The sequence below is a fragment of the Spirillospora sp. CA-142024 genome (assembly GCF_050942325.1).
GTDB lineage: Bacteria > Actinomycetota > Actinomycetes > Streptosporangiales > Streptosporangiaceae > Spirillospora.
This window is the reverse complement of sequence record NZ_CP192077.1, coordinates 3,590,343-4,042,749: the sequence shown is the minus strand read 5'-3', so window position 1 is coordinate 4,042,749 and position 452,407 is coordinate 3,590,343. Positions and strand designations below refer to the sequence as shown.

421 protein-coding genes, 1 tRNA gene, 6 rRNA genes, 2 pseudogenes and 1 riboswitch (1 of these 431 running past the window's edge) are annotated in these 452,407 nt (G+C 71.3%); of the genes and pseudogenes, 190 read left to right on the top strand and 240 right to left on the bottom strand.

The window, feature by feature from the left end:
• The first annotated feature begins 402 nt into the window (after positions 1–402).
• The 6 genes from ACQPZP_RS19550 (at position 403) to ACQPZP_RS19525 (ending at position 6,329) form a co-directional block, all read left to right on the top strand.
• A complete protein-coding gene (locus tag ACQPZP_RS19550) occupies positions 403–1,839 on the top strand; it encodes a GuaB1 family IMP dehydrogenase-related protein (protein ID WP_433479030.1) in 1,437 nt (478 codons plus the stop codon).
• 138 nt (positions 1,840–1,977) lie between these two features.
• Positions 1,978–2,610: a hypothetical protein gene (locus tag ACQPZP_RS19545; RefSeq protein ID WP_433479029.1), complete on the top strand. Its 633-nt coding sequence runs from the start codon at positions 1,978–1,980 to the stop codon at positions 2,608–2,610.
• Positions 2,611–2,650: 40 nt separating this feature from the next.
• On the top strand, positions 2,651–4,132 hold the full coding sequence (locus ACQPZP_RS19540) for an LCP family protein (protein ID WP_433479028.1): 1,482 nt from the start codon (positions 2,651–2,653) through the stop codon (positions 4,130–4,132).
• 64 nt (positions 4,133–4,196) lie between these two features.
• Positions 4,197–4,634 (top strand): hypothetical protein, encoded by a 438-nt coding sequence (locus tag ACQPZP_RS19535; RefSeq protein WP_433479027.1) that lies wholly within the window; start codon positions 4,197–4,199, stop codon positions 4,632–4,634.
• 67 nt (positions 4,635–4,701) lie between these two features.
• Complete coding sequence (locus ACQPZP_RS19530) at positions 4,702–5,766, top strand: enolase C-terminal domain-like protein (protein WP_433479026.1); 1,065 nt, start codon at positions 4,702–4,704, stop codon at positions 5,764–5,766.
• On the top strand, positions 5,763–6,329 hold the full coding sequence (locus tag ACQPZP_RS19525; RefSeq protein ID WP_433479025.1) for an AAA family ATPase: 567 nt from the start codon (positions 5,763–5,765) through the stop codon (positions 6,327–6,329). Before ACQPZP_RS19530 ends, ACQPZP_RS19525 begins: the two co-directional genes overlap by 4 nt.
• Positions 6,330–6,405: 76 nt before the next feature.
• Here ACQPZP_RS19525 and ACQPZP_RS19520 read toward each other — a convergent pair whose 3' ends face one another.
• The 6 genes from ACQPZP_RS19520 to ACQPZP_RS19495 all read right to left on the bottom strand — a co-directional run bounded on the left by ACQPZP_RS19520 (position 6,406) and on the right by ACQPZP_RS19495 (position 14,450).
• Positions 6,406–6,603, bottom strand: coding sequence for a hypothetical protein (locus ACQPZP_RS19520; protein WP_433479024.1), 198 nt, complete (start codon positions 6,601–6,603; stop codon positions 6,406–6,408).
• Between the two features lie 125 nt (positions 6,604–6,728).
• Positions 6,729–7,931 carry an RDD family protein gene (locus tag ACQPZP_RS19515; protein WP_433479023.1) on the bottom strand — a complete coding sequence of 401 codons (1,203 nt, stop codon included), beginning with the start codon at positions 7,929–7,931 and terminating at the stop codon, positions 6,729–6,731.
• Positions 7,932–8,022: 91 nt separating this feature from the next.
• Positions 8,023–9,177, bottom strand: coding sequence for an acyl-CoA dehydrogenase family protein (locus tag ACQPZP_RS19510; RefSeq protein WP_433479022.1), 1,155 nt, complete (start codon positions 9,175–9,177; stop codon positions 8,023–8,025).
• Positions 9,174–11,135: an acetyl/propionyl/methylcrotonyl-CoA carboxylase subunit alpha gene (locus tag ACQPZP_RS19505; protein ID WP_433479021.1), complete on the bottom strand. Its 1,962-nt coding sequence runs from the start codon at positions 11,133–11,135 to the stop codon at positions 9,174–9,176. Before ACQPZP_RS19505 ends, ACQPZP_RS19510 begins: the two co-directional genes overlap by 4 nt.
• Positions 11,136–11,142: 7 nt before the next feature.
• Complete coding sequence (locus ACQPZP_RS19500) at positions 11,143–12,777, bottom strand: acyl-CoA carboxylase subunit beta (RefSeq protein WP_433479020.1); 1,635 nt, start codon at positions 12,775–12,777, stop codon at positions 11,143–11,145.
• Positions 12,732–14,450 carry an acyclic terpene utilization AtuA family protein gene (locus tag ACQPZP_RS19495; protein WP_433479019.1) on the bottom strand — a complete coding sequence of 573 codons (1,719 nt, stop codon included), beginning with the start codon at positions 14,448–14,450 and terminating at the stop codon, positions 12,732–12,734. Before ACQPZP_RS19495 ends, ACQPZP_RS19500 begins: the two co-directional genes overlap by 46 nt.
• 101 nt (positions 14,451–14,551) lie before the next feature.
• Between ACQPZP_RS19495 and ACQPZP_RS19490 the strand changes: the two genes are divergently transcribed.
• Positions 14,552–15,160: a TetR/AcrR family transcriptional regulator gene (locus ACQPZP_RS19490; RefSeq protein WP_433479018.1), complete on the top strand. Its 609-nt coding sequence runs from the start codon at positions 14,552–14,554 to the stop codon at positions 15,158–15,160.
• Between the two features lies 1 nt (position 15,161).
• On the opposite strand, the gene ACQPZP_RS19485 is transcribed toward ACQPZP_RS19490, so the two are convergent.
• Together ACQPZP_RS19485 and ACQPZP_RS19480 are read right to left on the bottom strand one after the other, a co-directional pair.
• Positions 15,162–15,584, bottom strand: a complete 423-nt coding sequence (locus ACQPZP_RS19485; protein WP_433479017.1) for a methyltransferase domain-containing protein — start codon at positions 15,582–15,584, stop codon at positions 15,162–15,164.
• Between the two features lies 1 nt (position 15,585).
• The gene (locus ACQPZP_RS19480; RefSeq protein WP_433479016.1) at positions 15,586–16,152 is read right to left on the bottom strand and encodes a DinB family protein; all 567 of its coding nucleotides are present in this window, start codon (positions 16,150–16,152) and stop codon (positions 15,586–15,588) included.
• Positions 16,153–16,238: 86 nt separating this feature from the next.
• Here ACQPZP_RS19480 and ACQPZP_RS19475 point away from each other — a divergent pair, with 86 nt between their 5' ends.
• From ACQPZP_RS19475 to ACQPZP_RS19455, 5 genes are all read left to right on the top strand, one after another.
• Positions 16,239–16,607 (top strand): YciI family protein, encoded by a 369-nt coding sequence (locus ACQPZP_RS19475; protein WP_433479015.1) that lies wholly within the window; start codon positions 16,239–16,241, stop codon positions 16,605–16,607.
• Positions 16,608–16,616: 9 nt separating this feature from the next.
• Positions 16,617–17,159, top strand: a complete 543-nt coding sequence (locus ACQPZP_RS19470; protein WP_433479014.1) for a DUF1707 domain-containing protein — start codon at positions 16,617–16,619, stop codon at positions 17,157–17,159.
• A gap of 386 nt (positions 17,160–17,545) precedes the next feature.
• On the top strand, positions 17,546–19,096 hold the full coding sequence (locus ACQPZP_RS19465; protein ID WP_433479013.1) for a phytoene desaturase family protein: 1,551 nt from the start codon (positions 17,546–17,548) through the stop codon (positions 19,094–19,096).
• Complete coding sequence (locus tag ACQPZP_RS19460) at positions 19,093–19,872, top strand: fatty acid desaturase family protein (protein WP_433479012.1); 780 nt, start codon at positions 19,093–19,095, stop codon at positions 19,870–19,872. The genes ACQPZP_RS19465 and ACQPZP_RS19460 overlap by 4 nt, the downstream gene beginning before the upstream one ends.
• A gap of 5 nt (positions 19,873–19,877) precedes the next feature.
• Positions 19,878–20,492, top strand: a complete 615-nt coding sequence (locus ACQPZP_RS19455; RefSeq protein WP_433479011.1) for a TetR/AcrR family transcriptional regulator — start codon at positions 19,878–19,880, stop codon at positions 20,490–20,492.
• Positions 20,493–20,534: 42 nt separating this feature from the next.
• Here the strand turns inward: ACQPZP_RS19455 and rrf (ACQPZP_RS19450) are convergent.
• The 13 genes from rrf (ACQPZP_RS19450) to argC form a co-directional block, all read right to left on the bottom strand.
• Positions 20,535–20,651, bottom strand: a 5S ribosomal RNA gene (rrf, locus tag ACQPZP_RS19450).
• 155 nt (positions 20,652–20,806) lie between these two features.
• A 23S ribosomal RNA gene (locus ACQPZP_RS19445) occupies positions 20,807–23,918 on the bottom strand.
• A 417-nt stretch (positions 23,919–24,335) separates the two neighbouring features.
• Positions 24,336–25,856, bottom strand: a 16S ribosomal RNA gene (locus tag ACQPZP_RS19440).
• Together the 16S, 23S and 5S rRNA genes form the textbook arrangement of a ribosomal RNA operon.
• Before the next feature lie 623 nt (positions 25,857–26,479).
• Complete coding sequence (tyrS, locus tag ACQPZP_RS19435) at positions 26,480–27,757, bottom strand: tyrosine--tRNA ligase (RefSeq protein ID WP_433479010.1); 1,278 nt, start codon at positions 27,755–27,757, stop codon at positions 26,480–26,482.
• 83 nt (positions 27,758–27,840) lie between these two features.
• Positions 27,841–28,296 carry a hypothetical protein gene (locus ACQPZP_RS19430; RefSeq protein WP_433479009.1) on the bottom strand — a complete coding sequence of 152 codons (456 nt, stop codon included), beginning with the start codon at positions 28,294–28,296 and terminating at the stop codon, positions 27,841–27,843.
• Positions 28,289–28,924 carry a DNA-3-methyladenine glycosylase gene (locus tag ACQPZP_RS19425; RefSeq protein WP_433479008.1) on the bottom strand — a complete coding sequence of 212 codons (636 nt, stop codon included), beginning with the start codon at positions 28,922–28,924 and terminating at the stop codon, positions 28,289–28,291. Before ACQPZP_RS19425 ends, ACQPZP_RS19430 begins: the two co-directional genes overlap by 8 nt.
• Before the next feature lie 105 nt (positions 28,925–29,029).
• Positions 29,030–30,448 carry an argininosuccinate lyase gene (gene argH, locus ACQPZP_RS19420; protein ID WP_433479007.1) on the bottom strand — a complete coding sequence of 473 codons (1,419 nt, stop codon included), beginning with the start codon at positions 30,446–30,448 and terminating at the stop codon, positions 29,030–29,032.
• 147 nt (positions 30,449–30,595) lie between these two features.
• Positions 30,596–31,135 (bottom strand): arginine repressor, encoded by a 540-nt coding sequence (locus ACQPZP_RS19415; protein WP_433470011.1) that lies wholly within the window; start codon positions 31,133–31,135, stop codon positions 30,596–30,598.
• Between the two features lie 8 nt (positions 31,136–31,143).
• The gene (gene argF / locus ACQPZP_RS19410) at positions 31,144–32,061 is read right to left on the bottom strand and encodes an ornithine carbamoyltransferase (RefSeq protein ID WP_433479006.1); all 918 of its coding nucleotides are present in this window, start codon (positions 32,059–32,061) and stop codon (positions 31,144–31,146) included.
• A gap of 11 nt (positions 32,062–32,072) precedes the next feature.
• Positions 32,073–33,257: an acetylornithine transaminase gene (locus ACQPZP_RS19405; protein WP_433479005.1), complete on the bottom strand. Its 1,185-nt coding sequence runs from the start codon at positions 33,255–33,257 to the stop codon at positions 32,073–32,075.
• On the bottom strand, positions 33,254–34,213 hold the full coding sequence (argB, locus tag ACQPZP_RS19400) for an acetylglutamate kinase (protein WP_433479639.1): 960 nt from the start codon (positions 34,211–34,213) through the stop codon (positions 33,254–33,256). The genes ACQPZP_RS19405 and argB overlap by 4 nt, the downstream gene beginning before the upstream one ends.
• Positions 34,214–34,236: 23 nt before the next feature.
• Complete coding sequence (argJ, locus tag ACQPZP_RS19395; protein ID WP_433469215.1) at positions 34,237–35,394, bottom strand: bifunctional glutamate N-acetyltransferase/amino-acid acetyltransferase ArgJ; 1,158 nt, start codon at positions 35,392–35,394, stop codon at positions 34,237–34,239.
• Positions 35,391–36,419, bottom strand: coding sequence for an N-acetyl-gamma-glutamyl-phosphate reductase (gene argC, locus ACQPZP_RS19390; protein ID WP_433479004.1), 1,029 nt, complete (start codon positions 36,417–36,419; stop codon positions 35,391–35,393). Before argC ends, argJ begins: the two co-directional genes overlap by 4 nt.
• Before the next feature lie 169 nt (positions 36,420–36,588).
• Here argC and ACQPZP_RS19385 point away from each other — a divergent pair, with 169 nt between their 5' ends.
• Genes ACQPZP_RS19385 through ACQPZP_RS19375 form a run of 3 tightly spaced genes read left to right on the top strand, consistent with a single transcriptional unit; the run spans position 36,589 to position 38,899 of the window.
• Positions 36,589–37,086 (top strand): MarR family winged helix-turn-helix transcriptional regulator, encoded by a 498-nt coding sequence (locus ACQPZP_RS19385; protein ID WP_433479003.1) that lies wholly within the window; start codon positions 36,589–36,591, stop codon positions 37,084–37,086.
• Positions 37,083–38,051 carry an ATP-binding cassette domain-containing protein gene (locus tag ACQPZP_RS19380; protein ID WP_433479002.1) on the top strand — a complete coding sequence of 323 codons (969 nt, stop codon included), beginning with the start codon at positions 37,083–37,085 and terminating at the stop codon, positions 38,049–38,051. Before ACQPZP_RS19385 ends, ACQPZP_RS19380 begins: the two co-directional genes overlap by 4 nt.
• Positions 38,048–38,899: an ABC transporter permease gene (locus ACQPZP_RS19375; protein ID WP_433479001.1), complete on the top strand. Its 852-nt coding sequence runs from the start codon at positions 38,048–38,050 to the stop codon at positions 38,897–38,899. Before ACQPZP_RS19380 ends, ACQPZP_RS19375 begins: the two co-directional genes overlap by 4 nt.
• A gap of 442 nt (positions 38,900–39,341) precedes the next feature.
• On the opposite strand, the gene ACQPZP_RS19370 is transcribed toward ACQPZP_RS19375, so the two are convergent.
• The 10 genes from ACQPZP_RS19370 to infC all read right to left on the bottom strand — a co-directional run bounded on the left by ACQPZP_RS19370 (position 39,342) and on the right by infC (position 50,103).
• Positions 39,342–40,076: a hypothetical protein gene (locus ACQPZP_RS19370; RefSeq protein WP_433469211.1), complete on the bottom strand. Its 735-nt coding sequence runs from the start codon at positions 40,074–40,076 to the stop codon at positions 39,342–39,344.
• Between the two features lie 89 nt (positions 40,077–40,165).
• Positions 40,166–41,725 carry an ABC-F family ATP-binding cassette domain-containing protein gene (locus ACQPZP_RS19365; protein WP_433479638.1) on the bottom strand — a complete coding sequence of 520 codons (1,560 nt, stop codon included), beginning with the start codon at positions 41,723–41,725 and terminating at the stop codon, positions 40,166–40,168.
• 365 nt (positions 41,726–42,090) lie between these two features.
• Positions 42,091–44,589 (bottom strand): phenylalanine--tRNA ligase subunit beta, encoded by a 2,499-nt coding sequence (gene pheT, locus ACQPZP_RS19360; protein ID WP_433479000.1) that lies wholly within the window; start codon positions 44,587–44,589, stop codon positions 42,091–42,093.
• Positions 44,589–45,698 carry a phenylalanine--tRNA ligase subunit alpha gene (gene pheS, locus ACQPZP_RS19355; protein ID WP_433478999.1) on the bottom strand — a complete coding sequence of 370 codons (1,110 nt, stop codon included), beginning with the start codon at positions 45,696–45,698 and terminating at the stop codon, positions 44,589–44,591. The genes pheT and pheS overlap by 1 nt, the downstream gene beginning before the upstream one ends.
• Positions 45,699–45,836: 138 nt before the next feature.
• Positions 45,837–46,925, bottom strand: a complete 1,089-nt coding sequence (locus tag ACQPZP_RS19350) for an ATP-binding protein (protein ID WP_433478998.1) — start codon at positions 46,923–46,925, stop codon at positions 45,837–45,839.
• A 188-nt stretch (positions 46,926–47,113) separates the two neighbouring features.
• The gene (locus tag ACQPZP_RS19345) at positions 47,114–47,611 is read right to left on the bottom strand and encodes an STAS domain-containing protein (protein ID WP_433469206.1); all 498 of its coding nucleotides are present in this window, start codon (positions 47,609–47,611) and stop codon (positions 47,114–47,116) included.
• Between the two features lie 287 nt (positions 47,612–47,898).
• Positions 47,899–48,714 (bottom strand): TrmH family RNA methyltransferase, encoded by an 816-nt coding sequence (locus tag ACQPZP_RS19340; RefSeq protein ID WP_433478997.1) that lies wholly within the window; start codon positions 48,712–48,714, stop codon positions 47,899–47,901.
• A gap of 34 nt (positions 48,715–48,748) precedes the next feature.
• The gene (gene rplT, locus ACQPZP_RS19335) at positions 48,749–49,126 is read right to left on the bottom strand and encodes a 50S ribosomal protein L20 (protein WP_021597478.1); all 378 of its coding nucleotides are present in this window, start codon (positions 49,124–49,126) and stop codon (positions 48,749–48,751) included.
• A 70-nt stretch (positions 49,127–49,196) separates the two neighbouring features.
• Positions 49,197–49,391: a 50S ribosomal protein L35 gene (rpmI, locus tag ACQPZP_RS19330; protein ID WP_067468638.1), complete on the bottom strand. Its 195-nt coding sequence runs from the start codon at positions 49,389–49,391 to the stop codon at positions 49,197–49,199.
• Between the two features lie 181 nt (positions 49,392–49,572).
• Positions 49,573–50,103 carry a translation initiation factor IF-3 gene (gene infC / locus ACQPZP_RS19325; RefSeq protein WP_433470008.1) on the bottom strand — a complete coding sequence of 177 codons (531 nt, stop codon included), beginning with the start codon at positions 50,101–50,103 and terminating at the stop codon, positions 49,573–49,575.
• A gap of 621 nt (positions 50,104–50,724) precedes the next feature.
• On the opposite strand from infC, the gene ACQPZP_RS19320 reads away from it, so the two are divergent.
• The gene (locus tag ACQPZP_RS19320; protein WP_433478996.1) at positions 50,725–51,213 is read left to right on the top strand and encodes an NUDIX domain-containing protein; all 489 of its coding nucleotides are present in this window, start codon (positions 50,725–50,727) and stop codon (positions 51,211–51,213) included.
• 8 nt (positions 51,214–51,221) lie between these two features.
• Positions 51,222–52,160: a carbohydrate kinase family protein gene (locus tag ACQPZP_RS19315; RefSeq protein ID WP_433478995.1), complete on the top strand. Its 939-nt coding sequence runs from the start codon at positions 51,222–51,224 to the stop codon at positions 52,158–52,160.
• On the opposite strand, the gene ACQPZP_RS19310 is transcribed toward ACQPZP_RS19315, so the two are convergent.
• A complete protein-coding gene (locus ACQPZP_RS19310) occupies positions 52,136–52,840 on the bottom strand; it encodes an HIT family protein (protein ID WP_433478994.1) in 705 nt (234 codons plus the stop codon). The two genes, ACQPZP_RS19315 and ACQPZP_RS19310, sit on opposite strands and share 25 nt — an antisense overlap.
• Before the next feature lie 152 nt (positions 52,841–52,992).
• Here ACQPZP_RS19310 and ACQPZP_RS19305 point away from each other — a divergent pair, with 152 nt between their 5' ends.
• A complete protein-coding gene (locus tag ACQPZP_RS19305) occupies positions 52,993–54,369 on the top strand; it encodes a prenyltransferase/squalene oxidase repeat-containing protein (RefSeq protein ID WP_433478993.1) in 1,377 nt (458 codons plus the stop codon).
• Between the two features lie 5 nt (positions 54,370–54,374).
• On the opposite strand, the gene ACQPZP_RS19300 is transcribed toward ACQPZP_RS19305, so the two are convergent.
• From ACQPZP_RS19300 to ACQPZP_RS19270, 7 genes are all read right to left on the bottom strand, one after another.
• Positions 54,375–55,142, bottom strand: coding sequence for a shikimate dehydrogenase (locus ACQPZP_RS19300; RefSeq protein WP_433478992.1), 768 nt, complete (start codon positions 55,140–55,142; stop codon positions 54,375–54,377).
• Between the two features lie 107 nt (positions 55,143–55,249).
• Positions 55,250–56,410: an endolytic transglycosylase MltG gene (gene mltG, locus ACQPZP_RS19295; RefSeq protein ID WP_433478991.1), complete on the bottom strand. Its 1,161-nt coding sequence runs from the start codon at positions 56,408–56,410 to the stop codon at positions 55,250–55,252.
• Positions 56,407–56,865: a Holliday junction resolvase RuvX gene (gene ruvX, locus ACQPZP_RS19290; protein ID WP_433478990.1), complete on the bottom strand. Its 459-nt coding sequence runs from the start codon at positions 56,863–56,865 to the stop codon at positions 56,407–56,409. Before ruvX ends, mltG begins: the two co-directional genes overlap by 4 nt.
• Positions 56,866–56,931: 66 nt before the next feature.
• Positions 56,932–59,601, bottom strand: coding sequence for an alanine--tRNA ligase (gene alaS / locus ACQPZP_RS19285; RefSeq protein WP_433478989.1), 2,670 nt, complete (start codon positions 59,599–59,601; stop codon positions 56,932–56,934).
• A 2-nt stretch (positions 59,602–59,603) separates the two neighbouring features.
• Entirely contained in the window at positions 59,604–59,924 is a 321-nt protein-coding gene (locus tag ACQPZP_RS19280; protein ID WP_433478988.1) for a hypothetical protein, read from the bottom strand.
• On the bottom strand, positions 59,921–60,337 hold the full coding sequence (locus tag ACQPZP_RS19275; RefSeq protein WP_433478987.1) for a DUF948 domain-containing protein: 417 nt from the start codon (positions 60,335–60,337) through the stop codon (positions 59,921–59,923). Before ACQPZP_RS19275 ends, ACQPZP_RS19280 begins: the two co-directional genes overlap by 4 nt.
• A gap of 106 nt (positions 60,338–60,443) precedes the next feature.
• Positions 60,444–61,706: a replication-associated recombination protein A gene (locus ACQPZP_RS19270; RefSeq protein WP_433479637.1), complete on the bottom strand. Its 1,263-nt coding sequence runs from the start codon at positions 61,704–61,706 to the stop codon at positions 60,444–60,446.
• A gap of 273 nt (positions 61,707–61,979) precedes the next feature.
• On the opposite strand from ACQPZP_RS19270, the gene ACQPZP_RS19265 reads away from it, so the two are divergent.
• The 4 genes from ACQPZP_RS19265 to ACQPZP_RS19250 all read left to right on the top strand — a co-directional run bounded on the left by ACQPZP_RS19265 (position 61,980) and on the right by ACQPZP_RS19250 (position 64,433).
• Entirely contained in the window at positions 61,980–62,429 is a 450-nt protein-coding gene (locus tag ACQPZP_RS19265; RefSeq protein ID WP_433478986.1) for a hypothetical protein, read from the top strand.
• 104 nt (positions 62,430–62,533) lie between these two features.
• Entirely contained in the window at positions 62,534–63,166 is a 633-nt protein-coding gene (locus tag ACQPZP_RS19260) for a DUF3105 domain-containing protein (RefSeq protein ID WP_433478985.1), read from the top strand.
• The gene (locus tag ACQPZP_RS19255; protein ID WP_433478984.1) at positions 63,163–63,807 is read left to right on the top strand and encodes a DUF305 domain-containing protein; all 645 of its coding nucleotides are present in this window, start codon (positions 63,163–63,165) and stop codon (positions 63,805–63,807) included. Before ACQPZP_RS19260 ends, ACQPZP_RS19255 begins: the two co-directional genes overlap by 4 nt.
• A 65-nt stretch (positions 63,808–63,872) precedes the next feature.
• Positions 63,873–64,433, top strand: coding sequence for a TIGR03086 family metal-binding protein (locus tag ACQPZP_RS19250; RefSeq protein ID WP_433478983.1), 561 nt, complete (start codon positions 63,873–63,875; stop codon positions 64,431–64,433).
• A 25-nt stretch (positions 64,434–64,458) separates the two neighbouring features.
• Here the strand turns inward: ACQPZP_RS19250 and ACQPZP_RS19245 are convergent, their stop codons facing one another.
• Positions 64,459–65,694 (bottom strand): DUF349 domain-containing protein, encoded by a 1,236-nt coding sequence (locus ACQPZP_RS19245; protein WP_433478982.1) that lies wholly within the window; start codon positions 65,692–65,694, stop codon positions 64,459–64,461.
• Positions 65,695–65,766: 72 nt separating this feature from the next.
• Positions 65,767–66,519: a peptidylprolyl isomerase gene (locus ACQPZP_RS19240; protein ID WP_433478981.1), complete on the bottom strand. Its 753-nt coding sequence runs from the start codon at positions 66,517–66,519 to the stop codon at positions 65,767–65,769.
• A 210-nt stretch (positions 66,520–66,729) separates the two neighbouring features.
• On the opposite strand from ACQPZP_RS19240, the gene ACQPZP_RS19235 reads away from it, so the two are divergent.
• Genes ACQPZP_RS19235 through aspS form a run of 3 tightly spaced genes read left to right on the top strand, consistent with a single transcriptional unit; the run spans position 66,730 to position 70,475 of the window.
• The gene (locus tag ACQPZP_RS19235) at positions 66,730–67,425 is read left to right on the top strand and encodes an MBL fold metallo-hydrolase (protein ID WP_433478980.1); all 696 of its coding nucleotides are present in this window, start codon (positions 66,730–66,732) and stop codon (positions 67,423–67,425) included.
• 12 nt (positions 67,426–67,437) lie between these two features.
• Entirely contained in the window at positions 67,438–68,718 is a 1,281-nt protein-coding gene (gene hisS / locus ACQPZP_RS19230) for a histidine--tRNA ligase (protein ID WP_433478979.1), read from the top strand.
• Positions 68,715–70,475: an aspartate--tRNA ligase gene (gene aspS / locus ACQPZP_RS19225; protein ID WP_433478978.1), complete on the top strand. Its 1,761-nt coding sequence runs from the start codon at positions 68,715–68,717 to the stop codon at positions 70,473–70,475. The genes hisS and aspS overlap by 4 nt, the downstream gene beginning before the upstream one ends.
• A gap of 72 nt (positions 70,476–70,547) precedes the next feature.
• Here aspS and ACQPZP_RS19220 read toward each other — a convergent pair whose 3' ends face one another.
• From ACQPZP_RS19220 to pgsA, 18 genes are all read right to left on the bottom strand, one after another.
• On the bottom strand, positions 70,548–72,722 hold the full coding sequence (locus tag ACQPZP_RS19220; protein ID WP_433479636.1) for a RelA/SpoT family protein: 2,175 nt from the start codon (positions 72,720–72,722) through the stop codon (positions 70,548–70,550).
• Between the two features lie 452 nt (positions 72,723–73,174).
• Complete coding sequence (locus ACQPZP_RS19215; protein ID WP_433469183.1) at positions 73,175–73,699, bottom strand: adenine phosphoribosyltransferase; 525 nt, start codon at positions 73,697–73,699, stop codon at positions 73,175–73,177.
• 18 nt (positions 73,700–73,717) lie between these two features.
• Positions 73,718–74,896, bottom strand: coding sequence for a protein translocase subunit SecF (secF, locus tag ACQPZP_RS19210; RefSeq protein ID WP_433478977.1), 1,179 nt, complete (start codon positions 74,894–74,896; stop codon positions 73,718–73,720).
• Positions 74,897–74,898: 2 nt separating this feature from the next.
• Positions 74,899–76,677, bottom strand: coding sequence for a protein translocase subunit SecD (secD, locus tag ACQPZP_RS19205; protein WP_433478976.1), 1,779 nt, complete (start codon positions 76,675–76,677; stop codon positions 74,899–74,901).
• Positions 76,678–76,719: 42 nt separating this feature from the next.
• Entirely contained in the window at positions 76,720–77,253 is a 534-nt protein-coding gene (gene yajC, locus ACQPZP_RS19200) for a preprotein translocase subunit YajC (protein WP_433478975.1), read from the bottom strand.
• A 174-nt stretch (positions 77,254–77,427) separates the two neighbouring features.
• Complete coding sequence (gene ruvB, locus ACQPZP_RS19195) at positions 77,428–78,498, bottom strand: Holliday junction branch migration DNA helicase RuvB (protein ID WP_433478974.1); 1,071 nt, start codon at positions 78,496–78,498, stop codon at positions 77,428–77,430.
• A 53-nt stretch (positions 78,499–78,551) separates the two neighbouring features.
• Positions 78,552–79,157 (bottom strand): Holliday junction branch migration protein RuvA, encoded by a 606-nt coding sequence (gene ruvA / locus ACQPZP_RS19190; RefSeq protein ID WP_433478973.1) that lies wholly within the window; start codon positions 79,155–79,157, stop codon positions 78,552–78,554.
• Positions 79,154–79,729: a crossover junction endodeoxyribonuclease RuvC gene (gene ruvC / locus ACQPZP_RS19185; RefSeq protein WP_433479635.1), complete on the bottom strand. Its 576-nt coding sequence runs from the start codon at positions 79,727–79,729 to the stop codon at positions 79,154–79,156. Before ruvC ends, ruvA begins: the two co-directional genes overlap by 4 nt.
• A 55-nt stretch (positions 79,730–79,784) precedes the next feature.
• A complete protein-coding gene (locus ACQPZP_RS19180; protein WP_433478972.1) occupies positions 79,785–80,936 on the bottom strand; it encodes a GNAT family N-acetyltransferase in 1,152 nt (383 codons plus the stop codon).
• A 97-nt stretch (positions 80,937–81,033) separates the two neighbouring features.
• On the bottom strand, positions 81,034–81,789 hold the full coding sequence (locus ACQPZP_RS19175) for a YebC/PmpR family DNA-binding transcriptional regulator (protein WP_433469176.1): 756 nt from the start codon (positions 81,787–81,789) through the stop codon (positions 81,034–81,036).
• 3 nt (positions 81,790–81,792) lie between these two features.
• On the bottom strand, positions 81,793–82,410 hold the full coding sequence (gene pdxT, locus ACQPZP_RS19170; RefSeq protein ID WP_433478971.1) for a pyridoxal 5'-phosphate synthase glutaminase subunit PdxT: 618 nt from the start codon (positions 82,408–82,410) through the stop codon (positions 81,793–81,795).
• 138 nt (positions 82,411–82,548) lie between these two features.
• Entirely contained in the window at positions 82,549–83,163 is a 615-nt protein-coding gene (locus ACQPZP_RS19165; protein WP_433478970.1) for a DUF6928 family protein, read from the bottom strand.
• Between the two features lie 195 nt (positions 83,164–83,358).
• Entirely contained in the window at positions 83,359–84,282 is a 924-nt protein-coding gene (gene pdxS, locus ACQPZP_RS19160) for a pyridoxal 5'-phosphate synthase lyase subunit PdxS (protein WP_433478969.1), read from the bottom strand.
• A gap of 126 nt (positions 84,283–84,408) precedes the next feature.
• Entirely contained in the window at positions 84,409–85,446 is a 1,038-nt protein-coding gene (locus ACQPZP_RS19155) for a DUF3048 domain-containing protein (protein ID WP_433478968.1), read from the bottom strand.
• Between the two features lie 104 nt (positions 85,447–85,550).
• Complete coding sequence (locus tag ACQPZP_RS19150; RefSeq protein ID WP_433478967.1) at positions 85,551–86,093, bottom strand: hypothetical protein; 543 nt, start codon at positions 86,091–86,093, stop codon at positions 85,551–85,553.
• Positions 86,094–86,103: 10 nt separating this feature from the next.
• The gene (locus ACQPZP_RS19145) at positions 86,104–87,264 is read right to left on the bottom strand and encodes a glycosyltransferase family 4 protein (RefSeq protein ID WP_433478966.1); all 1,161 of its coding nucleotides are present in this window, start codon (positions 87,262–87,264) and stop codon (positions 86,104–86,106) included.
• Positions 87,265–87,274: 10 nt separating this feature from the next.
• On the bottom strand, positions 87,275–88,204 hold the full coding sequence (locus tag ACQPZP_RS19140) for a phosphatidylinositol mannoside acyltransferase (RefSeq protein ID WP_433478965.1): 930 nt from the start codon (positions 88,202–88,204) through the stop codon (positions 87,275–87,277).
• Positions 88,201–88,857, bottom strand: a complete 657-nt coding sequence (gene pgsA / locus ACQPZP_RS19135) for a phosphatidylinositol phosphate synthase (protein WP_433478964.1) — start codon at positions 88,855–88,857, stop codon at positions 88,201–88,203. The genes ACQPZP_RS19140 and pgsA overlap by 4 nt, the downstream gene beginning before the upstream one ends.
• 324 nt (positions 88,858–89,181) lie before the next feature.
• Between pgsA and ACQPZP_RS19130 the strand changes: the two genes are divergently transcribed.
• Entirely contained in the window at positions 89,182–91,344 is a 2,163-nt protein-coding gene (locus ACQPZP_RS19130; RefSeq protein WP_433478963.1) for an elongation factor G-like protein EF-G2, read from the top strand.
• A gap of 214 nt (positions 91,345–91,558) precedes the next feature.
• Entirely contained in the window at positions 91,559–92,422 is an 864-nt protein-coding gene (locus tag ACQPZP_RS19125) for a polysaccharide deacetylase family protein (RefSeq protein WP_433478962.1), read from the top strand.
• A 45-nt stretch (positions 92,423–92,467) separates the two neighbouring features.
• Here the strand turns inward: ACQPZP_RS19125 and ACQPZP_RS19120 are convergent, their stop codons facing one another.
• Entirely contained in the window at positions 92,468–93,019 is a 552-nt protein-coding gene (locus tag ACQPZP_RS19120; RefSeq protein WP_433479634.1) for an HIT family protein, read from the bottom strand.
• 259 nt (positions 93,020–93,278) lie between these two features.
• Between ACQPZP_RS19120 and ACQPZP_RS19115 the strand changes: the two genes are divergently transcribed.
• On the top strand, positions 93,279–93,869 hold the full coding sequence (locus tag ACQPZP_RS19115) for an Asp23/Gls24 family envelope stress response protein (RefSeq protein WP_433478961.1): 591 nt from the start codon (positions 93,279–93,281) through the stop codon (positions 93,867–93,869).
• Here ACQPZP_RS19115 and ACQPZP_RS19110 read toward each other — a convergent pair.
• The 6 genes from ACQPZP_RS19110 to ACQPZP_RS19085 form a co-directional block, all read right to left on the bottom strand.
• Positions 93,848–94,450 carry a hypothetical protein gene (locus ACQPZP_RS19110; RefSeq protein ID WP_433478960.1) on the bottom strand — a complete coding sequence of 201 codons (603 nt, stop codon included), beginning with the start codon at positions 94,448–94,450 and terminating at the stop codon, positions 93,848–93,850. The genes ACQPZP_RS19115 and ACQPZP_RS19110 overlap by 22 nt on opposite strands.
• An 85-nt stretch (positions 94,451–94,535) precedes the next feature.
• Positions 94,536–96,521, bottom strand: coding sequence for a threonine--tRNA ligase (thrS, locus tag ACQPZP_RS19105; protein ID WP_433478959.1), 1,986 nt, complete (start codon positions 96,519–96,521; stop codon positions 94,536–94,538).
• A 292-nt stretch (positions 96,522–96,813) separates the two neighbouring features.
• Positions 96,814–98,172, bottom strand: coding sequence for an MFS transporter (locus tag ACQPZP_RS19100; protein ID WP_433478958.1), 1,359 nt, complete (start codon positions 98,170–98,172; stop codon positions 96,814–96,816).
• A complete protein-coding gene (locus ACQPZP_RS19095) occupies positions 98,058–98,690 on the bottom strand; it encodes a class I SAM-dependent methyltransferase (protein ID WP_433478957.1) in 633 nt (210 codons plus the stop codon). The genes ACQPZP_RS19100 and ACQPZP_RS19095 overlap by 115 nt, the downstream gene beginning before the upstream one ends.
• A gap of 58 nt (positions 98,691–98,748) precedes the next feature.
• Complete coding sequence (locus ACQPZP_RS19090) at positions 98,749–99,234, bottom strand: cysteine dioxygenase (RefSeq protein ID WP_433478956.1); 486 nt, start codon at positions 99,232–99,234, stop codon at positions 98,749–98,751.
• A gap of 48 nt (positions 99,235–99,282) precedes the next feature.
• Positions 99,283–99,366 carry a putative leader peptide gene (locus ACQPZP_RS19085; RefSeq protein ID WP_433470004.1) on the bottom strand — a complete coding sequence of 28 codons (84 nt, stop codon included), beginning with the start codon at positions 99,364–99,366 and terminating at the stop codon, positions 99,283–99,285.
• A gap of 177 nt (positions 99,367–99,543) precedes the next feature.
• Between ACQPZP_RS19085 and ACQPZP_RS19080 the strand changes: the two genes are divergently transcribed.
• On the top strand, positions 99,544–100,794 hold the full coding sequence (locus ACQPZP_RS19080; protein ID WP_433478955.1) for a sensor histidine kinase: 1,251 nt from the start codon (positions 99,544–99,546) through the stop codon (positions 100,792–100,794).
• A 24-nt stretch (positions 100,795–100,818) separates the two neighbouring features.
• Entirely contained in the window at positions 100,819–101,493 is a 675-nt protein-coding gene (locus ACQPZP_RS19075; RefSeq protein ID WP_433478954.1) for a response regulator, read from the top strand.
• A gap of 11 nt (positions 101,494–101,504) precedes the next feature.
• On the opposite strand, the gene ACQPZP_RS19070 is transcribed toward ACQPZP_RS19075, so the two are convergent.
• Positions 101,505–102,461 carry a quinone oxidoreductase family protein gene (locus ACQPZP_RS19070; RefSeq protein WP_433478953.1) on the bottom strand — a complete coding sequence of 319 codons (957 nt, stop codon included), beginning with the start codon at positions 102,459–102,461 and terminating at the stop codon, positions 101,505–101,507.
• A 28-nt stretch (positions 102,462–102,489) separates the two neighbouring features.
• A complete protein-coding gene (locus ACQPZP_RS19065; protein ID WP_433478952.1) occupies positions 102,490–103,236 on the bottom strand; it encodes an SDR family oxidoreductase in 747 nt (248 codons plus the stop codon).
• Positions 103,237–103,283: 47 nt separating this feature from the next.
• Between ACQPZP_RS19065 and ACQPZP_RS19060 the strand changes: the two genes are divergently transcribed.
• Complete coding sequence (locus tag ACQPZP_RS19060; RefSeq protein WP_433478951.1) at positions 103,284–104,507, top strand: acyl-CoA dehydrogenase family protein; 1,224 nt, start codon at positions 103,284–103,286, stop codon at positions 104,505–104,507.
• A complete protein-coding gene (locus ACQPZP_RS19055; RefSeq protein WP_433478950.1) occupies positions 104,504–105,169 on the top strand; it encodes a TetR/AcrR family transcriptional regulator in 666 nt (221 codons plus the stop codon). The genes ACQPZP_RS19060 and ACQPZP_RS19055 overlap by 4 nt, the downstream gene beginning before the upstream one ends.
• Before the next feature lie 6 nt (positions 105,170–105,175).
• Here ACQPZP_RS19055 and ACQPZP_RS19050 read toward each other — a convergent pair whose 3' ends face one another.
• Complete coding sequence (locus ACQPZP_RS19050; protein ID WP_433478949.1) at positions 105,176–106,195, bottom strand: ROK family transcriptional regulator; 1,020 nt, start codon at positions 106,193–106,195, stop codon at positions 105,176–105,178.
• Positions 106,196–106,269: 74 nt separating this feature from the next.
• Here ACQPZP_RS19050 and ACQPZP_RS19045 point away from each other — a divergent pair, with 74 nt between their 5' ends.
• Positions 106,270–107,445 carry an MFS transporter gene (locus ACQPZP_RS19045; RefSeq protein WP_433478948.1) on the top strand — a complete coding sequence of 392 codons (1,176 nt, stop codon included), beginning with the start codon at positions 106,270–106,272 and terminating at the stop codon, positions 107,443–107,445.
• Here ACQPZP_RS19045 and ACQPZP_RS19040 read toward each other — a convergent pair.
• The gene (locus ACQPZP_RS19040; protein WP_433479633.1) at positions 107,442–108,263 is read right to left on the bottom strand and encodes a helix-turn-helix transcriptional regulator; all 822 of its coding nucleotides are present in this window, start codon (positions 108,261–108,263) and stop codon (positions 107,442–107,444) included. The genes ACQPZP_RS19045 and ACQPZP_RS19040 overlap by 4 nt on opposite strands.
• Positions 108,264–108,371: 108 nt before the next feature.
• Between ACQPZP_RS19040 and ACQPZP_RS19035 the strand changes: the two genes are divergently transcribed.
• On the top strand, positions 108,372–109,217 hold the full coding sequence (locus tag ACQPZP_RS19035) for an SDR family NAD(P)-dependent oxidoreductase (RefSeq protein WP_433478947.1): 846 nt from the start codon (positions 108,372–108,374) through the stop codon (positions 109,215–109,217).
• A gap of 58 nt (positions 109,218–109,275) precedes the next feature.
• Here ACQPZP_RS19035 and ACQPZP_RS19030 read toward each other — a convergent pair whose 3' ends face one another.
• From ACQPZP_RS19030 to ACQPZP_RS18995, 8 genes are all read right to left on the bottom strand, one after another.
• On the bottom strand, positions 109,276–109,479 hold the full coding sequence (locus ACQPZP_RS19030; protein WP_067639228.1) for a cold-shock protein: 204 nt from the start codon (positions 109,477–109,479) through the stop codon (positions 109,276–109,278).
• Positions 109,480–109,667: 188 nt separating this feature from the next.
• Positions 109,668–110,918 (bottom strand): kynureninase, encoded by a 1,251-nt coding sequence (gene kynU, locus ACQPZP_RS19025; RefSeq protein WP_433478946.1) that lies wholly within the window; start codon positions 110,916–110,918, stop codon positions 109,668–109,670.
• Entirely contained in the window at positions 110,915–111,976 is a 1,062-nt protein-coding gene (locus ACQPZP_RS19020) for an amidohydrolase family protein (protein ID WP_433478945.1), read from the bottom strand. The genes kynU and ACQPZP_RS19020 overlap by 4 nt, the downstream gene beginning before the upstream one ends.
• Positions 111,977–111,986: 10 nt before the next feature.
• Positions 111,987–112,559, bottom strand: a complete 573-nt coding sequence (locus tag ACQPZP_RS19015; protein ID WP_433478944.1) for a 3-hydroxyanthranilate 3,4-dioxygenase — start codon at positions 112,557–112,559, stop codon at positions 111,987–111,989.
• Positions 112,556–112,990: a RidA family protein gene (locus ACQPZP_RS19010; RefSeq protein ID WP_433478943.1), complete on the bottom strand. Its 435-nt coding sequence runs from the start codon at positions 112,988–112,990 to the stop codon at positions 112,556–112,558. Before ACQPZP_RS19010 ends, ACQPZP_RS19015 begins: the two co-directional genes overlap by 4 nt.
• Positions 112,990–113,733, bottom strand: a complete 744-nt coding sequence (locus ACQPZP_RS19005; RefSeq protein ID WP_433478942.1) for a 2-keto-4-pentenoate hydratase — start codon at positions 113,731–113,733, stop codon at positions 112,990–112,992. The genes ACQPZP_RS19010 and ACQPZP_RS19005 overlap by 1 nt, the downstream gene beginning before the upstream one ends.
• Positions 113,730–114,518, bottom strand: coding sequence for a 2-keto-4-pentenoate hydratase (locus ACQPZP_RS19000; RefSeq protein WP_433478941.1), 789 nt, complete (start codon positions 114,516–114,518; stop codon positions 113,730–113,732). The genes ACQPZP_RS19005 and ACQPZP_RS19000 overlap by 4 nt, the downstream gene beginning before the upstream one ends.
• Before the next feature lie 10 nt (positions 114,519–114,528).
• The gene (locus ACQPZP_RS18995) at positions 114,529–115,965 is read right to left on the bottom strand and encodes a 2-hydroxymuconic semialdehyde dehydrogenase (protein ID WP_433478940.1); all 1,437 of its coding nucleotides are present in this window, start codon (positions 115,963–115,965) and stop codon (positions 114,529–114,531) included.
• A gap of 110 nt (positions 115,966–116,075) precedes the next feature.
• Here ACQPZP_RS18995 and ACQPZP_RS18990 point away from each other — a divergent pair, with 110 nt between their 5' ends.
• A complete protein-coding gene (locus ACQPZP_RS18990) occupies positions 116,076–117,017 on the top strand; it encodes a LysR substrate-binding domain-containing protein (protein WP_433478939.1) in 942 nt (313 codons plus the stop codon).
• Here the strand turns inward: ACQPZP_RS18990 and ACQPZP_RS18985 are convergent.
• The 6 genes from ACQPZP_RS18985 to ACQPZP_RS18960 form a co-directional block, all read right to left on the bottom strand.
• Entirely contained in the window at positions 116,992–117,852 is an 861-nt protein-coding gene (locus ACQPZP_RS18985; protein ID WP_433478938.1) for an alpha/beta hydrolase, read from the bottom strand. The genes ACQPZP_RS18990 and ACQPZP_RS18985 overlap by 26 nt on opposite strands.
• A gap of 180 nt (positions 117,853–118,032) precedes the next feature.
• On the bottom strand, positions 118,033–118,785 hold the full coding sequence (locus ACQPZP_RS18980; protein ID WP_433479632.1) for an amino acid ABC transporter ATP-binding protein: 753 nt from the start codon (positions 118,783–118,785) through the stop codon (positions 118,033–118,035).
• Between the two features lie 26 nt (positions 118,786–118,811).
• Entirely contained in the window at positions 118,812–119,744 is a 933-nt protein-coding gene (locus ACQPZP_RS18975; RefSeq protein ID WP_433479631.1) for an amino acid ABC transporter permease, read from the bottom strand.
• 13 nt (positions 119,745–119,757) lie between these two features.
• Entirely contained in the window at positions 119,758–120,699 is a 942-nt protein-coding gene (locus ACQPZP_RS18970) for an ABC transporter substrate-binding protein (RefSeq protein WP_433478937.1), read from the bottom strand.
• Positions 120,696–121,505, bottom strand: a complete 810-nt coding sequence (locus ACQPZP_RS18965) for a nitrilase-related carbon-nitrogen hydrolase (RefSeq protein ID WP_433478936.1) — start codon at positions 121,503–121,505, stop codon at positions 120,696–120,698. Before ACQPZP_RS18965 ends, ACQPZP_RS18970 begins: the two co-directional genes overlap by 4 nt.
• Positions 121,502–122,440: a hypothetical protein gene (locus ACQPZP_RS18960; protein ID WP_433478935.1), complete on the bottom strand. Its 939-nt coding sequence runs from the start codon at positions 122,438–122,440 to the stop codon at positions 121,502–121,504. The genes ACQPZP_RS18965 and ACQPZP_RS18960 overlap by 4 nt, the downstream gene beginning before the upstream one ends.
• Before the next feature lie 142 nt (positions 122,441–122,582).
• Between ACQPZP_RS18960 and ACQPZP_RS18955 the strand changes: the two genes are divergently transcribed.
• Entirely contained in the window at positions 122,583–123,917 is a 1,335-nt protein-coding gene (locus tag ACQPZP_RS18955; RefSeq protein WP_433478934.1) for an aminotransferase class I/II-fold pyridoxal phosphate-dependent enzyme, read from the top strand.
• On the opposite strand, the gene ACQPZP_RS18950 is transcribed toward ACQPZP_RS18955, so the two are convergent.
• The 3 genes from ACQPZP_RS18950 to ACQPZP_RS18940 are packed head-to-tail and all read right to left on the bottom strand — an operon-like array spanning position 123,914 to position 126,200.
• Entirely contained in the window at positions 123,914–124,357 is a 444-nt protein-coding gene (locus ACQPZP_RS18950) for an NUDIX hydrolase (protein WP_433478933.1), read from the bottom strand. The genes ACQPZP_RS18955 and ACQPZP_RS18950 overlap by 4 nt on opposite strands.
• A complete protein-coding gene (locus tag ACQPZP_RS18945; RefSeq protein WP_433478932.1) occupies positions 124,354–124,992 on the bottom strand; it encodes a response regulator transcription factor in 639 nt (212 codons plus the stop codon). Before ACQPZP_RS18945 ends, ACQPZP_RS18950 begins: the two co-directional genes overlap by 4 nt.
• Positions 124,980–126,200 (bottom strand): sensor histidine kinase, encoded by a 1,221-nt coding sequence (locus tag ACQPZP_RS18940; RefSeq protein WP_433478931.1) that lies wholly within the window; start codon positions 126,198–126,200, stop codon positions 124,980–124,982. The genes ACQPZP_RS18945 and ACQPZP_RS18940 overlap by 13 nt, the downstream gene beginning before the upstream one ends.
• A 173-nt stretch (positions 126,201–126,373) precedes the next feature.
• On the opposite strand from ACQPZP_RS18940, the gene ACQPZP_RS18935 reads away from it, so the two are divergent.
• The 10 genes from ACQPZP_RS18935 (at position 126,374) to ACQPZP_RS18890 (ending at position 136,908) form a co-directional block, all read left to right on the top strand.
• The gene (locus ACQPZP_RS18935; RefSeq protein WP_433478930.1) at positions 126,374–127,120 is read left to right on the top strand and encodes an ABC transporter ATP-binding protein; all 747 of its coding nucleotides are present in this window, start codon (positions 126,374–126,376) and stop codon (positions 127,118–127,120) included.
• Positions 127,117–129,543, top strand: a complete 2,427-nt coding sequence (locus ACQPZP_RS18930; RefSeq protein WP_433478929.1) for an FtsX-like permease family protein — start codon at positions 127,117–127,119, stop codon at positions 129,541–129,543. Before ACQPZP_RS18935 ends, ACQPZP_RS18930 begins: the two co-directional genes overlap by 4 nt.
• A 14-nt stretch (positions 129,544–129,557) precedes the next feature.
• Positions 129,558–129,728 carry a hypothetical protein gene (locus tag ACQPZP_RS18925; RefSeq protein WP_433478928.1) on the top strand — a complete coding sequence of 57 codons (171 nt, stop codon included), beginning with the start codon at positions 129,558–129,560 and terminating at the stop codon, positions 129,726–129,728.
• A gap of 109 nt (positions 129,729–129,837) precedes the next feature.
• Positions 129,838–130,677 carry a DUF4253 domain-containing protein gene (locus ACQPZP_RS18920; RefSeq protein ID WP_433478927.1) on the top strand — a complete coding sequence of 280 codons (840 nt, stop codon included), beginning with the start codon at positions 129,838–129,840 and terminating at the stop codon, positions 130,675–130,677.
• A 192-nt stretch (positions 130,678–130,869) separates the two neighbouring features.
• Positions 130,870–131,703, top strand: coding sequence for an STAS domain-containing protein (locus tag ACQPZP_RS18915; RefSeq protein WP_433478926.1), 834 nt, complete (start codon positions 130,870–130,872; stop codon positions 131,701–131,703).
• Positions 131,703–132,152: an STAS domain-containing protein gene (locus tag ACQPZP_RS18910; RefSeq protein WP_433478925.1), complete on the top strand. Its 450-nt coding sequence runs from the start codon at positions 131,703–131,705 to the stop codon at positions 132,150–132,152. Before ACQPZP_RS18915 ends, ACQPZP_RS18910 begins: the two co-directional genes overlap by 1 nt.
• 2 nt (positions 132,153–132,154) lie before the next feature.
• Positions 132,155–132,559: an ATP-binding protein gene (locus tag ACQPZP_RS18905; RefSeq protein WP_433479630.1), complete on the top strand. Its 405-nt coding sequence runs from the start codon at positions 132,155–132,157 to the stop codon at positions 132,557–132,559.
• Positions 132,547–133,599 carry an ATP-binding protein gene (locus ACQPZP_RS18900; RefSeq protein ID WP_433478924.1) on the top strand — a complete coding sequence of 351 codons (1,053 nt, stop codon included), beginning with the start codon at positions 132,547–132,549 and terminating at the stop codon, positions 133,597–133,599. The genes ACQPZP_RS18905 and ACQPZP_RS18900 overlap by 13 nt, the downstream gene beginning before the upstream one ends.
• A gap of 4 nt (positions 133,600–133,603) precedes the next feature.
• Positions 133,604–135,319 (top strand): ATP-binding protein, encoded by a 1,716-nt coding sequence (locus ACQPZP_RS18895; protein WP_433478923.1) that lies wholly within the window; start codon positions 133,604–133,606, stop codon positions 135,317–135,319.
• Complete coding sequence (locus tag ACQPZP_RS18890; RefSeq protein WP_433478922.1) at positions 135,316–136,908, top strand: SpoIIE family protein phosphatase; 1,593 nt, start codon at positions 135,316–135,318, stop codon at positions 136,906–136,908. The genes ACQPZP_RS18895 and ACQPZP_RS18890 overlap by 4 nt, the downstream gene beginning before the upstream one ends.
• Before the next feature lie 54 nt (positions 136,909–136,962).
• On the opposite strand, the gene ACQPZP_RS18885 is transcribed toward ACQPZP_RS18890, so the two are convergent.
• The 8 genes from ACQPZP_RS18885 to ACQPZP_RS18850 form a co-directional block, all read right to left on the bottom strand.
• Positions 136,963–138,963, bottom strand: coding sequence for a SpoIIE family protein phosphatase (locus ACQPZP_RS18885; RefSeq protein WP_433478921.1), 2,001 nt, complete (start codon positions 138,961–138,963; stop codon positions 136,963–136,965).
• 60 nt (positions 138,964–139,023) lie between these two features.
• Positions 139,024–139,797 (bottom strand): SDR family oxidoreductase, encoded by a 774-nt coding sequence (locus ACQPZP_RS18880; RefSeq protein WP_433478920.1) that lies wholly within the window; start codon positions 139,795–139,797, stop codon positions 139,024–139,026.
• 90 nt (positions 139,798–139,887) lie between these two features.
• On the bottom strand, positions 139,888–140,748 hold the full coding sequence (locus tag ACQPZP_RS18875) for a spermidine synthase (RefSeq protein ID WP_433478919.1): 861 nt from the start codon (positions 140,746–140,748) through the stop codon (positions 139,888–139,890).
• 43 nt (positions 140,749–140,791) lie between these two features.
• The gene (locus ACQPZP_RS18870) at positions 140,792–141,835 is read right to left on the bottom strand and encodes an ABC transporter ATP-binding protein (protein WP_433478918.1); all 1,044 of its coding nucleotides are present in this window, start codon (positions 141,833–141,835) and stop codon (positions 140,792–140,794) included.
• Positions 141,819–142,853 (bottom strand): ABC transporter ATP-binding protein, encoded by a 1,035-nt coding sequence (locus ACQPZP_RS18865; protein ID WP_433478917.1) that lies wholly within the window; start codon positions 142,851–142,853, stop codon positions 141,819–141,821. The genes ACQPZP_RS18870 and ACQPZP_RS18865 overlap by 17 nt, the downstream gene beginning before the upstream one ends.
• 8 nt (positions 142,854–142,861) lie before the next feature.
• Positions 142,862–143,824, bottom strand: coding sequence for an ABC transporter permease (locus tag ACQPZP_RS18860; protein ID WP_433478916.1), 963 nt, complete (start codon positions 143,822–143,824; stop codon positions 142,862–142,864).
• A 7-nt stretch (positions 143,825–143,831) separates the two neighbouring features.
• Positions 143,832–144,758: an ABC transporter permease gene (locus ACQPZP_RS18855; protein WP_433478915.1), complete on the bottom strand. Its 927-nt coding sequence runs from the start codon at positions 144,756–144,758 to the stop codon at positions 143,832–143,834.
• 6 nt (positions 144,759–144,764) lie between these two features.
• The gene (locus ACQPZP_RS18850) at positions 144,765–146,381 is read right to left on the bottom strand and encodes a peptide ABC transporter substrate-binding protein (RefSeq protein WP_433478914.1); all 1,617 of its coding nucleotides are present in this window, start codon (positions 146,379–146,381) and stop codon (positions 144,765–144,767) included.
• Between the two features lie 195 nt (positions 146,382–146,576).
• Here ACQPZP_RS18850 and ACQPZP_RS18845 point away from each other — a divergent pair, with 195 nt between their 5' ends.
• Entirely contained in the window at positions 146,577–147,938 is a 1,362-nt protein-coding gene (locus tag ACQPZP_RS18845; protein WP_433478913.1) for a M20/M25/M40 family metallo-hydrolase, read from the top strand.
• On the opposite strand, the gene ACQPZP_RS18840 is transcribed toward ACQPZP_RS18845, so the two are convergent.
• The 4 genes from ACQPZP_RS18840 to ACQPZP_RS18825 form a co-directional block, all read right to left on the bottom strand.
• Positions 147,935–148,147 carry a DUF5988 family protein gene (locus ACQPZP_RS18840; protein ID WP_433478912.1) on the bottom strand — a complete coding sequence of 71 codons (213 nt, stop codon included), beginning with the start codon at positions 148,145–148,147 and terminating at the stop codon, positions 147,935–147,937. The genes ACQPZP_RS18845 and ACQPZP_RS18840 overlap by 4 nt on opposite strands.
• Before the next feature lie 60 nt (positions 148,148–148,207).
• Entirely contained in the window at positions 148,208–148,984 is a 777-nt protein-coding gene (locus ACQPZP_RS18835) for an ABC transporter permease (protein WP_433478911.1), read from the bottom strand.
• Positions 148,981–149,976, bottom strand: coding sequence for an ATP-binding cassette domain-containing protein (locus ACQPZP_RS18830; protein WP_433478910.1), 996 nt, complete (start codon positions 149,974–149,976; stop codon positions 148,981–148,983). The genes ACQPZP_RS18835 and ACQPZP_RS18830 overlap by 4 nt, the downstream gene beginning before the upstream one ends.
• A 146-nt stretch (positions 149,977–150,122) precedes the next feature.
• Entirely contained in the window at positions 150,123–150,767 is a 645-nt protein-coding gene (locus ACQPZP_RS18825) for a PadR family transcriptional regulator (RefSeq protein WP_433478909.1), read from the bottom strand.
• Positions 150,768–150,870: 103 nt separating this feature from the next.
• On the opposite strand from ACQPZP_RS18825, the gene ACQPZP_RS18820 reads away from it, so the two are divergent.
• The 3 genes from ACQPZP_RS18820 (at position 150,871) to ACQPZP_RS18810 (ending at position 153,747) form a co-directional block, all read left to right on the top strand.
• Positions 150,871–151,737, top strand: a complete 867-nt coding sequence (locus ACQPZP_RS18820) for a hypothetical protein (RefSeq protein WP_433478908.1) — start codon at positions 150,871–150,873, stop codon at positions 151,735–151,737.
• A 246-nt stretch (positions 151,738–151,983) separates the two neighbouring features.
• A complete protein-coding gene (locus ACQPZP_RS18815; protein WP_433478907.1) occupies positions 151,984–153,021 on the top strand; it encodes an MBL fold metallo-hydrolase in 1,038 nt (345 codons plus the stop codon).
• 87 nt (positions 153,022–153,108) lie between these two features.
• Complete coding sequence (locus ACQPZP_RS18810; protein ID WP_433478906.1) at positions 153,109–153,747, top strand: pyridoxamine 5'-phosphate oxidase family protein; 639 nt, start codon at positions 153,109–153,111, stop codon at positions 153,745–153,747.
• Positions 153,748–153,751: 4 nt separating this feature from the next.
• Here ACQPZP_RS18810 and ACQPZP_RS18805 read toward each other — a convergent pair whose 3' ends face one another.
• Together ACQPZP_RS18805 and ACQPZP_RS18800 are read right to left on the bottom strand one after the other, a co-directional pair.
• Positions 153,752–154,513: a peptidoglycan DD-metalloendopeptidase family protein gene (locus ACQPZP_RS18805; RefSeq protein ID WP_433478905.1), complete on the bottom strand. Its 762-nt coding sequence runs from the start codon at positions 154,511–154,513 to the stop codon at positions 153,752–153,754.
• 267 nt (positions 154,514–154,780) lie between these two features.
• A complete protein-coding gene (locus tag ACQPZP_RS18800; RefSeq protein WP_433469105.1) occupies positions 154,781–154,969 on the bottom strand; it encodes a DUF5302 domain-containing protein in 189 nt (62 codons plus the stop codon).
• A gap of 142 nt (positions 154,970–155,111) precedes the next feature.
• Between ACQPZP_RS18800 and ACQPZP_RS18795 the strand changes: the two genes are divergently transcribed.
• Positions 155,112–156,512 carry a cytochrome P450 gene (locus tag ACQPZP_RS18795; protein WP_433478904.1) on the top strand — a complete coding sequence of 467 codons (1,401 nt, stop codon included), beginning with the start codon at positions 155,112–155,114 and terminating at the stop codon, positions 156,510–156,512.
• Positions 156,513–156,534: 22 nt separating this feature from the next.
• On the opposite strand, the gene ACQPZP_RS18790 is transcribed toward ACQPZP_RS18795, so the two are convergent.
• A complete protein-coding gene (locus tag ACQPZP_RS18790; RefSeq protein ID WP_433478903.1) occupies positions 156,535–156,876 on the bottom strand; it encodes a DUF7668 domain-containing protein in 342 nt (113 codons plus the stop codon).
• A 98-nt stretch (positions 156,877–156,974) separates the two neighbouring features.
• On the opposite strand from ACQPZP_RS18790, the gene ACQPZP_RS18785 reads away from it, so the two are divergent.
• Positions 156,975–157,382: a DUF2795 domain-containing protein gene (locus tag ACQPZP_RS18785; protein WP_433478902.1), complete on the top strand. Its 408-nt coding sequence runs from the start codon at positions 156,975–156,977 to the stop codon at positions 157,380–157,382.
• Here ACQPZP_RS18785 and ACQPZP_RS18780 read toward each other — a convergent pair.
• The 7 genes from ACQPZP_RS18780 to ACQPZP_RS18750 form a co-directional block, all read right to left on the bottom strand.
• Positions 157,355–157,552 carry a hypothetical protein gene (locus tag ACQPZP_RS18780; RefSeq protein ID WP_433478901.1) on the bottom strand — a complete coding sequence of 66 codons (198 nt, stop codon included), beginning with the start codon at positions 157,550–157,552 and terminating at the stop codon, positions 157,355–157,357. The genes ACQPZP_RS18785 and ACQPZP_RS18780 overlap by 28 nt on opposite strands.
• Positions 157,519–158,595, bottom strand: coding sequence for an aconitase family protein (locus ACQPZP_RS18775; protein ID WP_433478900.1), 1,077 nt, complete (start codon positions 158,593–158,595; stop codon positions 157,519–157,521). Before ACQPZP_RS18775 ends, ACQPZP_RS18780 begins: the two co-directional genes overlap by 34 nt.
• Positions 158,592–160,172, bottom strand: coding sequence for an FAD-dependent monooxygenase (locus tag ACQPZP_RS18770; protein WP_433478899.1), 1,581 nt, complete (start codon positions 160,170–160,172; stop codon positions 158,592–158,594). The genes ACQPZP_RS18775 and ACQPZP_RS18770 overlap by 4 nt, the downstream gene beginning before the upstream one ends.
• A gap of 107 nt (positions 160,173–160,279) precedes the next feature.
• On the bottom strand, positions 160,280–161,881 hold the full coding sequence (locus ACQPZP_RS18765; protein WP_433478898.1) for a long-chain-fatty-acid--CoA ligase: 1,602 nt from the start codon (positions 161,879–161,881) through the stop codon (positions 160,280–160,282).
• A 76-nt stretch (positions 161,882–161,957) separates the two neighbouring features.
• Entirely contained in the window at positions 161,958–162,821 is an 864-nt protein-coding gene (locus tag ACQPZP_RS18760; RefSeq protein WP_433478897.1) for a hypothetical protein, read from the bottom strand.
• A gap of 67 nt (positions 162,822–162,888) precedes the next feature.
• On the bottom strand, positions 162,889–164,190 hold the full coding sequence (gene murA, locus ACQPZP_RS18755; RefSeq protein WP_433469097.1) for a UDP-N-acetylglucosamine 1-carboxyvinyltransferase: 1,302 nt from the start codon (positions 164,188–164,190) through the stop codon (positions 162,889–162,891).
• A 79-nt stretch (positions 164,191–164,269) separates the two neighbouring features.
• A complete protein-coding gene (locus ACQPZP_RS18750) occupies positions 164,270–164,896 on the bottom strand; it encodes a LysE family translocator (RefSeq protein ID WP_433478896.1) in 627 nt (208 codons plus the stop codon).
• A 77-nt stretch (positions 164,897–164,973) separates the two neighbouring features.
• Between ACQPZP_RS18750 and ACQPZP_RS18745 the strand changes: the two genes are divergently transcribed.
• From ACQPZP_RS18745 to ACQPZP_RS18735, 3 genes are all read left to right on the top strand, one after another.
• Positions 164,974–165,681: a haloacid dehalogenase type II gene (locus tag ACQPZP_RS18745; protein ID WP_433478895.1), complete on the top strand. Its 708-nt coding sequence runs from the start codon at positions 164,974–164,976 to the stop codon at positions 165,679–165,681.
• A gap of 35 nt (positions 165,682–165,716) precedes the next feature.
• Positions 165,717–166,151, top strand: coding sequence for an SMI1/KNR4 family protein (locus tag ACQPZP_RS18740; RefSeq protein WP_433478894.1), 435 nt, complete (start codon positions 165,717–165,719; stop codon positions 166,149–166,151).
• 81 nt (positions 166,152–166,232) lie between these two features.
• Positions 166,233–166,988 carry a hypothetical protein gene (locus ACQPZP_RS18735; RefSeq protein ID WP_433478893.1) on the top strand — a complete coding sequence of 252 codons (756 nt, stop codon included), beginning with the start codon at positions 166,233–166,235 and terminating at the stop codon, positions 166,986–166,988.
• A gap of 13 nt (positions 166,989–167,001) precedes the next feature.
• Here the strand turns inward: ACQPZP_RS18735 and ACQPZP_RS18730 are convergent, their stop codons facing one another.
• Together ACQPZP_RS18730 and ACQPZP_RS18725 are read right to left on the bottom strand one after the other, a co-directional pair.
• Positions 167,002–168,027 (bottom strand): M4 family metallopeptidase, encoded by a 1,026-nt coding sequence (locus ACQPZP_RS18730; RefSeq protein ID WP_433478892.1) that lies wholly within the window; start codon positions 168,025–168,027, stop codon positions 167,002–167,004.
• Between the two features lie 395 nt (positions 168,028–168,422).
• The gene (locus tag ACQPZP_RS18725) at positions 168,423–168,782 is read right to left on the bottom strand and encodes a hypothetical protein (RefSeq protein WP_433479629.1); all 360 of its coding nucleotides are present in this window, start codon (positions 168,780–168,782) and stop codon (positions 168,423–168,425) included.
• On the opposite strand from ACQPZP_RS18725, the gene ACQPZP_RS18720 reads away from it, so the two are divergent.
• Entirely contained in the window at positions 168,678–168,914 is a 237-nt protein-coding gene (locus tag ACQPZP_RS18720) for a hypothetical protein (protein ID WP_433479789.1), read from the top strand. The genes ACQPZP_RS18725 and ACQPZP_RS18720 overlap by 105 nt on opposite strands.
• Here the strand turns inward: ACQPZP_RS18720 and ACQPZP_RS18715 are convergent.
• A complete protein-coding gene (locus ACQPZP_RS18715; RefSeq protein WP_433478891.1) occupies positions 168,911–169,504 on the bottom strand; it encodes a TetR/AcrR family transcriptional regulator in 594 nt (197 codons plus the stop codon). The genes ACQPZP_RS18720 and ACQPZP_RS18715 overlap by 4 nt on opposite strands.
• A gap of 63 nt (positions 169,505–169,567) precedes the next feature.
• Here ACQPZP_RS18715 and ACQPZP_RS18710 point away from each other — a divergent pair, with 63 nt between their 5' ends.
• Positions 169,568–170,800 (top strand): MFS transporter, encoded by a 1,233-nt coding sequence (locus tag ACQPZP_RS18710; protein ID WP_433478890.1) that lies wholly within the window; start codon positions 169,568–169,570, stop codon positions 170,798–170,800.
• A gap of 251 nt (positions 170,801–171,051) precedes the next feature.
• Positions 171,052–171,552, top strand: a complete 501-nt coding sequence (locus tag ACQPZP_RS18705) for a tetratricopeptide repeat protein (RefSeq protein WP_433478889.1) — start codon at positions 171,052–171,054, stop codon at positions 171,550–171,552.
• Between the two features lie 44 nt (positions 171,553–171,596).
• Here ACQPZP_RS18705 and rrf (ACQPZP_RS18700) read toward each other — a convergent pair.
• The 3 genes from rrf (ACQPZP_RS18700) to ACQPZP_RS18690 form a co-directional block, all read right to left on the bottom strand.
• Positions 171,597–171,713 (bottom strand): 5S ribosomal RNA (gene rrf, locus ACQPZP_RS18700).
• Positions 171,714–171,868: 155 nt separating this feature from the next.
• Positions 171,869–174,976 (bottom strand): 23S ribosomal RNA (locus ACQPZP_RS18695).
• Between the two features lie 417 nt (positions 174,977–175,393).
• Positions 175,394–176,914, bottom strand: a 16S ribosomal RNA gene (locus tag ACQPZP_RS18690).
• A 769-nt stretch (positions 176,915–177,683) separates the two neighbouring features.
• Here ACQPZP_RS18690 and ACQPZP_RS18685 point away from each other — a divergent pair.
• Positions 177,684–178,445 (top strand): hypothetical protein, encoded by a 762-nt coding sequence (locus ACQPZP_RS18685; RefSeq protein WP_433478888.1) that lies wholly within the window; start codon positions 177,684–177,686, stop codon positions 178,443–178,445.
• Here ACQPZP_RS18685 and ACQPZP_RS18680 read toward each other — a convergent pair.
• The gene (locus tag ACQPZP_RS18680) at positions 178,383–179,234 is read right to left on the bottom strand and encodes a putative RNA methyltransferase (protein ID WP_433478887.1); all 852 of its coding nucleotides are present in this window, start codon (positions 179,232–179,234) and stop codon (positions 178,383–178,385) included. The two genes, ACQPZP_RS18685 and ACQPZP_RS18680, sit on opposite strands and share 63 nt — an antisense overlap.
• 109 nt (positions 179,235–179,343) lie before the next feature.
• Entirely contained in the window at positions 179,344–179,697 is a 354-nt protein-coding gene (gene trxA, locus ACQPZP_RS18675; protein ID WP_433478886.1) for a thioredoxin, read from the bottom strand.
• 130 nt (positions 179,698–179,827) lie between these two features.
• Here trxA and ACQPZP_RS18670 point away from each other — a divergent pair, with 130 nt between their 5' ends.
• Both ACQPZP_RS18670 and ACQPZP_RS18665 read left to right on the top strand, forming a co-directional pair.
• Complete coding sequence (locus ACQPZP_RS18670) at positions 179,828–180,844, top strand: sigma-70 family RNA polymerase sigma factor (RefSeq protein ID WP_433478885.1); 1,017 nt, start codon at positions 179,828–179,830, stop codon at positions 180,842–180,844.
• A gap of 183 nt (positions 180,845–181,027) precedes the next feature.
• Positions 181,028–182,377, top strand: coding sequence for a class II 3-deoxy-7-phosphoheptulonate synthase (locus ACQPZP_RS18665; RefSeq protein WP_433469084.1), 1,350 nt, complete (start codon positions 181,028–181,030; stop codon positions 182,375–182,377).
• A gap of 154 nt (positions 182,378–182,531) precedes the next feature.
• Here ACQPZP_RS18665 and ACQPZP_RS18660 read toward each other — a convergent pair whose 3' ends face one another.
• The 3 genes from ACQPZP_RS18660 to ACQPZP_RS18650 are packed head-to-tail and all read right to left on the bottom strand — an operon-like array spanning position 182,532 to position 185,559.
• A complete protein-coding gene (locus ACQPZP_RS18660) occupies positions 182,532–182,900 on the bottom strand; it encodes an ATP-binding protein (protein ID WP_033333276.1) in 369 nt (122 codons plus the stop codon).
• Positions 182,901–182,945: 45 nt separating this feature from the next.
• On the bottom strand, positions 182,946–183,284 hold the full coding sequence (locus tag ACQPZP_RS18655) for an STAS domain-containing protein (protein WP_433478884.1): 339 nt from the start codon (positions 183,282–183,284) through the stop codon (positions 182,946–182,948).
• Positions 183,285–183,315: 31 nt separating this feature from the next.
• The gene (locus ACQPZP_RS18650) at positions 183,316–185,559 is read right to left on the bottom strand and encodes a SpoIIE family protein phosphatase (protein WP_433478883.1); all 2,244 of its coding nucleotides are present in this window, start codon (positions 185,557–185,559) and stop codon (positions 183,316–183,318) included.
• A gap of 324 nt (positions 185,560–185,883) precedes the next feature.
• On the opposite strand from ACQPZP_RS18650, the gene ACQPZP_RS18645 reads away from it, so the two are divergent.
• Positions 185,884–190,137 (top strand): HAMP domain-containing protein, encoded by a 4,254-nt coding sequence (locus ACQPZP_RS18645; protein ID WP_433478882.1) that lies wholly within the window; start codon positions 185,884–185,886, stop codon positions 190,135–190,137.
• Positions 190,138–190,215: 78 nt separating this feature from the next.
• Positions 190,216–190,860, top strand: coding sequence for a response regulator (locus tag ACQPZP_RS18640; RefSeq protein ID WP_433478881.1), 645 nt, complete (start codon positions 190,216–190,218; stop codon positions 190,858–190,860).
• Positions 190,861–190,866: 6 nt separating this feature from the next.
• On the opposite strand, the gene gltX is transcribed toward ACQPZP_RS18640, so the two are convergent.
• Both gltX and ACQPZP_RS18630 read right to left on the bottom strand, forming a co-directional pair.
• Positions 190,867–192,264 (bottom strand): glutamate--tRNA ligase, encoded by a 1,398-nt coding sequence (gltX, locus tag ACQPZP_RS18635; protein WP_433478880.1) that lies wholly within the window; start codon positions 192,262–192,264, stop codon positions 190,867–190,869.
• 63 nt (positions 192,265–192,327) lie between these two features.
• Complete coding sequence (locus ACQPZP_RS18630; protein ID WP_433478879.1) at positions 192,328–192,906, bottom strand: TIGR03086 family metal-binding protein; 579 nt, start codon at positions 192,904–192,906, stop codon at positions 192,328–192,330.
• Positions 192,907–193,002: 96 nt separating this feature from the next.
• Between ACQPZP_RS18630 and ACQPZP_RS18625 the strand changes: the two genes are divergently transcribed.
• Together ACQPZP_RS18625 and ACQPZP_RS18620 are read left to right on the top strand one after the other, a co-directional pair.
• Positions 193,003–193,842, top strand: coding sequence for a helix-turn-helix domain-containing protein (locus ACQPZP_RS18625; RefSeq protein WP_433478878.1), 840 nt, complete (start codon positions 193,003–193,005; stop codon positions 193,840–193,842).
• Positions 193,839–194,477, top strand: coding sequence for an NUDIX hydrolase (locus ACQPZP_RS18620; protein ID WP_433478877.1), 639 nt, complete (start codon positions 193,839–193,841; stop codon positions 194,475–194,477). The genes ACQPZP_RS18625 and ACQPZP_RS18620 overlap by 4 nt, the downstream gene beginning before the upstream one ends.
• A gap of 3 nt (positions 194,478–194,480) precedes the next feature.
• On the opposite strand, the gene ACQPZP_RS18615 is transcribed toward ACQPZP_RS18620, so the two are convergent.
• Together ACQPZP_RS18615 and ACQPZP_RS18610 are read right to left on the bottom strand one after the other, a co-directional pair.
• The gene (locus ACQPZP_RS18615; RefSeq protein ID WP_433478876.1) at positions 194,481–195,242 is read right to left on the bottom strand and encodes an SDR family NAD(P)-dependent oxidoreductase; all 762 of its coding nucleotides are present in this window, start codon (positions 195,240–195,242) and stop codon (positions 194,481–194,483) included.
• Between the two features lie 84 nt (positions 195,243–195,326).
• Positions 195,327–196,337 carry a methyltransferase gene (locus ACQPZP_RS18610; RefSeq protein WP_433478875.1) on the bottom strand — a complete coding sequence of 337 codons (1,011 nt, stop codon included), beginning with the start codon at positions 196,335–196,337 and terminating at the stop codon, positions 195,327–195,329.
• 186 nt (positions 196,338–196,523) lie between these two features.
• Between ACQPZP_RS18610 and ACQPZP_RS18605 the strand changes: the two genes are divergently transcribed.
• Complete coding sequence (locus ACQPZP_RS18605; RefSeq protein ID WP_433478874.1) at positions 196,524–197,153, top strand: HNH endonuclease family protein; 630 nt, start codon at positions 196,524–196,526, stop codon at positions 197,151–197,153.
• A gap of 54 nt (positions 197,154–197,207) precedes the next feature.
• Here ACQPZP_RS18605 and ACQPZP_RS18600 read toward each other — a convergent pair whose 3' ends face one another.
• Positions 197,208–197,708, bottom strand: a complete 501-nt coding sequence (locus ACQPZP_RS18600) for an HAD domain-containing protein (protein WP_433478873.1) — start codon at positions 197,706–197,708, stop codon at positions 197,208–197,210.
• Between the two features lie 90 nt (positions 197,709–197,798).
• On the opposite strand from ACQPZP_RS18600, the gene ACQPZP_RS18595 reads away from it, so the two are divergent.
• Both ACQPZP_RS18595 and ACQPZP_RS18590 read left to right on the top strand, forming a co-directional pair.
• Positions 197,799–198,653 (top strand): class II glutamine amidotransferase, encoded by an 855-nt coding sequence (locus ACQPZP_RS18595; protein ID WP_433478872.1) that lies wholly within the window; start codon positions 197,799–197,801, stop codon positions 198,651–198,653.
• A gap of 53 nt (positions 198,654–198,706) precedes the next feature.
• Positions 198,707–199,519 (top strand): PIG-L family deacetylase, encoded by an 813-nt coding sequence (locus tag ACQPZP_RS18590; RefSeq protein ID WP_433478871.1) that lies wholly within the window; start codon positions 198,707–198,709, stop codon positions 199,517–199,519.
• Here ACQPZP_RS18590 and ACQPZP_RS18585 read toward each other — a convergent pair.
• From ACQPZP_RS18585 to ACQPZP_RS18565, 5 genes are all read right to left on the bottom strand, one after another.
• The gene (locus tag ACQPZP_RS18585) at positions 199,512–200,651 is read right to left on the bottom strand and encodes an ARPP-2 domain-containing protein (RefSeq protein WP_433478870.1); all 1,140 of its coding nucleotides are present in this window, start codon (positions 200,649–200,651) and stop codon (positions 199,512–199,514) included. The two genes, ACQPZP_RS18590 and ACQPZP_RS18585, sit on opposite strands and share 8 nt — an antisense overlap.
• Entirely contained in the window at positions 200,648–202,090 is a 1,443-nt protein-coding gene (locus tag ACQPZP_RS18580) for a hypothetical protein (protein WP_433478869.1), read from the bottom strand. The genes ACQPZP_RS18585 and ACQPZP_RS18580 overlap by 4 nt, the downstream gene beginning before the upstream one ends.
• Before the next feature lie 170 nt (positions 202,091–202,260).
• Positions 202,261–202,623 carry a VOC family protein gene (locus ACQPZP_RS18575; protein WP_433478868.1) on the bottom strand — a complete coding sequence of 121 codons (363 nt, stop codon included), beginning with the start codon at positions 202,621–202,623 and terminating at the stop codon, positions 202,261–202,263.
• A gap of 70 nt (positions 202,624–202,693) precedes the next feature.
• A complete protein-coding gene (locus ACQPZP_RS18570; protein ID WP_433478867.1) occupies positions 202,694–203,374 on the bottom strand; it encodes a TetR/AcrR family transcriptional regulator in 681 nt (226 codons plus the stop codon).
• Positions 203,367–204,659, bottom strand: a complete 1,293-nt coding sequence (locus ACQPZP_RS18565; RefSeq protein ID WP_433478866.1) for an acyl-CoA dehydrogenase family protein — start codon at positions 204,657–204,659, stop codon at positions 203,367–203,369. Before ACQPZP_RS18565 ends, ACQPZP_RS18570 begins: the two co-directional genes overlap by 8 nt.
• A gap of 109 nt (positions 204,660–204,768) precedes the next feature.
• Here ACQPZP_RS18565 and ACQPZP_RS18560 point away from each other — a divergent pair, with 109 nt between their 5' ends.
• The 3 genes from ACQPZP_RS18560 (at position 204,769) to ACQPZP_RS18550 (ending at position 207,550) form a co-directional block, all read left to right on the top strand.
• Positions 204,769–205,833, top strand: a complete 1,065-nt coding sequence (locus ACQPZP_RS18560) for a phosphotransferase family protein (protein WP_433478865.1) — start codon at positions 204,769–204,771, stop codon at positions 205,831–205,833.
• An 84-nt stretch (positions 205,834–205,917) separates the two neighbouring features.
• A complete protein-coding gene (locus ACQPZP_RS18555; RefSeq protein WP_433478864.1) occupies positions 205,918–206,424 on the top strand; it encodes a GNAT family N-acetyltransferase in 507 nt (168 codons plus the stop codon).
• Positions 206,425–206,611: 187 nt separating this feature from the next.
• Positions 206,612–207,550, top strand: a complete 939-nt coding sequence (locus tag ACQPZP_RS18550; RefSeq protein WP_433478863.1) for a TIGR03621 family F420-dependent LLM class oxidoreductase — start codon at positions 206,612–206,614, stop codon at positions 207,548–207,550.
• Here the strand turns inward: ACQPZP_RS18550 and ACQPZP_RS18545 are convergent.
• The 3 genes from ACQPZP_RS18545 to ACQPZP_RS18535 are packed head-to-tail and all read right to left on the bottom strand — an operon-like array spanning position 207,547 to position 211,170.
• Positions 207,547–209,040, bottom strand: coding sequence for a sugar ABC transporter ATP-binding protein (locus tag ACQPZP_RS18545; protein ID WP_433478862.1), 1,494 nt, complete (start codon positions 209,038–209,040; stop codon positions 207,547–207,549). The genes ACQPZP_RS18550 and ACQPZP_RS18545 overlap by 4 nt on opposite strands.
• A gap of 22 nt (positions 209,041–209,062) precedes the next feature.
• Positions 209,063–210,136 (bottom strand): sugar ABC transporter substrate-binding protein, encoded by a 1,074-nt coding sequence (locus ACQPZP_RS18540; protein ID WP_433478861.1) that lies wholly within the window; start codon positions 210,134–210,136, stop codon positions 209,063–209,065.
• On the bottom strand, positions 210,133–211,170 hold the full coding sequence (locus ACQPZP_RS18535) for an ABC transporter permease (RefSeq protein WP_433478860.1): 1,038 nt from the start codon (positions 211,168–211,170) through the stop codon (positions 210,133–210,135). Before ACQPZP_RS18535 ends, ACQPZP_RS18540 begins: the two co-directional genes overlap by 4 nt.
• A gap of 102 nt (positions 211,171–211,272) precedes the next feature.
• Between ACQPZP_RS18535 and ACQPZP_RS18530 the strand changes: the two genes are divergently transcribed.
• The 3 genes from ACQPZP_RS18530 (at position 211,273) to ACQPZP_RS18520 (ending at position 214,588) form a co-directional block, all read left to right on the top strand.
• Positions 211,273–212,025, top strand: a complete 753-nt coding sequence (locus tag ACQPZP_RS18530; RefSeq protein ID WP_433478859.1) for an SDR family NAD(P)-dependent oxidoreductase — start codon at positions 211,273–211,275, stop codon at positions 212,023–212,025.
• A 32-nt stretch (positions 212,026–212,057) separates the two neighbouring features.
• The gene (locus ACQPZP_RS18525; RefSeq protein ID WP_433478858.1) at positions 212,058–213,701 is read left to right on the top strand and encodes a thiamine pyrophosphate-binding protein; all 1,644 of its coding nucleotides are present in this window, start codon (positions 212,058–212,060) and stop codon (positions 213,699–213,701) included.
• 62 nt (positions 213,702–213,763) lie between these two features.
• Positions 213,764–214,588, top strand: coding sequence for an IclR family transcriptional regulator (locus tag ACQPZP_RS18520; protein WP_433478857.1), 825 nt, complete (start codon positions 213,764–213,766; stop codon positions 214,586–214,588).
• Between the two features lie 140 nt (positions 214,589–214,728).
• Here ACQPZP_RS18520 and ACQPZP_RS18515 read toward each other — a convergent pair whose 3' ends face one another.
• From ACQPZP_RS18515 to ACQPZP_RS18500, 4 genes are all read right to left on the bottom strand, one after another.
• A complete protein-coding gene (locus ACQPZP_RS18515; RefSeq protein WP_433478856.1) occupies positions 214,729–215,385 on the bottom strand; it encodes a hypothetical protein in 657 nt (218 codons plus the stop codon).
• 810 nt (positions 215,386–216,195) lie between these two features.
• Positions 216,196–216,639, bottom strand: a complete 444-nt coding sequence (locus ACQPZP_RS18510) for a hypothetical protein (protein WP_433478855.1) — start codon at positions 216,637–216,639, stop codon at positions 216,196–216,198.
• A 134-nt stretch (positions 216,640–216,773) separates the two neighbouring features.
• Positions 216,774–217,541 (bottom strand): siderophore-interacting protein, encoded by a 768-nt coding sequence (locus ACQPZP_RS18505; protein ID WP_433479628.1) that lies wholly within the window; start codon positions 217,539–217,541, stop codon positions 216,774–216,776.
• Between the two features lie 34 nt (positions 217,542–217,575).
• A complete protein-coding gene (locus tag ACQPZP_RS18500) occupies positions 217,576–219,111 on the bottom strand; it encodes an MFS transporter (RefSeq protein ID WP_433478854.1) in 1,536 nt (511 codons plus the stop codon).
• A 151-nt stretch (positions 219,112–219,262) separates the two neighbouring features.
• On the opposite strand from ACQPZP_RS18500, the gene ACQPZP_RS18495 reads away from it, so the two are divergent.
• From ACQPZP_RS18495 to ACQPZP_RS18480, 4 genes are all read left to right on the top strand, one after another.
• Positions 219,263–220,183 carry a LysR family transcriptional regulator gene (locus tag ACQPZP_RS18495; RefSeq protein WP_433478853.1) on the top strand — a complete coding sequence of 307 codons (921 nt, stop codon included), beginning with the start codon at positions 219,263–219,265 and terminating at the stop codon, positions 220,181–220,183.
• Positions 220,180–221,274, top strand: coding sequence for a winged helix DNA-binding domain-containing protein (locus ACQPZP_RS18490; protein WP_433478852.1), 1,095 nt, complete (start codon positions 220,180–220,182; stop codon positions 221,272–221,274). The genes ACQPZP_RS18495 and ACQPZP_RS18490 overlap by 4 nt, the downstream gene beginning before the upstream one ends.
• 331 nt (positions 221,275–221,605) lie before the next feature.
• Positions 221,606–221,878, top strand: a complete 273-nt coding sequence (locus ACQPZP_RS18485; RefSeq protein WP_433478851.1) for a hypothetical protein — start codon at positions 221,606–221,608, stop codon at positions 221,876–221,878.
• 158 nt (positions 221,879–222,036) lie between these two features.
• A complete protein-coding gene (locus ACQPZP_RS18480; RefSeq protein WP_433478850.1) occupies positions 222,037–223,329 on the top strand; it encodes a DUF2786 domain-containing protein in 1,293 nt (430 codons plus the stop codon).
• 83 nt (positions 223,330–223,412) lie between these two features.
• Here the strand turns inward: ACQPZP_RS18480 and ACQPZP_RS18475 are convergent, their stop codons facing one another.
• Positions 223,413–223,625, bottom strand: a complete 213-nt coding sequence (locus tag ACQPZP_RS18475; protein WP_021594883.1) for a helix-turn-helix domain-containing protein — start codon at positions 223,623–223,625, stop codon at positions 223,413–223,415.
• 167 nt (positions 223,626–223,792) lie between these two features.
• Positions 223,793–224,749 carry a class II glutamine amidotransferase gene (locus ACQPZP_RS18470; RefSeq protein WP_433478849.1) on the bottom strand — a complete coding sequence of 319 codons (957 nt, stop codon included), beginning with the start codon at positions 224,747–224,749 and terminating at the stop codon, positions 223,793–223,795.
• A 211-nt stretch (positions 224,750–224,960) separates the two neighbouring features.
• Between ACQPZP_RS18470 and ACQPZP_RS18465 the strand changes: the two genes are divergently transcribed.
• Entirely contained in the window at positions 224,961–225,923 is a 963-nt protein-coding gene (locus tag ACQPZP_RS18465) for a hypothetical protein (protein ID WP_433478848.1), read from the top strand.
• Positions 225,924–226,265: 342 nt separating this feature from the next.
• Here the strand turns inward: ACQPZP_RS18465 and ACQPZP_RS18460 are convergent, their stop codons facing one another.
• The gene (locus tag ACQPZP_RS18460) at positions 226,266–226,706 is read right to left on the bottom strand and encodes a pyridoxamine 5'-phosphate oxidase family protein (protein WP_433478847.1); all 441 of its coding nucleotides are present in this window, start codon (positions 226,704–226,706) and stop codon (positions 226,266–226,268) included.
• Positions 226,707–227,972: 1,266 nt separating this feature from the next.
• On the opposite strand from ACQPZP_RS18460, the gene ACQPZP_RS18455 reads away from it, so the two are divergent.
• Positions 227,973–229,142, top strand: a complete 1,170-nt coding sequence (locus tag ACQPZP_RS18455) for a hypothetical protein (protein WP_433478846.1) — start codon at positions 227,973–227,975, stop codon at positions 229,140–229,142.
• Positions 229,143–229,743: 601 nt separating this feature from the next.
• Here ACQPZP_RS18455 and ACQPZP_RS18450 read toward each other — a convergent pair.
• The gene (locus ACQPZP_RS18450; RefSeq protein ID WP_433478845.1) at positions 229,744–230,529 is read right to left on the bottom strand and encodes a hypothetical protein; all 786 of its coding nucleotides are present in this window, start codon (positions 230,527–230,529) and stop codon (positions 229,744–229,746) included.
• A gap of 174 nt (positions 230,530–230,703) precedes the next feature.
• On the opposite strand from ACQPZP_RS18450, the gene ACQPZP_RS18445 reads away from it, so the two are divergent.
• Together ACQPZP_RS18445 and ACQPZP_RS18440 are read left to right on the top strand one after the other, a co-directional pair.
• Positions 230,704–231,642, top strand: coding sequence for an aldo/keto reductase (locus ACQPZP_RS18445; RefSeq protein ID WP_433478844.1), 939 nt, complete (start codon positions 230,704–230,706; stop codon positions 231,640–231,642).
• A gap of 76 nt (positions 231,643–231,718) precedes the next feature.
• Positions 231,719–232,621 carry a serine/threonine-protein kinase gene (locus ACQPZP_RS18440; protein ID WP_433478843.1) on the top strand — a complete coding sequence of 301 codons (903 nt, stop codon included), beginning with the start codon at positions 231,719–231,721 and terminating at the stop codon, positions 232,619–232,621.
• A gap of 9 nt (positions 232,622–232,630) precedes the next feature.
• Here the strand turns inward: ACQPZP_RS18440 and ACQPZP_RS18435 are convergent, their stop codons facing one another.
• The gene (locus ACQPZP_RS18435) at positions 232,631–233,293 is read right to left on the bottom strand and encodes a hypothetical protein (protein ID WP_433478842.1); all 663 of its coding nucleotides are present in this window, start codon (positions 233,291–233,293) and stop codon (positions 232,631–232,633) included.
• Positions 233,294–233,422: 129 nt separating this feature from the next.
• On the opposite strand from ACQPZP_RS18435, the gene ACQPZP_RS18430 reads away from it, so the two are divergent.
• The 4 genes from ACQPZP_RS18430 (at position 233,423) to ACQPZP_RS18415 (ending at position 237,771) form a co-directional block, all read left to right on the top strand.
• On the top strand, positions 233,423–234,706 hold the full coding sequence (locus ACQPZP_RS18430; protein WP_433478841.1) for a citrate synthase: 1,284 nt from the start codon (positions 233,423–233,425) through the stop codon (positions 234,704–234,706).
• 159 nt (positions 234,707–234,865) lie between these two features.
• Entirely contained in the window at positions 234,866–236,089 is a 1,224-nt protein-coding gene (locus ACQPZP_RS18425; protein WP_433478840.1) for a cytochrome P450, read from the top strand.
• A 96-nt stretch (positions 236,090–236,185) separates the two neighbouring features.
• Positions 236,186–237,100 (top strand): hypothetical protein, encoded by a 915-nt coding sequence (locus ACQPZP_RS18420; RefSeq protein ID WP_433478839.1) that lies wholly within the window; start codon positions 236,186–236,188, stop codon positions 237,098–237,100.
• An 11-nt stretch (positions 237,101–237,111) separates the two neighbouring features.
• Positions 237,112–237,771 carry a hypothetical protein gene (locus ACQPZP_RS18415; protein ID WP_433478838.1) on the top strand — a complete coding sequence of 220 codons (660 nt, stop codon included), beginning with the start codon at positions 237,112–237,114 and terminating at the stop codon, positions 237,769–237,771.
• A gap of 713 nt (positions 237,772–238,484) precedes the next feature.
• On the opposite strand, the gene ACQPZP_RS18410 is transcribed toward ACQPZP_RS18415, so the two are convergent.
• Both ACQPZP_RS18410 and ACQPZP_RS18405 read right to left on the bottom strand, forming a co-directional pair.
• Positions 238,485–238,721 (bottom strand): hypothetical protein, encoded by a 237-nt coding sequence (locus tag ACQPZP_RS18410; protein ID WP_433478837.1) that lies wholly within the window; start codon positions 238,719–238,721, stop codon positions 238,485–238,487.
• A gap of 737 nt (positions 238,722–239,458) precedes the next feature.
• Positions 239,459–239,806, bottom strand: a complete 348-nt coding sequence (locus tag ACQPZP_RS18405) for a hypothetical protein (RefSeq protein ID WP_433479788.1) — start codon at positions 239,804–239,806, stop codon at positions 239,459–239,461.
• Here ACQPZP_RS18405 and ACQPZP_RS18400 point away from each other — a divergent pair.
• Positions 239,730–240,479, top strand: a complete 750-nt coding sequence (locus tag ACQPZP_RS18400; RefSeq protein ID WP_433478836.1) for an alpha/beta fold hydrolase — start codon at positions 239,730–239,732, stop codon at positions 240,477–240,479. The genes ACQPZP_RS18405 and ACQPZP_RS18400 overlap by 77 nt on opposite strands.
• 34 nt (positions 240,480–240,513) lie before the next feature.
• On the opposite strand, the gene ACQPZP_RS18395 is transcribed toward ACQPZP_RS18400, so the two are convergent.
• Both ACQPZP_RS18395 and ACQPZP_RS18390 read right to left on the bottom strand, forming a co-directional pair.
• Positions 240,514–241,104 carry a DUF4291 domain-containing protein gene (locus ACQPZP_RS18395; RefSeq protein ID WP_433478835.1) on the bottom strand — a complete coding sequence of 197 codons (591 nt, stop codon included), beginning with the start codon at positions 241,102–241,104 and terminating at the stop codon, positions 240,514–240,516.
• A 34-nt stretch (positions 241,105–241,138) separates the two neighbouring features.
• Positions 241,139–241,855 (bottom strand): TetR/AcrR family transcriptional regulator, encoded by a 717-nt coding sequence (locus tag ACQPZP_RS18390; RefSeq protein ID WP_433478834.1) that lies wholly within the window; start codon positions 241,853–241,855, stop codon positions 241,139–241,141.
• 174 nt (positions 241,856–242,029) lie between these two features.
• On the opposite strand from ACQPZP_RS18390, the gene ACQPZP_RS18385 reads away from it, so the two are divergent.
• Entirely contained in the window at positions 242,030–242,926 is an 897-nt protein-coding gene (locus tag ACQPZP_RS18385; RefSeq protein WP_433478833.1) for a TIGR03620 family F420-dependent LLM class oxidoreductase, read from the top strand.
• Between the two features lie 512 nt (positions 242,927–243,438).
• Here ACQPZP_RS18385 and ACQPZP_RS18380 read toward each other — a convergent pair.
• Positions 243,439–244,095, bottom strand: coding sequence for a response regulator (locus ACQPZP_RS18380; RefSeq protein ID WP_433478832.1), 657 nt, complete (start codon positions 244,093–244,095; stop codon positions 243,439–243,441).
• 9 nt (positions 244,096–244,104) lie between these two features.
• Entirely contained in the window at positions 244,105–245,244 is a 1,140-nt protein-coding gene (locus tag ACQPZP_RS18375; protein ID WP_433478831.1) for a sensor histidine kinase, read from the bottom strand.
• A gap of 157 nt (positions 245,245–245,401) precedes the next feature.
• On the opposite strand from ACQPZP_RS18375, the gene ACQPZP_RS18370 reads away from it, so the two are divergent.
• From ACQPZP_RS18370 to ACQPZP_RS18360, 3 genes are read left to right on the top strand one after another with little or no spacing between them, the layout of a single operon-like run.
• Positions 245,402–246,331, top strand: coding sequence for an ABC transporter ATP-binding protein (locus ACQPZP_RS18370; RefSeq protein ID WP_433478830.1), 930 nt, complete (start codon positions 245,402–245,404; stop codon positions 246,329–246,331).
• Positions 246,328–247,104, top strand: a complete 777-nt coding sequence (locus ACQPZP_RS18365) for an ABC transporter permease subunit (protein WP_433478829.1) — start codon at positions 246,328–246,330, stop codon at positions 247,102–247,104. The genes ACQPZP_RS18370 and ACQPZP_RS18365 overlap by 4 nt, the downstream gene beginning before the upstream one ends.
• Positions 247,104–247,883 carry an ABC transporter permease gene (locus ACQPZP_RS18360; protein WP_433478828.1) on the top strand — a complete coding sequence of 260 codons (780 nt, stop codon included), beginning with the start codon at positions 247,104–247,106 and terminating at the stop codon, positions 247,881–247,883. Before ACQPZP_RS18365 ends, ACQPZP_RS18360 begins: the two co-directional genes overlap by 1 nt.
• 62 nt (positions 247,884–247,945) lie before the next feature.
• On the opposite strand, the gene ACQPZP_RS18355 is transcribed toward ACQPZP_RS18360, so the two are convergent.
• Positions 247,946–248,254: a hypothetical protein gene (locus tag ACQPZP_RS18355; protein WP_433478827.1), complete on the bottom strand. Its 309-nt coding sequence runs from the start codon at positions 248,252–248,254 to the stop codon at positions 247,946–247,948.
• Positions 248,255–248,835: 581 nt separating this feature from the next.
• Here ACQPZP_RS18355 and ACQPZP_RS18350 point away from each other — a divergent pair.
• Complete coding sequence (locus tag ACQPZP_RS18350) at positions 248,836–249,702, top strand: helix-turn-helix domain-containing protein (RefSeq protein ID WP_433469995.1); 867 nt, start codon at positions 248,836–248,838, stop codon at positions 249,700–249,702.
• Positions 249,703–249,711: 9 nt separating this feature from the next.
• On the opposite strand, the gene paaI is transcribed toward ACQPZP_RS18350, so the two are convergent.
• Positions 249,712–250,149, bottom strand: coding sequence for a hydroxyphenylacetyl-CoA thioesterase PaaI (gene paaI, locus ACQPZP_RS18345; RefSeq protein ID WP_433478826.1), 438 nt, complete (start codon positions 250,147–250,149; stop codon positions 249,712–249,714).
• A gap of 111 nt (positions 250,150–250,260) precedes the next feature.
• Between paaI and ACQPZP_RS18340 the strand changes: the two genes are divergently transcribed.
• From ACQPZP_RS18340 to ACQPZP_RS18300, 9 genes are all read left to right on the top strand, one after another.
• Positions 250,261–250,662: a nitroreductase family deazaflavin-dependent oxidoreductase gene (locus ACQPZP_RS18340; protein ID WP_433478825.1), complete on the top strand. Its 402-nt coding sequence runs from the start codon at positions 250,261–250,263 to the stop codon at positions 250,660–250,662.
• Positions 250,663–250,767: 105 nt separating this feature from the next.
• Entirely contained in the window at positions 250,768–251,865 is a 1,098-nt protein-coding gene (locus ACQPZP_RS18335) for a phosphotransferase enzyme family protein (protein WP_433478824.1), read from the top strand.
• Positions 251,866–252,001: 136 nt separating this feature from the next.
• On the top strand, positions 252,002–252,868 hold the full coding sequence (locus ACQPZP_RS18330; protein WP_433478823.1) for an NAD(P)-dependent oxidoreductase: 867 nt from the start codon (positions 252,002–252,004) through the stop codon (positions 252,866–252,868).
• Between the two features lie 53 nt (positions 252,869–252,921).
• Complete coding sequence (locus ACQPZP_RS18325; RefSeq protein ID WP_433478822.1) at positions 252,922–253,311, top strand: VOC family protein; 390 nt, start codon at positions 252,922–252,924, stop codon at positions 253,309–253,311.
• Positions 253,312–253,324: 13 nt separating this feature from the next.
• Entirely contained in the window at positions 253,325–253,927 is a 603-nt protein-coding gene (locus ACQPZP_RS18320; RefSeq protein WP_433478821.1) for a class I SAM-dependent methyltransferase, read from the top strand.
• Positions 253,928–253,994: 67 nt separating this feature from the next.
• A complete protein-coding gene (locus ACQPZP_RS18315; RefSeq protein ID WP_433478820.1) occupies positions 253,995–254,822 on the top strand; it encodes a hypothetical protein in 828 nt (275 codons plus the stop codon).
• Positions 254,819–255,913, top strand: coding sequence for a hypothetical protein (locus ACQPZP_RS18310; protein ID WP_433478819.1), 1,095 nt, complete (start codon positions 254,819–254,821; stop codon positions 255,911–255,913). The genes ACQPZP_RS18315 and ACQPZP_RS18310 overlap by 4 nt, the downstream gene beginning before the upstream one ends.
• A 7-nt stretch (positions 255,914–255,920) precedes the next feature.
• The gene (locus tag ACQPZP_RS18305) at positions 255,921–257,393 is read left to right on the top strand and encodes a hypothetical protein (protein WP_433478818.1); all 1,473 of its coding nucleotides are present in this window, start codon (positions 255,921–255,923) and stop codon (positions 257,391–257,393) included.
• Positions 257,390–258,739 (top strand): AAA domain-containing protein, encoded by a 1,350-nt coding sequence (locus ACQPZP_RS18300; protein ID WP_433478817.1) that lies wholly within the window; start codon positions 257,390–257,392, stop codon positions 258,737–258,739. Before ACQPZP_RS18305 ends, ACQPZP_RS18300 begins: the two co-directional genes overlap by 4 nt.
• Before the next feature lie 6 nt (positions 258,740–258,745).
• Here the strand turns inward: ACQPZP_RS18300 and ACQPZP_RS18295 are convergent, their stop codons facing one another.
• Entirely contained in the window at positions 258,746–259,534 is a 789-nt protein-coding gene (locus tag ACQPZP_RS18295) for an ABC transporter ATP-binding protein (RefSeq protein WP_433478816.1), read from the bottom strand.
• A 187-nt stretch (positions 259,535–259,721) separates the two neighbouring features.
• Between ACQPZP_RS18295 and ACQPZP_RS18290 the strand changes: the two genes are divergently transcribed.
• The 3 genes from ACQPZP_RS18290 (at position 259,722) to ACQPZP_RS18280 (ending at position 261,673) form a co-directional block, all read left to right on the top strand.
• Positions 259,722–260,237 carry a hypothetical protein gene (locus ACQPZP_RS18290; RefSeq protein ID WP_433478815.1) on the top strand — a complete coding sequence of 172 codons (516 nt, stop codon included), beginning with the start codon at positions 259,722–259,724 and terminating at the stop codon, positions 260,235–260,237.
• Positions 260,238–260,660: 423 nt separating this feature from the next.
• Positions 260,661–261,350 carry a hypothetical protein gene (locus ACQPZP_RS18285; RefSeq protein ID WP_433478814.1) on the top strand — a complete coding sequence of 230 codons (690 nt, stop codon included), beginning with the start codon at positions 260,661–260,663 and terminating at the stop codon, positions 261,348–261,350.
• 107 nt (positions 261,351–261,457) lie between these two features.
• A complete protein-coding gene (locus tag ACQPZP_RS18280; protein WP_433469010.1) occupies positions 261,458–261,673 on the top strand; it encodes a hypothetical protein in 216 nt (71 codons plus the stop codon).
• 31 nt (positions 261,674–261,704) lie between these two features.
• Here ACQPZP_RS18280 and ACQPZP_RS18275 read toward each other — a convergent pair whose 3' ends face one another.
• Both ACQPZP_RS18275 and pip read right to left on the bottom strand, forming a co-directional pair.
• Complete coding sequence (locus ACQPZP_RS18275) at positions 261,705–263,339, bottom strand: chromosome segregation ATPase (RefSeq protein WP_433478813.1); 1,635 nt, start codon at positions 263,337–263,339, stop codon at positions 261,705–261,707.
• Between the two features lie 97 nt (positions 263,340–263,436).
• Positions 263,437–264,396: a prolyl aminopeptidase gene (pip, locus tag ACQPZP_RS18270; protein ID WP_433478812.1), complete on the bottom strand. Its 960-nt coding sequence runs from the start codon at positions 264,394–264,396 to the stop codon at positions 263,437–263,439.
• A 55-nt stretch (positions 264,397–264,451) separates the two neighbouring features.
• Here pip and ACQPZP_RS18265 point away from each other — a divergent pair, with 55 nt between their 5' ends.
• Positions 264,452–264,676, top strand: coding sequence for a hypothetical protein (locus tag ACQPZP_RS18265; RefSeq protein WP_433478811.1), 225 nt, complete (start codon positions 264,452–264,454; stop codon positions 264,674–264,676).
• Position 264,677: 1 nt separating this feature from the next.
• On the opposite strand, the gene hrpA is transcribed toward ACQPZP_RS18265, so the two are convergent.
• On the bottom strand, positions 264,678–268,610 hold the full coding sequence (hrpA, locus tag ACQPZP_RS18260) for an ATP-dependent RNA helicase HrpA (RefSeq protein WP_433478810.1): 3,933 nt from the start codon (positions 268,608–268,610) through the stop codon (positions 264,678–264,680).
• A gap of 216 nt (positions 268,611–268,826) precedes the next feature.
• Here hrpA and ACQPZP_RS18255 point away from each other — a divergent pair, with 216 nt between their 5' ends.
• Positions 268,827–270,251 (top strand): protein kinase domain-containing protein, encoded by a 1,425-nt coding sequence (locus ACQPZP_RS18255; protein WP_433478809.1) that lies wholly within the window; start codon positions 268,827–268,829, stop codon positions 270,249–270,251.
• On the opposite strand, the gene ACQPZP_RS18250 is transcribed toward ACQPZP_RS18255, so the two are convergent.
• From ACQPZP_RS18250 to ACQPZP_RS18235, 4 genes are all read right to left on the bottom strand, one after another.
• Positions 270,236–271,735: an NADH-ubiquinone oxidoreductase-F iron-sulfur binding region domain-containing protein gene (locus ACQPZP_RS18250; protein ID WP_433478808.1), complete on the bottom strand. Its 1,500-nt coding sequence runs from the start codon at positions 271,733–271,735 to the stop codon at positions 270,236–270,238. The genes ACQPZP_RS18255 and ACQPZP_RS18250 overlap by 16 nt on opposite strands.
• Positions 271,732–272,424, bottom strand: a complete 693-nt coding sequence (locus tag ACQPZP_RS18245) for a hypothetical protein (RefSeq protein WP_433478807.1) — start codon at positions 272,422–272,424, stop codon at positions 271,732–271,734. The genes ACQPZP_RS18250 and ACQPZP_RS18245 overlap by 4 nt, the downstream gene beginning before the upstream one ends.
• A 202-nt stretch (positions 272,425–272,626) precedes the next feature.
• Positions 272,627–273,535, bottom strand: coding sequence for an SDR family oxidoreductase (locus tag ACQPZP_RS18240; RefSeq protein WP_433478806.1), 909 nt, complete (start codon positions 273,533–273,535; stop codon positions 272,627–272,629).
• Positions 273,532–274,305 (bottom strand): SDR family oxidoreductase, encoded by a 774-nt coding sequence (locus tag ACQPZP_RS18235; RefSeq protein ID WP_433478805.1) that lies wholly within the window; start codon positions 274,303–274,305, stop codon positions 273,532–273,534. Before ACQPZP_RS18235 ends, ACQPZP_RS18240 begins: the two co-directional genes overlap by 4 nt.
• A gap of 55 nt (positions 274,306–274,360) precedes the next feature.
• Here ACQPZP_RS18235 and ACQPZP_RS18230 point away from each other — a divergent pair, with 55 nt between their 5' ends.
• The 4 genes from ACQPZP_RS18230 to ACQPZP_RS18215 are packed head-to-tail and all read left to right on the top strand — an operon-like array spanning position 274,361 to position 277,798.
• Entirely contained in the window at positions 274,361–275,107 is a 747-nt protein-coding gene (locus tag ACQPZP_RS18230) for an enoyl-CoA hydratase family protein (protein ID WP_433478804.1), read from the top strand.
• Positions 275,104–275,964, top strand: coding sequence for a CoA transferase subunit A (locus ACQPZP_RS18225; protein ID WP_433478803.1), 861 nt, complete (start codon positions 275,104–275,106; stop codon positions 275,962–275,964). Before ACQPZP_RS18230 ends, ACQPZP_RS18225 begins: the two co-directional genes overlap by 4 nt.
• Complete coding sequence (locus ACQPZP_RS18220; RefSeq protein ID WP_433478802.1) at positions 275,961–276,722, top strand: CoA-transferase subunit beta; 762 nt, start codon at positions 275,961–275,963, stop codon at positions 276,720–276,722. The genes ACQPZP_RS18225 and ACQPZP_RS18220 overlap by 4 nt, the downstream gene beginning before the upstream one ends.
• Positions 276,722–277,798 (top strand): NAD(P)H-dependent flavin oxidoreductase, encoded by a 1,077-nt coding sequence (locus ACQPZP_RS18215; protein WP_433478801.1) that lies wholly within the window; start codon positions 276,722–276,724, stop codon positions 277,796–277,798. Before ACQPZP_RS18220 ends, ACQPZP_RS18215 begins: the two co-directional genes overlap by 1 nt.
• An 11-nt stretch (positions 277,799–277,809) precedes the next feature.
• Here the strand turns inward: ACQPZP_RS18215 and ACQPZP_RS18210 are convergent, their stop codons facing one another.
• A complete protein-coding gene (locus ACQPZP_RS18210; RefSeq protein WP_433478800.1) occupies positions 277,810–278,427 on the bottom strand; it encodes a TetR/AcrR family transcriptional regulator in 618 nt (205 codons plus the stop codon).
• Between the two features lie 68 nt (positions 278,428–278,495).
• Here ACQPZP_RS18210 and ACQPZP_RS18205 point away from each other — a divergent pair, with 68 nt between their 5' ends.
• Both ACQPZP_RS18205 and ACQPZP_RS18200 read left to right on the top strand, forming a co-directional pair.
• Positions 278,496–279,071 carry a peroxiredoxin-like family protein gene (locus ACQPZP_RS18205; protein WP_433478799.1) on the top strand — a complete coding sequence of 192 codons (576 nt, stop codon included), beginning with the start codon at positions 278,496–278,498 and terminating at the stop codon, positions 279,069–279,071.
• 1 nt (position 279,072) lies between these two features.
• Entirely contained in the window at positions 279,073–279,843 is a 771-nt protein-coding gene (locus ACQPZP_RS18200; protein WP_433478798.1) for a class I SAM-dependent methyltransferase, read from the top strand.
• A gap of 3 nt (positions 279,844–279,846) precedes the next feature.
• Here ACQPZP_RS18200 and ACQPZP_RS18195 read toward each other — a convergent pair whose 3' ends face one another.
• The 3 genes from ACQPZP_RS18195 to ACQPZP_RS18185 all read right to left on the bottom strand — a co-directional run bounded on the left by ACQPZP_RS18195 (position 279,847) and on the right by ACQPZP_RS18185 (position 282,806).
• Positions 279,847–280,824: a quinone oxidoreductase family protein gene (locus ACQPZP_RS18195; protein ID WP_433478797.1), complete on the bottom strand. Its 978-nt coding sequence runs from the start codon at positions 280,822–280,824 to the stop codon at positions 279,847–279,849.
• Positions 280,824–281,834: an aldo/keto reductase gene (locus tag ACQPZP_RS18190; protein WP_433478796.1), complete on the bottom strand. Its 1,011-nt coding sequence runs from the start codon at positions 281,832–281,834 to the stop codon at positions 280,824–280,826. The genes ACQPZP_RS18195 and ACQPZP_RS18190 overlap by 1 nt, the downstream gene beginning before the upstream one ends.
• Before the next feature lie 111 nt (positions 281,835–281,945).
• Positions 281,946–282,806, bottom strand: a complete 861-nt coding sequence (locus ACQPZP_RS18185; RefSeq protein ID WP_433478795.1) for a helix-turn-helix transcriptional regulator — start codon at positions 282,804–282,806, stop codon at positions 281,946–281,948.
• A gap of 103 nt (positions 282,807–282,909) precedes the next feature.
• Here ACQPZP_RS18185 and ACQPZP_RS18180 point away from each other — a divergent pair, with 103 nt between their 5' ends.
• The 4 genes from ACQPZP_RS18180 to ACQPZP_RS18165 all read left to right on the top strand — a co-directional run bounded on the left by ACQPZP_RS18180 (position 282,910) and on the right by ACQPZP_RS18165 (position 286,505).
• Positions 282,910–283,497 (top strand): hypothetical protein, encoded by a 588-nt coding sequence (locus tag ACQPZP_RS18180; RefSeq protein ID WP_433478794.1) that lies wholly within the window; start codon positions 282,910–282,912, stop codon positions 283,495–283,497.
• A gap of 71 nt (positions 283,498–283,568) precedes the next feature.
• Positions 283,569–284,642: an ABC transporter substrate-binding protein gene (locus ACQPZP_RS18175; protein ID WP_433478793.1), complete on the top strand. Its 1,074-nt coding sequence runs from the start codon at positions 283,569–283,571 to the stop codon at positions 284,640–284,642.
• Positions 284,635–285,729, top strand: a complete 1,095-nt coding sequence (locus ACQPZP_RS18170) for a FecCD family ABC transporter permease (RefSeq protein WP_433478792.1) — start codon at positions 284,635–284,637, stop codon at positions 285,727–285,729. Before ACQPZP_RS18175 ends, ACQPZP_RS18170 begins: the two co-directional genes overlap by 8 nt.
• Positions 285,729–286,505, top strand: coding sequence for an ABC transporter ATP-binding protein (locus ACQPZP_RS18165; protein WP_433478791.1), 777 nt, complete (start codon positions 285,729–285,731; stop codon positions 286,503–286,505). The genes ACQPZP_RS18170 and ACQPZP_RS18165 overlap by 1 nt, the downstream gene beginning before the upstream one ends.
• 13 nt (positions 286,506–286,518) lie before the next feature.
• Here the strand turns inward: ACQPZP_RS18165 and ACQPZP_RS18160 are convergent, their stop codons facing one another.
• From ACQPZP_RS18160 to ACQPZP_RS18145, 4 genes are all read right to left on the bottom strand, one after another.
• A complete protein-coding gene (locus ACQPZP_RS18160) occupies positions 286,519–287,775 on the bottom strand; it encodes a CaiB/BaiF CoA transferase family protein (protein WP_433478790.1) in 1,257 nt (418 codons plus the stop codon).
• Positions 287,772–288,953, bottom strand: a complete 1,182-nt coding sequence (locus tag ACQPZP_RS18155; RefSeq protein ID WP_433478789.1) for an acyl-CoA dehydrogenase family protein — start codon at positions 288,951–288,953, stop codon at positions 287,772–287,774. The genes ACQPZP_RS18160 and ACQPZP_RS18155 overlap by 4 nt, the downstream gene beginning before the upstream one ends.
• Positions 288,954–288,967: 14 nt before the next feature.
• Positions 288,968–289,768 carry an enoyl-CoA hydratase/isomerase family protein gene (locus ACQPZP_RS18150; RefSeq protein ID WP_433478788.1) on the bottom strand — a complete coding sequence of 267 codons (801 nt, stop codon included), beginning with the start codon at positions 289,766–289,768 and terminating at the stop codon, positions 288,968–288,970.
• Between the two features lie 67 nt (positions 289,769–289,835).
• The gene (locus ACQPZP_RS18145; protein WP_433478787.1) at positions 289,836–290,522 is read right to left on the bottom strand and encodes a GntR family transcriptional regulator; all 687 of its coding nucleotides are present in this window, start codon (positions 290,520–290,522) and stop codon (positions 289,836–289,838) included.
• A gap of 119 nt (positions 290,523–290,641) precedes the next feature.
• Here ACQPZP_RS18145 and ACQPZP_RS18140 point away from each other — a divergent pair, with 119 nt between their 5' ends.
• On the top strand, positions 290,642–291,793 hold the full coding sequence (locus ACQPZP_RS18140; protein ID WP_433478786.1) for an acyl-CoA dehydrogenase family protein: 1,152 nt from the start codon (positions 290,642–290,644) through the stop codon (positions 291,791–291,793).
• Here ACQPZP_RS18140 and glpK (ACQPZP_RS18135) read toward each other — a convergent pair.
• A complete protein-coding gene (gene glpK / locus ACQPZP_RS18135) occupies positions 291,790–293,316 on the bottom strand; it encodes a glycerol kinase GlpK (protein WP_433478785.1) in 1,527 nt (508 codons plus the stop codon). The two genes, ACQPZP_RS18140 and glpK (ACQPZP_RS18135), sit on opposite strands and share 4 nt — an antisense overlap.
• A 42-nt stretch (positions 293,317–293,358) precedes the next feature.
• The gene (locus ACQPZP_RS18130; RefSeq protein WP_433478784.1) at positions 293,359–294,126 is read right to left on the bottom strand and encodes an IclR family transcriptional regulator; all 768 of its coding nucleotides are present in this window, start codon (positions 294,124–294,126) and stop codon (positions 293,359–293,361) included.
• Between the two features lie 247 nt (positions 294,127–294,373).
• On the opposite strand from ACQPZP_RS18130, the gene ACQPZP_RS18125 reads away from it, so the two are divergent.
• The 3 genes from ACQPZP_RS18125 (at position 294,374) to ACQPZP_RS18115 (ending at position 298,607) form a co-directional block, all read left to right on the top strand.
• On the top strand, positions 294,374–295,201 hold the full coding sequence (locus ACQPZP_RS18125) for an MIP/aquaporin family protein (RefSeq protein ID WP_433478783.1): 828 nt from the start codon (positions 294,374–294,376) through the stop codon (positions 295,199–295,201).
• A gap of 42 nt (positions 295,202–295,243) precedes the next feature.
• On the top strand, positions 295,244–296,761 hold the full coding sequence (gene glpK, locus ACQPZP_RS18120; RefSeq protein ID WP_433478782.1) for a glycerol kinase GlpK: 1,518 nt from the start codon (positions 295,244–295,246) through the stop codon (positions 296,759–296,761).
• A gap of 181 nt (positions 296,762–296,942) precedes the next feature.
• On the top strand, positions 296,943–298,607 hold the full coding sequence (locus tag ACQPZP_RS18115) for a glycerol-3-phosphate dehydrogenase/oxidase (protein ID WP_433478781.1): 1,665 nt from the start codon (positions 296,943–296,945) through the stop codon (positions 298,605–298,607).
• Here ACQPZP_RS18115 and ACQPZP_RS18110 read toward each other — a convergent pair.
• The 10 genes from ACQPZP_RS18110 to ACQPZP_RS18065 all read right to left on the bottom strand — a co-directional run bounded on the left by ACQPZP_RS18110 (position 298,604) and on the right by ACQPZP_RS18065 (position 311,829).
• Complete coding sequence (locus ACQPZP_RS18110) at positions 298,604–299,407, bottom strand: FAS1-like dehydratase domain-containing protein (protein ID WP_433478780.1); 804 nt, start codon at positions 299,405–299,407, stop codon at positions 298,604–298,606. The two genes, ACQPZP_RS18115 and ACQPZP_RS18110, sit on opposite strands and share 4 nt — an antisense overlap.
• A gap of 65 nt (positions 299,408–299,472) precedes the next feature.
• Positions 299,473–300,627: an acetyl-CoA C-acetyltransferase gene (locus tag ACQPZP_RS18105; RefSeq protein ID WP_433478779.1), complete on the bottom strand. Its 1,155-nt coding sequence runs from the start codon at positions 300,625–300,627 to the stop codon at positions 299,473–299,475.
• A gap of 26 nt (positions 300,628–300,653) precedes the next feature.
• A complete protein-coding gene (locus ACQPZP_RS18100; protein ID WP_433478778.1) occupies positions 300,654–301,271 on the bottom strand; it encodes a TetR family transcriptional regulator in 618 nt (205 codons plus the stop codon).
• 11 nt (positions 301,272–301,282) lie between these two features.
• Positions 301,283–302,062 (bottom strand): SDR family oxidoreductase, encoded by a 780-nt coding sequence (locus ACQPZP_RS18095; RefSeq protein ID WP_433478777.1) that lies wholly within the window; start codon positions 302,060–302,062, stop codon positions 301,283–301,285.
• Positions 302,059–303,258 (bottom strand): acyl-CoA dehydrogenase family protein, encoded by a 1,200-nt coding sequence (locus ACQPZP_RS18090; protein WP_433478776.1) that lies wholly within the window; start codon positions 303,256–303,258, stop codon positions 302,059–302,061. Before ACQPZP_RS18090 ends, ACQPZP_RS18095 begins: the two co-directional genes overlap by 4 nt.
• 24 nt (positions 303,259–303,282) lie before the next feature.
• On the bottom strand, positions 303,283–304,545 hold the full coding sequence (locus tag ACQPZP_RS18085) for a glycosyltransferase (protein ID WP_433478775.1): 1,263 nt from the start codon (positions 304,543–304,545) through the stop codon (positions 303,283–303,285).
• Positions 304,529–307,417, bottom strand: coding sequence for a bifunctional glycosyltransferase/CDP-glycerol:glycerophosphate glycerophosphotransferase (locus tag ACQPZP_RS18080; RefSeq protein ID WP_433478774.1), 2,889 nt, complete (start codon positions 307,415–307,417; stop codon positions 304,529–304,531). Before ACQPZP_RS18080 ends, ACQPZP_RS18085 begins: the two co-directional genes overlap by 17 nt.
• Positions 307,418–307,609: 192 nt before the next feature.
• Positions 307,610–308,368, bottom strand: coding sequence for a CHAP domain-containing protein (locus ACQPZP_RS18075; protein ID WP_433478773.1), 759 nt, complete (start codon positions 308,366–308,368; stop codon positions 307,610–307,612).
• 11 nt (positions 308,369–308,379) lie between these two features.
• Positions 308,380–308,535, bottom strand: a riboswitch (cyclic di-AMP (ydaO/yuaA leader).
• A gap of 494 nt (positions 308,536–309,029) precedes the next feature.
• On the bottom strand, positions 309,030–310,913 hold the full coding sequence (locus ACQPZP_RS18070; protein ID WP_433478772.1) for a PP2C family protein-serine/threonine phosphatase: 1,884 nt from the start codon (positions 310,911–310,913) through the stop codon (positions 309,030–309,032).
• Positions 310,914–311,094: 181 nt separating this feature from the next.
• Positions 311,095–311,829 (bottom strand): hypothetical protein, encoded by a 735-nt coding sequence (locus tag ACQPZP_RS18065; protein WP_433478771.1) that lies wholly within the window; start codon positions 311,827–311,829, stop codon positions 311,095–311,097.
• Between the two features lie 259 nt (positions 311,830–312,088).
• Here ACQPZP_RS18065 and ACQPZP_RS18060 point away from each other — a divergent pair.
• Together ACQPZP_RS18060 and ACQPZP_RS18055 are read left to right on the top strand one after the other, a co-directional pair.
• Positions 312,089–312,162 (top strand) — tRNA-Pro (locus ACQPZP_RS18060).
• A gap of 1,001 nt (positions 312,163–313,163) precedes the next feature.
• Entirely contained in the window at positions 313,164–313,460 is a 297-nt protein-coding gene (locus ACQPZP_RS18055) for a GYD domain-containing protein (RefSeq protein WP_433478770.1), read from the top strand.
• Between the two features lie 443 nt (positions 313,461–313,903).
• On the opposite strand, the gene ACQPZP_RS18050 is transcribed toward ACQPZP_RS18055, so the two are convergent.
• Complete coding sequence (locus tag ACQPZP_RS18050) at positions 313,904–316,720, bottom strand: glycosyl hydrolase 2 galactose-binding domain-containing protein (RefSeq protein WP_433478769.1); 2,817 nt, start codon at positions 316,718–316,720, stop codon at positions 313,904–313,906.
• A 133-nt stretch (positions 316,721–316,853) separates the two neighbouring features.
• Between ACQPZP_RS18050 and ACQPZP_RS18045 the strand changes: the two are divergent.
• Positions 316,854–317,764, top strand: a pseudogene (locus ACQPZP_RS18045) (SAM-dependent methyltransferase).
• Between the two features lie 43 nt (positions 317,765–317,807).
• Here the strand turns inward: ACQPZP_RS18045 and ACQPZP_RS18040 are convergent.
• The 4 genes from ACQPZP_RS18040 to ACQPZP_RS18025 form a co-directional block, all read right to left on the bottom strand.
• Positions 317,808–318,308, bottom strand: coding sequence for a hypothetical protein (locus tag ACQPZP_RS18040; protein WP_433478768.1), 501 nt, complete (start codon positions 318,306–318,308; stop codon positions 317,808–317,810).
• A 56-nt stretch (positions 318,309–318,364) separates the two neighbouring features.
• Complete coding sequence (locus ACQPZP_RS18035) at positions 318,365–318,919, bottom strand: hypothetical protein (RefSeq protein WP_433478767.1); 555 nt, start codon at positions 318,917–318,919, stop codon at positions 318,365–318,367.
• A 530-nt stretch (positions 318,920–319,449) separates the two neighbouring features.
• Complete coding sequence (locus tag ACQPZP_RS18030) at positions 319,450–319,845, bottom strand: VOC family protein (RefSeq protein ID WP_433478766.1); 396 nt, start codon at positions 319,843–319,845, stop codon at positions 319,450–319,452.
• A gap of 10 nt (positions 319,846–319,855) precedes the next feature.
• Positions 319,856–320,683 carry an NAD(P)H-binding protein gene (locus tag ACQPZP_RS18025; protein WP_433478765.1) on the bottom strand — a complete coding sequence of 276 codons (828 nt, stop codon included), beginning with the start codon at positions 320,681–320,683 and terminating at the stop codon, positions 319,856–319,858.
• Positions 320,684–320,799: 116 nt separating this feature from the next.
• Here ACQPZP_RS18025 and ACQPZP_RS18020 point away from each other — a divergent pair, with 116 nt between their 5' ends.
• Together ACQPZP_RS18020 and ACQPZP_RS18015 are read left to right on the top strand one after the other, a co-directional pair.
• Complete coding sequence (locus tag ACQPZP_RS18020; RefSeq protein WP_433478764.1) at positions 320,800–321,732, top strand: AraC family transcriptional regulator; 933 nt, start codon at positions 320,800–320,802, stop codon at positions 321,730–321,732.
• Between the two features lie 33 nt (positions 321,733–321,765).
• Positions 321,766–322,161 (top strand): annotated as a pseudogene (locus ACQPZP_RS18015) (recombinase family protein); the annotation flags it as partial.
• Positions 322,162–322,366: 205 nt separating this feature from the next.
• Here ACQPZP_RS18015 and ACQPZP_RS18010 read toward each other — a convergent pair.
• Entirely contained in the window at positions 322,367–323,485 is a 1,119-nt protein-coding gene (locus ACQPZP_RS18010) for a hypothetical protein (RefSeq protein ID WP_433478763.1), read from the bottom strand.
• Positions 323,486–323,710: 225 nt separating this feature from the next.
• Between ACQPZP_RS18010 and ACQPZP_RS18005 the strand changes: the two genes are divergently transcribed.
• Positions 323,711–323,929, top strand: a complete 219-nt coding sequence (locus ACQPZP_RS18005) for a hypothetical protein (protein ID WP_433478762.1) — start codon at positions 323,711–323,713, stop codon at positions 323,927–323,929.
• A gap of 666 nt (positions 323,930–324,595) precedes the next feature.
• Here the strand turns inward: ACQPZP_RS18005 and ACQPZP_RS18000 are convergent.
• The 5 genes from ACQPZP_RS18000 to ACQPZP_RS17980 form a co-directional block, all read right to left on the bottom strand.
• The gene (locus ACQPZP_RS18000) at positions 324,596–325,582 is read right to left on the bottom strand and encodes a hypothetical protein (protein WP_433478761.1); all 987 of its coding nucleotides are present in this window, start codon (positions 325,580–325,582) and stop codon (positions 324,596–324,598) included.
• A 231-nt stretch (positions 325,583–325,813) separates the two neighbouring features.
• Positions 325,814–326,116, bottom strand: coding sequence for a hypothetical protein (locus tag ACQPZP_RS17995; protein ID WP_433478760.1), 303 nt, complete (start codon positions 326,114–326,116; stop codon positions 325,814–325,816).
• A complete protein-coding gene (locus ACQPZP_RS17990; RefSeq protein WP_433478759.1) occupies positions 326,098–326,496 on the bottom strand; it encodes a hypothetical protein in 399 nt (132 codons plus the stop codon). The genes ACQPZP_RS17995 and ACQPZP_RS17990 overlap by 19 nt, the downstream gene beginning before the upstream one ends.
• Complete coding sequence (locus tag ACQPZP_RS17985; RefSeq protein WP_433478758.1) at positions 326,493–330,869, bottom strand: NACHT and WD repeat domain-containing protein; 4,377 nt, start codon at positions 330,867–330,869, stop codon at positions 326,493–326,495. The genes ACQPZP_RS17990 and ACQPZP_RS17985 overlap by 4 nt, the downstream gene beginning before the upstream one ends.
• 123 nt (positions 330,870–330,992) lie before the next feature.
• Entirely contained in the window at positions 330,993–331,922 is a 930-nt protein-coding gene (locus tag ACQPZP_RS17980; protein WP_433478757.1) for a hypothetical protein, read from the bottom strand.
• A gap of 276 nt (positions 331,923–332,198) precedes the next feature.
• Between ACQPZP_RS17980 and ACQPZP_RS17975 the strand changes: the two genes are divergently transcribed.
• From ACQPZP_RS17975 to ACQPZP_RS17965, 3 genes are read left to right on the top strand one after another with little or no spacing between them, the layout of a single operon-like run.
• The gene (locus ACQPZP_RS17975) at positions 332,199–334,442 is read left to right on the top strand and encodes an MMPL family transporter (RefSeq protein WP_433478756.1); all 2,244 of its coding nucleotides are present in this window, start codon (positions 332,199–332,201) and stop codon (positions 334,440–334,442) included.
• Positions 334,443–334,449: 7 nt separating this feature from the next.
• Positions 334,450–335,742 (top strand): sensor histidine kinase, encoded by a 1,293-nt coding sequence (locus tag ACQPZP_RS17970; RefSeq protein ID WP_433478755.1) that lies wholly within the window; start codon positions 334,450–334,452, stop codon positions 335,740–335,742.
• A complete protein-coding gene (locus ACQPZP_RS17965; RefSeq protein WP_433478754.1) occupies positions 335,739–336,428 on the top strand; it encodes a response regulator in 690 nt (229 codons plus the stop codon). The genes ACQPZP_RS17970 and ACQPZP_RS17965 overlap by 4 nt, the downstream gene beginning before the upstream one ends.
• Positions 336,429–336,465: 37 nt before the next feature.
• Here ACQPZP_RS17965 and ACQPZP_RS17960 read toward each other — a convergent pair whose 3' ends face one another.
• Positions 336,466–337,314 carry an SDR family NAD(P)-dependent oxidoreductase gene (locus tag ACQPZP_RS17960; protein ID WP_433478753.1) on the bottom strand — a complete coding sequence of 283 codons (849 nt, stop codon included), beginning with the start codon at positions 337,312–337,314 and terminating at the stop codon, positions 336,466–336,468.
• 49 nt (positions 337,315–337,363) lie between these two features.
• Complete coding sequence (locus tag ACQPZP_RS17955; RefSeq protein ID WP_433478752.1) at positions 337,364–337,582, bottom strand: hypothetical protein; 219 nt, start codon at positions 337,580–337,582, stop codon at positions 337,364–337,366.
• Positions 337,583–337,599: 17 nt separating this feature from the next.
• Between ACQPZP_RS17955 and ACQPZP_RS17950 the strand changes: the two genes are divergently transcribed.
• On the top strand, positions 337,600–338,247 hold the full coding sequence (locus ACQPZP_RS17950) for a TetR/AcrR family transcriptional regulator (RefSeq protein WP_433478751.1): 648 nt from the start codon (positions 337,600–337,602) through the stop codon (positions 338,245–338,247).
• A gap of 115 nt (positions 338,248–338,362) precedes the next feature.
• Positions 338,363–338,701 carry a DUF4190 domain-containing protein gene (locus ACQPZP_RS17945; RefSeq protein WP_433478750.1) on the top strand — a complete coding sequence of 113 codons (339 nt, stop codon included), beginning with the start codon at positions 338,363–338,365 and terminating at the stop codon, positions 338,699–338,701.
• A 107-nt stretch (positions 338,702–338,808) separates the two neighbouring features.
• Here the strand turns inward: ACQPZP_RS17945 and ACQPZP_RS17940 are convergent, their stop codons facing one another.
• Complete coding sequence (locus tag ACQPZP_RS17940; protein ID WP_433478749.1) at positions 338,809–339,366, bottom strand: TetR family transcriptional regulator; 558 nt, start codon at positions 339,364–339,366, stop codon at positions 338,809–338,811.
• A 152-nt stretch (positions 339,367–339,518) separates the two neighbouring features.
• On the opposite strand from ACQPZP_RS17940, the gene ACQPZP_RS17935 reads away from it, so the two are divergent.
• The gene (locus ACQPZP_RS17935) at positions 339,519–340,355 is read left to right on the top strand and encodes an oxidoreductase (RefSeq protein ID WP_433478748.1); all 837 of its coding nucleotides are present in this window, start codon (positions 339,519–339,521) and stop codon (positions 340,353–340,355) included.
• A 52-nt stretch (positions 340,356–340,407) separates the two neighbouring features.
• Here the strand turns inward: ACQPZP_RS17935 and ACQPZP_RS17930 are convergent, their stop codons facing one another.
• The 4 genes from ACQPZP_RS17930 to ACQPZP_RS17915 form a co-directional block, all read right to left on the bottom strand.
• Positions 340,408–341,646: an RNA polymerase sigma factor gene (locus ACQPZP_RS17930; RefSeq protein WP_433478747.1), complete on the bottom strand. Its 1,239-nt coding sequence runs from the start codon at positions 341,644–341,646 to the stop codon at positions 340,408–340,410.
• Complete coding sequence (locus ACQPZP_RS17925) at positions 341,643–341,966, bottom strand: YciI family protein (protein WP_433478746.1); 324 nt, start codon at positions 341,964–341,966, stop codon at positions 341,643–341,645. The genes ACQPZP_RS17930 and ACQPZP_RS17925 overlap by 4 nt, the downstream gene beginning before the upstream one ends.
• Before the next feature lie 110 nt (positions 341,967–342,076).
• Positions 342,077–342,460 carry a dihydrofolate reductase family protein gene (locus ACQPZP_RS17920; protein ID WP_433478745.1) on the bottom strand — a complete coding sequence of 128 codons (384 nt, stop codon included), beginning with the start codon at positions 342,458–342,460 and terminating at the stop codon, positions 342,077–342,079.
• Entirely contained in the window at positions 342,348–342,680 is a 333-nt protein-coding gene (locus tag ACQPZP_RS17915; RefSeq protein WP_433478744.1) for a hypothetical protein, read from the bottom strand. Before ACQPZP_RS17915 ends, ACQPZP_RS17920 begins: the two co-directional genes overlap by 113 nt.
• Before the next feature lie 197 nt (positions 342,681–342,877).
• Here ACQPZP_RS17915 and ACQPZP_RS17910 point away from each other — a divergent pair, with 197 nt between their 5' ends.
• The 10 genes from ACQPZP_RS17910 to ACQPZP_RS17865 all read left to right on the top strand — a co-directional run bounded on the left by ACQPZP_RS17910 (position 342,878) and on the right by ACQPZP_RS17865 (position 353,273).
• Complete coding sequence (locus ACQPZP_RS17910) at positions 342,878–343,447, top strand: putative glycolipid-binding domain-containing protein (RefSeq protein ID WP_433478743.1); 570 nt, start codon at positions 342,878–342,880, stop codon at positions 343,445–343,447.
• A gap of 435 nt (positions 343,448–343,882) precedes the next feature.
• Positions 343,883–344,764 carry a transketolase gene (locus tag ACQPZP_RS17905; RefSeq protein ID WP_433478742.1) on the top strand — a complete coding sequence of 294 codons (882 nt, stop codon included), beginning with the start codon at positions 343,883–343,885 and terminating at the stop codon, positions 344,762–344,764.
• Positions 344,761–345,705: a transketolase family protein gene (locus ACQPZP_RS17900; protein WP_433478741.1), complete on the top strand. Its 945-nt coding sequence runs from the start codon at positions 344,761–344,763 to the stop codon at positions 345,703–345,705. The genes ACQPZP_RS17905 and ACQPZP_RS17900 overlap by 4 nt, the downstream gene beginning before the upstream one ends.
• Positions 345,702–347,153: an FGGY family carbohydrate kinase gene (locus ACQPZP_RS17895; RefSeq protein WP_433478740.1), complete on the top strand. Its 1,452-nt coding sequence runs from the start codon at positions 345,702–345,704 to the stop codon at positions 347,151–347,153. Before ACQPZP_RS17900 ends, ACQPZP_RS17895 begins: the two co-directional genes overlap by 4 nt.
• The gene (locus ACQPZP_RS17890) at positions 347,150–347,902 is read left to right on the top strand and encodes an SDR family oxidoreductase (protein WP_433478739.1); all 753 of its coding nucleotides are present in this window, start codon (positions 347,150–347,152) and stop codon (positions 347,900–347,902) included. The genes ACQPZP_RS17895 and ACQPZP_RS17890 overlap by 4 nt, the downstream gene beginning before the upstream one ends.
• Positions 347,903–347,917: 15 nt before the next feature.
• On the top strand, positions 347,918–348,931 hold the full coding sequence (locus ACQPZP_RS17885; RefSeq protein ID WP_433478738.1) for an ABC transporter permease: 1,014 nt from the start codon (positions 347,918–347,920) through the stop codon (positions 348,929–348,931).
• 64 nt (positions 348,932–348,995) lie between these two features.
• The gene (locus ACQPZP_RS17880; protein WP_433478737.1) at positions 348,996–349,943 is read left to right on the top strand and encodes a sugar ABC transporter substrate-binding protein; all 948 of its coding nucleotides are present in this window, start codon (positions 348,996–348,998) and stop codon (positions 349,941–349,943) included.
• Between the two features lie 31 nt (positions 349,944–349,974).
• Positions 349,975–351,459 (top strand): sugar ABC transporter ATP-binding protein, encoded by a 1,485-nt coding sequence (locus ACQPZP_RS17875; protein WP_433478736.1) that lies wholly within the window; start codon positions 349,975–349,977, stop codon positions 351,457–351,459.
• A gap of 48 nt (positions 351,460–351,507) precedes the next feature.
• Entirely contained in the window at positions 351,508–352,509 is a 1,002-nt protein-coding gene (locus ACQPZP_RS17870) for a sugar-binding transcriptional regulator (RefSeq protein ID WP_433478735.1), read from the top strand.
• Positions 352,506–353,273, top strand: coding sequence for an SDR family oxidoreductase (locus ACQPZP_RS17865; RefSeq protein WP_433478734.1), 768 nt, complete (start codon positions 352,506–352,508; stop codon positions 353,271–353,273). The genes ACQPZP_RS17870 and ACQPZP_RS17865 overlap by 4 nt, the downstream gene beginning before the upstream one ends.
• A 31-nt stretch (positions 353,274–353,304) precedes the next feature.
• Here ACQPZP_RS17865 and dnaE read toward each other — a convergent pair whose 3' ends face one another.
• Positions 353,305–356,847, bottom strand: coding sequence for a DNA polymerase III subunit alpha (gene dnaE, locus ACQPZP_RS17860; protein ID WP_433479627.1), 3,543 nt, complete (start codon positions 356,845–356,847; stop codon positions 353,305–353,307).
• 230 nt (positions 356,848–357,077) lie between these two features.
• A complete protein-coding gene (locus ACQPZP_RS17855; protein WP_433478733.1) occupies positions 357,078–357,794 on the bottom strand; it encodes an SDR family oxidoreductase in 717 nt (238 codons plus the stop codon).
• Between the two features lie 21 nt (positions 357,795–357,815).
• On the opposite strand from ACQPZP_RS17855, the gene ACQPZP_RS17850 reads away from it, so the two are divergent.
• The 3 genes from ACQPZP_RS17850 to ACQPZP_RS17840 all read left to right on the top strand — a co-directional run bounded on the left by ACQPZP_RS17850 (position 357,816) and on the right by ACQPZP_RS17840 (position 360,511).
• Positions 357,816–358,217 carry a MarR family winged helix-turn-helix transcriptional regulator gene (locus ACQPZP_RS17850; protein WP_433478732.1) on the top strand — a complete coding sequence of 134 codons (402 nt, stop codon included), beginning with the start codon at positions 357,816–357,818 and terminating at the stop codon, positions 358,215–358,217.
• A gap of 162 nt (positions 358,218–358,379) precedes the next feature.
• Positions 358,380–359,531, top strand: coding sequence for a PP2C family protein-serine/threonine phosphatase (locus ACQPZP_RS17845; RefSeq protein ID WP_433478731.1), 1,152 nt, complete (start codon positions 358,380–358,382; stop codon positions 359,529–359,531).
• 98 nt (positions 359,532–359,629) lie between these two features.
• Positions 359,630–360,511: a lytic polysaccharide monooxygenase auxiliary activity family 9 protein gene (locus ACQPZP_RS17840; RefSeq protein WP_433478730.1), complete on the top strand. Its 882-nt coding sequence runs from the start codon at positions 359,630–359,632 to the stop codon at positions 360,509–360,511.
• Positions 360,512–360,523: 12 nt separating this feature from the next.
• On the opposite strand, the gene ACQPZP_RS17835 is transcribed toward ACQPZP_RS17840, so the two are convergent.
• A complete protein-coding gene (locus ACQPZP_RS17835; protein WP_433478729.1) occupies positions 360,524–361,285 on the bottom strand; it encodes a TetR/AcrR family transcriptional regulator in 762 nt (253 codons plus the stop codon).
• A 151-nt stretch (positions 361,286–361,436) separates the two neighbouring features.
• Here ACQPZP_RS17835 and ACQPZP_RS17830 point away from each other — a divergent pair, with 151 nt between their 5' ends.
• From ACQPZP_RS17830 to ACQPZP_RS17820, 3 genes are read left to right on the top strand one after another with little or no spacing between them, the layout of a single operon-like run.
• Positions 361,437–362,417 carry an ATP-binding cassette domain-containing protein gene (locus tag ACQPZP_RS17830; protein WP_433478728.1) on the top strand — a complete coding sequence of 327 codons (981 nt, stop codon included), beginning with the start codon at positions 361,437–361,439 and terminating at the stop codon, positions 362,415–362,417.
• Positions 362,414–363,241, top strand: coding sequence for an ABC transporter permease (locus ACQPZP_RS17825; RefSeq protein WP_433478727.1), 828 nt, complete (start codon positions 362,414–362,416; stop codon positions 363,239–363,241). Before ACQPZP_RS17830 ends, ACQPZP_RS17825 begins: the two co-directional genes overlap by 4 nt.
• Before the next feature lie 18 nt (positions 363,242–363,259).
• Positions 363,260–365,548: a glycoside hydrolase family 3 C-terminal domain-containing protein gene (locus tag ACQPZP_RS17820; RefSeq protein WP_433478726.1), complete on the top strand. Its 2,289-nt coding sequence runs from the start codon at positions 363,260–363,262 to the stop codon at positions 365,546–365,548.
• Here the strand turns inward: ACQPZP_RS17820 and ACQPZP_RS17815 are convergent.
• From ACQPZP_RS17815 to ACQPZP_RS17780, 8 genes are all read right to left on the bottom strand, one after another.
• The gene (locus ACQPZP_RS17815; RefSeq protein WP_433478725.1) at positions 365,496–366,416 is read right to left on the bottom strand and encodes a sugar phosphate isomerase/epimerase family protein; all 921 of its coding nucleotides are present in this window, start codon (positions 366,414–366,416) and stop codon (positions 365,496–365,498) included. The genes ACQPZP_RS17820 and ACQPZP_RS17815 overlap by 53 nt on opposite strands.
• Entirely contained in the window at positions 366,413–367,429 is a 1,017-nt protein-coding gene (locus tag ACQPZP_RS17810; protein ID WP_433478724.1) for a Gfo/Idh/MocA family oxidoreductase, read from the bottom strand. The genes ACQPZP_RS17815 and ACQPZP_RS17810 overlap by 4 nt, the downstream gene beginning before the upstream one ends.
• Before the next feature lie 17 nt (positions 367,430–367,446).
• A complete protein-coding gene (locus ACQPZP_RS17805; RefSeq protein WP_433478723.1) occupies positions 367,447–368,409 on the bottom strand; it encodes a TIM barrel protein in 963 nt (320 codons plus the stop codon).
• Positions 368,410–368,438: 29 nt separating this feature from the next.
• Complete coding sequence (locus ACQPZP_RS17800; protein ID WP_433478722.1) at positions 368,439–369,938, bottom strand: CoA-acylating methylmalonate-semialdehyde dehydrogenase; 1,500 nt, start codon at positions 369,936–369,938, stop codon at positions 368,439–368,441.
• Positions 369,935–371,836, bottom strand: coding sequence for a 3D-(3,5/4)-trihydroxycyclohexane-1,2-dione acylhydrolase (decyclizing) (gene iolD, locus ACQPZP_RS17795; protein ID WP_433478721.1), 1,902 nt, complete (start codon positions 371,834–371,836; stop codon positions 369,935–369,937). The genes ACQPZP_RS17800 and iolD overlap by 4 nt, the downstream gene beginning before the upstream one ends.
• 4 nt (positions 371,837–371,840) lie before the next feature.
• Complete coding sequence (iolB, locus tag ACQPZP_RS17790) at positions 371,841–372,737, bottom strand: 5-deoxy-glucuronate isomerase (protein ID WP_433478720.1); 897 nt, start codon at positions 372,735–372,737, stop codon at positions 371,841–371,843.
• Positions 372,738–372,762: 25 nt separating this feature from the next.
• Complete coding sequence (iolC, locus tag ACQPZP_RS17785) at positions 372,763–373,785, bottom strand: 5-dehydro-2-deoxygluconokinase (RefSeq protein WP_433478719.1); 1,023 nt, start codon at positions 373,783–373,785, stop codon at positions 372,763–372,765.
• A gap of 104 nt (positions 373,786–373,889) precedes the next feature.
• Positions 373,890–374,915, bottom strand: coding sequence for a LacI family DNA-binding transcriptional regulator (locus ACQPZP_RS17780; RefSeq protein ID WP_433478718.1), 1,026 nt, complete (start codon positions 374,913–374,915; stop codon positions 373,890–373,892).
• A 329-nt stretch (positions 374,916–375,244) separates the two neighbouring features.
• On the opposite strand from ACQPZP_RS17780, the gene ACQPZP_RS17775 reads away from it, so the two are divergent.
• From ACQPZP_RS17775 to ACQPZP_RS17765, 3 genes are all read left to right on the top strand, one after another.
• Positions 375,245–376,243 (top strand): sugar ABC transporter substrate-binding protein, encoded by a 999-nt coding sequence (locus ACQPZP_RS17775; protein WP_433478717.1) that lies wholly within the window; start codon positions 375,245–375,247, stop codon positions 376,241–376,243.
• 64 nt (positions 376,244–376,307) lie between these two features.
• A complete protein-coding gene (locus ACQPZP_RS17770) occupies positions 376,308–377,363 on the top strand; it encodes an ABC transporter permease (RefSeq protein ID WP_433478716.1) in 1,056 nt (351 codons plus the stop codon).
• A complete protein-coding gene (locus ACQPZP_RS17765) occupies positions 377,360–378,232 on the top strand; it encodes an ATP-binding cassette domain-containing protein (protein ID WP_433478715.1) in 873 nt (290 codons plus the stop codon). Before ACQPZP_RS17770 ends, ACQPZP_RS17765 begins: the two co-directional genes overlap by 4 nt.
• A 114-nt stretch (positions 378,233–378,346) precedes the next feature.
• Here the strand turns inward: ACQPZP_RS17765 and ACQPZP_RS17760 are convergent, their stop codons facing one another.
• A complete protein-coding gene (locus tag ACQPZP_RS17760; RefSeq protein ID WP_433478714.1) occupies positions 378,347–380,065 on the bottom strand; it encodes a GAF domain-containing protein in 1,719 nt (572 codons plus the stop codon).
• A 214-nt stretch (positions 380,066–380,279) separates the two neighbouring features.
• Here ACQPZP_RS17760 and ACQPZP_RS17755 point away from each other — a divergent pair, with 214 nt between their 5' ends.
• The 3 genes from ACQPZP_RS17755 to ACQPZP_RS17745 all read left to right on the top strand — a co-directional run bounded on the left by ACQPZP_RS17755 (position 380,280) and on the right by ACQPZP_RS17745 (position 384,326).
• On the top strand, positions 380,280–382,901 hold the full coding sequence (locus ACQPZP_RS17755; RefSeq protein ID WP_433478713.1) for a cation-translocating P-type ATPase: 2,622 nt from the start codon (positions 380,280–380,282) through the stop codon (positions 382,899–382,901).
• A gap of 157 nt (positions 382,902–383,058) precedes the next feature.
• On the top strand, positions 383,059–383,832 hold the full coding sequence (locus ACQPZP_RS17750) for a peptidoglycan recognition protein family protein (RefSeq protein WP_433478712.1): 774 nt from the start codon (positions 383,059–383,061) through the stop codon (positions 383,830–383,832).
• An 80-nt stretch (positions 383,833–383,912) separates the two neighbouring features.
• Entirely contained in the window at positions 383,913–384,326 is a 414-nt protein-coding gene (locus ACQPZP_RS17745; RefSeq protein ID WP_433478711.1) for a pyridoxamine 5'-phosphate oxidase family protein, read from the top strand.
• Between the two features lie 93 nt (positions 384,327–384,419).
• On the opposite strand, the gene mftR is transcribed toward ACQPZP_RS17745, so the two are convergent.
• Positions 384,420–385,019: a mycofactocin system transcriptional regulator gene (gene mftR, locus ACQPZP_RS17740; RefSeq protein WP_433478710.1), complete on the bottom strand. Its 600-nt coding sequence runs from the start codon at positions 385,017–385,019 to the stop codon at positions 384,420–384,422.
• A gap of 81 nt (positions 385,020–385,100) precedes the next feature.
• Here mftR and mftA point away from each other — a divergent pair, with 81 nt between their 5' ends.
• Genes mftA through ACQPZP_RS17700 form a run of 8 tightly spaced genes read left to right on the top strand, consistent with a single transcriptional unit; the run spans position 385,101 to position 391,785 of the window.
• On the top strand, positions 385,101–385,235 hold the full coding sequence (gene mftA / locus ACQPZP_RS17735) for a mycofactocin precursor MftA (protein ID WP_433468882.1): 135 nt from the start codon (positions 385,101–385,103) through the stop codon (positions 385,233–385,235).
• 8 nt (positions 385,236–385,243) lie between these two features.
• Positions 385,244–385,558, top strand: a complete 315-nt coding sequence (gene mftB / locus ACQPZP_RS17730; RefSeq protein WP_433478709.1) for a mycofactocin biosynthesis chaperone MftB — start codon at positions 385,244–385,246, stop codon at positions 385,556–385,558.
• A gap of 17 nt (positions 385,559–385,575) precedes the next feature.
• Positions 385,576–386,811, top strand: a complete 1,236-nt coding sequence (gene mftC, locus ACQPZP_RS17725; RefSeq protein ID WP_433478708.1) for a mycofactocin radical SAM maturase — start codon at positions 385,576–385,578, stop codon at positions 386,809–386,811.
• The gene (gene mftD, locus ACQPZP_RS17720) at positions 386,808–387,998 is read left to right on the top strand and encodes a pre-mycofactocin synthase MftD (RefSeq protein WP_433478707.1); all 1,191 of its coding nucleotides are present in this window, start codon (positions 386,808–386,810) and stop codon (positions 387,996–387,998) included. Before mftC ends, mftD begins: the two co-directional genes overlap by 4 nt.
• Complete coding sequence (locus ACQPZP_RS17715) at positions 387,995–388,795, top strand: SDR family oxidoreductase (RefSeq protein WP_433478706.1); 801 nt, start codon at positions 387,995–387,997, stop codon at positions 388,793–388,795. Before mftD ends, ACQPZP_RS17715 begins: the two co-directional genes overlap by 4 nt.
• Complete coding sequence (gene mftE, locus ACQPZP_RS17710; protein WP_433478705.1) at positions 388,792–389,469, top strand: mycofactocin biosynthesis peptidyl-dipeptidase MftE; 678 nt, start codon at positions 388,792–388,794, stop codon at positions 389,467–389,469. The genes ACQPZP_RS17715 and mftE overlap by 4 nt, the downstream gene beginning before the upstream one ends.
• Positions 389,456–390,889: a mycofactocin biosynthesis glycosyltransferase MftF gene (mftF, locus tag ACQPZP_RS17705; protein ID WP_433478704.1), complete on the top strand. Its 1,434-nt coding sequence runs from the start codon at positions 389,456–389,458 to the stop codon at positions 390,887–390,889. The genes mftE and mftF overlap by 14 nt, the downstream gene beginning before the upstream one ends.
• A 44-nt stretch (positions 390,890–390,933) precedes the next feature.
• The gene (locus ACQPZP_RS17700; protein ID WP_433478703.1) at positions 390,934–391,785 is read left to right on the top strand and encodes a DUF72 domain-containing protein; all 852 of its coding nucleotides are present in this window, start codon (positions 390,934–390,936) and stop codon (positions 391,783–391,785) included.
• Between the two features lie 20 nt (positions 391,786–391,805).
• Here ACQPZP_RS17700 and ACQPZP_RS17695 read toward each other — a convergent pair whose 3' ends face one another.
• Complete coding sequence (locus ACQPZP_RS17695; protein ID WP_433478702.1) at positions 391,806–392,510, bottom strand: FadR/GntR family transcriptional regulator; 705 nt, start codon at positions 392,508–392,510, stop codon at positions 391,806–391,808.
• A gap of 137 nt (positions 392,511–392,647) precedes the next feature.
• Between ACQPZP_RS17695 and ACQPZP_RS17690 the strand changes: the two genes are divergently transcribed.
• The gene (locus tag ACQPZP_RS17690) at positions 392,648–394,039 is read left to right on the top strand and encodes a GntP family permease (protein ID WP_433478701.1); all 1,392 of its coding nucleotides are present in this window, start codon (positions 392,648–392,650) and stop codon (positions 394,037–394,039) included.
• Between the two features lie 4 nt (positions 394,040–394,043).
• Positions 394,044–394,559 (top strand): cupin domain-containing protein, encoded by a 516-nt coding sequence (locus ACQPZP_RS17685; RefSeq protein WP_433478700.1) that lies wholly within the window; start codon positions 394,044–394,046, stop codon positions 394,557–394,559.
• Between the two features lie 39 nt (positions 394,560–394,598).
• Here the strand turns inward: ACQPZP_RS17685 and ACQPZP_RS17680 are convergent, their stop codons facing one another.
• From ACQPZP_RS17680 to ACQPZP_RS17660, 5 genes are all read right to left on the bottom strand, one after another.
• The gene (locus ACQPZP_RS17680; RefSeq protein WP_433478699.1) at positions 394,599–395,219 is read right to left on the bottom strand and encodes an HU family DNA-binding protein; all 621 of its coding nucleotides are present in this window, start codon (positions 395,217–395,219) and stop codon (positions 394,599–394,601) included.
• A gap of 66 nt (positions 395,220–395,285) precedes the next feature.
• A complete protein-coding gene (locus ACQPZP_RS17675; protein ID WP_433478698.1) occupies positions 395,286–396,242 on the bottom strand; it encodes a glycine betaine ABC transporter substrate-binding protein in 957 nt (318 codons plus the stop codon).
• A 23-nt stretch (positions 396,243–396,265) separates the two neighbouring features.
• Positions 396,266–397,036 carry an ABC transporter permease gene (locus tag ACQPZP_RS17670; RefSeq protein WP_433478697.1) on the bottom strand — a complete coding sequence of 257 codons (771 nt, stop codon included), beginning with the start codon at positions 397,034–397,036 and terminating at the stop codon, positions 396,266–396,268.
• A complete protein-coding gene (locus ACQPZP_RS17665; protein ID WP_433478696.1) occupies positions 397,033–398,046 on the bottom strand; it encodes an ABC transporter ATP-binding protein in 1,014 nt (337 codons plus the stop codon). The genes ACQPZP_RS17670 and ACQPZP_RS17665 overlap by 4 nt, the downstream gene beginning before the upstream one ends.
• Positions 398,043–398,687: an ABC transporter permease gene (locus tag ACQPZP_RS17660; protein WP_433478695.1), complete on the bottom strand. Its 645-nt coding sequence runs from the start codon at positions 398,685–398,687 to the stop codon at positions 398,043–398,045. Before ACQPZP_RS17660 ends, ACQPZP_RS17665 begins: the two co-directional genes overlap by 4 nt.
• Before the next feature lie 986 nt (positions 398,688–399,673).
• Between ACQPZP_RS17660 and ACQPZP_RS17655 the strand changes: the two genes are divergently transcribed.
• Positions 399,674–400,624 carry an alpha/beta hydrolase gene (locus tag ACQPZP_RS17655; protein WP_433478694.1) on the top strand — a complete coding sequence of 317 codons (951 nt, stop codon included), beginning with the start codon at positions 399,674–399,676 and terminating at the stop codon, positions 400,622–400,624.
• Here ACQPZP_RS17655 and ACQPZP_RS17650 read toward each other — a convergent pair.
• Together ACQPZP_RS17650 and ACQPZP_RS17645 are read right to left on the bottom strand one after the other, a co-directional pair.
• Entirely contained in the window at positions 400,621–401,547 is a 927-nt protein-coding gene (locus tag ACQPZP_RS17650; RefSeq protein ID WP_433478693.1) for a PDR/VanB family oxidoreductase, read from the bottom strand. The genes ACQPZP_RS17655 and ACQPZP_RS17650 overlap by 4 nt on opposite strands.
• Before the next feature lie 1,151 nt (positions 401,548–402,698).
• Positions 402,699–404,105 (bottom strand): RNA-guided endonuclease InsQ/TnpB family protein, encoded by a 1,407-nt coding sequence (locus tag ACQPZP_RS17645; protein WP_433478692.1) that lies wholly within the window; start codon positions 404,103–404,105, stop codon positions 402,699–402,701.
• 331 nt (positions 404,106–404,436) lie between these two features.
• Between ACQPZP_RS17645 and ACQPZP_RS17640 the strand changes: the two genes are divergently transcribed.
• A complete protein-coding gene (locus ACQPZP_RS17640) occupies positions 404,437–404,793 on the top strand; it encodes an MmcQ/YjbR family DNA-binding protein (RefSeq protein ID WP_433478691.1) in 357 nt (118 codons plus the stop codon).
• 30 nt (positions 404,794–404,823) lie between these two features.
• Here the strand turns inward: ACQPZP_RS17640 and ACQPZP_RS17635 are convergent, their stop codons facing one another.
• Entirely contained in the window at positions 404,824–405,735 is a 912-nt protein-coding gene (locus ACQPZP_RS17635; RefSeq protein ID WP_433478690.1) for a hypothetical protein, read from the bottom strand.
• Positions 405,736–405,856: 121 nt separating this feature from the next.
• A complete protein-coding gene (locus tag ACQPZP_RS17630) occupies positions 405,857–406,639 on the bottom strand; it encodes an alpha/beta hydrolase (RefSeq protein WP_433478689.1) in 783 nt (260 codons plus the stop codon).
• An 84-nt stretch (positions 406,640–406,723) separates the two neighbouring features.
• Here ACQPZP_RS17630 and ACQPZP_RS17625 point away from each other — a divergent pair, with 84 nt between their 5' ends.
• From ACQPZP_RS17625 to ACQPZP_RS17615, 3 genes are all read left to right on the top strand, one after another.
• Positions 406,724–407,296 carry an RNA polymerase sigma factor gene (locus tag ACQPZP_RS17625; protein WP_433478688.1) on the top strand — a complete coding sequence of 191 codons (573 nt, stop codon included), beginning with the start codon at positions 406,724–406,726 and terminating at the stop codon, positions 407,294–407,296.
• Positions 407,289–408,572, top strand: coding sequence for a VOC family protein (locus ACQPZP_RS17620; protein WP_433478687.1), 1,284 nt, complete (start codon positions 407,289–407,291; stop codon positions 408,570–408,572). The genes ACQPZP_RS17625 and ACQPZP_RS17620 overlap by 8 nt, the downstream gene beginning before the upstream one ends.
• 160 nt (positions 408,573–408,732) lie before the next feature.
• Entirely contained in the window at positions 408,733–409,065 is a 333-nt protein-coding gene (locus ACQPZP_RS17615; RefSeq protein WP_433478686.1) for a hypothetical protein, read from the top strand.
• A 234-nt stretch (positions 409,066–409,299) separates the two neighbouring features.
• Here ACQPZP_RS17615 and ACQPZP_RS17610 read toward each other — a convergent pair whose 3' ends face one another.
• Together ACQPZP_RS17610 and ACQPZP_RS17605 are read right to left on the bottom strand one after the other, a co-directional pair.
• On the bottom strand, positions 409,300–409,686 hold the full coding sequence (locus tag ACQPZP_RS17610) for a VOC family protein (protein WP_433478685.1): 387 nt from the start codon (positions 409,684–409,686) through the stop codon (positions 409,300–409,302).
• A complete protein-coding gene (locus ACQPZP_RS17605; protein WP_433478684.1) occupies positions 409,683–410,309 on the bottom strand; it encodes a TetR/AcrR family transcriptional regulator in 627 nt (208 codons plus the stop codon). Before ACQPZP_RS17605 ends, ACQPZP_RS17610 begins: the two co-directional genes overlap by 4 nt.
• A gap of 274 nt (positions 410,310–410,583) precedes the next feature.
• Here ACQPZP_RS17605 and ACQPZP_RS17600 point away from each other — a divergent pair, with 274 nt between their 5' ends.
• The 4 genes from ACQPZP_RS17600 (at position 410,584) to ACQPZP_RS17585 (ending at position 414,614) form a co-directional block, all read left to right on the top strand.
• Positions 410,584–411,504, top strand: coding sequence for an ABC transporter substrate-binding protein (locus ACQPZP_RS17600; protein ID WP_433478683.1), 921 nt, complete (start codon positions 410,584–410,586; stop codon positions 411,502–411,504).
• Between the two features lie 589 nt (positions 411,505–412,093).
• On the top strand, positions 412,094–413,107 hold the full coding sequence (locus ACQPZP_RS17595) for a FecCD family ABC transporter permease (protein WP_433478682.1): 1,014 nt from the start codon (positions 412,094–412,096) through the stop codon (positions 413,105–413,107).
• Positions 413,104–413,874 (top strand): ABC transporter ATP-binding protein, encoded by a 771-nt coding sequence (locus tag ACQPZP_RS17590; protein WP_433478681.1) that lies wholly within the window; start codon positions 413,104–413,106, stop codon positions 413,872–413,874. Before ACQPZP_RS17595 ends, ACQPZP_RS17590 begins: the two co-directional genes overlap by 4 nt.
• On the top strand, positions 413,871–414,614 hold the full coding sequence (locus ACQPZP_RS17585) for an adenosylcobinamide amidohydrolase (RefSeq protein ID WP_433478680.1): 744 nt from the start codon (positions 413,871–413,873) through the stop codon (positions 414,612–414,614). Before ACQPZP_RS17590 ends, ACQPZP_RS17585 begins: the two co-directional genes overlap by 4 nt.
• A gap of 172 nt (positions 414,615–414,786) precedes the next feature.
• On the opposite strand, the gene ACQPZP_RS17580 is transcribed toward ACQPZP_RS17585, so the two are convergent.
• Positions 414,787–416,148 (bottom strand): chromosome segregation ATPase, encoded by a 1,362-nt coding sequence (locus ACQPZP_RS17580; RefSeq protein WP_433478679.1) that lies wholly within the window; start codon positions 416,146–416,148, stop codon positions 414,787–414,789.
• Positions 416,149–416,225: 77 nt separating this feature from the next.
• Positions 416,226–417,773 (bottom strand): AMP-binding protein, encoded by a 1,548-nt coding sequence (locus ACQPZP_RS17575; RefSeq protein WP_433478678.1) that lies wholly within the window; start codon positions 417,771–417,773, stop codon positions 416,226–416,228.
• Positions 417,774–417,998: 225 nt separating this feature from the next.
• On the opposite strand from ACQPZP_RS17575, the gene ACQPZP_RS17570 reads away from it, so the two are divergent.
• On the top strand, positions 417,999–420,143 hold the full coding sequence (locus ACQPZP_RS17570) for a hypothetical protein (protein WP_433478677.1): 2,145 nt from the start codon (positions 417,999–418,001) through the stop codon (positions 420,141–420,143).
• Positions 420,140–421,495, top strand: coding sequence for an extracellular solute-binding protein (locus ACQPZP_RS17565; protein ID WP_433478676.1), 1,356 nt, complete (start codon positions 420,140–420,142; stop codon positions 421,493–421,495). The genes ACQPZP_RS17570 and ACQPZP_RS17565 overlap by 4 nt, the downstream gene beginning before the upstream one ends.
• Here ACQPZP_RS17565 and ACQPZP_RS17560 read toward each other — a convergent pair.
• The gene (locus ACQPZP_RS17560) at positions 421,492–422,100 is read right to left on the bottom strand and encodes an SACE_7040 family transcriptional regulator (RefSeq protein ID WP_433478675.1); all 609 of its coding nucleotides are present in this window, start codon (positions 422,098–422,100) and stop codon (positions 421,492–421,494) included. The two genes, ACQPZP_RS17565 and ACQPZP_RS17560, sit on opposite strands and share 4 nt — an antisense overlap.
• 78 nt (positions 422,101–422,178) lie before the next feature.
• Between ACQPZP_RS17560 and ACQPZP_RS17555 the strand changes: the two genes are divergently transcribed.
• From ACQPZP_RS17555 to ACQPZP_RS17540, 4 genes are read left to right on the top strand one after another with little or no spacing between them, the layout of a single operon-like run.
• The gene (locus ACQPZP_RS17555) at positions 422,179–423,792 is read left to right on the top strand and encodes a carboxyl transferase domain-containing protein (RefSeq protein ID WP_433478674.1); all 1,614 of its coding nucleotides are present in this window, start codon (positions 422,179–422,181) and stop codon (positions 423,790–423,792) included.
• 8 nt (positions 423,793–423,800) lie between these two features.
• Positions 423,801–425,738, top strand: coding sequence for an acetyl/propionyl/methylcrotonyl-CoA carboxylase subunit alpha (locus ACQPZP_RS17550; RefSeq protein ID WP_433478673.1), 1,938 nt, complete (start codon positions 423,801–423,803; stop codon positions 425,736–425,738).
• A gap of 2 nt (positions 425,739–425,740) precedes the next feature.
• Entirely contained in the window at positions 425,741–426,664 is a 924-nt protein-coding gene (locus tag ACQPZP_RS17545) for a hydroxymethylglutaryl-CoA lyase (protein ID WP_433479626.1), read from the top strand.
• 6 nt (positions 426,665–426,670) lie between these two features.
• Positions 426,671–427,819: an acyl-CoA dehydrogenase family protein gene (locus ACQPZP_RS17540; RefSeq protein WP_433478672.1), complete on the top strand. Its 1,149-nt coding sequence runs from the start codon at positions 426,671–426,673 to the stop codon at positions 427,817–427,819.
• Positions 427,820–427,940: 121 nt separating this feature from the next.
• On the opposite strand, the gene ACQPZP_RS17535 is transcribed toward ACQPZP_RS17540, so the two are convergent.
• The 3 genes from ACQPZP_RS17535 to ACQPZP_RS17525 all read right to left on the bottom strand — a co-directional run bounded on the left by ACQPZP_RS17535 (position 427,941) and on the right by ACQPZP_RS17525 (position 430,363).
• A complete protein-coding gene (locus ACQPZP_RS17535) occupies positions 427,941–429,188 on the bottom strand; it encodes a hypothetical protein (protein ID WP_433478671.1) in 1,248 nt (415 codons plus the stop codon).
• The gene (locus ACQPZP_RS17530) at positions 429,178–429,624 is read right to left on the bottom strand and encodes a SigE family RNA polymerase sigma factor (RefSeq protein WP_433478670.1); all 447 of its coding nucleotides are present in this window, start codon (positions 429,622–429,624) and stop codon (positions 429,178–429,180) included. Before ACQPZP_RS17530 ends, ACQPZP_RS17535 begins: the two co-directional genes overlap by 11 nt.
• Positions 429,625–429,769: 145 nt before the next feature.
• The gene (locus ACQPZP_RS17525) at positions 429,770–430,363 is read right to left on the bottom strand and encodes a class I SAM-dependent methyltransferase (protein ID WP_433478669.1); all 594 of its coding nucleotides are present in this window, start codon (positions 430,361–430,363) and stop codon (positions 429,770–429,772) included.
• Between the two features lie 70 nt (positions 430,364–430,433).
• On the opposite strand from ACQPZP_RS17525, the gene ACQPZP_RS17520 reads away from it, so the two are divergent.
• The gene (locus ACQPZP_RS17520; RefSeq protein ID WP_433478668.1) at positions 430,434–431,195 is read left to right on the top strand and encodes an FkbM family methyltransferase; all 762 of its coding nucleotides are present in this window, start codon (positions 430,434–430,436) and stop codon (positions 431,193–431,195) included.
• Between the two features lie 23 nt (positions 431,196–431,218).
• Here ACQPZP_RS17520 and ACQPZP_RS17515 read toward each other — a convergent pair whose 3' ends face one another.
• From ACQPZP_RS17515 to ACQPZP_RS17500, 4 genes are all read right to left on the bottom strand, one after another.
• Positions 431,219–432,244 carry a hypothetical protein gene (locus ACQPZP_RS17515; protein ID WP_433478667.1) on the bottom strand — a complete coding sequence of 342 codons (1,026 nt, stop codon included), beginning with the start codon at positions 432,242–432,244 and terminating at the stop codon, positions 431,219–431,221.
• A 37-nt stretch (positions 432,245–432,281) separates the two neighbouring features.
• Positions 432,282–433,199: an LLM class flavin-dependent oxidoreductase gene (locus tag ACQPZP_RS17510; RefSeq protein ID WP_433478666.1), complete on the bottom strand. Its 918-nt coding sequence runs from the start codon at positions 433,197–433,199 to the stop codon at positions 432,282–432,284.
• Positions 433,200–433,227: 28 nt separating this feature from the next.
• A complete protein-coding gene (locus ACQPZP_RS17505) occupies positions 433,228–434,319 on the bottom strand; it encodes an NAD(P)/FAD-dependent oxidoreductase (protein ID WP_433478665.1) in 1,092 nt (363 codons plus the stop codon).
• 94 nt (positions 434,320–434,413) lie between these two features.
• Positions 434,414–434,890 carry a MarR family winged helix-turn-helix transcriptional regulator gene (locus ACQPZP_RS17500; RefSeq protein WP_433478664.1) on the bottom strand — a complete coding sequence of 159 codons (477 nt, stop codon included), beginning with the start codon at positions 434,888–434,890 and terminating at the stop codon, positions 434,414–434,416.
• Between the two features lie 228 nt (positions 434,891–435,118).
• Between ACQPZP_RS17500 and ACQPZP_RS17495 the strand changes: the two genes are divergently transcribed.
• Positions 435,119–435,550, top strand: coding sequence for a DUF4260 family protein (locus tag ACQPZP_RS17495; protein ID WP_433478663.1), 432 nt, complete (start codon positions 435,119–435,121; stop codon positions 435,548–435,550).
• Positions 435,551–435,623: 73 nt separating this feature from the next.
• Here the strand turns inward: ACQPZP_RS17495 and ACQPZP_RS17490 are convergent, their stop codons facing one another.
• Positions 435,624–436,589, bottom strand: coding sequence for an RNA polymerase subunit sigma-70 (locus ACQPZP_RS17490; RefSeq protein ID WP_433478662.1), 966 nt, complete (start codon positions 436,587–436,589; stop codon positions 435,624–435,626).
• Positions 436,590–436,647: 58 nt separating this feature from the next.
• Here ACQPZP_RS17490 and ACQPZP_RS17485 point away from each other — a divergent pair, with 58 nt between their 5' ends.
• Positions 436,648–437,025: a nuclear transport factor 2 family protein gene (locus tag ACQPZP_RS17485; protein WP_433478661.1), complete on the top strand. Its 378-nt coding sequence runs from the start codon at positions 436,648–436,650 to the stop codon at positions 437,023–437,025.
• Positions 437,026–437,050: 25 nt separating this feature from the next.
• Here the strand turns inward: ACQPZP_RS17485 and ACQPZP_RS17480 are convergent, their stop codons facing one another.
• Positions 437,051–437,911 carry a hypothetical protein gene (locus tag ACQPZP_RS17480; protein WP_433478660.1) on the bottom strand — a complete coding sequence of 287 codons (861 nt, stop codon included), beginning with the start codon at positions 437,909–437,911 and terminating at the stop codon, positions 437,051–437,053.
• Between the two features lie 479 nt (positions 437,912–438,390).
• Between ACQPZP_RS17480 and ACQPZP_RS17475 the strand changes: the two genes are divergently transcribed.
• Positions 438,391–438,597: a DUF397 domain-containing protein gene (locus ACQPZP_RS17475; RefSeq protein WP_433478659.1), complete on the top strand. Its 207-nt coding sequence runs from the start codon at positions 438,391–438,393 to the stop codon at positions 438,595–438,597.
• 47 nt (positions 438,598–438,644) lie between these two features.
• Here the strand turns inward: ACQPZP_RS17475 and ACQPZP_RS17470 are convergent, their stop codons facing one another.
• Positions 438,645–439,535 carry a helix-turn-helix domain-containing protein gene (locus tag ACQPZP_RS17470; RefSeq protein WP_433478658.1) on the bottom strand — a complete coding sequence of 297 codons (891 nt, stop codon included), beginning with the start codon at positions 439,533–439,535 and terminating at the stop codon, positions 438,645–438,647.
• A gap of 465 nt (positions 439,536–440,000) precedes the next feature.
• On the opposite strand from ACQPZP_RS17470, the gene ACQPZP_RS17465 reads away from it, so the two are divergent.
• The gene (locus ACQPZP_RS17465; RefSeq protein WP_433478657.1) at positions 440,001–440,633 is read left to right on the top strand and encodes a hypothetical protein; all 633 of its coding nucleotides are present in this window, start codon (positions 440,001–440,003) and stop codon (positions 440,631–440,633) included.
• A gap of 328 nt (positions 440,634–440,961) precedes the next feature.
• Positions 440,962–442,497 (top strand): DHA2 family efflux MFS transporter permease subunit, encoded by a 1,536-nt coding sequence (locus ACQPZP_RS17460; RefSeq protein WP_433478656.1) that lies wholly within the window; start codon positions 440,962–440,964, stop codon positions 442,495–442,497.
• A gap of 133 nt (positions 442,498–442,630) precedes the next feature.
• Here the strand turns inward: ACQPZP_RS17460 and ACQPZP_RS17455 are convergent, their stop codons facing one another.
• Together ACQPZP_RS17455 and ACQPZP_RS17450 are read right to left on the bottom strand one after the other, a co-directional pair.
• The gene (locus tag ACQPZP_RS17455; RefSeq protein WP_433478655.1) at positions 442,631–444,169 is read right to left on the bottom strand and encodes an acyl-CoA synthetase; all 1,539 of its coding nucleotides are present in this window, start codon (positions 444,167–444,169) and stop codon (positions 442,631–442,633) included.
• Between the two features lie 58 nt (positions 444,170–444,227).
• Positions 444,228–444,458 (bottom strand): DUF397 domain-containing protein, encoded by a 231-nt coding sequence (locus ACQPZP_RS17450; protein ID WP_433479625.1) that lies wholly within the window; start codon positions 444,456–444,458, stop codon positions 444,228–444,230.
• A gap of 193 nt (positions 444,459–444,651) precedes the next feature.
• On the opposite strand from ACQPZP_RS17450, the gene ACQPZP_RS17445 reads away from it, so the two are divergent.
• A complete protein-coding gene (locus ACQPZP_RS17445) occupies positions 444,652–445,326 on the top strand; it encodes an ATP-binding protein (protein ID WP_433478654.1) in 675 nt (224 codons plus the stop codon).
• Here the strand turns inward: ACQPZP_RS17445 and ACQPZP_RS17440 are convergent.
• Positions 445,256–446,665, bottom strand: a complete 1,410-nt coding sequence (locus ACQPZP_RS17440) for an alpha,alpha-trehalose-phosphate synthase (UDP-forming) (RefSeq protein WP_433478653.1) — start codon at positions 446,663–446,665, stop codon at positions 445,256–445,258. The two genes, ACQPZP_RS17445 and ACQPZP_RS17440, sit on opposite strands and share 71 nt — an antisense overlap.
• A gap of 311 nt (positions 446,666–446,976) precedes the next feature.
• Positions 446,977–447,435: a DoxX family protein gene (locus ACQPZP_RS17435; RefSeq protein WP_433478652.1), complete on the bottom strand. Its 459-nt coding sequence runs from the start codon at positions 447,433–447,435 to the stop codon at positions 446,977–446,979.
• A gap of 116 nt (positions 447,436–447,551) precedes the next feature.
• On the opposite strand from ACQPZP_RS17435, the gene ACQPZP_RS17430 reads away from it, so the two are divergent.
• Together ACQPZP_RS17430 and ACQPZP_RS17425 are read left to right on the top strand one after the other, a co-directional pair.
• Complete coding sequence (locus tag ACQPZP_RS17430; protein ID WP_433478651.1) at positions 447,552–448,013, top strand: MarR family winged helix-turn-helix transcriptional regulator; 462 nt, start codon at positions 447,552–447,554, stop codon at positions 448,011–448,013.
• 34 nt (positions 448,014–448,047) lie between these two features.
• Positions 448,048–449,154: an FAD-binding protein gene (locus ACQPZP_RS17425; RefSeq protein ID WP_433478650.1), complete on the top strand. Its 1,107-nt coding sequence runs from the start codon at positions 448,048–448,050 to the stop codon at positions 449,152–449,154.
• Here ACQPZP_RS17425 and ACQPZP_RS17420 read toward each other — a convergent pair.
• Complete coding sequence (locus ACQPZP_RS17420; RefSeq protein ID WP_433478649.1) at positions 449,118–449,720, bottom strand: HD domain-containing protein; 603 nt, start codon at positions 449,718–449,720, stop codon at positions 449,118–449,120. The genes ACQPZP_RS17425 and ACQPZP_RS17420 overlap by 37 nt on opposite strands.
• Positions 449,721–449,739: 19 nt before the next feature.
• Complete coding sequence (locus ACQPZP_RS17415; RefSeq protein WP_433478648.1) at positions 449,740–450,270, bottom strand: YbaK/EbsC family protein; 531 nt, start codon at positions 450,268–450,270, stop codon at positions 449,740–449,742.
• Positions 450,271–450,376: 106 nt separating this feature from the next.
• Here ACQPZP_RS17415 and ACQPZP_RS17410 point away from each other — a divergent pair, with 106 nt between their 5' ends.
• Together ACQPZP_RS17410 and ACQPZP_RS17405 are read left to right on the top strand one after the other, a co-directional pair.
• Positions 450,377–451,069 (top strand): FadR/GntR family transcriptional regulator, encoded by a 693-nt coding sequence (locus tag ACQPZP_RS17410; RefSeq protein ID WP_433478647.1) that lies wholly within the window; start codon positions 450,377–450,379, stop codon positions 451,067–451,069.
• Positions 451,066–452,407 carry the 5' portion of a hypothetical protein gene (locus ACQPZP_RS17405; protein WP_433478646.1) on the top strand. It continues 29 nt past the right edge of the window, so 1,342 of the gene's 1,371 nt are visible here — the first part of the coding sequence; the start codon lies at positions 451,066–451,068; the stop codon falls past the right edge of the window. The genes ACQPZP_RS17410 and ACQPZP_RS17405 overlap by 4 nt, the downstream gene beginning before the upstream one ends.

Genomic DNA, 452,407 nt, shown 5'->3' with positions numbered 1-452,407 from the left:
GCCCGGATGCGTGACCTGCATGCGCCTCTCCCGGTGTTCTGCTGTCCCGCCCCCTACGGCGGATCCGCCGTCCGCGTGAGGCACATGTAAGAAAAGTGCATCCAGGGCGCAGTTACGTCAAGAGGTAACTTTACAGAGAGCCAAGCCCCACGTTGCACCGTTTTCCACCAGGTCTGGGGATTCCCGTCGGTTATGCCTGGAAGAAGGCGTACAGAGCGTCGTGGATCACATCGCCGGCCCGCCGGGACACACTGTCATCACCCCTGGTCACGGCCCCTCGAACGGCTTTCGTGAGTGCGCGGGGGCGGCCGCCGCCACGGCTTGGCCGGAGCATCGCCGGGTATGTCGGACAATGTACGGTGGCCCAGCCACTCAGATCCGCGATTGGTGTGTAGTACAGCCGTGCGCCTGCTCAACGGTGAGCGTTCCGCTCACGACCTCACCTACAACGACGTCTTCATGCTCCCCCGCCGCTCCTCGGTCGGGTCGCGCCTGGAGGTCGACCTGGCCACCGGCGACGGCAGCGGAACCACCGTCCCGGTCGTGGTGGCCAACATGACGGCGGTGTCCGGCCGCCGGATGGCCGAGACCGTCGCCCGCCGCGGTGGGATCGCGGTGCTCCCGCAGGACATCCCGGTCGACGTCGTCGCCGAGGTCATCGGCTGGGTCAAGGGACGCGACCTGGTGGTCGACACCCCGATCCGGCTGGGCCCGTCCAGCACGGCCGGGGACGCGCTCGCGCTGCTGCCGAAGCGCGCGCACAACGCGGTGATCGTCGTCGAGGACGACCGTCCGGTCGGCGTGGTCACCGAGGCCGACTGCCAGGGCGTCGACCGGTTCGCCCAGCTCCGCGACATCATGTCCCGCGACCTGGTCACGCTGCCGGCCGGCGTCGATCCGCACGAGGCGTTCGACCGGCTGCACGAGCGCGGCCACCGGCTCGCCCCGGTCGTGGACGCCGAGGGCCGCCTCGCCGGGGTCCTCACCCGCACCGGCGCGCTGCGCGCCACCCTGTACAAGCCCGCCGTGGACGCCGCGGACCGGCTGCGCATCGCGGCCGCGGTCGGGGTGAACGGCGACGTCGCGGGCAAGGCCAAGGCGCTGCAGGAGGCGGGCGCCGACCTGATCGTCGTCGACACCGCGCACGGCCACCAGGACAAGATGATCAGCGCGCTCGCCGCCGTCCGCGGACTGGACCCGGGCGTCCCGGTCGTCGCCGGGAACGTGGTGACCGCCGAGGGCACCCGCGAGCTGATCGAGGCCGGCGCCGACATCGTCAAGGTCGGCGTCGGCCCCGGCGCGATGTGCACGACCCGCATGATGACGGGGGTCGGCCGCCCGCAGTTCTCCGCCGTCCTGGAGTGCGCCGCCGAGGCGCGCCGCCTCGGCCGGCACGTGTGGGCGGACGGCGGCGTCCGGCACCCGCGCGACGTGGCCCTCGCCCTCGCGGCGGGCGCCGCGAACGTGATGGTCGGCTCCTGGTTCGCCGGCACCTACGAGTCTCCGGGCGACCTGCAGCGCGCCGCCGACGGGCGGCTGTACAAGGAGAGCTTCGGGATGGCCTCGGCGCGGGCCGTGCGGCTGCGCGCCGCCGAGGACTCCCCGTTCGACCGGGCCCGCAAGGCCCTGTTCGAGGAGGGCATCTCCACGTCCCGGATGTTCCTGGACCCGCAGCGTCCCGGCGTCGAGGACCTGATCGACTCGATCGTGGCGGGGCTGCGCAGCTCGTGCACCTACGCGGGCGCCCGCACCCTGGAGGAGTTCCACGAGCGGGCCACGATCGGGATCCAGAGCCCGTCCGGTTACGCCGAGGGAATGCCGCTGTCCACCAGCTGGTAAAACCCGTGCCGCCCCGGCGGCCCGGCGGCACCGCGATTCGCGACACGCCGCCTCCATCACCCCGTGGCGGACGCGCTGACCTGCACTCTCTTATCCCAGGGCGGAGAAGGGGGTCTCCGCCCCCGAGGGGGGCGCAGCATGTTCGACGTCGGGCCGGCCGGAGCCGGGACGAGGCCGCTCGCGGAGGATCCGCCGCCCCCGGCCCGCGGCGCCGAGCGGGACCGCCGGGCGCGGGACGCGGCGCTGCGCGGGCTTGCCGAGGCGCTGCTCATCGCCGCGGTGTCGCCGGCGCTGCCGGGCATCGCGCACCTGCGGGCCGGGCGCGTCCGGCTCGGCGCGGCGCTGCTCGCCGTCCAGGCGCTGGTGCTGACGGCCGCCGCCGTCGCCGCCGGGCAGGACCGCTCCCTGCTGCTGCATCCCTCGGTGCGGCCCGCCTGGCCGGTGGCGCTGACGGCCGGCTTCGTCCTGGTCGCGGCGCTGTGGGCGGCGCTGATCGTCCACTCCTACGCCGTGCTCGTCCCGGACGGCCTGTCGCCGTTGTGGCGGCTCGCGGGCGGCACCACCGTGTCCGTTCTGTGCCTGCTGGTGATCGTCCCGCCGCTGACCGCGGCCCACGCGCTCGCGCCCTGCGCTCTGCCGGAGTCGGCATCCGGCTCCCCAAACCGCGGCGAATTCAATATCCTGGACAACTCTTGCACCAGAGGCCACATCCGCTCGCATGGGGTCGACTCTTACGCAACCTTTGCCCGGTTCCGCGCGTCCATTATGTGAGCCAGGGCTTAATTCACCGTGGGTGGGAATCGGAGCGTACATGGGTCGGTCGGCGAGGCGGCGTGCCCGGGACAGGGACGAGGACGGCAACTCCGGCGGGGCCGGGGGGTTGCCCCGTGCCCTGGCGCTGACGCTCGCGTCCGCCCTGGTCTGGGGCATCGCCCATTTCGTCACCGGCCGCCGCATCGCCGGCGGGCTCCTGCTGGCGCTGTACCTGGCGATCGGCGCCGTCCTGGCGGCCGCCGGAACGCTCTACCGCTCCGACCTGATGCACCTGGCCGTCCAGCCGGCCGCGCTGCAGCGGATCTCCGGCGGCCTCGTCGCGCTCGGCGTGCTGTGGATCCTCGTCGTGATCCGCTCCTACCTGGTGCTGCGCCCGGCCCGGCTCGCCGCGGGCGCCCGGACGCTGGGGGCCGCCTCCGTCGCGGTGATGTGCTTCGCCGTCGCGGTTCCGGTGGCGTGGTCGGCGCACAGCACCTACGTGTACCGGGACGCGCTGACCAGCATCTTCCGCAGCGGCAACGAGAACGGCAAGCACGTCGACACCGACGACCCCTTCAACGGTGAGTCCCGCGTCAACATCCTGCTGCTCGGCGGCGACGCCGCCGCCGACCGCTCCGGTGTCCGCACCGACAGCATGACCGTGGCCAGCGTCGACACGAAGACGGGCGACACGGTGCTGCTGAGCCTGCCGCGCAACCTGGAGCAGTTCCAGATGCCGCCCGGCCCGGCGCACGACCGGTTCCCCTACGGTTTCACCGGCGACGGGCCGCAGAACCCGGGCCTGCTGAACGAGGTCTACGAGTACGCCGAGAACCACCCCGACGTGGTGCCCGGCGTCGCCAAGAACCACCGCGGGCCCGAACTGCTGAAGGCCACCATCGCCGGCATCCTCGGCGTGCGCGTCGACTACTACATCCTCGTCGACATGTTCGGCTTCGCCGACATCGTCGACGCCATGGGCGGCGTCAAGCTCAAGATCACCGAGCCGATCCCGTACGGGCTGCAGGGCGGCGTGCTCCAGCCCGGCTACCGGACGCTGAAGGGCAAGGAGGCCCTCTGGTACGGACGGTCCCGCACCGGCAGCAGCGACTACGTCCGGATGGGCCGGCAGAAGTGCCTGATGCGGGCGATCGCCGAGCAGGCCGACCCGCAGACCGTCCTCACGAGCTTCGACAAGCTCGCCGCGGCGGCCAAGCGGACGCTGTCGACCGACATCCCGCAGGAGCTCCTGCCCGCGCTGATGAAGCTGTCGAACAAGGTCAAGAACGGCGCGCAGATCCGCAGCCTGCAGTTCGTCCCGCCGCTGATCTACTCCGGGAACCCGGACTTCGACAAGATCCGCGCGCTGACGTCCGACGCCGTCAACAGCGACCCCCGGCAGGTCAGCGCCAAGCCGAGCGACACGCCCACCGCCTCGCCCACCGCCTCGCCGACCGATTCACCGGACGGCTCGCCGAGCGCCACCGAGACGCCCAAGCCCGACACCAAACCGGTGTCGCTGGAGAACAGCTGCCCATAGGACGAGCCGCGAGCGCCGCTGCTACGGGGTTCCAAGCCGCGGGCGGCGGGAGGACACTGGGCGCGTGAAACCGGTGCATCGGGTCCGGCAGGTCGTCAACGCGGTCAACCTGTCCACGTGCCTCGGGCTGCTGCTCGCCTCGACCGCGACGCGTGGCCCGGGCCGCGTGCGCAGGGGTCCGGAGGGGCTGCTCGTGGCCGGCGGCTACCGGCTGCCGTTCCCGATCGCGTCCGCGTTCACGGTCGGCAACGTGATCCTGGTGCGCGGTGACGCGTCCGGCCTGGCCGACGGATCCCGGCTGCTGCGCCATGAGGGACGGCATTCGACCCAGTACGCGTGGTGCCTCGGCATCGCCATGATCCCCCTCTACGGCGCGTGCGCGGGCGCGTCGATGCTGCTGTGCGGGGACTGGGCGTCCTACAACCCCTTCGAGCGGCTCGCCGGCCTGGCGGACGGCGGCTACGAGCGGCGCCCGCTGCGCCCGTTCCTGCGGCGGCCCTGACCGGCGGGTGTCCCTCCTGGTCCGGGGAAGGGGGATCATTGAGGGAGACGATGACTGAGAAGGGCTGGTGCGGGTGCCTCGGATCCACGGCTGCGACGCCTACCGCGTGACGATGCCGCGCGGACGGCGGCCGGAGAGCGTCCTCGTCCGGCTCAGCGGCGACGACGCCGTCGGCTGGGGCGAGATGGCCGTCCCGGCGGGCGCCGCCGCCGCGGGCGCGGCCTGGGCGGACATCGAGGAGCGCATGGGGCCGGCCCTGATCGGGCTCGACTGGGAACGCCCCGAGGACGTGTCCGCCGCCGCCGACCTCGGCGCCAGTGAGGCCGCGGCGGCCGTCGACACGGCCTGCTGGGACCTGTGGTGCCGGACCCGCGGCGTGCCGCTCGCCCACGCGCTCGGCGGGACCCGCACGTCCATCGTCACGGGCGCGCGGATCTCCCCCGAACCGGCGCTGGACACGATCACGGGCCGCGTCAACAAGGCCGTCGGAGCGGGCCACACCCGCGTCACCCTGGACGTCCGTCCCGGCTGGGACGTCGAGCCCGTCCGCGCGATCCGGCAGGCGTATCCGGCGCTGGCGCTCGTCGCCGACGCGGGCCACGCCTACGGCGAGTCGCCCGCCCACCTCGCCGCGCTCGAAGCCCTCGACGCCTACGGCCTGGCGGCGATCGAGCGTCCGTTCCCCGCCGGGGACCTGGCCGCGCACGCCCGGCTCCAGCTGCGGGTGAGCACCGCCGTGGCCCCGGCGGTCGGCGACCTGGAGACGCTCGACGCGGCGTTGATGCTCGACGCGGGCCGGGCCCTCCACCTGCGGCTCGACCGGCTCGGCGGGCTGACCGCGGCGCGCAGCGCCCACGACCTGGCCTACGCCGCCGGGTGGGACGTGTGGTGCAGCGGGTGCGGCGCGTTCGGCATCGGGCAGGCCGCCGCGGTCGCGCTCGCCGCGCTGCCCGGGTGCACGCTGCCGAGCGACGTGTCCGACCCGGCGGGCGGCCCGGTGTTCGTGACGCCGCCGGTCCGCTCGTCCGGCGGTGTCGTCGGCGTCCCGCTCACCCAGCCGGGTCTCGGCAACGAGGTCGACGAGGCGCGCATCGAGCGGCTGGCGACCCGCCGCATGCGCCTGTCCACGTGACATCCGCCCCGGCCTGGGTGGTGGCGGGGCCGCCCGGCTCCGGCAAGACGACGGTCGCGGAGCTGCTCCTGGCCCGGCTGCGTCCCGTCCCGGCACTGCTGGACAAGGACACGATGTACGGGCCGTTCGTGGCGGCGACGCTCGCGGCGTCCTCCCGTGATCCGGGCGAGCGTGAGGGCCCCTGGTACGACGAGCACGTCAAGCGGCACGAGTACGCGGGGATGACCGCCACGGCGCGGGAGATCCGGTCCCACGGCTGCCCGGTGCTGCTCAGCGGCCCCTTCACCGGGCACATCCGGGACGAGGCCCGCTGGACGGAGTGGGTCGCGGCCCTCGGCGGCGCTCCCGTGCACCTCGTCTGGATCAGGACGGACGCCGTGACCCTGCGCCGTCGGCTGGAGGAACGGGCTTCGCCCCGCGACACCGCCAAGCTGGCGGCGTTCGGGGAGTTCACCGCCCGGATGCGTCCTGAGACGCCGCCTCCCGTGCCCCACACGGCCGTGGACAACCGCCTCACCGCGCCGGCACCGCTCGAAGCCCAGCTGAACGACCTGCTCGGATGAACGGCTGGCGGAGGTCGCGCGGACCTCCGCCAGCGGTGGCCGGGGCGCCCGTCAGCGGGCGGCGCCCGTCATCGGATCAGATGTTGATGTTGATATTGGTGTTGGTGTTGTGGTTGTCGCAGCAGCCGCATTTGCAGTGGTGGTCGTGGCCGCCCTTGGCGGAGGCGTGGACCGCCGGCGAGGTGGTGGCCGCCGACGCCGTGGCGGCCACGCCGGAGAACCCGGCCAGGGTCGTGGCGGCCGTCAGAACCAGAACCGAGAGAAACCTGCTCATGATCATTCCTTTCGCCGTCTCGGTGCTTGCTCTGCGGTCCTTCCCGACTGGCCACTCTATGTAACTAGATCATCACTATAAGTAAGAAAAGTCCGGCAGGTCGTGCCCTTGGTCCTGTGTCGGCGTCAGGGGGCGGCGGGCGGTTCTCCCGGGTCGACGGGAGCCTGCCATGGGCCGGGCGGCTGCCCGGACGCGTGCGGGGGTTGGCCGGGCCGGCCCGGCTGGCCGTACTGGCCCGGCTGGGCAGGTGGCGAATACTGTCCGGGGGGCGCGTACTGGCCCGGCTGCGCGTAAGGGTACGGGTCGTAGTACGGCTCCGGCGGTGGGAGGGCGGGCCGTTCGGGCGCCGGGGGCAGCGGTGGCGCCTGGCGCGCCGCCCGGCGGTCCCGGTAGGCGTTCTTGAGCCGTCCGCCGAAGCGTTTGCCCATGTCGCCGACCTGCTGCGCCCGTTCGCCCTGCATCGCCCCGTGCACCCTGGCGGCGGAGCGCCGGCCGAGATCCTGCACCTGCCGGGCGCGCTCCGACTGCAGGGCGCGCTGCGCGGCCTCGGCCTGGGTGAGCCGGACGGCGTTGTCGCGGACGACCTGGCCCGCGACCTGGCCCGCCGCCTGCGTGCCGTCCCAGGCGATGACGGCGCCCTGTCTCGCGGCCTCGGCGGCGCGCCGGTAGCCGTCCGCCCGGACCAGGGCGGTGCCCGCCACCAGGTCGGCGAAGGTGCGGCGGCGGGCGCCGACGAGCGCCGGCGCGCTGTTGGCCAGGAAGACCCCGACGGCCGCCAGCCACATCACGAGGGAGAGGAGGAACAGGCCGTGCAGCAGGAGGATGCAGGCGGCGCAGTACAGGCCGGTGCCGCCCGCCGTGGTCGCCAGGGAGCGGCGCAGCGCACGGGACTTGGCGGACCTGGCGTTCTCCACGCGCAGATCCAGCACGGCTTTGCCGATGGTGCGGCCGGCGAGGGCCTGCCCGGCGAACTGGTGCAGGAACTCGATCAGGATGAGCAGCAGCAGCGCCTGCTCGACGGCCTCGACGACCTTCCGCCAGAGACCCATGCCGAAGTCCTCGGCGGCGTTCTGGACGTCGCCGCCCGACAGCAGGAGCCCGCCGGTCGCCGACAGCGCGTCGCCCCACAGGCCGTCCCCGAGCAGGCCGTTCAGCCGGCCCCACGTCATCATGCCGAGGAGGACCGCGGCGCCGGCGAGGAGGGCGGTGTCGATGCTCCAGGCCGCCAGGCGGCGGCCGCGCGGGGCCGCGGTCGGGGCCGGTGCGGGGGGCGGCGCGGGCGGCCCGGGGTCGGGGGCGGGCAGGGGTACGGGCGGCGGACCGTGCACGGAAGTCCCTCGGGTCGCGATCTTCTCTTGATCAAAGCGCCGGACCGTCAGGATTTTAGGGCGCGTTGTCTCCCGCCGCCACCGCGTGTCCTCAGTAGGACTTGGGCAACCCGAGGGAGTGCTGCGCGACGAAGTTGAGGATCATCTCGCGGCTGACCGGCGCGATCCGCATGAGCCGGACCACGCCGGCGAGCATCCCGACGCCGTACTCGGTGGTGAGGCCGTTTCCGCCGTGGGTCTGGATGGCCTGGTCGACGCAGTGGATCGCGGCCTCGGCGGTGGCGTACTTGGCCATGTTCGCGGCCTCCCCGGCGCCGGTGTCGTCGCCCGCGTCGTACAGCCAGGCCGCCTTCTGCCCCATCAGCCGGGCCAGCTCCAGCTCGATCTTGGCGGCGGCGAGCGGGTGCGCGAGGCCCTGGTGCGCGCCGATCGGCGTCCGGAACACCTGCCGGTCCCTGGCGTACGCGGTGGCCTTGCCGAGGGCGAGCCGGCCGATCCCGGCGCCCATCGCGGCGGCCATGATCCGCTCGGGGTTGAGGCCGGCGAACAGCTGCAGCAGGCCGCCGTCCTCGTCGCCGACGAGCGCGTCGTAGGGCAGCCGGACGTCGTCGAGGTGGCAGACGAACTGCTTCTCCGGCGACACGATCTCCATGTCGATGGGGGTGTGGGTGAAGCCGGGGGTACCGGTCGGGACGATGAACAGCGACGGGCGCAGGTTTCCCTTCTGGTCCTGCGTGCGGGAGACGAACAGGACGGCGTCCGACTCGTCCACACCCGAGATGAACGTCTTCTGCCCGTTCAGCACCCAGCCGTCGCCGTCCCGGCGGGCCGTGGTGGTGATGCGGTGCGAGTTGGAACCGGCGTCGGGCTCGGTGATCGCGAACGCCATCTTGACCGAGCCGTCCGCGAAGCGCGGCAGCCAGTGCTTCCGCTGGTCGTCCGTGCCGGACCGGCCGATGATCGTCGCGCAGATCGCCGGGGACACGACCATGAGCAGCAGCGGGCAGCCCGCGGCGGCGAGCTCCTCGCACACGGCGGCGAGGTCGCCGATGCCGCCGCCTCCCCCGCCGTACTCCTCCGGCACGTTGACGCCGAGATACCCGAGCCGCCCGGCCGCGGCCCACAGCTCGTCGGTCTTCCCCCCGGACCTGGCCTTCTCCACGTAGTAGGAGGACCCGTACTCGGCACCCAGTTCGGCGACGGCCGCGCGCAGCGCGCGTCGCTCCTCGGTCTCCACGAAGCTCATTCCGGGTTCCCTTCGATGATCGCGAGGACGGCGCCGGACTCGACCTGCTGTCCCGCCGCGACGTTCAGTTCCGTGACCGTCCCGGCGGACGGCGCGGCGATCCGGTGCTCCATCTTCATCGCCTCCAGGACGACGAGGGTCTCCCCCTCGGCGACGGCCGCGCCCGGTTCCGTCCCGACGCGGACGACGGTGCCGGGCATGGGGGCGAGAAGCGAGCCGGCGGCGATGTGGCCGCTCGGGTCGGCGAAACGCGGGACGGCGGTGAGCGTGACGGGGCCGAGGCGGGAGTCGACGTGCACCGCGTCCCCGGCCGTCTTCACCGTGAAGGTCTCGCGGAGGCCGTCATGGTCGAGGACGACCTGGTCGGGCGTCGCGGCCACCAGCGAGGTACCGGGGCACAGGTCGGAAGTCAGGCCGTCCCGGAGCAGGCGGTAGTCGACGTCGACGGCGCCGTGCGGGCCTTCGAAGGTCCTGCGCTGGGGCTGGGACCTGACATTGCGCCAGCCGGACGGGAGGCCGCCGAGCACCGCCGCGGCAGACCGGTTCGCCGCCGCCTGGGCGAGCGCGGCGGCCAGCGCGGACACCCTGACCGCGGCCTCGTCCGCCAGCGGCGCGGCCAAGGCGCCGAGGCCGACGCGGTCCAGGTAGCCGGTGTCGGTGTCGCCGTCCAGGAAGGACGGCTCCTCCAGGATCCGGACGAGCAGGTCGCGGTTGGTGGTGAGGCCGTGGATGCGGGCGCCGCGCAGCCCGGCCGCCAACCTCCGGGCGGCCGCGGCCCGGGTCGGCGCCCACGCGATCACTTTGGCGAGCATCGGGTCGTAGTGGACGCCGACCTCGACGCCGCTCTCCACACCGCTGTCGAGCCGCAGCCCGTGCTCCGCGGGGACGGCGAACTCGGCGTCCACGCCCGGGACCTCGAAGGTGTGCAGGGTGCCGCTGGCAGGCCGCCAGCCACGCGCCGGGTCCTCCGCGTACAGGCGGACCTCGATGGCGTGGCCGCGCGGCTCCGGCATGTCCTCGCCGAGACGGGCGCCCTCGGCGACCTCGATCTGCAGCCGGACGAGATCCACCCCGTACACGCACTCGGTGACCGGGTGCTCGACCTGGAGGCGGGTGTTGACCTCCAGGAAGAAGAAGCGGCCGTCGCGCGCCAGCATGAACTCGACCGTGCCCGCGCCCACGTAGCCGATCGCCCGGGCCGCGCTCGCCGCCGCCTCGCACAGGCGCGCCCGCAGCCCGGGTGGGACGGCGGGCGACGGCGCCTCCTCGACGATCTTCTGGTGGCGTCGCTGGATCGAGCATTCGCGTTCGCCGAGCGTCCAGACCGTCCCGTGCGCGTCGGCGAGGACCTGCACCTCGATGTGGCGGGCGCCCTCGAGCAGCGGCTCGCAGAACACCGTCGGGTCGCCGAACGCCGACTCCGCCTCGCGGCGCGCGGCGGCGACCGCGCCGTCCAGTTCGTCCGGCGCGCCGACGACGCGCATGCCGCGGCCGCCGCCGCCCGCGGAGGCCTTCACCAGCAGCGGGAAGTCCGCCTCCGCCACCTGGGCGGGGTCGAGTTCGGGCAGCACCGGGACGTCCGCGGCGGCCATCAGCTTCTTGGCCTCGATCTTGGAGCCCATCGCGGCGATCGCCGCGGGCGGCGGGCCGATCCAGGTCAGGCCCGCGTCGATGACGGCCCGCGCGAAGTCCGCGTTCTCCGACAGGAACCCGTAGCCGGGATGGACGGCGTCGGCCCCCGCGCTCTTCGCCACGGCGAGCAGCCGCGCGGACGACAGGTACGTCTCCGCCGGGGACGCACCGGGCAGCCGGCCCGCCACGTCCGCCTCCCGGACGTGCGGCGCCCCGGCATCGGGGTCGGAATGGACGGCGACGGTCCCGATGCCGAGGTCCCGGCAGGCCCGCAGGACGCGGCGGGCGATCTCGCCGCGGTTGGCCACCAGCACTCTGTTGATCATCAGTCGCTCACATCCGGAAGACGCCGAAGCCGTCGGCCCCGCGGACGGGCGCGTTGCAGACGGCGGACAGGCACAGGCCGAGCACGGTCCGGGTGTCGCGCGGGTCGATCACACCGTCGTCGTAGAGGCGTCCCGACAGGAAGAACGGCAGCGACTCGGCCTCGATCTGCGCCTCGACCATCTCCCGCATCGCGCGGTCCTGGTCCTCGTCGTAGGCCTGGCCGCGCGCCTCGGCCGCCTGCCGCGCGACGATCGACAGCACGCCCGCGAGCTGCTGCGGCCCCATCACCGCCGACTTGGCGCTCGGCCACGCGAACAGGAACCGGGGGTCGTACGCGCGGCCGCACATGCCGTAGTTGCCCGCCCCGTACGACGCCCCCATCACGATCGTGATGTGCGGGACCCTGCTGTTGGCCACCGCGTTGATCATCAGGGCGCCGTGCTTGATGATCCCGGCCTGCTCGTACTCCTTGCCGACCATGTAGCCGGTCGTGTTGTGCAGGAACAGCAGCGGGGTGTCGTTCTGGTTGGCGAGCTGGATGAACTGCGCCGCCTTCTGCGCCTCGTCCCCGAACAGCACGCCCTGCGCGTTCGCGAGGACCCCGATCGGGTGGCCGTGGACGCGCGTCCAGCCGGTGACCAGGCTCGTCCCGTACAGCGGCTTGAACTCGTCGAACCGCGACCCGTCCGCGATCCGCGCGATGACCTCGCGCGGATCGAACGGGACCTTCAGGTCTTCAGGGACGATCCCGGCGAGTTCCTCCGGGTCGTACAGCGGCTCCTCCGCCGGGCCGGGCTGCGGTCCGAGCTTGCGGTGGTTGAGGTTCCGGACGATCTGACGGCCCAGGCGGAGCGCGTCCGCCTCGTCGGCGGCCATGTAGTCGGCGAGCCCGGACGTGCGCGCGTGCATCTCCGCCCCGCCGAGCTCCTCGTCGCCGGCCTCCTCACCGGTCGCCATCTTCACCAGCGGCGGACCGCCGAGGAACACCTTCGCCCGCTCCTTGACCATGACCACGTAGTCGCACATGCCCGGGATGTACGCGCCGCCGGCCGTGGAGTTGCCGAACACCAGGGCGATCGTCGGGATGCCGGCCGCCGACAGCCGGGTCAGGTCCCGGAACATGCGCCCGCCCGGAATGAAGATCTCCTTCTGGGTCGGCAGGTCCGCGCCGCCCGACTCGACCAGGTTGATCACGGGCAGCCGGTTCTCCAGCGCGATGTCGGAGGCGCGGAAGCTCTTCTTCACCGTCCACGGGTTGCTGGACCCGCCCCGGACGGTCGGGTCGTTCGCCACGATCACGCATTCGACGCCCTCGACGACGCCGATACCGGTGACGACGCTCGCGCCGACGGGGAAGTCGCTGCCCCACGCCGCGAGCGGGCTCAGCTCCAGGAACGGCGAGTCGGGGTCGAGGAGCAGCTCGATGCGCTCCCTGGCGAGCATCTTCCCGCGCTTCCGGTGGCGGGCGACGTACTTCTCACCGCCGCCCTCCAGCGCCTTGGCGTGTTCGGCGTCCAGCGCGGCGAGCTTCTCCAGCATGGCCTGGCGGCGCTCCCGGTACTCCGGGCCGTGCGTGTCCAGCGTGCTCCTCAGGGTCACAGGACGGCCTCCGGGATGTCGACGAGGCGGGATCGCAGCCATTCCCCGAGGGCCTTGCCCTGCGGGTCGAACCGGGTCGAGGCCGATACGCCCTCCTGCAGCAGCCCTTCGACGACGAAGTTCACCGCGCGGAGGTTGGGCAGCGTGTGCCGCCGGACGGTGTGCTCCCGGGTCTCCGGCAGCAGCTCCTGGAATCTTTCGATGGTGAGGAACGGCTCCAGCCAGCGCCACTGCGCGTCCGTCCGGGCCCACACGCCGATGTTCGCGTCCCCGCCCTTGTCCCCGCTCCGCGCTCCCACGACCCGGCCGAGCGGTGCGCGGACGGTGGGGCCTCCTCCCGCGTTCTCTTGCGGGACGATGTCCTGCCGATCGGGTTTGGGCTCGCCGGTCTCCGCGGGCGCGGGCGGGATGGGGATGCGTTTCCCCTCGTGGGTGACCGCCACGTGCTCGACCACGCCGTTCGGGACGAACGCGGGCGTGTAAACGCCGTACGGACCGCCCTTGCCCGGCGGTGTCGTCATCGTGAAGCCCGGGTAGCCCGCGAGGGCCAGTTCCACCGCGGCGCCGCTGAAGGCGCGTCCGACCGTCTCCGGGTCCGGGTCGAGGACGGCACAGCGGAGCAGGGCCGTCGCCTCCCCCTGTGTGGCCGGGTCGGGCTTGGCTGCGCCGATGAGCGTCCACTCGACGCGGGCCGGCCGGGCATCGCCGAAGGCCGCCTCCAGCCGGGCCTTCGCGAAATCGGCCTTGGCCTCGATGTCCAGGCCGGTGAGCACGAACGTCATCTCGTTGCGATGGCCGCCGAGGTGGTTGAGGCACACCTTGGTGGCCGGAGGCGGAGGGACGCCTCTCACGCCGCTGATCCGCACTCGGTCGGGGCCGTCCGGCGCCAGGTCGATCGTGTCGAACCGCGTCGTCACGTCCGGACCGGCATAGGATGGCCCGCCGATCTCGTACAGCAGCTGCGCCGTGACGGTCTCGGCGGTCACGGCGCCGCCCGACCCGGCGTGCTTGGTGATCACGCTGGTGCCGTCGGGATGGATCTCGGCGATCGGAAAGCCGAGGGCCTTTACATTGTAGATCTCTTGAAAGAAGGCGTAGTTGCCGCCGGTGGCCTGCGCCCCGCACTCGAGCACATGCCCGGCGGCCGTCGCGCCGGCCAGCGCGTCCCAGTCGTCGCGCGCCCAGCCGAAGTGCGCCGCGGCCGGGCCCACCACCAGCGACGCGTCGGTGACGCGTCCGGTCACGACCACGTCGGCGCCGGCCCGCAGGCATTCGACGATCCCCCAGGCGCCGAGGTAGGCGTTGGCGGTCAGCGGCCGCCCGTACCGCTCGTCCGCCAGGCCCAGTTCGTCCGCCCGTTCGAGCAGGTCGTCGCCCTCCACATGGGCGATCCGCACGTCGATCCCGAGCCGGGAGGCCAGTTCGCGGAGCCGGTCCGCCAGCCCGCTCGGGTTGAGCCCGCCGGCGTTGGTGACGATCTTGGTGCCGCGAGCCGCGGCCAGCCCGAGGGACTCCTCCATCTGCCGCAGGAAGGTCGCGGCGTACCCGGCGTCCGGGTCCTTCATCCTGCCGCGGCCCAGGATCAGCATCGTCAGCTCGGCCAGGTAGTCGCCGGTGAGGACGTCCAGCGGCCCTCCCTCCAGCATCTCCCGCACCGCGGAGAAGCGGTCGCCGTAGAAGCCCGAGGCGTTACCGACCCGCAGCGGTTGGCTCATGCCTGAACCCTGCCAGCCCGCACAGAAAAAATCAATCGCGCATGATTGTTTCTTGCCGTGATCATTTGATTGACTGGAGGACCACCGGACCCGAGGACTCCATGACCGCCCAGGCACTCCCCCGCGAACCGCAGCAGGACCGCAGCCGCGCGACCCGCCGGCGCCTCCTGGAGGCCGCCATCGACTGCCTCGCCTCCGTCGGCTGGGCGGGGACGACCGTCGCGGTGGTCGCGGAGCGCGCGGGCGTCTCCCGCGGCGCCGCCCAGCACCACTTCCGGACCCGCGAGGACCTCGTGACCGCCGCGGTCGAGTACGGCGCGGACGTGCGGAAGGCCCGGATGCGCGAACGGCTCGACGCGCTCGCCGACCACCGTCCGTCCACACTGGACGTCGTCACCCTGCTCGGCGAGATGTACACGAGCCCCCTCTTCCGCGCCGCCCTCCAGCTCTGGGTCGCCGCCAGTTCCGACGAGCAGCTCCGCGCGCGGGTCGTCCCCCTGGAGGCCCGGGTCGGACGCGAGGTGCACCGGCTCACGGTCGAGGCCCTGGGCGCGGACGAGTCGGTCCCGGGCGTCAGGGAGACGGTCCAGGCGACCCTCGACCTCGTCCGGGGTCTCGGCCTGGCCGATCTGCTCACCGACGACTCGGCTCGCCGCACCCGTCTGCTGCACCAGTGGGCCGCCACCCTGGACACGGCCCTCGGCCGCTGACTCAGAGCGCCAGTTCGCGCAGCGGATCGCCGCCGTCGATGAAGAGGCGTCCGCCCGGGGCCAGCGCCGCGGCGATGCACGCCATGGCCTTGCGCCCGGCGCCCGGATGACGGCCGTCCAGCGCCCCGACCCGGACGGCGAAGACGAGATCGAAGGGCGCTTCGCCGGCTTCGAGCCCGAAGTCCTCGATCGCCGCCCGCCGGACGCTCATCCGCCCCGACGCGATCTCCTCGGCGGACGCGGCCTCCGCCTGCGCGATCGCCGTGGCGGACCGGTCGATCGCGAGGATGTGCCCGGTGCCGAGCCGGGCCGCGACGGCTCGCGCGGCGGCGCCGGGCCCGCATCCGATCTCCAGGACCCGCATGTCCGGCGTGAGGGGCAACGCGTCCACGATCTCGGCGAGCCTGGGCGATAGCGGGGGCACGTTAGGCCCCTTCCCGGCCCTGGAGGTAGAGGTCGCGGAGCAGCGCGATCTCGGCCCCGTGGTGGATGACCTCGCGATTGATGTGCAGGACCAGCGCGGCGAGCGGGAAATCCTCGTACGGCGCCTCGGCCGGGCCGCTGGGACGGGCCAGGTCGTCGGGGCCGAGGCTCCGGACGCCGTCCAGCCAGGCCGCGTATCCGGCGTCGAGCTGGGTGAGAGCCTCGCCGGCGGATCCCGCATAGCGGAAGGACCCGTAGTCGACCGGCGGCCCGCCGAAGTGCCCGGCGACCCGCATGCCGAGCACGCCCACGATGATGTGCCCGAGCCGCCAGGCGATGGACGTCACCGGGGCGGGGTCGGGTTCGGGGTAGGCGTAGTCGATCACGTACTCCCCCGCCCCTGCGGCCATCGGGCTCCTCGCTTCGCCGCGCGGGCGGACACTCCACCCCCCGGGCACGGGCTCCCAGAAGTACTCGTCATCGGTCAGGCCGTCCAGGCGTGGCCTCAGCTGGTGGAGCCAATGCCAGTCGAGCTGCTCCGCCAGCTGGTCGCTCCAGTCGATGCCCATCACAGCAGGATAGGCAGCCGCACACCGGCCCGGCGGTCGTTGACTGGCAGACTTGCCGATCAGCGGACGAAGATCGGGGAGGTCGAGTGCTGCATCTGCTGCGGCTGGAGTACACGGGTTCGGAACAGGCGGCCGAACCGCATGTCGCCGGGCACGTGGCCTTCCTCGAACGGCACCATGCCGCCGGCACGTTCGTCCTCTCCGGGCAGACCATCCCCTCATCAGAGGGCGGCCTCATCATCGCCGTCGGCGTCGACCGCCAAGGCGCGGAGGAGATCGCCGCCGAGGACCCCTTCGTCAAGGCGGCTGTCGCCCGCTACCGCATCACCACCATCGCGCCCGGACGCACCCACCCGTCCCTGGCCGCTCTCCTCGGCGGCCGGATCACCCCTCGGCCCGACGACCGCGCACCTTCGGGCGATCATGGACATGATGACCAACGGCAGGCGCACTAGAGTGCAACGGTGACCCCCTTGCCAGAAGACCCGTCGTCGCCGGTCGGTGAAGACGACCGCGAAACGGCCGTGCGGCGCCTGCAGGAGGCGTACGGCGAAGGGCACATCTCGCACGAGGAGATGGACGAGCTCCTCGACCGGGTGCTGACCGCCAAGACACGCGGCGAGCTCGGGACGGCTCTGGCCTCGCTTCCGCCGGAGAAACCGGGCACCACGTCCACGATCGCCGTCCTCAGCGGCCGGATCCAGCGTCGCGGCGCATGGCGGGTGCCGCGGACCCTCAAGGTCGAGTCCGCGTTCGGAAGGGTGCACCTCGACCTGTCCCGGGCGGTCATCGAGCATCCGGTGGTCGACATCGAGGTGCGGCTGGGCACCGGCAGGGCGAAGATCACGGTGCCGCGCGACGCGGTCGTCGACATCGAGGAGCTGCGCACCGTGTGGAAGGACTCGCTCTACAAGCCGAGGCGGCACTCCGGCCCCGGCGGGCCGAGGATCCGGATCACCGGGACCATGGGGTTCGGCCGGTTGAAGATCCGCCACGCACGGCGTTGAGGCCCCGGCCCGCACCAGACCACCCGTCCGGCACTATCACGTTTCCGACCGACCGCCCGCAGCGCCGTGATCTGCAGGAGGTTCGCGTGTCGGCGTGACCGGGATTCCCCGGCGGTCGGTGCGGTATCGCCGAACGACCTGACTCCCGTCGGAAGGGGTTCGCACCGAGCGGCGTACGTGCTGTTCACCTGCCGGTTCGTCCGCGAGAGGCGGCACCGCCGGACGGTCGCCGCATCATTCCGGCATCGGCGCATGGGGCCGGACTCTCGTTCAGGCCGCCGACCAGGGGTTCGCGGCTTGGGCCGTTCATTTGAGGACCGGGCCGCCTCCGGCCATCCGCGATTTCCGGCATTGACGGCGCACCGGTCCGGACGGACTCTGAACTCATGTTCAGAACAGATGTTCAGGAAAGGCGCCCACGGCGGGCGGCGGCACGGTTTCCGGCGTCGTGCGAGGTCGCCGTGCTGGGCGGAGGGCTCGCCGGGATGGCGACGGCGGCCCGGTTGCAGGCGGCGGGCGTGTCCACGGTCGTCGTCGAGGCGCACGGGCATGTCGGCGGCTGCGCCGGCTACTACCGGCGGCGCGGGTTCTCGTTCGACGTGGGCGCGACGACGATGGTCGACTTCGAGCCCGGCGGGGTCGGGGCCGAACTGCTCGCCGGCATCGGCATGGACCCGGTTCCGGGCGAGGCCCTCCCCGGCTACGTCGGCTGGCTCCCGGACCGCAAGGTGACCCTCTACCGCGACACCCTCGCCTGGCACCGCGAGCGGTTGCGCGTCCTCGGCGACAGTGCCGCGCACCGCGCCTTCTGGACGCGGCTCGACCGGCTCGCGCAGGTGTCCTGGGACGCGAGCCGCGCCGGGGTCCGCCTGCCGATGCGGCGTCCCGCGGACATGCTCCACAACCTGCGCGCTCTCGGCCCGCGCGGAATCCCCCTCGCCCGCCACCTGAACACCACTCTCGGGGACGCCCTCGTCCGGCACGGCCTTCGCGACGACAAGCCGCTGACCGGGCTGCTGTCGATGCTGGTGGAGGACACCGTGCACAGCACCGTTGACCGGGCCCCGCTCATCAACGCGGCGCTGGGCGTCACCATCCGCGGCGCCGGGCTCACCCGCGCGGACGGCGGGATGCGCGGCTTCTGGCGCCGTTTCCTCGCGCACTACCGCGGGATGGGCGGGCGGCTCGTCGTCGGCTGCCGCGCCGACCGGGTCACCGGACGGGCCGGGGCGTTCGACGTCCACACGAGGCTCGGCGTCCTCCATGCGCGGCAGGTGGTGAGCGCACTGCCCGCCGCGACCACCGCCCGCGTCGTCCCCGACCTCGCGCGGCCGCTCCGCCCCTACCTGGAGCGGGACGCCGGGGACATGGGCGGTGCGATCGTCGTCTTCCTCGGCGTCCCGGAGGACGAGGTCGCCGGCCAGGAGTTCACCCACCACCAGCTGCTCCAGGACTACGACCGGCCGCTCGGCGACGGCAACAACATGTTCGTGTCGGTGTCGGCGCCCGGTGACACCGACAGCGCACCGGCCGGCGAACGCGCCGTGATGATCTCCACGCACACCGGGCTGGCGGATTGGGAGGGGCTGCCGGACGCCGACTACGAGGTCCGCAAGCGGGCGACCGGGGAGCGCCTCGTCAGCCTGGCCCGTCGTGTCCATCCGAACCTCGGTGAGCGGGCCCGGGTGTGGGAGGTCGGCACGCCCCGCTCGTACGAGCGTTTCGCGTTCCGGCCGGGCGGTGCGGTCGGCGGCCCTCACCAGTCACCGCGGAACGCCAACCAGAACGCGGTCCCGCATTCGCTCGGTGTGCCGGGGCTCTGGCTCGTCGGTGACTCGACCTGGCCCGGGCTCGGCACCGTCGCGTGCGCGCTCGGCAGCAGGATCGTCGCGGACGAGGTTCTCAGGGCCGGTCGCAGAACGGGGTCGTACCGATGATCCCAAAGCTCTCCGAACTGGGCTCTGACCTGCTCGTCACCACACCGCGTCGGCGCATCCTCACCTTGTCTCTGCCGTATGTCGGCATCGCGCTCTTCGCGGTCGCCTGGGGCGCCGGATGGTGGTGGCTGACTCCCCCGATCACCTTCGGGATCTTCGTGGCGGTTGTCACGGCGACGCATGACGTCGTCCACCGTTCCCTCGGCCTCGGCCGGCGTGCGACGGAGTGGGCGCTGTTCCTCCTCGGCGCGGTCCTGCTGGAGAGCGGCCACGCCTACCGGGCGACGCACTTGCAGCACCACCGCACCTTCCCCAGCGATGAGGATCCAGAGGGCTACCCGGCCAACCTGTCCGCGGTGGGTGCGGTGCTCTACGGACCGGTCTTCCTCGCCCGCCTGTGGCTCTGGGCCTTCCGCCGCGCCGCCCTGGGGCAGCGCCTGTGGCTGCTGGCCGAGGCGGCTCTGCCCTTCGCGGCGGTCGGCGCCGGAATGCTCCTGTGGCGGGGGCTGCTCGTGTACGCCGCGCTGGTGATCGTGGGAAGCTGGGTCTATCCGCTGCTGACCGTCCATCTGCCGCACCGGCATTACGGGGACACGCCGCTCACGCAGACGCACACTCTGCGCGGACGAGTCGTTCCCGCGCTCTTCCTGGAGTTGACGTACCACTTGGAGCACCATCTCTACCCGCAGGTGCCGAGCCACCATCTGGCACGTCTCGCGCGACGCCTCGACCCGGTCCTCGCCGAGGCGGGCGTACGGCCGTGGAAGGTGATCTGACAGGCATGGCGCCACGCGCGGAAGCGAGGAAACGTCTCCTCGAAGCGGCCGTTCGGACGCTCGCCGCGGAGGGCTACGGCGGGACGACCGCCCGCTCGATCGCCAAGACGGGCGGCTTCGCACCGGGCGTCATCTACTACCACTTCGAAGATCTTGAGGACCTTCTCGTCGCCGCGTTGCGCGACACGAGCCAGGCCCGCAGGGAGCGCTACGAAGAGGCGCTGGGTTCCTGCGCGGACGCCACGGAACTGCTGGCCGATCTCCGCGAGCTGTACGCCGAGGACATGCGGGATCAGGGGCACATCGATGCCGTCCAGGAGCTCTTCAGAGCATCGTCGGCGTCTCCTCGTCTCCGCAACGAACTCCTCGCCCATGTCGAATCCTGGTCCGAGTTCGCCGCCGCCACCATTCGCCGGCTCGTCGCGGGAACGACATTGGAAAGCCTGGTCCCGTCCCGCGATCTCGGGATGATCGCGGTCGCCATGTTCCTCGGTATCCAGACCCTCAGCCACCTGGACGGCGACCGATCCCGTATCGAGTCGCTCTTCAATACCGCGGAGCCTGCCGCGCTCCTCTGGGATGCCTTCGCTGGACGCGGCGATTCCCTCGCCGAGAAATGAGAAAGGCCCCGCCGGTATCGGCGGGGCCTTTCTGCAATATGAGTCCGGCGGTGTCCTACTCTCCCACACAGTCTCCCATGCAGTACCATCGGCGCTGAAGGGCTTAACTTCCGGGTTCGGGATGGGACCGGGTGTTTCCCCCTCGCCAAAACCACCGAACGACCAACCCCCAACACCCCAGCAGGGGTGCGGGAAGAATCCGTCCGAGCAACCAAGGCTCGATCATTCTATTATACGCGGGTTCCCGGTTGTTTCCTGGGAACCACACAGGGACGCGAACACTTCTACGCAGCGAGATGCTTTGAACGTTCAGTGTGTTCAAGCCACTCGGCCTATTAGTACCGGTCGACTCCACACGTCACCGTGCTTCCATCTCCAGCCTATCAACCCGGTCGTCTACCGGGGGCCTTACACCCCTTTAACAGGGTGGGAGAACTCATCTCGAGGAAGGCTTCCCGCTTAGATGCTTTCAGCGGTTATCCCGACCGAACGTAGCCAACCAGCCGTGCCCCTGGCGGGACAACTGGCACACCAGAGGTTCGTCCGTCCCGGTCCTCTCGTACTAGGGACAGACCCTCTCAATTCTCCTACGCGCACAGCGGATAGGGACCGAACTGTCTCGCGACGTTCTAAACCCAGCTCGCGTGCCGCTTTAATGGGCGAACAGCCCAACCCTTGGGACCTACTCCAGCCCCAGGATGCGACGAGCCGACATCGAGGTGCCAAACCATCCCGTCGATATGGACTCTTGGGGAAGATCAGCCTGTTATCCCCGGGGTACCTTTTAGCCGTTGAGCGACACCACTTCCACACGTAGGTGCCGGATCACTAGGCCCTGCTTTCGCACCTGCTCGACACGTCCGTCTCACAGTCAAGCTCCCTTGTGCCCTTGCACTCGCCACCTGATTGCCAACCAGGCTGAGGGAACCTTTGGGCGCCTCCGTTACACTTTAGGAGGCAACCGCCCCAGTTAAACTACCCACCAGGCACTGTCCCCCACCCGGATACACGGGTGCGGGTTAGACGCTCAAAACGACCAGAGTGGTATTTCACCAACGACTCCACCCAAACTGGCGTCTGGGCTTCACAGTCTCCCACCTATCCTACACAAGACGCTTCAGGCGCCAATGCCAAGCTGTAGTGAAGGTCCCGGGGTCTTTCCGTCCTGCTGCGCGAAACGAGCATCTTTACTCGTACTGCAATTTCGCCGGGCCTGTGGTTGAGACAGCGGGGAAGTCGTTACGCCATTCGTGCAGGTCGGAACTTACCCGACAAGGAATTTCGCTACCTTAGGATGGTTATAGTTACCACCGCCGTTTACCGGCGCTTAGATTCTCAGCCTCGACACCCGAAAGCGTCTAACCGGTCCTCTTAACGTTCCGGCACCGGGCAGGCGTCAGTCCGTATACAGCGTCTTACGACTTCGCACGGACCTGTGTTTTTAGTAAACAGTCGCTTCCCCCTGGCCTCTGCGACCCCACCCAGCTCCCCGTGCAAGACGGTTCACCAGGCGTGGTCCCCCTTCTCCCAAAGTTACGGGGGCAATTTGCCGAGTTCCTTAACCACAGTTCACCCGATCGCCTTGGTATTCTCTACCTGACCACCTGAGTCGGTTTAGGGTACGGGCCGCCGATACACTCGCTAGAGGCTTTTCTCGACAGCATGGGATCACTCACTTCACCTAAAACGGCTCGGCATCACATCTCACCCTTAACGCGCCACGGATTTACCTGCAGCGCGGGCTACATGCTTACCCCAGGACAACCATCGCCTGGGCTGAGCTACCCTCCTGCGTCACCCCATCACTCACCTACTACCCCCTCGGGCCGACCGCTAGGCCCAGGACAAGCCCGAAGGCTCAACCCAGGATTCGGGGTCTTAGCATCAGAGGGTTCAGCGTTGGCGCATACCAGCGGGTACGGGAATATCAACCCGTTGTCCATCGACTACGCCTGTCGGCCTCGCCTTAGGTCCCGACTTACCCTGGGCGGATTAGCCTGCCCCAGGAACCCTTGGTCATCCGGCGCACACGTTTCTCACGTGTGATTCGCTACTCATGCCTGCATTCTCACTCCCGCAGCCTCCACCACTCGATCACTCGGCGGCTTCACCGGCTACAGGACGCTCCCCTACCCATCACACCCCGAAGGGATGCAATGCCACGGTTTCGGCGGTGTGCTTGAGCCCCGCTACATTGTCGGCGCGGAATCACTTGACCAGTGAGCTATTACGCACTCTTTCAAGGATGGCTGCTTCTAAGCCAACCTCCTGGTTGTCACGGCAACTCCACATCCTTTCCCACTTAGCACACGCTTAGGGGCCTTAACCGATGATCTGGGCTGTTTCCCTCTCGACTACGAAGCTTATCCCCCGCAGTCTCACTGCCACGCTCTCACTTACCGGCATTCGGAGTTTGGCTGACGTCAGTAACCTTGTAGGGCCCATCAGCCATCCAGTAGCTCTACCTCCGGCAAGAAACACGCAACGCTGCACCTAAATGCATTTCGGGGAGAACCAGCTATCACGGAGTTTGATTGGCCTTTCACCCCTAACCACAGGTCATCCCCCAGGTTTTCAACCCTGGTGGGTTCGGGCCTCCACACCGTCTTACCGGCGCTTCACCCTGCCCATGGCTAGATCACCCCGCTTCGGGTCTACAGCATGCGACTAAAAACGCCCTATTCAGACTCGCTTTCGCTACGGCTACCCGCCACCGGTTAACCTCGCCACACACCATAACTCGCAGGCTCATTCTTCAAAAGGCACGCCATCACGAACACCACCCGAAGGCAGTGAGGACGCTCTGACGGCTTGTAGGCACACGGTTTCAGGTACTATTTCACGACCCCTCACCGGGGCACTTTTCACCTTTCCCTCACGGTACTAGTCCGCTATCGGTCACCAGGAAGTATTCAGCCTTACCACGTGGTCGTGGCAGATTCACACGGGATTTCACGGGCCCCGTGCTACTCGGGAACACACCCAGAAGCCACCCAGATTTCGTCTACCGGACTCTCACCGTCTACGGTCGGCCATCCCAAGCCGTTCAACTATCCGAGCAGTTTATAACTCCTTGACCCAGCGGCAGCTGGACCCGGATGGTCCCACAACCCCGCACACGCAACGCCTGCCGGCTATCACACGCGCACGGTTTAGGCTCCTCCGCTTTCGCTCACCACTACTCACGGAATCACAATTGTTTTCTCTTCCTGCGGGTACTGAGATGTTTCACTTCCCCGCGTTCCCACCAACCTGCCTATACATTCAGCAGGCGGCGACACCCCATGACGAGTGCCAGGTTTCCCCATTCGGAAATCCCCGGATCAAAGTCTGGTTGCCGACTCCCCGAGGCATATCGCAGGCTCCCACGTCCTTCATCGGCTCCTGATGCCAAGGCATCCACCGTATGCCCTAAAAAACTTGAACACACAAAACGATCAAAACAAATCGCAGATGAGAATCCATGACCCAAAAGAGCCACATCATCCCACCAGAGATGCTCGCGTCCACTGTGCAGTTCTCAAAAAACAACCGGGCCCACCAAAACCACACCCCAATCAAGGAATGTGGTCCTGGTCCCGCGATCCAGAGGCACCCGGGCTCGCGCCCGTTCCCTCAGGACCCAACAGCGTGCCCACCAGACCCCCCACCCGAACCCGCCGTTCCCACTCCCCCAAGCCGAAGCTTCAGGGCGGTACTTGCCGGGCCGCGTAAGCGACCTGATGAATAGCCAGTGCTCCACATCTATGAGCAGCCACCTGACAGACACTCGCTGCCAACGGTGGCCACCGACCTGAGCCTTCCCGGAAGGGAAGCAGCCCGGGCCAGCTGTGTGCTCCTTAGAAAGGAGGTGATCCAGCCGCACCTTCCGGTACGGCTACCTTGTTACGACTTCGTCCCAATCGCCGGCCCCACCTTCGACCGCTCCCCCCACACAAGGTGGTTGGGCCACGGGCTTCGGGTGTTGCCGACTTTCGTGACGTGACGGGCGGTGTGTACAAGGCCCGGGAACGTATTCACCGCAGCGTTGCTGATCTGCGATTACTAGCGACTCCGACTTCACGAAGTCGAGTTGCAGACTTCGATCCGAACTGAGACCGGCTTTAAGGGATTCGCTCCACCTCACGGTATCGCAGCCCTCTGTACCGGCCATTGTAGCATGTTTGCAGCCCAAGACATAAGGGGCATGATGACTTGACGTCATCCCCACCTTCCTCCGAGTTGACCCCGGCGGTCTCCCATGAGTCCCCACCATAACGTGCTGGCAACATGGAACGAGGGTTGCGCTCGTTGCGGGACTTAACCCAACATCTCACGACACGAGCTGACGACAGCCATGCACCACCTGTCACCGGCCCAAAAAGGACCCACCATCTCTGATGGTTTTCCGGCGATGTCAAGCCTTGGTAAGGTTCTTCGCGTTGCGTCGAATTAAGCAACATGCTCCGCCGCTTGTGCGGGCCCCCGTCAATTCCTTTGAGTTTTAGCCTTGCGGCCGTACTCCCCAGGCGGGGCGCTTAATGCGTTAGCTACGGCGCGGAATCCGTGGAAGAACCCCACACCTAGCGCCCAACGTTTACGGCGTGGACTACCAGGGTATCTAATCCTGTTCGCTCCCCACGCTTTCGCTCCTCAGCGTCAGTACAGGCCCAGAGAACCGCCTTCGCCACCGGTGTTCCTCCCGATATCTGCGCATTTCACCGCTACACCGGGAATTCCATTCTCCCCTACCTGCCTCTAGTCTGCCCGTATCCACCGCAGACCCACGGTTAAGCCGTGGGCTTTCACGACAGACGCGACAAACCGCCTACGAGCTCTTTACGCCCAATAATTCCGGACAACGCTTGCGCCCTACGTATTACCGCGGCTGCTGGCACGTAGTTAGCCGGCGCTTCTTCTGCAGGTACCGTCACGTTAGCTTCGTCCCTGCTGAAAGAGGTTTACAACCCGAAGGCCGTCATCCCTCACGCGGCGTCGCTGCGTCAGGCTTCCGCCCATTGCGCAATATTCCCCACTGCTGCCTCCCGTAGGAGTCTGGGCCGTGTCTCAGTCCCAGTGTGACCGGTCGCCCTCTCAGGCCGGTTACCCGTCGTCGCCTTGGTAGGCCATCACCCCACCAACAAGCTGATAGGCCGCGAGCCCAACCCTGACCGAAAAACTTTCCACCACCGACCATGCGATCGGAGGTCATATCCGGTATTAGACCCGGTTTCCCAGGCTTATCCCAAAGTCAGGGGCAGGTTGCTCACGTGTTACTCACCCGTTCGCCGCTCGAGTACCCCCGAAGGGGCCTTTCCGCTCGACTTGCATGTGTTAAGCACGCCGCCAGCGTTCGTCCTGAGCCAGGATCAAACTCTCCATCAAGGTTCGAACGACCAACCAGGGGGCGAACCCCAGCCGGCCAAACCTCAGGAAACAATCCCAGCACCACACAGACCCCCACAGGGGCCGTGCATTGCCTCAAAGAAATCCCCGACCATCCCAAAAGGAACAGCCACGGGGCGACCCGGCCAACAAAAACAGACGGGCCGATAAAGGCACTGGCTTTTAACACGCTGTTGAGTTCTCAAGAAACGGACACCCACCGCGCCGAACCCCTGCTCCCGCAGGCCCCGGCTCCGGGGCAACCCCTCAATCCTACCCGATCCGTCCCGTTCGTCCAACTTTGGGGCGGTTCGGCCCTTACATCTCTTTAGGGCGCGACAAGTCTCGCCCAGCTCGGTCTGTAGAGGGTTCCCCTCGGGGCCGGCCGCCTGTCGGCGTCCCGCTCCCCCGTGGGGCGTGTAGAACATTAGATCTCGCCGACAGGACCGTCAAATCGACCCCCGCCGGGCGCGAATCCGCAGGTCACATGCTGTTTTCCGGCTTCAAAGTATGCCCTCGCACGGCCCGCCGTAACCGCACTGTGACGTGTATCTACCGAAGTTTGCCCCCGATATTGCGACCGCCCGCCCGGAACGGCTCCGGACGGGCGGCCACAGGGCACGTCAGGACGCGGTCACCTCGACGCCGCCCACGTTCCGCTTCCCGCGACGCAGGACGAGGAAGCGGCCGTGGAGCAGGTCGCCGGTCCCCGGCGCGGCTTCCTCCGACTCGACCTTGGCGTTGTTGAGGTAGGCACCGCCCTGGGCGATGGCGCGGCGTGCCTCGGACTTGCTCTTGCACAGGCCGGACGCCACCAGCAGATCCACGACGGTCGGCAGCTCCCCGGCGGGGACCTCCGTGCGGGGCACTTCGGCGAGGGCGGCCTTGAGCGTCCGCTCGTCCAGCTCCTCCAGGGCGCCCTGCCCGAACAAGGCGCGGGAGGCGGCGATGACCCGGGCCGTCTCGTCCGCGCCGTGCACGAGCGTGGTCATCTCCTCGGCGAGCGCGCGCTGCGGGGCCCGCGCCGCCGGACGGTCGGCGCCCTGCTTGACCAGGTCCTCGATCTCCTCGCGGGGACGGAAGCTGAAGAACCTGAGGAACTGCTCCACGTCCCGGTCATCGGCGTTGATCCAGAACTGGTAGAACGCGTACGGCGAGGTCAGCTCCGGGTCGAGCCAGTAGGTCTCGCCGCCCGCCGTCTTGCCGAACTTGGACCCGTCCGCCTTGGTGAGAAGCGGCGTCGTCAGCGCGTGCGCGCTGCCGCCCGCGACCCGCCGGATGAGGTCCACGCCCGCGGTCAGGTTGCCCCACTGGTCGCTGCCGCCCGTCTGCAGCAGGCACCCGTGCCGCCGGTACAGCTCCAGGAAGTCCATCGACTGGAGCAGGACGTAGCTGAACTCGGTGTAGCTCATCCCCGTCGTGTCGAGCCGCGCCTTGACCGTCTCCCGGGCGAGCATCCGGTTGACCGGGAAGTGCTTGCCGATGTCGCGCAGGAACTCGATGGCCGACATCGGGCCCGTCCAGTCGAGGTTGCTGACCATCGTCGCGCCGGTCGGGCCGTCATGGAAGTCGAGGAACTTCGACACCTGCCCGCGGACCCGCTCGACCCAGCCCGCGACGGTCTCCTCCGAGTTCAGGACGCGTTCGGCGCTCTTCCCGCTCGGGTCGCCGATCAGGCCGGTCGCGCCGCCGACGAGGCCGATGGGCCGGTGGCCGGCCTTCTGGAAGCGCCGCAGCGTGAGGATCTGGATCAGGTTGCCCAGGTGCAGCGAGGGCGCCGTCGGGTCGAACCCGCAATACAGCGTGACCGGTCCCGCGGCGAGCAGTGCCCGCAGTTCGTCCAGGTCGGTGGACTGCGCGATCAGGCCGCGCCACGCGAGATCGTCCAGGATGTCGGTCACGGTCTCCCTCGTCTCCGGCTTGCTTTCCGTCTTTCCGTTCGCCCACCAGGCTGCACGGCGGGCGCGTGTCACGCCAACGATATTCAACGGCCGCCGACGAAGTGGCGGGCGGGAACGAACACCTCGTGCCCGGATGTGAACGTCACCCGGACGCCCTTCTCGTCCCATGTCGCGTCGGCGATGACGGGCCGCTGATCGTCCAGCCCGAACCCCAGCCGGACGAAGTGCCCGTAGCCGAGGTCAGGGTAACGGCCCGTATACAGCTCATAGCTCTGATGCCTGCCGAAGACCCAGCTGCGCGTGTGGACGAGGCCGGCGTAGTGCGTGCTGCCGTCCTCGTAATTCACGGACGCCGGCTGCCGCTCGACGTCGCCGAGGCGGGACGTCCGGTGAAGCGAGCCGTCGACGACCACGACGACCAGGAGCACGACGAACGCGACATAGCCCATGGCGCCCGCCAGAGCCCGTACCGCCCTCCGTCCCGGCGACGTCGCCGACGGTATGCCGACGCGGGGAACGGGTGGGGCGGGGTCAGTCATCGGCGGGGATCTTCTTCCGCTGCCGCGGAACGTGCGCGCGGTACGGGGAGACGGTCGGGTCTCCGTCGATCCAGAACCGCCACGGAACGTCCTTGGCGCCGTTGACACCGGTCCGGGGGCCGTTGCGGATCGACGCGGGATCGGCGGCCTCGCCTTGGCGGACGGTCATCGCACCGCCGGGCGTGCACACGTCCAGGCCGTTCTGCTCGCGGGCGACACCGAGGGCCTGGCAGAGCCGGGCCGGGCCGCGGGCCAGGTCACGGACGGTCGAGCGCGGCCGGCGTTCCCTGGCGATCTCCTCCCCCGCGATGATCTCGCCGGCGCGCAGGAGCACCGCCATGGACGTCCCGTCCGGTCCGCAGACCAGGTTCATGCAGAAGTGCATGCCGTAGGTGAAGTACACGTAGACGTACCCGGGCGGCCCGAACATCACCGCGTTGCGCTGCGTCCGTCCCCGATAGGCGTGGGAGGCGGGGTCCAGAGGACCCGCGTACGCCTCCACCTCGGTGAGCCGTGCGGCGACCTCGCCTTCGGGGGTCCGGTGCGTGATCACATGCCCCAGCAGTGCGGGAGCGACCTCGTCCACCGGGCGGTCGAAGAACTTCCGTGGCAGCAACGCTCCGTCCATCGCCTCACCGTCATCTAGGGGACAGTCCGCCGACAGCCTAGGGGGCCTCCGGCGTCGCGGCGGCCGTCCCGCTCCACCGGGGGCGCGGAACGGCGGACGGCCGCCTCAGGAGTCGGAGCCCGCGGCCCAGGCGGCGTGCTCGTTGACCAGCGTGCGCAGCACGCCGATCTGCTCGCGGACGCGGTCGGGGGCAGTCCCCCCGTAGGCCTTGCGCGACGCCAGGGCGCCCTGGACGTTCAGCACCTCGCGGACGTCCGGCGTCAGATGCGGCGACACCTTGCCGAGCTCCTCGTCGGTCAGGTCGTCGAAGTCCTTGTCGTTGACCTGGCACCAGACGACCAGGTGCCCGACGACCTCGTGGGCGTCGCGGAACGCCACGCCGCGCCGGACGAGCAGCTCGGCGAGGTCGGTGGCGAGGGCGAAGCCGTCCGGGGCGAGCGCCTCCAGCCGCTCGGTGTTGACCCGCATCGTCGCGATAAGTCCGGACATGGCGGGGAGGACGAGCAGCAGCGTCTCGACGGCGTCGAACGCGCCCTCCTTGTCCTCCTGGAGGTCGCGGTTGTAGGTGAGCGGCAGGCCCTTGAGCGTGGTGAGCAGGCCGACGAGATGGCCGATGAGGCGGCCGGCCTTGCCGCGCGCCAGCTCCGCGACGTCGGGGTTCTTCTTCTGCGGCATGATCGACGACCCGGTGGCATAGGTGTCGTCCATCTCGATCCAGCGAAACTCCTGCGACGCCCAGAGGCAGATCTCCTCGCCGAGGCGCGACAGGTGCACGCCGATCAGCGCGGCGGCGAAGAGGAACTCGGCGACGAAGTCGCGGTCGGCGACGGCGTCCATGGAGTTCGGGGCGGCGGCGTCGAAGCCCAGCTCGGCGGCGGTGGCCTGCGGGTCCAGCGGCAGGGAGGAGCCGGCGAGGGCGCCGGAGCCGAGGGGGGACACCGCGGCGCGCCGGTCCCAGTCGCGGAGCCGGTCGATGTCGCGGGTGAGCGGCTGGACGTGCGCGAGAAGCTGGTGGGAGAACAGTACGGGCTGGGCGTGCTGCAGGTGGGTCATGCCCGGTGCAGCGACGCCGAGGTTGTGCTCGGCCTGCGCGATGAGCGCGGTCTCCAGCTCGACCAGCCGGGAGACGATCTGGCGGGCGTGGTCGCGCAGGTAGAGGCGCAGGTCGGTGGCGACCTGGTCGTTGCGGCTGCGGCCGGCGCGCAGCTTACCGCCGAGGGCGCCGAGCCGCTCCAGCAGGCCGCGTTCGAGCGCGGTGTGCACGTCCTCGTCGGCGACGGCCGGCCGGAACTCCCCGGACCTCGCCGCCTCCTCCAGATCGTTCAGGGCACCGATCATGCGCTCCAGCTCGTCGTCGGTGAGCAGCCCCGCCCGGTTGAGGACGCGGGCGTGCGCGCGCGAGCCCATCAGGTCGTAGGGGGCGAGCCGCCAGTCGAACTGGACGCTCACCGAGAGCCGGGCGAGCGCGTCCGACGGGCCGCCTTCGAACCGGCCGCCCCACAGCCGCGTCGGTGCCTTGGTCACGGAAATCCTCTTCTTCCCACCGCTGAACGTTCGGTCGACTGCCATCTCACCACGTCGTCCCGGCGCGCGGCGCACGGACGCTCCGCGTGCGGGACGCCGCGGTCACGGCGCCCGCCACAGGGTACGGCGGTTCCGCCCCGCCGCGGGTCAGGACGGGCCGGGTTCGGGGCCGCCGGGCGGCCCCTGGCCTCGTCGTTCGCGCCCGCTGATCAGCCTGAGGAGCGCCTGCGCGACGTCCTCCCCGCCGTTCGGGTCGCGCGCGATGACGAGGATCGAGTCGTCGCCGGCGACGGTGCCGAGGATGGACGGCCATTCCGCGTGGTCGATCGCCGAGGCCAGGTACTGGGCTGCGCCCGGCGGGGTGCGCACCATGACCAGGTTCGCGGACGCCTCGGCCGAGACGAGTAGTTCCGCGGCGAGCCGGGAGAGCCGTCCGGTGAACGTCTCGGCCGCCCCGGTGCGGGCCCGCCGGATCCGCTCGCCGCCCTCTCCGGGCACGGCGTAGATCAGGCTGCCGTCGTCGGCGCGGAGCTTGACCGCGCCGATCTCCACCAGATCGCGCGAGAGCGTGGCCTGGGTGACCTCGACCCCCTCGTCGCCGAGCAGCTTGGCGAGCTCGCCCTGCGAGTGGACGGGATGCCGGGTCAGCAGCTCGATCACGCGGGCGTGCCGGGCGGCCTTGGTCATGGGAGTCGTCAAAGGGAGCGCTCCAGAAGCCAGATGAGCAGCGCCTTCTGGGCGTGCAGCCGGTTCTCGGCCTCGTCCCAGACCCTGCTCTGCGGACCGTCCAGGACGGACGCGGCGATCTCCTTGCCCCGGTAGGCGGGCAGGCAGTGCAGCACGATCGCCCCGGGGTCGGCGTCGGCGAGCAGGTCCTCGTCCACGGCGTACGGCTCGTACAGCGAGGTGTCCTTGCCGTCCTGCCCCATCGACACCCACGTGTCGGTCGCGAGGACGTCGGCCCCGGCGGCGGCCTGCCGGGCGTCGTCGGTGACCGTCACGGATCCGCCGGTCGCGGCGGCGATCTCGGTCGCGCGGGCCACGACGGCGGGGGCGGGGGGCAGCGACGCGGGGGCGCCGATCCGGACGTGCATCCCGGCGGTGGCGCAGCCGAGCAGGTAGGAGTGCGCCATGTTGTTGGCGCCGTCGCCGAAGTAGGCGAGCGTGACGCCGGCGAGGTCGCCCTTCGCCTCCCGGACGGTCTGCAGGTCGGCGAGGATCTGGCAGGGGTGGAACTCGTCGGTGAGGGCGTTGACGACCGGGACCCTGGTGCCGGCGGCCATCTCCTCGATGCGCTCCTGCCCGGCCGTCCGCCACACGATCGCGCTGACCTGCCGTTCGAGGACGCGCGCGGTGTCCGCGATCGTCTCGCCGCGGCCGAGCTGGCTCGTTCCGGCGTCCATCACGAGCGGGTTGCCGCCCAGCTCGGCGATGCCGGCGGCGAACGAGAGCCGGGTCCGGGTGGACGGCTTGTCGAACAGCACCGCCACCGACCGCGGGCCCTCCAGCGGCCTGTGGCCGAACCGGTCCTTCTTCACCGCGCCGGCGAGGTCGAGCACCTCGGCCTGTTCGGCGGGGGTGAGATCGTCGTCCCGGAGGAAGTGCCTGGTCACGGTCGGTTCTCCTACTCGGGTGAGGCGGCGTCGAGAATAGCGGGAAACGCGTCGGTGAACGAGCCCGCCTGCTCGGCGGTGAGGACCAGCGGGGGCGCGATCCGCAGCGCGTCCGGCTGGAGCGCGTTGATCAGGAAGCCGGCGTCGCGGGCGGCGGCCTCCACGGCGGGGGCGTGCGGCCCGGTGAGGACCGCCGCCCGCCACAGGCCGCGGCCGCGCACGCCTGCGAGCAGCGGATGCCCGACGGCGCCGAGCCCGGCCGCGAGGGTCTCCCCCACGGAGGCGGCGTTGGCGAGCAGCCCGTCCTTCTCGATCGTGGTGAGGACGGCGAGGGCCGCGGCCGCGCCCACCGGATTGCCGCCGAACGTGCTGCCGTGGTCGCCCTTGGCGAACAGGCCGCCGTGCGGGCTGAACGCGACGCACGCCCCGATCGGGAGCCCTCCGCCCAGTCCCTTGGCGAGGGTGAGCACGTCGGGCTTCGCGTTCTCGTGCTCGAACGCGAACCAAGTGCCGGTGCGGCCGATCGCGGACTGGATCTCGTCGGCGACGAACAGCGCCCCCGCCGCGTCGCAGATCCGGCGGACGGCGGCGAAGTACCCGTCCGGCGGCGGGACGACCCCGGCCTCGCCCTGCGTGGGTTCCAGGAAGACCGCGGCGCAGTCCTCGTCCACGGCGGCCTTCAGCGCCTCCGCGTCCCCGTACGGGACGAACCGGACATCGATCGCGAACGGCCCGAACGGCTCCCGGATCGCCGCCTTGCCCGTCAGGGACAGCGCGCCCAGGGTCCGGCCGTGGAAGCCGTTCTCCGCGGCCACGAAGTACGACCGCCCGTTCTGCTTCCCGTACTTGATGGCGAGCTTCAGCGCGCACTCGTTGGCCTCGGTGCCGCTGTTGGCGAGGAACACCCTGCCGTCCCCGCCGAGCAGCTCCAGCAGCCGCTCGGCGAGCAGCACCTCCGGCTCGTGCAGGAACAGGTTGGACGTGTGCGCCAGCGTCGCGACCTGCGACGACACCGCCTCCACGAGCGCCGGGTGGCCGTGCCCGAGCGAGCTGACCGCGATCCCGGCGATCAGGTCGAGGTACTCGCGGCCGCCGGCGTCCCACACCCGGCAGCCCTCGCCGCGCGCGAGCGCGACCGGCGGGACGCCGTAGTTCGGCATGAACGCGGCCTCGAACCGCGCCCTGAGGTCGCTCATGCCGTCACCCCCGCCGCATCCTGCTCGGCCGCGTCCTGCTCGACCACGTCCTGCTCGACCACGAGGGCGCCCGGGAGGCTGGGCAGCACCATCGTTCCGATCCCTTCGTCGGTGAAGATCTCCAGCAGCAGCGAGTGCGGGACGCGCCCGTCCAGCACGTGGGCCTGCGGGACTCCACCGCGCACCGCCGCCAGGCACGCCTCCATCTTCGGCACCATCCCGGCCGACAGCTCCGGCAGCAGGCCGGCCAGCTCGTCGGTGGTGAGCCGGTCGATCACGTCGTCGCTGTCGGGCCAGTCCGCGTAGAGGCCCTCGACGTCGGTGAGGACGACCAGCTTCGCCGCGTCCAGCGCGACGGCCAGCGCCGCGGCGACCGTGTCGGCGTTGACGTTGTAGACCTCGCCGTCGTCGCCGCGCGCGATGCTGGAGATCACCGGGACGCGGCCGTCGTCCAGCAGCGCCCGGACGGCGCCGACCTGCACCTCGACGATCTCGCCGACCTGGCCGATGTCGACGGCCTCGCCGTCCACGACCGCGTGCTTGCGCTCGGCGGTGAACAGGTTCGCGTCCTCGCCGGACATGCCGAGCGCGAACGGGCCGTGCCGGTTGATCAGCCCGACGACGTCCCGCTGCACCTGGCCGGTCAGCACCATCCGGACGACCTCCATGGCCTCCGGGGTGGTGACGCGCAGCCCGGCGGTGAACGTCGAGTCGATGCCGTTGCGGGCGAGCGCGGCGTTGATCTGCGGGCCGCCGCCGTGCACGATCACCGGCTTCAGCCCGGCGTAGCGCAGGAACACGATGTCCTCGGCGAACGAGTGCCGCAGTTCCTCGTCCGTCATCGCGTGGCCGCCGTACTTGATCACAACGGTCCGGCCGTGGAACCGCTCCAGCCACGGCAGCGCCTTGATCAGCGTCTCGGCCTTCGACATGACGCTCATCCGGTTCTTGCGCATCTCCGCACCGGAGGTGATGCCGCTCATGTCGAATACGCCGAGTTCTCGTGGACGTAGTCGGCGGTGAGGTCGGTCGTCCAGACGGTCGCGCTGTGCGGGCCGGCGGACAGGTCGACGGTGATGGTGACGTCGCGGGGACGCAGATCGACCTTGTCGCGGTCGTCGCCGAACGAGCCGTTCCGGCACACCCACACGCCGTTGATCGCGACGTTCACCTGGCCGGGCTCGAACACCGCGTCGGTGGTGCCCACGGCCGACAGCACCCGGCCCCAGTTCGGGTCCTCACCGTGGATCGCGCACTTCAGCAGGTTGTTGCGGGCGATGGAGCGCCCGACGGTGACGGCGTCGTCCTCGGAGGCGGCGCCGACGACCTCGATCGCGATGGCCTTGGACGCGCCCTCGGCGTCCACGAGCAGCTGCCGGGTGAGGTCGCCGCACACCTCGGTGAGCAGCGCGGTGAACTCGTCCTCGTCCGGGACGACCTCGGTGGCGCCCGAGGCGAGCAGCAGGACGGTGTCGTTGGTGGACATGCAGCCGTCGGAGTCGAGCCGGTCGAGGGTGACGCCGGTGGCCGCGCGCAGCGCCCGGTCCAGCGTCTCCGCGGACAGCGCCGCGTCGGTGGTGATGACGCACAGCATGGTCGCCAGGGACGGGGCGAGCATGCCCGCGCCCTTCGCCATCGCGCCGATCATGTAGCCGCCCGCGCCCTGCCGGAAGGAGATCTTCGCGACGGTGTCGGTGGTGCGGATCGCGTCGGCGGCGGCGAGCCCGCCGTCCCCGCGCGACAGCTCCGCCGCGGCCTTCTCGACGCCGGGGAGCAGCAGGTCCATCGGGAGCCGCTCGCCGATCAGCCCGGTGGAGCAGACGGCGATCTCGCCGGCCGAGTCGTCCAGGATCCCGGCGGCCCGCTCCGCGGTCGCGTGCGTGTCCTGGAAGCCCGCGCTTCCGGTGCAGGCGTTGGCGCCGCCCGCGTTCAGCACGACCGCGCGGACGCGGCCGCCCTTGAGGACCTGCTCCGACCACAGGACGGGGGCGGCCTTCACGCGGTTGCGGGTGAACACGCCGGCGGCCGCCCGCGACGGCCCGTCGTTGACGACGAGGGCCAGGTCGCGGTTGCCGCTGTCCTTCAGCCCGGCGGCGACGCCGGCGGCGCGGAAACCCCGGGGGGCGGTGACGCTCAAGGGGACACTCCGATCGTGGTCAGCCCGAGTTCTTCCGGGAGGCCGAGGGCGAGGTTGGCGCTCTGCACCGCGCCGCCCGCGGTGCCCTTGGTGAGGTTGTCGACGGCGGCGACCACGACGATGCGGCCGGCCGCCTCGTCCAGGGCGGCCTGGACGAGGACGGTGTTGGCGCCGAGCGTCATGGACGTGGCGGGCCACTGCCCCTCCGGCAGCAGCCCCAGGAACGGTTCGTCCGCGTACGCGTCCGCGTAGGCGGCGCGCAGTGTCGCGGCGGTGACGCCGGGGCGCGCTCTGGCCGTGCAGGTGGCGAGGATGCCGCGGCTCATCGGCGCGAGCGTCGGGGTGAAGGAGACCGTGACCGGCTCCCCCGCGACCGCGCTCAGGTTCTGCACCATCTCGGGCGTATGCCTATGCGTGCCGCCGACGGCGTAGGCCGAGACGGAGCCCATGACCTCGCTGCCCAGCAGGTGCGGCTTGAGGGCCCGTCCCGCGCCCGAGGCGCCGGACGCGGCGACCACCACGACGTCGGGCTCGGCGAGACCGGCGGCGAACGCGGGGAACAGCGCGAGGGAGACGGCCGTCGGGTAGCAGCCGGGGACGGCGACGCGTCCGGCGCCGCGCAGCGCCTCGCGCTGCCCGGGCAGTTCCGGCAGGCCGTAGGGCCAGGTGCCCGCGTGGGGCGTTCCGTAGAACCTCTCCCAGTCGGCGGCGTCGGCCAGCCGGTGGTCGGCGCCGCAGTCGACGACCAGGACGTCCTCGCCGAGCTTCTCGGCGATCGGCCCGGACCGGCCGTGTGGCAGCGCCAGGAACACCGCGTCGTGGCCGGAGAGCGTGTCCGGGGTGGTCTCGTCCAGGACGCGGCCGGCCAGGGATCGCAGGTGGGGCTGGTGCGCGCCCAGTTCGGTGCCCGCGTTGGAGCCGGCCGTCAGCGCGCCGATCTCGAACTCTGGATGTCCCGCCAGGATGCGCAGCACCTCGCCGCCCGCGTAACCGCTGGCGCCGGCGACCGCCGTCCGGATTCCCATGTCCACTCTGCCCTTCCGAAGCAACCAGCAAGAGTATGCATGAGGCTGGATGTCTATTCAACGTCGAGGGTGTGTTTTCGCCCTGCTGAGACGAGGGCCACATGGCCCGCGAATTAGTTAGAGGTCTAAAGATTTGCCATCTAAACATCAGCCGCCTAACATCACCCGCATGGAGAACCTCGGCCTCGGGGACCTGAAGGCGCTCGGTCCCATGGAGGAGTGGCCGGTCGGGCGGCTCTTCGCCGCCGCCTCCCGGCTGTCCGGCCCCATCGTGTGGCGGATCATCGAGAAGCACGGCATCAGCCCCGCGGGGTTCTTCCTGCTGCGCCTGCTCATCACCGAGGACGGGCTGCGCCCCGGCGAGGTCGCCAAGCGGCTGCTCGTCACCCCCGCCACGGTCACCTCGGTGGTCGACACGCTGGAACGCAACGGGCATGTGCGGCGCGAACGCTCCTACCGGGACCGGCGCGGCGTGATGCTGCGCATCACCGACTCCGGCCGGCGGCTGCTCGCCGAGAAGTCCCAGCCCATCGGCCAGGACCTCGCGCGCCTCTACGACGTGGTCGACGAGGGCGACGAGGCCGCCGTCCGCAGGTTCCTGCTCAACCTGATCAAGAAGTTCGAGAACTACTCCCACGACGAGGAAGCGAAGGGGGACGGCGAGTGACAGAGCCTCCGGAGGCCGCCGTTCGCACGGTCGGCCTGAAGAAGACCTATCCCGCGTCCGGTCCGCGTCCCGCGGTGCCCGCCGTGCAGGGCATCGACCTGGACGTCCCGCGCGGCGAGTTCTTCGGGCTGCTCGGCCCGAACGGCGCGGGCAAGTCGACGACCATCGGCATGCTCACCACGCTGGTCGTCCCGACCGGCGGCAGCGCGCACGTGTCCGGCCTGGACGTCGTGAAGGACGCCGTCGAGATCAAGCGCCGCATCGGCGTCGTGTCGCAGAACAACACGCTCGACAGCGACCTGACCGTCGCCGAGAACCTGGAGTTCCGCGGCCGGTACTTCGGGCTGGCCGCCCGGGACGCCCGCAGGCGCGCCACCGAGCTGCTGGAGCTGTTCGGGCTCACCGAGCAGCGCGGCGGCAACCCGTTCGAGATCTCCGGCGGCCAGGCCAAGCGCGTCATGATCTGCCGGGCCCTCATGCACGGCCCGGAGGTCCTCTTCCTGGACGAGCCGACCGCCGGGCTCGACCCGCAGACCCGCACCAACCTGTGGGAGGTGCTGCGCGGCCTGCAGGCGGCCGGGCAGACCATCCTCCTCACCACCCACTACATGGAGGAGGCCGAGGCGCTCTGCGACCGGGTCGCGGTCGTCGACCACGGCAAGATCCTCGCCAGCGGCACGGTGGACCAGCTCAAGTCCAACGCCGGCGCCGACACCGTCATCACGGTGACCTACGACGCCCCCGCCCCGCAGGAGATCAAGAAGCTCGGCGACCGGAGCGGCATCAGCAAGGTCGAGGTCAACGACGGCCAGGTCCGCGTCTTCGCCGCCGAGCCCGACGGCATCCTCGGCGAGCTCGTCACGATCGGCTCGGCCGCCGGGGTGGGCGTCACCGACGCGACCCAGCTCCGTCCCAGCCTGGAGACCGTCTTCCTCACCCTCACCGGAAGGGACTACCGCGAATGACCGCGTCCGCCGCCCCCGCCGTCCTGGCGCCGCCGCCGCCGGCGCGGGCCACGATCCCCCGCACGTTCGCCGCCATGATGGCGCGCGAGGCGCGGGTCATGCGCAAGAACTTCCTGTCGACGTTCATCCGGGTGCTGGTGCAGCCGGTGATGTTCGTCTTCGTGTTCGCCTACGTGCTGCCGAAGCTCGGCGGCGGCGCGATGGCGGGCGGGCCGGGCGGGCCCACGTTCTCCACCATCCTGCTGCCCGGCCTCGTCGGCTCGTCCATCATCATGCAGGCGATGATGGCGGTGATCTTCCCGCTGATGATGGAGCTGACCTGGCAGAAGTCGATCACCGACCGGGCGCTGGCGCCGGTGCCCGTGCCGCTGCTGGCCGCCCAGAAGATCATCGCGGCGGCGACGCAGGGCCTGATCGGCGGGCTGCTGGTGTTCCCGGCGGTGCTGTTCATCCACGCCGACGGCGAGTCGCCCGAGGTGCACGTGGACAACTGGCCCGTCCTGATCGTGGTGATGGTGGTCGGCGCGCTGCTGTCGGCGTCCGGCGGGCTGCTGCTCGGCACGCTGATGAACCCGCAGAAGGTCCAGGTGCTGTTCGCGATGGTCCTGCTGCCGATGACCATGCTCGGCTGCGTGTACTACCCGTGGTCGGCGCTGGACAACATCCGCTGGCTGCAGATCCTCAGCCTGTTCAACCCGCTGGTGTACGTCAGCGAGGGGCTGCGGAGCGCGCTCACCCCGGAGATCCCGCACATGCCGGTGTGGGCGTTCCTGCTGGCCATCGTGGGCGGGACGATCCTGCTGACATGGGCCGCGACCCGCACGTTCACCAAGCGGGTGCTGACCTGACCCGAGCGCAGGAGCGGGCGGGGCCCGAGGGTTTTGCCATCCCCCGGGCCCCTGTGGTTACCGCCCAATTCGCACGCCGGCACATGGATGGACGCGGATCAGTCTGAATCCCTTGTGCGTTGCCGTTACGCCATCGCCCCACGAGCGGAGCGAGCCGGACTCGAACCGGCATCTCAAGGGTGATCGTCCACGTCCGGGCGATCCGGCGATCGGCGGTGAATGCTGAGTCTGGAGCGAGAGTCTGAGATTGAGCGGGCAGGCCGCCTCTACCGGTTGGGCTACCCCGGCACGGGTGCCGGGGGCGGGATTCGAACCCGCACTGTCACCCACCCTCGTCAGCTTCGGCTTCAGCTTCAGCTTGCGCTCCTCGCGCACCCCCCGCGCCATGGCGGGGGGATCCTATTGACTTGTCACTTGTTCCGGCGCGGGCGGCGCCGGCCGGTCAGCCGAAGAGGTAGCCGAAGACCGCCTCGCCGACCCGCTGGTCGGTCACCTCGATCCCGTTGGCCTCCTCGCGCGCGAACTTGACCGCGTCCTGCAGCCTCTCGACGCGGCCGAGCAGCTCGTTGACGCGCCTGGCCGGGAGGGCGCCGGAGAACTTCACCGTCGTCCAGTGCCCGACGGCGACGTCCTCGTAGTACACCTCGACCTGGGCCGGGTGCTTCTCGGTCGCCTCGGCCTTGACGTGGTTGCGCGGGACCTTCTTCGTCTTCACGGTGCGGACGGCCTCGGTCCGCCACACGTCGGTGGACGGGTCGAAGGTCCACGTCTCGGCCGCGTCCAGCACCGGCAGCTTCTTGACGAAGGTGTGCAGGTCCTTCAGCTGCTTCTCCAGGAACAGCAGGTAGGAGACGGGCACGTCGCGCAGGAGCGTCGTGCCGTCCACCGTCACGTCGGCGCGGGCGACGCAGTTGGCCCAGTCCTTCGTGGCGGTGACGTCGAACAGCCGGGTCAGCGAGGACGTGACCTCGCGCAGCACGTCGTCCACCTTGGTCTGCACCCGGGTGGACTCCGCCGGCAGCTGCTCCCCCTCCTCGTCCTTCGGCTGGTAGGCCCGCGAGATGCCGGACAGCAGCGGAGCCTTCTGGACCGCGTGGTGCGCGGCGGTCAGGTCCTGGAAGGACTTGCTCTTGACGCCCTTCTCCACCGCGATGATCTGATTCAGCTTGGTCGGCACCCCGTCCACTCCCCTCGTTTCGACGATGACCGTAACAGTGACGCTTCGGGAGATCACCGCATTTTCCGGTAGTCAGACGGTTCGTCCGGTCACTCCATCGGCTCGATCTCGGCCAGGCCGGCCGTGCGGTCCATCCGCAGCCAGCGGGTGACGCCGAGGGTGCGCAGGAACGGCACGTCGTGGCTGACCACGACCAACGCCCCCTGGTAGGCGGCCAGGGCCTGCGCGAGCTGCGCGGCACTGGCCATGTCGAGGTTGTTCGTCGGCTCGTCCAGGAGCAGCAGCTTCGGGGCGGGCTCGGCGAGCAGCAGCGACGCCAGCACGGCGCGGAACCGTTCCCCGCCCGACAAGGTCCCTGCGGGCCGGTCGGCCCGCGCGCCGCGGAACAGGAACCGCGCCAGCCCGGCGCGGACCTCCGACGGCGACGCCGACGGCGCCTGCGCACGGACGTTCTCGGCGACGCTGAGCGCCCCGTCGAGGACGTCGAGCCGCTGCGGCAGGTACCGGACGCCGTTCACGCCGATCCTGACGGTCATGCCGTCCGGGACGCGCTCGCCCGTGAGCGCCCGGAGGAAGGTGGTCTTGCCGGAGCCGTTCGGGCCGACCAGCGCGATCCGCTCCGGGCCCCGGACGATCAGCTCGGTGAGCGTGCCGACCTCGGGTTCGGCCGCGCCGAGCCCGGTCACGGTCGCGACCGTGCGCCCGGCCGGGACACGGGTGGCGGGCAGCTCGATGCGGATCTCGGCGTCCTCGCGGACCGCGTCCTCCGCCTCGGTGAGCCGCGTCCGGGCGTCAGCGAGCCGTTCCTCGTGCATGATGCGGTGCTTGCCCGCCGACTCCTGCGCCTGCCGCTTGCGCGCCCCCATCACGATCTTGGGCTCGCGCTTGTTCTCCTGCATCTTCCTGCCGTACCGCTGGCGGCGGGCCAGCTTGACGTGGGCCTCCTCCAGTTCGCGTTTCTGGCGGCGCAGATCGGTCTCCGCCGCCCTGACGGTGCGTTCCGCGGCCTCCTTCTCGACGGCGAGGAACTCCTCGTAGGCCGCCAGGTTGCCGCCGAACGTCCGGACGGCGCCGTCGCGCAGATCGGCGATCTCGCCGACGCGGTCGAGCAGTTCCCGGTCGTGGCTGACCACGACCAGCACGCCCGTCCAGGACGCGACCGCGTCGTACAGGCGGTGCCGGGCGTCCAGGTCCAGGTTGTTGGTCGGCTCGTCCAGCAGCAGGACGTCGGGGCGCGCGAGGAACCGGGCGGCGAGCCCGACCATCACCGCCTCGCCGCCCGACAGCGTCGGGACGGTCCGGTCCAGGTCGAGGTGGTCGAGGCCGAGCCGGTCGAGTTCGGCGCGGGCGCGCTCCTCGACGTCCCAGTCGTCGCCTACGGCGGCGAAGTTCTCCTCGGCGGCCTCACCGCGCTCGATGGCGTGCAGCGCGGTGCGTGTCGCGGTGATGCCGAGCAGATCGGAGACGGTGGCGGCGTCGTCCAGGACGAGGTTCTGCGGCAGGTAGCCGACCTCGCCCTCGACGGCGACGCTCCCCGACCCGGGCCGCAGCTCGCCGGCGATGATCTTCAGCAGGGTGGACTTGCCGGAGCCGTTGACGCCGATGAGGCCGGTACGGCCGGTGCCGAACGCGGCATCGAGGCCGTCCAGGACGACGGTGCCGTCCTCTCACGCGAAGGACAGGTCCGAGCACACGATGGCGAAAGACATGAGGGGCGGCCTCCATGGTGAAAGAGAGATGCGGGACGCATGGAGACACCGCGGATCGCGCGACGCGCCGGCGGGCATGAAGAAGCCCGGCGGGATCAGAGTCCGCACTGAGGTCACGTGCGCGGGCCGGTGGACGGCCGCTGCGCGGTGTCGGACCTCAGTTCCTCAATGGACTCCCCAGCCGGGCGACGATGTGACGGGGTAAGGCTACCCGAGGACTTATCGCAACACAAGTAGTGTTAAGGCGCGGTCGAACACGAACGTGCCCGGCCCCTCGGCCGGGTCCGGGCACGTTCCGTGCTTCGTCAGGCGCCGCGCAGGACGGCTCCGGTGCGGTCGGACGCCGCCGCCACCGCGGCGTCGCGGGCCTCGGACGCCTCCTCGGCGGTGAGCGTGCGGTCCGGGGCGCGGAACCGCAGCGCGTACGCCAGCGACTTGCGGCCCTCGCCCACCTGCTCGCCGGTGTAGACGTCGAACAGCCGGATCGCCTCCAGCAGGTCACCGGCGCCGTCGCGCAACGCGGTCTCGACCTCGGCGGCGGGCACCGCGGAGTCGACGACCAGCGCGACGTCCTGCGTGGCGACCGGGTAGGACGACACGTGCGGCGCCCGCACCGGCACCGGGTCGCCGAGGCGGCCCAGTTCCAGCTCCATCGCGCACGTCCGCGGCGGCAGCCCGTACGCCTTGATCACCCGCGGGTGCAGTTCGCCGGCGTGCCCGGCGAGCGTGTCGCCGGCGTACAGCGCGGCGCAGCGGCCCGGGTGCCACGGCTCGTGCTGGTCGGCCTTGACGGTCAGCTCGACGCCGACCTCCCGGGCCACCGTCCGGGCGGCCTCGATCGCGTCCGCCCACAGCGCCGGGCGGCCCTCGCCCCACCAGCCCGACGGCTCGCGGTCGCCGGACAGCACGACCGCGACCCGGTGCGGCTGGTCCGGCAGCGCCGCCTCCACGGTGGCGACCTCATCGGCGGTCGGGCCCCGGTCCACGGCCAGGCGCGGAGCCCGCTCCGGCGCGTCCGGACGCGGCCGGAAAACCACGCCGATCTCGAACAGGGCGGCGTCGCCGAAGCCGCGCCCCACGTTGAGCGCCAGCACCTTGAGCAGGCCCGGCAGCAGCGTGGTGCGCAGCAGCGGCTCCTCCTCCGACAGCGGGTTCGCGAGCCGCAGCGTCCGCCGCCGCGCGTCGCCGGCCGGAAGGTGGAGACCGTCCAGGTCCTTCTCGGCGATGAAGGGGAAGGCCAGCGCCTCCACGTACCCGGCGCCGGCGAGGGCGCGGCCGACCCGGCGGCGCAGCCGCTGCCGCGCGGTCAGGCCCTTGCCCGCCGCCGGGCGCGGCGCCCGGGCCGGGATGTCCTCGTACCCCTCCAGCCGGATGACCTCCTCGGCGAGGTCGTTCGGGTCGGTGAGGTCGGGGCGCCAGGACGGCGGGGTCACCGTCAGCACGCCGTCCCCGGCGACCGTGCAGCCCACCTGCTCCAGCCGCCGGACGACCGCGTCCCGCCCGTACGTCACGCCCGCGACCCTGTCGGGATGACCGGCGGGCATCGTCAGCGTGGCCGGCTCGACCGGCGCCTCCGCGTGGGTGACACCGGGCACGATCTCCGCGCCGCCGAACTCGGCGAGCATCCGCACCGCCCGGTACGAGGCGTACAGCGGCAGCTCGCGGTCGACGCCGCGTTCGAACCGGTGGGACGCCTCGCTGTGCAGCCGGTGCCGGCGGCTCATCCGCGCGGTGCCCATGGCGTCGAAGTGCGCGGCCTCGATGACCATGTCGGCCGACCGCTCGTCGATCTCGGTGGCGAGCCCGCCCATCGTGCCGGCCATCGAGATCGGCCCCGACTCGTCGGTGATGAGGATGTCGTCGGGGTCGAGGGTCCGCTTGACGTGGTCGAGCGTCTCCAGCTTCTCGCCCGGGGCGGCGCGCCGCACCACGATCGGGCCGGTGAGCTTGCCCCGGTCGAAGGCGTGCAGGGGCTGGCCCAGCTCCAGCATCAGGTAGTTGGTGACGTCCACCGCCAGCGACACCGGGCGCATCCCGGCGCGGTGCAGGCGGACCTGCATCCACATCGGCGTCTTCGCGTCCGGGTCGAAGCCGCGCACCTCGCGGAGCACGAACCGGTCGCACGCGGACGGGTCGCCGATGCTCGCCGGATACGCCTCCCCCCCGTCCTCCAGCCCCCGCCCGCCGCCAGCGGGGAGTTCCACGTCCGCCGGGTCCTTGAACGGCACCCCGTAGGCGGTCGCGGCCTCGCGGGCGATGCCGCGGATCGACAGGGCGTAGCCGCGGTCGGGGGTGACGGCGATGTCCAGGACGTCGTCGCGCAGCCCGAGCAGCTCGATCGCGTCCGCGCCGACAGGGGTGTCCTGCGGCAGCACCAGGATGCCGCTGTGGTCGTCGCCGATGCCGAGCTCGGTCACCGAGCAGATCATGCCCTCGGACATGCGGCCGTAGGTCTTGCGGGCGCCGATCTCGAAGCCGCCCGGCAGCACGCCGCCCGGCAGGATCACCACGACGTGGTCGCCGACGGCGAAGTTGGTGGCGCCGCACACGATGTTCTGCGGCTCGCCGGTCCCGTTGGCGTCGCCGACGTTCACCTGGCAGTAGCGGATCGGCTTCTTGAAGCCGGTCAGCTCCTCGATCGCCAGCACCTCGCCGACCACCAGCGGGCCGGTGAGGTCGGCGCCGGCCTGCTCGACGGTCTCGACCTCCAGGCCGGCCGCGATCAGCTCGGCGGCCAGCGCACGCCCCGTGACGCCGGCCGGCAGCTCGGCGTACTCGCGCACCCAGGAAAGCGGGGCCCGCATCAGATCTCCGTCCCGAACGGGAGGGTGAACCGGACGTCACCCTCCACCATGTCGTACATGTCCTCGACGCCGTGGCGGAACATCAGCGTCCGCTCGACGCCCAGCCCGAACGCCCAGCCGCTGTAGCGGTCCGGGTCGACGCCGCAGGCCACCAGCACCCGGGGGTTGACCATGCCGCAGCCGCCCAGCTCGATCCAGCCCTCCGAGCTGCAGGTGCGGCACGGCTCGGCGCCCGGCTCCGCGGACGCGCCCCGGCACACGAAGCACAGCATGTCCACCTCGGCGGACGGCTCGGTGAACGGGAAGTACGACGGCCTGAATCGCGTCTTCAGCCCCTCACCGAACATGCCGGTGACGAAAGCGTCGATGCCGCCGCGCAGGTCGGCCATCGTCAGGCCCTCGTCGACGGCCAGGCCCTCCAGCTGGTGGAAGACGGGGCTGTGCGTGGCGTCCAGCTCGTCGGTGCGGAACGTGCGCCCCGGAGCCACCACGTACACCGGCAGCGGCCGCGACAGCAGCGACCTGATCTGCATCGGGGAGGTGTGCGTGCGCATCACCAGCCCGGACTCCTCCGACTCCACGAAGAAGGTGTCCTGCATCGTGCGGGCCGGGTGGTCGGGCAGGAAGTTCAGCGCGTCGAAGTTGAACCACTCCGCCTCGACCTCGGGGCCCTCGGAGACCTCGAAGCCCATGGAGACGAAGACGTCGGCCATCCGCTCCTGCATCGTGGTCAGCGGGTGCCGGGCGCCGCGCGGGGCGCGGTCCCACGGGAGCGTGACGTCGACGGTCTCCTCGACGAGGACGCGCTGGTCGCGCTCCTCCTCCAGCTCGGCCTGGCGCGCCTTGAGCGCCTGGGACACCGCGCCGCGGGCGGCGCCGATGCGCTTGCCGGCGTCGGCGCGGGCCGCGGGCGGCAGCGCGCCGATCTCGCGGTTGGCGAGGGCGAGCGGGGAACGGTCGCCGGCGTGCGCCAGGCGGACCTGCTTCAGGTCGTCGAGGCCGGACGCCGCGGCGATGGCCGCGAGCGCCTCGTCACGGGCCCGCTCCAGCTCTTCCGGCTGCAGCGCGGACACCTCGACGGGATCATAGGACTTGTTGGGTGCAGACATGGTGGTGTGATCGACTCCGGTCGGCGTGGGACGCCCGCAGTCTAGTGCGCGGGCGATGAGGATCCGGAAAGCGTGCGCGTGACGCGCTGGCCCTGTCGGGGTTTCCGCCCGCGGCGTACCCGGCTGCGTGCGCCGGATTCAGCTCGCGTAGTCGGGGGCCCCTGCGGGCACGGTAAATCGGAACTCGGCGCCGCCGCCGGGCGCCCGCCGCACGGTGATCACGCCGCCGTGCGCCTCGACCAGGCCCTTGACGATGTAGAGCCCGAGGCCGGTGCCGCCGCGGCGGTTGCCGCCGGGGCCGCGCCAGAACTGCCGGAAGACGCGCTGGACGGCCTCGGGCGGAATGCCCTCGCCCTCGTCGCGCACCGACACGGCGGCTCCCTCCTTGTGCGCATCCGGCTCCACCACGATGGTGACAGTACCCGCTCCGTGCCGCACCGCGTTTTCGACGAGGTTGCCGAGGATCTGATCCATCTTGTCGGGGTCGAGCCACATCTCGGGCAGCTCGCCGCGCGTCTCGAACCGGAACCGGTCCTCCGGCTCGCCGGCCGCGACCCGGCCCGCGATGACCTTGCGGACCTCCCCGGGGATGTCGACGACCTGGCGGTGCATCTCCAGCCGGCCGGCCTCGATGCGGGACACGTCCAGCAGCTCGGTGATCAGCCGGGTGACCCGGTCGGCGTCGGCGTTGACGGTCTCCAGCATGACCCGCTTCTGGTCGTCGTTGAAGCGGTGCCACTTGGCCAGCAGCGTCGCGGTGAACCCCTTGACGCTGGTCAGCGGGGAGCGCAGCTCGTGCGCGACGGTGGAGACGAGGTCGGCGCGGTCGCGTTCCTGCCGGGTGCGGTGCAGGGCGTCGCGCAGGCACACGGTGAACCGTTCCACCCGCCTGTCGCCGCCGCGCCGGTACGCGGCGGTCACCAGCACCTCGGTGCCGCCGGGCAGGAAGAGCACCCGCTCGGGGTGCCGGGTGCGGGTGGAGAGGCCGTCGTAGGGGGCCAGGCACTTCCACCAGTCGCGGCCTTCGGCGTCGTGCAGCGGCAGGACGTCGCGGAAGTCGCGGCCCAGCGCGGACGCGGCGGGAATCCCGGTGATGCGCGCGGCGGCGGCGTTGAACACCAGCACGCGGGCGTCCCGCCCGGCGACCAGCAGCCCGTCGGGCAGGTCGTCCGCAGTGCCCTCCTCGGGGACCGGCCCGGACCCGGCCTCGGGCACGCGCGCGGCCACGAGAGGGGGTTCCTCTCCGCCCACAGCGGCCTCCACAACACCGATGAGAACGCGGCCTGTCGAAAAGAGACTCTAGCCGGAGTCGGGCCCCTGGCGGGACCCGGAAACCGCCCGGCGGCAAGGCATGTGTGGCCTCCGGGCGGTGTGCCGCCCACTCCGGGGGGCGGCCTCACCAGGACGTCCGCGGCTCACCGCGAGGTGGTCGGCGAGTCCTGTCCGGAGAGCGCCCGACCGGACAGCGCCGCCTCGACGTCCGGGTGGATCGCGAACAGGTTGTGCAGCCCGGTGATGCGCAGGAGCCGCAGCTGCGCGGGCCGGACCCCGGCGAGGACGATCTCGCCGCCGCCGGCCGCGATCTGGTTGTGCGCGGCGACCAGCGCGCCGAGCCCGGCCGCGTCGCAGAACGGGACGGCGGTGAAGTCGGCCACCAGCCGGCGCGGCCCCGCCTCGTGCAGTCCCACGAGCCGGTCGCGCAGCGAGCCGGCCGTGCGCAGGTCGATCTCCCCGGCCACCGCGACGACGGCCGTGTCGCCGCGCACCCGGGAGATCTCGATCCGCAGCCCGTCCGCCGCGGCCTGCGCGCCGGGGAAGCCCGGAGCGGTGGCCGCGCGGACCGAACCGGCCCGGCACCGCACCTCCGGCGCCCGCCGGCCCGCCCGTACGGCACGCCTGGTCTCCTCGGTCATCACGCTCGCCCCCAACTTTGCGCGGCATCGTCGCCGCCCTGGTCAACGCACTGATCAACACGTTAGGCGCGGGGCGGGACGACGTAATCCACCGCCGGTCCCCATCCCGCTCCTACCTGCGAACGAGTCGCGCGCGGCGGCCGACCCCCCGCCTGCCGTCCGCGCGCAGACAATTCTCCCAGCTCACCCGCCGGAAAACGGCGCGCGGGGCGACCGATTGCGGCCAACCGATCACGGAATGCATTGAACCTCCGCGACCGCCCGCACGTGCGGCCCCCTCCGCCCCGCTAGGACGTGCGCTGGGCACGGGCCGACGCATAGAGGCATACGGCCGCCGCCGTCGCCAGGTTCAGGCTCTCGGCCCGCCCGTAGATGGGCACGCGCACCACCTCGTCCACGTGCCGGAGGATCTCCTCGGGCAGTCCCCACGCCTCGTTCCCGAACACCCACGCGGTGGGGCGCGCGAGCAGCCCCTCGTCGATCGCCCCGTCGAGGGTGCGGTCGCCGGCGCCGTCGGCGGCGAGGACGGTGAGGCCCGCGCCCTTCAGCTCGGGGATCAGCGTGTCGAACCGCGGGCCGACCACGACCGGCAGATGGAACAGGCTGCCCGCCGAGGCGCGGACGCACTTGCCGTTGTAGGGGTCGACGGACGCGTCGGTGAACACGACCGTCTCCGAGCCGGCGGCGTCGGCGGTGCGCAGCACGGTTCCCGCGTTGCCCGGGTCGCGGACGTGCGCGAGGACGGTCACCAGCCGGGGTCCGGCCTCCAGCGCCTCGCCGAGCGGGACGTCGACGAACTCGCAGACCGCCAGCAGCCCCTGCGGGGTGACGGTCTGGGCCAGTTCCGCCATGACCTCGCCGCTGACGCGCAGCACCGGCGCGCCGGCGCGCTCGGCGGCGAGCACCAGCTCGGGGTGGCGGGTCTCCGCCTCGGCCGTGGTGAACAGCTCGGCGAGCCCGCCGGGGATCTCCAGCGCCTCCCGCACCGCCTGCGGCCCCTCGGCGAGGAACCGGTTCTCGCGGCGCCGGAAGGCGCGTTTGGCGAGCCGCCGAGCGGCCTTCACCCGCGGTGATCGGAGAGAGGTCAGCTCGCGGCCCGCCATGTCGCCGTAATCGCCCGTATGCCGGTCACCCGGCTCAGGCCGCCTCCGAACCCTCGGCCGGGAGCGCGTCCTTGGCGACCTTGACCAGGGCGGCGAACGCCGGGGCGTCGTTGACGGCGAGCTCGGCGAGCATGCGCCGGTCGACCTCCACCTCGGCGGCCTTCAGGCCCTGGATGAACCGGTTGTAGGTGATGCCGTTGGCGCGGGCCGCGGCGTTGATCCGCTGGATCCACAGTCGGCGGAACTGGCCCTTGCGGTCCTTGCGGTCCCGGAAGGCGTAGGTCATCGAGTGGAGCTGCTGCTCCTTGGCCTTGCGGTACAGGCGCGAACGCTGCCCGCGGTAGCCGCTCGACCGCTCCAGGACGACCCGACGCTTCTTGGCGGCGTTGACCGCCCGCTTCACGCGTGCCACGTGCTGAACTCCTTCGTGGGGGCCGGGGCCTTCCGGGCCTCGGCCGGTCGCTGATGTTGCTGGTCGGGTGCTACTTGCGCAGCAGCTTCTTGATGTTCTTGGCGTCGGCGTCGGCCACGACGGCCGGGCCGGACAGGCGGCGCGTCCGCTTGGTGGGCTTGTGCTCGAGCAGGTGGTTCTTGTTGGCGCGGCGGCGCATCACCTTGCCGGAGCCGGTCAGCTTGAAGCGCTTCTTGGCACCGCTGTGGGTCTTGGTCTTCGGCATGGTCGCCGTCGTCTCCCTCTTTCCCGGCCTCCGTGCGGGACGCGCGGAGGCGCGCCTGATCGGCGCACCGCACGGGGTCCGTGGACGCGCCAGGTCAGGCTTCAATGTACGTGCGCCGCGACCCCGCTCTGCCGCGAGGTCGCGGAGTGGGGACCGCCGCTCGGGCGCCCCGCAACGGCCGTCAGGCGGTGCTCTCGGCGTCCTGCCCGCGGGCCGTCTTCTTCTTGTGCGGACCGATCACCATGATCATGTTCCGGCCGTCCTGCTTGGGCCGCGACTCGACGAAGCCGAGGTCCTCGACGTCGTCGGCGAGCCGCTGCAGCAGCCGGAAACCGAGCTCGGGACGGGACTGCTCACGACCACGGAACATGATCGTGACCTTCACCTTGTCCCCGGCCTTCAGGAACCGCACCACGTGACCCTTCTTGGTCTCGTAGTCGTGCGGGTCGATCTTCGGGCGGAGCTTGATCTCCTTGATGACCGTGTGCGCCTGGTTCTTCCGCGCCTCACGCGCCTTCATCGCGGACTCGTACTTGAACTTGCCGTAGTCCATGAGCTTGGCGACGGGCGGGCGCGCGGTGGGCGCCACCTCGACGAGGTCGAGGTCCGACTCACGCGCGAGTTCAAGGGCCTTGGCGATGGGCACGATGCCCACCTGTTCGCCGTTCGGGCCGACGAGCCGGACCTCGGGCACGCGAATGCGGTCGTTGATACGCGGTTCGGCGCTGATGGGACCTCCTTGGGGCCGTTCTCAAGTTCGTTGGACCGGTCGTACCCCGAGGCTTCCACGAGAAAAGCCCCGTACGACTCGCGCACGGGGCCACCTTCGGTCTCCCCGAGCGGCCGTGCCGCCCAGGGACTACGGCGGGACGGACGTCGAGCGCCCGTTCGCCGGACCGAGACCCACCGGCTTCGGGGTCTGGGGTCGTCCCCAGATGAGCACCGCGGGCTCCTGCGAAACCGCCCAATGGGCGGTGAGCAGCGTCCACGGCCTTCGGCCGGTCAGGTGGGAGGTGGCCTCCGCTTGCGCGCCCGGCACGCGCTGCCACATGGTCGCGCGCACAGGGCCGGTCGGCCACCAAGACTACCACCTGGCGGGACCGCGTGCGCCGTACTGGACCGCCCGCGTGACACCGTGGCCGCGCGGGCGTTCGGGTGAGGTACGCCACCCTCCTCAACCGACCCGGACGCCGGCCCATTCCCGGCGACGCGCTTCCTCCGGGACGCGGGTGAGGGAGTTCTGGCCCGGCTGGCGTCTCGGCCTCCGGGCGGCGGCTTGTTACGGTGGAGCGGAAACGGCCCGGTGGGGCCGGCACCAGGGAGGTTTCCCGCGATGCCCTCGGTCGAGGCCGGCGCGGCCGGCCCCCTCACGGCCTTGTCACCGATCGGACTGCAGTTCGCGCAGAAGGCGTTCATCGCGTCCGGCGGACGGCTGCTGCTGGTCCGCAAGTCGGCGTCCGACCCGTTCCATCCCGGCCGCTGGGAGGTGCCCGGCGGGCGGCTGGAGGTCGGCGACCTCGATCTCGACGACCACATCCGGCGCGAGGTCTGGGAGGAGGTCGGCCTCAAGATCGAGCCGGGGCCGCCGTTCCATCTGTGGCAGTGGTTCATGCCCGACCGCGGCCCCGCGGGCGGGCGGATACGGGTGGTCGCGGCGGCGCGCCGCTGCCGGCCCGTGTCCTTGGACGCCACCCTGGAGAACCAGGACGCCGGCGACCATCTCGACGGGTGCGCCTGGGTGCCGCTGGACGAGGTCGGCGGCTACGACCTCATTCCGAGCCTGCGCCCGGTGATGCGGGCCTTCCTCCACCAGGCCGGCTGAGCCCGGGCATGACGCCGCCCCGATCGCCCGCCGAGTGGCCGGGCCTGGACGGGGCGGCCGAACGCCGGTTCGCCCTCTTCGTCGTCGGGGACGCCGGGATCGAGGTGCGCGCCTCCCTGCCGGACGTCCGGTTCGCCGACCTCGACGCCGACCGCCTCGCCTACGCGCCGGCGCGGGCCATGGCCGCCGGGACCGCGGTCAACCTCGCCCGGTGCGCGACGGGCTACTTCCGCCGGGTCGGCGTGCTGGCCAAGATCGGCGACGACGACTACACGGACGTGATCCGCCGGGAGCTGCGGCGGATCGGAGCCGACGACCACCTCCGCGTCGAGCCCGGCGTCCCGAACGGCGTGTCGGTGATGCTGCGCGACCGCCCTCGCGGGGACGGGCCCGGAGTCCGGCTCCTGGTCGTCCAGGACGAGCCGCCGGCGCGGCGCCTGACCGCGGAGGACGTGCGCGCCGCGGCGCACGGCATCGAGCACGCCAACGTGCTAGCCATCGACGGGTACGCGCTGCTGTCCCCGGTCTCGCGGGCGGCGCTGCGCGAGGCGGTCCGCACCGCCCGCGCGGCGGGGACCCGGGTCGCGTTCGACCTCGTCCCGCACGACATCGACGCGCGGCTCCCGGTGTCCGATGTGCTGCCGATGCTGGAGGCGGCGGACCTGGTCATCTCCGAGGCGCACACGCTGGCGCGTCTTCTCGGACGACCGGCACCGGCCGGCGGAAACGAGCTCAGGGGGCTTCTGCCGGTACTGGATCGCGACGTGCGGAACCGGCCGTTGTGGCTGTTGCGGTTCGGTGCGACGTCCCTGGAACAGGTGCTCGCCTACGAGCGGGGACGGCTGCTCATGGAGTACCCGACCGGCTATACGCCCGGCGTGCGGCGCGCGGGCTTCGGCGACCGGATGGCCGCGTGCGAACTCTACTGGTGGCTGTCCGCGGGGTGATCTTCGTCCGGGAGGGCGGCCGTCGCGGCGCGCATCGCCCCGAGGGTGCGCAGGAAGCGCCGCCTGCTGCCGGGAAGTCCGAACGTCTCCTGCCAGCGCCAGGTCTCGCCCTGGCCGGTGACCGTCACGGCCCAGCGCAGGAACTGGCTCCGCACGCCGTCGCCCGGGTGCACGGTCGCGACGCCGCCCTCCTCTATCAGCAGATAGGAACGGCCGGTGCGGAAGCAGGCCCGCAGGGCGGCGTGGTCGGCGGGCGTTCCGGGACGTCCCTCCCGCTCGACCACCGCACGCACGCCCGGCGTCCCGGGCAGCAGGTGCCAGTGCGCGTGGTCGACGCACGCGCCGCCGCCCTGTGGCGTGGCGGGGCCGTGTTCGAACAGCAGCAGCTCACCCGTCCTGTACGCCTCGCGGTAGAGGCGGGCGACGCGGTCACGCCAGTGCAGGGCGCGTTCCCACATCTCCCGGCCGAAGTCCCCGGCGCACTGGTGGTGGTCGCGCGTCACGAGGAGGAGATGTCCCTCCACAAGAGGGGCCACGTCCGGTATCAGGAGGAAGTCGCGGTCACCTGCGATGACGCCCGACTCGCCGGGCAGACCGGCAATGCCGTTGAAGCGGAACCGCAGCGGGGGGCACAGGACGCAGTCGTGATCGGGCTCGTTCCAGACGGTCGGCTCGGCCAAGCCACCTCCAGCATCGCGGAACGCGGGAGCGGTCTCCCTCCAGCGTGCCCGGTGCCGCGCGTCCGCGATCTGTGCGAGCGCGGATACAGACATGGAGCCAACGAGGTACAAAACCTGACTCGGCGGGAACAAAATAGTCAGAAGGCTACATCGTGAACCAGACACCTCCGCTCCCCGTCCCGGCACCCCGCTCCGCCGCCATGTCCCGTTCCCAGATCCCGGCCATCGACATGGCGGTCCTCGAAGCGAGACTGAACGAGTCGCTGGACGTCCTGCGCGACACCTACGCGCCCGCGCTCGGCACCGGCGGAGGCTGGTACCACGAGCTCGCGCGGCCGGAACCCGGCACCACCGCCACCGCCCTCGGGCTGCTGGCGTTCGTCGAGGCCGGCCGCGCGTTCGAGTACTTCGACGACGGCCTGGCATTCCTCGCCGCGCGGCAGACGCGTTCGGAGGACGCGCTGCGGGACGGCGGCTGGGCCACCAAGACCAGCCTCGGCATGCCGGTGGTCGAGGCCACCGGCTGGATCGCACGGTTCCTCGCCCGCGCCCGCTGCGACCTGCGCGACGACGCCCCCGACCTCAAGCGCGCCTACCGGTGGCTGCTGCGCAACCAGAACCCCGACGGCGGATGGGGCTCGCTGCACGGCTGCCCGTCCCGGGTCTGGCTGACGTGCCTGGCGCTGCGCGCGCTCAGCCAGCTCAATCCCTACGATCCCGCCGTGGACCGGGGCGTGGAGTGGCTGACGGCCGACCGGACCGCGCACCGTCCCGCCTGGGGGCCGACGCAGGCGTCCCGCCCCACCGTCACGCACACCGCCTTCGCGCTGGTGACGCTGGCCGAGGCGCGCCCGGACCTGCGGACCGAGCGGCTGCTGGACGCCTACGACTGGCTGCTCGGCAACCTCGACCCCGACGACGACCACACCTGGATCGAGACCTACGACGTCTCGCCGCCCGGCGCCTCATGCCGCGCCGCCGCAGAACACGGGCCCCATCCGGTGTGGCGGCTCGCCCTCTGGCACTACGGGCTGCCGATCGCGCTCACCGCCCTGCTGCGGGACCCTCGCGGCCCGCACGGCCCCGCCGTCGCCCGCGCCTTCCGGACCCTCGTGCGGGGGGAGATCACCGACCCGCGCTGGAACGGCTACCCCGGCAGCGGCCGCACGTCGCTGTGGACGCTGTGGTGGCGGATGGAGACGCTGATCACGCTCGCCCGCCTCCCGCTCGCCGGGAACGCCGACGTCCTGCACTGGCTGCCGGACGCGACGGTCGTGCAGCGCTCCCACGCCCGGGAACGTCCCCTCACCGAGCTCCTGCCGCACCGCCGGCTCGTCGACCCGGTCGGGTTCGTCCAGCGGCACTGGGCCGCGCTCCTGCTGGGCCTCGTGTGCGCGGGCAGCGCGCTGGGCGTCGCCGCGGACCTGTGGGGCTGGAAGGACTTCTGGCTGAGCGTCATCCTGCCCATCATCCTCACCAGCATCGACGAGTCGGTGAAGCGGCGCCGCACCCAGCGGGCCCCTCCCTGAACCCGTCAGCCGCGGCGGGCCAGCTCCGCCTCGCCCGCGGCGCGCATCGCCTCCACCGGCACGTCCTCGCGGCCGGTCATCAGCGCCACCTGGCGGACGGCCTGGTGCAGGAGCATCTCGAACCCGCCGACGACCGTGCCGCCGGCCCGCTGCACCGCCGTCGCCAGAACCGTCGGCCAGGGCGCGTACACCACGTCGAACAGGGCCGCGCCGGATTCGGCGACCGGCTCGGCGAACGCGTCGGCGGACCGCCCGGGAAGCGTCGACACCACGAGATCCGCCGGCAGGCGGGCGGCCACCCGGTCGAGCGTGACGACCCGGACCGCGAGCCCGAACCGCTCCCCCACCGCGGCGGTCCCGGCGGCACGCTCGGGTGTCCGCACCGCGAGCACCGCCTCGCGCGTGCCGAGGCCCGCGAGCGCGGCCAGCGCCGACGCCGCGGTCGCGCCGCCGCCCAGCACCAACGCCGACGCCGGCGCCTTCAGGCCGGCCTCGGCCAGCGCCGTCTCGATGCCGTACACGTCGGTGTTCTCGCCGTGCCGCCGACCGCCCCGCAGGACGATCGTGTTCGCGCCGCCGACCTGCACCGCGAGGTCGGACACCGTGTCCACGAGGCCGAGCGCGACGCGTTTCAGCGGCATCGTCAGCGACAGGCCCGCCCAGTCGGATCCGAGCCCGTCCAGGAACGCGCCGAGGCCGCCCTCGCCGCACTCGACCGCCTCGTAGGACCAGCCGTCCAAGCCCATCGCCGCGTACGCCGCCCGGTGCAGCACCGGCGACAGCGAATGCGCGATCGGCGACCCGAGGACCGCCGCCCGGCCCGCTTCTCCGGGGGGTGCGGGGGGACGTCCCCCCACAGAAGATCGGCCCGTTCCCACGCTCACTGGCCCGGGTGCGCCTTCTGCCACGCCCGGAACTCCTTCTCGATCTGCTGCCGCTGCTCGTCCGTCGTGGCGAACTTCGTGACCTTGTTCGTCGGGTCGGTCGCGATGAAGTACAGCCACGTCCCGTCCTTCGGCGCGAGCGCCGCCTCGATGGCGTCCGGCCCCGGGTTGGCGATCGGGCCGGGCGGCAGTCCCTTGTGCGTGTAGGTGTTGTAGGGCGAGTCGACCTTGAGGTCCTCGTTCGTCACGGTCAGGGTGCGCCTGTTGAGCGCGTACAGGACGGTCGTGTCGAACTGCAGCGGCATGCCGCGCGCCACCCGGTTGTAGATGACCCGGGAGATCTTCGGCAGGTCGCTGGGCTTGCCGCCCTCCGCCTGGACCAGGCTGGCCAGCGTCATGACCGTCTGCGGGCTGAGCTTCGCCTCGCGTGCCTTGCCGACGAGGTCGACGCTGTCGGCCTCCTGGGTGAACCGCGCCACCATCTGCTTGAGGATCTGCTCGGCGGTGCCGTTCGGGTCCAGGTCGTAGCGGCCCGGGTACAGGTACCCCTCCACCTTGCCCTTCGCGTACGGCGGCAGCCCCAGGGACTGCGGCTTCTTCGCCACCGCCTGGAACTCCTTGGCGGAGATGCCGGTCTTCTTCGCCAGCAGCTCGAAGACCTCCACGGCCCGGCGCCCCTCCGGGATCGTGACCTGGTTCCCGGCCCGCGACTTCGGGTCCAGCAGCAGCGCCATCGCCGCCGACGACGACATCCTCTGCCGCATCTGGTAGAAGCCGGGCTGGATGCCGGAGGCACGGACCTCCTTGTTGTACGCCTTCACGAACGCGCGGGCGCTCTTCACCACGCGGTGCTGCTGCAGCGTCGTCCCGATCACCGAGCCGCTCGCGCCGTCCTTGATCTGGACCGTGACGTTCCCGGTGCCGCGCCCGTCGTAGTCCGGCGGATGCCACTGGTTGTCGAGCCACGCGTACCCGAGGACGCCGCCGGTGCCGAACACCGCCACCAGGAAGGCCATCGCGAACAGGGCCGCCGCCCTGCCGCTGCGCCTGCGCCTGCGCTGCCGTCTGCGGACGCGACGCTGGTCCCGCCTGGTGAGCCGCTCCTCGGACGGTCGCCCGTCGCCGTACGGATCTGAGAAGAGGTCCAAATCGTTCATGAGCTCCCCCGGACGATCTCTCCCGGGGGGCGTCCCGTCAACCGTTCCGCGTCCAGGGCCGCCTGGAGGAGGACCGCCGCGGCGGCCTGGTCGACGACCTTGCGCCTCGCCTGACCGTGCACTCCGCCGGCCCGCAGCCCGCTCTCCGCGGTGACGGTGGTGAGCCGCTCGTCGTGCAGCCGGACCGTCTCCGGGGGGAGCCGGTCCGCAAGGCGGGCCGCGAACCTGCGCGCGGCCTGCGCCGCCGGGCCCTCCCGCCCCGACAGCGAGGTGGGCAGGCCGACGACCACCTCGATCGCCTCGTGCTCGGCGGCCAGTTCCAGGAGACGGTCGATGTCGCCCTTGCCGCTCTTCACGGTCTCCAGCGGGGACGCGAGAATCCCGCCGGGGTCGCACCGGGCGACCCCGACGCGCACGCTCCCGACATCGACCCCGAGCCGAACGCCCTGCCTCATCGCTCGTGCCTCATCGCCGTGCCTCCGTCCGGCCCGGCCGGCTTCTCCCGCCCCGTCGTGCCGGGCTCACGCGGCCCCTACTGCTCGTTCGACGGCGGCGAGTGCCTCGTCCACGGCCGCGGCGTCGGCGCCGCCTCCCTGGGCGAGATCGTCCTTGCCGCCTCCTCCTCCGTCGAGGGCCCTGGCCGCGAGGCCGACGAGCGCGCCCGCCTTGAGGCCGCGGTCGCGCGCGCCCTGGGTGACGGCGACGACCACGACGGGACGGTCCTTCGGCACGCCGGTGACCATCACGACCGCGGGGCGGGCCGTGAGCCTGCCGCGGATGTCGACGGCCAGCTTGCGCAGGTCGTCGGCGCCGGTCCCCTCGGGGGCGCGGTGCCCCACGAACGCGATGCCGCCGATGTCCTTGGCGGCGTCGGCGAGGGACCCCGCGATCGCGAGGACCTGCTGGGAGCGGAGCTTCTCCAGCTCCTTCTCCGCGTCGCGGAGCCGGGTGACCACCCCGGAGATCCGCTCGGGCAGCTCCTCCTTGCGGGCCTTCATCTGCTCGGCGAGCTGCGCGACGAGGACGCTCTCGCGGGCCAGGAAGCGGAACGCGTCGATGCCGACGAGCGCCTCGACGCGGCGGACCCCGGCGCCGATGGACGACTCGCCCAGCACCTTGATCAGGCCGAGCTGCCCCGAGCGGGCGACGTGGGTGCCGCCGCACAGCTCGCGGGAGTAGTCGCCGACCTCGACGACCCGGACCTCGTCGCCGTACTTCTCGCCGAACAGGGCGAGCGCTCCCATCGCGCGGGCCTCGTCGATGGAGGTGTGGAAGGCGCGGACGTCCAGGTCGCCGACCAGGACCTCGTTGACCTCGTCCTCGACGTCCCGGAGCACGCTCGGCGGGACGGCGCCCGACGCGGTGAAGTCGAACCGGAACCGCCCGGGCGAGTTCTCCGACCCGGCCTGGGCGGCGGACTCGCCGAGCGCGCGGCGGAACCCGGCGTGCACCATGTGGGTCGCGGTGTGCGAGCGGGAGATCGCCCGGCGGCGCTCCACGTCGACCTCGGCGTAGGCGGTGTCGCCGGCCTGCGCCTCGCCGCTGCGGACGCGGCCGCGGTGCACGACGAGGCCGGAGAGCGGCGTCTGCACGTCCGTCACCTCGATGACGGCGCCGTTGCCGAGCCGGATCAGGCCGTGGTCGGCGAGCTGGCCGCCGCCCTCGGCGTAGAACGGGGTGCGGTCGAGGACGACCTCGACCTCGGTGCCCTCCCCGGCGGCGGGCGCGTTGGCGCCGTTCACCAGCAGCCCGACGAGGCGGGCGTCGCCGGCGAGGCCGCTGTAGCCGGTGAAGTCGACCTTGCCGCCGGCACCGGTGAGCAGCTCGTCCAGGACGGAGACGTCGAGGTTGCCGGTCTTCTTGTCGCGGGCGTCCCGCTTGGCGCGGTCCCGCTGCTCCTTCATGAGCCGGCGGAAGCCCTCCTCGTCCACCTGGAGGCCCTGCTCGGACGCCATCTCCAGGGTGAGGTCGATCGGGAAGCCGTAGGTGTCGTGCAGCTTGAACGCCTGCTCACCGGCCAGCCTCGCGCCGCCGGACCGCTTGGTCTCCTCGACGGCCGTGTCGAAGATGGCGGTGCCGGTGCGGAGCGTCTGGAGGAAGGAGTCCTCCTCGGCGTCGATGACGGTGTGGATGTTCGCGGCCGTCCGCACCAGCTCGGGGTACTGCTCGCCCATCGCCTTGATCGCGACGGCGGTGAGCTCGTGCATGAGGCCGGCGTCCTGGCCGCCGAGCAGCCGCAGGTTGCGGATCGAGCGGCGCAGGATGCGGCGCAGCACGTAGCCGCGGCCCTCGTTGGACGGGCGGATGCCGTCCGCGACCATCATCGTCCCGCTGCGGACGTGGTCTGCGATGACCCGCAGCGACACGTCCGCGCGGTGGTCACGGCCGTAGGACGCGCCGGTCAGCCCCGCAGCGCGGTCGAGGACGCGCCAGAGGGTGTCGGTCTCGTAGATGTTGTCGACGCCCTGCAGGATCGCCGCCATGCGCTCCAGGCCCATGCCGGTGTCGATGTTCTTGGCCGGCAGGTCGCCGAGGATCGGGAAGTCGGTCTTGCTCTCCCCGGGGCCCCGCTCGTACTGCATGAAGACGAGGTTCCACACCTCCAGGTAGCGGTCCTCGTCGGCGACCGGGCCGCCCTCGCGGCCGTACTCGGGGCCCCGGTCGTAGTAGATCTCCGAGCAGGGGCCGCACGGGCCGGGGACGCCCATCGACCAGAAGTTGTCCTCCATGCCGCGCCGCTGGATGCGGTCGAGGGGGACGCCGACCTTGTCGTGCCAGATGCTCTGGGCCTCGTCGTCGTCGTTGAAGACGGTGACCCACAGCTTGTCCTCGGGGAACCCGAAGCCGCCGTCGTCCCGCGACCGGGTCAGCAGCTCCCAGGCGAACGGGATCGCCTGCTCCTTGAAGTAGTCGCCGATGGAGAAGTTGCCCAGCATCTGGAAGAACGTGGCGTGCCGGGTGGTCTTGCCGACCTCTTCGATGTCGGGCGTCCGCACGCACTTCTGCGCGCTGGTCATCCGCTGCGACGGCGGGGTGCGCTGGCCGAGGAAGTAGGGCTTGAACGGGACCATGCCGGCGTTGACCAGCAGCAGGGTCGGGTCCTCGGCGACCAGGCTGGCCGAGGGCACCACCGTGTGCCCGCGCTCCTCGAAGAACCTGAGGAAGCGGCGTGCGACCTCTGCCGACTCCATGATCAGTTGCCATCCTTGTCGTCGTCGATGATCGTGTATCTCGCCTTGAGCACCCGGCGGGGCCGGGGATCCCCGGCGTCCGGGGGAGCCTGGTCCATGCGGACGGCCTCGCGCAGTTCCTCTTCGCGGGCCTGCATCTCGGTACGGACGTCGGAGGCGAAAAGCCTCAGCCGGTCTCCGGCGCTCTGCCCGGTCGACACGGCACGGGCCGCGACCCCCTCGGGGGACCAGGTGCGTGTGAACCGCTCGACGCGCCGCTTGACGCGGTGCGTGACGTAGACGCCGGCGCCCGCGCCGACGCCGAGCCAGAACAGCCGTCTCATCCGCGTCCCTTACCCGAGGACCGCGTCTGCAGCGCCGGCCTGCCGGACGGGGACCGGTCGTCGCCGTCGCGGCCGCCGAGGGCCTTGCGGACGCCGTAGGAGAAGGCGGCGGCCTTGACCAGCGGCCCGCCGACCACCGAGGTCATCACGGTGGTGACGGCCGAGACGTTCTGGGTGACGCCGGCGACCTGCTTGGTGATGACGTCGGTGCGGCCGAGCTGCTCGTTCGCGCGCTTCACCGTCCGGGTCATGTCGTCCAGCAGCGGGCCGGCCTGGTCTCCGATCTCCTGGACGACCTTGCTGGCCTCGCCGAGGAGACGGGAGAGCTTCAGCAGGGTGAGCGCGATGAACGAGACCAGCACCGCCCAGAACACGGCCACGATGAGACCTGCTAGCTGTCCACCAGTGAGCATCAGGGCTTTCCGTTCGCGTGAGTTCGGCTCGAAGGCCGGGCATGGCTTGACAGACCTTACCGTTCCGCCACCCCACATGGCGGGAGCACCGGCCAGGCCGGACCGGTCATCGCCGGTCGGCGGCGCCGCGCAGAACCGAGCGGATCCGGGCGAGCACCTCGGTGAACCGCGACTCGGCACCGTGCCTGGTCGGGCGATAGTACTCCCGGCCGTCCACCGAGTCGGGCGCGTACTGCTGCTTGACCACGCCGCCGGGATGGTCGTGGGCGTACTTGTAGCCCTGCCCGTGCCCGATCTTCGCGGCGCCCTTGTAGTGCGCGTCGCGCAGATGCCCCGGGACGGGCCCCGCGAGGCCCTTGCGGACGTCGCCGAGCGCCCCGTCCACCGCCATGATCACAGCGTTGGACTTCGGCGCCAGGGACAGGTGGATCACCGCCTGCGCGAGGTTGATGCGGGCCTCGGGCAGGCCGACGAACTCCACGGCCTGGGCCGCGGCGACGGCGGTCTGCAGCGCGGTCGGGTCGGCCATCCCGACGTCCTCGCTGGCGTGCACGATCAGCCGCCGGGCGATGAACCGGGCGTCCTCGCCGGCCTCGATCATGCGGGCCAGGTAGTGCAGCGCCGCGTCGACGTCGCTGCCGCGGATGCTCTTGATGAACGCGCTGATGACGTCGTAGTGCTGGTCGCCCTCGCGGTCGTAGCGGACGGCGGCCCGGTCGACGGCCTTCTCCAGCACGTCCACGTCGATCGCGCCGCCGTCGGCGACGACGAGCGAGGCGGCCTCCAGGTAGGTGAGGGTCCGGCGGGCGTCGCCGCCGGCCAGCCGGATCAGGTGGTCCTCGGCGGCGGCGTCGAGGGTCACCGCGCCGTCCAGCCCGCGCTCCTCGGTGAGCGCCCGGCGGATCACCTCGCGCAGGTCGTCCTCGCCGAGCGGCTCCAGGGTCAGCAGCAGCGAGCGCGACAGGAGCGGGCTGATGACGGAGAAGAACGGGTTCTCGGTGGTGGCGCCGATGAAGGAGACCCAGCGGTTCTCGACGGCGGGCAGCAGGGCGTCCTGCTGGGCCTTGTTGAAGCGGTGCACCTCGTCGACGAACAGGACGGTCTGGCGCCCGGTCATGCCCAACTCGCGCCGTGCCAGGTCGATCTCGGCGCGGACGCGCTTGACGCCGTCGCTGACCGCCGAGATCTCCACGAAGCGGCGGGACGTGACGTGGCTGACGACGGTGGCGAGGGTGGTCTTGCCCGTTCCGGGCGGGCCCCACAGGACGAGCGACATCGGCACGTCCCGGTCGACGAGCTGCCGGATCGGCGTGCCGGGGCCGAGCAGATGGGCCTGCCCGACGACCTCGTCCAGCGCGCGCGGGCGCATCCGGACGGCGAGCGGCCGCTCCGCGCCGCCCCCGCCCGGCGCGGCCGGCCCGGCCGGCGCGGCCGACGCGGCCGACGCGGTCACCGGCTCCGGGGCCGCGCGCTCCGGCGCCGGCGCGTCGAAGAGGCCCTCCGGCTCGCCCGATTCCGCCCTGCTGGTCACGCTCCGACACTATCTCGGGGCAGGGACGTTCCCGGCCGTCCGGCGGGGCGGGAACCCGGGGCCCGGCTGTGGCGTTGGAAGACCCCGGAAGGCGCATTCAGGAGCGTGACGGTGTCCGGTACGGCCCCACGTCGGCGCCACGGGCTCGCCGGTCTGCTCGTGGCGCTGTTCGTCGTGGGCGGACTGGTCTTCAGCTACGGCCTGGGGCACGCGCCTCCGGCGCGCGTATGCACCCAGCACGCGGTGAGCGTGCCCGTCACCGTCGCCGAAGCGTTCACCGGCCACGCACAGCCGGACGCCGGGGTTTCGCCGCTCAACGGCCATCACAGCCCCGTACACGCGGCGCTGACCGCTCCGCCCATGAAGGTCCCCTCACAGGCGCCGATGGAGGCGTGCCTGTGCCTGGCCGTGCTGTTCACCCTCGTGCTGCTCGGGCTGGCGGCCTGGCTGGGGCGCCCCCTCACGCGTCTTCCCGCCCGCCTCGGCTGGGCGCTCGCGCCGCCGCCCGGTGCCGCGGCCGTCCTCGCGTCCACGCCCTCTCTCCAGGTTCTCCGGCTGTGACGGACCGGCCTTAGGGCCGCCCGCACCGCCGTACCGACCCCTGGTCGTGTTACGGCGCTGCCTCCTGTCCGTAGAGATCCGCAGCCGCTGAGAGGACCGCCCTCATGTCCAAGAGCGCCCGTAACAAGAACGCACGTGGCAACGCCCTTAACAAGAACACGAAGAAGAACGCACTGACGCAGCCCGAGGTCCCGTGGGGGGCCATCGCCTTCTTCGGAGCGATCGGCCTGGTGGCGGTCGTCGCCATCGGTTACGCGTTCATGCTGACCAGGCCGTCGTCCGCCGACGACTCCGCGTCCATCAGCGGCCTGGTGACCAAGGACGGTCTCGGCCGCGGCCACGTCGCCGGCACCGTCAAGTACGACACCGCCCCGCCGATGGGCGGCGACCACAACCCCGTCTGGCAGAACTGCGACGGCCGCGTCTACGACGCGCCGCTGCAGAACGAGAACGCCGTCCACTCGCTGGAGCACGGCGCCGTCTGGATCGCCTACCGCCCCGGCCTGGCCGCCGACCAGCTCACAGCGCTCAAAGCCAAGGTCACCGGCACCGACTACACGCTGCTGAGCCCGTACCCGTCCCTGGACGCGCCGATCGCGCTCACCGCCTGGGGCAAGCAGCTCAAGCTCCAGAAGGCGTCCGACCCGCGCGTGGACCGGTTCCTGCGCACCTTCGTGAAGGGCCCGCAGACGCCCGAGCCGGGCGCCGCCTGCGACGGCGGCAAGGACACCCCGTGAGCGAGGACGCCGCGGCGCCGCGGGGACGGCGCGTCACCGTCGTCCTCGCCGCCCTCGTACTGCTCGCCGGGGCCGTCCTCATCGCGCTCGCCGTCTCCCGCTCGGAGCGGCCGGGCACCGACGGCCCGGAAGCCGGATTCGCCCGGGACATGAGCGCGCACCATGCCCAGGCGGTGCGCATGTCGTTCATCGTCCGGGACCGGACGGACGACCCGGATGTCCGGCTGCTGGCCTACGACATCATCAACACCCAGTCCGCCCAGATCGGCATGATGACGGCGTGGCTGGACGAATGGCGGCTGCCGAAGGCCGACCCGGCCGGCCCCATGCGGTGGATGTCCGGCCACGGCGGCCACGGGGAGGGCGGCCACGGGGAGGGCGGCACGGCGACGATGCCGGGCATGGCGACGCGCGAGCAGCTCGCCGAGCTGGAGAAGGCGTCCGGCCGCACCGCCGAGGTGCTGTTCCTGCGGCTGATGATCGCGCACCACCGCGGCGGCGTCGGCATGGCGGAGGCGGTGCTGGCCCGCACCGGGCACGACCGGGTGCGGCGGCTGGCCCGCACGATGGTGGAAGGCCAGCAGGCGGAGATCACGCAGATGAACGCGATGCTCCGGCGGCGCGGCGGCCCGGCCGCGTGATCGCGGGCAGGCGACCTTCGCGATAGCGCTTGACAGCGAGGTCGGATCGCGCGTCACTGACCACCATGGCTCACAACCTCAGCGGCTACCACCGGGCCCTCGACCTCTTCGAGGGCCTGGTGGCCGGCGTCCCCCGCGACGGGTGGGACGTGCCGTCGCCCTGCGACGGATGGACCGCCCGGGACGTCGCCGGCCACGTGACCGGCGGGCAGTCCCTGATCAGGGCGCTGGCCACTGGGGAACCCCAGCCGGACGTCAACACGGATCCCGGGCGGTTCGTCACGGGCGACGTCCTGATGAGCTGGCGGACGGCCCGCAAGGAGTGCGCGGCGGCCCTCACCCCGGACGCGCTCGACCGTCTCATCCCCTTCGGCGGCCTGGGCGACCTGCCGCTGGGCGACTTCCTGGAGGGCTACATCCTGGAGCCGCTGGTGCACGCCTGGGACCTGGCCCGGGCGACCGGCCAGCCGTCCCGCCTGGACCCCGACCTCGTCCACCACGCGTTCGCGACCGCCCAGGTCGTCGCCGCCCCGCTACGCGCCGAAGGCCACCTGGCCCCGCCGCTCCCCGCCCCGCGCGGCGCCGACGAGCAGACCCGCATGCTCGCCTTCTTAGGCAGGTGCTAGCCCCGGGGGCCGCCTCTCCGGGAGGTCACGAGAATTCGGCGAGGGTGCGTTCCGCCTCTTCCAGCCAGGCGCGGCGGGCGCTGAGGGCCTCCTCCGCCTCCTTGACGTCCTTCTCGCGGCCGGCGTCGCGGGCCTTGCCGAGGCGCTTCTCCAGCTGCTCGATGGAGCTGCGCAGCTGACCGACCGTCGCCTCGGCGCGGGCGCGGGCCTCGGGGTTGGTGCGGCGCCACTCGTTCTCCTCGGCGGAGCGGACCGTCTCCTCGATCTTGCGGAGCCGGCCCTCGAGCCGGTCGCGCTGGTCGCGGGGGACCATGCCGGCGGCCTCCCAGCGCTCCTGGATCGCGCGCAGCGCCTGCCGGGCCTGCCGGACGTCCCGGACGGGCAGCAGCCGCTCCGCCTCGGCGAGGATCTTCTCCTTCTCCTCGGCGTGCTCGCGGAACTCGGCGTCCCGCTCGGCGAACGCGGCGCTACGGGCCTGGAAGAAGGTGTCCTGGGCGCCCTTGAAGCGGGCCCACAGGTCCTCCTCGGCGTCCCGGGAGGCGCGCCCGGCCACCTTCCAGCGGCGCATCAGGTCGCGGTAGGCGGCGGCGGTCTCGCCCCAGTCCGTGGAGCCGGACATCGACTCCGCCTCGACGACCAGGCGCTCCTTCTCCCTGCGGGACTCCTCGCGCTGGTCGTCGAGGGTGGCGAAGTAGACCTTGCGGCGCTTGGTGAACGCGTTGCGGGCGGCCGACAGCCGCTTCCACAGGGCGGTCTCGGTGGGGCGGTCGATGCGGTCGGCGGCCTTCCACTCCTCGACCAGCTGGCGCAGCCGCTCGCCGCCGTTCTTCCAGTGCGTCTCCTCGACCGCGATGCGCTCGGCCTCGGCGACGATGCGCTCCTTGACCTCGCGGGCCTCGTGGCGGTGCTGCTCGCGCTCGGCCTTGACCTGCTCGCGGCGCCGGCCGACCTGGGCGGTGAGGCCGTCCAGGCGGCGTCCGAGCGCGTCGAGGTCGCCGACCGCGTGGGCCTCGGAGACGGCCTCGCGGAGCCGGTCGATGCTCTGCTGGGCCTGGGCGGGCTGCAGGTCGGTGGTGCGGACCCGCTGTTCGAGCAGGCCGATCTCGGTCACGAGCGCGTCGTACTTGCGCTTGAAGTAGGCCAGGGCCTCTTCGGGCGCACCCGCCTGCCAGGACCCGACGACCCGCTCGCCGTCGGAGGTCCTGACGTACACGGTGCCGTCCTCGTCCACCCGGCCCCAGGGATCGGTCGCGCTGGACACCCTTGCCTCCTGAATCGCGGGTCCGGACGACTCACGCCCTCCGGACCCTCCACACCTTAGTATCCCGTTCGCCTATTTCCCGGCGATCGTGACGTCCTGGATCTCTACCTTCTTCTTGGGCTTGCCGTCGCCCTTGGGGGCCGAACCCGCCTTGGCGATTTTCTTGAGCACGTCCAGCCCCTTGGTGATCTTGCCGAAGACGGTGTAGTCCGGCGGAAGCTGCGAGTCCTTGTAGACCATGAAGAACTGGCTGCCGTTGGAGTCCGGCAGCTGGCTGTGCGCCATGGCGAGCGTTCCTTCGAGGTACGTGGCCCCATTGGTGTTCTCGTTGGCGAACTGGTAACCGGGCCCACCCGTTCCCTTGGCGGTCGGGTCGCCGCACTGCAGGACGTTGAGCGCGCCGCTCGTCATCCGGTGGCACTCGGTCTTGTCGAAAAAGTTCTTCTGCGCCAGATAAGCGAAGGAATTGACCGTGCACGGCGCCTTGTCGCCGTAAAGCTGAATCTCCATGTCGCCCTGGCTGGTCTTCACCGTGGTCGGGACGATGTCCTTGTAGGCGGGCTTCGCCGGCGGGGTGCCGATGTCCTTGGGCGCGCCGTCCTGCTGGGCCGCCTTGTAGGCGCATTTCGGCTCGGCGGCCGTGGACTTGTCGTCCTTGCCGGTGAACACCATGAACGCCACGCCGCCGACGGCGATGACCGCCACCGCGGCGGCGGCGCCGATGATCTTGAGGCGGCGCGCCCGCGCCGCCTCCTGAGCCCGCCGCTGCTGCTGGCGCTCGTAGCGTTGCCGCGCGAGCTGCTTCTTGCGGTCCTTCGCCGCCACGTACCTCGCCTCTCCGGTGTGATCAGGTGAACGTGCAGCGCATAGTAGCGGTACCCGGGAGTAAAAGCGTCTCCACTTTCAGGGAGCGCTTTCCGGCCGGTTCTCCCCACCCGCCGCGACACGGCGACCGGCCATCTCGTTCGCGGTGGCCATGGCCGCGCCGGTACCCTCGGACACGCCCACCCGAGATGGTTCCAGGAAAGGACGGCCGTGCTCGTCGCCGGGTTCCCCGCTGGCTCGTTCGCCGCGAACTGCTATGTCGTGGCGCCCGCCGCGGGCGAGGAGTGCGTGATCATCGATCCCGGCCAGGACGCCGAGGCCGGCATCGAGAAGATCCTCCGCGAGCACCGGCTGAAGCCGGTCGCGGTGCTGCTCACGCACGGTCATCTCGACCACGTCTGGTCGGTGGCGCCGGTCTGCGGCGCCAAGGACGTCCCCGCCTACATCCATCCGGACGACCGCGACCTGCTCACCGACCCGGCCAAGGGCCTGTCGCTGGGCGCCGGGCAGCAGCTGTTCGGCGGCCTGGAGCTGTCCGAGCCGGACGACGTCCAGGAACTGGCGGACGGGTCGGTGCTGGAACTGGCCGGGCTGAGCCTCACCGTCGACCACGCGCCGGGCCATACGCCCGGGTCGGTGACGTTCCGGACGCCGAAGACGCAGGAGATCCCCGACGTGATGTTCACCGGAGATCTCCTGTTCGCCGGGTCCATCGGACGCACCGACCTGCCGGGCGGATCGTACGAGGAGATCCTCACCAGCCTGTCCCGGGTGTGCCTGACCATGCCCGACGAGACGGCGGTCCTGCCCGGCCACGGTGAGCAGACCACAATCGGCCGCGAGCGCGCCACCAATCCGTTCCTCTCGGAGCTGTTGCCCGCGGACGGACCCAACAAGGGATTCTGAGCCTAAAAGATCATGAGTTCGAGCTTCCGGGCCCCCAAGGGGGTCAGTGAATACGTCCCGCCTCGGGCGGACCTCTTCTACGCCATCCGCGAGGCGTTCGCCGAGCAGGCGCGGCTCGCCGGCTACGGCTACCTGGAGCTGGCCGTCTTCGAGGACACCAACCTGTTCCGGCGGGGCGTCGGCGAGTCCACCGACGTGGTCTCCAAGGAGATGTACACCTTCGAGGACAGGGGCGGCCGGTCGCTGACGCTGCGTCCCGAGTTCACCGCGTCGGTGCTGCGGTCCGTCCTGGAGAACAACCTGCACAAGGGCGCGCTGCCGGTGAAGGTGTGGACGACCGGCGCCGCGTTCCGCGCCGAGCGTCCGCAGCAGGGCCGCTACCGGCAGTTCTACCAGCTCGACCTGGAGGCGATCGGCAGCGAGGACCCGCAGGTCGACGCCGAGACGATCGCGATCGCGTGGAACTGGTACCGCTCCCTCGGCCTGACCCGGGTACGGCTGCTGCTGAACTCCCTCGGCTGCAAGGAGTGCCGCCCCGCCTACCGCGCCCTGCTGCAGGACTTCCTGCGCGGCCTCGACCTGGACGACGACACCCGCGCCCGCGTCGAGATCAACCCGCTCCGGGTACTCGACGACAAGCGCCCCAAGGTGCGGGAGCAGCTCACCGGCGCCCCCCTGATGGCCGACCACCTGTGCCCCGCCTGCAAGGCGCACCACGACCGGGTCCGCGAACTGCTCGCCGACCTCGGCATCGCGTGGGAGGACACCCCGACCCTCGTCCGGGGCCTGGACTACTACACCCGCACCACCTACGAGTTCGACCACCCGCTGCTCGGCGCCCAGTCCGGGATCGGCGGCGGCGGCCGCTACGACGGGCTGTCGGAGGACATCGGCGGCCCGCCGCTGCCCGGCATCGGGTTCGGCCTCGGCCTGGACCGCACGATCCTGGCGCTGGAGGCCGAGTCGCAGGAGGGCGGGGGCGCCGCGTTCACCGCCAAGCCGCGCTGCGAGGCGTTCGGCGTCGCGCTCGGCGACACCGCCGAACGGCGCATGTTCGGGCTCGTCGCCGAACTGCGCCGCGCCGGGATCGCCGCCGACATGGCGTTCGGCGGCAAGAGGCTGAAGGGCGCCATGAAGGACGCGGACCGCTCGGGCGCCCGCTACGCCGTGATCCTCGGGGAGCGAGATATCGCGGACGGCGTCGCCCAGGTCAAGGACCTGGCCGCGGGCGAGCAGACCGCCGTCCCGCTCACCGACCTCACCACGACGTTGAAGGAAAGGCTCTCCAAATGATCCGCACCCACGAGGCGGGGACGCTCCGCAAGGAGCACGCCGGGCAGCAGGTCACGCTGGCCGGCTGGGTCGGCCGCCGCCGCGACCACGGCGGCGTCACGTTCATCGACCTGCGCGACGCGTCCGGCACCGCCCAGGTCGTCTTCCGCGAGGAGGACGCGGCGCACGACCTGCGCTCGGAGTTCTGCGTCAAGGTCGTCGGCGAGGTCCGCGTCCGCCCCGCGGGCAACGAGAACCCCGAACTGCCCACCGGCGAGATCGAGGTCGCCGCCGCGCACATCGAGGTGCTGTCGGACGCGGCGCCGCTCCCGTTCCCCATCGAGGGCGACGTCAACGTCAACGAGGAGATCCGGCTCAAGTACCGGTATCTCGACCTGCGCCGCGAGGGCGTCGCCCGGGCGATGAAGGTCCGCTCGGAGGCGTCGTTCCTGACGCACGAGGTGATGCGCGAGCACGGCTTCGTCAACGTCGAGACCCCCACCCTCACCCGGTCCACGCCGGAGGGCGCCCGCGACTTCCTCGTGCCCGTCCGGCTCAAGCCCGGCCACTGGTACGCGCTGCCGCAGTCTCCGCAGCTGTTCAAGCAGCTGCTCATGGTCGGCGGGCTGGAGCGCTACTACCAGATCGCCCGCTGCTACCGCGACGAGGACTTCCGCGCCGACCGGCAGCCGGAGTTCACCCAGATCGACATCGAGATGTCGTTCGCGGACCAGGACGACGTCCTGAAGGTCGGCGAGGACCTCGTGGCCCGGCTGTGGCAGGAGATCGCCGGGTACGAGATCCCCCGGCCGATCCCCCACATCACCTACGCCGACGCCATGGCCCGGTACGGCTCCGACAAGCCCGACCTGCGGTTCGGCAACGAGCTGACCGACATGACCGAGTACTTCTCCGGCACGTCGTTCCGCGTGTTCCAGGCCCCGTACGTCGGCGCGGTGGTCATGCCCGGCGGCGCGTCCCAGACCCGCAAGGAGCTGGACGGCTGGCAGGACTGGGCGAAGGCCCGCGGTGCCCGCGGCCTCGCGTACGTGCTCGTGCAGGAGGACGGGACGCTCGGCGGCCCGGTCGCCAAGAACCTCTCCGACAGCGAGAAGGAAGGGCTCGCCGCCAAGACCGGCGCGTCCCCCGGCGACGCGGTCTTCTTCGGCGCCGGCAAGCGGCACGCGACGCAGGAACTCCTCGGCGCCGCCCGCCTGGAGATCGGTCGCCGCCGTGACCTGATCGACGAGTCGGAGTGGAAGTTCGTCTGGGTCGTGGACGCGCCGATCTTCGAACCGGTCGAGGACGACAAGGGCGAGCAGATCGGCTGGACGTCGGTGCACCACCCCTTCACCGCGCCGAAACCCGAGTTCGCCGACACCTTCCAGGACGACCCGGGCAACGCCCTCGCGGACGCCTACGACCTCGTCCTGAACGGCAACGAGATCGGCGGCGGCTCGATCCGTATCCACCGCGCCGAGATGCAGCAGCGGGTCTTCGACACCCTGGGCCTGTCCAAGCAGGAGGCCGAGTCGAAGTTCGGCTTCCTGCTGGAGGCGTTCAAGTTCGGCCCGCCCCCGCACGGCGGCATCGCCTTCGGCTGGGACCGCGTCGTCATGCTCCTCGCCCGCCAGGAGTCGATCCGCGACGTGATCGCCTTCCCGAAGGCGGCGTCCGGCTACGACCCCCTGACGGCCGCCCCCACCCCGATCGCCCCGCAGCAGCGCGCGGAGGCCGGCGTCGACTTCGTCCCCGAGGACGAGCAGGCAGAAAGCTGACCATGTGAGAACAGCAGGGGCGGCCGCCACGGCGTGGCGGCCGCCCCTGCTGTTCGGTGAGGGTGCCGTTCGTCAGCGGGTGGCGCCGCTCGTCACCCGGTAGACGTCGTAGACGCCGTCTATGGAGCGGACGGCCTTCAGGACGTGGCCGAGGTGCTTCGGGTCGCCCATCTCGAAGGTGAAGCGGCTGACGGCGACGCGGTCGCGGGTCGTGGTGACCGACGCCGACAGGATGTTCACGTGCTGGTCGGACAGGACGCGGGTCACGTCCGACAGGAGCCGGGGACGGTCGAGGGCCTCGACCTGGATGGCGACGAGGAAGACCGAGTCCTCGCCCGGGGACCATTTCACGTCGATCAGCCGGTCCGGCTGCGACTTGAGGCTCGCGACGTTGGCGCAGTCGGCGCGGTGGACGGAGACGCCGTGGCCGCGGGTGACGAAGCCGACGATGTCGTCGCCGGGCACCGGGGTGCAGCAGCGGGACAGCCGGACCCACACGTCGGGGTCGTCGGCGACGACGACGCCCGGGTCGCCGGCGAGGCGGCTCCGCTTGCGGCGGGTCGGCAGCGCGATCTCGGCGAGGTCCTCCTCGGCGCTCTCCACGCCGCCGAGCGCGTCCACGAGCTTCTGGACGACGTGCTGCGCCGACACCTGGCTCTCGCCGACCGCCGCGTACAGCGACGACACGTCCGGATAGCGCATGTCGCGGGCGAGGGCGAGGAGGGCCTCGCCGGACATCATCCGCTGCAGCGGCATGTTCTGCTTGCGCATCGCGCGGGCGATGGCGTCCTTGCCGGACTCGATCGCGGTGTCGCGGCGCTCCTTGGAGAACCAGTGCTTGATCTTGTTGCGGGCGCGGGCGGACTTGACGAAGCCGAGCCAGTCGCGGCTCGGGCCCGCGTCCTGCGACTTGGAGGTGAAGACCTCGACGGTGTCGCCGTTGTCGAGGGTCGATTCGAGGGGGACGAGGCGGCCGTTGACCCTGGCGCCGATACATCGGTGCCCGACCTCGGTGTGGATCGCGTACGCGAAGTCGACGGGGGTCGCGCCCTGCGGCAGCGCGATCACGTCGCCCTTCGGGGTGAACACGAACACCTCGGAGACCGACAGGTCGAAGCGGAGCGACTCCAGGAACTCGGCCGGGTCGGCGGTCTCCTTCTGCCAGTCGAGGAGCTGGCGGAGCCACTGCATGTCACCGGCCTTGCGGCCGCCGACCGTCTCCTCCTTGTACTTCCAGTGCGCGGCGACGCCGTACTCGGCGCGGCGGTGCATGCCCCAGGTGCGGATCTGCAGCTCGACGGGCTTGCCCTCGGGGCCGATCACCGTCGTGTGCAGCGACTGGTACATGTTGAACTTCGGCATCGCGATGTAGTCCTTGAACCGGCCGGGGACCGGGTTCCATCGCGCGTGGATCGAGCCGAGGGCGGCGTAGCAGTCGCGGACGCTGTCGACGAGGACCCGGATGCCGACCAGGTCGTAGATGTCGTCGAAGCTGACGTCCCGCGCGATCATCTTCTGGTAGATCGAGTAGTAGTGCTTCGGCCGGCCGGTGACGGTCGCCTTGATCCGCGCCTCGCGCAGGTCGGTGGAGACGTTCTCGATGACCTCTTGCAGGTAGACGTCGCGGCGCGGGGCGCGCTCGGACACCAGCCGGGCGATCTCGTCGAACCGCTTGGGGTACATGGTGGCGAACGCGAGGTCCTCCAGCTCCCACTTCAGCGTGTTCATCCCGAGGCGGTGCGCGAGCGGCGCGAACACCTCCAGGGTCTCGCGTGCCTTCTTCTCCTGCTTGTGCCGCGGCATGTAGCGCAGCGTCCGCATGTTGTGCAGCCGGTCGCCGAGCTTGATCACCAGGACGCGGATGTCGCGGGACATCGCCACGACCATCTTGCGGACGGTCTCGGCCTCGGCGGCCTCCCCGTACTTGACCTTGTCCAGCTTGGTGACGCCGTCGACGAGCGCGGCGATCTCGTCGCCGAACTCGCTGCTCAGCTGGTCGAGGGTGTAGGGGGTGTCCTCGACGGTGTCGTGCAGCAGCGCCGCGCAGAGGGTCTCGGTGTTCATGCCGAGCTCGGCGAGGATGGTCGCGACCGCGAGCGGATGCGTGATGTACGGGTCGCCGCTCTTGCGCTTCTGGTGGCGGTGGTAGTGCGCCGCCACGTCGTAGGCGCGTTCGATGAGCCGCAGGTCCGCCTTCGGGTGCGTGTTGCGGACCGTCTTGATCAGTGGTTCGAGTACCGGGTTCATAGCGGGGCCGCGCTGGGCGCCCAACCTGGCGAGCCTACGGCGCACCCGGGCGGCGGACGGCGGAATCGTGGCCGGCGTGGGCCTGGACGGGACGGCGGGCTCGGACGCGTCGTCGGCGTCCGGAGGAGTGCCTTGGCCTGTGGCTGCTGCGTCGGGGGAGGCATCTGTCTGGGGAGCCTGTGCGGGAGGAGTCGGTGCGGAGGAGGCGCGGGGCGGCGGGTCTTCGCGGGGAGGCCCGGCCGCGGGCCGTCGTTCGCCGGGCTCGGCCGGCCGGCCTGCGGGCGGCGGCGCGCGCCGCTCCTCGGCGGCGGCGTTCACCGCGTCGGTCGATACCACCTCACCGGGCACCCAGCCTCCTTAGTCCACCAGGGCGCCGTGTTCGCCCGCCCCGCGGGTAGCGCCCGTCCCCACCGGACCCTGATGGCGCCAGTGTATCCGGCGGCCATTTCGTCCTAGACCGTAACCAGCGAATGGACGTCCAGATTCCCCAGTTTGCCGCGTCCGTGCAGGAACGACAGTTCGAGGAGGACCGACAGCCCGACGACGTCGCCGCCGCCGCGGCGCACGAGTTCGGCGGCGGCCCTGGCCGTCCCTCCGGTGGCCAGGACGTCGTCGACGATCAGCACACGGTCGCCGGGTTCGAGTCCGTCGAGGTGGATCTCGATCGTCTCGGTCCCGTATTCGAGATCATAGGTCTCCTCGTGCGTCGCCGCAGGCAGTTTGCCTTTCTTGCGCACCGGCACGAAGCCGGCGCCGAAGTGGTACGCGACGGGCGCGGCGAGGATGAACCCGCGGGCCTCGATTCCCACGATCTTGTCGATGGTGCCGCGGCCGTGGTGGTTGACGATGGCGTCGACCACCCCGGCGAACGCGACGTGGTCGGCCAGCAGCGGGGTGATGTCCTTGAAGACCACTCCCGGTTTGGGGTAGTCGGGAATGTCGCGGATCCGCTCCTGGATCAGCTTGCCGAGGTCCACGTTCGACGATCCCCCGCTTTACTTGCCGCCGCGGCGTTGCTGCCGGGTTCCGCGTTTCGGCTGCTGGCGCTGCCCGGACTGCACGACCTTCCGCACGGTGACGGTGCTCCTGACGTCCGGTGCGGACCCGCCGGACGCGTCGTCCGACGGCTCGTCATCGGACGGGGCGTCGTCGGACCGGGCGTCGCCGGACGCGCCGGCCCCCGCCCTGACCTTGGCGGTCTTCGCCTGCCGCTTCGTGCTCTGCTCGCGCCGGGCGATGTTCTCGCGGATCTGCCGGAACTTCGGCTCGCGCTCCTTGAACTGGACGAGCAGCGGTGTCGCCACGCAGATCGAGGAGTAGGTGCCGACGATCATGCCGACGAACAGGGCGAGCGACAGGTCCTTCAGCGTGCCCGCGCCGAACAGCGTGGTCCCGATGAACAGGATCGCGCCGACCGGCAGGATCGCCACCAGGGACGTGTTCAGCGAACGGACCAGGGTGCTGCTGAGCGCCTGGTTGGCGGCCTCGCTGTAGGTCGTCTTGGAGGTCGGGCCGAGCGGCTTGGTGACCTCCTTGATCATGTCGAAGACGACGACGGCGTCGTACAGCGAGTATCCGAGGATCGTCAGGAAGCCGAGCAGGGTGGCCGGGGTGACCTCGAAACCCGACCAGGCGTACACGCCCGCCGTGATCACCAGGTCGTGGACGAGCGCGACCACCGCCGCCAAGGCCATCCGCCATTCGAACGCCAGCGACAGGTAGGCGATGATCAAGATCATGAAGACGAGCAGCGCCTGCCACGCCTTCTTCTGGATCTGACCGCCCCACGAGGCGCCGACGACCTGGGTGCTGACTTTGTCCGCAGGGATCTTCAGCTCCTGGGACACGCTCGTCTTGACCTTGGTGACCTCCGCCGAGGTGAGGCTCTCGGTCGTCGCCCGCCAGTCACCGCCCGCCTTCTGCACGATGACCTGGTGGACGCCGCCGTCGGTGACGGCGCCGCGCACCTGCTCGATCGAGGCGTTCGGCGCCTTGAAGGTGAAGACGGAGCCGCCCTTGAACTCGACGCCGAAGTTGAGCCCCTGGACGAGCAGGCCGGCGATCGAGAACGCCAGCAGCAGCCCGGAGATCGAGTACCAGATCTTCGGCCGGCCGACGATGTCGGCGCTGATCTCACCCCGGTAGATCCGGGAGATGACCGCACGCAGTCCCATGGTCATGCCTCCTGGCTCGTCGTGCGGGCGGCGGTGGCGGACGAGTCCTGCACCTTGTGCAGGCGTCTCGGGTCCAGCCCGGACATCGGATGACCGCGGCCGAAGAACCGGGTGCGCGCCAGCAGCGCGACCATCGGCTTGGTGAAGAAGAACACCACGACGACGTCGATGAGCGTCGTGAGGCCCATCGCGAACGCGAAGCCCGCCACGCCGCCGACCGCCAGGAAGTACAGCACCAGTGCCGCGAGGAAGGTGACGGCGTCGGCGACGAGGATGGTGCGCCGCGCCCGCTTCCAGGCGTTCTCGACCGACGGGCGCAGCCTGCGCCCGGCTCTCAGCTCGTCCCGCAGCCGCTCGAAGTAGACGATGAACGAGTCGGCGGTGATGCCGATGGAGACGATCAGCCCGATGATGTGCGGCAGGGAGAGCCGGAAGCCCATCCCCTCACCGAGGATCACCACCGCCTCGTAGGTGATGATCGACGCCACGGCCAGGCTGGACACCGCCACCAGGCCGAGGCCCCGGTAGTAGAACAGGCAGTACAGCACCACGAGGCCGAGGCCGATCGCGCCGGCGATCAGGCCGCCGGTCAGCTGGTCGGAGCCGAGCGTGGACGACACCTCGTCGATGGAGCTCTGCGTGAACTCCAGCGGCAGCGCCCCGTACTTGAGCACGTTGGCGAGGTCGGTCGCGTACTGCTGGTTGAAGCTGTCGGGCGGCCCGTCGATGCTGGCGGTGCCGCCGGTGATCGCGCCCTCCCGGATGCTGGGCGCCGAGACGACCTGCCCGTCCAGCACGATCGCGACCTGCGCTTGCGGCGCGGACTGGTTCTGCTGGTACGCCTGGTAGGCGTCGGTGGTGACCTCGCCGAACTGGCGGGCGCCCTTGCCGTTGAACTTCAGCGACACCGACCAGCTGGCCTGGCCCTGCTGGGCGTTCGGCGGCATCGCGTTGGCCTGGGACACGTCCTCGCCGAGCACCCGGACCGGGCCGAGGATGTACTTGGCGACCTGGCCGCTCTCCTCGTCCTCGTCGCAGGCGGCGACGAACTTGCGGTTCGGGTCGTTGGCGCCCGGGGCCCGCCGGTCGCCGCTGTAGCAGTCGAGCGCCTCGAACTGCTTGATGACGGCCTTGTCGGTCACGCCCGGGTAGGTCTGCGCCGGGGCCGTCGGCTGCCCGGTGGACTGGCCCAGCGGCGACGTCGCCGACGGGGAGGGCGACGGGGTCGCCGAGCCGGACGGCTTCGGAGTCGGGGCCGTCAGCGCCCCCGACAGCGCCCGGCCGCGCGGCGTGGACGACCCCGACGGGGACGCCGACGGAGACGGGCTCTTGCCCTTGCCCTTCGAAGTGGGGCTGCTGGACGGCGAGGGCGACGCGGCCGGGGCCCCGCCGGAGGGACGCCCGTCCGCCACCGCGAACACCTGGCGGAACTGCAGCTTCGCCGTCGTGCCGATCAGGTTGACGACGCGGCCCTGCCCCTCACCCGGGACGTTCACCACGATGTTGTTGCTGCCCTGCTTGGTGACCTCGGCGTCGGACACCCCGAGACCGTTGACGCGCTGCGTCATGATCTTGACGGCCTGGTTCATCTGCTCGGCCGGGGGGTTCTTGCCGTTCGCGGTCTTGGCGGTGAGGGTCACGGTCGTCCCGCCGGCGAGGTCGAGGCCCAGCTTGGGCTTCGTCTGCCCCTGCCAGACCGCCAGACCGGCCAGAACCGCCATGATCGCGAAGAGCGCGAGGAGCGTGCGCCCGGGCTTGGGAGCATTCTTGGGCGGAGCCACTTGTCGTCGTACTTCCCGTCTTTGGTCGTCGCCGTAGGAGGGTCAGGCTGTCTTGTCCGCCTTGACCTTCGCCTTCTCCTCCGGCTTGGACTCGGGCTCGCCGTCCTCGTCCGCGGCCTCGGCGTCCGCGACGTCACCGGCCTCGGCGTCGGTCTTGGCGTCCGCGACCTCGGTGTCCTTGGACAGATCGACCTCGGAGTCGTCCTTGGTGAGGTCCACCTCGGCGTCGCCCTGGTCGTCCGCGTCCTCGTCATGCTCGTCGTCGAGTTCCTCGGGCTCGTCGTCCTTGAGGACCTGCATGACGGCCTGCTTCAGGAACCGGACTTCGACGCCGTCCGCGATCTCCAGGACGACACCGTCATCGTCGACCTCGACGATGGTCGCGCGCATGCCGCTGGTCGTCAGGACGCGGGCGCCCGGTTCCATGGCGTTCTGCATCTGCATCTGCTCTCTCCGGCGCTTGCTCTGCGGCCGGATGAGCAGGAAGTAGAAGACCAGGGGAACGGCGAGGAGCAGGAGCAGGTTGAAGGACCCGCTACCGCCCGAGCCCGCCGCGAGAATCATGTCGCTGCCCATTACAGGGGCGTCCTTCCAAAGTCGATTGCCAGCCTGTGACCGGACCGGTCACGTGCAACGGGACCGCCGGCTGGAGACGGTGAACCAAGTCCCGGAGTCTAGAGAGTACGCGAGAGCCCGGCAACGACGTGACGATCGACGACGCCGGGAAGTTCCCAACCCGTTACCGGATGATCACTCTTCCGGCTGTTCAGTGCCCTCCTCCAACTCGAAGAGAGTACCCGCCAGCGGCGCCGAGGGCGGCTGGGCGAGGCCCAGGTGCGCCCATGCGGCGGCCGTGGCGACCCGCCCGCGCGGCGTCCTGGCGAGGAGCCCCTGCCGGACGAGGAACGGCTCCGCGACGACCTCGACGGTCTCGGGCTCCTCCCCCACCGACACGGCCAGCGTCGACAGGCCGACCGGCCCGCCGCCGAACTTGCGCATCAGCGACTCCAGGACGGAACGGTCGAGCCGGTCCAGGCCCCGTTCGTCCACCTCGTACAACGCGAGGGCGGCGCGCGCCGATTCCCGCGTGATCATCCCGTCGGCGCGGACCTCGGCGTAGTCGCGGACGCGGCGCAGCAGCCGGTTGGCGATGCGGGGGGTGCCGCGGGAGCGTCCGGCGACCTCGGCGGCGGCGTCGTCGGTGATCTCCACGTCCAGCAGCGTCGCGGACCGCCGGACGATGATCTCCAGTTCGGCGGGCTCGTAGAAGTCCATGTGCGCGACGAAGCCGAACCTGTCGCGCAGCGGCCCGGGCAGCATGCCCGCCCGGGTGGTGGCACCGACCAGCGTGAACGGCGCGATGTCCAGCGGGATCGCGGTCGCGCCCGGCCCCTTGCCCACGACGACGTCGACGCGGAAGTCCTCCATCGCCATGTAGAGCATCTCCTCGGCGGGACGCGCCAGCCGGTGGATCTCGTCCAGGAACAGGACCTCGCCCTCGGCGAGCGTCGACAGCACCGCCGCGAGGTCGCCGGCCCGCTCGATCGCGGGGCCCGAGGAGATCCGCAGCGGCTGCCCGAGCTCCGCCGCGATGATCATGGCGAGGGTGGTCTTGCCGAGCCCCGGCCCGCCGGACAGCAGCACGTGGTCGGGCGTCCGGCCGCGCCGCAGCGCGCTGTGCAGCACCAGCGACAGCTGCTCGCGCACCCGTTCCTGCCCGACGAAGTCGTCCAGCTTCTTCGGCCGCAGCGCGGCCTCGATCACCTGCTCCTCGGCCCCGCCGGCGTCCGCGGCCACGAGCCGCTCCGCGTCCTCGCCCATCCCTGCTCCCTGTGGGGGGCGGCCCCCCACACCCCCCGGTTCGCTGCCGCTCATCATTTGCTCAGCTTCTTGAGGGCGGACTTCAGCAACGCGGCGACCGGGGGCGTGGGGCCGCCGTCGAGGTCGGCGGCGACGGCGTCCACGGCGGCGTCGGCGTCCTTGGCGGACCAGCCGAGGTTGACCAGGCCCATCTGGACCTGCTCGCGCCACGGCTCGGCACGGGCGGGCGCGCGGAGGCCGCCGGCGTCGTCGCCCACCGGGCCGCCGAGGCGGTCCCGCAGTTCCAGGACGATGCGCTGGGCGCCCTTCTTGCCGATGCCGGGGACCTTGGTGAGCGCGGTCAAGTCCTCGGTGGACACGGCCCGGCGCAGCCCGTTCGGCGTGTGGACGGCGAGCATCGCCAGGGCGAGGCGGGGACCGACGCCGCTCGCGGTCTGCAGGAGCTCGAAGACGGCGCGCTCGTCGTCGTCGGCGAAGCCGAACAGGGTGAGGGAGTCCTCCCGGACGACCAGCGAGGTCGGCACCTTCGCCTCCTCGCCGACCCGCAGGCCGGCCAGGGTGGCGGGGGTGCACTGCACCGCCAGGCCGACGCCGTGCACGTCGATCACCGCCCCGTCGGGACCGGCGGCGGCCACCCGGCCGCTGACGAAGGCGATCACTGAACGCTTCCTCCTCTGCTCCGGGCGGCGAGCCGCGCCCGTTCGGCCCTCGCCGCCTCCTCGATCCGGGACAACTGGGCCTGGGCGAGCCGCTGCTGCGCTCCCCCGCGCCACACATGGCAGATGGCCAGCGCGAGCGCGTCGGCCGCGTCCGCGGGCTTCGGCGCCGTCTCCAGGGACAGCAGCCGGGTCACCATCCTGGTCACCTGCGCCTTGTCGGCGCGGCCGTTGCCGGTGACGGCGGCCTTGGCCTCGCTCGGGGTGTGCAGCGCGACGGGCAGGCCGCGGCGGGCGGCGAGCAGCATGGCGATGCCGGCGGCCTGCGCCGTTCCCATCACGGTGCGGACGTTGTGCTGGGCGAACACGCGCTCGACGGCGACGGCGTCGGGGCGGAGCTCGTCCATGAGCGACGCGATGCCCGTTTCGATGCCCAGCAGGCGCAGGGCGTGGTCCTCGCCGGGGGCGGTCCGCACGACCGACACGTGCACCAGACGCAGGTTCTTTCCGGGGGCGCCGTCGACGACCCCCACCCCGCACCGGGTGAGCCCGGGGTCCACCCCCATCACCCGCACGGCCGCTCCTTCGATCATCTGTTCGGCCGACAACGCTATCAATCCGCGCCGCCGGTCAGAAGTAATCGAGCGAGAACGGCGTGGCCGCGAACGCGGCCGAGAGCGCATCAGCGTCTCCGCCGTGGAGCAGGCCGGTGCGGCGCAGCGTCGGCACCGGGACCCCGGCATAGAGGGCCGACAGGCCGCACGGGCCGATTCGCACGGCGGCGGTGTTCTCGGCGGAACGCTCCAGCCGTCCCTCTCCGTCCTTGATCTCCAGCGACCAGTGACCCGAGTTCGCCGGGCACTGCGGGTCGTCGATCTCCAGAGGGACCGCCACGGTGACACCGGCCGGGTAGCCGCGCGCCTCGATCGCCGCGGGCGCGTCGACGACCCGCAGCATCCACTGGTGCCGCTCGACGGCCTCGTACTCGCGTTCCCGGAGCAGCCACAGCACCGGATCCATGGGCGACACGCACGCCCTCACGGACTCTGCGGTGGACGACCCGGACCCGACGATCGCCCACAGCGCCCTCAGTGTGCTCTCGGAGCACGCGACGAGCCGGGCGACCTCGAGCGCGCTGTTGCCCTCAGCCCAGCGGTAGGCGAGAAACCCGTCCTCGGCCAGGTAGACGTAGTCGTCCTGGTTCTCCAGGTGGGCGCGCCACCTCGGCTCCGTCCAGCCGACAGGGCCGCAGTCCCGAGCCGTCTCGTGTACGCGGCCGATGACGGCGGCGACCTCGGCGGCGTCGTCCGGCCCCGCCCTTCGGACCGGGACCCGCCCCGCGGAGACGGTCCGCAGCGCCTCCGCGGAGATGGCGACGTGGTGCTGCGCGCCCGCGTGCTCCCAGCCGAGCGAGCGGTAGAGGCGCGTCGTCGCGGGATACAGCACGGCCAGCGGGTGACCGAACGCGGCGCAGCGCTCCAGCAGGTCGGTCATCAGCCGGCGTCCGAGCCCGCGGCCGCGTTCCTCCGGCGCCACCGTGATCGCGCTGACGCCGGCCATGGACACGGCCCGACCGTGCCACCACTGCGTCATCTCGTGCAGCGCGCCCGTGGCGACGATCCGGCCGCCGTCGAAACCCGCGAACACCCGGCCGGCCTCCGCCGACGGCCGCCAGAGCCGGAGGCGCGGCTCCCACACCGCGTCCGGTATCGGGCCGAAGGCGCGGGCCCGGATGTCGCGGACGGCGTCGATCTCGTCTGGTGCCAGCGTGCGGATCTCCATGATCCAGACGGTAGGCCATGCCGGAGACGCCATGCCGGAGACGCCGAACGCCGCCGCCCGGAGCGCGGGCGGCGGCGTTCACGCGGGTGACGGCGCCTCAGGCGTCGATGGAGGCCATGACCTCGTCGGGGACGTCGAAGTTCGCGTAGACGTCCTGGACGTCGTCGGAGTCCTCCAGGGCGTCCAGGAGCCGGAAGACCTTCTTGGCGTTGTCCTCGTCGAGGGGGACGGTGACGCTCGGCAGGAACTTGCTCTCCGCCGACTCGTAGTCGATCCCGGCGTCGACCAGGGCGGAGCGGACCGCGACGAGGTCACCGGCCTCGCTGACGACCTCGAAGTTCTCCTCGTCGAGCTCGTTGACCTCCTCGGCGCCCGCGTCCAGGACGGCCATCATCACGTCGTCCTCGCTGGTGCCCGCCTTGGGGACGATCACGACGCCCTTGCGGGTGAACATGTACGAGACCGAGCCCGGGTCGGCGAGGGAGCCGCCGTTGCGGGTGAGGGCGACGCGGACCTCGGAGGCGGCCCGGTTGCGGTTGTCGGTCAGGCACTCGATGAGGACCGCGACACCACCGGGGGCGTAGCCCTCGTAGGTGATGGTCTGCCAGTCGGCGCCCCCGGCCTCCTCACCGGCGCCGCGCTTGCGCGCGCGCTCGATGTTGTCGTTGGGGACCGAGTTCTTCTTCGCCTTGTAGATGGCGTCGTAGAGGGTGGGGTTCGCGTCGGGGTCGCCGCCGCCGGTGCGGGCCGCCACCTCGATGTTCTTGATCAGCTTGGCGAAGAGCTTGCCCCGCTTGGCGTCGAGGGCCGCCTTCTTGTGCTTGGTCGTCGCCCACTTGGAATGGCCGGACATCTGTCAATCCTCCTCTGTCGTCCGGCGCACCAGATCGGCGAAGTAGTGGTGCACGCGGAAATCGCCAGTCAACTCCGGATGGAACGCGGTCGCCATGAGGCGCCCCTGGCGGACGGCGACGATCCTACCGGCGTTCGGGCCGCCCTCCGCGCGTCCGAGGACCTCCACGGCGTCGCCGACGGACTCCACCCAGGGCGCGCGGATGAAAACGGCGTGGTACGGCGTGTCCCCCATGCCGGTCAGCGGGACGGCGGCCTCGAACGAGTCGACCTGCCGGCCGAACGCGTTGCGCCGCACCGTCATGTCGATCCCGCCGGCGGTCTCCTGGCCGGCGGCTCCGTCCCGGATCCGGTCCGCCAGCATGATCATGCCGGCGCAGGAGCCGTACGCGGGCATGCCCGCCTCGATCCGCTTGCGCAGCGGGTCCAGCAGCTCGAACGAGCGGGCGAGCCGCCACATGGTGGTGGACTCCCCGCCCGGCAGGACCAGCCCGTCGACGCGCTCCAGTTCCTCGGGACGGCGCACGGTCAGGGTGCGCGCCCCGGAGGCCTCCAAAGCGCGGACGTGCTCTCGCACGTCGCCCTGGAGGGCGAGGACACCGATCGTGGGCACAGCAGTCACGTAGGAACCTTCCGGGGGTACAGGGGGTCGTCTCAACCCTAGACGTTCCTTACAACGCGACACGACCTGGCCGGTCTTCCCCCGCGGCGCCGCGCCGCGCGAGCACGGCGGGACGGCTCAGCCGGGAACGGCCTGGTTTCAGGCGTGCTTGAACCGGCGGACGGGGAGTTCCAGCGGGAGGAAGCCGTCCTTGCCCCGGTCGGCGATGCCGCGGCCGAACATGTACGCCTCGGCGAGGGCGAGGCCGAACTCCTCGGGGTCGAACGGCAGCGGGACGTCCGGGGCACCCGCGTCGATGGCCCGCCAGAAGGGCCGCTCGGCGGGCAGCCGTTCGCCCTGGTCGACGACGACGCCGTCCTCGGCGGTGACGAAGACGTCGCGCAGGAGTTCGCCGGACTCGTACCAGCGGAACCAGCAGCCGTGGATGACGTTGTGCAGGACGAGCACGCCGCAGTGCGAGCCGGGGAGCGCGGCGGCGGCGGTGTCGGCGATCCGGCGGGCGTCGTCGTCGAGGCAGAACAACCGCCGGTCGCACAGCAGGAGGGCCCGCTCGAACGCCCCGACGAACAGCTCGTCCTCGTACGGCCAGAGCGCGAAGTCCAGGACCGTGTCACCGGTCTCGGTCAGGGTGGCCGCCGGATAGAGGCCGCGCGCGATCGCCGCCGCGGCGTCCGGGTCGGGCACCAGACCCGGCCGGAACACCTCGGTGAGTTCACCCGCGCTCGCGCACGCCAGCGCGACCGACCAAGCCATGCTCTCCCCTCCCGCGGCCGGGCACCGCCCAGGGCCTCGCCCTTCATTCTGGGGACGACCCCCAGACCCCCCGGAACCGCTCCTGGACCGGCCGCGCCGCCAGCGTAACCCTGTCAGGGGGCGCTGTGGAGTGGAGTACCCAAGTATCCGCCCGGTCATCCGGACCGGGCGGATTCTCCCCTCACGGCCGGTCCGTCACCAGCCGCGGCCGGCGAACTTCTGGTCCTCGCCGAGGGAGGCGGCGCTGATGCCGACCATCGCCTCGCCGAGGCCGCGGGAGACCTTGGCGATCACGTCGGGGTCGTCGTGGAAGGTGGTGGCCTTCACGATGGCCTCGGCGCGCTGGGCCGGGTTGCCGGACTTGAAGATCCCGGAGCCGACGAAGACGCCCTCGGCGCCGAGCTGCATCATCATCGCGGCGTCGGCGGGGGTGGCGATGCCGCCGGCGGTGAAGAGCACGACGGGCAGCTTGCCGGCCCGCGCGACCTCCTTGACCAGCTCGTAGGGCGCCTGGAGCTCCTTGGCCGCGACGAACAGCTCGTCCTCGGGCAGGTTCTGCAGGCGGCGGATCTCCTGCCGGATCTTCCGCATGTGGGTCGTGGCGTTGGAGACGTCGCCGGTGCCCGCCTCGCCCTTGGAGCGGATCATCGCCGCGCCCTCGGTGATGCGGCGCAGCGCCTCGCCGAGGCTGGTGGCGCCGCACACGAACGGGACGGTGAACGCCCACTTGTCGATGTGGTTGTCGTAGTCGGCGGGCGTCAGCACCTCGGACTCGTCGATGTAGTCGACGCCGAGGGCCTGCAGCACCTGGGCCTCGACGAAGTGCCCGATGCGGGCCTTGGCCATCACCGGGATGGAGACCGCGCGGATGATCCCGTCGATCATGTCGGGGTCGCTCATCCGGGAGATGCCGCCCTCGGCGCGGATGTCGGCGGGGACCCGCTCCAGGGCCATGACGGCGACCGCGCCCGCGTCTTCGGCGATCTTCGCCTGCTCGGGCGTGACGACGTCCATGATCACGCCGCCCTTGAGCATCTCCGCCATGCCGCGCTTGACGCGGGCGGTCCCCGTCTCGGGCGCGGCGTTCTCAGGGGCGGAAGTGGAAGTGGACACGGGCATTCCTTACGTGGACGGACGACAAGTCACTTTCCATGATATTGCCTGCTCGTGCGACCTCTCGACCCGGCAGAGTGTCAACGTGGGGCACCGGCCGCTTACGAACTGACGGCCGGATCCGGTGCGACGCTATGGCGTGTAGGGCTTGCCGTCGTTGACGAGCACCACCCAGACCTGGCCCCGGGCGAAGTTCATCGGCTTGCCGTCGGCGGTGGTGAAGGTGGTGCCCTTGTTCTCCGACGACCGTGACCACTTGGCCTTGTAGGACTTCCCGTCGCGCAGGACGACGGCACGCCCGGTGCCGGTGGTGTGGATCAGCGGCGTGTAGCTGCCGAGGAAGTCGTGGAACTTGGAGCGGGTCGTCTTGGCGTACTGGACGACGACCGTCCTGCCGCCCAGGCGTCCGCCCTCGGCGGCGCGGTCGGGGCGCCCGCCCCAGCTGGCGAGCCACCGCTTCTCCTTCGCCGACCAGGTGAAGCCCATCGTCGCGGCGGGCCATCTGGCGGTGAACGACCTGGTGGGCTTGCCGCCCTCCGGGGCGTCCCCGAAGGTGAACCCGATGTCGCGCGGCTTCGCCGCCTTCGGCGCCCGCTTGAGCAGGCTCTTCGGGTCGCCGTAGAGGTTGTACGGGATCTGCTTGGCGCTGGACCGGACGTAGGCGCCGCCCGCGTTCTCCTGTGAGATGTCGTACAGGGGCGCCTTGCGGATGTACTTCTTCATCTTGCTCTGGACGCCGGAGAAGGCGAAGGCGGGACGGCCGAACTGCGGCAGGATGTGCAGGTCGGAGATGCGGGCGCTGCGGACCGGCCCGACCCGCTTCGGCAGCCTGGACGAGTAGACCGCCATCAGCCGGGTCTCCCCGCCCTCGACCTGCTCGACGTAGACGATGTCGGCCGCCGACACCCCGCTCTGCGGGAACGCGGGCGCCGTGTTCTCGATCTTGACGGCGAGGACGGGGTTGTCCAGGCCCTTCGTGCCGCCGTTGAACGGGTGGGCGGCGGGCTCGGGCGTCGCGCTCTGCGACGGCGCGCCCGTGCTGCTCGGCGGCGCCGCCGCCTTGGAGCCGCCCGAACCCGAGCCCGAACAGGCCGACAGGGCGGCGCCCACCATGAGCACGCCGAGTCCCGCTGCCGCGCGGCCCGGGGCGGTGTCCCAGACGAATCGCACGAATACCCCTCCCTAGGACGATCTGCCAGAGGGTAGCGAACGCGGCCGGGTGCGCCGCCCGTCCAGCGGTACGGGCCGGCCGGGCCGATCCGATCAACCCGGGGTCAGATCGCGGGCGGATCGTCGTCGATCTCGAAGAAGTCCGGGAGCGGGGCGCGCCCGGCGAGCGGCAGGAGCCGGATGAGCAGCTTGCGGCGCGCGATGCGGGCCTGGGAGACGGCGTCGTTGTAGAAGCGGCGGGCGTAGGCGACCTTCGCGGCGGCGGACGACAGCTCCTCCAGCACCGCCTTCCCGTCGCCGGCGCCCTGGGCGGTGAGGGCGTCGACGAACCCCGGCTGGTCGACGGCCGCGCGGAGGGCCCGCGACAGGTCGCTCTCGGCGAACTCGCGGCCGTCGGCGTCGGCGGTCCGGGCCTCGTGGGCCGCGGTGGCCAGCACCAGGCTGGTGGCGGGGTCCAGGAGCCGGGAGGCGGCCACCTCCAGCGTCGCGGCGGCCCGCCTGACCAGCGCGGCGTCCAGCGCGGCGCGGGCCGTCTCGACGCGGACGTGCAGCCGGTCGAGCCGGGTGGCGCGCCACGACACGTACACGCCGACCAGGAAGACGACGGCGACCCAGAACAGGACGTCGATGATCCAGTCGTAGGACACCGGCGGCCCCCTAGGCGCCGAGGCCGGACTCGACGACGCGGGCGCCGCCGTCGGTGACGGTCTCGTACACCCGCAGCACGTCGCGGGCCACGGCCGACCAGTCGTAGGCGCGGACGGCGGCGCGCGCCTCGGCGGACAGCTGCTTGCGGCGGGCCGGGTCGTCGAGCAGTTCGCAGGCCGCCGCCGCGAGCGCCTCGGGGTCCCCCGCCGGGAACAGCACCCCGGCCCGCCCGCCGCGCAGCACCCGGTCGAACGCCTCGATGTCGCTGGCGAGGATGGGCGCGCCCGCCGACATGGCCTCGGCGAGGACGATGCCGAAGCTCTCGCCGCCGAGGTTGGGCGCGACGAACACGTCCACCGAGTGGTAGGCGCGGATCTTGTCCTGCTCGCTGACCAGGCCGAGGACGACGACGCGGTCGCGCAGCTCCGGGGACACGCGGGCCACGACGTCGTCGGCGTCGCCCGGCCCGGCGAGGAGCAGCCGCGACCCGGGCCGGCGGCGGCCGACGACCTCGAAGGCGCGCAGCAGCACCTGCAGGCCCTTGCGCGGCTCGTCCATCCGGCCGAGGAACCCGAGCGCTCCGCCGTCGCCGCCGTGCGGCGCCTCGGCGCGGCCGCGCCAGCCCGGGAGCGGCTCCGCCATCGCGTACCGCTCGGTCGCGACGCCGTTCGGGATCAGCACGGCGTCGCCGCCGAGGTGCTCGACGAGGGTGGTGCGGGCGGCCTCGGACACCGCGATCCGGCCGGTGATCTTCTCCAGGGCGCTCTGCAGGATCGGCGCGGTGACCGACAGCGCCCGCGACTTCTCGTAGGACGCGTGGAACGTGCCGACGATGGGCCCGTCCGCCGCCCAGCAGGCGAGGAGGCCGAGGGAGGGCGCGGCGGGCTCGTGGACGTGCAGGACGTCGAAGCCGCCCTCGTTGATCCAGCGCCGGACCCGCCCGGCCGACAGGAACCCGAACGCCAGCCGGGCCACCGAGCCGTTGTAGGGGACGGGGACGGCGCGTCCGGCGGACACGACGTAGGGCGGCAGATCGGCGTCGTCGTCGGCGGGCGTGATGACGGACACCTCGTGGCCGAGCGCGACCAGCGCCTCGGCGAGGTCGCCGATGTGCTGCTGGACCCCGCCCGGCACGTCCCAGGTGTAGGGGCAGACGATTCCCACCTTCATCGGACGGTCCTCATCGCCGGACGTCCGCCAGGTCGTCCACCCAGACCTTCTGCAGCATGTGCCAGTCCTCTGGGTGCGCGGCGATGCCCTCCTCGAAGGCATGCGCGAGCTCCTGGGTCATGGCCTGGATCTTCTCCTGTCTGCCGCCCTCGCCCGGGACGGGGATCTCCTCGTGGACGCGCGCCGCCCAGTACTCCCCCTCGTACCAGAGTGTCACGGGAATGAGGGCGGCGCCCGTCTGGGCCGCCAGCGCGGCCGCCACCGCGGGCATCCGGGCGGTGGCGCCGAAGAACTCGACGTCGATGCCGCTCTCGGTCAGGTCGCGGTCGACGACGAGGCAGACCGGACGCCCGGAGCGAAGCCGCTGGGCCATGCGCCCGTACGCGGAGGCGCCCCTGTGCGCGAGGACCTCCATGCCGAGGCTCTCGCGGAACTCGACGAACCGGTCGAACAGCGACTCCGGCTTGAGCCGCTCGGCGACGGTGGTGAACGGGTAGCCGCAGTGCACCAGCCACGCGCCGGCGTGCTCGTAGTTGCCCATGTGGGGCAGGGCGAGGATGACGCCGCGGCCGGAGTCGAGGTTGGTGAAGATCTTCTTCTCGCCGGTGACCCGCATCCGGCCGAGGATCCGCGCCCGGTCGTACTCGGGCAGCCGGAACACCTCCAGCCAGTAGCGGAAGTAGGACCGCAGCACCTTCTTGCTGAGGATGCGGACCTCGTCGTCGACGGCGTCCTTGCCGAGGACGCGGCACAGGTTTCTCTCCAGCTGCCGGACGCCGGCGCCGTAGCGGTGCCAGGTGCGGTCGGCTAGGGCGGCGAACGCCAGCCGCGCCGCGCTCTCGGGCATCTTGCGGACGACCGTCCAGCCCATCGCGTAGACGGCGTCGGTCACCTCATCGCGGAGCGACGGCGTCGCCTCTCCGCGGCGGGGCGTGGTCATGGACGCGGCTCCGGCGTCCTCTCGGCCCCGTTCCCGGCCGAGTCGGGGGCGCCCGCCCCCTCCTTCGCCTGCGCGTACACCGTGGCGAACCGCTGCCCGACGGTGATCGTGCTGAGCACCGCGAGCGCCCACAGCGCGACCGCGAGGATGAAGGGGACGCCGAGCCCGTCGAAACCGGCGGCGACCAGCGCGACGATGAGGCGCTCCGCGCGTTCGGCGATGCCGACGTCGCAGGTGTAGCCGAGCCCTTCGGCGCGGGCCTTGGCGTAGGACACCACGACCCCGGAGACCAGGCAGTACAGGGCGACGGCGGCGAGCGGCTCCTGGCCGTCCCGGTACAGCCCGATCATCAGGCCCGAGAAGATCGCGGCGTCGGCGACCCGGTCCATGGTGGAGTCCAGGAACGCGCCGAACTTGGAGATCTTCCCGGTGACCCGCGCGACCGCGCCGTCGAGCATGTCGAACAGCACGAACGCGGTGATGACCATCGTGCCCCAGAAGAACTCGCCCCGTGGGAACAGGACGAGCGCGCCGGCGGCGACGCCGACCGTGCCGATGACGGTGATGGCGTTGGGCGAGACTCCGGTCCGCGCGACCGCCTGACCGACGGGGGTGAGGACGCGCCCCAGCGCGGGCCTGATCTTGTTGAGCATCGCCGTCCGTTCTCGTGATCGGAAAGGTTCCCGGGTCGCAGGGAGAAAGGGGCCCCCGCGGGCCGCCTCAGCGGGCCCATCGTAGTGCGGTCCGTGCCGGACGCATGGGCCGTACGGGTGGTCAGGGCGGGGTTTGGGGCGGCACCGGGCGGACAGATCGCAGTTGATTGCCGTTCACCCCTTGAGATCCCGGCCCCCACGGGAAAGGGTGGTGAGCACGAGTGTGACGCCGGTCACGCACGTCAGGGGGATGGCCGAGCGCCGCACTCGGACGTCAGGCCCGGGCCGCCATGCCCGGGCGCGCGCTACGTCCGAGGAGGCATCATGGCGGACAAGCACAACCCGGGAGGCCCCGGCAGGGCACCGGAGGCCGGCGGGTGCGACAAGGTGCGCAATGTCGCGCTGGTCGGCCACTCGGGGGCCGGCAAGACCACGCTCGTCGAGGCGCTGCTCGCCGCCACGGGCACGCTGCAGCGGGCGGGCAAGGTCGAGGACGGCACCACGGTCAGCGACTTCGACGACGTCGAGGTACGCCAGCAGCGCTCGGTCAACCTCGCGCTCGCCCCGCTCACGCACGGGGACGTCAAGGTCAATCTCATCGACACGCCCGGTTACGCCGACTTCGTCGGCGATCTGCGGGCCGGGCTCCGCGCCGCCGACGCGGCGCTCTTCGTGATCTCGGCGGTGGACGGCATCGACGGGCTCACCCGGATGATCTGGGAGGAGTGCGCCGCGGTCCAGATGCCCCGCGCGGTCGTCATCACCAAGATCGACCAGCAGCGCGGCGACTACGACGACGTGGTCATGACGTGCCAGGACGTCTTCGGCGAGGGCGTCGCGCCGCTGTACTTCCCGGCCGCGGGCGAGGACGGGCTGAAGGGCCTGATCGGGCTGCTGTCGCAGCGCTGCCTCGACTACTCCAGCGGGGAACGCGTCGAATGCATGCCGGACCCGGAGTACCTGGACCAGATCTCCGAGCAGCGCGCGTCGCTGATCGAGGGGATCATCCAGGAGAGCGAGGACGAGACCCTCATGGACCGGTACCTGTCCGGTGAGGAGATCGACGTCAAGGCGCTCATCGAGGACCTGGAGACCGCGGTCGCTCGGGGCAGCTTCTATCCCGTCCTCGCGACGTCGGTCCCGCACGGTGACCATCCCGGCCCGGTCGTCGGCATGATGGAGCTGCTGGAGGTCATCACCCAGGCGTTCCCGTCCCCCCTCGAACACGGCATTCCTCCCGTGACCCCGGTGAAGGGCGGACCGCCCAAGGAGTTCTCCTGCGACCCCGAGGGGCCGCTCGTCGCCGAGATCGTCAAGACCACGTCCGACCCCTATGTCGGGCGGATCTCCCTGGTCCGGGTGTTCTCCGGGACGCTGCGCCCCGACACGACCGTGCACGTCTCCGGCCACGGCCTGGAGGAGCGCGGGCACGAGGACCACGACGTCGACGAGCGCGTCGGCGCGCTGACCTCGCCGCTGGGCAAGACGCAGCGGACCGCGTCGTCCTGCATCGCCGGCGACATCTGCGCGGTGGCGAAGCTCAGCCGCGCCGAGACCGGCGACACCCTGTCCGATCCGGGCTCGCCGATGGTCATGGCGCCCTGGTCGATGCCGGACCCGCTGCTTCCGGTCGCGATCCGCGCGAAGTCCAAGGCCGACGAGGACAAGCTCAGCCAGGCGCTCGGCCGCCTCGTCGCGGAGGACCCGACGCTGCGGCTCGAGAACAACGCCGAAACCCGCCAGCTGGTGCTGTGGTCCATGGGCGAGGCGCACGCCGACGTCCTGATCGACCGCCTCCACGCCCGGTACGGCGTCGAGGTCGAACGTGTCGAGCTCCGCGTGCCGCTGCGGGAGACCTTCGGCGGAGCCGCCAAGGGCCTCGGCCGGCACGTCAAGCAGAGCGGCGGGCACGGCCAGTACGGCATCTGCCACATCGACGTGGAGCCGACGCCCTCCGGCGAGGGCTTCGAGTTCGTCGACAAGATCGTCGGGGGGGTGGTGCCCCGGCAGTTCATCCCGTCGGTCGAGAAGGGCGTCCGGCAGCAGATGGAGCGCGGCGTGTCCGCCGGCTACCCGCTGGTCGACATCAAGGTCACCCTGCACGACGGGAAGGCGCACTCGGTCGACTCGTCCGACATGGCGTTCCAGGCCGCCGGCGCACTGGCGCTCAAGGACGCGGCGAGCCAGGTGCCGGTGCTGCTGCTGGAGCCGGTCGACGAGGTGGACGTGCTGATCGCCGACGACTACGTGGGCCAGATCATGTCCGACCTCACCTCGCGGCGCGGCCGGGTGCTCGGCTCCCAGGCGGTGCCCGGCGGGCGCACGATGATCAAGGCGGAGGTGCCGCAGCTGGAGATCATCCGGTACGCGATCGACCTGCGGTCGATGTCGCAGGGCACCGGCACGTTCAGCCGCTCGTTCCTCCGGTACGAACCGCTCCCCACGCACCTCGCCGAGAAGATGGCCGCCGAGTCCAAGCACTCCTAGTCTCGCGGAGACGTGCGGGGCCCGGCGCGCGCCGGGCCCCGCCCGCCGTCCTGGGGCCCGCCGTCCTGGGGCCCGCCGTCCTACGGCCCTGCGACGAGGGGCCCGCGCCGCGGACTCGACTTCCGGCGGATCCCGGCTCATCCCGCAGAGTGAGTGCGATTCGGCCGCTGGGCCGATGATCAGCGGGGGGCTCCGATGTCATCGTTGTCCCACAATGGAAAACGCGGACGACCACCGGAATCCGGCCGCCCCCGGACGCCGGACGTTCCTCAAGGGGCTCGGACTCGCGGCCGCCGGTGCGGTGACGCTGGGCGCCGGGGCGGACACGGTCAGCGGCATGATCGATTCGGGGAGTGCGCCGTCGTCGGCGATGGCGGTGCCGATCGCCGGCCCGTGGCGGCCCGGCCACGCGCACGTGGAGGTCATCTGGGGGGTCGACACCAGCCAGAAGCTCGTCGCGCTCACCTTCGACGACGGCCCGATGCCCAACTGGACGCCCATGGTGCACGACATCCTGGACGCCGAGAAGGTCAAGGCCACGTTCTTCCTCGTCGGCGAGCGGCTCGTCAGCAACGCCCGGCTCGTGCACGGCCGGATGGACCGGCACGAGGCCGGCAACCACACCTGGCAGCACCAGGACCTCTCCCGGCTGTCCAACGACCGGGCCGTGGACCAGCTGCGGCGCGCCCACAACGCGATCGCGCGGATCGTCGGCAAGGAGCCCCGGTTCCTGCGGCCGCCGTTCGGCCACCTGGGCGGGACCACGCTGAGCGCCGCCTGCAAGTTCGAGTACGACATCGCGCTCTGGTCGATCAAGATGCTCGAGAAGACTTACGAGCACGACCCGCCGCAGCTCGTGGACTACATCGTCGGCAACACCGCCCCCGGCACCGTCCTGCTCGCCCATGACACCGGCCACCACGACCGCCTGGTCGCGATCCGCAACCTCGTCCCGATGATCCGGGGCCTGCGCGCCAAGGGCTACGAGTTCGTCACGATGTCGGAGCTGACGAGCGTCTCGCAGGCACCGCCCCGTCCCGCCGTGCCCGGACCCCGGCGCGGGACGCCGCCCGCCTAGCCGCATCGGCGGCACCCGGGGCGACCGGAGGACGGCCTGCCGCGGTCACGCGTCCAGAGGCCAGGCGTCTGCGAGCAGCTGGCGGGTGTCGCGGAGCAGCTGCGGCAGCACCTTGGTGTGCCCGACGACCGGCATGAAGTTGGTGTCGCCGCCCCAGCGCGGGACGACGTGCTGGTGCAGGTGCGCCGCGATCCCCGCGCCCGCGACGAGGCCGAGGTTCATGCCGACGTTGAAGCCCTGCGCGCCGCTCGCCTTGCGCAGCGCCGTCAGGGAGCGCTGGGTGAAGACGGCCAGCTCCAGGTACTCCGGCTCCTCCAGGTCGGCGTAGTCCGCGACGTGCCGGTACGGGACGACCATGAGGTGCCCGGAGTTGTACGGGTAGAGGTTCAGCACCGCGAACACCGACTCGCCGCGGGCCACGACGAGGCCCTCCTCGTCGGTCATCCTCGGGATCTCGCAGAACGGGCAGCCGTCGCCGGAGCCCCCGCCCGCCGGCTTGTTCTCGCCCTTGATGTAGGCCATCCGGTGCGGGGTCCACAGCCGCTGGAAGTTGTCGGGCGTGCCCGCGCCGCCCCTTTCCTCCTCGAAGCGGGGCATGCGCTCGTTCCCGGCGCCGGGCGCGTCCTCGCGCCCCTGCTGCACCACGGACTCCTCCGGCTCTGCGCTCAAGGCGGCGGTCTCCTTTTGTTCACGGCCTGACCAGCAGCATAGAGAGAAGGGGGCGCGGGGCTGTAGCCGGGATCCCCTAGCATGGCCCGTCGGCGCGCCCCCGGACGCGCCCGCGATCCGGTGCCTGCGTGACGTCCCGAGCGTCGCTCCGACACCATGGTCACCCGACGAACCCCAGGGAGCGATCATGACCGGGCTCGACAAGCGCCAGACCGGGAACGCCGAGCAGGGGCCGGAGCCCGGCGCGAAACCGCTGTTCCCCGGTGCCCCCGCGAGCCGCCCCGGGACGGCGGCGCCCCAGGGTACGCCGCTGGCCGCGCCGCACGCGTCTCCCGCGCAACAGCAGGTCCCCCCTCCGCGGGGCGTCCTGTCGTCCGGGCAGAACCCGTCGTCCGGACCGAACCCGCTGCCGATGACGCTGCACGGCTCGTCCGGCGATCTCACCTCGCCGGTGGATGGCCGCATCACGATCGGCGACGCGGTGATCGGGAAGATCGCCGCGCTCGCCGCGCTTGAGGTGGCCGGCGTCGCCGCGCTCACCGGCCCCGACGAGCCCGCCGGCGCGGGCGTGCGCGTGGCCCAGGGCGATGACGAGGTGACGGTCGACGTCGCCATCGCCGTCGAGTACGGCACCGTGATCAAGGACGTGGCGAAGGTGGTGAAGACCAACGTGGCGCGGGTGGCGGGACTGATGCTGGGGGCGCGGGTCGCCGCGGTCAACGTGTCCGTCGAGGACGTCCGCATGCCCTCCGGGTCTCAGGCGGCGGGGCGGGCGTAGCAGGTCTGCATGGCCACGCCGACGGACACCGTGGTGACCTTGACGCGCTCGACCAGCTGCGGCGGAACGCCCGTGAAGTGGAAGGTGTGCGGCCCGCCGCTCCGCACCGTGGTCTGTTGGGACTTGGGCGCCTGCCCCCGCAGCGACAGCTCCGCCCGGATCGCGCCGCTCGCGGAGACGGCGATGACGACGTCCACACCGGTGGCGGTGGCCTTGTAGTAGGCCGTTCCCTTCGGGCACTGGCCGATGCCGGCCGAGCCGTTCTGCGCGGGTATCTGCGGCCCGCCCCCCTGCCCGCCGGAGCCGTCGTTCTGCCCGCCCGGGTAGGGCCGGCCGCTTCCGCCCTGCTGCGGCCCCGGGCCGGTCGGGGTCACCGGGAGGCCGGACCCTCCGGGGCCGCCGGTCCCGCCGCCCGCGGACGCCGAGGGGCTCACGGTCCCGGCGGCGCCCTTCTTCCCGTCGTCCATCAGCGGTATGAGCAGGACGATGACGGCCGCCGCGACGAGCAGCAGCGTCCCGGTGTAGCCGGCGATCCGCGCCCAGAGCGACCGCGCGCGCCGCGCCGGCCTCCTGGACTTCATCGGCTGTCTCCCCGGTCGTCGCACGTGATCGATGAGGCTACCAATTCCGGGGGCCGTGCCCGCGCCGTGCGGGCACGGCCCCGGCTCAGATCTGGACGCGCGCCTCGACGGCCTTGACGATCTCGTCGACGGCCTCGCCGATCGGGATCCCGTTCTTCTGCTCGCCGCTGCGGTATCTGAACGACACCGCGTCCTTGGCGACGTCGTCGTCGCCCGCCAGCAGCATGTACGGGATCTTCTGCTTCTGCGCATTGCGGATCTTCTTCTGCATCCGGTCGGAGGAGGTGTCGACCTCGACGCGGATACCGCGCTCGCGCAGCTTCGCCGCGACCTTCTCCAGGTGCGGGACATGCGCGTCGCCGATCGGGATGCCGACGGCCTGGACCGGCGCCAGCCACGGCGGCATGGCGCCCGCGTAGTGCTCCAGCAGCACGCCGAAGAACCGCTCGATCGATCCGAAAAGAGCACGGTGCAGCATCATGGGCCGCTGCCGGGTGCCGTCCGCGGCCTGGTACTCCAGGCCGAACCGCTCCGGCTGGTTCGGGTCGACCTGGATGGTGGACAGCTGCCAGGTGCGGCCGATCGCGTCCTTGGCCTGCACGGAGATCTTGGGCCCGTAGAACGCGGCTCCGCCCGGGTCGGGGACGAGGTCGAGGCCGGTGGACTCGGCGGCCTCCCGGAGCGCGGTGGTCGCCTTCTCCCACATCTCCTCCGAGCCGATGAACTTGTCGGACTCGTCGCGGGTGGACAGCTCCAGGTAGAACTCGTTCAGGCCGTAGTCGCGCAGCAGGCCGAGGACGAAGTCGAGCAGCCGCTTGATCTCCTCGCCCATCTGCTCCTGGGTGCAGTAGATGTGCGCGTCGTCCTGGGTCATGCCGCGGACGCGGGTGAGGCCGTGCACGACCCCCGACTTCTCGTACCGGTACACCGAGCCGAACTCGAACAGCCGCAGCGGCAGCTCCCGGTAGGACCGGCCGCGCGCCCGGAAGATCAGGTTGTGCATCGGGCAGTTCATCGGCTTGAGGTAGTAGTCGCCGCCGTCGACCTCCATGGCCGGGAACATGTCGTCCTTGTACCAGCCGAGGTGCCCGGAGGTCTCGAACAGGTGGCCCTTGGTGATGTGGGGGGTGTTGACGAACTCGTAGCCCTCCTCCTCGTGCCGGCGGCGCGAGTAGTCCTCCATCACCTTGCGGACGGCGCCGCCCTTCGGGTGGAAGACGGCGAGGCCGCTGCCGATCTCGTTCGGGAAGGAGAACAGGTCGAGCTCGGCGCCGAGCCTGCGGTGGTCGCGCTTCTCGGCCTCCGCGAGGAACTTCAGGTACTCGTCCTGCTTGTCGCGGGACTCCCACGCGGTGCCGTAGATCCGCTGCAGCTGCGGGTTCTTCTCGCTGCCGCGCCAGTAGGCGCCGCCCGAACGCATCAGCTTGAAGGCGGGGATGACCCGGGTGGACGGCAGGTGCGGGCCGCGGCACAGGTCCTTCCAGCGCAGTTCGCCGGACTTGGCGTCGAGGTTGTCGTAGATGGTCAGCTCGCCACCGCCGACCTCGACGTCCGCGCCGTCGGCCGCGTCCTCGACCGGGCCGGATCCCTTCAGGCCGATGAGTTCGAGCTTGTAGGGCTCGGCGGCCAGTTCCGCGCGCGCGTCGTCCTCGGAGACGGGACGGCGGGCGAACCGCTGGCCCTGCTTGACGATCTCGCGCATCCGCTTCTCGATGCGCTTGAGGTCGTCGGGGGTGAACGGCTCGGCGACCTCGAAGTCGTAGTAGAAGCCGTTCTCCACCGGCGGGCCGATGCCCAGCTTCGCCTCGGGGAACAGCTCCTGGACGGCCTGCGCCATCACGTGCGCGGCGGAGTGGCGCATGATCGCCCTGCCGTCGCCGGAGCCGATCTCGACCGGTTCGACGGCGTCGCCGTCGCGCAGCTCGCCGGCGAGGTCGCGCAGCTCGCCGTTGACCCGGGCGGCGATCACGGTGCGGCCGTCGGCCTCCAGTGCCTGGCCCGCGGTGGTGCCCGCCGGCACCGCCCGCTCGCTCCCGTCGAGGGTGATGCGCAGCTCAGACACGGTGGACACGGGTACTCCTCGCGATGATGGGTTGGGATCAGCGGGTTCCGATGCTATCGACTCGGGGTGTCCCCCGGACGCATCCGGCTCCATCGGGCGTTCCTCTCCTCGGCGGAGGGCCCGGAGCGTCCCCGGAAAGCGAAGGGCCCCGGGGGATCGCTCCCGGGGCCCTGCCGCATGTGATGTCAGTTCATGCCGCAGCCGCGCCGGGGATGACCCGGCGTCGTCGTCTCTGCGAACAGGTGCGGCATGACTCCACTGTAACCGACGGGCACACGCGCGGCACGGCGATACCGCCCCGTCAGACGCGCGCCCTGGGGGCGGCCAGCCGGTCCATGTCCCCCAGTTCGCGCCCCTTGGTCTCGGGGACGGCACGGATCACGAACACGAACGCCAGGATGGAGAACAGCGTGTAGAGGCCGTGGGCCAGGCCGAGGGAGAAACCGGAGATGCCGGGGAACGTCGTGGTGATCACCCAGTTGGCGAGCCACTGCGCGGCGGCGGCGACGGCCAGCGCGGAGGCCCGGATGAAGTTGTCGAACATCTCCCCGAGCATCACCCACACGACCGGGCCCCAGGTCGCGGCGAAGGAGGCGACGAACACGTTGGCCGCCACGAGCGCGACCGGCCCGGCGACGCCGCCGAGCTTCGGGTCGCCGTCGACGATGGGCGCGGTGGCGAAGCAGGCCGTGAGGGCGCCGAGGGAGACGGCCATGCCGGCGGCGCCGGCGAGCAGCAGCGGGCGCCGCCCGACCCGGTCCACGAAGGCGATCGCGACGAGCGTGAACGCGACGTTGACGATCGAGTTGATCACCGAGGTGAGCATCGTATCGCGTCGTTCTCGGAGAAGCCGACCGCCTGCCACAGCGAGGACGAGTAGTAGAAGATCACGTTGATGCCGACGAACTGCTGGAAGACCGACAGCAGGATGCCGGCCCAGACGATCGGCAGCAGGCCGAGGCGGTCGCCGCGCAGGTCCCTGAGGTGGACGGGGCGACTCGGGGATGGTGGTGGCGATCACCCCGTACATGACGGCGGGGACGACGCAGCTGGCGAACATCCAGCGCCACTCTCCGCCGCCCAGGGGGAACGTTCCGGTCGCGCCCCCGTCGGGCACCTGGGCGATGACGTAGTTGACGACGAGGGCGGCGAAGATGCCGAGCACGATCGCCATCTGCTGCAGCGAGCCGAGCCGGCCGCGCAGCTCGGCGGGGGCGATCTCGGCGATGTAGGCGGGCGCGATCACGGACGCGGCGCCGATGGCGAGGCCGCCGACCAGCCGCCAGAAGGTCAGGTCGACGGCGCTGAAGGCCAGCGCCGAGCCGAGCGAGCTGATCACGAACAGTACGGACGCGATGAGCATCACCCGCACCCGGCCGATCCGGTCGCCGACCGGCCCGGCGAACCAGGCGCCGGCGGCGCAGCCGAGCAGCGCGGCGGACACGACGAAGCCGACGGCGAAACCGCCGAGGCCGAACTGGTCCTTGAGCGCGTCGACCGTCCCGTTGATCACCGAGGAGTCGTAATGCGAGCCCTTGTCCTCGGTCAGTCGCGGATTGCGATTCCGAGAACATGCGGTGAGGCCGGGTTGGCCCCGCCGGACTCCGGGAACTCGAAGCGCCGCTCGTCCTGGACGGCGAAGCCGCTGCGGGCGATCCACTCGCCCGTCGGGCGGGTGACGTGGCATCCGGCTGCGAGGAACGGCCACACCACGTCGGCGCACCGCTGGAACCGCACCTTCCCGGGCGTGCTCCCCCGCACGTGCTCGTAGTAGCGCAGTTCGCCGCCCGGTTTCAGGACCCGCCGGATCTCGGCCAGGGCTCGGACCGGGTCGCGTACGGAGCACAGCACGAGCGACGCCACGGCCACGTCGAACGACGCGTCGTCGAGGTCGAGGTCCTCCGCGACGCCGGGACGCACGGTGACGGGGACCGGCGCCCGGGCCGCGGCGTGACCGGCCTTCGCGCGCAGCCGCGGCTCGGGTTCGACCGCGACGACCTCGGTGACCTCCGGCGGGTAGTGCGCGAAGTTGGCCCCGTATCCGGCGCCCACCTCCAGCACCCGGCCGGACGCCCCGGCGAGCAGCTCGGCGCGGTGCGCGTCGCCGCCCGACTTGGCGCACTGGGCGTCCAGCCGCGGATAGAGCCGGGCGAAGATCGGATGGCTCAGGTCGGTCATTCCCGCAGTCTCCGCCGCCCCGGCGATCACCGCAAGATCGCGGTCATGGCCTCCGGGCTCACCAGTCGGCGGCGGACTCGTCGGCGAGGCGGACGAGCTCGCCGCCCGCGTCGACGTCGTAGCGGCGCATCGTGGCCAGCGGCGGCGAGTACACGTGCACGCTCACGGCGGGCGCGTCGGAGGTGTTGCGCACGTCGTGGACGTAGCCGGGACCGAAGGCATGGGCCTGCCCGGTGCCGACGTCGCGCCGGGCGCGGACGCGGTCCTCCTCGAGCGTCCCGAGGGCGACCGCGAACGCGCCGGCGGAGTCCCCGTGGTCGTGGAATCCGGTGGACTGGCCGGGAAGCCAGCTGATCAGCCAGACCTCGTGGTCCGCGTCCAGGTGAAGGCGCTCGTACCAGCGTCCGTGCGGGTCGAGCCGGACCCGGTGCAGCCACTCCTGCGGGGCGGCGGCGAGTTCACGGGCCTTCTCGGCCAGGCGCGGCGGCGTGAAGGCGGCGTCCCCGGACCCGGGCGCGACGAAGCCGGTCGTGGTGACGGTCATAGTGGGTTTCTCTCTCCTCGCGGTGTGCGGCCGGTCGTCCTCGCTGGTTCAGGACGGCCGGCGACACAGCGCGCTGGCCTGGCGGCGCAGGTCGACGTGCAGGCGCTCGTAGCGGAGTCCGGAGATCGTCACGGCGATCAGGATGGCCCAGATTTCCTATAAAGTCAATCGGAAATAGCTGCTACCGCCGCCCAGCCGCGGCGAACGCGCCGGTCAGGGCTGATCGCGCTGATACCGGAGGGGGCGGATCGGATCTCCCTCCCCGGGGTCAGGCCGCCGGGGCGCCGCACGTTCTAGGCTCGCTGCCAAATGAACGATCCAGCCCACTCACCGTCCGGCCGCCACGGCCGGCTGCTCGCCGGCGTCCGCGCCGCCCTGGTGCCCGGCGGCGACGAACGGCCGGTCACGCTGCTGCCCGGCAGGCTCGTGCTGCGCATCCCGATCCTGGCGCTGCTGGCCGCGCTGACGATCGGCTTCACCGGAGGGTCGATCGCCATCCCGATCCAGGCCTACCACGTCCCGACGGGGCTGGCCTGGCCGCTCGGCGTGCTGCAGGCGACCCCGCTGATCTTCGCGGCCCGGTGGCCGCTCGCCGCCTGGCGGGTGGCGGCCGCCGGCCTGCTGGTGACGGTCTTCGTCCGGCACGGCACCGGCTTCATGCCGTGGCCGGTGACCGCGATCCTGGCCCTGGTCGTGATCCTGTTCTTCACCGGGGTCGGCTCCGACCGGCAGACCACGGTCGGCGTCGGCGCGGTGACCATCGCCGGGGTGCTGGGGCCCGCCGTGCTGTTCGGGATGCCGGGCTGGTTCGGCATGATCCTCGCCGGGATCGCCGCGCTCGCGCTGACGTTCGGAGACGCGGTCGGGGGACGGCACTCGGCCGTGGAGGAGCTGCGCCGGCGCGAGGAGCAGCACCGGGCCGACCTGGCCCGGCAGGCGGTGCTGGAGGAGCGGGCCCGCATCGCCCGCGAGCTGCACGACGTGGTCGCGCACCACATGTCGGTGATCGCGATGCAGGCGGAGGCCGCCCCGTACAAGATCCCGGACCTGCCGGACGCCGCCCGGCAGACGTTCGGGGTGGTCCGGGACGCGGCGCGCGAGGCCCTCACCGAGACGCGCCGCGTCGTCGGGCTGCTGCGCTCGGACGACGAGGGCGCGGAGCGCGCCCCGCAGCCCGGCCTGGAGCGGCTGGACGAGCTGGTCGCCGCGGCCCGCCGGTCCGGGCTGGCGGTCGCGACCGTCGTGGTCGGCATGCCGCGCCCGCTGACCACCGGGGTCGACCTGTCGGCGTACCGGATCGTCCAGGAGTCGCTGAGCAACGCGTCCCGCTACGCGCCGGGCTCGCGGGTCCACGTCGAGGTGAAGTACGGGACCGACGCGCTGACGGTGTCGGTCGCCGACGACGGCGCCCGTTCCACGCCCGAGGAGTCACAGGGCGGCGGCCACGGCCTCGTCGGGATGCGCGAGCGCGTCACGATGCTCGGCGGCGGCCTGGACGCCGGCCCCCGCGAGGGCGGCTGGGCGGTGGTGGCGGACTTGCCGTACGGAGATCCGGACTGATCTCCGGAGCCGTAGGGTTGGGCCGTGACGATTCGGGTGCTGATCGCCGACGACCAGGTGATGATCCGCGACGGCCTCGCGGCGCTGCTGTCCTCCGATCCGGGGATCGAGGTGATCGGGCAGGCCGGCAACGGCCGCGAGGCGGTGGAGATGGCCCGCAGGCTCGATCCGGACGTGATCGTGATGGACATCCGGATGCCGGAGATGGACGGCCTCGCCGCGACCGCCGAGCTGGCCGGCGGCGCCGACCCCGACGCCGACCCCGCCGGCGCGCGGCCGAAGGTGCTCATGCTCACGACGTTCGACCTGGACGAGTACGTCTACGAGGCGCTGGGCGCGGGCGCCAGCGGGTTCCTGCTGAAGGACGCGTCGGCCGCCGATCTGGTGAACGGCGTGCGGGTGGTGGCGGCGGGCGACGCGCTGCTCGCCCCGTCCATCACCCGGCGGCTGATCGGCGACTTCGCCCGCCGGCGCCGGCACCAGCGGCCGAGCCCGCAGGCCACCGCGGGCCTGACGCCGCGCGAGCTGGACGTGCTGCGGCTCATCGCGCGCGGCCTTTCCAACGCCGAGATCGCCGCCGAGCTGGTGCTGGCCGAGCAGACGGTCAAGACGCACGTCGGGCACGTCCTGACCAAGCTCATGCTGCGCGACCGCACCCAGGCCGTGGTGTACGCCTACGAGAACGGCCTGGTCGGCTAGCCGGACCGGTCTCAGCGCGAGGGGTCGAGGACGAGCTTGCCGGTGGTGCGGCGGGCGCGCAGGTCCTCGTGGGCACGCCGCACCTCGCCGAGCCCGTAGTCCCCGCCGTGGATCACGCGGAGCCGGTCGGCGGCGGCGAGCCCGAACAGCTCGTCCAGGGCCTCGCGCATCACGTTGCCGGGGAGCTGGAAGACGTGCGCCAGCCACATGCCCGAGATCGTGGTGGAATGCGCCATCAGCGTGGCGGGCCGGACGGGCGACGGCTCCTTCCGCGACGCCATGCCGTAGAAGGCGAGCCGCCCGAACGGCGCGAGGGCCTGCAGGCTCTGGTCGGTGACCGTCCCGCCGGTCATCTCCAGGACCGTGTCCACGCGCTTGCCGCCGTTGGCGTCGATGAGCGCGTCCTTGAGGTCGGGCTCGTTCGCGTCGATCGCGACGTCGGCGCCGAGGTCCAGGGCGAGGTCCCGCTTCTCCTTGGACGAGGCGGTGGCGATGACCCGCCCGGCGCCCCAGGCCTTGGCGAGCTGGACGGCGAGCGTCCCGACGCCGCCCGCGGCGGCGTGCACGACGACGGACTCGCCCGGGGCGAGGTGGACGCTGCGGCGCAGCAGCACCCACGCCGACGCGCCCTGGACGATCATGCCGAGCGCGGTGACGTCGTCGATGGCGTCCGGGACGTCCCAGGCCAGCGCCTCGGGCGCGACGGCCTTCTCGGCGTAGCCGCCGGTGCCGACGAGCGCGACGACGCGGCGGCCGTCCGCGGTGGTGCCGACGACCTCGCCCCCTGGCACCATGGGCAGCGTGGACGCCGACAGATAACTGTTCTCGGCCTGATGGGTGTCGGCGTAGTTGATGCCGGCCCGCGAGACGTCGACGAGCAGGTGCCCCGGCCCGGCGGACGGGTCGGGAAGCTCGGTGACGGTCAGGACCTCGGGCCCGCCGAACTCGGTGATCTGGATCGCGCGCATGTCTCTCCTGTCAGAAGTCTTCGGATGCTCAGCGGGGGCCGGGGACGCCGCGGAACCGGAACGGCTCGGACGGCCGGCCGGGCACCACGTACCAGGCTTCGCCGGCGCCGTCCGCGTCGAGGATCCGCATGAACGCCTCGACGACGTCGCCCACGTCCAGGATCGGGAAGCCGCTCTCCTGGAGCTGCCCCTTCATCGGGGTCAGGATGTCGGTGTCGGCGAAGGACGGGCACAGCGCGTTCACGCGGATGCCCTCCTTGGCGAACGTGGGGCCGAGGGCGCGGACGAGACCGACGACGGCCGCCTTGTTCGCGCCGTAGACGGGGTCGAACGGCGTCGCGGTCAGCGCCGCCATGCTCGCGGTGGCGACGATGTCGCCGCCGCCCCTGGCGCGCAGCGCGGGAAGCGCGGCGTGCGCGCCGAACACGACGCCGTCGAGGTTGATGCCCATCGCCCGCCGGTACGCCGCGAGGTCGAAGTCGTCCCCCACTCCGCCGCCGTCGGCGACCCCGGCGTTGAGGAACGCCACGTCCAGGCCGCCGAAGCGCTCGACGGCGACGGCGACGGCCGCCTCGCTGTCGCCGGGGTCGCGGACGTCGCAGCGGACGAACGCCCCGTCCAGCTCCTTCGCGAGCGCGTCCCCGGCCGCCGCGTCGACGTCGGCGAGGACGACCCGGGCGCCCTCGCGGGCGAGCCGGCGCGCCACCGCCGCGCCGATCCCGTTGGCTCCGCCCGTGATCAGCGCGACCTTGCCGGTGCCGTCGAAGGCTGTCATGGGGACTCCCCTCCCGAAGTAACTGACCCGTCAGTTACTCTAGCGGAATGGACTTCGGTTTGAGCGAGCGGGCCCGGGACCATCTCGGCCGTCTCCAAGAATTCATGGACTCCCACGTCTACCCCGCCGAGCCGGTCTACACGGCCCAGCGGGCGGAGCTGCGCGCGGCCGGCCGCGAGCACCACGTCCCGCAGGTCGTCGAGGACCTCAAGGTCGAGGCCCGCAAGCGCGGTCTCTGGAACCTGTTCCTGCCCGACAGCGGGGACCCGGCACACGGCCTGACCGTCACCGACTACGCCTCACTCGCCGAAGTGACGGGGCGCTCCCCCAACCTCGCCCCCGAGGCCATCAACTGCGCGGCGCCCGACACCGGCAACATGGAGGTGCTGCACCTGTTCGGCACGCCCGAGCAGAAGGAGAAGTGGCTCACGCCCCTGCTGAACGGCGAGATCCGCAGCGCGTTCGCGATGACCGAGCCGGACGTGGCGAGCTCCGACGCCACCAACATCTCCACCCGGATCGAGCGGGACGGCGACCACTACGTCGTCAACGGCCGCAAGTGGTGGATCAGCGGCTCCGCCGACCCGCGCTGCAAGATCATGATCGTGATGGGCAAGACGGACCCGGAGGGTCATCCGTACCGGCAGCAGTCGATGGTGCTGGTGCCGATCGACACGCCGGGGGTGGAGGTCGTCCGGCCGCTGCCCGTGTTCGGCTACCAGGACCAGCACGGCCACTGCGAGATCACCTTCACCGACGTCCGCGTCCCGGTGGAGAACCTCGTCGGCGAGGAGGGCGGCGGCTTCGCCATCGCGCAGGCCCGCCTCGGCCCCGGCCGCATCCACCACTGCATGCGCGCGATCGGGATGGCCGAGCGGGCGCTGGAGCTGATGTGCGAGCGCGCGGTGTCCCGGGTGGCGTTCGGCGGCCCGCTCGCCAAGCAGGGCGTGGTGCGCCAGCAGATCGCCGAGTCGCGGATGGCGATCGAGCAGGCCCGGCTGCTCACGCTGAAGACCGCATGGCTGATCGACAAGCACGGCGTCCAGGCGGCCCGGTCCGAGGTCGCGGCGATCAAGGTGATCGCGCCGCGGGTCGCGCTGGACGTCGTGGACACGGCGATCCAGGTGCACGGCGGCGCCGGCGTCAGCGACGACACCCCGCTCGCCGCGATGTGGGCGGGCCTGCGCACGCTGCGCCTGGCGGACGGACCGGACGAGGTCCACGTGCGGTCCGTGGCCCGCGCCGAACTGGGCAGGTACCCCGGCGCATGACGAACGACACGGGGGAGGCGGCACCGGGCGTGCGGCGGCGCATGCCGCATGCCCGGCGGCGCGAGCAGCTGCTTCAGGTGGCGCTGGCCGAGTTCGGCAGGCGCGGCTACCACCTGACGCAGATGGAGCACGTGGCCACCGCCGCGCAGGTGTCCAAGGCGCTGCTGTACCAGCACTTCGCGTCCAAGGAGGAGCTGTTCGCCGAGGTCACCGAGGCGATCGTCGCCGAACTCACGGCCCGGCTGAACGAGGCCGTGCTCGCCGCGCACGGCTCGGCGGACGGCATCAGGGCGATGATCCGGGTGCTGTTCGACTACGCCACGGCGGAACCGGACGCGTGGGCGCTTCTGGTCCGGCACCTCGACAAGCCCGACGTCGGGCTGGAACTGCGGGGGCTGCGCGACCGGCTCGGCGCCGCGTTCGCCGACCTGCTGCTGCGCCGCCGCCGGGCCGACCCGGCGCTGTCGCCGGCCGCGCTCGCGGTGAACGAGCGGCGCGCGCGGCTGCTCGTCCCGCTGATGTACGGGTCGATGCTCTCGATCGTGTCGTGGTGGCTGGAGCATCCCGACACACCGCGAGACCGCGCCGAGCAGATGGCGGTGGAGTTCATCTGGCTGGGCCTGGACCGGCTCCGCTCCGGCGAGCGGCTGCCCAAGGACTAGGGCGGCCTAGCCGAACACGTCGTCGCGGACGAGGTCGAGGGCCGTCAGCACGGCGCCGCGCAGAACGGCGTCGCCCTCGACCAGGCTCGCCCGCACCTCGGCGGCGGCCGGGCTGAGCTCACCGAGCCGCTCGCCGACCAGTCCGGCGAGCCGGTCGCCGCCGGCGCGGCCCAGCGCCCCGCCGAGCACGACGAGCCCGGGGTCGAGGACCGCGACGAGCACGAACACGGCCTTGGCGATGCGGGCGGCGACGACCCGGTCGCCGAGGCCCGCCACGGCCCGCTCGTCGAGCAGGTCGCAGAAGTTCGCCCCGCCGAACTTCAGCAGCCCGACCTCGCCGGCGCCGCCGGACGCGCCGCGCCGCAGCCGGCCGTCCAGCACGAGGGCGCCGCCGACACCGTCGTCCAGCCAGAGCAGCGCGAAGTCGTCGCGGCCCGCCGCGGCGCCCTCCCGGTGCTCGGCGACGGCGCCGAGGTTCACCTCGTTCTCCACCAGCACCGGCGCGCCGAGCCGGTGCCGGAGCGCCGCGCCGAGGTCGGGCCGATGGCCGGGGACCCCGCTCTCGCTCGCGAGGCCGGTGTGCGGGTCGATCAGGCCCGGGGTGCCGAGCACCACGGTGTGCGGGACGCGGCCGCCGGCCGCCTCGGTGACCGCGGCGGCGACGACCGCGGCGAGATCCGGGGCCGGGGGCAGCGGCCGGGACGCCTCACCGGCCGGGTTCCCCGCGATGTCGGCGACGCTCACGCGCACCGCGTCCCGGCGCAGGTCGACCCCGGCCACATGCGCGCGATCCGCCACGAGCCCGTAGAGCCGGGCGTTCGGGCCCCGCCGGTCCGCGCCCGCCACCCCCGCGACCTCGATCAGCCCGGCGGCGCGCAGCCGCTCGATCAGGTCGGACACCGTCGGCCGGGACAGCCCGGTCAGCGCCCGCAGCTGCGGCGCGGTCAGCGGGCCGCGCTCGAGCAGCAGATCGAGCGCGAGCCGGTCGTTGATCGCGCGGGCCATCGTGGGGTCGGCGGTCTTCACGCTCTCATGCTAGTAGGCAGGGAGGCTGCCTAAAAAACTTTTAATCAGGAAGGCTGCCTGTTAGTTTTCGAAGCATGAGTTCTCCGCACCGCGCCATCGCGATCGTCTTCGCCTTGCACGGCGCCGTCGCCGGCACCCTCGCCACCCGCATCCCCTGGATCCAGGACCGGCTCGACCTCTCCCCCACCGTCCTCGGCCTCGCCCTGCTGTGCCCGTCCATCGGCGCCTTCACCGCGATGCCCACCGCGAACCGCCTCGCGCACCGGATCGGCGAGCGACGGGCCACCCGCCTCCTCATCGCGGCGTGGTGCGCGGCGGTGGCGCTGCCCGCGCTCGCCCCCGCGCCCGTCTTCCTGTGCGCCGCGATGCTGCTCTTCGGCGCCACCGCCGGCATGTCCGACGTGGTGATGAACGCGCACGCGGTGTCGGTGGAGCGCCACCTGCGGCGGTCGATCATGTCGGGCCTGCACGGGCTGTGGTGCGTCGGCAGCCTCGGCGCGGGCGGGGTCGGCATCCTCGCCGCGCACGCCGGGATCGACGCCCGGCTGCACCTCGGGCTGGTCGCGGCCGTGCTGCTGGCGGCCGGCGCCGTGGCGGGACGCGGGCTGCTGCACGTCCGCCCGGCCCCCGGCGATCCGGCGCCGCGCCGCTTCGCGCTGCCCACGCGGGCCATCCTCGCCATCGGCGTGGTCGGCTTCTGCGCGACGTTCGCCGAGGGCGCGAGCGCGGACTGGACGGCCGTCTACCTCACCGAGGTGGCGGACGCGGGGCCCGGGCTGGCCGCCGCCAGCTACACGATCTTCATGGCGTGCATGGCGGGCACCCGGCTGGCCGGCGACCGGCTGGTGCGGCGGCTCGGCCCGGACCGGGTCGTCCGGTGCGGGGGCGTGGTGGCGGTCCTCGGCGGGGTCCTGGTCGTGGCGTCCCGCGCGCCGTGGCCGGCCATCGCGGGGTTCGCGCTGCTCGGCGTCGGGGTGGCGACGGTCGTGCCGCTGGTGTTCGCGGCGGCGGGCGATGTGGGCGCGACGCCCGGCGAGGGCGTGGCGGGCGTCGCGACGATCACCTACCTGTCCGGGCTGACCGCGCCGGCCATCACCGGCTGGGCGGCCGGGGCGCTGTCCTACCCGGCCGCGTTCGCGCTGATCACCTGCGTGGTCGCGGTGATGACCGTGACCGCCGGCGCGCTGCGCCCGCGCGGCGGCGGGACGTCCGCGCCGGTGTCCGAGCCCGCCGGGACGGCCCTGCGCTAGGCGCCGGTGAGCCGGGCCAGCGCGGCGGCCGTCGCGCTGCCGGGCGGGGCGTAGTGGACGAGCACGCTCTGGTCCGGGTCGTTCTCCACGTTGATCTTCATGAAGCGGAGCGTGATCTCCCCGAGCGCGGGATGGCGGAACCGGCGCTCGGACGGCGTGAACGGGGTGATGTCGTGGGAGGCCCAGAACGCGCGGAACTCCGGGCTCGTCGCGTTCAGCCGGTCCACGAGCCGCTGGAACCGGGGGTTGCCGGCCTGCCGTCCCGCCTCGTTGCGCACCAGGGCCGTCAGCCGGCGGGCCTCGGCCTCCCATTCGGGGAACCGGTCGCGCATCCACGGATTGTGGAACATCAGCCAGACGACGTTGAGGTCCTCCGCGGCGGGCGGCCTCGGCATGTCGCGGAACAGCGCGTCCACGGGCGCGTTCCAGGCGACGAGGTCGAAGCAGCGGGTCACCACGTGCCCGAGGTTCGGCTCCACCATCCGGAGGAGGTCGCGGATCTCGCAAGTCACCGCGGCGGGCGCCGCCGGTTCGGCCGCGGGGTCGCCGGCCAGCTCCAGCAGGTGCCGGTGCTCGGCGTCGCTCAGCCGCAGCGCGCGGGCGAGGCTGTCGAGGACCTGCCGGGACACCCCGCTCACCCGGCCCTGCTCCAGCCAGGTGTACCAGGTGAGGCTCACATCGGCCGCCGCCGCGACCTCCTCGCGGCGCAGGCCCGGGGTGCGCCGGCGGGGGCCGGGCGTGAAGCCGGCGTCCTGGGGCGCGAGCCTGTTGCGCCGGGACCGCAGGAAGTCACCGAGTTCCCTGCGCCTGGCCTCGATCGTTCGTGCGGACAGGGCCGGTCACCCCGCTTCACCCGAGCCTGTTAGTGCTGTTAATACTGTTAACTCTATCTTCATCCGGTCCGTCCGGACGCGGAGCATGGCCGCATGAGCACACGAACCGTTCTGATCACAGGTGCGGGCGGCGGCCTGGGCGGCGCGGCCGTCCGCCGGCTGCACGACCTCGGCTGGGAGGTGTACGCGGGCGTCCGGCGGGCGTCGGACGCGGACCGGCTGCCCGGCGGGGTCCGCCCGCTCACCATCGACCTCATCGACGAGGAGACCGTCGAGGCCGCCGCGAAGGAGATCGCGGCGCGCACTGGCGGCCGCCTCGACGCGCTGGTGAACAACGCCGCCGTCATCGTGGAGGGGCCCGTCGAGCTGGTGCCGCCGGACGACTGGCGCCGCCAGTTCGACGTCAACGTGACCGGCCAGATCGCGATGACGCAGGCGGTGCTGCCGATGCTGCGCGCCGCGAAGGGCCGGATCGTCAGCATCGGGGCGGTCAGCTCCCGGATGAGCGGACCCACGTTCGGGCCGATCGCGGCGTCCAAGGCGGCGCTGGCGTCGGTCACCGAGGCGCTCCGTACCGAGCTGCGGCCGCTCGGCCTCGCGGTGTCGCTGATCGAGCCGGGACTCATGGAGACCGCGATCTTCGAAAAGTCCCGCACCGACCGCCGGGCGACCGGCTGGCGGGGCGACGCGAACGCGCGGCGGCTCTACGAGGGGGTGACGGCGAAGACGGCCGAGTTCAACGCGCGCTCCACGGCGCGCCCGGTGGACGGCACCGTGAAGGTGATCGTCAAGGCGCTGACGGCGCGCCGCCCGAAGGCCCGCTACCTCGCCGGGCGGGACGCCCGGATGATCGCCGCGCTCGCGCGGCTGCCCGACCGTGTCCGTGACGGGCTCCTGCTGCGCAGCCTCGGCATCGACGCGGCGACGTACGGCGAGTAGGGACGCGAAAGGCCGGGGACGACGGACGTCCCCGGCCTGACGTGCGCTGTGGCGGGCCTTAGAGCGGGTAGACGCCCTCGGCCTGCGGGCCCTTCTGGCCCTGGGTGATCTCGAACCCGACGCGCTGGTTCTCGTCGAGGCTGCGGTACCCGTTGGTGGTGATCGCCGAGTAGTGGACGAACACGTCGGGGCCGCCGCCGTCAGGCGCGATGAACCCGAAGCCCTTTTCGGCGTTGAACCACTTCACGGTGCCTTCGGCCATGCTTTTTCCTTCTGGGTGTAACCTCACCGGCCCGCCGGGCGGCGGACCGGGCTGCAAGCGGACTCATCCCACGCCCGCCGGTCACCCGGAGAAAACGCTTCGAGACTGCTAGACGCCGGTCGGACCGACGTCATCGTGCAACGCATCCGAACTTACCCGATACAGACCCCACTCATGCAACGACACTCCTAAAGAAGATCCACGAGAGCCTCGGCGGCGCGGTGGCAGTCGTGGAACGTGCAGTACAGCGGGACGGGCGCGAGCCGGATCACGTCGGGTTCGCGCGCGTCGGCGACCACGCCGTGCGCCTCGGCGAGCCGCCGGACGAGCCCGCCCGCGTCGCGGACCCGCAGCGACAGCTGGGCGCCGCGCGCCGCCGGGTCGGACGGCGTGATCACCTCGGCGGCGGCGGGCGCGAGCCGGGACGCCAGGTAGCCGGTGAGCCGCTCGCTCTTGCCGCGCAGCGCGTCCATCCCGACCCGGTCGAAGATCTCCAGGGAGGCCAGCACCGGCGCCAGGGCCATGATCGGCGGGTTGGACAGCTGCCAGGCGTCGGCGGACGCGGGCGGCGCGATGTCCGGGTCCATCCGGAACCGGACGGACGGTTCGGTGCCCCACCAGCCCGACAGCCTCGGCACCGCGGCGTCCCGGACGTGCCGCTCGTGCACGAAGCATCCGGCGACGGCGCCCGGTCCGCTGTTGAGGTACTTGTAGGTGCACCAGGCGGCGAAGTCGACGTCCCAGTCGTGCAGGCGCAGCGGGACGTTCCCGGCGGCGTGCGCGAGGTCCCAGCCGACGACGGCTCCGGCGGCGCGGCCCGCCTTGGTGATCGCGGGCATGTCCATGAGCTGGCCGGTCAGGTAGTTGACCCCGCCGAGCATGACCAGCGCGACCGCGTCGCCTTCCCGTTCGAGGTAGGCGAGGACGTCCTCGGTGCGCAGGTTGTCCTCGCCGTCGCGGGGCTTGAGCCGCACGACGGCCGCGGCCGGGTCGAGCCCGTGGTGGACGGCCTGGCTGGCCACCGCGTAGGAGTCGGACGGGAAGGCGGAGTCCTCGATGACGATGCGGGTGCGGGCCCCGGCGGGCCGGTAGAAGCTCGCCATCATCAGGTGCAGGTTGACGGTCAGCGAGTTCATCGCGACGACCTCGTGCGGCCGCGCGCCGACGAGCCGGGCCGCGGGCTCGCGGAGCAGCTCGTGGTAGCCGACCCACGGGCGGCGGCCCTGCGTGTGGGCTTCGACGGCGAGCCGCGCCCAGTCGTCCAGTTCCTCGCGGAGCCGCGCCGCCACGCTCCTCGGCTGGAGTCCGAGCGAGTTGCCGGCGAAGTAGGCGGCCTCGGCGTGGGCTCCGCCGGGCGCGGGCGGGACCAGGAACTCACCGCGCAGCGTGGGCAGCGGGTCGGACTCGTCGAGCCGCCGCGCCTCGTCTTCCGAACTCACTGCGTTCTTCCTTCGGTGGTCACGAGGTCTTCGGTGGTCACGAGGTCGGGGATGGGCGCGTCGGGGGCGGGCGCGAAGAACGCCTCCGCGTTGCCGCCGAGCAGCAGGGCGCGCTCGGCGTCGTCCAGGCCGGGGCACGCCCGGATCGTCGCGCCCGGCTCCTTCTCGCCGAGCGGGAACGGGTAGTCGGTGCCGAGCATGACCCGCTCGGCGCCCATCACGTCCACGAGCAGCCGGAGCGCGCGCGGGTCGAACACGGCGGAGTCGACGTGGAACCGGCCGACGTACTCCGACGGCGGGCGCGGCGAGTCGGCACGGACGATGTCGCGGCGGTGCCAGGCGTTGTCGGCCCGGCCGAGCAGGAACGCGAAGCTGCCGCCGCCGTGGCAGAAGCACAGCCGCAGCGACTCCGGGATCCGTTCGAACGCGCCGGACAGCATCAGCCCGAGGATGCTCAGCTGCGTCTCGGCGGGCATCCCGGACAACCACGGCAGCATGTGGCCGCGCATCCGGTCGGCGCCGAGCATGTCCCACGGGTGCGCCAGGACGGGCAGGCCCAGCCCGGCGCAGTGCGCCAGGAACGCGGTGATCCCGGCGTCGTCGAGGTTGCGGTCGCCGACGTGGCTGCCGATGTGCACGCCGCGGTGCCCGGCCGCCGCCGCTCGCGTCGCCACCTCGCACGCGAGTTCCGGGGCCTGGAGGGGGACCTGGCAGAGCGGCAGGAGCCGCCCGGGGGCGTCCGCGCAGAAGGCGAGGATGCGCTCGTTGACCAGGTCGCACCAGTCGGCGGCGCGGGACGGCTCGGCCGCGTACCCGAACATCAGCGGGGTGGACGAGACGGCCTGCGCGTCGACTCCGGCGGCGTCCATGTCCGCCACCCGGCGCGCCGCGTCCCAGAGCTCCTCGGCGACCGGCCGGTACTCCTCGTCGCCGCACATGATCATGCCGGTGCCGCCGCCGTCGACGCGCAGCCACGGCTGCCCCTCGTCGGCGAGGACGCGGCCCTCGTCGCGGCCGATCCGCGGGAAGACGTGCGCGTGCACGTCGATGACCGTCACGGAACGTCCGTCAGACACGGGGAGCCGTGACCGGGGTCATCGTCTGCGGCCACTTCCTGCCCGGGTGCACGGCGCCGCAGTCCGGGCACTTGCGGTCGCTGCCGTAGAAGCCCTCGAAGGCGGGCGGCAGGTCGTCCACGATGGAGCGGACCTGCAGTTCGGCGCGGTGGACGAGGTGATGGCACTCGGTGCAGTACCACTCGAACGCCTCCTTCAGCCCCTCCGGCCGGGGGATCTCCACGACCAGGCCGATGGAGCCGGCCTCGGGCCGCTGCGGCGAGTGCCGGACGTGCGGCGGCAGCAGGAAGACGTCGCCCTCGTTGATCTGCAGGTCGGCCGGCGGGCTGCCCTCCTCCTCCATGACGCGGAGCACCATGTTGCCCTTGAGCTGGTAGAAGAACTCCTCGGTCGGGTCGTCGTGGAAGTCGGTGCGCTGGTTGGGGCCGCCGACCACCATGATGATCAGCCCGGCCTCGTCGAACACCTGGACGTTGCCGACCGGCGGCTTGAGCAGGTCGCGGTGCTCCTCGATCCAGGCCTCGAAGTTGAACGGCCGTCCGAACGACAGCTGCGGCAGGGTCATGTTGCGGCCTCCTCGCGTTCTCCGGGTAGGTGCGCCACGCACGAGATCTCGATGAGCAGATGCGGGTGCGGAAGCTGGTGGACGGCGACGGTCGTGCGGGCGGGGCCGGTCTCGTCGAAGTACTCCCCGTAGACCTCGTTGTAGCCGCCGAAGTCGTTCATGTTCACCAGGTAGGTCGTGACGTTGACGATGTCCTCCAGCCCTCCGCCGGCGGCGTGGAGGAGGTCGCGGATGTTCTCGAGGACCGCGCGGGTCTGCTCCCGGATGTCCAGTTCGGTGACGCCCATCGCGTCGGCGCTCGCGCCGGCGAACGTCCCGTCCGGGCGGCGCGAGCTCGTCCCGGACACGAAGACGAACTCGCCGGCCCGCTTGACGTGCGGGAATCGTCCGCGCGGTTCGGCCTTGCCCTCGACGAGGATCGCGTCGCCCATCAGGTGGTCACCTCAACGCTGCCGAGCCCGGCGCCGGTGACGCGGACGTGCGCGTCCTTCGGCAGCGGGACGGCGGCGGTCGCCGCGCCGGCGAGGACGACCCAGCCGGGTTCGAGCGCCATCCCCGCGCCGAGCGCGAGCCGGGCCGCCGCCCTCAGCGACCGGGCCGGGTCGCCGAGGATCGCCGCGGACGAGCCGGTCTGGACCGGACGCCCGTCGATCTCCATGAGCAGCCCGATGTTCGGCAGGTCGCGGGGCGGGTGCCAGGTCCCGAACCCGAACGTCGCCGCGGACGCGTTGTCCGCGATGACGTCCGGAAGGGTGAACTTGAAGTCGGCGTAGCGGGAGTCGAGCACCTCGAACCCGACGGCGACGCCGGTCACGGCCGACTCGACCTCGGCGGCCGAGCGGACCTCCCGTCCGATCAGGTAGGCGATCTCCGGCTCGATCCGCGGATGGATGAGGCGCGACACGTCCACGGAGGCCTCGGCCGTCATGGCGTCGGTGAGCAGGCCCCAGATGACGTCGTCGACGCCCATCTGGACCATCTTGGCGCGGCTGGTGAACCCCATCTTCACGCCGGCGAGCCGTTCGCCCCTGCGGCGGCGCCGCTCGATCCCGGCGCGCTGCACCGCGTACGCGGTCGCGATATCGAACGGCGTCCTGTCGGTGAGCTTCGGGATCGCCCGCACGTCCCGGGCGGCGTCGTCCAGCGTCGCCGCCAGCGCATGCACGTCCATCATGGGGACTCCTCCTTTCCAAAGGCGACGCGGACGTCACCGAGCCCGTCGATGCGGGCCTCGAACACATCGCCCGGGGCGGCCGGGACCACGGGGCCGAGCGCGCCGGTCAGGACGGTGTCGCCGGCGCGCAGCGGGCGGCCCACGCGCGCGAGCGTGTCGGCGAGCCACAGCGCCGCGTTCAGCGGGTGGCCGAGGCAGGCGGCGCCGTTCCCGGTCGAGACCTGCTCTCCCCGCCGCTCCATGACCATGCCGCACAGGCGAAGGTCCACGTCCTTGAGCGGGACGGGACGGTTGCCCAGCGCGTACATGCCGGACGAGGCGTTGTCCGCGACCGTGTCGGCCAGCGTGATGTCCCAGTCGCGGACGCGGCTGCCGACCACCTCGATGGCGGGCAGCGCGAACGCGGTCGCGCGGATGACGTCGGCGACGGTGTGCCGCTCGTGGGTCAGATCGTGCTCCAGCACGAGAGCGACCTCGGCTTCGGCGCGCGGCTGCAGCACGGCGCCGGTGGGGATCTCCTCCCCGTCCGGCACGGCCATGTCGGCGAACAGCATCCCGAAGTCGGGGCTGTCCACCCCGATCTGCCGCTGGACCGCCCGCGAGGTGAGGCCGATCTTGCGTCCGGCGAGGCGGCGCCCCTCCCCGAGCCACCGTTCGGTGACCTTGTCCTGGACGGCGTAGGCGTCGTCGGCCGTCGTGATCAGGTCGCGGACGGGCTCGCACGGCGTGCCGCTCGCGTAGGCGCCGAGGAGCCGCTCGGCGGCGGCTTCGATGTTCGTGGTCACGGGCTCGCTCTCAGATCTGGATGCAGACGTTGACGGGCTCGGAGAAGAAGTCCAAGGAGTACTCTCCCCCTTCCCTGCCGATCCCGGACGCCTTGACACCGCCGAACGGGGTGCGCAGATCGCGGAGGTTCCAGCAGTTCACCCAGACGATGCCCGTCTCGATCCGCGGGGCGACCCGGTGCGCCCGTGACAGGTCCCGTGTCCAGACCGTGGAGGCGAGCCCGTAGGGACTGTCGTTGGCGAGCGCGAGGGCCTCGTCCTCGGTGTCGAAGGGCGCGACGTGGCAGACCGGCCCGAAGATCTCCTCCCGCACCGTGCGGGCGGTCTCGGGGAGCCCGGTGAGGACGGTCGGCTCGACGTAGAAGCCGCCGTCCCGCTCGTCGCCGAAGACCGGGGCGCCGCCGCCGGCGACGACCGTGGCGCCCTCGTCGCGGGCCAGCCGGTAGTAGGACAGGACCTTGTCGCGGTGCTCGGCCGAGATCATCGGTCCGTAGTCGCCCAGCGCCCCGGCCCGCGCACCGAGCCGCCCGGCGAACTCCTCGAAGACGGGACGCTCCACGTAGACGCGCTCGGTGCACAGGCAGATCTGGCCGGAGTGGGTGAAGGACGAGCGGACCGTCCCGTCCACGGCGGCGTCCAGATCGGCGTCGGCGAACACGAGCGCGGGATTCTTGCCGCCGAGTTCGAACGACACCGGCGTGACATGGTCGGCGGCGTTCCGCATGATCGCCGCCCCGGTGGCCGACTCGCCGGTGAACGCGATCGCGTCCACGCCGGGGTGCCCGGTGAGGAACTCGCCCGCCGCGCCCGCACCGTGCCCGTGCACGAGGTTGAACACGCCGTCCGGCAGACCCGCGTCGTCGATCACCCGCGCCAGCAGGGTCGCGGTGGAGGGCGTCTCCTCGGACGGCTTGAGCACGACGGTGTTGCCGCACGCCAGCGCCGGGGCGATCTTCCACGTCGACAGCAGCAGCGGCAGATTCCACGGCGAGATGACCGCCACCACGCCGAGCGGGCGCCGGACGGTGTAGTTGAGCGCCTGCCCGGTCCCCGCGCTCCATCCCGGGACCTGCGTCGTGTAGGCCCGTTCGGGACGCCCGTACAGCAGGTCGGCGTAGGCGCGGAAGTTGCCTGCGGCTCTCGGGACGTCGACGGTCGAGGCGAACGCGCGGGGCCTTCCGGTGTCGGCGACCTCGGCGTCCACGAACTCCTCGAACCGCGCCTGGATCCCGTCGGCGACGCGCCTGAGCGCGGCCGCCCGCTCCTCGGCGCCCATCGCTCCCCAGGGCCCCTTCATGGCGGCCCGGGCCGCCGTCACGGCATCGTCCACGACCTCGCGTGTCGCCTCGGGAACGCCGCCCAGTTCGGTGCCGTCCACGGGCGCGATGAGCGGGAAGGCCGCACCGTCCGAACGGAAGACCCCGCCGACGTAGTGCTCAGCCTTCATTCGCGTTCCTCCCGTACGGCTCGGCATTCCCGATCCTCCGCCCGGAAAGCTATGCCTGGCAAATACCAATCACCCGAGAAGCTATGACGAGTCCGTGATAGTAAGGGGCCATGCGCGCGATCGACCTGCTGAACGGACGGCTGAAGCTCCGGCATCTGGTGCTCGTCGTCGCGATCGCCGACCAGGGCAGCGTGCTGCGCGCCGCCGAGCACCTGCACCTGGCGCAGCCGGCCGTGACCCGCAGCCTGCGCGAGGTGGAGAACATCCTCGGCGTCGAACTGTTCACCCGCGGCCCCCGCGGGATGACGCTGACGATGTTCGGCGACGCGTTCGTCGAGCACGCCCGCGCCGTCCTCGCCGAGCTGCGGCGCGCGGGCGAGCGCATCACCGGCCTGGCCGACGGCCAGGTCGGCACGGTCACCATCGGAACCCTCCTGGCGGGTTCCAACGTCCTGCTCCCCCGGGCGATCGCCGCCCTCAAGAAGGACAGGCCGGGCATCACCGTGATCGTCCAGGAAGCGACCTTCGACGCGCAGGTCCCCCGCCTCCTCGACGGCGAGATCGACCTGATCCTCGGCCGCCTCAACCCGATCGACGACCTGCGCGGCCTCCGCCAGATCACCCTCTACGGCGAACCCGTTCGCCTCGTCGCCCGCCGCGACCACCCCGCCCGCTCACTCCCGGACCTGGGCCTCACCGACCTGCTCGCCTACCCGTGGGTGCTGCCGCTGGAACAGACGGCGCTGCGCTCGGAGCTGGAGCAGGTCTTCCGCGCCTCCGGACTGGAGCTGCCGGGGAACCTGGTCGAGTGCACGTCGGTCCTGACGGTCCGCACCCTCGTCCGCGACACCGACATGATCGCCGCACTCCCCGAACTGGTGGCGCGCACCGACGCCGACATCGCGCCGCTCCCCGTGCCGCTGGAGACCGTCCGCCGCCAGGTCGGCGTCACGCTGCCCGCGCACCGCGCCCCGACGCCGTCCGCCCGGCTGATGCTCGACCACCTCCGCCGCGAGGCCGCCGAGATCAGACCGCGTGGACCAGATCGATGAGCGCCTTCCCGGCCATCGACCCGGCGTCGGCCAGATCGAGCACCACGTCGAAGTGGTCCCGGCCGGGCACGATCATCAGGTCACCGGCGTCCCAGATCGGATGGAACAACCGCGACTGCGTCAGGAACCCCTCGCCGTCGTTCTCCGCAACCGCGAGCACCACCGGGCACCTGTGCCCGACCGGCAGCAGCGCCGGGCTCAGCGCCGCCGCCCGCTCCAGATCCAGCTTGACGGACTCGTTCACATAGATGCGCGTGACGGGGCGTAGGTCGAACAGCCCGCTGAACGGCATGGCGGCCTTGACGACGTTCTCGGGAACACCGAGGCGCTCCTGCCAGCCGCCGACCATCGTCATCGCGGTCAGGTGCCCGCCCGCCGAGCTCCCTCCGACCACGATCCGCTCCGGATCGAGCCCGTGCTCCCGCCCGTGCCGGTACACCCACGCGATCGCCGCCCGCACCTGCCGGACGATCTCCTCCAGCGTCGCCTCGGGCGCGAGCGTGTAGTCGGGCACGACGGTCGCGATGCCCTGCTCGTGGAGCGTCCGCGCCATGAACGACGACACGTCCCGTGACAGCGCCATCCAGTAGCCGCCGTGCAGGAAGACGAACACGGGCCGCAACCCGTCGCCGATGCCCCAGACGTCCAGCCGCTCCCCGCTGATCTCGTCGTAGACGATCCCCGGCTTCCCGGGCAGTCTCTCGACGGCCGCCTCCGACATGGCCCGGTACCGCTCCATGTACCGGTCGAACAGCTCGGGGCCCGCCTTCCGCCGCACGTTGTAGGCGACGTCCAGTTCCTCGTCGCTGAGCCCGCTCCCCGGCCAGTCGTCCACCGGCGCACCCTCCTCGGTTCCCCTGCAGCCTCCCGCCCGCCGCCGAAACGATCAAATACCCGTCCGGTCTCCGGCTATCACACCCCGGTCATAGGCTTCCCCGCGGCGTTCGGGCCGGCGAGCGCCGCCTTCGCCCACATATTCGGTGACGTCCCGGGCCCGCCCTGCGCCGGGTCGAGACTAGAGGACCTTGCTGAGGAAGGCCTTCGTACGCTCGTTGGTCGGATTGTCCAGGATGTCGGAGGGACGGCCGGATTCGACGATCACGCCGGCGTCCATGAAGACGACGCGGTCGGCGACCTCGCGGGCGAAGCCGATCTCGTGCGTCACGACGATCATGGTGAGGCCCTCGTCGGCGAGGGTCTTCATGGTGTCCAGGACGTCGCCGACCAGCTCGGGGTCCAGGGCCGAGGTGGGCTCGTCGAACAGCATCAGCTTCGGCCGCATGGCGAGGGCGCGGGCGATCGCGACGCGCTGCTGCTGGCCGCCGGACAGGTGCCGGGGGTAACCGCCCGCCTTGTCGGCGAGGCCGACCTTGGCGAGCAGCTCGGCGGCCCGCCGCCGGGCCTCGGCGCGGGACTCGCCGCGCACGCCCGTGGGCGCCTCGATGACGTTCTGCAGGACGGTGAGGTGCGGGAACAGGTTGAACTGCTGGAACACCATGCCGATCTCGCGGCGCTGCCGGGTGATGTCGCGCTTGCGCAGGTGCCGCACCTTCCCGCCGGACGCGGTGAACCCGATCAGCTCGCCGTCCACCTGGACGGAACCGCCGTCGATGGTCTCCAGGTGGTTCACGCAGCGCAGGAACGTCGACTTGCCCGACCCGGACGGCCCGAGCACGACGACGACCTCGCCGGGGCTCACGTCCAGGTCGACGCCCTTCAGCACCTCCAGGTGCCCGAACTTCTTGCGGACGCCGCGCGCCCGCACCATCGGGACCGTGGTCTGGGCGGTCGCGGTCACGGTGACACCTCCGGGACGGGGCGGCGGCGCCGCATCAGGACGAAGTCCCAGAAGCCCTGCCGGGCGTCGCGGGTGGCGCCGCGCGAGTAGTGGTGCTCGATGAACGACTGCCCGACGTAGAGGATCGAGGTGATCACCAGGTACCAGAGGCAGGCGACGAGCAGCAGCGGGATGGTCTGGAACGTCCGGTTGTAGATGGACTGGACGGTGTAGAGCAGGTCGGCGAGCGCGATCACGCTGACCAGCGAGGTGGCCTTCAGCATGTTGATGACCTGGCTGCCGGTCGGCGGGACGATGAACCGCATCGCCTGCGGCAGCACGATCCGCCGGAAGGTGCGGGCGCCGCCCATGCCGAGCGCCTGCGCGGCCTCGGTCTGGCCGGGGTCGACGGCGAGCAGCCCGCCGCGGATGATCTCCGCCATGTAGGCGGCCTCGTTCAGGCCGAGCCCGAGGATGGCCGCGACGAGCGGGGTGATGAGGTGGTTGGTGTCGCCGTGCAGGAACTCCGGGCCGAACGGGACGCCGACCGACAGCCGGGGCAGCAGCGCCGACAGGTTGTACCAGAGGACGAGCTGCACCAGCACGGGCACGCCGCGGAAGAACCACACGTACAGGCCGCAGGAGGTGCGGAGGAGCGGGTTGTCCGACAGCCGCCCGACCGCGAGCAGGATGCCGCCCGCGATCCCGACCGCCATGGCGATGAGGGTCAGCTCGATCGTGATGGCGATGCCGTCGCCGATGATGGAGGCGTTCATGTAGCGCCCGACGACGTCCCACTGGAAGTTGTCGTTGGTCCACAGCAGATGGACGAACTGGGCGGCCAGCACAAGCACGACGAGCGAGGCGACCCACCGAAGCGGGTGCCGTACGTGCGCGGCGCCGGCCACGTCGACGTCGGAGACGGTGTCGCGAGGGTGCTCCTTGGTCATGGTCACGGCCGGTTCACCCCTCTCTGGGCGCCAGGTTGACGCCCGGCTTGCCGAGCATGTTCGCGGTCAGGCCCCACTTGGTCATGACCTTCTTGTAGGTGCCGTTCTCCATCAGCTTCCGGAATCCTTCGAGGAGGACGTCCCGCAGCGGCGAGCCCTTGGCGACCACCGAGCCCTGGTAGAGGTCGCCGAACCCGTTGGGCTCGCCCGTCCCGGCGAGCTCCAGGTCGTCGCCCGACTGCTTCACGAAGTAGCTGAGCGGCGCCTGCGAGGAGAAGAACCCGTCCGCCCGGTGGGACCGGACGGCGAGGATCGCGGTCGGCTGGTCCTTGTACGACTGCACCTCGACAGCGGGCTTGCCCTCCTGGACGCACGTGGCCGACTGCTTCTTGACGACGTCCTCGGCCGATCCCCCGGCCATCACCGAGATCTTCGTCCCGCAGGTGTCGGCGATGGAGCCGATGTGCTTCGGGTTGCCCTTCGGGACGGCGAACACGACGAACTCGCGGACCCAGTCGACGAAGTCGTTGGCGGCCTCGCGGTCCGGGAAGTCGCCGACCGGGCCCATCGCGAAGTCGTACCGGTCCGCCTTGATCCCGGTGAGCAGGCTGGGCAGGCCGTCCACGGTGACGTGCTCGATCCGCACGCCGAGCAGCTGGCTGAGCGCGGTCGTCAGGTCGGCGGACGCGCCGCTCAGCGACCGCCCGTCCGACCCCGCGATCTCGTAGGGCGGGAACGACCCGTTGTTGACCGAGATCAGCTTGCCCGACGACCTGTTCTTCGCCGGCAGCCGGTCGTGCAGCCCGTGGTCGAGGGTCTGGCGGAGATCGGCGGCGCCGACGCCCTGCGACGACTTGCCGTTCAGGATGCCCTCCGCCTCCGGCGGGTTGGCCCCGCAGGCGGCGACTCCCGCGAGCAGGCCCACCGCCGACAGGGCGGCGAAAGCGCGTCTCATTCGGACTCCTTTACCGGGCGGATGGACGGGTCGACACGGAACCTGCGGTTCGCCAGCACCGGAAGCCGGCCCCGGGCCTCCTCCAGCTCGCCTCTGTCGGCGATGGCCCAGAGCAGGCCGGGGCGGTCGGCCAGCCGGTCCCGGACGATCCCGAGCGGATCGACGACCATGCTCGATCCGATGTTGCGGCGGCCGCATTCGCCGGACGCCGCGACGTAGCAGGTGTTCTCCAGTGCGCGGGCGGTGACCATCACTTCCCAGTGCCGCTCCTTCGCGGGGCCGCGCACCCAGGCGGCCGGCACGGCGAGCACGTCGGCGCCCGCGTCCACCAGCAGCCTGGCCATCTCCGGGAATCGTACGTCGTAGCAGGTCATCAGGCCGACCTGCCAGCCGGCGCAGTCGAGGACGACGGGCTCGCCGTCACCGGGCGTCACCCGGTCCGACTCCCGCGCCCCGAACGCGTCGTAGAGGTGGACCTTCCGGTAGACGGCGACGATCGCGCCGTCCCGGATCGCGACGAGGGTGTTGAACACCTTGCCGTCCCCGGCCGGTTCGTGGACCCCCGCGACGACCGTGGTGCGGGAGCCCTCGGTGTGGGCGCGCAGGCCGGTGACGAACGGGCCGTCCAGCGGCTGCGCCGCCTCGGCGATCCGCTCCGGCTCGTCGATGAACAGCGCGAGGGAGTCCTCGGGCAGCACCAGCAGGCCGGCGCCGCCCCCCACGGCCTCGTCGATCAGCGTCATGCAGGTCTTGAGGTTGGTCTGCCAGTCCTCGGTGGACGCGAACTGGCCCACGGCGATCCTCATCCGAAGAGCTCCTCAGCCTTGATCGGTCGGGGCGCGATGCCCTGCTCGTGCAGTTCTTCGCAGAAGGCGGCGGTCATGGCCGCGTTGGCCTCGGTCCCGTAGGGCATCCAGTCGGGGCCGAAGATCCGCGCCTGCGTCTCCAGCTCGTCCAGCAGCCAGGGCGTGGTGTCGGCGAGCAGCCGGCGCCGCTCCAGCCACGTCCGCTTGGACTCCTCGAAGGCGTCCTGGAGGGCTTCGGGGAGCCCGGGGTGCCGGTCCACGACCTCGCGTCTGAGGGCGAGGAGGTGGATCCCGGGGACGAACCCGGTCCGGCCGAAGTACGCGGTCTCGGCGGCGCGGTAGTCCGCGATCAGGTGGCGGAAGCGGCCGCCGGCGGCGAACATCTCCGGTGGCATGAACGGCGTGAAGATCGCGTCGAACGTCCCGTCGGCGAGCCCGTCGGCGAGGGGCCGGTCCGCGACCCGGACGTTGCCTGGCAGCGGGCGGGCGCCGACGCGGTCCTTGCCGGTCTCGCCGGCCGCGAGCGGACCGATCCGCCACTGGACGCCCGCCAGGTCGACGCCCTCGGCCCGCAGCAGCGCCCGCGTCCAGGTGTTGCCGGAGTCGGGCCAGCCGGTGAGCCCGACGGTGGCGCCCGCGAGGTCCGCCGGCGAGGTGAGCGGGCTGTCCCGGCGGACGAGGACGCAGCGCTGCCGGAACCCGCGCATCAGGAAGACGGGCAGTCCGACGAGCCGGTCGTCGCCGGCGGCGCGGGCGAGGGCGTACCGGCTGAACGACGTCTCGCCGCCGTCCAGGACCGGCTCGGCGAGCACGTCCGGGGTGATGTCCCGGGTCTCGATCTCCAGAGCCGCCCCGCGGGCGCCGGCCCGGCCGGTCAGCAACGGGACGAGATGGTCCCAGTCCCGCACCGCCAGACGTATCCGTGGAATCGGCACAGCACTCCATTTCCGCAAGTGAGAGGGGGTTTTCCCGCGCCCTGGGCGCGACGGGACCCGACTCTAGGCGGAGTTTGTAGCCAGTACAATGGGGGTTTTGTTACTGCACAAAAATCCCGCACAACGACCCCGCGGAGGAACCGTGATCGACGCGGCATGGCTGGCCGACCGCATCGGCGACCGCACGTCCCGCGGCATCAGCGCCGCGATGACGAGCCTGATCCGCAGCGGGGAGATCCCGGCGGGCACCCGGCTGCCGACCGTCCGCGGCCTCGCGGCCGAGCTGGGGGTCAGCCCCGGCACGGTCGCCGACGCCTGGACGACCCTCCGCCGGCACCGTGTCGTCAGCGCCCAGCGGCGGCGCGGCACCGTGGTGATCGGCCCGCCGAACGTCCCGCACCCGGCCCGGTACGAGCGGATCGGCGAGTTCGGCACCCGGCTCGCGATCGACCTCGCCGTCGCCGCGCCCGACCCGGCACTGCTGCCGCCGCTGGACGCGGCGCTCGCGGCGGGCGCGCGGACCCCGGACCTGAACGACTACACCCGCGAGACGATCACGCCCGCGCTGCGCGCCGCGGTCGAGCCCGGCTGGCCGTTTCCGGCGCCCGGCCTGCTGACCGCCGGCGGCGGCTACGAGGGCGTCCAGCTCGTCTGCCGGACCGTCGCCGTCCCCGGCGACCGGATCGCGGTGGAGGACCCGACCGGCGCCCGCCTGCTGGACATCCTGGAGGCGCAGGGAGCCGAGATCGTCCCGGTCGCCTGCGACGCCGAGGGACCGATGCCGGACTCGCTCGCCGAGGCGCTGGCGTCCGGGCCCGCCGCGTTCGTCTACCAGCCGCGCGCCCAGACGCCCCGCGGGCACGCGCTGACCCCGGGCCGCGCGGCCGCCCTCGCCGCGCTCCTCGCCCCCGCGAACACCCTGGTGGTCGAGGACGACGGGACCGGCGAGGCGTCCACCTCACCCGCGGTCAGCGTCGGAACGCACCTGCCGGACCGGACCGTGCTCGTCCGCTCGTACTCCAAGTCGCACGGACCCGACCTGCGCATCGCCGTGATCGGCGGCGCGGCGGAGCCGGTCGAGCGGGTCCGGGTGCTGCGCAGCTTCGGAACGGGCTGGACGAGCCGTATCCTGCAGGACGCCCTCGCGCACCTGCTGGCCGACCCGTCCACCGGCGAGATCGTCGCCCGGGCCCGGGCGACCTATGCCGAGCGCCGCGAGAGCCTGGCCTCCGCACTCGCCGAACGCGGCGTCGCGACGGGGAACCGCGACGGCCTGATGCTGTGGGTTCCGGTCGCGGACGAGTCCGACGCCCTGGTCACGCTGGCCGCGCACGGTGTCGCCGCCGCGCCGGGGAGCCGCTACCAGATCGTCCCGTCCGGCCCGCACCTGCGGCTCGCGACGAGCCGCCTGCACGACACCCCGTTCCCGCTCCCCGAACTGGCCGACCTCATCGCCCTGGCGGCGCGCCCTCGCTAGGGGACGAGCCCGGAAAGGTCGGCGGCGTGGTCCTGGAGGTATGCGCCGAGGGTGGCGGGGATGAGGTCGATCGACGCCAGATCCGCGGACGTGCAGGGGACGAGGTCCACGTCGTAGCGGCCGTTCGCGGGGTCGTCGAACTCGGGGCCGTGCCGGCGGGACAGGTCCATCGTGAGCAGGCGGCAGACGTAGAAGGTGTTCAGGCGGTGCAGGTCGGGGTTCTGCTCGGCGCACGCGAAGACCTGCCGCACGGGCCCTGCGGTCGCGCCGAGCTCCTCGTCCAGCTCCCGGCGCAGCGCCGCCTCGGGCGACGCGTCGGCAGGCTCGATCTTGCCGCCCGGGGTCGTCCAGTAGACCGGACGGCCGGGCTTGGTGCGGCGCAGCAGGACCAGCGCGTCACCGTCCAGGAGAAGCGCGCGGACGCTCCGGCGGACCCTCATGAGTTCAGGTAGGCCAGGACGGCGAGGACGCGCCGGTGCCCGCCGTCCGCGGGCGGCAGGCCGAGCTTGGCGAAGACGGCGCCGATGTGCTTGCTGACCGACCGCTCGGTGACGACGAGGGCGGCCGCGATCGCGGCGTTGTCGAGCCCCTGCGCCATCAGTCCGAGGACCTCGTGCTCGCGCGGCGTGAGCGCCTCGAGCGGGTCGTGCCGGGCCGTCATCAGCTGGGACACGACCTCGGGGTCGAGGGCCGTCCCCCCGGCGGCTACGCGGGCCAGCGCGTCCAGGAACTCGTCGACGCGGCCGACGCGGTCCTTGAGCAGGTAGCCGATGCCCGCGGCGCCGCCGGCGAGCAGTTCGGCGGCGTAGGTCTCCTCGACGTACTGCGACAGGACCAGCACCGGCAGGCCGGGCAGCCGTTTGCGCGCCTCGATCGCGGCGCGCAGCCCCTCGTCCCGGAACCCGGGCGGGAGCCGGACGTCGAGGACGGCGGCGTCCGGGCGGTGCTCCAGCAGGGCGGGCAGGACGTCCGCGCCGGTGGACGCGACGGCGACCACCTCGTGGCCGCCCGCGTCCAGCAGCATGACCAGGCCCTCGCGGAGCAGGACGTTGTCCTCCGCGATCACGATCCGCACGGCAGGTCCACCTCGAGTGTCGTCCCTCTCCCGTCGGGGCTGTCGATGCGGGTCGAACCGTCGAGCGCCGCCACCCGGCGGCGGATGCCCGCGAGGCCGCTGCCCCGGTCCGGGTCGGCCCCGCCCTTGCCATCATCCCGCACGCTGATCGTCAGGCGGGCGGGTTCGCGGCGGACGGTGACCCGTCCCTGCCGGGCGCCGCTGTGCCTGGCGATGTTGGTGAGGGCCTCGGCGACCACGAAGTAGGCGGCGGCCTCCACGGCGGCGGGCGCCCGGCCGTCCTCGACGTGCATCTCGACGGGGATCGGCTGCCCGGCGGCGAGCGCGCGCAGCGCCCCGGCCAGGCCCCGGTCGGACAGGATCGGCGGGTAGATGCCGCGGATCACCGTCCGCAGCTGGGTGAGGGCCTCCTCGATGCCCTCCCTGGCCTCCAGGAACAGCGCCCGGGCCGCGTCCGGGTCGCCGTCGAAGCGGCGGTCGGCGAGACCGAGCCGCAGCGCGGCGGCGACGAGCTGGGCCTGGGTCCCGTCGTGCAGGTCGCGTTCGATGCGGCGCAGCTCGGCGCCGTGCGCCTCCAGGGCCTCGGCGCGGGTCTCGGTGAGCTCCTCGACCCGTTCGGCGAGGCTGGTCCGGCGGGTGGGGCCCAGCAGGACCTCGGCGAGCCGGGCCTGCCAGCGGACGAGCCTCGGCACCAGCCACAGCAGGATGAGAAGGTCCATGGCGCCCTGCAGGAACGGCATCGTCAGGGCCTTCGGCCAGCTGTCCAGCGTGATGAACGCCGACTGGGAGCCCTCGGGTGCGGCCCACCACCACAGGGGCAGCGAGAGCGTGAACGGGATGGCCGGCCACACCGCCACCGCGATCAACGCGGCCTGCAGGCCGGTGAGCCCGTGCACCGCCATCCAGGCCGCGTCCCGCCAGGTGGCCGGTGAGCGCAGCAGGCGGCGCGCCTCGTCCAGGCCGTCTCCCCGGGACGGCCGGTAGGGCTCGGGGATCTCGCGGCCGAGGACGCGGCCGGCCCGGCGCCGCTCGGCGTTCGCGAGCGCGCGCAGCGGCTTCACGGCCGACGGCAGCCACGGCAGGGCGATGAGCAGCAGCACCAGGACGACCGTGAGCGGGACGAGCCCGGCCATCGCCGGCAGGCTCGTGCGCAGGGCGCCGGCCAGCTCCCCGGTCGCGTCCGCGCTGCGTCTCAGTGCCCTTTTCATCTCACCTCGCAGCACACCGTAAAGGACGGCCGGGGGCGGCGCACCCGGGCGTTCACCCCGGCCTTTGGTGTAGCCCGCTACACCATCGATTCGGGAGTGCGGGGGCATGTGCCGGGCCCAGCCCCGGACCTAGGTTCGTCCAGGTGAGAGGCGGCATCCCGCGGAGGGGAACCATGATGACGATGACGGCCGAGGCCACCGTGCGGGCGACGGGCCCAGAGGCGGTCGGCCTCGACTCGGTCACCAGGACCTACGGCGCGGTCCGGGCGCTGGACGGCATCACCTGGACGTTCCCGCGCGGCGGGTTCACCGCGGTGATGGGCCCGTCCGGATCGGGCAAGAGCACGTTCCTGCACTGCGCGTCCGGGCTCGACCGCCCGAGCGCGGGAACCGTCCGGATCGGCGGCGTCGACATCGGCCGGCTGAACGAGGCGAAGCGGACACGGCTGCGCCGGGAGCGGATCGGGTTCGTGTTCCAGGCGTTCAACCTGATCCCGTCCATGGACGTCGAGCGGAACATCACGCTCCCGCTCCACCTCGGCGGCGCCGAGGCCGACCCGGCCTGGCTGGAGGAGGTCGTCCGGCGGGTCGGGCTCGCGGACCGGCTGCGGCACCGCCCGTCCGAGCTGTCGGGCGGGCAGCAGCAGCGCGCGGCCCTGGCCCGTGCGCTGATCACCCGCCCCGAGGTCGTCTTCGCGGACGAGCCGACGGGGGCGCTCGACCCCCGCACGGCCCGCGACGTCCTGCGGATGCTGCGGGAGGCCGCCGACCTGACGGGCCAGACGATCGTGCTGGTCACGCATGACCCGATGGCCGCCGCGTGGGCCGACTCCGTGGTGTTCCTGAGCCGGGGCCGGATCGTGGACGAGTTGGCCGCCCCGACGGTGTCCGCCGTCATGTCCCGGTGGGAGACGCTGTGAGGACCAGAGGGGCGTCCGCGGGGATCTTCGTCGCGCTGGCGTTCGCGGCGACGCTCGTCGGGGCGTGCGGGGTGCTGCTGGAGTCGGCGCTGCGGGCGCACGCGCCGGTCGAGCGGTTCGGCGCCGCGACGGCGGTCGTGACCGGGCCCGAGAGCGTCACCGCCAGGATGAAACGGCTCGGTGAGGAGCCGGAGGAACAGAGCCGGCCCCTGACCGGGCGCGCGGCCGTCCCGACCGCGACGGCCGCGAAGCTGCGCGCCGTGCCGGGCGTCCGGGACGTGGTCGCGGACGTGTCGTTCCCCGTGCTGCTCTCCTCGGGGCGGACGATGACGGGGCACGGCTGGGAGTCGGCCGCGCTTCGTCCCTACACGCTGAGCACGGGGCGTGCCCCGCGGGCACCGGACGAGGTCGTCCTGAGCCGGTCCTCGGGGGCCGCGCCCGGCGCGGTGGTCCGGATGCAGATCGACGGGACGCCCCGTCCCTACCGGGTCTCCGGACTCGTCGCGGACGGCCCCGGAGCGGCGTTCTTCACCACGGCGACGGCCGCCGCCCTCAACGGGAGCCCTGGCCGGGCGGACGCCCTCGCGGTGCTCGGCGACGCCGGCGCGGACGCGCTCCGCGAGGCCGCGCCCGGGCTCACCGTCGCGACCGGGGCGGCGCGCGGCGACGCGGAGGACCCGGCCGTCGCCGCCGCGCGTCCCGGCATCGTGGAACTGGCCGCCTCGTTCGGCGGCGTCGCGGTGATGACCGCGCTCGTGGTGGTCGGCGGCCTGATCGTCCTGTCCGTGCGGGAACGGGCACGCGAACTGGCGCTGCTCCGCGCGGTCGGCGCGACGCCCGGGCAGGTGCGGGGACGCATCGTGCGCGAGACGGTGCGGATCGCGGGTGCGGCCGCGCCCGCGGGCGGCCTCCTGTCCCTCGGCGCCGGTGCCGGGATGCACGCCGCGATGATCCGCAAGGGCGTCCTGCCGGACGGCTTCGGGCTGTCGCTCGGCCCGCTGCCGGCCCTGGCGGCGGTCGCGATCACGCTGCTCGCCGCGGCCGCGACCGCGTTCCTCGCCTCGCTCCGCGTGTCGCGCATCCGCCCGGTGGAGGCGCTGGGCGAGGCCGCGGCCGAGCCGGCGACGCTGCCCCGATGGCGCGTCATCACCGGTGCGGTGTTCCTCGTCATCGGCCTGAACGCCCTCGGGTTCTCGGCCGGAGCCACCGGCCCCGCCGCGAGCGCCTCGATCGGCGGGCTCGTCATCTCCCTGATCATCGCGACGGCGTTCCTCGGGCCGCTGGTGGCCAGGTGCGGGAACCGGGTGCTGGGCCGCGCGGCCCGGGCCGTCTCCCCGGTGTCCGGCCGGATGGCCCAGCACGCGGCGGGCGCCGCCGCCCTGCGCGCCGGGTCGCTGATCACTCCGGTCGCCCTGGCCGTCGCGTTCGCCGGCGTCCAGCTGTTCGCGCAGACCACCGTCGTGCACGCCACGCAGGTGCAGGCGCGGGACGGGAACCGCGCCGACCAGATCGTCGTGGCGGCCGGGCCCGGTCTTCCGGCAGGTGTCGCGGAGGCGGTCCGCCGCGTCCCGGGCGTCACGGCGGCCACGCCGGTCAAGCGCGCCACCGTCGTCATGGCGGTGAAGGAACTGGGCGAGAAGAACCTCCGCTCGCTGAACGGCAGCGGCATCGGCGCGGACGCCGCCGCGACCATGGACCCGGACGTCTCGTCCGGCCGGCTCGGCGACCTGCGCGGCACGGCCGTGGCCCTCAGCCGGGACGTCGCCGGCGGCCTCGACGCCGGGTCCACGGCGCGGCTGTGGCTCGGCGACGGGACGAGCGTCACGGCCCGCGTGGTGGCGATCTACGACCGGGGGCTCGGCTTCGGCGACGTGCTGCTCCCCCACGACCTCGTCGCCGCGCACTCGTCCTCGCCGCTGGACGACCGCGTCCTCGTCCGCGGGCAGGCGGACCTGCGCGCCGTCACCGCCGCCTACACCGGAACCCAGGTGCTCTCCCCGGAGGATCTCCAGGCGAACCTGTCGCAGGAGGTCGAGCTGCAGGGGTTCGTCAGCCGGCTGGTCGTGGCGGCGATCACCGGGTTCATCCTCATCGGGCTCGTCACCACGCTCGCGCTGGCGACGGCGGCGCGCCGCCGCGAGTTCGCCCTGCTGCGGCTGGTCGGAGCCACCCGCCGGCAGGTGCTGCGGATGCTCCGGCTGGAGGCCGTGATCGTCCTCGGCACCGGCATCGCCGCCGGGGCCCTCATCGCCGCGGTGACGCTGCCGGCGTTCGCCGCCGCCGTCACCGGACTCCCGCTGCCCTCGATCCCACCGCTCACCTGCGCGGCGGTCCTCGCCGCCGTGGCCGGATCCGGCGCCGCCGCGATCCTGCTCCCCGCGCGGGCCGTGCTGCGCCCGCGCACCTCCCCCACCCTTTCCTGAAAGGCAGTAGAGCCATGAGCAACTCCACCCGCTGGACGCTGGTCAGCATCCTCATCGCCGCAAACGTGATCTCCAACGTGGTCCTCGGCGACACCTGGGTCCAGATCGCCGTCAGCGTCGTCACCGGCGTCGCCGTCGTCGCGGTGCTGATCGACTATCTGCTCCGGGGCCGCCGGGAACCGTGACCCCGGTCGCCGGGCCGCCCGGGAAGGACGAACCGCACGGCTCGTCCCCCGGGCGGCCTCCTCGCCGTTACGATCGCCACTGGCATGCTCTGTACCGGAACGGCGTGAAATGGATGATGTGGAGGTCCGGCACCTGCCGGGCGACCTGCCGCAGCTGTTCGACGGCGGCGTCGAGGACGACGCGGCCGGGCGGACGCTGTCGGTGCCGCTGCCCGGCGGGGACCTGGTCTGGCCCGACCCCGGCTATCCGCAGCGGCAGCACCTCCTGCGGCCCGCGCTCTGGCTGAGCGACGAGCCGGCCGGCGGGGACATGTGGGCGAGGCTCCGCGCCGAGCACCCCCGGTCGGGCCTGTGGCCGCTCATGATGGACGAGACCGACCAGCCCTGGGCGGCCGGCCAGATCGCGCCGGAACCGGTCGCCGAGGTCGGCAACTACCACCCCCACGCGTTCATGTACGAGGTGTGGGCCGACTGGGCGGAGCAGGCGGCCGACGACGACCACCGGGACCTCGCCCCCTACGGGCGGCACTGCCCCGGGCCCGCGCCCGCCGGCGTCCCGGTCGACGACCCCGGCGCCATGGCCGACCGCTACGCCCGCGTCCTCGGCGGCCGCGGCATGTCGCTCGGCCTGGTCGCGGTCGGCCGCGGCGCCGACGCGCTCGCCGCCGTCGGCTGGCAGGGCGCCCTCAACCACAACGAGTGGACGGCGCCGCTCGCCGCCGTCCTGCGCAGCTGGGAGGACCGGTTCGGCGCCCGCGTCGTCGGGCTCGGCTTCAACACCCTGGAACTCAGCGTCGCCGCACCGCCCGTCACCACCCGGCACGCCGTGCACGTCGCGGCCGAGCACTGGACGTTCTGCCCCGACATCCTCTTCCAGGGCCCGGGAACGCTCGCCGGCTACGCCGAGGAGATCCGCGGCAAGACCAATTGGTCATTCTGGTGGGACTGACCAGCAAAGCCAAAAACTGGTCATCGCACATGAACGTCCAGGTCATCGAGGGCGGCGCGGCCGGTTTCGCCGGTTACGGTGGTGCGGGTGAGTACCGGGTGGCGCGGCCTGGACGAACGCCCCGAGTGACCGCGCGGCGGCAGCCCTCCTAGCCATCGCCGTCCGGTCCGGGGCACGGATGGGGGCTCGGCCATGACCGACGGATCAGCCGACGGACGGATCACGGAGTTGCTCCGCTCCTGGGAGGAGCCGGTGCTGGACCGCTGGATCGAACTGGTCGGCGGCAGCGTGCGCGGCCGGATCACCGAGCCCGAGCTCCGGTCGGAGCTGACCGAGCTGTACGGGCTGGTCCAGCGGGCCTTCGACGGCGACGACACCGCCGCCGGCGAGCTGAGGGCGGCGCTGGCGGAGATATCGCGCGCCCGGGCCCGGCACGGGTTCAGCCCGAGCGAGACCGCGATCGGCGTGTTCGCGCTGAAGCAGGCGCTCTACGAGCGGATCCGGACCACCCGGGACCAGCGGGCCTACGGCGACCTCATCGACTTCTCGGCCTACGTCGACGAGCTCGGGCTGGCGACATTCGAGACCTACGCGGCCACCCGCGAACAGGTCATTGCGAACCAGGCCGAGGAACTCATGGAGCTGTCCACGCCCGTGGTGAAGCTCTGGGACGGGATCCTCGGGGTGCCGCTGGTCGGCACCCTGGACTCGGCCCGCACCCAGGTCGTCATGGAGACGCTGCTGCAGACGCTGGTGGACACCCGCTCCCGGTTCGCGGTGATCGACATCACCGGGGTGGCGGCCGTGGACACCGAGGTCGCCCAGCATCTGATGAAGACCGTGATGGCCGCCCGGCTGATGGGCACGCAGTGCGTGATCTCGGGGATACGGCCGCAGATCGCGCAGACGATCGTGACGCTCGGCATCGAGTTCGGCGACATCGTGACCAAGGCCTCGATGGCGGACGCGCTGGCCTACGCGCTCGACCGCAGCGGGGTGCGGGTGACCGGCGGGCCGGAGGACTGATGGAACGCGTGCCGATACTCAAGATCGGGAGCGTCCTGCTCGTGTCGATCCAGGTCGACCTGCGGGACCAGACCGTGCTGGCGCTGCAGGAGGACCTCGCCGAGCGGATCGTCGGCACCGGCGCGCGCGGCGTGGTCATCGACATCACCGCGGTGGACATCGTCGACTCGTTCATCGGCCGCGCGTTCGCCACCGTCGCCGCCATGTCGCGGCTCATGGACGCCGAGACGGTGGTCGTCGGGATGCGGCCCGCGGTGGCGATCACGCTGGTCGAGCTCGGGCTGTCCCTGGGCGGGGTGCGCACCGCGCTGGACCTGGAGGAGGGCATGCGCCTGCTCGACGCGAGGACGGCCGAGGCCGGCCCCGCACTGTCCGAGCCCGACCTGGCGCCGTCCGAGGCCGGCTCCGCGCTGTCGGAGGCCGGCTCCGGCATGGTGGACGGCCCGTGACGATCCCGCCCGGCGAGGAGGTAGCGATCACCTCGAACGACGACGTGGTCCGCGTCCGGCACGTGGTGCGGGCCGCCGCGGCGGCGGCGGGCCTGTCCCTGGTGGACCAGACGAAGCTCGTCACCGCGGCCAGCGAGCTGGCCCGCAACACCTTCGCCCACGGCGGCGGCGGCACGATGCGGGTGGAGCGGGCCACCGGCGAGCTGGGCCGGCAGGGGGTGCGCGTCGTCTTCACCGACGACGGTCCCGGCATCGCGGACGTGGAGCAGGCGCTCACCGAGGGCTGGTCGAGCGGGGCGGGCCTCGGCCTCGGCCTGTCGGGCGCGCGCCGGCTGAGCGACGAGTTCAGCCTGCGCAGCGAGACCGGGAAGGGCACCACGGTGACGGTGGCCAAATGGCTGCGCTGACCGGTGCCGGATGGACGACCGGCCCGCCCGCGTGCGAGTCGCTGTGGGTGCGGGTGGAGGACCCGAGCGCCGCGGCGGGCGTGCGCCGCCGGATCACCGTGCTCGCCGAGCGGCTCGGGTTCGGCGCGGACGGCCTCAGCCGGATCCACCTGGCCGCCACCGAGGCGGCGACGAACCTCGTCAAGCACGCCCGGCACGGCGAGATGCTGCTGCGCATCGTGCGGGACGGCGAGAGCGCCGCGCTGGAGTTCCTCTGCGTCGACCGCGGACCCGGCATCACCGACGTGCCGGTGTCGCGGATGGACGGCTACTCGACCAGCGGCACGCTCGGCCTCGGCCTGGGGGCCATCGAGCGGCTCGCCGACCAGAGCGGCCTGTGCTCGCGTCCCCGGGCCGGCACCGTGCTGTACGCGCGGTTCCGGCCGCGGGGCACGCCCGCCGGTGCCGCCGACCCGCCGTTCTCCGGGCTGACGCAGCCGATCGAGGGCGAGGAGGAGTGCGGCGACGCCTTCACGGCGCGGCTCCTGGACGGCACCGTCTACGCGATGCTCTGCGACGGCCTCGGGCACGGACCGCTGGCCGCGCGCGCCGCCTTGGAGGCCGTGCGCGGGGCGCACGAGACGTCCCTGCCCGGCCGGCCCGCCGACGTCCTCGGGCACGTCCACCGGCGGATGGGCCCGACCCGCGGCGGCGCGGTCGCCGTCGCCGCCGTCGAGCCGGCCGCCGGGCGGGTGCGGTTCGCCGGGCTCGGGAACGTCGCCGGGTGGATCCTCGGGCCGGAGCGCCGGTACGGAATGGTCTCGGTTCCCGGAATCGCCGGCACGCACAACGAGCGGATCCGGGAGCACTCCTACGATCTGCCGCCGGGAGCCGCGGTGGTACTGCACTCCGACGGGCTGACCAGCCGCTGGGACCTCACCGACCAGCTGGGCCTGCTCGGCCACGACCCGCTGCTGATCGCGGCGGCCCTGCTGCGCGACGCCGGAGTGCGTCACGACGACCGGTCGGTGCTCGCCGTCACGACGTCCGGGTGGAGGTGACCGGATGGCCGACGAACTGCTCCGCATGGAGATCGTGGACGAGCAGGGCGTGTTCACCGTCCGGCAGGCGGGCCGGCAGGTCGCCGCCGCGGTCGGCCTCGACCATCAGGACCAGGTCCGGGTCGCCACCGCGCTCAGCGAGGCCGGGCGGGAGCTGCACGCCTCCTCCCCCAGGGTGTCGGTCACGTTCCGCCTCGACCGCGAGCGGCCTGCCGGCCTGGTGATCGAGCTGTTCCTCGTGCCGCGGATCGGCCGGGACCGGCCGGAGGCGGGCCGGGCCGCCACCCGGCTGATGAACCGGGTCGAGGAGGAGGAGACCGGCGGCGGGGTCCTCATCCGGCTCCGCAAGGATCTGCCCGCCGGAGCCGTTCCCGTCGGCGACGCGGAGCTGGAGGACCTGCGCTCCCGGCTCCAGCGGCTCAGGCCGGTTCCGGCGCTCGAAGAGCTCCGCACGCAGAACGCCGAACTGATGGCCGCGCTTGAGGACCTTCAGCTGCAGCAGGAGGAACTGCGGTCCCTCAACACCGAGCTGGAAGACACCAACCACGGCGTGATGGCCCTCTACAACGAGATCTCGGAGGAACTGGAGGAGACCAACCGGGGTGTGGTGGCGCTCTATGCGGAGCTGGAGGAGAAGTCCGACCAGCTGCGCGAGGCGGGCGAGGGGAAGAACCGGTTCTGGGCGAACATCAGCCACGAGCTGCGCACCCCGGTCAACGGCATCATCGGGCTCACGAGGCTGCTGCTCGACCCCGCCGCGGCCCCCGTCACCCCCGAGCAGCGCCAGCAGATCTCCCTGATCGGTGACACCGGCGGCACCTTGCTGACGCTGGTGAACGAGCTGCTGGACATCGCCCGGGCCGAGCAGGGCCGGCTGGAGCCGCGCCTTGTGCCGGTGAACATCCCCGCGCTTCTGGAGGACCTCACCGAGCTGCTGACCCCGATGGCAGGGCAGGCCGGGCTGACGCTCACCGTGGAGGCCGCCACCGCACCGCCCGTCCTCGTCACCGACCCGGAGATGCTCTCCCGCATCCTGCGGAACCTGGTCGGGAACGGGCTGAAGTTCACCGCGGAGGGGGAGGTCCGGCTCCTGGCCCGGGAGACGCCCGCGCACACCGAGTTCGTCGTCACCGACACCGGCGCCGGCATCACGCCCGCCGACCGGCAACGGGTCTTCGAGGAGTTCTACCGCGTGCCGGGCAGCCAGGCGCGCGGCACGGGCCTCGGCCTGCCCTACGCACGGCGGCTCGCCCGCGCGCTCGGCGGCGACCTGTTCCTGGACAGTGTCGTCGGCAGGGGGACGACCGTGACACTGCGGCTGCCGCCGCACCGGACGCTCGCCGAGCTCGACCTGCGGCACGTCCTGATCGTGGACGACGACGAAGCGGCCCGCCGGAACCTGCACGGCCTGGTGGCCGAGGCCGTGCACCGGGTCGGCGAGGCCGCGGACGGCCGGGAGGCGCTGGCCGCGGTCGCGGCGGACCCGCCCGACGTCGTGCTGCTGGATCTGCGCCTGCCCGACCTGGACGGGCTGGACGTCCTCACCGAGATGCCGCCCGGGATACCCGTCGTCCTGGTCACGGCGGTGGACGTGGGCGCTCTGCAGGATCCCCGCCTGGACCGCGCGGACGCGGTGCTGGCCAAGGACAGTATGAGCACCGAGACCCTGGCCGAGGCGGTACGCGCGGCCCTGACCCACAACACCGGGGCGAGGACATGACCGGCGGGCCGGTGTGCACGACGCTGGTGGTCGACGACAACGACACCAAGCGGTACATCATCGGCAGCTGGCTGCGCCGCGCGGGGCACACCGTGGTGGAGGCCGCCTCCGCGGCGGAGACCTGGCGGCGGCTCGCCGAGCACGAGATCGAGCTGGTGGTCCTGGACGTGCGGCTGCCGGACATGAGCGGGATCGAGGTCTGCGAGCGGATCAAGGCCGCGCCGGCCACCGGGTCGCTGCCCGTCATCCACATCTCCGCGCACGCCGTGGACGTCGCCGACCGTACGCACGGGCTGCGCCGCGGCGCCGACGCGTACATGACCGACCCGATCGACCCCGGCGAGTTCATCGCCACCGTCGAGGCCGTGCTGCGCTACTACCGGGCGCGGCGGCGGGCCGAGCGGATGGCCGGCCGGATGGCCGCGTTCACCCGCACGTCCCTGGAGATCAACGCGGCCAAGTCCCTGGAGGGGCTGGCGGCCGTCGCGGCGCGCGGCGCGCACGCGATCTTCGAGACGCCGGCCGCGGTGTTCACCCAGACGCTGGAGGGGCGGGCCGTGCGGATCGTGGAGCCGGGCACGGGGCCGGAGCACCGGGACAATCCACCCGGCCTGCTCGCCCGGCTGACCGAACTCGCCGGGCTCGGAGACGACACCGGCACCGACGTCACGCGGATCCCCGCGCGGCAGTGGCGGGAATTGATGCCCGACACGGTGCTGGGCGAGGACGCCGTGCTCGTGGTGTCGCGGCTCAAGGCCGGCCGCCCGCCCGCCGGCATCGCGATCGAGGCGCGCGGCGTCCCCTCGGAGGGCGACATCGACCTGCTGCGGCAGCTCGGGCAGACGCTGGCCCTCGCGATGGAGGCGCTCAGGTCCTACACCGAGGAGCACACGATCTCGCTCACCATCCAGCGCAGCCTTCTCCCCGAGTCGCCGCCCTCGGTGCCCGGCTGGGGGCTCGCGGTCCGCTACGAGCCGGCCGGCGACCAGGCGGAGGTCGGCGGCGACTTCTACGAGGTCCTCGACCGGGGCGAGCGGGTGCTGGTGGCCATCGGGGACGTGCAGGGCCACTCGCTGCGCGCCGCCACGGTGATGGCGGAGATCCGGCACGCCCTGCGGGCGTTCGCCGCCGAGGGCCACGACCCGGTCACCATCCTCCGGCTGCTGAACGACGTGATGGAGCGCTACCACGACGACCAGACCGCGACGATGTGCCTGATGACACTGGACCCCCTCAGCGGCGCCGCGCAGATCGCGAACGCCGGGCACATCCCGCCGCTGCACATCGCCGGCGGCCGGGCCTGCTACGGCGCGGGCGGCGGCCTGCTGCTCGGCTTCCCGGCGGGCCGCGTGGAGGTCGAGGAGACCGAGGTGCCGCCCGGCGGCACCGTCGTGCTGCTCACCGACGGGCTGATCGAGGAGCGCGGCATCCCGCTCACCGACAACCTGGAGCGGCTGCGGACCGTGGCTGCCGACGTGGAGGACGACCTCGAACGCTTCAGCGACCGCGTCCTCGCCGAGTTCGGGCACCGGGAGGACGACGTCGCCCTGATCGTCCTCCGCCGCGACGAGGTCGCCCTCGGCGCCTGACGGGTCGCGCGACCGGGACGGCCGGGAGCACCTGCCCGCTTCACCGCCCGCGGTTCAGGGAAGTTCCTGCTCGCACCAGACGACCTTGCCGCTCTTGGTGCGGCGGACGCCCCAGCGCTGCGCCAGCCGTCCCACGACGTGCAGGCCCCGGCCCGACTCGGTCGCCTCGTCCTCCTCGTCGTGGTGGTGGATCCGGGGCCGCCCGTCCGAGGAGTCGAACACCTCGCAGACCAGGCCGCCCTCCCGCACCAGCCGCAGCCCGATCCGGCCGCCCGCGTGCCGGATCGCGTTGGTGACCAGCTCGGACGCCAGCAGGGTGGTGGTGTGGGCCATGTCGTCCAGGCCCCAGCGGGCGAGCCGGTCGCGGATGAGGCCGCGGGCCCGGCGGACGGCGGCGGGCTCGGCGGGCAGCTCCCACGAGGCGTGCCGGTCGGCCGGGATGCGCGCCAGCCGCGCCACGAGCATCGCGATGTCGTCGCGGTGCTGGTCGTCGTAGATGCCGTCGAGCGCCGCCTGGCACAGGTCCTCCAGCGGGCGGGCGGCGGCGCCCGGCCCGAAGGTGGCCTGCAGCCGGGCCAGCCCGTCGTCGATGTCGCGGGCCCGGTTCTCCACCAGGCCGTCGGTGTACAGGAACAGCAGCGTCCCGTCCTCGACGGTGAACTCGCGGCTGACGATCGGGCCGTCGCCGCCGACGCCGAGCGGCGGTGCCGGCGGCACCGGCAGGTACTCCGAGGCCGCGCCGGGCGGGGCGAGCAGCGGCGGAAGGTGCCCGGCGCTGGCGACCTCGCACCGGCCGCTCACCGCGTCGTAGACGACGTAGGCGCAGGTGGCGAAGTGCGGCTCGCGTTCGCCGAGCGTCCGCATCAGCGAGTCGAGCCGTTCGAGGGCCTCGGCCGGCGGCAGCTCCAACCCGGCGAGGGTGTGGATGGCGGTGCGGAGCCGCCCCATGGTGACGGCCGCCTTGACGCCGTGCCCGGCGACGTCCCCGACCACGAGGGCGACCCTGGCGCCGGGGAGCGCGATCGACTCGTACCAGTCGCCGCCGACCTCGATGAGCCGGCTGCCCGGCAGGTACCGGTGGTGGACCTCCACCGGCGACGGCGCCGACAGCCCGGTCGGCAGCAGGCTGCGCTGCAGGGTCAGCGCGGTCGCCCGCTCCCGCGAGTACTGCCGGGCGCTCTCGATGAAGATGGACGCCCGGCTCGCGAACTCCATCCCGATCTCGACGTCGTACGCGTCGAACGGCCGGTGCGCGGCGTTGCGCGTGCAGACGAAGATGCCGAGGACGCCCGCCGCCGAAGTGATCGGGAGCAGCAGCATCGACGCGCCCTTGAGCAGTTCGGCGACCGGCGGCCGGCGCCATGCGGCGGCGAGCCTGGCCGCTCCCTCGGCGCCGAGGGAGCGCAGGATCGGCTCGCCCGACTCCAGGCACAGCACGTGCGGCGTCCCGTCCGGGTAGACGAGCGACTCGCCGGTCGGGAACGTCGCGTCCCAGGCCGGGTCCTGGTCGTCGAACCCGATCGCCATCCGGCGCAGCTGCGGGCCGTCCGGGCCCGCCGGCGCCTCGTCGGCGTCGATGTGGCTCTCCAGCAGCATCAGCGCCCCGGAATTGCAGAAGTGCGGGACGAGCACGTCCATCAGGCCGCGCGCCAGCATTTCCAGGTCGAGGGTGGAGCCGATCCGGGGGAGCGCGTCGTCCAGCAGTGCCCGGCGGATGACGGCCGGGTCGACGAACCGGTCCGCGAGCGGCACCGGGACGCGGACCACGGCGAGCGCCGCGATGTCGGGCACGCCGCCGCCCATCGGGTGGACGGTCACGACCGCGTCGAGCGTCCCGCCCGCCTGGGTCTCCACGGCGAGCATGGCGGTGCGCTCCCGCCCGGCCCTCAGCGCCTCCAGCAGCGGCTCCTTCGCGCCCGGGATCACCTCGTCCAGATGGGCGCCCAGCAGGTCGTCCGCATTCAGGGAGAGAACGGCGGTGGCGTTCCGGTCGAACTGGAGAATTCTCCCCGACGAATCCATGCCGAGAATGAGAATTCGGGTGGACGACTCCATCGCTCGATTATGGGACATGACGCGCCCCGATGAGACCGATACGGGAGGGGAATCGACCCCTTACCGATGTGCGTGGGTCTGATCTAGGAACTGCCGCCAGGTCCGCTTCCCCGCCACATGGTCCGGGGTCAGGTGGTGACCTTCCCGGAACCCGCGGGCGGCGGCTCCGGGAAGCGGGATCGGCACCCGGACGGGACGCCGCAGCCCCCGCGCCTTCAGGTAGTCCCGCATCATCTCCTCGGCCGAGAGCACCTCCGGCCCGCCCATGTCCTCGACCCGCCGCGCGGGCCCGGCGGCGAGCGCCAGTTCCGCGAGCCGTTCCGCGACCTCGCCGACGTCGATCGGCTGGTCGCGCAGGCCTTTCGGCAGCGCCATCACACCGGGGATCTTGGTGAGCATGTCGAAGACCGTGTCCGGCAGCGTGTGGAACTGCGTGGCCCGCAGGATCGTGTACGGGAGGCCCGAGTCCTCGATCAGCTTCTCCACCGCGTACTTCGTCCGGTAATAGCGATAAGGGATCTTGTCAACTCCGACGATCGAGATGTAGATCAGGTGCGGGGCGCCCTGTCCGCGCGCCGCCTCGATCAGCCGCTCCGCGGCGGGCAGATCCCGTTTGGCGCGGAACGCATCGCTGGCGCAGTGCACGATCGTCTCCACGCCGTCCAGGGCCGCGTCGATCCCCTCACCGGTCGAGAGGTCGCCCTTGTGCCAGGTCACCCCGTCCTGCGGTGCCCTCGCCCGGCGGCTGAGCCCGTGCACGTCCGCCCCGCTCTCGGCCAGCAGGCGGGTGAGGGGCCGTCCCAGCGTGCCGCTCGCCCCGGTCACGAGAATCATTGATCGCTCCTTCGTCGGCTGTCGGGACCGCCGTCCGTCACTCGGACGGGGCGGCCTCCGCGAAATGTGACACGTCCGTTCGGCGGGGCTTCAGGACCTCCCGAAGACCTGCGGCGGGGGGACCGGCGTGACGATCTCCTCGCCGTCGCGCAGCGGCGCGGCGCCGGCGCAGAACGCGGCGAGGTCGCCGCCCTCCATCAGCCGGGCCCGGGCGATGCCGCCCGCGGCGCGGCGCGTCAGCTCCGCCACCGGGAGCGGCTCCCGGGACGCGGCCACGATCAGGTTGCCGAACCGGCGGCCGCGCAGCACACCCGGGTCGCCCATCAGCAGCGCGTGCCGGAACACCGACCGGACCGTCGCGGTCACCCGGCGGGCGAACGGCAGCCGGAAGCCGTCGGCGACGTTGGCGAGGTAGACCCCGCGGGGGCGCAGCACCCGCGCGGCGTCCAGCACGAACTCGCGGGTCGCGAGCTCCGGCGGCATCGACGCCCCGGCGAACGCGTCCATCACCACCAGGTCGTCGGACTCGTCCGCGAGCGCCGCGACGCCCCGGCGCCCGTCGGTGACCCGGATGCGCAGGCCGGGGACGCCCTTGACCGGCAGCTGCTCCCGGACGAGCTGCACCAGCTCGGCGTCCGGCTCCAGGACGACCTGCCGCGACCCCGGCCGCGTCGCGGCGATGTAGCGGGGCAGGGTGCAGCCGGCGCCGCCGACGTGGACCGCGTCGAACGCCTCTCCGTCCAGCCCGAGGGAGTCGACGACGTCGCCCATCAGCCGCATGTACTCGAAGTCGAGGTAGGTGGGGTCGGACAGGTCCACGTACGACTGCGGCACGCCGTCGACGAGCAGCATCCAGCCGCCGTCGCGGTCGGCGTCGCGCAGCAGCTCGGCCTCCCCGCCGGCGATCCTGTAGGTTCGCGGCCGGGGACCGTGCCTGCCCTTGCGTGCCATGGCCTCCACCCTACGGACCGTGCCCCACGGGGCCTGCGGTACCTCAGGTTTGTTCTGTGAGAGCGGCCTCCGCCGCGAAATGACATGCGCTGGGATGTGCGGAACCAGGCGTTCCCTCCGCCGGAGAACCGTCCCGCTCCTGCAGTGCGGGCTCCTGCTCGGCGCAGATGTCCGCGGCCTTCCAGCAGCGGGTGCGGAACCGGCAGCCCGACGGCGGATCCAGCGGCGACGGCGGCTCCCCCTCCAGCTGGATCTGGCCCGTCCAGCCGGGCGCGTCCGGATCGGGCACCGGGACCGCCGACAGCAGCGCCTGCGTGTACGGGTGGGTCGGGTGCTCGTAGATCTGGGTCTCGTCGCCGGTCTCGACGACCTTGCCCAGGTACATGACGGCGACGCGGTCGGAGATGTGCCGGACGGCGGCCAGGTCGTGCGCGATGAACATGTACGCCAGCCCCAGCTCCCGCTGCAGCTCCGCCAGGAGGTTCATCACCTGCGCCTGGACGGAGACGTCCAGCGCCGACACCGGCTCGTCGCACACGATGACGTCAGGGCGCAGCGCCAGGGCGCGGGCGATCCCGACGCGCTGGCGCTGCCCGCCGGAGAACTGGTGCGGGTAGCGGCCGACGTGGTCGGGGTCGAGCCCGACGAGTTCCAGCAGCTCCTGGACGCGCCCGCGCCGCTCACCCTTGGGCGCGACCTCGGGGTGGATCTCGAACGGCTCCCCCACGATGTCGCCGACCGTCATCCGCGGGTTGAGGGACGAGTACGGGTCCTGCATCACCATCTGGATGCGGCGGCGGAGCGCGCGCAGCTCCGCCTTCGGCAGCGCGAAGACGTCCCGGCCGTCGAAGCGGACCGTCCCGGCCGTCGGGCGTTCGGCGGCCAGCAGCAGCTTCGCCAGCGTCGACTTCCCGCAGCCTGACTCCCCGACGATGCCGAGGGTCTCGCCGCGGTTCAGCTCCAGGTCCACGCCGTCCACGGCCCTGACCTGCCCGACCGCCCGCTTGACGACCACGCCGCGGGTGACCGGGTAGTGCTTGACGAGCCCCTCGACCTGGAGGATCGGGCCCTCATTCGGCTCCGGCACCGTGCACCTCCTCGGCGAAGTGGCAGGCGGCGTCGTGCCCGGGCGCGACGGTCACGAGCGGCGGCCTCTCGGCCGCGCAGACCGCCTCGGCGCGCGGGCAGCGCGGCTGGAACGGGCAGCCGGGCGGGAGCGCGGCCGGGTTCGGCGGCGTCCCCTTGATCGGGACGAGCGCCGCGCCGCGCCGGTCGAGCCGCGGCACCGACGCCAGCAGCCCCTTCGTGTAGGGATGGGCGGGCCGCGCGTACAGCTCGCGGGCGGGCGCCTGCTCGGCGACCGACCCGGCGTACATGACGACGATCCGGTCCGCGACGCCGGCGACGACGCCGAGGTCATGGGTGATCAGCACCATGCCCATGCGCAGCTCGTCCTGGAGCGCGGCGAGCAGCCGCATGATCTGCGCCTGCACGGTCACGTCGAGCGCGGTGGTGGGCTCGTCGGCGATCAGCACGTCCGGTTCCAGCGCCAGCGCCATCGCGATCATGATGCGCTGCCGCATGCCGCCGGAGAACTGGTGCGGGTAGTCCCCGAGCCGCTTCGCGGCGGACGGGATGCGCACCCGCTCCATCAGCTCGACGGCCTTGTCGCGGGACGCCCGGCGGCCGAGCCCGCGGTGCACCCGGTACATCTCGCGGAGCTGGTCGCCGACGGTGAACACCGGGTTCAGGGCGGTCAGCGCGTCCTGGAAGATCATCGAAATGCGGTCGCCGCGGTAGGCGCGGCGGCGCCGCTCGGGCAGTCCGAGCAGCTCCTCGCCGCGCAGCTTCACCGACCCCCGCTCGACGCGGGCGGGCGGGACGTCCAGGATCCCCATCACGGCCTGCGCCGCGACGCTCTTGCCCGAGCCCGACTCGCCGAGGATCGCGAGCGTCTCCCCCTCGGCGAGGGTGTACGAGAGCCCGTTCACCGCGTGGACGTCCTGGTCCCGCACGCGGAACCGGACGTGCAGGTCCTCGACCTCCAGGAGCGGCGCCCCCGGGCGGGGCGCCGGCACCGGGTCGTCCTTCAGGTCCGTGGTCATCTCTCCGGTCACCGCAGCTTCGGGTCGAGGGCGTCGCGGACGGCGTCGCCGAGCATCAGGAAGCTCAGCACCGTGGCCGACAGGAACACCGCGGGGAAGATCAGCAGATGCGGGTGGTCGATGAAGGAGTCCTTCGCCTGGTTGAGCTGCAGCCCCCAGGAGACCTCCGGGTACTGCAGGCCGACGCCCAGGAAGTCCAGCGTCGCCTCCCCCACGATCACGTGGCCGACGTTGAGGGTCGCGACCACGATCACCGGGGCGATCGCGTTCGGCAGGATGTGCCGGGTCATGATCCGCCCGTCGGACGCGCCGAGCAGCCGCGCCGCCTGCACGTAGTCGGCGTCCCGGACGGAGATGACCTGCCCCCGCATGATCCGGATCATCGTCGTCCAGCCGAGCAGCACCAGCACCAGGGTCATCGCCCACACGCCGTGCGAGGGGAACGCGACCAGGATCACCGTCGCGCCGAGCACGAACGGCAGCCCGAAGAAGATGTCGGTGAGCCGGGCGATCAGCGTGTCCAGGATGCCGCCGTAGTAGCCGGCGAGGAGCCCGAACACCAGGGCGATCAGGAGCGCGAACACGGTGACGGCGACGCCGATCAGCAGCGTGGGGCGGGCGCCGTGCACGACGTGCGCGTAGTAGTCGCAGCCGGCGAGGTCGGTGCCGAACCAGTGGTCGCCGGACGGTCCGAGCTTGGCGTCGTTCGGGTCGCAGCCCTCGTTGACGCCCCTGGACGTGAAGAGCCGCGGCACCGCGGCCATGACCGTCACGAGCCCGAGGATCGCCACCGAGCCCCAGAAGATCCAGCGGCGCCGCAGGTCGTGCCACGCGTCGTCCCACAGCGACGCCCGGCCGAGTTCGCCGCCGGCGACGGCGACCGCGGCGGCGCTCGTTCCCGGGGCCCCCGCGCCGGGCGCCGGTTCCGGCTCCGCGCCCGGCGGCCCGGCGTCCGGCTGCTTGATCGTCATGCGCCCCTCACTCGTACCTGATCCGCGGGTCGAGCACCCCGTACAGCAGGTCCACGACCAGGTTGACCAGCAGGAAGATGAGCACCAGCAGGGTGACCGCGCCGACCACGACGGGGCCCTCCTTCAGCTGAATCGACTCGAACACCTGCTGCCCGATGCCCGGCAGGTTGAAGATGCCCTCAGTCACGATCGCGCCGGCCATCATGTTCCCGAAGTCGACGCCGAGATAGGTGACCACCGGGATCAGCGAGTTGCGGAGCGCGTGCCGGCCGACCACCCGGGCCCGCGAGAGCCCCTTGGCGTTCGCGGTCCGCACGTAGTCGGCGCGCAGGTTCTCCGAGAGGCTCGTCCTGGTCAGCCGCGCCACGTACGACAGGCCGAGCGAGCCGAGCACGATCCCGGGCAGCAGGTAGCTCATCGGCCACCCGTCGTCCGTCCCGGCCGTGGGGAAGATCTGCCAGTGCAGCCCGAAGAGGAGCTGCGCCGTGTAGCCGAGGACGAACACCGGCACCGCGATGACCAGCGTCGTCCCGCCGAGGACGAGGGTGTCGGCGAGCTTCCCGCGCCGCAGTCCCGCCCACGTGCCGAGCAGGATGCCGATGACCATCTCGTAGACCCAGGCGGTGACCGCCAGCTGCGCGGTCACCGTCCAGCGTCCGCTGAGCATCTCCGACACGCTCTGGCCGGTGTAGTTCTCCCCCAGGTCGCCCTGGAGGAGGCCCCACATGTACTTCGCGTACTGCACCAGAAGCGGGTCGTTCAGGTTGTACCGGTCCCGGAGCGTCTCCAGGACGTTCTCCGGGACCGGCTTGTCCCCGGCGAGCGCCTGGATCGGATCGCCCGGCAGTGCGAACACCATCGCGTAGATGAGCAGCGTGGTGCCGATGAAGACCGGGATCGCCTGCAGGAGCCGCCGGAGGACGTAGCGCCACATCGCCGGTTACTTCACCGTCACATCGGTGGCGACCAGGCCCGTCGAGAACGGGGTGATCGTGACGTTGTCGACCCTCTTCGAGCGGCCGCCCTCACCCGCCCACGTCCACAGCGGGATCATCGGCATCTCGCGGACGGCGACGTCCTCGGCCTGGTTGTAGAGCGCGATGGCCTGCTGCTGGTCGGCCGTCTTGTTGGCCTTGGCGATGAGGTCGTCGAACTCCTTGCTCTTCCAGCCCATCCGGTTGCCGGCCGAGCCCCACATGTTCTCCAGGTAGTTCTGCGGGCTCGGGTAGTCGGCCTCCCAGTTCTGCCGGTACGGGCCCTTCTCCTTCTGGTCGCCCAGCAGGGAGAAGTAGTCGGACGCGGGAACCTGCCGGAACTGGATGTCCTTGATGCCGAGGTTGTCGCGCAGGGAGTTGGCGACGATCTGCATCCACTGGGCGTAGGTCGGCTGCGCGTTGGAGAAGTACAGCTCCAGCGTCCCCGAGAACCCGCCGGCCTTGTCGAACAGCTGCTTGGCCTTGGCCGGGTTGTAGGTGCACAGCTCACCGCAGGCGTTGGCGCGGTGGCCGGGGATGATGGACGGGATCAGCGAGTCCGCCGGGAAGTAGCTGCCGTTGTAGACCGCCTTGTTGACGCCCTGCCGGTCGATGGACATCGAGATGGCCTTGCGCAGGTCGGCATTGTCGAACCGCTTGTCGAACAGCGGGAAGCCGAGGTAGTCGGTCGTGCTCATCTTGCGGGCGAGGAACCGGTCGCCCAGGAGCCGCTTCGCCTCGGGCACCTTGGCGGACGGGATGGTCTGCAGCACGTCGATCCGCCCGGCCCGCAGGTCGGTGTAGGAGGTGTCGGCGCTGGAGTAGCTCTTCCAGGTCACGCCCTTGTTCTTCGGCTTGCGCGCCCCGGTGTAGCCGGGGAACGCGACGAGCTTGACCTGCTTGTTGCGCTCCCACTTCCCGTCGATCATGTACGGGCCGTTGCCGATCGGGCGGTCGTCGAACGCCTTCGGATCCTTGAGCCCCGCCTTCGGCATCGGCGCGTACGCCGGGTAGGTCAGCAGCATCGGGAACTGGCTGAACGGGGCGTTCAGGGTCACCTTGAGCGTGTCCTGGCCGGTGACCTCCAGGCCGGACAGCGTGTCGGCCTTCGGCTTGGCGTTCTCGTCCTCGGGGTTCAGCTCGTCGTACCCCTTGATGGACGAGAAGTAGTCGTTGGCGCCCATGGCGTTCGGCCCGTACGCGGCGTAGTTCCACGCGTCGGCGAAGCTCTGCGCCGTCACCGGCTCCCCGTTGTGGAACTTCTGGCCCGCCTTGACCTTGATCGTCCAGACCTTCTGGTCGTCCGAGGTGACCGACTCGGCCGCCAGCGGGACGGCCTTGCCGTCGTTGGTCAGCGTCATCAGGTTGTCGAACATCTCGGTGATGACGTCGAAGGAGTAGCTGCTCGTGGTGTTGGCGGGGAGCAGATGGTCGGGCTCGGGGTGGCCCACGGTGAACGTGCCGTCGCTCGCCTTGGCGTCGTCCCCGCCGCAGGCCGTCAGGCCGAGCGACGCGGTCAGCGCCACCGCGGCGAGCCCCGCGACCTTCAGGCGAACACCCCTGGCACCCCTCAGGCTGGTCATGCTCCTCCTCGGCCCGTCGTTACGGCGCGCGGGCGCCATGGGCCCGCGCGATCCTAGATTGCTGGCAGCGTCGTCCCCACGGTGACTGTTTGGGTACGGCAATGACGGAGTCGAAACCGGATCGAGACGTTTTTGATCATTCATTGACACTGGTCAGCGAGGGAGCAAAATGAAGGATCGTTGCGGAAGGGACTCATGGGGGTAGTGGTGCGCGACGTGGGCGAACCGGTGGACGCGGGTGGACCGGCGGACGCCGCGGCGGACCGGGCCGGGGCCGAGGCGGCGGCGATCTGCACGGACCTGATCCGGTTCGACACCACGAACCGGGGCGAGGGCGTGGCCCATCCGGAACGCCCGGCCGCCGAGCACGTCGCGGCGCTGCTGGACGAGGTGGGCGTCAAGACGACGATCACCGAGTCGGCGCCCGGCCGCGCGAGCGTGCTCGCCCGCATCCCCGGGACCGACCCGTCACACCCGGCGTTCCTCGTCCACGGGCACCTGGACGTGGTGCCCGCCGACCCCGCCGACTGGGCCGTTCCCCCGTTCTCCGGCGAGGTGCGGGACGGCTGCGTGTGGGGGCGCGGCGCCGTCGACATGAAGGGCAGCCTCGCGATGACGCTCGCGACCGTCCGGCGGCGGCTGCGCGAGGGGCGGCGCACCCGCGGCGACCTCGTCCTGGCGTTCCTCGCCGACGAGGAGTGCACCGGCGACTACGGCTCCCGTTTCGTGGCGCGCGAGCACCGGGAGTTCTTCGAGGGCTGCACGGAGGCGATCAGTGAGTCCGGCGGGTTCAGCGTCGACGCGGGCGGCACGCGCGTCTACCCGATCGCGACCGGTGAGCGCGGCACGACGTGGATGAAGCTGACGGCGCGCGGCACCGCCGGGCACGGCTCCAAGCCGGCGCCCGACAACGCGGTCGCCGAACTGGCGCACGCGGTGTCCCGGCTGGCCGCGCACGAATGGCCGGTCCGGTTGACGCCGGGCGTGCGGGCGCTGCTGGACGGGCTCGCGGACGCACTCGGCACGACCATCGACCACGACCGGCTCGACGCGGAGGCCGCGCGCCTCGGCCGCGCCGCGCACCTGTTCGCCGGGACGATCCGCAACTCGGCGAACCCGACCCGGCTCGACGCCGGCTACAAGGTCAACGTCGTGCCGGGCACGGCGACCGCGCAGGTCGACGGCCGCTACCTGCCCGGCACGGGCGAGGAGTTCCTCGCCACGATCGACCGGCTGCTCGGCCCGAAGGTCACCCGCGAGTTCATCAACTACGAGGAGGCGCCCGCCGCGGACCCGGCCGGTCCGACGTTCGCCGCGCTCGCGGGCGCGCTCCGCGCCGAGGACCCGCTCGCCCGTCCCGTCCCGTACGTGATGGCCGGCGGCACCGACGCCAAGTCGTTCAACCGGATCGGCATCACCAGCTTCGGCTTCGCGCCGCTGCTGCTCGGGCCGGAACTCGACTACTTCGGGATGTTCCACGGCGTGGACGAGCGGGTCCCGCTGGCCGGGCTGGCCTTCGGGACCCGCGTTCTGGACCGGTTCCTCGACACCCGCTAGACGGCGTCGGGGGTGGCGGTGCGCCCCGACCACCGGAACACCGGAAGCCTGCCCTCCGGGGTGTCCCGGTGCCGGGACGTCGCCTTGAAGTGCTCGTATCCGCCGCGGAACGGGAGCCTCAGCTCGGCGCCGGGCGGGGTGATCCCGACGATCCGGTGGGGAAGGTCCTCGGGACCGCCTTCCAGGATGGCCTTCAACGAGGTGTCCATGGTCGGATGGTCACACGGCGGGAACGTTCCGCCAATGCCCTCCGAGGACCTATCGCCCTATCACTGGGACTTCTGGTAACTCCTGAACGAGTAGATCGCCAGGCCCACGGTGGCCGTGGTGAGGACGAGGAGCCAGGCGCCGTGCGCGGCGGCCGTCCCCCAGCGGGGGTCGTCGGCGAGCGCGGCGCGGGCGGCGTCCAGGGCCCAGCTCACCGGGTTGCCGGCCGCCACATGCCGGATCCAGGACGGCATCAGCTCCTTGGCCATGAACGCCGACGACAGGAACGTCAGCGGCAGCAGCAGCATCACGTTCAGGCCGATGATCGTGTTGCGGTCCCGGACCAGCAGCGCGAGCGTGTTCGACAGCGCCGCGAGGACGATGCCGATCAGCACCGACATGGCGACGAGCACCGCCAGTCCGGCGGGCCCGCCCGGGTAGTGCGCGCCCGCCGCCCACCCCAGCAGGATGATGACGAGCGACTGGAACGCGGTGCTGAGGGCCTGCTCGATGACGCCCGCGTTCGCGATCGCGCTGCGCCGCACCGGGGTGACGAGGAACCGGTTGAGGGTGCCCCGCTCGATCTCGTCCATGGTCGCCATCCCGGCGAAGGAGTTCAGCGACACCGCGTTCATGATCACGACGCCGGGGACGATGTAGTCCAGGTAGGACTGCGCGCCGAAGCCGGGCAGCTCGACGACCTTCTTGAACAGCTCGCCGAACAGGAACAGCCAGATCATCGGCTGCACCAGCGTCATCACGAGGACGGCCGGGTTGCGCAGGAGCGCGGTCAGCCGCCGGTGGGTCATCCACCACGTTCCGGTCACGAGGGCGGTCATCGGGCACCTCCGGCGGTGACGGGCTCGGTGTTGTCGGCGGCGTCGGCCTGGGCGAAGCGACGGCCGGCGTAGCGGAGATAGACGTCGTCCAGGGACGGCCGCGCGACGGTCGCCGCCGCGGCCGGGACGCCGGCCTGGTCGAGGGCGGCCAGGACGGCCGGCACGGCGGACGCGCCGTCGTCGGTGCGGGCGCTGAGGCTGGGCCCGTCCAGGACGATCTCCCGGACGCCGGGCAGGCGGCCGAGCGCGTCCCGCACGAGCGGCTCGGGCGGCGCCTCCGCCCACTCCACGTGGACGGCGTCGCCGTGCAGCTCGCCTTTCAGCCCGTCGGGGGTGCCCTCCGCGACGACGCGGCCCCGGTCGACGATCGCGAGCCGCCGCGCGAGCCGGTCGGCCTCGTCCAGGTAGTGCGTGGTCAGCAGGATCGCGAGCGCGTCGTCGCCCGCCAGCCGCGCGATCTCGGCCCACATCGACGCGCGGGCCTCCGGGTCGAGGCCGGTGGTGGGCTCGTCCAGGAACAGCACCTGCGGCCGGTGGACGAGGCCGAGCGCGACGTCGAGCCGCCGCTGCATCCCGCCGGAGTAGGTCTTCACGGGCCTGGACGCGGCGTCCTCCAGGCCGAACCGGGCGAGCAGCTCGGCGGCGCGGCGCCGGACCTCCGCCCCGCCCATCCCATGGAGGCGCCCCTGCAGGACGAGGTTGTCGCGGCCGCTGGCCTCGGGGTCCGCGCCGGACTTCTGCGACACGACGCCGATGACGCGCCGGACCCGGTCCGGCCTGCGCCGCACGTCGTGCCCGGCCACGGCGGCGGTGCCCGCGTCCGGCCGGATCAGCGTGGTGAGGATCTTGACTGTGCTGGACTTGCCCGCCCCGTTGGGGCCGAGCAGCCCGAGGATCTCGCCCTGCCCGACCGTGATGGACAGGCCGTCCAGGGCCCGGACGTCGCCGGGATAGTTCTTCACGAGGCCCTCGGCCTCGATGGCGTGCGCCATGGTCTCCTCCGCGGGAAACGTGCGCGAAGGGTCCCGGATAGGCTGGTGTCGCGTGCTCGCCGCCCGGGCCCGCTCCGCGCGGGTTCTCGGTGGTGGGTTCTCCGGCCCGGCGGCGGTGTTGCCGCACCCCCGCCGGGCCTTTCTCGCTAGTCCCCGGGGGCTCCCCTCTCCGCCAGCTCGGCGATCTCCGGCGGGACCTTCCCGGTCTCGTGGAACGTCCGCCACAGGTCGAGGCCGGGCAGTGAGCCGTCCTCGATCTCGGCGACGAAACCCCGCACCCAGGCGACCTCGGCGCGCCTGATCGCGAGGTCGTACTCGGACTCGACCAAGAAGAGGCGCGGCACCTCGGACGCGGCGTCCAATGCGGCCTGCTCGTCGGCGATCTGCCGCTCCATCGTGTCGAGCCGGCCGCGCAGCAGGGACACCGTCTCGTCCGGGCCGAGGGCGCCGAGGACGGAGAGCCCGGCCTCGAACCGGGGCCGCTCACGCTCGGGCACCCCGATCAGCTCCCGGACCCAGTCGGCCAGCTCCTCAAGCCCCGCGTCGGTGATGCGGTAGACGGTCCGCTCGGGCCGCGCCCCTTCCCGGGTGCTGCCCTCCACGGCCAGGAAGCCGTGCTTCTCCAGGTTGCCCACGACGGTGTAGAGCGACCCCCACTTGATGTCCATGTCGTGGTCCTTGCCACGCTCACGCATCAGCGAGGCCATCTCGTACGGGTGCATCGGCTTGACGGAGACCGTCGACAACACGGCGAGCCCTAGCAGGTTGCTCACCTTGCGCCGCTTGGCCATCTCGCCCTCCTCGCGAACGAATACTCGTGGACGAGTATAGGCAGGTGCGTTCCGGCGCGTCCACCCCTGATCCAGGGGGAGACCACGCGGGTAGAGATCAGGCGTGGACTTCTCCAGCGCGGCCGACGAGCTCTACGGCGCCCCGCCCGCCGAGTTCGTGGAGACGCGGAAGCGGCTGGCCCGGGAGGCGAAGGCGGATGGCGACGCGGCGCTCGCGAAGCGCATCGGGGCGCTGCGGCGGCCGACCCTGTCGGCGTGGGCGGTGAACCTCCTGGCGCGCTCGGCCGCCGGCGACCTCGCGGACCTGCTGGACGTCGGCGAGGAGATGCGCGCGGCGTGGGGTTCGGGCCGGGGGCTCGGTGACCTGGAGCAGCGCCGGGCCGGGCTGGTCCGCGCACTCGTCCGCGCCGCCGGCGACCTCGCCGCGGAGGCGGGCGGCCCGCTGCGCGAGCAGGCCGTCCGCGAGGTGGAGGACACTCTCCAGGCCGCCACGGTGGACGCGGCCGTCGCCGACGAGGTGCGCGAGGGACGTCTCCCGCAGCCGCGCAGCCACACGGGCTTCGTCCCGGTCGGCTTCCCGATGGCGCCCGCGGACGAGACGGAACGCCAGAAGCCGGAGCCCCGGAAGAAGAAGGAGCCCGAGGGAGCGAAGTCGAACGTCACACGCACGAGCGCGGCCCGGGCGCGCAGAGCGGAGACGCTCCGCAAGCGCGCCGAGCAGGCGGAGCGGAAGCTCGCTGAGCGCGAGGAACGGGCAGGCGAGGCCAGACGCGAAGTGGAGGAGGCGTCGGCCGAGGTGGGCCGCCTCCGGCACGAGCTGGAACGGGCCGTCGCCGACCGCGACGCCGCCTCCAGACGGGCGGAACGCGCCGAACAGAACCGCGCCCGAGCAGAGGAGGCCGCCCGCGAGGCCCGCAAGGCCGCCGCCGACGCCCGCAAAGCCGCCACCCACGACGCCCGGCACGGCTGACCGGCGTCCGGAGCGGAGCGGAGGACGACGGTCAGCCCACCATCGGGGGTGTGGGGGTCGCCCCCCACAAAGGACACCGCCCGGCGTCCGGAGCGGAGCGGAGGACGACGGTCAGCCCCACACCGGGGTGTGGGGGCGCCCCCACAAAAGACACTGACAAGCCTTTGTCGGGGCCGGTTGTGCAGGGGGTTTTCGGGATGAAGTAGGTTCGTTCCGAACGTGATTCGGCAATCGAGGGAGCGCGCGGTGACGGCACCGGTCGTGGAGCAGCCGACTGACTGGACCGAACCGGGCGCTCATCCGGTGGCGCCGGGGGTGCACCGGATTCCCCTGGCGCTACCGATCCCGTCGCTGCACGCCGTCAACGTCTACGTCATCGAGGACACCGAGGGGCTCGTCGTCGTGGACTCGGGCTGGGCCATGCCCGATACGCGCGCCTCGCTGGAGGGCGCCCTCGCCACGCTCGGCCACCGGCTGGAGGACGTAGCGCAGTTCCTCGTCACCCACGCGCACTGGGACCACTACTCGCAGGCCCTGGCGCTGCGCGAGTCGTTCGGGACGCGGGTGCGGATCGGGCGCGGCGAGCGGCCGTCGATCGAGGCGTTCGACGTTCGGCGGGGCCTGCATCCGCGGCAGGTGGAGCTGCTGCGCCGGTGCGGCGCGGGCGCGCTCGCCGACGAGATCGCCGGCCTGCCCATGGACCGTTCCGAGCGGGACGTCCCGCACACGATGCCGGACGCGTGGCTGGACGACGGGGAGCGCGTCCCGCTGACCGGCCGGGGGCTGGACGTGTTCGCCACGCCGGGGCACACGCGCGGCCACGTCGTCCTGCGGGACGCGGAGGCCGGGCTGCTCTTCGCGGGCGACCACGTCCTGCCGCACATCTCCCCGTCGATCGGGCTGGAGACCGAGCCGGAGCCGAAGCCGCTGCGCAGCTATCTGGAATCGCTGCGGCTGGTCCGCGACATGCCGGACACGCTGCTGCTCCCCGCGCACGGCCCGGTGACGCCGAGCGTCCACACCCGGGTCGACCAGTTGCTGGAGCATCACGCGGAGCGGCTCGACGCCGCGGCGGCACAGGTCCGCGCGGGCCGCGCGACGGCCTTCGAGGTCGCGGAGGCCATGCCCTGGACGCGCCGCAAGCGCGAGCTCGGCGACCTGGACGCCTTCAGCCGGATGCTGGCCGTCCTGGAGATCGAGGCGCATCTCGACGTTCTCGCCGACCGGGGCCTGCTGGACGCCCACGAGGAGGGCGGCGTCCGCCGCTACGCCGTGCGGCGCTGAAAGGACGCGGAGGCGCCCCCTGCCGCCCGGCGTCCGGAACCGCCCGGGTTACGCTGATCTTCTGGTCTCCCGGCGGAAGGAGCGGCGATGACGGTCGCCCCCGAGTTCACTGCGATCACGTCCGCGGCGGAGCTGCGCGAGCTTCTCGGCACCCCGATGCAGCGGGCGATCGACAAGGAGCGCGTCACGCTGCACGCCTGGGACCGCGAATGGCTCGCCAGGTCCCCGTTCTGCCTCATCTCCACCAGCGACGCCGACGGCAACTGCGACGTCTCCCCCAAGGGGGACCCGCCCGGGTTCGTGCATGTCATCGACGACACGACGATCGCCGTCCCTGACCGCCCCGGCAACCGGCGCGCCGACGGGTTCCTGAACGTGCTGAGCAACCCGCACGTCGGCCTGATCTTCCTGGTTCCGGGGCGCGGCGAGACCCTGCGGATCAACGGCAGGGCCACGCTCGTGCGGGAGGCGCCGTTCTTCGACGAGATGATCGTCAAGGGGCACCGGCCGCGGCTGGCGCTGGTCGTGGAGATCGAGCAGATCTTCTTCCACTGCGCGAAGGCGCTCATGCGCTCGAAGCTCTGGAAGCCCGAGTCCTGGGAGCCGGAGGCGCTGCCGCCGCACGCCCGAATCGTCAAGGACGTCCAGTACACCGAAGAGACGCTGGAGCAGCTCGAACAGCACTACACCGAGGCGAGCTACGCGAAGAAGCTGTACGGAGGCTGACCGCTCAGCAGGCGGGGGCGATCGGGTCGTCCGAGCCGGTGTAGAGGTAGGAGTCGGCAACGTAGCCGGAGCCGCTCTTGTCCCAGATGGCGCTGGTGCCGTAGGTGCCGGTGACCGACGTCCCCCGCTTGTAGCAGGTGACGAAGACCGTCCCGCCGTCCGGCACGGAGCCGATCTTGGCGTCGCCCGTGTGCGGCCCGGACCGCACCGCCAGCGAGACGCCGGCCGTGTTCACGGTGCCGGACCTGCCGGCGCACTTGTTCTTGCTGGTGTAGTTCCGGCTCCCCCAGTAGGCGATCTGGGAACCGTTGAACTTGATCTTGACGGCGGCGCCGTTGTAGCGCTCCTCGAAGTGCAGGTGCGGGCCCGTCGACCCGCCGCTCGTGCCGACCGTGCCGATCTGCTGCCCGGCCGCGACGCTCTGCCCGGCCGTCACGAACTCGCCGGACAGGTGCGCGTACCTGGTCTTGTACGTGCCGCCGTGGTCGATCTCGATCCACAGCCCGTAACTGGTGCTGCCGAGGTTCTCGACGCGGGAGACGGTGCCGGACGCGGCGGCGGTCACCGCGTCGCCGACGTCGTTCGCGCGGTTGAAGTCCACCGCGTTGGCCGGGCTGTGGTCCGAGCGGGTCTGGCCGGACCAGGTCTGCCCGCAGGGGAACGGCATCTGGAACGCGGGCGCGGCCAGTGCGGGCACGGCGGGCATCGCGGCGAGGGCGGGGACGGACGCGGTGAGGACGACGAGGGAGCGCACGGGAACGCGCATGGGCTGCTCCGTTCGGGGAGGCGGGGTCTGGTCGAGCGGGTCCGATCGGTCGAGCGGGGCGGTCACCGGCGATTCATGGGGAGCATGCCCATGAGGGTGAATGGCCGGTTTTCGTCCTGCAATGGTTGATCATCACCAAATGCCCCATACCGTTTTGGGCGGAAATTCGAGAGGCCCCCTGGTCGGGTGCCTCTAACGCGATCCGCGCCCCCGGAAACGGAACGACCCCCGCGCCTCCCGCGCGGGGGTCATCGGTCATGCGGCCGGTCAGCCGCTCTTGCGGCGGAACTGGCGCTGGTGATCGGCACGGTCGTGGGTACCGCGCACCTTCGAGCCGTTCTTCCCGCCGGCGCCGGCGTTCTTGCCCGCCGCTCCGCGCTTGCGTTCCAGGGCCTCCCGGAACCTGCGCTTCATGTCGTCCTCGCCGTCTGCGGGTTCTCCTGCCGAGTCGGCCATGCGGACCTCCAGCTCTCGTATGGGCACACCTAGCGTCACATACCCGCGGTGACCGCGGTTCCTTGCACGCCCGGCAGATCATCGTGGGCGTTTCCAGCATAAACCGGCCACCGTCGAACGATGTCTCCTAGGGTTTGTGCACGTGGAGCCCCAGATACCCCCCGCCGAACCCGCCCCCGCCCATCCGCCGCTGGAATCGCTCGCCGTCCAGCCGCTGCCGAACCGCGACTACGAGGCCCGCCCCGCGGTGTTCTACGAGCGGCTGCGCGCCGAGTACGGGCCGGTCGCGCCGGTGGACGTCCTCGGGGTGCCGGCCTGGCTCGTCATCGGCTACGCACAGACGCTCGACATCCTGCGCGACGCGCGCGGGATCTGGAGCAGGCGGGTCGGCGGCTGGCGCGCCTACCGGGAGGGCGCGGTCCCCGCGGACTGGCCGCTGCTGCCGGTGGTGGAGTCCGACAACTGCGGGTTCCGCGACGGCGCCGACTCCACCCGGCTCCGCAGTGCCTGGAGCGAGGGGCTGCGGCCGTTCCAGGACAGGTCCCGGCCGGAGGCGAAGGCGCTGGAGCAGGCCGCCCGGCGGTACGCCGACGAGCTGATCACGGTGCTGTCGCAGGACGGCGGCCGGTCCGGCGGGGCCGACCTGTCCGCGCAGTACGCGAGACCGCTGCCGCTGATGGTGATCGGGCGGCTGCTCGGCACCGGGGCCGACGGCGGCGACGAGCTGATCTCCGACCTGTGGCGGGTGCTGGACGCCGGGCCGGACGCGCGGGAGGCGTCCGAACGGCTGACCGCGCGGGTCGCCGCCCTGTGCGCGGCGCGGGCGGCGGCCCCCGGCGACGACCTGCCGTCCTTGATGCTGGCCGCGGCGCCGGACCTGACCGCCGAGGAGCTGACCGGCGAGATGGTCATGATGACCGGGTTCGTCGGCGACGTGACCGGGACGCTGATCTGCAACACCATCACCGAGGTGCTCATCGGCGAGACCGGCGTCCGCGACAGCCTGTCCGCGGGCATGATCCAGGAGGCGATCAACCGGGCCATGGCCGCCAGCCCGCCGATCGCGAACCTTGCGTTCCGGTGGGCCAAGACCGATGTGCGGCTCGGCCGGTTCCAGATCGCGGCCGGCGACCCGGTCATGGTGTCGCCCGCCGCCGCGCACCTGGACCCGGCGTTCACCTCGGCCGCCACGCCGGACTCGATCTACAGCTCGCGGGCCCACCTGGCCTGGGGCGCCGGGCCGCACGCCTGCCTCGGCCGCGACCTCGCCACCACCGTCACCGCGATCGCGGTGGAGCGGCTGTTCGACCGCTTCTCCGCGCTGCGGCTCGCGCTGCCCGCCGACCGGCTCCAGTGGCGGTCGTCCCCGCTGATGCGGGGCGTGCGGTCGCTGCCGGTCACCTACGAACTGGCCGGGGACCCGCCGGAACCTCGGCGTCCGCCCACCGCGACGGAGGAGGCACCGGACGGCGGGACGCCGCCCGGGGAGCAGAACTCGCTGGTGGGACGTGTCCTGCGGCTGATGCGGATCTCGCAGTCCTGACCCGGCTGCGGGCCCGGGGGTGTCACGGGCCGATGCCGTCGAGCTCCACGGTCCACACGCCGTCCATGACTTCGGTGAGGGTGAGCCGCATCACCGGCCCGGCGCGGCCCTCCCTCGCCGTCCACAGCGGGAAGTCCACCCGGAACGCGCGCTCGTCCGCAGAGACCTGCCGGACGTCGATCGTCTCGATCTCTCCGAACGCGTCCTCCGGCGGGCTGATCAGGCCGCGTCCGGCGACCGTTGCGGCCATCTCGGACGCGCTGAGCCGGCGGCCCTCGGTCAGCGTCTCCAGTTCCTCGTAGTCGCCCCGGACCAGCAGCGCGACCACGACGCGGACGACGTTCACGCCCTCTTCCGGCAGCATGCGCCACACCGTACCGCGCCCCCGGCCGCAAGATCGCCCGCATGTTTGGACGCGCCCGCCCGGGAACGTTCTGACCGATAGGCGTAGGGAGGACAACGATGCCGGACAAGAGCGACAAGCACGGCCCGAAGCTGGACGAGGAGATCGGCCGCGAGACGCAGGGCATGGTCAGGGGCGGTCATCCCACGCACGCCGAGGAGTTCAAGGAGACCGAGCCCTTCTCCGACGACCATCCGGCCGACCCGACCGCGCCGGCCGCCGGCGAGCGGGAGGGCTCCCCGCCCGGGATGAGCGCGCAGGACGTCGAGGGCCGCAGCGCCCTGGCCCGGATGCTCACCGGCGTCCGGTACCCGGCCCGCCCCAACGAGCTGGTCCGGCACGCCGCCGAGGGCGGCGCGCCCGACGCGGCGGTCGAACAGCTCCGCACACTTCCGAGGCGCGAGTACGAGAACGTCGCCGACGTGGCCGAGGAACTCGGCTACGGCCGCGAAGAGCGTCGGTACTGACCGGCCGAACGTTCGCGGAGGAGCGGGATCTGGCCGCCGGCGACGACCAGATCCCGCTCCTCCGCGAACAGCCGGTGCCGCGCCCGGTACGTCTCGTCCCTGGTGATGTTGCGGATCTCGATCTCGGTCCCGGCCTTCAGGGCGTCCCGGACGTTCTCGACGCGCAGCACATCGCCCTGATCGACCCGGTCGTAGTCGGACCCGTCGGCGAATTCGAGGGCAGGATCCCGAAGTTGACGAGGTTCTGCCAGTGGATGCGGGCGTATCCGCGGGCCAGCACGAGCCGGAGCCCGAGGTGGCGGGGCGCGATCGCGGCGCGTTCTCGAGACGATCCCTGCCCGTAGTTGCGGCCGCCGACGACGGCGCGCGGCCCGGCGTCCCGCTCGACCTGTCCGGCAGCCGGACGGCGGGTGTCCAGGTCGCGCGGGTCGGTGACGTCGTAGGTCGCGTCCGGGTCGGCGACCAGCTCGGTGAAGCCGTCCTCGCGCCCTTCCGCGCGCAGGAACTCCAGGACCCGGTCGTCGGACGGGAACACCGTCGTGGTCGCGCCCAGTTCGGCACCCATGTTCGCGATGACATGCCGGTCCATCGCCGTGAGCGACGCGAGGCCGGGGCCGTGGTATTCGATGATCCGGTTGACGCCGCCGCGGACCCCGTGCCGCCGCAGCATCTCCAGGATCACGTCCTTGGCGCTCAGCCACGGAGGCAGCTCGCCCGTGAGGCGGACGCCCCATATCTCCGGCATCGTGATGTGCAGCGGCTCACCGGCCATCGCCATCGCGACCTCCAGCCCGCCGACGCCGACCGCGAGCATGCCGAGGGACCCGGCCGCGCACGTGTGGGAGTCGGAGCCGACCATCGTGGCCGCCGGCACACCGAATCGCTGCATGTGCGTCGGGTGGGAGACGCCGTTGCCGGCCCTGGAGAACCAGAGTCCGTAGCGGCGGCTCGCGGACCGCAGGAAGATGTGGTCGGCCATGTTGCGCTCGTCGGCCTGGAGCAGGTTGTGGTCGACGTACTGGACGGACACGTCCGTGCGGACCCGGTCCAGGTCGAGGGCTAGCTCCAGCATCACCATCGTGCCGGTCGCTTCCTGGGTGAGGGTCTGGTCGACCTGGATCCCGATCTCCGTGCCGGGCGTCATCTCGCCGCTCACCAGGTGCGAGCCGATCAGCTTGCGGGCGACGTTGCGGCCCCCTGTCCCGCCGGTCATGGCCCGGCCCTCCCGTCCCGGGGCCCGTCCTCCCCGGGGACGCTCTCGATCGGCTGCGGTTCGTGGACGGGCCGGTCGGCTGGACGTCCGCACCACTGGTTCAGCGCGTCACGGATGGCCGCGGCCCGCCGGTCCGGCGCGGTCTCGTCGGTCGCCCAGGCGATGTAGCCGTCCGGCCGCACCAGCGCGGTCGTCCGGGTCGCGCGGCCGGCCAGGACGCAGTGCACCCGCCCGGCCCAGCGTTTGGTCGCCAGATAGGTGACCGCCGGGTCGTTCGCCGCGACGACCAGGACGAACTGCCCGTCGCCGAGCAGCTCGTGCAGCCGTCCCGGGCTGCCGGCCAGCGGGACGTCCGGGGCCCGCCGCCCGGCCAGGCGATGCGAACCGCGCGGCGCCGGGTAGGCGATGTCGATGCCGGAGACGGCGCCCGCCATCCGCCGCGCGACGGGCCGGGCGTGCGTGGCCGCCCATGCCGCGGCGCCGCGGGCCGTCCGCAGCCAGCGCGGCTCGGCGAGGGCGAACCGCAGCAGCGCGCCGCTCCCCCGCAGAACCTGGCGCCCGACCGGATGCCGCTCCTCGTGGTAGCTGTCGAGCAGCCACGACGGCGCCCATCCCCACAGTTCGGCGGCCAGCTTCCAGCCGAGGTTCGCCGCGTCCTGCATCCCGGTGTTCATGCCCTGCCCGCCCGCCGGCGAGTGGACGTGCGCGGCGTCCCCGGCCAGGAACACCCGCCCCGCCCGGTACTTCGGGACCTGCCGCTCGTCGCTGTGGAACCGGGACGTCCAGCGCGGGTCCCGCATGCCGTGGTCGGTGCCGAGGGCGCGGCGGGTCACCTCCCGCAGCTCGCCCATGTCGACGGGCTCGGAGTCGGGCGCCTGGTGGCGGCGGTTCCAGGCGATCACCCGGTACCAGCCGTCCCCGAACGGGGCGAGGAACGCGAACGCGTCGCCGACCGCCCCCGCGGTCAGCACATCGGCCGGTGCCTCGTCCAGCCGGACGTCCGCGAGCATCACCGACCGCACCGCCGCATGGCCGGGAAACGGCAGGCCGAGCGCCCGCCGGACGGTGCTGCGGACCCCGTCGGCGCCGACGACGTACGACGCGCGGCGGGTCCGCGTCTTCCCGTCGGCCGTCCGCGCGTCGACGTCCACGCCCGTCGCGTCCTGGCGGAGCCCGACGACCTCGGCGCCGTGCACGATCTCCGCGCCCGCGTCCAGGGCCCGTTCCCTCAGCACGCGTTCCGTCTCGTACTGCGGCGTGACCAGGACGTACGGGAAACGGCCCGGCAGCCGCGACAGGTCGAGAGCGGCCGAGCCGAGCAGCCGCAGCGCGCCGACCCGCCTCCCGGTGGCGGCCAGTTCGTCCGCGACGCCCCGCGCGTCCAGCATCTCCAGGGTCCGGGCGTGCACGGCGAACGCCCGCGTCAGGTTGCTCGTCTCCGCCGCGCGACGTTCCAGCACCGTGCAGCCGATCCCGGCCGAGGCGAGGTCTCCGGCCAGCAGCAGCCCCGTCGGCCCCGCCCCCACGATCAGCACGTTCCCGGCCGGCCTCGCGGTCGGCCTCCCGGTGGGCGACATCCCGCTCCCCTCTCGCTCGGCGTCCGGCGGCCCGGCGCCGCGCAGGGAACACTTCCCACGAACCGCCGTGCATCACCTGACCGGAGGGACGGCGCGGCAGGGGTTTCTCAGCCCTGGACGCGGCGTTCGCGTCCGGCCCACTCCCGCTCGCGGAGCTGGAACTTCTGGATCTTGCCGGTGGACGTCTTGGGCAGCTCGGTCACGAACTCCACCGTGTCGGGGGCCTTGTACCGGGCGAGACTTCCACGGACGTGCTCGACCAGCTCGATCTCGGTGGCGGCGTGCCCGTCGCGGAGCACCACGAACGCCTTCGGACGTTCGCCCCACCGGTCGTCCGGCACGGCGACGACGGCGACCTCCAGCACGGCCGGATGCGAGTCGATCGCCCGCTCGACCTCGACCGTGGAGATGTTCTCGCCGCCGGAGATGATGATGTCCTTGGACCGGTCGCGCAGCTCGACATAGCCGTCCGGGTGGCGGACGCCGAGGTCGCCGGAGTGGAACCAGCCGCCGCGGAACGCGTGCGCGGTGGCCTCCTCGTCCCGGTGGTAGCCCTTCATGACGTTGTTGCCGCGCATGACGATCTCGCCGAGCGTCTCGCCGTCGGCCGGGACGTCGTGCATGTCGTCGTCGACGACGCGCAGGCCGTCCGTCTGGAGCATGCCGACGCCCTGCCGGGCCAGCAGCCGGGCCCGGTCGCCGGCGGCCAGCCCGGGCCAGCCCGGCTGCGGCTCGCACACCGAGTAGGGCCCGTAGGTCTCCGTCAGCCCGTACACGTGCACGATGCCCGCGCCGAGCCGCTCCATCTCCCCGATGATCGTCGGGCTGGGCGGCGCGCCCGCCGTCGTGACGGTCAGCGGCCGCTCCAGCGGATGCGCCTCCGCCGCGTTCACGATCGTCACCAGGACGGTCGGGGCGCCGTTGAGGTGCGTGACGCGCTCCTCGTCGATGAGCCGCCACACCTCCCCGGCGACGACGGCGCGCAGGCACACCTGCGTTCCGCCGATCGCCACGAGCGCCCACGGCGTGCACCAGCCGTTGCAGTGGAACATCGGCAGCGTCCACAGGTAGACGCTCTCGGGCGTGTGCCGCGAGTGGACGACCTCGCCGAGCGCGTTGAGGTAGGCGCCGCGGTGCGTGTAGACGACGCCTTTGGGCCGTCCCGTGGTACCGGACGTGTAGTTGATCGAGATGGCGGCGTTCTCGTCCTGGACGTCCCACGGCAGCGGATCGTCCGACCCGCGCGCCAGCAGCTCGTCATAGCCGATGCCGCCGACCGCGGGATCGGGCTCCGCACCGGTCGCCGGGATGGTGACGACCTGCGGCAGGCCATCGGACAGCGGAGCCACGGAAGGGTGCAGTCCCGCGTCCACGACCAGCGCCTTCGCCCCCGAATGCTGGAGGATGTAGCGGATCTCCTCGGCCGCGAGCCGCGTGTTGATCGCGACGAGGACCGCGCCGGCCAGCGGCACCGCGAAGTGCGCCACCAGTAGTTCGGGGATGTTCGGCGCCAGATAGGCGACCCGGTCACCCGGCTCGATCCCGGACGCCCGCAGCGCGTTGGCCAGCCGCGTCGCCTCGGCGGCGAACTCCTCGTAGGTGGCGCGCCGGTCCCCGTAGGCATAGGCGGGTTTGCCGGGGAAAACCTCCGCCGACCGGTTGAGGAACGCGAGCGGCGTGAGCGCCGTGTAGCCCGGGCCGTTGTCCATCGGGAGCCTCCGGTGCCGTCGTATGTGGCCAGCACCCCAAGGATTCCACCTGCCGCCTTCCGAGCCTGGACACCGGCTATCGGTCGGCGTTGCGGGTCAGGATGGAGACGGCCTTGACGGTGGCGTAGCCGCTCCACTCCAGTTCGGCGGCGGGCGAGTAGGAGGCGAAGTCGACGCGCCATCCGCCGTCGTCCCGCTGCTCGCCGTCGAGACGCCGCAGCTCGGCGGTGATGACGTCCGGTTTGAAGAGGGATCGGACCGGACGGCCCGGATAGGGCGCGAAGTCGAGCGGCCGCATCATCTCGTCCTCCAGGCCGCCCTGGACGTGGACGAGGCCGTTCTCCGGGATGTGCTCGCCGAGCAGCGCGATGGCCTCGGTGTCGTCGACGGCGTCGGCCAGCCACAGCGCGAACGTGAGTTCCAGGGCGTGCAACTCGTCCTTCGTGCGAAGGGTGTCGAGGCAGTAACGGGTGGCGCGGTCGAGCCACGGATGCTCGGCGACCGCCGTGTCGTGGACGGCGACGCGCTGCGCCGTGGCCGCGACGACCGCGGTGATCTGCAGTGAGGACGTCCCCGGGTCGGCGTCCGCCCAGAACGGCGCGCACCCGGCGGGGTCGGGGACGCGCAGCCCGAACGGCAGGCCGCCGTCCGGCAGCGTCACCGACTCCAGCCAGTCGCACAGCGCCACCGCCTCGGGCGCCGTCATCGGGGCGAGCTCCTCGAAGACCTCGAACGCGTGCAGCGCGGGGCCCGGCTGGCTGGTCCGCGACCGCAGGTCGGGCTCCAGGCCGTGACCGTAGCCGCCGTCGGGGTTCCGGTAGGCGTTGAGCGCGGCGAGCAGCGCCTCCCGGTCCCCTTCGCCGGTCAGCAGCTCGAAGCGGCGGCGGTCCAGAGGACGCGCGTACATGGCCATGAACTCGGATGCCTTGGTCAGGTTCATGTGTCCAGCGTGACCGCCGCTCGCACAGCCGTCTTGTAGGTTTCGGCCAACACCCGGTAAGGACCGGTTAGCCCGCCTGCAGCGAGAGCCCCAGCGTCCGGAACTGCTCGACCGGACGGTGGTAGCCGCGCTCGATGTGGTGGACGCCGCGCAGCGTGGACGGCCCCTCGGCGACGGCGGCCGCCAGGACCGCCGAGAACCCGGCCCGGATGTCGGGCATGGTCACGTCCCCGCCGCGGAGCTTCGACACTCCGCGCACCACGGCCGAGTGCACCGCCGCCGTGTCGTGATACCGGCAGGCGGGGCCGCCCAGGCACGTGTCGTAGACCTCTATCTCCGCGCCCATGCTCTGCAGCGCCGGGACGTAGGCGAGCCGGTTCTCGTAGACGGTCTCGTGCAGCACCGACATGCCGTCCGCCTGGGTGAACAGCACCATCAGCGGGGTCTGCCAGTCCGTCGCGAACCCCGGATGCGTGTCGGTCTGCACCGCGGCCGGGTGCAGGCCGTCCGGCGCGGACGCCATGATCCACTCGTCGGTGATCTCGAACTTCGCGCCCATCCCGGTCAGCGTCGTGATGGCGGTGACGAGCCGGTCCTGCGGGCAGCCGTGCACCCGCACCTCTCCCCCGGTCACCAGGCCCGCGACCAGGTAGGAGAACGCCTCGATCCGGTCACCGCCCAGCCGCGTCTGCGCGCCGCTCAGCCGCTCGACGCCCTCGACCACGATGCGCCGGTCGGGCGCGAACGAGATCCGCGCCCCCATCCGCTGCAGGAACAGCGCCAGCTCGATGATCTCCGGCTCCGTCGCCGCGTTCCGGATGACGGTCTTCCCCTCGGCCCGCACGGCCGCCAGCAGCACCGTCTCCGTCGCGCCGACGCTCGGATAGGGCAGGTCGACGCGCGTCCCCACGAGCCGCGTGGCGTGCGCGTGGATCCCGTCCGCCGCGTGCGACACCTCGGCGCCGAACGCCCGCAGCGCCTCCACATGGAAGTCGACCGGCCGCCGCCCGATCGGGTCGCCCCCGACCAGCGGGACGAACGCCTCACCCGCCTGATGCAGCAACGGTCCCAGCATCAGGATCGGGATGCGGTTCAGCCCGGTGAACGCCTTGCCGACGCTCGGGTCCGACACCGGCCCCGGGACGACGGTCACCTCGCCGCCGGAGCGTTCCACGGTCATCCCGACGTGCTCCAGCATGCCCGCGGTGATCCCGACCTCGCCGACGTCGGGGGCGTTGCCGATGGTGCTCGGCCCGTCGCCCAGCATCGCCGCGACCATGTGCTTGCTGACCGCGTTCTTCGCCCCCCGCACGGTGACATCCCCGCGAAGCGGCCCCGACGGCTCAATACGCCACAGCTTCTCAGTCATCCGAGAAGACTACGGGGTCGGCGGTGACCGCCCATCGAATTCACCGCATCCCCGGCGCGACCCGCTCGTTACTACACGGTCAGGGGCGGTCGGCCAGGAGGTTCGCCGCGAAGCCGATGAACGCGGCGCCGCTGACCTGCTCCAGGCGCCGCCGGAACGACGGCCGCCTGAGCCGCTCCCCGAGCGCGGCCGCCGCGCCCGACACGATCCAGTACCAGACGGCCAGTTCGACCACGTCGATCGCGGTGAACAGGACCGTCGTGCCGAACACCGGCGCCCCGTGCGGCATGAACTGCGGGACGAGGCTCATGTAGAAGACGCCGGCCTTGGGGTTCAGCAGGTTGGTCCCGACTCCGGCGCGGAACGCGGCGAGCCGTCCGGCGACGACGACGGGCTCCGGCCGGACCTCCTCACCGGTCTTCTTCCGGGCCCGCCACAACGCCGTCGCCCCCAGCCACACGAGGTAGGCGGCACCGCAGACGCGCACCACGTCATACGCCACATGCGAGGCGGTCAGCAGGGCGGTGAGCCCGGCCGCCGTCGCGAGTCCCCAGACGGCGCACCCGGTCAGAATGCCGAGCGCCGCCGCCAGCCCGCACCGACGCCCCTGCGCGACGGACGTCCTGAGCACGAGGAAGGTGTCCAGCCCCGGCACCACATTGATGATCAGCGCTGCGGCGGCGAAGGCGATCACGGCAGTCATCATGATCGAATACTACCGACGCTCCTTACGGACCGCCTCACCCGGGCATGATGACCGGAGCACATGTAAGAGTGCTGTGCATGGACGTTGACGCGGCGGTGTTCGATGTGTTCGGAACGTTGACCGACTGGCGTTCAAGCGTCACCGGGGAACTGGCGGAGATCGGCGGGCGGGCCGGTCTGCACGCCGACTGGCCCGCCGTGGCCGACGCCTGGCGGCGCCGCTACCGCCCGACGCTCCGCCGGGTCGTCGTCGGCGAACTGCCATGGCAGCCCTTGGACGATCTGCACCGCCTCATGCTCGACGAGGTACTGGCCGAACACGGACTCGACGCCCTCACCGCCGCCCACCGGGACGATCTCGTCCGAGCCTGGCACCGCCTCCGCCCATGGCCGGACGCGTCCGAGGGCCTGGAGCGGCTGCACCGGAGCCCCGTCCTCACCGCCACGCTGTCCAACGGCGGCGTGGGCCTGCTCACCCGCCTCGCCAAACACGCCGGTCTCCGTTTCGACTGCATCCTGTCCGCGGAACTGGCCAAGTCCTACAAGCCCGACCCGCGCGTCTACCGCATGGCCGCCGAGCTCCTCGACGTCGAGCCGCGACGCCTCCTCATGGTGGCGTGCCACCCTGACGATCTCGAAGCGGCGGCAGCGGCGGGCCTCCGCACCGCCTTCTTCCCGCGCCTCGAATGGGGCCCGGATGCGGAGCCCGACCCGCCGCCCTCCGACCCCGGCCTCGTCGCCACCGACCTCATCGACCTGGCCCGCGCCCTGACGGACGCGCGCTGACCAACGACCGACCGCTCCGCCGCTAAGGTTCACGCATGTGGAGAGAGGTCGCGGCCAAGGCCTTCCCAGACGTCGAGTTCAGGCCGCCCGTCGACACCGCGGCGGTCACCGCCGCCGAGCAGCGTCTGGGCTGCCCGCTCCCCTCCCAGCTCACCGGTCTCCTCCAAGAGACCGACGGCGTGATCGGGCACTACGGCGTGGACACGGTCTGGCCGCTGGAGCAGATCGTCGAGCAGAATCTTCATTTCTGGACGGACGACTCGCTCGCCGACCTCTACATGCCTTTCGACGCGCTGCTCTTCTTCGGCGACAACGGCGGCGGTGACCGGTTCGCCTTCGTCCGGACGCCGCCGCGGGCGGACGTCTTCGTCTGGGAACACGAAACGGACAGCCGCCGCTGGGCGGCCGGAGACCTGGGCGACTACCTCGGCCGCTCCCTCTCAAGCGACGAGGACGACTGGTACCAGTGACACCCGGGCGGAACCCGGGCCCATGCACGTGAAAGCGAAGGAATCGGCGCGGACGTCGATGATGATCAGTAACGTGCCGGGATGAGCGAAGTGAGTCCACGACACGTGCTGTGCGTCCTCAGCTCCAAGCTGGGTCTCCCGGAGATCGAACGGATCGCCGCCGGCTTCGGCGGTTTCGTGCTCGATCGCGAGTACTCCGAGGACGAACCCGACCCCAGGATGCCGGACGCTTTCGAAGCCAGCCTGGCCGCTGCCTCCTTCGACGAGGCGGACTGGGCCGCCGTCGAGTCCCACGACACCGTCGGCTACCTGCTGTCCGCGCCGATGATGCGCGAGCTGGCGGCCGACACGTCGCGGCGGCTGCTCGCGGCGACCGCCGCTCTGCTGAGCTCCGGCGCGTCCGCGGTGAAGAACGAGAGCAGCGGAATCACCCACGGCCGGGACCGCTGGCTGGCGCTGGCCGACCTGGCGGCCGGCGCCGAGAACGAGGACCTGGCCGATGCGCTCGTCTCCGCCTGGGTGAAGCGGCCGATCTACGACGGCCAGGTCCTCTACAGCTGCGGCATGCACCTCCTCGGCGCGCCCGAGGTGGAGATCGAGGCCGGGAGGGAGGACCTGACCGACGACGATCTGCCCGATCTCGTCATGCATCTCGACGCGCTGGCGATCTACCTGCTGACCGATCCCCGCGCGGAGGAGATCGAAGACGGCGCGGGTTTCCGGATGACCGAGGACGCCCCCCGCTGGGTGCTGCGCACCGGCACCTGCGACCGCTACGACGAGGACGACCTCTTCTTCAACCCGTACGGATACGTCCGCCTGACCCGCACCGGCTGAAGCAGAGCGACGCTCACAGGATGCCGCGTGCGGCGAACGCCTCCCGGGTGGCCTGCGCCGCCTGCGCGCCATAGAGACGCTGCGCGGCGGCGACGGTCGCGCCGGCGGCCGCCTTGAAGGAGGTGTCCGGAGCGAACGCGAACTGGGCCTCGACGATCAGGGTCCCCGCCTTGGTGTCGCCGAGCGCCTGCCGGATGTCCCACAGGGCCCGCGACCAGATCTCGCCGTCGGCGTGGACCTCGCCCACCATGTCCTCGGGGTAGTGCTTGGTCCCGTCCAGCCTCCGCAGGCAGTGCGTCGGACCGGACGTGTAGGACACCGAGTCCCAGTCGGCGACGCACGGTTCCGGGGTCTTGGACGGTGTACCGGTAGCCCAGCTGGTGACCGCCACGGCCAGGTAGTCGCCGAACGCCTCGCCGATCGCGCCCGACTCCAGGTTCGTGCCGAACCCGGTGACCTGGCCGTCCTGCACGGAGTGGCCGTACTCATGGACGATCACCTCGGCGTCCTCGGCGTCGTCCACCCCGCCCTTGCCGAGCGTGATGTTCGCCTTGTCGCCCCGGAAGAACGAGTTGTCGCCCCCGTACTGGTTGATCCGCAGCTCGATCTGCCGCTGGTTCACCGGACGGAGCGCGGACCCGAACCCGAGGTGCTGCAGGTACCTCTGCGCGGTCGTCACCCAGTAGTAGCCCATGACCTGCTCGAACTGGTCGGAGTCGCGGTGATAGGCGGCCAGCGCGCCATCGTCGATCCGGGCCGCCTTGCCTGTTTCGCTCTTGACCCGCACATATCGGCCGGTGAGGGACCCGGAACCGTCGAGGTCGGTGAGGGTGACCTGGCGGTAGGCGGACGCCAGCGCGGCGTAGTCCGCGTCCTTCGCATCGGTGAGGGACTCGTCGCCGAGCTGCTGGACGGGGTTGGGGTAGAAGACGGTCCCGGTCGCGGTCGTCGCGGAATCCGCGGCCGACGCGGGCGGCATCGCCATGACGAGAGGAAACGCGGCCACGGCCACCAGGGAGAAACGTCGTGTGTTACGCATGGGCGGACGGTATGGCCCGGTCTCTTGCGGGAACAGGTCCAATTCGCGCCGCGTCCAAGTCTGGCGTGCATCGCCCGTTTGCGGCACCGAACACTGGCGAAGTTTGTGCTGGTGTCCACGCCCATCGGGCAAATCCAACCCGCTCCAGCCAGAAGCGCAGGAGTTCCTGTCGCCGAAGATCTCCAACCCCTCGGCCGTACTCCGCCGGTGGGAGACGAGCAGGAGCAGTTCGGTACCGGGCCACGCACCGCGACGGCGGCCTTCTCGGGGACGCGCCGCCATGCGATGCCGTCGCCGGTGAGGCCGCCCAGCCATTTGCAGCCGTCTCTGTCGCGTGCAGGTGAACGATGCGGCCCGGGCCGAGCAGTTCCCCTGCTCAGTCTTGATGGCGAGCATCATCGGCAGCGCGCCGAGTTCCATCCATGCGTCCAGCACGTCGGCAGCGACCATGACCGTCCTGCCGAGGGCGAGCGTCGCATCGGCGCCGGTGGATGAGCGTCTCGTGTGCGAACCGGCGCGCGTAGAAGGACGCCGTCCTCCCTGGTATCGGAGTCCAGAGGCAGGCGTCCGGTCCGGCTTCGCGTAGGGCGTCCGCCAGTTGGGCGGCTCCCGGCGAGCCATGGTCCGGGGACGGCGGCGTCTTCGCGGGCGTGGCTGGACAGATCACGGAAGTGGTCGCCGGACGGAGGCTCGGCCGCCCGCGCCCGGACGATCTCCGCGACCCAGCGCTGACCTCCGCCGAGGTGGCGCAGCAACTGGTCGACGTTCCGGCCAGGGCAGGACGGCACTGCGCCGTCATGTCCGCGTCCTTGATCGAGGACGTCGGCAGCTCCGTCTGGGTGACAATCTCGGCACTGGCGATCATGATCCATGTCGGGTGGCGTTAGTCAGTCCGGCCTTCGCTCACCGTCCAGGAGTCGGCGAGCCCGCACAGTTCGTCGAGCGCCCTCTCGACGCGTTCCCGGTCGCCCGTGGTTAGGAAGTCGGTCTGCAGGCCAGAGTAGGCGCTGTTGAGGAACGTCGCGTTGACGCGCGCCCGGGCCGGGTCGAGCCCGCGGGCCGTCAGCGCGCCGGCGACGAACTCGGCCCTGTCCGTCAGGAACGCCGGGACCCGGTCACCGAGACGTCCGGCCGCCGCGAGGCCCTCGATCTCCCGCACGAGCCGGGTGTGCGCGATGTTCTCGGGCGCGAGATGGCGATCCCAGGAGTTACGGACGATCGCGCCGATCCCCCGCGTGGTGTCGTCCCAGCCTTCGGTCGCATGGAGTTGCGCGTGCTGGACCTCGTCCAGGCGTTGCAGCAGCGCGGCGAGGAGCGCGTCCTTGTCGGCGAAGTGGTGGGTCAGGACTCGCGTGCTCTGCCCGAGCGCCTGAGCGATGGGACGCATCGAGAGGCCGGACATCCCGTGCTCGGCGAGCTGGTCGAGTACCGCGTCGAGGATCTCGGTGCGGCGGTGCGGGTCGCGCGGTCTGGCCACTGACGGGTCTCCTTCGTTCACCGGGCGTCCAGCCTATAAGGTAACGAGTGTTACCTTAACTGGATGCCCCTCTTCCGACGCTCATCCGGCGGGCTCTGGCTCACCGCCCTTGCCCTGACCGCCTTCACCCTCCAGACCGACGACTTCGTGATCGTCGGCGTGCTGCCGTCCATCGCGGACGGCCTGTCGACCGGCGAGGCCGCGGCCGGGCAGCTCGTGACCGTGTTCTCCGTCATCTGCGCCGTGGTCGCGCCCGTGGCGGCCGTGCTCACGGCGTCCTGGCCCCGGCGCCGGCTGCTCACCGGCGGGATGCTGGTGTTCTGCGCCGCCAACCTCGCCGTCCCGCTCGCCACGTCCTTCGCGGCCCTGATGGGGCTGCGGGTGCTGGCCGCGTTCGCCGCGGCCGCCGTCCTGCCGACGGTGTTCGCGGTCACCGCGGCCCTTTCCCCGTCCGGGCGGCAGGGCCGCGACCTGGCCACGGTCATGGCGGGGCTGACGGGCGCCGTCGTCGCCGGCGTCCCGCTCGGCACCTGGATCGGCGCGGCGTTCGGCTGGCGCGCCACCTTCGTGACGGGCGGGCTCCTGGGCCTCGCCGCCATGGCCTTCCTGCGCGTCGCCGTGCCGGACGTGGCACCGCCGCCCGCGGCTGGGCTGGGTGAACGCCTTCGTCCGCTTGGCCGGCCCGCGGTGATGTGCGTGCTCCTGGCAGCCGTCGCCACGGTCCTCGGCAACCTGATGATGCAGACCTATCTGGCGCCGTTCCTGGACGAGGTGGCGGGCGTGACTCCGTCCGGCCTCGGCGGGCTGCTGATCCTCACCGGCGTCGCAGGCATCGTAGGAGGGCGTTTCAGCGGCACACTGGTCGACCGGCTCGGCCCAGCGAGGACGTTCGCGCTGGCCGTCACTGTCTTCACCTCGGTGATGGCGGGACTGGCAGTGTCCTGGTCGCTGCGTCCTACGGATCTGGCATTCGTCGTCCCACTGTTGTTGCTGTGGTCGGCCGCCGCCTGGTCGGTTCCGCCTCCCGTCCAGACGCGCATTCTGGCGCTGGCCGGCCCTGAAACCGGTCCGCAGGCGTTGGCGCTCAGCAGCAGCGCGGTCTATGTCGGAGCCTCACTGGGCGCGGGCCTCGGGGGCTGGCTGCTCGGTGCCGCCGGCTTGGGATCCCTCCCGGTCGCCGCCGCGGGCTGCGCCCTGCTGGCTTTGGCGATGTTCGGCCTTGCCGAACGCACCGCAGCGACGACCGCGTCGGTGGACGTACGCAAGGGCCTGGAGGAGCGCGAGACGAATGTCTGAGCGTATGTGCGGGGACGGTGGCCGCGCCGGTGCAAGGTGTGTGGGTTGGCACCGGCGCGACCATGATCCCGACGGCTGTCGAGCGGTCCAATTCTGCCTCGCCCCACGTTGCACAATCGTTGCGCCGACCTCTCGTGTCCATCGAGTCACATGAAGCGTCCATGGTTGACGGACAGGAACCCACCTGTCCGGTGCCCCCGGTGCGACCTCAGCCACGCGAGCGCATGGCCGGTGGTCGTATTCTGTGGTTCATGATCAATCCCGTCCCGGAGTGGGAACGGCGAATGGCCGACCTGTGGGCGGCGTTCGACGACCATGAGCCCGAAGCCTTCCTCGCGGAGGTCGAGGAACTGACCGGTGAACTTCCGCCCGGCGACGCCGTCGGCGAGTACGAGCTGGCTTCCGCCCACGACTCGATCGGCAACGAGGCTGCGGCGGCAGAGCACTACCAGCGGGCCTTCGCCGCCGGGCTCCCGGAGTCGCGCCGGAGGCAGGCCACGATTCAGTACGCCAGCACGCTCCGTAATCTCGGCCGGGCCGACGAAAGCGTCGCCCTCCTGACCGCTGAACGGGAGGCCGGCTCCGACGACCTCGACGATGCGGTCACCGCGTTCCTCGCTCTCGCGCTCACCGATGTCGGGCGGGAGCGCGAGGCGGCCGGACTCGCGCTCGGAGCGCTGTCACGCCATCTTCCCCGTTACAACCGTTCGCTCTCCAATTACGCGAAGGCATTGCTGGATATCCAGGCATAAAGAAAGGGCCCCGCCGTGTCGGCGGGGCCCTATCCATAATATGAGTCCGGCGGTGTCCTACTCTCCCACACAGTCTCCCATGCAGTACCATCGGCGCTGAAGGGCTTAACTTCCGGGTTCGGGATGGGACCGGGTGTTTCCCCCTCGCCAAAACCACCGAACGACCAACCCCCAACACCCGTCACCGGATGCGGGAAGAATCCGTCCGAGCAACCAAGGCTCGATCATTCTATTATACGCGGGCTCCCGGTTGTTTCCTGGGAACCACACAGGGACGCGAACACTTCTACGCAGCGAGATGCTTTGAACGTTCAGTGTGTTCAAGCCACTCGGCCTATTAGTACCGGTCGACTCCACACGTCACCGTGCTTCCATCTCCAGCCTATCAACCCGGTCGTCTACCGGGGGCCTTACACCCCTTTAACAGGGTGGGAGAACTCATCTCGAGGAAGGCTTCCCGCTTAGATGCTTTCAGCGGTTATCCCGACCGAACGTAGCCAACCAGCCGTGCCCCTGGCGGGACAACTGGCACACCAGAGGTTCGTCCGTCCCGGTCCTCTCGTACTAGGGACAGACCCTCTCAATTCTCCTACGCGCACAGCGGATAGGGACCGAACTGTCTCGCGACGTTCTAAACCCAGCTCGCGTGCCGCTTTAATGGGCGAACAGCCCAACCCTTGGGACCTACTCCAGCCCCAGGATGCGACGAGCCGACATCGAGGTGCCAAACCATCCCGTCGATATGGACTCTTGGGGAAGATCAGCCTGTTATCCCCGGGGTACCTTTTAGCCGTTGAGCGACACCACTTCCACACGTAGGTGCCGGATCACTAGGCCCTGCTTTCGCACCTGCTCGACACGTCCGTCTCACAGTCAAGCTCCCTTGTGCCCTTGCACTCGCCACCTGATTGCCAACCAGGCTGAGGGAACCTTTGGGCGCCTCCGTTACACTTTAGGAGGCAACCGCCCCAGTTAAACTACCCACCAGGCACTGTCCCCCACCCGGATACACGGGTGCGGGTTAGACGCTCAAAACGACCAGAGTGGTATTTCACCAACGACTCCACCCAAACTGGCGTCTGGGCTTCACAGTCTCCCACCTATCCTACACAAGACGCTTCAGGCGCCAATGCCAAGCTGTAGTGAAGGTCCCGGGGTCTTTCCGTCCTGCTGCGCGAAACGAGCATCTTTACTCGTACTGCAATTTCGCCGGGCCTGTGGTTGAGACAGCGGGGAAGTCGTTACGCCATTCGTGCAGGTCGGAACTTACCCGACAAGGAATTTCGCTACCTTAGGATGGTTATAGTTACCACCGCCGTTTACCGGCGCTTAGATTCTCAGCCTCGACCTCACGGTCTAACCGGTCCTCTTAACGTTCCGGCACCGGGCAGGCGTCAGTCCGTATACAGCGTCTTACGACTTCGCACGGACCTGTGTTTTTAGTAAACAGTCGCTTCCCCCTGGCCTCTGCGACCCCACCCAGCTCCCCGTGCAAGACGGTTCACCAGGCGTGGTCCCCCTTCTCCCAAAGTTACGGGGGCAATTTGCCGAGTTCCTTAACCACAGTTCACCCGATCGCCTTGGTATTCTCTACCTGACCACCTGAGTCGGTTTAGGGTACGGGCCGCCGATACACTCGCTAGAGGCTTTTCTCGACAGCATGGGATCACTCACTTCACCTAAAACGGCTCGGCATCACATCTCACCCTCATATGGTGCGCGGATTTACCTGCACACCGGGCTACATGCTTACCCCAGGACAACCATCGCCTGGGCTGAGCTACCCTCCTGCGTCACCCCATCACTCACCTACTACCCCCTCGGGTCCCACGCTCCCCGCAGAACAGGCCCGAAGGCCCACACCACAGTTCGGGTGGTTAGCATCAGAGGGTTCAGCGTTGGCGCATACCAGCGGGTACGGGAATATCAACCCGTTGTCCATCGACTACGCCTGTCGGCCTCGCCTTAGGTCCCGACTTACCCTGGGCGGATTAGCCTGCCCCAGGAACCCTTGGTCATCCGGCGCACACGTTTCTCACGTGTGATTCGCTACTCATGCCTGCATTCTCACTCCCGCAGCCTCCACCACTCGATCACTCGGCGGCTTCACCGGCTACAGGACGCTCCCCTACCCACCCCAGACACATGCCTGGAGTGCCACGGTTTCGGCGGTGTGCTTGAGCCCCGCTACATTGTCGGCGCGGAATCACTTGACCAGTGAGCTATTACGCACTCTTTCAAGGATGGCTGCTTCTAAGCCAACCTCCTGGTTGTCACGGCAACTCCACATCCTTTCCCACTTAGCACACGCTTAGGGGCCTTAACCGATGATCTGGGCTGTTTCCCTCTCGACTACGAAGCTTATCCCCCGCAGTCTCACTGCCACGCTCTCACTTACCGGCATTCGGAGTTTGGCTGACGTCAGTAACCTTGTAGGGCCCATCAGCCATCCAGTAGCTCTACCTCCGGCAAGAAACACGCAACGCTGCACCTAAATGCATTTCGGGGAGAACCAGCTATCACGGAGTTTGATTGGCCTTTCACCCCTAACCACAGGTCATCCCCCAGGTTTTCAACCCTGGTGGGTTCGGGCCTCCACACCGTCTTACCGGCGCTTCACCCTGCCCATGGCTAGATCACCCCGCTTCGGGTCTACAGCATGCGACTAAAAACGCCCTATTCAGACTCGCTTTCGCTACGGCTACCCGCCACCGGTTAACCTCGCCACACACCATAACTCGCAGGCTCATTCTTCAAAAGGCACGCCATCACGAACACCACCCGAAGGCAGTGAGGACGCTCTGACGGCTTGTAGGCACACGGTTTCAGGTACTATTTCACGACCCCTCACCGGGGCACTTTTCACCTTTCCCTCACGGTACTAGTCCGCTATCGGTCACCAGGAAGTATTCAGCCTTACCACGTGGTCGTGGCAGATTCACACGGGATTTCACGGGCCCCGTGCTACTCGGGAACACACCCAGAAGCCACCCAGATTTCGTCTACCGGACTCTCACCGTCTACGGTCGGCCATCCCAAGCCGTTCAACTATCCGAGCAGTTTATAACTCCTTGATCCAGCGGCAGCTGGACCCGGATGGTCCCACAACCCCGCACACGCAACGCCTGCCGGCTATCACACGCGCACGGTTTAGGCTCCTCCGCTTTCGCTCACCACTACTCACGGAATCACAATTGTTTTCTCTTCCTGCGGGTACTGAGATGTTTCACTTCCCCGCGTTCCCACCAACCTGCCTATACATTCAGCAGGCGGCGACACCCCATGACGAGTGCCAGGTTTCCCCATTCGGAAATCCCCGGATCAAAGTCTGGTTGCCGACTCCCCGAGGCATATCGCAGGCTCCCACGTCCTTCATCGGCTCCTGATGCCAAGGCATCCACCGTATGCCCTAAAAAACTTGAACACACAAAACGATCAAAACAAATCGCAGATGAGAATCCATGACCCAAAAGAGCCACATCATCCCACCAGAGATGCTCGCGTCCACTGTGCAGTTCTCAAAAAACAACCGGGCCCACCAAAACCACACCCCAATCAAGGAATGTGGTCCTGGTCCCGCGATCCAGAGGCACCCGGGCTCGCGCCCGTTCCCTCAGGACCCAACAGCGTGCCCACCAGACCCCCCACCCGAACCCGCCGTTCCCACTCCCCCAAGCCGAAGCTTCAGGGCGGTACTTGCCGGGCCGCGTAAGCGACCTGATGAATAGCCAGTGCTCCACATCTATGAGCAGCCACCTGACAGACACTCGCTGCCAACGGTGGCCACCGACCTGAGCCTTCCCGGAAGGGAAGCAGCCCGGGCCAGCTGTGTGCTCCTTAGAAAGGAGGTGATCCAGCCGCACCTTCCGGTACGGCTACCTTGTTACGACTTCGTCCCAATCGCCGGCCCCACCTTCGACCGCTCCCCCCACACAAGGTGGTTGGGCCACGGGCTTCGGGTGTTGCCGACTTTCGTGACGTGACGGGCGGTGTGTACAAGGCCCGGGAACGTATTCACCGCAGCGTTGCTGATCTGCGATTACTAGCGACTCCGACTTCACGAAGTCGAGTTGCAGACTTCGATCCGAACTGAGACCGGCTTTAAGGGATTCGCTCCACCTCACGGTATCGCAGCCCTCTGTACCGGCCATTGTAGCATGTTTGCAGCCCAAGACATAAGGGGCATGATGACTTGACGTCATCCCCACCTTCCTCCGAGTTGACCCCGGCGGTCTCCCATGAGTCCCCACCATAACGTGCTGGCAACATGGAACGAGGGTTGCGCTCGTTGCGGGACTTAACCCAACATCTCACGACACGAGCTGACGACAGCCATGCACCACCTGTCACCGGCCCAAAAAGGACCCACCATCTCTGATGGTTTTCCGGCGATGTCAAGCCTTGGTAAGGTTCTTCGCGTTGCGTCGAATTAAGCAACATGCTCCGCCGCTTGTGCGGGCCCCCGTCAATTCCTTTGAGTTTTAGCCTTGCGGCCGTACTCCCCAGGCGGGGCGCTTAATGCGTTAGCTACGGCGCGGAATCCGTGGAAGAACCCCACACCTAGCGCCCAACGTTTACGGCGTGGACTACCAGGGTATCTAATCCTGTTCGCTCCCCACGCTTTCGCTCCTCAGCGTCAGTACAGGCCCAGAGAACCGCCTTCGCCACCGGTGTTCCTCCCGATATCTGCGCATTTCACCGCTACACCGGGAATTCCATTCTCCCCTACCTGCCTCTAGTCTGCCCGTATCCACCGCAGACCCACGGTTAAGCCGTGGGCTTTCACGACAGACGCGACAAACCGCCTACGAGCTCTTTACGCCCAATAATTCCGGACAACGCTTGCGCCCTACGTATTACCGCGGCTGCTGGCACGTAGTTAGCCGGCGCTTCTTCTGCAGGTACCGTCACGTTAGCTTCGTCCCTGCTGAAAGAGGTTTACAACCCGAAGGCCGTCATCCCTCACGCGGCGTCGCTGCGTCAGGCTTCCGCCCATTGCGCAATATTCCCCACTGCTGCCTCCCGTAGGAGTCTGGGCCGTGTCTCAGTCCCAGTGTGACCGGTCGCCCTCTCAGGCCGGTTACCCGTCGTCGCCTTGGTAGGCCATCACCCCACCAACAAGCTGATAGGCCGCGAGCCCAACCCTGACCGAAAAACTTTCCACCACCGACCATGCGATCGGAGGTCATATCCGGTATTAGACCCGGTTTCCCAGGCTTATCCCAAAGTCAGGGGCAGGTTGCTCACGTGTTACTCACCCGTTCGCCGCTCGAGTACCCCCGAAGGGGCCTTTCCGCTCGACTTGCATGTGTTAAGCACGCCGCCAGCGTTCGTCCTGAGCCAGGATCAAACTCTCCATCAAGGTTCGAACGACCAACCAGGGGGCGAACCCCAGCCGGCCAAACCTCAGGAAACAATCCCAGCACCACACAGACCCCCACAGGGGCCGTGCATTGCCTCAAAGAAATCCCCGACCATCCCAAAAGGAACAGCCACGGGGCGACCCGGCCAACAAAAACAGACCGGGCCGATAAAGGCACTGGCTTTTAACACGCTGTTGAGTTCTCAAGAAACGGACACCCACCGCGCCGAACCCCTGCTCCCGCAGGCCCCGGCTCCGGGGCAACCCTTTTAACTTACCTGACATCCGCCGTCTGTCAAGCCGATCAACCAAGATCTTTTCGACGAGTCGGAGAGATTCCAGGCCCCCACGCGACGACACACCCCCAGGCCGGAAACCTGGAGAGATCATCTCGTGGGAAGTGCCCTGCGGGCCGGCCACCTCTCGGCGTCCTGCATCCCGTTCTGGGCTGGTCGGACCATCCTACAGCAGTCCGAGCGAGGCTCGAACCATTTTCGGAGATCCAGCCCCGGGGCCGGCCGCCTTGTGGCGTCCCGCGTCCCTTGGAGCAGGAGAGACATTAAGGCGACCCGCGGAGACCGTCAAATCGGAGCGCTACGGCCAATTGCCACCCTTGTCGCTCAAGCACCCCAAGGAGCACTCTGACCTCGCTTTTCACGCACTATGTGTGCCGGGTCACGGTGGGCTACGGTGCCCTGACCGCTCACCCCGCCAGAACATGCAGCGGTGGCTCCCGGCACGACTGTTGACCGAGGTCAGGAGGATCCTCGTGAATGTGCCCGTGGCCGCCCGCTCTCCGGCAGCGCGGCTGGTGGTCGCCGCGACGATGGGGCCCACGATCCATGACGTGCACGCCTGGCGGTTCAAGGTCGTGCAGGGCCTGATCGAGCTGCACGCCGACCCGGTCAGATTCCGGCCCATGCATGATCCCGCGGGACGAGGGCTGCATCTCAGCAGCGGCGCCGCACTGGTGAATCTGCGTCTGGCCGCCGCGCAGCTCGGCCACGAGGCCGTGGTGCGGCTGCTTCCGGACCCCGGACGGCCGGCAGTCCTCGCCTCAGTGCGGCTCGCCGGGCGTCATCGGGTGACCCACGAAGAGCGGCTGCTCTACGCCGCGACCCTCCGTCCCTTCCTCGGCGACCGTCCCAGAACGGGAGCCTGCCCTGCCCCTGCCGTCACGGACGAGTTGGGCGGCGTGGCTCGGCTTGAGGGGACGGTGCTCCATCCGCTTCCCTTGTGCGCGGGCTCGACAGCGCAGCGGGCGGTGCTCACGACCCGCGGAGACTCCCGTGCCGAGTGGCTTCGTGCGGGCCAGGCGCTCCAGCGTCTCCTGCTGAGCGCCAAGACTCGCTCGCTCTCCGTATCGTTCCTGTACGAGACGGTCGACGTGCCCATCATGGAGGACGTGGCGGACCCGGGTGAGGTGCCACAAGTGCTCCTGGAGATCACGCAGAACGTGGACGTGCGCCTACTCAAGCCGCCGGTAGGTCGACAGGACAAAGGACAGAGGCGTCGGCAACGGGTCCGATAGCCGGTCCAGGCGTTCCCGGAGCCGGTCGGCCGGGACGTGGTGCGCGCTCGGGCCCATGCCTACAAGCGTTGCGACCTCGTCGTGCGTCAGGACGGCCTCGGCTTCGAGCTCCTGACGCGAGTCCAGCTTGAAGTAGCCGGCGAGCGCGGTGTCCATGCGCTCGGTCTTGCGCTTGTCGATCGACAGCAGTCCCAGCGATTCCACGAGCGCGCCGAGATGCCGCGGTGACGGCGTCACCGTGAACAGGAGCCCGTCCTCGCGGAGGACCCTGTGGAACTCCGCCGCGTTGCGGGGAGCGAAGACGTTCACGACCGTGTCGGCGGCGCCGTCGCGGATCGGCAGCGGACGCCACAGGTCGGCGACGACGGCACCGCAGCGTGGATGCGCCCTCGCGGCACGCCGGGCGGCGTGCTTGGAGATGTCGAGGGCGAGGCCGACCGTGTCCGGCGACCGGTCGAGTATCCGGCTCAGGTAGTGCCCGGTTCCGGCACCCGCGTCGAGGACGAATCCGGACCCCGCCCGGGAGACGTTCCAGGCGAGCCGATCGGCGGGGGCGGTGAAGTGTCCGGCCCTGAGGAACTCGTCTCGCGCGCGCACCATCTCCGGCGTGTCCGCGGTTCCAGGACGGGCGTTGCCCGGCAGGAGGTTCGCGTATCCCTGGCGTGCGATGTCGAAGGCGTGCGCGCCCGGGCAGAGCAGCCTGTGGCCGGCCAGTTCGAGATCGGCTCCGCACACGGGGCACACCAGGAAGGGGACGACATCGGCGAGCATCCGTCCATCATCGACCATGCCGGCCATGGAAGGGGCGGCACAGTCCGCTTCTTTGCCGTCGCGCCGCCCGCACGCCGCCCGCCGGCCCGGCGGGCGTCTCGTCGGCGCAACCTGGCAGGCCGTGCGCTCAGGACTCGGCGCGCCGCCGGACGTCCGCCATGTCCAGGCCGCGGACCTGCTCGATCACGTTCTCCAGCACCGGCTCGGGCACCGCGCCCGGCTCGGCGAAGACGATCATTCCGTCGCGGATCGCCATCAGGGTGGGAATGGACCTGATCCCGAACCGTTCCGACAGCTCCGGCTCGGCGTCGGTGTCGACCTTGCCGAAGACGATGTCCTCGTGCGTGCCCGCCGACTTCTCGAACACGGGCGCGAACCTCTTGCACGGGCCGCACCACTCCGCCCAGAAGTCGACCAGCACGATGCCGTCGCCCTGAGCCACCTCGTCGAAGTTCTCAGCGGTCAGTGTGACCGTCGCCATGTCGGTTTCTCCTCATTCGGGGTATCAGGTCGTAGAGCGGCTTACAGCCTCGCAGTATTCCCCACCCGGGAATCACAGAGCGGTAATTAGCGTTGTCCCCTTAGGGAGATCGCACCGGAGAAGGGTCAGGATGGCTGCAACCCGTACCAAGGGCGACAGGGTCGACGTCCCCGACAAGGATCTTGTCGGGGCGTACCTCGACCGGATCGGCCGCACCCACCTGCTCGACGCGCAGGAGGAGGTCGATCTGGCCAAGGCGATCGAAGGGGGCCTGTACGCCGAGCAGCTTCTCGAGGAGGGGAGGGTGCCCGGCGGCGCCTCCCGCGAGGAGCTGGAGGAACTGGCCGCGGCGGGGCTGCGCGCGAAGCAGCGCTTCGTCGAGGCCAACCTGCGGCTGGTGGTCTCGATCGCCCGGAAATACCCGACCGACTCGTTGCCCCTCATCGACCTCATTCAGGAGGGGAACCTGGGGCTGATGCGGGCGGTGGAGAAGTTCGACTACCGCCGCGGTTTCAAGTTCTCCACATACGCGACATGGTGGATCAGGCAGGCGATCGGGCGTGGGCTCAGTCACACCGCCCGCACCATCCGGCTGCCCGTCCACGTCGAGGAGGAGCTCTCGCGGCTGCGCCGCGCGGAGCGCCAGCTGGGCCGTGAGCTCGGCAGGGAGCCGACCCGCGAGGAGCTCGCCGGGCACCTGGGCGCCGACGCCGAGCACGTTGACGAGCTGCTGCGCTGGCGTCGCGACCCGGCGAGCCTGGACGCGACCGTCGACGACGCCGGCGAGACGCCGATGGGCGACCTGCTGGAGGATCCGGACGCCGTCACCCCGGAGACGGAGATCCTCGCGCTGGACGACATCGAGGGCCTCGGACGGCTGCTGGAACGGCTTCCGGAACGCGAGTCCGCGATCCTGCGGGCCCGGTTCGGGATGGACAACGGCCAGCCGCTCTCGTACGCGCAGATCGGCGCCCGGTACGGCCTGAGCCACAACCGGGTGCGGCAGATCACCGATCGTTCGCTGCGGCGGCTGCGGCAGCTGGCGAACGAGACGGACCTGAGCGGCCGCCGGACGCTGGCCGGCGGGCCGGTCGGCGGCCAGGGCCCCGCCCGCGAGCCCGCCACCGCCGGCAGCCGGGCGGCCTGACGACCGCCGGCCCCGCCTCCCCCGCACCGTGATCACCGGCCGGGCGGCCCCGCACCGGGGCCGCCCGGTCGGCGTTTCCAGGCGGCCGGGCAGGTCACGGCGCCCTCGCTCGCACGCCGTCCGGCCGACTGCCGCCGGGCTCGGCGTCACCGCGGGGGCGGGCGGTGCCATAGCCTTTTCAGCGTGAGTACATCCGCCGTCACCGGGGACCTCGACGCCTGGCGCGCCCTCCCCGCACTCCAGCAGCCCGATTGGGATGATCCGGACGAGGTCCGGGCCGTCGCCGCCGAACTGGCGGCCCAGCCGCCGCTCGTCTTCGCCGGCGAGTGCGACCAGCTGAAGGCACAACTCGCGGACGTCGCGCGCGGTCAGGCGTTCGTCCTGCAGGGCGGCGACTGCGCCGAGACGTTCGACGGGTCGAACGCCGACGCGGTGAAGAACAAGCTCAAGACGCTGCTGCAGATGGCGGTCGTGCTCACCTATGCCGCGAGCGTCCCGGTCGTGAAGATCGGCCGGATGGCCGGCCAGTTCGCCAAGCCCCGCTCCAAGCCCGCGGAGGTCCGCGGCGGCGTGGAGCTGCCCGCGTACCGGGGCGACGCGGTGAACGGGTTCGACTTCGACGCGGCGTCCCGGCGCAACGACCCGCACCGCCTGCTGAAGGCGTACCACTGCTCGGCGGTGACGCTGAACCTGTGCCGGGCGTTCACCAAGGGCGGCTACGCCGACCTGCGGCAGGTGCACGCCTGGAACCAGGACTTCGTGGCGCAGAGCCCGGCGGGCCGCCGCTACGAGCAGCTCGCCGGTGAGATCGACCGCGCGCTGACGTTCATGAAGGCGTGCGGGGCGAACCCCGACGAGTTCCACGGAGTGGAGTTCTACTCCAGCCACGAGGCGCTGCTGCTGGAGTACGAGCGGGCGTTGACCCGAATCGACCATCTCAGTGGCCTGCCGTACGACGTGTCCGCGCACTTCCTGTGGATCGGTGAGCGGACCCGGCAACTGGACGGCGCCCACGTGGAGTTCCTGCGGCACATTCGCAACCCGATCGGGGTGAAACTCGGCCCGACGACGTCCGCGGACGACGCGCTGGCGCTGATGGAGCGGCTGAACCCCGACCACGAGCCGGGCCGGCTCACCTTCATCACCCGGATGGGCGCCGACCGGATCCGCGACGCGCTGCCCCCGCTGATCGAGAAGGTGCACCAGAGCGGCGCGCCCGTCGCGTGGATCTGCGACCCCATGCACGGGAACACGTTCGAGGCCCCCAGCGGGCACAAGACGCGCCGCCTGGACGACGTGCTGGACGAGGTGGCCGGGTTCTTCGAGGTCCACCGGGCTCTCGGCACCCACCCGGGCGGCATCCACATCGAGTTCACCGGCGACGACGTCACCGAATGCGTCGGCGGCGGGCACGGCCTCACCGAGACCGACCTGCACGAGCGGTACGAGACGGCCTGTGACCCGCGCCTCAACCGCGGTCAGTCCCTGGACCTGGCCTTCATGGTCGCGGAACTGTACCGCAAATCCGCCTGATCGCCCCGAGCGAGCCCGGACGGCCATCGGCCGTCCGGGCTCGTCGCATGTGTGAGACGGCGCGGGCGAGCCGACGCGCCGGGAGACCGGGCCATGGTCGCGCCAGCGCTCACAGGAGGTCTTACGGGACGGCACGTTCCAGGCCGGAGATCCGTCAGATGTCGACCTCGGCCCAGACGACCTTGCCGCCGGTCACCGGGTCGGCGCCCCAGGAGTTGGCGAAGCGGTCGACGATGAACAGGCCGCGGTGGGACTCGTCCAGGGGGCCGGGAACGGTCAGCCGGGGCAGCTGGGCCGCGCGGTCGCGGACCTCGACGCGGATGCGGCCGGTGCCGCGCAGCAGGCGCAGTTCCAGAGCCGTCCCGGCGTGCCGGACGGCGTTGGCGACGAGCTCCGCCACGATCGCGGTGACGAGTTCCTCGCGGTCCATGAGCGCCCAGGTGCGCATGGTCCGGGCGGCGAGCCGCCTCGCGTACTCGACCGCCTCGGTCTGCGGCGCCGCGCGCAGTGTGGTTTCGGTCATCGGGTCGGTCACTCCGCCCGCTCGCCGTTCCGCATCGTCGTCCCCTCACCGTCCATCGGCCGGCGCCTCCTCCGCCTGGTCCTCGATGAGGAACCGGTCGAGCCCAGTGGTGCGCAGCACGTTCTCGACCCGGCCGTAGGCACCGGTGACGGTGAGCGTGGCGTTCTGCGCGCGCGCGTGCTTGTACGCCCTGACGAGGACGTTGAGCCCGGAGGAGTCACAGAAGTCGACCGCCGCGAGGTCGACGACGACCGCCCTCTCGCCCGCGTCCACGAGCTCGGTCAGCCGAGTGCGCAGCTCTTCGGAGGAGTGCAGGTCGATGGAGCCGCGCGCGGCGATCGTCGCGCGGCCGTCCTGTCGTGTCGTGTGCAAGGCAAGCCCCACGCCACCCCACCTTACCGATTGTTGGTCTCCATCATGACGCCCGCAGAACGATGAGGGCAACGTCGTCGTTCGAGGGTTCAGGGCCGAAATCGCGCACCGCCCGCTGGATGCGGGCCGCGACCGCGCCCGCGCTCAGCCCGGTGCAGCCGGCGAGCAGCCGTTCCAGCCCGTGCCCGTCGCCGAGCAGCCGGTTGCCGGAGCGCCTTTCGGTCACGCCGTCGGTCACGCAGAGCAGGACCTCCCCGCGGCGCAGGTCGACGGTGTCGGTGTGGAACTCCACGCCGTCGAAGACGCCCAGCAGCGGCTGCGGCGAGGCGGCCTCGCGGACGCCGCCGTCCGGGTCGAGGATGAGCGGCGGCGGATGCCCGGCGCTCGTCAGCCTGATCGTCACGCCGTCGGAGCGTCGCCGGGCCGCGATCTCTCCGTGCAGCAGGGTGAGCAGCCGCCCGCGCTCGCCCTCGCCGAGGATGAGCCGGTTGAGGCGGGCGAGGACGGCCGGGACGGACATGTCCTCGGCGGCGAGGATGCGCAGCGCGTGCCGGGCGAGGCCGGTGACGGCGGCGGCCTCCGGGCCGGTGCCGCACACGTCGCCGATGGCGAACCGCCAGCGGGACGCCGGTGCGGGGCTGCCCGGCCGCAGGCCGCTCTCGAAGACGTCGTAGAAGTCCCCGCCGACCTCGCTGCCCTCCCCGGCCGGCTCGTACACCACCGCGACCTCCAGGCCGGGGATCTCGGGGATGCCGGGCGGCAGCAGGCTGCGCTGCAGCGCGCTGCTCATGGCGGTCTGGGCGGAGAACAGGCGGGCGTTGTCGACGGCGAGGGCGGCGCGGCGGCTCAGCTCCTCGGCCAGCTCGATCGCGCTGCGGGGGAAGCGGTCGCCGGACGGGCGGCCGATGACGATGGTGCCGATGCGCCGGCCGCGGGCGATCAGCGGGAACGCGTAGACCTGGTCGCCGGCTGTGTCGCCGGCCGCGACGCGGAACTCCGCGGGGGCGGCGGCGAACCCGTTCCAGGGCCCGGGAACGTCCGTCGGAGGGGCTGCGCCCGCGTGTTCGAGCAGCTCGCGGAGGCCGTCGGAGCGGTTCTCGTCGGCGTGCCAGACGTAGGCGAGCCGGTCGGGCTCGGCCTCGGTCACGGTGTAGACGGCGCACCAGGTGGCCAGCCGGGGCACGACGAGCTGGGCGACCAGCGCCATCGTGCGTTCCTGGTCGAGGGTGCCCGCGAGGAGGTCGCTGGCCTCGGCCACGAAGCTGAGCCAGCCCCGCCAGGACCGTTCCAACTCCCCCACCCTGGCCTTCTCCAGGGAGAGCGACATCTCGTCGGCGAGCCGGCCGAGCCGGACGCCGTCGCCCTCTCCGAAGCGGCCGGAGGCGGACGAGACGGCCACGATGAGCCCGGTCAACCGGCCCTGGGACTCCAGCGGCGCGGCGGCCAGCGACCGCGCCCGCAGCGCGGCCGCGGTGGGATCGGAGGCGTCGGCGGCCACCCAGGCCGAGCCGGCGCGGGCGGCGGGGGCGAGGGAGCCGACCGACAGCTCGCCGAGCGGCATCTCGGCGGCGGTCCCGGCGGACGACCCCATGATCAGGCGCCCGTCGCGCTCGGTCAGCAGGACGGCCGCGCCCTCGGCGCCGAGGACCTCCCGGACGGCGGCGACGCCGTCCTCCATGGCCTCCACGGCCGCCGGGGAGCGCAGCAGCCGGTCGCCGGCGACGGGGATCTCGCCGGCCCCGCCGGTGAACCTGCCCTGGACGGCGGCACCAACACCCTCGCGCGCCGGCTCGGCGCCGTCGCGGGCCGGGTGTTCGCCCCGCGCGGAACCGTTGCCGGCGATCTCGGCGGTGCGGGCGGCCTCGGCGGTCTCGGCGGCCACGGTGTCCGACGACACCGCGCCCTCCGCCGCGCCCGGACCGGGCAGCCGGAACCAGACGCCTTTGGAGCGCCGGTCGTAGGAGACCCCCCAGGACGCGGCGAGCCGGGAGATGGACGGCAGCCCGCGCCCGCTGGAGGCGGTGACGCCCGGCATCTCGATGCCCCGGGTGGGATGGCGGTCGCGGACCTCGATCTCGACGGCCCCGTCATGCAGGCGGCAGGCGACCTCGAAGGAGGTCCCGGCGTAGGCGATGGCGTTGGTGGCGAGCTCGCTGGTCGCCAGGACGGCGTCGTCCGCCACCTCGTCCATGCCCCAGTCGGCCAGCACCTTCCGGACGAACCGGCGCGCGTCCGCCACCGCCGGGGCGGTGGACGGGAAGGTGGCCGACGCCGTCTGGCGATCCAACTGTCGTCCCTCGTTCGAAACGTTTTCTAGCGGGTCTGGCTATCGTGACAGACTGGTCGGCCGCCCGGCCACGAGAGCCGCGAACCCGTCCGTAACCTGCGTCCGGCCTCGGTGTTCGCGACCCCCCGCCACGACACGACAGACCGTAACACGAAGGCTACAAGGGCGGATGCACGGTCAGTACCGTCCGGTCACCACCAGTGCGCGGAGGGTTCCGCCGCCGCGCGGCGACGTAGAGTACAGGTGCTGCCGGAAGAGGCCCCCAGAACAGGAGTCCGTGGTATCCGGATAACCGATGAATCGCGGGCCAGGAGGATGAAGAGCATGCCGCGTACCGCGTCTCGTGCCCGCCCCGGCGGCGGGTACCGCGACACCGCCCCGCGTTACAGTGACGCAGATCTCGAACCGCTCCTCAAGGCGCTGATCGCCGTCCGGGACGGCAGGGCGAGATCGGAGCTGGACGTGCCGGGCGAGGGCGCCGTGGCGGAGGCCGCGGCGATCCTGGAGGAGATCCGGCAGAACGGCATGGAGCTGTCCTCGGGGTTGAGCCGCGTCCGGCGCGAGATCGGCCGGGAGGGCCAGCTGCGGGGCCGGCTGACCCCGGGCACGCTGCGGGGCACCTGGGCCAGCGCGGTGGAGGACTCCAACGCGATCATCGACAAGCTCACCGACCTGGCCACCGGGATGAGCCAGGTGGTGGAGGCGGTGGCGGCCGGCGACCTGAGCCAGCGTGTCGAACTGCGGGTGCGCGGCCGGCCCATGCGCGGCGAGCTGCTGCGCATGGCCAAGTCGGTCAACGGCATGGTGGAGCTGCTCGACCAGTTCACCTGGGAGGTCACCCAGTTCGCCCGCGAGGTCGGCACCGAGGGCCGGCTCGGCGGGCAGGCCCCGGCGCGCGGCATGACCGGCCGGTGGCGGGACGTGACCGCGTCGGTGAACGTGATGGCGGCGCGGCTGACATCGCAGGTCCGCGACATCGCGGAGGTCACCACGGCGGTGGCCAGCGGCGACCTGACCCGCAAGGTCACGGTGGAGGCGACCGGTGAGCTCCAGGAGCTGAAGCTGACCGTGAACACGATGGTCGACCAGCTGTCGGCGTTCGCCGACGAGGTCACCCGTGTGGCCCGGGAGGTCGGCACCGAGGGGCAGCTGGGCGGGCAGGCCAACGTGCCGGGCGTCAGCGGCGTCTGGAAGAACCTGACCGACAACGTCAACGCGATGGCCAACAACCTGACCTACCAGGTGCGCAACATCGCCCAGGTCACCACCGCCGTCGCCGAAGGCGACCTCGGCAAGAAGATCACGGTCGACGCGCAGGGCGAGATCCTGCAGCTGAAGGACACCGTGAACACCATGGTCGACACGCTGTCGGCGTTCGCCGACGAGGTGACCCGAGTCGCCCGCGAGGTCGGCACCGAGGGCCGCCTCGGCGGCCAGGCCCGCGTCCCGGGCGTCAGCGGCGTCTGGAAGGACTTGACCAACAACGTCAACGGGATGGCGTCCAACCTCACCTACCAGGTGCGCAACATCGCCCAGGTCACCACGGCCGTCGCCGAAGGCGACCTCGGCAAGAAGATCACGGTCGACGCGCAGGGCGAGATCCTGGAGCTGAAGGACACCGTGAACGCGATGGTGGACACGCTGTCGGCGTTCGCGTCCGAGGTGACCCGGGTGGCCCGCGAGGTGGGCACGGAGGGACGGCTCGGCGGCCAGGCGATCGTGCCGGGGGCCGGCGGGGTCTGGCTCGACCTGACCGACAACGTCAACTCGATGGCCAACAACCTGACCAACCAGGTGCGCGGGATCGCTCAGGTGACCACCGCGGTGGCGCAGGGCGACCTGACCCGCCAGATCGAGGTCGACGCGCAGGGCGAGATCCTGGAACTGAAGACCACCCTGAACACGATGGTCGACACGCTGTCGGCGTTCGCCGACGAGGTCAGCCGCGTGGCACGCGAGGTCGGCACCGAGGGCCGCCTCGGCGGCCAGGCCCGGGTGCCCGGCGCGGGCGGCATGTGGAAGGACCTGACCGACAACGTCAACGGGATGGCGTCCAACCTGACCTACCAGGTGCGCAACATCGCGCAGGTCGCGACGGCGGTCGCGCACGGCGACCTGACGCGGCGCATCGACGTGGACGCGCAGGGCGAGATCCTGGAACTGAAGACGACCTTGAACACGATGGTGGACACGCTGTCGTCGTTCGCGTCGGAGGTCACCCGGGTCGCCCGTGAGGTCGGCATCGAGGGCCGGCTCGGCGGCCAGGCCGAGGTCGAAGGCGTGTCCGGCACCTGGAAGCGGCTGACCGAGAGCGTCAACGAGCTGGCCGGCAACCTGACCACCCAGGTCCGCGCGATCGGCGAGGTCGCGAGCGCGGTCGCCACCGGGGACCTGACCCGGACGATCACCGTGGAGGCGCGTGGCGAGGTCGCGGAGCTGAGCGACAACGTCAACCTGATGGTCGCGACGCTGCGGGAGACGACCCGCGCCAACGAGGAGCAGGACTGGCTCAAGACCAACCTGGCCCGGATCGGCGGGCTCATGCAGGGTCACCGCGACCTGATGCAGGTCGCCGAACTGATCATGCGGGAGCTGACGCCGACCGCGAGCGCCCAGTACGGCGCCTTCTACCTGGCGGAGAACGCGGGCGAGGAGACCGAGCTGGTGCTGATCGCCGGGTACGGGACCCGTCGGCACCGCGGCGGCATCGTCCGGTTCAACCTGGGCGAGGGACTCGTCGGGCAGGCCGCGCAGGAACGCCGGCCGCTGCTGATCGCCGACGCGCCCGCCGACTACGTCAAGCTCGGGTCGGGGCTGGGCGAGGCGTCCCCGGTCAACATCATCGTGCTGCCGATCGTGTTCGAGGACGAGGTGCTCGGCGCGATCGAGCTGGCGTCGTTCGGCCGGTTCAGCGACGTCCACCTGGCGTTCTTCAGCCAGCTGATCGAGACCATCGGGGTCACGCTCAACGCGATCCGCGCCAACACGCGGACCGAGGCGCTGCTCGGCGAGTCGCAGCGGCTCGCCCAGGAGCTGCAGGAGCGGTCGGACGAGCTGCAGCGCCAGCAGGGCGAGCTGCGGCACTCCAACACCGAGCTGGAGGAGAAGGCGGCGCTGCTGGCCCAGCAGAACCGCGCGATCGAGATCCAGAACTTCCAGATCGAGCAGGCCCGGCGGACGCTGGAGGAGCGCGCCGAGCAGCTGGCGATCTCGTCGCGGTACAAGTCGGAGTTCCTGGCGAACATGTCGCACGAGCTGCGCACGCCGCTGAACAGCCTGCTGGTGCTGGCCAAGCTGCTGTCGGAGAACCAGGACGGCAACCTCACCGGCAAGCAGGTGGAGTTCGCGCGGACGATCCACGAGTCCGGCACCGACCTGCTGGAGCTCATCAACGACATCCTGGACCTGGCGAAGGTCGAGGCCGGGAAGATGGAGGCGCATCCGCAGCGGCTGTCGGTGTCGGCGCTGGTCGACTACGTGGAGGCGACGTTCCGGCCGCTGTCGGTCGACAAGGGCCTGCACTTCGGCGTGGAGGTCGCGCCGGACGTCCCGGCATCCATGAACACCGACGAGCAGCGGCTGCAGCAGGTGCTGCGGAACCTGCTGTCGAACGCCGTGAAGTTCACCGCGGAGGGCGAGGTGCGGCTGCTGATCGAGCGGGCCGGCGACATCGACTTCACGCTGCCCGCGCTGTGGAACACCCCCGACGTGATCGCGTTCCGGGTGATCGACACCGGGATCGGGGTGAGCGCCGACAAGCTGCAGGAGATCTTCGAGCCGTTCCAGCAGGCCGACGGGACCACGAGCCGCCGCTACGGCGGCACCGGCCTCGGCCTGTCGATCAGCCGGAACATCGCGCGGCTGCTGGGCGGGGAGATCCACGCCGAGAGCCAGCCCGGCCGCGGCAGCGTGTTCACCCTCTATCTGCCCGCCCAGTACAGCGACCGTGACGGCAGGCGCCGCGCGGCGCTGCCGGACGAGCCGGCCGCGGCGGCGGAGGCGATGCCCGGCATCGTCCCCGGCCGCCGGCCCCGTAACGGCGGCGCGCCGGGGCCGGTCTCACGGGCCGCGGCCGGTGAGACCGGGCTGCCGGTCGAGCAGCGCCCGCCCGGCGGGGAGCGCCCCGACGAGCCGGAGCCCTCGCTGAACGGACTGCTGGAGGAGCCGCCCGCGGACTTCCTCGACACGGTCCTGTCGGGCCGTAAGGTCCTGATCGTCGACGACGACGTGCGGAACGTGTTCGCGCTCACCAGCGTCCTGGAGGGCTACGGCATGGAGGTCCTTTACGCCGAGGACGGCCAGGCCGGAATCGACGTCCTGCACCGCAACCCGGACGTCGCGGTCGTCCTGATGGACATCATGATGCCGGGCCTCGACGGCTACGCCACCACGGCAGCGATCAGGGAGATGCCGCAGTTCGCCGAGTTGCCGATCATCGTCATCACGGCCAAGGTGATGAAGGAGGACCGGGAGAAGAGTCTCTCCTCGGGCGCGTCGGACTATGTCCCGAAGCCCGTGGACGTGGACCATCTTCTTGACGTCATGAGGAACTGGCTGCAACCCTCCATCGTCCGCTGAGGAGAGGAAACGCCTGGGCAGTAGGGTCGCCGCGAGGGTCGTGCGGCGGTGGCGGGGACCGGAATCGGAGAGGCGCGCGTGGACGACAAGGCGAAGATCCTGCTCGTGGACGACCGCGAGGAGAACCTGATCGCGCTGGAGGCCATCCTCAGCTCGCTCGATCAGGATCTGGTCCGGGCGCGGTCCGGCGAGGACGCGCTGAAGGCGCTGCTCACCGAGGAGTACGCCGTCATCCTGCTGGACGTCGTGATGCCGGGGATGGACGGGTTCGAGACGGCCCGCGACATCAAGCGCCGCAAGAAGACCCGCGACCTGCCGATCATCTTCCTCACGGCGGTGAACAGCGACCCCGACTACGCCTTCCGCGGCTACGCGGCGGGCGCGGTCGACTTCATCTCCAAGCCGTTCGACCCGTGGGTGCTGCGCGCGAAGGTGTCGGTGTTCGTGGAGCTGCACAACAAGAACAAGCAGCTGCGCGACCAGACCACGCTGCTGCGAGAGCAGGCCGCCCTCCTCCGCGAGCAGAAGACCCTGCTGAACGAGCGTCCCGACGAGGAGGCGGCGCTGGTGCACGCCAGGGACCACCTGGCCTTGGTGGAGGAACAGGCCGAGGCGGTGGGCAAGCACTTCCCCCCGGCCCGCCGGGAGGATTTCGACGAGCTCACCCGCCGCCTGACCGGCCTGCGCCAGGCCCTGGACGGCGAGTCGCCCGCCGCGCCCTGACCCGGATCAGCCCCCGTTCAGCGCGGCGCGCGCCGCGGCGATGCGGGCGAGTGTGCGGTCGCGGCCGAGGATCTCCAGGGACTCGAACAGCGGCAGGCCCACGGTGCGGCCGGTGACGGCGACGCGGACGGGCGCCTGCGTCTTGCCGAGCTTGAGCCCGTGCTCGGAGCCGATCCGCTCCAGCCGCTCCTTCAGCTCGGCGGCGTTCCACGGCGCGTCCAGGTAGGCGGCCTCGGCGGCGGCGAGGATCGCGGCGGCGGGCTCCTTCATCGCCTTGTTCCACGACTGCTCGTCGGCCGGGGGCTCGTCCAGGAACGCGAAGTCGATCATCTGGACGATCTCCGACAGCAGCGCGACGCGGGTCTGCGCCAGCGGCGCCAGTTCGGCGAACACGGCGACGTCGACGTCGAAGGGGGCCTGCTGCAGGAACGGCAGGCACTCGGCGATGAACTTCTCCACCGGCAGCGCCCGGATGTACTCGCCGTTGATCGCGCGGAGCTTCTTCACGTCGAAGAACGCGGGCGAGGTGTTGACGTCCTCGATGCGGAACTCGTCGACGATCACGTCCCACGGGACGATCTCGCGGTCGTCGGACGGGGCCCAGCCGAGCAGCATCAGGTAGTTGCGCATGGCCTCGGCGAGGTAGCCCTCGGCGCGGTAGTCCTCCAGCGCGACCTTGTCGCGGCGCTTGGACAGCTTCTGCCGCTTCTCGTTCACGATGACCGGGACGTGCGCCCACACGGGCGGCTCCCCGCCGAGCGCCTCCCACAGCAGCTGCTGCTTGGGCGCGTTGGACAGGTGCTCCTCGCCGCGCACCACGTGGGTGATGCCCTGGCTCATGTCGTCGACCGCGTTGGCCAGCAGGAACGTGACGGACCCGTCGGCGCGGGCGATGACGAAGTCCTCCAGGACGACGTTCTCGAAGACGGGCTTGCCGCGCAGCAGGTCGATGACGGTGGTCTGGCCCTCGTCGGGCGTGCGGAAGCGGAGGGCGCGTCCGGGGCCCGCCTCAAGCCCGCGGTCCCGGCAGAAGCCGTCATAGCCCTTGTGCTGGTCGCCGGTGCGGGCGACCACGGCCTCGCGGGTGCAGTCGCAGAAGTACGCGCGGCCGTCGCCCCTGAGCGTCTGGACGGCCTCCGCGTGCTTGTCGGCGTTGGCGGACTGGAAGTAGGGGCCCTCGTACTGCTCGCCGTCCATCCCGAGCCAGGCGAGGGCGCGGATGATGCCCTCGGTCCATTCGGGGCTGTTGCGGGAGGCGTCGGTGTCCTCGATCCGCAGCACGAGCGTCCCGCCGGACTGCGCGGCCATCACCCAGTTGAACAGCGCCGAGCGGGCGCCGCCGACATGGAACATGCCGGTCGGTGAGGGTGCGAAGCGTACGCGGATCGAAGAGGTCGAAGACATGCCTTCCAGGGTAGAGCGCGCGGGGTCCCGCTCGCGCCGGGACCCGCGCGCCGGGCAGGTCTTTCAGGGCTTCCAGTGCGGGTCGCGGCCCGCCATCCCGAGGACGCGGTCGAGCAGCGGGGCGTCCTCGGGGACGGGGATCTCGGCGCCGAGGGCCCCGTACCGGCGGCTCATCTCGGCCGTGGGGACGATCTGCTCCCACGCCGCCTGGACGACCGGCGGCGGGAAGGCGGGCTCGCCGCCGGTGGCGACGGCGAGGTCCCAGCCGTGCGCGACGCATTCGCCGAAGACGATCCCGGCGATGAACTCGGCCGGCATTCCCTCCTTGTTGCCGGTGAGGCTGGTGTTGCCCTCCCAGGCGGCCGGGTCCTGCCACGCCTCGGCGGTCTTGCGGGCCTGCTCCGCGAACCGTTCGGCCCAGTGCGGCTCGGCGGTGAAGTCGTGGTCCTCACCGGGGCCGGCGACCGGCAGCCTGCGCGCGGCGGCCTCGCCTCGCCCGTTCCACAGGATCAGGTGGTTGACGAGGGCGCGCACGTCCCAGTCGGGGCACGGGGTGGGCGCGTCCATCTTCGTCTCGGGTATCTCCAGAACGATCCGCGCCGCGGCCTCCGCGGCGGGAAGCATCTGGCTCCGGATGTCCATGATCTGTCCTTCGCTCATCCGTTCGAACACGGTTCCACGCTAGGACGGGCGTGCGGCGCCGGTCTTGAAGAAACGCGACAGCGTTAGCCTTGGCTGATGGAACGACCCCTACCCGGTGGGACGCGGGGCATCCTGCGCGCGCGGACCGGGCTGGAGCGCTTCCAGGTGGAGCGGATCGCGCCGGCACTCGCGCTCACCCCGTTCGTCGCGAACTTCTGGGTGCTGCGCTGGGACCTGCGGGGACGTCCGCCGCACCGCCAGCAGGTGCTCACCCGGCCGTCCGTCCACCTGTCCTTCACGAACTTCCTGACCGAGGGAACCGGGCGGGCCCGGATCGTCGGCGTGGTGCGGGACGACTTCACCGAGGAGATCCGCGACGAGGGACGCGTGGTGGGGGCGGCCTTCCGGCCGGGCGGGTTCCGGCCCTTCATGGACGCGCCGGTCTCCACGCTGACCGGCCGGTTCGCCGCGGTGGACGAGGTGTTCGGCGCGGCGGGCACGGCGGTCGCGGCCGAGATCTTCGCCTGTTCCGGCGCCGAGGAGGCGGTCGCGCGGGTGGAGGCGTTCCTGATCGGGCGCGAGCCCGAGCCCGACCCGTCCGCCGAGCGGGCCGCAGCGGTCGTCGAGCGGATCGCGGCGCGGCCCGGCCTGGTCCGGGTGGACGACCTGGCCGCGGACGTCGGGCTCGGCGCGCGGAGCCTGCAACGCCTGTTCCACGAGTACGTCGGCATCGGCCCGAAGTGGGTGATCCGGCGGTTCCGGATGCAGGAGGCCGCGGAGCGCGCCGCGTCCGGGACGGCCGTGGACTGGGCCACGCTGGCGGCCGAGCTGGGCTACGCCGACCAGGCGCATTTCACCCGCGACTTCACCGCCGCCGTGGGCACCTCGCCCGCGCGATACGCGCGCGAGGCGGGGCCTGGCACTATCGGGGGATGACCCCCGACCCCCGCGATCCACTCGACGACCTCGACGCGTTCCGCACGCTCGCCGCCGACCGGCTCGGCTCCTTCGAGCGCACGACGGTCCCGGACGCGCCCGGCCTGCGCCGCGCGGGGGTCGTCCTGTGCGCGGTGGAGCACGACGGCGTCCCGTCGGTGATCGTCATCAGGCGTGCCTACCGGGGCCGGAACGCCGGCCAGTGGGGGCTGCCGGGCGGCCGGCTGGAGGACGGCGAGACGCCGGAGCAGGCGGCGCTGCGCGAACTGCGCGAGGAGATCGGCCTGACCGCCGGCCCCGCCGACGTCCTCGGCGGGCTCGACGACTTCCCCGCCGCCTCCGGCTTCGCGATCACGCCGGTCGTGGTGGTGCTGGAGGACCCGGGTCCGCTGACGCCGAGCCCGGACGAGGTCCACTCCGTCCACCACGCGAGCCTGCGGAGGCTCGCCGCGGACGACACCCCGAAGTGGGTCCCGCAGCCGGACGGCGGGCACCTGCTCCAGATGTGGCTGGGCCCGGACTGGCGGGTCCACGCCCCGACCGGCGCGATGCTGTGGCAGTTCCGCGAGGTGGTGCTGCTGGGGAGGCCGGCCAGGGTCGCCGACTTCGTCCAGCCCGACTGGACGCGCCACTGACCGTCAGAACGTCCCGCCGTCCACGACGATGCGCTGCCCGGTGACGTAGGACGCGGCGTCCGAGACGAGGAACCGCACCACGTCCGCGACCTCTTCGGGCGTGCACACATGCCCGTACGGGGACAGTGCGTCCCGCTGCCGGATGTCCTCGATGCCGGTCGTGGCGCGCACCAGCCTGCGTCCCATATCGGTGTCCACGAGGCCCGGGGCGACGACGTTGACGTGCATGCCGTTGCCGCGCTCCTCCTTGGCGATGACCTGCGCGAGCGCCTCCATCGCGGCCTTGCCCATCGCGTAGGGGCCACCGAACGCGGGCATGTGGTCGGTGACGACGCTGGACACGAACACCATGTCGCTTCGCTCGGCCCGCCGCATCAGCGGCAGCAGCGCCTGGCTGAGGTGGTGCGGGCCGAGGGCGTGCACGCGCACGACCCGTTCCAGTTCGGCGGGGTCGGTCTCGGCCACGCTGTTGCCGCGGCTGGCCACGCCGGCGCAGTGAACGAGGATGTCCAGGGCGCCCAGTCCGGACTCGACCTGGGCGGCCAGAGCACGGCACTGGTCGAGGTCGTCGACCGAGGCGCGGAACGCGTGGCCGTGCGCTCCGGCGGCCTCGATGTCGGCGACGGTCTTGCGCGCGGCCTCCTCGTCGCGGCGGTAGGCGACGGCGACCCGGGCGCCGCCCAGGGCCAGGGCCAGGGCGATGGCCCGGCCGATGCCCCGGCTTCCACCGGTGACCAGGGCCGTACGGCCGGCGAGAGTACTCACGGGACACTCCTTCGTCAGGGCTGATCACGGCGCCTCCTATCCTGCACGCCCCGGCGCCGCGCCGTAAGCGGCCCCTGACAAAGGTCATCCGGCCGGCTTCGCCTCGATGACGTGGTACGCGGACGGGGGCAGCGGGCCGGCCAGCGAGACGACCGAGAACCCGGCGCCGTCCAGCAAGTCCCGGAACTCGGCCTCGGTGCGCTCACGCCCACCGGTCGACACGAGCATGTTGAGATCGTTGCGGACGATGCCCGCCGACTCCGGCCGGAGCATCTCCGGCATCACCTGCTCCAGGATGAGCAGCCGGGCGTCCGGACGCATCGCCGCGCGGCAGGTGCGCAGGATCGCGGCGGCCTTCTCGTCGTGCCAGTCGTGGATGACGCTCTTGAGGACGTAGGCGTCCGCGCCCTCGGGAACGGACTCGAAGAAGTCGCCAGGGACGATCTCGGTCCGGTCCGCGACGTCTTCCAGGGTGCCCGGTGCCGCGGTGAGCCCGGCGGGCAGGTCGAACAGCACGCCGCACAGGCCCGGCTCGGCGCGCAGTATCGCGGCGAGCAGCGTGCCGTCACCGCCGCCCAGGTCGGCGACCGTCGCGTACCTGCCGAAGTCATGGGCCGCGATGACGCCCGGCGCGACATCGCGGGTGTGCTCGGCCATCGCCCGGTTGAACGTCGCCGACAGTTCCGCGTCCGACGCGAAGAACTCGAACGGCGTCCTGCCGGTGGCGCGTTTCCACGCGTACTCCCCCGTGCGCAGCGTCTCGGCCATGTCGCCCCACGTGCGCCACACCTCCGGGCCGCAGAAGAGCATGATCAGCGACCGGATCGAGTCCGGGGCGTCTGCGCGCAACCGCCGTCCCTCGGCGGTCAGCGCGAACAGGTCCGGCCCGCGCTGCTCCACGACGCCCAGCCCGGTGAGGCCGCGCAGCAGCCGGTGGAGGGACGGCGCATCGGTGCCGGTCTCCTTCGCCAGCTCCGCGCTCGACCGGGGCTCGTCACCGGTGAAGGCGTCGGCCAGCCCCGTTTCGGCGGCCACGTAGATGATCTGCGCCGGCATGAATCCGAAGGCCAGGTCCATGAGCGGTGATCTCGGCATCGTCGGCTCCCTTCCTTGTCCGCTCCCGACGCTACGAGCCGCTCCGGCGGGCGTCTTGGACGAATGCAACCTCCCGGCCGGAGCACCGTTACATGATCGTGATCTCCGCTTACAGGATGGACATTTCGGGTTTATCTAACTATTTGAGACTGGCGGCTCGTGCTCCCGAGCGAAAAGGAGTTTCCCGTGAGACGCACGGGGATCACCGCCAGCGCACTCACCGCCGTCCTCACCGGGACGGCACTGCTCGCCCCCGCCGCCAACGCCGCCCCGCCGCCCCCGCCCGGCGCGAGCACCGCGTCCCAGCACCTCGCCGCCCTCACGGTCGCCGCCGAAGGCTCCGGCGACGGCTACTCGCGCGACAAGTTCCCGCACTGGATCGACCAGGGCGACGGCTGCAACACCCGCGAAGTCGTCCTCAAACGGGACGGCGACAACGTCACGACCGGCTCGGACTGCTACCCGACCGGCGGCTCCTGGACCAGCCCCTACGACGGAGCCGCCTGGACCCAGCCGTCGGACCTCGACATCGACCACATGGTGCCGCTCGCCGAGGCGTGGCGGTCGGGCGCCTCTTCCTGGACGACGTCACGCCGCCAGTCGTTCGCCAACGACCTGTCCAGCTCGCAACTGTGGGCGGTCACCGACAACGTCAACCAGGCCAAGGGCGACAAGGACCCGGCGGAGTGGACGCCGCCGCTCACGTCGTTCCACTGCTTGTACGCCAGGTCGTGGATCGACGTGAAGTACCGCTACGGCCTCACGGTCGACTCGGCGGAGAAGTCGGCGCTCACCCGCCTGCTCGGCACCTGCTGACGCCATCCCGGCTCCCGGCGGGCTCCGCGGCATCCGCGGACCCGCCGGGTCCCGTCACCGGGAGAGTGCCCGCAGCCAGGTCGCGGCGGCCTCGATGTGATCAGCGGTCAGTCCGGTCACCGGGTCGATCTCCACGAGCAGATGCTCGGCGACGTCCGGCTCGGCGGCGATGCAATCGGTGGCGTCCGGCTCGTCCTCGAACCAGACGAACGGCCGGCCCTCCGTCCACGCGGCCACGTGCCGGGCCTTCCACGCACCGAGCGTGCGGCCCTCCGTGATGCCGGGGAACCGCGGGATCGGGACGAACGGCAGCTCCGGCAGCCCGATCCGCGGCGAGATCCACACGTTGGCGTTGTCGCACCAGTAGCTCGCCCAGGCGAGCTCCGCGCCCGTCGACTCCACGAGGTCGAGCAGCCACGGGCCGTGCAGGGGATTGAGCCACAGCTTGAACGTCACCCCGTTGGGCGAGCAGCGATGCCGCTGAAACCCCCGATCAGGCCGTTCGAATGGATTGAGCACCCCGTCGACGTCGAGCAGAACCACCGGCGACCCCATACACCGGACCGTACGGCATCGGGGCCCTCCCGTCGAAGGTCATTTCCGCCCGGGAGTCATAGGTCGCGGCTGCGCGGGCATCGTCCCGCCATGTGCCGGCTGTTCGGGATGACCACGGGCGGACCCCGCGTCCACGCCACGTTCTGGCTGCTCGACGCCCCGGACAGCCTGCGGTTCCAGAGCCGCCGCATGCCCGACGGGACGGGCCTCGGCTGGTTCTCGCTGGGCGAGGAGCCCGTCCGCGACCGCGCGCCCGTCGCGGCGTTCCAGGACTGCGACTTCAACGCCGAGGCGCGGCACGTCGTGTCGCACACGTTCGTCTCCCATGTCCGGTACGCGTCGACGGGAGCGCCCGACGTCCACAACTCCCACCCCTTCGTCATGCACGACCGGCTGTTCGCCCACAACGGGGTGGTACGGGGTCTCGACGTCCTCGGCTCGTGGCTGACCGACGTGGACCGGGCGCTGATGCAGGGCGAGACCGACTCGGAGATGGTGTTCGCCTACATCACCGCGGAGATCCGGCGGCGCGGCGACACCGCGTCCGGGCTGATCACGGCCGTCCGGCGCATCGCCGCCGAGCTGCCCCTCTTCGCGCTGAACGTCCTGCTGGCCGAGTCGAAGCGGCTGTGGGCGCTGCGCTACCCCGGCACCCACGAGCTGTGGGTGCTCACCCCCGACCTGACCGAGCCCGGCGCCACGCGGCGGCTGGACTCGGGCCGCGAGCCCGGCGGGCTGGAGGTGGCCGCCCACCGGGAGCCGACGCCCGCCTGCGTCCTCGCCAGCGAGCGGCTCGACGACGACCCCGGCTGGCGGCTCCTCGAACCCGGCGAGCTGCTCATGGTGGACGGGCTGGAGGCGTCCTCGGTGTTCCCGTTCGGCGTCCCCGCGCACCCGCTGACGCTCGCCGACCTGTCGGCGGCCGAGTCCACGTCCCAGACGTGATCGACTCCGGCGGGCGGGACGTAGAGTGGACGGCCGAGTCACGAGGAGTCCCGATGACGCATGAACTCACGCTGATGGCCGTGCACGCCCACCCCGACGACGAGGTGCTGGGCACCGGCGGCCTGCTCGCACGCTGCGCCGCCGAGGGCGTCCGCACCGTCCTGGTCACCTGCACCAACGGCGAGCAGGGCGACGACTCCGGCGGCGTGAAGCCGGGCGAGCCCGGGCACGACGCCGAGGAGGTCGCGCAGCGCCGTCTCGCCGAACTGCGCGACTCGGCCGATCTCCTCGACATCGCCCATCTGGAGCTGCTCGGTTACCGCGACTCCGGCATGGACGGGTGGTCGACCAACGACGACCCGGCGGCGTTCGCGAACATCCCGCTGGAGACGTCGGCCGGACGGCTCGCCGGGCTGATGGAGCACTACCGCCCGCAGGTCGTCGTCACCTACGACGAGAGGGGCGGCTACGGGCACCCCGACCACATCCAGGCCCATCGCATCGCGCTCGCCGCAGCCGAAAAGACCGGAATTCCCGACAAGTTTTATTACACGGCCATTCCGCGCTCGGGGATCAAGCAGATGTTCGAGGCCGTCCGGGAGGCGGGCGTGGAGATCGACTTCGATCCGCCCGAGGACTTCGGCACCCCCGACGAGCTGATCACCACCACGCTGGACGTCGCCGCGCACTTCGAGGCCAAGCGCAAGGCGCTGCAGGCGCACGCGAGCCAAGGCGAGAACATCTTCCTGCTGCGGCTGCCGGAGGAGATGCAGCGGGCGGCGTTCTCGGCCGAGGCGTTCGTCCGCCACTACTGCCGGATCGACGCACCCGACACCGAGGACGACCTGTTCGCCGGTCTCAGGTGACGCGCTGCGCGCGGTAGTGGTCGAGGACGTCCTGGCGCAGCAGATACCCGAACCCGGCCCGTTCGAGGCGCAGCGCCAGGGCGGCCTTGTCCGTGCCGAGAGCGGCCGCCGTGGCCCCCAGCCGCCAGTCGTGCTCGGCAAGCCGCCTGAGCAGGTAGCCGCGCTTGACCTGCGCGTCCGAGAGCCGGAACGACTTCAGGTAGGCGACGCGGCCGTCGGCGTCGGTGATGGTCTCGCCGATGTGGTTCTCCCCGCGCAGCGCGAAGGACGGCAGGAACCGCGACAGCTCGAACCCGTGCAGGTGCTGCACCACCTGGCGGGAGCCGTCCTCGTCGAAGAGGCTGCCGGCCATGACCTCGTCGTGGAAGGCGGCCCATTCCTCCTGGCGTAGGTCCGCGGCCGTCCGCAGGTCGTCGAGCGAACGGATCTCCGTGTCGTCGATCGGCGCGGACAGGTCGCCGGCCGGTGCGCCCAGCAGCCCGTAGATGTAGATCAGCTCGCCGAAGAGGTCCTCGACCAGCGTCGGATGCAGCGCCCGGTAGTCCTCGGGGTGCGGGACGACGAACGCGCTCGCCAGCGCGTCGGCGACGTACACCAGCACTCCGCACTGACCCGGATGGATCTCGAAGATCCTGAGCGCGTCCTCCAGGTCCCGCACCTGCCGCCCGAGATAGGTCTCCTCGCATCGCGGTGACAGGCCGTGCGCGACCGCCCTGCGCGACCACTCCTCCCAGGCGATCTCCGGCCCGCCGAAGTGCAGTGCCAGGTAGCCCTCGACGGCCAGGTGCAGCGGCAGGAAGCGAAGCCGGTCCTTGCCCGCCTTCCTGGCCATCCGCCGGGTGAATCGCACGGGCATGCGGGGCGGGGCGGCCCCGGTGTCGCGCTCCAGCAGGCGCGCCCCGTACGAGGCGGCCTGGGTCTGGTCGCCGTCGCTCCACGTCGCGACGAACGCGTGCGGGACGAACGAGACGTAGACGGCATCGCCCACGTCCACCACCGACACCGGCTCCTCGTAGACCTTCCGGTGCAGGCGCAGGTAGGGGACGGGCTCGTCGCGGACGAGCGGGACGAGCCGCACCGAACCCCACACCTGCGCGGGCCTGGTCTCCAGGCCGTCCAGCGTGACCGTCATGCCTCCTCCCCGAGGAAGCGGGTTGTCCGGTCGTCCAGGTGCGCCCGCAGCCTGGCCAGGCCGACCCGCCCCTCGGCGAACCGCGCCAGCTCGACCAGCGTCGGCAGGTCCTCGGCGTCGCGGATGCCCGCGGTCGGCACGGTCGGCGCCAGCCGCCGCACGTCGAAGTCGTCCGCGTCGTAGACGGGGTTGAGATGGACGATCATGACGCGCTGGCCGGGGGCGAGCCGGTGCCCGGGATCGAGGCGCGTCCGCCAGACCCGCAGGACGTCCGCGGCGAGGCCGGGCGGCGCGTTGTCCCAGCCGTCCGACACGATCAGGAGCCGTTCGGGGCCGGTCTCCAGCGCGTCGATGATGCGCTGCCCCAGCGGCGTCGGCCCCGACGGGTAGACGAGAAGCTCATCGGTGCGCCCGGACGTCCACAGCGGCCGGTACTCCTTGGCGAGCGCCTCCAGCAGGTAGTGCGCCGCGAGCGCGACCGCGAGCGGACGGCGCCGCTTCTGCCCCGAGCCCAGCGCGGAGTAGCTGTCGTCGAGGACGGCGGTGACCTTCCCCCACGAGCCGCGGGCCGCGCCGGCGACGCGCCGTGCGGCGGTCCGCAGGGCCTCCGACAGTTCGGCCCGCCGCCCCGCCCGCTCGTCCAGCGGCAGCGCGAGCACGTACGACGCGAGCCGCGTGAGGGGCATCTCCCGCAGATCCGCGCGGACGGCCTCGACCTTCGCCTCCCGCGCGTTCTCCTGGAGCCGCAGCCGCTCCAGCCTCGTCATCCGGGGCTGGATGCGCTCCAGGAAGACCTCGCGCGGAATACCGTGCTTCGCCGCGAAACCCTCCGCGACCGTGTACGGAAGCTCGTAGATCGCGGACTTGTCGTAGTGCGCCCGCCGCCACTGCTCGAAGATCGGCGTCTGGAACGCCTTGACACTGGACGGCGCGAAAAGGAACGCCCGCTGCTCTCCGCGAAGCCGGAGATGCGCGTGCCGCGCGGCGTCCTTCACGGCCGCCCGGTACTTGACGGAGTCGAACGCCGGGTCGCGGCGGCCGGCCATCCAGTCGCGGATGATGGCGCGCGTCCGACGGTTGTTCACCCCGCGCCGCCGTAGATCCCGGAACACCCGGTACACCCGCTGCTGCGGCATCGTCTCCAGCCGCCGCGCGATCAGCCGCCCCTCCCTGCGGCGCTGCTCGACCCCGGCGTCCCCCGCCCGCACGAGCAGGTTCCGGACGATGATGGCCGCGTTGTGGTCGTTGACGTCCACGGCGAGGACGGCCGCGTACATGTCGCGGTAGTTCTCCAGCATGTATTCATGCAGGAATTCGAGGCTGAGCCGCTGCTCGCCGGAGTGGTGATGGAACTCCCGCTGCCCGGTCGACGTGATCGCCGCGTTGACGAACATGAGCACGTCCTCGCACGCGACGAGGTCCGCGAACGTCTCGCTCATCACTCCCCCGGGGTAGAAAGGCGCCGGCCGGGGAATGAGGGCGCGAACAGCGAATCATCGCTTCACAGGCGGGTTCCGGAAGTCACACCGAAGTCCCGCGGCCGGCCCCCGCACGGTAACACCGGAGCCGCCGCCCCGGCCTCCGAATATCGATCACCCTGGAGGCGGGGTCAGGGGCGGTAGGTGCCGAAGTACCATTCGTTGCCGTCCAGGTCGCGGGCGGCGTAGTCGCGGGAGCCGTAGTCCTGGTCGGTGAGTTCGCGGAAGATCTCGGCGCCGGCGGCCTTGGCGCGGTCGTGGTGGGCGTCGGGATCGTCGATCGCGACGTAGACGGCCGCTTTCGCGGTGTCGGCCTTGCCGAACATGAACAGGCCGGTGTCGTACCGCATCTCCGCGTGGACGATGTCGCCGGCGTCGTCCTTGTAGACGCCTATGGGTTCGAAGCCGAACGCCTTCTCCAGCCACTCCATCGACTTGGCGGGGTCGGTGGACCGGATCAGCGGATAGAAGGTCCGGCGGATTTCGCTCGTCATGTCGTCCTCCCTGCGTCTGGCATGCCCAGTCTGCAGGGAGGACGACCATTGGTCTTGGACGAATGTGACCTCAACTGCGGGCGGCGTCGCGTTCGGCCGCGAGGCGGCTGGTCTCGGGTGAGACGGGCGCGCCGAGGATCGCGGCGACGACGTCGATCAGGTAGCTGGTGAAAAGGCGGTCGTCGGAATGAGGGCCGGAACGGGCGCGGCGGGCCAGCTCGATCGCGGCGTACAGGACGGCGGTGAAGCGGCGGTGCAGGCGGGCCGCGTCCTCTTCCAGGAGCGGCTCGACCAGCATGCGCCAGCGGCAGAGACTGTCGATCTTTTTCTGGGGGGACGACCCCCCAGACCCCCCGGCAACCGCCTTGGGAGGATCGTCCAGGACCGCCACCGGGACCAGCGGATCCGGGCGGTTAAGGACGTCGGCCCAGATCTGCAGGTAGGCGCGACCCGAGTCGTCGGCGAGGCGGGCCGTCATGGGACGGACGAGGGCCCCGGCCAGGGGGCGGACGCCCTGCTCGCCGTCCTCGTAGGCGTCGAGCAGGGCGTGCCGGCGCGCCTCGACCTCCGGGGCGTGCCGGGCGAAGATCGCGCGGAGGATCCCGGCGCGGTCCCCGAAGTGGTACTGGACGGCCGTGGCGTTGCGCGCGCCGGCCTCCTGGAGGATCTCGCGGAGGCTGACGGCGTCCACGCCGCGCGCGGCGTAGAGGGTCTCGGCGGCGTCCAGCAGCCGTTCGCGGGTGTCACTCATTGCCGATCGCGTGCTCCAGGGCCTCGGCGAAGCGCTCGCGGGCGGCCTGCCGGCGGGTGGGCAGGTGCCCGGACGGCCACAGTCCCTCGACGGGCTCGACGTCGCGCAGCAGCTGCCGGGCCACGGTGATCTTGTGGACCTCGGTGGGGCCGTCGGCGATGCCCATCGCCTCGGCTCCCATCATCATGGCGGCGAACGGCATCTCGTTCGACACGCCGAGGGCGCCGTGCAGGTGCATCGCGCGCTGCACGACGTCGTGGTACACCTTCGGCATCGCCGCCTTGACGGCCGCGATGTCCTTGCGGACCTTCCTGTAGTCCCCGTGCTTGTCGATCAGCCAGGCGGTGCGCAGGACGAGCAGCCGGAACTGCTCGATCTCGATCCAGCTGTCGGCGATCTTCTCCTGGGTCATCTGCATCTTGGCGAGCGGCCCGAAGCGGGTCTGCCGCGAGACCGCCCGCTCGCACATCATGTCGAACGCCTTGCGGACCTGCGCGATCGTCCGCATGGCGTGGTGGATGCGGCCGCCGCCGAGCCGGGTCTGCGCGATGACGAACGCGCCGCCCTCGTCGCCGAGGAGGTTCTCGGCCGGGACGCGGACGTTCTCGTACCTCAGGTATCCGTGTGAGCCTTCGCGTTCGCCGCCGACGCCCACGTTGCGCACCGTGACCAGCCCCGGCGCATCGGCCGGCACGATGAACATCGACATGCCTTCGTAGGCGGACACGTCCGGGTTGGTCACCGCCATCACGATCAGGAATGTGGCGTGGCGGGCGTTCGAGGAGAACCATTTCTCGCCGTTGATGACCCAGCCGTCCCCGTCCCGGGTGGCCCGTGCGGTGAACAGGGTGGGGTCGGCTCCCCCGTGCGGTTCGGTCATCGAGTAGGACGAGGAGATCTCCCCGTCCAGTAGGGGGCGCAGGTAGCGCTCCTTCTGCTCGGGCGTGCCGAAATGGGCGATGATCTCGGCGTTGCCGGAGTCGGGCGCCTGGCAGCCGAAGACGGACGGCGCCCAGCGGGAGCGGCCCAGGATCTCGTTCAGCAGCGCCAGCTTCACCTGGCCGTATCCCTGACCGCCGAGGTCCGGGCCGAGGTGGCAGGCCCACAGCCCCTTCTCGCGCACATGGTCCTGCAGAGGACGGACGAGCCGCTTGTAGCGGGGGTCGGTCTTGTCGTACGGGTCACCGAGCACCAGGTCGAGCGGCTCGACCTCGTCCCGGACGAAGGCGTCCGCCCAGTCGAGAAGTTCCTGGTAGGCGGAATCGGTCTCGAAGTCCCAAGCCATGGCGAACCTCCTGAGGTCGTCTCCCCTCGATAATCGACGTACCTGAGCAAGTAATGCAAGTGCATGACTGTTACTCTCCGCTAGATCCACTGTCGGAAAGGGACCCGCCGTGCAGCCTGAGCAGATCGACCGCGCCCTCGTGGACTTCGGCGTCCTGGCCGGGTGGATGGACGGCCGCGGTCTTCCGGGCGGCCCCTTCGAGGACGTGGCGCCGCTGACCGGCGGAACGCAGAACACGCTGATCCGTTTCCGCCGCGGCGGCCGTGACTACGTGCTGCGACGCGGCCCGAGCCATCTGCGTGCGAGGACGAACGACGTCCTGCGCCGTGAGGCGCGCGTGCTGGCGGCGCTCGACGGCACCGACGTGCCCGCGCCGCGCCTCGTCGCCGCCTGCACGGACGAGTCGGTCATGGGCGGAGCGGTCTTCTACCTGATGACCCCGGTCGACGGCTTCAACGCGACGGTGGCGCTGCCCGGACTGCACGGCGGCGATGCGTCCGTCCGGCGCGAGATGGGCCTGAACGCCGCCCGTGCGCTGGCGGCGCTCGGCGCGGTCGACCACGAGGCCGCCGGCCTGGGCGACTTCGGCAGACCCGAGGGCTTCCTCGAACGGCAGGTGGGCCGCTGGATGTCCGAGCTCGACTCCTACGGCGCGCTGGACGGCTACCCCGGACCCGACATCCCCGGCCTCGACGGCGTCGCCCGGTGGCTCGACGACAACCGCCCCAAGACGTGGCGGCCGGGGATCCTGCACGGCGACTACCACCTGGCCAACCTGATGTACTCGTTCGACGGCCCCGAGGTCGCCGCGATCGTCGACTGGGAGATGTGCACGATCGGCGACCCGCTCCTGGACCTCGGCTGGCTGCTGGCCACCTGGCCCGACCGAGCCGACCAGAGCGCCGCGCTCGCCGGTCCGCTCGGCGCGGCCGGCGGGCTGTCGGCCGCCGACGAACTGGTGGCCGCCTACGCCGAGCGCGCGGACGCCGTCGCCGGACGCGACCTGTCGTCCATCATCTGGTACGCGGTCCTCGCCTGCTTCAAGCTGGGCATCGTCCTGGAGGGAACGCACGCTCGCGCGTTCGCCGGGAAGGCCCCCAAGGAGACCGGCGACCTGCTGCACTCGATCACCCTCGGCCTCTTCCAGCGCGCCCACGGCTTCATCGGCTCCTGACAACACCTCGCCGCACGCCGGGTACGTGCCCGGGTTGTCCCGCGATCAGGCGCCCTGCCAGGATCGGAGGGACGAGGAGGTGCGATGCGGATCCGCAAGGGCGGGCCCGGTGACGCGCCCGTGATGCTGGCGATGCTGGACGGGGCCGTGGCGTGGCTCGCCGCGAACGGCCGCACCGGCCAGTGGGGCAGCGAACCGTGGTCGGGTGACCCGCGGCGCGTGGAACGGATCACCGGCATGGCCCGCGACGACGAGATCTGGGTGGCGGAGGTGGACGGACGAGCCGCCGGTGTCATGGCGGTCGCCCCCGGGCCGCCGCACTACGTCGACCCGATCGACGAGCCGGAGCTGTACATCACCCTGCTGGTGACCGACCGCGCGTTCGCCGGGCACGGGGTGGGCGGCTCGCTCATAGCCAAAGCCAGGGACGAGGCCCGCGCGAAGGGCGCCGGCCTCCTCCGCGTCGACTGCTACGGCGGTGCCGACGGCCGGCTCGTGGAGTACTACCGGCGCAACGGGTTCGAGACGGTCGCGGCCTTCACGGTGGGCGACTGGCCGGGGCGGCTGCTGTCCCAGCGCGTCGGCGGCTGACCGTACGCGCCTTGCAAATCCGGGCGGCGCAACGCAGCCTGGAAGTGACCGGTGAGAACGGGGCAGTCGGTGACGCCCTTACGCCGCACGGACGGCGATCGAGCCGCTCGCCCCGTTCCGCCGGTCGGGCACCCTGATGTCGGATTCCTGCCAGCACGGCCGGCCGGCCACCGGGCACGCTCAGGGCATGCACAGGAACTTCCGCTTCGGCGTGGTGGGCGAGTCGATCCGCTCGGGCGCCGAACTGGCCGAGACCGCCCGCCGCGCCGAAGAACTCGGCTACGACGTCCTGACACTGCGGGACCACTTCGTCGCGGAGCCGTTCGGGGACCAGCTCGCGCCCATGGTCGCGCTGGCGTCCGCCGCGGCCGTCACGAGCACGCTGCGGCTCGGCACGATGGTCCTCTCCAACGACTTCCGGCACCCGGTGATGCTCGCCAAGGAGGCCGCCACCCTCGACCACCTGTCGGGCGGGAGATTCGAGCTGGGCGTCGGCGCGGGCTGGCTGCGCGACGAGTACGAGGCCGCCGGGATGGCCTTCGACCGGGCCGGAACGCGGGTCGGCCGGCTGGAGGAGGCGTTGCAGATCCTGCGGGGCCTGCTCGGCGGCGGCAAGACCACGTTCGCCGGCGAGCACTACCGGATCGACGGCCTGACGGTCTTCCCGCTCCCGGGACGGCGTCCGCCGCTCGTCGTCGGCGCCGGGAGCCGGCGCATGCTCGGCATCGCCGGGCGGCACGCCGACACCGTCGGCATCCTCCCCCGGGCTCTGCCGGAGGGGACGATCTCCGACGACATCTCCGAGCGGCTGCCCGACGCCATCGCCCGCAAGGTGGACTGGGTCCGCGAAGCCGCCGAGGGACGGGACGTCGAGCTGAGCATGATGGTGACGCCGACGTTCGGTCCCGATCCCGCCCGCGCCGCCGCCAGGATCGCGGTGACCCGCGGCTGGGGGACGTCGTCGGCCGGGCTCGTCCTCGGCATGCCGTCCCAGTTCGTCGGCCCGCCCGAGCACATCGCCGAGCAGATGCTGGCCCGCCGCGACCGGTTCGGCTTCACCTACTACCAGATCCCCGACACGGCCATGGAGGAGTTCGCGCCCGTCATCCCCCTGCTGACCGCCTAGACGGAGTCGGCGAAGCCGGCGTTCATGGCCAGGCTCAGCTCCGGCTCGGTGAGCCGGTCGCCCTCCAGGGTCCCGACGATCCGGCCGCGCTGGAGGACGACGACGCGATGGCACAGCTCGACCAGTCCGGCGAGGTCGCTGGAGGCGATGAGGACCACCTTCCCCTCGGCGGCCAGGCCGCGGACGATGTCATGGAGCTCGGTGCGGGCCCCGACGTCCACACCGCGCGTCGGGTCGTCCAGGGCGAGGACGGCCGGCGCGGCGTCCAGCCACTTGGCGAGGACCGCCTTCTGCTGGTTGCCGCCGCTGAGGTTCCCGGCGCGGTCGTGGACGTCGCCGCGCACCCGCAGTCGTTCCAGGCGCCCGCGGGAACGTTCGACAAGGCGGGAACGGCGCGGCATGAACCCGCCGCGCCCCTGCCCGAGCCAGCTCACGGACGTGATGTTCTCCCAGAGCGTCTTGTCGAGCATCAGCCCGCGTCCCTTGCGGTCGCCGGAGATGTAGGCGACGCCCGAGGTGACGGCGTGCCGGGCGGAGCGGGGCGACCGCCCGTCCGGCAGCCGGACGGAACCGGACGCCGGGCGGACCCGGCCGCACACGGCGTCGAGCACGGCGAGGTGGCCCGAGCCCTGCAGGCCCGCCAGCCCGACGATCTCACCGGCCTCCGCCGTCAGCGACACGTCGCGGAGCCGCCCGGGCACGGTGACGCCGGTGAGCGCGACCGCCGCCCCGCCGGGGCGGCGCGGGGCGGCTGCCCCGGGAGCCGCGTGCCGGGCGGGCTGCCCGAGCATCGCGGTGACCAGGGAGTCCAGGGCGACGTCGGCGACCGGCGCGCCCGGCAGCACGACCCGGCCGTCCCGCAGGACGGTGACCCGGGTCGCGACCCGCATGACCTCCTCCAGGAAGTGCGAGATGTAGAGGACCGCGAGGCCCCGCTCGGCCAGCCGCCGGGTGACGGCGGCGAGCCGGGCGGCGGCGTCGCGGGGCAGCGCCGAGGTGGGCTCGTCCAGGATCAGGACCCGGGGATCCTGCAGCAGGGCCCGGCAGATCTCCAGCAGCTGCCGGTCCGCGAGCGGCAGCTCACCGACCTTGGCGTGCGGCGGCGGATCCAGGCCCAGCTCGGCCAGGACCGGCTCCGCCAGCCGCCGCATCTCCCGCGTGCTGACGAGGCCGCCGCGGCGCGGCGCCCCGTACGGGAAGAGGTTCTCCAGCACGGTCAGGTCGTCGTAGGTCATCAGCTCCTGCGACACGATCGCGACGCCCTGCCCCGCGGCCTGCCGCGCGTCGGCGAACCGGACGGGCAGGCCGTCCAGTTCGACGGTCCCGCCCTCGGGCCGCACCACCCCTGAGATGATCTTCACGAGGGTGGACTTGCCGGCGCCGTTCTCGCCGACGAGAGCGTGCACCTCCCCCGCGTCCAGCGTGATGCCGACCCCGTCGAGGGCGGTGACCCCGCCGTAGTGCTTGACCAGGCCGGACGCGACGAGCATGGTCAGTACCTCCCGGTGCGCATCAGCGGGCCTCAGTCAGCGGCCGCATGCTCGCGTCCGGGTTCGCCAGCAGCTTGTCCAGCTGCGGCTTGTACCACTGGTAGGCGTTCTGCACGGTCTGCTGGCGCTTGACGATGTCGTCGATGTTGGACGCGTCCATCACCAGCCCGGGCGTCTTGAACCAGCCGTCCGGCAGCTTGCCGTCCTTCTCCCGCACCGACTTGATCAGGATCGCGGTCGCGACGTACCCCTTCAGGTAGTGCTCGGGGTCGACGCCGGCGAAGTTGGTGCCCTTCTTGATGTATTCGAGGGTCTTGGGGTCGACGTCGAAGCCGGCCGTGAGGTACGTGCCCTTCTTCTGCTCCTTGAGGCGGCCGAGGTTGTAGCTGTCGGCGTCCCCGACGCCGAGGAACGCCAGCGCGTTCGGGTTCGCGTTCACCTGCGACTGCCAGGCGCCGTAGTTCTGCGCCGGGTCGCTGTAGGTCTGGAACGGCCCGAGGACGCGCACGCCGGGCGCCAGCTTCGCGAACGTGTCCTTGATGCCCTTGGCCCGGCTGTCGAGGACGGGCGTCCCGGGGTTCGGCACCCCGACGACCACCGTGCCCTTGGCGTCCTTGCCGAGCTTCTTCACCGTCGCCTCGGCGAGCAGCCCGCCGAGCTCGTAGTTGTCGTTGCCGACGTAGAAGTTCACCTTGCTGCCATTGGTCGGCGCGGTGTCGAGCGCGACGATCGGGATGCCCTTGTCGACGGCCTGAGCGGCGGGCCGCGTGAAGATCGGCGGGTCGAGGTTCTCCAGCACGATCCCGTCCGGATGCGTGACCGTGAGGTTCTGGAAGAGCTGCTGCTCGGCGGGCCCGTCGGTGTTGGGCGGGCCGACGACCTTGAAGTCGACGTTCCCGGCCTGCCTGGACGCCTCGGTCGCGCCCTCGTACATCTCGCGGGCGAAGTTGAGGCTGTAGTTGGCGACGGCGATGCCCATCTTGAGCCGCCCGCTCTTGCCGGAGCCGCCGCCGTCTCCGCAGGACGCGGTGCTGAGCGCGGCGCCGAGCACGAGGGCGACGGCCGCCGCGACGGGTCCGCGTGGACGCGGGATCATGGGTTCCTCCCAGATGAGCGCAGGTCACGGACGCGGCGCAGCAGCGGCGCGGCGCCGACGGCGACGAGGATCACGCCACCGGTCGCGAAGGTCGTCCAGTTGATGGGGACCTCGAAGAACACCAGCGCCGCGGTGACGACGCCGAGGATGAGGGTGCCCGCCGCGGCGCCGAGGACGGAGCCGGTTCCGCCCTTCAGCGGGGTGCCGCCGATGATCGCCGCGGCGATGGCCGTGAGTTCGTAGCCCTGGCCGATGGTGGGGTCCCCGGCGATGAAGAACGCCAGGGCGAGGACGGCCGCGATGCCCGCCATGAGGCCCGACAGCGCCAGCGCGGCGATCCGGGTCCGGGTGACGGGCAGCCCGCCGAACTCGGCCGCCTCGGGGTTGGAGCCGATGGCCCGCACCCGCGCGCCGAACCTCGTCCGGGTGAACACGACCGTCAGGACCACGACGGCGAGCGCGAACACCCACACCGCGTTCGGCACGCCGAGCGACTCTCCGCCGCCCAGCACGGTGAACAACGCGTGGTCCTGCGGCAGGTCCGTGATCTGCTTGCCCTCGGCGAGCGCCAGCCCGACGCCGCGGAGCAGCATCGACGTGGCGAGCGTGACGATGAACGAAGGCAGCCGCAGATACGTCGTGACCGCCCCGTTGAGCGCGCCCACCAGCGCGGAGAGGGCCAGCACCGCGAGGGCCGCGAGCCACGGGTTCCAGCCGTCCCGGATCAGCAGCGCCCCCACGACGACGCCCATCGCGTACATCCCGCCGACCGACAGGTCGACCTCCCGCATCGCGAGCGCGAACACCATCCCGCACGCCATCAGCCCGACGTAGACGGAGTTGTGCGCGGTCGTCAGCAGGTTGCCGGTGCGCAGGAAGTCCGGCTGGAAGAGGCCGACGCCCAGCACCAGCAGGACGAGCACGCCGACGACGCCGGCCTCGTCGGGGACCGGGCGGCGGCCCCGCGGCCGCACCGGGGCCTTCGCCTCGTCGTTCTCCGAGGCCTGCGGGGCCGCGGGCTTTCGTACGGACATGCGGCGAGCATGTGACCCGCGCCACGCCATCACAAGGAAGCCGTTTCAATGAGTGAAAACGCGGTCTTGCCGGGGTGGCGGAGGTGTCGCACGCTGCCGTCCATGACCGAGACGCCGTCGATGAACGGAACGCGGCGGGTCGCGCTCGTGACCGGTGCGGCGGGCGGGCTGGGGCGCGAGTTCGCGATCGCCCTGGCCGCCCGCGGGCACCGGGTCGCAGGCCTCGACCTCGCCGACCAGTCGGGCACCGCTGAGGCGGCCGGCGACCGATTCCACCCCGTCCGGGCGGACGTGACGGATCCGGAGGAGGTCGAGGCCGCCGTGGATGAGGCCGCCGCCCGGTTCGGCGGCCTGCACATCGTGGTGAACAACGCCGGGATCTATCCGCCGCTGGACTTCGAGAAGACGACGCTGGAGGACTGGCGGCGGATCATGCGGGTCAACCTGGACGGCCCGTTCCTGGTGTCCCGCGCCGCGCTCCCCCACCTGAAGGCCGCCGGCTGGGGTCGGATCGTCAACATCGCCTCCGCCGTGGTGTTCCTCGGGCCGCCCGACCTGGTCGCCTACACGACGTCCAAGGCCGGTCTCGTCGGCTTCACGCGGGCTCTGGCGAGCGCGGTCGGCCCGCACGGGATCACCGTGAACGCGATCGCGCCCGGACTCACCCGGACCGAGACGGCGGCGCGGACGACGGGCGCGGACGGCGGATTCGAGCGGGTGCGCGACGCCCAGATCGTGCGGGCCGTCGAGGAGCCCGGCGACCTCGTGTCGACGCTGCTGTACGTGTGCGACGAGGGCAGCGGTTTCCTCACCGGCCAGACGATCAACATCGACGGCGGCTCGGCCAAGCACTGAGCCGCCCGCACCGGACCACCGGAAGGCGGGACATGAGGCCGATCGAGGCACTGCTGGAGATCGCCCGGGACGAGGGCGTGACGCGGATCTTCGGCAATCCCGGCACGACCGAGCTCCCCCTCATGGACGCACTGGTGGAGGCGCCCGACCTGCCCTACGTGCTCGGGTTGCAGGAGGCGTCCGTGGTGGCGATGGCCGACGGGTACGCGCGGGCGTCGCACCGGACGTCGATGGTCAGCCTGCACGTCGCGGCGGGCGTCGCCAACGGGCTGATCGGGATGCTGAACGCGCTGCGGTCCCGGACGCCGATGGTCATCGTCGCGGGGCAGCAGGACAGGCGGCATCTCCTCCAGGACCCGATGCTGTCCGGCGACCTGGTCGGCCTCGCGTCGGCCGCGACGAAGCAGGCCGTGGAGGTGCGGCACGCCTACGACCTGCCGATCGCGCTCAGGCGCGCGTTCGCGCTCGCGGCGCGGCCCCCGGCGGGGCCGGTCCTGGTGTCGGTCCCCATGGACCTGCTGGAGGAGGACACCGAGGTCGAGGTACCGGCTCGCTCCCCGGTGACCGGTCCGGGCGCGGCCGAGGCCGGCGCCGCCGCGGCGCTGCTCGCCCGCGCGGAACGCCCGGTGGTCATCGCGGGCGACGGGGTGGGGCGGGCCGGCGCGGTGGCCGATCTGGTGGCGGTCGCGGAGCGGCTCGGCGCGGCCGTCCACCACCAGCCGATGAACGACGGCATCGACTTCCCCACCGGCCATCCGCTGTACGCGGGGATGCTCGCGCCCCGCAACGCGGTCATCCGGGAGACGCTGGCCGCATACGACGCGGCGCTCATCGTGGGATGCCACGCGTTCATGCCGCACCACTACACGCCCGGCCCGGCCGTCCCGGACGGGCTCGCGATCGTGCAGGTGGACGAGGACCCGGCGGAGATCGGCCGGAACTTCGCCGTCCGGCACGGCCTGACGGGCGATCTGGCGGGAACGCTGCGGGCGCTCGCCGGTCACCTGGACGGACGGGTCCCGTCCGCACGGGAACGCGCCAAGCGTCTCGGCGCCGGGCACGCCCGGGCGAGGCACGACGTGGACGCGGCCGCGCGGGCGGCGTACGGGCCGTCCCCGCTGGATCCGCGCGCCGCCGCCCACGCCGTCGCGGCCGGTCTGCCCGAGGGGGCGATCGTGGTCGAGGAGGCGATCACCATCGGGCTGAGGCTGCGCGCGGTGCTGCGCCAGGACCGGCCCGGCTCTTACGTCCACACGGTCGGCGGCGGCCTCGGGTGGGGCATCGGCGCGGCGGTCGGCACCCGGATGGCGGCCCGGGGGCGTCCGGTGGTCGCGGTGCTCGGCGACGGATGCGCGATGTTCGGCGTCCAGGGCCTGTGGAGCGCGGCCCGGTACGAGGTTCCCGTGGCGTTCGTCGTGATGAACAACGGCGAGTACCGCACCCTGAAGGACACCCTCGACGAAGGAGGCGGCGCCTCGGCCAAGCACGGGCGCTACATCGGCATGGACCTCGCTCCCCCGGCGCTCGACTGGCCGAGCGCCGCACGGCTGTTCGGCGTCGACGCTGTGCGGGCGGGGTCGGCGGACGAGTTGCGGGACGCGGTCGCCGGCGCCAAGGACCTGTCCGCGCCGCTGCTCATCGAGGCGCCGGTCACCGGGCACGGGGAGGGGTCGTGACGAGGGCCGCCGCCGGCTCCCGGGCCCTTGCCGGCCGGATCGATCGCGGACACCATCCTGGTATGGACGAGCCGGGCTTCGACGGGCAGGGCATGGACGTGCGGGCCGCGGGCGGAGAGCCACCGCGATCGGTGCTGGCGCGCGGGCTCAGCCTGCTGGACGCCTTCGGCTCCGCCGACACCGAGCTGAACCTGACCGAACTCGCCGCCCGCACCGGGCTGCCGAAACCGACCGCGCACCGGCTGCTCGGCGAGCTGGTGCGGTGGGGCGGGGTCGAGCGCACCGAGTCCGGCTACCGGCTCAGCATGCGGCTGTTCGTGCTCGGGCAGCGCGCACCCCGTCCGCGGGGGCTGCGCGAGGCCGCGCTCCCCTACCTGGAGGACCTTTACGAGGCGACGCACGAGAACATTCACCTGGCCGTACTCGACGGGACGGACACCCTGTTCCTGGAGAAGGTCACCGGGCGCCGGTCGATGCCGATCGTGTCCCGGGTGGGCGGGCGGCTCCCCGCGTACTGCACCGCGACCGGGAAGCTGTTCCTCGCCATGGGGCCCCCTGAGCGGCTGGAGAGGGTGCTCGCGGCCGGGCTCGTCCGTTACACACCGCACACGATCATCATGCCGGGGCTGCTGCGGCGGGAGCTGGCCCGCACCTCCGACCGCGGCTACGCGGTCAACCGGGAGGAGTCGGAGGCCGGGGTATCCGCCGTGGCGGCACCGATCCTCGACCACCGGCGCCGGGTGATCGCCGCGATCTCCATCACGGGGAACGTGTGCCGGCTGGACCTCGACCGGCTCGCCCCGGCCGTGCGGACGGCGGCGCGGGCGCTGTCGAGGGAGTTGGCGCGGGAGAGCGCGGGCGGACTGAAAATGGGGATTCCCCGGTGATCTTTCGATACCGGGGAATCCCCATTCTCCATGCACCGGCAGCCCTGTGCCGGGTCTGTGAGCGGCCTCACGAATCGTTCGTGGGCGGGCTCACGTCGCTATGGTGAGCCATTTCACGAAACGGTTCGCGGAATCTCGGGTCAGGACCCGAAAGGCTGCGGCTTGCCCTTCTTCCCGGCGCCGTGGCCCCAGGAGAGGACCTCCCACTTGACGCCCTTCAGGTGACCCTCGCCGCTGCCTGCGTTGTACTTGCTGGCGGGCTTCTTGCCGTCCAGCAGATACCGGAAGGTGTAGGTGTCGAGGTCGAGCATGACGCCGCGGTGCGACGGCTCGCCGGGCCCGCGGTCGCCGATGAAGCCGGTGACGCTGCGGCCGTTGTAGGTGACCTTGACCTTGGTGTGCATGGGCCAGCTCGGGCTGGAGAAGAGACCCTTCTGCATGGGCTTGCCACCGGCGGGGGCGCCGGTGTCGCCGTTCACGCCGGACCCGTCGTCCCAGAAGTAGGACGCGATGGTCTTGCCGCTGAGCAGGACCTTCGGGCCCTTCTTGACGGTCTTGCCGTCCTTGGAGCTGCTCTTGGCGTCCTTGGCCGCGGGCTTGGCCTGGCGCTTCTCGGTGCTCTTGGGGGTGTGCTGCTGCGGGGCCTCGTGCTTCTGCGAGGCCACGGCCTGCTGCGAGAGGAGCTGCTTCGGGGGAGCGGAGTCGTCACTGGCGGCGGCTACGCCGGCCACCAGCATGCCCGCGAGGGCGGTGCCGGTGACGCCGGTCAGGACGACATTGATCGCTCGCTGCTGCATGAAATTCCTTCGGTCGGGGTACAGGGCTGCCGTTCAGCACCGGACCGCGCGCAGGTCACGCGCCTGTCGTCCGGGCAGGAGAGAACGGCTCCGAGACTCGGGACTCGGAAGACGCCGCCGCGATGAAGGCCCGCTTGGAACGCTCCACAGGCATGGTGGAGCGCGCCCGTGCTCGGCAGCGCGCGTCCGTCCTTTGGACGTGCGTGCAACACGGACTTGGGTGAAGCGGGAAGAATGCCGACCGGGGGCTCATGGGCCCAGCACGGTGCGCGGCTGCTGCATGGGACGGCCGCGTTCGGCGAAGGGGATCCCGCCTGGCGGGCGGGAGGCGACGGCTATGCGATTGGCCAGGTCAACGGTTCTTTGACCCTGACCTGGGGTTGACTATATACGGCATTACCGTACTTTCGCCAAACGGGGGATTTCTTTACCTTTGGATAGGTAGATCTTTTTGCCGAGCACTACCCCGGATCGCCTTTCGCGTAGGGGCTCCGGGCCGGTCGGCCGCCCACCGCCCCACAGAAAAAGGATCTTGGAATCCTTGGGACTTTGCGGTGCCGCGGGCGGCATGCCACGGACAGCCAACAGCGGGCAAGGCATCAGCGGCGCAGAGTGTGGGCACACGTGAAGACCCGTCACCACGGGCCGGAGGACCGCACGAAGAAGGGCCCGCTCACAGGGGCAGGCCACCGATCCGGCACGTGGCGCCCTCGGCAGCGGGCAAGGGCCTTACGGTCCGGCTGCGGTCGCGGCGCCGGACCCGCCGGGACGCCCGTACGACAAGGGGTCGAACGTCAGCGGGGCGTCGCCTCAGTGCGTGGGGTAGGCCGACGGCACGAGCGGCGTGGGGCCGGTCCCGCCGGTGAACACCTGTTGGGGTGCGACGAACGGTGACTCCGCGTAAGCGGGCTCCCCGTACGGGGCGGCCGCCGCGACGATGGGTCCCTGCGCGGCGGGGACGGCCTGGGCCGCGGGCGGCGGCACGTGCGGCGGCACGTGGGAGCCGTCGGCCCGGCGCGGCTCCGCGGCGGGCACGCCGCCCGGCGCCGCGCGGCGCTCGGCCAGCACGGCCATGAGCGCGCGGGCGGTCTCGGCGTCCATCCTCAGCAGGACGCTCGGCATGCCGGCCTGGTCGACGAACGGGGATACCGAGGGCGGGGAGGGCAACTGCGGAAGAGCCGCCCGCATCTCCTCGCGGAGATCCTGGGCCAGCCGCAGCGCCTGTCGGTCACTGTCGCTCAAGTGTGCGGTCATCGCGATCTCCGGGGAGTTCACGTGCGGGGGTCCGGGGCAATCCTGCTAGGGATGGCGTGCAGGTGCAAGGGCTGATGCACGTGCATTTCAAGAAATATCGCCCCGTAACCCCCGCGCCGGTCGATCGTTCCCGATCACTCCATCCCACGTTTGCCGGGCGTCCAGAACGGCTTGACCAGCACTGATCGTCGATCCCAGCCGCGTTCCCGGACGAGGTGCGCCCGTACGGCCTGCACGGTGCGTGCCTCCCCGGCCACGTAGGCGAATCCCGGTTCCGGAGGCAGATCCAGATCGCGCACGGCGTCCACGAGGGTCGCGGAGTTCGCGGCCGGTGCGTCGCCGCGGTGCCGCCAGGTCAACTCCTCTTCCCTCGGCAGCGGCAGCCGGTCCTCGGGCCGGGAGATCTCGATCACACCGTGCACCGGCTCGCCCGGCGGTGTGATCCGCAGCATGGCGCCGAACGGGACCGACGCCGTCTCCTCGCCGGCGAACAGGTGGTAGGAGGCGGGGCGCAGCCCGAACGTTCCCTCCGGCCGGCCGAAGACGATCTCCTGCCCGGGCCGCAGATCACCCGCCCAGCGCGCGCCGGGGCCGCCGGCCTCGTGGTCCATGACGCAGAGTTCCATGACCCCGGCGGACGCGTCGTACTCCCACACCGAGTAGGTCCGCAGCGCGTTGCGGACGGCCCCGCTGACCCACGTCCGGGCGGACGTGACGTCCGCCACGTGCACCCGGACCTGCTGCCCGGGCGTCCAGGCCAGGCCCGGCACGCCGCCGACGCGGATCCACCGCATGCGACCCGGTGCGGGCCGAACGTCCTCGACGCGGCCGCGGACGAACATGAGGTCGAGCAGGCGCCCGCGCACGCCGCGCGCCGGCGCGCTCTCCTCCGTTGACACCATCACCCCTCCAGGCTGTCGCGATATATCTCGACAGTCACGATATATCTTCATCTACGCTCGTTCCAGGGAACCGGCGATCCCGGCGAGGAAGGCCTGGCAGGACGAGGAGGGCCCCCAGCGCGACGGCCACCGCCACAACCCTGAAACCCGCCGCCATCGCGCTCGTGAACGCCTCGACCACCTGCGCGTGCATCCGGGGGCCGGCGTCCGCCGCAGCCGCGGCGGCCAGCGCCTCACCCGCCGAATGGGCGTGCCCGCCGAGTTCGGGCGGCAGGCCGCCGGCGAACCGGCCGGCGAGCACCGTCCCGAGGACGGCGACACCGAGGGCGCTGCCGATCTCGCGGGCCGCGCTGTTCAGCCCGGACCCCAGACCCGCGCGTTCGGGAGGAAGGGCGGACATCACGCCGACCGACAGGGGTGGGACGCACAGGCCCATGCCGACGGACAGGATGACCATGTCGGCCGCGTAGAGCCCGTACGGCGTCGACGCGTCCGCCAGGGAAAGCAGGCCGAGACCGGCGGCCAGCGTCAGCATCCCCGCCGCGAACACCGGCCGGTCCCCGAACCGCTGCGCCAGGCCGACGCTCCGCCTGCTGATCACGATCATCCCGACCACGAGCGGCGCGATCGCGACACCGGTGAGCAGCGGCGAGTACCCCTTGACGAACTGCAGGTACTGGGCGTTGACGAAGAAGAGCGCGAACAGCCCGAAGAACGCCAGCCCGATCCCGAGCACGCCGCTGCGCAGCGGGGCGATGGCGAAGACGCGCGGGTCCAGCAGCGGATGGCGGGCGCGCAGCGCGTACAGGGCGAAGACCGTCATGAGCAGGACCGCGCCGGCGAAGCCGCCGAGCACCGGGAGCGAGGACCAGCCGCGCTCGGGTCCCTCGATGATGCCGAAGAGCAGGGTGAACAGGGCGGTGGTGAGGATCGCCGCGCCCACGAGATCAAGGTCGGCCGCGTGGCGCTCCCCGCGCGGTGCCAGCCACGCGACGAGGAGGGCGAGGCCGGCGGCCAGAGGCGCGCCCGCCAGGAAGAGCCCCTGCCACGGCAGCCACTGCAGGGCCGCTCCCCCGCCGAGGTTTCCGACGGCTCCGGCGACGCCGGTGGCGGCCGTCCAGGTCGCGATGGCGTGGGGACGCCGTTGCGGCGGGGTTACCTGCAGCAGCAGCGAGAGGCTCGCCGGCATGATCAGGGCGGCGCCCACGCCGGTCACGAACCGTCCGCCCAGCAGGACGGCGACCCCCGGCGCGGCGGCCGACAGCAGGCAGCCGGCCGCGAAGACGGCGAGTCCGGACAGCAGGACCCCCTTGCGCCCGCAACGGTCGCCGAGCGCGCCGGCGGGGATCAGCAGGCAGCCGAACACCAGGACGTAGGAGTCGACGATCCACAGCAGCCCGGTGGAGGACGGGCTCAGCGAACTCGCCGACAGCTTGGGGATCGACAGGTTGACGGCGGCGACCATGGCCACGACCAGCACCACGCACGCCGACATCAGCGGCGTCATGGCGCGCCCCCTGTACGGGGCGGTTCCGGGCGGCGCGGCGCCGCGGACGGCATCGAGCGTCATCAGTGAGTCCTCGGAGTCGTTCGGGGGACGCGCGTCATCGCGTCCTACTGGAGAGGCGGAGGGGGATATCCGGGCCGCGCGCGCCGCCTCCGCGATCTCCAACGTAGGCTTGCGGTGACTTGCTTTCAAATGCATCTTTTGCACGTGAGGAATGCGTCTGGTGCAATCGAGAATGGACCTTAACCTGCTCATCGCGCTCGACGCGCTGCTGGAGGAAGGGAGCGTGACCGGCGCCGCGGAACGCCTGCATCTGTCGGGCCCCGCGATGAGCCGGACGCTGGGACGGATCCGGAAGGCGCTCGGTGACCCGGTTCTCGTCCGGTCCGGTCGTGCCATGGCGCCGACCCCGCGCGCGCTTGCGATCCGTGCTGAAGTACACGAACTCGTGCAGCGCGCGCAGACGCTCTTCTCTGCTGACGACGATCTCGATGTCGCGACGCTGTCGGGCAGCTTCACCCTCCAGGCCGATGAGGGCACCGTCGCCGTCCTTGCCGGGCCCCTCTTGGAACATGTGGCACGTGAGGCCCCGGGCGTGACCCTGAGGTTCCTCGGAGAGGGGCCGCGGGACGACTATCTGCTCCGTCGAGACACCGTCGATCTGGAGATCGGTGTCATCGGCCCAGGGCAGCCACCCGAGACCCGGGTCGAGCTGCTCCTGGAAGACCGGTTCGTGTCTGTCGTGCGCCCGGAGCATCCGCTTGCAGGCCGGGACGTGACACTGGACGAGTGGGCAGGGGCCGTGCAGATCACGTCCACCCGGCGCGGGCGCGTGTCCGGTCCGATCGACGAGCTGCTCGCCGAGACGGGCCGCGCGCGGCGCCTTGCGGGAACGGTGCCGACGGTGACAGCGGCGTTGATGATCGTCCAAGAGGCCGACCTGCTGGGATTCGCCGCCGAGCGGCTGCATCGACGGCTGATGGACCGCCTTGGGCTCGTCCGCGTCCCCGTTCCCTTCGAACTGCCGCCCCTCGTGCTCTCCCTGGGATGGCACGCGCGATACGACGCCGACCCTGCTCACGCGTGGTTGCGGCGCTCCGTCCGGGACGTCATTACCGGCATCCTGGAGGAATGACGGAGACCCTGAACGTCCAGGCCCTGAACCGGGCGACGCTGGCACGGCAGTTGCTGCTCGCGCGGGAGCCTCTCCCAGTGGCCGAGGCGGTGGAACGCCTGTGCGGGATGCAGGCTCAGGAGCCGAAGCCGCCGTTTCTGGGCCTGTGGACGCGGCTGGACGGATTCCGGGCGTCCGATCTGCACGCCGCGTTGCAGGATCGGTCGCTGGTGCGTGCCACCGTGATGCGCGCCACGTTGCACCTGATGACGGCCTCGGACTACACGGCGTTCCGAACGACCATGCAGCCGATGTTGGACGGCGCCCTGCGCGTACTGGGCGATCGGGGCAAGGGACTGGATCTGCGGAAGGTCGTCCCTGCGGCACGGTCGCTTCTGGAGGAGGAGCCCCGGACGTTCAACGATGTACGCGCGCTGCTGCAGGAACGGTTCCCGGATGTCAACGACCGTGCCCTCGGGTACGCCGTCCGGCTGTGCGTACCGCTGGTCATGGTTCCGACGGAGGACAGGTGGGGCTTTCCCCGTACGTCGCGCTTCACATTGGCCGACACGTGGCTGGAGAGCGGGCCGGTGGCCGAGGACGCGATCGATGAACTGATGCTCCGCTACCTCGCGGCCTACGGGCCGGCGTCCGCCGCCGACGCGCAGACGTGGTGCGGACTGGCCTCCTCTGGTGAAGCCCTGGAACGCCTGCGTCCCCGCCTTCGCGTCTTCTCCGACGACAAGGGCCGGGAGCTGTTCGATCTACCGGACGCACCGCGCCCCGATGAGGACGTCCCCGCACCCGCACGCTTCCTGCCCGAGTTCGACAGCCTCGTCCTCGCGCACGCCGACCGAAGGCGCATCATCGCCGACGCCCACCGGCCCATGCTCACCACCAAGAACCTCCGCGTCCGTGCCGTGTTCCTCTGGGAAGGCTTCGCCCGCGGGATCTGGGAGACGGAGTACAAGCGGAAGGTCGCCACACTGCGGATGCGTCCGTTCGAAGCGCTCCCCCCGACGGCGGTCGACGAGCTTTCCGCCGAAGGTGAGGCGTTGCTGCGTTTCCTGGAGCCGGAGGCCAAAGAGACCGTCGTCGCCGTTGAGGCCTAAGGCGCTTGAAGCCCGGCAAGCCGCTTGAAGCCTGGCGGCGAGGCACGATTTAGGCGAACACCTCATCCTCCGTCAGCCCGGCCTCACGCACCGCGCCTTTCCGAATTGTGTTCGGTTCTGCGTGGCCGGCCCTATCGATCCAGACGAGATCGGCGGAAGCGACCGACCCCCGCCACATGCGGACATGACGCTGCGAGCGTGGACAACTTCGAATAGTGATCAATCCGATACCTGCTCTGATTGAAAGATCCATCAAATGAGCGCAAGCTGTGTCCGACGTCTGGAATGCCCCGCCCGTTCCTTCCGACCGACCGCCGACAGGACACGACTCATGTTCGAGATCTGGGAGACGAGTGAGCCTGCGCGGCTCATCAGTGATGCGGGGAGCCTGAAGGTCGCACTGGAGAAGGTCGACACCATGTGCAGGCTGCGGCACGACCAGGCCGTGGCCCACGTCGGCGAGGCCGGCGAGGGCTACCACTTCGAAATCAGGGACCACGACGGGAAGGCCCTCGCCAGGCTGAGCTACGTCCCGGACACGTCCCGCGCGTACCAGAGCGTCGTGGTGGAGGAGATGCGCGGCGAGGAGCACAGAGCCGGGTAGGCGCCCCCACCCAGCAGCCCCTGGCCGTCTGGCGGCCAGGGGCTTTCTCATTCCGCGCTCTGGCCTGCACGCGGTTTCCGGCCGGGAACGGCGAGTCTTGTCGCCGCCGGATGGCAGGATGCGTCCTGCACAGGTGACCTCGGAAGGCGGGAGTGGCGGTGCGTGACGCGTGGCGGCGCGGCCGGACTCCGTCCCCGGCCGCGGCCGAGCTGATGTCCGGCGCGATTCGAGCGCTGGCGAACGGCGACGGACCCGCGTTCGGGCGGTTCGTGGAGCGGCTGACGGAACGTCCCGGCATGCCCGGCTGGACGACGATGGTCGACCGGTGCCTCGCGGAGCGGCTGGGGCAGGGGGTCACCGCCGCATGGCGGCGCGGCTGGCTGCCGGCCGACGTGGTCAGGTTCGTGTCCCGCCGCCGCACGGCCAGGCACGCGCGGCTGGTCAAGGACGCGATCGCGGGCGAGATGCGCGCCTACTCCCCCGCCACCGTGGACGACCGCTGGCGTGACCAGCTCGCCGCTCTCAAGGCCGAAGTGTGGTGGACGGACGACGACGCCCATCCCGCCCACTGGTGCGACCGCGAAACCGCCGCACGCACGGTCTACATCACCTGCGCGCTCGAACTGATCCATCTTCTGGAGGCCCTCCCGAGACTCCCGGCGATCACCCCGCCTCCCGGCACGGCGTCCGGCAGTGCCGGTCCTCGCGGCGACGCACCTGCCGCGGGTTGGGCGGGGGTCGACCAGCGGACGCTGGGGAGGGTGCGGGCACTGCTCGCGAAGGCCGAGTCGACCGAGTTCCCCGAGGAGGCGGAGGCGCTCAGCACACGCGCTCAGCAGCTGATGGCGCGGCACAGCATCGACCATGCGCTGCTCGCCGCCGAGGCGGGTGACACGGGCGGGCCGGACGGGCGTCGCATCGCGGTGGACAGCCCCTACGACGCGCCGAAGGCGGTGCTGCTGACGGTGGTGGCCGACGCCAACCGCTGCCGTGCGGTCTGGCACAGGGAACTGGGGTTCTCCACCGTTCTCGGTTTCCCGGCCGACCTGGCCGCGGTGGAGATGCTGTTCACGTCGCTGCTCGTGCAGGCGACGTCCGCCATGGTGCACGCGGGCCCCAGGCGGGACACGCGCGGGCGGTCACGGACGCGGTCGTTCCGGCACGCGTTCCTCAACGCCTACGCCGCCCGCATCGGGGAGCGGCTGCGAGAGGCCGCGGGCGAGGCGGCGGACAGTGCGGCCGCGAGCGCCGGCGGGAAGGATCTTCTCCCCGTGCTGGCGGCGCGCGACCGGGCCGTCGATCAGGCCGTCGACACGATGTTCCCGAACCTCGCCAAGGGGCGGGCGGGCTCCGTCTCCAACCATGAGGGCTGGGTGGCCGGGCGGGCGGCCGCCGATCTCGCCAGTCTGAACGGACGCTCCGAGGTCACCGGGGCGTTCCGCGGTTCCTAGCGCACGGGGTCCCCCCGGGGGGCGAGGGGGACGTCCGGTCATGTGCTCGGTTCTTCCTTTTCTCGCTTGGACCAGGGAGCGGGTCAGTCCTTCTTGCGCCGGGTGTTGCCGCCCCGGCCGCGCAGCGGCACCCCCGCCTCCTTCAGGACGTTGTAGATGAATCCGTACGACCGGCCGGTCTCGGCCGCGAGGTCGCGGATGCTTTCGCCGGCCGCGTATCGCGGAGCGAGCTCGGCGGCGAGACGGGTGCGTTCGGCACCGGTGACACGGGTGCCCCTCGACAGTGTTCGAGCCACGGGGACCTCCTGATTCCAAGGCTGGGCGGCGGGGCCCGTCCCCGCAGCTCACAGCAGTGTTGATCTCCCCAACGTACACATTCCCCCCGATTGCGCCGTCGATGCCGCGCGAATCACCGCGAATTCGGCCGAAGCTGGTCTTTTCCGTGGTGAACGGCGTGTCGGAGCTAGACAGACGGGTCTCGCACCGCCGCCGGCCGGCCGTTCCGCAGGATCACCGGCGAAAGGGGCACCCGGACCGGAACCGGTTCTCCTTCCGGGCCGCCCAGTTCCATCACCGTCACACCGCCGAAGCGGCCGGGGTCCGCGTCTCCCGCGGCGGCCGCCTGGGAGGCGGCCTCGCGGATGGACAGATCCGAACGGCGCAGCGGGTGGCGCAGCGGACCGAAGGGGAACAGCGAGGTCTCGTCGAGGCCGTCCACGACCAGCAGCTCGCCTGGTTCGAGCAGGCGCCAGCCGGGCCGGTCGTCCATCGGCTCGCTGGCGATGACCACCGCCGGAACCTCGCTGCCGGGGGCGCTCACGCCGCCTTCCCGGTGCGACAGGACCCACAGCTCGTTGCTCTCCGGATAGCGCAGGGCCCACAGCCGTCCCGCCTCCGCCACGAGCAGGTTGAGCGCGAAAACGGGCAGTTCAGCCCCGATGCGCCGCACCGCCTCGACGATCCCCGCCGTCGTGTCGCCGCGGCGCCGTATCTCGGCGGTCACGTAGGCGAACACCATCTCGGAATCGGTCTCGCCCGAGACATGGGCGCGCTCCACCTCCGTCAGCCACGTCCGGAGCGTGTCGAGCCCCTTCACCACGCCGTTGTGCGCGAACAGCCGGTCGTTCATCACGAAGGGGTGGCAGTTGTGCACCGTCAGCCCGCCCACCGAGGCGTCACGAACATGCGACACGAACGTGTGGGACGGGACGTTGCGGGCGTGCAGGTCGAAGTCGGCGTTCTCGAATGCGGCCAGCGGCGCCCGGTCGCGGACGGGCTCGCCACCGAGCGAGAACCAGCCGAGCCCTGCACCGTGCTGCATCCGGTGACTCTGCGCGCGCAGGCTCCGGGGCGCGTCCAGCAGCCAGTGGGCCGCCCTGACCCGCGGGCCGCCGGTACTCATCCCGAAAAGTCGGCACATATCGTCGCCTCTCACGTGATCTTAACTGCGGGTGACGGGAATTTTACCGAACGTCGTCGCAGGCGTCTGGCGAATCTCACCACGTCCTAGGGGTCCCGCCACAGCTCCGCGCCACTGGGAGGCGGGGTTATCCACAGAATCGAGTTCTGCTGCTTGTCCCCTGGCCGGCCGCGCATGCTGGGGCGCGTCCGCCGATGGAAGGAGCCGGCTCATGGCCACGATCACGTTTCCCGTCCCGTCCACCACGACCTCGCGGTTCGCGGTGGCCGCCGAGAGCATCCCGGACGATCCCGCCGATCTTCTCCGCAGAGCAGCGGACGGCCCGTATCACGCCCACATCGCCGGGCGGCTCGGCTCACCCCAATTGCAGGTGACCCGCGAGGACCTCGGCAGCCTGCGCTGGGACCCCGGGCACATCAAGGCGGCCCAGCCCGAGGACCGTCCGGCCGCGCGGGCCTTCAACGACGCCGGGCGGTTCGCCGTCGTCACCGCCTACTCGCCGATCACCGACCAGCCGCGCGGCGTCCAGGTCGCCCGCGCCGCTGCGTACGCCATCGCCAGGGCCACCGGAGGAGTCACCGCCGACCTCGTCACGGGTCACGTCCTGACGCCGTCCCCCGGCGAGCGGACACGTTTCGTGCTGGCCGACCAATGGCTGGGCGACGTCCTGCCGCCGTTCCGCGCCAACGGGCGCTGCACGGCCGCCGAACCCGCGTTCGACCCCGAGGGCGTCAACGGCTGCGCCTGCGTCCGTCTGCGGACCCGCGGCCTGCGCCGCTTCGGCCTCCCGGAGCTCCAGATCACCGACGTGGCCTGCCCGCACGACGTCGCCGCACTCAACATCCTGCGGACCACCGCCCGCCGACTGCTGACCGACCACTGGTCGTGGCTGGCCACGGGCCCCGCCACCCGCACCCGCACGATCCCGGACACCCTCGACCTGACACAGGGCGACTTCAACGACTTCTGGGGCTCCACCCGCCGCGTCCACCTGACGCCGCCGGCCCCCTTCCAGGTGCACCTGTCCCCACTGACCTCCCGCCTCATCGCCACCGGCCCACCCGCCGACTTCGACGGCACGGTCAACGACTGGCTCTGGGGCGACACGCTCCCCCTAGGCATGTACGACCTCCTAAAGGCCCCGGCCGACCCCCACCTCCCAACCGCCGCCTAAACAACCAGGCCCCCAGCCCACACCACCCACAGACCCGCCAACCCACCCCCGGCCGCCTACCGCCCCTGCCTCTTACCGACTCGGCCTCTTACCGACCTGCCTCTGCCGCTTCCCGGCCCCTATCCAGCCCCTGCTGCCCTACACCCTGCCGTTTTGCTGGCCTGCCGTTTTGCTGGCCTGCCACCAGCTACGCCCCTCGGGCGTCTCGGGCCCGCCCTGTGGCCTTCCGGGTTCGCCCTGTGGTCTTCCGGGTTCGCTCTGAGGCCCGTCGGGTTCACCCTGAGGAGGCCCGTCGGGTCCGCCCTGAGACCCGCCGGGCCCGCCCTGAGCCCATCAGGATCGTCAGCCGGACTGTTTGGTGTAGTCGCGGGTGTACCAGCGCTCCGGACGCACCCGCGTCAGGACCATCTTCCCGGCGACGTCCTTCGTCGCCTCCAGATACTCCGCGCCGCCCTCGACGCCGAGGTAGCGCTCGGCCAGCGTGCGGCGGTCCTCCGGACGGGCCGGATCCTCGAACCCGACGACCGGCCCCTCCACCGAGGCGTACCGGTAGGGCAGTGCGGCCTCCTGCACCACCAGGCTCACCCGTTCCGCCGCCCGGATCAGGGCCATCTTGCGGCTGTCCCGGCCGGTGATGAAGGTGATCTCGCCGCCTGGCTCGTAGGCGTACCACACGGGCAGCGCCAGCGGCGCCCGTCCCTCCTCGTCCGCAACGCTCAAGATGCCCACGTACGTGCCGGCGAGAAACGCCTCCCGCTCGGCCACGCTCATCGCCAGGGTCATCACGGCTCCTCTCCGCCGATCTCCCAGCATGCCCGAGACCCGACGATCCCGGCACTGCGGCGGGACCGGACACTCAGAGCCGGTCCGGAGGGATAGCGCTGCCCTCCACGTCCGTCCATGACGGGCAAAGCGAGCAAGGCCCTGCGTGCCATGCGCCGGACGCAACGAGGTCTCCGGTAAAGGGTTCATCGACCAAGAAGGCCCAGAACACCGAAGACGCATCACCCGCCCAGAGGCACGGCGGGCTCGGAGCACCTGAAAGATCCGCAGGCCGCCCGATCGAGCTGATCACCCGGTTATAGACCGCGCGCCCTTCTTCCTGATCACGGTGGACACGCGCTACGCCGCGGACGCCTCACCCGCCCACAGGCACGGCGGGCTTGGAGCAACTGAAGGATCCGCTCAACATGGGCCTGGAAAAGGGCCAGTAGCGGGTCTTCGCGCCGAGCCATCAAGGCCACCGCCGTCGCAGGCATCGGCGTCACCGTCCTCCCCCGCAGCCTTATGCGGCCCCGAACTCGCCAGCGGTTTACTCAGGCTGCCTACAACGGGCGAGCTAGCGCAGCCGCTCGTCCATGACGGGCCCCTCCCCTCGCGACCTCGACGAACAGCGCGTAGGCCGACAGTGCCGCCTCGTGCGGCCGGGCGAGATGGAAGGGGAAGTCGCCCGCGACCCGGTCGGCCTCCGCCCAGTCTCCAATCCTGTACTGGACGGATACCGCAGGGTCCGCATGGCGATGCCGCTTCCGCGCGCTGTCCGGCAGGACCAAGCAGCCTCGCGGCGATTCCGAATTGCTGTCGACCGGTGACACGGAGTGAGAGTTTTGAAACCGGGCCGCAACCCGAACATGCCGTTGCCGGGGCTCGCGAAACCGGCGGGACATGTGCGGATCATGCATGGCCCCTCACATGGGGCGTCCCGCTCACGCGTGCCGTCAAGCCGCATCACCAGGGAATCTTGCAGGATCTGCGGATGTCCGGCCACGCGCCCGCCGACGGGGCGACTGCACACCGAGATACCAAAACAATTCGGGATTTACCTCGTATCGGAGGCATGACAGGAACGGCGGCAGCCCTCGACGATTGCCGAGCCGACTGTGAGCAAAGTTCAACGCTCCGTAGCCAAAGTGGCTACGATCGGCATTCTCACGGTGACCGACGCGATCCCCCGGGGCGAAGATGAACCGTTTCCTGGTACACCCCAGACTTGCCGTCGTTATCGGCGACTGGCTCCGCTGCACCTGCGGGCTGCTGGGGTGTACCGCGATGGCCGGCGCCATCACCATCGGCGCGGCCGCCTCCGACGCGGCCGCCCGGGCCGAACCGCAGCCGCGAGGATCCGTGCCGCCCATCTGCCGCCACGCCGTGAGCATCGGCGACTGGTACACCGCGCACAAATGCAAGGAGGCTTGGCTGGCGATGTACGAGAGGTCTCGCAGACGATCAGGACGCGGCCGGGAGCTCCCCCGCTGGCCGGACCGCTACGACTCGAAGCACAAGACAGAGCGCAGATCACCCTCACCGAGGCCGATCGTCGAACCCGCACCGCGGCCCGCCGCACCGCATCCGCCGAGCAGCGCGCCCCCGTCTCCCACCCGTTCGAAGAGCACACCGCCACCCGCGTCCACCGCTCCCGTTCCGGACCGTCCGCGCGAACAGGCGGAAGATCTCGATTCACGCCCCGCCTCCTTGCAGCCCGTGCTCCTGCTCGGTCTGCTGCTCCCCGCCGCCGCCGCGATCTGCTACCCGTTCCGGCACCGCATCTACGCCGCCGCGACCGCGGGCCTGCCCGCGTTCCCTGCGGCCGAGATCCCGGAAATGCAGCCAGCGACCTTCAGCTACCGCTCCACGCTGGACCCATTCGCCATTCCCGCAACGGGCCTGTCGGGTCCGGGCGCCGCACCCACCGCCCGCGTACTCGCACTGACGGCACTCGACGAACACGGCGACGACTCCCTCGTCGTGATCCCGCGCCACGACGCCGGCGCCCTCTTCGGCCTGGCCGAGGACGAACTCCTCGACGACAACACGGCAGGCCTCTTCATCCCCGGCAACCTCGACGCGGCACTGGCATACCTGGAGACCGAACTCGCCATTCGCGAGAACACCGGGGTCACGCAGGCGCGGCGCCTCCTCCTGGTGGCCGACTGCGCCAAAGAAGCCGACCGGATCAAGGCGATCCTCACCCGTCACCCGGGCGGCATATCCGCGGTCTTGATGGGTCCCTGGACGGGCGATCGAGCCACCATCGACGACAACGGCCTGGTCGACGCCCCACCGGACCTGGCGTCAACCCTCCCCGAGCGTCTCCCGGCGATGTCCCGCACCGAGGCCCGCGACCGGCTCTTGACCGCCCTGGCGCGCCACAGAGAACCAGCAAAACCTCCGACAAGGCGCCGCTCAACCCCCCGCCGCGCCAACCACCGATCACCATGAACAGCGCAACCCCCGGCGTAGATGCACCAGACGCCACCCGCCGCCGATCCCCTCCTGAACGGGCAAGGCATCACGCGCTCCATCGGAGTCAGCCACGCTCCCTCAGGTCACGCCATCCCCCGCTCAAGGTCGGGTAGGAAAGAGACCCATCAGCTCCCCAGAGCCCAGACCGACCGCGCCGCCCACCCACTCGGACGGACTCGAATGCAGAGACATCGGCCGCTCAGGATCAGAGGCGGCCGCACCGTCCCAAGGCCGCGTCAGACGTCCACTCGGGCCACCTCAAAGGCATACCCGCCAGCTCACAAGAGTCAGGGGCAAATGCACCCGCCCCCAGGCCACGCCGTCCACTCGCTCGTGCCGACTTGACGGCTGACGCGTTGGCTCGGGCAGGCAGCACCTCAGCTCTGGGTGGTCGGGGCAGGCTGGGCCGTCCCGGGCTGTGCTGGGTGCCTGCTCAGCCGGCTTGGAGGCAAACGCGTCAGCCTGCGAGGGGCGGAGTGGCTGGGCTGCCTCGGGGCGCGTTGGGCACGCGCGGAGGTGTGCGCTTTGGTGCTGGAGCGTGCAGGGCAGATGTCGAGGGGTGGGTGCGGGTGACTTGCTACGGCGAGATGGGTTCCTGGCTTGCGATTTCGGCTCTGACCGTCCGGAGGGCGCGGATCGCTCGGCCAAGGGGGGCGATGTCCGGTGGCTGGTCGGTGTCTCGGTCCACGTAGGCGGAGCAGCGGAGGACCCAGGCGCGGACGACGTCCTCGATGTGGATCTCGGACCGGCGCGTTCTGGCCCGGGCCAGGCGGCGCTTCTCCTCGGCGACCTGGTGCACCAGGTCCTCGTCCGCCTGGAGCGCCTGGACGTCGGAGAGCGCGTAGCGGCCGAGCCTGTCCGCCGCCAGGTCGCGCTCGGCGGCGATCCGGTCGAACGTCTTGCGGGGCCACCCGAGGATCGTCACCGCGCCAGCGGTGTCGACCGTGTCGGTCAGCGGGCCCTTTCTGGCGGTGACCACCTGCCGCACGACGTCCGAGTCGAGAAGGTCCAGGTCGCGCAAGAGGTAGACGGGGTGCCCGCGGAAGCTGCTGATGACGCCGAGGTCGCCCCGGGCGACCAGGACCTCGATGTCGGGGCGCTCGACGTCGAGACCCACCCGGGCGGCGAGCCGGGCGGCGGCCCGTGCCGAGCCGACCGGCGGCTCGACGCCGAATCTCGCGATGATCTCCTCGCCGCGCCCGCGGGCGCCCTCGGCGAGGCCGGCGGACCACCGGTCCGCGTCGAGGTCGGGCCCCGGAAGCAGCCCGTGCTCCAGGCCGACGCGCAATTGCCATCGAGCGAGCCCGAGAAGTCCGGCGAACTGGTTGGCGCTGTAGTAAGACCGGGCGGTCTGTGCAGGCATTTCCGTACCCCTCTGTCGCGGGAACATTGACACGGATCAGCATCGCGGGCGGACGCCATAAGGATCACCAGAATGTAATTCTGTGGATATCCCGCCGCGCACACCGGAGCATTTCCGACTATTCGGGCAATCAACTCGGGTGTGAGCGTCGGACGAGCGTGCGAGGCTGGGGACATGAACGCGATACACCGGCTCGGGATCGGTCTTGCGGCGCTGGGACGTCCCGCCTACATCAACGTGGGCAGGGTGGCGGAGCTGCCGCCCGGGCGAAGCGTGGAGATGATGCGCGAGGCGACCTGGAGCGTCCTCGACGCGGCCTACGCCGCAGGCATCCGCTGGGTGGACGCGGCACGCTCCTACGGCAGGGCGGAGGAGTTCCTCGGAGGCTGGCTCACGGCACGTGCACCTGAAGGAGTGCAGGTATCGAGCAAATGGGGATACGCCTACGTCGGCGATTGGAAGACCGATGCGCCGGTGCATGAGGTCAAAGAGCACAGTCTCAGCCGCTACCGAACCCAGTATGAGGAGTCGCGCGAGCGGTTGAACGGGCATCTGTCCGTCTATCAGGTGCATTCGCTGACCGAAAAGAGCTCCCTGTTTCAGGACGTCCCCCTACAGGAAGCCTTGGCGGAGCTCGCCGCGGAGGGCGTCCGCGTTGGCTTCTCGACGTCCGGACCAGGACAGGCCGACACGATCCGGCGAGCGATGGCCCTTGAGGTCTCCGGGCAGAGGCTCTTCAGCACCGTCCAATCGACGTGGAACATCCTTGAGACGTCTGCCGAGGATGCACTCGATGAAGCCCATGGCGCCGGACTGCATGTGCTGCTCAAGGAGGTACTGGCCAACGGACGGCTCGCCGTGCGGCCTCCCGCAGAGGTGCAGGACCTCTCGTCCAAGAAGGATGTGCGTCCGGATGCGCTGGCCCTGGCGGCGGCGCTCAGCCGACCTTGGGCTGACACCGTCCTCATCGGTGCGGTCAGCCCGGCCCAACTGGAAGCGAACCTGGCGGCCACGAGCGTGGCCCTCGAACCACCGGAGCTGGAGGCGATGGCGAGGTTGAGCATCCCGCCGGAGCGTTACTGGGCGGAGCGGAGTGCGCTCCCCTGGACGTGAAGGGCCGCACGGTCCGGCGAACGCCCGCGCCGTGGCACGATTGAGCGCGCCCCACCATGATCGGATAGCCGTGTCCATGCAGTCAGAACCGCCCCAGATGATCGGCCCGTACCGCGTGGTCACCCGGCTCGGTTCCGGCGGGATGGGCGAGGTGTTCCTCGGAGCCTCGCCCAGCAGGCGGCTGGTCGCCGTGAAGGTCATCCGTCCCGAGCTCCTCGACGATCCCAGGTGGAGGGAACGGTTCCGCCGCGAGGTGACCTCAGCGCGGTCGGTCAGCGGCTTCTACACCGCGCCCGTCGTGGACGCCGACCCGGACGCAGACCAGCCGTGGCTGGCGACCCAGTACATCCGCGGCGTGAGCCTGTCCGCGGTCGTCCGGGAGAAGGGGCCGCTGCCGGAGCAGGCCGCCTGCCGGCTGGGGGCCGGGCTGGCGGAGGCGCTCATCGCGATCCATCGGGCGGCGATCGTCCATCGGGATCTGAAGCCCTCGAACGTCCTGCTCGCCTCGGACGGGCCGAGGGTCATCGACTTCGGCATCGCACGGCCCTTGGACGCGCTGCCGTTGTCGCGCACGGAGATCCTGGGGACGCCCGCGTACATGTCACCGGAGCAGGCCCTGGGTGACCCCGTCCATCCGGAGAGCGACGTGTTCTCGCTCGGAGCGACCCTCGTGTTCGCGGCGACGGGTGCGGCGCCGTTCGGCACCGGCCACAAGGTCCGCGGACGGATCGTGAACGGCGAACCGGACCTCACCCTCCTGCCCGCACCCATGCGTGGGCTCGTCACACGCTGTCTGGTCAAGGATCCTGGGGAACGCCCCACTCCCGAGCAGGTCCTGATCGCCCTGTCCACGCTGCTGGACGCGCATTACGGTGAGGAGTGGCCACCGGAAGACGTCGAGGAGCTCATCGACGTCCAGGAACGGACGCTGGTCGAGGTCACGGCGGAGCTTCCGACCTTGCGCGAGCCGCGCCCGTAGGACGCGAGATCACGGCAAGCCTTCCGCGAGTGCGTCCCAGAAGGCGGTCTCGTAGGCGTGCAGAAGGCGAGCCGCCCGGGCGGCCTCCACAGGGTCGTCGCCAGACGCGAGACCGGCCGCTATGACCGCGAGAGCATGCTCCTCGAAGCCGGGCGGGGATCCTGCGAAGAAGTCGAAGAAACCGACGTCCGTGCCGGCGAAGCCGTAGTGGGCTCTTAGCGCCTGAGCTATGCGGGCGCAGTACGCGCCCCACTCCTCAAGATTGGCCATCATGGCCAGAGCCACCTCACTGGCCGTCCCGAAGGCCGCCCTCTGCGCGAGATAGGCGGGATACGCCTGCGCGAAAGGTCTCGGTTCGTACGCGCTGAGATTCTTCTCACTCTCACCAAGCGCCGCGACGAAATCACCCAGGAGGGTCAGAGCCTGCCCCTCCCCCTGTGCGAGCCCCAGAAACAGCTCACCGGCGGGCGATTCGGGATAGCGAGCGGCCAGCAGGGCGAAACTCCGCCGATCGCTGCTGACGATCCGAAACTCCTCGCCCGCGAGCCAGACCAGGCGATCTCGGGGCAACTCACCCTTTTCGATCAGGTCGACGAAGCGGTTCGGCGTCGTCGTCTCGGCGATCTCCCGTCGGGTGCGCGCGAGGAGTTCGGCTGCGCTCTGAGCGGTCATGCCTCCACCGGAACACCCGCGCCCGCCCGCCGTCAACGGGACGGGCCCGGATCGGCGCCCGTGATCACGTGGATACGATGAAGAGCGGAACGTCTACGCAGGTGTGGACGCAGTTGGGAGTGAGCGAGTATGTCGGATTTCGAGCTCGACCACGCGGGCGGCCGGATGCCTCTAGAGGTCACCGAGGCGACGGAAGGTCCGTCTGGGCTGGTCGTGGGCAGCCTCCTCAAGGAGACGGGGCATGTCACGCTCGATCCGGGTTTCACCAACACGGCGTCCACCACGTCGGCCATCACCTACATCGACGGCGAGGCGGGCATCCTCCGCTACCGCGGCTACCCCATCGAGGAACTGGCGGAGAAATCCTCCTTCCTTGAGGTGGCCTACCTGCTCATCTACGGCGAACTCCCGACGCCCGACCAACTGAGCAAGTTCACCGACAGCGTCCGCAACCACACCCTGCTGGACGAGAAGTTCCGCGCGTTCTTCTCGGCCTTCCCCCGCCGCGCCCACCCGATGGCCGTCCTGTCGTCCGCGGTCAGCGCCCTGTCGACGTTCTACCAGGACAGCCTTGACCCGTTCGACCCGGAGCAGGTCGACCAGTCGAGCATCCGGCTCATCGCGAAACTCCCCACGCTCGCGGCGTACGCGTACAAGACGTCCAACGGACAGCCGCTGCTCTACCCGGACAACTCCCTCGGGTACGTGGAGAACTTCCTGCGCATGATGTTCGGCCTGCCCACGCAGCCGTACGAGATCGACCCGGAGATCGCGCGCGTACTGGACATGCTGTTCATCCTGCACGCCGACCACGAGCAGAACTGTTCCACCTCGACCGTGCGTCTGGTGGGGTCCAGCCAGGCGAACCTGTTCTCCTCGGTGTCCGCAGGCGTCGACGCGCTGTTCGGCCCACTGCACGGCGGCGCCAACCAGGCGGTCCTGGAAATGCTGGAACGCATCCACGAGAGCGGCGACAACATCGACTCGTTCGTCGAGCGCGTCAAGAAGAAGGAGCCCGGCGTCAGGCTGATGGGCTTCGGGCACCGCGTCTACCGCAACTACGACCCGCGCGCCGCCGTCGTGAAGAAGGCGACGGGCAAGGTCCTGGACGCGCTCGGCAAGTCCGACCCGCTGCTGGACCTGGCCATGCGCCTCGAAGAGGTCGCCCTGAGCGACGACTACTTCATCGAGCGGAAGCTCTACCCGAACGTGGACTTCTACACCGGGGTCATCTACAAGGCGATGGGCTTCCCGACCAACGCCTTCACGGTCCTGTTCGCGCTCGGCCGGCTGCCCGGCTGGATCGCCCAGTGGCGCGAGATGATGAACGACCCGGCCACCAAGATCGGCCGCCCGCGCCAGGTGTACGTGGGCCCGGGTGAGCGCCACTACGTGGAGCCCACCGCCCGCTGACGCGGCGGTCCACGGCAACTTCTCCCTGGGACCGCATCGTCCCGCGGAGGCTCGTGCGCAGCGGGCGGGTCGAACGACCCGCCCGCGCATGACCGCTCTCTGTGGAGGTGCGAGAGTTAGCCTGTGGGGACGACTCCCCAGCGGAAGGCGCTCCCACCCATGCCCTCCACCGTCGAGAGCAGCCTCGTCAGCCTGGACTTCTGGGCGAAACCGCAGGTCGAACGAGACGAACTGTTCGCCTCCCTTAGGGCCGCGCAAGGCCCGGTCTTCTGCCCCGTGCCGGACGAACCCGGGTTCTACGCACTGACCCGCTACGAAGAAGTGGCCGAAGCGAGCCGGAACCCTGAGGTGTTCAGTTCGCAGCCCACCGCCGTCAGCCTGGTCGACCCGCCCCCGCAGGTCGCCGACTACACCGGATCAATGATCAGCATCGACGATCCGCGGCACGCACGGCTTCGCCGGATCGTCTCCCGCTCCTTCACGAAACGCCTGGTCCAGCGGGTGACCGGGGACGTGACGGTGCTGGCACGCCGCATCGTGGACGAGTTGGCCGAGCGCGGCCCGTGCGACTTCGTCCAGCACGTCGCCATGCCGATGCCCCTGCGGATCATCTGTTCCATGATGGGCATCCCCGAATCGGCCTACGCCGGTGTCATCGACGCCACGAACGTCATCCTCGCCATCGGCGACCCCGACTATGTCAGCCCCGATGGCCGGGACCGTCCGGCGGTACTCATCGAGAAGTTCTCCTACCTGCACGCGCTCATGGCCGACCTCGGCCGACTGCGCCGTGAGAAGCCCGCCGATGACCTGGTGACCGCGCTGACCCACGCGAACGTGGACGGCGAAGCCCTCGACGACCTCGATCTCGGCCGCTTCTTCGCCCTCCTCGTGGTGGCCGGCAACGAGACCACGCGCAACGCACTGTCACACGCCCTGGCCTTGCTCACCGACAACCCCGAGCAGAGGGACACCCTCCTGGCGGACATGGATGCACGGCTTCCGGCCGCGGTCGAGGAGATCGTCCGCTACGCGTCCCCGGTGACGTGGATGCGCCGCACTCTGACCCGCGATCACGAACTGAGCGGGCACGTCTACCGTTCCGGCGACCGTGTGATCCTCTACTACAACTCGGCCAACAGGGACGGGGACGTCTTCAAGGATCCGCACGCCTTCGACATCACACGCTCCCCAAACCCGCACGTCGGCTTCGGGGCGCCCGGACCGCATTTCTGCCTCGGCGCCCACCTGGCCCGCCGCGAGATCACGGTGCTGCTGCGGGAGCTCTACACGCGTCTCCCGGCGCTTCACGCGACAGCGCCCCCCGTCCGTCAGCGGACGAGCTTCATCAACGGGATCACGTCCTTGACCTGTGCCTTCTGACCCAGTTATCCACAGAATCTCGTTCTAGTCCGGCCGCGCCGCCGCCTCCTCGAAGCTGGACCCCACAAGCCGGTCCACCGCCCCGAGGAGGCTGCCATGCGCGTCACCATCACGGTCCCCGAACAGACGAGCGCCGTTTTCGTCATCGCGACCGACAAGGAGCCCGGCGACCTTCCGGCGGCGATCCGCCGGCGGCTCCCCGGCCCGTTCGCCGCGGCGGTGTCGGAACGGCTGGGCACTCCCCGCCTCGTCCTGACCTGCCATCCGGCCGCGGGTTCGCCGTGGGATCTCAGCCACGTGGCGGGCGTTGACGAGGACGACGCCGACAGGATCCGGCAAGCGACGAGGCACATCGGCGTCACGTCCGTTCTGCCGGCGGGCGATCTGCCGTCGGGGCCCCATCTCGCCCGCGCCGCGGCCAAGGCGATCGCCGAATCGCTCTGCGGGGTGCCGGTGGACCTCGACACGGGCCGGGTTCTACCCCTCGTCCCGTTCGGACGCTTCGACGAATTCACCCTCGCCGATGACTGGCTCGGCAGCACGCTCCCGCCCTACCGGAACTCCGGCCGCTGCACCGCCGACGAGGACGACATCGACGGCTGCGCCTGCGTCTACCTTGAGACCCGCGGTCTGGGCAGGTTCGGGCTGCCCGAACTGGAGATCAGCGGCGTCGCCTGCCCGCACGACCTGGCCGCGCTCAACGTCCTCCGCACCACCGCGCAGCGGCTGCTCCCCTTGGGCAGGCACCCGGGCGACCACTCCCTGCCCGCGGAGGTGATGCTGACCAGCGCCGATTTCTCCGCCTTCTGGGGCAACAGCGACCCCATGTGGGACGACGGGCCCGTTGCCGTACGACTGACCGAAGCCGCACCCGGTCGCCTGGGCATACACCCGCCCGCGATCTTCCCGGGCACGTTGAACGAGTGGCTCTGGGACGAACTCCCGCCCGTCCTCCATGAACTCCTCGGCTGCGAAGCCGATCACGCCGCCCAAAGCCGCTCGGGTGGCTAACGTCGACCGGCATGGAGAACGAGCAAATGCCGGGAGCCCTGGCGACAGTGCTGGCGGATGTCGCCGCTGAACGTGACGCCCAGGATCGGATGTGGGGCGTACAGGAGTTCCCCGACGGGAGCGAGCCCGAGTTCACCCGGCAAGCGGAAGAGGCGAAACGCGAATGCGCTGCTGCCTGGTCACAAGGTGAGCTGACATGGCACCACATACTCGCCGAGGAGTTCTTCGAGGCGCTGGCCGAGTCCGATCCCGTCCGCCTCCGCAACGAACTGGTACAGACGGCGGCGGTGGCGGTCAAGTGGGTCCAGTCCCTGGATCGGCGCCACGGCGGGACGGTACACCGCACCAAGGACGGTGGAGGGCGCACCGAGAAGCTCGTCCGCGACCGCATTCCCGAGATCATCCGAGAGGAGGGCGGCATTCCGGAAACCCGCATCGCCGACCGTGCAGAACTGGCGGCCCTTCTACGCGCCAAGCTCTACGAGGAGGCCGGCGAGTACGTCGCCACCAGCGACCCGGCCGAACTAGCGGACCTCCTTGAGGTGGTCCACGCCCTTTCTGCCCTGCACGGCATTACCCCCGCCGAACTGGAAGAGCAGCGCTCGACAAAGGCCACCAGGCGAGGGACGTTCTCCAACCGCCTGGTCCTACGCCTCCGCAACCGGACCTGACCCATCCGCAACACCACCCACACGCCCACACGCCAATGCTCACTTGCACGCCCCGCACCCGTGCCCGCTCGCCCGCACAGCTGCACACCCCGCACCCACGCCCGCTCACCCGCTTGCACGGCCGGACGCCCGCACGCCCATGCCCACCTGCACCCCCGCACACCCGCACGCCCACACGCCCACACGCCCACACGCCCACACGCCAATGCTCACCTGCACCCCCCGCACCCGCGCCCGCCCGCATTCACACCCGCACACCTGCACACCCGGCGCCCGCGCACGCTCGCACGCCTGCACGGCCGGACGCCCGCACCCTCGCCCACCTGCACACCCGTTCGCCCACACGCCCACGCTCACCTGCACGCCCCGGACCCGCGCACGCTCGCACGCCTGCACGGCCGGACATCCGCACGCCCGCGGCGGCGGGGCGCGGAGGCGTTCGTACGTTCCTCGCCAAGGCCTGGCCGCTAGGGCCGCCCGCGGATCTGGCCGCGACGGCCCGCCAGCATGCCGATGCTCACCCGCCGGCTCCCGCACCACCACCGACCGCACCGGGTCGGGCAGGCGCGGCCGCGGGTGGTGACGGCCAGTCCATGTGCCGGATGGCGTCTCGCCGGGCTGGTTGACGCAGGCTCGTCAATCCGTCGCCGGGTGAGCTTTTGGGGTGCGGGCTTCGTGACCCCTGTTGTGCTGCTGGGACGGGCTGGGTGGGGTCAGCTCCAAACGCGGCGCAGGGTCCATGTGCCAGGGCCTTGTGCACCGGAGGCGATCACCTCGGCGATCGCGGCGCCGTCCGGGGTCGTCACTTGGAGTCGGTAGTACCTCGCCTGGCCGGGGGCCTGCCATTCCTCCAGCACGCGGCGGACCCGGTAGCAGCCGCGCGGGCCGCTGATCTGGGAGGGGCTGCCCGTCGGCGTCGTCTCCGCGGAGACCGGTTCGTTTATCAGCACAGGAGCGTAATGTAGTGCGAACAAACGTTCGAATCCAGTGGAACACGCCGACCAAGATGGCCACCGGCGCGCCCGGAGCCAGAGAGAGGAACCGCTGCCTTCGGGTCGGAACGTGCGAGGGGCCGGGGGCCAACGGGCCGATGGTGCGGGGGGCCGCAGGGGCCAAGGGCGCGAGCGGCCGTGGGGCTAAGGGAGCGAGAGGGCGTGGGGCCGAGGGGGCGTGGGGCCGAGGGGGCGAGGGGCCGGGGCGTGGGCCGAGAGGGCGTGGGCCGAGAGGGCGTGGGCCGAGAGGGCGTGGGCCGAGAGGGCGTGGGCCGAGAGGGCGTGGGCCGAGAGGGCGTGGGCCGAGAGGGCGTGGGCCGAGAGGGCGTGGGGCCGCGGGGCGAGAGTGAGCGGTTTCGTAGTCATGGAGCGGGAGGCATTGCGTCTCGGCCCCTCAATGGCCCTTGGGCATAGTGGCGACCGGCCTCATCGTCCTCGGCTTCGGGGTGTTCGGGCCGATGAACCGGCTCAGGTCTGGACGCCCTGCGCACCGCACCTCGGGCTGGCCTTCTCCTTGGCGTACGGTCTCGCGCCGAGCAACGCCACCGTCACGGGAACCGCCCCGCCAGGCGGGCCGGCCCATCGGATCCATTGACGGGATCGGACATCGGTACCCGGCTTCCTCTTGTCGCGGGGCTCGTCCTCGGCGACGCCGTCGGTGGTGGTGCGCGTGAACGTGGCCGCGCTGCGCTCATTCAGACACCTCGGCGGCTCCGTTCTGGGTCGATGGCGAGTATGAGCGGGTGTACGCCGGTGACGGTGTCTCCCGACCGGTTGGACGGTTCGTTCGCCGAGTGCTGGGACGGGACGTGGGGCGAGGCGGCGACCCGGCTGGCCGAGTTCGCGGCGGCGGCCTGGCGGACGGCGACCGGGCCGGTCATGGCGCCGGCTACGTGCGCCACCACGACGATCTTCTTCATCACCTTCCCCTGCAGCAGGTGCATGGCGTGGGCCCGGTGGACGGCGGTGTCCGAGGAGGGCAGTAGCGTGTCGGCTGTCGGATTCGGCCAGGGGGCGGCGATCGTGGCGACGTATGTACTCATTCCCGGAGCCGGTGGGCAGAGCTGGTACTGGCATCGGCTCGGGCCGGAGCTGCGGGCGCGAGGGCACGACGTCGTGGCCGTCGACCTTCCGGCCGGCGACGACTCCGCAGGCCTGGCGGAGTATGCGGACACGGTGGTGCAGGCGATCGGCGACCGGACCGGTCTCGTCCTCGTCGCGCAGTCGATGGGCGGCTTCACGGCACCGTTGGTCTGCGAGCGAGTGCGCGTCGACCTGCTCGTCTTGCTCAACGCCATGGTTCCGTTGTCAGGTGAGACTGGCGGCGCCTGGTGGGAGAACACCGGCCAGGCGAAGGCGATGGCCGACCAGGCGGCCCGTGAGGGACGGAATCCCCCCAGGGAGTTCGACGTCGAGGAATTCTTCTTCCACGATGTCCCGGAGGACGTGAAGGCCGAGGCGCTCTCGCAGGGCGAGCCTTCCCAGTCGTCCACGCCATTCGCGGAACCATGGCCGCTGAGCCGGTGGCCCGAGACTCCGACCGTCTTCCTGCAGGGGCGCGACGACCGTTTCTTCCCGCTGGAATTCCAACGCAGGGTCGTGCGAGAACGGCTGGGAATCGCAGTGGAGGACATGCCAGGCGGACATTTGGTCGCGCTGAGCAGGCCGAAGGAACTGGCCGAACGTCTGGAGATCTGTCGCGTTCGATCTCGATGATCAGCGAGCCCGGCAAGGCCCCTGCGGGTTCCGGTCAGTCCGCTCCTATACGGTCGGCCAGAGCGGGAGGGAGCGGGTAGATGTGTTCCTTTGGGAGCAGGGCTCGCGCCTGTGGCGTCCGGCCGGCTTTGAGAAGTCCGTGGATCTTTCGTGCGAGCGCGGTACGGTCCTCTATTCCGAGGATCCAGTCGTCGACATAGCGGTCGACGATGTGGCGGCTGAGGCCGATCTGAATGCTCCGGGCTTCGAGCTTCCGGCCGTGCAGGGAGCGTTCGGGGTCCCATTGGACGTGGACGACCGCGTCCGCGAATCGGCGGCGCCATTCGTCGGAACCGCGGAAGACACGGCGGTCCGGATCCGTCGGGACGGCCAGGCTCAGCGCCTCCTCCCAGCCCGTCCGGCTGATCCGGACCGCGAGGACCGTCTCCTGCCCCGGTCTGCGGGCCCAGTCGCTCCGGGCCATCAGCCACAGGAACGACGGCTTGATCCAGGTCATGCGGTGTCGGGAGAACGGCGGAACGAACGTCCCGTGCTCCGCCGCCGGGCCGCCGATCTCGGGGGCGTACGCCTGGTAGACGGTGATCGAGTCGCGGTCGTGACAGGCGCGGATCTCACGTGTACGCATGATCCGGCCAGCCTGGCGCAGCGCGAGGTGCGGCTCAACCGGGTTTCGGAGCCGCATTCCTGCGGCGGTGCGCCTTCTGGCGGCAGGACGCGCTGCAGAAACGGGCCGGGCGGCCGGTCGGCGCCCCGGTGAGCGGTGTCGCGCAGACCTCGCACCGCCTTTCGTTACGCACCAGGTCCAGCGTTTCGTCTTGTTTCGTTACGACACGCAGGGCGTCGAACGCCAGCGCCGTCATGCGCCCCGGACGGCCGTCCGGGCGACTCTGGCGTTCCATCAGCATCGCGCCGACCATGAGGGCCCGCACGTCCTGGACGTTCACGTCGGACCGGACGGCGCCGGCGGCCTGCGCTCGCCGCAGCAGCGCGTCGAGGGCGGCGGTGAACTGCTCGTCCATGCCGCAGGCGTCGAAGGTGCGCAGGTCGGCCGCCAGGGCGTCGCACAGCGCGTGATTGAACATCGCGCGCTCCACGACCCAGCTGACGAAGCCGTAGAAGGCGTCAGCGGGGTCGTCCGCGCCGACGAGCGCCTGCGCCTCGTTCACGATCCGTTCGATGCGGTCCACGACGACCGCCTGGAAGAGCGCTTCCTTCGTGGCGAAGTTGCGGTAGACGGTCCCGGCTCCGACACCGGCACGGCGGGCGATGTCGTCGAGCGGGACGAGGCGGCCGTCCGCAGCGAACGCCTCGAACGCCGCCTGCAGGATGCGCTCACGGTTCCTGCGCGCGTCCGCGCGGCGCGGCCGGTCGCTCAATCGGGGCCTCCTTCGTCGGGTCGCAGGCCCGCACCCGCGGGCCCGTGACGCGTCCGGTGCCTGCCCGTTCTGGCCGCCGAGCGCCTGTCAGCAGGCCCTCGGCCGGTTGACAAGCGGGGCGGACGTTCCGGTACCGTCCTAAGCGGGCTATCCGTTCCGATTATAGGAGGACCGATGACTGCGGTGGACGCGATGCGGGAACGACTGGGCAGGGTCGGTGTCGGGCTCATGACGCCGATCGCGCCCGCCGATGAATGGCGGAACGCGGCGCGGCGCGTCGAGGAGGCGGGCTACGGGTCGATCTGGGTGAACGAGGCCATCGGGGGCCGGGAGGTGTTCACGCAGCTGAGCGTGATGCTGTCGGCGACGGAACGGATCGTCCTCGGGTCGGCGATCGCGAACCTGTGGGCACGGCACCCCGCCGCCATGCAGGGGGCCGCCTCGGTGCTGGCCGACGCCTATCCGGGGCGGCTGGCGCTCGGCGTGGGCGTCAGCATGGGGACGTTCGTCGAGCAGAGCGGGCAGAAGTGGACGAGCCCCATGAGCCGGATGCGTGAGTACCTCGACGGCATGGACGCGGCCGTCGAAGCCGCGCCGGTGCCCGAAGTGCCGTTCCCCCGGCTGCTGGCCGCGCTCGGCCCGAGGATGCAGGAACTGGCCCGGGATCGGGCGGACGGCGCGCTGCCCGCGGCGATGCCCGTCGAGCACACCAGGAAGGCCAGGGAGCGGCTCGGCGAGGACAAGCTGCTCGTCGTCCTGCAGACCGCCATCCTCGAGACCGACCCGGCGAAGGCACGCGGCATCGCGAGGGGCACCCAGATGTTCGAGCTTCCGGGTTCCCCCTACATCCGCTCGCTCAAGAGCCTCGGATACGAGGACGCCGCGATCGCCGACGGCGGATCCGACGAGGTCATCGACGCCTGCTTCAACTGGGGCGACGAGGCCGCCATCGCCAAGCGCATCCAGGACCATCTGAACGCCGGCGCCGACCACGTCTGCGTCACCGTGTTCACCCCCGACCTCGCATCGGCCGCCGACCAGTTCGAACGCCTCGCCCCGTCCCTGCTCTAGTTCCACCGGCGGGGGCTGGATCTGGGGCCGATGGGCCTGGACCGGGTTCTCCGACCGTCGTCAAGGCCGCCGCCCCGGATGGCCGCCGCGGGCCGCCTCCCGACCGCCGCCGCAGCCGGCCTGGAGCGTCACCCCGCGGTGGCCCGGATCTCCCACTGCAAAGGACGATCTCGAAGCGAAATCGAGATCGGCTGGACGCTGGGCCACGACATCCACGACGGCGACCCCCGGTGACGACGGCGGAGGCTGCGACGGAAAAGGCGTCGGCTCCGGCGTCCCGCGTTGACCTCGACCTGGCGTCGAACGCAAGCCGACTTCAACGCAGACCACCCAGCAGGCGGCGGCACGAAGGCACGGTGCAGCCCAGCACATGCAGCACGCCCAGCCTCGTCCTGTCCTGGACCGAAAGCCGACTCCGACCGCGCACCGGGTTCGAGCTGCCGGTCCAAGGCCGCAGCGGTCCAAGCATCTGCGTGCTGCCGACCGGCTGGGAGGAGGTCAGGCGCCGGAGGTCACTGGGGGCGGACCAGGCCGGACTCGTAGGCGGCTATGACCAGTTGGGCGCGGTCGCGGGCGTGGAGTTTGGCCAGAAGGTGGCCGATGTGGGTCTTGACCGTGGCGGGGCTGAGGTGGAGGTGCTCGGCGAGTTCCGTGTTCGACAGGCCGCGGGCGATGAGAGTGAGGACTTCGCGTTCGCGTTCCGTGAGGCCGGTCAGCCGGGCGGGAGGCGGCTGGACGGGGCCGGGCCGGCGGACGAACTCGGCGATCAGCCGGCGGGTCACCGAGGGGGCCAGCAGCGACTCGCCGGACGCGACGACCCGGATCGCGGACAGCAGGTCGGCGGGCGGGGTGTCCTTCAGCAGGAAGCCGCTCGCCCCGGCCCGCAGGGCCGAGTAGACGTAGGTGTCCAGGTCGAAGGTCGTGAGAATGAGGACCCGGACGTCCGGGAGGTCCGCGCAGATGCGCTGGGTGGCCTCCAGGCCGTCCATCTCCGGCATGCGGACGTCCATGAGGACGACGTCCGGGCGCTCGCGCGCGGCCAGCGACACGGCCTCGGCACCGGTGCCGGCCTCGCCCACGGTGCGGAGGCCGGGCGCGGTGTCGATCAGGACCCGGAAGCTGCCGCGCAGCAGAGCCTGGTCGTCGGCGACGAGGACGGTCAGATCCAACGGGGTTTCCTAGGTCTCGTACGGGAACGCGGCGGACACGGCGAAGCCGCCTTCTGGACGCGGGCCGGCGGCGAAGTCGCCGCCGTACATCATGACGCGTTCCCGCATGCCGATGAGCCCGTGCCCGTCGCCGCCCGGCAGCACGCGGACGCCGGGGCCGTCGTCGGTGACGTCGATGCGCAACCGGAGCCCGTCGGCCTTGACCTGGACGCGGCAGCGGGCGGGGGCGGCGTGCTTGACGACGTTGGTCACCGCCTCCTGGACGATCCGGTAGGCGGAGAGGGCGACGCCTTCGGGCAGTTCCCCCGCCTGGACGTCCAGGTCGACGTGGACGCCGGCCATCGCCGCCCGTTCGGCGAGGCTGGTCAGCTCGCCGAGGCCCGGGGACGGGGTGAGGTCGGCGTCCGCGGCGCCGGTCCGCAGCACGCCGAGGAGGTGGCGCATCTCGGCGAGCGAGCCGCGGCTGGTGGTCTCGATGACGCGGAGGGCGTCCAGGGCCTCCTCGGGGCGAGCCTCCGCGACGTGGACGGCGACACCGGCCTTGACGGCGATGAGGCTCATGCTGTGCGCGACGACGTCGTGCAGTTCGCGCGCGATGCGGAGCCGTTCGTCCGAGACGGCCTGGTCGGCGAGCCGGCGGGCGGCGTGCGCGGCCTCCGCGCGGCGTTCGCGGACGACCCGCCCGAGCGTCCAGGACGCCCCGAGGACGGCGAACCCGAGCAGCAGGCGGCCGGCGGCCTCCGCCTGCCAGTTCGCGGGGCCGACCATGGCGCCACCGAGGATGAGGACGGCGCTGACGACGCCGATCAGCGGGGTGGGCAGCCAGCGGCGGCGGCGCCGGGCGAGCGCGACCGGATAGAGGGCGAACGCGGCGGCGGCGTAGGAGTCCCAGGGCAGGTCGAGCAGCAGTGTGGCGGTCGAGGCGGACAGGGCGGCGGCGAAGACCGGGAGGGGCCACAGCCGCCGCACGGCGAGCGGCAGGCCGGCCGCGGCGGTGAGCGGGAGCGCCGCGAGCCCCGGAGCGCCGGAGTCCGCCGGGATCGTCATCAGCACGAGCGTGTAGAGGATCGCCGCACCGGCGTCCAGGCCGATGAGGCCGCGCCGGCTGAGCCGCTTGAAGAACGGGGAGCGCAGCTCGGATTCGTCCACGTCACGAAGGTAGCGGCACGGTCCCGGGCGGCGCCTCGTACCGGCGGGCGTCAGACCGGGGGCGGAGGCGGGCCGGCGATCTCGGAGCACGGTCGCACCCCACGTTCCCACCCGCGTTCCGATGTGCCCGGACGGCCCGCCCGCGACCGTTGAGCACATGATCGAAGTACGTGAACTGACCAAGCGCTACGGCGGGACCACCGCGGTGGACGGGTTGTCCTTCACCGTGAGGCCGGGGACGGTGACGGGGTTCCTCGGCCCGAACGGGGCCGGCAAGTCGACGACGATGCGCGTCCTGCTGGGGCTCGACCGGGCGACGTCCGGTGCGGCGCTGGTGAACGGAGGCCCGTACACCGCGCTGCGGCGGCCGATGCGGGAGGTGGGGGCGCTGCTGGACGCGGGCGCCGTGCACGGCGGGCGCCGGGCGTTCGACCATCTCGGCTGGCTGGCGCGCAGCAACGGGATCGGGACGCGGCGGGTGACGCAGGTCCTGGAGCAGGTGGGCCTGGCCGGGGTCGCGCGCAAGCGGGTCGCCGGGTTCTCGCTCGGGATGCGGCAGCGGCTCGGGATCGCGGCGGCACTGCTGGGGGACCCGGGCGTGCTGATGTTCGACGAGCCGGTGAACGGCCTCGACCCGGACGGCGTCCGCTGGATCCGCGAGCTGATGCGGGCGCTGGCCGCCGAGGGCCGCACCGTGCTCATCTCCAGCCATCTGATGAGCGAGATGGAGCTGACCGCCGACCGGCTGGTCATCATCGGGCGGGGGCGGCTGATCGCGGACACGTCCGTGCGGGAACTGGCGGACCGCTTCCGCCGCGGGGTCCTGGTCCGCACCCCGCGCCCGGTCGAACTGACGGGTGTGCTCAGCACCGCGGGCGGCACCGTCGAGCCCGCCGGGGGCGGTGCCGCCGAGCCCGCGCACGGCGGCACCCTCACGGTGACCGGGCTGGACGTCGCCGTCATCGGCGACATGGCCGCCGCGAACGGAATCCCGCTCTATGAGGTGACGCCCCACAGCGCCTCGCTTGAGGAGGCGTACATGGAGCTGACCGCGGACAGCGCCGAGTTCGGGGCGGTCGCATCGTGATCGACGCGTTCGCCTCGGAGTGGTACAAGATCCGCACCGTCCGCTCGACCATGACCATCATCGGGACGGTCGCGGCGTTCATGCTGCTGTGCGTCCTGTGGTCCTGGTATGTGGCCGGATACTGGGACGGCCTGTCGGCCGCGCGCAGGGCGACGGCGAAGGCGGCCCCGGCGGAGCAGCCGCTCGCCGTGTCACTGCCGGTGTGCGCGGTGGTGCTGGGGGCGTTGACGCTGACGTCCGAGTACTCGTGCGGGATGAACCGGACGAGCCTCGCAGCGATGCCGCGCCGGCTCACGCTGTTCACCGCCAAGGCGACCGTGACTGCGGCCACGATGCTCGCCGCGGCCCTGGTGTCCCTGGCGGTCGGCTCCGCGGCGGGCAAGGCGATCGTGGGCGAGCGTCCGGTGCCCGCGTTCCAGGGGGCCGCGGCCGACGTCGCCGCCCACCTCCTGTGGCTGGGCCTGACGACGGCGGCGATCACGCTCGTCACGTTCGGGCTGGGCGCCGTGCTGCGGTCCACGGCCGGGACGATCACGGTCGGCATGGCGGTGCTGATCGTGCTGCCCGGCCTCGCGCAGTTGCTGCCGGCCCCCTGGGACGACCGGATCTGGTCGGCGATGCCCGGCAACCTGTCCAACCAGATCGCGGGGGCGCCGGGATCGTCCACCGACCACGGCGTCCTGTCGCCGGCTCTCGCGGTCGCGCTCCTGGTGGGCTACGTGGCCGTGGTGCTTGCGGTCGGCGCGGTCTCGTTCGCGCGGCGGGACGCCTGATGGTCGACGCGGTCGCCGCCGAGTGGCGCAAACTCCGATCGGTCCGCTCGACCTACGTGGTGCTGTCGGTGACGGCGGCGTTCACCGGGATCGTCCTGCTCCTGGCCGTCCAGATGGCGCACATCTGGGACGGTCTGTCCGCCGAACGCCGCGCCGACCTCCTGCTGCGTCCGCTGCAGGAGCTCGGCGGGTGGGTGGCGTCGCTGTGCATGGCCGTCCTCGGCGTGCTGTTCATCACCTCCGAGTACCGGACGGGCATGATCCGCACCACCTTCGCCGCGTTCCCGAGGCGGGGGAGGCTGCTCGCGGCCAAGGCGGCCGTGATCGGGACGGTCGCGCTGGTGGCCGGCCAGGCGGTGACAGTCGGCTCGTTCCTCGGGACCCGGCTGGTCATCGGGGACCGGCCGTTCCCGGACCAGCAGGGGTCCATCGCGCACGAACTGCCGAGTTTCGTCATGGCGGGCGCGACCGTGCCGGTGTTCGCCCTGCTAGGCCTGTCCTTCGGTGTGCTGCTGCGCTCCGCCGCCGGATCGATCGTGTCGGTGGTCTTCCTGTGGCATGTGCTGCCGCTGCTCGTCTACCACCTGCCGCACCCGTGGAACGAGCGCATCGGGTCGGTCCTGCCCGGCGGGTTGGCCACCCAGATGGCCGGGCTCGGCGCGGACAACTCCATCTACGGGGATCTGCTGTCCCCCGGCGCGGCGGCGGCCGTCATGCTGGCCTACGCGATCGTCCCGCTCGGTCTCGCCGCATCCGTCCTCGTCCGGCGCGACGCGTGAGGCTCCCGGGAACACGGGCGGCGGCGACCCGCGCGGGGCGCCGCCGTTCGTTCCGGTCTGACTCAGCGGGCCTGCAGGGAGGTCGCCCGGATCGCGAGGCGCTCGCGGAGCATGTCGACGGCCTGGTCGATGTGCGGGGCGGCGGCCTGGGCGCGCACGCGCCGGCCGTCCAGCTCGACGACGGCCTGGGCCAGGGCCGGACGCGGCAGCGACCGGTCGGCGACGACGCTCAACGTGACCTGGACGGACGTGACGCCGCGGGCGCCCGCCAGCGCGTCGCGGACGGCGCGCTCGGCCGCCGCGCGCTCGTGCGCCGAGACATCGCCCGAGGTCAGGAACCGGATCTCCGGTCGCTCACGGGTCGCGTTCATGTATGTCCCCTAGATGCGAGGTTGTGATCATCTGAATGCCTGCGAGGCGGTTGTCACCGCCTCTGGTGGGTCAACGCCGCAGACGGCCGAAACCACGCCCGTACCGGACGAGAGCTTCATCACTCGGCGGCCGGCCGCCCGGCCCCGCGCCCCGCAATGTTCACCAGAATGCGGCACTGGCGACATTCACGCGTCATACGACGACCTGCGGAATGGCTTGTCAGGATTGGCTGTCGCAATACCGGAGAACGGACGACAATTCGTGCACCGATCATGACCTGAACGCCAGAAAAATGACCGGCCGGCCAACTCCGTTGTAACGGCGGGGCCACTGTCCGCATCCGGACCACCACCGACCGCACTGGTCACACGGGACGTGTCCGCCATCCGCCCCATGTCAGGCGCCCATTGGGCTGCTGCGATGCGAAGCACCATTCATGCTCCCCAAAAACGCGCTCGCATCCTCTAACATAGTGCGGTGCCGTTCCGCCCCCGAGCAGACCCGTCGACTGGCTGGTGACCCCTTGGTCCAGGATTCAGCTGCCCCAACACCTCCGTCCGAAGGTGATCCGGCCGGACGGCTGATCGATTATCCGCGCCGGGGCGGCCCGACCGTCCTGCGCATTCTCCTCGGCGCGCAACTGCGGCGGCTGCGCGAGGCCCGCGGCATCTCCACCGAGCAGGCGGGATACGAGATCCGCGGCTCCCACTCCAAGATCAGCCGGATGGAGCTGGGCAGGGTCGGCTTCAAGGAACGCGACGTCTCCGACCTCCTCACCCTCTACGGCGTGGCCGACCCCGCGGAGCGCGCCCCGCTGCTGGAGCTGGCCAAGGAGGCCAACACCCCCGGCTGGTGGCACCGCTACGGCGACATCCTGCCGAGCTGGTTCGAGGTCTATCTCGGCCTGGAAGAGGCCGCCTCCCTCCTGCGCACCTACGAACTGCAGTTCGTCCCCGGGCTGCTGCAGACCGAGGACTATGCGCGCGCCGTCGTCCGGCTCGGTTACTCCGACGCCTCCGACGAGGAGGTCGAGCGCCGGGTCCAGATCCGCACCACCCGGCAGGAGCGCTTCACCTCCCCGGAGGCGCCGACGCTGTGGGCCGTCCTGGACGAGGCCGTCGTGCGCCGCCCGCTCGGCGGCCGCGGAGTGATGCGACAGCAGATCGAGCACCTGATCGAGGTGTCGGAGCTGCCCAACGTGACGCTGCAGATCGTGCCGTTCGGAGCGGGCGGGCACGCCGCGGCAGGCGGGCCGTTCACCATCCTGCGCTTCGCCGAGCCCGGCCTGTCCGACGTCGTCTACCTGGAGCAGCTCACCAGCGCGCTCTACCTCGACAAGCCGACCGACGTCGACACCTACATGCGCGCCATGAACAACCTGTGCATCACGGCCGAGCGCCCCGACGACACCGCGCACTACCTCACGAGCGTCCTGAACGACCTCTGATCCGCGCGCTCAGGCCCCGCCGCCGAGGACACGCTCGTCCCGGCTGCGGCTGCCGCCGCGGAATTCCGCGATGACCTCGCCCTCCGGAACGCGGCGCACCGTCACGTCGTAGATCCCGCTCCGGCCGTAACGGACGCGTTCGACCGCGGTCGCTTCCAGGACGTCCCCTCCGCGCGCGCTCGCCACGAACACCACCTCGGCGGACGCCGCGACCGTCACGGCGTCGTGGCTGTTGCACGCGTAGGCGAACGCGGAGTCGGCGAGCAGGAACAGGTAGCCGCCGTGGGCGATCCCATGCCCGTTCACCATGGTGTCGGCGACCGTCATCCGCAGCCGCGCACGCCCCGGCGCGATCTCGGTGATCTGCATGGCGAGGTCCTGCGCCACCTTGTCCTGCGCGTACATCGTCTCGGCGCACCGCCGCGCCACCTCTGCCGAGTCGTCCACCAGCCCAGGGTAATGATCGCGGAATCGGGAAGCGCATCGCCGGGAAGGTCGACTCGGGTCGCGGGGTTACACGAGCGAGCCCCAGGGCCGCACGCAGACGAAGGAGTATCGATGCTGTACGGGAAGAAGCACGTCGAGCGCTACCAGGAGACGGACGGCGCGGAGGGACACGCCTGGCAGGGCACCGTCACCCTCTTGCTCACCACGACCGGCCGGCGTAGCGGCAAGGAGCACACGACGCCGCTCATCTACCAGCCGGAGGGCGACTCCTACCTTGTGGTGGCGTCCAAGGGCGGCGCGGACGATCCCCCGCTCTGGTACCTGAACCTCCAGGCGAACCCCGAGGTGACGGTGCAGGTGATGGGCGACAAGTTCACCGCGCGGGCCCGTACCGCGACTCCCGAGGAGAAGCCCCCGCTCTGGCGGAAGATGGCAGCCACGTGGCCCGACTACGACGAGTACCAGAAGAAGACGAGCCGCGACATCCCCGTCGTCGTCCTCGAACGCGCCTGAGGCGCGGGACCGCGCGGTCCGCTTTCGCCGTGCGGCCGGGACGTGTAGCGTCGGCGTAGAACATCCATTCGACCGCCGTACGTCCGACGCAGCCGAGGTGCCGAGGTGCCGACGTCACGCAGTGCCGACATCGAACACAGGGCTGACGCCGCACTTGAGGCCGATGCCGAGCCGCTGCCGCCACGGCTGCTGCGGCGCTGGGAGATCGGCGCTCCGGACACGGCGGCCCCGCTGGACGCCGCGCCGGGCCGCCGGTGCTGGCGCGTCGACGCCGGCGGCGGCGCGTTCTTTCTCAGGGAGTACACCAGTCCCGACCGGCGGCAGGTGCTGTTCCGGCACGGCGTCACGGCGGCGCTCGACGCGGCCGGCCTGCCGGTGCTCGCACCGGTCCCGGCGCGCGGCGGCCGGACACTGGTCACCGCCGCCGGCCGCGGATACGTCCTGTACCCGTGGGTCGGCGGGCGCGGGCGCGGCGGGCTGGAGCTGACGTTCGTCCAGTGCGAGGCCCTCGGCGGGCTGCTCGGCCGCCTGCACGCCGCGCTCGACGAGCTGACTCCGCCCGTCCAGCAGAGCATGCTCGTGCCGACGCCGCGCGCGGCCGACGCGGCCGTCGCCGTCGAGGAGATGCTGGAGGACGTCCCCGGAGACGAGGACGGCACCGACTTCGACGCGCTGACGGGGCGCCGCCTGCGTGAACGCCGCGACCTGCTCACCGAGTTCGCCGGGCACCAGCCGCCCGACATCGAGGTGAGCACGGTCGGGCACCTGCACGGCTCGTTCCACGCCGGGCATCTGCGCTACGGCGGATCGGGCAACGTCACCGCCGTCCTCGGCTGGGACGGCCTGACGACCGGCCCGGTCGCCGGCGAGGTCGTGCGCGCGGCGGCGCGGCTGTTCGCCTGCGAGGACGAGCGCGGCCTGGACCTCGACCGGGTCCAGGCGTTCGTGCGCGGGCACCGTTCGGCCTTCCCCCTGGACGCCGGGCAGATCCAGTCCGCGGTGCACCGCGAATGGTGGGAGCGGCTCTGCGACGTCGCGCCGCTGCGGCACCGGTACCTCGGCGAGGACGGCACCGGCGGGCGCGGCCCGGCCTCGCTCGTGAACTGGTGGTCGGCGCAGCTCGAGCGCACCCTCGACGCCTTCGCGACGCCGTACACCGCCGTGTACGCGGACGCGCCGGGCGACAGCCCCGCCTACGGCTGACCGCCGATCGGCCGCCGCCGCAGCGCGATCCGTGCTCCGCGACGGGTAGGGACACCCCGGGATGCGCGAGCGCGCGCACTGTGCCACGCTTGTCCCGCACCATTCTGTATCGAACAGTCCAAAAGGAGCGGAAGAGATGACTCAGGTCGCAGTGCTCGGCACCGGGATCATGGGCGCCGCGATGGCCCGGAACCTGCTCAAGAACGGCCATCGGGTCGCGGTCTGGAACCGCACCCGGTCCCGCGCGGAGCCGGTCGCCGTGGACGGCGCCGCCGTCGCGGACTCCCCCGCCGACGCCGTCGGGGACGCCGAGGTCGTCATCACGATGACGAACGATGCTGAGACGGCCCTCTCGGTGATGGCCGACGCCTCGTCCGCCGTGCGCGCCGGGCAGGTGTGGGCGCAGATGGGCACGGTCGGCGTCGCGGACGTCCCGGCGCTGGCCGGGTTCGCCGCCGAGCACGGCCTCACGTTCGTCGACTCCCCTGTCCAGGGCACCAGGCAACCCGCCGAGCAGGGCAGGCTGATGGTCCTCGCCGCCGGCCCGCAGGACGCGCGGAAGATCCTGGAGCCGGTCTTCGGCGCGGTCGGGAGCCGGACGATCTGGCTGGACGAGGACGGCGCGAGCGGCGCGGGCACCCGGCTCAAGCTCGCCGCGGTGAGCTACGCCATCTCGCTGACCTCGGTCGTCGCCGAGTCGGTCGCGCTGGCGGAGGGGCTCGGGCTCGACCCGGCCCGGCTCGGCGAGGTCCTCACCGGCGGCCCGCTCGACAGCCCGTACCTGCAGATCAAGATGAAGGCGATGCTCGCCCGGGACTTCGAGCCGAGCTTCGCCGTCCGCAACGCCGAGAAGAACACCCGGCTGATCCACGAGTCCGCCGAGGCGGCGGGCATCCGGGTCGACGTGAACGACGCGGCGGGCGAGCGGTTCCGGCGCGTGATGGAACAGGGACACGGCGACGAGGACATGGCCGCCACCTACCGCGCGAGCTTCGGCGGCTGACGCCCGCGTGCCGGGGGCGTGCACCGGGCCGCGCCCGGGCGAGGATGGTGACCATGGACGTGCTCAGCAGCCGCATCATTCTCCGCCCGGGCGACCCGGCGCACACCCAGCGCTTCTACCGTGACGTGCTGGGCCTCGCGGTGTACCGGGAGTTCGGCCCGGCCGACTCTCCAGGCGTGGTGTTCTTCCTCGGCCCCGGCTTCCTGGAGGTGTCGGGTCACGGTGCGGGCGAGACGGGTTCGTCCCCGATGATCTGGCTGCAGGTGCGGGACGTACGGGCGGAGCACGAACGGCTCTCGGCGGCCGGGGCGCGCGTCACCCGGGAGCCGCGCGAGGAACCGTGGGGCCTGGTCGAGATGTGGATCGAGGACCCCGACGGCGTCAAGATCGTTATCGTGGAGGTCCCGGAGCGGCATCCGCTGCGCCGCGACCCGCGCTCCTGACCCGGCGGTGACGATGACCGACGACTATTGGAACCACAACACGCACTACCACGATGTGGTGCTGCGCAACGTGCCGCGCGGGTGCGGCGAGGCGCTGGACGTCGGCAGCGGGGACGGCCTGCTCACCCGCCGTCTCGCGCCGCGCGCCGCGCACGTCACCGGGCTCGACCGGTCGCCGGAGATGGTCGCGAAGGCGAAGAGCCTGAGCGAGGGCATCGGCAACGTCGACTTCGTCGAGGCCGGGCTGCTGGAGTACGACCTGCCCGACGACCACTACGACTTCGTCTGCAGCGTCGCCGCCATCCACCACATGGACTTCACCAAGGGCATGGCGGCGATGCGCGACGCCGTCCGTCCGGGCGGGAACCTGGTGGTGATCAGCCTCGCGAACAACCGGGGACCGCGGGAGTGGACGTTCTCGGCGTTGGGTCTCCCGGCGCACTACGTCCACCGATTCAGGAACCGGCGGCGTGCGGGCGAGCCCGGCGCCCCGGTCGTCGATCCCGACATGACCTGGGGAGAGGTGCGGGACGAGGCGCTGCGGCTGCTGCCCGGCGCCGTGTTCCGGCGGCATCTGCTGTGGCGCTATTCGATCGTGTGGCGGAAGCCGCGCTGATCCCGTCCAGGTGCCGCAAAACTGGAAAACACTGGAACTGTCCGGAAGTACCTGTACTGTCTGCGCCATGTCCCGGTCCCCCGGCATGCCGTCCCCCGACGAGCTGGAGACGCGCATCAGCGAGCTGCGCGCCGCCGTGCGGCGGGCCATGTCGACCGGCGACCGGCGGGAGGCCCGCCACCTGCGCACCGAGCTGCGCAAGACCGAGAAGGCATGGGACGACGCCGTCCTCGGCGAGCCCGCGCCCGCGCCCCGCGAGGACGGCGAGCGCGGTCTGCTGCCCGTGCGCGAACAGGTCCACCAGGCCCTCACCCTGCTCGGCGCACCGGCCGCGCCCAAGCTGATCGGGTCGGTGTACGCGGCGTTCTTCCCCGGCGAGATCCCGGGAAGCCGGCTGACGAGCCTGCGGCGCGACGAGGAGCGCTCCTTCCGCACCGCCCCCTACGCGCGCCCGTACTACCTGTGCGCCGCGCTGACGGCCGACCTGCTCGCCCCCGCGCGCGGGCTGCTCACGGTGAGCACCTGGCCGCTGGAGCAGCGGATCGTCGGGCCGCTGAGCCCGCGCACCGACTTCCTCACGTCGGCGGCCCGCCTCGCCGAGCATGCCGGGCGCGGGAGGCCGTCGCCCGATGTGCAGCGGCTCCTGTGGCGTTTCGCGTCCAACATTCCCGGTGCGGTCACCGGTACGGTCGGTACAGTCGATCCGGCCGTGCTCGCCGAGGCCGCACGGGCCGAGCTGGACGTGCACCGGGATCCGGACCGGCGGCGGCGCGAGTCCGCCGCGACACGCGCCCGGGACCGGCTCGACGACGCGGAACGGCTGTTCGGCAGCCGGCTGCGGGCCCTGCGGGATTCCGGCCGACGCCCCGCCAGCAACGGAGAGATGGACCGATGACCGAGACCGCGCCGGACCTGGACCGGCTGCGCGGCGGCACGCCCCCGCGCAACCACGACGCCCGCACGATCGCCGCGCTGACCTCCAACCCGGGGTGCGCGCGCCGCGGGGTGATGGACGCGGCGGGCGTCGACAAGGACGCGGTGGCGCGGCAGCTGGGCTTCCCCGCGCCGTTCGGCCAGTCGCAGTTCGCGATCACGCGCGGGAACGCGTTCGAGGCGCAGGTGAAGGCGGACGGGTGCGCGGAGCTGCTGACGCTGCTGCGCGAAGGGCTCGGTCTCGCCGTCCCCGAGGTCGCCTACGACGACCTCGAGGTGGTCGCGGGCAACGAGGGCCGCGAGCTGCGGCATTCGCGCACCCGGCGGCTGGTCGCGCGGGCGCTGGAGACCGGCGAGGGCACCCTTTTCGACCATCCGCTGCTGCGGCTGGAGATCGCCGGGCATCCCGCCTACCTGGAGCCGGACGTGATCGCGTTCCAGCTCGCGGGCCGGCTGCACGTCATCGAGATCAAGTCGTTCGCCGTCGTGGACGGGCAGGCCGAGCCCGAGCAGGTCGCCGCGGCGGCCCGCCAGTCGGCGGTGTACGTGCTGGCCTTGCGGCGGCTCGTGGCCGAGCTCGGGCACGACCCCGCGCGCGTGTCGCACGACGTCTTCCTCGTGTGCCCGGAGAACTTCTCCAACCGTCCGACGGCGACGCCGCTGGACGTCCGGCCGCAGCTCGCCGTCCTCGAACGGCAGCTCGCGCGCCTCACCCGCATCGACGACATCCTGGTGGAGCTGCCCGGCGACCTGACGTTCGAGGCCGGGGAGGAGCTGGCCGCGTCCGTCCGGGCGGTCGAGGCCCGGTACGCGCCCGAGTGCATGTCGGGCTGCGAGATGGCGCTGTTCTGCCGGGACGAGGCGCGCGCGTGCGGCGCGACGGGCGCGCTGGGCCGGTCCGTCCGCGACGACCTCGGCGGTGTCGACACGATCGGCACGGCGCTCGCGCTGGCGGACGGGTCGCTGCACCCGTCCGACGACCTGGCCGAGACGGCCGAGCAGCTGCGCGCCGCGGCCCGGCTGCGCGACGAGGCACTGCACGGGGTCGCGTGATCCGTCCATGAGCGCGCTGTCCTCGCTCGCGCGGTTGCAGGCGGTGGCCGCCGGGATCGCGCAGCCCCTCGCGACCGTGCGGCACTGCCACGTCTCCGACGCGCCGCTGGTGCTCGTCCCGCTGAAGCTCTCCGGGGAGGCCGCGGCGCCGCTGGCCGTGATGGTCGGCAGCGCGCCGGACGACCCGGCGCTGCTGGTCGTACCGCAGCCGCGCAACCGCGACCTGCGGTTCGCGTTCGCGGCGACCCTGGCCAAGCTCGTCCTGAACCACATCGAGACGAGCCGGGGCGCGGTCGAGGAGCTGCCGCCCGGCAAGGAGGGCGAGGAGCGGATCCGGTACGGCGACGCGCCGCAGCTGCTCGTGCCGAACCGGGGCGGTGTCGCGTTCCTGCGGCTGATGGGCCGGTCGACGCGGTTCCGCAGCACCGAGGGCCCGTACGCGGTGGATCCGGCGGTGCCGGTGCTCGGCCGCTGGCTGACGTGGTTCGCCGACCGGCACGACCATCCCGGTTCGTCGCTGCTGGGCGCGACGACCGAGCTGCTGCGGCTGCACTGGGCGACCGGGCAGAGTTCGCTGGAGGACGGCAACCTCGCGGCGCTGATGGGCTGGATCGACCCGCCGGACGGCCTGGACGGCCCGGCCGCCGCGGCACGCGCCGAGGACCCCGTGGTCTGCCCGCCCGCCGGCCCGACGACCGATCCCACCTTCGACAACGAGGTCCTCGCGCCGGCCATCGCCGCCTACGACCGGTCGGGCGGCGGATCCCGCGCGGAGGAGCGGCTGCACGCCGCGCTCGCCGGTCAGCTCACCCCCACGTGGGACCTGATGTGGCGGGCCGTCGAGCTGCTCCGCGCGCTGCCGGAGGGGGCGAGCGTCCCGCGCCGCTGGGAACGCGACCGGGACGCCTTCACCTACTACCACCAGACGTTCGGCGAGGCGTACCCGCAGGCGCGCCGCGACCCGCCCGTCCGCGCCGCGCGGCGCCTGCACGATCTCGAACGCGCCCAGGACGCCTACGACGCGCAGCGGGCGTTCGACGACCCGCTGGTGATGGCCGAGCACCGGCTCGCGGGCCAGGCGTTCGGAGGGACGGTCACCGAGTGCGACCCGGACCGGCTGGACGAGACCGGCAAGCGGCCGAAGCTCCGTCCCCTGCTGTGGGTCGGCACGCGGGACCCGGTGCGGCTCGACGCCGGCACGACCGTGTGCAGCGCGGCCAGGCCCGCGCTGAAGGGGAGGATCGTGGAGATCGCCGACGGCGCCGTGCTGCTGGAACTGACCGGCGGGATGGGCCGCAAGCTCACCCCGGAGCCGGGCGTCCTCCCGGAGGCCGGCGACCGGGTGACGTTCACCTCGCTGACGGAGGGCTCGTTCGGCGCGGCGAAGTTCCCCGACCGGGAGGACACGCCGTGGACGCACGGCGGTCCGCCCGGCGAGTACGTGCCGACCGACGAGGACGCCGAAGAGGAATGGTCGTGACCGAGAACGCGAGCCGCCACCTGGTGTCGGTGGCTTCGGACGATCTCGACCCCGCCGCCGCGGCGGCGCGGGTCGTGGAGGACGTTCTGGCCGGCCTCGCCGGCGACCACCGCGGTGTGGTGGTCGACTCCCCGCCCGGGGCCGGGAAGTCCACGCTCGTGGTGCGGGCGGCCGCGCACCTGGCCGAGGCCGGCGAGCGGCTGATGATCGTCGCGCAGACCAACGAGCAGGTCGACGACCTCGTCGAGCGGATCGCCGGGAAGCATCCCGGGATCTCGCTGGGCCGGTTGTCGGCGTCGGGGTACGTCCCGTCCGAGCGGGTCCTGGCGTATCCGTCGGTGCGGGTGGCGCAGAAGGCCGACGACCTCGCCGAGCACACCGTGGTCATCGCGACCGCCGCCAAATGGGCGACGCTCCAGGACGGGTCGTGGCCCTGGGCGATCGTGGACGAGGCGTACCAGATGCGCTCCGACATGCTGCTGCGCCTCGCCGGGCGGTTCGAGCGGGCGCTGTTCGTCGGCGACCCCGGCCAGCTCGACCCGTTCTCCACCGTGGAGGTGGAGCGCTGGGCCGGCCTGACCTGGGACCCGATGCGCAGCGCCGTGTCCGTCCTGCTCGCGCACAACCCGGACCTGCCCGTCCACCGGCTGCCGGTGTCGTGGCGGCTGCCCGCGTCGGCCGCGCCCGTCGTGTCGCAGGCGTTCTACCCGTTCACCGGGTTCCGCGCCGGCACGGGCCCCGGCGACCGGCGGCTGGAGTTCGGGGCGCGCGGCATGGGCACCACCTACGACCACGCGCTCGAAGAGGCGGCGGCCACCGGCTGGGCCCTCTACGAGTTGCCCGCCCGGCACACGATGCGCACCGACGCCGAGGCCGTCCGCGCCACGGCGGCGCTCGCCGTCCGGCTGCTGCAGCGCGGCCCCGTCGCGCACTCCGAACTCGGGTCGAACCCCGTGGACGCGGGCCGCGTCGCGATCGGCGCCGCCCACCGCGACCAGGTGACCGCGATCCGCGCCGCGCTCGGCCCGCACGGGGAGGGCATCACCGTCGACACCGCGAACCGGCTCCAGGGCCGCGAGTACGACGTGACGGTCGTCCTGCACCCGCTGTCGGGACGCCGCGACGCGACCGCGTTCCACCTGGAGTCGGGGCGGCTGTGCGTCCTGACGTCACGGCACCGGCACTCCTGCGTCGTCGTCGCGCGGGCGGGCATCCCCGAACTGCTGGACGCGCACCCGTCCGCCGAACCGGTGCACCTCGGCGTGCCGGTGAAGTTCCCCGACGGGTGGGAGGCGAACCAGTCGGTCCTCGCCCACCTGGCCGCGCACCGCGTCGCGGCCGGCTAGCGCCGGTCAGCCACGTCCGGCGGTCGCGGCCCAGCGGCCGTTGTGCCGGTTGATCGTGATCGGATGGTCGAAGCACGCGCTGACCAGCTCCGTCGTCAGGACGTCGTCCGCCGGTCCGGAGGCGAGCACCTGGCCCTCGCGCAGCAGCAGCGCGTGGCTGGTGCTGACGGGCAGCTCCTCCAGATGGTGCGTGACGAGCACCGTCGTCAGGTCGGGACGGTCGGCGCGCAGCTGGTCGATGCTCGCCAGCAGCCGCTCGCGGGCCGCGACGTCCAGGCCGGTGGCGGGCTCGTCGAGCAGCAGCAGCGGCGGATCCGGCATCAGCGCCCGCGCGATCAGCGTCCGTCCCCGCTCCCCCTGCGACAGGTTCGGCCAGCGGGCGTCCGTCCGGGGCGTCAGCCCCATCAGCTCGATCAGCTCGTCCGCGCGGCGCAGATCGTCGCCCGACGGCGTCCAGCGCGGCACGAGCTCGATCGTGCCCGTCACACCCGTCAGGACGATCTCCCGGACGGTCCGCGCCGACTCCAGCGGATGCCGCGGGTTCACCTGGCCGATCAGCCTGCGCAGCTCCTGGACGTCGACGCGGCCGAGCCGGCGCCCGAGGATCTCCGCCGTGCCGCGCGTCGGATGCGTGTAGGCGCCGAGAATGCCGAGCAGCGTGCTCTTGCCCGCGCCGTTCGGCCCGATCAGCGCCCAGTGCTCACCGCGCAGCACCGTCATCGTGACGCGGTCGAGCAGCGGCCGCCGCTCCCGGACCAGATCCATCTTGTCGGCGTTCAGCACGACCTCGGACACGGAACCTCCCGTTCATCGGTATGGGGGCGCGCGGGGATGGGCGGCGCGCGGAAACGCCGAGGACCGGGATCGCCGGAACGGACACGGCAGTAACGATCTTCAACGTACCCGAGTGCCCCGCCTGGTACGAGCGAGGCGTCCGGACGGATACTGTGAGAGCCGGTGCCTCAGCGATCAGGGGAGGGACATGGAGGACATCGGCTTCATGTGCGCCCGCTGCGGCGGCGAGGTGCACGACGTGACGCACAACCGCGAAGGCTCGCTCGACGGCGTCGGCTACCGCCACAACCGGCGGGTGGAGCCCTGGGACCACCAGCTGGAACTCGCGGTCGGCGAGCCCGCCCCGCAGGACCAGTCCTGCGACTTCTGCGGCGCGCCCGCGCCGAGCTGGCTCTACTACCCCACGCTCGACCCCGACGACACCGACATGTTCGAAGTCGAACTCGACACCACCCACCTGTCCGACGACGACACCGCCGTGGCCGTCCTCAACATGCTCTATCCGTGGTACGGATGCGACACGTGCTCCGTCCTCGTCGCCGACCGCAACATCGACCTCCTCATCGACCGGGCCCTCGACACCACCCCCGTCCCCGAGGACGGCCACATCGACGAGGACACCGTCCGCGCCCGCCTCCGCGGCTCCTTCTCCGTCTTCTTCACCACCCGCCCAGGCCGCCCCCAGCCATCCAGAGCTGTGTAGCTTTTGCTTTTTCTCCTCCTTCGGGCCTAGCGGCCCTCCATCGTCGATAAAAGCGGGCGATCGCCGGCATCGCTCCGGCTCGCCTAGCGGCTCGCTGCGCGATCAGGTTCTCGCAAGCTCGAACCTGCCTTCGGACGCGATCGCGACGATTGAGGTTGTTGCGTGGTTGCGGCGGTGGCTGAGGTCACCGCGCCCGTGCGGCACCTCCGGCTGAGGACGGTCAGGCTTCCCAACGGCCACGGGCTCTGCGCTCTTTGCGGCACTGGTGACCTGCCTTGTGGAACGGGCGGCGGGGGCTCTGCGTCTGTGTGACGTCGGCCGATGCCGGTGGGGGTGGGGATACCCCCGGGGGCGGTTTGTCGGTGCGGGTCATTAGGATCGGTCCCGTTTTGTGTGGTGCTTTTGGGCACGGGGGGAAGTGTCGTGATCATTGAAAGACGGTTCCATGGGCCGGACGGGTCGGGGAACGGCGGTTATGTGGCGGGGCGCCTCGCGGGGCGGGTGCCGATCGACACGGTGACGGTGACGCTGCGGAAGCCGCCGCCGCTGGACACCGAGCTGACCGTCACGGTCGAGGACGAGTGGGGGCACAGCGCGCGGCTCTGGCACGGTGAGCGGCTCGTCGCCGAGGCGCTCGCCGGGGCGATCGTGGTGCCGCCCATCCCGCCGGTCCCGTTCGAGCGGGCGCTGGAGGCGGCGGAGAAGTTCCGGGCCGTGGAGAACCATCCGTTCCCCGGCTGCTTCGTGTGCGGGCCGGAGCGGGAGCCCGGCGACGGGCTGCGACTCGAACCCGGCTCGGTCGGTGAGGCCACCGTCGCGACACCGTGGGTTCCCGCTCGGGTGCCCGAGCGGGAACTGGTCTGGGCCGCGCTGGACTGCCCGGGCGGCTGGTCGTTCGACGTCGCGAGCCGCCCCGCCGTGCTCGGCACCATGACCGCCCAGGTCATGGACGTGCCGGAAGCCGGTGAGCAGTGCGTCGTGATGGGGCTCGCGCGCAGCCGCGAGGACCGCAAGATGCACGCGGCGACCGCACTGTACGGGGCCGATGGGCGGCTGCTGGGCCGCGCCGAGCAGATCTGGATCGAGGTCGACCCCGAGACGTTCGCGCGCTGATCACGGCCAGGGGCGGCCCCGTTCGTGGAAATGTGTCGTCCGACACTGTCGCCCGCGCCGGATCCGCTGTTCAATCTGAGCTTCCGCGGAAAAACGGAGGCGGACTGATGCGCGGAGACGGATTACTCATCCTGGGGCTGGCCGCTCTGGCGGTCTACATGGGCATTCACTGGGAGCGTGCCCGCCGCGCCGCGTTGGACATGCGGCAGAGCCGCCGGAGGGCCGTCACCCTGCGGCAGACCGTGGTGAAGGAACGCGGCCAGGTCATGGCGATCACCGCGGTGGCGGCACTGGCGCTGTTCCTGGTGGTCAGGTACGGCTGAGCCCGGGCGGTCGGACCACCCGGGCGTGGGCTCAGTGGCCGGAGAAGAGGGGGTCGTCCCGGTCCACGGCGTTGAAGGGACGGCCGTTGTTCGGAGGGTTGCCGCCCTGCACCGGGTGGCCGCCGGTGGTCGAGCCCGGCGCCCCGTTCGGGACGGGTGCCCCGTTCGGGATGGGCGCCCCGTTCGGGATGGGCGCCCCGTTCGGGATCGGTGCCCCGTTCGGGATCGGTGCCCCGTTCGGAATGGGCGCTCCCAGTGGGACCGGGGCCCCGTTCTGAGCGGATCGATTCTGGCCCGACCCGTTCTGCGCGGGGGCGCCGTTCGGCACGGGACCGCCGATCGGGGGCGGGCCGGGCGGCATGCCGGCCGGCTGCGGCTGCGGCCCCGTCGCGGGGGACGGCATCCCCTGCGCGGGCTGCGGGGGGCCACCGCCCGGCATCCGCCCGCCGGGCGGGAAGTTGGACGACAGCGTGTGGTGGGTGAACTGGTCGATCTGGCGGCGGGCGCGGTCGGCCTCGGCGCGGGCGGCGTCCCGCTCCTCGGCGAGGGCGGTCAGCGCGGCCTGCTGCTCGGCGACCGACTGGGACAGCTGGCGCAGCTGGACGGACTGATCGTTGACCTTGCCGGTCAGCTCGTCCCGCTCGGCCGTCGCGGCCTCGGCCTGCGCGCGTGCGGCGTCGCGCTCCTTGGCGGCCTCGTCGGCGCGCGCGTTGGCTCGGACGACCTCCGCCTCGGCCTCGGACTGGGCGCGCAGCGCCGTGGTGCGCTCGGCCTCGGCCTTGCTCGCCGCCTGCATGGCGCGCTGGCGCTGCGCCTCTGTGTCCCGCATGCCGTTGCGCAGATCCTCGGCGCCCTGCTTGGCGACCGCGGCCTCCACGCGCAGCGACTCGGCGGCGCCCTCGGCCTCCGCGAACTTGGAGTGCAGGCCGACGAGCTCGGCCCGCGCCGCCTCCAGCGCGGCGAGCAGCTCGGTCTCGCGCGCCGCGACCCGGTCGCGTTCGCTCTCGGCGGCGAGCTTCGCCGTCATCGACTGCTGCGCGATCTGGTGGGCCTCCTCCCACGCCTGCTGCGCGGCGTCGCGCTTGGCGGTGGCGAGCTCGGCCTCCTCGCGGGCGCGACCGGCGTCCTCCTCGGCCGTCGCGGCGCGCTTGCGCGCGGACGACGCCTCCTGCCACGCCTCCTCGGCCTTGCGCTGGGACGCGTCGCGCTCGCTCTGGGCGATGGCGAGCTCGCGGGCGGCCTCGGCGCGCACCTCGGCCACGCGACGCTCGACGCCGGCGACGCTCAGCTCGGCGGTCAGCGAGCCGGCGAGCAGATCGGCGGCCTTCTCCAGCCGCTCGACCATCTCCCAGGCCGAGGCGACCTGCCCGGTGAGGCCCGGCGCGTCCCGGCCGCGGTCGCGGCGGTCCCGTGCCTCGCGGGCGCAGGCGCCTTCGTTGTCCTGGCAGTAGCGGATGGCGCGGGAGGCCCCGACCGGCTGCGGGACGGGACGCCCGCAGTTGGCGCACGGCCACACCGTGACCGGGTCGCCCATCCGGGCGACGGCCATCTCGGTGGATTCCCCGGAACCCGTGCCCCCGCCCCCCGCGCCTTCGGCGACCGCGCCCTGGGGAGCCGCGGCCGTCTCCTCGGGGCCGCTAATGTCGCGCTCTTCGCTGTTAGGCATGGAATGAACCATACGCACTACTTCGCGTTGCTGCAGTGACTTGCGAGGTAGATGTGGGGGCGACCACGTCGCAGCGAAGTGAGTGTTCCGGCCCGGATCACCGTCCGGCGAAGCGGTCCGTGGCCTCGATGAGCCGGTCCCTGGTACCGGGCTCGGAGCCGCCGTGACCGGCGTCCTCGACGATGTGGAACTCCGCTTCGGGCCAGGCGCGGTGCAGATCCCACGCCTGGTCCGGCGGCGTCTTCATGTCGTATCGGCCGTTGACGATGACGGCGGGGATGTGCCGGATCCGGTCCACCCCCGCGAGAAGGCCGCCCTCCGGGAGGAAGCCACCGGCGGCGATGTAGTGGTGCAGGATGCGGGCGAACGCCACGATGAGCGCATCGTCCACGTCCGGTGGCGGGAGCGGCAGCAGGGTGTTCGCCGTGTCCTCCCATCTCATCCAGGCACGGGCGGCCGGGACGTGGACCGCCGGATCCGGGTCGCCGATGCGCCGGCCATAGGCGCCGACGAGGTCGTCCTGCTCGGCGGCCGGGATGGCGTCCCGGAACGCCGCCCATTCGGCAGGAAACAGGTGCGCCGCGCCAGTGGGGGTGAACGCCCATGCCTCGTCCTGCGGGCGGACGAGGTAGATCCCACGCAACACCAGTTCGGTGACCTGGGCCGGGTGGGTCTGCGCGTAGGAGAGGGCGAGGGTGCTGCCCCAGCTTCCGCCGAACACGAGCCAGCGGTCGATGGACAGGTGCTCGCGCAGCCGCTCCATGTCGGCGACCAGGTGCGGCGTCGTGTTGTGCTCCAGCGACACCGCCGGGTCACTGGCGAACGGGAGGCTCCGGCCACAGTTCCGCTGGTCGAACAGGACGATCCGGTACGCCGACGGGTCGAAGAACCGCCGGTTGGCGGGCAGTAGCCCGCCGCCCGGCCCGCCGTGCACGAACACCGCCGGCTTGCCGTCCGGGTTCCCGCACGTCTCCCAATAGATCCGGTTCCCGTCGCCCACGTCGAGCAGTCCGGTCTCGTACGGCTCGATCTCCGGATAGAACTCCCTCAAGGCCATGTCCCAGTCATACCCGATAAACGATCATGCGCCGGGTCCCACTAGCCTCCGCGGTATGAAACAGCCGAGATGCTCGCAGTGCGGGAGCGAGGACGCGGAACCGGGCTTCGTCGAGGACGCGGGGGAGCACTCCCGCGGTTACGCCCGCTGGATCGCCGGGCCGCTGGAGCGCGGCATCTTCGGCGGCGCCAAGCGCATGGGACGGCAGCGCTGGCAGATCGACGCGTGGCGGTGCCGCCAATGCGGGCACCTCGAACTGTTCGCGAGCGAACCCGCCTGAGCTAGAGCTGGGCCATCGCCTTGCGGATGCGCTTGTCGGAGACGGGGAAGCGCGTCCCGATCTGCTGGGCGAACAGGCTGACCCGGAACTCCTCCAGCATCCAGCGGATCTGCCGCGCCGGCTCGTCCTCGCGGCGCGACGGGTGCAGGCGGCGCAGCGTCTGGTCGTACTCCTGCTGCAGGACGTCGACCTGGTGCGCGAGCATCCGGTCGCGTCCCGGGTTCTCGGGGAGCTTGTCGAGCCTGACCTGCAGGGCGCGCAGGTAGCGGGGCAGGTCGGGCAGCCGCGCCCAGCCCGTCGCGGTGACGAATCCCAGGTGGATCAATGATTCCAGCCGCCCGCGGATGTCGGTCAGCGCGGGGACGAGTGTGAGGCTCGTCGTGCCGCGCAGCCGCCGGTCGACCTCGTGGGCCTCGGCGAGGATCCGCTCGACCAGCGCCACGATCTCCGCCGTCGCGTCGTGCAGATCGGCGCGGACCCGGTCGTACAGGGCGCGGAAGCCGTCCTCGTCCCACGCGGGCCCGCCCGACTCGGCGATGAGCCGGTCGGCGGCGGCGGTGACGCAGTCGTCGAAGAGCGCCGCCACCGAGCCGTGCGGGTTGTGGCTGAGCGCGAGCTTGCCCTTGTTGGTCAGGCGGCCCTGGATGAGCTTCACCGGGGACGGCGCGTTCAGCAGGATCAGCCGCCGCGTGCCGAGCCACATCGCACGCCGCTGCTCGGCCTCAGTCTCGTACATGCGGACGGCGACGCCGCCGCCCTCGTCGGTGAGCGCGGGATACGCCTTGACGTCGTATCCGGCCTGGTTGCGCTCGTAGGTTCGGGGCAGCTCGCCGATCGTCCATTCGGTGAGCCCGGAGCGTTCGATCGTGGAGGCCGCCTTGGACAGCGTCCCACGCACCTTGCCGGAAAGGCGGCGCTTGAGCTCGTCCAGGCCGGTCCCCTCGCCGAGGGTGCGGCCACGATCGTCCACGACCCGGAACGTGATGCGCAGATGGGCGGGCAGCCGGGACGGATCCCACGCCTCCCTCGCGACGGGCACGCTCGTCATCGCGGTCAGCTCGCGTTCCAGGGCGTCCAGCAGAGGCTCGGTGCGCGGCGCGACACGGTCCAGGACCTTGCGGGCGTAGTCGGGCGCCGGGACGAAGTTGACGCGCAGCTGCTTGGGCAGCGACCGGATCAGCTCGGTGACCAGTTCGGTGCGCAGGCCGGGCACCTGCCATTCGAAGCCGTCCGGTCGCACCTGGTTGAGGACCTGGACGGGGATGTGCACCGTGACGCCGTCGGCGTCGGTGCCGGGCTCGAACTGGTAGGTGAGGCGGAGGCGCAGCGGGCCCTGCTTCCACACGTCCGGGTAGTCGGACTCGCTGACGCCGTCCGCGGTCTGGTTGATGAGCATCGACTTCTCGAACCCGAGCAGGTCGGGGTCGGCGCGCCGGGCCTTCTTCCACCAGGCGTCGAAGTGCCTCCCGGAGACGACGTCCTCGGGGACGCGCTCGTCGTAGAAGTCGAAGAGGGTCTCGTCGTCGACGAGGATGTCGCGGCGCCGGGCGCGGTGCTCCAGCTCCTCCACCTCGTCCAGCAGGGCGCGGTTGTCGTGGAAGAACCGGTGGTGGGTCTCCCAGTCGCCTTCGACGAGGGCGTGCCTGATGAACAGCTCGCGAGACAGCGCGGGGTCGATGCCCCCGTAGTTGACGCGGCGGTCGGGGACGATCGGCACGCCGTAGAGCGTGACCTTCTCGCGCGCCATGACGGCGGCCTGCCGCTTCGACCAGTGCGGCTCGCTGTAGTTGCGCTTCACCAGGTGCTGCGCGAGCGGCTCGATCCAGTCGGGCTCGATCTTCGCGTTGATCCGTCCCCACAGCCGGGACGTCTCGACCAGCTCGGCCGACATCACCCAGCGCGGTGGCTTCTTGAACAGCGACGAGCCCGGGAAAACGGCGAACTTCGCCCCCCGCGCGCCGAGGTACTCCTGACCGCGCCGCTGCTTCTCCTTCTTCTCGGCGTCGAGGAGGCCGATGTGGGAGAGGAGGCCGGCCAGCAGCGACGTGTGGACGCGGTCGGGCGGCGCGTCGGCGGTGTTGAGCGTGACGCCGAGGGACTTGGCGACCTGCTTGAGCTGACCGTGCAGGTCCTGCCATTCGCGGATGCGCAGGAAGTGCAGGAACTCGTTCTTGCACATGCGGCGGAACGCGCTGCCCGACAGCTCCTTCTGCTGCTCGCGCAGGTAGTTCCACAGGTTCAGGTAGGCCAGGAAGTCGGAGGTGGGATCGGCGAACCGGCGGTGCCTGTCGTCGGCGGCCTGCTGGTGCTCGGCGGGACGCTCCCGCGGGTCCTGGATGGACAGCGCCGCCGCGATGATCAGCACCTCGCGGACGCATCCGTTGCCGTCCGCCTCCAGGACCATGCGGCCCAGCCGGGGGTCGACGGGCAGCTGGGCGAGCCGGCGGCCGAGCGGGGTGAGCCGCTTGCGCGGGTCCTTCTCGGCCGGGTCGACGGCGCCGAGCTCGTGCAGGAGGTCGACGCCGGCCTTGACGTTGCGGCGGTCCGGCGGCTCCACGAACGGGAACGCGGCGATGTCGCCGAGCCCGAGCGAGGTCATCTGCAGGATGACCGACGCGAGGTTCGTCCGCAGGATCTCCGGGTCGGTGAACTCGGGACGGGACTCGAAGTCCTCCTCGGAGTACAGCCGGATGCACACGCCCTCGGACACGCGGCCGCAGCGGCCCTTGCGCTGGTTCGCCGACGCCTGCGAGACCGGCTCGATCGGGAGCCGCTGCACCTTCAGCCGGTGGCTGTAGCGGGAGATGCGCGCGGTGCCCGGGTCGACGACGTACTTGATGCCCGGGACGGTCAGCGACGTCTCGGCGACGTTCGTCGCGAGCACGACGCGCCGTCCGCGATGCGGCTGGAACACGCGGTGCTGCTCGGCCGACGACAGCCGTGCGTACAGCGGGAGGACATCGGTCGTCCCCTTCTGCCGGGTGAAGTGCTTGGTGAGCGCGTCGGCGGTGTCGCGGATCTCCCGCTCTCCGCTGAGGAAGACCAGGACGTCGCCGGGGTCCTCGCGTCCCAGTTCGTCCACCGCGTCGACGATCGCCTGTATCTGGTCGCGGTCGGGGTCGGCGGACGGGTCGTCCGGATCGGTGATCGGCCGGTACCGCACCTCCACCGGGTACGTCCGGCCGGACACCTCCACGATCGGGGCGTCGTCGAAATGCTCGGAGAACCGCTCCGGATCGATTGTCGCCGAAGTGATGATCACCTTGAGGTCGGGGCGGCGCGGCAGGATCTCCTTGACGTAGCCGAGCAGGAAGTCGATGTTGAGGCTGCGCTCGTGCGCCTCGTCGATGATGAGCGTGTCGTACTGGCGGAGCAGCCGGTCGGTCTGGATCTCGGCGAGCAGGATGCCGTCCGTCATCAGCTTGACGAGCGTGTCATCGCTGGAACGGTCGGTGAACCGCACCTTGTAGCCGACGGTGTCGCCGAGCTCGGTGCCGAGTTCTTCGGCGATCCGGTCGGCGACCGTGCGCGCGGCGAGCCGCCGCGGCTGGGTGTGCCCGATCGAGCCGAGCACGCCCCGGCCCAGCTCAAGGCAGATCTTGGGGATCTGGGTGGTCTTGCCGGAGCCCGTCTCGCCCGCGACGATGACGACCTGGTGGTCGCGGACCGCGGCGAGGATGTCGTCCTTCTTCTGCGCGACCGGCAGCTGCGCCGGATAGGTGATCGCGGGCACGGCGAGGCGCCGCCGGTCGACCCGCCGCTCGGCGGCCTCGACGTCGGCGGTGATCTCCTCGGTGACCTTCGCGCGGCGCCCGGCGTCCCGCATCTTCTGGACGCCGTCGATCCGGCGGCGCAGCCGGTGCTGGTCGCGCGGCATCAGCCGCGGCAGGCGCGCGCGCAGGTCCGCGAGCGGCGATCTCACACTCGTCCCCATAACCATCGACAAGGATAGGGTTCCAGGCCCCCGGCCCCGCTCACCCCGCAAACCTTCGCACCGTAGCCGGACCGGCCCGCCCGGGGCGATCCATTTTCCCGAGGGAACAACGTCCGCACACGGAACCGCATTCCGCGGGGAACGCCACGCACCGCACCGGATCCTTCACTCAAAGACACTGCGCCGGGCGGCGCCGATCGTTCATGATTGGGCAACGTGGAGCACCCGACCGCCGCCGGCCGCTACCGGATCGACCGCCTGCTCGGATCGGGCGGCTTCGCCTCGGTCTGGCTGGGCCACGATCCCGAACTCGACTCCCCCGTCGCGATCAAGATCCTGGGCGAGCACTGGACGCTGCGCACCGACGTGCGGGACCGGTTCGTCCAGGAGGCGCGGCTGCTGCGCCGGGCCGACTCGCACCGGCTGGTCCAGGTCTTCGACATCGGTGAGCTGCCGGACGGCCAGCCCTACTTCGTGATGACCTACGCCGACCGCGGCACGCTGGCGGAGCGGCTCGCGGACGGGCCGCTGCCGCCGGACGAGGCCCTGCGCACCGCCCGGGAGATCAGCCGGGGCGTGCAGGAGCTGCACGACCTCGGCGTGGTGCACCGCGATCTGAAACCGTCCAACGTGCTGCTGCGGTCCGCGTCCGGCGGCGGCGAGCGGATCATGATCTCCGACCTCGGCATCGCGCGGACCGAGGACCACCTTTCGAGCCTGACGCTGCCGGCCGGTTCGCCCGGGTACATGGCGCCCGAGCAGACGCAGGTGGACGGCGCCCCCGACCGGCGCGCCGACATCTACGGCCTCGGCGCGCTCACCTACCACCTGTTGACCGGAGAGCCGCCCGCGACGCCGGCGCGTTCACCAGGCGAGACCCGGCCGGCGATCCCGCCCGCCGTGAACACGGTCGTGCTCCGCGCGCTGGAGCCCGACAGGGAGCGGCGCTGGGCATCGGCCGCCGAGTTCGGCGAGGCCCTGGCACGGGCCGCCGCCGACATCGGCACCGATCCGTTGCCGGAGCCGCTTCCGAAGAGGGGCAGGGTCTCCCGTCCGAGCAGGCGGCGGATCGTGATCGCGGTGGCCGGGGCGATGGCCGTCGCGGTGGCGGCCGCCGTCCTCTGGGGATTCACCGGCCGGAGCGGCGGCGGCGATTCCGCGGCGGACGAGCGGGACGCGCGGTGGCTGCGCCCGGGATCCGACGTCCCGGCGCGGTACCGGGATCTGATCGTCCAGGCCGGCACGTGGTGCGATATGCCCGGGCTGAGCCCGGCGCTGATCGCGGCGATGCTGAAGGCCGAGAGCGGGTTCGACCCGCGCCTGTCCGACCCCGCGAAGGACGAGTACGGCATCGCGCGGTGGACCCCGCGCGTGCTGGTGTTCTGGCAGCCCGGCGGGCTCGACAACCCCGAGCCGAGGCCCGCGCAGATCACGCCGGAGCTGTCGATCCCGGCGATGGGCCGGTTCCTGTGCTTCTGGGGCAAGGACCTGAAGAACGTGCCGGGCGATCCGGCGCTGAACCTCGCCGCCGCCTACCGGAGCTCGGCGAAGACCGTCGTGAAGACGGGCGGCGTCCCGGCCCGGTTCAAGCCGTACACCGAGAACGTGCGCCGGTACATGGACGACTACCGGCCGCGCTGAGCCCCCTTCTCGTGCCCGGTGCGCGGGACGAGCCGGAGCGCGAGCCCCGGGCACATGGCGACGGCGCGTCTCGCGTCCGCCTCCAGCCGCGCCGGGATCGGCTCGGGTGGGATGACCGGATAGTCGTACTCGTCCATCCGGACCGTGCCGCGCAGCACGTCGGCGCAGAGGCCGTGACCGTCGCAGCGGCTCCAGTCGACCTCCAGGCTCAGCTCCGCGCCGGTGTCGGCGGGCAGGACCCCGCGGACGGGCCGGCCGCATCCGCCCTCCGCCGCGTGCCGGTCGACGTCGGCCGCGAAGACGTCCAGGGCCGACAGCGCGAACCGGGCCGAGCCGTCGGGATGCGCGCACGCTCCGCGCCCCACGACCATCCGGGCGGCGCGCCGGACGGTGTCGCGCGCCGCGGCCGCGTCGCGTCCGGCGGCGAGGTCGGCGAACGCGCCCGCGACGTCCGGCAGGCCGAGCCGGCACGGGCCGCACTGCCCGGCCGACTCGGCCGCCAGGTAGCGGGCGACCCGCGCGCACTCGCCGAGCGGACACGTGTTCCGGCCGACCGGCATGACGATCCCGGCGCCGAGGACGCCGCCGGACGCCGCCAGCCCGGCCCGCGACACCCGGGTGCGGGCCGCGGCCTCACCGCTCAGCCAGGCGCCGTGGTAGCCGCCGACCAGCACCCCCTCGCCGGCGCGGGCGCCGCACAGGTCGAGGAGGTGGCCGAGCGGCGCGCCGGCGGAGGTCTCGATGACGGCGGGGAACCGGGCCGAGCCGGTGACGGTCAGCAGCACGGTGCCGGGTTCCTCCGCCGTCCCCGCCTTCGCGTAGGCGCGCGGCCCCAGCCCGGCGAGGACGGCGAGCTGGGCGTAGGTCTCGGCGTTGGACAGCAGGGTGGGCAGCCCGTCCACGCCCCGGGTGGAGGCGCGGCCCTTGCGTCCGGGCGGGATCGGGCGGCCCCCGTTGATGCCGCGGACCAGGGCGCCGCTCTCCCCGGTGACGAAGTGCTCGGGCAGCCGGACGGTGCGGGCACGGGCGCCGAGACCCCGCTCGGCCATCGCCCGCTCCACCGAGCGGGCCGCCTCCTCGTCGGTCACCGCGACGATGATCTCCACCGAGCCGAGGGCGGTCGCCGCGAGCGCCGCGCCGTCCAGGATCAGGTGCGGGGCGCGGCGGAGCAGCACCTTGTCCTTGGCGCTGCCGGGCTCGCCCTCGGTGCCGTTGACGACCACGACGGTCCGCTTGCGGCGGCGGACGGCGCTGCCGGCGGTCGCGCCGACCTTGCGGGCGAAGGGGAACGCGGCTCCGCCCCGGCCGTGCAGCCGCCCCGCCTCGCAGAGCGCGATGAGCTGCTCGGACGTGAGGGGCCGCGGCACGGGGTGCAGGGCGCGGTGCGCGTCCCAGTCGAGCCGCGCCGCGCCCTCCAGGCCCTTGGTGAGACGCGGCGGGCCGATGTGCCGGACCGCGATCTTCGGACGTACCGGCGCGTTCACCGCGCCCTCCCGGCCCGCCTCGCCAGGACCGGCCGCGCGGCCAGGGCCACCGCCACGCCGGCGAGGCAGATCAGGTACCCTCCCGTCACCCAGCGCGCGGGCGCGCGACCGGACGTCAGCCCGTGCAGGACGCCGATCGGCCAGGCCGCGTACGCGGCGAGATGCAGGACCCGCCACACCCAGGGACGGCGGGCGGCGGCGAACCGGCCCCGGGCGACACCGCCCGCGAACGCCACGACCAGCAGATAGAACGCGAGCGTGCCGAGCCCGTAGTCCCCCAGGTGGTGGAAGGAGAGCGGAAGGAAAGCCTGGACGGCCCCGACCCTGTGCCGTGCCAGCTGCGAGGTCAGGTGCAGTATCAGCATCGCCACGGCGATGAACGCGAGTGCCCTGTGCACCGCCTGCGCGTGCACGCGGCGCGCCGGAGAGAGGATCACGCGATCAGTGGCGACCACCCCGACCATGACCGTCAGCGAGAGCGACACCAGCGCGAAGACACCGCAGTAGAAGTCGAGGAACGACCCGATGGCGCGCAGTTCCGGCAGGAGCACGCCCGACGAGATCCCGAGCCCCAGCAGGACTCCGACGGCCCCGGTGGCCGCCGCCGACAGCAGGACGCCCCGCGGCACCCGGCCCCGGCCCGGCGCCCGTGCCGGCGGCTCCTTCTCGGCGGGGCCGCCCGGCCCCATGAGGAACGCTCTCGTCCCCTCGTGAGCGATTCCCCGCGGTCCCCCGGTGCCCGGATGCTCCCGGCCGCTACCCATCGACGCCCCCAGTCCTCGTCAGCACGTTCGTCCCCATGGATACGATGCGTGATCGAGCGGGTGCGGTTCGCTGATCATGGCCTTCTGACCTGGCCGGATCAGGACGGGGCCGACGGCGGCGCCGCGGTCAGCCCGCGCCGTACACCGGCTCCGGGGCGGGCGCCTTCGCCAGGAGGTCCTTCACGACGTCGCCGACCTCGGCCGGGTCCCACCGCGCGCCCTTGTCGGCGGCCGGGCCGTGCCGGAAGGCGTCCATCACGCAGATCCTGCCGCCCTCCGCCTCGAAGACCCGGCCGGTGACGTCCCGCGATCCGGCGGAGCCGAGCCAGACGACGAGCGGCGAGACGTTCTCCGGCGCCATCGCGTCGAACTCGCCCTCGGCAGGGGCGGCCATCGTCTGGGCGAACACGTCCTCGGTCATCCTGGTGCGGGCGGCGGGCGCGATGGCGTTGACGGTCACGCCGTACCGGCCGAGCTCCGCGGACGCGACGAGGGTGAGGCCGACGATGCCGGCCTTCGCGGCGGAGTAGTTGCCCTGGCCGACGCTGCCGAGCAGCCCGGCGCCGGACGAGGTGTTGACGACCCGCGCGTCCACGGCGCGGCCCGCCTTGCTCTCGGCCCGCCAGTACCGCCCGGCGTGCTTGAGCGGCAGGAAGTGGCCCTTGAGGTGGACGCGCATGACGGCGTCCCATTCGTCCTCGCCGAGGTTGATCAGCATGCGGTCGCGCAGGAACCCGGCGTTGCTGACCAGCGTGTCGAGCCGCCCGAACGCGTCGATCGCCGTGCCGACCAGGGCGGCGGCGCCGGCGTCCGTCGCGATGTCGTGGGTGTTCGCCACGGCCCGGCCGCCGAGCGTCTCGATCTCCCGGACGACGTCGTGCGCCGGCCCCTCCGAGGCGTCGCCCGTGCCGTCCCTCGCGACGCCGAGGTCGTTCACGACGACGAGGGCGCCCTGCCGGGCGAACTCCAGCGCGTGCGCACGGCCGAGCCCGCGTCCGGCGCCGGTGACGGCGACCACGCGGTCCTTGCAGATCATCGTGACTCCTCCTTGTTCACGGTGGCGGCGTCCAGGAAGGCGGGACGTTCTCCCCCGCCGTGGACCTGCATCGACGAGCCGGTGACGTAGGACGCCAGGTCGGACGCCAGGAACACGCACGCGGCGCCGATGTCGTAGGGATCGGCGAGGCGGCCGAGCGGGACGGTCCGCGCGACCGCCGCCACACCGTCCTCGTCCCCGTAGTGCAGGTGCGCCAGTTCGGTGCGGACCATCCCGAGGACCAGGGCGTTGACCCGGATGTGCGGCGCCCATTCCACGGCCAGGGACTCGGTGAGGCTGTGCAGGCCGGCCTTCGCGGCGGCGTACGCGGCGGTACCGGGTGACGGCCGCACTCCGCTCACGCTGCCGATGTTGATCACCGAGCCGCCGCCGTGCCGCAGCATCGCCGGCCGCAGCGCCCGGGACATGATCAGCGCCGAGGTGAGATTCAGTTCGATGATCTTGACGTGGGTGCGCAGGTTCCCGTCCGCCACCGGCAGGTACGGAGCCCCGCCCGCGTTGTTGACCAGCACGTCGACGCGGTCCAGGCCGTCGGCGAACGCCTGCGCGGCGTCCGGGTCGCGCACGTCCAGCGAGACGAACCGGGCCGTCCGGCCGTCCGCCTCGGGCAGGGTCTCCGGCTCGCGCCTGGCGACCGCGAGGACGTCGGCGCCCGCCTCCAGGAAGGCACGGCTGATCCCGGCGCCGACCCCGCGCACGCCGCCCGTCACCACGACGGTCCTTCCGTCCAGGTCGAGCGTCAGAGACATCCGGCCTCCCTCTGCTACCTTCTGTTCTAACAAATGTTTGGTGGAAAGGTAGCGCATGGGAGTCTCCACCACGACCCTGGACGGGGTCGCCGAGATCGTCGTGGACGCGCCGCCGGTCAACGCCCTGACCGTCGCGGGCTGGTACGGGCTGGCCGACGCGGTGCTCGCGGCGGGCCGCGATCCCGGGGTCGGCGCCGTCGTGCTCCGCGCCGAGGGCCGGGGCTTCAACGCGGGCGTCGACATCAAGGAGATGCAGAGCACCGAGGGCCACACCGCGCTGGTCGGCGCCAACCGCGGCTGCTTCGCGGCGTTCGCAGCCGTCTACGACTGCGAGGTCCCGGTCGTCGCCGCGGTGCACGGCTTCTGCCTCGGCGGCGGCGTCGGCCTCGCCGGCAACGCCGACATCGTCGTCGCGTCGCGGGACGCGTACTTCGGCCTCCCCGAGGTGGACCGGGGCGCGCTCGGCGCCGCCACCCATCTGGCCCGGCTCGTCCCGCAGCACCTGATGCGCGCGATGGTCTACACGTGCCGCAACGTCACGGCCGAAGAACTGCACCACCACGGCTCGGTGCTGGAGGTCGTCCCGGCGGGCGAGCTGCGCGCCAAGGCGCTGGAGGTCGCCGCGGACATCGCCGCCAAGGACCGGTACGTGATCCGGCGCGCCAAGGAGTCGCTGAACGGCATCGACCCGGTCGACGTCAGGCGCAGCTACCGCTACGAGCAGGGCTTCACGTTCGAGCTCAACCTCGTCGGCGCGGGCGACGAGCACCGCGACGCCTTCGTCGCCAAGGGGGCGGAATGAGCAAGGTTCTGTCGGTCGAGGACGTCGCCGGGTCGCTGGAGAGCGGCATGACGGTCGGGATCGGCGGCTGGGGCTCGCGCCGCAAGCCGATGGCCCTGGTCCGGGCGATCCTCCGCTCCCCCGTCACCGACCTGACCGTGGTGGCCTACGGCGGCCCGGACGTGGGCCTGCTGTGCGCGGCCGGGAAGATCCGGCGGCTGGTCACCGCGTTCGTGACCATGGACTCGATCCCGCTGGAGCCGCATTTCCGGCAGGCGCGGCAGTCCGCAGCGATCGAGCTGACCGAGTACGACGAGGGCATGTTCATGTTCGGGCTGTACGCGGCGGCGCACCGGCTGCCGTTCCTGCCCACCCCGGCCGGGCTCGGCTCTGACGTGATGAAGGTCAACCCGGAGCTGCGGACGATCCGGTCGCCGTACGAGGACGGCCAGGAGCTCGTCGCCGTCCCCGCCCTGAAGATGGACGTGGCGCTGGTGCACATGAACCGCGCCGACGCACGCGGCAACGCCCAGTACCTCGGCCCCGACCCCTACATGGACGACCTGTTCGCGAAGGCCGCGGACCGGACGTACGTGTCGTGCGAGCGCCTCGTCGACACGGCCGACTTCGCCAAGGAGGGGCCGATCCAGTCGCTGCTGATCAACCGGTCGCAGGTGACGGGCGTGGTGGAGACGCCGAACGGCGCCCACTTCACCGACTGCGTGCCCGACTTCGGGCGGGACGAGAAATTCCAGAAGCTGTACGCGCAGTCGGCGGCCGACCCGGAGAAGTGGGCGGCCTTCAGCGACCGTTTCCTGTCCGGCGACGAGGCCGCGTACCAGGACGCCGTCCGGGTCTGGCGGGAGGAGTCCCGATGAGCGCTGCGACGAGGGCCGATGTCACGAAAGCCGAGGTCACGAGGGCCGAGGTGTGCGCCGCGGCGTGCGCGGACCTGTTCCGCGGCGACGGGGAGATCGTCGCGGCGGCGGTGGCCGGATTCGTGCCGATGCTGGGGTCCCGGCTGGCGCGGGCGACGTTCGCGCCCGGACTGCTGACGACCGACGGCGGGCCGACGCTGAGCGCCGCGCCCGTCCCGCTCGGCGGGTCGGCCGAGACGGCCGAGGGCTGGCTGCCGTTCCGCGACCACCTGTGGCTCGTCCTGAACGGGCGCCGGCACGTCGTGATGGGACCGAGCCAGATCGACGCGCACGGCAACACCAACATCTCCTGCATCGGCGACTGGGACCGGCCATCGCGGCAGTTGCTCGGGGTGCGCGGCGGGCCCGGGAACACGCTGCTGAACACGACGAGCTACTGGGTGCCGAAGCATTCGACGCGGGTGTTCACCGAGAAGGTCGACATGGTGAGCGGCGTCGGCTGGGACCGCGGCGCGCACGAGATCCGCGCCGTGGTGACCGACCTGGCCGTCCTCGACTTCGACACTCCGGACAGGCGCATGCGGCTCCGCTCCGTCCACCCCGGGGTGAGCGCCGGCGACGTGGTGGCCGCGACGGGCTTCGAGCTGGCCGTCCCCGACGAGGTCCCCGAGACGAGGACGCCGGACGGCGAGGAGCTGCGGATCATGCGCGAGGTCCTCGACCCGAAGGGGCTGCGCGAGAGAGAGGTCCCCTCCTGATGGACCAGCTGCTCGATACGCCGCTGACCCGGCTGGCGGGCGTGCGGCACCCGGTCGTCCAGACCGGCATGGGATGGGTGGCCGGGCCGCGGCTCGTCACGGCCGTGGCGAACGCGGGCGGTCTCGGGATCCTGGCGTCCGCGACGATGACGCTCGATCAGCTCGCGGACGCGATCCGCGAGGTGAAGGACCGCACGGACGCGCCGTTCGGCGTCAACCTGCGCGCCGACGCCGGCGACGCGGGCGACCGCATCGACCTGCTCATCAAGGAGGGCGTGAAGGTCGCGTCGTTCGCGCTCGCGCCGAAGAAGGAGCTGATCGCCAAGCTCAAGGACGCAGGGCTCGTCGTGATCCCGTCGGTCGGCGCGCGGCGGCACGCGGAGAAGGTCGCGGGCTGGGGCGCGGACGCGGTCCTCGTCCAGGGCGGCGAAGGCGGCGGGCACACCGGCGCCGTCGCCACCACGCTGCTGCTGCCGCAGGTCGTGGACGCCGTCGACATCCCGGTCATCGCGGCCGGCGGCTTCTTCGACGGGCGCGGCCTCGCCGCGGCGCTCGCCTACGGCGCGGCGGGCGTCGCGATGGGCACCCGGTTCCTCCTGACGTCCGACAGCTCGGTGCCGGACGCGGTCAAGCAGGTGTACCTGGAGACCGGCGAGACCGTGGTGACGCGACGGGTGGACGGGATGCCGCACCGGGTGCTGCGCAGCGAGCTGGTCGACGCCCTGGAGGGCTCCGGCCGGGTCGGCGGGCTCGTCCGGGCCCTGCGCAACGGCGCCCGGTTCAAGCGGCTGTCCGGCATGTCGTGGCGCCAGATGATCTCCGACGGGAAGGCGATGAAGCACGGCAAGGACCTGTCGTGGTCGCAGGTCCTGATGGCCGCCAACACCCCGATGCTGCTGAAGGCGGCCATGGTGGACGGCCGCCCGGACCTCGGCGTGATGGCGTCCGGCCAGGTCGTCGGCGTCATCGACGACCTGCCGACCTGTGCCGCGCTGATCGACGGGATCGTGACACGGGCCGCCGAGGCCATCGCCGCGCAGCAGACGCTCCTGGCGCGTCAGCCCGGTACGCGTTAGGCCGGTACGCGTCAGTCCGGTACGCGCAGGCCGCGCAGCACGGCCGCCAGCCCCCCGCGGAACTCTTCTTCGGGGCCGATGTCACGGGCGTGCCGCGCGGTCCCGGCCATGTGGGGGAATTCGCCGGCGGGCAGCCCGGCGATGGCGGCGGTCCCCTCCCCTGACAGCGCGCCCAGGTGCTCCAGCTGGATCGCGCCGACGATGTAGGCGAGCAGCGCGCGCAGCGCGATGGCGGCACGCGGCCCCGTGATGCCCGCGTCCGCGAGGATGCCTGCGACCGTCTCGCCCCAGCACAGCGACCCCGCCGAGTCGTGCCGGTGGGTGAGCGTCAGCGGCATGATCGACGCGTGGGCGCCGAACGCGTCCCGCAACCGCAGGGCCATGGTCTCGATCCGAGCCTCCCATGGTCCCCCGGGCGGCGGCGCGGGGTCGACCTCGGCGTACACGAGGTCGACGACGAGCCCTTCCAGCTCCTCGCGGTCGCGCACGTACCGGTAGAGCGCCATGGTGCTCATCCCCAGTTCCTTGGCGACGGCGCGCATGGACAGCCCGGCGAGCCCGTCCCGGTCGATGACGGCGAGCGCGGCTCCGGCGAGCCGCTCGGGGCTGAGCGAGCGTGGTCGAGGCATGGCACTTGACAGCGTACGGCATACGCTTACGATCGTAGGCGTACGACATACACCTACAGGGAGCGCCCATGCACCTCGCGCCCGGTTCCGACGTCCCGGCACGGGAGCTGACCCCGGTCGACGGCCCGCCCGTGCCGGTCCCCGACCCCGGCCGGCTCGTCCATCTGCAGTTCCGCCGCTTCGCGGGCTGCCCCATCTGCAACCTGCACCTGCGCTCGATCGTGGTGCGGCACGACGAGATCGAGGCCGCCGGGGTCCGCGAGGTGGTCGTCTTCCACTCGACCGCGGAGGAACTGCGCGAGCACGTGGGCGGCCTGCCGTTCGCAGTGGTCGGCGACCCGCGGAAACGGCTGTACGCGGAGTTCGGCGTCGAGTCCGCGCGCCGCGCCCTCCTCGATCCGCGCGTCTGGTGGACGGTCGCCCGGGCCGCCGCCATCGGCACCTGGAAGATCGTCCGGGGCCGGGAGCGAGCCCCCAGGCTGTGGCCCGACGGCGGGCGCTTCGGCCTGCCCGCCGACTTCCTCATCGGCGGCGACGGCCGCCTCGTGGCGGCCAAGTACGGCGAACACGCCTACGACCAGTGGACGGTCGACGAACTGCTCTCCCTCGCCGCGCAGGCCCCGAACCCGTCAGAGAGGCACTGAGATGAGCGCGTTCGACCGCGTCGAGGACGCCGCCCGCTACGAGGTGGTCTGCGGCGGCTTCGATCCCGCCCTGTTCCGGGCCGCTTCGGTCCGTCCCGCCGACCGCGTGCTCGACATCGGCTGCGGCTATGGCGCCACCACGCGACACGCCGCCCGGCTCGCCGCAGACGGGCATGTGCTCGGCAACGACATCGTGGAGCCGCTGCTGGCCCAGGCCCGCGCATTCGCGGACGACGAAGGCCTGCGCAACGTGACCTTCGAGGCAGGGGACGCGCAGGCACACCCCTTTCCCACCGGGGGATTCGATGTGGCGATCAGCCGCTTCGGGGTGATGTTCTTCCGCGACCCCGCGGCGGCGTTCGCGAACGTCCGGCGCGCCCTGCGGGACGGAGGCCGGCTCGTGTTCGCGACCATCGGCCCGCCGGACGGCAACGACCTCCCGAAGGTGATCGCATCGGTCGCGCCGCCGCGACCGGCGGGCGCACCACCGGCCGACGTGCACTCGCTGGCCGATCCCGACCGCATCGCGGCGGTCCTCGGCAAGGCCGGGTTCAGGCAGGTGCACGCCGAACCGGTGGAGATCCACATCGATCTCGGCCCCGACGCGGAGGCCGCCGCCGCGTTCGTTCTCGCGTGGGGAGCGTCCCGCGACCTCGTCGGCGAGGGCGAGGAACGCAAGGCGCGGGCCGCGCTCACAGACGCGGCCCGCGCGTTCGAGACACCCGAGGGCGTCCGGCTGCGCAGCACGGCCTGGCTGGTCGTCGCGTCCTGACGGTCAGCTCACCGCGAGGACGAGCTTGCCGGTCGTGGCGCCCGACTCGATGCGCTTGTGCGCCTCGGCGGCCTGCTCCAAGCGCAGTTCCTCGACCTGGACCCGAAGGTCGCCCGAGGCGGCGGCCGCGACGGCCCGCCGCAACGCCCGTCCCGCCTCGGCCGGTGACACCCCGGCGAACGCCGCCAGGTTGAACCCCGACACGGTCTTGTTGGTGAACCACAGCTCGTTCGCCGGGACGCCGACATCGTCGGCACCGGACGCGTTCCCCATCACGACCATCCGCCCCATCGGGGCGAGGGCGTCGAGGCTGGCGCGGCGGGCCGGACCGCCGACCATGTCGACGACGATGTCGAACCCGCGCCCGCCGGTGAGGCCCGCGACCTCGCCCGGCAGGTCGTCGCGGAGCACGACGTCGTCGTAGCCGAACCCGCGCGCGGTCTCGATCTTGGCGGGGCCGCCGACCGTGCCGGCCACCCGGCCCGCGCCGAGCAGCCGGGCGGCCTGGCCGAGCTGGCTGCCCACTCCCCCGGCCGCCGCGTGCACCAGCACCGTCTCGCCCGGTTCGATGCGCGCGACGCGGTCGAGGACGAGGAACGCGGTGGTGCCGTTGGACGGGACGGCCGCCGCGACGTCCAGCCCGAGGTCCAGTCCGTCGAGCGGCGCGACGAGGTCGGCGGAGGTGACCGCGACCTCGGCGTAGCCGCCGCTGTCCACGATCGTCAGGGCGGCGACGGGCTGGCCCCTGCGCAACCCCTCGACGTCCGGGCCCACCGCGCGGACGTGCCCGGACACCTCGATGCCCGGCACGAACGGCAGCGGAACGTCCGCCACGCCCTGCCGGTACAGGACCTCGGCGAAGTTCGCGCCCGCGTACGCGACGTCGATGGACACCTGGCCCGGGCCGGGCTCGGGAACCTCCACCTCGGCCCGGCGCAGGACGTCCGCGCCGCCGAACTCGGGAATCGTGACCGCCTTCATCAGTACCGCCCTCCCACGGCCGCGGGGACGTCGTCCAGTTCGGCCAGATCGGCCTCGGTGAGCTCCAGGCCGGCGGCGCCGGCGTTGTCGTGCAGGTACCGCTGCTTCTTGGTGCCGGGGATCGGGATGACATGCTCGCCCTGCGCGAGCGTCCAGGCGATCGCGACCTGCGCGGGCGTGGCGCCGTGCCGGGCGGCGACCGCCTTCACGACGTCGACGATGCGCAGATTGGCCTTCAGCGCGTCCTCCTGGAAACGGGGGTTGCCGCCGCGGAAGTCGGTGTCCTCGAATTCGGCGCCGGTGACCGTCCCGGTGAGGAAGCCGCGGCCGAGCGGCGAGAACGGCACGAACGCGGCACCGTTGGCGGCGCACCACCCGACCACGTCGCCGGGGCCCTCCCCCGTGCCGGGGGTGTCGCCCGGCAAGATGCCCGCCACCGCGCCGGGCGCGCCCATCGCGTCGCGCGTCCACAGGGACAGCTCGGACTGGACGGCCGCGACCGGGTGGATCGCGTGCGCCTCGGTGGCCTGCGCAACGCCGACCTCCGACAGGCCGAGCCTGCGGACCTTGCCCTCGGCTACCAGCTCCGCCATCGCGCCCCAGCTGTCGGCCAGCGGCACCTCCGGGTCGACCCGATGCAGGTAGTACAGGTCGATCACGTCGGTCCCGAGACGGCGCAGGCTCTCCTCCGCGGACGCCTTGACATGCTCCGGCCTGCCGTTCCGGACGATCTTCCTGGTGGCCATCGACTCCACGACCAGACCCGTCTTGGTCGCCACGACCGCCTCGTCCCGGCGCCCGGCGACGGCCCGCCCGACGAGGGTCTCGTTGTGGCCGTCGCCGTAGGGCTGCGCGGTGTCCAGGAACGTCACGCCGAGGTCGAGCGCCTCCCGGATCAGCGCGACGGAGTGCTCGTCGTCGCGTTCCGACTCGCTGTAAGCCCAGCTCATTCCCATGCACCCGAGCCCGACCGCACCGACCCGCGTCCCGGCGAATTCACGCGTCCTCATTGAGATTCCCTTCATGGTTCTCGTTCTGAGGACGATCGTGCTGGAAGGGCCGGCGGGGTGACAGACTCCGTTCATCCTGGGTGTGGCACCACCAGCCTGGCGCCGGGAAGGTCAGCTGGCGGCTGCCAGGCCGCGGCGGGCCATCAGCTTTTCGAGGCGTTCCTGCGTGCCCGTCCCCGGCCGCGGGTTGTGCAGCACCAGATGGTGGCCCGGACGGTCGGCCAGCGGCAGCAGGGTGCCCTCGAAGATCAGCTCGCCCGCGTCCGGATGCCTGATCCCCTTGACCGCCTGCGCGTTCGCGCTCACCTCGTGGCGGGGCCACAGCTCGGCGAACTCCGGGCTGACCGCGATCATGTCCTCGATGAGCCGGCCGAACTCCGGATCGTCGGGATGGCGGGCGACGTCCGCGCGGAACCGCGCGACGACGTCGGGTGCGGCGGCGGCCCAGTGCGTGTGCATCGACCGGTACCGGACGTTCGTGAAGTACGTCACCAGGCAGTTGTGGTCGGTGTCGCCGTACCCGAAGACCTCGCGGGCGGCATCGTTGATCGCGACGAAGTTCCAGTGCCGGTCGCGCACGTAGGCGGGCCGCGGCGACCACGCGTCCAGCACCCGCTGCAGCTCCGGCGTTATCGGGACGGCGGGGCCCACCTCGGCCTGCGGCGGGTTCAGGCCGGCCAGCAGGTACAGGTGCTCGCGCTCGGCGCCGTCGAGCCGCAGCGCACGGCCGATGGCGTCGAGCACGTCCCCGGACACCTTGATGTCGCGGCCCTGCTCCAGCCACGTGTACCAGGACACCCCGACCCCGGCGAGCACCGCGACCTCCTCGCGGCGCAGGCCCGGTGTCCGCCGCCGTCCCCCGTCGGGCATGCCGACGTCGGCGGGGGTGAGCCGGGCCCGGCGGGTGCGCAGGAAGTCGCGCAACTCGTCGCGGCGGCGGCCGGGGGCTGAGGCGGGAGTCTGGCTGGCCATACGGCCACGATATCCGGCACTCCGGGAGGCGGTCCGAGCGAGCACCGACCATGATCGCGTAGGCGGTGGAGCGGCCCCCGCGGCCGGGGCCTAGGCTGTCGCCATGATCGGCTCGGGGACGTCGCCCGCGCGCTTCGCGCGCGGCGGGTTCCTCGCGGCCTCGTGCACGATGCTCGCGCTCGGCGGGCACGTTCTCGGCGGTGATGGGAAGTGCTGCCTGCCGCCGCTCCCAGCGGTCCTCGGCGCGGGCGCCGTGGTGGGCACGCTGTGCGTGGGCCTGGCCGGCCGGATGATGTCGTTCCCCCGGATCCTCGCCGTCGTCGGGTGGGCACAGCTCGCCTTCCACCTGGCGTTCGCGCTCGCGGGCTCGTCCCCTGCCCACCACATGGAGCCGGCCGCTGTTCCGGCCGCGCCGCCCGGCCTCGCGATGGGCCCGTCGATGCTGGCCGGGCACGCCGTCGCCGCGGTCGCCGCGGCGATCCTGCTGTCCGGTGCCGAGCACGCCGTCTGGTGGCTGTTCGGCGCCGTCTTCGCGATCGTCCTCGTCCGGGTGGCGATCCGCCCGGCGTCGCCGCACCGCCCGCCGTGGCGGGTGGTCGTCGCCGCCGACCCGGCGCCGCGTCTCGGCGTCCTGCTGGCCCGCGCGGTCTCCCGCCGCGGTCCCCCGGTGGTCCTCCGGCACGCCGCCTGACCCCGCCGCCCGGCGGGTGGTCCGGCGTGCCTTCGGCATGCCATCCGACCACCGGAAAAGGGAAATCCCCCATGTTCGATCGCAAGCCGTCCCGTCTTGCCATGCTGGCCGCAATGGCGGCCGTCGCGCTCGCGGGCTGCTCCACACCGTCCGCGGACGAGGAGCCCGCCGCCGCTCCGGCCGCGCCCGGCCCCACGTCGTATCCGCTGACGATCCGCAACTGCGGCCAGAAGGTGACCTTCACACGGCCGCCGCAGCGCGTGCTGATCCTCAACGGCACGTCCGTCGCCGAGTCCGAGAGCTTCGTCCTGCTCGGGCTGCAGCGGAACGTCCTCGCCAACGCCCAGTCCTACGGGGTGTCGGACGACCCGTCGATGGTCGCGGCGATCAAGGCGATGCGCACCGGCGGGCTCACCATGAACCGCAACTTCGAAGTGCCCGCCGAGCAGGTCCTCGCGGCCAAGCCCGACCTGGTCGTGTCCACCTGGTCGGGCGGGTTCGACGCCAAGCGGGGGCTCGCCACCCGCGAGCAGCTCGCAGCGGCCGGGATCAACACCCTCGTCAACCCGGTGAACTGCGCCTACGGCAAACCGGACGCCGGCGAGGCGGAAAGACGCGCCTACGAGCGGATCTCCATCGGCTCGTCCTACGAGTTCCTGACACTGCTCGGCAGGGTCTTCGACGTCCAGCGGAAGGCGGCGGACGTCTCGGCGGACCTGCGGCGGCGGATCGACGCCGTGCGCGGCCGGGTCGCCGGGAAGCCCCCCAAGCGGGTGCTCATCGTGTATCCGGGGATGTCGATGATGAACGCGAACGGGCTCCCGGCCGTGCTGACCGGGCGGATCACCGACGACGTCATCGCCGCGGCGGGCGGCGTCAACGCCTTCGCCGGACGCTCCAGGGACGTGACCAGCACCCTGACCAAGGAGCAGCTCGCGACCGCGAAGGTGGACGTCCTGGTGGTGGGCGCGTTCACCCCCTCCGAGGACCCGGCCGCCGAGGCGGACGAGCTGTTCCGGGCCTATCCGCAATGGCAGGCGTCCAGGACGCGCACCCACACGGCCGTCGCGGACGGCGCGTTCCTCGGACCGCTCAACGCCTGGGCCGTCGAGAAGATCGCGAAAGTGGTGCACCCCGATGCCTGACACCCGGACCGCCGCCGGAACGCCCGCCGCGCGGCAGGCCGGCGGCGCGCGGCGCGGCCCGCACATGGTGTCGGGCCGCGCGACCGGCGTCCTGATCGCGGGCCTCGCCGCCGCCCTGGTCGCCGTCACCATCGCGGCGATCTCCATCGGATCGGTGAACCTGCCCGCCGGCGCGGTCTGGCGCGTCGTCGGCGCCCACGTCACCGGCGCCTCGTCGCCCGACCCGCTGCGCGACCAGGTGATCTGGGAGATCCGGACCCCCCGCGTGCTGGTCGCGGCGCTGGCCGGGGCCGGACTCAGCGTCGCCGGGGTCGCGCTGCAGGCCCTCGTCCGCAACCCGCTCGCCGACCCCTACGTCCTCGGCGTCTCCGCCGGAGCCTCGCTGGGCGCGGTGCTGGTCATCTCGTTCGGCGCGGCGGCCCTCGGCGGCATCGGGGTGACCGGCGCGGCGTTCACGACGGCGGTGCTGAGCGTCCTCGCGGTGTACGCGCTGGCGCAGCGCGGCGGGCGGCTGCTCGACTCCCGGCTCGTCCTGGCCGGGGTCGCGGTGGGGTACCTCTGCTCGGCCGCGACGAGTTACGTCCAGCTGCAGGTGAACCCGGCCGAGTTGCAGGGCCTGATGTTCTGGCTCATGGGCAGCGTCGCGGGCGCGGCCTGGTCCGACCTCGGCCTGCCCGCCGCGGTGATCGCGGCGTGCACGGCCTTCCTGCTCCTTCAGGGGCGGAACATGAACGCGCTGATGGCCGGGGACGACGCGGCCGCCGGGCTCGGCACATCGGTGCAGGCCCTGCGGATCTCGCTTCTCGTCATCGCCTCGCTGCTCACCGCGACCTGCGTCAGCGTCGTCGGCGGGATCGGTTTCGTCGGGCTGATGGTGCCGCACGCCGCACGTTTCCTGGTCGGCGCCGACCACCGGCGGGTGCTGCCCGTCGCGTCCCTGGCGGGCGCGGTGTTCCTCGTCGCCGTCGACATCGCCGCCCGCACCGCGGACCGGCCGAACGAGCTGCCCATCGGCATCTTCACCACCGGCCTCGGGGTGCCGTTCTTCCTCTGGCTGCTGCGGCGGCGCCCGGGAGGTGCGCACTGATGCGGCTGGTCATCGCGGGCGTCACCGCCGAGATCGACGGCACGCCGATCGTGTCCGGGGTGGACCTGGTCGCCGAGCCGGGCGCGTTCGTCGGGCTCATCGGGCCGAACGGCAGCGGCAAGTCGACGCTGCTGCGCACCGTGTACCGCTCGCTGCGCCCGGCCGCCGGCGCCGTCCTGCTCGGCGGGGACGACCTGTGGCACATGAAGGCCCGGCGGGCGGCACGGCGGCGGGCCGTCCTCACCCAGCACGGCGACCTCTCCGGAGAGTTCTCCGTCTCCGAGGTCGTCGCGATGGGACGCGCTCCGCACAAGGGCGTCCTCGACCGGGAGAACGCGGCGGACCGGGCCGTGATCGGCGAGTCGCTCGAACGCGTCGGCCTCGGCCACGCGTCCGGGCGGCTGTTCTCGACCCTCTCGGGCGGGGAGCGGCAGCGCGTCCTCGTGGCGCGGGCGCTGGCGCAGGAAGCGCCGCTGCTGATCCTGGACGAGCCGACCAACCACCTCGACGTCCGCGCGCAGCTCGACCTGCTCGACCTGGTCAGGTCCCTCGGCCTCACGCTGCTGGCCGCGCTGCACGACCTGGACCACGCCGCCGCCTACTGCGATCACCTCGTGGTGCTGGAACACGGGACGGTCCGGGCGTCGGGTCCGCCGCTGGAGGTGCTGACGCCGGACTTCGTCGCCGAGGTGTTCGGTGTGCGGGCGCACATCGGCGCCCATCCGATCACCGGCCGTCCCCACATCGCGGTCGCGGCCCTGGGCGGCGGACCATGACGCCCTTGCCGGGTTAGGCGACGGTTCCGGCGGAGCGGAGGGCCGCGATGGCGGTGTCATCGCGGCCCAGCTCGCGCAGGACGGCATCGGTGTGCTCGCCGAGTGCCGGGATCGGGTCCATGCGGGGCTCGGCGTCCGCGAACGCGATCGGCGGCAGGAGCGCCCGGATGTCGCCGACCGGGGAGCCCACCTCGCGCCAGCGGTCCCGCTCGGCGAGCTGCGGATGGGCGATCAGGCCGTGGGCGTCGTTCAGGGACGCGTTCGGGACGTCCGCCTCGTCGAGCCGCCGCAGCAGTTCGTCCCGTCCCATGCGGGACGTGACGCCGGCGACGATGGCGTCCACCTTCTCCCGGTTGCGAACCCGCGCCTGGTTCGTCGCGTACTCGGGGTCGGTCACCAGGTCGGGCCGGTCCAGCACGCCCGTGGCCAGGGCCGCCCAGCCGCGGTCGTTCTGGACGCCGATGACCACGTCCACGCCGTCCGAGGTCGGGTAGGCGTCGTAGGGGGTGATCACGGGGTGGCTCAGCCGGGTGCGCGGCGGAGGCGAACCCGTGTAGAGCGTCGTGTACATCGCCTGGCTCATCCACTCGGCGACCGCGTCGAACATGGTGATCTCGATCGAGGCGCCCCGCCCGGTGGTGCCGCGCCGGACGAGCGCGGCGAGCGTCCCCGAGAAGGCGTACATGCCGGCCGCGATGTCGGCCAGCGGCGAGCCCGCCTTCGCCGGCGTCTCCGGCGTGCCGGTGACCGAGATCAGCCCGGCCTCGGCCTGGACGAGCATGTCGTAGGCCCGCTTGTCCCGGTACGGGCCCCGCGTCCCGTATCCGGACATGTCGACCACGATCAGCCGGGGGTCGCGGGCCCGCAGGACGTCCGCGCCGAACCCGAGCCGCGCCGCCGCACCGGGCGCCAGGTTCTGCAGGAAAACGTCGGCGCCGGCGACCAGATCTGCGAGGATCTCGCGTCCCTCGTCCTGCTTGAGGTCGAGCGCCACCGACTCCTTGGACCGGTTGAGCCAGGCGAAGTGCGTGCCGAGCCCGCCGCGCACGCCCGTGTCGTAGGCGCGGGCGAAATCGCCGCCGTCCACCCGCTCGATCTTGATGACGCGTGCACCCTGGTCGGCGAGCTGCCGCGTGGCGAACGGCGCCGCCACCGCCTGCTCCAGCGCGACAACGGTGACCCCCTCCAGCGGAAGCCCGCCGACGTCCGAGGAACGCCCCCAGACCCCCGCAGGCCGGCCGGCCGACGATCCTCGCTCTGCTGCGGTCATCGGCCGGTCTCCAGGAGTCTGCGGCCGATGATCATTTTTTGGATGTCGGCGGTGCCCTCGCCGATCAGGAGCATGGGGGCCTCCCGGTAGAGGCGTTCGATCTCGTACTCCTTGGAGTAGGCGTAGCCGCCGTGGATGCGGAAGGCGTCCTCGACGACCTCCTTGCAGTACTCGCTGGCAAGGTACTTGGCCATGCCCGCCTCAAGGTCGTTGCGCTCGCCGGAGTCCTTGCGGCGCGCCGCCATCACCATCATCTGGTGCGCGGCCTCGACCTTGGTCGCCATCTCCGCGAGCCGGAACAGGACGGCCTGGTGCTCGGCGATCGGCCGGCCGAACGTCTCGCGCCGCCGCGCGTAGTCGAGGGCCAGCTCGTACGCGCGCCTGGCCACGCCGCACCCGCGCGCCGCCACGTTGACGCGGCCGACCTCGACGCCGTCCATCATCTGGTAGAAGCCGCGGCCGGGCGTCCCGCCGAGGATCTGGGCGGACGGGATGCGGTACCCGTCGAAGATCAGCTCGGTGGTGTCGACGCCCTTGTAGCCCATCTTCTCGATCTTGCCGGGGACGGTGAGGCCGGGCGCGACCTCGCCGAAGCCCGGGGACTTGTCGACGAGGAAGGTGGTCATGCCGCGATGACCGGCCTCGGGGTCGGTCTTGACGAGGGTGGCGACGAGGTTGGCCGAGCCGCCGTTCGTCAGCCACATCTTCTGGCCGTCGATGACGTGGTCGTCCCCGTCCGGGACGGCGCGGGTCCTGATGGCCGAGACGTCCGAGCCGCACCCGGGCTCCGACATCGAGAACGCGCCGCGGATCTCGCCGGTCGCCATCTTCGGCAGGTAGTGCGCCTTCTGCTCGGGCGTGCCGTGATGGGCGATCATCCAGGCGACGATGAAGTGGGTGTTGACGATGCCGGACACGCTCATCCAGCCCCGCGACAGCTCCTCCACGACCAGCGCGTACGTCAGCAGCGACTCGCCGAGCCCGCCGTGCTCCTCACCGATCGTCAGGCCGAAGAGCCCGAGGTCCTTCATGCCGTCCACGATCGCCTGCGGGTACTCGTCGGCGTGCTCCAGCCGGGTCGCGACCGGGATGATCTCCTTGTCGGCGAACGCCCGGACGGTCGCGATGATCTCCCGCTGCTCGTCCGACAGCCCGTGGGTCTGCTGCAGCCTGCTCACGATCTGCTCCTCCCCTAGCGGCCCTCGAAGCGCGGCGGGCGGCGCTCGGCGAACGCGGCGCGGCCCTCGGCGAAGTCGGCGCTGCCGAACAGGACGGCCTGCTCCTCCCGCTCCGCCTCCAGCAGCCGCTTGAGGCTGTGGTCGGCGCGGGCCAGGAGGCGCTTGGCCGCGGCGACCGACAGCGGAGCGAGCGCAGCGGCCTCGGCGGCGCGTTCGAGGGCGGCCTCCAGGGCCCTGCCCGGCGGGGCGAGGGAGTCGGCGAGGCCGATCTCGAAGGCGCGGGAGGCGGGCACGGTCCGGCCGAACACGAGCATCTCCTTGGCGCGGCCCATGCCGACGCGCTGCGGGAGCGTCCAGAGCAGCCCGCCGTCCGCGACGAGGCCGACCTTGCCGAAGGCGGCGACGAACCGGGCGTCCTCGGCGGCGACCACGTGGTCGCACACGGCGGCCAGGGAGACGCCGAGGCCGGCGGCGGCGCCCTCGACGGCCGCGATCACCGGCGTCCCGCAGGTCGCGATGAGCCGGACCGCCTTGTGCACGGGCGCGAGCCTGGCCCGGACGGCATCGGGACCGGCCCCCTCCATCGACCGGACGTCGCCGCCCGCCGAGAACGTCCCGCCCGCGCCGGTCAGCACGATGGCCCGGACATCGGGGTCGTCCGCCGCGCGCCGCAACTCGTCCAGGAGGGACTCCCGCATCGCCATGTCGATCGCGTTGCGGGCCTCGGGCCGGTTCAGCGTGACCACCCGTGCCGGACCGTGGTCGGCGGTGGTGACCACGGGCTCGCGCGCCGGTTCGGCGTCCCGGTCGTCCATCAACCCTCCTGGAAATTTTTTATACGATATGAGAGGAGACGTGACAATTGGAAGAGGGCGCCCGCCGTCACTCCTCCCAGAAACCCTGCCCCTCCAGATGCACCACCAGCAGGGTGCCCGCGTGCCGGATGTGGGCGCGCATAGCCTGCCGCGCGCCGTCGGCGTCCCCGGCCCGCAGCGCGGCGAGGACGAGGTGGTGGTCGTCTACCGACGCCTGGGTCCAGCCTTCGATGCTGGAATAGAAGCGGCGCGGCGCGTACCGGACCACGAGCTGCAGCAGCCAGGACGTCTTGGGCGACCCGGCGCACAGGTTGATCACCCGGTGGAACTCGTGGTTGGCGCGTTCGATGGCCGCCGAGTCCCGTGACTTCGACGCCTCCTCCAGCAGCGCCTGCGTCCGGTCGAGGGACTCCAGCTCCGTCTCGGTGATCTTCCCGGCCGCGCGGGCGGCCAGCTCGCCGGCGAAGTACGCCTGGGCCTCGAACAGGTCCTGGACGTCCTGCCGGGTCAGCGGCGCCGGCATGAACCCGCGCCGCGGCTCCAGCGTGACGAAGCCCTCCCCGCGCAGCGACAGCAGCGCCTCCCGGACGGGGGTGACGCTGATCCCGAGGTCCTCGGCGATCCGCTCCAGGCGCAGGAACTCCCCGTGCCTGACCTGGCCCGACATGATGAGCTCGCGGACATAGGCGGCCACCTCGTCGCTCAGCTGGCGGCGCCTGCCGAGGGCCTGGTCACCGGAAAGGGCCACAGTCATCGTCTCCCGTGCGCCTGCCTGAGGGTGATCACATCATTGGACGGCCGCGCCGTTGACAGCCGGTATTTTCAAATCAAATATATGAGATACCGCAGCGACGCGGGAGGAGAACGGCAGCCGTGTTCACGCTCAGCGCCGAGGAGCGCGCCATCGTCGAGGTCGTCGCGGACTTCGTCGACAAGGAGGTCCGTCCCGCCGCCCGCGACCTGGAGCACGCGGACTCCTACCCCGGACACCTCATCGACCGCATGAAGGAACTCGGCGTCTACGGGCTCGCCGTGCCCGAGCCGTACGGCGACGTCAGCGTCTCCAAAGCGTGCTACGCGCTCGTCACCGAGGAGCTGGCACGCGGCTGGATGACCCTCGCGGGCGCGTTCGGCGGCCACACGGTCGTCTCCCACCTGCTCGCGGTCTTCGGCACCGAGGAGCAGAAGTCCCGGTACCTGCCCCGGATGGCGACCGGCGAGCTGCGCGCCACGATGGCGCTCACCGAGCCGTCCGGCGGCTCCGACCTGCAGGCGATGGGCACGACCGCGCGGCGGGACGGCGACCGCTACGTCGTCGACGGCGCCAAGATGTGGATCACCAACGCGCGCAGGTCGGGCCTTATCGCGCTGATGTGCAAGACCGACCCCGCCGCGTCTCCCCGGCACAAGGGGATCAGCATCCTGCTGGTCGAGCAGGGGCCCGGCCTGACCGTCTCCCGTGACCTGCCCAAGCTCGGCTACAAGGGCGTGGAGAGCTGCGAGCTGTCGTTCGACGGCTACGAGGCACCGCTGGACGCGGTGCTCGGCGGCGAGGAGGGACGCGGCTTCGCCCAGATGATGCGCGGCCTGGAAGTGGGCCGCATCCAGGTCGCGGCGCGTGCGCTGGGCGTCGGGCGGGCCGCCCTGGAGGACTCCCTGCGCTACGCCCAGGAACGTGAGGCGTTCGGCAAGCCGATCTGGATGCACCAGTCCGTCGGCAACTACCTCGCCGACATGGCCACCCAGCTCCAGGCGGCGCGCCTGCTCACCCTCGACGCCGCCGAACGCCTCGACGCCGGCGAGCGGTGCGACATGGAGGCGGGCATGGCCAAGCTGTACGCGTCCGAAGCGGCGATGCAGATCGCACTGAACGCGGTCCGCATCCACGGCGCGGCGGGCTACTCCACCGAGTTCGACGTCGAGCGCTACTTCCGCGACGCCCCGCTCATGATCGTCGGCGAGGGGACGAACGAGATCCAGCGCAACGTGATCGTCAAGCAGCTCATCGGACGGCACCGGATCTAGGGAGTGGAGGCCGGGTCCTCCCCCGCCCGGATCCAGTCGAACGTGCGCTCCACGGCCCGTTTCCAGTTGTCGTACTCGGCGGCGCGCCGTCCCGGCTCCATGGCCGGAACCCACCGGGCGGCCCGGTGCCAGTTGCGGCGCAGCCCTTCGAGCCCCGCCCAGTAGCCGACGGCGAGCCCGGCGGCGTAGGCGGCGCCGAGCGACACCGTCTCGACCACCATCGGCCGCGCCACCGGCACGTTCAGCACGTCGGCGACCATCTGCATGACGAGGTTGTCGGACGTCATGCCGCCGTCGGCCTTCAGCTCCTTCAGGCTGAGCCCGGAGTCGGCGTTCATGGCGTCCACGACCTCGCGGGTCTGCCAGCCCGTCGCCTCCAGCACGGCCCGCGCCAGGTGGCCCTTGGTGATGTAGGACGTGAGCCCGACGATGATTCCGCGGGCCTCGCTGCGCCAGTGCGGGGCGAAGAGCCCGGAGAACGCCGGGACGATGTAGCAGCCGCCGTTGTCGTCGACCGTCCGGGCCAGGGTCTCGATCTCGGGCGCGCTGGTGATCAGCCCGAGGCCGTCCCGGAACCACTGGACGAGCGCACCCGTGATCGCGATCGAGCCCTCCAGGGCGTACACCGCGGGCTCGTCGCCGATCTTGTAGCCCACGGTGGTGAGCAGCCCGTTGTCCGACTTGACCGGCGTCGTCCCGGTGTTCATCAGCAGGAACGCGCCGGTCCCGTAGGTGCACTTGGTCTCGCCCGGGGAGAAGCACGTCTGCCCGAACAGGGCGGCCTGCTGGTCACCGAGGGCGGCGCCGACGCGCACGCCGGGGAAGACGCGGCGGGCCGTCCCGTACGTCTCGGTGGACGACCTGATCTCCGGCAGCATCGCCTTCGGCACGCCGAAGAAGTCGAGCAGGCCGTCGTCCCAGCTCAGCGTGTGCAGGTCCATGAGGAGGGTGCGGCTGGCGTTGGTCACGTCGGTGACGTGGACGCCGCCGTCGACACCGCCGCTGAGGTTCCAGATCAGCCAGCTCTCCATCGTCCCGAACAGGACCTCGCCGCGTTCGGCGCGTTCGCGCAGGCCGGGCGTGTGATCGAGCATCCAGCGGATGCGCGGCGCGGAGAAGTAGGTGGCCAGCGGCAGCCCGCTGCGCTCGGTGACCATCGCGGCGCCCGGGGCGCGGCCGAGCTCGTCCACCAGGGTTCCGGTGCGCATGTCCTGCCAGACGATGGCGCGGCCGATCGGGACGCCGGTCAGCCGGTCCCACAGGACGGTCGTCTCGCGCTGGTTGGCGATGCCGACGGCCGCGACCTGGTTCGTCGTGACGCCCGCCTGAGCCAGGGCCTCGGGAGCGATGCGCTCAAGGTTGCGCCAGATCTCCATCGGATCGTGCTCGACCCAGCCGGGTTTCGGGAAATGCTGCCGGTGCTCGCGCTGCGCCACCGACACAAGGCGGCCACCGTGGTCGAACAGGATGCACCGGGTCGACGTGGTGCCCTGGTCGATCGACATCACGTAACGTTCGGTCACGATCGGCCCCCTCCCCCTGAGCGCGCCCCTGACGCCGCGGCGTCACCAGCGCGAGCCGCCGAGGTCGCGGGAGACGGCGCGGGCCGCGTCCCGGACGTAGGCCACCAGTCTCGGCTCGGGGACGCGGCCGGCGTCGCAGATCCGCTCGACCGCCCCGGAGATGCCGATGGCGCCGACGACGAGTCCTCCGTACCCGCGGATCGGGGCGGCGATGCCGGCCTCGCCGATGGACAGTTCCTCGGTCTCGGCGGCCCACCCGTTCTCCCGGACGCGGGTGGCGGCGCGTGCGAGTTCGCGGGGGTCGGTGATGGTCCGCCGGCAGTAGGACTCCAGGACGGTGTCGCGGATGGACGCGGCGGCGTTGGCGTCGTGGGCGAGCAGCGTCTTGCCGAGCGCGGTCGCGTGCAGCGGCAGCAGCGAGCCGACGTCCATGGCCTGGAGCGTGTCGTCCGGGCGGAACACGTGGTGGACGACCAGGACCTGGCCGTCCAGCAGCGTCCCGATCCGCACGGCCTCGCCGCTGCGCGACGCGAGCGCGTCGGCCCAGTTGATGGCGCGGGACCGCAGCTCGTTGACGTCCAGGTAGCTGGTGCCGAGATGCAGCAGTGCCGCGCCGAGCTGGTACTTGCCCGTGCCGCCGTCCTGCTCGACGAAGCCGACGCGCTCCAGCGTGCGCAGGATCCCGTGCGCGGTGCCCCGGGCGAGGCCCAGCGAGGTCGCGATCTCGCCCACCCCGAGCCGGCCCGAGCTCGCGGCGAGCAGACGCAGGATCGCGGCCGCCCGTTCGATCGATTGCACAGGTCCGGGCATGGATTCGATCGTAGTTCGCCCGGCGAGGTGCCGACAATGTCGGCAGTCGTCGTGATCACCGTCCTATGCGCCCCGAACTGCCCGGATTGTGTGATCTGGTGCACAGGGTGGAGGGTAACCGCCGCCGGGCTACGGCGAAAGTGTTCGACATTGTCGGCAGCATCCCGTTGTAAGGCGTTCCATCCCGGCTTAGCGTCCTGCCCAGCCTCACGGGGCTCGCGTCCACCCCACCTGCCGAGGAGTACCCATGGCGGAACGACCCAGAATCCCCGCGCTGGCCGGTGAGCTCGCCGCCGAGTTCGCCGGCACCATGATCCTCATCCTGTTCGGCGTCGGCGTCGTCGCCCAGGTCGCCGGCGCCGAGATCGGCGACCACGACAGCATCGCCTGGGCCTGGGGCCTCGGCGTCACGCTCGGCGTCTACGTCGCGGCGCGGATCAGCGGCGCCCACCTCAACCCGGCCGTCACCGTCGCGCTCGCCGCGTTCAAGGAGTTCTCCTGGCGCAAGACGGCGCCCTACATCGCCGCGCAGACCGCGGGGGCGTTCGTCGCGGCGCTGATCGTCCGCTGGAACTACAGCGAGGTGCTGGCCAAGATCGACCCCGGCCACACCATCAAGACGCAGGGCGTCTTCTCGACCCTGCCCGGCAACGGCACGCTCCCGGTCGGCACCTGGGGCGCGTTCCGCGACCAGGTCATCGGCACCGCCATCCTGCTCTTCGTGATCAAGGCGCTCACCGACGTGCGCAACTCCCCGCCGCTGGCCAACCTCGGCCCGCTCCTGATCGGCCTGCTGGTGGTGGGGATCGGGATGGCGTGGGGCACCGACGCCGGCTACGCGATCAACCCGGCCCGCGACTTCGGTCCGCGGCTCGCCTCGTTCCTCACCGGATACGGGACCGCGTGGCGGGATCAGAACGGCGACTTCTACTTCTGGGTGCCGATCATCGCGCCGCTCATCGGCGGTGTGCTCGGCGTCGGCCTCTACAAGGCGCTGATCGGGCGCTTCCTCCCCAGCGAGGACGAGAGCCCGCAGGAGCCCACGAAGCCCGAGCCGCAGTACGAGACGGCGTGAGCCGTCCAGCCCCGTCCGCCACGATCCCAGGAGACCGCACGCATGGCTGACTTCGTCGGTGCCCTCGACCAGGGCACGACCAGCACCCGCTTCATGATCTTCGACCACGGCGGCAACGAGGTCGCCCGCCACCAGCTCGAACACGAGCAGATCCTGCCGCAGGCCGGCTGGGTCGAGCACAACCCCACCGAGATCTGGGAACGCACCCGCGCGGTCATCCAGACCACGCTGAACAACGCGAACCTGAGCCACACCGACCTGGCCGCCTTCGGCATCACCAACCAGCGCGAAACGACCGTGGTGTGGAACCGGCGCACCGGCCGCCCCTACTACAACGCGATCGTCTGGCAGGACACCCGCACCGACCGCATCGCCTCCGCCCTGGAGCGCGAGGGCAAGGGCGACGTCATCCGCCGCAAGGCCGGCCTACCTCCGGCCACGTACTTCTCCGGCGGCAAGATCCAGTGGATCCTGGAGAACGTCGACGGGGTCCGCGAGGCCGCCGAGAACGGCGACGCGATCTTCGGCACGACCGACTCGTGGGTGCTGTGGAACCTGACCGGCGGCGTGGACGGCGGGGTGCACGTCACCGACCCCACCAACGCCAGCCGCACCATGCTGATGGACCTGGAGACCCTCAGCTGGGACGACGAGCTCCTGTCCTTCTTCGGCATCCCGCGATCGATGCTGCCCGAGATCAGGCCGTCGTCCGCGTCCGACGCCTACGGGCTGACGCGCCCGGACGGCCCGCTCGGCGGCGAGGTGCCGCTGACCGCGGCGCTCGGCGACCAGCAGGCCGCGACGGTCGGGCAGGTGTGCTTCTCGCCCGGCGAGGCCAAGAACACCTACGGCACCGGCAACTTCCTCCTGCTCAACACCGGCAACGAGCTGGTCCGGTCGAAGAGCGGCCTGCTGACGACCGTCTGCTACCAGTTCGGAGCCGAGAAGCCGGTGTACGCGCTGGAGGGGTCGATCGCGGTGACCGGGTCGGCCGTGCAGTGGCTGCGCGACCAGCTGGGCATCATCTCCGGCGCCTCCGAAAGCGAGGCCCTCGCCCGGCAGGTGGACGACAACGGCGGCGTGTACTTCGTCCCGGCGTTCTCAGGCCTGTTCGCGCCCTACTGGCGGTCGGACGCCCGGGGCGCGATCGTGGGGCTGTCGCGGTTCAACACCAACGCCCACCTGGCCCGCGCCACGCTCGAAGCGATCTGCTACCAGTCCCGCGACGTCGTCGAGGCGATGCGCGAGGACTCCGGTGTCGCACTCGACACGCTGAGAGTCGACGGCGGCATCACGGCCAACGAGCTGTGCATGCAGATGCAGGCGGACATCCTGGGCGTCCCGGTGTCGCGGCCCGTCGTGGCCGAGACCACCGCGCTCGGCGCCGCCTACGCCGCCGGCCTGGCCGTCGGCTTCTGGAACACCACCGACGAACTCCGCCAGAACTGGAACGAGGACAAACGCTGGCAACCCACCTGGGACGACGACCAGCGCCAGACCGGCTACACCGGCTGGAAGAAGGCCGTCAACCGGACGCTCGACTGGGTCGACGTCGGCTGAGCGGAAGGCGTCGCTCAGCCCGGCACTTGCCCGGGGTGTGGGGGCCGCCCCCCGCACCCCGTCCGGCGGCGCCCGGCTTCGCCGGGTCGCGGCGGGCGGTTGTCCTGGATGTCTTCCGGACGACGGCTCGCCGCAACCCGGCAGCAGCACACTTGATCTGATCTCTTTTCGGGAGCAAGCAGTGACATCCGTAGCCCTCGGCCCTGAGTACCGCGAGGACACCCTGCGCGACCTCGCCGAGACCGAGTTCGACGTGCTGGTCGTCGGCGGCGGGATCGTCGGCGCCGGCGCGGCCCTCGACGCGATCTCGCGGGGCCTGTCCGTCGCCCTCGTGGAAGCGCGGGACTGGGCGGCCGGCACGTCCAGCCGGTCCAGCAAGCTGATCCACGGCGGGCTGCGCTACCTCGAACAGCGCGATTTCGGGCTGGTGCGGGAGGCGCTGCGGGAGCGCGGCCTGCTGCTGCACCGGCTCGCGCCGCACCTGGTGCGTCCCGTCCAGTTCCTCTACCCGCTGCGCGGCCGGGTCTGGGAACGGGCGTACGTCAGCGCGGGGGTCACCCTGTACGACACGATGGGCGGCGCCCGCTCGCTCCCCCGGCACCGCCAGCTCACCCGGCGCGGCGCCCTGCGCGAGGCCCCGGCCCTGCGGTCGGACGCGCTGATCGGCGCCGTCCAGTACTACGACGCGCAGGTGGACGACGCCCGCTACACGATGATGGTCGCCCGGACCGCCGCGCAGTACGGCGCCAAGGTGGCGACCCGCACCGAGGTCACAGGCTTCCTCCGCGAGGGTGAGCGGGTCACCGGCGCCTGCGTCCTGGACCTGGAGGGCAACCGGGAGATCGCCGTGCGGGCCCGCAGCGTGGTATGCGCCACCGGGGTGTGGACGGACGGCGCGCAGGCGATGACCGGGTCCCGGGCCGCGTTCGGCGTGCAGGCGTCCAAGGGCGTGCACCTGGTCGTGCCGCGCGACCGGATCCCGATGGACACCGGGCTGATCACGCGGACGTCCAAGAGCGTCCTGTTCATCATCCCGTGGGGGCGGCACTGGCTCGTCGGCACCACCGACACGCCGCACGCGGACGGCCCTGACGAACCGGTCGCCGACCACACCGACATCGGTTACCTCCTCGAACAGGCGAACGCCGTGCTGCGAACGCCGCTCACGCACGACGACATCGAGGGCGTCTACGCGGGGCTCCGGCCGCTGCTGTCCGGAGAGATGGACGACACCACGCGGCTGTCGCGCGAGCACGCCGTCGCCGAGCCCGTGCCGGGCCTGGTCGTCGTCACCGGCGGGAAGTTCACCACGTACCGGGTGATGGCGCGGGACGCGGTGGACGTCGTCGCCGAGGGCCTGGACGACTCCGTCCCGGCGTCGGTGACCGGCCGGCTGCCGATCCTCGGCGCGACCGGGTTCGAGGTGCTGTGGAACGAGCGGCGCCGGCTCGCCGTCGAGTCCGGCCTCCATGTCGCGCGGGTCGAGCACCTGCTGCACCGGTACGGGTCGTGCGCCCGCGAGGTGCTGGACCTGGTCGCGGACAGCTCGGCGCTGGGCGCCCCCATCCCGGGTGCCGAGGACTACCTGTGCGCCGAGGCCGTCTACGCGGTGACTCACGAGGGCGCGCTGCACCTGGAGGACATCCTCGCGCGGCGGCTGCGCATCTCGATCGAGGAGTGGGACGGCGGCGTGGCCGCGGCGTCCCGCGTCGCCGAACTCGTCGCGCCCATGCTGGGCTGGGGCGACGAGGAGATCAACGACGAGATCAAGCGGTACGTGCTGCAGATCGCGGCGGAACGCCAGGGCGGACCGGCCGTCGAAGAGGCACCGGTCACCGCCGCCTAGGCGAACGCGGCGGTCATCGCGGTGACACCTGGGGCCTCGATGGACAGGGCTCCGTCCGGCGAGCCGGCCGCCACGAACGGCTGACGCGCGTAGACGGGCCTGCGGGCGCGGAACGACACCTCGTTCACCTTCAGGCCCGCCCGGCGCGGCAGCTCCAGGCACAGGATGGCGAGCAGCGGCCCGTGGACGACGAGGCCGCCGTGCCCTTCGACCTCGGTCGCGTACGGCTCGTCGTAGTGGATGCGGTGGGCGTTGTAGGTGAGCGCGCTGAACCGGAACAGCATCACCGGATCGGCGGTCACCGTCAGCGTCCACGGCGCGTCCACCTCGGGCGTCTCGAACGAGACCTCGGCAGGGCGGGACGCCTCGCCGCCGCTGCGGTAGACGAGGTCCTCCTCCTCGACCGCGGCCTCCGTACCGTCCCGCGAGAACGTGTGCCGGACGGTCACGAACAGCATCTCGCCGCTCCGCCCCTGCTTCACCGCAGTTGAGACGAGTTCCGTCTTGCGCGTGACGGTGTCCCCGACACGCAGCGGCTCGTGCACCCGAAATCGCCCCCCGGCGAACATGCGCCGCCGCTCCGGGACCGGCGGCAGAAACCGCCCTTCCCGCGGATGGCCGTCCGGCCCCAGTTCCCGCTGGGCGGGCCGTTCCAGGAAGTGGAGCCACTGCCAAAGCGGCGGCAGCTCCTCTCCCGACGGCCCGGCGTCGAGCAGTCCGGCCAGCGCCGCCGACGGCGCCGCGTCGATGACCTCGGTCGTCTCCTGCGGCTCCGGAGCCCACCCCGCGATATCGATCACGACCCCATGGTCCCAGGCGTCACCCGAGGGCGCTGACCCCGGCCGCCCGGCGACGGTGTCCACGATCAGAGGCGCTCGATGATGGTGACGTTGGCTTGGCCGCCCCCTTCGCACATGGTCTGGAGGCCGTAGCGTCCGCCGGTGCGGTCCAGCTCGTGGAGGAGGGTGGTCATGAGGCGGGCGCCGGTCGCGCCGAGGGGGTGGCCGAGGGCGATGGCGCCGCCGTTGGGGTTGGTCGTCGCCGGGTCGGCGCCGGTCTCCTTCAGCCAGGCGAGGACGACGGACGCGAACGCCTCGTTGATCTCGACGGCGTCGATGTCGCCGATCGTCATCCCGGTCTTCTTCAGCGCGTACGCCGTGGCGGGGATCGGCGCGGACAGCATCCGGATCGGGTCCTCGCCGCGCGCGGAGATGTGGTGGACGCGGGCGCGCGGGGTGAGGCCGTGGTCCCTGACGGCCTGCTCGGAGGCGATGAGCAGCGCGGCGGCCCCGTCGGAGATCTGGGACGAGACCGCGGCGGTGAGGCGCCCTCCTTCCACGAGGGTCTTCAGGCCGGCCATCTTCTCCAGGGAGGTGTCTCGGCGCGGCCCCTCGTCGGTGCCGACGCCCTCATAAGGGACGATCTCGCGTTCGAAGCGTCCCTCGTCGATGGCGCGGATGGCGCGCTGGTGCGACCCGTAGGCGAACGCCTCCATGTCCTCGCGGGACAGGTCCCAGTCGCGGGCGATCATCTCGGCGCCGTGGAACTGCGACACCTCGGCGTCTCCGTAGCGGCGCGTCCAGCCCTTGGAGCCGGCGAACGGGCCCTCGGTGAACCCGAGAGGCGCGGCGGCGGTCATCGCGGAGCCGATCGGGATCTGCGACATGTTCTGCACTCCGCCCGCCACGACCAGGTCGGACGTCCCGGACAGGACGGCCTGCGCGGCGAAGTGGACGGCCTGCTGCGAGGAGCCGCACTGCCGGTCGACGGTGACGCCCGGAACCTCCTCGGGCAGCCCGGCGGCGAGCCAGCAGGTGCGGGCGATGTCGCCGGCCTGCGGGCCGAGGGTGTCGACGCACCCGAACACGACGTCCTCGACGGCGGCGGGGTCGATGGCCGTGCGGTCCATGAGGGCGGTCAGCACGTGCGCGCCGAGGTCGGCGGGGTGCGCTCCGGCGAGACCGCCGTTGCGCCGCCCGACGGGGGCGCGGACCGCGTCGACGATGTAAGCCTCGGCCATCGGGATGTCTCCTTCGTACAGGGGGCCTAGCTCGCCTGGATGCCTTCGAGGAACATGGCGAGATACTGCTTGGCGATGTCGTCGGCGGACAGCCGCCCGCCGTGCTGGTACCAGTTGGCCGCGACCCAGACGGTGTCGCGGATGAAGCGGTAGATGAGGGTCCGGTCGAGGTCGGCGCGGAACGCGCCCTCCTTGGCGCCCCGGTCCAGCAGGGATAGCCACATCTCCTCGAACCGGCGCTGCGAGTCGAGCAGGTAGTGGAACCGCTCGCTCGTCGCGAGGTGCTTGGACTCGTTCTGGTAGAGCACGACGGCGGGGCGGTGCCTGTCGATCGACCGGAACGACTCGATGACGACGGCCTCCAGGGTCTCGCGCGCGCTGAGCCCGGCGTCCAGGACGCGGTCGTAGGCGGCCCACATGTCGTCCAGGAAGGTCGACAGGATCTCGTCGGCCATCGACTCCTTGGAGTCGAAGTGGTAGTAGAGGCTGCCGCCGAGGATGCCGGCGGCGTCGGCCACCTTCCGGACGGTGGTGGCGGAGTAGCCCTGGGAGGCGAACACCTCGGCGGCCGTGGCGAGCAGCTCGGCCCGCCGTCCCGCGCGGGCGGCGGCGGTGCCCTCGGCGTCGCGCCGTCGTGGACTCATCGTTGTGGTTCCTATGCGTGCTGAGAGGAGACGGAGACGACCTCGCCCGTCATGTACGACGAGTAGTCGCTGGCCAGGAAGACGATAACGTTGGCCACCTCCCACGGCTCGGCGTAGCGGCCGAACGCCTCGCGGCGGGTCAGCTCGTCCAGCAGCTCCTCGGACGTCACCTTGACCAGGTGGGGGTGCATCGCGAGGGACGGCGAGACGGCGTTGATCCGGACGCCGAGGTCCGCGGCCTCCAGCGCGGCGCAGCGGGTGAGCGCCATGACGCCGGCCTTCGCGGCGGCGTAGTGCGACTGGCCCTTCTGCGCCCGCCAGCCGATCACCGACGCGTTGTTGACGATGACGCCGGAGCCCTGGTCCCGCATGACGCGCAGCGCCGCGCGGGTGCAGCGCATGGTGCCGTTGAGCGTGATGTCGAGGACGCGTCCCCACTGCTCGTCGGTCATGTCGACGAGGTCGGCCGTCCCGCCGAGGCCGGCGTTGTTGACCGCGACGTCGATCCGCCCGAAGCGCTCGACGGCCAGGTCGTACAGGGCCTGGACCTGCTCCTCGGACGTCACGTCGCAGGGCAGCGCGGCGACCCGGTCGGCACCGAACTCCTTCTCCAGCTCCCGCGCGGACGCGGTCAGCCGCCGCTCGTGCGTGTCGGAGACCAGGACGCGGGCGCCCTCCTCCAGGCAGCGGCGGGCGGTGGCGCCGCCGATCCCGGCCCCGGCCGCCGCGGTGATCACGATGGCGCGGTCCTTGAGGAGGCCGTGCCCGGGGACGTACGGGGGCGGGGTCATGCGCGGGCCTCCCTGCTCGCGGTCCGTTCACGGGGCAGGCCGAGGACGCGCTCGGCGATGATGTTGCGCTGGATCTCGTTCGACCCGGCGTAGATCGTGTCGGAGCGGGAGAACAGGAACAGCCGCTGCCAGTCGTTCAGGTCGTAGGGTTCACCGTCGGCGACGAGGCCGGCCGCCCCGAGGACGTCCATGGCGAGCTCGCCGAGTTCCCGGTGCCAGGTGCCCCAGACGAGCTTGGAGATGGACGACTCAGGCCCGGGCGCGCCGGACGCGACTCCCGCCATGGTGCGCACCGCGTTCAGCCGCATGATCTCCAGGCCCACGTACGACCTGGTCAGCCGGTCGCGCAGCAGCGGATCATCGATGGCGCCGGTGCGCCGGGCCAGCGCGGCGACGCCCTCGAACTCGCGCCGGAAGCCGACCTGCTGGCCGAGCGTCGCGACGCCGCGCTCGAACCCGAGCGTCGCCATCGCGATCTTCCAGCCCTCGCCCGGCGCCCCGACGATGTTCCCCGCGTCGGTGCGGGCGCCGTCGAAGAAGACCTCGTTGAACTCCGAGGTACCGGTGAGCTGGACGATCGGCCGGATGTCGACGCCGTCCTGCTTCATGGGGACGAGCAGGTAGGACAGCCCAGCGTGCCGGGACGATCCGGGCTCGGTGCGGCAGACGGCGAAGCACCAGTCCGCTTCGAGGGCCAGGGACGTCCAGACCTTCTGGCCGTTGACCAGCCAGTGGCCGCCGTCGAGCTCGGCGCGGGTCTGGACGCCGGCGAGGTCCGAGCCGGCGTCCGGCTCGGAGTACCCCTGGCACCACAGCTCCTCCACCGCCGCGATCGGCGGCAGGAAGCGGGCGCGCTGCTCGTCGGTGCCGAACGCGATGATCGTGGGGCCGAGCAGGTTCTCGCCTATGTGGTTGACCCGGGCGGGCCCGCCGGCGAGCGCGTACTCCTCGTGGAAGATCACCTGCTGCTCGACGGTGGCGCCGCGTCCGCCGTACTCCTCGGGCCAGCCGACGCAGGTCCAGCCGGCGGCGGCCATGTGCCGTTCCCAGGCGAGCCGCTCCTCGAAGGCCTCGTGCTCGCGGCCGGGGCCGCCGAGCCCGCGGGCGTGCGCGAACGCGCCCGACAGGTTGCTCTGGAGCCAGTCGCGGACCTCGGCCCGGAAGGCCCGGTCCGGCGGGGACTCGTTCTGGTTCACGCCGCGAACTCTACCAAACAGTTGTTAGAAAGAATCACCCCCGAGGGCGGGTTCCGCCTCCGGCACCGCCGCCGGCCCCTGCACGCGCGCGGTGGCCCGGACCGGCGCGGGAACCGGACCGGTGGCCGGCAGGTCGCGGTGGAGCAGGTCGAACAGCCGGTCCCAGCGGGCGAGGACGGCGTCCGGACGGAACCGCAGCACCGACGCGCGGGCCTCTTTCCCGAGCGAGCGGCGCAGGTCGGGGTCCGCGATGAGCCGGTCCAGCGCGGCGGCGAACGCGGCGGTGTCCCCGGGCACGGCCAGCAGGCCCTCCCGCCCGTCCTCGATCAGCTCCCGGACGCCCGGCGCGCAGTCGAACGCGACCGTGGGCAGCCCGTAAGCCATGGCCTCCAGCACCGACATCGGGAAGCCCTCGGCCCGCGACGGCAGCGCGAAGACCGACGCCTCGACCAGCGCCTCCTCCACATCGGCCACCGTGCCCCGGAACTCGACGGAGCCGGACAGCCCGGCGGCGGACGCCCGGGCCCGCAGGCTCTCCTCGTCCGGGCCGTTGCCGTAGACGTGCAGGCGCCAGCCCGGATGACGCGCGGCGACCCGCTCCCATGCCTCCAGCATCAGGTCCACGCCCTTCTCGTACGACAGGCGGCCGACGCAGGCGACGACCGGGAGGTCGAGCGTGGGATGCATCTTGGGCATGACGTGCAGCGCATTCGGGATGTGGTCCACGTTGGTCATGCCGTCCCTGGCCCAGGCGTCGGCGTCCTCGGCGGTGAGCACCAGCATCCGGTCGGCGCCCGCGTAGTGCTCCTTGACCCGCCGGTACCGCGACGACGCCCGGGTTGCCTGGTACGACTCGTGGCTCATCCCCACGACGCGCAGCCTGGACGTGTCGGCGAGCCGCACCCACTCCATCGCCCACACCTGCGCCACGATCACGACCGACCCCGGCCTGGCCGCGGTGAACAGCTGCGACAGCCGTGCCGCGCCGCGCCGCTGGGCGGCCGTCCGCCACAGGTCGCGTCCGCGCGCCGCCACGTTCAGCCGTTCCCGCGGCCTCCGCGGACGCCACGCGAGGACGGGCGGCCGCCACTCCCCGTACAGCACCTCGACGGCGTAGGAACCGTCCCGGTCATGGTGGTACGGCTCAAGCCCGCGGGTGATGCCGACGAGGGTGACGCGGTCGCCGCGCCCGGCCAGCAGCCGCGCCATGTGGTGCGCCCAGCGCTGCAGGCCGCCCATGTCGTCGGCGTTGTTGCACACGATGAAGACGTCACGCGGTGCGGCCATGGCGTTTCCCCCTCTTGCTCGGCGGCGTGGCCGGGAAGTAGCGGTCCACCACCGTCCTGGCGGCGGTGCCGCGATCGTGCTCGCCGAAGCGCGCGGTGAACGCGCGGCGCGGCCCGGCGTACACGGCCTCCGCCGCGTCCAGGCCCGCGAGCGCGGCGACGAGCTCGTCCTCGGTGCGGGTGATCGGCCCGGGCGCGTGGCGCTCCAGGTCGAAGTAGCCGGCGGCGAGGTCCCGGCCGTCCGGGAGGTGCAGGACGATCGGCCGGTCGAGCAGGGCGAAGTCGAACATGATCGAGGAGTGGTCGGTGACGAGCGCGTCCGCGAGCAGCAGCAGAAGGGTGACGTCGGGGACCGCTCCGACGTCCCGCATGACCGCGCGTGCGCCGGGCGGGACGTTGGCCCGGCACAGGTAGTGCGGCCGGACGAGCAGCACGTACTCCTCGCCCAGCTCCCGCGCGAAGACCGCCGGGTCGACGGGCGGGTCCAGCAGCCGCACGGGCCGTCCCCTCGGCCCCGTGGCGAACGTCGGCGCGTACAGGACGGCGCGGCGCCCGTCGTCCAGGCCCAGCGAGCCGCGAAGGGCGGCGATCTCGGCGGCCAGCTCCGGATCGCCGTCCACGCCGTTGACCAGGGGGTCGTTGCGGGGATAGCCGGCGGGCAGCAGCTCGGAGCGGACGCCGAGCCCCTTGCAGAGCGTCTCGGTGTCGTGCCCGGAGCGCACCAGGAAGCAGTCGTAGCGCTCCACCATCCGCCGCAGCCGCGCCCGGCCGGCGGCGGGGCCGGACTTGAGGCGCGGCTGGTCCAGGCCCATCGGCTTGAACGCCGACCCGTGCCAGGTCTGGATATAGGTGGTATCGGGGCGTTTGCGCAGCCCGTCAGGGAAGCCCTGGTTGTCGATCCAGAACTGGGCCCGCGCCAGCGCCAGGTAGTACGCCCACGATCCGCGCTTGACGAGCCTGGCGTCGTCCGGGAACCCCTTGGGGGACGACGCGTACGACCACACCGCCGTCACCGGCCGACCGGATCTGCGCAACTCCCGGTAGATGTACTTCGGGTTGTCGGAGTAATGCCGGCCGAGGTGGCTCTCGAAGACCGCCAGCCCGCCCCGGACGGGCAGCCGGCTCAGCACCCGGTTGAACACGGCGATCTTGGTCTTCCGGCCGGTCAGCGTGCGGCGGACGGTCTTGTCCAGCCCCCCGGCCCGCCGCCGGAGCGCCCGGACCGCCCGGGACCGGGCGGCGCGGCGCGCGACCGCGCCGGTGAGCCGCGCCCACGGGCTGCCCGTCTCCAGCACGAACGCCAGGTGTCCGCCCCCGGTGACGTACGAGCGGAGCCGGTCGGCGGCGAACCGGGTCAGCCGCGGCCGGACGGGCAGCACGACCCCGCCGAGCGGGGGCGATCCGCGGCCCTCCCCGAGGCGGGTGACCATCTCCTCGCCGTTCACCCGCAGACGCAGCCGCACGTCCCAGACCGGGTCGATGAACCCGATCGGCCGGATCCGCCGTCCCGGGTCGAACTCGGCCCGCCAGGTGAGCCGGTCGCCCTCGTGCCGGACGGCCGCCCGGACCCGCCCCTTGGGTGCACGCCGGCGCCGGTCGCCGAACTCGAGCGTTCCTGTCAGCTCGGCGTCGGGAGGTATCCGGCCGAGCGGGTTCAGCACGTACCCGGCCATACGGAGACGGCCTCCGCTCAGCTCCAGCCGTGTCACCGTGTTCGCCGGTCGCAGTTCCTTGAGGGGACGCACATGGAAGCCGAACCCCGTGACGTCCAAGATGCGGCGGCCGAGCGTGCCGCGCGGGCGGCCGGCGCCCCAGTAGACCCGTCCGTCCCGCTCCACGAGCCGGGCGCGCAGCTCGGGCCGCTTGCCCGGGCCGTACTCGGCGGCGGCGAGCGCCCCGGCGTGGTCGCCCTCGCGGACCAGGTACGCGGCGATCGCGGGCAGCGGGTTGGCCTGCTCGAACACCCTGGGGTCCAGTTCGGCCAGGTATGCGGCGGCCAGGTCGAGGAAGCGGGCCCGGTAGCCCGGGTCGCGGTCGCGCATCTCGCGCAGGTAGAGCAGCAGGTCGTGGTTGACGAACTTGACGTCCTTGGCCCGCTGCAGGTCGTAGGCGCCGCGCAGGGCGAACATCATGTCGATGCGCCGGTGGATCTCCAGCCGGTCGGCGAAGTTGGCCAGCTCGGCCCGCCGGTTGGAGATCGACGGCGCGGGCGTCCGCTCCTTGACGAGCCAGTTGTAGACGCGGTGCGGGATCAGCGCGGTCCGGTCCGCCGCCAGGTACGCCTCTGCGGTGAACAGCAGGTCCTCGTAGTGGAGCCGCTCAACGAACCGGAGCCCGTGCTCCTCCAGGAAGCCGCGCCGATACGCCTTGTTGGTCGAGAGGGTGTCGTAGAGCAGATCGGGTTTCTCGCTCAGCGAGTCGTAGACGGCGCTGTGCCGGTAAAGCCACGGATACCAGGGGCGCACCCGCCCCTGGGCGCCCCTGGGCAGGTCCAGGAAGATCCGATCGCAGAGCCCGGAGACGAGATCGGCACCGGTGTCCTCGGCGGCGGCGAACAGGTTGAGGCAGGCGTGCCGGTCCAGCAGGTCGTCGCTGTCGAGGAACATCACGTACCGGCCGGCCGAGACCTCGATCCCGGTGTTGCGGGGGCGGCCGCAGCCGCCGGAGTTGACCGGAAGGTGGACGGCCCGGACCCGTCCCGGGTGGGCCGCGGCCAGCCGGTCGGCGATCTCGCCCGTGCCGTCGGTGCTGGCGTCGTCCACGACGATCGTCTCGACGCCGCCCAGCGACTGCGCCAGCGTCGAGGCGATCGCCCGGGGGAGCCTCCGCGCGTCGTTGTAGGCGATCACCACCACACTGACATCCGGGCGCACCTGGGCATCCCCTTTCGCAGACCGCCGCGTGCCAGTGATTCCTTTCCAGGAACGACCGGCTGAGGTCCAAGGGGGATCAAAAGCTGTCAATGCTTGGCATTACCCGCCTTCACGGAAGCACTGGGCACATCCCCCTGGAACGCCTGAAGGCGCCCGGCCGGGGGGCCGGGCGCCTTCGGGGGCGTGCATGGGTCAGCGCGCGTAGTCGGGGTAGCCGTACCCCACGACCTGGGACTTCTCGCGCACCTTATTGTGGACGGCGTTGCCGGTGTTGCCCTCGACGGTGCGGATGGTGCCGTCGCCGTTGTCCTTCACGACGATGCCGACGTGGTCGATGTCACCGATGCTGCCGTCGGAGCCGTCCTGCCAGTCGTAGAACACGACCGCGCCGGGCTTGGCGGTGTGCCCCCAGCGGCCGTGGTCCTTGAACCAGGTGGCGTGCTGGACGGTGTAGGCGTCCCAGCCCATGTTCTTGACGCCGGTCTGCGCGCCGAGCCACGACACGAACATGTTGCACCACTGGGCGCCGTTGTAGTCGCGGACGGGGAAGCCGCCGTCGCGCTTCGCGGTGGCCTTGGCGTGCGGGGTCGAGATGTACCACTTGTGGTACTTCGTGTCGCCGCTCTTGTTCTCGCGGACGCCGACCTGCTTCTCCGCCAGCTTGATCACTTCGGCGGGCTTGACCGCGTGCGGGGGCACCTTCCAGCCCTCACGGCGAGCCTCGGTCGCCGCGGAGACGGTCTTGGTCTTCGCGGACTGGTGCGAGACACCGCTCTTCTGGACGACCGCGGCCGCCTGGGCGGGGGTCTCCGCGGCGGCCGAGCCGCCGGTGAGGGGGTTGAACATTGCGAGCCCGACCGCCCCGGCCAGGACCGCGCCGGCGGCGACGCCGACGGCCTTGTCCTCGTGCGAGAAGCGGTTGAGCGAAAGTCGATTGAAACGACCGGTCATGCAGGGAATCTCCTTGTCTTCCATGACGCCTACCGGGTTAGCTGACGGATTCGGGCATGGAAGCAGCCCTACGGCGCGGCTCTCGGGCGCGCCGATTCACCCCTGGAACCTGGGTCCCCGGCTCCGTCCGGTCGTGTCGACCGGGACGGACTCGGCCTCGCACCGCGGGGGCGGTGCTCATGTTCGGATGTATCTCAGTGACTGATCTTGATGAGGGTGCGCGCATCGTCTGGCGCGCATCGCGTGCGGATTCCGCTCCGCGATCCTCGGCCGCCCTTGGAACGACCGGCGGCAACGCATGGGACGCGCTGCGCGGCAACGCGTGGAACGCGCTGCGTGATTCGGATAGAAGGTACCAACCTTCTCAAGAAAAGCAAACCAGGCATAAAACAGTGTTGTGCCTGCTCAAAGCCCTTCCAAGGAACCACCAACACCGGACGGGCACCGCATCTTCCCGATCTTTCTCGAAGTGCGCCTCAGCCCTTTGCCGGCGGGCCTTACCGGCCTTCCGGGAAAAGGTAAAGAACGTAAAGTCGGCGCCAGACGGGCGTGCGCGGGGCGGTGCCCGCCGGGCACCCGCGCCCCACGGAGTGAGTCCTAAGTCACACGGTGCGATCTTCGCAGGTCAAGGATGCCCTTCGTCACCGAGGGCGCCCGGCCGTCACTCCACGTAGAGAGCGAAGAGGGTGGTGTCGTCCGCCGCCCGGTCGTGCTCCATCCGCGCCAGCACCTCGTCCAGCACCAGCTCGGGGCGCGGCGCGCAGTCCCGCAGGATCCCGGTGAGGCGGACGATCCGCTCGTCCAGGTCAGCGTCCCTGCGCTCCACCAGGCCGTCGGTGTACAGGAAGAGCATGTCGCCCGGGTGCAGGGTCGTGGTGATCGTCGTGTACTCCCAGCCCGGCATGGCGCCGAGCATGGGGTCGCGGACGACCTCCAGCAGCGTCGCCCGCCCGTCCCGGACCAGGATCGGCGGCGGATGACCCGCGCACGTCCACTCCAGGACGTGCCGCGACGGGTCGTAGTGGGCGACCACGGCGGTCCCGGTGGCGGGCGGGTCCATGTTGCCGACCAGCTCGTTCAGCCAGCCCACCAGCCGCCCCGCCGGCTCCCCTGTGCAGGCGAGGCCGAGCAGGCCGTTGCGGGTCCGCGCCATCGCGGCCGCCGCGGGCAGCCCGTGCCCGGCCGCGTCCCCGATGGCGAACATCGCCCGGCCGTCCCGCAGCGTTCGGGTGGCGAACCAGTCGCCGCCGATGCGGGCCGTGCTCTCCGCCGCCAGGCTGCGCAGCGCGGTGACCAGGCCCGGCAGCCGCTCAACCTCGTCCTCGTCCGGCAGGATCGCGCGCCGCAGGGTGACCGCCACGCGCCGCTCCTGCGCCGTCCGCGCCTGCTGCCGCAGCATCTGCCGCCGGGTCTCGGCCAGCGCCCGCTCCACCCCGCGCCGCCGGGTGATGTCCTGCGAGACGATGTTGATCGAGATCGGCAGCCCGGACTCGCCGAGCACCGGCTCGGCGAAGACCCACAGATGCCGCGGCGTCCCGTCCTTGCCGATCACGCGGTGCTCGGCCTCCACCGGTTCGCGGCGCGAGAACATCGTCTGGACGGCTTCCTCGACCAGCGGAAGGTCGTCGTCCGCCACCACCTTCGGCAGATCGTGCGGCATCGGCGGCACCTCGTCCGGGGCCAGGCCGTAGTTGGCCAGCATCTGCGGCGTCCAGTCGGCCTCCCCGGTGGCGAGGTCCCACTCGCCGAACCCGATCAGTGCGAGCCGCTCGACCCGCTCCAGCCGCCTGGTGACCCGGTCCTCGGCGAAGTGGTACCGCCAGCTCACGCAGACGCCGGTCGGCACCGGGACGCAGCGCACGCTCATCCGGGACGAGCGGGACAGGCCTCGCTGGGCGGTCGAGTACAGGAACGAGGAACGTTCCAAATGCGTCCCGGACTCCAGCACCTCGACGTACTCGTCGAACAGGCCGCTGAGCGCCGCCCCCGGATCCGTCCGCAGCAGCCGCAGCCCGGTGAGCTCCTCCCGGCCGCGCCCGAACATGTCCTTGGCGACGCCGTTGAGGTCGGCGTAGAGGAAGTCCGCCACATTGCCGTCCGGCCCTCGGACCGGCACCAGGTGCGCAGCGGAGTCGAGCGTCCCGTCCAGGACCGCCTTCGCGACCGAATCGGCGGGCAGCCCCTCAAGGAGCTCCGCGTCACCCGCGGTGTCCTCGGCCGTCACCCGGCGCAGAACGTCCTCGGCATCGGACAGGACGGCCTGGGGCTCCTCCGCGCCGTCCTCCGCACGCGGCGCCCGGCGGCCCGCCACCACGGCCCCCATCGGGCCGCCGCCCCCGTCCTTGACCAGCAGGGCAGCCGCCTCGGCCAGCTCAATGTCCATGTCGCGCGCGAGCCAGATCAGGTGCTGCAGGGCCTCCCCGGGCGGGACGCCGAGCCGCCGGGCCAGCATGACCCGCGCCTCGGCCAGCACCGCGCGGTCGTGCGCGGCGCCCCGCAAGTCCTGAAGGTCCGCACCGGGCTGGGCGCCCTCCGCTTCCGACAACCCTGTCCCCCGTTCGGCGTCACTGCCCTGGGAGAAAAAGCTACATACGTCAGCGAAGGACTATTCGCCCATATCCTGGTAAACAGTCCAGAACTTTGCCCGGGTTTTCCCTTCGCGTCCGAACTCGACGGGTTCTAGTGACCGTCCCAGTAGGCAACCCTGCCCCGCCCTGTGACGCCCGTCACGATGCCCGGCAGACCTGCCTCGTCAACGTCGTGATCCGCGCCGCCGCCGCCCCGAACGACGTCCCCGCCGGATGCAGGGTGAGCACCGCCACGATCTTGTCCCCCACGATGCCCGTCGTGTGCAGCACGGGCCGTCCGATCCCCAGATCAGGCCGCCACGCCACACCCCGCGCCCCGCCACCGCGGCACGGCTCCGCCGGAACCTCCCCGAACCCCGACCACCCCTGCTTGACGGCCCACGGCCGCTTCACCGCCCGCGGGATCCCGAACGTCTGGTCGAACCCGTCCGTCCCGCACGGCGTCGACTTCCGCAACTGCTCCAGCACGAACTCCCGCTGCGCCTTCGGCGCCTCGTCCAGCAGATACCGGTACGTCTTCACGACGTCCCGCGCACTGAGCGCCGTATACCCCCAGAACCCCGGCTTCTCCGCAGGCGGCGGCGCCGTCTCCGAAAGCCCCACCTTCCGGACCATCCGCTCGATGATCGCCTTCTGCCCGCCCCGGCGCCAGAACTCCGTGGCCGCCTTGTCGTCACTCGACCGCAGCATCGGCACGAGCAACACCCGATCCGCCGCCGACACCGCATGCCGATCCAGATAGTCCAGCGCGATGAGGATCTTCACCACCGACGCCGACCGGAACGTCTGCCGCGGCCGCCGCTCCACCACCACCCGCCCGGCCTTCCGGTCGAACACCACATACGAGGCCAGCACCCCGGCCGGCACCCGCACGACCGGCCTCTTCGACGGCGTCGCCGACGGGGACCTCGAAACCTCCGGAACCGAGCCCCGCGGCTCAGGACTCCCGCCCACCGACCGAGCCCCTCCGCCATCGCCGCAACCGCACGCCAGCCCCAGGCACACGACACCGGCCAGGACCGCCCGCAAACCCACCATCCGGCCTGCCTATCAGAGATCCCCGGGCCCCGTATCTCAGTACGCAGGACCCCGCGGACTGCGCTACAGTAATCAAGCCCGCTCCAACGGGCACCGGGACGTAGCGCAGTTTGGCAGCGCACTTGACTGGGGGTCAAGGGGTCGTGGGTTCAAATCCCGCCGTCCCGACAGAGTTTGTGCAGGTCAGAGGGTAGAGCGACGTTGCCTTGCGGCTCTCCCGACGGCGTTCGGGAGCCACAGGGGGAGCCACGCCCGCAGAGTCGGGGCCAGAACGCGGCTTTCGTTCCGGTGGATAGATCACGTTAGCCGGAAATGCCGCGCCAAGCACATGACCCTTGGTCAAGAGGTCGTGGTTGAGGTTCCCCGTGACCGGAGAAGACCGGCCCAGGGATCTTTCCTTCATAGGGAGACCGGCCTCTTGTTCTTTGTTGGCCAGTCGTCAGCGAACCGGGCCGTCCCGCCGGGCACTCAACGGTCCCCATGGACGAGAACCCCTCCCCCAGCGATCGACACCCCACAGGGTTCGCACGGCCGGCCCCATCCCGCCTGCCGCCACGAGAGTGGAGCTTGCTGAGCAGCGCTCTCGAAGTCCACAGGATGGATGGCGCGCGCGGAGAGGCTGAAGTTCGCCGCGGCGAATCGGTGGAGACCTGGACCCGATCTTGATGGGTTCGCAGGTGAAGTCCCGATGAACGGCACGAGGCCGTGGTGGGTGGCGTACGGCCACCTCATTCTGTGTGGTCGGCGTCACAAGGCGCCCGTCGGAGAATCGAGGTGGGAAGGATGCGTGATGTCCCGGAGCGGACGGACGTGGGGCGCCGCGCCGTCCGCCCACGCAGGATCCTCGGTTGGCAAACACCCACCGGGCGCTTCGCTAAGCTCGTCGCAACAGTCGAATGACCACGTGTTGCAGCAAATCCCCGCCTTCGCCGTCATCGGCGTGCTCAGCACCCTCGCCCAGCTCGTCACAGTTCGCCGCCGATGCGCTACAGCGCTCGGGTGAGCGCGGCGAACAGCTCACCCTCGTCGGCGCACGCGTCCTGGACCCGTCTGCTCGTCCCGACGACGACCCGACCCGCTGATCTGCGCAAACGCAGCCCGCTCTTGGGGTCGCGGTGAAAGGCGCCTCCCTAGGCTGGCAGAAGCCGCAGCGCATAACGGAGGTTCCGATGACAACCGGTGTCGCGTTTCTGAAGTGGACAGAGCAGGGCGTAAAGAACTACCGGGACACGCTCGACCGCTACGAGCAGGCCACGAAGACGGCAGGCGAGCACGGCGTGCAGTTCAAGGACATCTACTGGACTCCGGGCGGTCCCTACGACATCGTCTGCGTCATGGAAGCCGGCGAGGAGAAGGAACTCGCGTCGTTCATCCTGTCCTTGGAGTCGATGGGCAACCTTCGCTGCACCTGGTGCGACGCATACGGCCCCGACCAGATGCGAGAGATCATCCGGGCCAACCGCTGACCGACCGGCTCTCCCAGCTCATCCAGAACGCCCTGATCGAGGTCGGCGACCCGCGGGCGTGCGCCGACCGGCTGGTCGGCTCGGCGCTTGAGCATGGCGGCCCGGACAACGTCACCAATGGACGTAGTCGACCGAGCTTGACCGAGTGAATGCAGGCCTCGGCGCGGCGCGTACCGGGGCCTGCTGCGTTGTGGGGGTGGAGACACCATCCGCGGGAGACCGCCTCACCTGGACGTCAACTCTTGGCGACGATCGATGCGTTAGTCCAGGACCGTGGCGGACGCGTTTTTCGACCCGGCCGACGCGGTGCTGTGCGCCGACCGGCCGGTGACCTCGCTCGCCCCCGTGCAGGACGGCCTGCGCGCCGTCCTGCACGGCGGCCGACCTCCTCCGGAGCCGCAACGGCCGGATGGGGGCGGGCCCCATCCGGCCTTCGTGCCGGGTCAGCCGGTGTGGCGGGTCTGGTCGGGGACGTTGAAGCCATTGAGGCGGACATCGGGCTTGGCGGACGTGGCGGAGTAGCGGGCGGTGATGGTCTGCTGCTCGCCGGGCCAGAGCGTGACGTCGTTGTCGCTCCAGCGGATCGGCAGCACCTGCTTGCCGCCGACGAACAGGTCGGCCCGGGTGAACAGGGCCGGGGTGCCGCCGTGGCCGACGTTGCGGACGGTCACGCTCGTCACCATCTCGCGGCCCTCGCGGCGGGTGGTGGCCTGGACCTTGATGTCGGCGGGCTTGAGGGCGCGCAGGCCGGTCAGGTCGGCGTAGCCGTCCTTCTGGAAGACCGCGAACCCGTTGGACGGGGTGTACTGGCCGGGCGCGTGCGTCTTCGGCCAGTCGACCTGGTCGGCCTTCGTCGACAGCCAGTACACGTTGCGGCTGACGACCTCGGTGCCGCGGGTGAGGGTGAGCTTCTCGAAGTAGGTCCTGGAGATCCCGGACGGGACCTTCGGGTGCAGGGCGGTCCGGACGTCCTGGCTGCCCAGCGCCCCGACGGGCGCGGTGGCGGTGGCGCGGACCCTGCCGTCGAGGTCGATGATCTGTGCGGTGGCGCGCAGGCCGTCCTGGCGGGCGCCGGTCAGGTTGGCGACCTTGATGGAGCCGTCGTCGTAGGAGTACATGACGTGCACGGGCTCGTTGGCCTTCTTCGCGCCGAAGTAGACGCCCGGCTGGTCGAAGTCGGAGCCGTACATGCTCCACTGCAGCGACGGCCACGCCTTGTTCAGCATCCAGTAGATGATCCCGGTGCTGGGGTTCGCCTTGTCGGTGGAGTTGCCGATGTACGACTCGAACTGCGCGCGCGTCGCCTCGTACTCACCGAGCTGGACGGTCTTGTGGTACGAGCCGGCACCCTTCCAGGGGCCGTACCGGTGCCACAGCGGGGTGTTGTAGACGCCCATCCGGGACAGGCGCGTGTAATCGGCGTAGAAGAACGTGTGGTACATGTCCTGGCCTGCGGTCTGGCCCTGGGCGGTCGCAGGGTCCCAGATCTTCTTCTGCTCGTCCGGGGTTAGGAAGCGGTTCAGTGAGTCCTGCGTCGGGATGGTGTTGCCGGTGCTGACCTCGGTATCGAACCCCCAGGCGCTACCGGTCATGCTGAGCGTCGGGTCGTTGGTGTTGACCGTCTCCCGCCTGTTGTTCCAGAGGGCGTTGGGCGGGAAATAGTTGTAGCCGCCCTCCTTGGTGCCGGCCGGCCCCAGCTTGGGCGACGACTTGTACTCCGCGGCGGCGACCTGCGGGAGCCGGAAGTCGGCCTGCTCGAACGCCTTCAAGAAGAGGGCCTCCTTCTCCGCGTCGGGCGCGTCGTCGCTGCCCTGGAAGAAGGTGAAGACGCTCGGGTGGTCGCGGAGCCGCTCCGCCATCGTGCCCGCCTGGTTGGCCGCGTTGGCCTTGACCTCGTCCGACCAGGTCGACGACTTGCTCTCCCAGAGCGCGCAGCACTGCCAGCCCGGCATGGCGAGTACGCCCGCCCGGTCGAGCTGGGCGAACATGTCGTCGGGCGGGAAATTGCCCTCGAACCGGACCGCGTTCAGGCCCATGTTCCGGATGTAGGAGATCTGGTCGGAGACATTGGACGGGGAGTAGCGCAGGAAGAGGTCCGGCGACCATCCGGCGCCGCGGATGACCAGCGGCTTGCCGTTGACGATGAACTGCCGGTAGCCGTCCTTGCCGTGGGTCTTGCCGGGGACGGGCTTGGTGAGCCGCGACGTCACCGTCCGGATGCCGAAGTCCTCGGCGGCGGCGCTGGACACGGTCCCGCCCACCGACGCGTCCAGCGCGAGGTGATACATCGGCTGGTCGCCCATCTGGTAGGGCCACCACACGTCGGGGTGCGACAGGTGCAAGCCGGGGCAGTCCGCCTTGGTGATCGCAACGGTGTGTGTCGCGCGCGCGGGCACCGTGACCGTGGCCTTGCAGGCGACGCGGGTGGAACCGTGCGTCACCGTGCCGGACACGACCGCCCGCTGCGTCGACCCGGTGTTGTTGCGCACGTCGGCCTTCACGGTCAGGTCGGCGGCGGACAGGTCGACGGCGTCGTCCTGCAGGACGTGCGCGTTCTGCACGGAGACCGGTCCGTCCTGGACGATCTGCGGCGCGTACTGCAGCCCGGTGTTCTGGTCGGGCGCCATCGGGTTCCAGTCGACCTGGTTCTGGGTGAGGTACCGCATGGGCGTGTCGAACTTGGTGATGTCGGCGTCGTTGCGGGAGACATCGAGCGCGATGGCGTTCGCCCCGTCCCGGACGTAGGGCGTGATGTCGTATTCCAACCGGGCGTACGAGCCCTGGAGTTGCGCACCCCCGGCGATCTTCTTCCCGTTGATCCAGAGGTCGGCCTTTCCGGAGACGCCGTTCATCACCAGTGACGTGCGGCCGCCTTTCCGAGGGTGGACGGTGAACTGCTCGCGGTACCACCAGTTCACGTCGAACTGCTTGGCCGGCACCTTCGCCATGTTGTCGTTGTGGAAGATGTCCGGGTACCGGCCGTTCTCCAGCAGGCCCGCCATCAGCGTCTCGGGCCGGGACAGCGGCAGCCAGCCCTTCGTTGAATAGTCCGGCTTGGAGATCTCGGCGCCGGTGTCGCGGGTGTCGGCGGAGGACCGGATCGCCCAGCCGGAGGTGAGTTCCGTGGTCCCGGAGGACCGGATCCTCTGCACGGCGGGCCGGTGCCCGGAGAATGCGTGGGCCGGCACCGCGGGGGCCAACGTCCCGCCGAGGGCGAGCACGGCGCACAGCGCCGTGGTTCGAGTCCTGGACCCGCTCATGTGTCCATCACTCCTTCGTGCGGCCGGAGCCGGGCGCTTCCCGGCGGCCGATGCCACCAATGCTCGGACCGGAGGCACCCGGCGGGCCGTAGGGCCAGGACGTCAATGGGGGTAGTGCCAAGCCCACTTCGCCGTGAGGACGGTGGCGTCCAAGAGCCGCCTGACCGCTCCTGTCGAGCGGGGCGGTGCCGGGATTACCGACCCGATCGTGCTGGCGCACGGCCGCGCACTGCTCGCCGACGACCGCTCCACCACGATCATCCAGGCCGACATGCGCGACCCGCGATCCTCAAGCACCCCGACCTGGTCGGTCTGATCGACTTCGCCCAGCCGATCGCGGTGCTCTACCTGTCGGTCGGCCACCATCTCAAGGACAACCCAGGCCCCGATCTGGCCGGGGCCGGCGACACCTTCCACGCCGTCATCGACCACGCGGCCCCCGGCAGCCCTATCGCCGCCTCTCGAGTGGTCTGCGATGACCCCATGCGCGGCCGGGCGTTCGCCGACGCCATTGACGCCGCCGGGATCGCCTGGCAATCGCGCACCCCCGCCGAGTTCACCGCCCTGCTCGACGGCCTGGACCCCATCGACCCCGGTCTGGTCAACCTCAAGCACTGGCGCCCCAACCCGGTCCAGCCTCCGCTCCAACCGTGGATCGGGCTCTCCAGCCGTTCGAGGGGTGCTCCGAAGGCTCCGACCTGTGCGAGTACGGCGGCATCCTCAGACGACCCTGACCCCACCGCATCCAGCGGCAGGGCCCCGCTGCGGCGGTCGATGCGCCCACCGAAGGCGGTGCAGGCGTCGAACCAGGCAACCCCCTGGTCGAGTTACTTGACCATGAGGATCATGCACGGCGCGACGGTGTCGTGCTTGTGTTCACTGCGGTCGATCTCCGTCTGGACTCGTATGCGCAACGGTGAGGTCGTGGCTGGATGGCGCGCCGAGGTGACCGGGCCGTTGGCGTGGGGAGCAGCAGGGTCGGAGTGGAGGCGGCGGATGCCGCGGCTGCTGAGCCGAGCTCGGTGTTCCTCGGCTCAGGTGTAGGCGCTGCTGCGCCGCCAGGGTCAGGGCGTCGACGGATGCCAGGTCAGAGAGCGGAGGTGACCCGGCGGGCTGTGTCCAGGGCGTCGCGCTCGACCGCGGCCGCGTCCTTGGCTTCGCTGCTGTACCGAAGGTAGACCCGGAGGCCGGCACGGCGGACGAGCACGGTCGTGATCCGCAGCCTGCCGTCCTCGGTCACCGCGCAGGCCGCGTCGCCCAGCCCGCCGACGTGCCGCACGGTGCCGAGCGCGGCCAGCGCGGTGCAGCCGCGCGACTGCATCTCCGTCGGCTGTTCGGTCACCTCGATCTCCACGGCGCTGTACCCGGTGGCGCTTGTGGACGGCGTACGCGCCGAACACTGCCCGATCACCCGGCCGCCGCCGCTGATCGGCTGGACATTGCCTGGAACAAGCCGGGCAACGTTGATGGTGCGGCAGGGGTTGGGCAGCCTGTGCGGTGTTCCGGGTGGCAGCAGCCCGCTGAGGAAACCGGCCCCGGTAATGAAGGCGCCCACCGTGATGCCGGCGAACAATCCACCGAACAGCATGCGCCCCTCAGCGGGGAGCCTCCGGGCGGAGGTCGAAGGGGCGCCCTGTCGCCTGGTCATGCCGACCCCAGCACGGCCAGCGCGATCTGCCTGAACAGGTCCTCCTGACCGGGGATGGCCGGCTCCTCAGAAATGGTCACCACCAGGTCGGCCTTGCGGGCGAGCACGAGGTACTTCACCGCGTCGGTATCACCGGCCCGGCAGGCGAACGCCTGCTCCCCAGCCTTGACGGGCGACATCGAGCACTTCTGCCGCAGCCCGGTGACGCTCCTCTCGAAGTCCTCCTGCGCGATCTGCGCGGCTGGTTCGGTCTCTTTCTTCCCCTTGGACTTGTACACGATCTTCGGGCCCGACCGCCGTACATCGAGATCGAGGTGGGTCGCTTCGCCGACCTCCTGGAAACTGCAGGACGCCTGCGCGAACCCTTTCTCACCTGGGTTGAGGTAGCGGTCCTCCGAGCTGATGGCCGCGTGTGGCAGCAGCCGCCCGACCAGGCCCGGTGGCGCGAGGTTGCAGGGAGATCGTACGGCCCGCACCTGGGTGCCGGTGGCGTTCGCATGGCCGATGCCGTTGTAGGTGAAAGCGCTCCCGACGGCAATGCCGACGATCACGGCGCTCAGAGTGCTCAGAACCCGGTTCCTCATCTCCATAGCGAGACGATTATCGCCATGGCTGACTCTCGTGTTCCATGTCGAAATCGTCCCGGTTCCCGACCGGTTGGTCCCGGGCTGGCGAGCTCGCGTATTCAACCATCGCCAGTTCTCCGCATGGGTGGGGGCCGCAGTGACTGCGTGTGGTCGCCGGGGGGAGCGGTTGTAGGCGGCTCCAATCGGCAGACGACAGATACCGAGGGTGTGCTGGGATGCGCCCGCCCATGCCCGAGGTGCACCACACCGTTAATGACGAGGCCACATTCATCACCAGCGCCGGCACCGAGCACGAGGCGCCATGATGGACAAGCTGAGGCCCTGAAGCTGTACGCGGTGACCGGCCCCCCGTCCGCCGGCAAGACCACCTACGTGCCCACGCACGCCGCCCTTCAGGGGGTTTCGAGGAGTTCGATCTCGATGGCCAGGGCGCGGAGGGCCTCTTTCTTGGGGCCCGTAGATGCGGCGGATCTCCGAGGCTCTTCAACACCCTCTTACGGTGCCGGGCGGTAGTCGCCGAAACCCCACAGCTGACCTTCGGGATCGAGCGCGGTGTAGCGGAGGCCGAAGCCGTTGTCGGTGAGTTCCTGAATGATCTCGGCGCTCTCGGACCTGGCGTGCTCGTAGTGCGCCCGCGCGTCGTCGACCGCGGCATAGACGCCGCCCGTCATCGCACCGATCTCGCGTGGGACGCGCAGGCCGAACGTGTCGTTCTGGATCGAGCCGAGCATGACGATCGCGTCGGGGCCGAGGGTGAGCTCGGCGTGTGCGATCAGACCGTTCTCTCCCTCGATCACGGTGTGCCGCCGGAAGCCGAAGACACGGGTGAGCCACTCGATCATGGCGGGAGCGTCCTCGCAGCCGATGATCGGATAGATGCCGCTGGCCACAGTGGTCTCCTTATTGATCATGCCAGATGGAGGCATTCTCCCGGGCGTAGGACTCAAGGGGGCGTGCGGGGTGGCCCGTGACATGTTCCACCGTGTCGGTCACGACCGCGTTCTCACCATCGCGGATGAGCGTGAACAGACCTCGCTGCCACGTCACCGAACGGTCATCGGCACCGGCCTTGCGCATGCCGTCGGCGAATGCGCCGGGGTCCAGCGCGGTGTAGGTCAGCTTCCGGTCCGCCGCCTCGCCGAGGACGTGAAGGGCTTCCGCGTGAGACAGGGCGCGGGGACCGGTCAGAACGTACACCTTTCGGGCATGACCCTGTTCGGTGAGCGCGGCAGCGGCGACATCGGCGATGTCGCGGGTGTCGACGAACGCCACAGCGGCGTCGGCGGCGGGGAGTTCCAGCGTTCCGCCCTCACGGAGGGCCGGGGCGAAGCCTTCGCCGAAGTTCTGCTGGAACCAGTTCGGCCGCAGGATGGTCCACTCCTTGCCCGAGGAACGTGCTTCGCCCTCCCATGCGGCCATCGGGATCACATCCGGCAGCAGATCAACGCCCAGCAGCGACAACAGCACCACCCGGCGGACGTCGGGCGCGGCGGCGAGCAGGTCGCGAACGAGCCCGGCCCCGTCCGGCACCGCGTACGGCGGGACTAGGTACAGCCCCTCGACGCCTTCGAGCACAGGCGCCCAGGTGTCCCGATCGGCCCAGTCGAACGTGACCCCGCTCGCACCCGGCCTGCGGCTCGCCGCACGCACCTTGACGCCGCGCGCCGTGAGCGCCTCGACCACCGGCCTGCCGGTCTTCCCGGTCGCTCCGATCACCAGAACGGTCATTGCCCTTCTCCCTCGTTCGATGACTCGAAGATACGGCCGACTATCCGGATGATGAATGCTTGAAAGTCCTAACTTCATGTCTGAACATCCGTGACACCCGGAGGTAGGGTACGGGCATGGACGTGCTCTCGGACGCGCTGGGCGCGCTGCGCACTGGGCGGACCCGTTCGGCGCGCACGAACGTGCGGGCACCGTGGGGGCTGCGGTTCCCAGCGGTCACCGGGACGACCTTTCACGTCGTGCTCAAGGGCGCCTGCTGGCTGCTGCCCGCCGACGGTGGAGACCCGGTCGGGCTGGGTCCGGGGGACGTCGTCTTCCTCCGCGAGGGGAACGAGCACGGTCTGGCCGACACTCCGGAGACGCCACTGATCGACTTCGTTCCGGAACGCGAGGACCCGTCGTCGCCAATCGGGCATGTGCACGTGGACGGGCCGGGCGCGGAAGCGATCCTGCTCTGCGGCGCCTACCAGCTCGATCGGACGCGGTCGCATCCGCTGATGCGGGAACTGCCCGAGCTCGTCAACCTGCCCGCCCGGCCTGCCAGGCGGGCCGAGCTGGGGCGTCTGGTCGATCTGCTCGCCACCGAACTCGACTTGCGACGTCCGGGCAGGGACGGCATCGTGCCCCCGCTGGTCGACGCGATGCTCCTCTACATCCTGCGGGCCTGGCTGGACGAGCGGAGCGACGCGGCCCCGTCCGGGTGGGCGGGAGCGCTCGCCGACACGGCGATCGGTCAAGCCCTGCACGACATTCACGCCCGTCCCGCGCATCCCTGGACGGTCGAGCAACTGGCGGCGCGCGGCGGCCTGTCCAGGTCGGTGTTCGCCCAGCGTTTCACCGCGCTGGTGGGACAGCCGCCAATGGCCTACTTGACCTGGTGGCGGATGACCAACGCGGGCCGCATGCTTCGCGAGTCGGACATCCCGCTCCGGGCCGTGGCCGAGCACGTCGGCTACACCTCCGAGTTCGCGTTCGCCAAGGCGTTCAAGCGCGAGTTCGGCGTCCCGCCGGGCGGCTACCGGCGCGGACATGCGCACCAGGCTGTTTGACCCGAATCGCACTCCTTCACCCGTGGCGCCCGGCCCAAGCTGCGTACCACCCTGGGCATGCTCAAGCCGGGCGATACGTTGGTGATCTACAAACCGGACCGGATCGCCCGGTCGATGAAGGAGCTGCTGGTGCTCCTGGAGGACGAGCTACACGCCCGCCTGATCAACTTGGAGATCCTCAGCGGCCCCTGCGCCGGCGTGCACCAGCCGAACGGGCAGACCATCGCCGACAAGACGCTGTTCATGGTCGCCGCGATGGCCGCGGAGACGGAGCACGACCTCATCCGCGAACGCACCCTGGACGGCCTGGCGGCCGAGGCCGCGGCGAATCGGTCACCGCCATCGCCACCCACTTGGGCATCGGGCGCTCCACCCTCTACCGCCGCCCTCGCCGATGATCCCGAGACTGAGGTCACCACGCAGTTCTGACCTCGCCGATCCGCAAGACCGGGACTTCCTGGATCGACCTGCCCCGCCCGGCAGCGGCCGGCGCCGAACCGGCCAGGCACGTGCGGATCAGGTACGCCCGCGCCACCAGCCGGCCCGAACTCTGCCGGCAGCGAGACGATTCAGCAACTGTGCCAGGGGCGTCGTAGACCGAGGCACGCGCGGTGCTGAGTTTGAAGGTTTCGGCTTAGAACGAAAACAGTGACGTCATCTGCAGGTCGGGTGAAGTTGCATCGGGGTCCGAATGGGTGTGCCGGGGTGGAGGAGGCGCTTGTGGAATCTCCGGTTTGGTGACGGCCTTTTGCTGTTGCCGGCTGCGGTTGCCGAGTGCCCGCGTCTGTTCTTCTGCTCCTATCTCCCACATCGCGCTCAGCAGGGTGGTGACCGCGTCGAAGTCGTTGACCGGGGAGCCGGTGACGGCCCGGTCGGCGAGCGCCCGCGCCTGGTCGGCCGCCCCGACCTGCCACATCGCCTTGAGCAGGGTGGCCACGCCAGCGGGGTGGGTGACGGGGCAGCCGGTGACGGCCCGATCGGCGAGCGCCCGCGCCTGCTTGGCCGCCCCGACTTCCCATAACGCCGTCAGCAGGGTGGCCACGCTGACGGGGCTGGTGAAATCGACGTCGGGCAACGGATCTGCCGGGCCGGGCGGGGACGGCTCTTCCAGTTGATCAAGGAGCTGTTCGAGTTCCTGGCAGCGTTGTTCGGTGTCGGTGGCGCGTTGGCGTGCGTGGTCAAGCTGGTGTGCGAGGTCGGCGATCTCGGCGGTGAGGTGGTCTCTGTCCTCCTGCATGGCGGCCCGGTCGGCGTCCCAGGCCGCTTTCAGTCGGCCATGGCGGCCGGCGAACTCGTCGAGCTGGCGGATGCGGTCGGCGAGCTGGTGCTCCAGATGGGCGGCGTAACGTTCGGCCTCGCGCTGGCCCACCACGGCGGCGTCCAGTTCGTCCCGGACCAGCCGCACCCGGTACTCGTGGGGATGGGCGGCCTGCAAAGCCTCCAACTGCAGCCCGGTCAGGTGCTCGCGGACCTGCGGGGAGACCTGCTTGCCCTTCTCTGCTTGGATCGCCAGCAGCCGGTCCAGGAACCAGCGGTCCCCTGGGACGCGCCGGCCGTTGAGGTAGCGCGAGACCGTGCCCTTGTCGATGTGGTTCAGACGGGCGAAGCGGTTCACCGACATTCCTACCGCAGACCACAGCGTGCGTACCTCCTGCGCCCACGCCTGCACCTCGGGGCTGAGTTCAGGGTCCAGCGGCTTCAACGCACCGAGGGGCCCGGGACCTGCCGGAGAGCGAGGGGCGATGTCGGTCATGTCCCCCATCATCGGCCCCCGCGCCCGGCCCCTCCATCCCGTTCACCGGGCCAGGTGTTGCCATCTACCGCAACTCCCCGGGGCGCGATCGTTGCGGCGTGGTGCAACCGCCGCCCGCACTGGCTTGCTGGAGGCCATGCTCCGGTAATCGGCCACAGGAGAACTCCATGCACAAACTCGTCGCACCATCTGACCGGCCCGATCCGCTCGATCGGCCTGCGCACCGTGGTGATCTTGTTGATCGCCTGCGTCGTCGGCGTCACCGCCGGCACGCTCACCTTTCTGTCGTCCCACTCGCTCGCCCAGGCGCTGTTGTCAGCCGGCACCGCCGCCGGCGGCACCACCAGCCTGCTCGCTGAACTCCTTCGCCCCATCGTCATCTCCCCGGCCCCGGTGAACAGGGCCAATGAGGAAGACAGAGCATCAGCATCCCGCCGGGGATGACCCAGGTTCCGAAGGCGGCGCGGAAGGACCAGCGGGACGCGCCGATCCTTCCCCGCGCCGGCGACCACGATGGATTCGGCTGCGGCGTTCTCGCCCACCGGCCCTTGGGCGCCCGCCGTCCATTCCGGAATGGGTGCCGAAAAGTAGTGGCGTTGACCTGGTCAGAGCTCGATGTCGTACACGAGGCGGCCGGGAAGCGAGACACGGTCGGCCGCGCGATCGCACGCGATAATCCCGGCGACGGCGACGGTGGTCACCGCGATATGGCCGACGTGAGAGGTCGAGGTCGTCGTCGCCCATCACGAGCGTGTGACCCTGCCCGCCATCGACGTGTTCCTAAAGATCGACGCTGACCAAGCGTGCACCGACGTTGAGGGCGAGGGCTCTGGCACCGATCCCGACTCCGGAGGTCCTGCGGCGCGGGGCGCCCGTGCTCGCACCCGACAGCCCTCCCAGGGACGGCACTCGGCGAGCCTTCGATCGCGTCCGTTGGCGGGGTGGGCCGCAGCGGGTACCGCCGCGCGGATGCTGCACGACGCGCCGCTGCCGCCATGGCCCGGACGACGCCTCGGCCGCCGCATCGCCTCCGTAGCCATCGGCATCACGCAGGCGCTCGACGACCACCCGCAGCAACTCCTTGGTCGCCTGCGGCCGTTTCCATGGCGGTTACGTCGGACCTACTGCCGCTGGTGATCGATCGGATCGCGTGGCGACCCTCCGTCCGGCCAGCACCAGGACAACGATCGACACGGCGCCGAACACGGCATTGCTCGCCAGGTCGACCGTGAGTGAGCCTCCGCCCTCCGGGCGGGTCGGGAACGCGGTCCACACGTACGTCAGCGTGGCGCCGGCGGCGAGGGCGAAGCGGTGCCGCCCGTCCCAGCCGTCCCGCCGCGACCAACGAGACACCAGCGGCACACCGCAGGCGACCACGACGCACCACACCACCACGCCGATCCACTCGTACCATCCGGCCGTGACCAGTGTCGACGGCCCCATATAGGCGCTGGTCAAGGCCAGTGCCGCCCCGCCGACCATCCACGGGGACGGCACCCGCCCGCGCACTCTGGGCAGCCGCCGAAGCGGCATCAGGAACGCGAGCACGATGAGCCCGACGATGACGGTGATGATCTCGATGAGCTGGGCCGGCGAGGCCAGGAAGTGCTCCTCGCTGTAGTTACCGAAGAACACCAGCAACGCGCCGAGCACATAGAACACGGCCGTGACCGTCATTGCGGTGCGGCCCAGCCACGGGCCGCGCTTCTTCGCGAACGCCTCCACGATCGCGATTGGAACGCAAATGCTCCACACCGTGTGGAGCGCCAGGATCGCCTGAGTGAGCTCGACGCTCATCCCGAGCACCGGAATGTAGGAGTCACCGGAGAGATAGTCATGGCCGGAGTAGTCGTCGTTCCAGAGCAACTGGTCGACCGGCCCTTCCTCGATCAGCGCGTACGTCGCGGCCAAAAGCACCATCGTCGGCCACCCTCCGCTGCGCCGCCCCATCTCGCGTACCAGCAGGGCCCCGCAACCGTACAGCGGCGCCAAGAACACGCCCAATGCCAGATCGGGACCCGTGAGATTTCCCAGAAGGAATTCCCCTACGAACGGGGCTAGGAGAAACAGGCCTATTGCCGGTCCAGGTCGTCGCATGCTCGGAAGGTAACGACGCCGCCACCGCCCGCGCGTCGTCCGATGGTCGATCAACCGACAAACCAAGGTCGTCCGCGACCACTGCGGAAGGTCGCTGCGTCCTCTCGCCCAGCCCCTGGGATGGTGCACTCGCCGGCCGCCCGGCCATTTCTCTCCCCAGGAGCCCAGTTGACCCATGGGATGACCTGAATCACTCTCCACTCGGCACCGCCCACGTCCGATACAGGCCGATCAGGAGGACTCGGGGCTGGGCGTCTCTTCGGTTGGCGACATGGTCGGGCAGGGCGCCGTCGGGCCGACCGGCTCGGCCTGTGTCGACAGGTCCGGGTCGTGCAGATGCCGACCGATGAAGGCGCGGATTCTCAGGACCAGGGTTCGCCGATGAGCCTCGGGTGAGAGGACCCGTTCGTCTTCGAGGGCGTGCGCGAACAGAGCCGAGGCGAGATCTGCGAGCACGACGCCGAGGCGCGAACCGTCGGCCGGCCGGTAACCACTGAAATCGGCACAGAGACGGGTCAGGAAACCGGCCGGCACCGCCAGGTCCGCGCGTCCCGTCCCACCCAGACGGTGCACGGAACTGAGGAGTTCTGACCGTGCAGGCCGTGAACACCGTACTGGGCTTCACGGTCGCTCCAGGCGGCTCCGGCCATTCCTTCGAGGATGAGCGTCAGATTGTAGGTCTCGGGGTCGGAGAATCTGATGAGGTCCGCCGTCCGCCGGGAGACCAATGGCTGGACGTGGGACGGCCAGATGATCACGTCGCCGAGGCGCAGGACGCGTGTGCACGCACGGAAATTCGCGGAATATTCACTGGTCATTTCCACCGGGGAGTGAGTCTGGCTCATCCATTGGTGCCAATAGTCGAATCGCTCCGCGACAGGGAAGTCCTTGGTTCGGTACACCGTCTCGATCAACGCTTTCTCCTTGACCAGGATCGACAGGCATCGGGCATTGGCTCACCGGGCACGAATCTCTTCCACAGCGCGGCGGGAAGCGGGCCGAATCTCGAGCAGATGCTGCGTACCGGGTCGACGTGCAGAGCGGGGTCCCAGAAACGCACCGTATGGTCGTCGCTGGAACTGGCGAGCGTCCTTGCGTCCGGGCTGAACGTCAACGCATTGATCCGGCCGGTGTGGCCGGTCAGCGGCGCACCGAGCTGGTGGGCGGTCCGCGGATCCCAGAGCCGGATCGCGTTGTCGGGGTCGGCCCCGGCGCTGGCCAGGAGCCGGCCGTCCGGACTGAAGGCCAGCGCTCGCACGCTCCCGCTGGAGGCGTGGACCGGGGCGGCGACCGGGCGGCGGGTCCGCAAGTCCCAGAACTGAAGGGTGCCGTCGACCGCACCAATGACGAGTAACCGGCCGTCCGGGCTGAACACGGCCGTGTGCGCGCCGCTGCGCCTTCCAGCCGTCAGTGTGTCCACGGGGTGACCGGTGCGCGGATCCCAAAGACGTACGGCGCCGGTCCCCTCGGTGGTGACGAGGAGGCGCCCGTCTGGGCTGAGGCCGCCCCATGTTGGTATGTGCCTGGCGTCGCGTGGTGGTACCGAGAACAAATACTTCGGCGGGTTCACGTTCCACACGTTTGTGTCCCAACCGTTGATGCTGATGCCCAGGAACCGGCTGTCGGGGCTGAAGGTCAACTGGGTGACCCAGCCCTGCATGCCACCCCATGCACGGATCTGGCGGCCGGTCTTGCGGTCCCACAGGACCACCCTGCCGTCGAAGTCGCCGCTGGCGAGCCTGCTGCCGTCCGGGCTGATCGCCAGCGCGGTGACCTGGACTCGGTGACCAGTGAGGGGTTTGCCGGAAAGGGAGCCGGTTCGGCTGTCCCACAGGCTCACGGAGCCGTTGACGTCCCCAGTGGCGAGTGTCCTGCCGTCCGCGGCGAAGGCCAGGCTGCGGACGTCGGTGCGATAGCTGGTGAGAATCGTGTCGGACGAACGCCGGGGCAAGGCGTCCAGGAACCGGATCGTCGTGTCGACGCCGCCGGTCGCCAGCCGCCGGCCGTCCGGGCTGAACGCCACCGCCTGGACGAGCCCCGGGTAGTAGGCCTCCGTGTACCGGTCACCGGTGTGACCGGTCTGCGAAGTTCCGGTCATACGGCCGGTATCCGGGTCCCACAGGCGTGCCGTGCCGTTGCCGTCCACGGTGGCGAGGCGGCGGCCGTCCGGACTGAACGCGACGCCTGTGACCTCGTCGATATGGCCGGTCAGCGGGCTTCCGGTCGCGTGGCCGGTTTCCGGGTCCCAGAGCCGGACCGCGCCGTCAAGCCCTGCGGTGGCCAGACGGCGGCCGTCCGGGCTGAAAGCGACCGCACGGACGGCGGAACCATGCTTGAGCCTTCGGAGGACGCGACCGGTGCCGAGGTCCCACAGCCGTGTCACGCCACTGTTCCCGCCGACGGCGACCAGTCGGCCGTCCGGGCTGAACGCCACCGAGCTCAGCCCCTCCGGGAAGCTGTAGGAGAGGAGGGGCGAGGGACGGCTGGCGGGATCCCGCAACGGTGCGCCGATCTCGCGGCCGGTCTTCGGATCCCAGAGTTCGACCATGCCGTCTTGACTTGCGCTGGCCACGCGCCGTCCGTCGGGACTGAAGGCCACTCCGGTGACCCATGCGCCGGCTTTGGCCGCCGGCCGCCCGGTCGAGCGGCCGGTCTTCGGGTCCCAGAACCGGACCTCGTTTCCTGCGCCGCCTGTGGCGACGACCCGGCCGTCCGGGCTGAACGCCACGCCGTACATCTGGACGCCACCGCTCATCGGCGGACCGACGGGGTCGCCTGTTACGGGATCCCACAGCCTCAGTGTCGTGTCGATGCCGGCGCTCGCGAGCAGCCGTCCGTCCGGGCTGAACACCAGCGCATGTACCGGTCCGGTGTGGCCGACCAGGGTCGTGCGCTGCTGGGCGAGGAGGGACGTGATGGCATTGCCGGCCTCGGGCGTGGGGGCCACGCGCCAGGCGGCGGCCGCCAACTGCCTCGCCGCGACGGGCTGGGCGGTAAGGCTCTGCGCCGCGAGCTGACGGGACAGGGCGATGGAGTGCTGGTGGTCGGCGTCGCGGGCGTTGCGGCCGGCCGCGCCGGCCGCGGTGATGGCCGCGACGGTGAGGAGTACGAGGCCGACCGCCGTGCCGCGGCGGAGCCAGGCGGCCGATCGAGCCGCCCGGCTGCTTCTCGCGAGGAAATCCGCGGCGACGGCGGGGAGCGGCGGGTGGCGATCCTGGTCCTCGGTCCAGCGGGACGCCGCCTGCCGGGCCGTGGCCAGCTGGAGTCCCCGGTACAGGTACGACCCGTTGTCCTCATGGTCGCGCCAGATCCTGGCGTCATCGAGTAGCTGGCTGCGCAGGGCGTGATCGGCGATGTCCGCGTCCAGCCAATGGCGCAGCCGCGGCCACGCGCGGAGCAGAGCGTCATGGGAGATCTGGACCTTCTCGGTGTCGACGACGATGAGTCGACGACCGGCGAAGACTTCCAGAATCCGGTCGATATCGGCGCTCTCCGATGCGCCGTGTGCGGTCCTGAGGGCGGTACGCGCCATGGTGCGGCGGCTCAGAAGGCCGTCGGTAGAGACGGCGGTCAGGTTCTGGAACACCTGCCGGGCGAGAGTCCGCTGCTCGCTGGTGAGCTCGGCGAAGGCGGCCTCGGCGCTGGTCGCCACGGCCCGGGTCACACCGCCCGTGCGGGCATGGCCTCGGCTGGTGAGCCGATCACCGTCGCGGTTCTCCCAGATCGTGAGCATGGTCTGCGAAAGCAACGGCAGGACGCCCGGGCCGAGGTGCCCCGTCTGTGTGCTCAGTTCGCTGAGGATGGTGTCGGCCAGTCCGGCCTCGATGCTCAGACCGGCGGCGTCGGCGGGTCCGTTGATCGCGTGCCGCAGTTCGGTGGCCGACATCGGGCCGACGACGAAAGGGCCGGCCTGGATCGCTGCCGCCAGCCGGGGGTGTTCGGAGCATCGGTCGATGAAGTCGCCCCGTACCGCGATCACGACGAGCGCGGCGGGGACGTTGCGGGGGCCGGCCGGTTCGGTCGCGGCCGTGTGCAGGGCCGTGACGAATGCCGCTTGTTCCGCCGCGGCCTGCTCGCCTCCGCCGTCCCCGGAGTCGATGCGGAAGAGTTCTTCGAACTGGTCGATGATCAGAATGAGCCTGTGATCGGCCGCCGCGGGGCCCGGCAGGCGGCGGCGGACGGCGTCGGCCTCGACGGCCTGCCTGATCAGCAGGTGGGCCTGGTCGGGATGATCGGTGAGGCTCTGCAGCACCGTGGGGGCGCTGAGACCGACCAGTCCGGCCAGGCTGGTGGCGAGTCTGGCCAGTGGGGAGCCGGTGAGTCCGTCGACGACGCGCTGGGGCCAGTCACGGGCCGCATCCGACAGCTCGCCTTCGCTGATCGCGGGGAGCAGTCCCGCGCGCAGCAAGGACGACTTGCCCGCGCCGGACGCGCCCGTCACCACCAGCGGACCGGCGGTGACCGGTCGCCGCGCCAAAGCACTGACGAGCCGGGTGGTGAGCATCTCCCGCCCGTAGAAGATCGGGGCGTCGCTCTTGTGAAAAGGCAGCAGACCTCGATACGGGGCATCGCCGCTCCATCTAGGCCGTGCGGGAGCTGTTCCGTCTCCTGTGCCGGTGCGCCGCTCGATCACCTCGACCAGCCCCATCAGCCGGCGGGTGTCGACGGCCTGCTGGTATCCGAGGTCCACGGCGACCTGCAAGTCGACGCTCTGCTGGTCGAGGCCCTCGCGAATCATCCCCAGCTGGACGCGCAGATCGCCCAGCATGAAGGCGAATTCGGTGAACTCCTGTCCCATCGCGGCCAGCCCGGCTGCCAACTCCGCCTGCAGATCGCGGTCACCGGTGTGGATCGCGGCCTCGATCGCGGCGCCGACCACGCCGACCTCGCGCAGCACTCGGGCGAGGTCGCCCCGAAGTGACTCCGCCCTCTGCCCGCCCTCTTCCAGAACCTGCTGGATCCGGCGTTCCAGTTCCGTTTCCAGATCCTCGCGCGACGGTTCCTCCTCGGCTTCCCCGAGCCGCGCGATCCCGTCCTTCACCACATCGGTCAGCACGTTCCCGCCGACCGCCGTGACCGCCCCGACCCCCGCGGCCGTCACCGCCGCCGCGCCCAGCCCCGAGGTCAGCAGTGGTCCGAACGCTCCTGCCGACAACACCGCCAGCAGCACCGGAGAAGACCAGCGGCGTCCCGTGGCGCCGGTCGTCCGCGCCAGCCGGACGACCCGCGCCCGTACCCCCTCGCGCATCAGGTGCTGCTGGTCGTCCCCCGCCCCGGTCGCCCCCACGTCGTGAGTATCGTCCACTGCACATGGCAGGGGACGCCCACATCAGCGAACGGCTCGATTCGGCCACGCCCGGCCCGCCCGGCCCGCCGGGGCCGGGCGGCTTCCGGTTCGCGCCTGCGTCGGTCAGGCGTTGGTGGTGATTTGCGGGTCGCCGAACGGGGCGCCGAAGCCGCGTCCCCATACGGTACCGGTGCCGGGGACGGCGACCAGTTGGTAGACCCCGTTGATGTCCGGTCCGTACCGCTTGGTCCAGGTCGTGCCGTCGAAGGTGTACACCGAGTACTTGTTCGACACGCCCGCGGCCGCCCACAGCGTTCCGGTCGCGTCCTGGGTGATGGTGCGGATGAGGAGCCCGGCGGGGATCGGGACCTCCGACCAGCTTCCGGCCGTCTTGCGCCACACGCGGGGGGTGATGTCATCGAACGGGTCGAGGTCGGCCAAGGCGTAGAGTCCGGACCGGCCGTTAGCCGCGGCGCGGACCGGCTCGGAGGCCGGAGGATCGACCGTCTCGTAGGCGTCGCCCGTCCACAGGGCGTTCGGGGGCAGGGGGGAGGCGTCCCAACCGGAGCCGTTCCACTTGTAGGCCGTGCCCTCCCCCCAGGCCGTGGCGTAGACGCCGCTGGTGCCGGCCTCGATGTCGGAGACGTTCGGGGGCGGCACGACCTTCTGGAACGCGGCGCCGTCGAAGCGCGCGAAGTAGCCGCCGCCCATGACCCAGACCTCTCCGGGACGCGCGGCCACCTCGCTGATGGAGCCCTGGCCGGTCCAGCCGTTCAGCGGGTACTCCTTCCAGCCCGACCCGTCCCAGCGGCGGACGACCGGGTTTCCGTAGCTGGCGGGCAGCGGCAGGCTGGGAACGTAGCCCTGGACGCCCCCGATCCAGACGTTGTCCGGCCCGGCGGCGGCGATGTCCTCGATGCGGTTCTGCCACCACAGGAACGGCAGTGGCACCGAATGCCAGGCGGCGGCATGGGCGGTTCCCGGCGCTAACAGGCAGACCCCGAGGGCGGCGGGCAGAAGGAGCCCGCCGATGCGACGTAGAAGGATTCTCATGGGCCTCAATAGTCGTGGATGTAGCTTATTTATGCCAGTGTTTGCTGGCATGGACGTCAGGCCGCGTTGTCGCGCAGGATGGCGATGCCACGTCCACGCGCGGCGCAGTAGTCGGCCTGGTGCGTAGGCACCAGGAGACGTGAGTGGCTGGTCCGGGTGCACCAGGGGAAGACGGCGGCGGGAGACGATGCCCCGGCAGGGCGCCGGAGGGAAGTGTTGGAGGCGCGCGAATCTCGCGCATTCCCTTTCCCTAGCGGTGTCTGGAGTGATCAACAGGTGGCGACATTTCTTTACCGGATCGGACGGTGGGCGTTCCGGCGCCGCCGGCTCGTGATCGGTCTGTGGCTGGGTGTCCTGGTGCTGGCCGGGGTCGCCGCCGCCATGGCGCCGGCCGGGCAGGACGAGGACCTCTCCATGCCCGGCACCGAGTCGCAGAAGGCGTTCGACCTGCTGGACGAGCGCTTCCCCCAGAGCAACTCCCAGGGCGCCGAGGCCCGCCTGGTGTTCCAGGCCCCGGACGGGCAGCGGGTGACGGCCATGGAGAACAAGGCGGCCGTCGAGAACACGCTCGGCTCGCTGGACGGGGGCGATCAGGTCGCATCGGTCACCGACCCTTATGAGACCGGCGCTGTCAGCAAGGACGGCACCATCGCCTACTCCACGATCACCTTCACCGTGGACGCCGTCGACCTGACCGGGTCGACGAAGAGCGCCCTCGAAGACGCCGCGGGCCAGGCCCGGGACGCGGGGCTGACCGTGGAGATCGGCGGCTCGGTCCTGGACTCGGAAGAGGCGCCGGGCGGGACGACGGAGATCATCGGCGTGGTGGTGGCGGCAGTGGTGCTGGTCCTCGCCCTCGGGTCGCTGGTCGCGGCCGGATTGTCGCTGCTGACCGCCTTCTGGGGCGTGGCCATCGGCTTCGGCCTTGTCTCCGGGCTGGCCGTTCCGCTGGGCCTCACGTCCACCGTCGCCATCCTGGCGCTGATGCTGGGGCTGGCGGTCGGCATCGACTACGCACTGTTCATCACCTCCCGCTTCCGCGACGAGCGCGCTCAGGGCAGCGAGCCGGAGGAGGCCGCCGGCCGGGCGGTGGGCACGGCCGGATCCGCCGTCGTCTTCGCCGGCGCGACGGTGTTCATCGCCCTGGTCGGGCTGGGGGTGGTCGGAATCCCCGAACTCACCAAGATGGGCATGGCCGGCGCGGGCGCCGTGGCCCTCGCCGTGCTCGTCGCGCTGACCCTGGTCCCCGCGCTGTTCGGCTTCTTCGGCCGGCGGATACTGTCCCGCGCCGTCCGCAAGGCCGCCCGGCCGGGAGGCGAGCGCCCGCACCCGGTTCCCACCGCGGCCGGCCGGCCCGGGCTCGGCACGCGCTGGGCGCGGTTCGTGCTGCGCCGGCCGGTGACCGTGCTGCTGGTCGCCGGACTCGGTCTCGGCGCAGTCGCCATACCGGCGCTGAGCCTCGAACTCGGGCTGCCCGGAGACGAGTCCAAGTCGGTGGAGACCACCCAGCGCCGTGCCTACGACCTGCTGTCAGAAGGCTTCGGCCCCGGCTTCAACGGCCCGTTGACCGTGGTCGTGGACATGTCGGGCTCCACGGACACCCGAGCCACCACGGACCGGGTCGCCGGGACCGTACGGGAGGTGGACGGGGTCGCGTCGGTCGGTGATCCGGTTCTCAACCGGAACAAGGACACGGCCGTCCTCACCGCCGTCCCGCGGACCGCGCCGAACAGCGGCGAGACCAAGGACCTGGTGTACGCGATCCGGGGCGCGATCTCCGGCGTCGAGGCCGACACGGGCGCCGTCATCCTGGTGACCGGCACCACCGCGCTGAACATCGACATCTCCGAAGCGATGTCCGACGCCCTCCTCCCCTATCTGAGCGTGGTCATCGGCCTGGCGGTGCTCCTGCTGATGGTGGTCTTCCGCTCGGTCCTGGTCCCGGTCAAGGCCGCGCTCGGCTTCCTGCTGTCGGTGGGTGCCGCCTTCGGTGTCGTCGTCGCCGTCTTCCAGTGGGGCTGGGCGGCGGACCTGGTCGGCATCGAGCAGACCGGACCGGTCATGTCGCTGATGCCGATCCTCATCATCGGAATCGTGTTCGGCCTCGCCATGGACTACGAGGTCTTCCTCGTCAGCCGGATGCGGGAGGCGTACGTCCACGGCGCGTCCCCCGGCGAGGCGATCGTCAGCGGTTTCCGGCACAGCGGACGTGTGGTGGCCGCGGCGGCGATCATCATGATCAGCGTGTTCACCGGATTCATCGGGATGAACAACCCGACCATCCAGACGATGGGCGTCGGGCTGGCCTCCGCCGTCGCCTTCGACGCCTTCGTGGTCCGGATGGCGATCGCACCGGCGGTCCTGGCGCTGCTCGGCCGGAGGGCCTGGTGGCTGCCCCGTATCCTGAACCGTGTGCTGCCGAATGCGGATATCGAGGGTGAGGCACTGAGCAGACACGTCCCGGCCTCGGCGACCAGGCCGGACGCAGCGGTGCCGCGGCTCCCCGTCCACCGGCACTGAGCCGGCCATGACGAAGACGGGTGGCGGTGGCCCGCGACCACGCGGCACGTGGTGGCGCGAGGCGGCGATCACGGCGGCGGCGTTCGCGCTCTGCCTGCTCGGGGGTGTGATGCGGATCGACGACACGCTCTCACCGCCGCCGCCCGCCGCCTACTTCATCGCCGTGGTGTCCTGTGCCGTGCTGCCGCTGCGGCACAGGGCGCCCCTGGCCGCCATGGCGGCCACGACCGCGGGCGGCGTGCTGGTGGCGCCCTTGGGCCTCCTGATGACCCCGCTCATCGTGGCCCCCGCCGTGATCACCGCCTACACGCTCGCCGTCCGCACCGAACGGCGCACCGTGAGTGCGGTGACGCTCACCTCCGCGGCGCTGCTGGTCGCCGCCACCCCCTTGTTCGGGGACTTTTCGTGGAAGGACGCGAGCAGGATGGGGGCGGTGGCGGCGTTCCCGCTGATCGCCGGCGTACTCGGTCACTCGACGCAGAACCGGCGGGCCTACCTGGCGGCCGTGGAGGAGCGGGCCCGGCGGGCCGAGCAGAGCAGGGACAGCGAGGCACGCCGGAGAGTGGCCGAGGAACGGGTGCGCATCGCCCGGGAACTGCACGACCTCGTGGCCCATCAGATCACCCTGGCCAACGCGCAGGCCACGGTCGCCGACCACCTGTTCGACGTCCGCCCGGAGCAGACCCGCAAGAGCCTGAAGGAGCTCGTCGAGACCACCGGCGACGCGCTCGACGAACTGCGCGCCACGGTCGGGCTGCTGCGTCAGTCCGGGGAAGCGGCCGCGCCCGCCGAACCAGCGCCCGGGCTGTCCCGCCTTCCCACGCTCATCGAGTCCTTCCGCCGCGCGGGTCTGGAGGTGTCGGTGCGCCAGGAGGGCACGGCCAGGCCGCTGCCGCCGGGACTGGACCTCACCGCCTACCGCATCGTCCAGGAGGCCTTGACCAACGTGACCAAGCACGCCGGAACCGGTAGCGCCCGGGTGCGCCTCGCCTGGAACCGCGATCGCGTGACCATCACCGTCGCCGACGACGGAGGGGGCGCCCGAACGGCGCCGACCGCGTCCACGGGAGCGAGTGCGTCCACGGCGCCGGATCGTCCACCCGGTTACGGTCTGATCGGGATGCGTGAACGTGCCACCGCGGTCGGGGGACATCTCTCCGCGGGCAGGCGCCCGGAGGGCGGCTTCCTCGTCTCCACCGAACTGCCCCTCCCGCCTGCCAGGGGCACGACGCGGAGGACTGACGGAGCAGCGACCATCGAAGGGCGGACGACCGACGGAGAGGCCGGGGATGCGCCGTGACGCTCCGGGTGCTGCTCGCCGACGATCAGGCTCTGCTGCGCGGTGCCTTCCGGATGCTTCTCGACACCGCCGACGACATCACCGTGGTCGGCGAGGCCGCCGACGGCAGGGAGGCGGTGCGGCTCACCCGGGAGCTGCGCCCGGACGTGGTGATCATGGACATCCGCATGCCCGAGGTGGACGGTCTCACCGCCACGTCGGAGATCTGCGCGGACCCGGAGCTGCGTACCAGCCGCATCCTGATCCTCACCACGTACGAGACCGACGAGTACGTAGCTCAGGCACTGCGCGCCGGGGCCGGCGGCTTCATCGGCAAGGGCATCGGGGCCGAGGACCTGGCGGACGCCGTGCGTACGATCGCCGGCGGCGACACTCTCCTGTCCCCCGCCGCGACCCGTTCCCTGGTCGCCCGTTTCCTGGCCACACCGGACGACGCCCCGGCGCAACACCCCGAACGGCTCGCCGTGCTCACCCCGCGCGAACGCGAGATGGTGGCGCTGGTCGCGACCGGCCTGTCCAACCAGGAGATCGCCGAGCGGATGTTCCTCAGCCCCTTCACCGTCCGCGCCCACGTGCAGCGCGCCATGACGAAGCTGGAGGCCCGCGACCGGGCGCAACTCGTCGTCATCGCCTACCGGACGGGCCTGGCCCACACCGCCCCCGACGACGGCACCGACCGCCTGTAGTCCGACACCGGGTACCTTTCCTGTCGGTTCACGAGTGTCATTCCGGCCGGTGGGACTCGGCGGCTGGATCGAGCGCACCGATCGCCGTGCCGGTGTCGACGCGGCGGGTCACGAGCGCCGCGACCAGACGGCCGATGATCGGGAGTTCGAGGGGCAGCAGCGACGTCCGGGGATGGACACGGCGTCGCCCGCGGCGTTCGATCGCCTTGGTGATCGCCCGGGCGGCGGACTCGGGTGAGACCGGCGGCGGGGTGCGCATCGGGCCGTTCCGCCACGGCAGCCGGTCGATGTCGCGGGTGTCGGTGTCGGTGGCACCCGGGACGACCTCCAGGACGGACACGCCGGTGCCGCTCAGTTCGTACCGGAGCGTCCGGGTGAGATGGGCGAGCGCGAGCTTTGATGCGCCGTAGTAGCCGAGCATCGGGACCGGCACCGCCTGGAGGCTGGAGGTGACGTTCACGACCAGGCCGCGCTCGGCCTGCAGCACCGGCAGGAGCCGCTGCGTCAGCGCGATCGGCGTCCACAGATTGAGCTCGAACAGGGTGCGCGCCTCGTCCTGGTCGCCGAGCCGACCGAGCGGCCCAACCAGCCCGGCCCCGGCGTTGTTGACCAGGACACCGAGGGTTCCGAGCGCGTCGAGCGTGCTGCGGGCAAGGTCGGCGGCGGCTCCCGGACGGGCGAGGTCTGCCTCGATGACGTGCGGCCGGGTGCCCCCGAACGCGGCGATCTCGTCGGCGAGTTCTTCCAGCTTCGCCCGGCGCCGTGCGGTGATCGCCAGCCGCGCGCCGCGGTCGGCCAGCGCCATCGCCAGGGCCCGGCCGATGCCGCTGGACGCCCCGGTCACAAGGACCGGCACGCCGTTCAGCGGCCCGCGCCCGCCGCTCACCCTGCTGTCCCCGGCCTGTGGCAAGGAGTGGGGGCGATGGTGGGGCTCATCAGTCCTCCCGAGGTTCGTTCGCAGCGATTGACTGATTATCAGTCAGCCCGAACGATAAGAGCGGGCCGCACCATCCGTCAACCAACGCCACCGGACGCAACTCGCCCCCGCCGGGCGGTTCCCGCACCTCGGCGACGCGGTACGCGTGGAGATCGACGGCCTCGGCCACATCGACACCGGTGATCGCCGAGGCCCATGCCACCTCCACCGCGTCCACGTCTTAAGGTCTACGCCATGGCCAGGCTGCATCCCGACGACACCAAGGCCCCGTCCGACCGGCGGACACTGCTCGTCCAAGCGGCCGGTGAACTGTTCGCCGAGCACGCCTACGACGAGGTCACCACCACCCAGATCGCCAAACGGGCGGGGGTGGCGTACGGACTGATCGCACATCATTTCACCAACAAGCGGGGCCTCTACATCGCCACCATCAAGGCCGCCGCCGAAGATCTTCACGCGGTGCTGGCAACCCCGCCCGGAGGAAGCACGCCCGCCGAGCAACTCCGCAACGGCATCGCCCGGCATATCGCCTACATGGATCGGCACGCCACCGGGTTCCTTGCCCTCATGCGCGGCGGCAACGGCTCCGACTCCGAGGTCCGCGCGATCATCGAGGACATGCGCTGGCGGGGCGCGATCCGCGTCCTCGGCTTCCTTGGCGTCCGCGAGCCCGTCCACCCCAACCTGCGGGCCGCCATGCGCGGCTGGGTCGGTTACCTCGACGAACTGATCATCGACCACATCGTGCACCACGACACCCACCAGGACGACCTCGTCGAACTCGCCGTCTCCGCCCTGGTCGCCTCGCTGCGGACGGCCCGCACGCGCAGCCCCCGAATCGGCATCGACCCTGGCCTCATCGATCTGCTCGCCGGTCGATAGCACCCTCCAGGCAACGATTCGGGAACGCTCCTCGACAGCCCCGGAAGACCTCCATGGCCGGGACAGGCCAAATTGTCAAGACGGATTCCAGCGAAAGATCATTTACGCTTCCTTCGTGGGCCACTCCGCCGAGCCGCCGCACCGCCCGGTGCCGCAACCTCTCCCTTATCCGCCGCCCGCGCGTAACGGCATGGCCACCGCGGCTCTCGTGCTGGGCATCCTCGGGTTCTTCACCTGCGGGCTCACGTCGTTGTTCGCAGTGGTCCTCGGACATATCGCCGGTCGGCAGATCCGCAGAACCGGCCAGTTCGGACGCGGGTCGGCCCTCGCTGGGGCTCTGCTGGGCTGGCTCGTGCTCCTTGCCGGTCCGGCCGTCTTCTTCGTTGCCCTTTTGGCCAATCCGGACGGCTCCGCACAATTGGTCAATGACGTGGCTGATCTCGTCGCCGGCTAGCCGCATGTCAAGAACCTCTACGGCACCTGATTCGCGCGCGTAGCGAACCTCGGCCGGATCGGCTACGGCCAGTGCCTGCTGGAGCATCAGATCGGGGCGCATGAGGATCATGTGGGAGAGGTGAGCCGCCGCACGCCCGCGACGAGCGTCTCTCGCTGGACCGCGAGGACGTCCTCCGAGGCGACGTGGGTTTCGGCGCCGCCGTGGATCAGAGTGACCAGGAGCAGGTACAGCTGGTCGGCGGGCAGGGCGGTGCTGACCTTGCCGGCCTTCTGGGCGGCGGCCAGTGCGTCGAGCTTGCGCTTGTTCGACGAGGCGGTCTCCGGTAGCTGATTCATGACACGCGGGCGTTCGAGTTGATGCCAGCGCACGAGCCGAACGAGCTGGGGATGCGCGACGGCGAAGTCGAACAAGGTTCCCGCGTACGCCGGGAGGTCGTCGGCGGTGAACGGGACCGCGTCCAGCAACTGGACGATGTTGGCCTCGATGGCGCTGTCGAACAGGCCTTCCTTGCTGCCGAAGTACGCGTAGATGAGCTGCTTGTTGGCACCGGCCCTGGTCGCGATCCGGTCGACGCGCGCCCCGGCCAGCCCGTACTCGGCGAACTCGGCGGTGGCGGCCTCGAGGATGCGCTGCTTCGTCGCGGCGGAGTCACGGGTGGCCATGACCACGATCATACGTAACCAACTAGTCAGTTGACAATCGAGGCCGGGCGATCGTAGCTTGTAACCAACCAGTTGGATAGGTCTCTGTGAAGACCGCCATCGTCACCGAGACTCCGCCGACGCGGCAAGCGCACAAAAGGAAGGGGATCGAAATGTCCAGCACGACCAAGGTCGCTCTCGTCACCGGCGCGTCCTCCGGGATCGGGGCCGATGCGGCCCTGCGCCTGAAGGAAGCCGGGTACACCGTCTATGGCGCCGCAAGGCGCACCGAGCGGATGACCGCGCTGCGGGACGCGGGGGTGACTGTCCTCAGCCTCGACATCACCGACGAGGACTCGATCCGGAAGGCCGTCGACACGATCGTCCGCGAGTCGGAGCGCATCGACGTCCTGGTCAACAACGCCGGTTACGGCTCCTACGGCTCGGTCGAGGATGTGCCACTGGACGAGGCGCGCGCCCAGATCGAGGTCAACGTCTTCGGCCTGGCACGCCTGACCCAGCTCGTCCTGCCGCACATGCGCGCCCAGCAGAGCGGCACGATCATCAACGTCAGCTCCATGGGCGGCAAGCTCGTCACCCCTCTCGGCGGCTGGTACCACGCCAGCAAGTACGCCGTCGAGGCCCTCAGCGACGCCCTGCGGATGGAGACGCGGCGGTTCGGGATCAACGTCGTGGTCCTCGAACCCGGAGGAATCCGCACCGAGTGGGGTGCCATCGCCGCCGAGACGCTCAGGGAGACCTCCAGTAAGGGTGCGTACGCGACCATGGCCGACAGGGTCGCCACGGCACTCGCCGCGAGTTCACAGCCCGAAACGCGCATGGCGTCGAAACCGTCGGTCATCGGCAAGACCGTCGTCAAGATCGTCAAGGCGCGGCGCCCTCGCACCCGCTACCGTGCCGGCTTCGGGGCCGCCCCGCTGCTCTTCCTGCGCTGGCTGCTGCCGGACCGCGCCTTCGACTTCGTCATCGGCCGCCCCTTCGGCGTCTGACCTCATCTGATCCCGCAAGAAGATCGGTGAAGGACGCGACCATTGTGGGGCGTTACCCCAGCTGGTCGCGGCGGTGTGTCAGGTAGGCGGTCTCGGCGGTGTTGCCTGCCAGCTCGATGGCCTTGTCGTACGCCGTGCGCGACTGCTGACTTCGGCCCAGCCGGCGCAGGAGGTCGGCGCGGGTGGCGTGGTAGGCGTGATAGTCGGCCAGTTTGTCGTCAAGGCGGTCGATGGCCGCCAGTGCGACGTCCGGGCCGTCGAGTTCGGCGACCGCGATGGCCCGGTTGAGGACGATGATCGGCGAGGGGTCGAGGCGGACGAGCCGGTCGTAGAGGGCGACGACCTGCGACCAGTCGGTGTCGCGGATGTCGCGGGCGGAGGTGTGCACCGCGTTGATCGCGGCGAGAATCTGGTAGCGGCCCGGGGCCGCTCCGGCGGCGGCAGCGGCGAGGCGCTCGCGTACCAGCCGGTGGCCCTCGGCGATCAGCGCCGCGTCCCAGCTCCCGCGGTCCTGTTCGGCCAGGGGGACCAGGTCGCCGCCGGCCGAGACCCGGGCGGTGCGGCGGGCCTCGGTGAGGAGCATCAGCGCCAGCAGCCCGGTCACCTCGCCGTCGTCGGGCATGAGGGCTCGGATCAGGCGGGTGAGCCGGATCGCCTCGGCGGTCAGGCCGGGACGGAGGGGATCGGTGTCGGGGCCGGTGGCCAGGTAGCCCTCGTTGAACACCAGGTACAGCACGGCGAGCACGCCGGAGACGCGCGCCGGGAGATCCTCGGCGGACGGCACCCGGTAGGGGATGCGGGCCGCCTTGATCTTGCCTTTCGCGCGGGTGATCCGCTGCCCCATGGCGGTCTCGGCCACCAGGAAGGCGCGGGCGATCTCGGCCACGGTCAGACCGCCGACCATGCGCAGCGTCAGCGCCACCCGGGTCTGCATCGCCAGCGCCGGGTGGCAGCAGGTGAAGATCAGCCGGAGCCGGTCGTCGTCGATGGCGCCGACGGGCTCGGGCGAGTCGTCGTGCACCATCTGAGCCTCCTTGTGCTTGTCGTCGCGCTTGTTCTCACGCCGGATCCGGTCGATGGCCTTGCGGCCCGCGGTGGTGGTCAGCCAGCCGCCGGGGTTGGGCGGCACACCCTCGGCCGGCCACCGCTCGACCGCGATCGCGAACGCCTCGGCCGCCGCCTCCTCGGCGATGTCGAGGTCACCGAACCGCCGGCTCAGGGACGCGACCACCCGCGCCCACTCCTCACGATGGGTCCGGGTGATCGCCTCCCGGACGTCGACCCCGTTCACAGGAACGGCCGCACCTCGACTTTCCGGTTGCAGGCCCTCGACCCCTCGGCCGCGAGCTTGAGCGCCACATCCAGATCAGGAGCCTTCATGATCCAGAACCCGATGATGTACTCCTTGGTCTCCACGAACGGCCCGTCGGAGAACATCGCCTCTTCGCCTCGGTTGTCGATGACGGTGGCCGTGCTGGGCGCCCCGAGACCGCCGGCGAAGACCCAACGCCCCTCGTCCTGGAGCCGGTCGTTGAACACGTCGATCGCAGCCTGCTCGTCCGAGGTGGCGAGGTCGCTCTTGTCGTGGATCACGGAGACCAGGTACTGCATTTCGGATCATCTCCTGGGTACGCCGAGGAAATTTCGTTCCGCCGTAGGTGAGTCATGGCCGTACGGCCGGAATAGGTCGCTCGTCTGGTGTGGCACCTTGGGCACGTGCTTCAGGTCGCATACTGCGGACGCCCGGCGGGACGGTAGACCTGGAGCATTATGCCCCTCGGGAAGGCCCGCGATTCCACCAGTTCAAGCGCCGTGTCCGGACCGCTGTCGGGGAACAGCCGCGTGCCCTCGCCCACGACCACCGGGCAAACGAGCAGGGTGAGCTCGTCGACCAGTTGGTTGGCGAGGAGCCAGCGGACCAGCCTGCCGCTTCCGTGCACCTGCAACTCGCCTCCCGGCCTGGCTTTCAGCTCGCCGATGGCCGCCGCGACGTCACCCGAGAGGACGGTCGTGTCCGCCCAGCGCGGGTCGGTGAGTGTGTTCGATGCGACGTACTTGGGCCGCGTGTTCAAGGCATCTGCGACGGGGCTGCTGCCCGAATCCATCACCCCCCCAGTAGCCGGCGAAGAGATCGTAGGTCCGCCGACCGAACAGAAAGGCGTCGGCGCGCTGGTAGAACTCGTCGACGAACGTCATGGCCTCGTTGTCGAACAGCGGCCGGGCCCATCCGCCGCGCTCGAATCCGGGGTCGAGGTCCGGGTGCCGCCCGCCGTTTCCCTGCACCACTCCATCGACGGAGACCTGCGTGTTGGTCGTCAGCTTCATGGTCGCTTCCTTTCTCCTTGGGAGCGCCCTGCGTGGGCGGCCTCACCCTTGCTACGAACACCACCGCCGCGATCCGACACCGCCTACCGGATTTCTTTCGAGAACTTTCCGGTGAGCCGGCTGTGAAGCGCACGCCGGGACTGCCCCGACGCGTCTCGGGGTTGCACCGGTGGGCACGGATTCCGTGGAGGTCATCGATGTCGTTCGTCGAACTGCCCTCGGTCGCCTCTTGGCGGCACGAGGGCGCGCGCGCAGGATTCGAGGTCGCGTTCTTCTCCGTCAACGACCGTGGGCCACGGGTAGAGGGCACCACGACGGCGACCGAGGACGGTAGGTCCTGGGTCGTGGACTACGTGATTCAGCTGGACGGGTCATGGCTGACCCGGTCCGCGCGGATCGCCGGGCGCGGCGCCGGCTCCACCGTCGTCACGGTGATCGAGACGGACGGCAGGGGTCACTGGCAGGTCGACGGCGTTGCCGCACCCCATCTGCAGGGATGCCTGGATCTGGACCTGGAGGCGTCGGCCATGACCAACACCTTTCCGGTGCACCGGTTGCACCTGCCCGTCGAGCGTCCGGTCGCCGCGCCGGCCGCCTACATCCGCGCGGTCGGGCTGGCGGCGGACCGCTTGGTCCAGACCTATTCACGCTCCGGCGAAGGGCACTACGACTACACCGCGCCCGCATTCGACTTCTCCTGCCGCTTGGTCTACGACCAGCACGGCCTCATCCTCGACTACCCCGGCATCGCCACCCGCATCCAGTGACCACGCGCCGAACCCGCCGGCTCCAAGGTCACCGCCGCCGGTGATTCGCGCCCAAGAACCGCCCAGGCCGCCCGGGCTCTCCGCCCCGCCCCTCTCCCCCGCCGACGCGGTCGACCGGCCGGATGACATGTCGTCATGGTCGGTGACCAGAGCCCGCACCGGACGACCCAACGCGCAACGGGCTGAGCAGCGCCTCACCAGATCTCTCGAAACGTCGCTGATCCGGATGCCGCCCTAGTCATGCCGACCCCGCGCGCAGGACCGATGTCATGACAGTGTGCAATCAGTTGATCTCAATCTGTAGTTGATTCCGAGTTGTGGCGACGCATGCGGACGTCCGGAAACAGAAAGTGACCCCTTGACGCACGATGGCGGCGTGTTCTAGCGTCATATTAAATTCAGTCGTGAATAGATATTCAACTTAAGGGTGGGGACATGCTGACGGCGGATGCGGGCGAAGCCGCACTCTACCGGGGACGGCGGGGACGGACCCCCGCGCTCCCGGTGGGGCAGCAGGCCGAGGTTCTGCGGGAGCTCGCGAGGGAGGTGCGGCGGAGCGTCGTCCGCATGATCGATCGGGCCCAGATGGGGCACATCGGCGGGGATTTCTCGGTCGCCGACATCCTCGCGACGCTGTTCGGAGGCGTCCTCAACGTGGACCCCGGAGATCCCCGGAACGCGACCAGGGACCGGTTCGTGCTCAGCAAGGGCCACTGCGCGGCATCGCTGTACGCGACGCTCGCGCACTGCGGGTTCTTCCCCGAGAGCGAACTCGACACCTTCATGGCGCCGTTGTCGGCGCTCAACGGGCATCCGAACCGGACCAAGGTGCCGGGGGTCGAGACCAACACGGGACCGCTGGGGCACGGATTTCCGGTCGCGGTCGGGTGCGCGCTCGCCGGGAGGCTGTCCGGTCAGGACTGGCGGACCTTCGTGGTGCTCGGGGACGGGGAGCTGCAGGAGGGCAGCAACTGGGAGGCCGCGATGACGGCCGCCCACCACGACCTCGGCAACCTGACCGCGATCGTGGACCGGAACCGGTTCCAGCAGGGGGCCGGGACCGAGGAGACCAAGACCCTGGAGCCGCTCGCAGACAAGTGGGCCAGCTTCGGATGGGAGGTCCGGGAGGCCGACGGACACGACCACGCGCAGCTCCTCCAGGCGTTCCGGCCCTCGGACACCGGCCGGCCCGTCGCCGTCATCGCGCACACGATCAAGGGGAAGGGCGTGTCGTTCATGGAGGACCGCGTCGAGTGGCATCACAAGGTCCCGAGCCCCGACCAGGTGAAAGCCGCGCTGGAGGAGCTGAGCCGATGATCACCGCACGGGAGACCTTCGACTGCCGGCAGGCGTTCGCGGAGGAGCTCATCGCCCTGGCGAAGGAGGACGAGCGGGTCGTCGCCGTCTGCAACGACTCTGTCGGGTCGAGCAACCTGGTGAAGTTCAAGGAGCTCTTCCCGGAGCGGCTCGTGAACGTGGGGATCGCCGAGCAGGACCTGGTGGGCGTCGGTGCGGGGCTCGCCAATGGCGGGTTCATCCCGTTCGTCAGCGCCGCCGGCCCGTTCCTCACCGGGCGGGCCACCGAACAGATCAAGGCTGACGCCGCCTACAGCGGGGTGCCGATCGTGCTCTGCGGCCAGAGCCCGGGCATGGCTTACGGGGAGCTCGGCCCCACCCACCATTCCATCGAGGACCTTTCGTGGATGCGGGCCATCGCCGACCTGGCGGTGGCGGTTCCCGCGGATCCGGTGCAGACACGCCAGGCCGTACGGTGGGCGGCGAGTTACCGCAAGCCCGTTTACATGCGGATTCCCCGGTTCAAGGTGCCCGAGGTCACGCCAGATGACGCGGTGTTCGAGCCCGGAAGGGCCGTCCAGCTCACTGAGGGCGACGACATCACGGTGGCGGCGGTCGGGACGCTCGTCTCGCGTGCGGTCGAGGCGGCGGAGACGCTGCGCGGCGAGGGCATCGGTGTACGTGTGCTCAACATGACGTTCGTCGAGCCGATGGATGTCGAGTCCGTTCTCAGAGCGGCCCGCGAGACCAAGGGCATCGTCACCGCGGAGGAGGCGACGACCACCGGGGGGCTCGGCGCGGCGGTCGCGAACGTGGTGGTGCAGAACGAGCCTGTTCCGATGCGGATCCTCGGAGTCAACCGGGAGTTCGCGCCCACGGGGAGCGCCTCGTTCCTACTGGAGCATTTCGGGCTGACCGCGGACGGAATCGGTCACGCGGTACGTGAGCTGCTCCAGCCATGAAGCCCTACGTTCTGGCCATTGACCAGGGGACGAGTGCCACCAAGGCGATCCTCGTCGATCGCGGGTGGAACATCGTCTCCCACGGTTCGGTCCCGGTCGCCCTCTCCGCGCCCAGACCGGGATGGGTGGAGCAATCGGCCGAGGAGATCTGGGAGAGCTGCGGGAAGGCGGTCGCAAGCTGTCTCCAAGGTCATGACGCCGCCGACGTCGCGGCCGTCGGCCTCAGCACGCAGCGGGAATCCCTGCTGCTCTGGGACCGCGCCACCGGGCGGCCGATGGGCCCGATGCTGAGCTGGCTGGACCGCCGCACGGCAGGCGACCTGGACATGGACGCCGCCGGCATGGTCAAGGAGGTCAGCGGCCTGCCCCTGGACCCGATGTTCTCGGCGCCCAAGGCCCGCTGGCTGCTGGACGAGCACGACCCCGACCGCAGCCGCAGCAGGGCCGGGGAGCTCTGTCTCGGAACGGTCGACTCCTGGCTGCTCTACAAGCTCGGCGGCGACCATCTCATCGAGGTGGGAAACGCGGCCCGCACGCAGCTCATCGACGTCAGGCAAAGGGCCTGGGACAAGCGGCTCACTCGGCTCTTCGACGTCCCGCATGAGGTTCTGCCGACCATCGTCCCGTCGCAGGGCCCCTTCCCCGGAGCCGGAAACCTCGGGCCGCTGCCTGACGGCATCCCCGTGACGGCGGTGCTCGGTGACTCGCACGCGGCGCTCTTCGCCCACCGCGGCTGGACGGAAGGCACGGTCAAGGCGACGTACGGCACGGGTTCCTCGGTCATGGCCGTGGCATCCCCGTCGGCCCGCATTCCCCAAGGCATGTGCCTGACGGTCGCCTGGGACGCGGGCGAGCCGACCTGGGCCATCGAAGGCAACATCAGATCCACCGGGGCGACGCTCACCTGGCTGGCCGGTGTCCTGGGTCTCGAACCGGACGACCTCGCCGGGCGGGCAGCCGAGACCAGCGAGGGCGTCGTCATCGTCCCGGCGTTCAGCGGCCTGGGCGCTCCTTGGTGGGACGACGCGGCGGTGGGCCTGATCAGCGGCGTCACGTTCGGTACCAAGGCAGAACACCTCGCCCGGGCCGCGCTCGAATCGATCGCCTTCCAGATCGAGGACGTCCTCGGCGCGATCGAACGGGACTCGGCGCCCATCACCACACTCCTGGCGGATGGCGGGCCGACGGCCAACGAAACCCTGATGCAGCTTCAAGCCGACACCGGCGGCAGAACAGTCGAACGATCTCTGGACCGCGACCTGTCGGCGCTGGGCGCAGCCCACCTGGCAGGCCTGACACACGGCCTGTGGAGCCGCGGAGACCTGGAAGCCCTGCAGCGTACGCGCGAGACGTACGTGCCGAAGACCGGCGAGGCCGAGCGTCAAAGCCGCCTCAGGCACTGGCACGACGCCGTCCGCCGTGCACGTCACGGAGGAGCACCGGCATGAGGTTCGAAGGCAAGACCGTGGCCGTCACCGGAGCGGGCCGGGGCATCGGCCTGGGCATAGCGCAACGCTTCGCCGAGGAAGGAGCCGACGTCCTGATGCTCGACCTGGACGACGGCATCGAAGAGACGGCCGAAAGCCACAACGCGCGCGGCGTCAAGGCCGACGTCACCGACCCCGGTGACGTCGCCACGGCCTTCGGCGCGCTCGACAGCCTGGACGTTCTCGTCAACAACGCGGGCGTCATCACCATCAGCCGCCTGGAGGACCTCACCCTTGGCGACTGGGAGAGGGTCCTGAGAGTCAACACCACAGGCACGTTCCTCTGCTCCCAGGCGGCCGCCGCCATCATGCGGCGGAACGGGCGAGGCGGACGCATCCTCAACGCCGCCTCGGGCCAGGCGAGGCAGGGCTTCATCTACACCCCGCACTACGCGGCCAGCAAGTTCGGCGTGGTCGGCCTCACGCAGAGCCTGGCCAAGGAACTCGCCAAAGATCAGATCACCGTCAACGCCTACTGCCCCGGCATCGTCGGCAGCGACATGTGGGACTACAACGACCGCGAATGGGGCCGCCTGCTCGGCGGATACAAGCCCGGCGAGCTCATGGCCGAATGGGTCGGGGACATCCCGCTCGGGCGCGCCGGAACCAACGACGACATAGCCAACCTGCTGCTTTTCCTCGCCTCGGACGACGCCGCCTACATCACCGGTCAGGCGATCAACGTCGACGGCGGCATGTTCATGAGCTAGTACGAGGAGATCCTGATGAGCACGACGCACGACACGGTGTCGGCCGTCGACACACAGCCGGGCAGGGGGCGCCGGAGAACACCCGCCTGGGCGGATCAGCTGCTGACGGGCTCACGCGGGCCCGCGCTCGGACTCGTGGCCCTGTGCGTCGCCCTCTTCATCGCGACGCCGCACTTCCTGACCGGGCCGAACCTGCTCAACATCGTCGACCAGATCACCATTCTGGGAATCCTGGCGCTCGGCATGACCGCCGTGATCATCATGGGCGGCATCGACCTCTCGGTCGGCGCGGTGCTCGCGCTGGCGACGATGGTCGTCGGCTGGCTGTCGCACGAGGCGGGCTGGCCGCTGTGGCTCAGTGCGGTCACGGCCATCGCGGTCGGCGGCCTGTGCGGTCTGCTGTCGGGCCTCGGGATCACCCTGGCCAAGCTGCCCCCGTTCATCGCGACGCTGGCGATGCTGTCGATCGCCCGCGGCGTCGCGAACGTGATCACCGACGGTCAGCAGATCGTCGGGTACCCCGACTGGTTCGACAACCTGTCCACCGCACGCTACCTGGGCGTCTTCACGGTCACCTCGATCGTGCTCGTGCTCCTGTACGCGGCGGGCTGGGCCTACATGCGGTACCGCTCCGGCGGCCGGGCGATCTACGCGATCGGCGGCAGCCCCGAGGTCGCTCGGCTGGCGGGCATCAACGTCAAGAAGACCACCACGCTCGTCTACGTCGTGGCCGGGCTGCTGGCGGGGCTGGCGGGCGTCTTCATGACCATGCGGCTCGACTCCTCCCAGCCCAGCGCGGGCCTGAGCTACGAGCTCGACACCATCGCCGCCGTGGTGATCGGCGGCGCCAGCCTCTCCGGCGGCGTCGGCCGCGTCACCGGGACCGTGATCGGCGTCCTGATCATCGGCGTGCTGCGCAACGGCCTCAACCTCCTCAGCGTCTCGCCGTTCGTGCAGCAGATCGTCATCGGCGCGGTGATCGCGCTCGCGGTCATGCTCGACGTGCTCCGACGCCGCGAGGCGCACTGACCGAACTCGCGAGCCTCACCAGCAGAGGCCGCAAGCATTACCAGCAGAAGGAGTACCCACCCCCATGAAAACCACGATGGCCATCGGAATGGCGGCCGTGCTCGCCCTGGGCGTCGCCGGCTGCGGGCGCGGCGGCTCGTCCGGCGAGGGCAAGGTCGTCATCGGCCTCGCCGTCGCCAACCTCCAGGCCGACTTCTTCAACCAGATCAAGCAGGCGGTCGAGGAGCAGGCCAAGACCAAGAACGTCGAGGTCGTCGTCGCGGACGCGCGGGGCGACTCGGCCACCCAGGTCAACCAGATCCAGGACTTCATCAGCCGCCAGGTCAAGGCGATCATCTACATTCCGGCGGGTGCCACGGCCGCCGGCGTGCCGGTCAAGGCGGCCGAACGCGCCAAGATCCCCGTCATCACCGTGGACCGCAACCCGCCGGACCAGCCGGGCAAGTCGTTCATCGCCACCGACAGCGTCGCCGCCGCGAAGACCCTCGGCGACTGGACGGTCAAGAACGTGGGAGGCAAGGGCGAGCTGGCGATCCTCCAGGGCCAGATCGGCACGACGCCGCAGGTCGACCGGCAGAAGGGCTTCGGTCAGGCGCTCGCCGCCGCGCCCGGGGTCAAGGTCGTCGCCCAGCAGTCCGCCGACTGGGCGCAGGACAAGGCGTTCGCCGTCGCGCAGGACATGCTCCAGGCCAAGCCCGGCATCAACATCTTCTGGGGCCAGGCCGACGCGATGGCGCTCGGCGCCGCCCAGGCGGTCAAGTCCGCGGGGACGGGCAGGAAGTACACGATCGTCGGGTTCGACGGCGACGTGGCCGGGATCAAGGCGGTCCGCGCAGGGACGATCGACGCCACCATGGTCCAGCAGACCCGCAAGATGGGCCGGATGGCCGTGGACACCGCGATCAACGTCATCGACGGCAAGGCGGTGCCCGCGCAGCAGCTTCAGCCCGCGTTCCTGCTGACCAAGAAGGACACGGCCAAGGCCGACGAGTACATCGCCACCCACCCGTAGGAACCTGCCACGACTCCCCTAGGAACATGCCATGACTGACGACGCAGGCCTGGTTGTGCGCGGTGTGTCCAAGCGCTTCGGCGCCACCCAGGCGCTCGACCACATCGATATCGACGTGCACCCAGGGGAGGTCGTGGCGCTGCTGGGCGAGAACGGCGCGGGCAAGTCGACGCTCTCCAACGTCATCGCCGGAACGTTCCCGTCCGACACCGGCAGCATGACGTGGAACGGCGAGCCCTACGCGCCGGGCTCGCCCGGCGAGGCGATCGACCGGGGCATCGGGCTCATCCACCAGGAGATGCGGCTCCTGCCGGATCTGTCGGTGGCCGAGAACGTCTTCGTCGGGCGCCTCCTCCAGCGCGGCGGCAGGATCGACCGCGCGGAGATGAACCGGCGGGCCAGCCAGCAGCTCACAAGGCTCGGGCTGGACATCTCACCGACCCGGCTCGTGCGCACCCTGCGCGTCGCCGAACAGCAGCAGGTCGAGATCGCCAAGGCGCTCACGCTGAACGCCCGGCTGCTCATCCTGGACGAGCCCACCGCGGCGCTCGGCTCCGACGAGACCGACCATCTCTTCGAACGGATCGCGGCGCTCAAGAGCGAGGGCATGGCCTTCGTCTACATCAGCCACCGGCTGGAGGAGATCACACGCATCTGCGACCGCGTGGTGGTGATGCGCGACGGGCAGCGGGTCGCCTCGCACGACACCGCCGACGTACCGGTGGCCCGGCTGGTGGAGGAGATGGTCGGCCGCAGCATCGAGCGGATCTTCCCCGACACGGGGGTGCCGCGCGAACGCGCCGTGCTGCGGGTGAACGGACTCACCGCGGCGGACGGGACGTTCCAGGACGTCTCGTTCGACGTCCACGAAGGCGAGATCCTCGGGATCGCCGGCATCGTGGGGGCCGGCCGCACCGAACTCGTCCGGGCGGTCGCCGGAGTCGACCCCGTCAGGGCGGGCACGGTCTCGGTGGAGGGCGACGTGCTGAGGCTGCGCGGGCCGCACGACGCCATCGAGGCCGGGGTCGTGCTCGTTCCCGAGGACCGCAAGAACCAGGGCGTCGTCCTCGACCTGTCCATCGGCGACAACGTCGCACTGCCCAATCTGGACCGCGTCGCCAAGCACGGCTGGCTCACCCCGCAGCGCGTGGCCTCCGCCGCCGGCGCGGCGATCAAGGAGATGGGCATCAAGGGGCGGCCGTCCCAGCCGGTGAGCACCCTGTCGGGCGGCAACCAGCAGAAGGTCGTCATCGCCAAGTGGCTGGCGCGCCGCCCCAAGGTCGTGATCCTCGACGAGCCCACCCGCGGCATCGACGTCGGCGCCCGGGCCGCCATCTACGAGGTGATCGCCGAACTCGCGCGCTCAGGGATGGCGGTGATCGTCGTCAGCTCCGACCTCGACGAGGTGCTCGGCCTGTCGCACCGCGTCCTCGTACTCAGCCGGGGACGGCTGCGGGGCGTCCTGGCCGGGGCGGAGGCCACCGACACCGCCGTCATGCGGCTGGCCACGGCATGATGCTCAGTGCCGGAAAGTCCGCGCCGGCCCGTCCTCCGAAAGGCCACGATGACCAGCATCCGCCGCGCCACCCGCATGGCGACCACCGACGAGCAGCTGCGCCTGATGACCCGGGTCGCCCGCCTGTACCACGAGCAGGGGATGCGCCAGCCGCAGATCGCGGAAGAGCTGCGCATCTCCCAGTCGCGGGTGTCCCGGCTGCTCAAACAGGCCGCCGAGCTGGGCATCGTCCGGACCATCGTCGTGCCGCCGGCCGGGGTCTTCACCGACCTGGAGGAGACGCTGCAGGCCCGGTACGGGCTCCGTGACATCGCCATCGTCGACGTGGAGGGCGAGGGCGAGGAGGTCCTGCCCGCCCTCGGCGCCGCCACCGCCGTCTACCTGGAGACCACTCTCATGGAGAGTGACAGGGTCGGCATCTCCTCCTGGAGTGCGACGCTGCTCGCCACCGTGGAGGCGATGCGGTCCAGACCCGGTGGACGATTCTCGGAGCAGGTCGTGCAACTCGTCGGCGGCGTCGGAGACCCGAAGGTCCAGGTGCAGGCCACCCGCCTGATGGGCCGCCTCGCCGACATCACCGGCGCCGAGCCCGTCTTCATCTCCGCGCCCGGCGTCGTCGGCAACCGCGCCGCCCGGGACGCGATCGTCGCCGACCCCAAGGTCGCCGACGTCATCGCGACCTGGGACCGGCTGACCGTCGCGCTCGTCGGCATCGGCAGCCTGGAGCCCTCCCCGCTGCTGCGCGAGAGCGGCAACATCTTCTCGGCCGAGGAGCAGGAGGAGTTGCGGCGCCTCGGCGGAGTGGGCGACATCAGCCTCCATTTCTTCGACGAGGACGGCACCCTGCTCAACACCAACCTGGACGAACGCGTCATCGGCATCGCGCCCGACGCGTTCCGCGGCATCCCCCGTCGCATCGCCGCCGCCGGCGGACACCGCAAGTACGCCGCGATCCGCGCCGCCCTGCGCGGCGGCTGGATCGACGTCCTCATCACCGACCTGGGCGTTGCCCGGCGCCTCGCCGACGAACCCGACAGGAGCACCCCGTGACCGCACCCTCGTTCCGCCTCGACGGCCGCACCGCCCTCGTGACCGGCGCCGGATCGGGCATCGGGCGGCGCCTGGCGATCGCCCTCGCCGAGATGGGCGCCGACGTCGCCTGCCTGGACCTGCCCGGCGCGGACCTCGACGTTGCCGCCGAGGCCATCGAGAAGGCAGGCCGGCGCGCCGCCGCCTTCCACGGCGACGTCACTCAGGCCGCCGACCTGGAGGAGGCCGTAGAGCTGGCCGAAGGCTCCCTCGGGCCCTTGCGCCTGGCGGTCAACGCCGCCGGGATCGCCAACGCGGCCCCCGCCGAGGACATGTCCCTTGCCCAGTGGCAGAAGGTCATCGACGTCAACCTCACCGGCGTCTTCCTCTCCTGCCAGGCCGAGGGCCGCGCCCTGCTGCGCAACGGCGGCGGCTCCATCGTCAACATCGCCTCGATGTCCGGAACGATCGCCAACCGCGGCCTCACCCAGGCGCACTACAACGCCTCCAAGGCCGCCGTCATGCACCTGTCGAAGAGCCTCGCCACCGAATGGGCCGGCCGCGGCGTCCGCGTCAACAGCATCAGCCCCGGCTACACCGCCACGCCCATGAACCTCCGCCCCGAGGTCGCCGACCGCGTCGGACGCTTCGAGTCCGAAACCCCCATGGCGCGCATGGCCACGGTCGACGAGATCGCCGGGCCCACCGTCTTCCTGCTGAGCGACGCCGCCTCGTTCGTCACCGGTACGGACCTCCTCGTGGACGGCGGCTTCGTCGCCTGGTGACCTGTCGGCCGATGGCTCCACTTGGAGCGGGCTACGAGTGGGACGAGGGGCCGAGCAGAGCTTTGATGTCGCCGTAGAAGGCCGGGCCGGGAGTGACCCGGAAGGGGCGCAGGTCGAACAGAACGCTTTTGGGCCCGTGCCGCTGCAGCAGCAAGTGCACGGGCGTCCGCCCGGGATGCGTGGTGAGGATCTGTTTGAGTTCTTGGACCAGCCGGAGGTTCAGCCGGTCTTCGTGAACGTGGATGACCACGGGTGGCTCGGTGGCCGCCTGGGCGAGATCGAGAGTGGTGATGTCTTCGCCGTAGACGCTGAGTGTTTCGTCGCGGATGTTGGTCCGCCCTTGCACGGAGATCACGCGGTCCTCCGCCAGTGCCTGGCCGTACAGCGTGTAGGTCTTGGGGAAGATGAGGCATTCCACGGAGGCATCGTGGTCTTCGAGGGTGACGATCGCCCACGGGTTGCCCTGCTTGGTGACCTTGCGCTGCAGGCCGGAGATGATCCCGGCCACCCGCACAGGTGCGTCGGCCCGGGCGGAGCCCAGCAGGTCGGCGATCGTGGTGTCGCGGTTGGCCTCAAGGACCGGTTCGGCGCCGTCCAGGGGATGGGACGAGACGTACAGTCCGAGCATCTCTCGTTCGAAGGCCAGCAGGGTGCCGGTGTCCCATTCCTGCTCGGGGGCGTCGACCGAAAGGGTCTCGGCGGACTCGGTGGACGCACCGAAGAGGGAGTCCTGGCCGCGGGCGGCGTTGCGTTTGAGGTCGATGATCGCGTCGACGGCCTGCTCGTGGACCATGACCAGGCCCTTGCGGCGGTGGCCGAGGCCGTCGAAGGCGCCGGCCTTGGCCAGCGACTCGATGACGCGCTTGTTGCAGACGCTCTGCGGAATCTTGGAGAGGAAGTCGTTGAAGCCGGTGTAGTCGCCTTCTTTCCGGCGTGTGCGGACGATGGCGTCGACGACGCCTGCGCCGACGTTGCGGATGGCGCCGAGGCCGAAGCGGATGTCGCGCCCGACGGCGGCGAAGTCCAGCTCGCTCTGGTTGACGTCGGGCGGCAGCACTTTGATGCCCAGGCGGCGGCAGTCGGCCAGATACAGCGCCATCTTGTCCTTGTCATCGCCGACCGAGGTGAGCAACGCGGCGAGGTATTCGGCGGGGTGGTTGGCCTTGAGGTAGGCCGTCCAGTACGAGACGACGCCGTACCCGGCGGTGTGGGACTTGTTGAAGCCGTATCCCGAGAAGGGGACCAGCACGTCCCAGACGGCTTTGATCGCATCGTCGGAGAAGCCGCGGTCCCGCATTCCGGTGGAGAATCTGCCCCACTCGGCGTCCAGGACGTCCTTCTTCTTCTTGCCCATGGCGCGGCGCAGCATGTCGGCTCCGCCGAGGGAGTATCCGGCGAGTTGCTGGGCGATCGCCATGACCTGTTCCTGGAAGACCACCAGGTGGTAGGTGTCGCCCAGGATGGGTTCCAGTGCGTCCTTGAGCTCGGGGTGGATCGGTTCGACCTTCTGCCTGCCGGTCTTGCGCAGCGCGTAGTTGGTGTGGGCGTTCATCTCCATCGGTCCCGGCCGGTAGAGGGCGGAGACCGCTGCGATGTCGGTGAACGCGGTGGGCTGCATCAGCCGTAGCAGGGTCCGCATGCCGCCGCCGTCGAGCTGGAAGACCCCGAGGGTGTCGCCGCGTGCGAGCAGCCGGTAGGTCCTGGTGTCGTCGAGCGGTACATCGAGGATGTCGATGTCGATGCCCTTGTTCGCCTTGACGCCTGCGATCGCGTCGTTGATGACGGTGAGATTGCGCAGCCCGAGGAAGTCCATCTTCAGCAGGCCCATCTCTTCGGCCTGGGTGAACGGGAACCCGGTGATGACCGGGCCGTCCTGCTTGGGCTTGACCAGGGGCAGCACGTCGATCAGCGGCTCGGACGACAGGATCACCCCGGCCGCGTGCACACCGGTGCCGCGGGTCAGGCCCTCCACGCCCCCGGCGGTGTCGATGACCCGTTTGACGTCGGGTTCCTCGGCGTACATCTTCCGCAGTTCGGTGGCCTCACCGTGGCGGGGATGGCCGGGGTCGTGGATGGCCGCCAGCGGGATCTCCCTGCCGCCGGCGGCGGCCGGGAACGCCTTGGTGATCCGGTCGCCGAGCGCGTAGGGATAGCCCAGCACCCGGCAGGCGTCCTTCACCGCCGCCTTGGCCTTGATCGTGCCGAAGGTGACGATCTGGCACACACGGTCGCCGCCGTATCGCGCGGTGACGTAGTCGATCATCTCGTCGCGGCGGCGGTCGTCGAGGTCCAGATCGACGTCGGGCATGGTGATCCGCTCCGGGTTGAGGAACCGCTCGAAGATCAGCCCGTGCTCGATCGGGTCCAGTTCGGTGATCCCCGTGCAGTACGCCACCATCGACCCGGTCGCCGACCCGCGGCCCGGGCCGAGGCCGATCCCGCTGGCGCGGGCGTGCCGGCAGATGTCGGCGACCACCAGGAAGTACCCCGGGAAACCCATTCCGTCGATCACCGACAGCTCGTAGTCAATGCGGTCCAGCACATCCTGCGGCGGATCGCCGCCGAAGCGACGCCGGGCCCCGGCCAGGGTCTCCTTGCGCAGCCACGACGACTCGCTGTGCCCGTCGGGGACGGGGAACTTGGGCATCAGGTCACGTTGGGCGAAGACCTCGGCATAGTCGCCGACGCGTTCGGCGATCAGCAGGGTGTTGTCGCACGCCCCGGGGACCTCGGAATCCCACAACGCCCGCATCTCCGCGGCGCTCTTGATGAAGTAGCCCGACCCGGAGAACCGGAACCGTTTCTGGTCGGCGAGCTGCTTGCCGGTACCGATGCACAGCAGCGCGTCATGCGCCTGGGCCTGGTCCTCGGTCACATAGTGCGAGTCGTTGGTGGCCAGCGGCGGCAGACCCAGGTGCCTGCCGAGCCTCAGCAGGTCATCGCGGACGCGGCGCTCGATGGCGAGACCGTGGTCCATCAATTCCAGGAAGTAGTTGTCCTGGCCGAAAATGTCCCGGTACCGCGCAGCGGCCTCGACGGCCTGGTCGTACTGGCCCAGACGAAGCCGGGTCTGCACCGCGCCGGACGGGCAGCCGGTCGTGGCGATGATGCCCGCACCGTGCTCAGCGAGCAGTTCGTCGTCCATCCGCGGATACTTCTGGACGTGGCCTTCCAGCCACGCCCGCGACTGGAGCCGGAACAGGTTCCGCAACCCGCCGGCGTCGGCGGCCCACATCGTCATGTGCGTGTACAGGCCGCGGCCGGAGACGTCACCGCCCTCACCGGTCTCATCGTCGGACCTGCGCAGCGCGAGATCCTCGCTCCAGAACACCGCCTGCTTGTGGAACCGCGACGCGGGCGCGACGTAGGCCTCGGCGCCGATGATCGGCTTGACGCCGGCCTTGTCCGCCGCATGGAAGAACTCGTACGCGCCGTGCACGTTGCCGTGGTCGCTCATCGCCACCGCGGGCATCCGCTGCCGCGCCACCTCGTCGGTCAACGGGCCGATCTTGGCGGCGCCGTCCAGCATGCTGTACTCCGTGTGCACATGGAGATGCACGAACGACTTCACCACGCCCACGCCTTCCAGTTGTATGTCCCTTCGCGAACTCAGGCATTCGACCGGAAGGCAGGCGGCAGTGTCCAACAATCAACACGCCACAACGTCACAATCAACAGTTGTGCATGCAGGTACGCAGGCCGCCTCTGAACGCATCGCCGGACTCGAAGGCGACCTCAGCGTGAAAGCCGGCCGTTGATGACGGTGGCCCGGTGGCGTCGGTCGGCGCGGGTCATCGGCGCGGGTCATAGGTATCCGCCGTTGACCCGCAGGATCTGTGCGTTGACCCAGGACGCGTCGGGGCTGAGCAGGTAGGCGATGGCCGCTGCGGCCTCCTGGACGTCGCCGAGGCGATTGAGGGGTACCTGGGCTGTGAATCGCCGGACGTCCTGGTCGGTCTTGCCAGTGCGGAACGTCGGGGTGTCCAGCAGTCCCGGGGCGACGGCGTTGACCCGGATGCCGCGTGAACCGAGTTCCTTGGCCAGCACCCGGGTCAGTGCTTCGACACCGGCTTTGGCGGCCATGGTGAGGCCGAGCCCCGGAATGCCGACCGGGACTGCGGCGGAGGAGACGGTGACGATGCTCCCGCCGGGACGAAGGCGCGTGGCGGCCTCTTGCATCGCGTGGAGCGTGCCGAGAAGGTTGACGTTGATCTGCTCGGCGATGAGGTCCTCATCGCTGTCGGCGATAGGCCGGACGGCACTGGCGCCTGCACAGGCGACCAACGCGTCGATGCCACCAAAAGCCTGGTGGGTACGGTCGAACAGGGCGCCGACATCGCGGCGGTGCGTGACATCGGCCCGGACGGCGATCGCCGAGCCGCCGGCCTGCTCGATCCCGGAGACGATTTCGGCGGCTTGCCGGGCGCTGCGGTGATAGGCGACCGCGACGTTCCAGCCCTGCTTCGCCAGACGCTCGCATGCCGCGCGGCCGATACCCGCGGATCCGCCGGTCACGATCACAGTGGTTGTCATGGCAACCCAGTGGTCACCCGCCGTGTCATCACCGACATCACCGCCGGCACCGGCCTGTCCGGCGCCGACTACGGCGTCATCTACCGACTCGACGACCAAGGCGGGGCCCTCGGCCAGCGAGCGCTGACGGAATCCATGCAATTGACCAAGGGCGCGATGTCCCACCAGCTGACCCGCATGACCGAACGCGGCCTGGTTCGTCGCGAGAAGGGACCGGCCGGAACGACTGTGGTGCTCACCGATCACGGACGCGCCATGCTCGGCCAAGCCCGGCCGGTCCACGCCGGCGCAGTGCGCAGGCACCTGCTCGACCGGCTGACAGCCCAAGACCGAGACACCCTTGTGCGCGTTGCCGCACTTCTCGCCGACCCTCCCCCGGCCGCTGCGCCGGACTTCCCGAACACGCTCTAGCGCTTTGGATGCCGTCCCGCACGGCGGGTTCCGTGATCCACACGAGGGTGGGCAGGGCAGGGTTCAACGGAAGATCGTTACCTTCCGTGGTGTAATGATCACGTGATTGGCTGATTCGCTGGGCGCGCGTCCCGGTGAAGGGTGGGGAGGGCAGGAGCAAGGGTGCGCACCTCGAACGATCCGGACGGTCCGAACGTCGTCACGAGGCCGGGCCGGCGAAGCGCCCCTCTCTCCTGGCCGGTCGTGATCTTCTGGCTCGTCGGGATCACGGCCGCCCTCGCGGTGACCGGCGTCGTCCTCAGCAGGGAGACGAGGCTGGCCCCGTTCCTCGTCTTCCTGCCCACCCTGATCGCCGGACGGGGGACGGTCCGGCAGACCGCGGTCGCGGCCGCGTGGACGACCCTGGTCATCATCGGCGCCCTGCTCCGCAGCCCTGTGGAAACGGGCGCGGCCTACGTGAGCGTGATCGCCTTCGCCGTCATCCTGAGCGGGCTGAGCCTGGCCCAGGCGGTGCAGCGCGTCCGCAGGGAAGGGGAGATCGTCCGGCTGCGTTCCGCGGCGGCCGCGCTACAGCGCCAGATCCTCCATCCGTTCCCCCTCGTCACCGACGAGCTCGTCGTCCATGGCCTGTACGAGCCCGTCGAGGAGGACAACCAGGTCGGGGGCGACGTGTACGAGGTCGTGGCGACGCCGTTCGGCAGCCGCGTGTTCATCGCCGACGTCCAGGGCAAAGGCCTGCCCGCCATCAGCGCCGCCTTCGCCGTGCTCAACTCCTTCCGCGAAGCGGCCCTCACGGAGCCCACGCTCACCGCCGTCGTGAACGCTCTTGAGAACTCGGTGCTGCGGCACAACTCGTTCGCCGTACATGCGGGAGAGCACGAACGTTTCGTCACCGCGCTCGTCCTGAACGTTGGCTCCGGAACGAAGGTTCAGGCGATCGACTGCGGGCATGTCCCTCCCTTTCTGCTGGACGGAGAACGACCCGGCCGGGTTTCCCTCGGCGAGGCGTCCGTTCCGCTCGGGCTGGCCTCTCTCGATCCCGAACCGCGCACCGTCAGGTCCTTCGAGCTTCCTCAGGGCGCCACGCTTCTGCTGTGCACCGACGGCGTCACCGAGGCCCGGAGCCCCTCCGGCGACTTCTTCCCGTTGGAGGAGCGTCTGGTCTCGTTGGGCGATGTCCCGCCCGACGATGTGGCGCGGACCCTTCGCAACGAACTGCAGCAGCACACGCGAGGCAGGCTGACGGACGATACGGCCCTCCTGGTCCTCCGCAGGAAACCCGTCCTGCCCACGCAGAGCGCACCGGGAGACTGACCCGCGACCCCGCAGCGCGATGCGCCGGTACGCATGTGAACCCTTCGCGGGCGGGGGTGCGTACTCCTGAGAGTTTTCCGACCTTAGGGGGCAGTGGAGTGGGCGCTCGCGTACCGGCCGCCGCGACCGTGCTCGGGATCCTGTTCGGGATGGCCCTTCCGGCCGCACCGGCCAGGGCGCACGGGGCGCTCGAGAACCCGGGGAGCCGCGCGACCGGCTGCGAACCCGGTCGTGGCGCCGACCGGGCGAGCGCCGCCTGCCGGGCGGCGGCGAGGTTGAGCGGCGCGGCTCTCGCCGAGTGGGACGAACTGCGCGTACCGAACGTGCGCGGCCGCGACCGCGAGATGATCCCGGACGGCGAGCTGTGCAGTGCGGGCATCGAGCGGTTCCGCGGGCTGGACCTGCCGCGTGCGGACTGGCCCGCGACCCGGCTGACGGCCGGCGCCCGCCACACCTTCCGCTACCGGGTGTCGATCCCGCACCGGGGCGGTCTCCGGCTGTACGTCACGCGCGACGGCTACCGGCCCACCCGGCCGCTGACCTGGGCGTCGCTGGAAGCCAAGCCGTTCCTTGAGGTGACGGACCCGCCGCGGCGGAACGGGGCGTACGTCTTCGCCGGCCGCCTGCCCCGCGGCAAGACGGGACGGCACGTGATCTACACGGTCTGGCAGACCTCGGACACGCCCGACACCTATTACTCCTGCTCCGACATCACGTTCAGCGCCGCCCGCACGCGACCGGCGGATCGCGGCGCCACGCCCGCGCGCACCGGGGGCGCCACCGCGCCGGGCGGGCGGACACCGGGCGGGCAGGTACCGGGCACCTCGGCCAGCCCCGTGGCCGCCACGTCCGAGGAGAAGCCTCCGCAGAACACGGAGTTGCTCGTCGTGGCGGGAGGAATCGCCGGGCTGGTGTTGCTCCTCTCGATCGGCGGTGCGGTCGCGGCGGTCCGCCGGATGCGCATTCACCGGGAGCTTTGACCCTGCGCCCGGTCACCCTCCCCGCGTGTCGAAGACGGACGCGAAACCGTCGTGAAGCCGGTTCAGGCCGAACTCGAAAAGCTGCTCGTAGGAGAAGTCGAAGGTGTTCGCGGCGAGGTCGGCCATGACGGGGAAGTCGCCGCTGCGTAGGGCGTCCTCCAGTGTCGGTGCCTGGGCGGCCCAGAACTCCTCGTTGCTGACGCCGGTCCGGTGCTCGGCGCGCCGCTCGTTGACGTAGCGGCGCGCGACGCCCTCCACATAGTCGTTCTGGACGCTGATCAGCATGAGGAGCGTCCGGTCGTCCACTCCGGTCGGGCGCAGCCGGCCGAGGAACCGGTCCAGCCCGCGCATGGCGTTGGGGCCGAGGAGCGGACGGCTCTGGTCGACGAACGGGTACCAGGGGTGGTCCATGCACAGCCGCCACAGGTGGTGGGCGTCGGCCGTGAGGATCTCGCGCCAGCCGAGGCGCTCGTCCTGCTCCGGCTCGGGGACGTCGATGACGTGGTCGAGCATGAGGTCCAGCAGTTCGCTCTTGCCGGGGACATAGCGGTAGAGCGTCATCGTCCCGACGCCCAGGCGGGTCGCGATGTGGCGCATTGACAGCGCTTCGAGTCCCTCGGTCTCGCCGAGTTCGTCGGCGACCTCGACGGCCGCGGCGACGATCCGGCCGAGGCTGAGCGTGGGCGGCCGTCCGCGGGGCGGCCGGATCCGGTCACCCCACAGCAACTTCAGGCTCCGCCCGAGGTCGCGGCCGTCGCCCTGCTCCGTCGTCATCGTCCGTCCTGCTCCTTCGGATGCGGCACCCGCTGTGCGCACGCTCAGACGCTATCGCTCGGGAGGTCTGTGCCGGGCACCCCCTTAGGGTATGGTGTACGCAAATTCGCGTATGCTGTACGCGAAGTAGGGTCAGGGGACAGGAGGCCACATGCCCGACAACGCGATCCTCGCCGAGGGGATCCGCAAGGACTACGGGGAGAAACGCGCGCTCGACGGCTTCGATCTGGCGGTGCCGAAGGGCATGGTCTACGGTCTGCTCGGCCCGAACGGGGCGGGGAAGACCACGGCCGTGCGCATCCTGACCACGCTCGTCCGGCTGGACGGCGGGCGCGCGGAGGTCACCGGGCTCGACGTCGCCACGCGGGCACGGCAGGTGCGCCAGCGGATCGGGCTGGCCGGGCAGCATGCCGCACTGGACGAGGTCCTCACCGGACGGCAGAACCTGCGCATGTTCGGGCGCCTGTTCCATCTGGGCAGGAAGCGCGCGGCGCAGCGGGCCGAAGAGCTGCTGGAGCGGTTCGACCTGGTGGAGGCGGCCGACAAGGGGCTCAAGGAGTACAGCGGCGGGATGCGCCGCCGTCTCGACCTCGCGGCCAGCATGATCCTGGCACCGGACGTGCTGTTCCTGGACGAGCCGACCACCGGGCTCGATCCGCGCGGCCGGAACGAGGTGTGGCAGTCCGTCCGGTCGCTGGTCGCGCGGGGCACGACCGTCCTGCTGACGACGCAGTACCTGGACGAGGCCGACCAGCTGGCCGGGCGCATCGCCGTCCTCGACCGCGGCCGGGTCATCGCGGACGGCCCCCCTGAGTCGCTGAAGCGGCTGATCGGCGGGGACCGGATCGAGGTGGTGGTGCGCGACCCGGCGACCCTGTCCGCGGCGGCCGCCGTGGTCGCCCGCGTCGCGTCCGCCGAGCCGCAGACCGACGCGGCGGCGGCGCGGGTGCACGCGCCGGTCGCCGAACGGGTGGCCGCGCTCACCGAGGTCGCCCGCACGCTGCAGGACGACGGCATCGCAGTGGAGGACATCGGGCTGCGGCGGCCGACGCTGGACGAGGTGTTCCTGCGCCTCACCGGACACCACACCGGGGACGAGGCACCGAGGAAGAAGGCGGGGGTCGAAGCGTGACCGTCCAGAGCAAGACGGCCGACGACGGACTCGGCGGGCGGCTCTACTGGGCCGTCGCGGACTGCTGGACGATCGTCCTGCGAGGCCTGACGCACTACGTCCGGCAGCCGAGCAACATCGCCTGGCAACTCGGGTTCCCCATCGTCTCGGTGCTGTTGTTCGGCTATGTCTTCGGCAGCGCGATGTCGGTGCCCGGCGGTGGGGACTACCGCACGTTCCTGATGCCGGGCATGTTCGGCATGACGATGGCGATGGGCTTCATGAACACGGCCTATGTCGTCGTGTACGACAGCGCACGCGGGGTCACCGACAGGTTCCGGTCCATGCCGATGTCGCCGTCCGCCGTCGTCACGGGACGGGGTGTCGGCGACCTGATCGGCGCGACCCTCGACCTTGTCGTCCTGGCTCTGACGGCGCTGGCGATCGGCTGGCGTTCCAGCGGCGGCCTGCCGGCGACCCTCGGGGCCTTCGGCCTGCTCCTGCTTCTGCGTTTCGCGCTGATCTGGATCGGCGTCCTGCTCGGGCTTCTGGTGCCGAACGAGGAGGCGGCCGGCAGCCTGTTCGCGGTGGCGTTCCCCTTCGCGATGATCTCCAGCGCGTTCGTCGCTCCGTCCCTGATGCCGCACTGGCTGGGGACGATCGCGATGTGGAACCCGGTGTCCGCCACGGTGACGGCCTCCCGCGAGCTGTTCGGCAATCCGGTGGCGGCCGGCGACACGTGGATCGAACAGCACGCCATGCTGATGGCGGTGGTCTGGCCGGTCGTCATCACGGCGATCTTCCTGCCCCTGGCGATCCGTCGTTACCAGCGGCTGAGCCGCTGACCACAGCAGGGAGCGAGCATGACCGACGTCACCCCTCGACTGAACGTGCAGGCGATCCTCGCCGGGCTCACCCTCGTGGAGAAGGCCGAACTGCTGGACGGCTCGGACTTCTGGCACACGCAGCCCGTGGAGCGCCTCGGCGTGCCGGCGATCATGGTGACGGACGGCCCGCACGGGCTGCGCAAACAGGCGGCGAGCGCCGACCATCTGGGCCTGAACGCGTCGGTGCCGGCCACGTGCTTCCCGCCGGCGGCCGGCATCGCCTCCAGCTGGGATCCGGCGCTCATGCGGCGGGTGGGCGCGGCGCTCGGCGACGAGTGCCGCGCCGCCGGGGTGGCCGTGCTGCTCGGCCCCGGCGTGAACATGAAGCGCTCCCCGCTGTGCGGCCGCAACTTCGAGTACTTCTCCGAAGACCCCGCGCTCGCGGGCGAACTCGCCGCCGCAATGGTGGAGGGCGTGCAGAGCCGGGGCGTCGGCACGTCGGTCAAGCACTTCGCGGCGAACAACCAGGAGACCGACCGCATGACGGTCTCGGCCGAGATCGACGAGCGCACCCTGCGCGAGATCTACCTGCCCGCGTTCGAGAGGGTCGTCACCGGCGCCCGGCCGTGGACGGTGATGTGTTCGTACAACAAGATCAACGGCGTTTACGCCTCGGAGAGCCCCTGGCTGCTGACCGACGTGCTGCGCCGAGACTGGGGCTACGAGGGCCTCGTGGTCTCCGACTGGGGCGCCGTCAACGAGCGCGACAAGGCGGTCGCCGCCGGTCTGGACCTTGAGATGCCGGCCTCGGGCGGCGTCGGCGGCCGCACCGTTCTCGATGCGGTGCGCGCCGGCACGCTGAGCGAGGCCGACGTCGACCAGGCCGTGGCGAACGTGCTTGGCCTGGTCGCCAAGGCGCAGGCCCGCGAGCCGCTCGACGGTTTCGACGCCGACGCGCACCATGCCCTCGCCCACGAGGCCGCGCTCGCCGGCGCGGTGCTGCTGAAGAACGAGCGCGGCCTCCTGCCGCTCGACCCTGGCGCGAAGGGTCCGGTCGCGGTGATCGGCGAGTTCGCCCGTTCCCCGCGCTTCCAGGGTGCCGGCTCGTCGCAGGTCAACCCCACCCGCGTCGACTCGGCCCTCGACAGCCTGCGCACCGCGCTGGACGGTACGCGCGAGGTGGTGTTCGCCCCCGGTTTCGCGATCGAGACGCAGGCGGCGGACCCGGCGCTGGTCGACGAGGCGGTGCGCGCAGCCGCGGCGGCCGACGTCGCCATCGTGTTCCTGGGCCTGCCGCCCTCCTATGAGTCGGAGGGCTACGACCGCGAGCACATGGATCTGCCCGCCGACCAGGTCGCGCTGCTCCGGGCCGTCGCCGCGGCCAATCCGCGCGTCGTCGTGGTGCTCTCGAACGGCTCGGCGGTCACGGTCTCGGACTGGGAGGACGAGGCACAGGCCGTGTTGGAGGGCTGGCTGCTCGGCCAGGCAGGCGGCGCCGCCATCGCCGATCTGCTGCTCGGCGTCGCCTCGCCTTCCGGCAAGCTGGCCGAGACGATCCCGATGCGCTTTCAAGACAACCCCACCGTCGGCAACTTCCCCGGTGAGAACGGCGTCGTGCGCTATGGCGAGGGCCTGCTCATCGGGTACCGCTGGTACGACGCGCATGGGCTTCAGGTGTCCTACCCCTTCGGCCATGGGCTGTCGTACACGAGCTTCGCCTATTCGGGGTTCGAGACCGAGGTGCTCGAAGACGGCGCGAGCCCGCGCGTCCTGGTGCGCCTGACCGTCGAGAACACCGGCGAGGTCGCCGGGGCCGAGATCGTGCAGCTGTACGTGACCGACCCCCAGGCATCCGTCTACCGCCCCGAGCAGGAACTGCGCGCCTTCGCCCGCGTCGCCCTCGAACCCGGCCAGGCGAAGACCGTGGCCCTCGAACTCGGCTCCCGTGCCTTCGCGTACTGGGATACCGGCAGGGGCCATACCGGTCGCGGCGCCTGGGTCGTGGAGGGCGGCGAGTTCGGCCTGCGCGTCGGCGCGTCCAGCCGCGACATCCGTCTGTCGGGCACCGTCGTGCTCTCCGGCGACGAGACGCCGGCCCCGCTCGGCGCCGACTCGACCGCGGAGGACTTCCTGGCGCATCCCGCGGCCGGACGGTGGCTCAGGCAGCGCCTCGAAGGCACGCGGATGGGCGCCAGACTCTTGGACGGGCCGCATGGCCGCATGATGCGGGCGATCCCCCTGGTGCGCCTGTCCCGGTTCCCCGGTGCGCCGTTCACCGAGGCCGACCTGGCCGAAGCAGCCCGGGCGTTCTCGCCACCGGCCTGACGGCCGCGGTCAGTTCCTTGGAGATGCGTTCCAGCATGAAGACGGCGGACTCGCGGGCACGTTCCTCCCAGGCGAACACGCACACCGTGGCGACGCCGTCGAAGCTCAGGTCGCGGAGCGTGCCGAAAAGGATGTCCCAGTCCACTTCGCCTTGGCCGATGTCGAGGTGCTGGTGGATGCGGGCCGGGGTGCCCGGCGGGTTGAGGACGTAGCGCAGGCCGGAGGAGCCCTTGTGGTTGAACGAGTCGGCGAAGTGCACATGGGCGAGCTTGTCGCCGGCATAGCGCAGCATCGAGGCGATGTCGGCTCCCGGATCGTCGCCGGACAGGTGGAAGGTGTGCGGCGCGCAGTACAGGTAGTTCACCCAGGGCTTGTTGATGGCCCTGACCAGGTCCACGGCGGGCTCGTTGACCTCGCAGAAGTCGTCGGGATGCGCCTCGATGTTGAGCGCGATGCCCTCCTGTTCGAGGATCGGCAGGAGTTCCTCCATCGACCGCCAGAACGCGGCCTCGCTCTCGGCCGCGCGCTCGGGACGGCCGTTGAACTCGGAGTTCATCAGCGTGCACTCCAGCTCGACTGCGACCTGGATCATGCGTTTCCAGTAGCGGACGGCCGCCTGCCGCTCGGCCTCGTCGGGGCTGGACCACCTGTAGAGCGGAAGGATGGACGACAGTTCCACGCCGGTCTCGCGCAGGGCCGTCTTGAGTTCGGCGACCTTGTCGTCATCGGCCCTGGGATGGAGGAAGAATGGCATGAAGTCGTCGCGGGGCGACAGTTCGATGTGGGAGTAGCCGATGTCGGCCGCGGTGCGGACCATCTCGGCTATCGGCAGTGCGCGGAACATGTACGGGTCCAGGGCGATCTTCACTGCTGCGCTCCCGAGTAGAAGGACGGACGCGGTTCCATGTCGACGGGGACGGTCTCCCCCGTCTTCAGTGCCTCCACGGTCGCGTCGCCGACCGCGGTGGCCGCGTAGCCGTCCCAGGCGGAGGGGCCGGTGGCCGTGCCCGCCGAGGCGGCGTCCACCCATGCCTGGATCTCGGCGTCGAACGCGTCGCCGAACCGCTCCCGCCAGTCGGTCACGACGGCGACGCCTTCCCGCCCGTCCTGGCGCACCGCCGGCCGGGCCGGGTCGGGCAGCCGGGCGACGCCGGTCTCGCCGACGACCTCGCAGCGGATGTCGTAGCCGTACTGGCAGTTGACGAAGACCTCCACGTCGACGCGGACGCCGCCGGAGGTCTCGAAAAGCATGAGCTGAGGGTCCTGGAGATGGTCGAACCGCCGCCGGGTCGGACGCGGGGTGAGCACCTGCGCCGAGACGATCTCCTCGTCCAGGAGCCAGCGCAGCACGTCGACCTCGTGGATGGCGGTGTCCAGCATCGCCATCTCGGAGGTGTAGGACACCGGAACCGTGGGGTTGCGGTGGGCGCAGTGCACGATCAGCGGGGCGCCGATGTCGCCGGCGTCCACGAGCCTCTTCAGCCGCCGGTAGGCGTCGTCGTAGCGGCGCATGAACCCGACCTGGACCAGGCGGCGGCCGTGCGCGGTCTCAGCCTGCAGGATGCGCAGGCAGTCCGCCGCGTCGGTGGCGAGCGGCTTCTCGCAGAACACCGGTTTGCCGGCCGCGACGGCGGCCAGCACGTACTCGGCGTGGGTCGGTCCCCACGAGGTCACCAGCACGGCGTCCACATCGGGACGGGCGACCACCTCGGCACCCGACGCGTGCGGCCGGGCACCGGCCTCGGCGGCGAGCAGTCCGGCGCGGTCGGCCGCCAGGTCGGTGACGGCGACCACCTCGGCGCCGATGACGACGGTCGTCAGCCGGCGGGTGTGCTCCTGGCCGATCATTCCGGCCCCGATCACTCCGACGCGCAAGGGCATCGCGTTCTCCTGTTCGATCAGTGGTGTGGGTGCGTCCGAGGACGGCTGGTGCCAGAGAGTCCCTGGCCGGCCAGGTAGTCACGGGTGCGCCTGGCGATGGGGAGCGGGACGTCCGGCTCGCACGGATAGAGGTCCTGCTCGACGATCACGAACAGTTCGGCGTCGAGCGTGGACAGCTCGGCGATGACGTCGGCCGGGTTCGGCACGCCCGCCGGAGGCTCGACGCACACGCCGCGCCGGACCGCCTCGCCGAAGCCGAGGTTCTCGGTCGCGACCTGGACGAGAACGTCCGGGTCCATCTGCTTGATGTGCACGTAGCCCATGCGCTCGCCGTACCGGCGGATCAGGTCGACGGCGTCGCCGCCCCCGTAGGCGACGTGGCCGGTGTCCAGGCACAGGTTGACGTAGCGGGAGTCGGTGCCGTCGAGGAGTCGCTCGATCGCGGGCTGGGTCTGGATGTGGCTGTCGGCGTGCGGATGGACGACGAGCCGGACATCGTGCTCCTCCAGGAGGATCTTGCCCAGCTCGTCCGCCGCGGCCGTGAGCGCCCTCCACTGGTCGGGAGTGAGCGTGGGCTCCTCGGTGAACGCACCGGTCTTCTCGTCGCGGAACATCGGCGGGATGAACACCAGGTGGTGGGCGCCCGAGGCGGCGGCCAGCCTGGCGACCCGGCGCACCTCGGCGAGCATCGCGGGCCACTCGTCCGGGCGGTGCAGGGCCCCGAAGGTGGTGCCGCCGGAGACGCTCAGCCCGCGCGAGCCGACCTCCTCGGCAAGGCGTTCCGGGTCGGTGGGCAGGTAGCCGTAGGGCCCGAGCTCCAGCCACCGGTATCCGGCCTGTGCGAGCTCGTCGAGGAAGCGGGTGAAGTGGACCTGGCGTTCGTCCTCGGGGAACCAGACGCCCCACGAGTCGGGCGCCGAGCCGAGACAGAGGTGGCCCGCCACGGTGCGGGCGGCGTCCGGGCCGGAGATCGTCGTCATCGTGCTGCTCCTTTTCGGGGAGGGCAGGCTCAGCCTGCGGTCGGGAAGCTGAATGCGGCGGGGGACGCGGAGCCGTGAACGTGCGGCCAGCGCGTGGTGACGACCTTGGGGCGGGTGTAGAACCGCACGCCCTCAGGACCGTGAATCGGGCTGTCGCCGATCAGCGAGTCCTTCCAGCCGCCGAAGGAGTAGTAGGACATCGGCACAGGGACCGGGACGTTGACGCCGATCATGCCGACCCTCACCTCGCGCTGGAACCGGCGCGCCGCGCCGCCGTCCGCGGTGAAGATCGCGGTGCCGTTCCCGTAGGGGTTGGCGTTGACCAGCGCGATCGCCTCGTCCAGCGAGGCGGCGCGGACGATCGCCAGCACCGGGCCGAACAGTTCCTCCCGGTAGGCGGCCATCTCCGGGGTGACGTGGTCCAGCACCGAAGGCCCGGTGAAGAAGCCCTCCTCGTGGCCGTCCACCTTCAGTCCGCGCCCGTCGACGACCACGGTGGCGCCCTGTGCGGCGGCCGCCCCGACCGCCGCTTCGATCCGGTCCAGGGCCGCCCGGGTCACCAGCGGTCCCATGTCGCTGGTTGGAACGTTCCCAGGGCCGACGCGGATGTCCCGTGCCCTCCGTTCGAGGACGGTCGCCAGCGCGTCGGCGGCGTCCCCGACGGCGACGGCGACGGCGACCGCCATGCAGCGCTCGCCGGCCGACCCGAAGGCTGCGGCGGTGAGGTGGGCGGCGGCGAACTCCGGGTCGGCGTCCGGCAGCACGACGGCGTGGTTCTTGGCGCCCCCCAGCGCCTGCACGCGCTTGCCCGCCGCGGTGGCGCGCTCATGCACGTACCGGGCGATGGGGGTGGAGCCGACGAACGAGACCGCGGCGATCCCGGGGTGGTCGAGGACGGCGTCCACGGCCTCCTTGTCACCGTGCACGACGTTGAAGACCCCGTCGGGCAGTCCGGCCTCGGCGTACAGCCGGGCGATCAGCGCGGACGCCGAGGGATCGCGCTCGCTCGGCTTGAGCACGAAGGTGTTGCCGGCGGCGATGGCGATCGGGTGCATCCACAGCGGCACCATGACCGGGAAGTTGAAGGGGGTGATGCCGCCGCACACGCCCAGCGGCTGCCGGAGGGTGTGCACGTCGACCCCCCGCGACACCTGGTCGGAGTGGCCGCCCTTGAGCGCCTCGGCGATGCCGCAGGCGTACTCGACCACCTCCCGGCCTCGGACGATCTCGCCCCGGGCGTCGTCGACCACCTTGCCGTGCTCGGCGGAGACGATCTCGGCGAGCTCGTCCTCGTGGCGGACCAGCAGCTCCCGGAAGGCGAACATGATCCGCGTCCGCTGGGACAGCGACGTCTCCTGCCAGGACGCGAACGCGTCGCTCGCGGCGGCCACGGCGGCGTCCACATCGGACGCCCCCGCCAGCGGCACCCGCGCCCGCTCCTGCCCGGTGGCCGGATTCCACACCGGGGCGTACCGCCCGGACGTCCCCGGCGCCGGGGAGCCGTTGATCCAGTGCTCGATGGTCGTCACGTCGTCTCCTTAGTGGGCGGGGTCAGGTAGTGCCGCTGGGCCTTCTTGGCGGCGGCGTAGGTCTCGTAGGCCCGGCGGGTGCTCTCCAGCTCCGACACCTGGCCGACCGGCACGTCCCACCAGCCGGACCCGGGCGGATTGGGGCCGAGCAGGTCCGTCTCCACGTGCACGACGGTGGTGCGGCCGGCCGCCTTGGCCTTCACGATCGCGGCGCGGAACTCCTCCACGCCGCCGGCCTGGATGACGTCGGCGCCAAGGCTCGCGGCGTTGGCCGCCAGGTCGACGGGCAGCACATCGCCGTCGAGAAGGCCGCTGCCGGGATCGCGGTAGCGGTACCGGGTGCCGAAGCGCTGGGAGCCGAGGGACTCCGAGAGCGAGCCGATCGAGGCGAACCCGTGGTTCTGCACCACGATGACGACCACCTTGATCCCCTCGGAGACCATGGTGACGATCTCCTGAGCCATCATCAGGTACGACCCGTCGCCGACCAGCACGAACACCTCGCGATCGGGATCGGCCATCTTGACGCCGAGGCCCGCGGCCACCTCGTAGCCCATGCAGGAGTAGGCGTACTCCACGTGGTAGGCCTTCGGGTCGGACGCGCGCCAGAGCATCTGCAGGTCGCCGGGCATGCTCCCGGCCGCGTTGATCACCACGTCGCGGGGCCCGGCCAGTTCGTTGAGCGCGCCGAGGATCTCGGTCTGCGCCGGGAGCGGGCCGTGGCCGAGGCGGTAGCACTCCTCGGTCGTGCGCCGCCACTCCCCCGCCAGCCGCCGGGTGCGCTCCCGGTAGGCGGGGTCGACCTCCCAGCCGGTCAGTTCGGCGGCCAGGGCGTCGATGCCACGGCGGGCGTCGGCGACCAGCGGGAGCGCCGAGTGCTTCACCGCGTCCAGCCGCGCCACGTTGAGATTGACGAACGTGACGCCGGGGTCGCCGAACACGGTATGGCTCGCGGTGGTGAAGTCGCTGTAGCGGGTGCCGATGCCGAGCACCACGTCCGCCTCGGCCGCCAGCGCGTTGGCGGCGGCGGTGCCGGTGGCGCCGATGCCGCCGACGGCGCACGGGTGGTCCCACGGCACCGCGCCCTTGCCGGCGTGCGTGTCGGCCACCGGGATCCCGGTCGACTCTGCGAAGCGCCGCAGCTCTTCGGTGGCCTCGGAGTACACCGCGCCGCCGCCCGCGACGATCAGCGGCCGCCGCGCCGGGCGGAGGAGCGCGGCCGCCCGCCCGATCTCCTCGGGTTCCGGCGCCGGGCGGGCCACCCCCCACGCCCGGCGCCGGAAGAACTCGACCGGCCAGTCGAACGCCTCGGCCTGGACGTCCTGCGGCAGGCAGAGGGTGACCGCGCCGGTCTCCGCCGGGTCGGTCAGCACCCGCATCGCGGCGAGCGCGGCCGGGATGAGCTGCTCGGGACGGCTGATTCGGTCGAAGTACTTGGACACCGGACGGAAGGCGTCGTTCACCGACACGTCCCCCGCGCGGCCGTCCTCCAGTTGCTGCAAGACCGGATCCGGGACGCGGGTCGCGAACATGTCGCTCGGCAGCAGCAGCACCGGCAGGCGGTTGGTGGTCGCCAGCGCCGCGCCGGTGATCATGTTCGTCGAACCGGGGCCGGTCGACGCGGTGCAGGCGAAGGCGGCCATGCGGTTCCGCATCTTGGCGAACGCGCTCGCCGCGTGCACCATGCCCTGTTCGTTGCGCGCCAGGTAGTAGGGAAGGTCGACGTCCTCGGTGTGCGCGGACTGCAGCAACGCCTGGCCGATGCCGGCGACGTTGCCGTGCCCGAAGATGCCCCAGACGCCGGGGATGAGCCGCTGTTCGACGCCGTCCCGCGCGCTCCACTGCCGGGCCAGGAAACGGACGAGTGCCTGCGCCGTGGTGAGCCTGATCGATTCCATCGGCTCAGGCCTCCTTCCGGACGCGACCGCCCGCGGAGGTCAGCGGCACGCGCGGGTCGAGCGTCACGGTGTCCCAAGTGCCGCGCACCCAGGCGTGGGCCGGGTCGTCGCAGATCAGCCACGCCCGTTCGGGGGCGGGCCCGGCCATCACGTTGAGGTAGTAGAGGTCGTAGCCGGGAGCGGCCATGGACGGGCCGTGCCAGCCGTGCGGGATCAGCACCGCGTCCCCGTCCCGCACCTCGGCGAGCACGTCCAGGGGACGGCCGGGCGTCCCGTAGACCCGCTGGTACGCCACCCCGGGCCCGGCGGGACCACTGGCGATCCCGAAGTAGTAGATCTCCTCAAGGCGGCTCTCCCCCTCGCGCGTCTCGTCGTGCTTGTGCGGCGGATAGGACGACCAGTTGCCGCCGGGCGTCAGCACCTCGCACACCAGCAGCCGGTCGGCGGGGAAGCCGTCTGGCATGCAGTAGCCGTTCACCTGCCGGCTGCAGTTCCCGGCGCCGCGCGGCTCGACGGGCACCTGCTCCGCCGGGCCGTAGCGCACCGGCAGCCTGCGCTCGCAGCGGGCCGACGGCAGGGCGAACCGGCCGCCGTCCCGGCTGCTGATCAACGCCTCGGCGGCACGCGGCAGGTAGACGAAGTCGGTGACGCGGTCGAAGACGTGCTCGCGGCCGGCCACGTCCACGGTCCGGCCCTCGCATTCCACCCGGCAGCCGCCGGACAGCGGAAGCACCAGGTGCTCGGCGTCCCCCGTGTCGATCGTGTGCGATCCGCCCGGGGGCAGTTCCAGCACGCGCAGCCCGGAGTACCCCCAGCCCGCCGACTCGGGCGTGATCACCGCCGCGAACGGACCGTCGGCGGTCTGCCCCGCCCGCACATGCAGCTCGGCGTCTGCGCTCATGACCGGGCTCTTCTCCCGCAGGCGGTCACGCATGGTCCACCCGCTTCGCCATCTCATCGTGCGCCGCACGGAGCCGGGCGAGGACCTGCTCCTCGGTCGGCATGGCGTCGGAGCAGGCCAGTTCGCCGGCGACGTGCGCCCCGGCGGCGTTGGCGAACGAGATCGTGCGGCCCAGATCCCAGCCGGCCAGCAGCCCATGGCACAGGGCGCCGCCGAAGGCGTCGCCCGCCCCCAGTCCGTTGACGACCTCGACCGGTACGGGCGGAACCTCCACCGGCCCGGCGTCATCGACCGCCAGCACCCCGTCCGGGCCGCGTTTCACCACGGCCAGCGAGACGCCGCACTCGCGGAGCGCCCGCGCGGCCTCGTACGGGTCGCGCACGCCCACGGCCGTCGCGCACTCGTCGAGGTTGCCGGCCGCCACCGTGACGTGTTCCAGCGCCTTGCGCACCCAGGCGCCCGCCTGCTCCCGCGAGTCCCAGAACATCGGCCGGTAGTCCAGGTCGAGCACGGTGATCCCGCGCCCTTCCCGTGCCTCCAGCGCAGCCAGGGTCGCCGAACGGCTCGGCTCGGTGCACAGGCCGGTGACCGTCACCCAGAAGATCCGGGCTTCCGCGATCGCCTCGAAGTCCAGTTCCCCGGGCACGATGTCCAGGTCGGGGGCCTTGGGCGCCCGGTAGAAGTACAGCGGGAAGTCGTCCGGCGGGAAGATCTCGCAGAACGTCAGCGGCGTATGCAGACCGTCCGACTCGCCGACGAACCGGGCGTCCACGCCGTAGCCCGTCAGCGCCTGGCGCACGAAGGTCCCGAACGGGTCCGCGCCGGTCTTGGTGATCACGGCCGAACGGCGGCCGTACCTCGCCGCCGCCACGGCCACGTTCGTGGGGCTACCGCCGAGGAACCTGCCGAACCTGGCGACGTCCTGGAGCGGCACCCCGGTCCGCAGGGGGTACAGGTCGACGCCGACGCGCCCCATCGCCAGGACGTCGAACGCCTCGACGTCCCCGGGCGGCGGCGGTCCGCCTTCCCCGCGCCCCGCACTGTTCACGTGGTGACCTCCCCTGGCCCGGCCTGCTGTGATCCATTCACGCTTCTAGAGCGCTCTAGTTTCCCGACTATGAGCCCGCTCACCGAGGGTTGTCAAGACCGGCGCTAGGTCCGGCAGGACGCGGTGGTGCCGCGTACGACCAGGTGAGGGGAGATGACGAAGTCCCGGTCGGTGCCGCCGTCGCCGGACAGCCGCGCGACGGCCCTCTCCACGGCCAGGCTCGCCATACGGCCGGCGTCCTGGCCGATGGTCGTGAGGTTGACGTGGGACAGGCGCGACAGCCGGCTGTCGTCGAAGCCGATGACGGAGACGTCCCTGGGAACCGAGACCCCGGCCCGCAGGAGCGAGTCGAGCACCCCGGCGGCGCAGTCGTCGTCGTAGGCGATCACCGCGGTGGGCGGTTCACCCCCGTCCAGGAGCAGCCGCGCGGCGGTCGCGCCGGACTCCGCCGTCTGGCCTCCGGGGACGATCCGGGCGCTGCCGCCAAGGCCGTGCCGCCGCATGGCGGCCCGGTAGGCCCGCCGCCGGTCGGTCGCCTTCGGGCTGCGGCCGCCGTCGATGTGGGCGATGTCGCGGTGCCCGAGCTTCACCAGGTGGTCGACCGCCTGGCGCATCCCCGCCTCCTCGTCGGTGTGCACCAGGTCGATCGACGGCTCCCGCAGCCGGCGGCCGACGGCGATCAGCGGCACCCGCCGGGCGAGTTCGTCCAGCCTCGTCGCCGGAGACTCGGGGCCGAGCATGATGAGCGCGTCGCAGCGGTAGCCCAGCAGGGTCTCCACGGCGCGGCGCTCGTCGCGGCGGGGGGTCAGGGCGCTGAGGACCACCTCGTAGTCGGAATCGTCCGCCGCGGCGTAGATCCCCTCGATGAGGTCGGTGTGGAAGGCGTGCTGCACGTTGAACGTCACGCCGAGCAGCCGTGGGCTGTTGCGGGCGAGCAGCCGGGCGCGCGTGTCCGGCCGGTAGCCGAGCTCGGCGGCCGCCTTGAGCACCCGTTCCCGGGTCTCCTCGCTGGCGCCGGCGACCCCCCGGATGACGATCGACACCAGCGCACGGGACACCCCGGCCCGCGCCGCGACATCCTCCAGCGTGGGCCGTTTCGCGCCGCCGCCTCTCGCGGATCGCCCGGTCAAGGCCGCTCCCTTCGCATCGAACATTGCGACCAACTTGCCGCATATGTATTGACATGCTCTTGTGACCCTCATCATAGTGATGACACTAGAGCGCTCTATGACCCTCAGCTCGAACAACTCACCAGGTATAGCACCTCGATCCGGCGGACCTCGGAACTAGAGCGCTCTAACGGGGAACGCCCCATGACCCGCGAGCGCCCGCGGCACACCACACCCTGCGGTCGGACCCGGTACACGCGGTCCGAGTCGAACTCCAGATCACCTCCGCCCGCGGGCACGGCCGGCGGGCCCACATCGAACAGCAGCGAACGCGATAGATGGAGACGCCCATGCTGAGAACCAAGCGAGCGGTGGGGACCGCCCTTCTGGCGGTGTCCGTCCTGACCGCCGCGGCCGCGTGCAGTAGCACCGGCGGCAAGAAGGCCCAGGACGAGGGCCAGGCGGTCGGGGCGGGCAAGGCGGACACGCCGCGCATGAAGGTCGCGATGATCACGCATGAGGCTCCCGGCGACACGTTCTGGGACATCGTCCGCAAGGGTGCCCAGGCCGCGGCCGCCAAGGACAACGTCCAGCTCGTCTACTCCGCCGACCCGGACGCCGGCAAGCAGGCCACCCTGGTGCAGAACGCCATCGACAGCAAGGTCGACGGCATCGCCGTGACCCTCGCCAAGCCCTCCGCGCTGTCCGGCGCCGTGCAGAAGGCCAAGGCCGCGGGCATTCCTGTCGTCGCCTTCAACTCCGGGCTGGACGACTGGCAGAAGGCCGGCGCGCTGGAGTACTTCGGCTCCGACGAGCACCTTGCGGGAGAGAGCGCCAGCAAGCGGCTCTCCGACGAAGGCGCCAAGCACGTCCTGTGCGTGCCGCAAGAGCAGGGACAGGTCGCCCTTGAGGCGCGCTGTGAGGGCGTGGCCAAGGGCTTCTCCGGCACGACGACCAAGCTCTACGTGACCGGCACCAACATGCCGTCGGTGCGGTCCACCGTCGCCGCCAAGCTCAAGGAGGACAAGAGCATCGACCGCGTGATCATGCTGGGTGCGCCGTTCGCCCTCACCGCGGTCCAGTCGGTCAAGGACGCCGGAAGCGACGCTAAGGTCGCCACCTTCGACATGAACACCGAACTGGTGAAGGCCGTGCAAAGCGGCGACGTCGAGTGGTCGGTCGACCAGCAGCCGTACCTGCAGGGCTACCTCGCCGTCGACTCCCTGTGGCTCTACAAGACCAACGGCAACGTCATCGGCGGTGGCAAGACCACCGCCACCGGGCCCTACTTCGTCGACAAGAGCAACGTCTCCACCGTCCTGCAGTTCGCGAACCGGGGGACGCGATAACGACCCCGACCGGGGCGTCTCCCGAGGCGCTCCGGCCCCTCCCCCCGGACCCATGGAGGTTCTGATGAGTCAAACACTGGACATCGGCGTCCGCCCGCCGACTCCCGACGAACGGCTCACCCGCAGATCGCCGCTGGCCCGGCTGCTCGGGCGCCCGGAGATCGGATCGCTGGGCGGCGCGATCGTCATCTACGCGTTCTTCTTCGCGGTCGCCGAGCCTTTCCGCGGGCTGGACGCGCTGGCGACCATCCTCTACGCCGCCTCCACGCTCGGCATCCCCGCGGTCGGCGTCGCGCTGCTCATGATCGGCGGCGAGTTCGACCTGTCGGCCGGGGTGGCGGTCACCAGTTCCGCGCTGGTCGCCTCGATGCTCGCCTTCCAGCTCACCGCGAACCTGTGGGCCGGCATCGGCGTCTCGCTGCTGGTGGCGCTGGGGGTCGGCGCGCTGAACGGCTATCTGGTCGTCAGAACCGGGATCCACAGCTTCCTGGTGACCCTGTCGACCTTCCTGATGCTGCAGGGTCTGAACCTGGCGGTCACCAAGATCGTCACGGGCAACGTCGCCAGCCCCAACATCTCGGACATGGCGGGCTTCGAGTCGGCCCGCGCGTTCTTCGCCTCCGAGTGGGACGTCGGCGGTGTGTCGCTGCGCATCAGCGTCCTGTGGTGGCTGCTGTTCGTGGCCGTCGCCACCTGGACGCTGCTGCGGACCCGCGTCGGCAACTGGATCTTCTCGGTCGGCGGCGCCGCCCCGAGCGCCCGGGCCGTGGGCGTGCCGGTGCGCGGCGTGAAGATCGGCCTGTTCATGACGGTGGGCTTCACGTGCTGGTTCACCGGCATGAACCTGCTGTTCTCGTTCAACACCGTCCAGTCCGGCGAGGGCGTCGGCAACGAGTTCCGGTACATCATCGCGGCCGTCATCGGCGGCTGCCTGCTCACCGGCGGGTACGGCTCGGCGATGGGCGCGGCGATCGGCGCGTTCATCTTCGGCATGGCCACCCAGGGCATCGTCTACGCCGGGTGGAACCCGGACTGGTTCTTCTTCTTCCTCGGCGCGATGCTCCTGTTCGCCACCCTGTTCAACCTGTGGGTCCGCCGCCGGACGGAGGCGAGCCGATGACCGTCACCGGGACGCCGCTCGTCCGGCTGGTCAAGGCGGGCAAGCGCTACGGCAACATCATCGCCCTCACCGGCGTCGACCTGGAGGTGGGCGCGGGCGAGGTCACCTGCGTGCTGGGCGACAACGGCGCGGGCAAGTCCACCCTCATCAAGATCATCGCCGGTCTGCACCAACACGACGAGGGAACCTACGAGGTCGAGGGCGAGCCGGTGCGCTTCGGTTCCCCCCGCGACGCGCTGGCCCGCGGCATCGCGACCGTGTACCAGGACCTGGCGGTCGTCCCGCTCATGCCGGTGTGGCGCAACTTCTTCCTCGGCTCCGAGGCGCGCAAGGGGTGGGGCCCCGCCGGCCGGCTCGACATCGGCTTCATGCGGCACACGACCAAGACCGAACTGGCCAACATGGGCATCGACCTGCGGGACGTCGACCAGCCCATCGGCACCCTGTCCGGCGGTGAGCGGCAATGCGTGGCCATCGCCCGCGCGGTCTACTTCGGCGCCAAGGTCCTCATCCTGGACGAGCCGACCGCCGCGCTCGGCGTCAAGCAGGCCGGGGTCGTGCTGCGCTACATCATCCAGGCCCGCGAGCGGGGGCTCGGCGTCATCTTCATCAGCCACAACCCGCACCACGCCTTCCCGGTCGGCGACCGGTTCCTGCTGCTCAACCGCGGCCGTAGCGCCGGCCACCACGCCAGGGGCGAGATCACCCGCGAGGAGCTCACCGGGCTCATGGCCGGCGGCGCCGAACTGGAGGCGCTCAGCCACGAACTGGAAGGCACCGGCGCGAACCCGGAGATCCAGCAGATCGCCGCCGAGCTCGAACACGAGGTCACCGAGCTGACCGGGCGGCCCCCGAAAGAGAACGCGTGAAGCGCTCCGTCGCCCCGCTCGAACTCGCCGGTCCGCGAGGACGGCCGGACTGACCAGCGGGCAGCCCGGGCGGGACGGTGGAACCCGACCACCGTCCCGCCGGGCGTGACCTCGTCACGCGTCCTTGAGCGGAACGTGCCAGATCAGCACCGTCCCGCCGTCAGGGCGTGGCTCGGTGGTGAAAGCGCCCCCCAGTGCTTCGGCCCGCTCGCACATGTTGCGGAGGCCGCTGTGACGGCCGCCCTCCGGGATGCCCACTCCGTTGTCCTCGACTCGCAGGGCCACTTCGTCGTTCACATCGATGGCCACGGTGACCTGCGAGGCGTGCGCGTGGCGGGCCACATTGGAGAGCGCCTCTTGGACGACGGCCAGCAGATGCTCACCGAAGTCGTCACCGACCACGGTGTCCAGCAGCCCGTCCAGCCGCACCGAAGGCGCGAACCCGAGGTGCTCGGCCGCGGCGTCGGCCAGCGCGTGCACGCGGCTGCGCAACGACTCGTCCTCCTCGGGCCCCTGCAGCGCGAAGATGGACGAGCGGATCTGCCGGATGGTGTCGTCCAGGTCGTCCACCGCCCGCTGCACCCGGACCGCCACTTCCCGCTTTCGCGTGATCTTGATCGCCGCCATCAACGTCATCGCCGTGGCGAACAGCCGCTGGATCACGGTGTCGTGCAGGTCCTTGGCGATCCGGTCGCGGTCCTCCAGCAGCGCCAGCCGCTCGGCGTCCCGGCGCCGGTCCGCCAGTTCCAGCGCCACGGCCGCCTGACCGGCGAACGCCTCCAGCAGCCGCCGCGTCCCCTCCGAGAACACGGCCGCACCGGGCGGTTTGGTCACCGAGATCACGCCGCGCGCCGAGGCGCCGAGACCCAGCGGCACCACCACCAGCGGCCCGACCGGCACCTGCGCCGGCACGTTCGCCTCTCGCGCCGCCTCTCCGCCGTCGGCCAGCCGCAAGGCGACCCCGTTGGTGAACACCGGCCCGGCCACCGAGCGATCGAGCGGCACCCGCAGCCCTTCCACCCGCTCGGCGCCTTCGCCGTGGGCGGCCTCCACCACGAACTCCGCGCCGCCGTCGTCGACCAGCGCCACGGTCGCCAGGTCGGCGTCGGCGATCTCCCTGGCCCGCTGCGCGACCAGCATGGTCACCTCGTGCGGGTCGGTGCCCGACAGCAGCGCGGTGGAGATCTCCGTCGACGCCTCCAGCCACCGCTCCCGCCGCCGCGTCTCCTCGTACAGCCGGGCGTTCTCGATCGCCACCCCCGCCGCGGTGGCCAGCGCGGTCACCACGACCTCGTCCTCCTGGTCGAACTCGCCGCCACCGGCCTTCTCGGTCAGGTACAGGTTCCCGAACACCTCGTCACGCACCAGGACGGGCACACCCAGGAACGTGCGCATCGGCGGATGGTTCGCCGGGAACCCGTAGGAGTCGGCGTGCTCGGTCAGATCCGGCAGCCGGATCGGACGCGGCTCGCGGATCAGCAGCCCCAGGATCCCGTGCCCGTGCGGCCAGTGGCCGATCGACTCGATCTCCTCCTCGCTCACCCCCACCGTGATGAACCGGACCAGCCGCTCCCCCTCTTCACCGATCACGCCCAGGGCGCCGTAACGCGCGTCCACCAAAGTGGCCGCGGCCTCGGTGATCCGGCGCAGCACCGACTCCAGGTCCAGCTCACTGCCGACCGAGACCACGGCCTCCAGCAGGGCGTGCACACGATCCCGTGTCGAGCGCGCGGCCTCCAGCCGCGCCTGCAGCTCGCTCAACAGCTCGTCCAGCGGCAACTGCGGGAGAACAAGCCTCGCCCGATCCTCATCGGCCCGTGAATCATCGGCCATGAACTCAGTATTCCCAGCGCCATGAACGATGTCAGCCTCCGGGCCGTACGGGCGTGAGTCCGCCGATCCGGGGGACCTTCGGCCCTGAGGGCAGGCGGATGGACACCGCAGGCTGGACGTGTCGGGGAGGTATGGCCATGAAGATCGGATACGCCGGGGCGGCCGTGACCGGCGCGGCGGCACGGTTGATCGTCGAGCGGCCGGCCGGGCCGCGATGACGGCGGCTCCCGCGCCCTACCGCAGGCCCGCCGAGGACGTCGTCCGCGATCTGGGCGGCGACGCGTCCGACGGCCTGACCCGTGCCGAGGCCGCGGAACGGCTGGAGCGGGACGGCCCCAACACGCTGCCCGCCGCGCGCGGGCACGGCCCGATCGTGCGGTTCCTGCTGCAGTTCAACGACCCGCTGATCTACGTGCTGCTGGCGTCGGCGGCGGTGACGGGCCTGCTCGGCGAGCATGTGGACGCACTGGTGATCCTCGGTGTGGTGATCGTGAACGCCGTGGTCGGGTTCGTCCAGGAATCACGCGCGGAGAAGGCGCTGTCCGCCCTGGCGGCCATGACGCAGACGACCGCGGTCGCCGTGCGGGACGGCGCACCGCGGCGCGTCCCGGCCGCCGAACTGGTCGCGGGTGATCTGGTCGAGCTGGAGGCGGGCGACAAGGTCCCCGCGGACCTGCGGCTGCTGCGCACCGACGAGCTGGCCGTGGACGAGTCCGCGCTCACCGGGGAGTCGGTGCCCGTCGCCAAGGACACGGCGGCGCGGCCCGGCGCGGCCTTGGCCGACCGCACCGGCATGGCCTTCTCCGGCACGCTGGCGACCGCCGGCCGGGCCACCGGTCTGGTGGTGGCGACCGGCGCGCGGACCGAGCTCGGCGACATCCACCGGCTCGTGCACACCACCGGCGCCGTCCAGACCCCCCTCACCCGCAAGATCACCCAGTTCGGCAAGATCGTGACGGTCGCGGTCCTGGCGCTGGCCGCGCTGACCTTCCTGATCGGCGTCCTGCGCGGGCGGGGCGCGACCGAGATGCTCACCGCCGCGGTCGCGCTCGCGGTCGGCGCAATCCCCGAGGGCCTGCCCGCCGTCGTCACGATCACCCTGGCCCTCGGCGTCGCCCGGATGGTGCGGCGCGGCGCGATCGTCCGGCACCTGCCCGCCGTCGAGACGCTCGGCGGCACCACCGTCATCTGCACCGACAAGACCGGCACCCTCACCCAGAACCAGATGACCGTCACCGCCATCACCGCCGGCGGACGCGACTACACCCTCACCGGCACCGGCTACGCCCCCACTGGCACGATCCGGCACGATGGCCGTACGGTCGACCTCGCCGGACATCCCGCACTCCGGGAGATCCTGCTCGCCGGCCAAGGGTGCAACGACGCCCGGCTCGCCCAGCATGACGGCGGCTGGCGGATCACCGGCGACCCGACCGAGGGAGCCCTTCTCACCAGCGCCGCCAAGGCCGGGCTCGACCACGTTCCGGCCCGCGCCGCCGTTCTGCCGTTCAGCTCCGAACGCCGCTACATGGCCACACTGCACGAGGACGGAACCGTCTACGTCAAGGGCCCGGTGGAGCGGGTCCTGGAACTGTGCGGCGACGCCGCCGGCGCGGGCGGGACGCCTGTCCCCCTCGACCCGGCCGCCGTCACCGCCCGCGCCGAGGACTACGGCGGCCAAGCCCTGCGCGTCCTGGCCTTCGCCCGCGGGCACACCGGCGCCCCGGGCGGCCTGGACGACCTGCCCCCGCTGACCTTCCTCGGCCTGCAGGCCATGCTCGACCCGCCCCGCCCGGAGGCCGCCGAGGCCGTCCGGACCTGCCATGACGCCGGCATCCAGGTCAAGATGATCACCGGGGACCACGCCGCCACCGCCCGCGCCATCGGCGTCCGCGTCGGCCTGGACGGCCAGGTCATGACCGGTGCCGAGCTCACGGCCGACGTCCCGCCCCAGCGCCTCCGGGACACCGCCGTTTTCGCCCGGGTCTCCCCCGAGCAGAAGCTCCGCCTCGTCCAGGCCCTGCAAGGCGCCGGGCACGTCATCGCGATGACCGGGGACGGCGTCAACGACGCCCCCGCCCTCAAGCAGGCCGACATCGGCGTCGCCATGGGCCGCACCGGGACCGACGTCGCCAAGGAATCCGCCGACATGGTCCTGACCGGAGACGACTTCGCCTCGATCGAGCAGGCCGTCGAGGAGGGACGAGGCGTCTTCGACAACCTGGTGAAGTTCATCGTCTGGGCCCTGCCGTCCAACATCGGGCTCGGCCTCATCCTGGTCGCCGCGATCATCGCGAACACCGCGCTGCCGATCCTGCCGCTTCAGGTCCTGTGGCTGAACATGACCGCGGTCCTCGTCCTCGGCCTGCCGTTCGCGGTCGAGCCAAAGGACGAGCACATCATGCGCCGTCCGCCGCGGGACCCGTCGCTGCCGCTGCTCACCCGCGCGCTGACGACCCGGATCCTGCTGGTCTCGGCGGTCCTGCTGGCCGGCGCCTTCGGCCTCCAGCACTGGGAACGCGCCCACGGCGCCACCTCCCAGGTGGCCCAGACGATCGTCGTCAACGTGTTCGCGCTGACCCTGCTCACTTACCTGTTCAACTGCCTGTCCCTGGACCGCCCGCTGCTGTGGCGCGGCATCCGCCGCAACCCCTGGGTCGCGGTCAGCGCCGCCGCCCTCGTCGCGATCCAGCTGCTCTACACGTACACACCGGCCATGAACGACCTCTTCGGCTCCGCACCGCTCGACGCGGCCGCCTGGGCGCGCATCATCGCGATCGCCGCCGCCTCATACGTCGTGGTCGAGATCCTCAAATACGTCCAGCGCGCCCGCTAGCACGGCGCCGGCCGGTATTCCGGCATGAGCAGCAGGGACTCGGCGAGGTGCCAAACGCCGGGCTCACGGCTTGCTCATTTTTCACCTGTTCCCCTGACGGTTTCTTCGGTTAGGGATGATCGGCAGATCGATGTTCGACGGCAAGGAGCCCCCCGCCATGTCCGACTCGCCATCGCTGGCCCGCCGCGCCTTCCTGGCGCGCGCGGGCGCCGCCGCAGGCGGCGCCGTCCTGCTCGGCACAGCTGATCTCGCCCGCCCAGGTCCCGCCAGCGCCTACACCAAGCCGCGCGTCTACACCCGGGCGGAATGGAACGCCCGCCCTCCGACCTCCCAGGCAGAGATCATCGCCGCGCCCGACCATCTCGTCGTCCACCACATGGCCTTCCCCAACTCCACCGACTACTCGCTCGCCCACGCGCTCCAGTTGTCCCGCGACTGCCAGGACCTCCACATGGACACCAACGGGTGGGCCGACACCGGGCAGCAGCTCACCATCAGCCGCGGCGGACACGTCATGGAAGGCCGCAACCGCTCGCTCCAAGCCATCGGCCAAGGCGCCAACGTGATGGGCGCACAAACCGCCAACCACAACGGCCACACACTCGGCATCGAGAACGAGGGCACCTACATCACCGAGCTCCCCACGGTGGCCCTGTGGAGCGCCCTCGTCCAGACGCTGGCGTGGCTGAGCGACGCCTACGACCTGGATCCCCACGCCGCGATCGTGGGGCACCGCGACTACGTCGCCACCCAGTGCCCCGGCGACGCCTTCTACGCCGAACTGCCCCGGCTGCGCAACGAGGTCGCCGATGCACTCGGTGCCAGGCTCGCCGCCGAGCGCACGATCCCGTTCGCCCGCACGGACCTGCCCGGCCCCAGCCGCCGTGGGGACCATGGCCCGGCCGTCGGCGCGAACGAACATTCGCGCTGAGCGCTCTACACCGCCACAAGACCTCCAAGGAGGACTTTCGGCCCTGCCCTCGCCCATGGCGACCGCCTCACTCTGGACGCATGCAGTTCGATGAGAGCGGCCTGGAGATCGTGGACCAGGACGAGTGCCGCGACCTTCTGAAGCGTGCCGTCATCGGACGGATCGTCTTCACACATCAGGCGCTTCCCGCCGTCCAGCCGGTCAACTTCGCCGTCAGCCGGGGCGACATCGTGATCAGGACGTCGGGGAGGTCGAGGCTCGCCACGGCCGCCGCCGACACCGTCGTCGCCTTCGAGGTCGACGACTTCGACACCGAGGCCCGGACGGGCTGGTCGGTGATCATCGTCGGCCGCGCCCGGCGCGTCACCGACCCCCGGGAGATCACCGCGCTGGAAGCGCTGCCCCTGCACAGCTGGGCGCCGGGCAGCCGCGACACCTTCATCCGCGTCCGCTCCGATCTCGTTACCGGCCGCCGCATCGGCGAAGCCGACTGACGCCCTGGGACGGGATCTGGGCCGCACGACGAAAGGGCGCCCGCCGTTGGGCGGGCGCCCTTCCGGTGGTCGGTCCGCCGGGAGCCCGGAAGATCAGCCGAAGCCGTGCGCGAGGGCGGCCATAGATGTGTCGAGCAGGTCGCCGAGGTCGCTGCCGGGGTGCCGGAGCCACCGCTCGTAGGCGGCGACGGAGACGCCCAGGCACGCGTGCGCGACCGCCTGCGGCATCAGGTCGTCCACCGGGCGTCCGAGGCGGGACGCGGCGAACCCGGCGACGACGGCGCGCCAGTACGCGTAGCGGAGGGTCGAGTGCGCCTGCAGCGCGGGGACCTCCAGGATCAGCGTCATCCGCAGCCGGTGCCAGGGGACCTGGCCGGGGTCGAGCCGGTTGAACTCCACGATCGCCTCGCGCAGCGCGTCCATCATCGGGGCCTGCGGCGGGCACTCGGCGAACCAGGCGCGCATGCGTTCCAGCTCGCCTTCGAAGTCGCCCCAGACGACGTCGTTCTTCGAGCCGTAGTACCGGAAGAAGGTGCGGCGGCCGATCCCGGCGGCGGCCGCGATGTCGTCGACGGTGGTCTCCTCGAAGCCGCGCTCGGCGAAGAGCCGCAGCGCGACCCGCTCCAGCTCGGCGCGGGAGGTGCGCGGCCGGCGCCCGACGCGCGGGGCGGACGGTCCGGTGGTCCGGGGCACGCCTCTTCCTTTCGGCACTCAGTGCCATTATTGTGACGCACACGGCACACGATCGTGTGCGAACGATCCAGGGAGTCTCCCATGAGCGACGCTTCCCAGACCGCCTCCGTCTCCACCGCCCCCGCCGAGGACGAGGACACCGCCGCGCCGGAACTCGTCGAAGAGGACCTGCTCGTGGAAGAGGTCTCGATCGACGGCATGTGCGGCGTCTACTGAGCCCGCCGATGTCGGAGACGTCCGTTCCCGGCGCCCCGGCCGCACCGGGCTTCGACCTGGAGGCCGCGTGGGAGCTGCATCCCCAGGTGGCGGTGCGGCCGGAGCCGTTCGGGGCGCTGCTCTACCACTACGGCACGCGCCGGCTGTCGTTCCTGAAGGACCGCCGGCTGCTCGACGGCGTGCGTGCCCTGGCCGATCGGCCGAGCGCCCGGGACGCGCTGCTCAGCGCGGGCGTCGGGGAGCACGATCTCGACCGGTACCGCGCCGCGCTGTCCACGCTGGCGTCCTCTCACATGCTCGTCAAGCGGCCATTGGCCGAGTGATTCCGAGGAGCACCGCAATGACGACCATGACCGCGGCGGCACACCGCTCCCCTGGCCGACTGGTCGACCATTTCCAGCACGGGCTTCAGGCCCCCATCTGCCTCACATGGGAGCTGACCTACGCGTGCAACCTCGCGTGCGTGCACTGCCTCTCCAGCTCGGGACGCCGTGACCCGCGAGAACTCACGACCGCCGAGGCCAAGGCCGTCATCGACGAGCTCCAGCGGATGCAGGTGTTCTACGTCAACATCGGCGGCGGGGAACCCACCGTGCGGCCGGACTTCTGGGAGCTGGTCGACTACGCCACCGAGCGTGGTGTCGGGGTGAAGTTCTCCACCAACGGTGTGAAGATCACGCCGGAGGTGGCGGCCAGGCTGGCCCGCAGCGACTACGTGGACGTGCAGATCTCGCTGGACGGCGCGACGGCCGACGTCAACGACGCCGTCCGGGGCGCAGGTTCGTACGACACCGCGATCCGGGCGATGGAGAACCTGCAGAAGGCCGGGTTCCGCGAATTCAAGGTGTCGGTGGTGGTGACCCGCCACAACGCCGGGCAACTGGACGCGTTCAAGGCGATCGCCGACCGCTACGGTGCCCAGTTGCGGCTGACCCGGCTCCGTCCGTCCGGGCGCGGCGCCGACGTCTGGGACGAGCTTCACCCGACGAGCCGGCAACAGGAAGACCTGTACCACTGGCTGGTCGAGCACGGCGAGCGCGTCCTGACCGGGGACTCCTTCTTCCACCTGTCCGCCTACGGGTCGGCGTTGCCCGGCCTGAACCTGTGCGGCGCCGGACGGGTGGTCTGCCTGATCGACCCGGTCGGCGACGTCTACGCCTGCCCCTTCGCCATCCATGCGGAGTTCCTGGCCGGCAACGTCCGGGACGAAGGCGGCTTCGCCAAGGTGTGGCGCGAGTCGGACCTGTTCACCGAGCTGCGCCGCCCCCAGACCGGCGGCGCCTGCACGCAGTGCTCGGCGTACGACGCCTGCCGGGGCGGCTGCATGGCGGCCAAGTTCTTCACGGGTCTCCCGCTGGACGGCCCGGACCCCGAATGCGTCAAGGGCCACGGCGAGACGGCCTTGCGGGCAGCCGACCGTGCGAGCGCTCCGCGTCCCAGCGGCGACCACTCCCATACCGGACGGGTGCGGGACCGGCCCGTCGCGCTCGGCATGCCAGCCATCCCCGCCGGACGCCCGGACCGCTTCTGCGACGAGAGCCCGCTGGCCGGTCACGAGACAAGAGGACGATCATGAGCGGTGCATGGTTCGAGACGGTCGCCGAGGCGCAGCGCCGGGCCAGGCGGCGCCTCCCCAGGTCGGTCTACAGCGCGCTGCTGGCCGGCTCCGAGCGCGGGGTCTCCTACGACGACAACACCAAGGCGTTCGCCGAGCTGGGGTTCGCCCCGCACGTCGCCGGGCTGTCGGCCAAGCGCGACATGGAGACCACGGTCCTCGGCCAGCAGATCTCGCTGCCGGTGATCATCTCACCGACAGGTGTGCAGGCCGTCCACCCCGAGGGCGAGGTCGCGGTGGCGAGGGCGGCCGCCGCGCGGGGGACGGCGATGGGGCTCAGTTCGTTCGCGAGCAAGCCGCTGGCCGACGTCGTCGCCGCCAACCCCCAGGTGTTCTTCCAGATGTACTGGATGGGCTCCAAGGAGGAGATGGCGGGGCGCATGGAGCAAGCGCGCGCGGCCGGGGCCAAGGGCATCATCGTCACCCTCGACTGGTCGTTCTCCAACGGCCGCGACTGGGGCAGCCCCTGGATCCCCGAACGTCTCGACGTCAAGGCGATGGCCAAGCTCGCCCCGCAGGCGCTGGCGCGCCCGCGCTGGCTCCTCGACTACGCCCGGTCCAAGCAGTTGCCCGACCTCACCACGCCGAACCTGGCCGAACCCGGCGGGCAGGCGCCGACGTTCTTCGGCGCCTACGGCCAGTGGATCCAGACCCCTCCCCCATCGTGGGAGGACGTGCGCTGGCTCCGCGAGCAGTGGGACGGACCGTTCATGCTCAAGGGCGTGTGCCGCGTCGACGACGCCCTCCGCGCCGTTGACGCCGGGGTCAGCGCGATCTCGGTCTCCAACCATGGCGGCAACAACCTCGACGGCACGCCGGCGCCGATCCGCGCCCTGCCCGCGGTCGCCGACGCGGTGGGCGACCAGATCGAAGTCCTGCTGGACGGCGGCATCCGGCGCGGCGGCGACGTGGTCAAGGCGCTGGCCCTCGGCGCGAAGGCCGTGATGATCGGGCGCGCCTACCTCTGGGGCCTGGCCGCCAACGGGCAGGCCGGTGTGGAGAACGTGCTCGACGTCCTGCGCGGCGGCATCGACTCGGCCCTGCTGGGGCTTGGCCGCTCGTCGATTCATGAGCTGACGCCCGCCGACGTGCTCGTCCCGCCGGGGTTCACCCGGACGCTGGGAGCCGTGGCGGATCCGCGGCCGTGAGCACGGCGGAGCGCCCGGTCGCGGTGGTCACGGGCGCGGCCCGAGGCATCGGCGCGGCGGTCGCCGCCGCGCTCGCCCGGGCGGGGTACGACCTGGTGCTCGGCGACGTCCCGTCCCCCGGCGCCGTCGAGGGGCTCGGCTACCCGCTGGCCACCGCGCACGACCTCGCCTCGGTGGAGAAGACGTGCGGGGGCCTGGGCGCCCGGACGACCGCGCTGCCGTGCGACGTCCGGTCGCCGTCGGACGTGACACGGCTCGTGGACGCCGCCGGCGGCGGGCGCCTGGTCGCCGCGGTGGCGGTCGCCGGGATCATCGGCGCCGAAGGGCCCGCCTGGGAGCAGACCCCGGACGACCTGGACCGCGACCTGTCCGTCAACCTGCACGGAGTGGCCAACCTCGCCCGCGCCGCCGTCCCGCGCCTGATCCGCGCGCCGCACGGCCGGGGCAGGTTCGTCGCCGTCGTCTCCTCCGCGGGCGAGCGCGGGCTGCCGCGGCTGGCGTCCTATGTCGCCGCGAAGCACGCCGCGCTCGGCTACGTCCGCGCGCTCGCCGCCGATCTCGGGCCGAGCGGCGTCACCGCCAACGCCGTCCTGCCTGGCAGCACCGCCACCGCGCTGCTGGACCGCACCGCCGATATCTACCGGCTCTCCGGGGCGGGCGAGCTGGCCCGGCATCAGAGGCTGAACCGCCTGCTCGACCCCGCCGAGATCGCCTCGGCGGTGGTGTGGCTGTGTTCGGACGGCGCGTCCGGCATCACCGGCGCCGCCGTGAACGTCGACGGCGGATTCACCGGATGAGCCGTCCGCTGGCGGACATGACCTGGCCCGAGGTGGAGGGGCCGAGGCGGGTCCTGCTCGTCCCCGTCGGATCGTTCGAGCAGCACGGCCCCCATCTGCCGCTCGACACCGACACGCGCATCGCCGCCGCCGTCGCCGCGCACGTCCACCGGGCCTTCCCGCAGGCGGACCTCGGCCCCGCCGTCCCCTACGGGGCCAGCGGTGAGCACGCCGGTTTTCCCGGCACCATCAGCATCGGCACCCAGGCCCTCGCCCGGCTCGTCACCGAACTGGTGCGGGACGCCTCCCCCCGCTGGCCCACCCTCGTGATCGTCAACGGGCACGGCGGCAACACCGACGCCCTCCGGCGGGCCGCCGGCGTTTGCGCCCAGGAGGGACGGCGTCTCCTCGTCCACCATCTGGACGTCCCCGGCGGCGACGCCCACGCGGGACGCACCGAGACCTCCCTCCTCTTGCATCTGGCCCCGTCCGCCGTCCGCCTGGACCTGGCCGAGAAAGGCGCCACCAAGCCGTTGCCCGCCCTCATGCCCCGCCTCCGCGCCGAAGGGGTGCGCGCGGTCAGCCCCAACGGGGTCCTCGGCGACCCGGCCGGGGCCACCGCCGCCGAAGGCGCCCGCCTCTTCCAGTCCCTGACCCGGTCGCTGCTCGGCAGGCTGAACGATGAACTCCAATAGGACTCCGCTGCCCGCCGGCTTCCGGCTCCGCCCCGACGCCGGACTGGCGCCCCTTGAGGACGGCCGGGTCCTGCTGGGCGGAGCACCGGCCCGCATCATGCGGCTGACCCCGGACGGCGCCGACCTGGTGGAGCGGTGGCGCGGCGGTGCCCCGGTCGGTCCGGGCCGCGCCGCCGGGCTCCTCGCGCGGCGCCTGCTGGAAGCGGGCATGATGCACCCCGTTCCGCCCGAAGGGGCCACGGACCCGTCTGACGTGACGATCGTCGTCCCCGCCTACGGACGCGCCCGGCAGCTGGCGCGATGCCTGGCCGGACTCGGGACGGGCCACCCGGTCATCGTCGTCGACGACGCCTCCCCCGACCCCGGGCCGATCGCCGAGGCGGCGGCCGGGGCGGGGGCCCGGGTGATCCGGCGCCGCGTGAACGGCGGCCCGGGCGCGGCCCGCAACACGGGCGCGCGCGCCGCCCGCACGCCGTTCATCGCCTTCGTCGACTCCGACTGCGTTCCCGGGCCCGGCTGGCTGGCCCCGCTCCTGGCGCACTTCGCCGACCCCGCCGTCGCGGCGGCCGCGCCCCGCATCACCTCGCACGTCACCGGCTCCGGTGTGCTGGCCCGCTACGAGGCGGAATGCTCGGCGCTGGACATGGGCGGCGTACCCGGCATCGTCCGGCCGCGTTCGGCCGTCTCCTACGTGCCGAGCGCCGCTCTGGTCGTGCGGCGCGCCGCGTTCGGCGCGGGCTTCGACGAGCGCATGCGCGTCGGCGAGGACGTCGATTTCGTGTGGCGGCTCGCGGGCTCGGGCGCGCACATCCGTTACGTCCCCGAATCCGTCGTGGCCCATCAGCACCGGACGCGGTTGCGTGCATGGCTGGCGCGGCGGCACGACTACGGGACATCGGCCGCGCCGCTGGCGATCAGGCACCCGGACGAGCTTCCGGCCCTGACCATGTCCGGCTGGAGCGCACTGGCCTGGGGATTCGCCGCTGCCGGGAACCCGGTGGCCGGCCTGGCGGTCACCGCGGGCGGCACGGCCCTGCTCGCCCGCAAGTTCTCCGCCTGGACGGACCGGCCCTGGCCGCTCGCGATCCGGATGGCGTCCGGCGGCACCCTCGCCGCCGGGGAGATCCTCGGGCGCACGGTGATCCGCACGTGGTGGCCGGTGGCCGTCCCCGCCGCCCTCGCCGTCAAGCGGCTTCGGCTCCCGCTCGCCGCGGCCGCCGTCGGGCCCGCCGCCGTCGCGCTGCGCAGGCAGGGCGGTTCCTCGCTCGGCCCGCTGACGTGGACGGGCATCCGCCTCCTCGACGAGCTCGCCTACGGCCTCGGCGTGTGGCGCGGCTGCGCCGCCGAACGCACCATCGCCCCGCTGCTTCCGCGCCTCTGGTGGACGTCCAAGGACGGGCTCGGCTCCCGCTCCCGCTGACGCCGCCGGGCCGGGCGGCGTGCGGGCCCCGATAGCGTCGGGACATGCGGCTTCATGTGGGATGCGCGATGTGGGCTCACGCGCGGTGGCAGGGGCGGTTCCTGCCGCCGTCACTGCCTCCGGGCGAGCGGCTGAGAGCCTATGCGAGCTGGTGCAACGCCGTGGAGGGGAACACGGCCTTCTACGCGACGCCCGCACGGAGCGCGGTGGAGTCGTGGGCGGAGCAGACCGATCCCGGCTTCCGGTTCGTGCTCAAGCTGCCGAAGTCGATCACGCACGAAGGGCGGCTCGCCGGGGGCGGGGCGGAACTCCGGTCGTTCCTGCACGCCATCGAGCCGTTGCGGTCGCGGGCGCATGCCCTGTGGGTGCAGCTGCCGGGTTCCTTCGGGCCGGGCGACCTCGGGACGCTGGCGGGATTCCTGCGCGGGCTCCCCGCCGCGCACCGGTACGCGGTCGAAGTGCGGCATCGTGCGTTCTTCGAGGACGCGGGATGCGTGCGCGACCTCGAACGGGTGCTGTCCCGGGCCGGGGCCGAGTGGGTCCCGTTCGACACGACCGTGTTCTTCCAGAGCCGTCCGGGCAGCGACGCCGAGCGGGACGCGTGGACGAAGAAGCCGCGGGTGCCGCGCCGGTCTGCGGCTCTGACCGGACATCCGATCGTCCGCTACCTCGGACGGGACGACACCGAGCGCACCGTCGAGGGGTGGCGGTTCTGGGTCGGCCAGGTCGCCGGATGGCTGCGGGAAGGACGTTCGCCCACCGTGTTCGTCCACACGCCGGACAACGCGGAGGCGCTGGAGCTCGCCCGGCGTTTCCACGCCGAGGTGAGGACCCTCATGCCCGAGGTGGAGCCGCTGCCCGAGCCGGTGCCGGCCGAGCCCCCGACGCTCTTCTGACGGATCAGTCTTCTGACGGATCAGTCGGCGGGGTCCAGCATCGCCCGGGTCGCCTCGTCGACGATGTCGCGCATGGCGCGCTCGGCGGCGTCCGCGTCGCCCGCCTGAACGGCCTGTGCCACCTCGGCGTGCCAGCGGATCGCGGCCGGTTCGGGGTGCGCGGGCATCAGGTGGTGGTGGGTACGGCCGGCCAGGACGGCGCCGACCACACCGCTGAGCGCCCCCATCATCTCGTTGCCGGACGCCTCCAGGAGCGTCCGGTGGAAGAGGATGTCGGCGGTCAGGTACGCCTCCAGGTCGCCGGACCTGCCGTGCACGGCCATCTCCATGACCGCGCCCGTCAGCGTGCCGCACTGCGCGGGGGTCGCGCGGCGGGCGGCCAGGGCGGCGGCCACCGGCTCCAGCCCGCGGCGGAGCTCGCCGAGGGAGCGGAGCTGCTCGTCCCGCCCGTCGCCGTCGAGCCGCCAACCGATGATCTGCGGGTCGAAGAGGTTCCATCCCGAGCGCGGCGCGACGGTGATGCCGACCCGGCGGCGGCTGGTGACCATGCCCATCGACTCCAGGACGCGGATCGCCTCCCGGACGACCGACCGGGACACCCCGAACCGGGACTCCAGCTGCTCGATCCGCAGCACCTCGCCCGCGGGCAGCGTCCCGGACGTGATCATCGTGCCGAGCCGGTCGAGAACGCTGCCGTGCAGCCCGGCTTGGGGGTTGTCCACCATGCCTTAATCATCACATGAGCCGAGACGCACAGCCGTAAAGATATGATTTTTTGGTTCTATCCCTTGATAACAACAGGTCATAACGGCCACACTCGGGCAACCTTCATCTTTCGCACTGCTCCCCAGGAGGATGACGAATGCACCCGATCGTGCTGGCCGCGGCGCCGGTGGCGTCGAGCGGGCGGCTGGTGCCGGCCGCGCTCGCCGGCATCGCGCTGATCGTCGTACTGATCACCTACTTCAAGGTGCACCCGTTCCTGAGCCTGGCGCTCGGCTCGCTGCTGGTCGGCGCCGTCGCGGGGCTGCCGATGGCCGACGCCGTCGACGCGTTCGTCAAGGGGTTCGGCGACACCGCGGCCGGCGTCGGCGCGCTGATCGCGTTCGGCGCGATGTTCGGCAAGCTGCTGGCGGACTCCGGCGGCGCCGACAAGATCGTCGACACGATCATCGGGCGCACCGGGCGCCGGTTCCTGCCCTGGGCGATGGCCCTGGTCGGCGCGCTGATCGGCCTGCCGATGTTCTTCGAGATCGGGCTCGTCCTGCTGGTGCCGGTCATCCTGCTGGTGGCGCGCCGCTCGCAGCTGTCGATCATCACGGTCGGCATCCCCGCGCTGGCCGGTCTGTCCGCCATGCACGGGCTCGTCCCGCCGCACCCCGGTCCCCTCGTCGCGATCGACGCCCTCAAGGCCGACCTCGGCCTCACGCTCGGCCTCGGCATCCTCGTCGCGCTCCCGACCATCGCGCTTTCGGGTCCGGTGTTCGCCCGTTACGCCTCCCGCTGGGTGAACGTGGCGACGCCGCAGCTCTACGTCACAGACGCGGACGACGGAAAGGACACGCGGGACGAGGGCGAGCCGCGGCGCCGGCCGTCCTTCCCGGTCACGCTCGTCACCGTTCTGCTCCCGGTCGTGCTGATGCTGGGCAAGGCCATCGCCGACATCACCCTGGACGAGGGCGGCCAGGTCCGCACCGTCCTGGACAACCTCGGCACCCCGCTGGTGGCGCTGCTCATCGCGGTCGTCGTCGCGATGTTCACCCTCGGCCTCGGCGCGGGCATGGACCGGGAGGCGATCTCCAGGTCGCTGGCCGAGTCGCTGCCGCCCATCGCCGGTCCCCTGCTGATCGTGGCGGCCGGCGGCGGCTTCAAGCAGACGCTCGTCAGCACCGGCATCGGGGAACTGGTCGCCGGCTGGGTCAAGGACAGCGGGTTCTCCGTGCTCTTCCTGGCATGGCTGGTCGCCGTCCTCATCCGGCTCGCCACCGGATCGGCGACCGTCGCCACGGTGACCGCGGCCGGCATCCTCGCGCCGCTGGTCACCAGTCTCGACAGCGGTGAGACGTCGCTGCTCGTCCTCGCGATCGGGTCCGGTTCGCTGTTCTTCTCCCACGTCAACGACGCGGGCTTCTGGCTGGTGAAGGAGTACTTCGGCCTCAGTGTCGGGCAGAACATCAAGACGTGGTCGCTGATGGAGACCGTGATCTCGGTCTGCGGCCTGGTGTTCGTCCTCCTGCTGAACCTGGTGGTGTAGCCCGATGACCTATCCCGATGCCCGTTACTTCGGCGAGGGCGGCGAGAGCAGCGGAACGCTCCGCCCCGCCGACGCGCCGCCCGACCTGCTCATCGGCGCGGCCGGCGGCGACCGCGTCCACAGCGGGACCCGGGTCCACTACCTGGGGACCGGCGGTTCCACCAACGGTGCGTTCGGGCTCTACCGATGGGAGATGGGGCCGAGGCCGTCCGGCCCGATGCCGCACTTCCACCGGACGATCACCGAGTCGTTCTACATCCTGTCCGGGACGGTCCTCCTGCACGACGGGACCGGCTGGAGGGACACTTCGGCGGGCGACTTCCTGTTCGTCCCCGAGGGCGGCGTGCACGGGTTCCGCAACGAGTCGGGCGAGCCAGCGTCGATGCTCCTGCTCTTCACGCCGGGCGCGCCCCGCGAGGCGTACTTCGAGGAACTCGCCGAGATCGCCGCGACGGGGCGCCGCCTCAGCGACGAAGAATGGACCGACCTGTACCGCCGCCACGACCAGTACATGGTTTGACGTCGCGCTGGGGGCGCCGCACCGGCGCCCCCAGCGGCGCTACTTGCCCGCCTTGGCGCGCGCCTTGGCCTTGCCGCCCTTCTTCTTCGCGGCGGGGGCTGCGGCCTTGCCGCGCTTCGCCTTCTTCGCGTCCGCCCCCTTCTTGCTCTTCTTACCGGCCCCCAAGCCGGCGTCCTTGCCATCGCTCTTGGCGCCGCTCTTGCTGTTGAGCTTGCCATCGCTCTTGCTGTTGGGCTTGCCCTCGGTCTTGGCGATGGTCTTGGCGTTGGGCTTGCCGCTGCCCTTGGCGTTGTTCTTCGGCTTCTTCGGGCGGGACGGCTCGACCGCGACCGTCACCACCGGCTCCGGTTCGGCGGCGGCCGCCACGGCGAGGTCCCCGGGGCCGCTCGCCGCGACGCGGGTCCGGAACGTCTGCCCGGACCGGAACCGCGGCACCTGCGCGGCGGGCACCTCGACCGGCAGGCCGGTGCGCGGGTTGCGGGCGCTGCGGGCGGGACGGGACAGCCGGTCGAACGTCCCGAATCCGGTCACGATGACGCGTTCTCCGGCGGACACGCGCTCCATCACGGCGTCGAACACGGCGTCCACGTGCCGGCGCGCCGCGGCTTCGTCGCTTCCCACGCGTTCCGCCACGGCCCTGACCAGTTCACTGCGGTTCATGCGCCATGCCCTTCACTGTGGCGATATGTATGGCCAGGGTAGTCAACGATCGTGCTGTTCAGGCGGCTACTCGCCGATGAAACCCCTGGACTTCAGCCAGGTCTCCGCCACCTCCGCGGGCTGCTTGCCCTCGATGTCGACCTCGCCGTTGAGCTCCTGCAGGACGGAATCCGTGAGCGCCGCGGCGATCGGGTTCGCGATCTTCTCGATGGCGGGATCGTCCTTATAGACCTGCTCACGGACGGTGAGGGCGGGGTTGTAGACGGGGAAGAACCTCTTGTCGTCCGGGACGGGCGTCAGACCGAGCGCCTTGATGCGTCCGTCGGTCGTGGCGACCTCGCCGAAGCCGCACGGCTTGCCCTTCCCGACGGCGTCGTAGATGGCGCCTTCGGCCAAGGTCGCGACGGCCGACTTCGGCAGGGTGAAGCCGTAGGCCTTCTGCAGACCGGGCCATCCGTCACTGCGTCCGGCGAACTCGCTCGCCACGCAGGTGGACGCCTTGGACGGGTCGTCCTTCGCCAGCTTCGCGTAGCCGGACAGGTTCGTGATCCCGAGCCGCTGCATGGTCGTCGTCTTCACCGCGATGGCGTAGGTGTTGTTCGCGGGCGCGGCGGCGAGCCATCTGACCTTGTTCTTGGCCAGGTCCTGCTCGGCGACGGCCTTGTACTGCCCGGCCGGGTCGCCGATCGGCTCGGTCTGCTTGAGGTAGTTGATCCAGGCGGTCCCGGTGTACTCCCAGTACATGTCGATGCTGCCGGACGTCAGCGCGGCGCGCGTGGTGTTGCTGCCCTGGAGCCCGCACTTCTCGTTGACCGTCGCGCCCGCCGAGCGCAGCGCGAGCGCGGTGACCTGGCAGAGGACGAGCTGCTCGGTGAACTCCTTGGACCCGACGGTGAGGGTGACGCCCTCCAGCGAGTTGCCCTTGGCCAGGCTCCCGGCCTTGGCGTCGGTGCCGCTGGAGCTGAAGCATCCGGCGGTCAGGGTGACGGTGGCGAGGGATGCGGCGACGGGGAGCATGCGCATGGTGACTCCTCCTCAAGAGGGGTTCAGAGGCCACGGGGACGCAGGACGTACTCGACGATGCCGATGAGCCAGTCGGCGGCCATCGCGAGGACGGCGGTCAGGACGCTTCCGGTGAGCAGGATCGGGGTCCGGTTGAGGGAGATCCCCGTGTTGATGAGCTCGCCGAGCCCGCCCGCGTTGGTGAACGCGGCCAGCGTCGCGCTGCCCACGTTGAGGATCACCGCGACGCGGACGCTGGCCAGGATCACGGGGACGGCGAGCGGCAGCTCGACGCGGAACAGCACCGCCGTCCGGGACAGGCCGATGCCGCGGCCCGCTTCGATGAGCGACCGGTCGACGCCCTGCAGCCCGACCATCGTGTTGCGCAGCACCGGCAGGGCGGACACGAGGATCAGCGCGATCACCGCCTTCTGGAATCCGATGCCGACCGTGACGGCGAGCAGGACGAGGACCCCGATGGACGGGACGGCCTGCCCCACGTTGGCGAGCGCGAGGAACGGCGCCGAGAGCCGGCGCAGCCGCGGCCGGGTCAGCAGCACACCGAGCGGTATCGCGATCGCGAGGACGAGCGCCGTGGACACCGCGACCAGCTTGATGTGCTGGACGAACTGGCCGGCGATCTCGGACCGGTTGATGGACCGGCGTTCGATCGCGTCGAGGTCCAGCCCGCCGACATAGAGGTACAGCGCCGCAGAAACGACGATGAGGAAGACGGGCGTGACAAGGAGGCCGGTGAGCGAACGTCCGTCGCTCCCCTCGGCCCTCGTCCGCTCCGGTACCGCGGTGACCGTCATCGCCGCCCCTCAGGGGTTTGCTGGACGATCGCCGACCACGAGACCGTGCCGGCGGGACGTCCGTCCTCGTCCAGGACGGTGGCGGTCTCCGCGCCCGCCCGCAGCATCGCGTCGAGCGCTTCGTACAGGGACTGGTCCGCCCTGACGGTGGCCGTACCCGCCTCTCCGGGGCCTGCGGGCCGCAGTTCGATCGAGCCGACCTCGACGAGCCGCAGCCGCCGCATCGCGGCGCCCGCCCCCACGAACTCCGCGACGAACTCGTCGGCCGGCTCGGCGAGGATCGCCGCGGGCGTGTCGTACTGGACGAGCTTCGCCCGCTGCCCGAGCATCGCGATGCGGTCGCCGAGCTTGAGCGCCTCGGTGAGATCGTGGGTCACGAGGACGATCGTCTTGCCGATCCGGGCCTGCAGTTCGAGGAACGCGTCCTGCAGGCGTTCCCGCGTGATCGGGTCGATCGCGCCGAACGGCTCGTCCATCAGCATCGCGGGCGGGTCCGCGGCGAGTGCGCGGGCGACCCCGACGCGCTGCTGCTGCCCGCCGGACAGCTCCTTCGGATAGCGGCCGCGGTACGTGCCGGGGTCCAGGCCGACCATGTCGAGCAGCTCGTCGACGCGGGCGCGCACCCGCTTCTTGTCCCAGCCGAGCGTCCGCGGGATCAGCCCGATGTTCGCGGCGATCGTCATGTGCGGGAACAGCCCGACCTGCTGGATGACGTAGCCGATGCGGCGGCGCAGCTCGTCCGGATCGACCCGGGTGACGTCCTCCCCGCCGAGGAGGATCCGGCCCGCGGTCGGCTCGATCAGCCGGTTGATCAGGCGCAGCGTGGTCGTCTTGCCGCAGCCGGACGGGCCGAGCAGCACGACGATCTCACCGTCACGGACGCTGAGCGTGAGGTCGTCCACGGCCGGGACGTCCTGCCCCGGGTACCGCTTGCCGACGCCTTCGAGCCGGATCATCTCCCGGCCTGTCACAGGGACCGCCTCCGATTCCGGCGCGGCGGGCTCGGTCATCGCAGCCCCCTGGAGGTGGTGAGCCGGGACAGTACGACGAACAGGGCGTCCAGGGCGAGTGCCAGGACGGCCACGCCGAGCGTGCCGGCGAGGGTGTCGTTCAGCGCGTTGGCGCCGCCGATCCGGGCGAGCCCGCCGAAGATCAGCTCCCCCAGCCCGGGGCCCGCGACGGCGGCCGCGATCGCCGCGATGGCGACCGTCATGATCGTGGCCACCCGGACGCCGGTGAGCACGACGGGCCAGGCCAGCGGCAACCTGATCCTTACCATCCGGCTCAGCCCGCTCATCCCCATGCCCCGGGCCGCCTCCTCGACCGCGCTCGGCACGCCCTCAAGGCCGGTGATGGTGTTGCGCAGGATCGGGAACACCGCGTACAGCGCCAGTGCGGCGATGGTTGGGGCCAGCCCCAGCCCGAACAAGGGGATGAGCAGGCCGAACAGCGCGAGCGACGGGACGGTGAGCATGGTGCCCGTGACACCTAGGGCGAGCCCTCTCGCCCTCGGGCGTCCCTCGACAGCGATCCCTAGACCGACCCCGGCCACGGCCGCGATGGCGACGGCGATCAAGACGACCTCGGCGTGCTCGCCCATCATCCGGGCGATCGTGGGCCAGCGTTCGGAAAGGTACTCGGAGAAGCTCATCGCCGCCTCCCGGCGGCGGGAGCCCGGACGGTGCGGCTCGCATCTCCCATACCACCAGAGGCTGCCTACGGATGATCAATATGGCAATAACGGTCCGGGGCACAGATCGGTCAATCGTCCGGACTCCCGCGGAGCCGCGGCAGCGCCGAGGTCGAGCCGGGGCCGTCCGCCTGTGACGGAGAACGAGAACCCGAGCCGGGCCTCGGCACGCGCGGGCCGAGCCGCAACCATGCTGTGGTCCCAGTGCCCCGGGCGACGGCCGACGCACAGAAGCGAACACGCAGAGGCGAACGCGCAGAAGCGGCCCCCCGGAGGCGGACGCACGAAGGCGGACGCACGAAGGCGGACGCACGAAGGCGGACGCACGAAGGCGGACGCACGAAGGCGGACGCACAGAAAGGCCCCACGGAGTCGGACGTGCAGAGGCGGACACGCAGAGGATGACGCACGGAGTCGGACACAAGGAGGCGGACGTGCAGTACGCGGTGAGACATCGAGGGCGCCGGGGTCGCTGACGAGTCGACCGGGCGCGGTCACGTCCGCGGCCTGGGCGATGTCGTCGTCCCGCAGGCCGGCGACGGCGGCTGGCGCGCCAATCTGATTGTGATGGATGACGTTGGGCCCGCGTCCGTGAGCCGCAACGCGATACAGGTCTGTTGCCGCGAGACAGGCGCGGAGGGAGAGACCGGACACCGGTCGACGGGGCCGGCGCGGTTTCGGCGAGCCTCGGGGTCTCCCGGGCAGCGGCAAAGGTGTAAAAGTTCGCCTTTGCCGCTGATCAGGCCGTCCAAGAAACTGATCAGCCGTAGGGCGTTCTCCACGTCGACGCCCAGCGGGCACGACAACAGAGAGGAGTCTTTCGTGCCGGAATGGCACGCCTACCGACATCCGGCGGAACTCGTTCCGGTTTTCCTACATGTGTCGGGTGGGCATGGCGCAGAGCGCGGTCCACACTGGTGACGCCCGCCGCAGAGAGGAGTACCGAGTTGTCGTACGCCTACGATCCGGAACTTGTCCCGTGGATCGCGATGATCCCGCATCTCTCTATCGTCGACGTCGAGCAGGTGCGCCGGGACGAGGCGGCGATGTTCGCGGAGATGCCGAGATATCAGCCTCTGGTGCCGGTCGAGTCCCGCGACACGACCGTGCCGGGACCGCAGGGCGCGCCCGATGTCCCGGTCCGCATCTTCGCCCCGGCTGAGCGGGACGGTGGCCTGCCGGGACTTCTCTACATCCACGGCGGCGGGTTCACCATCGGCAGCATCGACATGTTCGAGGACGACGCGACCGCCATCGCCGCCGAGGTCCCTGCGGTGGTCGTGTCCGTCGAGTACCGGCTCGCCCCCGAACATCCGTTCCCGGCCGGACTGGAGGACTGCTATGCCGCGCTGACCTGGACGGCCGCGAACGCCGCCGACCTCGGGATCGTTCCGGAGCGGCTCGCGGTGGGCGGCGAGAGCGCGGGCGGTGGACTGTCAGCGGCCGTCGCGCTGCTCGCCCGGGACCGCGGCGGGCCCGCGCTGTGCTTCCAGCTCCTCGGCGTCCCGGAACTGGACGACCGGCTCGACACGCCTTCCATGCGCACCTTCACCGACACACCGATCTGGCATCGGCCCAACGCTGAACTGAGCTGGGACTACTACCTCGGCAAGGGCGTCCGTGGCGCCGATGGCGTCTCCCCTTACGCGGCGCCCGCACGCGCCGAGGACCTGTCCGGGCTGCCGCCCGCCTACGTCACGGCCTGCGAGTTCGACCCGCTGCGCGACGAGGGCCTGAACTACGCGCAGCGACTGATCCAGGCGGGCGTCCCGACCGAGGTGCACCATTACCCCGGCACCTTCCACGGCTCGACCATGATCAGGGACGCGGGGGTGTCCAAACGCATGAGCGCCGACCGTCTGAACGCCCTCCGACTCGCCCTGCATCCCGGCGGCTAGAGCTCCAGGACGAGACGGGAGCCGCGGGCACGTGACACGCAGATCATCATGAAGCCGCCGTCCGCGCGTTCCACCTCGGTCAGGACGGAGTCCCGATGATCCGGCTCGCCCTCCAACACGGGCGTCTCGCATGTCCCGCACGTCCCCTCGCGGCAGGACGACAGGACGTTGACGCCCTCCTTTTCGACCGTTTCCAGGATCGAGTTCCCAGGCTCGATCCGGAGGGTACGGCCGCTCAGGGTGAGTTCCACTTCGAACGCCTCGTCCGTGCCCGTGACGGGTTTCGGAGAGAACCGCTCTGTACGCAGTGAACCTGGTGCGAGTGCGGCGCAGCGTTCCTCGACAGCCGCCAGCATCGGTTCCGGACCGCAGCAGTACACGAGTGTGCCCGGCGAAGTGTCGCTAAGGGCGCTTTCGATGTCGAGCAAACCGGACTCGTCCTGAGGCCGGATCTGGGCCCGGTCGCCGTACACCGCCAACTCATCCACAAAGGCCATGGCGGAGCGCCTCCGACCACCGTACAAAAGCCGCCAGTCCGCTCCGGCGGCATCCGCAGCGGCCACCATCGGGAGGATCGGCGTGATGCCGATGCCGCCGGCGAGGAACAGGTAACGGGGTGCATCCTCCAACGTGAAATGGTTCCGCGGCCCGCGCGTGACAAGCCGATCCCCCACCGCAACCCGCTCATGGACGAATGTCGACCCGGGCCCCTCCTTCAGCACACCGATCCGCCACGCTCTCGAATCACCCGGATCCCCGCACAGCGAATACTGCCGGACGAGCTCGTCTCCGAGCACCACGTCAATATGGGCTCCCGGCTCCCAGGACGGCAATCCACCGCCCCCCAGAGCACACAAAGTCAACCCCACAACGCCATCAGCGAGATCTTCTTTAGCCTCAACTACAACCTGAGTCTCGTCCACGAACACTCCCATTCGTAACGAAAAGACCAGCATCACGACTTCATAACCCGCAAACTAATCTCCGTAAATTCCAAACCATCAAAAAGAGGCGTTCAGAACTCGGCCGACTGCACACCAACCAGCCGCAGCAGCAGGGGGTCAACGAACTCCTCCGCTCCCATTTCCTCCAAGACCGAAGACCCCACCAACACCCCCGAACCCCCGCCGGCCCACCGCTTCACTACTCCGCGACGCCTTGAACAACGTGACCAAGAACCAAGACCTCGCACCTCAAATCTCACCTCGGACACAGACCTCGGACCCCGCCCCTCGGACCTCGGACCTCGGACCTCGCACTTCAGACTGGGACTCGCACCCGGACTCGGGCCTCGGACCCGTGGACCGCGACCGTGGACCGCGCCGAGGTTGACCAGGACGTTCAGTGGCCTTGTCACGACGATCGTCTGCAGCCGGGGCGCTCGTCAGCACGGCTTCCACACAACGGAAGAACCGACATCTCACGCCTGTCCGCTCTCCCCGAGAATCCGAGATGCTCGTTAGCGCCTGAGAACAAATAACCCGCGACGAAGCCCTGTGAAGCCCCGCCGATCTTCATCGACAGGCCGTTTGACCACGACGTTCCCGCACCAGCGGGGCACGTTGTCCAACACCAGCGCACTCGTGCCCCCTCTGAGGGACGGCCCCCACACTCCCGTCTCGCATCGCTCACCCATGGGACGCTTGCCTCCGGGACCTGCGGTACAGCACCGCGATCGAGCCGGCGACGATGAAGCCGCCAGCGATGACAGAGGTTCGTCGCCGGCAGCCGACACGAGGCGCGGCCTTCCTACGACGGCCCCTGTTCCCCTTTATCGCGTCGACGACGAGGCCATCGTCGGCGCTGCCCCGCACGCCTACCCCGCCTTGTGCTTCGTTCGTGACGAGGGCGCGAAGACAGCAAAGAACCGCCTGCACATCGACCTTGCCCGGATGACCAAGACGCCGAAGTCCAGCGCACCATCGGCCTAGGCGATCGTCGAGTCGATATCGGCCAGGCAGCCGACGTTCCGTGAGACGTTCTCGCCGACCCGGAAAGCAACGAGTTCTGCGTCCCTTACTCCTCCCTCGTCGAGTAGCCGTCGCCATTGTCGTACAGACCGGCTAGTGCCGTGTCAGTCAAGGTTTGCCCCGTTGCGTGGGGGTGGAGTTGGCTGATCCTCGCCTTGGTGGGGGGCGAGCGACGTTCCCGCTTCCGGCGGGGCGGGCCGCGGCCGGCCGGGTGACCCTTGTGCGTCGCCGTGATGGGGGCGGCGTCTGGGGTCACGCCGCGCCGAGGACACCCCTGGGAGATGGGCGCCGGCGCGACGGTGCGTGATCTCGACCGGAAACGAGGCACGTTCGCCGGCCGGGATGGGTCCGCCCTCAGCCGTTCTGAGGGCGATGTTGGCACCGCCGACCAGGTCACGATGCCCAGCGAACCCGCAATGCGGGCAACAGAACCCGCGCCCCCGCGGTTTGGGGACGCGCCGACGGCAGGCGGGGCAGGTGGAGGACGAGCCCCGCTCGTCCACCAGTACCGTGGTGATCCCCGCCTGTTCGGCCTTGTCCTGCAGGCAGCGGATCAGGTGCCCGATCCGCCAGGCCCGGACCCGCCGGTTGTGCCTGCGCCCAGCCTTCAAGGCCAGGACACCGCGCGGGTCGCCGATCTTGACCGTGCCGACCCGATGCCGCAGGCACCAGTCGACGACCATGCCGGCGGCCTCATGCTGGGCCTGTTTCACCCGCCGCTTGTGCCTGCCCTCGGCCTCGCGCTGCCGCCGCCGGTGCTGCTTCCACCGCCGCGACCCCACTTGCCCGGGTTTCGGCGCCTGCCGCGCCGCCTTGCGCCGGCCGTGTTGGGTGTCGCGCAGGTGCAAGTGGGTCTCGGCGCGGATCGCCCGCCCCGACACCAGCAGCCCCCGACCCTCAGGCCCGGCCACCGCGTAGGGGTGGATGATGCCGGGATCGACCCCGGCCACCCGTCCCGGATCGGGCCCCCGCCCATCGGGGTGGGTCGCAACGGTGACCTCGGCGGTCACCTCCACCAGCAGCCTGCCGCCCTCATTCAGCAGCGTGACCGAGCGGATCTGCTCGCCCGGGTAGGGCGGGTCGCGGTCCAGCCGCACCCACAGCGGCGGGCACCCGCGCGCGACCGGCAGCCGCAGCCGCCGCCCGTCCAGCGTGAAGGTGCCGTAGTAGTACCGCACCGGCATCAGCCGCCGCTTGTGGCGCGGGTAGCGGGCCGAAGCGTCACCGCCGCGGCGGCGCCGGGCGGTAGCCAACCAGGCATCGAAATAGCGGCGCAGCACCGACCGCGCCCCGGCAGTGTCCAACTCCCCAAACGTACCCGGCCCCGCCTTGGCCAGCTCCCGGCACAGCTCCTGGTAGCCGGCCAGCGGGGGCAGGCCGTCCTGGCACCGCCACCGCGCCAGGTCCAGCACGCACGCCCACACATCCCCCGCCGACGCCAGCAAACCGAAGCAGCGGCGCCGCTGTCCCGGCGTGGTGCGCAGCCCGATGCGAGCAGTCCGGTGGACCACCCACGGAGCGTCTCGATCGTGACAGCGAGGCACCAGGCGACTACACCACGCAGCTACGACACTTTGCAGCCCATCAGCTCACATCGACACCGCAAACCACATGACCGCCTCACTCAAAACAGGGTAAACGTTGCAGATGCGGCACTATCGTTAGCCGCCAAACGGAGTTGTCCGCCAATCGACCACAGGCCTCAGACAGACCGCTGCGCCCCCAAACTGACCGCACCCCCAAGCTGACCTCACCATCAGACCGACCGCACCCAGAGCGACCAGAGATCCCGCCGGGGCGATCACAGGTGGCGGCGAGCCAGTTACAGGGAAGGACATCGAAGTGAGCGACCTTGACGTAGCAGCACGGGTACGGGAGATCTGTCTGTCGTTGCCCGAGGCGACGGAGAAACCGTTCGGCGGGCACACGGCCCCTTCTTTTCGGGTTCGAGACAAGCTGTTCGTAATGACCTCCGAAGACGGACTCTCCCTGACTTTCAAGGCCGGGCCCGGCGTCCAGGACGCCCTTGTGGCCGAGGCCCCGGACCGCTTCTTCGTGCCGAAGTACGTTGGCGTCAAGGGTTGGGTCGGCGCACGGCTCGACGTAGATCAGGATTGGGAGGAGATGGCAGAACTCATCGAGGACAGTTACCGTCTCATCGCACCGAAACGCTTGGTGAACCTCCTCGACAGTGAGTAGCCTTCCCCGCGGCGCTGGCGCCGACGGCTTTCAGCCAGGCCGGCGTCGAAGCCGCGCCAGGCGGGCTGCGATGTACTCCATGGTTGCGTCTTCAGGATTCCAGCCGCGTTGAAGCAGCGCTGTCAGGAGGGCTTCCAGGTAAGGCGCAGGACGGGATAAGAAGTTCTTGGTCACAGGGATGACCTCCCACCCCATTTCCTTGGTGAGCCAGTGCCGGCGGCGTGCGTCATGCGTTTGGGCCTCGGGGCCGGTGTGGTGGCGTTCTCCGTCGTATTCGAGGCCGACACGGAATTCCCGGTAGCCGAGGTCGACATACAGCCATTGACCTCGCGGCCCCATGACGGGCACCTGAGTCTCGGGGCGCGGGAAACCGGCATCCACGAGGGCGACGCGAGTCCAGCTTTCGCCGGGGGAGGCCGCGCCGCGATCGGCGAGGCGGACGACCTGACGCAGCCGTTTGTTGCCCCGGTATCCCGGTAGCGTCCGGGCCATCGTGGTGAGTTCGTCGATGCCGACTCCCCGCCGGAGGAATTGGTCCAGAGCGGCGACCGCCTCATAGCGAGGAGTCCAGCGGGCGCAGTCCAGTGCGGTGCGAGCCAGGGACGTGACACGTACATCGGTTTCCTCCACGACGTGGTCGGCGGGCAGTTCCACGCTGTCCGCGGTGACCGGAGATGGACCGGCAGAGGGATCGGACTTTTGGGGAGTGATGAGTTCGACGTCCCAGTCGACTTCGTTCACTCCCGGAGGTAATACATCCAAGCCCCATATCCATGCGGCTGTACGGCGTGCGATGACGACTTCCTCTGGGAGGAGGCTGCTCAGCGCGGCGGCGCGTGCCGTGAGCGAGGCGCCCTTGACGGGGACGAAGTAGGCGCCGGGCCCGACCGGGACGATCGAGTCGGCGGCCGTTCGCTTCCAGGTGAGGCTGAATCCGTCCATGTGAACCGATGATGCCCGGCCCGCACGCCACGCGGGGAAGGCAGCGAAAATGTGGATAACTTCGAATATCCCGAGGTCAGAGCCCGCGCCGTTAGATAGGGCGGGCCGTCTGACCGGGCGCTCAGTCCCGAGGCGTCACCGGGTCGGACGTCGCGGAAACCGCGCTCATCGCCCAGGCGCCGATACGCTTGACCAAGTCCGGTGTTGCGGCCACTTCCGCGTGACCGAACGCCGGTTCCACCCACAACTCCTTCGGATGTGACGCCGCCTCATAGAGCTGGTGGCCGTGCTCCAGAGGAAAGAACGGGTCCGCATCTCCGTGGACCACCAGCAGCGGTACCGGCGCGATCCGTCCCACCACCTCGTAAGGAGCCTCGGGCACCGGATCCCATCCCTTGGACGCGATTCGGGTTCCGCGTGCCAGCCGGACCACCATCCGGCCTAAACGCCGTTCGATCACCCAGTGCACGCGCCGCATCGGCACCGTCCCGCGGTAGTACCAGCGGGCAGGCGCGCTCACCGAGACCACTGCGTCGACCCCGCCCTGCAACGCCGCGTGTCGGACGACGATGGCCCCGCCCATCGAGAACCCCGTCAAAACGATCCGTGAATATCCTCTTCGCCGAGCCGCCGCGACCGCGGCATCGACGTCGGCCACCTCCCGGTCACCTACCGTGGAATGCCCGCCGGACCTCCCGTGACCGCGAAAGTCGATCCCGATCACACCGCCATGCCGATTGAGGCCGCGCGCGATCCGGCGAAGCACGGGCTGGCGCCACGAGCACGTGAACCCATGCGCCAGGATGAAGCACATGTCGCCATCGCCCGGCAGGTGACCTGCGTCGATTCGCACGCCGTCGCCGGTGTAGAGCGTCAGAGGTTCGGGCATCACCACGTCCTCCATGATCGTGCATCGGCCTCGGCCGACTCGCCGAAATTTCTTGCCCTCCGCCCGTCGGAGAAGCGGCCCGCCGAGCGATGGAGGGGTATGAACCACCCGGGACAACTCCAGCCCGACCCGGGGCCGGCCCTGCTCGATCTCTACGACACGGCCCTGCCCGAGGTCTATGGCTACCTGCTGCCCCGGTGCGGCCGGCGCGCGCTGGCCGAGGACCTCACGGCAGAGACGTTCCTGGCCGCGGTGGAGGCGGTGCGCAAGGAGCCGCCCCCGGCACTGTCCGTCGCATGGCTGGTCGGAGTAGCCAGACACAAGCTGGCCGACCACTGGCGGCGGGTGGCGCGGGAGCAACGCGGGCTCCAGGCCCTGGACGGGGGCGTCCTGGAGACCGCCGAAGATCCATGGGACGAACGCCTGGACGCACTCCTGGCCCGGGAGGTCCTCGGCATGCTGGGGCCCCACCATCGGGCCGCCCTGACGCTCCGCTACCTCGACGGGCTCCCGGTCCTCCAGGTGGCCGAGCACCTCGGCCGCACGCTCCAGGCCACCGAGGCACTGCTGACACGGGCCAGGGCGGCCTTCCGGAACGCCTACACAGACCACTGCTCACCAGGGAAACGGATCCCCGGACACCGTGACAGGAAGGAGGGCCACGATGACTGATCCGCTGGAGGCTCTCCGTATGCCGGCAGTCCCCGCCGATCCCGACCCGGCCTTCGCGGCACGCCTGCGGGAACGCCTGCGGCGCGCGCTGCTGCAACCTACGGGAGACCGCATGACAACGACCACCGTCCACAGGCAGCAGGCCCCGGTGCGCACCCTGACCCCGCGCCTCTGCGTCGACGACGGGCAGCATGCCCTGCGCTGGTACGCCGAGGCGTTCGGTGCCGAACTCCACGGCGAGCCCTTCATGATGGAGGACGGACGGGTCGGCCACGCGGAGCTGACCATCGGCGACTCCGTTCTGATGCTCGCCGACGAGTGGCCCGAAGAGGGGCTGCTCGGCCCGAAGGCTCGCGGCGGCCCCAGCCAGTCCCTCTACCTGAGCGTCCCCAACGTGGACATCGTCTTCTCCCGCGCCGTCGAACTGGGCGCCGCCCCTGACCGTCCCGTGGCCGACCAGCCCTACGGCCGCAATGGCGTCGTCACCGACCCGTTCGGCCACCGCTGGATCATCTCAAGCCCCCCCGCGACCGTCCATCCGCCGCTACGGCAGGGCGACGTCGGATACGCGTCCGTCTGGGTCCCTGACGTCGAACGCGCCGCCACGTTCTACGGCACCGTCCTCGGCTGGCATTCGGTTCCCGGAGGCGCTGCGGCCGGCCGCCATGTCGAAGGACTGCCCGAACAGCACATCGGTATCTTCGGCGGCCAAGAGCACCGCACCACCTTCCTGGCCTTCGCCGTCGAGGACGTCCACGAGACGATCCGGCGGATTCACGATTCCGGTGGTGAGGCCCGGGAACCGACCGAGGAACCGTTCGGCCTGAGCGCCGAATGCACCGACGACCAAGGGATGAGCTTCTCGATCTACCAGCCCCCGGAGGGGACCAGCCCACTGGAGAGCAGGCTCGCGGAGGCCGCCGGACGCACTACTCACCATGGCGAGATCTCCTACCTCACCATCGGCGTCCCCGACATCGCCCACGCCCGTGCCTTCTATGGCGCCGTGCTCGGCTGGGAGTTCATCCCGGGCCGCACGCCCGGCGGCTGGAGTGTCAAGCTCGGCGGCACCGAAGTGCGGCCCATGACCGGCATGTACGGCGGCACCGACCGGCCCGTCGTCGTCCCGATGTACTCGGTCGACGACATCGAAACCGCCGTCACCCGCGTCCGCGAAGCCGGCGGCACGGCAAGCGACCCCGCCCAGCGACCCTACGGCCTAACCGCCGACTGCACCGACGACCAAGGAGGCCGCTTCTACCTGGGCCAACTCTGACCGCCACGGTGCCCCCAACACCGTTCCCTGTGCCCAGCCCACCCGATCGTGAACAGCTCCTTGCCCCTTGGGTGGGGCTGAACTGACGGCCCATTGGGTAGATAGTCGACGTGTCTGGTGGGCTGGTTGATCGGCGGGCTCGGGCGTCAGGCTGGCTGGTATGGGCAGCGAAAACCGCACGCTTCGAATGAAGGCGCGCGGGACGCGGCAGGCCGCCGAACGCCGCGTCGCCGACCTGCCCGACGGGCCCGAGCGCGGTACGACGGCTGCGGACCACAGGCGGGAGGCCGAGGAGTACGCACGTCAGGCGATGGTCTCCTCGGCGCAGGCCCATGACCGCGCCGCGTTGCTGCTGGAGGGCATGGCCGCCGCGCATCCCGAAGAAGCGGAGCTGCACCTGCAGTCGGCGGCCCGCCATCGCAGATGGGCAGCGAACGACCGGGACCTGGCACAGAAGTACGCACCACGAGACGGCGCCCCGGACCCCACCTGACCACGCAAACCGCAACCCCCCAGCGTGATCTGCCTCATTACCGGACGGCGCGGAAGCACCCCCAATTAGGGAGCGACATAACGCCGATTCAAAGCCCAGCCCTCTCGGAGCCCAGCCCGCCGGGCGACAGGCCCCGCTCCACGGCTCACACTCCCCCACAGCGCACAACCACTCCCACCACGTCACCACAAGCCTCCCTACGACCTTCGGCACAAGGCTGTCGGCCGCGCGGGGTCAGGCTGGGTGTGGGGAGATGAGCTCGTAGAGGTTGCCGCTGGGGTCGGAGAAGTAGATGCCGCGGCCGCCGAGCGGGTGATCCTCGTCGACGCGGCCGTTGTCGGCGTGGGCGGGGTCATCGCCGTAGGGGATCTCGCGGGCGCCGAGGCGGTCCACGATCGCGTCGAAGGTGATGGCGTCCACGTCGAAGGCCAGATGGTGGCCCTGCGGATACGCGACGGTCATGAAGTCGAGGGTGAGCGCCGGATTCACACGAATCGGGACGAAGTGGCGCGCGTGCGGGTGCGGGCCGGTGTACGGCAGGCCCATGACGCCGGCGAAGAAGCGTGCGGCCTCGTCGTTGTCGGCGGCCGTCACGATCGCATGATTCAAGGTGATCGTCATTCCGTGGTTCCTTCCTTGAGGGCGCCGTGCAGGAAGACGTCCAGGTAGTCGTCCATGGCCGGGATCTGCGAGTCGGGCCCCGCGGGGGGACGGGAGCGGGTGAACACCAGTCCCATGAACAGGCTCGCGATCTGTTTCACGGGCAGACGCAGTTGCTCCCGTTCGGGCTCGAACAGTTCGGCGAGGGCGTCACGGGTGCGGTCCATCGCGGTTTCGCGGTCGGGGCCGGGCTCACCGCCCTCACCGCCGCGCGGGTCGCGTCCGCGCCGGCCGGTGGCATGGAGCGCGCCGATGACCATGCCGATCCGGGCGAGGTAGGCGTCGATCGCGGCGGCGGCCTCCGCGAGCCGGTCGGGCAGGGGCTGGTCGAGCGGCACGGCCGCGATCTCCGCCAGGACGTGGTCGGTCTGCAGCGCCTCGGCGACGCACGCGTCCAGCAGTTCGTCCTTGTCGGCGAACACGCGGAAGATCGTCGCCTCACCGATACCGGCGGCGCGGGCGATCTGGCCCGTGGTGACGGCCGTCCCATGCTCGGCGACCAGCGGCAGAGCGGTCCGGACGATCATCTCGCGGCGCTCCGCCGGGCTCATCCCAGGGGCCCGGCGGCGCTTCTTCGGCTCCATGCCGCCAGAGTACGGAGTGAGTTCTCACTCCGTCAATGTCGGAGTGAGAACTCACTCCGACATTGGGACAGATCCGCATTCGGTGGCTGATACCGTTGCGGTGCTGCGCGCCAGGAGCGAAGTCCGGTGTGAATCCGGCGCTGTCCCGCAACTGTGGTGTCCCTCTCGAAGTGGCCGAGCCAGGTCGCCTCCTCGCGTGCCGACGACCGTCGACCTCGTGGAAGGGCGATCCGTCCTGAGCGGGCCGCGGCTTCCCTGCAACCAGGAGGCTCCAGTGAGACCCGTACGCACCCTCGGCGTGGTGATGGCGATCGGCGTCATGACGTTCGCCGCCGCATGCGGAGGCGACGACGGCAAGTCCGGTAACGACACGTCCAGCGGCAAGTCGGTCACCGTCCAGGCCGCCAATGGCCCGGTGACCGTCCCTGCCGAGCCCAAGCGGATCGTGTCCCTGTCCCCCACCCACACCGAGACGCTGTTCGCCATCGGCGCCGGATCCCAGGTCGTGGCCGTGGACAGCTACTCCAACCAGCCGTCCAACGCACCGCGGACGAAGCTGTCGGGCTTCAAGCCGCACGCCGAGGCGATCATCGCCTACAAGCCCGACCTCGTCGTCCTGTCCGACGACATGGACGGCATCGTCAAGGCGCTGGAGAAGGTGAAGGTGCCCGTCCTGCTGGAGCCGGCGGCGGCGAAGTTGGACGACGCCTACGACGAGATCAACGACCTCGGGCAGGCGACCGGCCACAGCGATGAGGCGAAGAAGCTGACCGGCGACATGCAGGCCGCCATCCAGAAGACGGTCGCCGCATCGTCCAAGGCCAAGGGCCTCACCTACTACCACGAGCTCGACGATCAGCTCCACTCGGTGACGTCCAAGACCTTCCTGGGCCAGGTGTACGGGTTGTTCGGCCTCCAGAACATCGCCGACAAGGCGGACAAGGCGTCCGGCGGGTACCCGCAACTGTCCCGCGAATACCTCCTCAAGCAGGACCCCGACCTCATCTTCCTGGCCGACACCAAGTGCTGCGGGCAGAACGCCGCCGCCCTCGCCAAGCGCCCCGGCTGGTCCGACCTGGAGGCGGTCAAGCACAACGGTGTGGTCGAGCTCGACGACGACATCGCGTCCCGCTGGGGTCCCCGCCTGCCCGAGTTCGTCAAGACGATCGGCAACGCGGTCCAGAAGGTTCAATGACCGCTGCCGCCGAGGACGCCCGCTCGTGAGCAGGCGCCGCCCACGTCCCGGAGAAGTCCCGGCCGAACCGCACAACGCGGCCGGGACGCCTCCGGACGACCCCACCCCTCCGGAGGACGTCTCACCGCTCCCTGAAGGCGACCCGCCGCGGCCCGAGGTCCTCCCGGCGCACTCGGGGCCCACCACCCCGCAGGTCGCAGCCACGACGCCATCGTCCGAAGGGACGACAGCGCCTCAACGCACCGAGTCGCCTCAGCCTGAGGCCGCAAGACCACCCAGCAAGAACGCAACACCACCAGCCGAGCTCACCACACCACCCGATGACGCCGCGCCATCTGCCGTGGGCATCGCACCGCCGGCCGGGGGCAACGCACCGTCGCCCGAGGGCGCCGCACCGGCCGAGGGCGCCGCACCGGCCGAGGGCGCCGCGGCGTCGGCTGAAGGCATCGTCCCGTCGGTCGGGCGCACCGACCCGCCTGTCGCGAGGGTGCGGCTCGTGTGGGGTCTTCTGCGGGGCCGGGGCGGCACGCCGTTGTCTCGAGGTGCGGGGTCGCGGCGGGTGGGTGTGCGGTCTCAGGCCAGGTTGCGGGTGCTTCCGCTGACGGTGGCGGCCGGGTTGCTGGTGGTGACCCTGCTCGCCGGTGTGCTGGTCGGGTCGGCCGGGCTGCCCGTCGCGGGGGTGCTGAAGGCGCTGGCCGACAGGATCCCGTTCGTGCATGTCGACTCCGGCTTCGGTGTGATCGACGAGAACGTCCTGTTCCAGCTCAGGGTGCCGAGGGCGCTGATGGCGGCGCTGGTCGGCGGGCTGCTCGCCGTCGCGGGCGCCGGGTATCAGGGGGTGTTCCGCAACCCGCTCGCCGATCCGTACCTGCTGGGCGCGGCGGCGGGAGCCGGAGTCGGGGCGACGCTGGTGATCGTGCTGGTGCCGGGCGACCCCGAGTACAGTGTCCCGCTCGCCGCGTTCGCGGGCGCGATCGGCGGGGTGTTCCTGGCCTACCTGCTGGGCAGCGTCGCGGCGGGACGCGCGAACGGGACGGCGACGCTGGTGCTGGCGGGAGTCGCGGTCTCGTCGTTCCTCGCGGCCGTGCAGACGTTCATCCAGCAGATGAAGGCGCAGGAGCTGCAGCGGATCTTCTCCTGGATCCTCGGCGGCGTCGGGTCGGCCGACTGGCATCAGCTGGGGCTGGTCGCCCCGTACGCGCTCATCTCCACGATCGTGCTGCTCGCGCACGGAAGGCTGCTGGACGTGCTGAGCGTCGGCGACGAGGAGGCGGCGTCCCTCGGCCTGTCGGCGTCGCGGGTGCGGCTGACGGTGCTGCTGGCGGCCTCGCTGGCGACGGCGTCCGCGGTCGCGGTGAGCGGGCTGATCGCGTTCGTCGGCATCGTCGTCCCGCATGTCGTGCGGCGGCTGGCCGGCGGCTCGTACCGGATCGTGCTGCCGCTCTCGCTGCTCGGCGGGGCCGCGTTCCTGGAGGTCGCGGACCTCGTGGCGCGGACGGTGGTCAGGCCCGGGGAGCTTCCGCTCGGGGTGGTGACGGCGTTCGTCGGCGGGCCGTTCTTCGTCGTGGTGCTGCGCGCGTCCCGCAGGCAGGTGGACGCGTGACGGTCGCGGTGCGCGGCCTGGACGTCGCACTGGGCGGGCGGCAGGTGCTGAAAGGGGTGTCGCTGGACGTTCCGGCCGGGTCGTGGACGGCGATCATCGGCCCGAACGGCGCGGGGAAGTCGACGCTGCTGCGCGCGGTCCTGGGCCTGGTGGCGTCCCACGGTGAGATCGCCGTCGCGGACGCGGACCTGCGGACGCTCAAACCGCGACAGCGTGCCCGGCTTGTCGCGTACGCCCCGCAGAGCCCGAACCTTCCGGTGGGCATGACGGTGTTCGACTACACGCTGCTCGGGCGCTCCCCTTACATTCCGCATCTGGGCCGCGAGGGCGCACGCGACCGGACCATCACCGAAGAGGTTCTCGACCGCCTGGACCTGACCGCCTTCGCCGCCCGACCGCTGGACCACCTTTCCGGTGGCGAGCGGCAGCGGGTGGTGCTGGCCCGCGCCCTCGCCCAGCAGACCTCGGTGCTCCTGCTGGACGAGCCGACGACCGCGCTGGACATCGGCCACCAGCAGCAGGTGCTGGAACTCATCGACCAGCTGCGGCTGTCCGACGAGCTGACCGTGGTGACCACCATCCACGACCTGACGCTGGCCGGGCAGTACGCCGACGGCCTGGTCCTCATCTCGGGCGGACGGGTCGCCGCGGCGGGCCCGCCGGAGCGGGTCCTCACCCGTGAGACGGTGGAGGAGCATTTCGACGCGCGCGTGCGCATCACCCCCGGCCCCGGCGGCCGGCCGATCCTGTCGCTGGAGCGTCCTTGAACCTGGAGACGGTGTGGCGTGAGGAGGACGGGAAGCATCTCGCCTCGACGGTGTGGCGGGCCGGCGACGGTCACCGGATGATCTCCTCGGCGATGCTGGGCGGCGGTATCGGCCCGGCCCGGTGGGTGCTGAACGCGCAGGTCGCCGGCACGTATTCGCGCACCGATCCGGTCGCGCACCTGGCCGGGCTGGCGGCGTCGTACGGGCTGGACGGCCCGGGCGCCGGGATGCTCACGGCCGCGTCGGTGGCCCGCACGATGCGGCGGGAGGACGAGGGCGTGGCCGTGTCGGCGACGGTCGGGTTGCGCGTCCCGACCTGGGCGGCCTCACCGGCCGGGACCCCCGACCCGGAACTGGTCCCGCTGGACCTCGACGTGACGGCCCCGGCCGACCGCAGCGCAACGGGCCCGCCCGGCCTCGATGGGACGGGGCCGGCCGCGTGGACGCCTGGGACCGTCAATATCGTGGTCGCGGTCCCCGTGCCGATGAGTGACGCGGCGCTGGTGAACGCGGTCGTCACCGCCACGGAGGCCAAGACCCAGGCGTTGCTCGAAGCCGGATTCCCGTGCACCGGCACCGCGTCCGACGCGATCTGCGTTGTGGCCACCACCGGCGGGACACAGGAGATCTTCGCCGGCCCCCGCTCGACCTGGGGCTCAAGGCTCGCCCGCGCCGTGCACGCCGCCGTCCACGCCGGCGCCGTCGACTACGCCGGACACCTGAAGTCCCGCCTCCGCTGAGCCCTGCCGACCCCAGGGCGCGGGCCGGGGTTCGCGGTGTCCGGACGAAAGGCCCCGGGAATGCGCCGGCCGCCGTACCACCCCGGTGCGGTACGGCGGCCGGATTCAGGGCCAGTGCAGTGTGGGGTTGCGCCTCACCTCCTACCTGTGCGTCGATCGTCCGGCATGACGGTCAGCCGGCGTGGGGAAGGCGATGTCCGTTGCGGCGAAGGGGGTCTGTGGCGAGCGGGTCGCCGCCGTCCAGCAGGGAGCCGTTCATCGGTGGCAGGGAGTGCAGCCCGGTCGGCGGTTCCCGGTCGACGGCCGGGCGCGGACCGGGATCCGGACGCCCGTCGACCAGCGAGGTGAGCGCGTCGACGCGGCGGCGGGCGCGATCGGCCTCGGCGCGGGCGGCGTCCCGCTCGGCGGTGAGCGCCCCCACCGCGGCCCGCAGCTCCTCGGCGGTGCGGGTCAGCTGCCAGTTGTGCTGTTCGAGCTCCCTGGCGCGCGCCTGGATCTGGTCGCGGTCGGCGACGGCCTGCCCCCGTTTGGCCTCGGCGTCCCGGACGGCGGAGCGCAGGTCGTCGGCGGCGCGCGTGGCGGCGGCGGTCTCGACGCGCTGCCCCTCGACGAGGGTCTCGGCCTCCGACAGCCGCCCGTGCAGGGTGACCAGTTCCGAGCGGGCGCTCTCCAGGGAGGCGAGCAGCTCGCCCTCCCGCGTCGCCATGCGGTCGCGGTCGCGTTCGGCGGCGAGGCGGGCGGCGCCGTCGCCGTCGGCCTTGTCCCTGGCCTCCTGGCATTCCTGCCGGGCGGCGTCCCGCTCGGCGGCGAGCCGCTTGGCCTCGGCGCGGGCGGACGCGGCCTCCTGCTCCGCGGCCTCGGCGCGGGCCCGGGCGGTGGACGTCTCCCGCCACGCGAGCTCCGCCTGCCGCTGGGACGCGTCCCGTTCCCGCTGCGCGATCGCGATGTGCCCGGCGGCCTCGGCCCGGGCGTCGGCGACCCGCCGTTCGACGCCGGCGACGCTCAGCTCGGACATCAGCGACCCGGCGAGCCGGTCCGCGAGGCCCTCCAGCCGGTCGACCATCTCCCACGTCCAGGCGACCTGGCCGGTGAGGCCCGGGGAGTCGAGGCCCCGCTCCCGGCTCTCGCGCGCGGCCTGCTCGCACGTCCCGTCGCCGTCCTGGCAGTACCGGACGGTGCGGGCGCCGCGCACCGGCTGCGGCACGGGCCGTCCGCAGCCGGCGCACGGCCAGACCGCGACCGGGTCACCGAGGCGTGCGATCCCGGCGCGGTCGTCTTCGCCGGCCGGCGTGTCCCCCGCGCCGCCGGACGGCTTCTCTCCGGCCGGTGCGGCGGCCGACGTGGCGGCGTCCGACGCGGCCTTGAGCAGCGCCGCCGCGTCCGCGGACGCCCGCGAGACGTCCGCGTGATCGGCGCGGGGCGCCGGGTCCCCCTCGGCGTAGGCGGCCGGGTCGGTGATGACGGGAAGGTCGGTCTTCGTCGGGGCGGGGGTCGGGGCGACGTTGTCGATCGGGGCGACCTTCAGGTCTTTCATGTGCCGTTGTACGCAGGGACACCCGGAAGCGTTCGACGTTCCCGGCAACGACTTGCGACCCGTCCGCCCCAGCGGGCTCAGCCGGCGCGTTCCCGCAGGTAGGTCTCTCGCACGCGGTGGCGGCTGAGTTTGCCGGACGGGGTGCGCGGCAGCGACGCGCGGAACTCCAGGCGGCGCGGGTGCTTCAGCTTCGCCAGCCGCGGCGCGCAGTGCGCGAGCAGTTCGGCGGCGAGACCGTCGCCCGGTTCGGCGTCCTCGGCCGGTTCGACGAGCGCGACGACGCTCTGGCCCCAGTCCTCGTCGGGGACGCCGATGACGACGACGTCGCCGACCGCCGGATGCTGCAGCAGGACGGACTCGATCTCGGCGGGGTAGATGTTCACGCCGCCGGAGATGATGAGGTCGGTGCGGCGGTCGCTCATGTAGAGCCAGCCGTCCGCGTCGAGGTGGCCGAGGTCGCCGGGCGTGTAGAAGTCGCCGCGCATGGCGGCGGCGGTCTTCTCCGGGTCGTCGTGGTACTCGAATCCGGGCTGCCCGCTCGCATAGATGAGGCCGGTCTCCCCGGGCGGCAGCTCGGCGCCCTCCGGGTCCAGGATCTTGATCTGGACTCCGTCGACGGCGCGCCCGACCGTCCCGGGGTGGGCGAGCCACTCGTGCGGGGCGGCGACCACGACCGGGCCGCTCTCGGTGGAGCCGTAGTACTCGTAGAGGACGGGCCCCCACCAGTCCATCATCCGCTGTTTCGTCTCCACGGGGATGGGCGCGGCGCTGTGGTAGACCTGCCGCAGCGACGACAGGTCGTACCGGGCGCGGACGTCGTCCGGCAGGGCCAGCATCCGGTGGAACATCGTAGGGACCATGAACGAGTTGGTCACGCCGTGCCGCTGGACCAGCTCCAGGGTGTGCTCCGGCCGGAAATGCGGGGCGACGACGACGGCGTGGCCGAGGTTCAGCGCCATCATCGCGTGGACGCAGGGCGCGGAGTGGTAGAGCGGCCCGATGGCGAGGTGCACCTCGTCGCCGGGGGCGAGCCCCAGGCACCGCATCAGCGTCTGCCGCATGACGTCGATCAGCACCTCGGGCGTGATGTCGATCAGCGGCCGCCGGACGCCCTTCGGCCTTCCCGTCGTGCCGGACGTGTAGAGCATGATCGAGCCCATCAGCCGCTTGCCGGGCGGATCCGCGCTGCCCGACGCGCACAGCGCGGCCATCGACCTGTATCCCTCGGCGGGGTCGACGCTGACGCGGCCTTCGGCCGGGATGCCCGCCTCGTCGGCCGCGCCTGACACCACGTCGGCGAACGCGCTCTCCGTGATGACCGCCTTGGCGCCGCTGTCGGCGAGGATGTAGCCGATCTCCGGCGCGGTGAGGTGCCGGCTGACCGGGACCAGGTAGAGCCCCGACTGGACCACGGCCAGGAGAACGGTGAGGAACTCGGGCCGGTTGCCGAGCACGGTCGCCAGTGCGTCGCCGGGGCGCAGCCCGAGGCCGGAGAGCGCGTTCGACAGGCGGTTCACCTCGGCGTGCAGTTCGCCGTAGGACATCGGTTCGCCGGGAGCCAGCACGGCGGGACGGTCCGGGTCGTTCTGTGCGATCTCGTAGAAACCGACACCCTCGACGCCCATGCGGCTCTCCTCTGTCCGGGTCGGATGGCCGGGTGACCCCCGTCCATCTGACCCATCCGCCGGCGTCTCCGTCAAGATTGCGAACGGTCCGCGATGCCCGCGGGGCGGGAAGGGCGACCGGCCCCGGTCAAGAAATTCTCTGACCGCGACCGGCCCGCTACGTATCATGAGATCTCACTTCCGGGGGCCGAGCAGAGTCGAGACCTACGCGGCGATGGGGCGTGGATGACGGGACCGCACGGCGACGGCGACCGGTCACGGGCTCCGGAACGCCGGGACGCCTTACCGGGCTGGCTCCTCCGGCTGCTCCAGGTCATGCTCCTCGATCTGTGCTCCACCGTGATCGTCAGCATCGGAGTGACGTTGATCCACGGCGTCTTCTGGCTGAACGCGGTGGTCACGCTGCTGGTCATCGGCGCGGTGACGGCCGGCCTGTTCGCGTTCTATCCGGACGCGGGGCACGCCGTCCTTGAGCGCGTTTCGAAGACGCTGAAGTGGGGCGGGGCGGCGCTCGCGTGGGGGTTCGCGGGAGCTGCGGTGATGGCGCTGATCCTGCTCGCGGGCGCCGGCGTCTACCGGCTGCGCGAACAGGCGAGCGGGTGCGGGCAGCCGCTCGACCTGCGCGTACTTGCCGCACCCGAGACGCTCACGCCGCTGCGCGCCGCGGCGGCGGTGTTCGCCGACGACAGCGAGGACCGCGGTTGCCGCAATTACACCGTGACCGTCGTCCCCGAAGCGGGGCCCGTCCCGCTGTACGACGGCTTCCGGCTGCTGTGGCGGCGCAGCGAGGCGGCCGACGCGGGGCACGCCGACGACCAGCAGCTGTTCGGCCCGCAGCCCGACATCTGGATCCCGTCGTCGACGGCGGAGTACGACTTCGTCCCGAAGGGCTCCGGCCAGACCGGAGCCGGAGGGGGCGCGGGAGGCGGTCCCGCGGACGGCACGGTGAACGCCGCGGGAACCGGTGCGGGCGGCTCGGCGGCCAAGGGTGACCCGGTCTTCCGGCCGCGCGGGTCGCTCGGGGCGTCGCCGCTGGTGCTGGCCCTGTTCACGAAGGCCCATGAGTCGGTCGCCGACCCGATCGCGGCGCCGATCGCGACGAACACGGCGGCGCTGCTGAAGCGGATCGCGGACGCGGGGGTGCGGCTGCGCGCGGTCGCCCGTCCGGTGCCCGAGACGTCGTCGGCGGCGCTGGCGGTGACGCCCGCGCTGTACGACGCGATGCCGGGTGACGACCGGAAGGACGAGCGGTTCGCCGAGCCCGCCGACCTGGTGGCGCCGGACGCGGTGTCGCTGCTGTGCCGGTTCCGCCAGCAGGCCGCCGCGCAGGAGTCCGAGCCGCCGGACGACATCGCCGTCGCCGTCCCCGAGCAGGTGCTGCACGACTACGACATGGGGCGCCCGCTCGGCGACCGCTGCGGCGCCGTCGACCCCGACGCGGCCCCGTACGCGAAGTGGCGCCTGCATCCGTACTACGCGACCGACCTGCCGACGCTCGACCATCCGTTCGTCCAGGTGCGGTGGCGCGGGCAGGACACCCGGGAGCGGGACGCGGCGGTCCGCGAGTTCCGCCGCTGGCTGCAGCGCAATCCGCTGACGTCGCAGGGTTTCCGGGACGACCGCGGCGTCGTCCCGCCCGCGCACGAGGGCGACACCGGCCACTACTACCTGTCCCGGCTCCAGGGGGTCGTCGGCAACCGCGTGATGCCGAGCGCCGTCGGGTTGAAGCCGCCGGAGGGCGTGCAGAAGACGCTCGACCGGATCGGTGCGGCCCGCCCGAGGATCTCGGTGTCGATGATGCTGGACGTCTCCGGGTCGATGGGCAGTGCGGCCCAGGCGCGCGGCGGCTCCCGGCTCGTGCGCGGGACGTCGTTCCTGCGGAGCCTGGTGTCGCAGTTGCAGAGCAACGACCGCGTGGGTCTGCAGGTGACGTCGTCGACGGCGTCGCCGAGCGGTACGGACACGTTCGGGAACGTTCCCCAGGACGCGGCGTCGCCGGACCAGAAGGCCTCGGTCACGAGCCGCTTGCAGGCCGTCGCGTCCGGCGGGGCCGACCAGGCGCTCAGTGACGCGATCGCCGCGGCCGACCTGGGGTCCGGCAAGCAGAACCTCATCTTCGTCACCGACGGGCAGGTCCCGTCGACCAACCCGCAGATCGGCTCCCGCGCGGAGTGGTTGTCGGGCGAGTTCCGCAAGCGGCATCCGGAACTGCGGCTGACGGTGGTACTGACGGGCCCGGCGACGTGCGGGTCATCGCCCGTCCGGCAGATCGTGGACGCGCTCGGCCCGCGGAACGGCGGGGGTTGCGTGCCGCTGACCGAGGCGCCCGAGGTCGAGCAGGCCGCCGAACTGCTGTCGGAGCTGCGATGAGCCCGCGGTTTCCGCCGAGCGGGCGGCGGGCGTGGGTCAGCGCCGCGGCAGGGGCCGCTCTTGTACTGGCCGCGGGCCTGGTGGTGTCGCTGTGGCCGGGCGGGTCGTATCCGGCGATGAAGGCCGGTTGCGACCGCTCGGAGCTGTTCGTCGCCGGCGGCACGGACGTCAGCCTGAAGAACCAGCGCCGCGCCCTGATCCGGCAGTGGAACGAGGGCCGGTATCCCGGCGGCCGCCCGCATCCGCACGCGACGCTCGTGGAGGTGTCGGAGTCCACCGACCTGCAGCACAGCCAGATCAAGGCGGTCGAGGAGTCGGGCGGCTGCGCCTACGACGTCCTGATCATGGACAACACGTGGACGGCCCAGTTCGCCGACAGCGGCTACCTGCGTCCGCTCGACGGCATCGAGAACCTGGACGACTTCTTCCCCGCGGCGCTGCGGACCGGGAAGCGGGACGGCGAGTTGTACGCCGTCCCGTTCAACGTGGACGTCGGGCTCCTCTACTACCGGGAGGGCGTGACGCCGCCGACCGTCTGGCCTGGGCTGCTCTCCTCGGATGTCGCGACCCAGCTCGCCGACTACGAGGGCCTGACGGTGAACGCGCTGGAGGCCGTGTGGAACGACGGCGGCTCCGGACGGCTCACCGGCGAGAACCGCCCGAGCGAGGACGATCTGCGCACCAGGGTGTACCCGGCGCTCGCCCGGCTCGCCGCGCGTGCGCACGGGTCGCTGGCCGCGTCCCGCCAGTACGAAGAGCTGGAGAGCATCGAGGCGTTCGCGTCGGGGACGAAGCTCATGCGCAACTGGCCGTACGCGTTCTCCGCGCTCGCGTCCGAGCCACGGATGCGGGACGGCACACGGCTGCGGTTCGGCGTGACCGCGCTGCCCGGGCACACCGTCCTCGGCGGGCAGAACCTCGCCGTCTCGAAGAACTCCCCCAATCCGGACGCCGCCGCCGACCTCGTGGCGTACCTCAGCGGGACGAACAGCCAGCGCCTCCTGTTCGCGTGCGGCGGTTTCGCGCCCGGGCGCTACTCGGCTCTCGGCCTCTCCCCCGGACACGGCTCCCCCGCCGGAGTGAAGGTGCGGACGTGCTCGTCCCTCACCGGGCAGCCGCTCGGGCCCGGCGAGACCGACGTGCCCGACGAGGCCCAGCTCACGCAACTCGGTCATGCCGTGCTGACGGCGCTGGGCCGGGCGGAGCCGCGTCCGGTGACGCCGCACTACACCACGTTCACCAGCACGTTCCGCGGCTGCGTGCAGAAGATCTTCGACGGGGCCGGGACGGACGCCGCGTCGTTCGCCAGGGCCGTCGAGCGCTCCCTTGACGGGCGTACGGCGTCCTGCTAGCGGGCGCCCGCGAGCGCCGCGCGGGCCATGGCGTGCAGCAGGTCGCCCATCGCGTCGCGGTCGAGCCCGGCGGCGCTGCGCGGGGTGGAGTTGAGCAGGCCGAAGCAGGCGTGGACGGCGGCGCGCGCCCGGTCGGCGGGCAGGCCGGGGCTGAGGCGGTGCAGGACGCCGACCCACTCCTCGACGTAGGCGCGCTGAAGCCGGCGGACGCGGTGCCGCTGCGGCTCGGGCACGTTGTCCAGTTCCCGCTCGTGCACGGTGATCAGCGCCGGGTTGTCGAGGGCGAACGCGATGTGCCAGCGCAGCAGCGCGTCCAGGGCACCTCCGGGATCGGGGCCGGCGGCGCGGCGGACCCCCTCGGCGAGCAGCCGCTCGCTGATATCGAGGAGCATCTCGGCGAGCACGGCCTCCTTGCCGCTGAAGTGCCGGTAGAGGGCGGGCCCGGTGAGCCCGACGGCCCGGCCGAGGTCGCCGATGGACGCCCCGTGGTAGCCGCGGCGCGCGAAGAGCTCGGCGGCGGCGCCGAGGATCTCGGCCCGGCGCGGGTTGGGCGGGCCTTCCGGCGGCTCGGGGCCGCCGAGCGCCTCGGCCGGTGGGGAGGTCATGCCGGCCAGTCTAGACTAGAGTTGTTAACGACCGTTAACATCGGCATTGTTAATGAGCGTTAACCGGGAAGGGGGGTCATGAGCGGACCCGAGATCGGCTCCCGCGCCGACGTCGCGGACGAGGCGTTCAAGACGAGCGCCGCGCACAACGAGGCGCTCGTGGCGGAACTGCGCGACCACGTCGACCGGGCGGGGCGCGGCGGTCCGGAGCGGGCCCGCGAGCGGCACGTCGCACGCGGCAAGCTGCTCCCCCGCGACCGGGTCGACACGCTCCTGGACCCCGGCTCGCCCTTCCTGGAGCTGTCGCCGCTGGCCGCGAACGGCATGTACGAGGACGAGGCGCCGGGCGCCGGGATCATCACCGGCGTGGGGCGGGTCTCCGGCCGCGAATGCGTCGTCGTCGCCAACGACGCCACCGTCAAGGGCGGGACGTACTACCCGGTCACGGTGAAGAAGCACCTGCGCGCCCAGGAGGTGGCGCTGCACAACCGGCTCCCCTGCGTCTACCTGGTGGACTCCGGGGGCGCGTTCCTGCCCCGGCAGGACGAGGTGTTCCCCGACCGCGAGCACTTCGGCCGCATCTTCTACAACCAGGCGACGATGTCGGGCCGGGGCATCCCGCAGATCGCGGCGGTGATGGGCTCGTGCACGGCGGGCGGCGCGTACGTCCCCGCGATGAGCGACGAGGCCGTCATCGTCAAGGGCCAGGGCACGATCTTCCTCGGCGGTCCGCCGCTGGTGAAGGCCGCCACCGGCGAGGTCGTCACGGCCGAGGAGCTGGGCGGCGGGGAGTTGCACTCCCGCACGTCCGGCGTCACCGACCATCTCGCCGAGGACGACGCGCACGCGCTCCGGATCGTCCGCGACATCGTCTCGACGTTCGGACCACGTCAGGAACGGCCGTGGGATGTCGCCTCCCCCGAGGAGCCGGCGGTCGATCCGTCCGAGCTGTACGGCATCGTCCCGCCGGACTCGCGCACCCCCTACGACGTGCGCGAGGTCATCGCCCGGATCGTGGACGGCAGCCGTTTCCAGGAGTTCAAGAAGGAGTACGGCGCCACACTCGTCACCGGCTTCGCCCGTATTCACGGGCACCCTGTCGGGATCGTCGCCAACAACGGCATCCTGTTCGGCGAGTCGGCGCAGAAGGGCGCGCATTTCATCGAGCTGTGCGACCGGCGCAGCGTCCCGCTGGTATTCCTGCAGAACATCACCGGGTTCATGGTCGGACGCGAGTACGAGGCGGGCGGCATCGCCAAGCACGGCGCAAAGATGGTCACCGCCGTCGCGTGCGCCCGCGTCCCGAAGTTCACCGTCGTCATCGGCGGGTCGTTCGGCGCCGGCAACTACGCGATGTGCGGCCGGGCCTACTCGCCGCGCTTCCTGTGGATGTGGCCGAACGCCCGCATCTCCGTCATGGGCGGGGAGCAGGCGGCGAGCGTCCTCGCGACCGTCCGCCGCGACCAGCTGGAGGCCCGCGGCGAGGAATGGCCCGCGGAGGACGAGGAAGGGTTCAAGGCGCCGATCCGCGAGCAGTACGAGGCGCAGGGCAACCCGTACTACTCCACGGCGCGGCTGTGGGACGACGGAGTGATCGACCCGCTCGACACCCGGCGCGTGCTGGGGCTCGGGCTGTCGGTCGCGGCCAACGCACCGCTGGAGCCGGTCGGCTACGGCGTCTTCCGGATGTGAGGGTGTTGATGTTCGACAGCGTCCTGGTCGCCAACCGCGGGGAGATCGCCGTCCGTGTCTTCCGCACGCTGCGGCGGCTCGGCATCCGGTCGGTGGCGGTCCACACCGACGCCGACGCGGGGGCACGCCATGTGCGGGAGGCCGACGAGGCCCTCCGGATCCCGTCCTATCTGGACATCGAGGCCGTCATCGCGGCCGCCCGGACGGCCGGGGCGTCGGCCGTCCACCCCGGATACGGCTTCCTGGCCGAGAACACCGCGTTCGCGCGGGCGTGCGGCGAGGCGGGGCTGGTGTTCATCGGCCCGCCGGCCGAGGCGATCGACGCGATGGGCGACAAGATCCGCGCCAAGCGGACCGTCGCCGCGGCCGGTGTCCCCGTCGTGCCGGGAAGGGACGAACCGGGCCTGTCGGATGCCGAACTGAAGGCCGCCGCACTGGAGGTCGGGCTGCCGGTGCTGCTCAAGCCGTCCGCGGGCGGCGGCGGGAAGGGCATGCGGCTCGTCCGGGACGCGGCGGACCTGCCGGAGGCCATCGCGTCCGCCCGCCGCGAGGCGCGCGGCTCGTTCGGCGACGACACGCTGCTCGCCGAGCGGTTCGTGGAGAACCCCCGGCACATCGAGATCCAGGTCTTCGCCGACGCGCACGGCAACGCCGTCCACCTGGGCGAACGCGAGTGCAGCCTGCAGCGCCGGCACCAGAAGATCATCGAGGAGGCGCCGTCCCCGCTGCTGGACGCGGCGTCCCGGGAGCGGATGGGCGCCGCGGCCGTCGCCGCCGCGCAGGCCGTCGGGTACGTGGGCGCGGGAACCGTCGAGTACATCGTCTCCGCCGACCGCCCGGACGAGTTCTTCTTCATGGAGATGAACACCCGGCTCCAGGTCGAGCACCCGGTCACCGAGCTGGTCACCGGACTCGACTTGGTCGAACTCCAACTCCGGGTGGCCTCGGGCGAGCCGCTGCCGTTCGGGCGGGACGACGTCCGGCTGGAGGGCCACTCCATCGAGGCCCGCGTCTACGCCGAGGATCCGGCGCGCGGCTTCCTGCCAACCGGCGGGCGCGTGCTGGCGCTGACCGAGCCCGAGGCGGCGCGTGTCGACTCCGGGCTGGACACGGGGACGGAGGTCGGCGGGTCCTACGACCCGATGCTGGCCAAGGTGATCGTCCACGGCACCGACCGCGCCGAGGCCCTGCGCCGCCTCGACCGCGCGCTCGCCTCGTACACGCTGCTGGGCGTCCCGACGAATGTCGCCTTCCTGCGCGCGCTGCTGCGGCACCCCTCCGTCGTGTCGGGCGATCTCGACACCGGGCTGGTCGAACGCGCCCTGGACGACCTGGTCGCGGGCACGTCCGTGCCGCCGGAGGTGTTCGCCGCCGCCGCGCTGGAGCGGATGCTCACGCTGGAATCCGGCGACGACCCGTGGGACGTCCCGGACGGCTGGCGTCCCGGCGCGCACGCCTGGACACCGTGGATCATCACGCCCTCCGGCGGCGAGCCGGTGGAGGTCCGCGTCCAGGGACGGGCCGCGTCCGCCCGCGTCGCGATCGGCGACGCTCCACCTGTCGCCGCCTCGCTGAGCAGGCCGTTCACGCTGACCTACGGTGGAAGGACGACGTCGTTCGAGACCGCCCGGGACGGGCACACGCTGTGGCTCGGACGTGACGGGCACGCCTGGGCGCTGAGCGAGCACGTCCGGGCCGAGGGCGGCGCCGACGCGGCCGCCGCGGGCGACGGCGTGCTGCGCAGCCCGATGCCGGGGACGGTCCTCGCCGTCAAGGCCGCCGAGGGCGACCGCGTCGACGCCGGGCAGCCGCTGGTGGTGGTCGAGGCGATGAAGATGGAGCACACCGTCACCGCGCCGCTCGCCGGCGTCGTGGCGAAGCTGCCGGTCCGCGCGGGCGCGCAGGTCGCGCTCGACGCGGTGCTGGCCGTGATCGAGGAGGCATGACGATGCCGGTACCGCTCTCCGGGCTCCCCGGGCGGATCACGATCTACGAGGTCGGGCCGCGGGACGGGCTGCAGAACGAGAAGGCGGTCGTCCCCGTCGAGGTCAAGTCGGAGTTCGTGACCCGGCTGGCGGACGCGGGGCTGCGCACGATCGAGACCACCAGCTTCGTCCACCCCAGGTGGGTGCCGCAGCTCGCCGACGCCGAGCAGCTGCTGGACGTCCTGCCGCGTTCACCCGAACTGCGGTATCCCGTCCTCGTCCCGAACGAGCGGGGTCTCGACCGGGCACTCGCCAACGGCATCACCGAGATCGCCGTCTTCGGCAGCGCGACCGAGACGTTCGCACGCCGCAACCTGAACCGGACCGTGGACGAGTCCCTCGCGATGTTCGCCCCGGTCGTGGAACGCGCGCGCGCCGAGGGCCTCTGGGTGCGCGCCTATGTGTCGATGGTGTGCGGCGACCCGTGGGAGGGCGATGTCCCCATCTCGCAGGTGGTCTCCGTCGCGTCCCGGATGATGGACATGGGCTGCTCCCAGCTCAGCCTCGGCGACACGATCGGCGTCGGCACACCCGGCCAGGTCACCGCGCTCATCGAGGCGCTGGGCGCGGCGGGCATCGGCACCGACCGGCTCGCCGTCCACTTCCACGACACCTACGGGCAGGCGCTCGCCAACACCCTTGCCGCGCTCCGCGCCGGCGTCACCGTCGTGGACGCCTCGGCGGGCGGCCTCGGCGGCTGCCCGTACGCGGAGAGCGCCACCGGCAACCTGCCCACCGAAGACCTCGTCTGGATGCTGAACGGCCTCGGCATCGAGACGGGCGTCGACCTCGCCAAGCTCGTGTCCACCAGCCGCTGGATGGCCGGCCGGCTCGGCCGCCCCAGCCCGTCCCGCGTCGTCCAGGCCCTGTCACCGGAATCGGAGTGAACCCTAATGATCGACTTCACGCTCAGTGAGGAGCAGGAGGAACTGCGGCGCACGGTCGAGCGGTTCGCCCGCGAGACGGTCGCCCCGGTGATCGGGGACCTGTACGAGCGCGGCGAGTTCCCGTACGAGATCGTCGCCGCGATGGGCAAGATGGGGCTGTTCGGGCTGCCGTTCCCGGAGGAGCACGGCGGCATGGGCGGCGACTACTTCGCCCTCTGCCTGGCCCTGGAGGAGCTGGCCCGCGTCGACTCCTCGGTGGCGATCACGCTCGAGGCGGGGGTGTCGCTGGGCGCGATGCCGATCTACCGCTTCGGCTCGGCCGAGCAGAAGGAGCGGTGGCTGCCGCGGCTCACCTCCGGCGAGAGGCTGGCGGGCTTCGGCCTGACCGAGCCGGGCGGCGGCTCCGACGTCCCCGGCGGCATGCGCACCACGGCCCGGCTGGACGGCGACTCCTGGGTGATCAACGGCTCGAAGGCGTTCATCACCAACTCCGGCACCGACATCACCGACTTCGTGACCGTGACCGCGTTCACCGGCCCGAACGAGATCTCCACGATCATCGTCCCGAACGGCACTCCGGGCTTCACGGTCGGCCGCAAGTACTCCAAGGTCGGCTGGTCGTCGTCCGACACGCGGGAGCTGTCGTTCGACGACGTCCGCGTCCCGGCCGAGAACCTGGTCGGCGAGCGCGGACGGGGTTACGCGCAGTTCCTCCGCATCCTGGACGAGGGGCGCATCGCCATCGCCGCACTGTCGGTCGGCCTCGCCCAGGGCTGCGTGGACGAGAGCCTCCACTACGTGCACGAGCGGGAGGCGTTCGGCAAGGAGATCGGCCACTACCAGGCCATGCAGTTCAAGATCGCCGACATGGAGGCGCGTGCGCACACCGCCCGCCTCGCCTACTACGCGGCCGCCGCGAAGATGCTGGCCGGCGAGCAGTTCAAGAAGGAGGCCGCGATCGCCAAGCTGGTCGCGTCCAATGCCGCCATGGACAACGCCCGCGACGCCACCCAGATCTTCGGCGGCTACGGCTTCATGAACGAGTACGCCGTCGGCCGCTTCTACCGCGACGCGAAGATCCTCGAAGTGGGCGAGGGCACCTCGGAGGTCCAGCGCATGCTGATCGCCCGCGCGCTCGGCCTCCCCCCGTCCTGACCGGTCCGGCGGCCGGCCCGGGTCACGGACCGGCCGCCGGGAACGGCGCCGCACCGGGGAGCGCCGGTCACCGGGCCAGCCCTGTAGGCCCGGCATCCGGCCCGCTCTCCCGGCCGCGTCGTCAGCGGATCCTGGAGAGGTCGATCAGCTTCATCCCGTCCTTGCCGGACAGGAAGATCAGCGGGTCGCGGGCGTCGCGCCGTGGGCCCGGCGCCATCCCGTGGTCGTCCTTCCTGACCCCGGTGTCGAGCAGCTTGCCGGTCTTGAGGTCGTACAGGAGATGGTTTCTCGACTTCAATCCACTCGGCTGATAGGGGAGGAACCTGTCGTACAGGACGCCCTCCATGAAGTCGTTGTACGGGAGCGACCGGCCGGCCGTGCCGTCCCTGCGCTGCACGGCCGTGTACATGTCCCCGTGGTAGACGACGCCGGGCGCGGGACCGCTGACACACCAGGTCACCGCGCACGCCCAAATGCCCTTGACCGGCGCGAGCACGGCCTTGCGCCGCTCTCCGGTCTGGACGTTGCGCAGCAACCGGTATCGGACGTCGCCGACCTTTTCCCCGGATGCCCCCGACCCGATCCAAGGCCAGGAGATGATCGTGAAGCCCTCCGTGCCGGGGAGTCTTTCCGGCGATCCACCTGACAGGGACGCCTTGTACGTGCCGCTCCCCATGGACCAGACGACGTTCCCGCCGTCGATCAGCAGCCTGGACAGGTCCGAACCCGGCATTCCGGCGATCTTGTGGGCCGCGCCGCCCGTGACGGGCGCACCCCAGATCTCCACCGTGGTGATCCCGCCCTTCTCGTAGGACAGCCACCAGACGACCCGGCCGTCCCCGACGGTGAAGTCCGAGGCGTAGATCTTCGAATGACCTGGAACCACGACGTCGGTGACGACCGTGGCCTTGTGCGCCTTGAGGTCGTACGCCCACAGCTTGTCGGTGACCTCGAACGACGATGTGGTCGACGCAAGCAGGGTGCCGTCGTCCAGCATCGTGATCGGGTGCAGCGCGCGCCCGCTCGGCAGCCTTTCCGGGACGCTCCGGACGGCGTCCGGCCATCGCTCGCTCACCTTGACGGGCCTCCCCAGGCCGGTCAGAGACACGGGCGTGAGCTTGCCGGGCTTGGCAACGTCCGGCGGCCTTTCGCCGGATCGCGCGAGCAGTCCGCCCGCGCCTGTCGCGCCGACGATCACGGCGACGGCCAGCGCGGCGGCCGATGCCCGGCGCCGCCGTCTCCTCCGATATCCCTCCTCCACCTGCCCCAGGAGGCCCGGTGCGACATCCGGTGCCTCCCGCGCCACGGTCGCGAGCGTGCCACGGAGCGCACGGTCCAGATCAAGTGCACGGTCCAGATCATCGGTCATGGTGGCCTCCCGCCGTGGACGCTACGGCCGGGCGCCGGTCCGCGCGAAGCTTGCCGAGCGCGCGAGCGGCCTGGCTGCGGACCGTCCCGCGCGAGATGCCGAGCGTCCCGGCGATCTCCTCGTCCGAGAGGTCCTCGTAGTACCTCAGCACCAGCACCGCCCGCTGCCGCCGCGGAAGCATCGCGAGCGCCTCCCACAGCCGCGGATCATGTTCGGCCCGGTCCAGGCCAGGGTCGTCGTAGCGCCGTTCCGGAAGTTCGCCGACCAGGTCCTCGCGCCTTCGCCGCCGCCACATGCTGATGTGCTGCCGCGCCATGATCTTCCGGACGTACCCCTCGGGATCGTGCTTGTTCGCGACCCGCCCCCAGGCGCCGCGCAACCTGATCAGCCCCTCCTGTAAGAGATCCGCCGCATCGTGGGCGTTGCCGGTGAGCACAAAGCCGTAGCGCAGCAGAGCCTGAGACCGTCACCACGAACTCCTCGTACGTCACGCCGTCGTCGTCCAAGAGGCCGTCCCTTCCATCACTCCCAGGACGCCTGACCCCTCGAATCTGTTGCACGGCTGAACCATCCCGGCCGCGTCAGCGGCGATGGGCCGTGAAAGTGGTGAGGTCGGAGAGGTCGCGCCGGGTGACGCCGGAGAAGCGGCGGCGCAGTTCGTGTGCGATGCGGTCGAGCTTGTCGTCCGGCAAGGCCAGGCGGCGGGCCAGCATGGTCGAGCGTCTGCCGCCGTGCGAGGCGATCACCACGCGGCCGCCGGGACGGGTGACGCGGCGCAGTTCGTCCAGACCGGCTTCGAGATCCGGCCAGATCCCGACGTTGTTGACCGAGACGACGCAGTCGAATTCGGCGTCGCCGAATCCGGTGTCGGCGGCGGTGCCGAGGCGGAGGTCGGCCCGCGGCGCGTGTCTGCGGGCCATCTTCCGCATCTCCGGGGACGGGTCCACGCCGCACACCCTCCCGGCGGGGGTGCCGGCGAGGCGGCGGATCATGGCACCCGGGCCGTACCCGATCTCCAGGACGTCCTCGCCCGGCCGGACGCCCAGCAGGGCGACGACCTCGTCCTGCCTGTTCGTCCAGAACATGACGCACCCAGCGAGGCGTCCCCGCAGCCCGCTCGGCAGGACGAAGGGCGATCGGGTGGGCTCGCCCGAGGTCCACGGTCTCGTCTCCACGCCGGGGACGTTCCCCGACGTGGGGCGCGGAATCCGTCCGGTGCGAGGGCGGGCGCGATAGGGTCGGCGGATGCTGCTGCGCGCGTATGGGATCGCCCGGTCGCTGGTCATGTACTACGGGATTCCGGGAAAGCACCGGCGCGCGATGCGCCTTTACGGCGAGTTCCTCGGCCCAGGTGACGTGGCCTTCGACATCGGTGCCCACGTGGGCGGACGGGTGCGTGTCTGGCGGCGGCTCGGGGCGCGTGTGGTCGCGGTGGAGCCGCAGCCCGACTGCCTCCGGGTGCTGCGGCTGTTCTTCGGCCGCGACCAGGACGTCGCGATCGTCGCCGGGGCCGCCGGGACGAAGCCGGGCCGGGCGCGGCTCGCGATGTCCACGGCCACGCCGACGGTGTCCTCGATGTCGCCCGGCTGGATCAAGTCGGTGACGAAGGACAGCAGTTTCGCCCGGGTCCAGTGGGACCGGTCGGTCGAGGTCGAGGTCACGACGCTGGACGAGCTCATCGCGGTGCACGGCGTCCCGGCCTTCTGCAAGATCGACGTCGAGGGCTTCGAGGCGGACGTGCTGGCGGGGCTCTCCCGGCCGGTGCCCGCCCTGTCCTTCGAGTACGTGCCGTCGGCGCACGACGCCTCCATGGAGGCGCTGCGCCTCGTGGAGCGGCTCGGCGAGACGGCGGGCGGCTACGTCTACAACTACTCCCCCATCGAGACGATGCGGTTCGCCGCCCCGCGCTGGCTGGAGGCGTCCGAGCTGCGGCGGCAGTTGGAGAGGATCCGTCCGCGCGGACGGTCCGGCGACGTCTACGCCCGGCTCCGCAGAGCCGGTGATTGACGGGCTCCGTCGGGCTGGTGCGCTCAGCCTGAGCGCGACGCGAAGGACGCGAACCGGGCCTCCACGTCGTCGGAGTCCAGTTCGCGGAGACTGACGCGGGCTTCCAGAGCCTCGTGCAGAACGGGGTACATGTTGGCCGGCGCCCACTGGGCGTGGATGGACTTCTCGTCCAGGAACAAGGTGGGGACGCCGTTGACGACCGGCACGGCGTCGAAGGAGGCCGAGCCGGGAAAGAACAACGCCGGTTTCGCGCCGGCTCCCGGGTAGTGGAATCCGAGGCGCTGGTGGTCGATCAGATCACCGGCCGCCTGGTGGTCCTGCGCGGTCAGGCCGTGGTTACGGGCGTAGCGCACGACGGCCGGATCGGTCGGCTCGGCACCGAGGTAGCCGGGTCCGGCGTGGCGGAGCAGGGCGTCCTGGGCGAGCGCGAAGAAGTGGTACATCCGGTCCTGGACACCGGTCAGGCCGAGGACGAAGCCGCGGCGGTTGCGCGGGTCGAGCAGCAGGATCTCCCGGTCGTCCAGGAGAGAAAGGACCTCTTGGACGTAGTAGAGCGTTTCGTAGTGGTCTTGCAGCTCCTCCACGAGCGCGGCGACATGCGGCCGGGCGCGCAGCCGTTGCCGCGCCCGGACGTCGCGGCTGAGCATCGTCATGGCCGCGAGAAGGACGAAGGGCAGGGCGTGGTGGGCCCTGACGAGGTCGGGAGAAGTCCGGAACAGCTCGTCCTCGGCGCTCGCCCCGCCCCGCGCCGTGAAGTCCTTGGCCAGGTGCAGCCCGCGCTCGGCGACCTTGAGGACCGTGTCGACCGGAACCGTCACCGTGCCGCCCCGCTCGACCAGGACCCCGCACACGAACGCCATCATCCCGGTGCGGAACACGTCACCGGACTCCAGCAACGCGGTCAGCTCCGCCAGCGCGGCATCGGGGTCGGTGATCGTCTGCAGGAACGCCTGTACCTCGTCCCGGCCGATCAGGTCCGTCCCGGCCCGGCATTCGGCCAGGTCGCTCGGCTGCCCGGCGAACCCGGCGATCCCCGTCGTCTGCGACATCCGATCATGCTAGTGCCGGGCCGGGACGGACCGCGTCCTACCCGGCGCTCTCCTTCGCGACCGCCTCGCGCACGGCCGGGACGATCTCCTGCGCCCAGCGGCCGGCGGAGACCGGATCCGGTGTGCCGCCCCTCGGCGAGAAGAGGACGAATCCCGACGCGCCGTGCTCCAGGACCGCCCCGGTCAGCTCCTCCGCCCACTGGTCGGCGGAACCGCCGATCCAGCGGCCGTCGCGGTCCCGCGTGGTTGGCTCAGGCCGATCGGTGATGCGCCCGGGGAAGTTGAAGACCGTGCGGACCTCCCCCGGATCGCGGCCCGCGGCGGCCGCTGCCTCGTCGATGACCGGCCGCGACGTCCGGTAGCGCTCGCTGAGCCAGTCCGCCGCGTGGCCGGGGAGCCAGCCGTCGGCCACCCGCCCGGTGACGGCGAGGGACTTCCGGCCGACCGAACCCGTCCACACCGGCGGTGCGGCGACGGGTGCGGGCTCGATCTCGTCCACCCGGTAGTGGCGCCCGTGGTAGGTGACCGGCGGGCCGCCGCCCGACAGCTTCTTGACCAGGACGATCGCCTCCTCGAAGGCTTCCACCGCATCGCCCGGCGAGAGCCGCGGCACCCCCATGTCGGAGATCCGGTCCCACAGCCCGCCGGCGCCCATGCCGAGGACGACGCGGCCGCCGGAGAGCGACGACAGCGTGGTGACCGTCCGCGCGAGCATGGGGGCCGGCCGGGTCGGCAGGTTGGTGACGTTGGCGAAGCCGGCGATGTGCCGTGTACGCCCGAGGACGAACGCGATGGACGCGTAGGCGTCCAGGCGCCCGCCGATGTAGGGATGGTCCGACAGCGAGAAGATGTCGAGCCCGTCGCGGTCGGCCTGCTGGGCCATGCGCAGCAGTTCGGGTCCGTCGTCGATCCCGCTGTGCGCGCCGAAGCCGAAGAGGACTTCCTGTACCGGCATCGTTCTGCCTTTCGTTCGGGGCGCGTGTTCAGGCGGCGCCGAACAACTCGGCGAAGCGGCCGGTGAACAGGTCGGCGCCCTTGTACTCGGAGACCGTCGTCGCCGGGACGACGGACGGGCCGTCGGGCGTGGGCATCTGCCCGACCCCTCCGCGTGGTCCGAGCGGGAGCAGGATCATGGGGGCGGACGCGGCCCGGTAGACGGCATCGGGCTCCTCGCCGCGCAGTTGCGCGCCGATGTTCAGCGCCACGACCTCGGCGTGCTGCATCGCGTATCCGGCCCTCTTCACCTCGGCGAGATCGGTGATGTCGCCGACGGCGTAGACATGGTCGTGCCCGTGGACGTTCAGGGTCTCGGTGACGGGAACCTGACCCTGCGCCGTGCGCGGCGTGAGCCGTCCGTCGGCGAGGTAGTCACTGTTGAACCGGACGCCGTGGGCGCGGAACCAGATGTCGGCGGTGATCTCCTCGCCGCCGGTGGTGGTGACCGTGAAGGTCTCGGCCCGCCCGGGTTCGGCCGGCGGCGGCGCCACGAGGCCGGTGCCCAGCCGCAGCCGCACGCCGAGGTCGTCGAGCTGGCGGCGCAGGTCCTGGTGCATCTCCGCCTCGTAGCCGGGGAGCAGTTCCCCGGACGGGTCGACGATGGTCACCTGCTTGTGGGGCCAGACTTCCTTGATCTCTCCCGCCAGTTCGAGGCCGACGGGCCCGGCACCGGCGATCAGCACCCTGTTGGCGCCGGCCAGTTCCTTGTGGGTGCCGCGAAGGGCGTCCAGCGCCTCGTCGGTGGATTCGGCGTCGGGCTTGGCCGGATAGGAGTAGTTCGAGCCTGACGCCAGAACCAGGTAGTCCGCTTCGACACGCCTACCGGAGGCGAGGGTGACCCCTCCGGCGTCGACCGAGACGGCACGGTCACGGATCACCGTCCCCCGGGTGAGCAGCGTGTCATAGGGGAAGAACATGTTTCCCGCCCAGCCGGGCTGGGTGAGTGCCCGCAGTGCCCCCGCCGCGTTGACGAACGCGTCCCGGGGATCGATGAGGACGACGTCGGCCTCGGCGTCCAAGGCCTTGGCGACCGCCGATCCTCCGTAGCCACCGCCGATGACCACGACCGTACGACCCATGGTTCCACACTCCCACATATAAAGATTGCAGTTCGTAGTACGAACCATAGTAGTTCGTACTACGAACTGCAACCCCTGTCCTGCGGGCGCGGTCTCACGGCGTGCGGGCGGCTCCTTCGTCGGGTTCCGCGAACACCATCGGAACCTCGTTGTCCATCACGATGCGGCCGAGCAGATCCGCGAGCGCGTCGCGTTCGGCGTCACTGAACCCCGCGGGCAGTTCGCCGACACGGCGGCAGGTCTCCGCGTAGAACTCGTCCACGAGGGCGCTGCCCTCCGGGGTCAACGCGACTCTCACGGCACGCATGTCCTGCGGGTCCGTCTCACGCCGGACCAGGCCGTTGCGTTCGCTGCGGTCCACCAGGCCGGTGAGGCTCGACTTGGCGAGCCCGAGCATCGCCCCCAACTCGCCCATCCCCCGCGGCTGCGCCATCAGAACGCACAGCAACTGACCCTGCTGCGAGGTGATGCCGTACGCCCGCGCCGACTGCGCATACACGGCATTCACCAGGAACGTGCCCCGTACGAGCGCGCTCACGACCCCGATCCGCCCATCATCCTGCTTGGCCACGCGACCAGCCTACCTCCGGACGCCCCTGCAATTCGTGCAACGAACTACCCGCCGCCCGGGCCGCAACCCGTTCGCCTGGCGATGGGCCGCGGCCGGCCGCCACCGGTCGGACGTTCAGGCGCACCCACCGAGCCTGCATCGATCGAAGTGGTCGATAGCTTGACGGCTAACCTCATTAGCCTTAAGTTGGCTAATGACGTTAGCCGCTGCTTCGGAGGGTCATCGACCATGAGTGCCATCACCGCCCCGGCCAAGTTCTCCGGCGCCCGCACCGCCGCCCGCACCGCCATCCGCGTCGCCTGGTTCGCCGGGGCCCTCTTCTGGACGGCCTTCGCCGTCCTCGAAGGCGTCAACCACGGCTGGCTCGCCGTCCTGGCGGCCCTCGCCTTCTTCATCGCCCCCGACCTGACCTTCCTGGCCGGCCTGCGGGACGCCCGGCACACGGAGCGCGGGCAGCTCCCGGCTCGCGCGGTCCCCTTCTACAACGCGGCCCACCGTGCCCTGGTCCCCTTCGCCCTGATGATCGCCTACGCCTTCGGCCCCATCACCTGGGCCCCGATCTTCGCCGGGCTGTGCGGCTGGCTGGCCCACATCTCCTTCGACCGCGCCTTCGGCTACGGTCTGCGCACCAAGGACGGCTTTCAGCGCGGCCGCCGGTGACACCCGGCCTCCGGGCCGCCGGCCCCAGCGCACCCCGATGTCCCGCTGATCTCGCCGCCGGTGGCGGTGGCGGTCACACCACGCCCTCTCCCCCGTCACCATGCGGCCGTTCGAAGTAGCGCAGTGGCGCGTCGTCCAGGAACCGGGTGATACCGCGGAGACGGTCGCCGTGGAGCGTGAGAACGATCAGCCCGGCCGGACGTTCGACGGCACCGCCGAGACGGCAGACGAACGCGGGCTGCCCGTTCGCCCTGGTCGGCCGCAGCCGCAGGCGGCGCCCCGCCCGCCATGCGGCGCTGGCCCGCAGGAACGCGGCGATCGCCGCCGCACCGTGGTACTCGTGCGGGGCGGGAGGCATCGCCAGCCATGCGTCGTCGGTGAGCAGGCCGACGAGCGCGTCGACGTCGTCGGCGGAGAACGCCTCGGCGAAGCGGCGGACCAGCCGGCGTTCCCGCGCCGTCCCCGGCGCGGGCGGCTCGCCGCGGTGCCGGTCGAGTGAGCCCCGGGCCCGCTGCAACAGTCCTTTGACGGCGGTCGGAGTGGTGCCCAGCATCGGCGCGGCCTCGCCGAGCGGGTACCCGAGCACGTCGCACAGCACCAGGACGGCGGCCTGTCGCGGCGGGAGGCGCTGAAGCGCGGCGACGAACGCCAGCTCGACCGCCTCGGAAGCCGTGTAGCGGGCTTCGGGGCCGGGCGCGGCGTCGGGGACCTGCTCCAGCAGGGTGTCGGGGTACGGCTGCAGCCACGGCACGTCGCCTCGGCGGCTGGGCTCGGGCGGCTTGAACGGCGGTTCCGGCTCGGGCGGGATTCGCCTGCCGCGGTCGCGCAGCGCATTGAGGCAACGGTTGGTGGCGATGCGGTACAGCCACGTCCGCACCGACGCGCGGCCCTGGAAGGTGTCCAGACCGCGCCATGCCGCCACCAGCGTCTCCTGCAGGACGTCCTCCGCGTCGGACAGCGAGCCCAGCAGGCGGTAGCAGTGCAGCAGCAGCTCCCTTCGGTGCGCCGCGACCAGCTCCTCGAAGACGATTTCCGCCACGACCGTTCCGTTCCGCGGGTCGCCGGTGTCGTAACAAGCAGCACCGAAGGGAGACACCATGACCAGCCCAGCATTGCAGATCGCGCTGGCCCACCACCGCGCCTGGACCGGCAAGGACGTCGACGCGGCGATGGGCTACCTCGCCGACGACGTCGTGTGCGACGCCCCTGCCGGACGCCTCGTCGGCGTGCCCGCCTACCGGGAGTTCCTCACCCCGTTCGCCGAGCGGTTCCTCATCCGCGCGGAGCTGATCGCCGCGTTCGGCGATGACACCACGGCGATGCTCATGTACGACGCCGAAACGATCCCGGCCAAGAGCGCCCCGGCGGCCGAGTGCATGACGGTCCGCGCCGGAAAGATCGTCTACAACCGGTTCGTGTTCGACCGCACTCCGTTCGAGGAGTTCCGCCGCCGCCGTGCGCAGGGGACTTCCTGACGCGGCCGGCCGGTGAACGAGCGGGCTAGTAGAGGGAATCGTCTGGCGCGTCCGGTCCGGCGATGTACCGGATGAGCCATGCCGCCACGTGCGGGCGGGGATACGCTTCCAGGTCGTTGCGGTAATGCTCGGGCGGCAGCAGCTGGTCGTGGGGGAAGGGGCCTTCGCCGAAGTCGTAGTCCACGGTCACCTCACCGTGGTCGGTGAGCGTCAGCAGCAGCCGCCACCACGGCCCGGCCGGCATCAGCGCCGCGGTTCGCCGCTGGTCGCGGACGAGCGCGGCGACCGATTCCGGTACCGGAACGGCGACCGGCCGATGATCGGACGAGAACCGCAGGTGGGCGATCTCGGCGGAGACGGTGAATGCGAATTCCGCCCGCAGCCACTCCCACCCGGGCGGCCCGAGCACGGCCAACTGCCGCACGATCTCCTCGACCAGCAGCGAGGTCTCCGCGCCGATCAGATCCTCAGGATCATCGGGGTCGCCGAGGAGCCGGCCGGAAATGCTGAATTCGCCGGCGGTCGGCTGGTCTTGATCTCCGTCCTGCTCAAGCCACCGCACGAACTCGGCCATGTACTCGTCGGCGCCCTTTCCGCCGCCGGTGTACTGCGTGCCGCGTTCCCGCGCGATGAACTGCTCCTGGGCTTGCCGCGGGGGAACCGAGGACGACACCTCCTCGATACGACCGGAGTCACCGACCAGGAAGACCGACCGCCCAACCGGCATTTCCAGAAATGCCATCGGATCGCTCTCGTCGACGTCCACCGGCGCATACACGCTCCAACCGGCCTCGAAGCGGTCCGCCTCCAAACCCGCCGTGGGGTAATCCAGGTTACGAGACCGGATCCACTCCACCACCAAGGAAATCGCTCGCGCCGCGTCCATCCGCCTGGCCTCCCGCGTGTTGTCCGGGTCACCCTACGTGGTGAGCCGAAACCACGGAAGCGAGCGCACCCGGCATCGCCTTGCTCAGCGGCGCGGGCATGTTCGTGCCCCTGGGCAAGGGGATCAGGTCGCTGTCCGACACCGGCGGCCGCTCGCCCGGCGGTAACACCAGGAGCGGGAGACCGGCTGACACCACCTCGGGCCGCGGGAGCGTCAGGTCGGGCGACGTGCGGGGTTTCGTACCTGAATGAGTTGATGATGCCCCGATGCCCCACCGAGTATTTGCGAAGTGGTTTATAACACCTTGCTCGAATGTGGGGCGCCACAACCCCGTCATGCACTAGAAAAAGTCTCGGCCGTGGCGATCACCTCCGGCCCTTGGCGCTCCTGGACCACGTGCTCCTTGTCGCCGTGCCGTGCGACGTGGAGGTCCGGGGGCGACCTGATCCGCTTGCACATGACAGAGAGAACAAAACCCCGTGGACAGAGTAAAAGAATTCTCCTGGCGCAAGAGCTCACGTTGCACTAATGAGTCCAACTGCGTCGAGTTGGCGCGGCTCCACCCCGAGACATTGGGGGTCAGGGACACCAAAAGGGGAATCAAAGGACCGGTGTTGGCCTTCTCGCGCGACGAGTTCGCGACCTTCCTGAAGACGATCAAGGAAGGCGGGCTCGACCTGCGCTGACGGTCGGCATGTGGCCCCTCGGCGTAGTGCGCGGGGGGCCATCGGCATCAGGCACGTCCCTCTTGCCCCTGCCATCTTTCGCGGGCGATGGAAGAGATGCGGAGTACGGACTCCTCGGCCGACGGGCAGACGGATCGAAGCACCTCCCATGCCCGCCCGTACATGTCGGTTATCCCATCGTCCTGAAATTCTGCGGCAGCCATCGAGAAGTTATCGATGTAGGCGATGTCAGGGAACGGGATGTCGGGAACCGATGCGAATTTCAGAAGAGTGAAAGACTCCCCTATCACCGGCTCACGATGAACGTCCAGTGGCAGAATTCTTATGTCCACGTTGGGCAATTGTGCAAGCTCCATCAGCCGCTGCATCTGCCGCCACATGATTTCGCGTCCACCCACGAGGCGCAGCAGGACCGACTCGTCGACGACGGCGGAGAATTCTAGCGGTTCGGCTTTTCGCAGCAATTGCTGCCGCCGCATCCGGATGTCCACCCGCCGGGCCACCTCGCGCGGGGTGTCGGTCGTGATCACTCTGCTCGTTTCCATGGTGCAGTGGGCGTACTCCTTCGTCTGGAGGAGCCCTGGCACGCTGTAGGTGGCGTAACTCAACGCGGCGCTCGCCTCGTCCTCCAATGCGATGAAGGCCGCGAACCTTTCGGAGAGGCCCTGCTGATGTGCGGCCCACCACCCCTGTTTGGTCGCGGCCTGGGCGAGCGCGAGAACCTCACCCCTGTGAATCTCGTCCACCTGGTACAACTCGAGAAGGAGGCGTACATCGGAGATCCGGACACCGATACGAGCGGTCTCGATTCGACTGAGCTTGGAAGGCGACCAGTCGAGGCGGGTCGCGATCTCATCCGCCGTGGGGCCGAGTTCCTCCCGGAGCCGCCGTAGCTCGGCGGCCAATTGCCGCTGGCGAACCGTCGGCACTGCTGCCACGCTTGCCTCCAAGCCCGTCAATCCTGCCCTAGCGGCTTGCAATGCAACTTGCAAGGCAAGACTAGGCCAATGTTGTCAAGCAGACCAGCCCCCACAGGAGCCGACGCCCAAGTGGGCGAAATGTTCCTGATGAAGGTATGAGTGGCGAACCTCGCCTACGAGGCCACAAATGGCTTCCCCGCCAGTGTGCATCTGGCCATGCATGTTGCATGATCACTAATCAGGACACAAACTATGTCCAGCCGGGCTTGGCCATGGAGGTCGACAGTCGCGTCAAGACCGTTCCAGAATGACCAGAGGACGGTCTGCACGAGCAAGGCCCACGAGACGACGAAGTCTCCTATGGGCACCGTCCGGACCTTATGATCACGTGGTCCGGCCTCTGAGCCACGCCGCCAGGAGGCGGGGACGCGCGCGGCATGCCGGTCGCGCGGGATTGGGGGCGCTCCGGTGAGCAGTCACCCTGTGCACAGGAGCATCCTTGTCGTCGATCTTGAGAATTCGACGGCCGCGTTACGCACGAACCCGGTCAAAGAAGAACTTCGCTGTCAGATCTATTGTCTGCTGCGGCAGGCGATGGCCGACACCGGTATCGAGGACCGGTGGTGCGATCCGTTCGAGGACCGCGGCGACGGGGTCCTGGCCCTGATCCACCCGGTCGACCAGTTGCCCAAGACGTATCTCCTGTCCCGGCTGATCCCGGCGCTCACCCGTGGACTCACCGACTACAACCAGTGCGTTCCCGACGCCGAGCGCCCTGGCCACTGCATGCGGATGCGGGCCGTCCTGCATGCGGGTGAGGTTCACCGAGACGACAACGGCCCCTTCGGGGAGGCAGTCGACCTGGCCTGCCGGCTGCTGGACTCGCCGAAGGTGAAGCGTTGCCTGCGGGTGAGTTCCTCACCTTTGGTGCTGGTGGTCTCCGAGGACATCTACTGGGGAATCGTCAAGCACGGCTACGACGGGATATGCCCGAGCAGCTACCATCCCGGCGTCAGGGTCCTGCTTGGCGGACGCCGACGCCAGGGATTCGTCCACACCCCGCCTGGGCTGCAGCTCGCATCGTCTGACTCCTCGCCCCGCGAACACGTCGCCTAGCGCGTCGAGGTCGGGCCCCTTCACACAGGATTCTCTCCGTGGCGCGATGAGTTCCGGGCGGCGCGCCGGTCTGATCGTGCGCAGGCGTGAAGGGAGGTTCCGATGTCGCGTACGTCACACTTCGTTGACCTCGACCGCGGTGGAGGTCGGACGGTGGAGGGCGCGGAGCAGGGCGGATTTGTCGGACCCTGCTGGAATACTCCCGGAGCGCTCGAAGTTTAATCGTTCGCGAAAGTGTCAGTCGCTGCAGTATTTTGCGGCGGTATCCCATGAGACGTCCCCCCAACCCCCGCGTGCCCGCATGCGGGCCCTGACGATTGGAAGAGAGTTGACCGCACCCGCGTCTCCCAAGACGGCGGACGGCCCGCTGAAGGAACCCGCCGCCGGCGGAGGGCTGGACCGCGGCGTGCTCGCCGTGGCCGGCGTCGTCGTCCTCGGCGCGATCATGTCGATCCTGGACGTGACCGTCGTCAACGTGGCCATCAACGACCTGGCCAAAGAGTTCGACACCCCCCTCGCGACGATCCAGTGGGTCGCGACGGGCTACACGCTGGCGCTCGCAACGGTGATCCCGATCACCGGCTGGGCCTCGGCCCGGTTCGGCACCAAGCGCCTCTACATGATCTCGATCGCGCTGTTCGTGATCGGCTCGATGCTGGCGGGGCTCGCCTGGTCGGCCGAGTCGCTGATCGCCTTCCGGGTGCTGCAGGGCCTCGGCGGCGGCATGATCATGCCGGCCGGCATGACGATCCTGACCCAGACGGCCGGCCCGCAGCGGGTCGGCCAGGTGATGAGCATCGTCGGCGTGCCGATGCTGCTCGGCCCCATCCTCGGCCCGATCATCGGCGGCTACCTCGTCGACGACGTGTCGTGGCGCTGGATCTTCTTCATCAACCTGCCGATCGGCATCGTCGCGCTGCTGCTGTCGGCGCGGATCCTCAAGCGGGACGAGCCGAAGCGGACCGAGCGGCTCGACTTCATCGGGTTGATCCTGCTGTCCCCCGGCCTGGCCTCGCTGATCTACGGCGTGGCCCGGGGGGCCGAGATGAAGGACTTCCTGAAGACCGAGCCCCTCGTGTTCACGGTCGTCGGTGCCGTGCTGGCCCTCGGCTTCGTGGTCCGGGCGCTGAACGCGCAGAACCCGCTGATCGACCTGCGGCTGCTGAAGCGCCGCTCGGTGGCCGCCGCGTCCGGCACGATGGTGCTGTTCATGATCGCGTTCATGGGCGCGATGCTGCTGCTGCCGCTGTACTACCAGACCGTGCGCGGCGAGGGCGCCCTGCAGTCCGGCCTGCTGCTGGCCCCGCAGGGGCTCGGTGCGATGGTCACGATGCCGATCGGCGGCAAGCTGACCGACCGGATCGGCCCCGGCCGGGTCGTGCTCGTCGGCATGGTGGTCGTGGTGCTGTCGGTGTCGGGCTTCGCGGCGATCCTGGAGGCCGACACCTCCTACTGGGCGCTCGGCGGGACGCTGTTCGTGATGGGTCTCGGCATGGGCATGACGATGATGCCGACCATGGCGGCCGCGATCCAGACGCTCGTCCACGACGAGGTGCCGCGGGCGAGCACGATGCTGAACATCATCCAGCAGGTGTCGTCGTCCATCGGCACCGCGATGATCTCGGTGCTGCTGGCGAACCGGCTGGCGTCGGAGCTCGGCGGCGGGGCCGGCGGCGAGATCGGCAGCACCGAGAAGGTGCCGCCGGCGATCATGGAGAAGATCGCCGGGCCGATGGCGGACGCGTTCCAGCACACCTACTGGTACTCGGCCGGGCTGCTGCTCCTGGCGTTCCTGCCGGCGCTGCTGCTGCCGCGCAAGAAGCCGGAGACCGCGGCGGTCGACGCGCCGATGCCGATGCACTGAGCCGCCTCCCCGGCGTGGCGCGGAGCCGCGGCACGCCGGGGGTCGTGGGCAGGCTGAGGGCGTCACTGGGACGTCCCCGACCCCGGCCGGACCCGGATGGGTTGCCGGCCGGGGTTTCGCCTTTCAGGGCGGGTCAGGCCGTCGCAGGCCGCTTGGCCGCCGCCCAGTACTCGTCCTTCAGCAGCCGCTTGTAGAGCTTCCCGGTCGGATGGCGCGGCAGTTCGGGGCGGAAGTCGACCGAGCGCGGGCACTTGTAGTGGGCGAGACGGTCGCGGCAGTACGCGATCAGTTCCGCCTCCAGGCCGGGGCCCGCGTCGTCCATGGAGAGGGGCTGGACGACGGCCTTGACCGCCTCTCCCATCTCGGCGTCCGGGACGCCGAACACCGCGACGTCGGCGACCTTCGGATGCACCGCTAGGACGTTCTCCGCCTCCTGCGGGTAGATGTTCACCCCGCCGCTGATGATCATGTAGGCGCGGCGGTCGGTGAGGTAGAGGAAGCCGTCATCGTCCAGGTAGCCGACGTCGCCGAGGGTCGTCCAGCCGTGGCCCCACGGGTCGCGGGACGCGGCCGTCTTCGCGTCGTCGGCGTGGTACTCGAACGTGGGGCCGTTGCCGAAGTAGAGCGTGCCCGGCTCCCCCGGCGGCAGTTCCTTCCCGTCCTCGTCGCAGACGTGGACCTCGCCGAGGATGGGCCGGCCGACGCTGCCCTTGTGGGCGAGCCAGTCCTCCGAGCCGGTGTAGACGAAGCAGTTGCCCTCGGTGCCGGCGTAGTACTCGTGCAGGATCGGCCCCCACCAGGCGATCATCTGCTCCTTGACGGGCACGGGGCAGGGCGCGGCGGCGTGCACCGCGACGCGCAGCGACGCCACGTCGTAGCGGGCGCGGGTCTCGTCCGGGAGCTTGAGCATCCGGATGAACATGGTCGGCACCCACTGGCTGTGCGTGACGCGGTACTTCTCGACGGCCGCGAGCGCCTGCTCGGGGTCGAACTTCTCCATCACCACGACGGTCGCGCCGAGCCGGTGGAAGACGAGCGAGTAACGGAGCGGGGCGGCGTGGTAGAGCGGCGCCGGGGACAGGTAGACCGAGTCGGCGTCGGCCGCGAACAGGTGCGAGATCAGCATGTAGAGCGGGCCGGGCTCGCCCATCGGCGCCTTGGACAGGGGCGGTTTCACGCCCTTGGGGCGGCCCGTCGTGCCGGACGAGTAGAGCATGTCCGAGCCCTCGCACTCGTCGTCGATCGGCGTGGGCGGATGCTGGGCGACGCGTTCCTCATAGGGCTCGTAGCCGGGTGCCGTGCCGCCGACCATGAGGCGCAGCGGCACGTCCGGCGGTGACTGCGCGGCGGCCTCCATCGACGCGCCGGTGATGAAGACCTTCGCCTCGCAGTTGCCTACGATGTAGGCGAGCTCCTCGGGCTGGAGTCGGGAGCTGATGGCGGTGTAGTAGAGGCCGGACCGCTGCGCGGCCCATGCGATGGCCAGGTAGAGCGGATGGTTCTCCAGCATGAACGCGATGTGGTCCCCCGGGCGCAGCCCCTCCGCGCGGAGCAGCTGCGCGAGCCGGTTGGACTCCTCGTTCAGTTCCCGGAAGGTGACGACCCGCCCGGAGCCCGCCATGATCACGGCGGGCTTGTCGGGCGTCTGTGCGGCGATCTGCCCCAGGTGCATGGCCGCAACCTACCTGGACGGACGGGCGAATGGAATCCCATTCGGTTTGGTGTCGCGGTCAGACGAGCATGTGGTCGAAGTCTCCGTCCTTGGCTCCGCCCACGAACGCCTCCACCTCCTCGCGCGTGTAGACGAGGACCGCTCCCTCGGGGTCCCTGGAGTTGCGCACGGCGATCTCCCCGGTGGGGAGTTCGGCCATCTCGACGCAGTTGCCGGACGGGTTGCTCCGCCGGCTCTTCTGCCAGACGAGCCCGTTACGCCGGACGTCCGACATCTGGTGGCCGTCCATCATCGCCCCCTCTAGGCGTCTCGGCCTCCCCTGCGGGAGGCCGCGATCTCGCCCCACCCCACACAATGGTACGAGATGCACGTGCATTCGTTCTTGCATTCGTTCATGCAGACGGTCTTGCATCTGCACGACTTGGGGAGCAAGATAGCGAACGCTCGCCGGTGACCGCCCCGCACGCCTCTGAGGTTTGACCATGACCGTTGACCAGGCAGACGACGTCGCAGCCCCCGCCATGGCGGGCGGCCGGCCGCGGCACGCCTCGGCCGTTCACACGCCCTGGCCCGACGCGCCGCCGGCGCTCGGGCCGAACGTCCCCCCGAACCCGCGCGCGAGCGTTCCGGTCGCCGCGCCCGGTCTCGCCGGGCTCTGGCCCGCGCCGCACGCGGGCACCCCGCGCACCGCGCGCCGGGTGCTTCCGGCAGAGATCACCGCGCCGCGCTCGGCGCGCGAGTTCACCCAGGTCACGCTGGAAGCGTGGGGGCTGACCGACACCGCCGGGGACGTGGTCGTCGCGGTGTCGGAGCTGGTGACCAACGCGCTGCGGCACGGCCTGGAGGGGCTCCCCCAGCCGCTGCCGCTGTGCCCCATCCAGCTCGTCCTGATCGGCCACCCGCGGCGGCTGGTCGTGTCGGTGACCGACCCGGGCGGACGCGCGCCCGTCCCGGTCCCGTGCGACCCGGACCGGTTCGTGGAGGGCGGCCGCGGCCTGCTCGTCGTCGGCGCGATCAGCGACGCCTGGGGCTGGGCGCGGCTCGCGACCGGCGGCAAGGCCGTCTGGGCGGCCTTCGACCTGCGGGTCAGCCCTCCAGCGCAGCGTGAACAGGCTGCTGCGCGGGGACGTACCGCGCCGGATTCTCCAGCTCGCTGAGGAAGTCCTGGGCCCAGCGGTCCACGTCGTGCTCGATGACACGGCGGCGCATGGAGCGCATCCGCCGTGCCTGCTCGGCGGGCTCGGCGTCCAGCGCCGCGCGCAGCGTGCCCTTGAGCCCGTCGATGTCGTAGGGATTGACCTGGAACGCGCCACGCTTCAGCTCGGCGGCGGCACCGGTGAACTCGCTGAGCACCAGCGTGCCCCGCAGGTCCTTGCGGCAGGCCACGTACTCCTTGGCGACGAGGTTCATGCCGTCGCGCAGCGGGGTCACCACCATCACGTCCGCCGCCAGGTAGAGCGCGGTCAGCTCGGGACGGTCATACGAGCTGTGCAGATAGTGGATGACCGGAAACCCGATCTCGCCGTGCTCGCCGTTGATCCGCCCGACCAGCTGCTCGATCTCGTCGCGTAGCAGTTGGTACTGCTCGACGCGCTCCCGGCTCGGCGTCGCGATCTGCACGAACACGGCCTGGCCGGGCTTGATGTGGCCCTCCTGGACCAGCTCTCCGAACGCCTGGAGCCGCTGCGTGATGCCCTTGGTGTAGTCGAGCCGGTCCACGCCGAGCAGAACGGTCGCGTCGCCGAGGTCGGTGCGGATCTCCTGCGCCCGCTCCTGGACCTCCGGGCGCCCGACGAGGTCGTTCAGCTCGCCCACGTCCACGGAGATGGGGAACGCCCTGGCCCGCACGATCCGGTCGTCCCATTGGACGTCCTGCTTGACGTGCCGGGCGTCCAGGAGCCGGGTGCAGAGGCGCACGAAGTTGGCCGCCGCCCCCGGGAGCTGGAAGCCGACCAGGTCGGCGCCCAGCAGCCCCTCCAGGATCCGCCGCCGCCACGGCAGCTGCCAGAACAGCTCGACCGGCGGGAACGGGATGTGCAGGAAGAAGCCGATCCGCAGGTCAGGACGCAGCGAACGCAGCATCTGCGGGACGAGCTGGAGCTGGTAGTCCTGCACCCAGACGATCGCCTCCCGCCCCGCGACCTTCGCCGCCGCCTCGGCGAACCGCTGGTTGACCCGGACATAGGCGTCCCACATCGCCCGGTCGTAGACGGGCGGGGCGACGACGTCGTGGTAGAGCGGCCACAGCGTGGCGTTGGAGAAGCCTTCGTAGTAGAGCCGGACCTCGGCGGCGGACTGGGCGATGGGGTGGAGCGCCATGCCGTCCTCGACGAAGGGATCGATCTCCTCGTCGGGGGCGCCCGTCCAGCCGATCCACGTGCCCTGCCTGCGCCGCATCACCGGGGCGATCGCGCTGACCAGGCCGCCTGGACTGCGCCGCCAGCGCGGGACGCCGTCCGGCCCGACGTTCCGGTCCACCGGAAGCCGGTTGGCCACCACAACGAACTCACTACCGCGCGACACCTGCGACCTGCCTCTCCAGGAACTATCAGTGATCACTCATGCCCAGAAACGGTCATCGGGAACATCTTGTCACTTCGACGCAAAGGACCCGATGCCTGAAAAGGCGGATGTCAGGCGGGCGGGGCTGCCGGACCCCCGGATTGGAGCGGGCCATATTCCTTTCCCGGCAGGTGACCGATGTCGATCGGCCAGTCACAGCGCGCAGACCGGACGGACGAAAAAGTTACCTAGATCACACAATGACACGACCTCCGCACGCCGGGCGTGCGGAGGCCGGGGGTGGATCACGCGCTCACGGACTCCCTCTCAGGGGCGCCCGCGCGCCGGCGTCCGAACAAGAGGGCGTCCAGGGAGAAGCGCCCGCCGCCGGTGAGCGCGAAGAGGAGGCAAACGGCGGCGAGGACCAGCACGTACTCGTAGCCGCCCTCCTGGGAGAACAGGCCCTTGTCCATGTGGACGTACCAGAACGCACCCGCCATGTCGAGGGCGATGAGCACCCCGGCCACCGGCACCAGGACGCCGGCGATGAGCGCGACGCCGCCGAGCAGTTCGACCCAGGTGCCGTAGACGGCGGCGAGCCCCGGCATCGGGATGCCGAGGTGCTCGAACGACTGCGCGACGGCGGAGTGGCCCTGGTCGGTGAGCTTCTGCCAGCCGTGCGCGACGAAGATCACACCGACCACGATCCGGCCGACGAGCAGGCCGGCGTCGGGCAGGGCGGGGAAGCGGCGGAGTGGGAGCATGCCGGGTCTCCTTCGTTGAAGGTTCAAACATGAACGATCGGAACGCTAGCAGATTGATTCAAATTCAGACCATCTAGAAACTTCAAGACTGTTTTCATGCCAACTAGAATCACCGTATGGACGAAGCGGGGGATCCACTCGAACCACGCGAGCTGCGCGCCTGGATGGCCTTCCTGGCGGCCGGGCACCTGATCGACCACGAGATCGAGCGGCAGCTCAAGCGTGACGGCGGGCTGTCCCACCCCGAGTTCGAGGTGCTGGTGGTGCTGCGGACGGCCGAGGGCAACCGGATGCGCATGTCGGACCTCGCCCGCGAGGTGATGGTGTCGAAGAGCCGGCTCACCTACCAGGTCACGCAGCTCGAACGGGCCGGGCTCGTGAAGCGGACGGGCTGCGAGACCGACCGGCGGTCGGTGTGGGCGGAGCTGACCGGCGAGGGCGCCGAGGCGCTGGACCGGGTCCGGCCGGGCCACCGCCGCGTCGTCCGCGAGGCCCTGATCGAGGTGCTGACGCCCGCGGAGATCGACCTGCTCGGCGACGCGCTGGGCCGCGTCGCCGCCCGGCTGCGGGGGCGGTAGCCGGGTGGAGACCACCACCGGCGGGAGCCCGGGCATGCGCGACTTCGGGGGGATCGTCGAGCTTTCGCCGGCGCGGAGCGTCCGGCCGGCGACCGCGGAGGACGTCGTCGCCGCCGTCCGTGACGCCGCCGCGCGTGATCTGGACCTGGTGCCGCGCGGGCTCGGGCACTCGACCCACGGCCAGTCCCTCACCACCGGAGTCTCCCTCGATCTGCGCGGCCTCGCGGGCGTCCACGAGGTCGGCGCGGATCACGCGGTCGTCGGCGCGGGAGCGAGCTGGCGCGAGGTCCTCGCAGCGACGCTGCCGCTGGGGCTGACCCCGCCCGTCCTGACCGACCACCTCGACGTGACGGTCGGCGGGACGATCTCCGCGGGCGGCATAGGCGGGACGTCTCACCTCCACGGGACGCAGGCCGAGAACGTCCTCGCCCTGGACGTGGTCGCCGGCGGGCGGCTCGTGACCTGTTCCCCCGGCGTCCGGCCCGAGGTGTTCGACGCCGTACGCGGCGGGATCGGCCGGCACGGCGTCATCACCGCGGCGACGCTGCGGCTCATCCCGGCACCGGAGCGGGTGCTGAGCTGCACGATCCCGTGCCGGGACGCCGCGGACCTCCTGCGCCTCCAGCGCGAGACGCGGGCCGAGCACATCTCGGGGCAGGTCAAGCCGTCGGAGCAGGGCTGGGCCTTTGAGGCCAAGGCCGTCCTTTACGGGGACGGCCGTGAGCCGCCGCCCGGCACGACGGAGATCGAGGAACTCCCCTATGCGGACTTCTGCGACCGGCTGCGTCCCGACGTCGAGGAGCTGATCACGCTGGGCGAGTGGGCCCGCCCGCACCCGTGGGGCATGGTCTTCCTGCCCGGCCCGGGCGCCGCCGCCGTGATCGAGTCCACGCTCGCGGCCATGACCACCGCGGATCTCGGTCTCAGCGGTGTCATCCTCGTCAAGGCCCTGCGGGTCGGGCACGTGCCGATGCTGGCGGTCCCAGGCGATCCGGTCCTGTTCAGCGTCCTGCGCACGGCCTCGCCGGGCTGCGCGTCCGTCGCGGAGATGCTCGCCGCCAACAGGGCCCTGCTCGATCGTGCGGCCGCGGCCGGCGGCAGCCGCTACGCCGTCGACTCGGTCCCGCCGCCGACGGGGTAGGCGGACTGGAAGGCCAGCCGCCGGTCGGCGCCGGCGGCGAGCCGGTCGCAGACATCGTCCAGGTCCATGAAGGCCTGCCACTTCTCCTGGCCGGACGCGGCGCTCAGCACCTCCACGAGACGCTGTTCGAGGTCGGGGACGCGCTTGGCCTTCCACACGTTGTCGGCGAGGCTGACGAGCAGATCGTCGATGCCGGTGTCGGGCTCCGCCCAGGACGTGTGGGTTCGCGCGAAACGGGCCAGCCGCTCCTCGACACCGCGCTCGCGCAGAAAGGCGTGGCCGGCCGGCTCGTGCTCGGCGCCCGGCCCGGACAACTCGGCCGGATGCAGCGCCTTGCCGATGTCGTGCGTGGCCGCGCCGAACAGGACCGCCTCCGCGTCCACGCCGAGCGACGGGTGACGCTCACCCGCCCACGCGACCAGCTCGGCGGCCACATCGTGGACGAGCCTCAGGTGGGCCGCAAGGCGAGGCGGAGCGTCGAGCTCCTCCAGCAGGCGCACGACGGGCTCCGGCAACGAACGCGGCCCCGGGTCAGCCAGCGCGCGGTTCAGGGCGTCAGAGGGCATTCCAGGACCCTAGCGCGGGTCACTGGGCCGAGGACTGGGCCAGGGCGAGGACCTCGGCCGCGGCGAGGCCGGCGAGGGCCTTGCCGGGCAGGAGGAGCTTGGACTTGCGCAGGCCGCTGCCTATGACGACGCGCGGGGCGGTGGCGACGGCCTCGTCCACCAGGACGGGCCAGCCCTCGGGGAGGCCGACCGGGGTGATGCCGCCGTACTCCATGCCGGTCAGCGAGGTGGCGTCGGCCATCGGCGCGAACGACACCTTCCGTGCGCCCAGGTGCTTGCGGACGACCCCGTTCACGTCCGCGCGGCCGGTCGCCAGGATCATGCAGGCGGCGTAGGAGACCTCGCCGCCGCGCTTGGCGGCGACGACCACGCAGTTCGCGCTGACGTCGAGGGGGACGCCGTAGCGCTCGCAGAAGGCCGCCGTGTCGGCCAGGTCCGGGTCGATCTCCGCGGCCTCGGCCTCGGGCAGGCCGCCGATCGCGGCGGCGACCGGGTCCGCCAGCAGGTCGCGCCGTTCGTTCGCCGGTCGCCAGTCGAGCGTGCCGACCATGGTGCTTCCCCTCTCGTGATCCGCGGCTTCCACCCTGCCACGGCTCTTGACGGCGGCGCGCCGGGCGTGGTCCAGTGGCTGAGCCACTAGACCTCTGGAGGTTTCCGTGCCGTCCTCGCCGATCCCCCGCGACACGGTCGTGGACTCGCTCGTCGACCGGCTGCGCGACGACGTGCTCAGCGGCCGCTACCCGCCGGGGTCCTACCTGCCGCCCGAACGGGATCTCGCCGCCGGCTACGAGGTGACCCGGACGTCGCTGAAGCACGCGATCGTCCGGCTCGCGCAGGCGGGGCTGCTGGAGACCAGGCACGGCGTGGGCACCCGGGTCCGCGACTACGAGCGGCTCGGCGGGCCCGAGCTGCTGCCGATGCTGGTCAGGACGGTCGGCCCGGCCTGGATGGTGGAGATCTTCGAGGTGCGGCGCGAGGTCGGCGCCCAGGTGGCGGCCAAGGCGGCGGCCAACGCGACGGACGAGCAGCGGGCACGGCTGCGGGAGCTGGCCGCGCAGGTCCGGGACGCGGAGGGCGGCGAGGCGGCGCAGCTCGCCGAATGCGACATCCACCGGGTCATCGCGGCGGCCACCGGCAACCGGGTGTACGGATTCATGGTCAACGCCCTGCTGAACGCCTATCTCGCCGTCCGTGAGGGGTTCGTGCACGCGTTCAAGGACCCGGCCGCGGCGGCGGACAGGATCGCTCCCCTCATCGACGCGCTGTGCACTGGGGACGCGCAGCGGACGCGGGTGGCGGCGACCGTGTACTTCGCCGAGACCGAGGCGATCATGCGGGGCCGGCGATGAGCGCGCGGCGGACGGTGTTCCGCGAGGTCATGGAAGGGTCCCTCCGGCTCGCCGGGGAGGAGCGGGCGCGGCCGATGCGGCTCGAACTGGCCGCCGACCTGCCCGGGGTCCTGCACCCCCTGGCCGATGTCGAGGGCGACCTGACCGGACGCGTGCACGTGCCGGGATGGGCGGACGATCCCGCGGCGGCGGGACGGTTGCGGGTGGCTCCGATCGCGGCGCGCCGGATCCGCTACACCCTGGGCTTCACCGCCGGCGACGGGCGGCGGCTGCGCCTGGACGGATGGAAGACCGTGAGCCCGCGTCGTCCCGTCCGGTCGATGACGTTCCTGCCGGTCACGGTGACCGACGAGGATGGGACCGTGGCCGGGGAGGCGCGGCTGCGCTTCGACGTCCGCCGGGACCTCGGCCGCTTCCTCGGCGGCTTCCGGTTCCCGGGGCCCGGTCCGCTGCGGTCGCGCTGGCGCGGCCAGGCCGGGCGGCTGGAGGTCTGGTACACGACGCTGACCGACCCGGCGACCGGCACCGGCGTCTGGATCCACCACGAGCTGGTCGCGCCGGACGAGGGCGGGGCGCGGGCGCACGGCTGGGCCACGATCTTCCCGCCCGGCGAGACGCCGGTGTTCGCGCGGTTCGGCCCGCACGAGTGGAGGCGTCCCGAGGACGGCGTGTTCGCCTCCGGGCCCGTCGCGCAGACCGGGGAGCGGCTCACCGGCACGGCGGGCGCGATCACCTGGGACCTGCGCGAGGCCGGTGGCGGGCGGCCGCTGTACACGTTCCCGCGGTGGGCCTGGGAGTCGGAACTGCTGCCGGCCGCACAGATCGTCCCGAAACCGGACGCCACATACGACGGCGTCGTGCGGTTCGGGGACCGCGTCCTCGAACTGGACGGCGCGCGCGGTGCGTCCGCCCGGATCTACGGGCAGGGCAACGCGCGCCGCTGGGCATGGCTGCACGCCGATCTCGGCGGCGGGGACGTGTGCGAGATCGTGGCGGCGGTCTCGACGCGTCCGGGGATGAACCGGCTCCCTCCGCTCCCGTTCCTCCGGCTGCGGGTGGACGGGGAGGATCTGCCGTCCGGGGACCCGCTGCTCGCGGCGCTGCGGCTGCGCGCCGGCATCGGCCTGCCGTCCTGGACGGTCCACGGCCGCGTCGGCGACCGGCGAATCCACGTGCGGGTGACACTGCCGCCCGGCGAGACCGTCTCCGTGGACTACGCCGACCCGGACGGGGCTCCGGCGGTCTGCCACAACTCCGAGCGCGCCGATGTCCGGATCGTTCTCGCCCGGCGCGCCGGGCGCGGCTGGGAGACCGAGCGCGAGTGGCGGCTGGACGGCA

Bases quoted from the DNA above. Each gene is read 5' to 3' on its own strand.
- ACQPZP_RS18555 (WP_433478864.1), top strand. From the start codon at position 205,918: ATGCGGATCCGCAAGGGCGGGCCCGGTGACGCGCCCGTGATGCTGGCG.
- ACQPZP_RS19455 (WP_433479011.1), top strand. From the start codon at position 19,878: ATGGCGCCACGCGCGGAAGCGAGGAAACGTCTCCTCGAAGCGGCCGTT.
- ACQPZP_RS17415 (WP_433478648.1), bottom strand. From the start codon at position 450,270: ATGGTCGGCACGCTCGACTGGCGACCGGCGAACGAACGGCGCGACCTG.
- ACQPZP_RS18425 (WP_433478840.1), top strand. From the start codon at position 234,866: ATGCCCTCCACCGTCGAGAGCAGCCTCGTCAGCCTGGACTTCTGGGCG.
- ACQPZP_RS17675 (WP_433478698.1), bottom strand. From the start codon at position 396,242: ATGCGCATGCTCCCCGTCGCCGCATCCCTCGCCACCGTCACCCTGACC.
- ACQPZP_RS17515 (WP_433478667.1), bottom strand. From the start codon at position 432,244: ATGTCGCAGACGACGGGGATCGCCGGGTTCGCCGGGCAGCCGAGCGAC.
- ACQPZP_RS18515 (WP_433478856.1), bottom strand. From the start codon at position 215,385: ATGCAGCAGCGAGCGATCAATGTCGTCCTGACCGGCGTCACCGGCACC.
- ACQPZP_RS17605 (WP_433478684.1), bottom strand. From the start codon at position 410,309: ATGGAGCCGAAGAAGCGCCGCCGGGCCCCTGGGATGAGCCCGGCGGAG.
- ruvB (WP_433478974.1), bottom strand. From the start codon at position 78,498: ATGGGCGAGGACGCGGAGCGGCTCGTGGCCGCGGACGCCGGCGGGGCC.
- ACQPZP_RS18490 (WP_433478852.1), top strand. From the start codon at position 220,180: ATGACGGAGACCCTGAACGTCCAGGCCCTGAACCGGGCGACGCTGGCA.
- ACQPZP_RS19145 (WP_433478966.1), bottom strand. From the start codon at position 87,264: ATGAAGGTGGGAATCGTCTGCCCCTACACCTGGGACGTGCCGGGCGGG.
- ACQPZP_RS18550 (WP_433478863.1), top strand. From the start codon at position 206,612: ATGCACAGGAACTTCCGCTTCGGCGTGGTGGGCGAGTCGATCCGCTCG.
- ACQPZP_RS17505 (WP_433478665.1), bottom strand. From the start codon at position 434,319: ATGGGTCGTACGGTCGTGGTCATCGGCGGTGGCTACGGAGGATCGGCG.
- ACQPZP_RS17745 (WP_433478711.1), top strand. From the start codon at position 383,913: ATGCAGTTCGATGAGAGCGGCCTGGAGATCGTGGACCAGGACGAGTGC.
- ACQPZP_RS18855 (WP_433478915.1), bottom strand. From the start codon at position 144,758: ATGTGGCGCTACGTCCTCCGGCGGCTCCTGCAGGCGATCCCGGTCTTC.
- ACQPZP_RS18010 (WP_433478763.1), bottom strand. From the start codon at position 323,485: ATGACCGACATCGCCCCTCGCTCTCCGGCAGGTCCCGGGCCCCTCGGT.
- ACQPZP_RS17915 (WP_433478744.1), bottom strand. From the start codon at position 342,680: ATGAAGCTGACGACCAACACGCAGGTCTCCGTCGATGGAGTGGTGCAG.
- ACQPZP_RS18075 (WP_433478773.1), bottom strand. From the start codon at position 308,368: ATGACCGGTCGTTTCAATCGACTTTCGCTCAACCGCTTCTCGCACGAG.
- ACQPZP_RS18420 (WP_433478839.1), top strand. From the start codon at position 236,186: ATGCGCGTCACCATCACGGTCCCCGAACAGACGAGCGCCGTTTTCGTC.
- ACQPZP_RS18900 (WP_433478924.1), top strand. From the start codon at position 132,547: ATGGCTGCGCTGACCGGTGCCGGATGGACGACCGGCCCGCCCGCGTGC.
- ACQPZP_RS17890 (WP_433478739.1), top strand. From the start codon at position 347,150: ATGAGGTTCGAAGGCAAGACCGTGGCCGTCACCGGAGCGGGCCGGGGC.
- ACQPZP_RS18530 (WP_433478859.1), top strand. From the start codon at position 211,273: ATGACCGAGACGCCGTCGATGAACGGAACGCGGCGGGTCGCGCTCGTG.
- ACQPZP_RS18445 (WP_433478844.1), top strand. From the start codon at position 230,704: ATGAACGCGATACACCGGCTCGGGATCGGTCTTGCGGCGCTGGGACGT.
- ACQPZP_RS19320 (WP_433478996.1), top strand. From the start codon at position 50,725: ATGCCCTCGGTCGAGGCCGGCGCGGCCGGCCCCCTCACGGCCTTGTCA.
- ACQPZP_RS18230 (WP_433478804.1), top strand. From the start codon at position 274,361: ATGGGAGTCTCCACCACGACCCTGGACGGGGTCGCCGAGATCGTCGTG.
- ACQPZP_RS18180 (WP_433478794.1), top strand. From the start codon at position 282,910: ATGATCGGCTCGGGGACGTCGCCCGCGCGCTTCGCGCGCGGCGGGTTC.
- ACQPZP_RS18305 (WP_433478818.1), top strand. From the start codon at position 255,921: ATGAGCGCGCTGTCCTCGCTCGCGCGGTTGCAGGCGGTGGCCGCCGGG.
- ACQPZP_RS19260 (WP_433478985.1), top strand. From the start codon at position 62,534: ATGTCCAAGAGCGCCCGTAACAAGAACGCACGTGGCAACGCCCTTAAC.
- ACQPZP_RS17970 (WP_433478755.1), top strand. From the start codon at position 334,450: ATGACGAAGACGGGTGGCGGTGGCCCGCGACCACGCGGCACGTGGTGG.
- ACQPZP_RS18875 (WP_433478919.1), bottom strand. From the start codon at position 140,748: ATGGCACGCAAGGGCAGGCACGGTCCCCGGCCGCGAACCTACAGGATC.
- mftB (WP_433478709.1), top strand. From the start codon at position 385,244: ATGTCGGAGACGTCCGTTCCCGGCGCCCCGGCCGCACCGGGCTTCGAC.
- ACQPZP_RS18920 (WP_433478927.1), top strand. From the start codon at position 129,838: ATGGATGATGTGGAGGTCCGGCACCTGCCGGGCGACCTGCCGCAGCTG.
- ACQPZP_RS17555 (WP_433478674.1), top strand. From the start codon at position 422,179: ATGAGCGGACCCGAGATCGGCTCCCGCGCCGACGTCGCGGACGAGGCG.
- ACQPZP_RS18910 (WP_433478925.1), top strand. From the start codon at position 131,703: ATGGAACGCGTGCCGATACTCAAGATCGGGAGCGTCCTGCTCGTGTCG.
- ACQPZP_RS18595 (WP_433478872.1), top strand. From the start codon at position 197,799: ATGTGCCGGCTGTTCGGGATGACCACGGGCGGACCCCGCGTCCACGCC.
- ACQPZP_RS17455 (WP_433478655.1), bottom strand. From the start codon at position 444,169: ATGCACCTGGGGCAGATCGCCGCACAGACGCCCGACAAGCCCGCCGTG.
- ACQPZP_RS17765 (WP_433478715.1), top strand. From the start codon at position 377,360: ATGACCGTCACCGGGACGCCGCTCGTCCGGCTGGTCAAGGCGGGCAAG.
- ACQPZP_RS18830 (WP_433478910.1), bottom strand. From the start codon at position 149,976: ATGGCGCACGCCATCGAGGCCGAGGGCCTCGTGAAGAACTATCCCGGC.
- ACQPZP_RS18825 (WP_433478909.1), bottom strand. From the start codon at position 150,767: ATGGCCAAGCGGCGCAAGGTGAGCAACCTGCTAGGGCTCGCCGTGTTG.
- ACQPZP_RS17670 (WP_433478697.1), bottom strand. From the start codon at position 397,036: ATGACGGTCACCGCGGTACCGGAGCGGACGAGGGCCGAGGGGAGCGAC.
- ACQPZP_RS18405 (WP_433479788.1), bottom strand. From the start codon at position 239,806: ATGAGTACATACGTCGCCACGATCGCCGCCCCCTGGCCGAATCCGACA.
- ACQPZP_RS17755 (WP_433478713.1), top strand. From the start codon at position 380,280: ATGACGGCGGCTCCCGCGCCCTACCGCAGGCCCGCCGAGGACGTCGTC.
- ACQPZP_RS19480 (WP_433479016.1), bottom strand. From the start codon at position 16,152: ATGGGCATCGACTGGAGCGACCAGCTGGCGGAGCAGCTCGACTGGCAT.
- ACQPZP_RS19120 (WP_433479634.1), bottom strand. From the start codon at position 93,019: ATGCCCCGCTTCGAGGAGGAAAGGGGCGGCGCGGGCACGCCCGACAAC.
- ACQPZP_RS17620 (WP_433478687.1), top strand. From the start codon at position 407,289: ATGACTGATCCGCTGGAGGCTCTCCGTATGCCGGCAGTCCCCGCCGAT.
- ACQPZP_RS19520 (WP_433479024.1), bottom strand. From the start codon at position 6,603: ATGAGCAGGTTTCTCTCGGTTCTGGTTCTGACGGCCGCCACGACCCTG.
- ACQPZP_RS18885 (WP_433478921.1), bottom strand. From the start codon at position 138,963: ATGGAGTCGTCCACCCGAATTCTCATTCTCGGCATGGATTCGTCGGGG.
- ACQPZP_RS18775 (WP_433478900.1), bottom strand. From the start codon at position 158,595: ATGACCGGCGGGACAGGGGGCCGCAACGTCGCCCGCAAGCTGATCGGC.
- ACQPZP_RS18225 (WP_433478803.1), top strand. From the start codon at position 275,104: ATGAGCAAGGTTCTGTCGGTCGAGGACGTCGCCGGGTCGCTGGAGAGC.
- ACQPZP_RS18745 (WP_433478895.1), top strand. From the start codon at position 164,974: ATGGACGTTGACGCGGCGGTGTTCGATGTGTTCGGAACGTTGACCGAC.
- ACQPZP_RS19500 (WP_433479020.1), bottom strand. From the start codon at position 12,777: ATGGCTGCGATCCCGCCTCGTCGACATCCCGGAGGCCGTCCTGTGACC.
- ACQPZP_RS18125 (WP_433478783.1), top strand. From the start codon at position 294,374: ATGGCGGAACGACCCAGAATCCCCGCGCTGGCCGGTGAGCTCGCCGCC.
- ACQPZP_RS18280 (WP_433469010.1), top strand. From the start codon at position 261,458: ATGCGCGGAGACGGATTACTCATCCTGGGGCTGGCCGCTCTGGCGGTC.
- ACQPZP_RS18500 (WP_433478854.1), bottom strand. From the start codon at position 219,111: ATGACGCTCGATGCCGTCCGCGGCGCCGCGCCGCCCGGAACCGCCCCG.
- ACQPZP_RS17540 (WP_433478672.1), top strand. From the start codon at position 426,671: ATGATCGACTTCACGCTCAGTGAGGAGCAGGAGGAACTGCGGCGCACG.
- ACQPZP_RS18740 (WP_433478894.1), top strand. From the start codon at position 165,717: ATGTGGAGAGAGGTCGCGGCCAAGGCCTTCCCAGACGTCGAGTTCAGG.
- ACQPZP_RS19110 (WP_433478960.1), bottom strand. From the start codon at position 94,450: ATGAAGTCCAGGAGGCCGGCGCGGCGCGCGCGGTCGCTCTGGGCGCGG.
- ruvX (WP_433478990.1), bottom strand. From the start codon at position 56,865: ATGAGGCAGGGCGTTCGGCTCGGGGTCGATGTCGGGAGCGTGCGCGTC.
- ACQPZP_RS17615 (WP_433478686.1), top strand. From the start codon at position 408,733: ATGGGCAGCGAAAACCGCACGCTTCGAATGAAGGCGCGCGGGACGCGG.
- ACQPZP_RS17420 (WP_433478649.1), bottom strand. From the start codon at position 449,720: ATGCCCTCTGACGCCCTGAACCGCGCGCTGGCTGACCCGGGGCCGCGT.
- ACQPZP_RS18385 (WP_433478833.1), top strand. From the start codon at position 242,030: ATGACTGCGGTGGACGCGATGCGGGAACGACTGGGCAGGGTCGGTGTC.
- ACQPZP_RS18205 (WP_433478799.1), top strand. From the start codon at position 278,496: ATGCACCTCGCGCCCGGTTCCGACGTCCCGGCACGGGAGCTGACCCCG.
- ACQPZP_RS18370 (WP_433478830.1), top strand. From the start codon at position 245,402: ATGATCGAAGTACGTGAACTGACCAAGCGCTACGGCGGGACCACCGCG.
- ACQPZP_RS17520 (WP_433478668.1), top strand. From the start codon at position 430,434: ATGCTGCTGCGCGCGTATGGGATCGCCCGGTCGCTGGTCATGTACTAC.
- mftE (WP_433478705.1), top strand. From the start codon at position 388,792: ATGAGCCGTCCGCTGGCGGACATGACCTGGCCCGAGGTGGAGGGGCCG.
- ACQPZP_RS19015 (WP_433478944.1), bottom strand. From the start codon at position 112,559: ATGACCCTGCCGCAGCTGTCGTTCGGACGGCCGTTCAACTTCGAGGCC.
- ACQPZP_RS18705 (WP_433478889.1), top strand. From the start codon at position 171,052: ATGATCAATCCCGTCCCGGAGTGGGAACGGCGAATGGCCGACCTGTGG.
- ACQPZP_RS17920 (WP_433478745.1), bottom strand. From the start codon at position 342,460: ATGGATTCGGGCAGCAGCCCCGTCGCAGATGCCTTGAACACGCGGCCC.
- ACQPZP_RS17510 (WP_433478666.1), bottom strand. From the start codon at position 433,199: ATGCCGGTACAGGAAGTCCTCTTCGGCTTCGGCGCGCACAGCGGGATC.
- ACQPZP_RS18710 (WP_433478890.1), top strand. From the start codon at position 169,568: ATGCCCCTCTTCCGACGCTCATCCGGCGGGCTCTGGCTCACCGCCCTT.
- ACQPZP_RS17660 (WP_433478695.1), bottom strand. From the start codon at position 398,687: ATGAGCTTCTCCGAGTACCTTTCCGAACGCTGGCCCACGATCGCCCGG.
- ACQPZP_RS19425 (WP_433479008.1), bottom strand. From the start codon at position 28,924: ATGGACGGAGCGTTGCTGCCACGGAAGTTCTTCGACCGCCCGGTGGAC.
- ACQPZP_RS17610 (WP_433478685.1), bottom strand. From the start codon at position 409,686: ATGACGATCACCTTGAATCATGCGATCGTGACGGCCGCCGACAACGAC.
- ACQPZP_RS18995 (WP_433478940.1), bottom strand. From the start codon at position 115,965: ATGAAGGCTGAGCACTACGTCGGCGGGGTCTTCCGTTCGGACGGTGCG.
- ACQPZP_RS17580 (WP_433478679.1), bottom strand. From the start codon at position 416,148: ATGAAAGACCTGAAGGTCGCCCCGATCGACAACGTCGCCCCGACCCCC.
- ACQPZP_RS18785 (WP_433478902.1), top strand. From the start codon at position 156,975: ATGCCGGACAAGAGCGACAAGCACGGCCCGAAGCTGGACGAGGAGATC.
- ACQPZP_RS19275 (WP_433478987.1), bottom strand. From the start codon at position 60,337: ATGCTCACTGGTGGACAGCTAGCAGGTCTCATCGTGGCCGTGTTCTGG.
- secF (WP_433478977.1), bottom strand. From the start codon at position 74,896: ATGGGACTGCGTGCGGTCATCTCCCGGATCTACCGGGGTGAGATCAGC.
- ACQPZP_RS17445 (WP_433478654.1), top strand. From the start codon at position 444,652: ATGACCGTTGACCAGGCAGACGACGTCGCAGCCCCCGCCATGGCGGGC.
- ACQPZP_RS18915 (WP_433478926.1), top strand. From the start codon at position 130,870: ATGACCGACGGATCAGCCGACGGACGGATCACGGAGTTGCTCCGCTCC.
- ACQPZP_RS18835 (WP_433478911.1), bottom strand. From the start codon at position 148,984: ATGACCGCCCTCGTGACCGGAACGTGGTGGATGACCCACCGGCGGCTG.
- ACQPZP_RS19010 (WP_433478943.1), bottom strand. From the start codon at position 112,990: ATGGGCGACGCGATCCTCGTCGAGGGCAAGGCCGAACCGCGCGGACGA.
- ACQPZP_RS18435 (WP_433478842.1), bottom strand. From the start codon at position 233,293: ATGACCGCTCAGAGCGCAGCCGAACTCCTCGCGCGCACCCGACGGGAG.
- ACQPZP_RS17550 (WP_433478673.1), top strand. From the start codon at position 423,801: ATGTTCGACAGCGTCCTGGTCGCCAACCGCGGGGAGATCGCCGTCCGT.
- ACQPZP_RS17925 (WP_433478746.1), bottom strand. From the start codon at position 341,966: ATGCAGTACCTGGTCTCCGTGATCCACGACAAGAGCGACCTCGCCACC.
- ACQPZP_RS17480 (WP_433478660.1), bottom strand. From the start codon at position 437,911: ATGGACGCGGCGCGAGCGATTTCCTTGGTGGTGGAGTGGATCCGGTCT.
- pgsA (WP_433478964.1), bottom strand. From the start codon at position 88,857: ATGCTCAACAAGATCAGGCCCGCGCTGGGGCGCGTCCTCACCCCCGTC.
- ACQPZP_RS19180 (WP_433478972.1), bottom strand. From the start codon at position 80,936: ATGGAGATCCGCACGCTGGCACCAGACGAGATCGACGCCGTCCGCGAC.
- ACQPZP_RS18310 (WP_433478819.1), top strand. From the start codon at position 254,819: ATGACCGAGACCGCGCCGGACCTGGACCGGCTGCGCGGCGGCACGCCC.
- ACQPZP_RS17545 (WP_433479626.1), top strand. From the start codon at position 425,741: ATGCCGGTACCGCTCTCCGGGCTCCCCGGGCGGATCACGATCTACGAG.
- ACQPZP_RS18430 (WP_433478841.1), top strand. From the start codon at position 233,423: ATGTCGGATTTCGAGCTCGACCACGCGGGCGGCCGGATGCCTCTAGAG.
- ACQPZP_RS17450 (WP_433479625.1), bottom strand. From the start codon at position 444,458: ATGGACGGCCACCAGATGTCGGACGTCCGGCGTAACGGGCTCGTCTGG.
- ACQPZP_RS19080 (WP_433478955.1), top strand. From the start codon at position 99,544: ATGAACGATCCAGCCCACTCACCGTCCGGCCGCCACGGCCGGCTGCTC.
- ACQPZP_RS19125 (WP_433478962.1), top strand. From the start codon at position 91,559: ATGGAAAACGCGGACGACCACCGGAATCCGGCCGCCCCCGGACGCCGG.
- ACQPZP_RS17835 (WP_433478729.1), bottom strand. From the start codon at position 361,285: ATGACGACGGAGCAGGGCGACGGCCGCGACCTCGGGCGGAGCCTGAAG.
- ACQPZP_RS18215 (WP_433478801.1), top strand. From the start codon at position 276,722: ATGGACCAGCTGCTCGATACGCCGCTGACCCGGCTGGCGGGCGTGCGG.
- trxA (WP_433478886.1), bottom strand. From the start codon at position 179,697: ATGGCGACGGTCACACTGACCGCTGAGAACTTCGACGAGGTGGCTCAG.
- ACQPZP_RS19140 (WP_433478965.1), bottom strand. From the start codon at position 88,204: ATGACCACGCCCCGCCGCGGAGAGGCGACGCCGTCGCTCCGCGATGAG.
- ACQPZP_RS18850 (WP_433478914.1), bottom strand. From the start codon at position 146,381: ATGACCAGCCTGAGGGGTGCCAGGGGTGTTCGCCTGAAGGTCGCGGGG.
- ACQPZP_RS18575 (WP_433478868.1), bottom strand. From the start codon at position 202,623: ATGACGAGCGAAATCCGCCGGACCTTCTATCCGCTGATCCGGTCCACC.
- ACQPZP_RS18760 (WP_433478897.1), bottom strand. From the start codon at position 162,821: ATGAACCTGACCAAGGCATCCGAGTTCATGGCCATGTACGCGCGTCCT.
- ACQPZP_RS19250 (WP_433478983.1), top strand. From the start codon at position 63,873: ATGGCTCACAACCTCAGCGGCTACCACCGGGCCCTCGACCTCTTCGAG.
- argB (WP_433479639.1), bottom strand. From the start codon at position 34,213: ATGCGCAAGAACCGGATGAGCGTCATGTCGAAGGCCGAGACGCTGATC.
- ACQPZP_RS18950 (WP_433478933.1), bottom strand. From the start codon at position 124,357: ATGAGGGTCCGCCGGAGCGTCCGCGCGCTTCTCCTGGACGGTGACGCG.
- ACQPZP_RS18145 (WP_433478787.1), bottom strand. From the start codon at position 290,522: ATGACTGTGGCCCTTTCCGGTGACCAGGCCCTCGGCAGGCGCCGCCAG.
- ACQPZP_RS17575 (WP_433478678.1), bottom strand. From the start codon at position 417,773: ATGGGCGTCGAGGGTGTCGGTTTCTACGAGATCGCACAGAACGACCCG.
- mftC (WP_433478708.1), top strand. From the start codon at position 385,576: ATGACGACCATGACCGCGGCGGCACACCGCTCCCCTGGCCGACTGGTC.
- ACQPZP_RS18750 (WP_433478896.1), bottom strand. From the start codon at position 164,896: ATGATGACTGCCGTGATCGCCTTCGCCGCCGCAGCGCTGATCATCAAT.
- pheS (WP_433478999.1), bottom strand. From the start codon at position 45,698: ATGTCTGCACCCAACAAGTCCTATGATCCCGTCGAGGTGTCCGCGCTG.
- ACQPZP_RS18150 (WP_433478788.1), bottom strand. From the start codon at position 289,768: ATGGACGACCGGGACGCCGAACCGGCGCGCGAGCCCGTGGTCACCACC.
- ACQPZP_RS18540 (WP_433478861.1), bottom strand. From the start codon at position 210,136: ATGATCCCGCGTCCACGCGGACCCGTCGCGGCGGCCGTCGCCCTCGTG.
- ACQPZP_RS18025 (WP_433478765.1), bottom strand. From the start codon at position 320,683: ATGACCGTTCTGGTGATCGGAGCGACCGGGAAGACCGGCAGGCCGGTG.
- ACQPZP_RS18320 (WP_433478821.1), top strand. From the start codon at position 253,325: ATGACCGACGACTATTGGAACCACAACACGCACTACCACGATGTGGTG.
- yajC (WP_433478975.1), bottom strand. From the start codon at position 77,253: ATGGGCAGCGACATGATTCTCGCGGCGGGCTCGGGCGGTAGCGGGTCC.
- ACQPZP_RS19090 (WP_433478956.1), bottom strand. From the start codon at position 99,234: ATGACCGTCACCACGACCGGCTTCGTCGCGCCCGGGTCCGGGGACGCC.
- mftD (WP_433478707.1), top strand. From the start codon at position 386,808: ATGAGCGGTGCATGGTTCGAGACGGTCGCCGAGGCGCAGCGCCGGGCC.
- iolB (WP_433478720.1), bottom strand. From the start codon at position 372,737: ATGAGCGCAGACGCCGAGCTGCATGTGCGGGCGGGGCAGACCGCCGAC.
- ACQPZP_RS19035 (WP_433478947.1), top strand. From the start codon at position 108,372: ATGAGCACACGAACCGTTCTGATCACAGGTGCGGGCGGCGGCCTGGGC.
- ACQPZP_RS17830 (WP_433478728.1), top strand. From the start codon at position 361,437: ATGCCCGACAACGCGATCCTCGCCGAGGGGATCCGCAAGGACTACGGG.
- ACQPZP_RS18195 (WP_433478797.1), bottom strand. From the start codon at position 280,824: ATGAAGGCGGTCACGATTCCCGAGTTCGGCGGCGCGGACGTCCTGCGC.
- ACQPZP_RS19055 (WP_433478950.1), top strand. From the start codon at position 104,504: ATGACGAACGACACGGGGGAGGCGGCACCGGGCGTGCGGCGGCGCATG.
- ACQPZP_RS18245 (WP_433478807.1), bottom strand. From the start codon at position 272,424: ATGGGGCCGGGCGGCCCCGCCGAGAAGGAGCCGCCGGCACGGGCGCCG.
- ACQPZP_RS19095 (WP_433478957.1), bottom strand. From the start codon at position 98,690: ATGACCGACCTGAGCCATCCGATCTTCGCCCGGCTCTATCCGCGGCTG.
- ACQPZP_RS18275 (WP_433478813.1), bottom strand. From the start codon at position 263,339: ATGCCTAACAGCGAAGAGCGCGACATTAGCGGCCCCGAGGAGACGGCC.
- ACQPZP_RS19375 (WP_433479001.1), top strand. From the start codon at position 38,048: ATGACCGCGTCCGCCGCCCCCGCCGTCCTGGCGCCGCCGCCGCCGGCG.
- ACQPZP_RS18485 (WP_433478851.1), top strand. From the start codon at position 221,606: ATGTTCGAGATCTGGGAGACGAGTGAGCCTGCGCGGCTCATCAGTGAT.
- ACQPZP_RS18890 (WP_433478922.1), top strand. From the start codon at position 135,316: ATGACCGGCGGGCCGGTGTGCACGACGCTGGTGGTCGACGACAACGAC.
- ACQPZP_RS17905 (WP_433478742.1), top strand. From the start codon at position 343,883: ATGCTGACGGCGGATGCGGGCGAAGCCGCACTCTACCGGGGACGGCGG.
- ACQPZP_RS19130 (WP_433478963.1), top strand. From the start codon at position 89,182: ATGGCGGACAAGCACAACCCGGGAGGCCCCGGCAGGGCACCGGAGGCC.
- rpmI (WP_067468638.1), bottom strand. From the start codon at position 49,391: ATGCCGAAGACCAAGACCCACAGCGGTGCCAAGAAGCGCTTCAAGCTG.
- iolD (WP_433478721.1), bottom strand. From the start codon at position 371,836: ATGGAATCGATCAGGCTCACCACGGCGCAGGCACTCGTCCGTTTCCTG.
- ACQPZP_RS18565 (WP_433478866.1), bottom strand. From the start codon at position 204,659: ATGGCTTGGGACTTCGAGACCGATTCCGCCTACCAGGAACTTCTCGAC.
- ACQPZP_RS19345 (WP_433469206.1), bottom strand. From the start codon at position 47,611: ATGACCGAGGAGACCAGGCGTGCCGTACGGGCGGGCCGGCGGGCGCCG.
- ACQPZP_RS18625 (WP_433478878.1), top strand. From the start codon at position 193,003: ATGGAACGACCCCTACCCGGTGGGACGCGGGGCATCCTGCGCGCGCGG.
- ACQPZP_RS18170 (WP_433478792.1), top strand. From the start codon at position 284,635: ATGCCTGACACCCGGACCGCCGCCGGAACGCCCGCCGCGCGGCAGGCC.
- ACQPZP_RS17760 (WP_433478714.1), bottom strand. From the start codon at position 380,065: ATGGCCGATGATTCACGGGCCGATGAGGATCGGGCGAGGCTTGTTCTC.
- ACQPZP_RS17810 (WP_433478724.1), bottom strand. From the start codon at position 367,429: ATGCCCTTGCGCGTCGGAGTGATCGGGGCCGGAATGATCGGCCAGGAG.
- ACQPZP_RS19165 (WP_433478970.1), bottom strand. From the start codon at position 83,163: ATGGCTTGGTCGGTCGCGCTGGCGTGCGCGAGCGCGGGTGAACTCACC.
- ACQPZP_RS18735 (WP_433478893.1), top strand. From the start codon at position 166,233: ATGAGCGAAGTGAGTCCACGACACGTGCTGTGCGTCCTCAGCTCCAAG.
- ACQPZP_RS18670 (WP_433478885.1), top strand. From the start codon at position 179,828: ATGGCTGCAACCCGTACCAAGGGCGACAGGGTCGACGTCCCCGACAAG.
- aspS (WP_433478978.1), top strand. From the start codon at position 68,715: ATGATCCGCACCCACGAGGCGGGGACGCTCCGCAAGGAGCACGCCGGG.
- ACQPZP_RS17695 (WP_433478702.1), bottom strand. From the start codon at position 392,510: ATGGTGGACAACCCCCAAGCCGGGCTGCACGGCAGCGTTCTCGACCGG.
- ACQPZP_RS18545 (WP_433478862.1), bottom strand. From the start codon at position 209,040: ATGCTCGTCGCGTCCGGCCTGGTCAAGCACTACGGCGGGGTCACCGCC.
- ACQPZP_RS18100 (WP_433478778.1), bottom strand. From the start codon at position 301,271: ATGAGTCCACGACGGCGCGACGCCGAGGGCACCGCCGCCGCCCGCGCG.
- ACQPZP_RS18050 (WP_433478769.1), bottom strand. From the start codon at position 316,720: ATGAGCGGGTCCAGGACTCGAACCACGGCGCTGTGCGCCGTGCTCGCC.
- ACQPZP_RS18325 (WP_433478822.1), top strand. From the start codon at position 252,922: ATGGACGTGCTCAGCAGCCGCATCATTCTCCGCCCGGGCGACCCGGCG.
- ACQPZP_RS17685 (WP_433478700.1), top strand. From the start codon at position 394,044: ATGACCTATCCCGATGCCCGTTACTTCGGCGAGGGCGGCGAGAGCAGC.
- ACQPZP_RS18590 (WP_433478871.1), top strand. From the start codon at position 198,707: ATGACGCATGAACTCACGCTGATGGCCGTGCACGCCCACCCCGACGAC.
- ACQPZP_RS19115 (WP_433478961.1), top strand. From the start codon at position 93,279: ATGACCGGGCTCGACAAGCGCCAGACCGGGAACGCCGAGCAGGGGCCG.
- mltG (WP_433478991.1), bottom strand. From the start codon at position 56,410: ATGAACGATTTGGACCTCTTCTCAGATCCGTACGGCGACGGGCGACCG.
- ACQPZP_RS19545 (WP_433479029.1), top strand. From the start codon at position 1,978: ATGTTCGACGTCGGGCCGGCCGGAGCCGGGACGAGGCCGCTCGCGGAG.
- ACQPZP_RS18095 (WP_433478777.1), bottom strand. From the start codon at position 302,062: ATGACCCCGCCCCCGTACGTCCCCGGGCACGGCCTCCTCAAGGACCGC.
- ACQPZP_RS17435 (WP_433478652.1), bottom strand. From the start codon at position 447,435: ATGCTCCCACTCCGCCGCTTCCCCGCCCTGCCCGACGCCGGCCTGCTC.
- ACQPZP_RS19340 (WP_433478997.1), bottom strand. From the start codon at position 48,714: ATGGCGGGCCGCGAGCTGACCTCTCTCCGATCACCGCGGGTGAAGGCC.
- ACQPZP_RS18895 (WP_433478923.1), top strand. From the start codon at position 133,604: ATGGCCGACGAACTGCTCCGCATGGAGATCGTGGACGAGCAGGGCGTG.
- ACQPZP_RS18355 (WP_433478827.1), bottom strand. From the start codon at position 248,254: ATGAACGCGACCCGTGAGCGACCGGAGATCCGGTTCCTGACCTCGGGC.
- ACQPZP_RS18520 (WP_433478857.1), top strand. From the start codon at position 213,764: ATGGACGAGCCGGGCTTCGACGGGCAGGGCATGGACGTGCGGGCCGCG.
- ACQPZP_RS17910 (WP_433478743.1), top strand. From the start codon at position 342,878: ATGTCGTTCGTCGAACTGCCCTCGGTCGCCTCTTGGCGGCACGAGGGC.
- ACQPZP_RS18970 (WP_433478937.1), bottom strand. From the start codon at position 120,699: ATGAGACGCGCTTTCGCCGCCCTGTCGGCGGTGGGCCTGCTCGCGGGA.
- ACQPZP_RS17895 (WP_433478740.1), top strand. From the start codon at position 345,702: ATGAAGCCCTACGTTCTGGCCATTGACCAGGGGACGAGTGCCACCAAG.
- ACQPZP_RS18645 (WP_433478882.1), top strand. From the start codon at position 185,884: ATGCCGCGTACCGCGTCTCGTGCCCGCCCCGGCGGCGGGTACCGCGAC.
- ACQPZP_RS17690 (WP_433478701.1), top strand. From the start codon at position 392,648: ATGCACCCGATCGTGCTGGCCGCGGCGCCGGTGGCGTCGAGCGGGCGG.
- ACQPZP_RS17485 (WP_433478661.1), top strand. From the start codon at position 436,648: ATGACCAGCCCAGCATTGCAGATCGCGCTGGCCCACCACCGCGCCTGG.
- ACQPZP_RS18265 (WP_433478811.1), top strand. From the start codon at position 264,452: ATGAAACAGCCGAGATGCTCGCAGTGCGGGAGCGAGGACGCGGAACCG.
- ACQPZP_RS18865 (WP_433478917.1), bottom strand. From the start codon at position 142,853: ATGACCACGGACCTGAAGGACGACCCGGTGCCGGCGCCCCGCCCGGGG.
- ACQPZP_RS19510 (WP_433479022.1), bottom strand. From the start codon at position 9,177: ATGAGCTTCGTGGAGACCGAGGAGCGACGCGCGCTGCGCGCGGCCGTC.
- ACQPZP_RS18510 (WP_433478855.1), bottom strand. From the start codon at position 216,639: ATGACCGCACACTTGAGCGACAGTGACCGACAGGCGCTGCGGCTGGCC.
- ACQPZP_RS18940 (WP_433478931.1), bottom strand. From the start codon at position 126,200: ATGAAAAGGGCACTGAGACGCAGCGCGGACGCGACCGGGGAGCTGGCC.
- ACQPZP_RS17870 (WP_433478735.1), top strand. From the start codon at position 351,508: ATGACCAGCATCCGCCGCGCCACCCGCATGGCGACCACCGACGAGCAG.
- ACQPZP_RS18860 (WP_433478916.1), bottom strand. From the start codon at position 143,824: ATGACGATCAAGCAGCCGGACGCCGGGCCGCCGGGCGCGGAGCCGGAA.
- ACQPZP_RS19175 (WP_433469176.1), bottom strand. From the start codon at position 81,789: ATGTCCGGCCATTCCAAGTGGGCGACGACCAAGCACAAGAAGGCGGCC.
- ACQPZP_RS18840 (WP_433478912.1), bottom strand. From the start codon at position 148,147: ATGGACACCTCGTTGAAGGCCATCCTGGAAGGCGGTCCCGAGGACCTT.
- ACQPZP_RS18580 (WP_433478869.1), bottom strand. From the start codon at position 202,090: ATGAGCGAGACGTTCGCGGACCTCGTCGCGTGCGAGGACGTGCTCATG.
- ACQPZP_RS18085 (WP_433478775.1), bottom strand. From the start codon at position 304,545: ATGGCCGCACCGCGTGACGTCTTCATCGTGTGCAACAACGCCGACGAC.
- ACQPZP_RS17885 (WP_433478738.1), top strand. From the start codon at position 347,918: ATGAGCACGACGCACGACACGGTGTCGGCCGTCGACACACAGCCGGGC.
- ACQPZP_RS18965 (WP_433478936.1), bottom strand. From the start codon at position 121,505: ATGAGGATCGCCGTGGGCCAGTTCGCGTCCACCGAGGACTGGCAGACC.
- hrpA (WP_433478810.1), bottom strand. From the start codon at position 268,610: ATGGGGACGAGTGTGAGATCGCCGCTCGCGGACCTGCGCGCGCGCCTG.
- ACQPZP_RS17570 (WP_433478677.1), top strand. From the start codon at position 417,999: ATGACGGGACCGCACGGCGACGGCGACCGGTCACGGGCTCCGGAACGC.
- ACQPZP_RS18240 (WP_433478806.1), bottom strand. From the start codon at position 273,535: ATGATCTGCAAGGACCGCGTGGTCGCCGTCACCGGCGCCGGACGCGGG.
- ACQPZP_RS18290 (WP_433478815.1), top strand. From the start codon at position 259,722: ATGGAGGACATCGGCTTCATGTGCGCCCGCTGCGGCGGCGAGGTGCAC.
- ACQPZP_RS18130 (WP_433478784.1), bottom strand. From the start codon at position 294,126: ATGCCCGGACCTGTGCAATCGATCGAACGGGCGGCCGCGATCCTGCGT.
- ACQPZP_RS18880 (WP_433478920.1), bottom strand. From the start codon at position 139,797: ATGATTCTCGTGACCGGGGCGAGCGGCACGCTGGGACGGCCCCTCACC.
- ACQPZP_RS17560 (WP_433478675.1), bottom strand. From the start codon at position 422,100: ATGACCTCCCCACCGGCCGAGGCGCTCGGCGGCCCCGAGCCGCCGGAA.
- ACQPZP_RS18805 (WP_433478905.1), bottom strand. From the start codon at position 154,513: ATGCGCGTTCCCGTGCGCTCCCTCGTCGTCCTCACCGCGTCCGTCCCC.
- ACQPZP_RS17635 (WP_433478690.1), bottom strand. From the start codon at position 405,735: ATGGACGGATTCAGCCTCACCTGGAAGCGAACGGCCGCCGACTCGATC.
- ACQPZP_RS18360 (WP_433478828.1), top strand. From the start codon at position 247,104: ATGGTCGACGCGGTCGCCGCCGAGTGGCGCAAACTCCGATCGGTCCGC.
- ACQPZP_RS18160 (WP_433478790.1), bottom strand. From the start codon at position 287,775: ATGACCGCAGCAGAGCGAGGATCGTCGGCCGGCCGGCCTGCGGGGGTC.
- ACQPZP_RS19030 (WP_067639228.1), bottom strand. From the start codon at position 109,479: ATGGCCGAAGGCACCGTGAAGTGGTTCAACGCCGAAAAGGGCTTCGGG.
- ACQPZP_RS17935 (WP_433478748.1), top strand. From the start codon at position 339,519: ATGTCCAGCACGACCAAGGTCGCTCTCGTCACCGGCGCGTCCTCCGGG.
- ACQPZP_RS18845 (WP_433478913.1), top strand. From the start codon at position 146,577: ATGGGGGTAGTGGTGCGCGACGTGGGCGAACCGGTGGACGCGGGTGGA.
- ACQPZP_RS17770 (WP_433478716.1), top strand. From the start codon at position 376,308: ATGAGTCAAACACTGGACATCGGCGTCCGCCCGCCGACTCCCGACGAA.
- gltX (WP_433478880.1), bottom strand. From the start codon at position 192,264: ATGTCTTCGACCTCTTCGATCCGCGTACGCTTCGCACCCTCACCGACC.
- ACQPZP_RS17980 (WP_433478757.1), bottom strand. From the start codon at position 331,922: ATGAGAATCCTTCTACGTCGCATCGGCGGGCTCCTTCTGCCCGCCGCC.
- ACQPZP_RS17665 (WP_433478696.1), bottom strand. From the start codon at position 398,046: ATGACCGAGCCCGCCGCGCCGGAATCGGAGGCGGTCCCTGTGACAGGC.
- pip (WP_433478812.1), bottom strand. From the start codon at position 264,396: ATGGCCTTGAGGGAGTTCTATCCGGAGATCGAGCCGTACGAGACCGGA.
- ACQPZP_RS18470 (WP_433478849.1), bottom strand. From the start codon at position 224,749: ATGTGCCGACTTTTCGGGATGAGTACCGGCGGCCCGCGGGTCAGGGCG.
- ACQPZP_RS17875 (WP_433478736.1), top strand. From the start codon at position 349,975: ATGACTGACGACGCAGGCCTGGTTGTGCGCGGTGTGTCCAAGCGCTTC.
- ACQPZP_RS19220 (WP_433479636.1), bottom strand. From the start codon at position 72,722: ATGAACCCGGTACTCGAACCACTGATCAAGACGGTCCGCAACACGCAC.
- ACQPZP_RS18105 (WP_433478779.1), bottom strand. From the start codon at position 300,627: ATGGCCGAGGCTTACATCGTCGACGCGGTCCGCGCCCCCGTCGGGCGG.
- ACQPZP_RS18630 (WP_433478879.1), bottom strand. From the start codon at position 192,906: ATGGACATCCGGAGCCAGATGCTTCCCGCCGCGGAGGCCGCGGCGCGG.
- ACQPZP_RS19005 (WP_433478942.1), bottom strand. From the start codon at position 113,733: ATGATGGACGTGCATGCGCTGGCGGCGACGCTGGACGACGCCGCCCGG.
- ACQPZP_RS18460 (WP_433478847.1), bottom strand. From the start codon at position 226,706: ATGACCCTGGCGATGAGCGTGGCCGAGCGGGAGGCGTTTCTCGCCGGC.
- glpK (WP_433478782.1), top strand. From the start codon at position 295,244: ATGGCTGACTTCGTCGGTGCCCTCGACCAGGGCACGACCAGCACCCGC.
- argC (WP_433479004.1), bottom strand. From the start codon at position 36,419: ATGGGAATCCGGACGGCGGTCGCCGGCGCCAGCGGTTACGCGGGCGGC.
- ACQPZP_RS18660 (WP_033333276.1), bottom strand. From the start codon at position 182,900: ATGACCGAAACCACACTGCGCGCGGCGCCGCAGACCGAGGCGGTCGAG.
- ACQPZP_RS18610 (WP_433478875.1), bottom strand. From the start codon at position 196,337: ATGCCGAGATCACCGCTCATGGACCTGGCCTTCGGATTCATGCCGGCG.
- ACQPZP_RS18990 (WP_433478939.1), top strand. From the start codon at position 116,076: ATGCGCGCGATCGACCTGCTGAACGGACGGCTGAAGCTCCGGCATCTG.
- ACQPZP_RS18000 (WP_433478761.1), bottom strand. From the start codon at position 325,582: ATGCGACGACCTGGACCGGCAATAGGCCTGTTTCTCCTAGCCCCGTTC.
- ACQPZP_RS17425 (WP_433478650.1), top strand. From the start codon at position 448,048: ATGCGCGACTTCGGGGGGATCGTCGAGCTTTCGCCGGCGCGGAGCGTC.
- murA (WP_433469097.1), bottom strand. From the start codon at position 164,190: ATGACTGAGAAGCTGTGGCGTATTGAGCCGTCGGGGCCGCTTCGCGGG.
- ACQPZP_RS18810 (WP_433478906.1), top strand. From the start codon at position 153,109: ATGACGGTCGCCCCCGAGTTCACTGCGATCACGTCCGCGGCGGAGCTG.
- hisS (WP_433478979.1), top strand. From the start codon at position 67,438: ATGAGTTCGAGCTTCCGGGCCCCCAAGGGGGTCAGTGAATACGTCCCG.
- ACQPZP_RS18340 (WP_433478825.1), top strand. From the start codon at position 250,261: ATGCTGTACGGGAAGAAGCACGTCGAGCGCTACCAGGAGACGGACGGC.
- ACQPZP_RS18505 (WP_433479628.1), bottom strand. From the start codon at position 217,541: ATGGTGTCAACGGAGGAGAGCGCGCCGGCGCGCGGCGTGCGCGGGCGC.
- ACQPZP_RS17630 (WP_433478689.1), bottom strand. From the start codon at position 406,639: ATGGAGGACGTGGTGATGCCCGAACCTCTGACGCTCTACACCGGCGAC.
- ACQPZP_RS17750 (WP_433478712.1), top strand. From the start codon at position 383,059: ATGTCCGACTCGCCATCGCTGGCCCGCCGCGCCTTCCTGGCGCGCGCG.
- ACQPZP_RS19495 (WP_433479019.1), bottom strand. From the start codon at position 14,450: ATGAGCCAACCGCTGCGGGTCGGTAACGCCTCGGGCTTCTACGGCGAC.
- ACQPZP_RS18465 (WP_433478848.1), top strand. From the start codon at position 224,961: ATGGCCACGATCACGTTTCCCGTCCCGTCCACCACGACCTCGCGGTTC.
- ACQPZP_RS17805 (WP_433478723.1), bottom strand. From the start codon at position 368,409: ATGACGACGATCTCCGGCCCGGACGCCGCCCGCACCGTGGCGGGCCAC.
- ACQPZP_RS18585 (WP_433478870.1), bottom strand. From the start codon at position 200,651: ATGACGGTCACGCTGGACGGCCTGGAGACCAGGCCCGCGCAGGTGTGG.
- ACQPZP_RS17820 (WP_433478726.1), top strand. From the start codon at position 363,260: ATGACCGACGTCACCCCTCGACTGAACGTGCAGGCGATCCTCGCCGGG.
- ACQPZP_RS19280 (WP_433478988.1), bottom strand. From the start codon at position 59,924: ATGAGACGGCTGTTCTGGCTCGGCGTCGGCGCGGGCGCCGGCGTCTAC.
- ACQPZP_RS17535 (WP_433478671.1), bottom strand. From the start codon at position 429,188: ATGACCGATGATCTGGACCGTGCACTTGATCTGGACCGTGCGCTCCGT.
- ACQPZP_RS18620 (WP_433478877.1), top strand. From the start codon at position 193,839: ATGACCCCCGACCCCCGCGATCCACTCGACGACCTCGACGCGTTCCGC.
- ACQPZP_RS18415 (WP_433478838.1), top strand. From the start codon at position 237,112: ATGGAGAACGAGCAAATGCCGGGAGCCCTGGCGACAGTGCTGGCGGAT.
- ACQPZP_RS18210 (WP_433478800.1), bottom strand. From the start codon at position 278,427: ATGCCTCGACCACGCTCGCTCAGCCCCGAGCGGCTCGCCGGAGCCGCG.
- ACQPZP_RS18190 (WP_433478796.1), bottom strand. From the start codon at position 281,834: ATGAGGACGCGTGAATTCGCCGGGACGCGGGTCGGTGCGGTCGGGCTC.
- ACQPZP_RS18455 (WP_433478846.1), top strand. From the start codon at position 227,973: ATGGCCGGCGCCATCACCATCGGCGCGGCCGCCTCCGACGCGGCCGCC.
- ACQPZP_RS18450 (WP_433478845.1), bottom strand. From the start codon at position 230,529: ATGCCTGCACAGACCGCCCGGTCTTACTACAGCGCCAACCAGTTCGCC.
- ACQPZP_RS19460 (WP_433479012.1), top strand. From the start codon at position 19,093: ATGATCCCAAAGCTCTCCGAACTGGGCTCTGACCTGCTCGTCACCACA.
- ACQPZP_RS18315 (WP_433478820.1), top strand. From the start codon at position 253,995: ATGTCCCGGTCCCCCGGCATGCCGTCCCCCGACGAGCTGGAGACGCGC.
- ACQPZP_RS18800 (WP_433469105.1), bottom strand. From the start codon at position 154,969: ATGGCCGACTCGGCAGGAGAACCCGCAGACGGCGAGGACGACATGAAG.
- ACQPZP_RS17625 (WP_433478688.1), top strand. From the start codon at position 406,724: ATGAACCACCCGGGACAACTCCAGCCCGACCCGGGGCCGGCCCTGCTC.
- ACQPZP_RS19465 (WP_433479013.1), top strand. From the start codon at position 17,546: ATGTTCAGAACAGATGTTCAGGAAAGGCGCCCACGGCGGGCGGCGGCA.
- ACQPZP_RS17430 (WP_433478651.1), top strand. From the start codon at position 447,552: ATGGACGAAGCGGGGGATCCACTCGAACCACGCGAGCTGCGCGCCTGG.
- ACQPZP_RS18975 (WP_433479631.1), bottom strand. From the start codon at position 119,744: ATGACCAAGGAGCACCCTCGCGACACCGTCTCCGACGTCGACGTGGCC.
- ACQPZP_RS18770 (WP_433478899.1), bottom strand. From the start codon at position 160,172: ATGTCGCCCACCGGGAGGCCGACCGCGAGGCCGGCCGGGAACGTGCTG.
- ACQPZP_RS18055 (WP_433478770.1), top strand. From the start codon at position 313,164: ATGACAACCGGTGTCGCGTTTCTGAAGTGGACAGAGCAGGGCGTAAAG.
- ACQPZP_RS18680 (WP_433478887.1), bottom strand. From the start codon at position 179,234: ATGGTCGATGATGGACGGATGCTCGCCGATGTCGTCCCCTTCCTGGTG.
- ACQPZP_RS17940 (WP_433478749.1), bottom strand. From the start codon at position 339,366: ATGGCCACCCGTGACTCCGCCGCGACGAAGCAGCGCATCCTCGAGGCC.
- ACQPZP_RS19505 (WP_433479021.1), bottom strand. From the start codon at position 11,135: ATGATCAACAGAGTGCTGGTGGCCAACCGCGGCGAGATCGCCCGCCGC.
- ACQPZP_RS18200 (WP_433478798.1), top strand. From the start codon at position 279,073: ATGAGCGCGTTCGACCGCGTCGAGGACGCCGCCCGCTACGAGGTGGTC.
- ACQPZP_RS17775 (WP_433478717.1), top strand. From the start codon at position 375,245: ATGCTGAGAACCAAGCGAGCGGTGGGGACCGCCCTTCTGGCGGTGTCC.
- ACQPZP_RS18790 (WP_433478903.1), bottom strand. From the start codon at position 156,876: ATGCTGCCGGAAGAGGGCGTGAACGTCGTCCGCGTCGTGGTCGCGCTG.
- ACQPZP_RS18165 (WP_433478791.1), top strand. From the start codon at position 285,729: ATGCGGCTGGTCATCGCGGGCGTCACCGCCGAGATCGACGGCACGCCG.
- ACQPZP_RS17680 (WP_433478699.1), bottom strand. From the start codon at position 395,219: ATGAACCGCAGTGAACTGGTCAGGGCCGTGGCGGAACGCGTGGGAAGC.
- ACQPZP_RS19315 (WP_433478995.1), top strand. From the start codon at position 51,222: ATGACGCCGCCCCGATCGCCCGCCGAGTGGCCGGGCCTGGACGGGGCG.
- ACQPZP_RS17495 (WP_433478663.1), top strand. From the start codon at position 435,119: ATGAGTGCCATCACCGCCCCGGCCAAGTTCTCCGGCGCCCGCACCGCC.
- ACQPZP_RS17950 (WP_433478751.1), top strand. From the start codon at position 337,600: ATGGCCAGGCTGCATCCCGACGACACCAAGGCCCCGTCCGACCGGCGG.
- ACQPZP_RS19045 (WP_433478948.1), top strand. From the start codon at position 106,270: ATGAGTTCTCCGCACCGCGCCATCGCGATCGTCTTCGCCTTGCACGGC.
- ACQPZP_RS18175 (WP_433478793.1), top strand. From the start codon at position 283,569: ATGTTCGATCGCAAGCCGTCCCGTCTTGCCATGCTGGCCGCAATGGCG.
- ACQPZP_RS18330 (WP_433478823.1), top strand. From the start codon at position 252,002: ATGACTCAGGTCGCAGTGCTCGGCACCGGGATCATGGGCGCCGCGATG.
- ACQPZP_RS18495 (WP_433478853.1), top strand. From the start codon at position 219,263: ATGCGTCTGGTGCAATCGAGAATGGACCTTAACCTGCTCATCGCGCTC.
- ACQPZP_RS17700 (WP_433478703.1), top strand. From the start codon at position 390,934: ATGCGGCTTCATGTGGGATGCGCGATGTGGGCTCACGCGCGGTGGCAG.
- ACQPZP_RS19070 (WP_433478953.1), bottom strand. From the start codon at position 102,461: ATGCGCGCGATCCAGATCACCGAGTTCGGCGGGCCCGAGGTCCTGACC.
- ACQPZP_RS18235 (WP_433478805.1), bottom strand. From the start codon at position 274,305: ATGTCTCTGACGCTCGACCTGGACGGAAGGACCGTCGTGGTGACGGGC.
- ACQPZP_RS18925 (WP_433478928.1), top strand. From the start codon at position 129,558: ATGAGCAACTCCACCCGCTGGACGCTGGTCAGCATCCTCATCGCCGCA.
- ACQPZP_RS18525 (WP_433478858.1), top strand. From the start codon at position 212,058: ATGAGGCCGATCGAGGCACTGCTGGAGATCGCCCGGGACGAGGGCGTG.
- alaS (WP_433478989.1), bottom strand. From the start codon at position 59,601: ATGGAGTCGGCAGAGGTCGCACGCCGCTTCCTCAGGTTCTTCGAGGAG.
- ACQPZP_RS18935 (WP_433478930.1), top strand. From the start codon at position 126,374: ATGATGACGATGACGGCCGAGGCCACCGTGCGGGCGACGGGCCCAGAG.
- ACQPZP_RS19065 (WP_433478952.1), bottom strand. From the start codon at position 103,236: ATGACAGCCTTCGACGGCACCGGCAAGGTCGCGCTGATCACGGGCGGA.
- ACQPZP_RS18600 (WP_433478873.1), bottom strand. From the start codon at position 197,708: ATGGGGTCGCCGGTGGTTCTGCTCGACGTCGACGGGGTGCTCAATCCA.
- ACQPZP_RS19385 (WP_433479003.1), top strand. From the start codon at position 36,589: ATGGAGAACCTCGGCCTCGGGGACCTGAAGGCGCTCGGTCCCATGGAG.
- pdxS (WP_433478969.1), bottom strand. From the start codon at position 84,282: ATGCCCGTGTCCACTTCCACTTCCGCCCCTGAGAACGCCGCGCCCGAG.
- ACQPZP_RS19430 (WP_433479009.1), bottom strand. From the start codon at position 28,296: ATGACTGACCCCGCCCCACCCGTTCCCCGCGTCGGCATACCGTCGGCG.
- ACQPZP_RS18220 (WP_433478802.1), top strand. From the start codon at position 275,961: ATGAGCGCTGCGACGAGGGCCGATGTCACGAAAGCCGAGGTCACGAGG.
- ACQPZP_RS19540 (WP_433479028.1), top strand. From the start codon at position 2,651: ATGGGTCGGTCGGCGAGGCGGCGTGCCCGGGACAGGGACGAGGACGGC.
- ACQPZP_RS18765 (WP_433478898.1), bottom strand. From the start codon at position 161,881: ATGGACAACGGCCCGGGCTACACGGCGCTCACGCCGCTCGCGTTCCTC.
- ACQPZP_RS18040 (WP_433478768.1), bottom strand. From the start codon at position 318,308: ATGCTGTTCGGTGGATTGTTCGCCGGCATCACGGTGGGCGCCTTCATT.
- pheT (WP_433479000.1), bottom strand. From the start codon at position 44,589: ATGCGGGCCCCGCTTTCCTGGGTGCGCGAGTACGCCGAGCTGCCGGCC.
- ACQPZP_RS19270 (WP_433479637.1), bottom strand. From the start codon at position 61,706: ATGCGCCCGCGCGCGCTGGACGAGGTCGTCGGGCAGGCCCATCTGCTC.
- ACQPZP_RS18185 (WP_433478795.1), bottom strand. From the start codon at position 282,806: ATGGCCAGCCAGACTCCCGCCTCAGCCCCCGGCCGCCGCCGCGACGAG.
- mftF (WP_433478704.1), top strand. From the start codon at position 389,456: ATGAACTCCAATAGGACTCCGCTGCCCGCCGGCTTCCGGCTCCGCCCC.
- ACQPZP_RS19415 (WP_433470011.1), bottom strand. From the start codon at position 31,135: ATGACCAAGGCCGCCCGGCACGCCCGCGTGATCGAGCTGCTGACCCGG.
- ACQPZP_RS18535 (WP_433478860.1), bottom strand. From the start codon at position 211,170: ATGTCCGTACGAAAGCCCGCGGCCCCGCAGGCCTCGGAGAACGACGAG.
- ACQPZP_RS19405 (WP_433479005.1), bottom strand. From the start codon at position 33,257: ATGAGCGACCTCAGGGCGCGGTTCGAGGCCGCGTTCATGCCGAACTAC.
- ACQPZP_RS17565 (WP_433478676.1), top strand. From the start codon at position 420,140: ATGAGCCCGCGGTTTCCGCCGAGCGGGCGGCGGGCGTGGGTCAGCGCC.
- ACQPZP_RS19490 (WP_433479018.1), top strand. From the start codon at position 14,552: ATGACCGCCCAGGCACTCCCCCGCGAACCGCAGCAGGACCGCAGCCGC.
- ACQPZP_RS18980 (WP_433479632.1), bottom strand. From the start codon at position 118,785: ATGGTGCGGGCGCGCGGCGTCCGCAAGAAGTTCGGGCACCTGGAGGTG.
- ACQPZP_RS18730 (WP_433478892.1), bottom strand. From the start codon at position 168,027: ATGCGTAACACACGACGTTTCTCCCTGGTGGCCGTGGCCGCGTTTCCT.
- ACQPZP_RS18440 (WP_433478843.1), top strand. From the start codon at position 231,719: ATGCAGTCAGAACCGCCCCAGATGATCGGCCCGTACCGCGTGGTCACC.
- ACQPZP_RS17880 (WP_433478737.1), top strand. From the start codon at position 348,996: ATGAAAACCACGATGGCCATCGGAATGGCGGCCGTGCTCGCCCTGGGC.
- mftA (WP_433468882.1), top strand. From the start codon at position 385,101: ATGAGCGACGCTTCCCAGACCGCCTCCGTCTCCACCGCCCCCGCCGAG.
- ACQPZP_RS17900 (WP_433478741.1), top strand. From the start codon at position 344,761: ATGATCACCGCACGGGAGACCTTCGACTGCCGGCAGGCGTTCGCGGAG.
- ACQPZP_RS18395 (WP_433478835.1), bottom strand. From the start codon at position 241,104: ATGCGTACACGTGAGATCCGCGCCTGTCACGACCGCGACTCGATCACC.
- ACQPZP_RS18020 (WP_433478764.1), top strand. From the start codon at position 320,800: ATGGACGTGCTCTCGGACGCGCTGGGCGCGCTGCGCACTGGGCGGACC.
- ACQPZP_RS18570 (WP_433478867.1), bottom strand. From the start codon at position 203,374: ATGAGTGACACCCGCGAACGGCTGCTGGACGCCGCCGAGACCCTCTAC.
- ACQPZP_RS19060 (WP_433478951.1), top strand. From the start codon at position 103,284: ATGGACTTCGGTTTGAGCGAGCGGGCCCGGGACCATCTCGGCCGTCTC.